The sequence below is a fragment of the Kutzneria viridogrisea DSM 43870 genome (genome assembly GCF_000525635.1).
GTDB classification, from domain to species: domain Bacteria; phylum Actinomycetota; class Actinomycetes; order Mycobacteriales; family Pseudonocardiaceae; genus Kutzneria; species Kutzneria viridogrisea.
Genome location: NZ_CP007155.1, coordinates 7044973 through 7506345, shown reverse-complemented (window position 1 = coordinate 7506345; position 461373 = coordinate 7044973). Strand labels below are relative to the sequence as shown.

Sequence of the window (461373 nt, the reverse complement as noted above, 5' to 3'; positions counted from 1 at the left end):
GCAGGCGCGTGTCGCTGACCGGCACGCTGCTGTCGGTGCGCGCCCTGGGCACCAGGACGGTGGACCTGCACGCGCTGACCGCGGTGGACGTGCTGGTCACCGAGGTGCGCGGGGTGCGCACGGTCAGCCTGCTGGTGACCGGCGGCCCGAGCGGCAGGACCATCAACCTCGGGCTGGCCAGCTACGTGGGCAACGGCGGTCGTGAGCTGGGCATCGTCGAGCTGCGCACGCTCGCGGACGTGCTCGCGGGCGCCGGGGACCCGCGGGCGCTCGTGCACTCCGAACTGCTCGTGGCCCAACTGCGCGCCGAGGCCCGCGAGGCGGGTGCGGGCGAGCGGCCGCTATTCCGGTTGGCTTCCGCCGTGCCTGCGGGCAGGCTTGCCCAACGGCTGCACCCGGACACCGTGACCAGTTTCGTGGCCGCGCTCGACTGATCCGATCCCTTTGTAGAGGACCGTAAGGTGAAGATGGACAACAGCCCCGCCAGGGGCACCCGTGACCTGCTGCCGTCGGCCGTGGCCCTGCGTGACCACGTGCTCGCGAGGATCACGGAGGTCTACCACCGCTACGGCTACCAGCGCATCGAGACACCGGCGCTGGAGGACCTCACGCGGCTGACCGGCGGTCAGGGCGGGGAGAACGAGAAGCTGATCTACCAGGTGCTGCGCCGCGGCCTGCCCGACCCGGTGGCCGCCGACACGCCCGTGGCCGACCTGGTCGACCTCGGCCTGCGCTTCGACCTGACCGTGCCGCTGACCCGGTTCTACGGCAACAACCACGCGAACCTGCCGCTGCCCTTCCGCTCCTTCCAGTTCGGGCCGGTGTGGCGGGCGGAGCGCCCGCAGAAGGGCCGCTACCGCCAGTTCAACCAGTGCGACATCGACCTGGTCGGCGAGCCCAGCGTGCTGGCCGAGGTGGAGCTGATCGAGGCAACCACCGAGGCCCTGGCCGCGGTGGGCCTGCCCGGCGGTGCCACGGTGCGGCTGTCCGACCGCCGGTTCCTGTCCGCGCTGGCCGCGGCCTCGGGGCTGGACGAGTCGCTCTGGTCCACCTTCTTCATCGGGCTGGACAAGCTGGACAAGATCGGCTGGGACGGGGTGCGCACGGAGCTCGCCGAGCGCGGGCTGCCCACCGAGGCGGTCAAATCGGCGCTGGACCGCATCCAGTCGCTGACCGGCCTGTCCGCGGACAAGGTGGCCGACGCGCTGGCCAACGCCCTGCCCAGCACCGAACCGCAGCCGTTCATCGAGGACCTGGCCACCACGGTGGGCTGCCTGGACGAGCTGGCGCGGACCCGGGAGCTGCGCTGGGAGTTCGACCCGACCCTGGTGCGCGGCATGGGCTACTACACCGGGCAGATCTTCGAGATCGGCCACCCGGCGTCGAGGTCCTCGGTGGCCGGGGGCGGTCGCTACGACCGGCTGATCGGCCGCTCCCTGGGCCGGGACGTGCCCGCGTGCGGGTTCTCCATCGGCTTCGAGCGGATCGTCGACCTGCTGGCGGAGCGGCCCTCGCGGGAGAGCGTGGCCGTGCTGTTCGAGTCCGACGTGCCCCTGGCCAGGGCCCTGCACGTGGCGCGGGAGCTGCGCGCAGTGGGCCGGACCGCGGAGGTGCTGCCGCGCTCGGGCAAGATCGGCGCACAGCTGGGCCGGCTCACCGCGGCGGGCCACACCTCGCTGGTGCACCTGCGCTCCGGGGAGGACCAGCCGCAGGAGCGTGAGCTGGAACGATAGGGGTCCGCGATAGGGGTTCCCCCCTGACGGGGTGCTAGGTATAACCAGGAGGCCCGCCCGGTCCCTGCCGAAGTGGTGGTGGGTTCGAGGGGAGGTCGCCGTGCCGGTAGACCGCCCGGAGGGAGCCCTTGTCGGCCGGGCGGACGAGCTCGCGCTGCTCGACCGGGCTCTCGCCGACGCGCGCGCGGGTGTCGGCCGCTGCGTGCTGCTGCGGGGCGGCGCCTGGGTCGGCAAGACCGCGCTGCTCGACCTGGTCACCAGCCGTGCCGAGGGCTTCACCGTGCTGCGTGCCACCTGCGACCAGGCCCGTGCGGACACCCCCTATGCCATCGCCAACACCCTGTTGCCCACGGCCCGGGATCTGCCCGAGCTGTGGGAGCAGGCGGCCAGCCTCGCACGGAGCGGGCCGCTGCTGGTGGTGGTGGACGACGCACACTGGTGTGATTCACACACTTTGGTGTGGCTGAACTTCCTGCTGCGGCGCGGCGCCGGTCTGCCGCTGCTGGTGCTGATCGCCCGAAGGGCCGAAGCCACCGGGCCGGTGTCCGAACTGCTCGCCGAGGCGGCCGCCCACTCGCACAGCTCGGTGCTGCGTGTGCGGCCGCTGGCCGAGTCCACCGTCGCCGAGTTGCTGCACCGCGAGTTCGGTGAACCGCCCGCACCCTCCTTCACCCGCCTGTGCCGGGCCATGACCGGCGGGGTGCCCGCCCTGCTCGCCCGGTTGGTCGCCGACCTGCGTGCCGAGGGCGTTCACCCGTCCGACCAGCACACCGAGCAGGCCGCCTCGCTGGCCCGGCACCGGGTCGCCCGCTGGGTGGTGCCCAGCCTGTTCGGCGGCAGCCGCAGCGCGTGGGCGGTGCTGCGGGCGCTGGCCGTGCTGGGCCGTGCCGACGAGCAGCTGCTCACCGCTCTGTCCGGCTTCCCGGCCCGTGCCGTGGCCGCCGTGGTCGAGGACCTGCGCCGCTACGTGGGCCCCGAGCGGGACTGGCCGCGACCGGTGCTGGCCGGCGCGCTGACCGGGTTGACCGGTGCCGAGCTGACCTGCCTGCGGGCCAGGGCCGCGCGCCTGCTCAACGACGTCGGCTCGGCCCCGGAGGCGGTCGCCGACCAGTTGGTGCAGCTGCCGGTCCTGGAGCAGACCTGGATGCTGCCGGTGCTGGAGGAGGCCGCGGACAGCGCGGTGCGGCGCGGGGACTCGACCGCGGCGGTGCTGTACCTGCAACGGCTGCTGGAGGCCGACGGCGGCACCACCGAGCTGCGGCTGAAGCTGGCGGAGGAGCTGTCGCAGACCGATCCGGCGGCGGCGCGGCGGCACCTGTGGGAGGCTTTGCAGGCCAGCGAGGACCTCCGGGACCGGGCACGGGTGGGCGCTGCTTTCGAGAGCAGTGGTCTCGTTCCGGAGCAGCCTGACCTGGCCATGCGGGGCATGACCGAGACCCTGGCGCGGCTCGACGAGCAGGAGGTGGAGTTGCGGGCCGGACTGGAGTCCGCACTGCTCTCGTTGGGCGCTCAGCACGTGTCGAACCTGCCGAGGTTCCTGTCCAGCGTCCGGGAGCGCACCCCGGCCCTGGCGGGGGCGCGGGGGCTGGCGGCGCGGGCACTGGAGGCCACGATCAGCGCGCGGTGTGCCGAGTCGGCCGCCCGCGACGCGCTGGCCGCGCTGGCCGAGGGCGGGGACGAGTTGGGGGACTGGTGGACCAGGGCCTGTGCCAGCGTGGTGCACCTGGCCGGGGACAGCGACGCGGCGGTCGCGGCGCTGACCGCGCGGCTGGCGCGCAGCGGGCGGTCCGGTGACTTCTGGTCCTACTGCCAGGACCTGTCCATCCGGTCCATGTTCCGCCAGGAGAGCGGGTACAGCGGCGCGGCCAAGGTGGACTCGCAGACCGCGGCGGGCATCGTGGACAGCAGGCAGTGGCACGGGCTGACCTCGCTGCCGCAACTGGCGCGGGCCTCGGTGGTGCTGGAGCAGGGCGACGTCCACGGCGCGCTCGCCGTGCTGGACGCACTGCACCTGCCGACCTTGCGCGGCCTGGCCTGGGAGTTCCCCACCTACCTGATGGTGCGGGGCCACGCGAGGTGGATGCTCGGCGACCGGGACACCGCCGCGCGGTGCTTCCTGGACTGCGGGCGGTACCTGGCGGACGCGGGCATCAGCAACCCGGCGGTGACCCTGTGGTGGCTGGACCTGACCTACCTGCTCGACGAGCTGGGCCGGGTGCACGAGGCGGCCGAGTACGTGGCGGAGCAGGAGCAGCGCGTGCTGGACTGGGGAACGCCCAAGGCGCGGGGGAGTTGGCTGCTGGCCAAGGCGGTGCTGGTCGGCGGCACGGCCGGGGTGGAGCACGCCACCGAGGCCGTGGAGGTGTTGACGGGCTCGCAGGCCAGGATGCTCGAGTCGCAGGCCAAGGGCGTGCTGGGGCGGCACCTGCTGCGGCTGGGTGAGGTCAAGGCCGCCCGCGGGCACCTGCGCCAGGCCGCCGACCTGGCGGTGCGCAACGGGTCGCCGGTGATGGCGCAGAGCGCGCGCAACCTGCTGCTCGCGGCGGGCGGGCGCATGCCGGAGGTGGCCGCGAGCCCGGAGGAGACGCTGACCGACCGGGAGCGGCTGGTCGCCGACCTGGCCGGTGCGGGCAGCACCAACCGGGAGATCGCCACCGAGCTGTGCGTCACGCTGCGCACCGTGGAGTCGCACCTGACCAACGTCTACCGCAAGCTGGGTGTGTCCACCCGCCGCGAGCTCGCGGCCAAGCACGTGCGGCTGACATGACCGGCGAGTTGGTTGGCAGGGACGGCGGGCTCGCCACATTCGGGGAAGCCCTTTCCTCGCTGGCAAAGGGAATCGGCCAGCGCGTGGTCGTGCTCGGCGCACCGGGCAGCGGCCGGACGGCCTTTCTCGGGCGGGCGCGGGAGATGGCGCTGGACGCGGGGGTGCGGGTGGTGTCCGCCAACGCCTCGTTCTGCCAGCGCACGGTGCGCTTCGGCGTGCTGGCCCAGCTCGTGCGCGAGCTCGCCGACCACACCGACCCGGTGGACGAGTCCACGGCCTTCACCGTGGTGCAGCGGCGGTTGATGCCCGCGTTGCGCGGCGGCCCGCTGTGCGTGCTCGTCGACGACGCCCAGTGGGTGGACCGCGAGTCCAAGGTGTGGATGGACACCGTGGTGCGGCGGCTGCACTCCCTGCCGCTGCTGCTCGTGCTCGGCGGGGGCGAACCCCAGGGCGCCATCCGGATCACCTTGCCACGACTGGACGTCACGCAGATCGGCGCGGTGGCCGAGTCGGTGCTGGGCGAGCCGGTGGACGCCGACTTCGCCCACGCGGCGACCCTGGCCTGCGAAGGGCTGCCCGGCCTGCTCGGCGCCGCGTTGCAGCGCCTGCGCAGGCGCCGGGGCGGGCTCACGGCCGCGGACCTCGTGGCGCAGATCGGCGCGGTGCGCGGTCACCACGTGTCCAAGCTGCTGAGCGTGCTCCCCGCCGAGGCCGTTGCCCTGCTGCGTGCCATCGCCGTCGCCGACGGTGACCTCGACCTGGACCTGGTGTGCCTGCTGGCCAGGCCGCGCACCATTTCGCGCGCCGAGCTGGTCGCCGAGCTGGCCGGAACCGGGCTGGTCGAACAGCTGCACGGCTGCCCTCGGCTGTCCGACCCGATCGCGGCCACCGAGCTGCTCGCGGGCATGACCGGTCACGAGCGCGCCGAGCTGTACGCCTGTGCGGCCGGACTTGCTTACCAGGCAGGCATTTCCGAGGACGGTCAGGCCCGGCTGCTGATGGGCGCGCGGCCGATCGGCGCCGACTGGGCGCTGCGCACCCTGCGCTCGGCGGCGGGCGCGGCACGGTCGGCCGCGCTGCACGTCACGGCTGGCCGCTTGCTGACCAGGGCGCTGGCCGAGGTGCCGGAGCGGCCGGTGGCCAGGGCGGAGGTGCTGGCGGAGCTGGCCGAGGCCGAGCTCAACACCGCGCCGGAGGCCGGGGAGCGCAGGCTGGCCGCCCTGCTGCGGACCAGCACCGACCCGGCCCTGGGGGCGATCCGCGTGCGGGCCGCCGACCTGCTGGTCACCAGGGGCAACTACGGCGAGGCCCGCCGTGCGGTGTCCACGGCCGTGCTGCGGGGCGGTGCCGAGCACGAGCAGTTGGCCGCGTTGTACTGGCTGAACGAGAGCCTGCACCACGGGGAACCGGACAGCTCGCGGGCCGTGGCGGAGTTGCCCGACCTGCCCACCGATCCGTCACAGGCCGGGGTGGTGGCGTGGCGCCGCGCGGCGGGTGGCCGCAACGCCAAGGTGGTCCGCGCGCTGGCCCGTCAGGCGCTGGCCGCCGAGCCGGGCAGCTCGCCGGTGGCCCCGCGCATCGCCGCGGCCAAGGCCCTGCTGCTCACCGACGACATCGCCGAGGCGCGCGCCGCGCTCAACGGGGTGCTGCACGAGTGTCGCCGCCGCGCGGTGCCGGTGGCGGTGGGGCTCGCCCTGGTCGCGCGCGCGGACCTGGCGCTGCGCTGCGGTGATCTGCGCGGTGCGGAACAGGACCTGGACGCGGCGCGCGCCGAGTTGTACCCGGACCGGCTGCACCCCGTGGCGATGCCGACCTACCTGGCCTCGTGCATGACCCTGCACCTGCACCTGGGGCGGTTCGACCTGGCCGAGGAGCTGGCCGCCACCCCGCTGCCCGCCGGGGTGGAGCACAGCTTCGGCTGGACGCACCTGTTGTTCCTCAAGGGTTTGCTGCACCTGATCCGCGGCGAGCTGCTGCCCGCGCGGCACTGCTTCCACGAGTGCGGGCGCAGGCTGCTGGCCAACCAGTGGACCAACCCGGCCCTGTTCTCCTGGCGCTGCATGGCGGCGGCCACCCACCCCGAGGCCGCCGCCGAGCTGGTGGAGGAGGAACTGGTGCTGGCGCGGGCCTGGGGCACGCCGAGCGCGATCGGGTCCACGCACCTGTACGCGGGCATGGCCCAGCGCCAGCAGGCGGCGGGCCACTTCGCCGAGGCCGTGCGGCTGCTGCGGGGAACCCCGTTGCGGCTCAACCACGTCACGGCGCTGATCGAACTCGCCGAGTCGCACCTGGGCGTGCAGAACTGGTCGGAGTGCGCCGCGGTGCTTGGCGAGGCCAGGGAGCTGGCCGTCGCACAGGACTGGGAACTGGTCCACGCGCGCATCGCCGAGCTCGGCCACCGCTACGACACGGCAAGGCTGCGCGCCAGGCTCGAACTGTCCGAAGTGGAGGCTCAGGTCGCGCAGCTGGCCGCGGGCGGCATGCCCAACGCGGAGATCGCCGGTGTGCTGTCCATGGGGCGGCGCGGGGTGGAGGAGTCGCTGGCCAGCGTCTACCGCAAGCTGGGTGTTCCGGGCAGGCGCGAGCTGTCCACGGTGCTGAAGAAGGTGCCCTGATGCTGCTGGAACGACACGAGGAACTCGCGAGGGCGCGGGCCGCGGTGGGGCGTGCCCTCGCCGGTGGCGGCACGTCGCTGGTGGTGTCCGGCCCGCTCGGCGCGGGCAAGTCCGCGCTGCTGCGGGAGATTGGCCTCCTGGCCAGTGGGCAGGGCGCCGAGGTGCTGCGCGCCGACGCCTCCCGCGCCGAGACGCACCTGGGGTTCGCGGTGGTGCGGCAGCTGTTCGAGCCGGTGCTGCCGATCGCCGACGAGCGCCTCGACCGCTGGGCGAACCCGGAGCGCGGCGAGGACCCTACGGCGCTGCACGGACTGACGGAGTTGTTGCGGCACAGGGCGGAGGACCGCCCGCTCGTGCTGCTCCTCGACGACGTGCAGTGGTCGGACCAGCCTTCGCTGTGCTGGCTGGACTTCGTGCAGCACCAGTTGGCGGACCTACCGGTGGTGCTGGTGCTGACCGCGGGCGCGGGCGACCCGGCGGCCGCCACGCTGCTGGTGCGGGAGATCCTGGGCAACGCGGCGGAAACCCTTACACTGCAACCGCTCTCGCAGCAGGCAGTCGGCGAGCTGGTGGCCGAGCGGTTCGGCGGCACCGGGGACGAGCGCTTCGTGCCGGACTGCCACGAGGCCAGCGCGGGCAACCCGATGGTGCTGCGCTTCGTGCTGGACAGCCTGCACGCGGCGGGCGTGCCGCCGCTGGCCGAACACCTCGGTACGATCAGCGACCCGGTCCTGGGCGACTGGGTGCTCACGGCGTTGCGGGCCCAGCCCGCCCCGGTGCGCGCGCTCGCCGAGGCGCTGGCCGTGCTGGGCGGGCACGGGGAGATCGACCTGGTCGCCCCGCTGGCCGGGGTGGACGAGGTGGGCTGCGCCTCGGCGCGGCGCGCGCTGACCGAGCTGGGCCTGCTCGGAGCGGGCCCGCTGCTGCGACTGGTCAACCCCGCCATCGCCCGCGCGATCGAGGAGTCCCTGCCCGCCGCGGAGCACGACCGGCTGCACGCGCGGGCCGCGACCCTGTTGCACGACAGCGCGCGTTCGGCCGAGCAGATCGCCGAGCACCTGCGCGTGGTGATGTCCCCGCAGCAGCCCTGGGCCGGTGAGGTGCTGCGGGTGGCCGCCGAGTCGGCGATCCGGCGCGGGGAGTACACCGCCGCCGTGGACTACCTGCGGCGGGCGCTGCTGGGCAGTTCGCTCGACGGCGGGGACCGGGCACGGCTGCTCATCGAGCTGGCCTCCGCCGAGCGCGCCCTGGACCCGTCCACGGCGGTGCGGCACGTGCGGCAGGCGCTGCCGCTGCTGGACACGGTCGGCGAGCGGATCGCCGCCGTGGTGGGCATCGTGCCGACCGTGGTGAGCTGGGCGCCGCGCTCGGCGGGCGCGCTGGTCACCGATCTGAGCAACCAGCTGACCCGTCCCGGCGACCTGGCCGGGCGGGACCGCAGGCTCGCGCTGCGGCTGGCCGCCCGTGCCCGCTACGGGGCGCTGGAGGACCCGGCCCAGCAGACCGAGGCCGTGGCGGAACTGCTCGCCATGGGACCGGACGTGGCCGAGGCCGGTGCGGCAGAACGCGAACTGGCCTCGGTTCTGCTCTACTCCGGGGCGCTGACCGTGCGGCTGAGCGCCGCGCAGGTGACCGAGCTGGCCGGGCGCGTCCTGTGGTGCGAGCCCGCCTACCCCGGGCACGCGCACGGCCCGCTGCCGCTGGTGATCCGCCTGCTGGTGGCCGGGGACCGGCTCGCCGACGTGCGGTCCTGGCTGGACGTGGCCACCGAGCAGGCCCGCCGGATGACCTCCCCGGACGACCTGGTGCTCGCGCTGAGCCAGCAGGCGCTGGCCGCCAGCCAGTCCGGGCTGCTGCCGCTGGCCCGCGAGCTGGCCGCCGAGGCGCTGGCGCTGGTCTCCGGCGCGCACCACACGGCCTTCAGCGGGTTCTCCGAGACCCTGGTGCGGGCCGTGGCCGACGCGGGCGACTCCGCGCTGATCGAGCGCATGGTGCGGGTCTGCCAGTCCCGGCCCGCCGACCAGTTCGACCTGTTGCAGCGCACCGCCATGCAGATGCTGGCCGGTTCGGCCGCGGCGGCCCAGGGCGACCACCGGTGCGCCCTGGACCAGTTCCTGGACTGCGGGCGCCACCTGGACCGGGTCAACTGGCACAACCCGGCGCTGTTCCCGTGGCGCAGCAGGGCGGCGGCCCTGCACCACCGGCTGGGCAACCTGGACGCCGCCCAGCAGCTGATGGCGGAGGAACTGGTGCACGCCCGCAAGTGGGGCGCACCCACCGCGCTGGCCCGCTCGCTGCGACTGTCCGGGCGGCTCGTCCCCACCGAGGGCGGTGTGGACCTGCTGCGCGAGGCGGTGGAGGTCGTGACGGCCTCGGACAACCGCCTGGAGCACGCCAAAGCCCTGACGGCGCTGGGCATGCGGCTGCGCCCCACCGAGGAGCAGGAGGCTGACCAGCGGCTGCGGGAGGCCCGCGCGCACGCCGCCGCCTGCGGGGCTGGCTGGCTGGTGGAGCTGACCACGGCGGCGCTGAACACCGCGGCGCGACGGCCCGGCGCGGTGCGCCCGGTCGGGTTGACCGCCACCGAGCGACAGGTCACCGACCTGGTCGTCGGCGGGCGCACCAACGGGGAGATCGCCACCGAGCTCGGGGTGACCCGCCGCGCGGTGGAGAAGCACCTGACCAAGATCTACCGCAAGCTGGCCGTAGACGGCCGCGCGGGGCTGGCCGCCATCTTCGCGGGCGGCGCGGAACCGTTGGTGCACGGCGGTCTGACACCATAGGCGGGGGTCGGCGCCCGGACAACGGCCCGGCCCGAACCTGTAGGGATTTCCCCGGTGAGGTCTTGGCTGGTCCCGCGCGGGACCTTACCTTCGCTGCTATGACTGATTGTCGCATGTGCGGCGGCGGCCTCACGGAATTCTACGATTTCGGTCGTCAGCCGCTTTCGGATGCTTTCCTGAAGCCAGACCAGCTGGAGGGCGAGTTCTTCTTCCGGCTCGCCGTCGGCGTCTGCGACCAGTGCACGATGTGCCAGCTGATGGAGGAGGTGCCCAGGGACAAGATGTTCAACGAGGACTACCCGTACTTCTCCTCGGGCTCCTCGGTCATGCGCAAGCACTTCGAGCTGACCGCGACCAACTTCCTCGAGACCGAGCTGACCGGGGACGACCCGTTCATCCTCGACATCGGCAGCAACGACGGCATCATGCTCAAGACGATCGCCGATGCCGGTGTGCGCCACCTGGGCGTTGAGCCCTCGCGCAGTGTGGCCGAGGTGGCCAGCGCCAAGGGTGTGCGGGTGCGCAACGAGTTCTTCGAGGAGTCCAGCGCCATCGACATCGTCCGCGAGGACGGTCAGGCCGACGTGGTGTTCTCCGCCAACACGATCTGCCACATCCCGTACCTGGACTCGGTCTTCCGCGGCCTGGACGCGCTGCTCAAGCCCAACGGCATCTTCGTGTTCGAGGACCCGTACCTGGGCGACATCGTGGATCGCACCTCGTTCGACCAGATCTACGACGAGCACTACTACTTCTTCACCGCCCGCTCGGTGCGCGCCATGGCCCGCAGCTTCGGCTTCGACCTGGTCGACGTGGAGCGCTTCCCGGTGCACGGCGGCGAGGTCCGGTACACGGTGGCCCGCCAGGGCGCCCGCACCCCCTCCGCCGCGGTGGCCGAGATGATCGCCGAGGAGGACGCGAAGGGCCTGTCCACGCTGGAGACCCTGCGCGGCTTCGGCGACAAGGTCAGCAAGATCCGCACCGACCTGGTCGCGCTGCTGGAGAAGCTGCGCGCGGAGGGCAAGACGGTCGTGGCCTACGGCGCCACCGCCAAGAGCGCGACCGTGGCGAACTTCTGCGACCTGGGCCCGGAGCTGGTGTCCTTCGTCACCGACACCACCCCGGCCAAGCAGAACCGGCTGACCCCCGGCTCGCACATCCCGGTGCGCTCCCCGGAGGCGTTCACCGACTCGCCGCCGGACTACGCCCTGCTGTTCGCCTGGAACCACGCCGAGGAGATCATGGCGAAGGAGAAGGCGTTCCGCGAGGCGGGTGGCAAGTGGATCCTCTACGTGCCCGAGGTGCACATCGTCTGACCCGCCGTTAGGCCGTTACATCAGTCGCACGCGCCAGTGCCCCCGGCGATCCGCCCGGGGGCACTGGCGTGCGTACCGGAACGTCCGACACACCGTACGCGAACGTCCGACACGCGGGGTTGACAGCGCGTGTCGGACGTTCCGGTACGGTGTGTCGGCGCTTCCGGTTTGCCGTGTGAGTAGCTTTCAGCGGAGCAGTTCGATCACCTTGCCGAAGCTCTCCATGGCGTTCTCCATGACCGTGGTGTAGCTGATGCCGTACACCTCGTTGTTCTCGCGCACCTTCTCCGCGATGTCGGCCGCCGTGCCCACCCCGATCACCGGCGCGCCGAGCAGGTCCTCCTCGGACAGCTCAGGCCCGAACCGGCGCAGCTGCTCCACGGCCGCCGCGCGGTCCTTGGTCAGCAGCGTGGCCTTGGACAGCACGTTGAACTCCAGCTGGTCGGCGCGCTCGCCCGCCGCGGCCCGCACGAAGCGGACCCGCTCGCGCATCTGCTCGGCGGTGGCGATGGTCATCCGCCCGTACTTGGGGTCGAACTGCGCCCCCACGAAGCTGACCACCTCGGCCCGCTGGGCGGCCAGCCGCAGCACCCGGTTCCCGTGCCCGCCGACCAGCAGCGGCGGCCTGGGCCGCTGCACGGACTTGGGCAGCTCCGGGTCGGTCAGCAGCCGGTCCAGCTCGACCACGGCGTGCTCCAGGCGGTCCACGCGGCTGCCCGGGCTGCCGAAGGGCACCCCGGCATCCTCGAACTCCCACTGCACGTACCCGGTGCCCAGGCCGATCTCCAGCCTGCCGTCCAGGAACTGGTCCATGGTGGCGATGTCGCGGGCGAGCAGCCTCGGGTTGTGGAAGCTGGCGTTGAGCACGTAGGTGCCGATCCTGGGCCGCTCGGTGGCCTCGGCGGCCAGCACCACCGAGGGGAACGGCGAGGTCAGGTTGACGTGGTCGGGTGCCGCGACCACGTCGTAGCCCAACTCCTCGGCCCGGCGGCACTTGGCCACCCACTCGGCGCGGCCACAGCCCTCGGAGATCAGCACCACGCCGAACCGCAACGGAGCCCTGCTCGTGTCCATAGTTTTGTGTTCCGTTCCTGTTAGCTTCCGGTGAAGTGGGCGTTCAAAAACGGTTGTGAAGTCGTTTTTTGACGTTGTTCATGTTATCTGATTCTTTTGGCGGTGCTTCAGGTGCCGTTATGGGAAAGCGTGACTGCCTGATAGTCCCCTCAGACTTGCCTCCGCGTGCCCACTGTGCCTCGCAGGGCCCTGAGCTGCTGCAACAGGGGTGAACTCCGGTCGACTAGGGCTCTGCGCGGGGGTGAATAGGGGTTCGGCGGTACCTGGGTAGGGGTACGTAGGGGACCGTACCAAATGCTGTTGGGTGCCCTCGGCGGTCCGAACCAAGTCCTTTCGGACCACAAGATTAGCCTATGGGCCATGCATCACGTTGACGTGTAAGTGGGGCGGAGGTAGCTTCGGTACGTCCCACCAGAAATAAGCATTATTTCTCGCTGTTTCGGGTGGTATGCGTTTCTTTCTGGGGTGACAGTACGACGAGCTGGGGGCTAGGCATGGGTCAGTCACAGGTCATGGAGGAAACCCGGCAGGACGTCGCGCACGGGGGCGCGCTGTCCGCGGAGCAGGGCCAGAGCATCGCCAGGGCCACCGCCGGGTACCTGGGGGGTTACGAGCACATCTTCAAGTCCTTCTTCGAGCGCTACGGCATGTGCATGGCGATCCTGGACGCGCGGCTGCGCATCCAGGAGGCCAACACCGACTTCCTGCAGCAGTTCGGCATCACGAGCACCGGCCTGCAGGGCAAGGCGCTGTTCGAGTTCTTCCACCCGAGCGTCAAGCAGCACCTGCTGCGGCAGTTCGGCAGGCTCACGGAGAACCACCGCACCCGGTTCACCGACCGCGTGGTGGCGCTGCCGCCCGGCGGCCGTCCCGCCTTCGCGGGCGAGCTGACCGGCATCGCCGTGCACGGGGACGCGCACCGGATCAGCAACATCATCGTGTTCATCAAGCCCGAGCGCAGCCAGGGCGACAGCCAGGCCGTGGTCCCGCAGAGCAAGAAGCTGCTCACCGAGCTCGACGCGCGCATCCTGGAGGGTGTCGCCGTCGGTACCGGCACGGTGCGGCTGGCCACCAGCCTCTACCTGAGCCGTCAGGGCGTGGAGTACCACGTCAGCACGATGCTGCGGAAGTTCAAGGTGCCCAACCGCGCGGCACTGGTCTCGAAGAGCTACTCCATGGGCATCCTCACCGTCGGCGCCTGGCCGCCGCACGTGCCCGCCGAGTACATCAAGTAGTACCGCGACACACCGGAAGGCCGTTGGGGGGACTGGGCTCCCCAACGGCCTGTTCGGCGTCGGCCTCAGGCCGACTTGAGCGGTTCCCACCAGGCCCGGTTCTTCTCGTACCACTGCACGGTGTCCGCGAGCCCCTGCTCGAAGGGCACCTGCGGGGTGTAGCCCAGCTCGGTGGAGATCTTGGTGATGTCCACCGAGTAGCGCCGGTCGTGGCCCTTGCGGTCCTCGACGGGGCGCACCGAGGACCAGTCCCGGCCGGTGGCGGCCAGCAGCTTCTCGGTCAGCTCGCGGTTGGTCAGCTCGGTACCGCCGCCGATGTTGTAGATCTCACCGGGACGGCCGCCCTCGGCCACCAGCTGGATCCCGCGGCAGTGGTCGTCCACGTGCAGCCAGTCGCGCACGTTCAGGCCGTCCCCGTAGAGCGGGACCTGCTTGCCGTCCACCAGGTTCGTCACGAACAGTGGGATGACCTTCTCCGGGAACTGGTACGGCCCGTAGTTGTTGGAGCAGCGCGTGATGCACACCGGTAGCCCGTGCGTGCGGTGGAACGAGCGCGCCAGCAGGTCGGAGGAGGCCTTCGAGGCCGAGTACGGCGAGTTCGGCTCCAGCGGGTGGGTCTCCGGCCAGGAGCCGGTCTCGATCGTGCCGTACACCTCGTCGGTGGACACGTGCACGAACTTGCCCACGCCCGCGTCCAGCGCGCCCTGCAACAACATCTGGGTGCCCAGCACGTTGGTCAGCACGAAGTCGGCCGAGCCCGCGATGGAACGGTCCACATGGGACTCCGCGGCGAAGTGCACCACGAGGTCGGTGCCCGCCATCACCTCGGAGACCACCGCGGGGTCGCAGATGTCACCCTGCACGAAGCGCAGCCGCGAACTGGTGTCCACGGGTGCGAGGTTGGCCAGGTTGCCCGCGTAGGTCAGCTTGTCCAGCACGACGACCTCGGCCTCGGCGTAGGCCGGGTAGGCGCCGCCGACCAGCTGACGGACGTAGTGCGAGCCGATGAAGCCGGCGCCGCCCGTCACCAGTATGCGCATCTTCTCGTGTCCTTTCGGTGCAGTGCTCTCAGACCGCCAGCCACGACTCGACCAGCGAGACCGCGCGGTCGGTGCCGCCGGCCTGTTCGATGTGCCCGCGCATCTCCTGCGCGCGCTGCCGGTACCCGGGGTCGGCGGCGACCGCGGTGACGGCGGCCACCAGCTCACCGGCACCCGCCGTGCCGCGGTCGATCATGCGGCCCAGTCCCAGGTTCGCCACCTGGCCGCCGATCACCTGCTGGTCCACGTGGTGCGGCACGCAGACCATCGGCACGCCAAGGCTGAGCGCCTCCATGACGCTGCCCATGCCGCAGTGCGTGACGAAGACGTTGGTGTGCTTGAGCACCGCGGGGTGGGCCACCCACTGGCGAGCCTCCACATTGGACGGAAGCGCGCCGAGTTCGGCGGGGTCCACGGCGGACCCCAGCGTCATCACCACGTGCCAGGGCTGCTCGGCGAAGGCCTCGGCGCAGCGGCGGAAGAACTCGATGCGACCCGGGCTGTACGAGGTGCCCAGTGAGATCAGCGCGACCTTGCGGCCGTCGGCGGGCGGGTTCCACTCCTCGTCGCTGGCGGGCACCACGCAGGGCCCGACGAAGGCGTGCGTCTCCGGGAAGTCCGCACCGTTGACCTGGAACTGCTTGGGCAGGAACACCAGGTTCGGGGCGTGGTCCCCGCCGAAGCCCTCGATATCCACCTCGCCCAGGCCCAAGTCCTCGATCAGCTTGGTCTGCGCGGCGAAGAACTCCAGCACCTCGGGATCGGCCACGTCCATGGCGGACTCGCCGTTGGCGGCCTGCGCCTCGTTCATGGAGAAGGCGGCGCTGGAGGCCATGGTGGGGCAGCTCTGCGCGATCGGCTTGCCCCAGTGCTTGGCCAGGATGCGCGCGGTCTCGGAAGCCGCCAGGTCGTGTACGAACAGGTCCGGCACGTCCCCGGTGAACCGGCGCAGCGCGACCTCCAGCGGGGCGAGGCCCTCGCGCACGAAGCTGATCACCGTCTGCACCATCGCCTCGCGGGAGCCGTCGTCGGACAGTCCGGTCTGCCACGGGAAGGTGGACTCGTAGCCCAGCACCTCGGCCCCGGTCTCGGCAACCCGGTCGGCGAACCGGTCGGCCACCACGCAGGTGACCCGGTGGCCCCGCTCGACCAGTCCGCGCACCACCGGCAGTGTGGGCGCCAGGTGCGCGTAGGCCGGGAAGCTGAAGAACGCGATGTGACCGGTCATGCTCGCCAACCTCGTCCACCTCGATTACCGAATACACCCCTACAGGTGCCAGATTGTCGTGCTCGTCGCCGAGAGGTGGTCCCGCTAGCACGGCGGGACTGGGGAAACCAGCACAGTCGGGGTTGTATGCTGCCGGTCATGGAGGCTCGCAAACTCGCGATCGAGGGGGCTCTCGAATTGACCCCCAAAGTTTTCCCGGACAGTCGTGGCGTGTTCGTCTCGCCGTTTCAGGAGCCCGCTTTCAGCGAGGTCGTCGGTGTCTCGTTCGAGCTGCGGCGAACGATCCACAGCCTGTCCCGCAAGGACGTGGTGCGCGGAATCCACTTCACCACGATCCCACCGGGTTGTGCCAAGCACGTCTACTGCTCGCGCGGCCGGGCGCTGGACTTCGTGGTGGACACCCGGCTGGGCTCGCCGACCTTCGGCCAGTGGGACAGCGTGGAGATGGACGACGTGTCCTTCCGCTCCATGTTCCTGGCCCCCGGCCTGGGGCACGCGTTCGTCGCGCTCGAGGACAACACCGTGATGTCGTACCTGTGTTCGGCTTCCTACGTGCCGGAGCAGGAACTGTCGGTGAACGCGTTGGACCCGGAGATCGGACTGCCCATCCCGGCCGGGATCGACCCGGTCATGTCCGAGCGCGACACCGTGGCCCCGAAGCTGTCGGAGGCCGCGGCCCTGGGCATGCTGCCCGACTACGACTACTGCCAGCGGCACTTCCGTCTACCCTGAACTAGGGGTATCACCAGAGAGGGTCGCGGACTTCTTCTCGCGCACGGGCGGTCAATTATGTTGTGGGCGACGAACCCCCGTGCGACGAGGAGTTCCCATGACCGACGTTGCCGCGGCATCTTCTCACTCCGCGTCGGCGAGCGACTCCGATATTCATCTCCGGATCGCTGGCTCTGCATTGTCCTCAGCGGGGCAGGTCGAGAGTCTGTCCGATTTCAACCGCTGGCTTGTTGCGTGTGGTGAAGAGAACTACACGCATGTGGAAAAGGTGCCGCTCGCCGATCTCGAGCGCTGGCACATCGAGCCGGAGACCGGCAACATCGGGCACGACAGCGGGAAGTTCTTCACCGTCGAGGGCCTGGACGTGCGGCTGCCCGAGGCCGCGGTGTCCTCCTGGACGCAGCCGATCATCAACCAGCCCGAGGTCGGCATCCTGGGCATCCTGGTCAAGGAGTTCCACGGGGTGCTGCACTGCCTGATGCAGGCCAAGGTGGAGCCGGGCAACTTCAACGGGGTCCAACTCTCGCCGACCGTGCAGGCCACCAAGAGCAACTACACCAAGGTGCACCAGGGCAAGTCCGTGCCCTATCTGGAGTACTTCCGGGACCGCTCGCGCCCGCACCGGGTGATCGCCGACGTGCGGCAGTCCGAGCAGGGCTCCTGGTTCCATCAGAAGCGCAACCGCAACATCATCATCGAGGTGTTCGAGGACGTCGAGCTGCTGGAGGGCTTCTGCTGGCTGACCATCGGCCAGGTGCACGAGCTGCTCGCGGTCGAGGACCTGATCAACATGGACGCGCGCACCGTGCTGTCCTGCCTGCCCTTCGCGGGCGCCCAGCTGCCCGAGGTGTCCGGGGACGGCTTCCGCGCCAGCCTCGTGCGCTCCTGCGGTGAGGAGTTCGGCAGCGCGCACAGCACCGGCGAGGTGCTGACCTGGATCACCGACGCGCGCACCCGCTACGACGTGGACGCCCGGCGCATCCCGCTCAACCAGGTGCGCAACTGGTGCCGCAGCGACGAGCTGATCTGGCACGAGTCGGGCGCCTTCTTCAACGTCATCGGGGTCAACGTCAAGGCGGGCGGTCGCGAGGTCGCCCAGTGGATGCAGCCGATGATCGAACCGCTGGGCATCGGCGTGGTCGCCGTGCTGGTCAAGCGGATCAACGGTGTGCTGCACGCGCTGATGCACACCAGGGTCGAGCCCGGCTACCTCGACGTCATCGAGCTCGCGCCGACCGTGCAGTGCACGCCGGAGAACTACGACCTGCTGCCCAGCGCGGCCCGGCCGCCGTTCCTGGACGAGGTGCTGGGCGCCGACCCGGCCGCGATCCGGTACGAGACCGTGCTGTCCGAGGAGGGCGGCCGGTTCTACCACGCCCGCAACCGGTACCTGGTGGTGGAGACCGAGCGCGAGATCTCGCCGGAGGAGCACCCCGACTACCGCTGGCTCTCGCTGGGCCAGCTGGCGGAACTGCTGCGGCACAGCCACTACGTGAACATCCAGGCGCGCAGCCTCATCGCCTGCATGCACAGCCTCTGGAGCCCCCAGACCGCCTACGCCTGAGTCCCGCTCTGGGGCGCGTGAGTCCCGGTCTGCGGGGTTGGTTGATGCCGCTGCTCCACCCGTTGGGTGAGGTGGCGGCATCGTCGTGTTCGGGTCACCGGTATCAGGTGCGAACACGCGGTGCGGGAAGTGCCAACACACGGTACGCGAAGTGCCGACACGCGGTACGCGAAGCGCCGACACGCGGTGCGGGAGGCGCGAACACGCGGTGCGGGAGGCGCCGACACACCGTACGCGAAGCGCCGACACGCGGGGAGCTGGGCGTGTCGGCGCAGGGCGGGACTCGCGCCTCCCAGAGCGGGACTCGCCGTTAGACGGGGACGGAGGTGCGGTGCTGGATGGTGAGCCGTTCCAGCAGCGGCACGACCTCGTTGGGGCTGGGCGTGGTGAGGATCTCCTGCCGCAGCCTGTTCGCGCTCTGTGCGAAGCCGGGTTCGCCGAGCAGGCGCACCACGCCGTCACGGATCTTCTCGGCGGTGACCTCCGAGGCGTGGCTGTACAGTCCGGCGCTGACCCGGTCCAGTGCCTCGGAGTAGACGAGCACGTCACCGTGCCGGATCGGCAGCAGGTACTGGGGCACGCCGTAGTACATGGCGGTGGACCGGGTGCCGAACCCGCCGTGGTTGATCACCGCGGAGCAGGTGGGCAGCAACGCGTGCAGCGGCACGAAGCCGGTGAGCCGGGTGTTGGCGGGCACGGTTGCCGGGTCCATGTCCTCGGGGCTCATCGTGGCGACGACCTCGATGTCCAGGTCCGCCAAGGACTCCATGACGGTGCGGATCGGCAGGTACGAGCCGTCCCCGGTGAAGGACACGCCGGGGGTGAGGCAGACCCGCGGGCGCTCCGGAGCTTCGAGAACCCAATCCGGCACCACGGACGGACCGTTGTACGGGGTGTAGCGCACCGGGACCCGCTGACCGGTGACCGGCAGTTGCAAGCTGGAGGGCACCATGTCCACGGTCCACCTGCCGTGCAACAGGTCCTCGTCGTACTCGCAGTCGAACCGCTCCAGGTGGCCGCCGAACCAGTCGGCCATCGGGTCGACCTCGCGCGCGCCACGCAGTTCCAGGAAGGCCTTGCGCATCGGGCTGTACAGGTCCAGCGACCAGGTGAACCGCGCGTTGGCCGCGCCGCAGGCCTGCGCGGCGATGCCGCCGGAGTAGGTCAGCACGTCCCACACCACCAGGTCGGGCTTCCAGGCCCGCGCGAAGCGGACCAGGTCGTCGACCATCGGGTCGTTGTAGTTGCCCAGGGCCAGGATGCTGCGCTCCACCTTGGCGTGCACCTGCTCCCAGGTGAGGTCCTGGGCGAAGGGGCGCGACCAGTCGGCCTCCTCGCTCTCCAGCAGCCCGGCTCCCTGCAACTCCAACAGGATCTCGTGCATGTTGTGGTTCTCGCCCACGGCCACGGCGCTCAGACCGGTGCCCGCGATGACCGGTGCCATGTCCGGGGTGCTCGCCACGCGGACCTCGTGCCCCGCGGTGGTGAACGCCCAGGCCAGCGGCGTCAGCGCGTACACGTGCGACTTCTCCGACAGGGTCGCGAACAGGACACGCACGGCAGATCCCTTCTCACACAACGGAGCGGCCGGGACCGGGCGACCACCCGCCGAGTCCCGGCCGCGAGCTGGAGCTGTTACAGCGTGCGCAGCACCTCGCGCAGCGCGTTGATCACCTTGTCCTGAGTGTCCTCGGTCAGCGAGGCGTACATGGGCAGCGAGAAGATCTGGTCGGCCAGCTTCTCGGTGACCGGCAGGGCACCGGTCTTGTAGCCCAGGTGCTCGAAGCCGGTCATGGTGTGCACCGGCCACTTGTAGCTGACGTTGAGCAGGATGTCGTAGCTCTTCAGGCGCTCGATGATCTCGTCGCGCTTGGGGTGGCGGGCCACGTAGAGGTAGTACACGTGGTCGTTGCCCTCGGTGATCGCGGGCAGGCCCAGTTCGGTGTCGCCCAGGCCCTCCTGGTAGCGCTGAGCGACCTTGCGACGGGCGGCCAGGTAGCCGTCGAAGCGGGTCAGCTTGCGGCGCAGGATCTCCGCGTGCACCTCGTCCAGACGGCTGTTGTGGCCCGGGGTCTGCACGACGTAGTACTGCTTGGCCATGCCGTAGTAGCGCAGCTTGCGCATGTTGTCGGCGACCTCGTCGTCGTTGGTGACCATCGCGCCACCGTCACCGTAGGCGCCGAGCACCTTCGTGGGGTAGAACGAGAACGCCGCCGCCTTGCCGGTGGTGCCCGCGAGCACGCCGTTCTGCCTGGCGCCGTGGGACTGCGCGCAGTCCTCGAACAGCTCCAGGTTGTACTTCTCCGCCAGCGCCTTGAGCGGGGCCAGGTCCACGCACTGCCCGTACAGGTGCACCGGCAGCAGGCACTTGGTCTTCGGCGTGATGGCCGCCTCCACCTGATCCACGTTCATCAGGTAGTCGGACTCGTTGATGTCGACGAAGACCGGCGTGGCGCCGATCTGGTCGATCGCGATGACCGTGGGCGCCGCCGTGTTGGACACGGTGATCACCTCGTCGCCGGGCTTCACGCCGACGGCGCGCAGGCCCAGCACGATGGCGTTCGTGCCGTTGTCACAGCTGACGCAGTGCTTCATCCCGTGGTAGGCGGCGTACTCCTGCTCGAACCCGGCCACGCTCTTGCCCATCACGAGCTGGCCGGAGCGGAAGACGGTGTCCACCGCGTCGAGGATGTCGTCCCGCTCGTTCTCGTATTCCTGCTTGTAGTCCCACACCAGGGTCGTCATCGGTGCGCTCTACCTCCTGCGTAGCTGACGTGTCTCGACGCCGGTCCGGCCAAGGCAATCCCGTCGCGCGGGTGAGGCGCAACCCCTACTGCGGCACTGCTAGGCGTTTCCCCGGTGTTTGGTCCGCACCCCCGCTGATCAGGGCTTCCAGCCGATCAGCGGTGTGCGCCGCGCCCCCGGACTCCCGGACGTGCGCGCTCATCGCCCGCGCGTTGGCGCGGGCCGTCTCATCGGCCATGACGGCCTTGGCCGCGGCGCACAGCGAGTCGGCGGTCACGGTGTCCACCGACAGGCTGCGGCCCAGCCCGAGTTCCGCCACCTGGTGCGCCGTGATCACGGTGTCGTCCCCGCTGGCCACGATCACCATCGGCACGCCCCAGTACAGGCCCTGCATGGTGCTGCCCGCCCCGCCCTGGCACACGAACAGGCTGGCGTGCTCCAGCACGGCGTGCTGGTCCAGCCACTCGTGCACCTCGACGTTGGGCGGCAGCGGGCCCAGCGCGGCCCGGTCCCCGTCCCGGCCGATCGTCATCACCACGTGCCAGGGCAGCTCGCCGAAGGCCGTGACGCAGGAGCGGAAGAACTCCGGCACCTGGTTGCTGGTCGTGCCCATGGTGACCAGCACGATCGGACGGCCGTCACCGGGCGGCCGCCAGCCGCCGGTGAACTCGGCGGCGCGGAAGCACGGGCCCGCGAACACGTAGGAATCGTCGAAGGTCTCCGCGGCGAGCTGGAACTCACGCGGCACGAAGACGATGTTCAGGTCGCCCTTGGCCTCTTCGGCCGTGGGCTGCTCGCGCACGAACTGCTCGGCGCCCGCCGCGGCGATCAGCCCGTCCACCTGCTCACCCAGCGAGACCAGCCGCGGGTCGGCGGGGTCCAGCGTCACGTCCGGCTCCGCCGTGGGCGGCCCGAGTTGGCCCAGCCCCACGTGCTCGTTGCCGCCGAACCCGGCGTAGAGCCGCACCGAGGGCACCTCGTACCTGCGCGCCACGGCCAGTGCCGTCTCGGAGGTGAGCACGTCGTAGGCGACCACGTCCGGCGGGTCCTGCTCGAACAGTTCCATCGCCGCGGGCAGCGGGGCGTAGCCCTCCTCGGCGAAGGCCACGATCGCGTCGAGCAGCCCCAGCGGCAGCGAGTACTGGTGGAACACCGACTCGTGGCTGAGCACCCGCGCGCCGGTCTCGGCCACGGTCGCGGCCAGCCGGTCCGCCACGAAGTAGCTGACCCGGTGCCCGCGGGAGACCAGTTCCTCGACCAGGCCCAGCGTCGGCTTCACATGCCCGTACAGCGGAAGGCAGAAGAAGGCGAAGTGCTTGCGGTCGTTGTGGTTCATGCCTCTCCGTGGCTGGAGACCAGCTGCTCGGCGGTCTCGGGTTGGTTGTCCTGCCACTGGGCCGCGATCTCGGCGCTGTGTTCGATGGCGAAGCGGACGATCTCGCAGACCCGGTGGATGTCGGAGGAGGTGGTGGCCGGTCCGGTGGGCAGGGCGATGACCTGTTCGGCCAGGCGTTCGGTGTGCGGGAGGGTGACGGGGTGTTCGCTGCGGTAGGGCTCGAGTTGGTGGCAGGCGGGTGAGAAGTACATCAGGGCGTAGACGTTCTCCGCGCGCAGCACGTCGAGCAGGACGTCGCGGTGCAGGCCGGCGTGGTCCTGGTCGACCTTGACCACGACGTACTGGAAGTTGTTGCGGTGGCGTGGGTCGTAGGCGTGCACGGTCAGGCCGGGGAGTCCGGCGAGCAGGTCGCGGTAGAGGTCGTAGCCGGCCTTGTTGTGGGCGACGACCTCGTCGAAGACGTCCAGGGAGGTCAGGCCCATGGCGCCGGAGGCCTCGCTCATCTTGGCGTTGGTGCCCAGGCCGCCGATCAGGCCGGGGGCGATGAAGCCGAAGTTGTGGGCCTGGCGTACGCGCAGGGCGAAGTCGTCGTCGTTGGTGACGATGGCGCCGCCCTCGAAGGAGTTGACGACTTTGGTGGCGTTGAAGCTGAAGACCTCGGCGTGGCCGAAGCCGCCGATGGGGGTGGGGCCGTGGCTGCAGCCGATGCCGTGGGCGGCGTCGTAGATGAGGGTGAGGTTGTGGCGGTGGGCGATGTCGGCGAGGCGGTCGACGTCGCAGGGTTGGCCCCAGAGGTGGACGCCGATGATGGCGGTGGTGTGGGGGGTGATGAGGGTTTCGACGTGGTCGGGGTCGATGGTGCCGGTGACCGGGTCGATGTCGGCGAAGACGGGGGTGGCGCCCATGTAGCGCACGGCGTGGGCGGTGGCGATGAAGGTCATCGAGGGGATGATGATCTCGCCGTGCAGGTTCTGGGCGCGGATGATGACTTCCAGGGCGGCGGTGGCGTTGCAGACCGCGATGCAGTGGCGGGTTCCGGCCATGTGGGCGATGCGGTCCTCGAACTCGCGGACGAGCATGCCGCCGCCGGTGAGGCGGCCGTTGTCCAGTGCGCGGTCGAGGCGTTCGTAGAGTTTTGTGCGGTCGCCGGTGCTGGGGCGGCCGACCAGCAGGGTCTGGTCGAACTCCGCGTGGCCGCCGAACAGGGCGAGGTCGTCAACTCCGCGCTTCATGGCCGTCCTTCGAGTCGTAGGCACCCGATCCGGAAGTCGTTGTGGAAACGGCAATCCCCCCGGAAGCGCGATGCTAGGTGTGAGGGCGGCACACGATCACGGGTGAGACCTCACTCTCGGGCAATCACCAGACTTTGCGCCGAGGGCACAGGGTCACCTGGAGTAGTTCTGCCACTACTCGACTGGGGAAATCACCAGACCTGCCGACGGGCCGGGGGACGCCCATAGCTCAAATGGGTTAGGAAACCAGGCAGCCGAGTCGACGAGCTGGTGAGGAAGTCGTGTGATGAGAACGTTCTCCCGCAGGCTGCGAGTGGTGTGGCTGGCGCTGCTGCTGCTCACGACCCTGGTGGTGCCCGCATCACTGGCGCAGGCGAGCCCGCGTGACGCGGGCGCGCTGGGCCAGGTGGTCCCGGTCCCGGCCAGCGTGCAGCCCGATGCCGCAAACCCCTACCAGCTCAGCCCGATGGCCGCGGTCTCCTTCGACATCCGCTCGCCGCAGGCCAGGCAGATCGCCGAGACCCTGGCGGGCCAGCTGCGCACCGCCACCGGTTACCCGCTGCCCGTGGTGCCCGCCACGCAGTTCTACCAGCCGACCGGGATCTCGCTGCTGCTCGGCGGGGTCGACGGCAAGCTGGGGGATGAGGCCTACCAGCTGCGCTCGAGCAAGCAGGGCGTGGTGATCAAGGCCAACGCCGCCGCGGGCCTGTTCCGCGGTGTGCAGACCCTCAAGCAGCTGCTGCCCGCCAAGGCGCTGGCCAAGACCAAGCAGCAGGGGCCCTTCGGCGTGCCCGGCGGCACGATCCTGGACCACCCCCGCTACGGCTACCGCAGCGCGATGCTCGACGTGGCGCGGCACTTCTTCACCGTGCCCGAGGTCGAGAGCTACATCGACGAGATCGCCCAGTACAAGATCAACTACCTGCACCTGCACCTGACCGACAGCCAGGGCTGGCGCATCCAGATCGACGGCTGGCCCAAGCTGACCGAGATCGGCGGCAGCAGCGGGGTCGGCGGTGAGCGCACCGGCTTCTACACCCAGGCCGACTACAGCAAGATCGTGGAGTACGCCCAGCAGCGGTTCATCACCGTGGTGCCCGAGATCGAGGGCCCCTCGCACTCCAACGCGGCGCGCTCCTCCTACGCCGGGCTCAACTGCGATGGCAAGACCCCGCCGCTGTGGCTGGACATCACCGAGAGCCCGAACTCGGTGCTGTGCCTGACCAACGGCACCGCGTACAAGATGATGGACGACGTGATCCGCCAGCTGGCCAAGATCACCCCCGGCCCGTACATCAACATCGCCGGTGACGAGGTGGACAAGGTCGACAAGACCCAGTACGCCGAGTACGTCAACAAGGTCTCCGCGATGGTCGCCAAGTACGGCAAGAAGGTCATGGGCTGGCAGGAGACGCTGAGCGTGGCCAAGCCCGAGGGCATGACCGGGCAGTTCTGGTTCAACGAGCTCAACGACGACGCGGTGATCAAGGCGGCGAAGGCGGGCGCCAAGGTGGTCATGTCCCCGGCCGACCACGCCTACCTGGACATGAAGTACGACGAGAACAACCCGGCCTACCCGGTGGGCAACTACTGGGCCGGTTTCGTCGAGGTCCAGGACTCCTACAACTGGGACCCGGAGACCCAGCTGGCGGGCCTGCCCGCCAACGCGATCTCGGGCGTGTCCGCCGCGATGTTCACCGAGCTGGTGTTCGAGCGCAAGGACATCGACCAGCTCGCGTTCCCCAGGCTGGCCGCCATCGGTGAGATCGGCTGGTCCCCGAAGTCCACGCACGACTGGGACTCGTTCAAGACGCGCCTGGCCGCGCAGGGCCCGCACATGGACGTGGCCGGGATCGACTACTACCGGTCCCCGCAGATCCCCTGGCCCGCCCGCTGAGCATGTAGGGACATCTCTACACACTCGGTGTTAGCACTCCAGATGCACGTTACGTCGCGACACCATTGCACGTGGCATCACGCGATGACGAAGCCGCCGTGCCCAGGAGCGGAGAGCGCATGAAGATCATTGGCAAGGGGTTCCTCGCCCGCCACCTCTCGTTGGCGTTCGGCGACAGGTTCCCCGACGTGACCGCCATCGCTGTCGGTGTGTCCAGCACGGTGCACGGCACGGTCACCGAGTTCGACCGGGAGGCCCACGCCGTCTACGACGTCCTGCGCGACTGCCGGAAGGACGGGCACACCGCGCTGTTCTTCTCCACCGCCTCGGCAGGCATGTACGGGGCGGAGGACTCGCCGGGCACCGAGGACGGCCCGGTCTTCCCGCAGTCCATCTACGGCAGGCACAAGCTGGCCATCGAGGCGGCCATCGCGGCCTCCGGGGTGGACTGGCTGACCCTGCGGCTGAGCCACCTGGTCGGTGACTGGCAGCCGCCGCACCAGCTGCTGCCCTTCCTGGTGTCGATGGTGAAGTCCGGTGACGTCACGGTGTTCCGCAACTCCCACCGGGACCTGGTCGACGTGCGCCACTCGATCCGGATCATCGAGCACCTGCTGGAGACCGGGGTGCGCAGGACCGTGGTCAACGTGGCTTCCGGCGTGCCGGAGCCGATCGAGCGCATCGTGTCGGGCATCGAACAGCGGCTGGGCGTGCAGGCGAGCTGGAAGATCGTGGACCGGCCACTGGACGCGACGGTGGTGTCCACCGAGAAGCTGCGCGAACTGGTGCCCGACGCCAACGACTTCGGCTTCGGCCCGGACTACCTGGACGCGCTGCTGGACCGGTACGTGGGTCCGGCGGCCGACAAGCGCATCGACGGCCCGACCCCGCCGGTGGGAGGGGAGCAGGTCAGTGGCTGACCGCCTGCACGTAGCGATCATGACCGTGCCCGCGTTCGGGCACGTCACCCCGGTGCTGGGCACGGCCACCGAGCTGGTCCGGCGCGGTCACCGGGTCACGTTCCTGACCAGTGACGAGTTCGCGGCCAAGGCGGCGGCCACCGGGGCCGAGGTCGTGCGCTACGACTTCAGCCCGGCCATGAAGCCCGGCGAGAAGTTCACCAGCGCCGACGCCTGGGACGCCCTGCGGGACATCCCCTCGCACGCCGAGATCGTGTCCTCGGCGGCGGCCTCCATCGGCAGCGCACCGGACGTCATCGCCTTCGACGCCACGATGTGGGTCGCGGGCCGGACCCTGGTCAAGTCGCTGGACAAGCCCGCGCTGCAGCTCTACCCGTGCTTCGCCTCCAACGAGCACTTCTCGCTGATCACCGACGTCACCGAGGCGTCCACCGAGGACGAACCGGCCGAGGAGGAGTCGGGCGGCGAGGAGGGGATCGGCGTCGAGTTCTTCGTGGCGCTGGAGAAGTTCCTCGCCGACGCCGGTGCCGCCAACGTGACGGTGGAGGAGTTCTTCGCCGGTGAGGAACCCCGTCTGGTGTTCCTGCCCAAGCAGTTCCAGTTCGCCGGCGAGACCTTCGACGACAGCCACGTGTTCGTCGGCCCGTGCGTGGACGACCGCGCGCCGGAACCCGGCAACTGGTCGCCGCCCGGTGACGGTCGGCCGATCGTGCTGATCTCGCTGGGCACGTCCTCCTTCAACCGGCACCCCGAGTTCTTCCGCGACTGCGCGAGGGCCTTCGCCGACCTGCCGTGGCACGTGGTGATGACCCTCGGCGGCGGCGTGCGGCCCGAGGAGCTGGAGCCGTTGCCCGCCAACGTGGAGGCGCACAACTGGGTGCCGCACACGCAGGTGTTGCAGCACGCCAGCGTGTTCGTCACCGCCGCGGGCATGGGCAGCGTGCTGGAGTCCCTGCACTGCGGGACCCCGCTGGTGGTCGTGCCCCAGCACGGCGAGCAGCGCGTGAACTCGCAGCGGGTCGTCGAGCTCGGACTGGGCAAGCGGCTGCTGATGGAGGAGGTCACCGGCGAGGTCGTGCGGGACGCCGTGCTGGCGGTCGGCGCCGACCAGGGCATCGGTGAGCGGGTCCGCACCATGCAGCAGGACATCCGGGCCGCGGGCGGAGCCGCCCGGGCCGCCGACTACATCGAGTCGATCGCGCGCGGCTGACGCGCCGACACGGCGTACCGGAGGCGCCGACACGCGGGGTCGAGGTCTTGGGCCCCGCGTGTCGGCGCTTCGTGTACGGCGTGTCGGACGTTCCGGAGCCGTGTGCGAGTCCCGCTCTGGGGGACGCGAGTCCCGGTCTGGGGCGTGCGAGTCCCGGTCTGGGGTACGCGAGTCCCGCCCAGGGGAGCATGAGTCCCGGTTTGGGGCAAGCGAATCCCGCGCTGCCGTCGGCCTTGGCCATTGGCAGAGCGGGACTCAGCTGCGTGTGGGCGGGACTCGCCGTGCGTCACCGGACTTTCGACAGGATCTGGTCGGCGGCGGCGATCGCGCCACCGGCCTCCTTGATCTGCCGCTGCATGTCCTGCACGGCGGACCGCACCCCGTTGTCCCGCGCGATCTCCAGCACGGTGGACCGCAGCGACTGCGCGGTCAGCTCCTCAGGGCGGATCATCCGTCCCAGCCCCAGCTGCTCGACCCGCACCGACTCGGCGATCTGCTCGTCGGTCACCGAGGGCACCGAGATGACCGCCGCGCCGTGGCTGAGCGCCGCCATGATGCCCGTGATGCCCGCCTGGCACACGTACAGCTCGGTGTCGGGCAGCACCTCGGCGTGCGGCAGCCACTGGAACGCCTCGACGTTGGGCGCGAGCGGGCCCAGTTCGGCTGGGTCGATGCCGCGCCCCAGGGTCAGCACCGCGTGGTACGGCAGCTCCGCGAACGCCTCGGCGGCGGCGCGGAAGAACTCCAGCGGGTACTCGGTCGAGGTGCTGGCGGTGATCACCGCGACGGGCAGGCCGTCGTCGGGGCGCCGCCACACCTTCGCGGGCACCGGCTCGGGAATCGGTGGGCCGACGAAGACGTGGCTGTCGTCGAACAGCTCGCCGCCGTACTGGAACGAGCGCGGCATGTAGAGCAGGTTCAGGTCTTCCAGGCCGTCGACGAAGGCGTGCTCGAACGCCTCGGGCGCCACCCCGTGCTGCTCCACGAGCACGTCGATCTCGGCGTCCATCCACTGCCGGAACGCCACGACCTCCGGCGGTTCCTGCTCGGACGGGGTGGTGGCCGCCGGGTGCTGCGGGTCGGTCTTCGGCCCACCGGGCAGTTCCCCGTCGATCTCGGCGAACACCGGGTACGCGCGGATGACCGGCCGGTCGAAGTGCTTGGCGACCACGCGGGCGGCCAGCGGCACGATCGTGTCGTGCACGACCACATCCGGCGGGTCGGCGGCCAGTTCGGTGATCGCCTTGCGCAGCGGGGTGAAGTCCTCGGCCAGCAGCTGGGCGATGAACCGGGCCCCGTCGTCGGCCGTCTCGATGTGGCCGATCCGCTCCGGGAACGTGGAGGGGTAGGTCAGCACCCGCGCGCCCGTGGCCGCGACCAGGTCGGCGTAGCGCTCGGCCACGCTGTAGGTGACCCGGTGCCCGCGACGGATCAGTTCGGTGACCACCGGCAGCGAGGGCGCGATGTGGCCGTACCCGGCGAAGCTGAAGTACGCGATGTGCCGCACCCCAGCAGCTTGGCGGCACGGGCCGCGCGGGCGAAGCGAACCAGCTCAGGAGTGGGGATTTCCCCAGGACGGGACTCGCGTGCTGGAGGCCGGGACTCGCGGGTTCCAGAGCGGGACTCGCGCTACCCACGGCGGGACTCGCGCTACCCAGAGCGGGACACGCCGGTGGTGGTGGGCACGTCGCGCGCCCCCACCCGGCGAGTCCCGTCCACAGGCGCGTGAGTCCCGCTCAGCCGTGCGCGAGTCCCGGTCAGCCGACGGCGAGTCCCGCCCAGCCATGCGCGAGTCCCGGTCAGCCCGCGGACACGACCCCGCGCTCCAGGGTGCGGATCACGGTTTCCACGGCCTCGAAGCGGGTCAGCTCACCTTCGCGCACCGACTCGCTGCCCGCGTGCACCATCCAGCCCAGCACCCGGCTGATCCACTGGGCGCTCACCGAGCTGTCGAAGTACCCTTCGCGCTGACCGCGCTGGATCAGCTCCAGCACGGGCACGTCGGCGGTCTCGATGCCGGTGACGATCTCGGTGCTGACCTGGGGTTCACTGACCAGGAACAGCAGCACGGGGCCGAACTCGAAGTAGACGTGCACCACGCGGCGCAGTGCCTCCACCGGCGTGCCCTGGTTCAGCGCGGCCTCGGCCACCCCGCTGGTGAGCTTGTCCACGGCATCGCCCGCGATGGCGGCGATCAGCTCGGACCGTTCCGAGAAGTACCGGTGCAGGGTGCTGCGGCCCACGCCCGCGGCCTCGGCGATCTCGCCCAGCGAGGTGCCGGGGCGCTGGCTGAGCAGCTCCAGCGCGGCGTCCAGGATCGCGCGGCGGGTGCGGCTGCGGGTGCTCGACTCCGGCTCCGTCTTGCTCGGCATGGGGCCACAGTAGTCCATGAGTGCACCGAAACGGGACCTGGATCACCAAAAACGGGACACCGATGTCCCATTCTGCTACGTTCGCGTTCGACACCAGGTTCCATGAAGGGAACAGCCGAGATGTCCGAGCAGACCCCTCCCCCCGAGCGCTGGCAGAACCTGCGCACGATGTGGACCTTCATCCGCCCGCACCGCCTGCGCCTGTTCCTCGGCTTCCTGTTAGGTCTGGGCACCACGCTGACCTCGCTGGCCACCCCGCTGGTCACCAAGTCGGTGCTGGACGGCTTCGGGGTCAACGCCTCGATCGACGGCCCGGTGATCACCCTGGTCACGCTGCTCATCGCCGGCGCCTTCTTCGCGCTGGGGGAGTGGGTACTGCTGGGGCGGCTGGCCGAGCAGATCGTGCTGGACGCCCGCACCTCCATGGTGCGCAGGCTGTTCCGGGTCCGCGTCGGCGAGCTGACCTCCCGCTCCAGCGGTGAACTGGTCACCCGCGTCACCTCCGACACCGTGCTGCTGCGGCAGGCCGCCGCCTCCAGCGTGGTGGAGCTGTTCAACGGCTCCATCGCCCTGCTCGGCTCCCTGGTCGCGATGGGCCTGCTGGACTGGGTGCTGCTGGCCTGCACCTTCGCGGCGCTGGGCGGCGTGGGCATCGCGGTGGCCATCCTGATGCCGAAGATGGCCGCCGCCCAGGAGCGCGCGCAGGCCGCCGTCGGCAGGCTGGGCGGCGCGCTGGAGGGTGCGCTGCGCGCCATCCGCACGGTCAAGGCCAGCCGCGCCGAGAGCCGGGAGAGCGACCGGATCCTGGCTGAGGCCAAGGAATCCAAGCGCCAGGCGGTCAGGGCCGTCGGCATCGAGGCGATCGCCTTCACCACCGCTGGCATGGGCATGCGGCTGGCCATCCTGGTCATCCTGGCGATCGGCGCCTGGCGGGTCGGCGCGGGCGCGCTGGCGGTGTCCAGCCTGGTCGCCTTCCTGCTCTACGCCTTCCAGGTCGCCGAGCCGGTGTCCACCCTGACCACCACGATCGGCCAGCTCCAGTCGGGCATCGCCGCCGCCGCGCGCATCCGCGAGGTCGACGCCATGCAGATCGAGCCCGCCGACGCCGTCACCGGCAAGCCCGAGGGCGGGGACCCCTCCGGCACCGTGCTGTCCTTCCGGGACGTCACCGCCCGCTACGCCCCCGGCGGGGACCCGACCGTCAGTGGGATCAACATCGAGATCCCGCGCACCGGGCACGTGGCCATCGTCGGGCCCTCCGGCGCGGGCAAGACCACCATGTTCTCCCTCATGCTGCGCTTCCTGCAGCCCGAGCACGGCGAGCTGACCCTGGACGGCATCCCGTTCGACCAGTGGTCCCTGGAGGACGTGCGCAAGCGCATCGTCTACGTGGAGCAGGACGCCCCGCTGCTGCCCGGGACCCTGCGCGAGAACCTGCTCTACACCCACGCCGACGCCGACGAGGAAGCCCTCTGGACGGCCCTGCGCACGGTGCGCCTTGAGGAGCGGGTCCGCCAGCTGGAGCAGGGCCTGGACACGCCGATGTTCGGCGCGGCGATCTCCGGCGGCGAGCGCCAGCGCATCGCCCTGGCCCGCGCGCTGGTGAGCGAGCCGGAGATCCTGCTGCTGGACGAGGCCACCGCGCAGCTGGACGGGCTCACCGAGTCGGCGATCCAGGAGGCGATCACGCGCATCTCCAGCAATGGCGCCGTCGTGACCATCGCGCACCGGCTGTCCACGGTGATCGACGCCGACCAGATCTTCCTGCTGGAGAAGGGCCGCGTGCGCGCCCGCGGCACGCACAACGAGCTGTTCGAGGCCGACGAGCTGTACCGCGAGCTGGTGCTGGCCCTGCGCATCGCCGGGGTCACGCCCGCCGCCGCCGAGGACGAGGTCGAGGCACCTGTGGGGATTTGACCAGTACCCGGCTGCTAGCCCGTCCCGCCTTGCGCCACCGGCGGACATGATGCAGGCGCCGGACCCAGGTTGGTCGGGTTCGACGTGCACACGTGTTGTCGACCGAGAAGTAGGTACCCGCAGTGAAGGGAATCGTGCTCGCCGGGGGCAGCGGAACCAGGCTGCACCCGGCCACACTCGGGGTGTCGAAGCAGTTGATCCCCGTCTACGACAAACCGATGGTCTACTACCCGCTGTCGGTGCTGATGCTCGCGAACATCCGCGAGATCCTGCTCATCTCCACCCCCACCGACCTGCCGCTGTTCCAGCGACTGCTCGGTGACGGCTCGGAACTGGGCATCCGGATCGACTACGCGGTGCAGCCCTCGCCCAACGGACTGCCCGAGGCGTTCATCATCGGCGCCGAGCACATCGGCGACGACTCCGCCGCGCTGATCCTGGGCGACAACGTGTTCCACGGTCCCGGGTTCTCCGAGATCCTGGAGCGCACCGCCCAGCAGCTCGACGGCTGCACCCTGTTCGGTTACCCGGTGTCGGACCCCGAGCGCTACGGGGTCGGCGAGGTGGACGAGCAGGGCAAGCTGATCTCCATCGAGGAGAAGCCCACCCAGCCGCGCAGCAACCGGGCGATCACCGGTCTGTACTTCTTCGACAACGAGGTCGTGCAGATCGCCAAGGGGCTCAAGCCCTCCGCCCGCGGGGAGCTGGAGATCACCGACGTGATCCGCGCCTACCAGGCGCAGGGCAGGGCCAAGGTCGTCGACCTGGGCCGCGGCTTCGCCTGGCTGGACACCGGAACGCACGACTCGCTGATCGACGCCGCGCAGTACGTGCAGGTGTTGCAGCACCGGCAGGGCGTGGGCATCGCGTGCCTGGAGGAGATCGCGATGCGCATGGGCTTCATCAGCAAGCAGGACTGCTATCTGCTCGGCGAGAAGCTGGCGAAGTCGGGCTACGGCAAGTACCTGATGAGCATCGCCAGCGCCTGAACCACTTCACGAGGGGAGTCGGCATGGCCGACGGCGGCCACATCCTGTTCTTCAACTACCCGGCGCACGGACACTTCAACCCGTCCCTTCCGGTAGTGGCCGAGCTGGTGCGCAGGGGGCACCAGGTGACCTACGCGGTCACCAAGCCCTACGCCGACGCGGTGGCCGCGACCGGGGCGACGGTGCTGCTGTACCAGTCCGAGGCGCCGGAGTCCTGGGAGGACACGCCGATTCCCGAGGAACCCACCGGCGACGACGCGGCGGTGGCCATCCTGTTCCAGCTGCTGGAGGGCTTCGCCCCGCTGGCGGCCGCGGAGGAGCACTTCGGGGCGCAGCGGCCGGACCTGGTGGTGTACGACCAGTACGCGCACCACACGGGTCGGCTGCTGGCCAAGAAGTGGGGCAGGCCGGGCGTCATGACCTGCACCACCTTCGCGGCCAACGCCGGGTACAGCCCCTACGCGAAGCTGGCCGAGACCAGCACGATCGTCATCGACCCGGCGCACCCCGCGTTCGCGCGCCTGGCCACGACCTACGCGGAAACCATGGCGGCACAGGGCTTTCCCGAGCTGTCCATGGAGGAGTTCAACGTCACCGGTCCGGACTCGACCATCGTGTTCGTGCCCAGGCAGTTCCAGCTCGGCGCGGAGACCTTTGACGAGACGTTCCACTTCGTCGGTTCCTCGCTGGGCGACGGGGTCCGCGACGGGCGGTGGACCCCGCCCGGTGACGGCAAGCCGGTGCTGCTGATCACCATGGGCAGCCACGGTTACGAGAACCGCACGCAGTTCTACCGCAACTGCGTGCAGGCCTTCACCGACCAGCCCTGGCACGTGGTCATGGCGATCGGCACGCAGGTCAAGCCCGAGGAACTGGCCCCGCTGCCGGACAACTTCGAGGTGCACTCCTGGGTGCCGCAGCTGTCGGTGCTCGAACACGCCAGCGGTTTCCTGGCCCACGCGGGCATGGGCAGCACGCTGGAGTCGCTGTACCACGGTGTCGCCCCGGTGGTCGTGCCGCGCCTGGGTGAGCAGCACCTGGTCGCGGACCGCTTGGTGGAACTGGGTTTGGGCCGCAAGGTGCTGCCCACCGAGGCCACGCCCGAGGCGCTGCGCGAGGCCGTCAACGGATTGGCCGCCGACGAGCAGGCCCAGGCCGCCGTGCGCAAGATGCAGCAGCACCTGCGCGACTCCGGTGGCACCAAGGCCGCCGCCGACGCGATCGAGGCGAAGCTGTGAACGGCAAGCACATCGCCTTCATGCCCTACCCGGCGTTCGGGCACACCAACCCCGTCCTGCCGGTGCTGGGCGAACTCGTGCGACGCGGGCACGAGGTCACCTGCTTCACCACCGACACCTTCGCCGAGAAGATCGCCGCGGTCGGCGCCCGGCCCGTGCGGTACTCGGCGCACCTGGACTCCGGGCCGCCCTCCGACTGGCACACCGCCGACGAGACCGCCTGGCTGCCGGTGAAACTGCTCAACCAGTCCATGGCCGTGGCACCGGGCGTCGAGGCGGAGTTCGCGGCCAACCCGCCGGACCTGATCGGCTACGACACCACCCTGTGGGCCCCGGGCCGCTTCATCTCCTGGCGCCGCAAGTGCTCCTCGGTCCAGCTCATTCCGACCTTCGCCTCCAACGAGAACTTCTCGCTCAGCGGTGAGGGCATGCGGCTGATCGGCAAGGAACCCGACGACGTCGGCCCGCTGGACCCCAACCACCCCGGGCTGGTGGAGTTCGTGCGCCTGATGGGCGTGCACGCCGAGGAGTACGCGGTCGGCGAGGAGGACATGCTCGCCCTCTACCACGGTTCGCGCGAGTTCAACCTGGTGTTCGTGCCCAGGGAGTTCCAGTTCGGCGGGGACACCTTCGGCGAGGACCACGCCTTCGTCGGACCGTGCCAGGACGGCGGCTCCGCTGGCCAGTGGCAGCCGCCCGCCGACGGCAAGCCCGTCGTGCTGGTCACCCTGGGTACCACCGTCAACCACCGGCCGGACTTCTTCCGCGAGTGCATCCGCGCGTTCGCCGGGGCGCCGTGGCACGTGGTGATGACCCTGGGCGGGCGGATCGACCCGGCCGACCTGGGCGAGATCCCGCCCAACATCGAGGTCCACCAGTGGATCACCCACGCGGAGGTGCTGCCGCACGCCTCGGTGCTGGTGTGCCAGGCGGGCATGGGCACGGTGCTGGAGTCCCTGTACTTCGGCGTGCCGCTGGTCGTCGTGCCGCACCACCCCGAGCAGAAGCTGAACACGCGCCGACTGGTCGAGCTGGGGCTGGCGCGCGAACTGTCACACGCGACCGTCACCGCTGAGGCACTGCGCAGCGCCGTGCTGGAGCTCGCGCAGGACGTGGACACCCGCAAGCGGGTCGCCGAGATGCAGCGGTACACCCGCGAGGCGGGAGGTGCGGTCAAGGCCGCCGACGTGATCGAGAGCCGACTCGCCCTGACCGGAGGTAGCGATGTCTGAGCCCGTGCAGCTGCCGATCAAGCGCGGCTGCCCGTTCGACCCTCCCGAGCAGTACAAGCAGTTGCGGCAGGAGTGCCCGGTCAGCCCGCTGGCCATGCCGGTGAGCCTGGACGGCCGCGACGGCTGGCTGGTGACCCGGCTGGAGGACGCCAAGACCGTGCTGGTGGACCAGCGGTTCAGCCACCGCAAGGAGCTGATCTCGCTGCCCATCCCGCCGCCGCTGCCCATGGGTGAGGGCGAGTACAAGCCCGGTGCGGCCGAACCCGGCGCGTTCATCACCATGGACCCGCCCGACCACAGCCGGTACCGCAGGATGCTCGCGGGCCACTTCACCGTGCGCAGGATCCGCGAGCTGGAGCCGGTCGTGGAGCGCATCGCCGCGCGCCTGCTGGACGAGATGGCCGCCGCGGGGCCGGTGGCCGACCTGGTCACCGCCTACGCCGAGCCGCTGCCGGTGGAGCTGATGTGCGAGCTGGTCGGCATCAAGCCCGAACACCGCGAGCCGCTGGCCAAGCACCTGGCCGTGGTGTCCAAGATGAGCTACACCGTGGAGGAGATCACCGAGGCTGTCATCACGCTCAGCTCGGTGCTTCAGACGGTCGTCTCAGAGGCGGTCGCCAACCCCGGTGACGACATGCTCGGTTCGCTGGCCCGCACGGGCGAGCTGGACGAGAAGGAACTGATCAACATCACCTGGGCGCTGCTCGGCGGCGGCTTCGACACCAGCGGCAACATGCTCGCGCTGGGCACCTGGGCGTTGCTGGAGCACCCGGAGCAGCTGGCCCGCCTGCGCGCCGAGCCGGAGCTGACCGACAACGCCATCGAGGAGCTGCTGCGCTACCTGACCGTCTCCCACCTGGGCGCCAGCCGCGCCGCGCTGGAGGACGTGGAGCTGGGCGGCAAGCTGATCGAGGCCGGGCAGACCATCGTGGTGTCCCTGCCCTCGGCCAACCGCGACCCGGAGAAGTTCCCCGAGCCGGACAGCCTCGACCTGGGCCGTTCCACCCAGGGCCACGTGGCCTTCGGGCACGGCGTGCACCAGTGCCTGGGCCAGCACCTGGCCCGGCTCACCCTGCGCGTGGGCTACCGCGCCCTGTTCGACCGCTTCCCCACGCTACGGCTGGCCGTGCCCGCCGAGGAGATCCCCACCCGCGAGGACATGCTGCACTACGGCGTGCACCAGCTGCCCGTCACCTGGGACTGACCCCACCCCGCGAGTCCCGCTCTCCCGACGCCGAGTCCCGCTCTGCCGCAGCCCAGTCCCGCTCCCGGGTTGCCCGCGGAGCGGGACTCGCGCGCCCCAGAGCGGGACTCGCGGTCTTAGTGGTCGCCCTAGACCTGGTGTCACGTGGCTCGTCTGGTCGTCCGTGAGCGGAAAACATGACGTGGGGAGCACCGGCATGAGGAGCTGACTGGATGGAGAACGAGCAGAAGCTTCGTGACTACCTGAAGAGGGTCACGGCGGATCTGCGCCAGGCTCGTCGGCAACTGCGCGAGGTGCAGTCGCGGCACAACGAGCCCATCGCCATCGTGTCCATGAGCTGCCTGCTGCCGGGTGGGGTCAGCACCCCGGAGGAGGTCTGGCGGCTGCTGCTGGACGAGCGCGACGTGATCGGGGGCTTCCCCGACGACCGCGGCTGGGACCTGGACGAGCTGTTCGACCCGGACCCCGAGCAGCACGGCAAGAGCTACACCAAGGCCGGCGGCTTCCTGGCGGACGCCAGCCGGTTCGACGCCTCCTTCTTCGGCATCTCGCCGCGCGAGGCCACCGCGATGGACCCGCAGCAGCGCCTGCTGTTGCAGGGCGCGTGGGAGGCGCTGGAGCGTGCGGGCATCGACCCGACCTCCCTGCACGGCAGCCGCAGCGGAGTGTTCGTCGGCGCCAGCAACCAGGGCTACGGCACCGGCCCGCTCGCCGCCCCGGAGGGCATCGAGGGCCACGTGCTCACCGGCAGCTGCACGGCGGTGCTGTCCGGTCGGCTCGCCTACAACTTCGGCCTGGAGGGCCCGGCCGTCACGGTCGACACGATGTGCTCCTCCTCACTGGTGGCCATGCACCTGGCCGTGCAGGCGCTGCGCCGCGACGAGTGCTCGCTGGCGCTGGCCGCGGGCACGACCGTCATGGCCACGCCGCGCTCCTTCGTGGAGTTCAGCCGCCAGCGCGGGCTGTCGGTCGACGGCCGCTGCCGCGCGTTCGCCGCGGGCGCCGACGGCACCGGCTGGAGCGAGGGCATCGGCGTGCTGGTGCTGGAGCGCCTGTCCGACGCGCAGGCCAACGGCCACCCGGTGCTGGCGGTCATCAGGGGCAGCGCGGTCAACTCCGACGGCGCCTCCAACGGCCTGACCGCTCCGAACGGCCCCTCCCAGCAGCGGGTGATCCGCCAGGCGCTGAGCAGCGCGGGCCTGGAACCGTCCGATGTGGACGTCGTGGAGGCGCACGGCACCGGCACCACGCTGGGCGACCCGATCGAGGCGCAGGCCCTGCTGGCCACCTACGGCCGCGCCCGCGACAAGGACAACCCGCTCTGGCTGGGCACGCTCAAGTCCAACGTCGGCCACACCCAGGCCGCGGCCGGTGTCGTCGGGGTCATCAAGATGGTCCTGGCCATGCGGCACGGGGTGCTGCCCAAGACCCTGCACGTGGACGAGCCGACCCCGCACGTGGACTGGTCCTCCGGCACCGTGCGGCTGCTCACCGAGCGCGTCGACTGGCCCGAGAAGGAGGGCCCGCGCCGCGCGGCGATCTCCGCGTTCGGCGCCAGCGGCACCAACAGCCACCTGATCATCGAGCAGGCCCCGGTCCCCGAGGAACCGGAGGACGCGCCCGAGCCGGAGCCGGTGCGCGACGCGGTCGCCGTGCCCTGGGTGCTCTCGGCGCACACCGAGGACGCGCTGCGTGTCCAGGCCGAACGTCTGCTGTCCACCCTGGACGGACGTCCCGAGGACATCGGCCACTCGTTGGCCACCACCCGTGCCGCGCTGGACCACCGCGCCGCCGTTGTCGGTTCCAGTGCGGACGAGCTGGCCGCCGGTCTGCGCGCGCTCGCCTCCGGCGAGTCCGCCGCGAACCTGCGGCAGGGTGTGGCCACAGTGGACGGTCGCGCCGTGTTCGTGTTCCCCGGCCAGGGTTCGCAATGGGTCGGTATGGCGGTGGACCTGCTCGCCTCCTCCCCGGTGTTCGCGGCCCGCATGGCCGAGTGCGAGCGCGCACTGGGCCAGTTCGTGGACTGGACGCTGACCGAGGTGCTGCACGACCAGGCCGCGCTGGAGCGGGTCGACGTGGTGCAGCCCGCGCTGTTCGCGGTCATGGTGTCGCTGGCGGAACTGTGGCGCAGCCAGGGCATCAAGCCCTCCGCCGTGGTCGGCCACTCGCAGGGTGAGATCGCGGCGGCCTGCGTGGCCGGTGCGCTGTCCCTGGAGGACGCGGCCCGTGTCGTGACCCTGCGCAGCCAGGCGATCCGTGACGACCTCGCCGGGCTCGGCGGCATGATGTCCGTGTCGCTGCCCGCCGACCAGGTGCGCGAGCGCATCGCGCCGTGGGGCGAGCGGCTCTCGCTGGCCGCCGTCAACGGCCCGAACGCCTCCGTCGTGTCCGGTGACCCGCAGGCACTCGACGAACTCCAGGCCCAGTGTGAGCGCGAGGAGGTTCGCGCGCGCCGCATCTCCGTGGACTACGCCTCGCACTCCGCCCAGGTCGAGCGGATCGCCGACCGGCTGGCCGAGACCCTGGCCCCGATCACGCCTCGGCAGGCGCAGATCCCGTTCTACTCCACGGTCACCGGCGACTGGCTCGACACATCCACAATGGACGCCCGCTACTGGTACACCAACCTGCGGCAGACCGTCCACTTCGAACCGGCCATCCGCGCGCTGCTGGAGCAGGGCCACGACGTGTTCGTGGAGTCCAGCCCGCACCCGGTGCTGACCATGGGCGTGCAGGACACCATCGAGGCCGCCGACGCGCGCGCGGTCACGGTCGGTTCGCTGCGCCGCGACGAGGGCGGCCTGGACCGGTTCCTGCTCTCGCTGGCGGAACTCCAGGTCCAGGGCGTGCGCCCGGACTGGGACGCGGTTTTCGCGGGCACCGTCTCGCAGCGCGTTGACCTGCCCACCTACCAGTTCGGCGGCGAGCGCTACTGGCTGGACATGAGCGCGGGCACCGGGGACGTGTCCTCGGCCGGCCTGAACTCCGCCGACCACCCGCTGCTGGGCGCGGTCATGCTGCTGGCCGAGTCCGAGCAGGTCGTGCTCACCGGGCGGCTCTCGCTGCGCACCCACCCCTGGCTGGCCGACCACGCCGTCGGGGGCCGGGTCCTGTTGCCCGGCACGGCCTTCGTCGAGCTGGCGATCCAGGCCGGTGACCAGGTCGGCTGCGGGGCGATCGAGGAACTGACCCTGCACGCACCGCTCGTGCTGGCCGCCGACGAGGCACTGCAACTTCAGGTCGTGGTGGACGAGACGCGCGCCGTCACGATCTACTCCCGCCCCGAGAACGCCGCCGACGACCAGCCGTGGACCAAGCACGCCACCGGCTCGCTCACCCCGGCCACGCCCGCGTCCACAGAGGACCTGACCGCCTGGCCGCCCGCCGGGGCCGAGCCGGTGGACGTCAGCGAGGCGTACGAGCAGCTCACGGCGCGCGGTTACGGCTACGGCCCGACCTTCCAGGGCCTGCACGGCCTGTGGCGGCGCGAGGACGAGGTCTTCGCCGAGGTGAGCCTGCCCGAGTCGGCACGCGGGGACGCGGCCCGGTTCGGCCTGCACCCCGCCCTGCTCGACGCCGCGCTGCACGCGATCGGCTTCACGCCAACGTTCGCGGACGAGGCGGTGCTGCCCTTCGCCTGGACCGACGTGGCCCTGCACGCCACCGGCGCCTCGGCACTGCGCGTGCGGATCGCCCGCACTGGCAACGACTCCGTGTCCGTCACGCTGGCGGACGGAGTGGGCCAGCCCGTGGCGACGATCGGCTCGCTGGTGCTCCGCCCGCTGGCCGCACAGCAGGAGAACGCCGACCCGTTGCGGGACCAGCTCTACTTCGTGGACTGGAAGCCGGTCACCGCCAGTCAGCCGCTCAGCAGTGTGCTCGCGACCGATCTCGACACCCTGACCGCCGTGCCGGAACTCGTGTTCTGGCACCACGAGGGCGGTCAGGACGACCCGCGCGCGGCCACGCACCGACTGCTGGCCGTCATCCAGAAGTGGCTCGCCGAGGAGCGGTTCGGCTCCGCGCGGCTGGTGGTCGTCACGCGCGGCGCGCTCGGCGACAACGTCACCGACCTGTCCGCCAGCCCCGCCTGGGGCCTGGTCCGGTCCGCGCAGTCCGAGCACCCGGACCGGTTCGTGTTGCTGGACCTGGACGAGGACGCAGCCGCCCCGGAGCAGTACGCGGGCTTCGTGGCCTCCGGCGAGCCGCAGCTGATCGTCCGCGAGGGCGAGGTGCTGGCCGCCCGCCTGGCCAAGATCACTGCGCACGACTCGCTGACCCTGCCCGACTCGGTGGCCTGGCGCCTGGACGCGCCCACCAAGGGCACGCTGGAGGGCCTGGCCTTCCTGCCCGCGCCCGAGGCCCAGGAGCCGTTGGCCCCCAACGAGATCCGGGTCGGTGTCGAGGCGTCCGGCCTGAACTTCCGGGACGTCCTGATCGCGCTGGGCATGTACCCCGGTGACGGCGTCACCATGGGCAGCGAGGCCGCCGGTGTGGTGCTGGAGGTCGGTTCCGAGGTGCACGACCTCGCCATCGGCGACCGGGTCATGGGCATCTTCCCGCGCTCCCTGGCCAGTCTGGCCGTGGCCGATCACCGCATGGTGGTCCGCATCCCGCAGGACTGGGACTTCGAGCGGGCCTCCGCCGTGCCCGTGGTCTTCCTCACCGCCTACTACGGACTGGTCGACCTGGGCCGGATCCAGGCCGGGGACAAGGTGCTCGTGCACGCCGCCGCCGGCGGTGTCGGCATGGCCGCCGTGCAGCTGGCCAGGCACTTCGGCGCCGAGGTCTTCGGCACGGCCAGCACCGGCAAGTGGGACGCCGTGCGGGATCTTGGCCTGGACGAGCAGCACATCGCCAACTCGCGCACCCTGGAGTTCGCCGAGCAGTTCCGCGGCGCGGGGATCACCCTGGTGCTCAACGCCTTGGCCCGTGAGTTCGTGGACGCCTCGCTGGGGCTGCTCGGCGAGGGCGGCCGGTTCATCGAGATGGGCAAGACCGACATCCGCGATGCCGAGCAGGTCTCCGCGCAGCACAACGGGGTCTGGTACCGGGCCTTCGACGCCGTCGAGGTCACCCCGGACCGCGTGCGCGAGATCCTCAGCCACGTGGTGGAGCTGTTCGCCAGCGGGGACCTGACCGAACTGCCGCTGCGCACCTGGGACATCCGGCGGGCGCCCGAGGCGTTCCGCTTCATCAGCCAGGCCAAGCACATCGGCAAGGTCGCGCTGCGCATGCCGCACCGGATCCGCGCCGAGGGCACCGCGCTGATCACCGGCGGTACCGGCACGCTGGGCGCGCTGGCGGCCAGGAACCTGGTCACCGAACACGGCGTGCGCAAGCTGGTGCTGACCAGCCGCCGCGGCATGGACGCCCCCGGCGCCACCGAGTTGCACGCCGACCTGAGCGCGCTGGGCGCCGAGGTCGAGATCGTGGCCTGCGACGCCGCCGACCGCGAGGCGCTTTCCGCGCTGCTGGACCGGATCCCCGACCTGACCAGCGTCACGCACGTCGCCGGGGTGCTCGACGACGGTGTGATCTCCGCACTGACCCCGGATCGCCTCGATACGGTGATGCTGCCCAAGGTCGACGCCGCGTGGAACCTGCACGAGCTGACCCTGGACCGCGACCTGTCCGCGTTCATCCTGTACTCCGCTGGCGCCAGCACCTTCGGCGACGCGGGGCAGGGCAACTACGCCGCCGCCAACGCCTACCTGGACGCGCTCGCCCAGTACCGGCGAGCTCAGGGCCTGCCCGGGGTCGCACTGGCCTGGGGCCTGTGGGAGCAGCGCAGCGGCATGACCGGCCACCTCAGCGAGGCCGACGTGGCCCGCCTGGCCAGGCTCGGCATCCTCGGACTGTCCTCTTCGGACGGAATGGAACTGGTCGACCTCGCGGCGCGGGTGGACGAGCCGCTGCTGGTCCCGATCAAGCTGGACCCCGCGGCACTGCGCAGGCAGGCGGCCGAGGGCACGCTGCCGATCCTGCTGCGCGGCCTGGTCCGTACCACCGCCCGGCGGGTCGCCACCAGCACCGCCAGCGACTCCTCCCTGCGCCAGAAGCTGTCCGGACTGTCCGAACAGGACAGGATCCGCGCTCTGGTCGAACTGGTCTGCGCCGAGGCCGCCGCCGTGCTCGGCCACGGCAGCGCCAGCCAGGTCGGCGCCGAGCGGGCGTTCCGCGACCTGGGCTTCGACTCGCTGACGGCCGTGGAACTGCGCAACCGGCTCAACGCCGCCACCGGCCTGCGGCTGCCCGCCACGCTGGTGTTCGACTACCCGACGCCGACCGTGCTGGCCAAGTTCCTGCGCACCGAGGTCCTCGGCGAGGCGGTCGAGGAGCAGGTCGCTGCCAGCACAACGGTTTCCGCTGACGAGCCGATCGCCATCGTCGGCATGGCCTGCCACCTGCCCGGCGGCGTGCGCTCCCCGGAGCAGTTGTGGCGCCTGCTGGTCGAGGGCGGCGACGCGATCACCGCGTTCCCCACCGACCGCGGCTGGGACCTCGACAAGCTCTTCGACCCCGACCTGGACAAGCCGGGCACGACCTATGCCCGAGACGGCGGATTCCTGCACGAGGCCGCCGAGTTCGACCCGGCATTTTTCGGCATCTCCCCGCGCGAAGCCCAGGTCATGGACCCGCAGCAGCGGCTCCTGCTGGAGACCTCGTGGGAGGCGCTGGAGCGGGCCGGGATCAACCCGCGCACCCTGCGCGGGGCCCAGGCCGGTGTGTTCATCGGCGCCTCGTACCAGGGTTACGGGACCACAATGGACGGTGTGCCCGCCGACGCGCAGGGCCACCTCGTCACCGGCTCGGCCACCAGCGTCGTGTCCGGTCGCATCGCTTACACCCTGGGCTTCGAGGGCCCGACACTGACCGTGGACACGGCCTGCTCCTCCTCGCTGGTGGCACTGCACCTGGCCGTGCAGGCCCTGCGTAACGGGGAGTGCGAGCTCGCGCTGGCCGGTGGCGCCGCCGTCATGTTCGATCCGCTGGGCTTTATCGGGTTCAGCCGTCAGAACGGCTTGGCCAAGGACGGCCGGTGCAAGGCGTTCTCCGCCGACGCGGACGGCATGGGCCTGGCCGAGGGCGTGGGCATGCTGCTGGTTGAGCGGCTGTCCGACGCCCAGCGCAACGGCCACCCCGTGCTGGCCGTCGTGCGCGGCACCGCGATCAACCAGGACGGTGCCTCCAACGGGCTGACCGCTCCGAACGGTCCTTCGCAGCAGCGGGTCATCCGCGCCGCGCTGGCCAACGCGGGCCTGCGACCGTCCGATGTGGACGCCGTTGAGGCGCACGGCACCGGGACTCCGCTGGGGGACCCGATCGAGGCGCAGGCGCTGCTGGCCACCTACGGCCAGGACCGCGAGGAGCCGCTGCTGCTGGGCTCCGTCAAGTCCAACATCGGGCACGGCCAGGCCGCGGCCGGTGTCGCCGGTGTCATCAAGATGGTGCTGTCCTTGCAGCACGGCATCCTGCCGCAGACCCTGCACGCCGAGGAGCGCTCCGCGCACATCGATTGGTCGGCCGGTGCCGTCGAGTTGGTGACCGAGCAGACCCCGTGGCCGGACCGCGGGCACCCGCGTCGCGGCGGCGTGTCCTCGTTCGGCATGAGCGGCACCAACGCGCACGTCGTGATCGAGCAGGGGCCCGACGCCGCTGCCGCCGCGTCTGTCGCTGGCGATGCTGTTGTGCCGTGGCCGGTGTCGGCTCGCACCGAGTCGGGACTCCAGGAGCAGATCGACCGCGTGCTGGCGCAGGTCGGCGACGAGCGGTCCGTGGACGTCGGCTACTCGCTGGCGACCAGCCGCGCCGCCTTCGAGCACCGCGCGGTGCTGATCGGTGATGTCCGCGTGGACGGCGTTGCCGATGTTGAGGGCAAGCGGGTGTTCGTGTTCCCGGGTCAGGGTTCGCAGTGGGTGGGCATGGCGACTGACTTGCTTGCTACGTCGACGGTTTTTGCTGAGCGGATGGCGGAGTGTGCTGCCGCGCTGGGTGAGTTCGTGGATTGGGATTTGTTCGAGTCGTTGAATGACGCGAAGGCGTTTGAGCGGGTCGATGTTGTGCAGCCGATGTCGTGGGCTGTGATGGTGTCGCTGGCTGAGGTGTGGCGTGCGCACGGCATTACGCCGGATGCTGTGGTGGGCCACTCGCAGGGTGAGATCGCGGCGGCCGCTGTTGCTGGCGCGCTGACCCTTCAGGACGCGGCTCGCGTGGTCACGTTGCGCAGCAAGGCCATCGCCGACGAGCTGGCCGGTCGCGGCGGCATGGTGTCGATCAACCTGCCGTTGGCCGAGGTCGAGCCGTTGCTGAGCGACAAGGTCAGCATCGCGGCGTTCAACGGTCCGTCCTCGATCGTCGTGGCTGGTGACCCGGCGGCGCTGGACGAGTTGGTGGCCACGCACGAGCGGGCTCGCAAGATCCCGGTGGACTACGCCTCGCACACCGCTCACGTGGAGCTGATCGAGGACAGGCTGCGTGAAGTACTCGCCCCGATCCAGCCCCGCACCGCTGGCATCCCGTTCTTCAGCACGGTGACGGGGGAGTGGCTCGAAACGTCCACAATGGACGCGGGCTACTGGTACACCAACCTGCGGCAGACGGTGCAGTTCGAGACCGCGATCCGCGGACTGGCCGAGAGTGGGCACACGGCGTTCATCGAGGTGTCCTCCCACCCCGTGCTGACCATCGGCCTCCAGGACGTCGTGGACGGCGCCGTGGTGGGCACCTTGCGGCGCAACGAGGGCACGTTGCCCCGGTTCTACGCCTCGTTGGCGGAGCTGTGGGTACGGGGTGTGGAGCCGGACTGGTCGGCGGTGTTCCCGGCCGACGCACGGCGCGTCGACCTGCCGACCTACGCCTTCCAGCGGCAGCGCTACTGGTTGGAACTGGCCAAGCCCGAGGCCGCCGCGGACCCGGTGGACGCCGCGTTCTGGGAGGCCGTGGAGAACGGGGACCTGGGCACGCTGGGCCTGGACGACGACGTGCTCACCGGGGCCCTGCCCGCCCTGTCGAGCTGGCGACGCCAGCAGCGCCAACAGTCCACTGTCGACAGTTGGCGGTACCGCATCGCGTGGAAGCCGGTGACTCTGTCGGCTGGCACGCTGAACGGGACCTGGCTGATCGTGGCGCCGGAGGGCGCGGACACGAGCCTGCTCGACGGCAGCGGGGCCGAGGTGCTGGTCAACGCGCCGCTGGAGGGCCTGGACCTGGCTGGCGTGCTGTCCCTGCACGAGGATCCGATCGCCACGCTCAAGCTCGTGCAGGCCCTGGAGGCCGCCGACATCCAGGCCCCGCTGTGGATCGCGACCAGGGGGGCGGTCAGCACCGGCCGCGCCGACTCGGTCGTCGACCCGGCCAAGGCGCAGGTGTGGGGCCTGGGCCGGATCATCGGCCTGGAGCAGCCCCAGCGCTGGGGTGGCCTGATCGACCTCCCGGAGGCCCTGGACCAGCGGGCAACCGCCCGGCTGTGGTCGATCCTCACCGGGGACGAGGACCAGGTTGCCTTGCGCGCCAACGGGGTGCTGGCCCGTCGGCTCGTGCATGCCCCGCTGGGCGCCCGGACAGCGAGCGAGTGGACCCCGCGCGGCACCGTGCTGATCACTGGTGGCACCGGGGCGATCGGCGGGCACGTCGCGCGCTGGCTCGCCCGCGCCGGGGCCGGGCACCTCGTGCTGACCAGCCGCCGCGGCCGTGAGTCCGCTGGTGCCGCCGAGCTGGAGGCGGAGCTGACCGCGCTCGGTGCGCGCGTGACGATCGCCGCCTGCGACGTGGCCGACCGCGCATCCCTTGCGGCACTGCTGAACTCCCTGGACGAGCCGGTCCGCGCCGTGATGCATGCGGCGGGCGTGGTGCACGTCACGCAGATCGCCGACACGACCCCCGAGCAGTTCGAGGAGTACGTGGCCGCGAAGGTCGACGGGGCGATCAACCTCGACGAGTTGCTGGCGGACAACGAACTTGACGCGTTCGTGCTGTTCTCCTCCAACGCGGGTGTCTGGGGCAGCGGGGGCCAGGGCGCCTACGCGGCGGGCAACGCCTTCCTCGACGCGCTGGCCGAGGTGCGCCGGGCACGCGGCGTGCCGGCGACCTCCGTGGCCTGGGGCGCCTGGGCGGGCAGCGGGCTGGCGGCCACCGACGTGGCCGAGGAGCACCTGAGCCGCCGCGGCATCCGTGGCATGGACCCGGATCTGGCCGTCACCGCGCTGCGTCAGGCGATCGACCACGACGAGACGTTCCTCGCCGTGGCCGACGTGGACTGGGAGCGGTTCGTGCCGAGCTTCGCGGCGGCACGCAAGCGCCCGCTGCTCGACGAGCTGCCCGAGGCACGCCGGGTGCTGGATGCGGAACCGGCCGTGGCGGAGGAGTCCGGGCTGCGCGGTCGGCTGGCGGGCCTGTCGGCCGCCGAGCGCGACCGCGAGCTGCTGGCGATCGTGCGCGGGCAGGCCGCGGCCGTGCTGGCGCTGCCGAACGCGGAATCCGTTGCCGAGCAAAGGGCTTTCCGCGAGCTGGGCTTCGACTCGCTGACCGCCGTGGAACTGCGCAACCGGCTCACCGCGGCCACCGGGTTGAGGCTGCCCACCACGCTGGCCTTCGACTTCCCCACGCCCAAGGCGCTGGCCGAGCACCTGCGCGCCGAGCTGTTCGGCGCCGAGCAGACCACGACCCAGGTCGTCGCGGCGGCTGCCGCCAGCGACGAGCCGCTGGCGATCATCGCCATGAGCTGCCGGTTCCCTGGTGAGGTGCGGACCCCGGAGGACCTGTGGCGACTGGTGTCCGAGGGCACCGACGCGCTGTCCGCGTTCCCCACCGACCGCTCCTGGGACATCGACAACCTCAACGGCAACTACGCCCACGCGGGCGGATTCGTCTACGACGCGGCGGAGTTCGACCCGGCCTTCTTTGGCATCTCCCCGCGTGAGGCGCTGGCGATGGACCCGCAGCAGCGGCTGTTGCTGGAGACCTCCTGGGAGGCCTTCGAGCGCGCGGGCATCGACCCGCACAGCATGAAGGGCAGCCACACCGGCGTCTTCGTCGGCTGCGCGACCCAGGGCTACGGCGGTGGTCTGGTCGACCCGGCCGAGGAGGTGCAGGGGCACCTGCTGACGGGCAGCTCCGGCGCCGTGGTCTCCGGCCGCGTCGCCTACACGCTGGGCCTTGAGGGCCCCGCCGTCACCGTGGACACGGCCTGCTCCTCCTCGCTGGTGGCACTGCACCTGGCGGCGCAGTCACTGCGCTCCGGGGAGAGCACCCTGGCGCTGGCCGGTGGTGTCAGCGTCATGGTCACGCCGGGCGCCTTCGCCGAGTTCGGCAGGCAGGGCGGCATGGCCGAGGACGGCCGGTGCAAGGCCTTCTCCGAGGACGCCGACGGCACCGGTTGGGGCGAGGGCATCGGCGTGGTGCTGCTGGCCAGGCTGTCCGACGCCCAGCGCCTCGGCTACCCGGTGCTGGCCCTGCTGCGCGGCTCGGCCGTGAACCAGGACGGCGCCTCCAACGGCCTGAGCGCGCCGAACGGTCCTTCGCAGCAGCGGGTCATCCGCGCCGCACTGGCCAACGCAGGTCTGCAACCGTCCGATGTGGACGCTGTCGAGGCGCACGGCACCGGCACCGCCCTCGGTGACCCGATCGAGGCGCAGGCCTTGCTGGCCACCTACGGCCAGGACCGGTCCGAGCCGCTGTGGATCGGTTCGATCAAGTCCAACATCGGCCACACCCAGTCCGCCGCGGGCGTCGCGGGCGTGATCAAGATGGTGCAGGCGCTCAACCACGAGCTGCTGCCCCGCACCCTGCACGTCAGCGAGCCGACCTCGCACGTGGACTGGACGCGCGGGGACGTGCGGCTGCTCACCGACGAGGTGCCGTGGCGGCAGAACGGTCACCCGCGCCGTGCGGGCGTCTCGGCCTTCGGGGTCAGCGGCACCAACGCGCACGTCATCATCGAGCAGGCTCCGGTCGTCGAGCAGGCCACGACGGTCAGCGGTGAGCTGCCGATCGTGCCGCTGGTCGTGTCAGCGCGCAGCGAGGAGGCTCTGCGGGAGCAGGTCGCCCAGGTGCGGGCCGTGGACGCCGCACTGGTCGACCTCGGCTACTCGCTGGCCACCTCACGTGCCCTGCTCGAGCACCGGACTGTCCTGTTCGGACAGAACGAGGTGACCGGGCTCGCCGGTTCCGGGCTGACCGCGTTCCTGTTCTCTGGTCAGGGTTCGCAGCGTGCGGGGATGGGGCGTGGGTTGTACGAGGCGTTCCCGGTGTTCGCGGATGCCTTGGATGCTGTGTTGGCTCACTTTGATCTGCCTCTGCGTGAGGTGATGTTCGGTGAGTCGGATCTGTTGAACCAGACTGAGTACACGCAGGCTGCGTTGTTCGCGATTGAGGTGGCGCTGTATCGCCTTGCGGAGTCGTTTGGTGTTACGCCGGACTATGTGATCGGGCATTCGATTGGTGAGTTGGCGGCTGCTCATGTGGCGGGCGTTCTTTCGTTGGAGGATGCGGCTCGCTTGGTGGCGGCTCGTGGTCGGTTGATGGGTGCGTTGCCCAGTGGTGGGGCGATGATCGCGATCCAGGCGACTGAGGACGAGGTGCTGCCGCATCTGAGTGACCGGGTGTCGATCGCGGCGATCAACGGTCCGGACTCGGTCGTGGTCTCTGGTGAGGTGGACGCGGTTGAGACCGTGGTCGCAAACTTCACCGACCGCAAGACCCGGCGCCTGACTGTCAGCCACGCGTTCCACTCCCCGTTGATGGACCCGATGTTGGCGGAGTTCGGGCGCATCGCCGCCGAGTTGTCCTACAGCGAGCCGCAGATCCCGGTGGTGGGTAACACCGAGGGTGATCCGACCACTGCTGAGTACTGGGTGCGGCACGTGCGTGAGGCTGTGCGGTTCCACCAGGGCGTGCAGTACTTGGAAGAGCAGGGCGTTACGCGGTTCTTGGAGTTGGGGCCGGACGGTGTGCTTTCCGCGATGGTCTCGAATGGCGTGGCTGTTCCCGCGTTGCGTAAGAACCGTGACGAGTCCACGGCGTTCGTGACGGCTTTGGCCACGCTGCACGTCAACGGCGTCCCGGTCGACTGGGCGCGCTACTTCGACGGCACCGGTGCACGCCGTGTGGACCTGCCGACCTACCCGTTCCAGCGACAGCGCTACTGGCTGGACAGCACCCCCGGCTCTGGCGATGCGAGCGGCCTGGGCCTGACCGCGACCGACCACCCGCTGCTGGGTGCCGCCGTGGCGTTGGCCGACTCCGACGGGGTCGTGTTCACCGGCCGACTCTCCACGCAGACCCAGCCCTGGCTCGCCGACCACTCGATCATGGGCAGCATCCTGTTCCCCGGCACCGGCTTCCTGGAGTTGGCGGTCCGCGCCGGTGACCAGGTGGGCTGCGGGCAGGTGGAGGAGCTGACCCTGGCAGCGCCGCTGGTGCTGCCGGAACGCGGCGGGGTCCAGGTCCAACTCGTGCTCGGCGGTCCCGACGAGTCCGGGACCCGGCCGATCACCGTGCACTCCCGCCCGGCCGAGGACCAGCCGTGGACCCTGCACGCCAGCGGCACGCTCGCCCCGGAGCCGGTAGCGCCCACCGAGCAGCTCACCGTGTGGCCGCCCGCGGGCGCCGAGCCGATCGAGGTCGGCGACTTCTACGACCGCCCGGGCAGCGTGGGTTACGGCCCCGCCTTCCGCGGACTGCGGTCCGCTTGGCGCAGCGGAGACGACGTGCTCGCCGAGGTCGAACTGTCAAGCGGACTCCAGTCCGTCAACTTCGGCCTGCACCCGGCCCTGCTGGACGCCGCACTCCAGGCACTGGTGTTCGTGCCGCTGGAGGGCGGTGACCGGCCCAGGCTGCCGTTCTCGTGGACCGGTGCCTCGCTGCACGCCACCGGCGCCACCACCCTGCGGGTCAGGCTGGCCAAGACCGGCGACGAGACGCTCGCGCTGACCGTCTGCGACGCCGCGGGCCAGCCCGTGGCCACCGTGGAGTCACTGGTGCTCCGCGAGGTCACCAGCATCCAGACCGCGCAGCGCGACTCGCTCTACCGGGTCGACTGGACCGCGCTGCCCGTGGCGGCGGCGGAGCCCACCGCGGGCTGGACCGTGCTCGGCCACGACAACCTCAAGCTGGCCGCCGCACTCGGCATCGACTCCGCCGCCGACCTCGCCGAGGTCACCGCGGACACCGTGCTGCTGCCGCTGGTGGCCAACGGCGAGGCCACCGGCCACCTGGCCACGGATGTGCGGACCAAGATCCACGCCGTGCTGGACCTGGTGCAGACCTGGCTGGCCGAGCAGCGGTTCGCCGAGTCCAAGCTGGTGTTCGTCACGCGCCGCGCCGTCGGCGAGGACATCCGCGACCTGGCCTACGCCCCGCTGTGGGGCCTGATCCGTTCCGCCCAGTCGGAGAACCCGGACCGGTTCCTGCTGGTCGACGTGGACGACGAGCAGTCCTCCGTGGAGGCGCTGCCGGGTGCTGTCGCGGCGGGCGAGCCACAGGTGCTCATCCGCGACGGCGTGGTGCACGCGGGCCGCCTGGCCCGGGTCGCCACCGGCAACCTCACCGTGCCCGAGCACGGGGCGTGGCGGCTGGACTCCACCGACAAGGGCAGCCTGGACAACCTGCGCTTCCTGCCCGCGCCCGAGGCGGAGGCGCCGCTGGCCCCCGGCCACGTGCGGGTGTCGGTCCGTGCTTCCGGCCTGAACTTCCGCGACGTGCTCAACGCGCTGGGCATGTACCCGGGCGAGGCGGGGCCGATGGGCCTGGAGGCCGCGGGTGTGATCACCGAGGTGGCCGCCGACGTCACCGACCTGGCCCCCGGCGACCGCGTCATGGGCATGGTCAGCGGCGGGTTCGGCCCGCTGGTGACCGTGGACCGGCGCGCGGTCGTGCGCATGCCGCGGGGCTGGTCGTTCACCGAGGCCGCCTCGGCGCCGATCGCCTTCCTGACCGCCTACTTCGCCCTGGTCGACCTCGCCGGGCTCAAGCGCGGCGAGTCGATCCTGGTGCACTCGGCGGCCGGTGGTGTGGGCATGGCTGCCGTGCAGATCGCCCAGCACCTCGGTGCCACCGTGTACGGCACGGCGAGTGCGGGCAAGTGGGACGCCGTGCGGGCATTGGGCGTGAGGTCTGAGCATCTTGCGTCCTCACGAACTTTGGAATTTGAGCAGCAGTTCGCCGCTGGCGTGGACGTGGTGCTCAACTCCCTGGCCGGTGACTTCATCGATGCCTCGTTGCGGCTGCTCAAGCCGGGTGGCCGGTTCATCGAGATGGGCAAGACCGACCTGCGCGACCCGGCAGGGGTGGCCTACCGGTCCTTCGACCTGGGCGATGCCGGGACCGACCGGATCGGCGAGATCCTCACCGAGATCCTGGAGCTGTTGGAGAGCGGTGCTCTCAAGCCGCTACCGGTGCTCTCGTGGGACGTGCGTCGTGCGCCGGAGGCGTTCCGGTTCGTCAGCCAGGCCAAGCACGCGGGCAAGGTCGTGCTGACCATGCCCGTGCCGCTGGACCCGAACGGGACCGTGCTGGTCACGGGCGGTACCGGCGGGCTGGGCGCCGAGGTGGCCCGCCACCTGGTCACCGAGCACGGGGCACGCGACCTGCTGCTGCTCAGCCGCCGCGGATCCGCCCCCGAGCTGGCCGCCGAACTCACCGAGCTCGGCGCCACCGTGCGCATCGCGGCCTGCGACGTGGCAGACCGGGACGCACTGGCCGCCGTGCTGGACGGCGTGCGGCTCACCGGGGTGGTGCACACGGCCGGTGTCGTGGACGACGGCGTGATCGTGGCCCTGGACGGGCAGCGGGTGGACAAGGTGCTGCGGCCCAAGGTCGACGCCGTGGTCAACCTGCACGAACTCACCGCGGGCGCCGATCTGTCCATGTTCGTGACGTTCTCCTCCGCGGCCGGTGTGCTGGGCAACGCGGGGCAGAGCAACTACGCGGCGGCCAACGTGTTCCTGGACGCCTTCGCCCAGCACCGCAGGGCACAGGGCCTGCCCGCGACCTCGCTGGCCTGGGGCCCGTGGGCCGAGGCGGGCATGGCCACGGCGCTCACCGAGGGCGACATGCAGCGCATGGCCCGCTCGGGTGTGGAGGCGTTCAGCACCGCTGACGGCCTGAAGCTGTTCGACACCGCACGCCACGGCTACGAGCCCGTGGTCGTGCCGATCCGGCTGAACACCGCACGGCTGCGTGGCGGCACTGTCGCCCCGATGCTGCGTGGCCTGGTCAGCGGCACAGCCACCGCCACGCGGCGCACGGCCAGCAGTGCGGCCGGGACCTCGCTACGCGAAAGGCTCGCCGCGACGGCCGTGGCCGAGCAGGAGCAGCTGCTGCTCGACGTGGTGCGTGCGGAGGCAGCGGCCGTGCTCGGCTACGGCTCGCCCGAGGCCGTACCGGCCGAGCGCGGGTTCATGGAGCTGGGCTTCGACTCGCTGACCGCGGTGGAGCTGCGCAACCGGCTGAGCACCCTCACCGAGCTGCGGCTGCCCGCCACCACCCTGTTCGACTACCCGACCCCCACCGCCCTGGCCGGGCACCTGTTCGGGGAGCTGGGCGGGGCCGTGGACGCCGACCAGGCCCTGCTGGGGGAGCTGGACCGGATCGACGCCGCGATTTCAGCAGTTTCCCCAGAGGATGACGCCCACGCCATGATCACCGCCCGTCTTCGGACCATGCTGGCCAGGTTGACCGAGGTCGCGGAGCGGAAGGACGGTGCCACTGCGGCCGACAAGCTGGAGGGCGCCACCACCGACGAGCTCTTCGACTTCATCGACAGGGAGTTCGGATGACCCCGCGTTAGGGCCAGCGCGGGTTCGTCCCACGGCCGACGCGACACAGGGGAATATCGGATGTCGAACGAGGAAAAGCTGGTCGGCTACCTCAAGCGGGTCACCGCGGACCTGCACGAGACCCGCGAACGGTTGCGCGAGCTGGAGGCGGGCGAGCGGGAGCCGATCGCGATCGTCGGCATGGGCTGCCGGTTCCCGGGCGGCGTTCGCACCCCCGAGGACCTGTGGCGGCTGGTGTCCGAGGGCACCGACGCGATCACCCCGTTCCCGGCCGACCGCGGCTGGGACCTGGACGCCGTCTACGACCCGGACCGCTCGCGCACCGGCACCAGCTATGCCTGTGAGGGCGGCTTCGTGCACGACGCGGCCGAGTTCGACCCGGCCTTCTTCGGCATCTCGCCTCGCGAGGCCCTGGCGATGGACCCGCAGCAGCGGCTGTTGCTGGAGACCTCCTGGGAGGCGCTGGAGCGGGCCGGGATCTCGCCGAACTCCCTGCGCGGCAGCCGGACCGGCGTGTTCGTCGGCATGATGTACCAGGACTACGCCAGCCGGCTCGCGGTGGTCCCCGACGACGTCGAGGGCCACCTGGGCAACGGCAACTCGCCCAGCATCGCCTCCGGCCGGGTCGCCTACACGCTGGGCCTGGAGGGCCCGGCGATCACCGTGGACACGGCCTGCTCCTCCTCGCTGGTCGCACTGCACTGGGCCGTGCGCGCGTTGCGCGCGGGGGAGTGCACGCTGGCGCTGGCCGGTGGCGTCACCGTCATGTCCACTCCCGGCGCCTTCGTCGAGTTCAGCCGCCAGGGCGGGCTCTCGCCCGACGGCCGCTGCAAGCCCTTCTCCGCCGCCGCCAATGGCACCGGCTGGGGCGAGGGCGTGGGCATGTTGCTGGTGGAGAAGCTCTCCGACGCGCAACGGCTTGGCCATCCGGTGCTGGCCGTGGTGCGCGGCTCCGCGGTCAACCAGGACGGCGCCAGCAGCGGCCTGACCGCCCCGAACGGCCCGTCCCAGCAGCGCGTGATCCGCCAGGCCCTGGACGACGCACGCCTCGCACTGTCCGATGTGGACGTGGTCGAGGCGCACGGCACCGGCACCAAGCTCGGCGACCCCATCGAGGCGCAGGCCCTGCTCGCCACCTACGGCAAGGACCGGGCCAAGCCGCTGTGGCTGGGGTCGATCAAGTCCAACATCGGGCACACCCAGGCCGCGGCCGGTGTGGCCGGTGTCATCAAGATGGTCATGGCCATGCGGCACCGCAGCCTGCCGAAGACCCTGCACGCCGAGGAGGCCACCCAGCACGTGGACTGGTCCTCCGGCGGGGTCAAGCTGCTGACCTCCGCCGTGCCGTGGGACAGCGAGGTGCGCCGCGCCGGTGTGTCCTCCTTCGGCGTGAGCGGTACCAACGCGCACGTCATCCTCGAGCAGCCGCCCGCCGCTGCCGCGGAAACCCCTGCCGGTACCGGCCTTCCGGTCGTCCCGTGGCTGATCTCCGCCCGCAGTGAGCAAGCCCTGCAGGCCCAGGCCCAGGGCATCCAGTCCGTTGTGGACGTTCCCGCGCTGGACATCGGCTACTCACTGGCGAGCGGCCGTTCCTCCTTCGAGCACCGCGCGGTGATGTTCGACGGGACCTCGGTCACCGGGGTCACCGGTTCGGGCAAGCTGGCGCTGCTGTTCTCCGGCCAGGGCTCGCAGCGCGCGGGCATGGGCCGTGAGCTGTACGCGGCGTTCCCGAGGTTCGCCGAGGCCTTGGACGAGGTGTTCGCGCACCTGAACCCAGGTCTGAAGGACTTGATGTTCGGCGACTCGGAAGCGTTGCACCGCACCGAGCACACCCAGCCCGCGCTGTTCGCCATCGAGGTCGCACTGTACCGGCTCGTGGAGTCCTGGGGCGTCAAGCCCGACTTCCTGGTCGGCCACTCGATCGGCGAGCTGGCAGCCGCCCACGTCGCCGGGGTTCTGTCCCTTGAGGACGCCTGCAAGCTCGTGACGGCACGCGGCAAGCTGATGGGTGCGCTGCCCACCGGCGGGGCGATGATCGCCATCCAGGCGACCGAGGACGAGGTGGCCCCGCACCTGACCGACCGGGTGTCGATCGCCGCGATCAACGGCCCGGACTCCGTTGTGGTGTCGGGGGACGAGGACGCGGCGCAAGCGATTGCGGACCAGTTCGCGGACCGCAAGACGCGGCGCCTGACGGTCAGCCACGCGTTCCACTCGCCGCGCATGGACGCCATGCTGGACGAGTTCCGCGCGGTGGCGGCAAGTCTGACCTACTCCGCGCCCACGGTCCGCGTCGTGTCCAATGTGACTGGTTCGCTCGCCACCGAGCTGGGCACGGCTGAGTACTGGGTGCGGCACGTGCGTGAGGCCGTGCGCTTCCACCAGGGCGTGCAGTACCTGGAGCAGCAGGGCGTCACGCGTTTCCTGGAGCTCGGGCCGGACGGCGTGCTGTCGGCGATGGTGTCCAGCGGTGTCGCGGTGCCCGCGCTGCGCAAGAACCGCGAGGAGCCCACCGCGCTGGTCACTGCGCTGGCGACCCTGCACGTCAACGGCGTGTCCATCGACTGGACCAAGTACTTCGCGGGCAGCGGCGCGCGCCGCGTCGACCTGCCGACCTACCCGTTCCAGCGGCAGCGGTACTGGCTGGAGGCCGGTGAGCCACTGCCTGCGGCCAGCGAGGACAGCGGCTTCTGGGAGGCCGTGGAGCGCGGTGATTTCGACGCGCTCGGCGTGAGTGGTGACGCCCCGCTGCGCGAGGTGCTGCCCGCGTTGACCACCTGGCGGCGGCAACGCGGCGATCAGTCGACTGTGGACAGTTGGCGGTACCGCGCCGTGTGGAAGCCGATCGTCGGCGTGCCCAACCGCGAGCTGACCGGCACCTGGCTGGTGCTCGCGACGGCTGAGGACGAACTGGTCGGCGCGCTCGGCACCGACGTCGTGCGGATCGACCCCTCGGCCGACCGTGCGGAGCTGGCCGCCCAGCTGCGGGAGATCACCGAACCGATCTCCGGCGTGCTGTCCGTGTCCGACGCACAGGAATCGCTGGCGGCCATCCAGGCCCTGGGCGACGCGGGCATCGCGGCGCCGTTGTGGTGCGTCACCCGCGGCGCCGTGGCAATCGGCCGCACCGACCCGCTGAGCCGTCCTGACCTGTCCACGGTGTGGGGGCTCGGGCGGGTCGCCGCCCTGGAGCACCCCGACCGCTGGGGCGGCCTGCTCGACCTGCCGGAGACGCTGGACACCCGTGCCGTGCAACGGGTCCGCGCCGTGCTGTCCGGTGTGGACGGTGAGAACGAGGTGGCCGTCCGCGCGGCTGGCGTGTTCGTCCGCAGGCTCGTGCGCGCCGGGTCCACCGCCGACCAGTGGAACCCGCGCGGCACCGTGTTGATCACCGGCGGCACCGGGGCGCTGGGCCGCCAGGTGGCTCGCTGGGCACTGGACAACGGCGCCGAGCACGTGGTGCTGATGAGCCGTCGCGGCGGGGAAGCACCCGAATTCGGCGACAGCGCAACGGTGATCGCCTGCGACGCGGCGGACCGCGACGCACTCGCCGCCGTGCTGGCCGACCTGGACCTGTCGGCCGTGGTGCACGCGGCCGGTGTGCTCGACGACGGCGTGCTGGACACCGTGACGCCCGAGCGCCTCGCGGCCGTCCTCAAGTCCAAGGTGGACTCCGCGCGGAACCTGCACGAGCTCACCGGTGACCTGGACGCCTTCGTGCTGTTCTCCTCGCTGGCGGGCACCATCGGCGCCGCCGGGCAGGGCAGCTACTCGGCCGCCAACGCCTTCCTGGACGCCCTGGCCGAGCAGCGCCGCGCCGAGGGCAAGCCCGCGACCTCCATCGCCTGGGGGCCGTGGGCCGACGCGGGCATGGCCGCCGAGGACACCGTGGCCGAGCGGATGCGTCGCGGCGGGATCTCCGCCATGGCACCGGCACTCGCGCTGCTGGCCCTGCGCCAGGCCAACGGTTGTGTGGCCGTGGCCGAGGTGGACTGGGACCGCTTCGCCGCGACCCGCACCGGGCCGCTGCTCAGTGAGCTGGCCGAGGTCCGCGAGCAGGCGCAGCCGGAGGGCTCGCTGGCCAGCCGGTTGGCCGGGTTGTCCGAACAGGCCCAGCTGAAGCTGTTGGTCGACGTGGTCCAGGCCGGGGCCGCCAGTGTGCTCGGCCACGCCAGCGCGGGCGCGGTCGAGGTGGACAAGCCCTTCCGCGACCTGGGTTTCGACTCGCTGACAGCCGTGGAACTGCGCAACTCCCTCGGCACGGCAACGGGTCTGTCGCTGCCCGCGACGATGGTCTTCGACTACCCGACCACTCAGGTGCTCGCCGAGCATCTGCACGCCGAACTCGTCGGCTCCGGGGCCACCGGCGGTGCGCTACCCGTGCTCGCCGCGGTCGCCGACGACCCGATCGTGATCGTCGGTATGAGCTGCCGCTTCCCCGGCGGGGTCGACTCGCCGGAATCCCTGTGGCAGCTGCTGATCAGCGGTGAGGACGCGGTCGCCGACTTCCCCGCCGACCGCGGCTGGGACCTCGCCTCGCTGTACGACCCGGAACCCGGGCGGCCCGGCAAGTCCTACGCCCGTGAGGGCGGTTTCCTCAGCGACATCGCGGAGTTCGACGCGGGCTTCTTCGGCATCTCGCCCCGTGAGGCCCTGGCGATGGACCCGCAGCAGCGGCTGTTGCTGGAGACCTCCTGGGAGGCACTGGAGCGCGCCGGGATCAACGCGAGCACCCTCAAGGGCAGCCCGGTCGGCGTGTTCATGGGCACCAACGGCCAGGACTACCCGCTGCTGCTGATGAACTCCGACGCGGACTCCGAGGGCCACGCGGGCACCGGCAACGCGGCCAGCGTCGTGTCCGGCCGCATCTCCTACGCGCTGGGCCTTGAGGGTCCAGCGGTCACTGTGGACACTGCCTGCTCGGCTTCCCTTGTGGCACTGCACCTCGCTGTGCAGGCGCTGCGTTCGGGCGAGTGCACCCTGGCGCTGGCCGGTGGTGCGACGATCATGTCCACCCCGAGCGCTTTCGTGGAGTTCAGCCGCCAGCGCGGACTCGCCACCGACGGCCGGTGCAAGGCGTTCTCCGAGGACGCCGACGGTACGGGCTGGGGCGAGGGTGTGGGCATGCTGCTGGTGGAGCGGCTGTCCGACGCGCAGCGCAACGGGCACCCGATCCTGGCTGTGGTCAAGGGTTCCGCGGTGAACCAGGACGGTGCGTCGAACGGTCTGACCGCTCCGAACGGTCCTTCGCAGCAGCGGGTGATCCGCCAGGCCCTGGCCAGTGCCGGTCTGCAACCGTCCGATGTGGACGCTGTCGAAGCGCACGGCACGGGCACCGCGCTGGGTGACCCGATCGAGGCGCAGGCGCTGTTGGCCACCTACGGCCAGGACCGTGCCGAACCGCTGTGGCTGGGGTCGATCAAGTCCAACATCGGCCACACGCAGGCCGCGGCCGGTGTTGCCGGTGTCATCAAGATGGTCCTCGCCGTGCAGAACGGCGTGCTGCCGCAGACCCTGCACGTCGGCAGCCCATCGTCGCATGTGGACTGGAGCGCGGGCCGGGTCGAGCTGCTGACCGAGCCGGTCACCTGGAACGCCGAGGTCCGGCGCGCCGGTGTGTCCTCGTTCGGCATGAGCGGCACCAACGCCCACGTCATCATCGAGCAGCCCCCCGCCGTGGAGATCGCCGAGCCGGAGCGCAAGCCGGTGCCGGTGGCCCCCTGGCTGGTGTCCGCTTCGAGTGAGGACGCGCTCCGTGCGCAGGCCGCCCGGCTGACCGAGCATGTCGCCGACCTGGACCCGGTGGACGTGGGCCACTCGCTGGCCGCGGGCCGGTCCTCCTTCGAGCGGCGTGCGGTCGCGCTGACCCCGGAGGCGCTGGGCGTGCTCGCGTCCGGCGGTACCTCGACGGACCTGGTCGAAGGCGTTGTCGGTGCTGGCCGGTTGGCGTTCTTGTTCTCTGGTCAGGGTTCGCAGCGTGCGGGTATGGGTCGTGAGTTGTATGAGGCGTTCCCGGTGTTCGCTGATGCCCTTGACGCTGTGTTGGCTCACTTTGATCTGCCTCTGCGTGAGGTGATGTTTGGTGAGTCGGAGCTGTTGAATCAGACTGAGTACACGCAGGCTGCGTTGTTTGCGGTTGAGGTGGCGCTGTATCGGCTTACGGAGTCGTTTGGCGTTACGCCGGATTACTTGATCGGGCATTCGATTGGTGAGCTGGCGGCTGCTCATGTGGCGGGTATTTTCTCGTTGGCGGATGCGGCTCGTTTGGTGGCGGCTCGTGGTCGGTTGATGGGTGCGCTGCCCAGCGGTGGCGCGATGATCGCGATCCAGGCGACCGAGGACGAGGTGCTGCCGCATCTGAGTGACCGGGTGTCGATCGCGGCGATCAACGGCGCCAACTCGGTGGTCGTGTCGGGTGATGAGGACGCGGCGCAAGCGGTTGCGGACCAGTTCACCGACCGCAAGACCCGGCGCCTGACTGTCAGCCACGCGTTCCACTCGCCGCTGATGGACCCGATGCTTGACGAGTTCCGCGCCGTCGCGTCGGAGCTGGTCTACTCCCAGCCGCAGATCCCGGTGGTGGGTAACACCGAGGGTGATCCGACCACTGCTGAGTACTGGGTGCGGCACGTGCGTGAGGCTGTGCGTTTCCACCAGGGCGTGCAGTACTTGGAAGAGCAGGGCGTTACGCGGTTCTTGGAGTTGGGGCCGGACGGTGTGCTTTCCGCGATGGTCTCGAACGGTGTGGCTGTTCCCGCGTTGCGTAAGAACCGTGACGAGTCCACGGCGTTCGTGACGGCTTTGGCCACGCTGCACGTCAACGGCGTCCCGGTCGACTGGGTGCACTACTACGCGGGTACCGGCGCCCAGCGCGTGGACCTGCCCACCTACGCCTTCCAGCGCCGACGCTTCTGGCCGCAGGGCTCGCGCTCTGCCGATGCGAGCGGCCTGGGCCTGACCGCGACCGATCACCCGCTGCTGGGTGCCGCCGTGGCGTTGGCCGACTCCGACGGGGTCGTGTTCACCGGCCGACTGTCCGTGCAGACCCAGCCCTGGCTCGCCGACCACGCGGTGATGGGCAGCATCCTGTTCCCGGGCACCGGCTTCCTGGAGTTGGCGGTTCGCGCCGGTGACCAGGTGGGCTGCGGGCGGGTCGAGGAGCTGACCCTGGCGGCGGCCCTCGTGCTGCCCGAGCAGGGCGGAGTCCAGGTGCAGGTGGTTGTCGGCGGTGCCCAGGACTCGGGCATCCGGCCGGTCAGCGTGCACTCGCGTGCCGACGAGGACCAGCCCTGGGTGCTGCACGCCACCGGCTCGGTGGCACCGGCCGCCGAGGACAGCCCGGAGGCGCTGACCACCTGGCCGCCGGCCGGTGCCGAGGCCCTCAGCCTGGAGGGCTTCTACGAGGAACACGCCAGCAACGGGTTCGGCTACGGCCCCACCTTCCGCGGACTGCGGTCCGCTTGGCAGCTCGGCGCGGACATCTACGCCGAGCTCCAGCTGCCCGAGGAGCAGAACGGGACCGCGGTCCGGTTCGGTCTGCACCCGGCCCTGCTGGACGCGGCCCTGCACGCCATGGCCTTCGTGCCGCTGGACGGGGCCAGCAAGTCCTGGCTGCCGTTCTCCTGGAGCGAGGTGTCCCTGCACGCCAGCGGCGCCTCCTCGGTCCGGATCCGGCTGCGCCAGGCCGGGCCGGACTCGGTGGCGCTCACCGTGTGCGACGCCGAAGGCGCCCCGGTGGCCACGGTCGGCTCGCTCACCATGCGCGAGGTCACCGCCGACCAGGTGCGCGACACCCGCCCCGCACAGCACGACTCCCTGTTCCGGCTGGACTGGGCCAAGATCGCCCCCGGCCAGCGCTCGGGTACGGCAGTCGTGCTCGGTGCGGACGACCTGGGGCTGGGCATCGACACCGTGGCCGACCTGGCGCAGGCCAGCGCGGACACCGTGCTCGTGCCGGTGCTGCCCGGTGACGGCCAGCTCGCCGAGCAGGTGCGGCAGCAGATCCACGCCGCGCTGGACCTGGTGCAGACCTGGCTCGCCGAGGAGCGCGAGGCCAAGCTGGTGTTCGTCACGCGGTACGCCGCGGGCGAGGACCTGCACGACCTGGCCGCCGCCCCGCTGTGGGGCCTGATCCGCTCCGCGCAGTCGGAGAATCCCGGCCGCTTCCAGCTGATCGATCTGGACGGGGAGCAGTCCTCCGCCGACGTGCTGCTCGACGTGGTCGCCGCGGGCGAGTCGCAGGTGGTCATCCGGGACGGCGTTCCCAGCGCCGCAAGGCTCGCACGGGTCGGTGACACCGGGCTCGTGGTGCCGGAGCAGGGCGCCTGGCGGCTGGACTCCACCGACAAGGGCAGCCTGGACAAGCTGCGCTTCCTGCCCGCGCCCGAGGCGGAGGCCGAGCTGGCCCCCGGCCACGTGCGCATCGCCGTGCGCGCGGCGGGCGTCAACTTCCGTGACGTGCTCAACGCGCTGGGCATGTACCCGGGTGAGGCCGGTCCGATGGGCCTCGAAGGCTCCGGCGTGATCACCGAGGTGGCCGCCGACGTCACCGACCTGGCTCCCGGCGACCGGGTGATGGGCATCTTCAGCGGGGCCTTCGGGCCGCTCGCCGTCGCCGACCGCCGCATGGTGGTCCGGATGCCGCGCGGCTGGACCTTCGCCGAGGCCGCCTCCGCGCCCAACGTGTTCGTCACCGCCTACTACTCCCTGGTCGACCTCGCCGGGCTCAGGTCCGGTGAGTCGGTGCTGATCCACTCGGCGGCTGGTGGTGTGGGCATGGCTGCCGTGCAGATCGCCCAGCACCTCGGTGCCACGGTGTACGGCACGGCGAGTGCGGGCAAGTGGGATGCTGTTCGTGCTTTGGGCGTGAGGTCTGAGCATCTTGCGTCCTCACGAACTTTGGAATTTGAGCAGCAGTTCGCCGGTGGTGTGGACGTGGTGCTCAACTCCCTCGCGGGCGAGTTCATCGATGCCTCGTTGCGGCTTCTCAAGCCGGGTGGCCGGTTCATCGAGATGGGCAAGACCGACCTGCGCCAGCCCGAGGGTGTGGCGTACCGGTCCTTCGACCTGATCGAGGCCGGGCAGGACCGCATCGGCGAGATGCTGGTCGAAGTGCTGGCACTGCTGGAAAGCGGCGCGCTGCGCCCACACCCGACCGTCTCCTGGGACGTGCGTCGTGCGCCGGAGGCGTTCCGGTTCGTCAGCCAGGCCAAGCACGTGGGCAAGGTCGTGCTGACCATGCCCGTGCCGCTGGACCCGAACGGGACCGTGCTGGTCACCGGCGGAACCGGCGGGCTCGGCTCGAACGTGGCCAAGCACCTGGTCACCGAGCACGGCGTGAAGAACCTGCTGCTGCTCAGTCGCAGCGGATCCGCTCCCGAACTGGCCGCCGAGCTGGCGGAACTCGGTGCCACGGCGCGGATCGCGGCCTGCGACGTGGCCGACCGGGACGCACTGGCCGCGGTGCTGGACGGCGTGCGGCTCACCGGCGTGGTGCACACCGCGGGCATCGTGGACGACGGCGTGATCGCCTCGCTGGACCGCCAGCGGGTGGACAGGGTGCTGCGGCCCAAGGTCGACGCCGTGATCAACCTGCACGAACTCACCGCCGACGCCGACCTGTCGCTGTTCGTGCTGTTCTCCGGTGCGGCGGGCGTGTTCGGCGGCGCCGGGCAGGCCAACTACGCCGCCGCCAACGTGTTCCTGGACGCCTTCGCCCAGCACCGCAGAGCGCAGGGCCTGCCCGCGATGTCCCTGGCCTGGGGCGCGTGGGCACAGGGCGCGGGCATGACCAGCCACCTCACCGAGGCCGACATCTCGCGCATGGCCCGCTCCGGCATGCGGCCACTGTCCATGGTGGAGGGTCTGGGGCTGCTCGACGCGGTGCTGGGCAGGCACGAGCCCGCGCTGCTGCCGATGAACCTGGACACCAAGATCCTCGCCAAGCAGGGCAACGCCCTGTCCCCGCTGTTCCGCGGCCTGGTCAAGGCCCCGGCCCGCCGGGTGGCCAGTGCGGCCCAGGTCACCCGCAAGCTGGACGGCCTGTCCGAGCAGGCGCTGCTGGACCTGGTCCGCGAGCAGGTGGCCGCCGTGCTCGGGCACGGATCGGCCGAGGAGATCGAGCCGAGCCAGGCGTTCAACGCCCTGGGCTTCGACTCGCTGACCTCGGTGGAGCTGCGCAACCGGCTCAACGCCGCCACCGAGCTGCGGCTGCCCGCCACGCTGGTCTTCGACTACCCGACCCCGCAGTCGCTCGCGGGCTACCTGCTCGCCGAACTCGGTGGTGCGCAAGAGGAGTCGCAGGCGCTGGTCCCAGTGTCCGCTGTGGACGACGACCCGATCGTGATCGTCTCCATGAGCTGCCGCTACCCCGGCGGGGTCGACTCGCCGGAAGCGCTGTGGCAGTTGCTGGTCGACGGCCGTGACGGCATCGCCGACTTCCCCAGCGACCGGGGTTGGCCGCTGGACAGCATTTACGACAGCGACGCCAGCCAGACCGGCACCAGTTATGTGCGTGAAGGCGGCTTCGTCTACGACGCGGCGGAGTTCGACCCGGCCTTCTTCGGCATGAGCCCGCGCGAGGCACTGGCCACCGACCCGCAGCAGCGCCTGCTGTTGGAGACCTCGTGGGAGACCTTCGAGCGCGCGGGCATCGACCCGCACTCGCTCAAGGGCAGCCCGACCGGCGTGTTCGTCGGTGCGGCCTCCACCGGCTACGGCACCGGCCTCACCGAACTGCCCGAGGGCGTCGAAGGCCACATGCTCACCGGCAACTCCACGGCCGTGGCCTCCGGACGAGTGTCCTATGTGCTCGGTCTCAAGGGACCGGCCGTCACGATGGACACGGCCTGCTCCTCCTCACTGGTGGCGATGCACTGGGCGATCCAGGCGCTGCGCCGCGGCGAGTGCTCCATGGCGCTGGCCGGTGGTGTCACCGTCATGTCCACACCGGACATCTTCGTGGAGTTCAGCCGTCAGCGCGGACTCGCCGCCGACGGCCGCTGCAAGCCCTTCGCCGCGCAGGCCGACGGCACCGGCTGGGCCGAGGGCGTGGGCCTGGTGCTGCTGGAGCGGCAGTCCGACGCCGAGCGCAACGGACACCCGATCCTCGCCGTGGTGCGCGGATCGGCACTGAACCAGGACGGCGCCTCCAACGGCCTGACCGCCCCGAACGGCCCGTCCCAGCAGCAGGTGATCCGCCAGGCCCTGGCGGTCGCGGGCCTCGAACCGTCCGATGTGGACGCCATCGAGGCGCACGGCACCGGCACGACCCTCGGCGACCCGATCGAGGCGCAGGCCCTGCTCGCCACGTACGGCAAGGACCGCGAGCGGCCCCTGTGGCTGGGCTCGGTGAAGTCCAACATCGGCCACAGCCAGGCCGCCGCCGGTGTCGCGGGCGTCATCAAGATGGTGTTGGCACTGCGGAACGGCCTGTTGCCGAAGACCTTGTACGCCGAGGACGCCTCCCCGCACGTGGACTGGGAGTCCGGCAACGTGCGACTGCTCACCGAGGCCCGGCCCTGGGACGCCGAGGTGCGTCGCGCGGGCATCTCCTCGTTCGGCATCAGCGGCACCAACGCCCACGTGATCGTCGAGCAGGCACCGCACAGCGCCGAGGTCGAACCGGTGCGCGCAGAGGGCACGTTCCCGTGGGTGCTGTCGGCGAAGTCCGACGCCGCACTGAGGGAGCAGGCCAACCGCCTGCTGTCCCATGTGGACGCGAACCCGCAGTACTCGGCGGCCGACATCGCGCTGTCGCTGACCACGACGCGATCCGCGTTCGGGAGCCGTGCCGTTCTGGTCGGCGGCAACCGCGAGGAACTTGCCGCACTGGCTCAGGGCGAGGCCGCACCGGGTGTCGTGCGCGGCACGGCCCGTGACCGAGGCAAGCCGGTGTTCGTCTTCCCCGGCCAGGGCTCACAGTGGGTCGGCATGGCGCTGGAGCTGGCCGACACCTCGCCGGTGTTCCGCGAGCGGCTCGTGCAGTGCCAGCAGGCGCTGTCCCACTACGTGGACTGGGACCTGCTCGAGGTGCTGCGCGAGGAGTCGGCGTACGAGCGGGTCGACGTGGTGCAGCCCATGTCGTGGGCGGTCATGGTGTCGCTGGCGGCACTGTGGCGCTCGCACGGTGTCGAACCGGCAGCGGTGCTGGGTCACTCGCAGGGGGAGATCGCCGCGGCCTGCGTCGCGGGCGCACTGTCCATTGAGGATGCTGCGAAGGTCGTCACCCTGCGCAGCAAGGCCATCGCCGAGGTGCTGGCGGGCAAGGGCGGCATGGTGTCGGTGCCCCGTCCGCTGGCAGAGGTCGAGCCGCTGCTGGACGAGCGGATCTCCGTGGCCGCGGTCAACGGGCCGGAGTCCATCGTGGTCGCCGGTGACCCCGAGGCGCTGGATGAGCTGATCGCCCGGTGTGAGGCCGAAGGCGTTCGCGCGCGGCGTATCCCGGTGGACTACGCCTCGCACACCGCGCACGTGGACCTGATCGAGACCGAGCTGCACGAGGTGCTGGCCTCGGTCGTCTCGGTGCCCTCGCAGGTACCGATGTTCTCCACCGTGACGGCCGACTGGGCCGAGGGATCGCTGGACGCTGGCTACTGGTACCGGAACCTGCGCGGCACGGTGCGGTTCGAGGAGTCGGTGCGGGCGCTGATCGAACAGGGCCACGGCTACTTCATCGAGATCAGCTCGCACCCGGTGCTGGGCGCGCCGATCCAGACGATCATCGAGTCCACCGAGAGCGAGGCCGTGGTCACCGGCTCGCTGCGGCGCAACGAGGGAACCCTGCGGCGCTTGCTCACCTCGCTGGCCGAGGTGCACGTCAACGGGCTGGCCGTGGACTGGAGCCCGCTGCTGGACGGCTCCGGCGCGCGCAAGGTGCCGCTGCCGACCTACGCCTTCCAGCGCAAGCGGTACTGGCTGGACGAGGCGCCGGCCAAGCCGGCCGTGCTGGCCGCCGACGAGGTGGACGCCAAGTTCTGGGAGGCCGTGGAGCGCGAGGACCTGGAGTCGCTCGCGCACACCCTGGACGTGGCCGACCAGGACGCGCTGCGCTCGCTGCTGCCGAACCTGTCCACCTGGCGCCGCAACCGCAAGGACGAGTCCACACAGGACGCACTGCGCTACCAGGTGACGTGGAAGCCGCTGGGTGGCACGTCCTCTGCCGCGCTGACCGGGAACTGGCTCGTGGCCGTGCCCGCGGACCAGTCCGAACAGGACTGGGTGCGGGCCGCGATCGAGCTGCTCGCGGACCGGGGGGCGACCGTCACCCCGCTGCTGGTCGACCCGGCCACCGCGACGCGATCCGAACTGGCACAACAACTCCAGGAGCCGGTCGCGGGCATCCTGTCCCTGCTGGCCACCGATGAGCGGACCCACCCGGAGCACACGGCGGTGCCGCTGGGCTACGCCGCCACGGTCGCACTGGTGCAGGCCATGGCCGACGCCGGGGTGCGCGCCCCGTTGTGGTGCGTCACCCGGGGCGCGGTCTCGGTTGGCGCTGGTGATCGGCTCGCCAACCCCGTGCAGGCCCTGGTCTGGGGCCTGGGCCGGATCGCCGCGCTGGAAGCACCCGAGCGCTGGGGCGGTCTGATCGACCTGCCCGAGCTGGTCGACGAGCGGGCACTGTCCCGTTTGGTCAGTGCACTGGCCGGTGCAGGTGGTGAGGACCAGGTCGCGGTGCGGCCCTCCGGCACCTTCGGCAGGCGGCTGGCCCGCGCCCGCATCGCTGGTGCCCCGGCCAAGCGGCAGTGGAACCCCAGCGGTACCACGCTGATCACCGGCGGTACCGGGGCGCTGGGCGGGCACGTGGCCCGCTGGCTGGCCCGCTCCGGCGCCGAGCACCTGCTGCTGGTGAGCCGCAGCGGCGAGGCCGCACCGGGTGCGACCGAGCTGGTGGCCGAGCTCACCGAGCTGGGCGCACGGGTCACGCTCGCGGCCTGTGACATCACGGATCAGCAGGCGCTGCAAGGGGTGCTGGACGCGGTACCAGCCGAGTACCCGCTCACCGCGGTCATGCACACCGCTGCCGTCCTGGATGACACCACTGTGGACGGTCTGACCCCGGACAAGATCGATCGGGCGCTGCGGGCGAAGATGCGGGCGGCGATCAGCCTGCACGAGCTGACCCGCGAACTGGACCTGTCGGCGTTCGTGCTGTTCTCCTCCTTCGCGGGCACCTTCGGGGCCTCCGGACAGGGTAACTACGCGCCGGGCAACGCCTTCCTGGACGCGCTGGCCCAGCACCGCCGGGCCAACGGGCTCCCGGCGACCTCGATCGCGTGGGGCCCGTGGGGCGATGGCGGCATGGCCGAGCGCGGGCCGATCGGTGAGCTGCTGCGCAGGCACGGCGTACCGGCGGTGCCCGCCGACCGGGCGATCTCCGTGTTGCAGCAGGCACTCGACCACGACGAGACCTTCCTCGTGGTGGCCGACATCGAGTGGAAGCGGTTCTCCGTCGCCTACACCGCGACCCGGCTCAGCCCGTTCCTGGAGAACCTGATTGAGCGCGCCACCGCCGACTCGCCCGCCGAGGAGGCGCCCGCGCCGGACACCTTGGTGCAGCGGCTGTCCACGCTGCCCGAGGCGGAGCGGGAGCGGGAACTGCTCGACCTGGTGCGCAGCCACGTCGCCGTGGTGCTGGGGCACAGCTCCAGCGAGGAGGTCGACCCCAAGGGTGCCTTCAAGGAGCTGGGCTTCGACTCGGTGACCGCGGTCGAACTGCGCAACGGGCTGAACACCGCCACCGGGCTGAAGCTGCCCGCCACGCTGGTGTTCGACTACCCGAACTCCAGCGTGCTGGCCAGGCACCTGCGCGCGGAGCTGTTCGCAGAGCAGGTGGAACAGTCCGGTGTGGACGATGTCGAGGCGACCACCCGGCGTGCGCTCGCGCAGATCCCGCTGGACGCCCTGCGCGCGGCCGGTCTGCTGGAACCGTTGCTGCACCTGGCCAACGGTGGCCAGGCCGAGCGCGAGCAGGCCACCGAGGCGATCGACGAGATGGACGTGGACAGCCTGATGAAGCTGGTCAACGACGGGTTCGACGGCTGAGTGAAGTGCCCCGAGAAGGAGATCAGGTCATGACTGGTGCCGCCAACGACCAGGTCGTGCAGGCGCTGCGTTCGGCGGTCAAGCAGATCGAGTCGCTGCGCCAGCAGAACCGCGAACTGCACGAGGCCGCCAAGGAACCGGTGGCCATCGTGGGAATGGCCTGCCGCTACCCCGGCGGGGTGCACAGCCCCGAGCAGCTGTGGGACCTGGTCGCCGCGGGCGGTGATGCGATCACCGGCTTGCCGGTCAACCGCGGCTGGGACATGGACGGGCTGTACCACCCCGACCCCGACCACCCGGGCACCACGTACTCGGCCAAGGGCGGCTTCCTGCACGACGCGGGCGAGTTCGACGCGGGCTTCTTCGGCATCTCCCCGCGCGAGGCCCTGGCCATGGACGCCCAGCAGCGGCTGTTGCTGGAGACCTCCTGGGAGGCGCTGGAGCGGGCGGGCATCGACCCGGTCTCCTTGCAGGGCAGCAAGTCCGGCGTGTTCGTTGGCATGTCCTTCCACGACTACGGCGCCGACGCCGATCACGCGGCCGATGACACCGAAGGCCACTTGATCACCAGCAACGCGGGCAGCGTGGCCTCCGGCCGCATCGCCTACACGCTGGGCCTGGAGGGACCGGCCCTCACCATGGACACGGCCTGCTCCTCCTCACTGGTGGCGCTGCACCTGGCGTGCCAGTCGCTGCGCCAGCAGGAGTGCACGCTCGCCCTGGCCGGTGGTATCGCGGTGATGTCCACCCCCGGCGCGATCATCGGCTTCAGCCGCCAGCGCGGGCTGGCCGAGGACGGGCACTGCAAGGCCTTCTCCGACGAGGCCGACGGCATCGGCCTCGCCGAGGGCGTGGGAATGCTCGTGCTGGCAAGGCTTTCCGAGGCGCAGCGGCTGGGCTACCCGGTCCTGGCGGTGGTGCGGGGTTCCGCCGTGAACCAGGACGGCGCCTCGAACGGCCTGACCGCCCCGAACGGTCCGTCCCAGCAGCGGGTGATCCGCCAGGCGCTGAGCAACGCGAGCCTGTCCGCGGCCGAGATCGACGTGGTGGAGGCGCACGGCACCGGCACCTCGCTGGGCGACCCGATCGAGGCCCAGGCCCTGCTCACCACCTACGGCAAGGACCGCGAGCGGCCCCTGTGGCTGGGCTCGGTGAAGTCCAACATCGGCCACACGCAGGCGGCCTCCGGGGTCGCCGGGGTCATCAAGATCGTCGAGGCCATGCGGCACGGGGTGCTGCCGCCCACGCTCTACGCTGAGACCCCGTCCACCCACGTGGACTGGACCGCGGGTGATGTGCGGCTGCTGAACTCGGCCGTGCCGTGGACCGGTCCGAACCGCCGCGCGGGCGTGTCCTCCTTCGGCGTGAGCGGCACGAACGCGCACGCGATCATCGAGGAACCGCCGCAGGTCGAGGCGGCCGAGCCCGCCGAACACGAGGGCCCCACCCCGTGGGTGCTGTCCGCGCGGACGGCCAGTGCGCTGCGCGAGCAGGCGCAGCGGCTCCAGTCCGCCGTTGGCGACCTGCGGCCGGTGGATGTGGCCCACTCGCTGGCCACGACCCGCTCCACCTTCGAGCACCGCGCGGTCGTGCTGGCGCCCGAGGCGCTGGCCGCCCTCGCGGCGGGCGAGTCCGCGCAGGACCTGGTGTCCGGCGTGGCCGTCGAGGGGCGCACGGCCTTCCTGTTCTCCGGGCAGGGTGCGCAGCGCGCGGGCATGGGCCGTGAGCTCTACCAGGCTTTTCCAACGTTCGCTGGAGCTTTGGATGAGGTGCTGGCGCACTTCTCCAAGGATCTGAAGGACGTCATGTTCGGCGACTCCGAGTTGCTGGACCAGACCGAGTACACGCAGTGCGCCCTGTTCGCCTTCGAGGTCGCCCTGTATCGCCTAATCGAGTCGTTTGGCGTTACGGCGGACTACCTGGTGGGCCACTCCATCGGCGAGCTGGCCGCCGCACACGTGGCCGGGGTCTTCTCCCTGGCCGACGCCTGCCAACTGGTCGCCGCCCGCGGCCGGCTCATGCAGGCGTTGCCCACCGGCGGGGCCATGGTCGCCGTGCAGGCCACCGAGGAGGAGGTGTTGCCGCTGCTCAGCGAGGGCGTGTCGATCGCCGCGCTGAACGGCCCGACCTCCGTGGTGCTCTCCGGTGACGAGCAGGCCGTGCTGGCCGCCGTCGAGCAACTCGATCGAAAGTCTAGGCGTTTGCGGGTCAGTCATGCGTTTCACTCGCCCCGTATGGACGCGATGCTGGCTGAGTTCGCCGAGGTCGCGGAGGGACTGGAGTACGCCCCTCCGCGGCTGTCTGTCGTGTCCAACCTGACCGGCGCCCCCGCCCCTGACCTGGCAACTCCCGGCTACTGGGTGCGGCACGTGCGCGAGGCGGTCCGCTTCCACCAGGGCACGACCTGGCTGGCCGAGCACGGGGTGACCCGGTACCTGGAGATCGGCCCGACCAGCGTGCTCGCCGCCATGGCCGCCGCCTTCCTGCCCGAGGACAGCGTGGTCGTGCCCGCGCAGCGCAAGGACCGTGACGAGAGCACTGCTCTCGGTTTGGCCCTTGCCCAGCTGCACGTCTCGGGCGCCACCGTGGACTACGCGCGGTACATCGGTGCTGGTCAGCGCGTGGGCCTGCCGACCTACCCGTTCCAGCGCCAGTGGTACTGGCCGACCCCGGGCGGCGCGGGCGACGTGTCCACCGCCGGGTTGATCGCGGCCGACCACCCGCTGCTCGGCGCGGCCGTGCCCGTCGCCGACTCGGACGGCTACCTGCTCACCGGGCGCCTGTCGCTGCGGACCCACCCCTGGCTCGCCGACCACGAGGTGCTCGGCCGCGTCCTGCTGCCCGGCACGGCCTTCCTCGAACTGGCCGTGCGCGCCGCCGACCAGGTGGGCTGCGGGCTGGTGGAGGAGCTGACCCTGGCCGCGCCGATCGTGCTGCCCGAACAGGGCGCGCTCGTGCTCCAGGTGACGGTCGGCGCTCCCGACGCCACGGGCAACCGCCAGCTGGGCATCTACTCCCGCGCCGAGGGTGAGGACGTGCCCTGGACCCAGCACGCCACCGGCCTGCTCAGCCCCGGGCAGATTGACACCGAACCGCTGACCACCTGGCCGCCGACCGGCGCGCAGCCCGTGGACGTCAGCGAGTTCTACGACAACTACGCCGCCAGGGGCTACGCCTACGGCCCGCTGTTCCAGGGCTTGCGGGCCGCATGGCGGCAGGGTGAGGACGTCTACGCAGAGGTCAGCGTGCCGCAGAGCGCGGCTGCCCGGTTCGGCCTGCACCCGGCGCTGCTCGACGCGGCCGTGCAGTCCGTGGCGCTGCGGGCCGAGGACGGGTCCGCGCCCGCGAAGCTGCCGTTCTCCTGGAGCGGGGTGTCCCTGCACGCCAGCGGCGCGTCCAGCCTGCGCGTGAAGGTCTCGCTGACCGGGCCCGAAACCCTGTCGCTGACCGTGCACGACGAGTCCGGGCAGCCCGTGCTGACCGCGAACTCCTTGGTGCTGCGTGAGATCTCCACCGCCGAGCTGGCCCCGCTCTACCGGGTCGACTGGCCGGTGATCTCTGCTTCGGCCGCCGACACCGGGCACTGGGCGGTGGTCGGGGACGACCAGCTCAAGCTGGCCGTCGCGCTGTCCGCCGAGTCCTTCGCGGAACTGTCCGATGTGGACTCACTGCCGGACGTGGTACTCGTCGGCCTGACCGGTGACCTGCGCGGCAACGCCTACCGTGCGCTGGAGTTGGCCAAGGGCTTCCTGGCCGAGGAGAAGTTCGCCGAGGCCAAGCTGGTGTTCGTCACCAGGGGCGCCGCGGGCCCGGACCTCGCCGACCTGGACGCGGCGCCGGTGTGGGGCCTGATCCGCTCCGCCCAGTCGGAGAACCCGGACCGGTTCGTGCTCATCGACGTGGACGAGCCCGGTGCCGACGCGCTGCACGCGGCCATCGCCAGCGGTGAGCCGCAGGTTCTGGTCCGTGACGGCGTGCTGCACGCGGCCCGTCTGGTCCGCACCGAGGTGCCCGGCACGCGGTGGGAACCGCGCGGTACGGTGCTGATCACCGGTGCGAGCGGCACGATCGGCAGCCTGGTGGCACGTCACCTGGTCACCGAGCGCGGCGCGCGCAAGCTCGTGCTGGCCAGCCGTCGCGGCCCCGCACCGGAACTGGTCGCCGAGCTGACCGGGCTGGGCGCCGAGGTCGAGCCAGCCGCCTGCGACGTGGCGGTCCGCGAGCAGGTCGCCGACCTGCTGGACCGGGTCACCGACCTGGACGCGGTCGTGCACCTCGCGGGCACCCTGGACGACGGTGTGCTGACCTCGTTGACCCCGGAGCGGGTCGACACCGTGTTGCGCCCCAAGGCGGACGCGGCACTGCACCTGCACGAGCTGACCCGCGACCGCGAGCTGTCCGCGTTCGTGCTGTTCTCCTCGCTGGCGGGTACGACCGGCAGCCCCGGGCAGGGCAACTACGCGGCTGCCAACGCTTTCCTGGACGCCCTGGCCGTGCGACGCCGTGCCGAGGGGCTGCCCGCGGTGTCCCTGGCCTGGGGCATGTGGGCCGAGGACAGCAGCATGACCGAGCAGCTCAGCGAGGCCGACCGGTCCCGCATGCAGCGCGGCGGCGTGCTCCCGCTGTCCACTCAGGACGCTCTCGCCCTGTTCGACGCACTGTCCACTTCGGAGCACGCGACCCTGGTGCCCGCCAAGCTGGACACGACCGCGCTCAGCGGCTCCATGTTCCGTGGCCTGGTGCGCACGCCCGCCCGGCGTACGGCCACTGTGGACGGTTCGGGTGACCGGTTCCGCCGTGAGCTGGCCGCCAAGTCGCCCGCGGAGCGGGACAAGGCGCTGCTGGCCTTCGTCTGCGCGGAGGCCGCCGCCGTGCTCGGGTACGCCGAGTCCACGGCGGTGGAGGCCGGTCGCGGGTTCATGGACCTCGGGTTCGACTCGCTGACCGCGGTGGAGCTGCGCAACCGGCTCACCGCGGCCACCGGGCTGAAGCTCCCGGCGACGCTGCTGTTCGACTACCCGGCCCCCGGACCGCTGGCGAGGTTCCTCGCCGAGGGCCTGGCCGAGGACACCGGGGACGCCGTGCCCTCGGTGGCCGAGGAGCTCAGCCGGGTGGAGCTGGCGCTGCCGCGCATCGCCGAGGACGAGCAGGCCCGCACCGGGTTGGCGCGTCGGTTGCAGGAGTTGTTGGCACGACTGGGGGAGCACGAGGGCGACGCGGTCACCGACAAGATCGATTCGGCGACCGACGACGACCTGTTCGACTTCATCGACAACGAGCTCGGGATCTCCTGAGGGAGTGGGATGGATTGGCGATGAGTGACAGTGAGCAGAAGCTCAGGGACTACCTGAAGAAGGTGACGGCGGACCTCACCAGGACCCGCCAGCGCCTGCAGGAGGTCCAGTCCGCTGATCGCGAGCCGATCGCCATCGTCGGCATGAGCTGCCGCTACCCCGGCGGGGTCCGCTCCCCGCAGGACCTGTGGCGGCTCGTCTCGCAGGGCACTGACGCCGTCTCCTCCTTCCCCGAGGACCGGGGCTGGGACGTGGCCTCGCTCTACCACCCCGACCCCGACCACCAGGGCACGACCTACACCACGCAGGGCGGGTTCCTGCACGACGCGGCGCTGTTCGACCCGGAGTTCTTCGGGATGAGCCCGCGCGAGGCGATGGCCACCGACCCGCAGCAGCGGCTGCTGCTGGAGGCGTCCTGGGAGGCCTTCGAGCACGCCGGGATCGTGCCGGAGGCCGTGCGCGGCAGCCAGACCGGCGTGTTCGCCGGGGTGATGTACCACGACTACACCGCCCGCCTGGACAAGGTGCCGGAGGGCCTGGAGGGCTACCTCGGCAACGGCGGTGCGGCCAGCATCGCCTCCGGCCGCGTGGCCTACACCCTGGGCCTGGAAGGTCCTGCCGTCACGGTGGACACCGCCTGTTCGTCCTCTTTGGTCGCACTGCACTGGGCCGCGCAGGCCCTGCGCAAGGGGGAATGCACGCTGGCGCTGGCCGGTGGTGTGACGGTCATGTCCTCGCCGGGCACCTTCGTGGAGTTCAGCCGCCAGCGCGGGCTCGCCCGCGACGGGCGCTGCAAGTCCTTCTCCGACAACGCCGATGGCACCGGCTGGTCCGAGGGCGTCGGCATGCTGCTGCTGGAGCGCCTGTCCGACGCGCAGGCCAACGGGCACCGCGTGCTGGCGGTGATCCGCGGCTCGGCGATCAACCAGGACGGCGCCAGCAGCGGCCTGACCGCCCCGAACGGCCCCTCCCAGCAGCGGGTGATCCGCCAGGCCCTGGCCAGCGCCGGACTGGGTGTGGACGAGGTCGACGCGGTGGAGGCACACGGCACCGGCACCACCCTGGGCGACCCGATCGAGGCCCAGGCGCTGCTGGCCACCTACGGCCAGGACCGGCCCGCCGGCCTGCCGCTGCTGCTGGGCTCGGTGAAGTCCAACCTGGGCCACACGCAGGCCGCCTCCGGTGTGGCCGGGGTCATCAAGATGGTGCTGGCCATGCAGAACGGCGTGCTGCCCAAGACCCTGCACGTGGACACGCCTTCGTCCCATGTGGACTGGACGGCCGGTGACGTCCGGCTGCTCACCGACTCGCAGCCCTGGCCGGAGACCGGCCGTGCCCGCCGCGCCGGTGTCTCCTCCTTCGGTGTCAGCGGCACCAACGCGCACGTCATCGTGGAGCAGGCACCGCGGGTGGAGGCGGAGTCGGGCGCGGGCAGCCCGCTGCCGGTGCTGCCGCTCGTCTACTCCGGGCGCACCGCGGCGGCGTTGCGGGACCAGGCCGATCGACTGTCTGCTGTGGACGCTCCGCTGCTGGACCTGGGCTACTCGCTGGCCACCGGCCGGTCGGTGTTCGAGCACCGGGCCGTGGCTTTCGACGACTTCAGCCAGCCGGTGACGGGCGTGGCCACGCCTGGCCAGTTGGCGTTCCTGTTCTCCGGTCAGGGTTCGCAGCGCGCGGGCATGGGTCGTGGGCTGTACGAGGCTTTTCCCAAGTTCGCTGGATCTTTGGATGAGGTGCTGGCGCACTTTTCCAATGATCTGAAGGACGTCATGTTCGGCGACTCCGAGTTGCTGAACCGTACGGAGTACACGCAGCCTGCTCTGTTCGCGATCGAGGTGGCGCTGTATCGGCTTGTTGAATCGTTTGGCGTTACGCCGGACTACCTGATCGGTCACTCGATCGGTGAGTTGGCCGCTGCGCACGTTGCCGGGATCTTGTCGCTGGCCGATGCTGCCAAGCTCGTCGCGGCTCGTGGGCGTTTGATGGGTGCGCTGCCGACCGGTGGCGCGATGGTCGCGATTCAGGCGACTGAGGACGAGGTCGTTCCGCACCTGACCGACCGGGTGTCGATCGCCGCGATCAACGGCCCGGACTCGGTGGTTGTTTCTGGTACCGAGGACGCAGTTGAGACTGTGGTCTCACAGTTCACTGGCCGCAAAACCCGTCGTCTGACCGTCAGCCACGCGTTCCACTCCCCGCTGATGGACCCGATGCTGGAGGAGTTCCGCGCGGTCGCGTCCGCGCTGACCTATGCGCAGCCCAGCATCCCGGTGGTGGGCAACACCGAGGGTGACCCGACGACCCCTGAGTACTGGGTGCGGCACGTTCGTGAGGCCGTGCGGTTCCACGCGGGCGTCGAGCACCTGCGCAAGCAGGGCGTGACGAAGTTCCTGGAGCTCGGGCCGGACGGTGTGCTGTCGGCAATGGCTGAGGGCACGCCGACCCTGCGCAAGGACCGCGACGAGCCGACCACGCTGCTCACCGCGCTGGCGACCATGTTCGTCAACGGTGTGCGAGTGGACTGGGCGCGCTACTACGAGGGCAGCGGCGCCAGCCGTGTCGACCTGCCGACCTACGCCTTCCAGTACGAGCGGTACTGGCTCAAGCTGGACCGCTCCGCGGGCGACCCGTCCAGCCTCGGGCTCACTGCCGCGAACCACCCGCTGCTCGGGGCGGCGATCGGGCTCGCCGACAGCGACGGCTTCGTGTTCACCGGCCACCTGTCCCTGCGCACCCACCCCTGGCTGGCCGACCACCAGGTGCTCGGCAGCGCCCTGCTGCCCGGGACCGCCCTGGTGGAGTTGGCGATCCGGGCCGGTGACGAGGTCGGCTGCGACCACGTCGAGGAGTTGACCATCGCTGCCCCGCTGGTGCTGCCCGAGCAGGGCGGCATGCAGGTGCAGGTCACCGTCGGCGCCCGCGAGGACTCGGGCCGCCGGTCGGTCAGCGTGCACTCGCGCACCGCTGAGGACTGGACCCTGCACGCGGTCGGCACGCTCGGCCTCGCGGACGAGCACGCCGAGACCTTGGCCCAGTGGCCGCCAGCTGACGCGGAACCCGTTGACATCACAGGTTTCTACGAGGGCAGCTCGGCCTTCGGCTACGGCCCGGCGTTCCAGGGCCTGCGCGCCGCGTGGCGGTCCGGCGAGGTGGTCTACGCCGAGGTCAGCCTGCCCGAGGACCTCGCCGCCGAGGCGGGCCGGTTCGGCATCCACCCGGCGCTGTTCGACGCCGCCCTGCACGCCAACGGCATCCTCAACGCGGACGGCCCCGCCGCTCTGCCGTTCTCCTGGTCGGCGGTGTCCCTGCACGCCAGCGGCGCCGCCCGCGCGCGGGTCAGGCTGTCCCGGGTGGCCGCCGACACCCTGTCCCTGCTGATCACCGACGAGTCCGGCCAGCCCGTGCTGTCGGCGCAATCCCTTGCGCTGCGCGAGGTTTCCGCCGCTGCCGTGCAGACCGCGCAGCGCGATTCGCTGTACCGGCTGGACTGGCGGCCCGTGCCGGTCGCCGAGGTCGCCCCCGCCAAGTGGTCCGTGCTCGGCGACACCGCGCTGGACCTGGCCGGGGTTGAGCTGGTCACCGAAGGTGCCGAGGTTGTTGTTGTCCCCATGACCTCAGTGCCGACTGAAGTCAACCTCGCCGAGGCCGCCCGCGAGGCCACGCACCGGACCCTGGCCGTGGTCCGCGACTGGCTCACCAGCGACCGCACCGCCCGCCTGGTGGTGCTGACCAGCGGTGCGCTCGCCGAGGACCTGGTGCACGCCCCGGTGTGGGGCCTGATCCGGTCCGCGCAGGCGGAGAACCCCGACCGCTTCGTGCTGGTCGACACCGACGGCGACACCACGCAGCTGGTGGCCGCCGTGCAGACCGGCGAGCCGCAACTCCTGCTCCGTGCGGGAGAGGTGTTGGCACCGCGCCTGGTCCGGGCCAGCGAACAGTCCACTGTGGAGCTCCCGCGGGACGGCACTGTGCTGATCACCGGCGGGACCGGCGCGCTGGGCAAGGTCTTCGCCCGGCACCTGGTCGCCGAGCACGGGGTGCGCAGCCTGCTGCTGACCAGCCGCCGCGGCCTGGACGCCGAGGGCGCTCGCGAACTCGTCGCGGAGTTGGCCGACCAGGGCGCGCAGGTCGAGGTCGCCGCGTGCGACGTCGCCGACCGGGCGGCACTGGCCGAGTTGCTGGCGGATCGCACCCTGTCCGCCGTCGTGCACACCGCCGGTGTGCTGGCCGACGGCGTGCTCACGGCGCTGACCGCCGAGCAGGTCGACACCGTGTTGCGCCCCAAGATCGACGCCGCGGTGAACCTGCACGAGCTGACCCGTGGCATGGGCCTGTCGGCGTTCGTGTTGTTCTCCTCCATGTCGGGCGTGCTCGGTGGCGCGGGTCAGGCCAACTACGCCGCCGCCAACGCCTTCCTGGACGCCCTGGTCGCCCACCGCCGCGACCGCGGGCTGCCCGGCCACTCGCTGGCCTGGGGCCTGTGGGACGAGGGCGGGGCGATGACCGGCTCCCTGGACGAGGCGGATCGGGCCCGGCTGAGCCGTGGCGGCCTGCGACCGCTGACCGCCGCCGAGGGCACCGCGCTGTTCGACATCGCGCTGGGGTCCGAGGACGCGCTGCTCGTGCCGGTCAACCTGGACGCCACCGCCTTGCGCGCCGAGTCGGTGCCGCACGTCCTGCGCGAACTCGTTCCCGTGCAACGGCGTCGCGCCAAGGCCGCAGTGGACTCCTCGCTCGCACAGCGCATCGCCGGTCTGGGTGCCGACGAGCAGCGTGCCGCGGTGCTCGCAGTGGTGCTGGACCACGTGTCCTCGGTGCTGGGCTACAGCGGCGGGCGGCGCGTCGACCCCACGCGGGCGTTCAAGGAGCTGGGCTTCGACTCGTTGACGGCCGTCGAGCTGCGCAACGGCCTGAACGCGGCCACCGGACTGCGGTTGCCCGCGACCCTGGTGTTCGACTACCCCAGCAGTGACGTGCTCGCCGACTTCCTGGCCGCGGAGCTGTCCGGGATCGAGTCCACTGTGGACGCGGCTCCGTCGCGCCGGGTCACCGACGAGCCGATCGCGATCATCGGCATGGCCTGCCAGTACCCCGGCGGGGTGCGCAACCCCGAGGACTTCTGGCAGCTACTGTCCACCGGTACCGACGCGATCAGCGAGTTCCCGAGCAACCGCGGCTGGGACGTGGACGGGCTGTACGACCCGGACCCGGACAAGGCGGGCAAGTCCTACACTCGCGAGGGCGGCTTCCTGCACAACGCGGCCGAGTTCGACCCGGCCTTCTTCGGTATCTCCCCGCGTGAGGCCGTGGCCATGGACCCGCAGCAGCGCCTGCTGCTGGAGTCCTGCTGGGAGGCCGTGGAGCGCGCGGGCATCGACCCGAAGTCGTTGAAGGGCAGCCAGACTGGTGTCTTCGCCGGGCTGATGTACCACGACTACGCCGCCGGCGTTCAGGTCGCGCCGGAAGGGCTGGAGGCCCACCTCGGCGTGGGCAACGCCAGCAGCGTGGCCACCGGGCGCATCGCCTACACCCTGGGCCTGGAAGGTCCCGCGGTGACCGTGGACACGGCCTGTTCCTCCTCGCTGGTGGCTCTGCACTGGGCGATCCAGGCCCTGCGCAACGGTGAGTGCACGATGGCGCTGGCCGGTGGCGTGACGATCATGGCTTCCCCGGCCACCTTCGTGGAGTTCAGCCGCCAGCGCGGGCTGTCCCCGGACGGCCGCTGCAAGGCGTTCTCCGAGCACGCCGACGGCACCGGTTGGGCCGAGGGTGTGGGCATGCTCCTGGTGGAGCGGCTGTCCGACGCGCAGCGCAACGGCCACCCGATCCTCGCTGTGGTCAAGGGTTCCGCGGTCAACCAGGACGGTGCGTCGAACGGTCTGACCGCCCCGAACGGTCCTTCCCAGCAGCGAGTGATCCGCAAGGCGCTGGCCGTGGCCGGACTGTCTCCGTCCGATGTGGACGTCGTGGAGGCGCACGGCACCGGCACCACGCTCGGCGATCCGATCGAGGCGCAGGCGGTGCTCGCCACGTACGGGCAGAACCGCGAGCGCCCGCTGTGGCTGGGGTCCGCGAAGTCGAACATCGGCCACACCCAGGCCGCAGCCGGTGTCGCGGGCATCATCAAGATGGTGCTGGCCATGCGCCACGGCGTGCTGCCCAAGACCCTGCACGCCGACACGCCCTCGTCCCATGTGGACTGGGAGGCCGGTGACGTGGAGCTGCTGACCTCGGCGCAGCCCTGGGACAGCACGATTCGGCGCGCGGGCATCTCCTCGTTCGGCGTGAGCGGCACCAACGCACACGTCATCATCGAGCAGCCGCCCGTCGTGGCGCCCGCCCCGGCGAACGAAGACGCGGTGGTGCCTTGGGTGCTGTCCTCGCGCACCGCGGAGGGCGTCCGGGAGCAGGCCGCTCGCCTGCTCGGACGCCTCACCGACGAACGCGCCGTGGACGTCGGCCACTCGCTGGCCACCACTCGATCGGCCTTCGAACGCCGTGCGGTGCTGGTCGGCGACCGGGACGAGCTGCTCACCGCGACGGCCGCGCTGGCCGCTGGCGAGCCCTCGGCCGCGGTGGTCGAAGGCGCCGCCGATGTGGAGGGCAAGCGGGTCTTCGTGTTCCCCGGGCAGGGTTCGCAGTGGGTGGGCATGGCCGCCGACCTGCTCGACTCGGCACCGGCCTTCGCCGCGCGCATGGCCGAGTGCGCCGCCGCGCTGAGCGAGTTCGTCGACTGGAACCTGCTCGACTCGCTGCGCGATCCCAGTGCCTACGAGCGGGTCGACGTCGTGCAGCCCATGTCCTGGGCCGTCATGGTGTCGCTGGCCGAGGTGTGGCGTTCCTACGGGATCACCCCCGACGCGGTGGTCGGCCACTCGCAGGGTGAGATCGCGGCGGCCTGCGTGGCCGGTGCACTGTCCATCCAGGACGCGGCGCGCGTGGTCGTGCTGCGCAGCAAGGCGATCGGCCAGCACCTGTCCGGCAAGGGCGGCATGGTGTCGGTGGCCCGCCCGGTGGAGCAGGTCCGCGAGCTGATCTCGGTCTGGGGCGACTCGATCTCCGTGGCCGCGATCAACGGCCCGTCCTCGGTGGTGGTCTCCGGCGAGCCCGAGCCGCTGTCGGAGTTCGTGGCCCGCTGCCAGGTGGAGGAGGTCCGCGCCCGCACCATCGCCGTGGACTACGCCTCGCACTCGGTGCAGGTCGAGGGCATCCGCGAGCGGTTGATCGAGGACCTGGAACCGGTCCGGCCGCGCGAGTCGCAGATCCCCATGTACTCCACGGTGACCGGCGACTGGCTGGACACCAGCACGATGGACGCCCAGTACTGGTACACCAACCTGCGCGAGACGGTCTGGTTCGAGAAGGCGATCCACGGGCTTGCTGACGAGGGCCACGCCGCCTTCGTCGAGGTCTCCCCGCACCCCGTGCTCACCATGGGCGTGCAGGAAACCCTCGACCAGGCGGGCGTTTCCGCAGCCGTGGTCACCGGCTCGTTGCGCCGCGACACGGGCACGCTGCACCGATTCCTGTTGTCCCTGGCCGAACTGCACGTGCGCGGCGTGTCCCCGGACTGGGCGCAGGTCTACGGCGAGGGCACCCGGCGGGTCGAGCTGCCCACGTACGCCTTCCAGCGGCAGGACTACTGGCTGCCCGCGACGAGCAGGCTGACCGCCGACCCGGCCAGCGACCTGTTCTGGACCGCTGTGGAGAGCCAGGACCTGGACGGGCTGGCCAGTCAGCTCGACGTCGAGCGCACCGCGCTGGACGAGGTGCTGCCCGCGCTGTCCTCCTGGCGGCGCAGGCAGCGGGCGACCTCCACTGTGGACTCGTGGCGGTACCGGACCACGTGGAAGCCGATCACGCTGCCCGAGGCCGAACTGACCGGCACCTGGCTGGTGGTCGGCCCCGAGGACGCGCAGGTCGGGCAGGCGCTGGCACACGGCGGGGCGACCGTGGTCACGATCACCGACGCCGAGTTGGACCGCGCCTCGCTGACGGCCCAGTTGCTGGTGCAGGACGAGCTGGCCGGAGTGGTGTCCACCGGGCAGACGCTGCACGCCACCACGGCACTGATCCAGGCGCTGGGCGATGCCGAGGTCGAAGCCCCGCTCTGGTTGGTGACCCGCGACGCGGTGAGCACCGGGCGCGGTGAGCAGACGGTCAACCCCGAGCAGGCGCAGCTGTGGGGCCTGGGCAAGGTAGCGGGCATCGAGCACAGTGACCGCTGGGGCGGCATGGTCGATCTGTCGTCCACTGTGGACAGCTCTGATCTGCTCGCGCGGGCCTTCGCTGGGGACGAGGACCACGTTGCGGTGCGGTCGAACGGGGCGTTCGCGGCGCGGCTCACCCACGCCCCGATCGGCGGCGCGGCGGCGGCCCGCGAGTGGACGCCCAGCGGCAGCGTGCTGATCACCGGTGGTACCGGCGCGCTGGGGGCACACGTGGCCCGCAGGCTGGCGCGCATGGGTGCCGAACACCTGGTGCTGGCCAGCCGACGCGGTGCGCAGGCGCCCGGTGCCGAGGAACTTCGCGCGGAGCTGGTGGAACTCGGCGCCAGGGTCACGATTTCCGCTTGTGACACAGGCAGTCGTGCGGCCGTGTCCGCTCTGCTGGCGGCCGTGCCCGACCTGACCGCGGTCGTGCACACGGCGGGGGTGCTGGATGACGGCGTGCTCGACGCGATGACCCCGGACCGGTTCGAGACGGTGTTCGGCCCGAAGGTGACGGCCGCCAAGCACCTGCACGAGCTGACCCGCGATCTGGACCTGTCCGCCTTCGTGCTGTTCTCCTCGGCGGTCGGCACGCTCGGCAACGCGGGCCAGGGCAACTACGCCGCCGCCAACGCTTACCTGGACGCGCTCGCGGTGCAGCGCAGGGCGGAGGGCCTGCCCGCGACCTCGATCGCCTGGGGCCAGTGGGGCGGCGGGGGCCTGGCCGACGACAAGACCCGGCTGGACGCCCTGCGCCGCAGCGGGGCCTCGCCGATGGACCCCGAGCTGGCCGTCAACGCGATGACCCAGGCCCTGGACCACGACGAGACCTTCGTGCTGGTGGCGGACCTGGACTGGGCGCGTTCGGTCAGCGGCAAGCCCGCCGCGCTGATCAGTGACCTGCCCGAGGTGCAGGCCGCGATCAAGCAGGCGGCGCTCAACCAGGATGGCCCGGCACAGCAGGCTGTTCTGGACGACGTGCCGCCCGCGCGCCGCGAGCAGGTGGTGCTGGACCTGGTGCGGGCCACGGTGGCGGCCGTGCTCGGTTACGAGTCCGCGGAGTCGATCCCGGCCGACCGGGCGCTGCGCGACCTGGGCTTCGACTCGGTGACCGCGATGGAGCTGCGCAACCGGCTCAACGCGGCCACCGGGCTGAAACTGCCCACCACGCTGGTGTTCGACCACCCGACCGCCGCCGAACTCGGCAGGCACCTGCGGGCCGAGCTGTACGGGGACAGCACCGAGCAGCTCGACCCGGAGGAGACCCGCATCCGCGAGGTGCTGGCGAACATCCCGCTGGCCCGGCTGCGCGCGGCGGGGCTCACCGAACTGCTGCTGGACCTCGCCGAGACCGAAGACGAGCCGCCCGCCGCGGAGGCCGCCAGGACGGAGTCGATCGATGACATGGATGCCGACAGCCTGATCGCGCTGGCACTGGACAACAGCTCTTCCTGATCGCGGTACGCAACGGAGACACAGATGACCAAGCCCGCCGACAAGGTGGTCGAGGCACTTCGCGCCTCGCTGAAGGAAGTCGACCGGCTGCGTGAGCGCAACCGCGAGCTGGTGGCCGCGGCCAGTGCCCCGATCGCCGTCGTCGGCATGAGCTGCCGGTTCCCCGGTGGCGTCAGCTCGCCCGAGGACCTGTGGCGGTTGCTGCGCGAGGGCGGGGACGTGGTCTCGGACTTCCCGACCGACCGCGGTTGGGATCTGGACGCGCTGCGTGGGGACGATCCGTCCCTTTCGGACAGCAGCCACTCGATTGGCGGCGGTTTCCTCTACGACGCCGCCAAGTTCGACGCGGGCTTCTTCGGCATCTCGCCCCGCGACGCCCTGGCCATGGACCCGCAGCAGCGCCTGCTGCTGGAGGGCACCTGGGAGGTCTTCGAGCGGGCGGGGATCGACCCGGCCACCCTGCGCGGCAGCCAGACCGGTGTGTTCGTCGGCCTGATCAGCCAGTACTACGCGGTGGCGTTGCAGAACTCCGGCGAGGACCTGGCGGGCCACTACCTCGCGGGCAACACCGCCGCGATCGCCTCCGGCCGCCTGTCCTACACCTTCGGGCTCGAAGGTCCTGCGGTCACCGTGGACACCGCGTGCTCCTCCTCGCTGGTGACCCTGCACATGGCCGCGCAGGCCCTGCGCCAGGGCGAGTGCTCGCTGGCCGTGGCCGGTGGCGTCACCGTCATGTCCACGCCCGCCGCCTTCGCCGAGTTCAGCAAGCAGCGCGGGTTGGCCCCCGACGGCCGGTGCAAGGCGTTCGCGGACGCCGCCGACGGCACGGGCTGGTCCGAGGGCGTCGGCATGTTGTTGCTGGAGCGCCTTTCCGACGCTCGCCGCAACGGTCACCCCGTGCTGGCGGTGGTGCGTGGCTCGGCGGTCAACCAGGACGGTGCGTCCAACGGCCTGACCGCGCCGAACGGCCCGTCCCAGCGCAAGATGATCCGCAAGGCCCTGGAGAACGCGGGCCTGAAGGCCTCCGATGTGGACGCCATCGAGGCGCACGGCACGGGCACCGTGCTCGGCGACCCGATCGAGGCCCACGCCCTGCTGGCCACCTATGGCCAGGACCGCCCGGCCGACCGCCCGATCCTGCTCGGCTCGGTCAAGTCCAACCTTGGCCACACCCAGGCCGCGGCCGGTGTGGCTGGTGTGATCAAGTCGGTGCTCGCGCTGCGCCACGGGGAACTGCCCAAGTCCCTGCACATCGACAAGCCCTCCGAGCAGGTGGACTGGACCACCGGCAACGCCCAGCTGCTCACCGAGAACACGCCTTGGCCGGTCACCGACCACCCGCGCCGCATCGGCGTGTCCGCCTTCGGCGTGGGCGGTACCAACGCGCACGTCATCCTGGAGCAGGCCCCCGAGGAGGAGGCCAAGCCGCAGCAGCGGGTCACGCCCTCCGTGCTGCCGTACCTGGTGTCCGGCCGCACCGCCGCCGCGCTCCAGGCACAGGCCGAGCAGCTCGCCGGGTTCGAGGCCGACCCGGTCGACCTGGCCTACTCCCTGGCGACCTCGCGCGCGACCTTCGAGCACCGGGCCGTGTCCTTCGACGGGTTCGACAACCCCGTGACGGGTGTTGCCACGCCTGGGCCGCTGGCGTTCCTGTTCTCCGGGCAGGGTTCGCAGCGCGCGGGCATGGGCCGTGAGCTCTACCAGGCTTTTCCCAAGTTCGCTGGATCTTTGGACGAGGTGCTGGCGCACTTCTCCAATGATCTGAAGAACGTCATGTTCGGCGACTCGGAGCTGTTGCACCGCACCGAGTACACGCAGCCGGCGTTGTTCGCGATCGAGGTCGCGCTGTACCGGCTGTTCGAGTCCTGGGGCGTCAAGCCCGACTTCCTGATGGGCCACTCGATTGGTGAGCTCGCCGCGGCCCACGTCGCGGGGATCCTGTCGCTGGAGGACGCGGCGAAGCTGGTTGCGGCTCGCGGCAAGCTGATGGGCGCGCTGCCCGCCGGCGGCGCGATGGTCGCGATCCAGGCGACTGAGGACGAGGTCCTGCCCCACCTGACCGATCGGGTGTCGATCGCGGCGATCAACGGTCCGGACTCGGTGGTCGTCTCGGGCGACGAGGACGCGGTTGAGACTGTCGTCGCGAACTTCACCGAACGCAAAACGCGCCGCCTGACCGTCAGCCACGCGTTCCACTCGCCGCTGATGGACCCGATGCTGGACGAGTTCCGCAAGGTCGCGGCGGACTTGACCTACGCCGAGCCGCAGATCCCGGTGGTGGGCAACACCGAGGGCGACCCGACGACTCCCGAGTACTGGGTGCGGCACGTTCGTGAGGCCGTGCGGTTCCACGCGGGCGTCGAGCACCTGCGCAAGCAGGGCGTGACGAAGTTCCTGGAGCTTGGGCCGGACGGTGTGCTGTCGGCGCTGGCTGAGGGCACGCCGACCCTGCGCAAGGGCCGTGACGAGAAGCAGACGGTCCTCACCGCGCTGGCCACCCTGCACGTCAACGGCGTGCCGGTGGACTGGGCGCAGTTCTTCGAGGGCAGCGGGGCCACCCGCATCGACCTGCCGACCTACCCGTTCCAGCACCAGCGCTACTGGCCCACCCCGCGCGAGATCGAGGAGATCGTCGCGGGTGGCGGGGCCGACGAGGGCTTCTGGCGTGCCGTGGAGCAGTCCGACCTGGCCGCGCTCACCAGCGATGCCGAGGAGCAGGCCTCGCTCGGCGCCGCCCTGCCGGTGCTCAGCGCGTACCGCAGGCGCCGCGACCAGCAGTCCACCGTGGATGGTTGGCGATACCGGGTCAACTGGAAGCCGTTCACGGCCAGCGGCGAGCTGACCGGCACCTGGCTGCTGATCGACCCCGAGCGCCAGGGCGAGCAGGTGGCCCAAGCCCTCACCGAGCACGGCGCGACGGTGCACACCGAACCGCACGCCGAGGTGACCTATCAGGGCATCGTGTCCCTGCTGGCGCTCAACGAGGACACCGGCCTGGCCGCCACGCTGCGGCTCATGCAGGACCTGCCGACCGAGGCGCCGCTGTGGGTACTGACCAGGGGCGCGGTCTCGGTGGGCAGGTCCGACCGGCTGACCAGCCCGGCGCAGAGCCAGGTCTGGGGCCTGGGTCGCACGATGTCGCTGGAGCACCCCGACCGCTGGGGCGGCCTGATCGACCTGCCCGCCGACCTGGACGCGCGGGCGCGTGGCCGACTCGCCGCGGCGCTGGCCGGCGCCGGGGACGAGGACCAGCTCGCGCTGCGCCCGGCCGGGCTCATGGTGCGCCGCCTCGTGCACGCACCCGAACTGACCGCCACCGCAACGGGTTGGCGGCCCGAGGGCACCACGCTGATCACCGGCGGTACCGGCGGGCTCGGTGCCCAGGTGGCGCGCTGGATGGCCGAACACGGTGCGGAGCGCCTGGTGCTGACCAGCCGCCGTGGCGCGGACGCACCCGGTGCGGCCGAACTCGCCGCCGAACTCGGTGACCGGGTGCGGATCGTCGCCTGCGACATCGCTGACCGCGAGGCGGTGGCCGAACTCCTTGCCAGCATTGAGGACCTGCGCAGCGTCGTGCACGCCGCGGGCACCACGACCTTCACGCCGCTGGCCGAGATCACGCCGGAGGAACTTGCCACGCTCGGCGCCGCCAAGGTCCAGGGCGCCCGGCACCTGGACGAGCTGCTCGCCGACCGTGAACTGGACGCCTTCGTGCTGTTCTCCTCCATCGCCAGCACCTGGGGCAGCGGCGGCCAGGGCACGTACTCGGCGGTCAACTCCTACCTCGACGGGCTCGCCGAGCAGCGCCGATCCCGCGGCCTGGCAGCGACTTCGCTGGCCTGGGGTCCGTGGGCGGGCGCGGGCATGCTCGCCGACGGTGAGGCCGAACTGCGCCGCCGCGGCCTGCTCGCGATGGCGCCCGACCTGGCGCTGTCCGCGCTGTTCCAGGCAGTCGCCAGCGGCGAGGCCACGCTGACGATCGCGGACATGGACTGGGCGCGGTTCCTGATGGGCTACACCGCCGCCCGGCCCCGCCCACTGCTGGGCGAGCTGCCCGAGGCACAGCGCCCCGTGGCGGCCGCACCCACCGAGACGGCCTCCCCGCTGCGCGAGCAGCTTGCTGGACTGCTCGGTCCGGAACGCGACCGCGTGCTGCTGGAGGTCGTGCGCGAGCAGGCCGCCGCCGCACTGGGACATGCCTCCGCCGAGGAGATCGAGCCCACCAGGGCTTTCCGCGATCTGGGCTTCGACTCGCTGACGGCCGTGGAGGTCCGCAACCGGCTGACCGCCGTCACCGGCCTGCAACTGCCCTCCTCGCTGGTGTTCGACTACCCGAACCCGCTGGTGCTGGTGGACCACCTGCGTGCCGAACTGCTCGGCACCGACACGGCCCCGGCCCGCACCGAGCCGGTCACCGCCGCGCTCGCCGACGACCCGATCGCCATCGTGTCCATGGCCTGCCGCTTCCCCGGTGGCGTGCGCAACCCGGAAGACCTGTGGCGCTTGGTGTTCGAGGGCACCGACGCGATCTCCGGCTTCCCTGCCGACCGCGGCTGGGACCTGGCCAACCTGTACGACCCGGAGTCCACCCGGCCAGGCACCAGCTACGCCCGTGAGGGCGGCTTCGTCTACGACGTGGACCAGTTCGACCCGGTCTTCTTCGGCATCTCGCCTCGTGAGGCCCTGGCGATGGACCCGCAGCAGCGGCTCCTGCTGGAAACCTGTTGGGAGGCCGTGGAACGCGCGGGCATCGTGCCCGGCTCACTGCGCGGCGGCACGGGCGGCGTGTTCATCGGTGCCTCGAACAGCGGTTACGGAACCGGGATCTGGGACCCCAGCGACGAGGCCGCCGCGCACCTGCTGACCGGTACCGCGGCCTCCGCACTGTCCGGGCGCATCGCCTACACCCTCGGCATGGAGGGGCCGGCGGTCTCGATCGACACCGCTTGCTCCTCCTCGCTGGTGGCACTGCACCTGGCCGCGCAGGCCCTGCGCGCGGGGGAGTGCTCCGTCGCGTTGGTCGGCGGCGTCACCGTCATGGCCACCGCGGGCGGGTTCATCGAGTTCAGCCGCCAGGGCGGACTGGCCCGCGACGGCCGGTGCAAGCCGTTCTCCGCGGGCTCCGACGGTACGGGCTGGGGCGAGGGCGCGGGCATGCTGCTGCTGGAGCGGCTGTCCGACGCGCAGCGCAACGGCCACCCGGTGCTGGCGGTGGTGCGTGGCTCGGCGATCAACCAGGACGGCGCCTCCAACGGCATGACCGCCCCCAACGGTCCCTCCCAGCAGCGGGTGATCCGCGCCGCGCTGGCCAGTGGCGGGCTCACACCGTCCGATGTGGACATCGTCGAGGCGCACGGCACGGGCACCGTGCTGGGCGACCCGATCGAGGCGCAGGCCCTGCTGGCCACCTACGGCCAGGACCGTGCCGAGCCGCTGCCACTGGGGTCGATCAAGTCCAACTTCGGTCACACCCAGGCCGCCGCGGGCATGGCCAGCATCATCAAGATGGTGATGGCCCTGCGCAACGGGGTCATGCCCAAGACGCTGCACGCCGACGAGGCATCCGAGCACGTGGACTGGTCGGCCGGGCAGGTCGAGCTGATCACCGAGACGCGGTCCTGGCCGGAGACCGGCCGCCCGCGCCGCGCCGCCGTGTCCTCCTTCGGCCTCAGCGGCACCAACGCGCACACGATCATCGAGCAGGCCCCCGCCGCTGAACAGGTCGTCACCGAGTCGCGGGCGCCCGAATCGGTGCCGCTGTTGGTGTCCGGCCGGAACTCCGCGGCACTGCGGGACCAGGCCAAGCGTTTGCTGTCCCTTGTGGACAGCCGTCCCGTGGACCTTGGCTACTCGCTCGCCACCTCGCGCACGTCCTTCGAGCACCGGGCGGTCGCCTTCGACCTCGACGCCCTGCGTTCCCTGGCCGCCGGTGAGCCAGTGCCCGGCGGGCTGGTCACCGGCTCGGTGGTCACCGGGTTGTCCGCCTACATGTTCTCCGGTCAGGGCTCGCAGCGCGCGGGCATGGGCCGCGAGCTGTACGAGGCGTTCCCGGTGTTCGCCGACGCCTTGGACGAGGTGTTCGCGCACATCGACCTGCCGCTCCGGGACGTCATGTTCGGTGAGTCGGAGCTGCTGGACCAGACCGAGTACACGCAGGCCGCCCTGTTCGCCATCGAGGTGGCGCTGTTCCGCCTGCTGGAGTCCTGGGGCCTGCGGCCGGACTACCTGATCGGCCACTCGATCGGCGAGCTCGTCGCGGCGCACGTCGCCGGGGTACTGTCCCTTGCGGACAGTTGCCGACTGGTGTCCGCGCGGGGTCGGCTCATGCAGGCCCTGCCCGTCGGCGGGGCGATGATCGCCATCCAGGCGACCGAGGCCGAGGTGGCCCCGCACCTGACCGACCGGGTGTCGATCGCGGCGATCAACGGCCCGGACTCCGTTGTGGTGTCGGGGGACGAGGACGCGGCGCAAGCGATTGCGGACCGGTTCGCGGACCGCAAGACCCGGCGCCTGCGGGTGAGCCACGCGTTCCACTCCCCGCGCATGGACGACATGCTCGCCGAGTTCCGGCGCGTCGCCGAGCAGCTGGTCTACTCGGCCCCGACGATCGCCGTCGTGTCCAATGTGACCGGTGAGCTGGCCACGGAGCTGGACACGCCGGAGTACTGGGTGCGGCACGTGCGCGAGGCCGTGCGCTTCCACGACGGGGTCACGTTCCTCACCGGGCGCGGGGTCGCCCGCTTCCTGGAGATCGGACCGGACGGGGTGCTGTCGGCGCTGGCCGGTGGCGTGCCCGTGCTGCGCAAGAACCAGTCCGAGGTCCGTGCCCTGCTCGCGGCCCTGGCCGAGGTGCACGTCACCGGCTGGTCCCCGGACTGGGAGCAGGTCTTCGACGGCTGGGGCGGCCAGCGGGTGGACCTGCCGACCTACGCCTTCCAGCGGCAGCGCTACTGGCTGGAGCCCTCGGCCCCGGCGGAGTTCGCGCGGCCCAAGTCCACTGTGGAGTCCTGGCAGTACGAGGTGGTCTGGAAGCCGATCACCGAGCCGTCCAACCCGGAGCTGACCGGGCGCTGGCTCGTGGCGGCCCCTGGTGCCGACGAACTCGCCGCCACGGTCATCGCGGGTCTGGAGCAGCGCGGGGCCGAGGTCGTGACGGTGCCCGCTGGCGGCACGCGCGAGGAGCTGGCGGCCCAACTGTCCGATATGGACGTCAGCGGTGTGCTCGCGCTCACGGAGAACCTGGCGCTGGCCACGGTCGTCGCGCTCGCGCAGGCCTTGGGCGACGCTGGGGTCGAGGCCCCGCTGTGGCTGGCGACCCGTGGCGAGGACCCCGTGCAGTCGGCCGTGTGGGGCCTGGGCCGGGTTGCCGCGATGGAGTACCCGCAGCGCTGGGGCGGCTTGGTCGACCTCCCGGAATCCGTTGACGCCAAGGCAGTCGACCGGCTTTGCGGGGTGCTGGCCGGGCTGACCGGCGAGAATCAGGTGTCCGTTCGGAACTCGGGCCTGTTCGCCCGCAGGCTCGACCACGGTACGACCGTGGAGCGGACCGACTGGAACCCCAGCGGCACCGTGCTGATCACTGGCGGTACCGGCGCGCTGGGCGGGCACGTCGCGCGCTGGCTCGCCGACAACGGGGCCGAGCGCCTGGTGCTGACCAGCCGCCGTGGCATGGCGGCCGAGGGCGCCGCCGAACTGGCGGCCGAGCTCGGCGACCGCGTGACGATCGCGGCTTGCGACGTGGCGGACCGCGATGCCCTGTCCACGTTGCTGGACGGCATCGAGGACCTGACCGCCGTGGTGCACGCGGCTGGTGTCGTGGACGACAGCATCCTGGACTCGGTGACGCCCGAGCGGCTGGATGCCGTGCTGCGGCCGAAGGTCCAGGCCGCGCTGAACCTGGACGAGCTGACCGCCGACCGCGAGCTGGACGCCTTCGTGCTGTTCTCCTCCTTCGCGGGCACCTTCGGCGGCGCGGGGCAGGCCAGCTACGCGGCGGCCAACGCGGCACTGGACGGCATCGCCGAGTCGCGCCGTGCGCGCGGGCTCACCGCGACCTCGATCGCCTGGGGCCCGTGGGCCGAGGGCGGCATGGCCGCACAGGACGCGGTGACCGAACGACTGCGCCGCACCGGAATGTCCCCGCTGGCACCGGAACTCGCCGTGACCGCACTGCACCGCGCGGTGCGACTGGGCCTGGCCCAGGTCACGCTGGTCGACATCGACTGGGTCAAGCTCGCGCCCACCGTCGGCGCGCACACCCTCAAGCTCGTCTCCGACCTGCCCGAGGTCCGCCAGGCGCTGAGCAATGTGGAGCGGGTGGATGCCGACGAGTCGGCGCTGCGCGGCAAGCTGGCCGGACTGTCCACTTCGGACCAGGTCAGGCAGCTGCGCGAGGTGGTGCGCGGCATGGTCGCCACCGTGCTGGGCTTCGGCTCGGCCGAGGAGATCGACCTGGCCAAGCCGTTCCAGGAGCTGGGCTTCGACTCGCTGATGGCCGTGGAGCTGCGCAACGGGCTCGGCGCCGTCACCGGGCTGAGCCTGCCCGCCACGCTGATCTACGACTACCCGACCTCGGCCGACCTCGCCGAGTACCTGCGCGGTGAGCTGCTCGGGGACGCGCGGGCCGCCGCACTGGTGACGGCCAGCGCCGCCAACGACGAGCCGATCGCCATCGTGGGCATGAGCTGCCGCTTCCCTGGCGGGGTCGACTCGCCGGAGGCGTTGTGGCGCCTGCTGGAGCTGGGCGAGGACGCGATCACCGAGTTCCCCGCCGACCGCGGCTGGGACCTGGGCTCGCTCTACGACGCCGACCCGGACAGCGCGGGCACCTCCTACGTGCGCGAGGGCGGTTTCCTCGACGGCGCGGGCCGGTTCGACCCGGCCTTCTTCGAGATCTCCCCGCGCGAGGCCCTGGCCATGGACCCGCAGCAGCGGCTGCTGCTGGAGGTCAGCTGGGAGGCCATGGAGCGCGCGGGCATCGACCCGAGGTCGCTGAAGGGCAGCCAGACCGGCGTGTTCGCCGGGACCAACGGCCAGGACTACGGCATCCTGCTGCACCAGTCGGCTGAGCGGCTGGACGGCTACATGGCCACCGGCAGCTCCGCCAGCGTCGTGTCCGGGCGGCTGTCCTACACCTTCGGCTTGCAGGGACCGGCCGTCACGGTGGACACGGCCTGCTCCTCCTCGCTGGTGGCGCTGCACCTCGCGGTGCAGGCCCTGCGCGCGGGGGAGTGCGAGCTGGCACTGGCCGGTGGCGTCACCGTGATGGCGACCCCGGCCGTGTTCGTGGAGTTCAGCCGTCAGCGCGGTCTCGCGCAGGACGGTCGGTGCAAGGCCTTCTCCGACAGCGCCGACGGAACGGGCTGGGGCGAGGGTGTGGGCATGCTGCTGGTGGAGCGGCTGTCCGATGCGCAGCGCAACGGGCACCCGATCCTGGCCGTGGTCAAGGGTTCCGCGGTGAACCAGGACGGTGCGTCGAACGGTCTGACCGCTCCGAACGGTCCTTCGCAGCAGCGGGTCATCCGCCAGGCGCTGGCCAACGCGGGTCTTCGTCCGTCCGATGTGGACGCTGTGGAGGCGCACGGCACGGGCACGACGCTGGGCGACCCGATCGAGGCGCAGGCCTTGCTCGCCACGTACGGCCAGGACCGCGAGGCTCCGCTCTGGCTGGGGTCGATCAAGTCCAACGTCGGCCACACCCAGGCGGCCGCCGGTGTTGCCGGTGTCATCAAGATGGTGCTGGCCATGCAGCACGGCGTGTTGCCGCAGACCTTGCACGTGACCGAGCCTTCGTCCCATGTGGACTGGTCGGCGGGCAAGATCGAACTGCTCACGGCCGCGCGGCAGTGGGCCAGCCCGGTACGGCGCGCTGGCGTCTCCTCCTTCGGGGTGAGCGGCACCAACGCGCACGTCGTGATCGAGCAGGCACCCGCTGTCGAGGCCGCGCCCGCCGCTGAAGACAAGGTCGTGCCGTGGCCGCTGTCGGCCCGCAGCGAGGCGGCCCTGCGCGAGCAGGTCGACCGCGTGCTGGCCGGTGCCACCGGGCAGCGCTCCGTGGACGTGGGCTACTCGCTGGTGAGCGGCCGTGCGGCGCTGGAGCGTCGCGCGGTGCTGATCGGTGATGTGCAGGTCGAGGGCACGGCCGATGTTGAGGGCAAGCGGGTGTTCGTGTTCCCGGGTCAGGGTTCGCAGTGGGTGGGTATGGCGACTGACTTGCTTGCTACGTCGACGGTTTTTGCTGAGCGGATGGCGGAGTGTGCTGTCGCGCTGGGTGAGTTCGTGGATTGGGATTTGTTCGAGTCGCTGAATGACGCGAAGGCGTTTGAGCGGGTCGATGTTGTGCAGCCGATGTCGTGGGCTGTGATGGTGTCGCTGGCTGAGGTGTGGCGTGCGCACGGCATTACGCCGGATGCTGTGGTTGGCCACTCGCAGGGTGAGATCGCGGCGGCCGCTGTTGCTGGCGCGCTGACCCTTCAGGACGCGGCCCGGGTTGTTGCCCTGCGCAGCAAGGCCATTGCCGACGTGTTGGCGGGCAAGGGCGGCATGGTGTCGGTGGCGCTGCCGCTGGCTGAGGTCGAGCCGCTGTTGAGCGACAAGGTCAGCATCGCGGCGTTCAACGGTCCGTCCTCGATTGTCGTGGCGGGTGACCCGGCGGCGTTGGACGAGTTGGTGGCCACGCACGAGCGGGCTCGCAAGATCCCGGTGGACTACGCCTCGCACACCGCTCACGTGGAGCTGATCGAGGACAGGCTCGCCGAGGTCCTGGCGCCGATCCAGCCGCAGTCCAGCGAGGTGCCGTTCTTCAGCACGGTGACCGGCGAGTGGCTGGACACCAGCGCCATGGACGCGGGCTACTGGTACACCAACCTGCGGCAGACGGTGCAGTTCGAGACGGCGATCCGCGGACTGGCCGAGAGCGGGCACACGGCGTTCGTCGAGGTGTCGTCCCACCCGGTGCTGACCTCCGGGGTCGGCGACATCGTGGACGGCGTGGTCACCGGCACGCTGCGGCGCAACGAGGGGACTGCGGTCCGCTTCTACGCCTCGCTGGCGGAGCTGTGGGTGCGGGGTGTGGAGCCGGACTGGTCGGTGGTGTTCCCGGCCGACGCACGGCGCGTCGACCTGCCGACCTACCCGTTCCAGCGGCAGAACTACTGGCCCAAGCCCGCGGTGCCGACCGAGCAGACCGGGGCCGACCCGGTGGACGCCGCGTTCTGGGCGGCCGTGGACAACGGGGACCTGGGCACGCTCGGCCTGGACGACGCCGACCTGCTCACCGGGGCACTGCCCGTCCTGTCCAGCTGGCGCCGCCAGCAGCGTCAACAGTCAACTGTCGACAGTTGGCGGTACCGGATCACCTGGAAGCCCGTCACGGCCACCGGCAAGCTGACCGGCACCTGGCTGGTCGTGGCCCCACAGGGTGCCGACACGAGCCTGCTCGACGGCAGCGGGGCCGAGGTCGTCACGATCACGGTGGACCCGAACACGATCGACCGGGCCCAGTTCGCCACCCTGCTGGTGGCCCACGCCCCCGCGGGCGTCGTGTCCCTGCTCGGTCAGGACGAGCAGCCGCACCAGGACTACCCGGTGCTGCCCCGTGGCGTCGTGAGCACGCTCGCGCTCACCCAGGCCCTGGGCGACGTGGGCATCGAGGCCCCGCTCTGGCTGATCACCAGCGGCGGCGTGCTCACCGGGCGGCCGGGGGAGCGGATCAGCCCCGCGCAGGCGCTGGTGTGGGGCATGGGCCGGGTCATCGGCCTGGAGCACCCGCAGCGCTGGGGCGGCCTGATCGACCTGCACGAGCACGCACCCGAACCGCTCTGGAGCGCGCTGACCGGCGAGGAGGACCAGCTCGCCCTGCGCGGGGCCACGGTGCTGGCGCGCAGGCTGGTGCACGATCCCGCCGCCAACCGGACCGCAGTCCGGAACTTCGCCGCGCAGGGCACGGTGCTGATCACCGGCGGCACCGGGGCCATCGGTGGGCACCTCGCCCGCTGGCTGGCGGGCAACGGGGCCGAGCATCTGGTGCTGACCAGCCGCCGTGGCCGGGACGCCGACGGGGTGTCCGAGCTGGAGGCCGAGCTCACCGCGCTGGGCGCCCGCGTCACCGTGGCGGCCTGCGACGCGGCGGACCGGGACGCGCTCTCGGGGCTGCTCAAGTCGCTGGAGGCCGACGGGGACCCCGTGCGCGCCGTGGTGCACGCGGCGGGCGTGGTCACACCTGCCGCACTGGCGGACACGACCGCACAGGAGTTCGCAGCGGCTGCTGAGGCCAAGGTGGCCGGTGCGGTCAACCTGGACGAACTGCTCGCTGACCAGCAGTTGGACGCCTTCATCCTGCTGTCGTCCAACGCGGGTGTGTGGGGCAGTGGCGGCCAAGCGGCCTACGCGGCCGCCAACGCCTTCCTCGACGCACTGGCCGAGCAGCGACGTGCACGCGGTGCTACGGCCACTGCGGTCGCGTGGGGTGCGTGGGCCGGTGGCGGCATGGTGGGCACTGAGGAGGACGAGCAGCGACTGCGCAAGCGTGGCGTGCGTGCGATGGACCCGAAGCTGACGGTCGCCGCGTTGCAGCAGGCCATGGACCTGGACGAGACGTTCCTCGCCGTGGCCGACGTGGACTGGGAGCTGTTCACGCCCGGGTTCACCATGGCCCGGCGGCGCCCCCTGCTCGACGAGCTGCCCGAGGTGCGGCGTGTGCTGGACGCCGTGCCGGAGGCCGTCGAGGGCGAGTCCACGCTGGCCGAGGAGCTGGCCGGGCTGCCCGCCGCGCAGCAGGAGCGGGTCGTGCTCGACCTGGTGCGGGAGCGGGTGGCCGCGGTGCTCGGGCACGCGGGCAAGGACGAGGTGGACCCGGTCCGGCCGTTCAAGGAGCTGGGCTTCGACTCGCTGACCGCCGTGGAGCTGCGCAACCGGCTCAACACGGCCACCGGCCTGCGGCTGGCCGCCTCGCTGGTGTTCGACCACCCGACCCCGACCGCCCTGGCCGGGCACGTGCTCAACGAGCTCGGCGGTGCCGCCGGGCAGGAGGTGAACCTGTTCACCGAGCTCGACCGCATCGAGCTCGCGATTTCAGCAGTTTCCCCAGACGATGGCGCTCACCCCCTGATCACCGCTCGACTTCGGACCATGCTGGCCAAGTTGAGTGACATCGGGGAGAAGACGGAAGGCGCCACCGTTGCGGACAAGCTCGACGCGGCCACGGATGACGAGATCTTCGAGTTCATCAACAAGGAGCTCGGCAGGGGATAGTCCAGCACCGGCGAACCTGCGCGGTGCCCAGCGCGCACAGGCAAGGTTCCCATGGTGAACGAGGACAGGCTTCGGGAGTACCTGAAGCTGGTGACGGCCGAACTGCACGACACCCGCCAGCGGATCGCTGAGCTGGAGGCCGGGGAGCGGGAGCCCATCGCGATCATCGGGATGAGCTGCCGCTTCCCCGGTGGGGTGCGCAGCCCCGAGCAGCTGTGGCGGCTGCTGTCCCAGGGTGTGGACGCGGTGGGTCCGTTCCCCGCGGACCGCGGCTGGGACCTGGACAACCTCAGCGAGGACTACGCCCACGAGGGCGGGTTCGTCGACGACGTGTCGCTGTTCGACCCCTCGCTGTTCGGCATGTCCCCGCGCGAGGCACTGGCCACCGACCCGCAGCAGCGCCTGCTGCTGGAGACCTCCTGGGAGCTGTTCGAGCGCTCGGGCATCGACCCGCTGTCGGTCAAGGGCAGCCAGGGCGGGGTCTACATCGGCGCCGGGGTCTCCGGCTACGGCCAGACCCAGGGCGAGACCCCCGAGGGCGTCGAGGGCCACCTGCTGACCGGCAACTCCGCCAGCGTGCTCTCCGGCCGCCTGTCCTACACCTACGGGCTGGAGGGCCCCGCCGTCACGGTGGACACGGCCTGCTCCTCCTCGCTGGTCGCCATCCACCTCGCCGCGCAGGCCCTGCGCCGCCGCGAGTGCTCGCTGGCGCTGGCCGGCGGCGTCATGGTCATGGCCTCCCCGGCCGCGTTCATCGAGTTCAGCCGCCAGGGCGGGCTCGCGGCCGACGGGCGCTGCAAGCCGTTCTCCGCCGACGCCGACGGCACCGGCTGGGCCGAGGGCGTCGGCCTGATCATGCTGGAGCGGCTGTCCGACGCACGCCGCCGCGGGCACACCGTGCTGGCCGTGATCAAGGGGTCCGCGGTCAACCAGGACGGCGCGTCCAACGGCCTGACCGCCCCGAACGGCCCCTCCCAGCAGCGGGTCATCCGCCAGGCGCTGACCAGCGCCGGGCTGACCGCTGCCCAGGTCGACGCCGTGGAGGCGCACGGCACCGGCACCTCGCTGGGCGACCCGATCGAGGCCCAGGCCCTGCTCAACACCTACGGCCAGGACCGCGAGCGCCCGCTGTGGCTGGGCTCGATCAAGTCCAACTTCGGCCACTCGCAGACCGCCGCTGGCGTCGCCGGTGTGATCAAGATGGTGCTGGCGATGCGGCACGGGCTGCTGCCCGAGTCCCTGCACGCCGGGGAGCCCTCCTCGCACGTGGACTGGACCAGCGGCGAGGTCCGCCTGCTCACCGAGGCCACGCCCTGGCCGCAGACCGGGCAGCCCCGGCGCGCGGGGGTGTCCGCCTTCGGCGTGAGCGGTACCAACGCGCACGTCATCCTGGAGCAGGCCCCCGAGCCCGAGCCGGTGGAGACCGAGGCCGCGCCGGGCACCCCGCCCGCCGTGCTGCCCTGGCTGGTCTCCGGCCGCACCGCCGAGGCCCTGCGCGCACAGGCCGCCGAGCTCGCCTCCACTGTGGACGGTGCCCCGCTGGACGTGGCCCGCTCGCTGGCCACCACCCGCGCCTCGCTGGAGCACCGCGCTGTCGTGCTGGCCAGCGACCGCGAGGGCTTCCTGCGCGGGCTGCGCGCGCTGGCCGAGGACGGCCGCGCGCCCGAGCTGGTCACCGGCTCGACCGTCGCTGGTGGACGGTCCGCCGTCATGTTCTCCGGTCAGGGCTCGCAGCGCGCGGGCATGGGGCGTGAGCTGTATGCGGCTTTTCCCAAGTTCGCTGGATCTTTGGATGAGGTGCTGGCGCACTTCTCCAATGATCTGAAGGACGTCATGTTCGGCGACTCGGAGTTGCTGAACCAGACCGAGTACACGCAGCCCGCGTTGTTCGCGATCGAGGTCGCGCTGTACCGGCTGTTCGAGTCCTGGGGCGTCAAGCCGGACTACCTGGTCGGCCACTCGATCGGTGAGCTGGCCGCGGCGCACGTTGCCGGGGTCCTGTCCCTTGAGGACGCCTGCAAGCTGGTGGCGGCTCGCGGCCGGTTGATGGGTGCGCTGCCCGCTGGTGGCGCGATGGTCGCGATCCAGGCCACCGAGGCCGAGGTGGCCCCGCACCTGACCGACCGGGTGTCGATCGCCGCGATCAACGGTCCGGACTCGGTGGTCGTCTTCGGTGACGAGGACGCGGTTGAGACCGTCCTCGCGAACTTCACCGACCGCAAGACGCGTCGTCTCACGGTCAGCCACGCGTTCCACTCGCCGCGCATGGACGCCATGCTGGAGGAGTTCCGCGCGGTGGCGGCAAGCCTGACCTACTCGGCCCCGCAGATCGCCGTGGTGTCGAACCTGACCGGCTCGCTCGCCACCGACCTCACCTCGCCCGAGTACTGGGTGCGCCACGTGCGCGAGGCCGTGCGCTTCCACGACGGCATCCAGTGGCTGACCGCCGACGGGGTCACGACCTTCCTGGAGCTGGGCCCGGACGGCGTGCTGTCCGCGCTGGCCGCCGGCATCCCGGCGCTGCGCAAGGACCGCGACGAGGTCACCGCCCTGCTGTCCGCGCTGGCCCAGATCCACGTGCGCGGGCTCTCCCCGCAGTGGGCCACCGTGTTCGAGGGCTGGGGCGGCCAGGTCGTCGAACTGCCCACCTACGCGTTCCAGCAGCAGCGGTACTGGCTGGAGTCGGCACCTGTCAGCAGTGAACTGTCGACTGTCGACAGTGTGGACGCCGCCTTCTGGCAGGCCGTGGACAGCGGGGACCTCGGCGCGCTCGGCGTGGACGGCACCGCGCCGTTCACCGAGGCGCTGCCCGCGCTGACCGCCTGGCGCCAGCAGCGCGGTGAACAGTCAACTGTCGACAGTTGGCGGTACAAGGTCACCTGGAAGCCGGTGACCGAGGCCCTCACCCAGCGGCTCACCGGCTCCTGGCTGGTGCTGGCCGAGGACGGCGGCCTGGCCGACCAGGTCGTGGACGGCATGCTGGCCAACGGCGCCAACGTGGTCCGGGTCAGCCCGGCCACCGCCAACGCCACCCGCGAGGAACTGGCCGCCCAGCTGCGCGAGGTCGTCGGCGGCGCCTCCGTGGACGGCGTGCTCTCCCTGCTCGGCATGAACGAGAACCCGCACCCGGACTACCCCGAACTGGCCACCGGCCTGGTGTTCGGCGTGGTGCTGGCGCAGGCGCTCGGTGACGCCGACATCCACGCCCCGCTCTGGTACGCCACCGCGGGCGCGGTGTCCGTGGCCCGCTGGGACCACGTGATCAGCTTGAAGCAGGCCCCGCTGTGGGGCCTGGGCAGGGTCAGCGGCCTGGAGTACCCGCAGCGCTGGGGTGGCCTGGTCGACCTGCCCGAGCAGTTGGACGAGCGCGCGCTGCGCAGGCTCTGCGCCGTGCTCGCCGGTCCCGGGAACGACGACCAGGTCGCCGTGCGCCCCAGCGGGGTGTTCGCGCGCCGCCTGAGCAGGGCCGAGTCCAGCACCGAGGAGTGGACCCCGCGCGGCACCGTGCTGATCACCGGCGGCACCGGCGCCCTGGGCGGGCAGGTCGCCCGCTGGGCCGCGACCGCGGGCGCCGAGCACCTGGTGCTCACCAGCCGCCGCGGCCAGGACGCGCCGGGCGCCACCGAGCTCGCCGCGGAACTGACCGCACTGGGCGCGCGGGTGACGATCGCCGCGTGCGACGCCGCTGACCGCGAGGCGCTGTCCGCGCTGCTGGACGGCATCGAGAACCTGACCGCCGTGGTGCACACCGCCGGTGTGCTCGACGACGGCGTGCTGGACGGGCTGACTCCGCTGCGCCTGGCGATCGTCGCCCGCGCCAAGGTCGACGCCGCGGTCAACCTGGACAAGCTGACCGCCGACCGCGAGCTGGACGCCTTCGTGTTGTTCTCCTCGTTCGCGGGCACCATCGGCGCCGCGGGCCAGGCCAGCTACGCCGCCGCCAACGCCTTCCTGGACGCGCTGGCCGAGCGCCGCCGCGCCGAGGGCAAGCCCGCCACCTCCATCGCCTGGGGCCCGTGGGCCGAGGGCGGCATGGCCGCCGACGAGGTGGTCGCCGCTCGACTCAGCCGCAGCGGCACCCCGCCGATGACCCCGGCCCGCGCGCTGCTCGCGCTGCGCCAGGCCGTGGCCTCCGGCGAGCCGTTCGTGGCCGTGGCCGACGTGGACTGGGAGCGGTTCGCGCCCGGTTTCACCGCTGTGCGGCCCAGTGCGCTGATCGGTGACATCCCCGAGGTGCGCCGCGTGCTGGACACCGCGGCCGCCAACGACACCGGGCACGGTCCCTCCTCGGTCACCGACCGCCTCGCCGGACTGTCCGAGTCCGAGCGGGAGCGCCTGCTGCTGGAGCTGGTGCGGGCGCACGCCGCCGCCGTGCTGGGCTACCCCGGCCCGGAGTCGGTGGAGCCCGCGCGGGCCTTCCGCGAACTGGGCTTCGACTCGCTGACCGCCGTGGAACTGCGCAACTCCCTCGGCGCCGCAACGGGTCTGCGCCTTCCGTCCACTTTGGTCTTCGACTACCCGACCGCCACCGCGCTGGCCGCGCACCTGGGCGCCGAGCTGCTGGGCACCCAGGCCGCGGCGCCAACCGCGCTGGCCCCGGTCGCCGTGGACACCGAGGACCCGATCGTCATCGTCGGCATGAGCTGCCGCTTCCCCGGCGGGGTCGACACCCCGGAAGCGTTGTGGCAGTTGCTGTCCGAGGGCACCGACGCGATGAGCTCGTTCCCCGCCGACCGCGGCTGGGACCTCGACGGGCTGTTCGACCCGGACCCCGACCGGCCCGGCACCTCCTACGTGCGCGAGGGCGGCTTCCTCGACGGGGCCGACCGGTTCGACCCGGCCTTCTTCGGCATCTCGCCGCGTGAGGCCGTGGCCATGGACCCGCAGCAGCGCCTGCTGCTGGAGACGGCCTGGGAGGCCTTGGAGCGCGCGGGTGTGGACCCGGCCTCGGTGCACGGCAGCCCGGTGGGCGTGTTCGTCGGCACCAACGGCCAGGACTACCCGATGCTGCTGATGCACGCCGTGCAGGACTCGGAGGGCCACGCCGGTACCGGCAACGCGGCGGCCATCGTGTCCGGCCGCGTGTCCTACACGCTCGGGCTCGAAGGCCCGGCCGTCACGATCGACACCGCTTGCTCCTCCTCGCTGGTGGCGCTGCACTGGGCCGCGCAGGCCCTGCGCGCCGGTGAGTGCAGCATGGCGCTGGTCGGTGGTGTGACGGTCATGTCCACCCCTGGCGTCTTCGTGGAGTTCAGCCGCCAGCGCGGGCTGTCCCAGGACGGGCGCTGCAAGGCGTTCTCCGACAGCGCCGACGGAACGGGCTGGGGCGAGGGTGTCGGCATGCTGCTCGTGGAGCGGCTGTCCGACGCCAAGCGCAACGGCCACCCCGTGCTGGCAGTCGTGCGCGGCACGGCGGTGAACCAGGACGGCGCGTCCAACGGCCTGACCGCCCCGAACGGCCCTTCGCAGCAGCGGGTCATCCGCCAGGCACTGGCCAACGCCGGTCTGCGTCCGTCCGAAGTGGATGCTGTGGAGGCGCACGGCACGGGCACCACGCTGGGTGACCCGATCGAGGCGCAGGCCCTGCTGGCCACCTACGGCCGTGACCGCAACGCGCCGCTGTGGCTGGGTTCGGTCAAGTCCAACATCGGCCACACCCAGGCCGCCGCCGGTGTCGCGGGCATCATCAAGATGGTGCTGGCGATGCAGAACGGTGTGCTGCCGCAGACCCTGCACGTCACCGACCCCTCGTCCCATGTGGACTGGACTGCGGGCGACGTGCGGCTGCTGACCTCCGCGCAGCCCTGGGACAGCGAGGTGCGGCGCGCCGGTGTCTCCTCCTTCGGCGTGAGCGGCACCAACGCGCACGTCATCCTGGAGCAGGCGCCCGCCGCCGAGCCGGTGGCCCCGGCCGCCGACTCGCTGGTGAGCCCGTGGCTGCTGTCCGGCCGCAGCGCGGAAGCACTGCGTGAGCAGGCACAACGGCTCCAGGCCGTCACCGGCTCGCCCACGGACATCGGCTACTCGCTGGCGATCGGGCGTTCGGCCTTCGAGCACCGCGCCGTCGTGTCCAGCTCGGAGGCGCTGGCCGCCCTCGCCGCTGGCGAGTCGGCACCTGGCCTGGTCCAAGGAACTGTCCAGTCCGGACAGTTGGCTTTCCTGTTCTCCGGGCAGGGTTCGCAGCGCGCGGGCATGGGGCGTGAGCTGTACGAGGCGTTCCCGGTGTTCGCCGACGCGCTGGACTCGGTGCTGGTCCAGTTCGAACTTCCCTTGCGTGAGGTCATGTTCGGTGAGTCCGAGCTGCTGGACCACACCGAGTACACGCAGGCGGCGCTGTTCGCGATCGAGGTCGCGCTGTACCGGCTCGTCGAATCCTTCGGCGTCACGCCGGACTCGCTGATCGGCCACTCCATCGGTGAGCTGGCCGCGGCGCACGTCGCGGGCATCCTCTCGCTGGAGGACGCGTGCAAGCTGGTCGCGGCCCGCGGTCGGCTGATGGGTGCGCTGCCCGCTGGCGGCGCGATGGTCGCGATCCAGGCGACCGAGGACGAGGTGCTGCCGCACCTGACCGACCGGGTGTCGATCGCGGCGATCAACGCCGCCGACTCCGTGGTCGTCTCGGGTGAGGAGCACGCGGTTGAGACCGTGGTCTCGAACTTCACCGACCGCAAGACGCGGCGCCTGAAGGTCAGCCACGCGTTCCACTCCCCGCTGATGGACCCGATGCTGGCGGAGTTCGGACGCATCGCCGCCGAGCTGTCCTACAGCCAGCCGAGCATTCCCGTGGTCGGCAACACCGAGGGCGACCCGACCACGCCCGAGTACTGGGTGCGCCACGTCCGCGAGGCCGTGCGCTTCCACGCGGGCATCGAGCGGCTGCGCGGCCAGGGCGTCACGAAGTTCCTGGAGCTGGGCCCGGACGGCGTGCTGTCCGCGCTGGCCGCCGGAATTCCCACGCTGCGCCGCGACCGCGACGAGGTGCAGACCTTCGTCTCCGCGCTGGCCGGTCTGCACGTCGGCGGCGTGTCCGTGGACTGGACCTCGTTCTACCCCGGCGCGCACCGCGTCGACCTGCCGACCTACCCGTTCCAGCGGCAGCGCTACTGGCCGAAGTTCGCCGCGGCCCCGGCCGAGGTGACCGAGGCCGCCGTGATCGACGCCCAGTTCTGGGCGGCCGTGCAGCGCGAGGACCTGGAGTCGCTCGCCGCCACTTTGGACATCGAGCAGTCGGCGCTGTCCGAGGTGCTGCCCGCGCTGTCGACCTGGCGCCGCCAGCAGGACAAGCAGGCCGCGCTGGACTCGTGGCGCTACCGCGTCACCTGGAAGCCCGTCACCGAACTGGCCACCCCCGGCTCGCTCGCCAACTGGCTCGTGGTGTCCACTGAGGACAGTCCGCTCGCCGAATTGCTGGGCGCCCGCAGTGCCGTCACCGAGGACTTCGCCACGCTGGACCTGAGCGGGGTCGAAGGCGTGCTGGCGCTGACCGACCTGGCCGCCACTGTGGCACTGGTCCAGGCGCTGCCCGAGGACATGCCGGTGTGGGGCGTGACCCGCGGCGCCGTGAGCGTGGGCCGTGCCGACTCCGCGCCGATTCCCGAGCAGGCCGCGATCTGGGGCCTGGGCCGGGTCGCCGCGCTGGAGCTGCCGCGCCGCTGGGGCGGACTGATCGACCTGCCCGAACAGCTGGACGAGCGCGCCGCCCGGCGCATCGCCAGCGTGCTGGCGGGCACTGAGGACCAGGTCGCCGTCCGCGCGGCCGGGGTCTTCGCCCGCAGGATCACGCACGCCCCCGCGGAAAGCACCGAGCAGTGGGCCCCGCGTGGCACCGTGCTGATCACCGGCGGTACCGGTGGCATCGGTGCGGAGCTGGCCCGCTGGGCCGCCCGCAACGGCGCGGAGCACCTGGTGCTGACCGGTCGTCGTGGGCCCGACGCGCCTGGCGCCAACGAGTTGCGCGAGGAGCTGACCGCGCTCGGCGTCCAGGTCACCATCGCGGCGTGCGATGCGGCCGACAAGCAGGCACTCGCCGAGCTGGTGCAGGGGTTGACCGTCAACGCGGTGCTGCACGCCGCTGGCTCCACGCAGGGCGTCGCGCTGCTTCAGTCCACTGTGGACGACTTGGACGCGATGATGTCCGCCAAGGCCGTCGGTGCGTCCAACCTGGACGAGGTCTTCGCCAACACGCAGCTGGACGCGTTCGTGCTGTTCTCCTCCATCGCCGCGACCTGGGGCAGCGGCTGGCAGTCCGGCTACGCCGCCGCCAACGCCTACCTGGACGCGCTGGCCGAGCAACGCCGCGCCCGCGGTCTGGTCGCGACCTCCGTGGCCTGGGGCCCGTGGGGCGAGATCGGCATGGCCGCCGACGAGGCGGAGCAGCAGCGCCTGCGCCGCCAGGGCCTGACCGTGCTGGCGCCCGCGCTGGCCGTGGAAGCCTTGGCGCAGGCCATCACTGAGGCCCAGCCCTGCCTGACCGTGGCCGAGGTGGACTGGGACCGGTTCGTGCCGGGCTTCACCTCGGGACGGCCCAGCCCGCTGCTGGACGAGCTGCCCGAGGCACGCCGTGCCGCCGAGTCCGAACTGGACGTTCCCGCCGAACAGGGCAACCAGCTCCGCGAGCGACTGGCAGCGCTGCCCGAGACCGAGCGCAAGCACGTGCTGCTCGACATCGTGCGCACCGAGGCCGCCGTGGTCCTGGGCCACGCCGGTGCCGAGGCCGTCGACGCCGAGCGGGCCTTCCGCGACCTCGGCTTCGACTCGCTGACCGCCGTGGAACTGCGCAACCGCCTGACCGCCAGCACCGGGCTCAAGCTGCCCGCCACGCTGGTGTTCGACTACCCGACCGCGTCCGTCCTCACCGGACACATCCTGGACGGGCTGTTCGGCGCCGACACCGCCGCGGTCGTCATGACCACGGCCGCCGCGGACACCGACCCGATCGTGATCGTCGGCATGAGCTGCCGCCTGCCGGGCGGGGTGGACTCGCCGGAAGCGTTGTGGGACCTGGTCTTCAACGGCACCGAGGCGCTGTCCACCTTCCCCGCGGACCGCGGCTGGGACCTGGGCGCCCTGTACGACCCCGAGCCGGGCGTGGAGGGTCGCACCTACTCCGTGGACGGCGGCTTCGTGCCCGAGGCGGGCCAGTTCGACCCGGCCTTCTTCGGCATGAGCCCGCGCGAGGCCCTGGCCACCGACCCGCAGCAGCGCCTGCTGCTGACCGCCACCTGGGAGCTGTTCGAGCGCGCGGGCATCGCCCCGCACAGCGTCAAGGGCAGCCGCACCGGCGTGTTCATCGGTGCCGGCGATTCCGGGTACGGCACCGGGGTCAGCGAGATCCCCGAGGGCCTGTCCGGGCAGTTCCTGACCGGCAACTCCAGCAGTGTCGCGAGTGGACGGATCTCCTACACGCTGGGCCTGGAAGGTCCCGCGCTGACCGTGGACACCGCCTGCTCCTCCTCGCTGGTGGCCCTGCACCTGGCGATGCAGTCCCTGCGTCGCGGCGAGTGCACGATGGCCATCGCCGGTGGTGTGACGGTCATGTCCACCCCGGTGCCCTTCGTGGAGTTCAGCCGCCAGCGCGGCCTGGCCCCCGACGGGCGCTGCAAGTCCTTCTCCGAGGACGCCGACGGCACCGGCTGGGCCGAGGGCGTGGGCCTGCTGCTGGTCGAGCGGCTGTCCGACGCGCGCCGCAACGGCCACACCGTGCTCGCTGTGGTCAAGGGCTCGGCGGTCAACCAGGACGGTGCCTCCAACGGCCTGACCGCGCCGAACGGCCCCGCACAGCAGCGGGTCATCCAGCAGGCGCTGGCCGACAGCGGCCTCGCACCGTCCGAAGTGGACGTTGTCGAGGCGCACGGCACCGGCACGGTGCTCGGCGACCCGATCGAGGCGCAGGCCGTGCTGGCCACCTACGGCCAGGACCGTGAGACCCCGCTCTGGCTGGGGTCGATCAAGTCCAACATCGGCCACACCCAGGCTGCTGCCGGTGTCTCCGGTGTCATCAAGATGGTCATGGCGATGCGTCACGGTGTGCTGCCGCAGACCCTGCACGTCGGCCAGCCCTCCACCCACGTGGACTGGACCGCGGGCAGCGTGCGGCTGCTGACCGAGCGCGTGGAGTGGAACAGTGCGGTGCGCCGCGCGGGTATCTCCTCCTTCGGCATCAGCGGCACCAACGCCCACACGATCATCGAGCAGGCCCCGGCCGAGGAGCAGGCCCCCGTCACCCGTACGCCCGGCGCGGTCCTGCCGTGGCTGGTGTCCGGCCGCAGCGCCGAGGCACTGCGTGCACAGGCTGAGCGCCTGCTGTCCCGTGTGGACGGTGCTGACCCGGTGGACCTGGCCTACTCCCTGGCCACCGCCCGGTCCACCTTCGAGCACCGGGCCGTGGTGCTCGGTGAGTCGGCCGAGGACCTGCGTCGCGGCCTGACCGCACTGGTCGCGGGCGACCGGGTTCCCGGTGTGCTGCGGGGCAACGCGTCCACCGGCAAGACCGCGTTCCTGTTCTCCGGGCAGGGTTCGCAGCGTGCGGGCATGGGGCGTGAGCTGTACGAGGCGTTCCCGGTGTTCGCCGACGCGCTGGACGCGGTGCTGGCCCGGTTCGACCTGCCGTTGCGCGAGGTCATGTTCGGTGAGTCCGAGCTGCTGTCGCAGACCGAGTACACGCAGGCGGCCCTGTTCGCCATCGAGGTGGCGCTCTACCGCCTGGTCGAGTCCTGGGGCCTGCGCCCCGACCAGCTGATCGGCCACTCGATTGGTGAGCTGTCCGCCGCGCACGTGGCTGGGGTTCTGTCCCTTGAGGACGCGTGCAAGCTGGTGGCGGCTCGTGGCCGGTTGATGCAGGCGCTGCCGACTGGTGGCGCGATGATCGCGATCCAGGCCACCGAGGACGAGGTCCGTCCGCTGCTGACCGACCGGGTGTCGATCGCGGCGATCAACGGCCCGCGCTCGGTCGTGGTCTCCGGGGACGAGGACGCCGCGCAAGCGATTGCCGACCAGTTCGCCGACCGCAAGACCCGCAAGCTGACGGTCAGCCACGCGTTCCACTCCCCGCGCATGGACCCGATGCTGGAGGAGTTCCGGGCCGTCGCGGAGGGGCTGACCTACTCCGCCCCGACCATCCCGGTCGTCGGCAACACCGAGGGCGACCCCACCACCCCCGAGTACTGGGTGCGCCACGTCCGCGAGGCCGTCCGCTTCCACGAAGGCATCACCAAGCTGGTCGAACTCGGCGTCACGCGGTTCGTGGAGCTGGGGCCGGACGGGGTGCTCACCGGCATGGCCCAGGAGTCCGCGGACAGCGCGCTCATGGTGCCGCTGCTGCGTGGGGACCGGGGCGAGGCGCAGTCCCTGCTCACCGCGATCTCGCAGCTGCACGTCAGCGGAGTCAGCCCGCAGTGGGCCAGCGTGTTCGCGGGCTGGGGTGCGTCCACTGTGGACCTGCCCACCTACGCGTTCCAGAACGAGCGGTACTGGCTGGAGCCGAACTCGGTCAGCACCGACCCGGCCGCGCTCGGCCTGGCCGGGACCGGGCACCCGCTGCTGGGCGTGGTGGTCGGGCTGGCCGATTCCGACGGGCTGGTGTTCAGCAACCTGCTGTCGGTGCAGAGCCAGCCCTGGCTGGCCGACCACGTGGTCGGTGGCGCCATCCTGTTCCCCGGCACCGGCTTCGTCGAGCTGGCGCTGACCGCGGGCGAGCACCTGGGCTGCGAGCGGCTGGAGGAGTTGATCCTCGAGGCCCCGCTGGTGCTGCCCGAGCGCGGCGGCGTGCGGCTCCAGGTCGTCGTCGGCGGCCCGGACCACAGCGAGGCCCGCACCGTCACCGTGTACTCCCAGCAGGGCGAGACCTGGACCCGGCACGCCAGCGGTGTGCTGGTCGCCGCCGAGGAGTCCGAGGGCGAGCCGCTGACCGAGTGGCCGCCGCGGGGCGCCGAGCCGATCACCCTGGACGGCCTGTACGAACTGCGCGCAGAGGGCGGTTTCCACTACGGACCGGCCTTCCGCGGGCTGCACGCCGCCTGGGCTGCCGAGGGCGAGGTCTACGCCGAGGTCGCGCTGCCCGAGTCGCTGCGCACCGAGGCCGGTCGTTACGGCCTGCACCCGGCGCTGCTGGACTCCGCGCTCCAGGCGCTGGCGTTCACCGGTGGTGAGGGCGGAGCCAAGCTGCCGTTCTCCTGGACTGGTGTGTCGCTGGGCGCCGTGGGTGCCGCTGTCCTGCGTGTTCGACTGTCCACAACGGACCGCAACGGTACGATTGCCATCACCTTGGCGGACGCCGCCGGTCAGCCGGTCGGCGTCGCCGAGGGTCTGCAACTGCGCCCGGTCGCCGCCGAGCAGTTGGCGATCCCGGTGGCCACTGCGGCGGCGACCCCGGCAGCCAAGCCTCGCAAGCGCCGCAGCGCGCAGGACAACGCGGTGCTCGGTGACGAGGGCCTGCACGCCAAGCTCGCCGGTCTGGAGGACGAGGACCAGGACGCGCTGCTGCTGGAGCTGGTCCGCACCCAGGCCGCGATCGTGTTGGGCTACAACGGTCCTGAGGCCGTGGAGCCCGACCGCGCCTTCAAGGAGCTGGGCTTCACCTCGCTGACGGCCGTGGAGTTCCGCAACGGCATGAGCGAGGTCACCGGGATGCGGCTGCCCGCGACCCTGGTGTTCGACTACCCGACCTCGATCAGCCTGGCCGGCTACCTCAAGGACGAGCTGCTCGGCGCCGAGGACCAGCCGCAGGCTCGTAAGCGCAAGCGGGGCAACGACGCCGACGACCCGATCGTGATCGTCGCGATGGGCTGCCGCTACCCCGGTGGCATCAGCACCCCCGAGCAGCTGTGGGACATCGTGGCCTCGGGCACCGACGCGATCACCAGCTTCCCGACCGACCGCGGCTGGGACCTGGACGCGCTCTACGACCCGGACCCCGACACCCCCGGCACCTGCTACACCCGCGAGGGCGGCTACCTGCACAACGCCAGCGAGTTCGACCCGGCGTTCTTCGGGATCAGCCCGCGCGAGGCGGTGGCGATGGATCCGCAGCAGCGGCTGCTGCTGGAGGTCTGCTGGGAGACCCTGGAGCGCGCTGGTCTGGACATGGCCTCGCTCAAGGGCAGCCAGACCGGTGTCTTCGCGGGTGTGACCTACCAGGACTACGGCACCATGCTGATGTCCTCCGAGGACTCCTCCGAGGGCCTGTTCGGCACGGGCAACTCGCCCAGCGTCCTGTCCGGCCGGGTGGCCTACACCCTCGGCCTGGAGGGGCCCGCGGTCTCGATCGACACCGCTTGCTCCTCCTCGCTGGTGGCGCTGCACTGGGCCGCACAGGCCCTGCGCGACGGGGACTGCACCCTGGCGCTGGCCGGTGGCGTGACCGTCATGTCCAGCCCGGTGTCGCTGATCGAGTTCAGCGCGCAGAAGGCGCTGGCCGCCGACGGCCGCAGCAAGCCGTTCTCCGCTGCCGCCGACGGTGCGAGCTGGGCCGAGGGCGCGGGCGTTGTGCTGCTGGAGCGGCTGTCCGACGCCAAGCGCAACGGCCACCAGGTGCTGGCCGTGGTGCGGGGCTCCGCGCTGAACCAGGACGGCGCCTCCAACGGCCTGACCGCGCCGAACGGTCCCGCGCAGCAGCGGGTCATCCGGCACGCGCTGGCCAACGGTGGCCTCGAACCGTCCGATGTGGACGTCATCGAGGCGCACGGCACCGGCACCACCCTGGGCGACCCGATCGAGGCCGGTGCGCTGTTCGCCACCTATGGGCGGGACCGCGACCCGGAGAACCCGGTGTGGCTGGGCTCCTTCAAGTCCAACGTGGGCCACTCGCAGGCCGCCGCGGGCGTCGGCGGCATCATCAAGATGGTCATGGCCATGCGCCACGGCATCGTGCCGCCCACCCTGCACGCCGAGGAGCCCTCCCCGCACATCGACTGGTCCTCCGGCACGATCCAGCTGGCCACCGAGGCCAGGCCGTGGCCGGAGACCGGCCACGCCCGCCGGGCCGGTGTCTCCTCCTTCGGCATGAGCGGCACCAACGCGCACGTCATCGTGGAGCAGGCCCCGCAGGTTCCGGTCAAGCCGCGCACCGAGGGCGAGCCGGTGCTCACCGGTCAGGCCCTGCCGTGGTCGCTGTCGGCCCGCTCCGCCGCCGCCCTGCGTGGGCAGGCCGAGAAGCTGCTGTCCGCTGTGGACGGTGAGCGACCGGTGGACGTGGGCTTCTCACTGGCCAGCACCAAGTCGGCCTTCGAGCACCGCGCGGTGATCGTCGGCACCGAGCTGGACGAGCTGCGCGCCGGGTTGCGGGCCCTCGCCGAGGGCGTGGGCGCCGACAACCTGGTGCAGGGTTCGACCGCGCCGCACGGCAAGCGCGTGTTCGTCTTCCCCGGTCAGGGCTCGCAGTGGGTGGGCATGGCCGTGGAACTGCTCGACACCGCACCGGTGTTCGCCGCGCGCATGACCGAGTGCGCCGAGGTCCTGAGCGAGTTCGTGGACTGGGACCTGTTCACCTCGCTGAGCGACCCGGCTGCCTACGAGCGGGTCGACGTGGTGCAGCCCATGTCCTGGGCTGTCATGGTGTCGCTGGCTGAGCTGTGGCGTTCGCTGGGTGTGCGGCCTGACGCGGTGCTGGGCCACTCACAGGGCGAGATCGCCGCGGCGGCCGTCTCCGGTGCGCTGTCGCTGCGGGACGCCGCCCGCGTGGTGACGTTGCGCAGCAAGGCGATCGCCGACGAGCTGGCCGGTCGCGGCGGCATGGTGTCGGTGGCACTGCCGCTGGACCAGGTGGAGCCGCTGCTGGACGAGCGGATCTCGGTGGCCGCGCTGAACGGCCCGACCTCGGTGGTCGTGGCCGGGGACCCGGACGGGCTGGACGAGCTGATCGCGCGCTGCGAGTCCCAGGGCGTGCGGGCCCGCCGCATCCCGGTGGACTACGCCTCGCACACCGTGCACGTGGAGCGGATCGAGCAGCGGCTGGCCGAGGTACTGGCCCCGATCGAGCCGCAGGCCTCGAAGATCCCGTTCTTCTCCACGGTGACCGGGGACTGGATCGACACCGCCACCATGGACGCCGGGTACTGGTACACCAACCTGCGCCAGACCGTGCAGTTCGAGCAGTCCACCCGCAAGCTGGCCGAGCAGGGCTACGACGTGTTCGTGGAGTCCAGCTCGCACCCCGTGCTGGCCATGGCGATCCGCGAGACCCTGGACGGCTTCGGCGACGTGGAGCCGATCGTGGTCGGCACCCTGCGCCGCGAGCAGGGCACCCAGCACCGCTTCCTGCTCTCGCTGGGCGAGCTGCACTGCGGCGGCCGGGACGTGGACTTCACGCAGGTCTTCGCGGGCCACGGAGCGGAGACCATCGCCCTGCCGACCTACGCCTTCCAGCACCAGCGCTACTGGCCGCGCCTGCCCGAGCCGGGCTCCCGGCCCGCGGTGGTCGAGGGTGCGGTGGACCCGGTGGACGCCAAGTTCTGGGCCGCCGTCGAGCAGGAGGACCTCAAGTCCCTTGCCGACACGCTCAACCTGGAGCTGAGCGCCCTCAACGAGATCGTGCCCGCGCTGTCCAGCTGGCGGCGTGAGCGCCGCGAGCAGTCCACTATGGACTCGCTGCGGTACAAGGTGACCTGGAAGCCGATCACCGGAGACCCGGCGCTGACCGGGGACTGGCTGCTCGTCGTGCCCGCGGGCTTCGCCGAGCACGAGTGGGTGCTGGCGGCCCAGCGCGCGCTGAACCCGATGACGATCGAGATCACCGCCGAGGCCGACCGCGAGACGATCGCCGCCCAGTTGGCGGAGGTCAAGGCCGACGGCGTGCTCTCCCTGCTGGCGCTGGACGAGTCGCCTTCGGCGGCCCACCCGGAGAACCCGGTCGGCCTCGTGACGACCGCGGCGCTGATCCAGGCGCTGGGCGACGCGCGCATCGACGGCCCGCTCTGGTGCGCCACCAGCGGCGCGGTCGCGGTCGGCAAGTCCGAGGCGGTGACCAACCCCGTGCAGGCCCTGGTCTGGGGTCTGGGCCGGGTGGCCGCCCTGGAGCACCCCGAGCGTTGGGGCGGCTTGCTGGACCTGCCCGCGACCCCTGACGACCGGGCGGTCCGCCGCGTGCTGACCGCGCTGTCCGGTGTGGACAGTGAGGACCAGATCGCGGTGCGCGGCTCGGGTCTGTTCGGCCGCAGGCTCACCAGGGCAGCGCTGACCGAGCAGACCGGGACGCCGTGGCAGCCCCGCGGCACCGTGCTGATCACCGGTGGTACCGGCGCACTCGGTGGGCACCTCGCCCGCTGGCTGGCCGCCAACGGTGCCGAGCACCTGCTGCTGACCAGCCGTCGCGGCGAGGCGGCCGAGGGCGCTGCGGAGTTGGCGGCCGAGCTGACGGAACTGGGCGCTCGCGTCACCATCGCGGCCTGCGACGTGGCCGACCGCGAAGCGCTGGCCAGCCTGCTCAACGGCCAGCAGGTCAACGCCGTGGTGCACGCGGCCGGTGTGCTGGACGACGGCATGCTGGACTCGATGACCCCCGAGCGGCTGGCGGGTGTGCTGCGGGCCAAGTCCCAGGCCGCGCTGAACCTGCACGAGCTGACCTCCGACCTGGACGCCTTCGTGCTGTTCTCCTCGACCGCCGGTGTCTGGGGCGGTCAGGGCCAGTCCAACTACGCCGCTGCCAACGCCTTCCTGGACGCGCTGGCCGAGAACCGCCGCGCCGCAGGGCTTGCGGCCACCTCGGTCGCGTGGGGCCCGTGGGGCGGCGCAGGTCTGGCCGAGGACCCGGCGGTGGCCCAGCGCCAGCGCCGAGGCGGCATCCTCGCGCTGGAGCCCGAGGTCGCGATCACGGCTCTCCAGCAGGCACTGGACGCGGGCGAGGCCACGCTGACCGTGGCCGGGGTCGAGTGGGGCCTGTACGCCCCCGGCCTGGCCAGCCTGCGGCCCAGCAGGTTGATCGAGGCGATCCCGGAGGCCAGGGCCGCGCTGGAGGCGATGGCCGAGGCCGCCAAGTCCGGGGACGCGGGCGGCTCCGCGCTGCTGCAGAAGCTGGCCGGGCTCAGCGAGTCCGAGCGGGAGCGCGAACTGCTGGAGTTCGTCAAGGTGTTCGTGGCCGGTGTGCTCGGCTTCGGTGGCCCGGAGGAGGTCGACACCGGTCGCGCCTTCCAGGACATCGGCTTCGACTCGCTGACCGCGGTGGACCTGCGCAACCGGCTCAGCGCCGCGACCGGGGTCCGGCTGCCCACCACGATGATCTTCGACTACCCGACGCCCACCGCGCTGGCCCGCTACCTGCGCGCCGAGATCACCGGCGTGCCGGAGCAGACCGAGGCCGCACCCGTGGCGGTCACGGCGTCCACTGTGGACGACCCGATCGCGATCGTGGCCATGGCCTGCCGGTTCCCCGGCGGGATCAGCACCCCGGAGGCGTTGTGGCGCCTGCTGTCCGAGGGTGAGGACGCGATCACCGACTTCCCGGTCAACCGCGGCTGGGACGTGGACTCGGTGTACGACACCGACCCGGACAAGACCGGTACGAGCTACGTGCGGGCCGGTGCCTTCCTGCACAACGCCGACCAGTTCGACGCCCCGTTCTTCGGCATCAACCCGCGTGAGGCCCTGGCCATGGACCCCCAGCAGCGCCTGCTGCTGGAGACCTCCTGGGAGGCCCTGGAGCGCGCGGGCATCAACCCAGCTTCCTTGCAGGGCAGCCAAACCGGTGTCTTCGCGGGCTCCAACGGCCAGGACTACACCCCGCTGCTGGCGATGTCCGACCACGGCGCCGAGGGCTACGTCATGACCGGCAACGCGGGCAGCGTCGTGTCCGGCCGCATCGCCTACACGCTGGGCCTTGAGGGTCCGGCGGTCACCGTGGACACGGCGTGCTCCTCCTCGCTGGTGGCGCTGCACTGGGCCGCGCAGGCCCTGCGCAACGGCGAGTGCAACCTGGCGCTGGCCGGTGGTGTGACGGTCATGTCCACGCCCACCGCGTTCGTGCAGTTCAGCCGCCAGCGCGGCCTGGCGCCCGACGGCCGGTGCAAGCCGTTCTCGGAGAGCGCCGACGGCACGGGCTGGGGCGAGGGCGCGGGCATGCTCGTGCTGGAGCGCCTGTCCGACGCACGCCGCAACGGCCACCCCGTGCTGGCACTGGTCCGCGGTTCCGCGGTGAACCAGGACGGTGCCTCGAACGGTCTGACCGCGCCGAACGGTCCTTCGCAGCAGCGGGTGATCCGCCAGGCGCTGGCCAGTGCCGGACTCGCACCGTCCGATGTGGACGTGGTCGAGGCGCACGGCACGGGCACGGTGCTCGGTGACCCGATCGAGGCCCAGGCGGTGCTCGCCACGTACGGCAAGGATCGGGACCGTCCACTGTGGATGGGCTCGATCAAGTCCAACATCGGGCACACCCAGGCCGCCGCTGGTGTGGCCGGGGTCATGAAGGTCGTGCTGGCACTGCGGAACGACCTGCTGCCGCCGAGCCTGCACGTGACCGAGCCCTCGTCCCACGTGGACTGGGCGGCCGGGGACGTGCGGCTGGCCACCGAGCCGGTGCCGTGGGCGGAGAACGGCCACCCGCGCCGGGCGGGCATCTCCTCCTTCGGGGTGAGCGGCACGAACGCGCACACGATCATCGAGCAGGCCCCGGCGTACGAGGAGCCGGTGATCGAGCAGCAGCCGCTGCCCGTGGTGCCCTGGCTGATCTCCGGTGCGACCAAGGACGCGCTGCGGGAGCAGGCCGAGCGCCTGCTGCCGGTGGTCGAGGACTCGGCGCTGGACGTGGGCTACTCGCTGGCGACCACGCGGGCCGTGCACGAGCACCGCGCCGTGGTGCTGGCCCCTGGTGCGCTGGGCGCGCTCGCGGCGGGCGAGTCGGCCGCCGGTCTGGTCCAGGGCACGGCGCGCGCCGAGGGCAAGTCGGCGTTCCTGTTCTCCGGTCAGGGTTCGCAGCGCGCGGGCATGGGGCGCGAGCTGTACGAGGCGTTCCCCGTGTTCGCCGACGCCCTGGACGCGGTGCACGCGCACTTCGACATGCCGCTGCGGGACGTCATGTTCGGCGACTCGGAACTGCTGCACCAGACGGAGTACACGCAGCCCGCGTTGTTCGCGATCGAGGTCGCGCTGTACCGGCTCGTGGAGTCCTGGGGCGTGCGGCCCGACTACCTGGTCGGCCACTCGATCGGTGAGCTGGCGGCGGCCCACGTGGCCGGGGTTCTGTCCCTTGAGGACGCTTGCAAGCTCGTGGAGGCACGGGGCCGGCTGATGCAGGCCCTGCCCACGGGTGGCGCCATGATCGCCATCCAGGCCACCGAGGACGAGGTGTTGCCGCTGCTGACCGACGCGGTGTCGATCGCGGCGATCAACGGGCCGGACTCCGTGGTGGTCTCCGGGGACGAGACCGACGCGGAGGCCATCGCGGGGCTGTTCGAGGGCCGCAAGACCCGGCGCCTGACGGTCAGCCACGCCTTCCACTCCCCGCGCATGGACGACATGCTCGCCGCGTTCCGGGAGGTGGCCGAGCAGCTGACCTACTCGGCCCCGCGCATCGCCGTGGTATCCAACGTGACCGGCACCTTGGCGTCCGAATTGGACTCCCCGGAGTACTGGGTGCGCCACGTGCGCGACGCCGTGCGGTTCAACGACGGCATCCGGTACCTGGAGGACCACGGGGTCACGCGGTACCTGGAGCTGGGCCCGGACGGCGTGCTCGCGGGCATGGCGCAGGGTTGCCTGAACGGCGAGCGCGTCGTGGTGCCCGCACTGCGGCGTGACCGCGGTGAGGCGCTCGCGACGCTGACGGCCCTGGCCACCTTGCACGTCAACGGGGTTGACGTGAACTGGGCCGAGCTGTTCACGGGTACCGGGGCGCGCCGGATCGAGCTGCCCACGTACGCCTTCCAGCACCAGAGGTTCTGGCCGCAGGTCTCCACCACGGCCTTCGGCGACGTCACCTCGGTCGGCCTGACCTCGGCGGACCACCCGCTGCTGGGTGCGGCCGTCGCGCTGGCCGACTCCGATGGCGTCGTGTTCACCGGCAGGCTGTCCACGCAGACCCAGCCCTGGCTGGCCGATCACGCCGTGATGGGCTCGATCCTGTTCCCGGGCACGGCTTTCCTGGAGCTGGCGGTTCGCGCCGGTGACCAGGTGGGCTGCGGGCAGGTGGAGGAGCTGACCCTGGCGGCACCGCTGGTGCTGCCGGAGCGAGGCGGCGTGCAGTTGCAGGTGGTCGTCGGTGGCTCGGACGAGTCCGGCGCCCGGACGATCAGCGTGCACTCGCGCGCCGACGAGGACCAGCCCTGGGTGCTGCACGCGACCGGCGCGCTCGTGCCGAACGTCGAGCAGGAGCCGGAATTCCTCGCAGTGTGGCCGCCCGCGGGCGCGCAGGCACTGGAGGTCGAGGGCTTCTACGAGGTCTACGCCAGCAGCGGGTTCAACTACGGCCCGACCTTCCAGGGCCTCAAGGCGGCCTGGCAGCTCGGCGAGGACATCTACGCCGAGATCAGCCTGCCCGAGGACCAGCACGCCACGGCCGCGAAGTTCGGGCTGCACCCGGCTCTGCTGGACGCCGCGTTGCAGGCACTGGTCTTCGTGCCGCTGGAGGGTTCCGGCAAGTCGCGGCTGCCCTTCTCCTGGAGCGGCGTGTCCCTGCACGCGGGCGGCGCGTCCACGGTCCGGGTCCGGCTCACGCAGTCCGGGGCCGACTCGCTGGCGCTGGCCGTGTGCGACGCGGCCGGTCAGCCGGTGGCGACGATCGGGTCGCTGGCGATGCGCGAGGTGTCCGCGGAGCAGATCCAGGACACCAGGGCGACCCACCAGGACTCGCTGTTCCGACTGGACTGGACGAAGTTCGCGACCAGCCAGCCGGAACTGGAGCAGTCGGTGGCCGTACTGGGTCACGACAACCTGAAGCTGGCGGCCCTGTTGGGCGCGGAGTCGGTGCAAGACATCGAGGGCGTCACCGCCGACGTGCTGCTGGTTCCGCTGGTGGCCAACGGGGAGGCGACCGGGGACGTGGCCGCGGATGTCCGGCAGGGCATCTACCGGGTGCTGGACCTGGTGCAGTCCTGGTTGGCCGAGGAGCGGTTCGAGGACACCAAGCTGGTGTTCGTCACCCGCGGGGCCATGGCCATCCGGGACGAGGACGTGCGCGACCTGGCCTACGCCCCGGTCTGGGGCCTGGTCCGCTCCGCGCAGTCGGAGAACCCCGGCCGCTTCCTGCTGGTGGACGTGGACGACGAACAGTCCTCTGTGGAGGCTCTGCCGGGTGTGATCGCGGCGGGCGAGTCGCAGGTGGTCGTCCGCGAGGGCGTGGCGCACGCGGGCCGCTTGGTCCGGGTCGGGGCGGAAGTCCTTGCCACGCCTGCGGAAGGCCCGTGGCGACTGGACTCCGTGGACAAGGGCACGCTGGACAACCTGCGGCTCATCCCGGCGCCCGAGGCGGAGGCCGAGCTGCTGCCCGGCCACGTGCGGATCGCCGTGCGGGCCGCGGGCGTGAACTTCCGCGACGTGCTCAACGCGCTGGGCATGTACCCCGGCGAGGCGGGCGCGATGGGCCTGGAAGGCGCGGGCGTGATCACCGAGGTGGCCGCCGACGTGACCGACCTGGCCCCCGGCGACAAGGTGATGGGCATGTTCGGCGGGGCCTTCGGTCCGACCGTCATGGCCGACCGCCGCATGGTGGCCCGGATGCCGCAGGGCTGGAGCTACACCGAGGCGGCCTCCGCGCCGATCGTGTTCCTCACCGCCTACTACGCCCTGATCGACCTGGCCAAGCTCCAGCGCGGCGAGTCGATCCTGGTGCACGCGGCGGCCGGTGGTGTCGGCATGGCGGCCGTGCAGCTGGCCAACCACTTGGGCGCCACCGTGTACGGCACGGCGAGCACCGGCAAGTGGGACGCCGTGCGGGCGCTGGGCGTGGCCGAGGAGCACCTGGCCTCCTCGCGGACCCTGGAGTTCGAGGCCAAGTTCTCCGAGGGCGTTGACGTGGTCCTCAACTCGCTGGCCGGGGAGTTCATCGACTCCTCGCTGCGGTTGCTGCACCAGGGCGGCCGGTTCGTCGAGATGGGCAAGGCCGACCTCCGCGACCCGCAGGGCGTGGACTACCGGGCCTTCGACCTGGTCGAGGCGGGCCCCGCGCGGATCGGCGAGATGCTCACGGAGATCCTGGCGCTGCTGGAGAGCGGGGTGCTCAGGCCGCTGCCGGTGGCCACCTGGGACATCCGCCGTGCGGCCGAGGCGTTCCGTTTCATCAGCCAGGGCAAGCACATCGGCAAGGTCGTGCTGACCATGCCGGTGGCCGTGGACCCCGAGGGCACCGTGCTGGTGACCGGTGGCACCGGTGGGCTCGGCGCGCAGGTGGCCCGTCACCTGGTGACCGAGCACGGCGCGCGCGACCTGTTGCTGCTCAGCCGCACGGGTTCCGCGCCGGAGCTGGCCGCCGAACTGACCGAACTCGGTGCCAGCGTGCGGATCGCGGCCTGCGATGTGGCCGACCGGGACGCGCTGGCCGCTGTGCTGGACGGCGTGGCACTGACCGGTGTGGTGCACACGGCCGGTGTGGTCGACGACGGCGTGATCGCCTCGCTGGACCAGGCGCGAGTCGACAAGGTGTTGCGCCCCAAGGTGGACGCCGTGGTCAACCTGCACGAGCTGACGCAGGGCCAGGACCTGGCGATGTTCGTGGTCTTCTCCGGTGCCGCAGGCGTGTTCGGCGGACCCGGCCAGGGCAACTACGCAGCCGCCAACGTGTTCCTGGACGCCTTCGCCCAGCACCGCAGGGCACAGGGCCTGCCAGCGACCTCGCTGGCCTGGGGTCCGTGGGCGCAGGGCGCGGGCATGACCAGCCAGCTCACCGAGGCGGACATCCAGCGCATGGCGCGCTCGGGCATGCTGCCGCTCTCGGTGGAGCAGGGCCTGGGCCTGTTCGACGCCGGGCTTGGCGTGGACGAGCCCGCACTGCTGCCGATGAACCTGGACACCAAGGTCCTTGCCACGCAGGGCGACGCGTTGTCCCCGCTGTACCGGAGCCTGGTCAAGGCCCCGGCCCGGCGGGCGGCCGCGGCGGCCAGCACGCAGACCAGCACGGTGTCGCTGGCCAAGGCGCTGGGCGGACTGTCCGAAAAGGAGCGTGCGCAGGCGCTGCTGAACCTGGTGTGCGACCAGGTCGCCGCGGTGCTCGGGCACGGGTCGGCCGAGGACATCGAGCCGGAGCAGGCGTTCAACGCGCTGGGCTTCGACTCGCTCACCTCGGTGGAGCTGCGCAACCGGCTCAACGCGGCCACCGAGCTGCGGCTGCCCGCGACCCTGGTGTTCGACTACCCGACTCCGCAGGCCCTGGCCGGGTACCTGTTGGCGGAGATCGTGCCCGAGGAGGTGTCCACGTCCTCGGTGGTGCTCGGGGAGCTGGACCAGCTCGGCGGGCTGCTCGGACGGGTCGCCGGGGACGACGGCCTGCGCACGACGATCACCAGCAAGCTGGAGGAGTTGCTGGCGCAGTTCAGGGGTGGCGCGGTGGAACCGGCCGCGGCCGTCGAGGACGAACTGGAGTCCGTCAGCGCGGACGAGCTGTTCGACCTCATCGACAAGGAGTTCGGGTCCTGACCGCGAGCTTTCGGTGCGGTGGCTCGGGTCAGTGGCAAGGAAGGTGACGAGACGTGGCGGACGAGGACAAGCTGCTCGGCTACCTGAAGAAGGTGACCGCTGACCTGCGGCTGGCCCATCGCCGGCTGCGTGAGGTCGAGGAACGCGACAGCGAGCCCATCGCCGTGGTGGCGATGAGCTGCCGGTTCCCGGGCGGCATCAGGACGCCCGAGCAGCTGTGGGACCTGCTCGCCGAGGGCGGGGACGGGATCGGGCAGTTCCCGGAGGACCGGGGCTGGCCGCTGGAGGCGCTCTACAACCTCGACGCCAGCCAGTCGGGCACCAGCTACGTGCGCGAGGGCGGCTTCGTGTACGACGCCGCGCAGTTCGACCCCGGCTTCTTCGGCATGTCCCCGCGCGAGGCCATGGCCACCGACCCGCAGCAGCGCCTGCTGCTCAACGCCTCCTGGGAGGCCTTCGAGCGGGCGGGCATCGACCCGCACTCGCTGAAGGGCACGCGCACCGGCGTGTTCGTCGGCGCCGCCTCCACCGGGTACGGCGCGGGGCTGACCGCGCTGCCCGAGGGCGTGGAAGGCCACATGCTCACCGGCAACTCGACCGCGGTCGTGTCCGGGCGGGTGTCCTACGTGCTGGGCCTGAAGGGTCCGGCCGTCACGGTGGACACGGCCTGCTCCTCCTCGCTGGTGGCCATCCACTGGGCCGCGCAGGCACTGCGGCGCGGTGAGTGCTCGCTCGCGCTGGCCGGTGGCGTGACCGTCATGTCCACCCCCGGAATGTTCCTGGAGTTCAGCCGTCAGCGTGGGCTGGCCGCCGACGGGCGCTGCAAGCCCTTCGCCGCCGGGGCCGACGGCACCGGCTGGTCCGAGGGCGTCGGCCTGGTGCTGCTGGAGAAGCTGTCCGACGCGCAGGCCAACGGCCACCCGATCCTCGCCGTGGTCCGGGGTTCCGCGGTGAACCAGGACGGTGCCTCCAACGGCCTGACCGCGCCGAACGGCCCGTCCCAGCAGCAGGTGATCCGCCAGGCGCTGGAGAGCGCGGGCCTGCAACCGTCCGATGTGGACGCTGTCGAGGCGCACGGCACGGGCACCGTGCTCGGTGACCCGATCGAGGCGCACGCGCTGATCTCCACCTACGGCAAGGGCCGCGAGAACCCGCTGTGGCTGGGCTCGGTGAAGTCGAACATCGGCCACACGCAGGCGGCCGCCGGTATCGCCGGGGTCATGAAGATGGTCCTGGCCATGCGGCACGGTGTGCTGCCGCAGTCCCTGCACGTGGACGAGCCCTCCCCGCACGTGGACTGGTCGGCGGGCGACGTGCGGCTGCTGACCGAGGCGCGGCCCTGGGACGCCGAGGTGCGTCGTGCGGGCATCTCCTCGTTCGGCATCAGCGGCACCAACGCCCACGTGATCGTCGAGCAGGCTCCCGCCGAGGAGGCGGCGGACGCCGTTGCCCCGCAGCGGGTCGTGCCCTGGCTGGTGTCCGGGCGCAGCCCCGAGGCGCTGCGTGCCCAGGCCGCCGCCCTGTTGGAGATCCTCGACTCAAAGTCCACTGTGGACGTCGCGCACTCGCTGGCCACCGGCCGGGCCTCCTTCGAGCACCGGGCCGTGCTGGTGGGGGAGAGCGCCGAGGACTTCCGTCGCCAGCTCACCGCGTTGGCCAGCGGTGTGGGCACGAGTGGACTGGTGCAGGGCACGATCCCGGCCGGTGGCAAGAGCGGCGGCAAATCGGCGTTCCTGTTCTCCGGTCAGGGTTCGCAGCGTGCGGGCATGGGCCGGGAGCTGTACGCGGCTTTTCCCAAGTTCGCTGGATCTTTGGATGAGGTGCTGGCGCACTTTTCCACTGATCTGAAGGACGTCATGTTCGGCGACTCAGAGGCGCTGCACCGCACCGAGTACACGCAGCCCGCGCTGTTCGCGATCGAGGTCGCGCTGTACCGGCTCGTGGAGTCCTGGGAGCTGAAGCCGGACTACCTGGTCGGCCACTCGATCGGTGAGCTGGCCGCGGCGCACATCGCCGGGATCCTGTCGCTGGGGGACGCGGCGAAGTTGGTTGCGGCGCGCGGCAAGCTGATGGGTGCGCTGCCCACTGGTGGTGCGATGGTCGCGATCCAGGCGACTGAGGACGAGGTTGTTCCGCATCTGACTGACCGGGTGTCGATCGCTGCGATCAACGGGCCGGACTCGGTGGTCGTTTCTGGGACTGAGGACGCGGTTGAGACTGTCGTCTCACATTTCACCGACCGTAAGACTCGTCGCCTGACGGTGAGCCATGCGTTCCACTCGCCGTTGATGGACCCGATGCTGGCGGAGTTCGGCAAGGTCGCTTCGGGGCTGACGTTCAATCAGCCGCAGATCCCGGTGGTGGGCAACACCGAGGGCGACCCGACGACCCCTGAGTACTGGGTGCGCCACGTTCGTGAGGCCGTGCGCTTCCACGCCGGGATCGAGAAGCTGCGCGGCCTGGGCGTCACGCGCTTCCTGGAGCTCGGCCCGGACGGTGTGCTCGCCGCGATGGCTGGCGGCGTGGCAGTGCTGCGCAAGGACCGCGACGAGCCGACCACGCTGTTCACCGCGATCGGCCAGCTGCACGCGGGCGGCCTGTCCCCGGACTGGAAGACCGTGGCCGCCGAGTGGGGCGGCAAGCGGGTCGACCTGCCCACCTACGCGTTCCAGCAGCAGCGGTTCTGGCTGGAGGCCCCGGCCGGTGCGCCGACCGCGGCGCCCGTGGACACCGTGGACGCCCAGTTCTGGGCCGCCGTGGAGCAGGGCGACTTCGAGGCGCTCGGCGTGGACGCCGAGGCCTCGCTCCGTGACGCGTTGCCGCAGCTGACCGCGCTGCGCCGCCAGCACGGTGAACAGTCAACTGTCGACAGTTGGCGGTACGAGGTCACCTGGCAGCCCGTGCCGGTGTCCAGCTCGGCCACCCTGACCGGCTCGTGGCTGCTGCTGGTCCACCCCGGCACCGAGCTCGCGCTCGGCGAGCAGGTCACCGTGGTCGAGTGCCCGGTGAACGCCGACCGTGCCCAGCTCGCCGAGCTGCTGCGTGACCGCCCGGCCGACGGTGTGCTGTCCGCGCTGAACCTCGACGAGACCGTGGCGCTGATCCAGGCCCTCGGCGACCTCGACCGCGGCGCCCCGCTGTGGAGCCTCACCCGTGGCGCCGTCTCGGTGGGCCGCCGCGACGTCGTCACCAACGTGCGCCAGGCCGCGATCTGGGGCATTGGGCGGGTCGCCGCGCTGGAGCACCCCGACCGCTGGGGCGGCGTGATCGACCTGCCGGAGCAGTTGGACGCCCGCGCGCTGGGCCGCCTGCACGCCGTGCTGGCCGGGACCACTGGCGAGGACCAGGTCGCCATCCGCGACACCGGCGTGCTCGGCCGTCGCCTGACCCGCGCCGCGGCGGCCACCGGCAAGTGGCAGCCCCGCGGCACCGTGCTGATCTCCGGCGGCACCGGCGCCCTGGGCCGCCAGGTCGCCCAGTGGCTGCTGGACAACGGCGCCGAGCACGTGGTGCTGGCCAGCCGCCGGGGCGGGACGGCCCCGGAGTTCGGCGACCGCGCCAGCGTCGTGGCCTGCGACATCGCCAACCGCGCCGCACTGGAGATCCTGCTCTCCAAGCACGAGTTCACCGCCGTGGTGCACGCGGCCGGTGTGCTGGACGACGGTGTGCTGGACTCACTGACCCCCGACCGGCTCGCTGGCGTCATGCGCGCCAAGGTCGACGCGGCGATCAACCTGCACGAGCTCACCGGCGACTTGGACGCCTTCGTGCTGTTCTCCTCCTTCGCGGGCGCTGTGGGTGCTGCGGGCCAAGGCAGCTACGTAGCCGCCAACAGCGTGCTGGACTCGCTGGCCGACCTGCGGCGTGCTGGGGGTCAGTCGGCGACTTCCATCGCGTGGGGTCCGTGGGCCGAGTCGGGCATGGCCGCTGACGGCAGCGAGCGGATGCGTCGTGGCGGCTTGCCGCCCATGGCGCCCGAGCTGGCGCTCAAGGCGTTGCAGCAGTCGGCGGGCTGCGTGGTCGTGGCCGACGTGGACTGGGACCAGTTCGGTCCTGGCTTCGTGGCCGTGCGGCCCAGTGCGCTGCTGAGTGAGTTCGTGGCCATGCCGGACACGGCGAGCACGCAGACCTTGGCGCAGCAGCTCGCTGAGCTCGGTGAGGCCGAGCGTGACGCAGCGGTGCTGGCGCTCGTGCGGGCCCACGCGGCTGCTGTGCTCGGACACGCCACTCCGGACGCTGTGGACGTGGACCGCCCGTTCCGCGACTTGGGCTTCGACTCGCTGACCGCCGTGGAGCTGCGCAACTCGCTGGGCGCCGCGACCGGTCTGCGGCTGCCCGCCACCATGGTGTTCGACTACCCGACCGCCACCACGCTCGCCACGCACGTGCTGACCGAACTGGGCATCACGCAGGTCGAGACGGCCACGGTGGGCGTGGCGGCCAATGTGGATGACCCGATCGCCATCGTGGGCATGAGCTGCCGGTTCCCGGGCGGGGTCGACTCCCCGGAGGACCTGTGGCGGCTGCTGTCCGGCGGCGGGGACGCCATCGGCCCGTTCCCGGCCGACCGCGGCTGGGACTTCGACGCCTTCTACGACCCCGAGCCCGGCAAGCCTGGCAAGTTCTACGTGCGCGAGGGCGGTTTCCTCAGCGGGGCCACCGAGTTCGACCCCGGCTTCTTCGGCATCTCCCCGCGTGAGGCCGTGGCCATGGACCCCCAGCAGCGCTTGCTGCTGGAGACCTCCTGGGAGGCCCTGGAGAGCGCGGGCGTGAACCCGGCCTCCGCGCAGGGCAAGCCGATCGGCGTGTTCGTCGGCACCAACGGCCAGGACTACCCGACCCTGCTCACCTACGCCGCCGAGGACTCCGAGGGACACGCTGGCACCGGCAACGCCGCCAGCGTCGTGTCCGGGCGCGTGGCGTACTCGCTGGGCCTTGAGGGTCCGGCTGTCACGGTGGACACGGCGTGCTCGTCCTCGCTGGTGGCGCTGCACTGGGCCGCACAGGCGTTGCAGCGCGGCGAGTGCAGCATGGCGCTCGTGGGCGGCGTGACCGTCATGTCCACCCCCGGTGCGTTCATCGAGTTCAGCCGACAGGGCGGTCTGGCCAAGGACGGGCGCTGCAAGGCGTTCTCCGACGGCGCGGACGGCACGAGCTGGGGCGAGGGCGTGGGCGTGCTCGTGGTGGAGCGGCTGTCCGAGGCCCAGCGCAACGGCCACCCGATCCTCGCCGTGGTCAAGGGTTCCGCGGTGAACCAGGACGGTGCCTCGAACGGCCTGACCGCGCCGAACGGTCCTTCGCAGCAGCGGGTGATCCGCCAGGCCCTGGCCGTCGCGGGCCTCGCACCGTCCGATGTGGACGCTGTCGAGGCGCACGGCACCGGTACCTCGCTGGGCGACCCGATCGAGGCGCAGGCCTTGCTCGCCACGTACGGCCAGGACCGCGAGCGGCCCCTGTGGCTGGGCTCGGTCAAGTCGAACATCGGCCACACGCAGGCCGCCGCGGGTGTCGCGGGCGTCATCAAGATGGTGCTGGCGCTCCAGCACCGCGTGCTGCCGCAGACCCTGCACGTCACCGAGCCCAGCTCGCACGTGGACTGGTCCGCGGGCAGCGTGGAGCTGCTGACCCGGCCCGTGCCGTGGGACGGCGACCAGCGCCGCGCGGGCATCTCCTCGTTCGGCGTGAGCGGCACCAACGCGCACGTCATCATCGAGCAGGCACCCGAGTCGGCCCAGCAGGCCGGGGCCGACACCGCGGACGTGCCGTTCGTGCTGTCGGCGCGCACCCAGGACGGGCTGTCCGCGCAGACCCGCAGGCTGCTCGCCCACCTGGACTCCCACCCCGAGCTGCGCGCCGTGGACGTGGCCCACTCGCTGGCCACCACCCGGTCCACCTTCGAGTACCGCTCGGTGCTGCTCGACCGCGAGTCGGCGGCCATCACCGGGGTCGCCGACAGCGGCAAGACCGCGTTCCTGTTCTCCGGGCAGGGCTCGCAGCGCGCCGGGATGGGCCGCGAGCTGTACGAGGCGTTCCCGGTGTTCGCCGACGCCCTGGACGAGGTGCTCGCGCACTTCGACATGCCGCTGCGCGAGGTGATGTTCGGTGAGTCCGAGCTGCTGGACCAGACCGAGTACACGCAGGCCGCGCTGTTCGCCATCGAGGTGGCTCTGTATCGCCTAACCCAGTCGTTTGGCGTTACGCCGGACTACCTGATCGGCCACTCCATCGGTGAGCTGGCCGCGGCACACGTGGCCGGGGTGCTGTCCCTGGCCGATGCGAGCAGGTTGGTGGCCGCGCGGGGCCGTTTGATGCAGGCTTTGCCGCCCGGCGGGGCAATGGTCGCCATCCAGGCGACCGAGGACGAGGTTCGGCCACTACTGACTGAACGTGTGTCTGTTGCCGCCATCAACGGACCGGACTCGGTGGTCGTGTCCGGCGACGAGGACGCGGTTGAGACCGTGGTCTCGAATTTCACCGACCGCAAAACGCGGCGGCTCACGGTGAGCCACGCGTTCCACTCACCGCGCATGGACCCCATGCTGGAGGAGTTCGGGCAGATCGCCGCCGAGCTGGCCTACCACCAGCCGGTCATCCCCGTCATCGGCAACATCGAGGGCGACCCGACCACGCCCGAGTATTGGGTGCGCCACGTGCGTGAGGCCGTGCGCTTCCACCAGGGCGTGCAGCAGCTCACCGAGTTGGGCGTCACGCGCTGGTTGGAACTGGGGCCGGACGGGGTGCTGTCGGCCATGGCCAACGGGGTGCCCACGCTGCGCAAGAACCGTGCTGAGGTGAAGACCTTCACCACCGCGCTGGCCAGCATGTACGTCAAGGGCCTCGCCGTCGACTGGACCAAGCTGCTGCCCGCCGACGCGCGCATCGTGGAACTGCCCACCTACGCGTTCCAGCACCAGCGCTACTGGCCGAAGATCGCCACCGCCCCGGTCGGCCGCGAACAGGACGCCGTGGACGCCCAGTTCTGGGCCGCTGTGGAGCGCGGGGACCTGGGTGAGCTCGGGGTGGACGCCGAGGCCCCGCTCAGCGCCGCCCTGCCCGCGCTGACCGCCTGGCGGCAGCAGCGCGGTGAACAGTCAACTGTCGACAGTTGGCGCTACCGGGTGACCTGGAAGCAACTGCCCTCGGTCAGCGCCCCGGCCGAGCAGGGCAACTGGCTGCTGGTGCACCCCGGCAACGGCGCCGAGGTGGCCAAGGTCCTGGAGGAGCGCGGCGCCACCGTCACCGCGCTGGAGCTGGACGACACCGACCGCGAGTCGATCACCGGACGGCTGTTCGAGGCCGCTGGCGAGTACGACGGGGTGCTGTCGGTGCTCGGGCTCACCGGCACGATGAGCCTGCTCCAGGCCCTGGGCGACGCCGGGATCGAGGCCCCGATGTGGGCGCTGACCCGCGGCGCGGTCTCGGTCGGCAGCGCGGACCCGATCACCGGCACCGAGCAGGCCGGGATCTGGGGCCTGGGCCGGGTCGCCGCGCTGGAGTACCCCGAGCGCTGGGGCGGCCTGGTGGACCTGCCCGAGACCCTGGACGAGCGGACCGGTGACCAGCTCACCGCCGTGCTCGCCGGGCTGGCCGACGAGGACCAGGTGGCGCTGCGCTCCGCCGGGGTCTTCGGCCGCCGACTGGTGCGCGCCCCGCTGGCCGGTACCGGTGAGAGCTGGCGCCCCCGCGGCACCGTGCTGATCACCGGCGGCACCGGCGCGCTGGGCCGTCAGGTGGCGGCCTGGCTGCTGGACAACGGTGCCGAGCACGTGGTGCTGACCAGCCGCCGCGGCGGTGAGGCCCCGGAGTTCGGGGACCGCGCCACCGTGGTCGCCTGCGACATGTCCGACCGGGCAGCGGTGGAGAACCTGTTGGCCGCCACCGAGTTCTCGGCGGTCGTGCACGCGGCGGGCGTGCTGGACGACGGGGTGCTGGACTCGATGACCCCCGAGCGGCTGGCGGGCGTGCTGCGGGCCAAGGTGGACTCCGCGCGCATCCTGGACGAGCTGACCCGTGGCCGCGAACTGGACGCGTTCGTGCTGTTCTCCTCCTTCGCGGGCACCATCGGCGCGGCGGGGCAGGGCAACTACGTGGCCGCCAACAGCGCGCTGGACGCGCTGGCCGAGCAGCGGCACGCGGCGGGCCTGCCCGCGACCTCCATCGCGTGGGGGCCGTGGGCCGAGGCGGGCATGGCCACCGACGAGGCCGTGGCCGCGCGGCAGCGGCGCGGCGGGGTGCTGCCGATGCGCCCCGACCTGGCGATCACCGCGATGAGCCAGGCGCTGGGCAAGGCGGAGACCTGCGTGGTCGTGGCCGAGGTGGACTGGGAGAAGTTCGGGCCCGGGTTCGCCGCCATGCGACCGAGTCCGCTGCTGGCCGACATCCCCGAGGTGCAGCGGGCACTGGCCGCCGCACCGCGCGCCGAGGCCGCACCGGCCGGGTTCCGCGAGCAGTTGGCGGGCCTGACCGAGGGCGAGCGCGGGCGTGCGCTGCTGGAGCTGGTGCGCGGACAGGTCGCCGCCGTGCTGGGCTACCAGTCGGCCACCGAGGTGGAACCGGGCCGCGCCTTCAAGGACCTCGGTTTCGACTCGCTGACCGCGGTGGAGCTGCGCAACGCCCTCGGTGTGATCACCGGGCTGAGCCTGCCCGCCACCGTGATCTTCGACCATGCCAACCCGACCGCGCTGGCCGAGCACCTGCGCGCCGAGCTGTTCACTGGGGCCACCGGTGGCGGCGCGGTGGGCGTGCTCACCGAACTGGACCGGTTGGAGGCGGCGGCCAGCGCGCTGTCGCCGGAGGAGCTGTCCCGCAACAGGATCACCGCTCGCCTGCAGGCACTGGTGCAGAAACTGAGCCAGAGCACCGGGTCCGAGGACGGTTCGGCCGTCGTGGACCGCCTGCAGTCCGCGAGCTCCGATGAGGTCTTCGACTTCATCGACAGGGAACTCGGGCTCACCTGAGCCGCCACGAAACGCGCCCGGGACCAAGCAAGACTGGAGAGGCCAGGATGGCGAACCAAGACAAGCTCCTCGACTACCTCAAGCGGGTGACCGCTGATCTGCACCAGACGCGGCAGCGGCTGCGCGAGGTGGAGGCCGGAGAGCCTGAGCCGATCGCCATCGTGGCCATGAGCTGCCGGTTCCCGGACGGGGCCGACACGCCCGAGCAGTTGTGGCGGCTGCTGTCCGAGGGCACCGACGCGATCACCGAGTTCCCCACCGACCGCGGCTGGGACCTGGACGGGCTCTACAACCCCGACCCCGACGCGCCCGGCACCTCCTACGTCAAGGAGGGCGGGTTCGTCGCTGCGGCTGCCGAGTTCGACCCGGCGTTCTTCGGCATCTCCCCACGCGAGGCCCTGGCCATGGATCCCCAGCAGCGGCTGCTGCTGGAGATCTGCTGGGAGTCCTTCGAGCGGGCTGGCATCGACCCGAACTCGTTGCGCGGCGGGCAGGTCGGCGTGTTCGCGGGCACCAACGGCCAGGACTACGGCAACCTGTTCGCATTGGCCAAGTCCGACACCGAGGCGTACCTGGGCACCGGCAACTCCGCCAGCGTGGTCTCCGGCCGGGTGTCCTACGTGCTCGGCCTTGAGGGCCCGGCCGTCACGATCGACACGGCCTGTTCCTCCTCCCTGGTCGCGATCCACCTGGCCGCGCAGGCACTGCGCTCGCAGGAGTGCTCGCTGGCGCTGGCCGGTGGCGTGACGATCATGGCCACCCCCGGCGCCTTCATCGGGTTCAGCCGCCAGCGCGGCCTGGCCCAGGACGCGCGCAGCAAGGCCTTCTCCGATGACGCCGACGGAGTGAGCTGGGGCGAGGGCGCGGGCGTGCTGCTGCTGGAGCGGCTGTCCGACGCGCAGCGCAACGGGCACCCGATCCTGGCTGTGGTCAAGGGTTCCGCCGTGAACCAGGACGGTGCCTCCAACGGCCTGACCGCCCCGAACGGCCCGTCCCAGCAGCGCGTGATCTGGCAGGCGCTGACCAGCGCAGGTCTGTCACCGTCCGATGTGGACGTCGTGGAGGCGCACGGCACCGGCACCTCGCTGGGCGACCCGATCGAGGCGCAGGCGCTGCTGGCCACCTACGGCCGTGACCGCGAGGAGCCGCTGTGGCTGGGCTCGGTGAAGTCGAACATCGGCCACACGCAGGCGGCTGCCGGTGTCGCCGGGGTCATGAAGATGGTGCTGGCGCTGCAACACGGGGTGCTGCCCAAAACCCTGCACGCCGACACACCTTCGTCCCATGTGGACTGGACGGCGGGCAACGTCAAGCTGCTCAACGAGTCCCGCCCGTGGGTTGAGAACGGTCACCCGCGCCGCGCGGGCATCTCCGCGTTCGGCGTGAGCGGTACCAACGCGCACACGATCATCGAGCAGGCACCCGCCCGCGAGGAGCAGGCCGCCGAGCGCAAGGCGCTGCCGGTGGTGCCGTGGCTGGTGTCCGGCCGTGGGGCCGAGGCCCTGCGCGCCCAGGCCGAGCGCCTGCTGCCGCTGATCGACCAGGACCCGCTCGACCTCGGCTACTCCCTGGCGACCGCGCGGTCGGCCTTCGAGCACCGCGCCGTCGCGCTGGGGCCTGAGGCGTTGCGCTCTCTCGCGGCGGGGGAGTCGGCCCCCAGCCTGATCACTGGTGTCGCCACCGAGGGGCAGCTGGCGGCCATGTTCTCCGGCCAGGGTGCCCAGCGCGCGGGCATGGGCCGGGAGCTGTACGCGGCTTTTCCCAAGTTCGCTGGATCTTTGGATGAGGTGCTGGCGCACTTTTCCACTGATCTGAAGGACGTCATGTTCGGCGACTCGGAGTTGCTGAACCAGACCGAGTACACGCAGCCCGCGTTGTTCGCGATCGAGGTCGCGCTGTACCGGCTGTTCGAGTCCTGGGGCGTCAAGCCGGACTACCTCATCGGGCACTCCATCGGCGAACTCGCCGCGGCCCACGTCGCGGGCATCCTGTCGCTGGGGGACGCGGCGAAGTTGGTTGCGGCGCGCGGAAAGTTGATGGGCGCGCTGCCCACTGGTGGTGCGATGGTCGCGATCCAGGCGACTGAGGACGAGGTTGTTCCGCATCTGACTGACCGGGTGTCGATCGCTGCGATCAACGGGCCGGACTCGGTGGTCGTTTCTGGGACTGAGGACGCGGTTGAGACTGTCGTCTCACATTTCACCGACCGTAAGACTCGTCGCCTGACGGTGAGCCATGCGTTCCACTCGCCGTTGATGGACCCGATGCTGGCGGAGTTCGGCAAGGTCGCTTCGGGGCTGACGTTCAATCAGCCGCAGATCCCGGTGGTGGGCAACACCGAGGGCGACCCGACGACTCCCGAGTACTGGGTGCGCCACGTGCGTGAGGCCGTGCGCTTCCATGCTGGCGTCGAGCACCTGCGTGCGCAGGGCGTGACGAAGTTCCTGGAGCTCGGGCCGGACGGTGTGCTGTCGGCGATGGCCGAGGGCATCCCCGTGCTGCGCAAGGACCGCGACGAGGCGCAGACCATCGTCACGGCGCTGGCCACGCTGCACGTCAACGGCGGCAAGGTCGACTGGGCCGAGTACTTCGCGGACAGCGGCGCCCGGCGGATCGACCTGCCGACCTACGCGTTCCAGCGCGAGCGGTACTGGCTGGAGACCATCGCCGGGCTGGGCGACATCCGCTACATCGGCATGCGCTCGGCCGAGCACCCGCTGCTGGGCGCCGCCGTCGGGCTGGCCGACTCCGACGGGTTCGTGCTCACCGGGCGCCTGTCGGTGCAGACCCACCCGTGGCTGGCCGACCACGTGGTCGCGGGCACGATCATCCTGCCCGGCACGGCCTTCCTGGAGCTGGCCATCCGGGCCGGTGACGAGGTGGGCTGCGACCGGGTCGAGGAGCTGACCCTGGCGGTGCCGCTGGCCCTGCCCGAGCACGGCGGCGTGCACGTGCAGGTGCTCGTCGGCGCCCCGGACGCGCAGGGCACCCGCACGGTGAGCGTGCACTCGCGGCCCGACGAGGACGGCGAGCAGCCGTGGACCCTGCACGCGACCGGCGCGCTGGGCGTCGGTCAGCGCGGTGCGGTCGTGGACGCCACCTGGCCACCCGCCGAGGCCGAGCCGCTGACCGTGGAGGGCGCCTACGACCGGCTCGCCGACGCGGGTCTGCTGTACGGACCGGTGTTCCAGGGCCTGCGGCAGGCGTGGCGGCGCGGGGACGAGGTCTTCGCCGAGGTCGCGCTGCCGGAGGAGGCCGTGGCGGAGGCCGGTCGGTTCGGCATCCACCCGGCGCTGCTGGACGCGGGCCTGCACTCCCTGGGGCTGGGCACCAGCACCGTGGGCGGCTCCGGCAGCGGGTCCACCCTGCTGCCCTTCTCCTGGAACGGCGTGTCCCTGCACGCGGCCGGTGCGAGCACGGTGCGGGTCAGCCTCGCGCCCGCCGGTCAGGACACGGTCTCCGTGCAGGTCGTCGACCCGGCGGGCACCCCCGTGCTGTCGGCGGAATCCCTGGTGCTGCGGGGCATCGGCGGCGATCTCGCCCAGCAGAGCACCAACTCGCTGTTCACGGTCGACTGGGTTCGCATCCCCGTGACGGCCCGCACCGAGACCGACGCGACGATCGTGGAGCTGGTGCCGACCGGCACCGAAGACGTTGTCGCGCAGGCACACCAGGCCGCGCACGAGGTGCTGGCCCGCCTTCAGTCCTGGTTGGACGAAGAGCAGGGAACGCTGGCGATCGTCACGAAGTTCGCGGTGGGCAACGAGGTCAGCGACCTGGTGCACGCCCCGATCTGGGGTCTGGTGCGCTCGGCGCAGGCGGAGAACCCGGGCCGGTTCGTGCTGGTCGACTTGGACGACACGCAGGCCTCCCGCGACGCCCTGGCCACCGCGATCGAGTGCGGTGAACCGCAAGTCGTTGTCCGCGAAGGAGTTGTGCACGCGGCACGCTTCACCCGCGCCACGCCGTCCACCGAAGAGGTGGACTGGAGCGGGCCGGGCACGGTGCTGATGACCGGCGGCACGGGTGTGCTGGGCCGCCTGTTCGCCCGGCACCTGGTCGCCGAGCGCGGGGTCCGCGACCTCGTACTGGCCAGCCGCAGCGGCGAACAGGCCGCTGGCGCCCAGGAACTGGCCGCCGAACTGCGCGAACTCGGCGCCGAGGTGCGACTGGCCGCCTGCGACCTGGCCGACCGCGACTCGGTGGCCGAGCTGGTCTCCGGGCTGTCGCTGATTGGTGTGGTGCACCTGGCCGGTGTGGTCGAGGACGGCATCATCCAGTCGCAGACCCCGGAGCGGCTGGACAAGGTGTTGCGCCCCAAGGTGGACGCGGTCTGGCACCTGCACGAGCTGACCAGCGGCCTGCGCGCCTTCGTGGTGTTCTCCTCGATCTCCGGCGTGGTCGGCGCCGCGGGGCAGGGCAACTACTCGGCCGCCAATGCCTTCCTGGACGCGCTCATGGCGCACCGCAGGGCCGCCGGTCTGCCCGGTCAGTCCCTGGCCTGGGGCCTGTGGGACGAGGCCAGCGCGGTCAGCGGCCACCTGGACGAGGCCGACAAGTCGCGCATCGCCCGCGGCGGTGTGCTGCCGCTGATGGCCGCCGAGGGCACCGAGCTGTTCGACGTAGCGTCCGGTGTGGACAGTGCGCTGGTCGTGCCGATGCGCACCGACCTGGCCGCGCTGCGCGCGCTGGGCGAGTCCCTGCCGCCGATCTGGCGCACGTTGGTGCCGGTGGCCCGCCGCCGCGCCGCCGAGGCCGTGGCCAAGCGGACCGGTTCCCTGCTGGGCGAGCACATCGCCGCGCTGCCCGAGTCGGAGCGGCGCGAAGCCGTGGTCGACCTGGTGCGCGGGCAGGTCGCCGCCGTGCTGGGCCACGGTTCGCTGGAGGGCATCGACCCCGAGCGGGCGTTCAAGGACCTGGGCTTCGACTCCCTGACGGCACTGGAACTGCGCAACGGGCTCAACGTGGCCACCGGGCTGCGGCTGCCCGCCACGCTGGTGTTCGACTACCCGAACACCGTGGTGCTGGCCGAGCACCTGCTCACCGAGGTCTCCGGCGTGGCGGCGGAAGTCGTTGCGGTGCAGGTGAACCGCCGCGCCGACGACGACCCGATCGTGATCGTCGGCATGAGCTGCCAGTACCCCGGCGGGGTCCGTTCGCCGGAGGACCTGTGGCGGCTGGTGGAGCGTGGCGGGGACGGCATCGCCGCGATGCCCACCGACCGCGGCTGGGACCTGGACTCGCTGTCCGGTGAGGACGGCAAGGGCGGCTCCAACTACGTGCAGGAGGGCGGTTTCCTCTACGACGCCGCGGACTTCGACCCGGCCTTCTTCGGCATCTCCCCGCGCGAGGCCATCGCGATGGACCCGCAGCAGCGCAAGCTGCTGGAGGCGTCCTGGGAGGCCATCGAGCGCGCGGGCATCGACCCGCACTCGCTCAAGGGCAGCCGCACCGGCATGTTCGCCGGGGTCATGTACCACGACTACGGCGCCCACCTGTTCGCGCTGGGCGACGGGGCCGAAGGCTATGTGGGAACGGGAACTTCCGGCAGCGTCGCCTCCGGCCGAGTGTCCTATGTGCTCGGTCTGGAAGGCCCAGCCGTCACCATCGACACGGCCTGCTCCTCCTCGTTGGTGACCCTGCACCTGGCGGCCCAGGCCCTGCGCGAGGGCGAGTGCGAGCTGGCGCTTGCCGGTGGCGTCACGATCATGTCCACCCCGAGCACCTTCGTGGACTACAGCCGCCAGGGCGCGCTGTCGGCCAGCGGCCGGTCCAAGTCCTTCTCCGCCTCCGCCGACGGCACGGGTTGGGGCGAGGGCCTTGGCATGCTGCTGCTGGAGCGCATGTCCGACGCCAAGCGCAACGGCCACCAGATCCTGGCCGTGGTCAAGGGTTCCGCGGTCAACCAGGACGGTGCCTCCAACGGCCTGACCGCCCCGAACGGCCCCTCCCAGCAGCGGGTGATCCGCCAGGCCCTGGCCAACGCCGGGCTGACCGGTGACCAGGTCGACGTGGTGGAGGCGCACGGCACCGGCACCAAGCTGGGCGACCCGATCGAGGCCCAGGCCCTGCTGGCCACCTACGGCCAGGACCACCCGGACGACCGCCCGCTGTGGCTGGGTTCGGTCAAGTCCAACCTGGGCCACACCCAGGCGGCGGCCGGTGCCGCGGGCATCATCAAGATGATCATGGCCATGCGCAACGACCTGTTGCCGATGACCATGCACGTGGACGAGCCCACCCCGCACGTGGACTGGGCCTCTGGCAGCGTCCGCCTGCTCACCGAGCCGGTCGCGTGGCAGCGCAACGGCCAGCCGCGCCGTGCGGCGGTGTCCTCGTTCGGCATCAGCGGCACCAACGCGCACGTCATCATCGAGGAGCCGCCCGCCCAGGACGCGCCCACCCCGGCGGCCCGTGCCGAGGCACCCGCGCCGTGGGTGCTGTCCGGCCGCTCGCCCGAGGCGCTGCGCGGACAGGCCGAGCGGCTTCTGTCCTATGTGGACGAAAACCCCGGGCTGGACCCGATCGCGGTGGGCCACGCACTGGTCACCACCCGCTCCTCCTTCGAGCACCGGGCCGCGGTGATCGCCGACAACCTGGCCGACTACCGCGCCGGGCTGGCCGCCCTCGCCGAGGACTCGGTCTCCGCCGCCGTGCTGCGCGGCACGGCGAAGGCCAAGGGCCGCACCGTGTTCGTCTTCCCCGGGCAGGGCTCGCAGTGGGCGGGCATGGCCCGTGAACTGCTCGACTCCGCACCGGTGTTCGCCGCGCGCATGGCCGAGTGCGACGCCGCGCTGACCGAGTTCGTGGACTGGTCGCTGATCGAGGTCCTGCGCGAGGCCGAGGGCGCGCCCTCGCTGGAGCGGGTCGACGTGGTGCAGCCCGCGCTGTTCGCGGTCATGGTGTCGCTGGCGGAGCTGTGGCGCTCCTACGGGATCAAGCCCGACGCGGTGGTCGGCCACTCGCAGGGCGAGATCGGCGCGGCCTGCTTCGCCGGTGCGCTGTCCCTGCGCGACGCCCTGCTGGTGCTCACCGTGCGCAGCACCCTGGCCCGCGAGAAGCTCGCCGGGCACGGGGCGCTGGCCTCGATCAACCTGTCCGCGGACGAGGTCGAGGCGCGGCTGGCGAACTACCCGGACCTGTCCGTGGCGGCGATCAACAGCACCGCCTCGGTCGTGGTCTCCGGGGAGATGGACCCGCTGGACGCGCTGGTGGAAGAGCTGACCGCCGAGGGCATCCGCGCCAAGAAGATCCCGGCCACCTACGCCTCGCACTCCGCGCACGTGGAGGTGGTCCGCGAGGACATGCTCGCGCAGCTGGCCGAGGTCAGCCCGCGCACGGCCACCGTGCCGATCTTCTCCACGGTGACCGGGGACTGGGTGGACGGGTCCGAGATGGACACGAACTACTGGTACGCCAACACCCGGCAGTCGGTGCTGTTCGAGCCCGCGATCCAGCAGCTGGCCAAGCGCGGTCACGACGTGTTCGTCGAGGTGAGCGCGCACCCGGTGATGACCTTCGCCGTTCAGGACACAGTGGACGGTGCGGGTCTGGACGGCGCTGCCGTCACGGGTACCCTGCGCCGCAACGAGGGCGGCCTGACCCGGTTCCTGGCCTCGCTGTCCGAACTGCACGTGCGCGGCAAGAGCCCCGACTGGACGCAGGTCTTCGGCACCGGCACGGCGCGGCGGGTCGAGCTGCCGACCTACGCGTTCCAGAAGCAGCGGTTCTGGCCCGAGCTGCCCAAGAACCTCGTCGGTGGCGACCCCGCCTCGATCGGCCTCGGCTGGGCCGACCACGCCCTGCTGGGCGCCGGGGTGGCGCTGGCGGGCACCGAGGGCTACCTGTTCACCGGGCGGCTGTCGGTGCGCACCCAGCCCTGGCTGGCCGACCACGTCGTGGGCGGCATGGTGATGTTCCCCGGCACCGCCTTCGTGGAGCTGGCCATCCGCGCCGGTGACGAGGTGGGCTGCGACCGGGTCGAGGAACTGGTCTTCGAGGCTCCGCTGGTGCTGCCCGAGCAGGGTGGCGTGCGGGTGCAGGTGGTCGTGGAGGCGCCGGACGGCACCGGCGCGCGCCCGGTGGGCATCTACTCCCGGGCCGAGGACGCGCCCGCCGAGCTGCCGTGGACCCGGCACATCGCCGGTTTCCTGGTCGCCGGGGAGCAGTCCACCCCGGCCCCGCTGGAGCAGTGGCCGCCGACCGGGGCCGAGCCGATCCCGCTGGTGGACTTCTACGCGGGCGACCCGAACGGGTTCTACAACTACGGCCCGACCTTCCAGGGCCTGCGCGCGGCCTGGCGGCACGGGGACTCGGTGCTTGCCGAGGTCAGCCTGCCCGAAGACGTTGAGCCGGACCAGTTCGGGCTCCACCCCGCCCTGCTGGACGCCGCGCTGCACTCCCTGGGCCTTGGCGTGGTGACCATTGGCGGTGAGGGCGAGAACATGTTCCCGTTCTCCTGGTCGGGGGTCTCCCTGCACGCGACCGGGGCCCGCGCGCTGCGGGTGCGGATCTCCCCGTCCGGCCGGGACGGCATCACGGTGCTGGCCGCGGACGAGACCGGTCAGCCGGTGGCCACGGTGGAGGCGCTGGTGTTCCGGCCCATGTCCACCGAGCAGCTCGCCGCGGCCCGTGCGGTCTACCACGAGTCGCTGTACCACGTGGCCTGGGCGCCGATGGCCCACACCGCGGACAGCTCCTCGGGCGTCTGGGTGGTGCTGGGTGAGGACGAACTCAAGCTGCGCCAGGGACTCGACGCCTCCGATGTGTCCATTGTGGAGTCCTACCTGGACTCGCGGGCGGTCAGCGAGGTGGTCGCGGGCGGCATCTCCAGCGTGAGCGTGCTGCTCGCGCCGAGCACGCCGGGGACCGACGCCGAGTCGGTGCACGCCGCGACACACCAGGCGCTCAAGGTGGTGCAGGACTGGCTGTCCGACGAGCGGCTGGCCGGTACCCGGCTGGCGATCGTCACCCGCGGCGCGGTCCCGGTGGACGGCGAGCAGGTGACCGACCTGGCCGGTGCCGCGGTGTGGGGCCTGATCCGCTCCGCGCAGTGGGAGAACCCGGGCCGGATCGTGCTGGTCGACCTGGACGAGGACGCCGAGTCCCACCGGGCGCTGCCCGCCGCGCTGGCCTCCGACGAACCGCAGATCGTGCTGCGCAACGGGGTTGCCCGCGCCGCGCGGCTCACCCGGGTCGCCGCGACCGACAGCGCGGAGCGGTCCTGGGACCCCGAGGGCACGGTGCTGATCACCGGCGGTACCGGTGCGCTGGGCGCGATCCTGGCCCGGCACCTGGTCACCGAGCGCGGGGTGCGCCACCTGCTGTTGGTCAGCCGCAGGGGGTCCGCACCCGAGCTGGTCGCCGAACTGACCGAACTCGGTGCCAGCGTTGAGGTCGCGGCCTGCGACACCGCCGACCGCGATGCGCTGGCCTCGGTGCTGGCGGCCATCCCCGCGGAGCGTCCGCTCACGGCGGTGCTGCACGCGGCGGTCGCCATGGACGACGGCATGATCGGGTCGCTGACCCCGGAGCGGCTGTCCACCGCGTTGCGGCCCAAGGTCGACGGCGCGCTGAACCTGCACGAACTCACCCGTGACACGCAGTTGGCCGCGTTCGTGCTGTTCTCCTCCACGGCGGGCACCTTCGGCCTGCCCGGTCAGGGCAACTACGCCGCTGCCAACAGCTTCCTGGACGCGCTCGCCGCCCAGCGGCACGCCGACGGCCTGCCCGCGCTGTCGCTGGCCTGGGGCCTGTGGGCGCGGTCGGTCACCACCGGGGACGTGGAGCAGGCCAGGGTCGGCGGTGGCGCGGTGGCGCCGATGGCCACCGGCGAGGCCCTGCGCCTGTTCGAGGTCGCGCTGGCCGGTGACCAGCCGCTGCTGGCCCCGGTCAAGCTGGACCTCGGCGTGCTGCGGACCCAGGGCGAGGTGCTGCCCAAGCTGCTGCGGGGCCTGGTGCCGCCGGCGAGGCGGTCGGCCAGCGGCGGGGGAGAGGCCGACAGCGGGGCGCTGCTCAAGCGCCTGGCCGGTCTGCCCGAGGACGAGCAGGAACAGGAACTGCTGACCCTGGTGCGGACCTACGCCGCGGCGGTGCTCGGCCACTCCGGGCCCAATGCCATCGACCCGGACCAGGGCCTCGCGGAACTGGGCTTCGACTCGCTGACCTCGGTGGAACTGCGCAACGGCCTGAGCTCCGCGACCGGGCTGCGGTTGCCCGCCTCGCTGGTGTTCGACCACCCGATGCCCAGCGACCTGGCCAAGTTCCTACGTGCGGAGTTGGCCGACAGCCTGGACTCCAGCGTCGGCACCGTGGCCGCGCAGGCCCCGGCGAACACCGGGCCCGGTGACTCCATCAGCGCCCTGTTCCACCTGGGTATCAAGCAGGGCAAGGACTTCGAGGCCTGGGAGATCCTGCGCGCCGCCTCGCTGCTGCGCCCGACCTTCAGCGCCGTGGCCGAGGCACCGCGCATCCCCAGCCCGGTCACGCTCTCGCGCGGCCCCAGCCCGCTCAAGCTGATCTCGTTCTCCTCCTACGCCGCGCTGGGCGGTGTGCACCAGTACGCCCGCATGGCGGCCCGGTTCCGCGGGGAGTACGACCTGCTCGCCACCGCCAACCCCGGGTTCGCCGAGGGGGACAGCCTGCCCACCTCGATCCCGGCCGCGGCCGAACTGCTGGCCGAGGCGATCCGCCCGCACGTGACGGACGGCCAGTTCGTCCTCTTTGGACATTCGGCGGGCGGTTTGATGGCGCACGCCACGGCGACCGTGTTGGAGGCCCAGGGCATCAACCCGGCCGCGGTGGTGATGATGGACAGTTTCCGGCCCGACGACAGCGTGGCGCTGGGTGAGGCGGGCGGCAGCATGATGAGCGGGATCCTGGACCGCGAGGAACTCGTGGGGCAGGTGGACGCGACCCGGCTCACCGCCATGGATTGGTACTTCCGGCTCAGTGGCAAGTGGGCGCCAGGGGACGTTCGGGCACCGATTCTGTTCGTTCAGGCATCCGATCCGATGGGCGGAGCGGAACAGGAAGCGGGACAGGAGAAGCTGTGGCAACCGACGTGGCGCGAAGCGCACACCACGATCGAGGTGCCCGGTGACCACTTCTCCATGGTCGAGGAGCTGGCCTCGGACACCGCGCAGGTGATGCTGGACTGGCTCGCCGCGAACACCCGCACCTCCGAGTGAACTGGGGAACACCGATGACGGAGACCTCGACGGCACGCCAGCGCGTGTCCGGGCGCCATGTGCTGATGTGGCCCTTTCCGGGCTACGGGCACGTGAACCCCACGCTTCCGGTCGTTCGGGAGCTGGTGCGCAGAGGTCACCGCGTCACCTTCGCCACCACCGAGAAGTTCGCCGCGGCGGCCGAGGCCGCGGGCGCCGAGGTGCTGCGCTACGCCTCGGCGCTGGCCGGGCGCCCGCTGCCCGAGGTGTACGACGCCGACTACCTGGCGCGGGAACCGTTGCGCGCCATGCTGGAGGCCATGGCCACCGTGCCACCGGTGGAGTCGCACTTCGCGGGCAGGGACCTGCCCGACGTCATCCTGTACGACTCCAGCACCTACGCGGCGGGCCGGGTGCTGGCCGCCAAGTGGCAGCGGTCCGCGATCCAGATGTACCCGACCTTCGCCACCAACGAGCAGTTCGGGCTGGGGGACCGGATCCGCGAGCAGTTCGCCCCGGACCTGGACACCCACCACCCGGCGCTGATCGAGTTCTTCATCTGGATGGGCGAGCTGCTCACCAGCCACAACCTCGAGCTGTCCATGGAGGAGTTCCACGCCCCCTGCCTGGACCGCAACCTGGTGTTCCTGCCCAGGTCGTTCCAGATGGACAACGAGAAGTTCGACGACCGGCACGAGTTCGTCGGGCCCTGCCTGGACGAGGAGCCCGGCGACTGGACCCCGCCCGAGGGGGACGACCCGCTCGTGGTCGTCTCGCTCGGTACCGAGAACAACCGGGACCTGGAGTTCTTCAAGGGCTGTGCGGCCGTGTTCGCCGGGCTGCCGTGGCAGGTGGTGCTGACCCTCGGCGGCCTGGACCCGGCCGATCTCGGTGAGCTGCCGCCGAACGTGCAGGCACACCGGTACCTGTCGCACACCGACGTCCTGCCGCACACCAAGGTGTTCGTCTCGCACGCGGGCATGAGCAGCACCATGCGCGGCCTGCACTACGGGGTCGCCCACGTGTTCGTGCCGCAGACCCCCGAGCAGTACTTCGTGGGCAAGCGCGGCACCGAGCTCGGGGTCGGCCGCCTGCTGACCCGTGACGAGGCCACCCCCGAGGCCGTGCGGGACGCCGTGCTCGCCGTGGCCGCCGACGAGTCGGTGTGGCGGCGGGTGGCCGAGCTGCGCGCGGAGACCCGCGCCGCCGGTGGCGCCGTGCTGGCCGCCGACATCGTCGAGGCCAAGCTCTAGCTGGCGTTGTGCCAGGAAGGTGCCGTTCATGGCGTTCAACGCCATGAACGGCACCTTCCTGACGTGGGCGCGTGGCCCGGCGGGCCTGTTCTGGGCCGGTGCCGCCGTGTCGTGAAGGTGCCGTTCGGGACATTCACCGTCGCGAAGGGCACCTTCCTGACGCCGCCGGGGCGTGCTGCGATAGGACCATTCGCTGCGTTGAGCGCAGTGAAAGCCACCTTCGCGGCGCTCGTGGCAGGCGCCCAGCATCGCGAACGGCCCCTTCAGGACCTAGGCACGGAGCGGGCCATCGCCGGACTGGCGGGCTGGAGCGCGGGCTGAGGGGGCCCGGTTGGTAGTCTCGGGGTCCGTCCACCCGTTGTTGGAGACCGTGAACCTGATGCTTGACCGCGCCGTGATCGATGCCCTGTTCCCCGCTGACCTGCCCGAGCCGGCGCACTGGGAACAGCGCTACCCGGTACGGCAGCTGCCCCAGCACGCCGAGGTCACCCGCTTCGGTCCCTCGCCGACCGGGTTCGTGCACATCGGCGGGCTCTACGTCGCGATGATCGATCGCGATGTCGCCCACCGCAGCGGCGGCTCCTACGTGCTGCGGGTGGAGGACACCGACCAGGCCCGTGAGGTGGCGGGCGCCGCGGCCCAGTTCGACAACGCCTTCAACTACTTCGGCCTGCCCGCCGACGAGCACGACGAGTCCGGTGACTACGGCCCCTACCACCAGTCCCGGCGCGAGCGGATCTACCTCACCTACGCCCGGGAGCTGCTGCGCGAGGGCAAGGCCTACCTGTGCTTCGCCACCCCGGAGGAGCTCGCCGACATCCGCGCTCGCCAGGACGCCACGAAGATGCCCCCCGGTTACTACGCGGGGTGGGCGCTGTGGCGTGACCGCGACCCCGCCGAGGTGCGGGCCAAGCTGGACGAGGGCGCCCCGTACGTGGTCCGGTTCCGCTCGCCGGGGGTCGAGGCCAGGGCCCGGTTCCGCGACGAGATCCGGGGCGAGCTGGAGCACGAGGACAACCGCAACGACGTGGTGATCCTCAAGTCCTCGGCCAACGAGGTCCGGCTGCCCACCTACCACTTCGCGCACGCCGTGGACGACCACCTCATGCGCACCACCCTGGTGATCCGCGGCGAGGAGTGGATCTCCTCGGTGCCGCTGCACCTGCAGCTGTTCGCAGCGCTCGGCTTCCCGGCGCCCCGCTACGCCCACATCGCGCCGCTGATGAAGCAGATCCCCGGCGGCAAGCGAAAGCTGTCCAAGCGCAAGGACTCCGAGGCCTCGGTGGACTTCTACATCGAGCAGGGTTTCCCGGCCGAGGCGGTGCTGTACTACCTGCGCGGGCTGGCCAACGGCCGGCTGGCCGAGGTTCCGCTGGCCGAGGCGCTGGCCTCGCCGATCCGGCTGACGGAGTGCGGTGTCGCCGGGCCGCTGGTGGACCTGGTGAAGCTGGAGGACATCTCCGCCGACCACATCGCCACCCTGTCCGGTCAGCAGATCCTCGATGCCGTGCGCACCTGGGCCGCCGACCACGACCCCGAGCTGGTGCCGGTGCTCGACGCCCGCCGCGATCTCGCCCTGGCCGCGCTGGCCGTGGAGCGGGGCGCCGACGTGCCCAACCCGCGCAAGGACCTGCGCAAGTGGTCCGGGTTCCGCGAGGCCTACGGGTTCTTCTTCCCCGAGCTGTTCACGCCGCAGGACGTGACGGGGGAGCAGTTCACCCAGCTCGGCGTGGCCCCCGACCTGGTGCGTGCGTTCGCCGCCGACTTCGCCGAGGCGTACCAGCCGCTGGAGGACTCCGGCGAGTGGTTCAACCAGATCCGTGAGCTGGCCACCAAGCACGGGTTCGCCGCCAAGCCCAAGGACCTCAAGCAGAACCCGGAGGCCTACCCGGCCGGCGGGTCCATCCGCGAGGCCTCGCAGATCATCCGGCTCGCCCTGACCGGGGCCACCCGCAGCCCCGACCTGCACGCCGTGGCCACGGCCCTGGGCACCGACGAGGTGCTGCGCCGGGTGCGAGCTGTCGCCGGCTGACCGGCTAGTGGCGCGTCGCGCATCGTTGACCTGGTATCCGGTCCGGGCCGAGGCCGCGGTGCCATGAAAGTGCCGTTCAGGACACTGGATGTCCTGAACGGCACTTTCATGACACGGCCCGCGTCGGCGGGCGTGGCTGGGTGGTCGCCGGCGAGACACGGTCAAGGTCCCGAGGCGAGCCACTAGCCGTTCGGGCGGCGGCTGCGAGGCGCGATTGCGGAGCTGGAATCGGGCCAGTTCCGCGCGCTCGCGCGGCTGGCCGCCCGGCGCGGTGATGAGCAGATCACTGCCGGCCGGCAACGGCGCCTGGACCTGACCGACTGAACGCGGTCCACCAGCTCTGGACCGCGCCGTAGCCGCTGGCTGGAGTGGTCCAGCAGCGGCCACTCGTACCGGCAGTGCCCCACGCTGCCCTCGCGCGCGTCAGGAACCTGCGGCATCGCGCATCTTGACAGAACGCAGGAACCGGGCCTATACAGTAACTATACCGGTTTAGTCAATGTGTCATCGGTGCATCCCGCGTCGATTCTGCGTGCGGTATGCGCTCCGGATACGGCCTCCGGCTGGCCCCTGCTGGTTCTCTGAACAAGTTCATGATGCCAATCCAGTCGACAGGAGTCTGATCAACGATGTTCAGGTTTGGTCGAGTCACAGCGCGGTCGAACGCGCTCGCACTACTGGCCGCGGTTGCGCTCGCGGTCGGCACGACGGCAACCACGTCCGCGGCGGCCACTGGAAACGCCACGACGGACCACACGGCCTCGCTCGCCAAGAATGGGCCGGTCTCGGTGGCCTACGTCGAGGTGAACAACAACAGCATGCTGAACGTCGGCAAGTACACGCTGTCCAAGGGCGGCGGCACTGTGTTCGACATCGGCGTCATCTTCGCCGCCAATATCAATTACGACGTCGACAAGAAGTCGGCATACCTGTACTTCAACGAGAACGTGCAGCGGGTTCTCGACAACGCGAATACCCAGATTCGCCCCCTGCAGGACAAAGGCATCAAGGTCATGTTGTCGGTGCTCGGCAACCACCAGGGTGCGGGCTTCGCCAACTTCCCGTCAAAGGAAGCCGCTGAGGCATTCGCCAAGCAATTGTCCGACACCGTAACCAAGTACGGGCTCGACGGTATCGACTTCGACGACGAGTACGCCGAGTACGGAAAGAACGGCGCCGGCGACCCGAACGACAGTTCCTTCGTCTATCTCGTCTCCGCGCTGCGCGACAGCATGCCCGACAAGCTCATCACCCTCTACAACATCGGCGAGGCGGCGTCACGGTTGTCCTACGGCGGCGTGGACATCGGGCCGAAGTTCAACTACGCGTGGAACCCGTACTACGGCACCTGGGGTGTTCCGGACATCTCGCTCCCCAAGGAGCGCCTGTCGCCAGCGGCCGTCGAGATCGGGGGGACGTCCACGAGCACCGCGGCCAGCCTCGCCCGGCGAACCGTGAGTGAGGGTTATGGCGTGTACCTGACCTACAACCTGGACGGTTCCGACCGGCACGACTACATCTCCAGCTTTACGAGGGAGTTGTACGGCAGCGAGGCTGTGTACACGAAGTAGTCGGCTGGAGTGTTGGGACCTGGCTCGTGGTCAACCCGAGCTGTCAGCTCGGGTTGACCACCCCGGTCATCGGAATGGTGCGTGTCCGGTTCGCCGCCTGTGAGCGGGACTCGCGCTCCCCAGAGCGGGACTCGCCGGGGTGTGGTCGCAGGCGGTGACTGGGCTTGGCGGGGCATCCACACGACCAGGTGGAATCCCGCGACACGGTTTTCGGCGTAGGACTTGCGCGGTACATGTGAAGTATGAAGTCACTGGGGAATGCTCGCATTGCGCTGCTGGGTGTGCTGGCAGCCGTCCTTCTCGTCGGTGCCACAACGGTTCCGGCCTCGGCCGCGCCGGTCGGCCCGCTGGCCGTGGCCTCCTGGGTGGCGCCGCAGCCCTCAGCCATGCCCGACGTGGTCGGCAAGGGCCTGTACGACGCGGAGTCCGCCGTACCGCTGGGTACCAAGATCGATCTGGTGGACGGGCTCGGGCTGGGGCGCCGGGTGCTGTGGCCCTTCAACTGGAAGGTCTGCAAGCAGGATCCCGCACCCGGCGCCGCGCTGAACTCGGGCGTGACGGTGACGCTGACCGTGGTCAAGCGCGCCGAGACATGCAAGTGATCAGCTGAACAGCACGTCCGAGCAGGAGTAGAACGCCTCACCGCTGTCCGGCCAGTGGCGCTGCCAGATCGCGTAGATCAGGTGCCGTCCGGTGCGCCCGCCGGGCAGGGTGGCGGTCAGGTGGTAGCTCTGGCCGCTCGCCGGCGGGTCGTCCTGCTTGTAGAACGGCTTGTCCTCCAGGTCCGACCACTTCAGGGGCTTGGTCGGGTCGTAGCCGGGCTTGGTCACGTACAGCTCGAAGGTCCCTTGGTGCGCGGCGGTCAGCGCGTACTCGAAGGTGTAAGTACCGCTGCTGGGCAGGTTCGTCGCGGGCCAGTCGGCGCGCGGCAGGTCCAGCCCCTTGTACTTGTCCCGGCCCGCGCTGCACAGCTTGCCGTCCGGGATGATCTCCCGGCTGCGCCCGTCGGCGTCGCCGATGTTCACCTCGTCCCAGTCGTAGAGCGGCCAGCTGTCCCCGGCCGCCACGGCCGCCTTGCAGGCGGCGGACCGCGGGTTCTCCGGTCCCTCCAGGAAGCAGGTGTAGATCCGGCTCTTCGGCGTACCCATGGAACCGTGTGCGTAGGCGGGCGCGGCGGTCAGCACCGAACTGACCGCGGCCAGTGCGGCCACCGCCGCGATGACTCGTCCTGACCCCATGGCAGGACTCCCTCCGTCAGACAGGGTTAAGAGGTCTAGACCAGAGTGGCGCGGTGCGCTGACGGGTCACCACCCGACGATCGTCGGGTGCGGTTCACAGGCTGGCCCGCTCCGGCAACGAGATCGCGGTGGATCGACCCGTATTAGACATTTGTTCAAGACTCACGTATCAGACGCATGTACCATTGGATCATGGGAAATCGCGAGAACCTGCTGGCCGGTGCGCGGCGCTGTCTGTTCGACAAGGGCTACGGGCGGACCACCGCCCGCGACATCGCCGCCACCGCGGGGGTGAGCCTGGCCGCGATCGGCTACCACTTCGGCTCCAAGGAGGCCCTGCTCAACGCCGCGCTGCTGGAGGCCGTCCGGGAGTGGGGCGACGAGCTCGCGGGCACGCTGACCGCGGTGCGGGTGGACGACCCCGCGCTGCGCTTCGAGGCGATGTGGGCCGCGGTGCTGCGCTCCTTCGAGGAGTCGCCCCGGCTGTGGGCCGTGCAGCTGGAACTGGTCGCGCACCTCGACCAGGCGCCCGGCCTGCGCGAGGCGTTCACCGAGTCCACCAGGGCCGCCCGGCTCGGGCTCGCCGAGCTGTTCGGCGCCCCCGGTGACGAGACGGTCGGCGGCTTCTACCAGGCCCTGCTCGGCGGGCTGGCGATGCAGTACCTGACCGACCCGTCCAGCACGCTCTCCGGCACCGGCCTGCTCGCCTCCCTGCGGGTCGTCGCAGGTCAGGTGAGGTAGAGGTCACTGCTTTCGCGCTGAAAGTCCGGTTCGCTCCGTGTTAGGAAGATGCGAGCTTCGTTCTTCTTCCAGGGGGGCACGTGAACGAGTACCCGGATCTGCCCAAGGCGCCGCCGATCGTCGACCCGACACCGCCGCGCCGCAGACCCACCGCGCTGCTGCTGGTCGGCGCCTTGGTGCTGGTCGCCGCGGGCGTGCTGGCCGTGGCGCAGTGGCTGCCCAGTGTGCGCGCCGACGCCGTGGGCGACTGCTACCGCGGCGACGTGGAGCAGGTGGACAGCGTGGCGCGGATCGACTGCGGGCCGGAGGCCAAGTACAAGGTGGTCGGCATCGAGAAGGACCAGAGCAAGCTCGGGCTGCAACTGGGCACGGCCTGCGAGCAGTCGCCGACCGCCGACGCCACGTTCTGGAGCGGGCGCGAGGGCGGCACCGGCACGGTGCTGTGCCTGGAGGACCTGAAGAACCCCGGCAAGCGCATGCCCGCCGTCGGCGAGTGCGTGAAGGGCAAGGCCACCCAGGGCACCGACCTGGCCAAGGTGGCCTGTGGGGCCGAGGCCGACTACAAGGTGGTCGGCATCGAGGACGCCGGGATCGTCAGCGGCCTGAGCGCGCGGTGCACGAAGTTCCCGACCTCCGCGGCCTCGGCCGTGTGGACCCGGCAGAACAAGGGCCTGTCCCGCGACAAGGTGCTGTGCCTGGAGGACGCCAAGCACCCCGGCAGCCGCAACCCGGGGGTCGGCCAGTGCGTGCGCGTCGGCGCCGAGGACAAGATGGAGGTCGTGGACTGCGCCTCCGGTGCGGACGCCAAGGTGGTCGGCAAGATCGACGACACCACGGAGATCGACCTGCTGACCAAGCGCGTCAGCGAGGTGTGCAAGCAGTGGCCGGAGGCCGACAGGTTCGGCTTCGTCGGCTTCCAGGGCAGCCTCAAGGGCAGCACCCTGTGCATGGCCACGCTCAAGCGCTAGTGCGGTGACCGGCAGCGCGCCCGATCAGTCGTAGACGCGGAAGCCGCGGCCGGTCTTGCGTCCCAGCAGGCCGGCCTGCACCAGGTCCACCAGGTACCTGGCCGGGGCCAGGGCCGGGTCGCCGAACGCCTCGTGCAGCCGGTTCTGGATGGCCAGGGACACGTCGATGCCGATGACGTCCAGCAACTGGAACGGGCCCATCGGGTAGCCGTGGCCCAGGCTCATCACGGTGTCGACGTCCTCGGTGGCCACGTGCCGCTCGGCGGCCAGGTTCACCGCGCGGTTGAGGTAGGGGAACAGCAGTGCGTTGACGATGAACCCGGCCCGGTCGGTGCAGTGCACGGGGTGGCGCCGCAGCGAGGTGGCCAGCGCGTGCGCGGTGCCCGCGACCTCCTCGGAGGTCAGGAAGGTGCGCACCACCTCGACCAGGCGCATCACCGGCGCCGGGTTGAAGAAGTGCATGCCGATGACGTTCTCCGGGCGGCTGGTCGCGGTGGCGCACTGGATCACCGGCAGGCTGGAGGTGGTGGTGGCCAGGATCGCCGAGGGCCGGGTGCGCCGGTCCAGTTCGGCGAACACCGCCCGCTTCACCTCGATGTCCTCCACCACGGCCTCGACGACCAGGTCGCAGTCGGCCAGCGCGGACAGGTCGGAGGTGCCCTCCAGGCGGCCCATCGCCTCGGTCAGTTCCTCGGCGGTCAGCTTGCCGCGCCGCACCCCCCTGTCCAGTGAGCGGTCCACAGTGGACAGTGCTTCCTTGGCCTTGGTCTCGGTGCGCGCGGCCAGCAGCACCGGGTAGCCCGCCCGCGCGCACACCTCGGCGATGCCCGAGGCCATCGTGCCCGAGCCGACGATCCCGATCCGGCCGATCGGCCGTCCCTGCGGCAGCGGCCTGCGGTCCACGCCGAGTTCCGGCACCGGCGTGTCCCCGTCGTAGCGGTAGAAGCCGCGCCCGCTCTTGCGTCCCAGCAGGCCCGCCCGCACCATCCGGCTCAACAGCGGGGTCGGCTCGTAGTCCTTGTCGCCGGTCTGCCGGTGCACCGCCACCAGGCTGTCGTGCACCGAGTCCAGGCCCATCAGGTCAAGCTGCGCCAGCGGCCCGACCGGCAGCCCGCAGCCCAGGGTCATCGCCGCGTCGATGTCGTCCCGGCTGGCGTAGCCGCGCTCGTAGGTCGCCGCCGCGTTGTTCAGGTACGCCAACAGCAGTGCGCCGCCCAGCGCGCCCGGCCGGTCGCCGACCCGCACCGCGGTCCGGCCCGTGCCCCGCACGAGCTCGCGCACCGCCAGGTACACCGAGTCCTCTGTGACGGGGGTCCGCACCAGTTCGAACCCGCCGCCGGTCACCGTGCGCTCCGGGTCGCCCACCTGGAGACCCACCACCCGCGACATGCGGCCCGAGCCCGCTGCCAGCTCCGTCACCGACAGGCCCAGCGTGGTCGTCACGAACACCGTGTCAGGACCGCACAACTCGTGCGCCAGACGCAGCACCTCGGTCTTGGCCGCCAGTGAGTCCGGCACCGCCTCGATCACCAGGTCGGCCGAGCGCACCAGGTCCAGCTGGATCGTGTAGCCCACGTTGTCCAGGGTCGTCCGCACGTCCGCACCCTGCGGGGTCGCCAGCTGGGCGGCTCTGCGCACCCGGTCGCGGCCGTGCCGCAGCGAGGTCGGGTCCTGCTCCACACCCATCACCCGGTGGCCGTGCCTGGCCAGCAGGGCCGTCAGCGCCGCCCCCGTGGCCCCCAGGCCGATCACCCAGATGTTGGTGAACTCCGGCGTGTCAGTAGGCACCGCGCATCCCCTCGTCGGTCCGACATACCCCCGCCCGCGACCATGCTCCCCGCTCCCGGTGCCGACAACCCCTAATCGGACCCCTACGCCGCTGGTCATATCGATAATGATCGGTTCCGTAGCGGGGGCGGGGGCGGCCGTGGCGTGAAGGTGGCCTTGCGGGCGTTGGGCGTCCTGAACGGCACCTTCATGACACGGCCGGGATGGGGCGCTGCCCTGTTTCGGTCGTCTGCGCCAAGTGCGCGCCCGAGGTGCCCGGGGCGGTGGCCGCCGTGCCGTGAAGGTGGTCCTGGGCGGGCGTCCAGTGTCCCGAACGGCACTTTCATGACACGACTGTCACGGGTCGGACAAACAGGTCAACCGTGAACATCCCCCTCCTTTCGTATGTGGTCGCGCCCACAGCCCGCTGCGAGGCTGGCACTCCCTGCACACCGGCCGCGTTCCCTGACGTGGCCGGGGTTTCGCCCACCCTGCCGATGGAAAGAAGTCCACATGCGCAAGCTCGTGTTGGCGACCCTGGGCGCCTGCGCCGCCCTGTTCGCCCTGTCCACGCCGGTGGCCGCGGTCGCGGCGCCGACCAGCCCCGCCCAGCCCAGCATCATCGGCGGCCACAACGCCACCGAGACGTACTCGTTCATGGTGTCGCTGAGCAACGGCTGCGGCGGCAGCCTGGTGGCCCCGCAGTGGATCGTGACCGCCAACCACTGCGGCAGTGCCTCCTCCGGGCGCATCGGCTCCACCAACAAGAACTCCGGCGGCGAGGTCGGCCGCATCGACCGGCGCATCACCAAGCCGGGCACCGACCTGACCCTGATGCACCTGTCCAGCGCCGCCCGCGCCACCCCGGTCCCGATGGCCAGCAGCAACCCGGCCTCCGGCAGCGCCGCCCGGCTGATCGGCTGGGGCTGCATGAGCTGGCCGAACTGCACGCAGTCGGCCACCCTCCAGGAGATCGACCTGAAGGTGCTGCCCAGCAGCTCCTGCCGTGCGGGCGGTGGCGGCGCGCAGGACGTGTGCATCTCCGGTGACCGCGCGCACTCGGCCTGCCACGGCGACTCCGGCGGCCCGGCCATCGTCGGCTCGCGCGGCAACTGGACCCTGGTCGGCGAGACGCACGGCCCCGGCGACAACGGCGGCGAGTGCGCCACCAGCACGCTCTACACCGGTATCGCCCAGCACCTGTCCTGGATCCGCCAGCAGATCGGCAGCTGAGTCAGGACACCCTGCGCGGCAGCACAACCGTGCCCGACTGCGCCGTCACCACCTGGGTCCCGGTGGTGACGGCGCGGCGGTGCTCCTGCGGGCTCATCCCGTGCACCCGCTTGAACGCCGTGCTCAGCGCGAAGGAACTGCCGTAGCCCACCTGCCTGGCCACCGCGCCGATCGTGGCGTCGGGCTCGCGCAGCAGGTCGGCGGCCAGCGCCAGGCGCCACCCCGTCCTGGCGCGGGCCATCTCCACCCCCTGAACCCAAGGCATTTTCATGACACGTCCGCCAGCAGCTTGTCCACCAGGTGCCGGGCGTAGTCCTCGTCCAGCGGGCGCGAGTCCATCAGCACCCGGAAGTACATCGGCGCGAGCAGGCGCTCCAGCACCTCGTCCACGGTGGGCGGCCGTTCCCCTCGATCGGCCGCCCGCCGCAGCATCCGCTCCACGTTCTCGTAGCGGTCGCGCAGGAACTCCTCGCGCAGCGCGCGGTCGCCGTCCCGCTCGGGCATGGCGATCACCACCGAGCGCAGGAACAGCACGCCCTCCGGTGAGGTGATGTCCCGCGCGGCCTTGGCCGCCCAGGCGCCGAGGTCCCCACGCAGCGAGCCGGTGTCGGGGATCGGCGAGTCGGTGTTCAGCCGCTGCATGGTCATGTCGGTGACCACGGCGTCCAGGCTGCCCCACCGCCGGTACAGGGTGGCCCGGTTGACGCCCGAGCGCTCCGCGAGGTCGGACAGGGTCACCTCGCCGACCCCGCGCTCGCGCACCAGCTCGTCCATCGCGCGCAGCACGGCGGCGCGGACCTTGGCGCTGCGCCCGCCGGGTCGTTTCTCGGCCATGCCCCAGCTTAGCGCAACGACTGTCGCGTTAGCGCCCCGGGATCGGCCGCCCGAAGTACTTCAGCACCTCGGCGGTCGCGTCCCGCGCGGTCGTCTTGTTCCTGCGGGTGTGCCCGCACCGCCCGCAGCGCTGCACCACGAAGTAGGCGTCCCGCTCCATGCCCGCGGCCACCGGGGTCATCAGCCCGCCGCAGTCGGCGGCCCGGTCGCCCGGCTCGACGTCCACGTGCTTGGAGTGCAGGCAGGCCGGGCAGTGGTTGGTGTAGCCGTTGCCGCGCACGTGCCGCCCGCAGTGCTCGCAGTCGAAGTCCTCCACGCGCCGGGTGAACCGCCGCCCCGGGGACGCGGCATCACTGGACGGCACGGGCTGCTCCTCTCGGCGGGCCCTCCAGTCTAGGCATTGCCGTAGATCGTCATGCCCGCGAGATACCCCCCCACCCTCACTGGTGGCCACCGATGAGTTCGGGATGCTCGCCGGGTCTACACCGGCATGGACACCAAGAACCTCGCGGACCTCTACGAGCTGCCGGCCCTCGACTGGTCCTCGGTCACCGACCGGCTCGACGCCGGATGCGACCAGGCACCCGGCTCGGGTGGCCCCGACCGGCACACGACCTGGCTCACGACCATCGATCCCGACGGCAGCCCGCACGTCACCGGGGTCGGCTCGCTCTGGGTGGACGGCTGCTTCTGGTTCGAGACCGGCCAGACCACCCGCAAGGGCCGCAACCTGGCCCGCGACCCGCGGTGCACCGTCGCGATCGCCACCCAGGAGTTCGACCTCGTGGTCGAGGGCACCGTCGAGGTCGTGACCGACCGCGACACCGTCGCCCGGCTGGCCGCGGCCTGGGCCGAGGGCGGCTGGCCGTGCGCGGTCGACGAGTCCGGCACCGCCCTCACGGCGCCGTTCAGCGCGCCGTCGGCCGGTGCGCCGCCGTGGTCGGTCTACCGCGTCATCGCCCGGTCGGCGTGCGCCGTCGCCACGGTCGCGCCGGGCGGCGCCACCCGCTGGACCTTCTAAAGCCCCGCCCCGTCGGTCAGCCGCGTGGCCGCGCCGCTGCCCGAGGTGAACGTAACGATCAACGGCTGGAGTAGCCCTGCCGCACTTCGACCCAGGAGGTTAGGCTCGCCTAAGTTGATCGTGACGAAGGGGGATCACCGTGACCGACCCAGCCCAGGACCGCGCCCGGTTGACGCAGACCGTGCTCGGCTTCATGGCCGCCCAGACCGTGCGTGCCGCCGTGCGGCTCACCCTGGCCGACGCCTTCGGCGACGCCACCCGAGACCACGCCGAGGTCGCCGCCGAACTCGACCTGCCCGCCGGGACGGTGAACCGCCTGCTGCGCGCACTGGCCGCGCTCGGCCTGTTCGCCGAGCCCGAGCCGGGGCGGTTCGCGCTCACCTCCACGGGCGCCCTGCTGCGCACCGACCGCCCGGACTCCCTGCACTCCTTCGTCGACATGTTCACCGACCCGGTGATGATCCGGGCCTGGGAGGAGCTGCCGCACAGCGTGCGCACCGGCCGCACCTCGTTCGACGAGCTGTTCGGCGAGCCGTTCTTCGCCCACCTGCGAGGGCACCCGGACAAGTCCGCGCTGTTCAACGCCTCCATGAGCCAGGGCACCCGCGCGCTGGCCGAGACGCTGCCCGAGGTCTTCGACGCCAGCCGGTTCCACACGGCGCTCGACATCGGCGGCGGGGACGGCACCCTGCTCGTGCCGCTGCTGAAGGCCAACCCGGCCCTGCGCGGCATCGTGTTCGACTCCGCCGAGGGCTCCGCCCAGGCCCCCGACCGGCTGGCCGCCGCCGGGCTGACCGAGCGCTGCACGGTCAGCCACGGCGACTTCTTCACCGGCCTGCCCTCGGGGGCCGACCTGTACCTGATCAAGAGCATCCTGCACGACTGGGACACCGACCGGTGCGTGACCATCCTCGGCCACTGCCGGTCGGTGCTGCCCGAACACGGCCGACTGCTGATCATCGAGCCGGTGCTGCCCCCGACCGTCGTTCCCGGCGGGCCGGCCGGGCTGTACCTGAGCGACCTGAACATGCTCGTCAACGTCGGCGGCCGGGAGCGCACCCTGGCCGACTTCCACGAACTGTGCCAGCGCGCGGGTTTCGCCGTGGAGGTCGCCGAGCCGGTCCCGCCCGCCGGCGGGTTCTGGTGCCTGGTGGCCCGGCCGGTCTGACTCAGCCGAACCGGGTCGCCAGGTCGGCCACGAGCTGGTCGAAATCGGGCAGGGCCAGGAACTGGCGCTGCACCGCCTTGGCCCGCGACCGGTAGCCCGGGTCCGCCAGCACGGTGCGGCACGCGGCCGTCAACGAGGCGTGGTCCACGTCCTCCACGTTCAGCCGCGTGCCCAGGCCCAGTTCGACCAGCCGGTCGGCGTTGGCGGGCTGCTCGGCGAACAGCGGCACCACCACCGTCGGCACGCCCGCGTTGAGCGACTCGCGCACCCCGCTGAAACCGCCGTGCGTCAGGAACAACTCGCAGGCGGGCAGCAGGAGTTGCTGCTGCACGAAGGAGGTCAGGTGCACGTTGTCCGGGCGGCTGCCCGGCCAGTCCCTCGGGTCCACGTCCTTGCCCAGGGCCACGACCGCCGTCACGGGCAGTTCGCCGAGCACCTCCACGATCGTGTTCAGCACCGGGGAGTCCCCGGCGAGCAGCTTCGCGGCAACCGAACCGAGACTGGCCAGCACCAGCGGGCGGTCGCCGGGAAGCCCCGCCACGGCGGGGTCGAGCCGCTGCCCGGTCGGCAGCAACTCCGGCCGGTAGTACCGCGCGCCCGGCACTCGGCGCCGCACCGGGTAGAACTGCTCCGGCACCACGCCCGCCACCGTCGTCCGCATCAGGTCGTCCGGGTCCCCGGTCGGCGCCAGGTCCAGCGCCTGCCGCTGGGTGTTGATCTCCGCCAGCAGGGCCTCCGGGTCCCGCGGCGTCAGCGGGGAGATGTCCAGCACCGCACGGGACAGCCCCAGCGCCTCCGCCGCGTAGTACGCCCCGAACGCGGTCGGTTCGTGCACCAGCAGGTCCGGCTTCCACTGCGTCAGCGCCTCGATCAGATCCTGCGCGTAGGGCAGCGCCGCGGGCCCCGCGAAGTTGCGCGCCGCCACCGCCCCCGGTGTGCCCACCGTGCGCAGTCCGACCCCGGTCAGCATGCTCATGTCGATCCCGTACCGCCGCGCGATCTCCGGGTTGTCCCGCATCTCGCCCAGCCGCACCACGTTGGGCAGCGGCAGCACCTGAAGGCCCAGGTCGTGCACCTGCGCCACCAGGTTCGGCCCCACCGCCACCGCCACCTCGTGCCCCGCCCGCCGCGCGGCCTGTGCCACCGGCACGACCACCGGCATCAGGTGCGAGTACTCCGACTGTGCCGTGAACACCACGCGCATGACAGCAACCCCTCAGTCCTCGACTGCTGATCACGCTAAGACCTCCAGCTAACTAGAGGTCAACTCGGTGTGATCAGAACCGGACCGAGCCGCCCGCGATCGTCACCGGCTTGGCGGGCGCCCCGTCCAGCTCGCCCCGCTCGCTGGGGATGATGCCCGCCGCCACGACGCGGTCCAGCACGTCCATGCCGCGCACCACCTTGCCCAGCACCGAGTAGTTCGCCGGGATGTGCGCGAAGGAGTGCACGATGAAGAACTCGCTGCCGTTGGTGCCCGGCCCCTGGTTGCCCATCGCGATCGTGCCGCGCTCGTAGGTCTCGGTGCCGTCCACCTCGTCGGGGAACTTGTAGCCGGGGCCACCCTTCTCCACCTCGTAGATGTCCCCGCACTGCAACACCCCCAACCGCGTGCTGTTGGTCAGCCGCCAGCACTGGCTGTGGTCGTAGAAGTGCTGCAACACCAGGCTCACCATGTTGTGCACCGCGCACGGCGCCGCTCCCGCCCGGTTCAGCCGCACCGTCACCGGCCCGTAGTTGAACCGGAACGTCACGTCCACCGTGCCCACCGTCAACGCCACCGGCAGCGGTCGCAGCACCCACCTCGCCGCGGGGTTCTCCGGGGTCGGCGTGAACGTGCACCGCACCAGCGGCACGTCCGCCGCCGAGGCCTGTCCCGCCCCGACCAGACCCGTCAACGCCACCACGACCACCGCGAGTGCCGCACCCCAGCGCAGTTTCATACCGGCAAGCTAACAAGTGGGGGCGCTCAGCGCCATGGCGGAAATCCGCCAGCCGACCCGCCCACCCGCCTGGCAGGCTCGTGGGGTGCATCAGGTGGACGAGCAGGACTGGGCGGGGTTGGCGGCGGAGTTGGACGCGCAGGGGTGCGCGCTGACCGGGCCGTTGCTGACGGCTGAGCAGTGCGGGGAGGTCGCGGCGTTCTACGAGCAGGAGGCGTTGTTCCGGTCCACAGTGGACATGGCGCGGCACAACTTCGGCTCGGGGCAGTACAAGTACTTCCAGGCGCCGGTGCCCGAGGTGGTGGCGCGACTGAGGGCGGCGTTCTACCCGAGGCTGCTGCCGATCGCACGGGACTGGGCGGGGCGGCTGCGTAAGCCGGCGCCCTGGCCGGACACGCTGGCGGAGTGGCTGGGCATGTGCCACGAGGCGGGCCAGGTGAGGTCGACCCCGATCCTGTTGCGCTACCGGGCCGGGGACTGGAACGCCCTGCACCGGGACCTGTACGGGGACCTGGTCTTCCCGTTGCAGGTGGTGATCGGGCTGGACGTGCCGGGTGCGGACTACACGGGCGGGGAGTTCCTGTTGGTGGAGCAGCGGCCCAGGGCGCAGTCCCGCGGCACGGCGGTCAGCCTGCCGCAGGGCCACGGGCTGATCTTCACCACCAGGGACCGGCCACTGCGCTCGGTGCGCGGCTGGTCGACGGCACCCGTCCGGCACGGGGTCAGCAGCGTGCGCTCGGGGCTGCGGCACACGCTCGGGCTGGTGTTCCACGATGCGAGCTGACCTGCTGGTGGCGGTGGGGCACAGCCGGGACGCGGCCTCCCGCGCACTGGTGACGGACTTCCTCGCGCGCTGGCCGGGGGAGGTGCTGGTGGTGGTGAGCTGGCCCGAGCGGGCGGCCTCGTGGTTGCGGCAGGCGCGAAGGCTCGCCGCTGGGCAGCCGGATGCCTGGGTGGTGGCCAGCACCGTGGACAGCTGGTGGCACGTGCGACGGCGCCTGTGCGAGCAGCCGGGCTGGGATCCCGCGCGGACCTACCTGCTGCACGAGGGGGCCGTCGACCTCAGCTGACGACCACCAGCGGGATCTCCCGGTCGGTGCGGTCCTGGTGCGCGGCGATCTCCGGCCGGCTCGCCCTGAGTGCGGCGAGCAGCCGCTCGCGCTCCTGCCCGGTCGCGGTGACCGCGCGCCCCTCGACCCGTTCCAGCACACCGGCTGGCGTCCTGCGTTCCAGCACCACCTCGGGCCGCGCCAGCAGGTTGCGGTACCAGGCCGGGTGCTCCGCGGCGCCCAGGTTCGAGGCCCACAGCACGGTGCGGCCCGGTTCCTCGCCCAGGTCCCCCAACGGGGTCGTGTGCGGCTTGCCCGTGCGCACGCCCGTGGTCGTCAGCAGCACGATCCTGGCCCCGCGCAACGCCTCGTGGCCGACGAGCCCGTTGTTGGCGCGGAACTCCTCGATGATCGCCCGGTTGAAGGCCCGCATGTCGTTCGGTGCCGCCATCGCCCAGTTCCCTCCACTGTGGACAGCTGTGCCAATGCCGCCGCGTCCACGGTACCCCGGTGCTCAGTAGGCCTGGTAGGCGGTCCAGATGATGGGGTGCGGTTCCCTGATGTCCGCCCGCCGGGCGGGGCGACCGCGCAGCGAGAAGACCTTCCACTCGCGCAGCATGCGCAGCTGCACCGCACGGAGCACCTCGGCGTGGTCGAGGTCCGGGACGAGCATGCCCTTGATCAGCATGTCCTCGAACGCCTCGGTGAACGGAGCGTCGAGGACGTCGACCGAGGTGGCCACGACCTGTTCGGCCCCGGACTGGACCAGTCCGGCGGCCAGGCCGACGCCCTCACCGCCGGTCAGGGAGCCGCCGGAGCCGGAGCAGTACGAGACGATCACCCGTGCGGGCATCGGCAGGAGCGGGGTGCCGTCCTGGACGCTGCCGAGCAGCTCGCCTGCCCGCAGCGGATCACCTCCCGCGAGCGGCAGGCCGGACCACGCGAGGTCGGGTCTGGCGTGCCCGCGGTAGAAGAACAGCCCGTGTGCCTTCGGGTCGATGCGGTGCAGCGCGCTGAGCAGGGCCTGCCTGGTGGCTGGGCTCGCGGAGGTCGGGCCGCCCAGCACCTCCCACGCCAGGCTCACCGCGGACCCCGTGGTCCGTTCGCGCAACGTGCCGTCGGGGTTGTCGCACGCGATCAGGAAGGGCACGGGCGAGCTCGGTGGATGCGGGGCCCGTGCCTTGCGGGCCAGTTGTGTGGGCGCGGAGGTCCAGGTGCGCAGGGTGGCTCGCTCGACCAACCGGTCCGAGGAACCGGGAACGACAGCGATCGGCCATGGCACGCAACCGAACTCGCGTGCCGGTGCGAGGGTGAGCCGCAGCGGCTCCTTCCGCTTGGCGGCTTCGGAAAGCAGGTCGACCAGCGGCGGCGGGAGCAGGCCGCCGACCGTGCTGGACATGATCTGCTCCTCGGGTGACCGCCACTGGGCCAGGTGCAGCAGCGGCTCGTAGTGCTCACCGGATTCCGCCCTGTGCGGCGGCAGGTTCCACGTCTCGGGCTCGGCGGACTCCGAGCAGCCCGCGAGGCTGCGCAGGACGGGCTGGAGGTGCTCGTCCTCCCTGAGGTCCGTCATGCCGTGGGCGACCGGCTTGCCATCCTCGGCGAGGAACCAGAACATGACCCCGTTCTCCACGTGCGAGGACCAGAACACGCCCTGGGGCAACGCGTCGTCCAGGGCGCACGGGTCCGGTGCCGGTCCGGCGCCGGGCTGCTCGGAGTAGTGGGGCGCCAGCAGGGAGGTCCCCTGGTACGCCACGGGGGCGGGCCGGTTCAGGCGGGTCGAGGTGAAGGCGTCGTTCACCGCGGCGAAGACGGCCGTGGACAGCGACATGCCGCCGTCGGTCAGCCGGGGCTCGCCCTTGTTGGAGAGGCGGACCCCCGTTGCGGTCACCTTCTCCTGCTCTTCCCGGTGGTCGATCTCGAGCTCGGTGGCGACCAGCGATTGCAGCCGGCAGGACTCGATCAGCTCCGCCAGGGCTCGTCCGTCCCCGAGTTCGACGGCGGCACGCAGCGCCGCGTACCTGGACGGCGCGAAGTTGCCCCAGGTGGACTGGCGCTGGGCGCGTGAGCACGCCTGGTAGCGCGGTGCGTCCAGCTTCGCCCATGCGGCCACGGCCAGTCGCAGCGCCTGTTCGTGCTCTCCCAGCGCGTTGTGGATGCTCGCCGCCTGCTGCTCCAGGTCGCCGATCACCCACGTGTCCGCCTGGTCCTGCCGCAGACGGTCGAGGGTTCGAGTGGTCACCCGCAGCGCCCGGTGGAAGTGGCCCTCGGCGGCCAGCCTCCGCACCAGGCAGGAAGCGAGGTAGCCGTAGTTGATGACACCGAGCCGCCGTACCTCGTGCACCTGCTCCTCGTCCCGGGCGTCGATCTCCGCCTCGGCGGAGAGGAGCTTGCCGGTGATCCGCAGGAAGTGCTGTGACGGCCGGTGTGAGACCAGGCCCTCGACCATGTTGAGCAGTGCGGACGCGGAGGCGGTGTCCCCGCCCCGCAGGCAGCAGACGATGACCTGCGACAGCGCCTTGCGCTTGTGCGTGCGCCTGGTCCAGCGCAGGGCGGCACCGGTGAAGCACTCGCTCGCCGTGGACCAGTCGCCGAACTGGACGTACTGCCGCCCCAGCAACTCGTGCAGTTGCGCGAGCTTGTTGTCCCCTGACACGGGTTCCCGGGCGAGGCCGTGTTCCAGCGAGACCCGCATGATGACCGACCGGGCCCAGGCGATGCCCGCGTTCCCGGCGTCGTGCGCGTCCGCGAGCGAGAGACCCCTGAGCAACCCCTCGTGCTCCAGCAGTTCCGTGCTCAGCTTGCCCGGCAGGTCCTCGTGCCGCTCCAGGTAGTCGTCGATCAGCGCGGCGATCCGCCTGGTCGACCCCGAGGCCAACGGCCCCTGATCAGGCAGTCGCCGCCTGCTGGCCACCCGCCCGGCCAGCGCGAGCACCCTTCCGTAGACGTGGCGTCCCACCGATTGACCTGCCCTCGTTCCGATGTGCGCCCAGGCGGTGATCGACGGGCGTGGCTGGTACTTCGCCGCCACCCGCCCCGGCGTAACGCCCCATTCGCGGGAATCTGCCCGGTGCTGGTCGGGCCACCGCGCGCGGGAGGGTGGTTACCCGTGACTACGGGCGGGCTGGGGAACTTGACCTGGGGTGGGGTCAGACCAGTTGCCTGGCGTCCCAGCCCCAGTCGGTGATCATCTCGTGCTCGCCCGCCGTGGACAGCACGACGACCGCGTAGCCGAGCGGGTCGCCGCCGACGAGGGTGATCTCCTTGCGGGAACCGGCGTACGCGGCGTCGTTCACCGAGATGTCGGCCTTGACGAGCTCCTCGCGCTGGGCCTGGGTGAGCGAGGTGTGCAGCCGCGAGACGGCGAGCTGGCAGGTGGCGGCGCTCTGCTGCGCCTTGAGCTTGGCCTGGGCGGAATCCGCCAGCGCGCCGCACGCGCTCGCGGCGTCACCGGTGCCGAGGGCGTGGAAGTAGGCCTGGACCGTGGCGCCCTCGGCCTTGAGGTGGCTCGCGCAGCCACGGCTGATGAGGGAGAACCCGATGACGGCGACTACGGCGAAGCCGAGCCAGCCAAGGACCTTCGTCAACCCCGCCACGGCGAGCCCCCCTTCACCTCGGTGAGCTCGTGCCCGTCGCTCAACGGGTGTTGATCCTAGGCGTGGGCCGAGGGTTCGAGCCAGCTGTTGACCGAACCCGTGAACGCCCCGAAGTGCCCGTGCCGGGTCCAGGAGGCCGCCTCCCGGCACTGGAGTCCTTTATGGACAGTTGCTGACCGCCTTTCACGCGTCCTTGACCACCGGTGGGTGCCGGTGGTTCACTCGCTGTCCCGGGCCCCGCCAGGCTTGTCGTCCGAGTGAACCGAGACGAGGAAGGCCTGTGGCACACGGCGTTCGCGGTCGCGGGCCGGTCCTCCTCCTGTCCATGGGAGGTTGAAGTGCGGACACCCCTGCTGTCGCGCGCTCTGGCTTGTGCCGCTGTGGTCCTGCTGTGCGGTGCCGGCCTCGCCGATGCCGCGCCCTCGGCCCCGAAGCTGTCCTGGTCCGACGAGTTCTCCGGGGCCGCGGGCAGCGCGCCCAACCCCGCGAAGTGGAACTACGACACCGGCGGCGGTGGCTGGGGCAACCAGGAGTTGGAGTACTACACCAACAGCCGTAACAACTCCTTCCTGGACGGTGCCGGGCACCTGGTCATCCAGGCGCGCAAGGACGACGCGGCCAAGTACCACTGCTGGTACGGGACCTGCCAGTACACCTCCGCCCGCCTGCTGACCTCGGGCAAGTTCTCCCAGACCTACGGCCGGTTCGAGGCCCGCGTCCAGGTTCCCGGCGGGCAGGGCGTGTGGCCGGCGTTCTGGGCCCTGGGCGCCAACATCGGCAGCGTGGGCTGGCCCGCCTGTGGCGAGATCGACGCCATGGAGAACATCGGCAGGGAGCCCAACCAGGTGCACGGCAGCCTGCACGGCCCCAACGGCTACAACACCAGTTCCACCTACACCCTGGGCTCGCCGGTCTCCGCGGGCTTCCACACCTTCGCCGCGGACTGGTACCCCGACCACATCGCCTTCTCGGTGGACGGCCACGTCTACAACACCCAGCAGCGGCCTGCCTCCGGGTGGGTGTTCGACAAGCCGTTCTTCCTGTTGCTGAACCTGGCGATCGGCGGCAACTGGCCCGGATCCCCCAACGGGGCAACGCATTTCCCGGCGAAGATGCTCGTGGACTACGTGCGCGTCTATACCCACTAGGTGCGACGGCTGTAAAAGAAGAACCGTGTGTTCCCACGGTTGCCCCGGCCTGCGCTCACCAGCTGACCGGCAGCTCGTCTACTCCGTAGATGGCGGTGTGCTCGCGCAGCTTTACCTGCTCCGGCGGCACGGCGAGGCGCAGGCCGGGGAATCGCCGGAACAGCGCGGGCAGGGCGGCCCTGAGTTCGACCCTGGCCAGTTGCTGGCCGAGGCACTGGTGGATGCCGTGGCCGAAGGCGATGTGCCCGGTGGCGGGCCTGGTCAGGTCGAGCCGGTCGCCCTCGGGGAAGCGCTCGGGATCCCGGTTGGCCGCGGGCAGCGAGACCATCACGCTCTCGCCCGCCCTGACCAGCTCGCCCTCCAGTTCGACGTCCTCCAGTGCTGAGCGGATCGTGCCCGGCACGACGGGCAGGTAGCGCAGCAGTTCCTCGACGGCGTTGTCCGCGGTCTGCGGATCGGTGAGCACCGGGATCTGCGCGGGGTCGAGCATCAGCGCCAGCGCGCCGAGGCTCAGCACGTTCGCCGTGGTGTCGAACCCGGCCCCCAGCAGGAGGAACGCGATGTTGGTCAGTTCCTCCTGCGTCAGGTCCGTGCCCTCGGTGATCAGCCCGCTGAGCAGGTCGTCGGCGGGCTCGGCTCGCTTGGCCTCGATCAGTTCGGCGAGGTGGCCGGTGATCTCGCCCAGCGCCTTGAGCAGGCTCTCCATGCTCGTGCCCGGCTTGTTGAGCTCCGCGGCCTGCCGCTCGAACTGCTCGCGGTGGCCCTGCGGCACGCCGAGCAGCTCGCAGATCACCTGCGCCGGGATCGCCATCGCGTACTCGCGCACCAGGTCCACCGTCGGGCCAGCCTGCGCCATGTGGTCCAGGCGCTGCCCGGCGATCTGCTCGATGTGCTCGGTGAGCTTGCGCATGCGGCGCACCGTGAACTGGCCGGTGAGCAGGCGCCGGTACCGGGTGTGCTCCGGCGCGTCCATGCCGATGAACGAGCCGGGTGTGGCGGGCGGCGGCTCCTTCGCGGGACTGAACGGGTTGCTGCGCAGCTCCTGCCGTGCGCTGAACCTGGTGTCGGCCAGCACTGTGCGCACGGTCTCGCGGCGGGTGACCAGCCAGCCTAGCTTGCCGTCCGGATAGCGCACGCGGGCGATGGGCCGCTCCGTGCGCATCGCCTGGATCGCGTCGGGTGGGTCGAAGGGATGGGACCTGGTCATCGGGAAGGTCAGTGGCTCCATGCGCCCATCAAACTGCACTCGATGTAACTTTGCAACTGATGTAAGCCTATTCTTCGTGTAAGGTTCCTGTGTGGACGAGTCACGGCGTGAGCGCAAGAAGCGGCAGACCAGGCAGCTGCTGGTGGAGACGGCGCTGCGGCTGTTCGACGAGCAGGGCTACGAACAGACCACCGTCGCGCAGATCGCCTCCGCCGCCGACGTGGCCACGAAGACCTTCTTCAACTACTTCCCCAGCAAGGAGGACGTGCTCTTCGCCGAGAGCACGGCGTACCAGGCCATCCCGATCGAGGTGATCGCCGACCGGCGCGAGGGCGAGTCCGTCAGCGAGTTGCTGACCAGGGCGTACGAGAAGAGCATCGCCGACTACCGGGCCGGGGGAGTGGGCCCGCGCGACCGCGAGTTCATGCAGATCTACGTGCGACTGGTCAGCTCGGTGCCTTCCTTGCAGGCCAAGGCACTGCACCAGGCGTTCGAGACGCAGAAGGACGTCGCCGCCGCCCTGGTGGCCGCCTACCCGGACGAACTCGACCTGATCAGCGCCAGCGCGGTCGTCGGCGCGCTCGCCGGTGCGACCCAGGCCGCGTCCCTGGTCTGCCTGGAGCAGGGCTGTTCGGAGGACGAGCTGTGGGAGGCCATGCGCCGAGCCCTGGACATCGCCCTGAACGGTTTGGGGGCGTAGACCCCCGCGCGGCCGGTGGTGATCGTTGAGACTGGGTGACTAGCCCGGCTCGCGCGGGGAACACGACCTGATCCTGTGCGCCCAGCATCACAGCGAGGGACCACCCCCGCTCGTGCGGGGAACACCACGGCGGGTGCTTGCATCCGGTGCAAGTCGACGGACCACCCCCGCTCGTGCGGGGAACACGCTTCCTGACCTGCGACGTTGCGGCCGTCAGTGCGATTCCGGCATCGGTTTTGGCGCAGCCAGCCTACGCGCTCACAGGTCCCAGCCCGACTCGATCAGCTCATACCCCTCGGACGTCACGCGGTGGGTTTGGGCCCAGCCCCCTGCCACCCGGCACCAGCTCTTGACGATCAGCTCCCGGCCGGTGAGCTCGATGCTGAAGCCGCCGTACAACCCGGGCACGGGGAAGCGCAGGCAGGGGTTGGTCAGCTCGGTGAGCACGTGGATCTGGGGTAGCCGCAGCGCGTGTTCGGTGACGAGGTCGGGGATGCGGTGCCGGATCAGTTCGTGCAGCTGGTGCTCCAGCTCGCTGAGGTCCTCCTCGGACCGCGGGCGGATGACCTCGGCGAGCAGGAGGTGGCCCTTGCGCACGGCGATGTCCACGGGCCGTTCGCCGTCGCTGGTGCGCAGTGTCCGCCAGGCGCCGAGGTCGAGCAGGCGCTGGGCGATGTCAGGGCGCACACCGTGCCAGGCGGCCTGGTGCAGCGGGGCGTAGCCGCTGGGGCCGCCGACACGGGTGGAGTTGACCATGCCGGAGCCTGTGACGGCCTCGAGCACGTACGGCCAGTTGCCGTCCCGCGCGGCGTCGGCGAGGCCGTCCCGCTTGGCGACGTGCTCCTCGCGGTAGTCGGACCGCAGGGTGACGCCGTCCCACTCCGCGTCCTGCACTACTCGGTCTCCGGCTTGGGCTCGTTGCGCAGTACGACCAGCCCGATCACCAGCGCGACCACGACGAGCGCGGCGCCGATCAGGAACGCGAGCTGGTAGCCGCCGGTCAGCGCGGTCACGGCGTTGACCCCGGCGGCGGCCAGTTCGCGGGTGCGGGTCGCGGACAGGGTGGCGAGCACGGCCAGGCCCACCGCGGCGCCGACCTCCATGGTGGTGTTGACCAGGCCGGAGGCCAGCCCGGCGTCGTCCTCGGTGGCACCGGACATGGCCAGCGCCGCCAGCGTGGGGAAGCTGACGCCGATGCCCACACCCATCAGCAGGGTCGGCGGCAGCACGTCGGTCAGGTAGTTGCCGGGCACCGGGACGCGGGCGAACAGCGCCAGGCCCGCGGCGATCAGGACCAGTCCGGGCAGCAGCACGGTCCGCGCGCCGAACTGGGTGATCAGCCGTTCCGAGTAGCGCAGGGACAGCGTGCCGATCACCACGGTGGTCGGCAGGAAGGCGAGGCCGGTCTGCAGCGCGTCGTAGCCGAGGACCTGTTGCAGGTACAGCACGCCGAGGAAGAACATGCCGAACATGCCCGCGACGGTCAGCGCCTGGATCGCGTTGGCCCCGGACACGTTGCGCGAGCGGAAGATGCGCAGCGGCACGAGCGGGTTGCGCGCGGTGGCCTCACGCGCCACGAAGGCGATCAGCAGCACCAGTGTCGCCCCGGCCAGCAGCAGGGTCTGCGGCGCGGTCCAGCCGAGTTCGGCCGCGGGGGTGACGATCGTGTAGACCCCGAGCATCAGCGAGCCGGTGATCAGCGCGGCGCCCAGGAAGTCGGTGTCCCGGCCCACGCCGACGCCCCGGTCCGCGGGCAGCAGCCGCAGTGCGACGAAGCCGGTGATCAGGCCGATCGGAATGTTGATCATGAAGATCCAGTGCCAGCTCAGCACCTGGGTGAGCACCCCGCCCGCGAGCAGGCCCACCGAGGCACCCGCGGTGGCCACGAAGCCGTACGCGCCGATCGCCTTGGCCTGTTCGCGCTGGCCGGGGAACAGGGTCACGATCATGCCCAGCACCACGGCCGAGGTCATCGCCCCGCCGACACCCTGCACGAACCGCGCCGCGACGAGCAGTTCCTTGGTCGGCGCCAGTCCGCACAGCAGCGAGGCCACCGTGAACACGCCCAGCCCGGACAGGAACATGCCGCGGCGGGAGAGCAGGTCGCCCAGCCGGCCCGCCAGCAGCAGCAGGCCGCCGAAGGCGATCAGGTAGGCGTTGACCACCCAGGCCAGGCTGGACTGGGTGAACCCGAGGTCGCTCTGGATCGCGGGCAGGGCCACGTTCACCACCGTGCCGTCCAACACGATCATGAACATGCCGATGCACAGCACGATCAGCGCTGTCCAGCGCGATCGTCTGTCCGCTGCCGCGCTCTCGGTGCCGCCCGCGGTCGATCCGATGGTTCGCTGCATGTGCCAAATCCTTCACGTCTGGTGTGTCGAACACCAGTAAGGACCACGACGAGTGGCGGAACTCATCGCGGCTGCGGACCGCCGATCCACCGGGCCCGGTTCGCGGCCGCGCGGGATTCGGCCACTCCAGGGCGGGACTCGCGCGCCTGTGGACGGTATTCGCGCACGCCTGGGCGGGACTCGCGCGGCGTCGATTCGCCACCCCGGGAGTTGGCTCGCGCGGCGCGGACTCGCCGTCACCAGGCCGGGACTCGTGGTCCCGAGAGCGGGACTCGCGTGCCTGTGGGCGGGATTCGCGTGTGCCTGGGCGGGACTCGCGGTCCGGAGGCCGGGACTCGCCGTCGTCTGGGCGGGACTCGTGGGTTAGTTGCGGGTGAGGGCCTCGGCGAGTTGGCGGGCGGCCTGCTCGGTGAACGAGCCGGAGACCTGCGTGTCCCCGGCGATGGGCTGGTTGATCCTGGGGGCGGACACGACCTCACCGTCCAGCGTGAAGGCCACCTGGCCGCCGACGTGGGTGCCGGTGTAGTCCGACCAGGTCCGCGCGCCCTCCGGGGTGAAGGTCAGCCACACCACCCAGCTGCCCTGCTCGGACTCGAACGTGGCGCGCGCGGACTGGATGCCGCTGGCGTCGAGGAACGCGGGGCCGAGCAGGTAGCGGGTCTGCCGCGCGTGGTCGCAGGTGAGCAGCGGCTTGCGCGGGTCCTCCTTGCCGGGCAGCGGCCTCAGTCGCGAGCAGTCCAGGTCCTCCAGCGCTCGGGCGGTCAGGCCGGCGGCCTGGCGGTCCACTGTGGACTGTGCGCTGCGCTGGACCGCGGCGGAGTCCTCGACCACGGGGCGGAACACCAGGGTGGTCTCGGCCGGAGTCGGGGTGGTCCTCGTGGTGAGCACGAACTGCGTGGCCACCCCGCAGAACAGCGCGATCGCGCCGAGGATCGTGACGGGCACGAGTATCGGCCAGGACCGGTCCGCCCGGTGCCTCGGCTCGTGGATCATGTGGTGCCCCTTCGTCGGCGCTCTACACCTTCGACGGGGGCGGTCCCCGTGTTACCGGTAGCGGCGGCGGCTCACGGCCGCTCGGCGCGGCCGGTCACCTCGTGCACCCCGCGCACGGCCAGCCGGTCGGCGCGCTCGTTCTCGGGGTGGCCGGCGTGTCCCTTGACCCACAGCCACTCCACCTCGTGCCGCGAACCCGCCTGCTCCAGCCGCTGCCACAGGTCGGCGTTCTTCACCGGCTGCCTGCCGCTGGTCTGCCAGCCGTTGCGCTTCCACTTGGCCATCCACTGGGTGATGCCGTTGCGCACGTAGGTGCTGTCGGTGTAGATCCGCACCACCGAGGGCCGGGTCAGCGTCTCCAGCGCCTGGATCGGGGCCATCAGCTCCATCCGGTTGTTGGTGGTCTGCCCCGCCTCCCCGCCGTACATCTCCCGCTCGTGCCCGCCGTAGCGCAGCACCGCGCCCCAACCGCCTGGACCTGGGTTCGGGCTGCACGCCCCGTCGGTGTAGATCTCCACCACTGCCACGCGGTGACCCTACCGACCGGGCTGGCTCGTCCACAGTGGCCTGACAGACCCCAGGTGTTTACAGTTGTGTCAGGTCACAGGGAGGTGAGTGCGGTGAGCTGGCCAGCGAGCGATCGGTACGGCATGGAGCCCGCGCCCGGCTGCCTCGGCTACGTGCACGACCTGCTCAACACCCTGTCCGCGGGACGGCCCCGCCAGCCCGACCTGCTCGCCGACCTGGCCCGCGCGCGGGACTGGGCGGACCGGGCGCTGGCGACCTGGTCGGCGGTCACCGGCCACCCGGCGCGGCAGGTGGTGCTGGACCAGGACGACGTCGACCAGCTGCGCGGTTTCCGCGACGACTTGCACGAACGGGTCACCGCGGGCGGCACCCTGGACTGCGCCACCGTGGTGCACACGGCCTCGGCCTCGCTGTGCATGGGAGAGGACGGCAGGGTCCGGCTCGCCCCGCGCGGCACCGGCTGGCGGTACCTGGCCTCGCTGGCGCTGGTCACGGCGCTGGAGGCGCAGTGCGCCGAGGTCTGGTGCCGGCTGAAGACCTGCCGCAACCCCCGGTGCGCGATCGCGTTCTACGACCGGTCCCGCAACAACAGCGGGGTCTGGCACGACGTCCGGGTCTGCGGCAATGCCGCCAACCTGCGCGCCTACCGCGCCCGGCAGCGCGGGGACCTGCCCGCCTGAGACCTGCGCGGTGTGTTCCGGGCCACAGTGGGGCGTGCCGGGAAGAAAGAGGCTAACAACGCACGTTTGTGTCGTTAGTTGAGGTGATCCACTGCTGTGGGAGGAATGATGGTTTCGGTGGAACAGGCCAGCCGCGTCAGCCGGGTGCTGGACCGGCCGTTCACCGTCGGCGATCTGACGGTGCGCAACCGGATCGTGATGGCCCCGATGACCCGGACCCAGTCCCCGAACGGTGTGCCTGGCCCGGACGTGGCCGAGTACTACGCGCGCAGGGCCGCCAACGAGGTCGGGCTGATCGTCACCGAGGGCACCTACGTCAACCGCGTCGCCGCCAGTGCCTACGAGAACGTGCCGCACTTCTACGGGGAGCAGTCCCTGGCCGGGTGGGCGCACGTGGTCGAGCGGGTGCACCAGGCGGGTGGGCGGATCATCCCGCAGCTGTGGCACACCGGTGCGGCGCGCACCGCCGAGGAGCCGCCCGCCGAGGGGCCCTCCGGGCTCGCGCTGGACGGCACGCCGCTGGGCAAGGCCATGACCCAGCAGGACATCGACGAGGTGGTCGCCGCCTTCGCGGAGGCCGCTGCCGCCGCCGAGCGCCTGGGCTTCGACGGGGCCGAACTGCACGGGGCGCACGGCTACCTGATCGACAACTTCCTGTGGAGCGGCACCAACCGGCGCACCGACTCCTACGGCGGCGACCACGCCTCGCGGGCGCGGTTCGCCACCGAGATCGTGCAGGCCATCCGCGCCGCGGTCAGCCCGGGCTTCCCGATCTTCTTCCGGCTGTCCCAGTGGAAGGCGTACAACTACCAGGCCAGGATCGCCGAGAACCCCGCCGAGCTGGAGCAGCTGCTGGCCCCGCTGGCTGAGGCCGGGGTGGACGCCTTCCACGCCTCCACCCGCCGCTACTGGGTGCCCGAGTTCGAGGGCAGCGAGCTCAACCTGGCGGGCTGGGTCAAGAAGCTGTCCGGCAAGCCCACCGTGACGGTCGGCTCGGTCGGTCTGGACACGGAGTTCACGCCCGCCACGGGCGAGGGCAACCAGCCCGGGGCCGGGGTCACCGGCATCGACCAGCTGCTGGACCGCCTGGAGCGCGACGAGTTCGACCTGGTCGCCGTGGGGCGGGCGCTGCTGTCCAACCCCGACTGGGCGAGCAAGGCGCTGCGGGGCAAGCTGGCGGAGACGGTGCCCTACGACGTCTCCGTGCTCAAGAGCCTGAACTGAGGTTCGGGTTCACGCGGCCGGGCGCGGGTTCGCGTCGGGGGCGAACCCGTCCCGGTCCCGGCCGGGCACGCTGATCAGCCCGATCGCCAATTCCGGCGCGCCCCGATGAGTTCTGGCCGTGGCCGCGGTCTGATCTGATGACCGACCGATCGCCGACCTTGGCAGGGGAACACCATGAGGAAGATCAGCGCTGGCCTGTTCATCTCGCTCGACGGAGTTGTGGAGAACCCGCAGGACTGGCACTTCCCGTACTTCAACGAGGAGATGGGCGCGGCCGTGCTCGCGGACATGGCCAGCGCGGACACCCTGCTGCTCGGCCGCAGGACCTACGACAGCTTCGCCGGGGCGTGGCCGGAGCGGGAGGCCGCGGGCGGTGAGGACGCGGGCATGGCCAAGGGGCTCGGCGACACCCGCAAGATCGTGGTGTCCAACCAGGAGCTGGAGTTCACCTGGCGCAACTCCGAGCAGCTCAGGGGGGACCTCGTCGAGGCCGTCACCGCGTTGAAGGACGAGCCCGGTGCCGACATCGCGATGAGCGGCTCGGTGTCGCTGGTCCGCCAGCTGCTGGCGGCGGGGCTGCTGGACGAACTGCACCTGCTGGTGCACCCGATCGCCGTGCGCCAGGGCATGCGGCTGTTCGACGAGGGCGAGGCCATCCCACTGCGGCTGATCTCCTCGCAGACCTTCACCACCGGCGTGCTGAGCCTGCGCTACGGGCCTGCCGAGACCACCGTGACCGGCACGTACGAGGACGCCAAGGTCCACTTGGATCAGTAGGGCGAGCCCGCCGGTACTGCGGGTGGCGCCAACCCGCAGGACAACGAGCTGGTCGCCACGACCACCGTGCGCCCCAAGGCCTAGTGCGGTGCGGCGGACCCGGAGTGCCGGGTCCGCCGCGTCCGGTCAGGCGCAGGTCCGCGCGTCGGTCCGGAACCCCGCTTCGCCGCGCACACCGACCACGTGCCTCCGTGAGGTCTCGGTGGCCACGCCGTCCCGCACCGAGTAGGTGACGCGGTCGCCCTCGTAGACCTCGTTCTGCCAGTCCGTGAGCTCAGCTGACACCGTCACCAGTTGGCGCGTGCCGCCCGCGGGCTCACAGCCGTAACCGGAGATCGCGCTGAAACCGCCGCCCTCCCACAGCTTGAACCGGTCCGCGCCGCCCGAGGTCACCGGTCGCAGCCCGCCGTACAGGCCCCACACGCTGAAGCCGTCGGTGTTGGCGCCCACCGATTCCGTCACGACGACCTCCTGCTTGCCGTCCCCGTTGAGGTCCACCACCCGCAACGGCTCCAGGCCGAACAGGGAGTCGAACGGCACGCGGGCGGTGAGCTGGATCCCCCGCACCGTGGCGGTCAGCAGTTGCTCGTGCGCGTTGTCCGCCACCGGCGTGAGCGTGACCTCGTCGGCCACCCCGTCTCCGTCGAGGTCCGCGTGCACGAGGATCGGTGCGGTTCCCGCGTTCGCGGGCACGGCGAACGCGAGCGCCGCCGAGACAGCGGCCAGCACAGGCACAATTGCCCTCATGATGTGATTCCCCCTGAATCCACGATTCCCGACAACCCTTGTGTCACAGGGAAAGACGCGAGTCGTCCCGACGTGTTGCCAAGGTGTGGCGCGGGTCACAATCGCTCAGGGTGTCGAGTTCTGCGGTGATCGTGGCGAGCGCTTGTGGCGCCAGCTCAAGCAGTTGCGGAAGGGTTGAGGTCCACTCGGTGAGCGCGAGCGCCCGTGCCACGGCGCGGTTCCGGCGGTGCGTGTCGTGTTCCGGCGCTACCGCCAGCAGGGTCTTCGCCTGGCATTTAGGGTCCTCAATGGACAGTGCGATGTTCTCGGCGCGGTCGAGGTCACCGAGAGCCGCAGCGGCCTCCGCCACGCGTGCGAGTGCCTCCGGTTGCCAGTAGGTGTGGGTTATGTCCCGGGATGTGGCCTCGGCGCGATCGAGGAGGTCGGCGAGACGACGGTGGTCGACCACGGCTGTTGCTGCCCCGACGACCGCGGTCAGCACGAATACCTGTCCTTCCGGCGTGGTCTTGGACAGCGCGATCCGCTCGGCGCGATCGAGGTCGCCGATAGCCGCTGCCGCCTCCGCCAGTTGCGACAACGCCAGCCCCCGATCATTACTGGCGCCCATCGACTGGATGATGATCTCCGCCTGGTCGAGCTCGCCCGCGGCTGACGCGGCCTTGGCCAGCGAACACAGCGTTTCTCCGCGTTGATCATGGCCGGTGGACGAGGAATTCTGCGGTCCGGGGTTTCTGATCAAGTGTGCGATCTCCGTGGCGCGGTCGAACTCACCTGCCGCTGCCGCCGCATCCGCTGCCGATCGCAGCGCCCACCCCTGCACTTCTAAGTCCTCAATGGACAGTGCTATGTTCGCGGCGTGGTCGATGCCACCGTTTGCCGCAACGGCCTGTGCCACCGCTTTCAGTGCCCAGCTCCGAATTCGGGGACTGGTGAGCGAACGGGCGATGGCCTCTGCTCGCTCGACCTCACCCAGGGCCGCCGCGCCCTTCGCTGTCGATGCCAGCGCTGATCCCCGCAGGTCGCAGTCCTTGAAGAACGGATCCTCCTGGTCTGGGTTGGTAATCGACTGCGCGATGTTCTCGGCGCGGTCGATGTCGCCGATGGCCGCCGCAGCCTCCGCGAGAGATTCCAACGTCCAGCCTTGCAGCTCGATTTCCTTGCTGGATCGCACCATCTTCTCGGTGTGGTCGATCATCCTCCGCACTCGGTCCACTTCGCCCGAGGCTGCCTCGGCCGTTGACGCCACGGCATGTGCCTGCAACTGAGGATCGGTGATGAGACGTGTCACGGACTCGGCGCGATCGAAATCGCCCACGGCCAGCGCCGCTTCCACCAGTGTCTTCAGCGAGTTCCCTTGTTCGTTCTCACGAGGGACTGACTGGGCCGCGGTCACGGCGTGCGCGAAAACCATCTCGAAGCAGCCGAGATCGCCAGCAGCAGCTGTGGTTCTGACCAGCGAGTTCAGTGCTTTGCTGCGGATCTCGGCCCTGTCGATCATCTCGGCGAGTCCGAGGGCACGATCGAGGTCACCGGCCGCCGCTGCGGCCTCGGCCAGTGACATCAGGGTGTACCCCTGCCGGTGCGGATCGGTGATGGACAGCGCGATGGCCTCGCCCTCGTCGAGGTTGCCAGTGGCACCGGCCGCCTTGGCCACCGCCGCGAGCACGCCGAGGTGCCAGCCGGGGACGAAGGTCGGCCGGGCCGCAGCTTCGAGCCGGGCCACGAGGGCGGATGTCCGGGCCAGATCGCCACGTGCCGCCGCTGCCCTGGCCATGCGCGCCAACGTCTTGAGTTGCAGTCCGGGGTAGCCCAGGGACTCGGCGAGGGCCTCGCTGCGGTCGAAGTCCCCGGCCGCGGCGGCTTCGTCGGCGACGTGCATCAGCGAGGTCAGTTGTATCTCGGGCTGCGACATGCAAGCCGGCATGGTGCAGGCGATCTTCTCGGCCAGATCCAGGTCTCCGGCTGTCGTGGCGGCCCTGACAACGGAGTGCAGCGCCCACAGTCGACCGATGAGACGGGGGATGGCGTGGGCGGTGGTTGCCGCCCGCGCCAGGTCTCCGGTGGCGGCGAGTGCGCACACGATCGAGGCCTGGGCTTGTTCGTGCTGCTCCGGTTCAGTGATGGTGCCAGCGATGGTCTCCACTTCGGCGAGGTACTCGTCGGCGCGCTCACCATCGGCGGCGGCCACTGCCTCGGCCAGCAATGCCAGCGCGTGTGCCCGGTCGACCGGATCAGGGAAGGAACGGGCAAGGGATTCGGCTTGTTCGAGATCTCCGGCCACGGCCAGTGCGCGCACGACCGAGTACATGGCTCGGTCTTGCTCTGCGGCCTCGGTGATGGAACGGGCGGCAGCTTCGGCCTCGGCGACGAGTTCGCTGGCCCGTAAGAGGTCTCCGGTCGCGGCGACCCGTTCGGCCAGTGTCGTCAGTGCGCTGGCCCGCCGCTTGGTGTCGCCGATGGATCGAGCCTTGGCCTCGGCCCGGTCCAGGTCCCCGATGGCCGCTGCCGCGTCGATGACCGCGTCGAGCGCACGCCGGTGGTCGTAGCCTTCCGCGATCGAGTGGGTGACGATCTCGGCCTTGTCGATGATCTCGACAGCGCGGGTGCGGTCGGTGTCGGCCACGACCTTCGCCACCGAGGCCAGCGCGAGGACCAGGTCGCCCCGGTCGGTGATCGAGGACGCGATGGCCTCCGCCCGGTTGACCTGCCCCAGGATCGCCCAGACCGCGGGCAACTCCACGGGGACCTTGCAGTTGCGGTCGGCGAGGCGGTCGCGGTGCATGACGAGGCGGGTCAGCGCGAGCAGGTCGGGCCGCGCGGCGCGGAGGAGCACCTCCTGGGTGGTCGTGATCTCGGTCAGGGCGGCGGCGTCACCACCGGACAGGTCGAGCATGCGCCCCTGCCGTGCGGGGTCGATGGCGCACGAGATCATCCGGTCCACCTCGCCGGTCGCGTGCAGCAGGCCGAAGTAGCCGCGCAGGAGGTATTCCGGCGTGTCGGCGGGCCACTCGCCCGCTCGGTAGCGATCGGCCCAGGAGTGCAACCGCTCGCGGTACCGCTCCAGGCGTGACTGCCCCAGCATCTCCAGCGCGGTGACCTGGAGTTCCTCGTGGCCCAGCACGTAGGTGTCGGGGCCGTCCTCGGGCCGGTAGTGGCTGCCGCGCCGGGAGAAGCTGCGCCCGATCACCGTCTTGAGCCGGTCGTCCACCTCCCACCGGGAGAGCCCGGTCAGCTCGGCCAGGTCGGCGGCCGACAGCCCACCACCGGCAGCGGCCACGAGCCCGAGCAGGTCCTGGTCGGCAGCGGTGCCGTGCAGCAGCCTCTTGAGTTCGCGCTCCATCTCCTCGCGGACCGCCTGCGCCTGCGGCGAGGGCGCCAGCACCTGGACCACGGACTGCTCGCGCAACGGGTGGTGCGCGGGGACGTCGGCGGGGACCGGCGGACGAGGACGACCGGCGAGCATGATCCGCATACCTGCCGGAGGCGTGGAAGGCAGCAGCGCCGCGATGCTGTGCGCGTCCGGCCCCTCGTGCACGCCGCGGTCCTCGTCCACCCCGTCGAGGACCAGCACCAGCCGCTCGCCACGGCGCCGACACGCCTCCGCGGCCTCGGCGAGCAGGCCCAGCAGGTGCGTTTCGCGGGTCGCCTCGCTCACCAGCGGCGGCATTCGCCTGCCCAGCAAGGTGAGCAGCTGTTGCACCAGGTTCTCGATGAACGCCGTGCGGTCGTTCTGGCTTGCCCACCGCGCGGTGACGAAGAAGGACACCACCCGCACCCCGACGGGCGGGTGCAGCACGAACCAGGCCATCAACGCGGACTTGCCCGACCACGCCTCCGCCCGCCACCAGCGGTAGGCCGAAGGCACCTCCGGCGCGGTGCAGAACTCCGCCATCTCGGCGATTTCGGCGTCGCGGCCGATCAGCTGTCGCGGCGTGAACCGCTCCACCTGCAACAGGTACAGCAGGCGAACCGGGACCCCGGCGACGAGGTTCACCTCGGCGGCGTACCCGCGCGCGCCGCCTGTCCGCCCGGCTCGCTCCTGCTCCAGGCCGGAGACCAGTTCTCCGTGCCTGCGCAACCACCACGCCACCTCGCCGCGCGCCGCGACCTCCGCCGGCACCCGGCCGTGGTCGTCGCGGACCGACTCGGCAACGCACGCCGTCACGAGGGCACGCACGACATCCCACGAGGGCGCACGCTTGAACCGCCCGTTGAGCAGGTCGCAGAGGGAACTCCTGGCCACCTTGCTGTGCTTGGCCAGCCTGGCGTAGGCGGGCTTGCCCGCCGCCACGTGCAGCCGCCGCAGCTCGTCGGCGAACGACGCCTGCAACCGCCCCACTCAGCCCCCCCGCCGTCCGGACTCGTCCGGATCCAGTCTGCACGACCTGGCCCGCACCGACGTCGATGCCCCACCGCGTCCGGGGTCATCCGGGGACCGGTCCACCCGGACGGGGCAACCCCCAGAGTGATCACCGGCAGGCCAGCCGTCAGCACACATCCCTTCCCTCACAGGAGAAGTCATGACCCGATCACGCGACCACAAGCCCCGTCCCGTGCTGCGCGCCCTCGTGTCGGGCGCTGCCGCCGGACTTGTCCGCGCCCTGATCACGCTGGCCCGGGACCACCTCGGCTGGTGAGGCCTTCGCTCAGCCCGCGCCCAGGCACACGTAGGGGCGGCGCAACGGGTCCACCGAGGTCACCGCGGCCAGCGCCACGGCGGGGCTGGTGCCACGCGCCAGCAACTGGTGGTACTCGGCGCAGGTGGTGGCCGCCGCGTTCAGGCCGACCCGGCTCACGGCGGCGCTGACGGTGCGCGCGCCGATCACGAGCAGGGCACCCGCGAAGCCGTGCCCCTCATCGGCCACGGTCAACTCGGCGGCCCCGAGCACGACGTGTCCGGGTGGGCGGCTGAGCCGGGTGAGTTCGTGGGCACGCAGTTCGCCGTCGGCCAGTTCCATGTGGGAGAACAGGGCGTTGCCGGGTTCGTGCATGCCGTGCGTGGCCAGGTGCGCGAGTCCGGCCCCGTCCAGTGCGCCGAGGACCCCGCGAACGGTGGCGCGCTCACCGCGCAGCAGCACGGCACCGGGGTGCGGGCGGCACAGCTCGGCGGCGTCGAGTTCGGCGGGCGTGCCGGGGCCGGTGACCAGCACGGTGGGACCGGCGACCCGACGGCGGGAGGCCGACAGCCACGCGGTGGCCGAGGGCGCCACCGACACGGGTCTGCCCACCAGCGAGGGCAGTGCGCCCCAGGCGAGGGTGTGCAGCGCGTTCGCGGGTACCAGCACCAGTTCCCGGTCGCCGGTCAACCCCGCGAGCGGGTGCAGCAGCAGCTCGTCCAGCAGGGCCGCCCGGCGCCGCGCGGAGGTCGCGACGACATCCACCAGCACGCGTGGCAGGCGGTCGGGGGCCAGCGCGTCCAGGTCGGCGTGCAGCTCACCGGCCCAGTGCAGCACCGGCTCGCTCTCGCCCAGCGGGACGAGTTCGGCGCGGCCGTCCACGACCACCACGGCGAAGATCGATCCGGCCGAGCTGGTGAAGCTGACCAGCGCGCGTTCCCCCAGCGCCGCACCCAATTCGGCCAGGCTCGCGCTCTCGCGCGGCTCGGACTGGCCGGGCCGGTAGCGGTAGGCCTGCGCCCTGGTGCGCTCCAGCCAGTCCACCAGCTCCGCCCCGCTCGCACCGGGATCGCGCAGCACCACGGAGACGGCCAGGCTGCCCAGCTCACGCCCGTGCGAGGCGGCCCCGCACACCAGTTCCGGACTGCCGAGCCCCCTGCGGAAGCGGTCCAGTTCCGCCAGCCCCGCCGACACCTCCCGGTACGCCGACGCGCGATCTCCGCGCAGCACCGCGAGTTCCGCGCGGCAGGTGCGCAGCAGCAGCAACTGGTCGATCGAGGTGGTCTGCTCGGGCGGCGGCACCTCGTCCAGCAGCTGTCGCACCACCTGTGGCAGCGCCTTGCGCACGTACAGCCGGGCGGCGAGCAGCTTGGCCACCGCGGCCTCGCCACACCGCCCGCGCTGCTCGAACTCCGCTGCCAGCGCGGTGATCCGCCCGATCAGCGAGCTCGGGGCCTGCCGGTGCGCGACGCTGATCGCCACCAGCGCCCGCACCAGGGTCAGCCGCGCGGTGCACGCCCAGTGCTCGTCGCCGAGCCGCTCGAACAGCCGGACCGCCACCGCGGCGCGGCGCCGCGCCGAGACCAGGTCCCCGTGCCGCAGCGCCGCCATCGCCTGGTAGGTCTCGGCCTTGGCGATCTCCTCGTCCATGCCCAGCTCGCGCAGCAGCGGGATCGCCCTGCGCAGGTGCTGCGCCGCCTCCTCGTACATGCCCAGGTCCAGCAGGGCCTCGGCCTGGTCCAGCCGGATCCCGTTGCAGTAGCCGGGGGCCAGCAGTTCGAACCTGGCGATCGCGGTGTCGAAGTGCCGCAACGCCTCGGGCAGGTCGCCGTCCTGCCGCGCGGCGATGCCCAGCGTGTGCAGCGTGACCATGCAGTCGTGCAGCACCTGGGACAGCCGCTGCCGCTGGCCGGGCCAGCTGTGCCGCTGCGCGTGGTCGTGCAGCACCAGCATGTTCGGGATCTCCGCCTCCAGCCAGGCGAGGTGCCCCGGCTCGCCCGCGGTGTCCGCCACGGCCTTGAGCGCCCGCACCGCCGTGTCGTGGTAGTGGTCGAACAGCCGGTTCACCGCCCCGACCCGTTCCGCCTCGGTGCCCTGCTCGGCGGCCAGCCCGACCGCGTAGGCGTGCAACAGGTCGTGCATGCGGAACCGGCCCGGCGACACGTCCTCCACCAGGTGGGCCCGGCGCAGCGTGGTGAGCAGGCGCCTGGCCTCGGCCAGGTCGGTGCCCGCCAGCGCGGCCGTCGCCGACACGTCGGGCTCGCGCACCGGGCTGATCCCGAGCAGCCGGAACACCCTGGCCGCCGGCTCGGGCAGGTGCAGGTAGGACCAGGAGAAGACCGTGCGCACCGCGGTCCGCTCGTCCCCGCCCGCGTCCAGCTCGGCCAGCCGGTGCTGCTCGTCGGCCAGTTCGCGGACCAGTTCCGCCAGCGGGGTCGTCGGCCGGGACACGGCCAGTTCGGCGGTCACCCGCAGCGCCAGCGGCAACTGGGCGCTGTGCCTGGCCAGTTCGGCGGCCCGCCCCGGTTCCTCGGCGACGCGCGGCCCGATCAGCGCGTGCAGCAGGTCCACCGACTCGGTGACGCTGAGGCGGTCCAGGTCCACCCGCCGCGCGCCGTCGCGGGCGACCAGCCCCGCGAGGCTGTCCCGGCTGGTCACCAGCACGAAGCTGGCGGCCGAACCCGGCAGCAGGGGGCGCACCTGCTCGGCGCTGCTCGCGTTGTCCAGCACCACCAGCACCCGGCGGCCCGCCAGCAGGGTTCGGTACTGGGCGGTGCGCTCGTGCCGCTCCGAGGGGATCGCCGAGCCGTCCACCCGCAGGCTGCGCAGGAAGCCCGCGAGCGCGTCGTCCGGGGACATCGGCCGATCCGAGTCGTAGCCGCGCAGGTCCACGTACAGGTCGCCGTCCGGGAACCGGTCCCGCACCCGGTGCGCCCAGCGCACGGCCAGCGCCGTCTTGCCCACGCCCGCGGTGCCCGCCACGGCGGAGATCACCGCGGCGGTCGAGTCCGGCGCCGAGTCCAGCAGTGCGTCCAGTTCGGTCAGCTCGGCCTCCCGCCCGGTGAAGCCCGGTACGTCGGGTGGCAGCTCGCGGGGCGTGCGAAAGGGCGCGCTGACGGGCTGTTCGTGCACGTTGATGTGCACCCCGTCGATGTGATGCGCCTGCACCACTTCGCGGGCTGTGCCCTCGAAGTGGTTGTCGGGCTGGTCCGTCACCCGGCCTCCCGGACACCTCTGCCTGGACCAGCCACAGTATCGCTCACGCGGATTCCGCGGTGCCCCACCACAGGTAGTCCCGCGCACGGGTGGCCGCGACCAGGTGCTGGCGGCCGCGCAGCTCGCGCGCCTCCTCGTCCACGGCCTCGTGCCGGGCGAACTGCACCACCAGCACCGCCTGGAAGTCCAGGCCCTTGGCCCGGTGCACCGTGCCGATCTTGAGCTTGCCGTCCTCCTGGCCGGTGTAGTCCTCCAGCCACAGCACCGGGACGCCCGCCGCGCGCAGGGCATCGCGGCATGCCTCCAGTTCACGCCGGTGCAGGGCGATCACCGCCGTGCGGCCGACCGGCACCGGCAGCCCGCGCACCACCTCGACCAGCGCGGCGGGCAGGTCGGCGACCGGGCCGCGCCAGGACTCGGTCCGGCCACCGGAGTTGGCCGACTCCGCCTCCTGCAGTGCGATGCCCACCGCCCCGTCCAGGTCGTCCACCTGGTTGGTGGCGTCGAAGCGCCGCGCGAACTCGAGCACCTCGGCCCGGTTGCGGTAGTTCACCCGCAGCACCTCGCCCCGGCCCTGGATCGGGATGCCCGCGTCGGACAGCCGCCAGCCACCCGGGTACACCTGCTGCTGTCCGTCGCCGACCAGCAGCAGCCGGTCCGGCCCGTCGCCCGCGATGGTCCGCAGCAACCTGAGCCCCTGCAAGGAGATGTCCTGCACCTCGTCGGCGACCACCGCCGCGTAGGGCCGCTCCAGGCCCTTGCCGCCCAGTTCCTGCGCCGCCAAGGTGATCAGGTCGTTGTGGTCGTGCAACCCCTTGTCCTGCAACAGTTTCTCGTAGTCCTGGTACAGCGCCCACACGAGCCGTTTCTGGTTCGCGTCCAGCCGCAGGCTGCGACCGCGCCGGGACAGCCTCAGGTAGTCCGCCAGGCTCTCCACGCCGCGGCCCTTGATCACCCGGTCGACCTCGTCGCGCCAGTACTCGGGGCGCGGCTCCAGCGCACCCAGCACCTCCCGGTGGCCGCGCCACGCCAGGTTGAACTGGGTGCGTATCTGTCCTGAGTGGACGTTGACGTGGATTCCGCGCTGTGCCAGGAACCCGCGCACCCAGGCGTGCAGGTTGGTGAACTCCACGCGGTCGGCCAACTCCGGGGCGAGCCGCTCGAAGGAGCGCTGGTGCACCAGCGGCAGGGTCCGCACGAACGTGGTGAACAGCAGCGGATCGGTGGACCGCCTGGCCAGGTGCCGCAACCGGTGCAGCGCCACCACCGTCTTGCCGGTGCCCGCCGGGCCGCTGATCCGCGCCGGGCCGTTGTACCTGCGGGTGACCACCGCCTGCTGGTGCGGGTGCAGGAAGGTCAGCCAGCTGTCGAACGGCCGTTGCTGTGCCGCCGCGACCTGGTCCTCGGTCAGCTCCCGCACGTCCAGCAACCCCGTCGGCTCCGGCTCGCGCCCAGGCGCCCGCACGCTGAGCCGCCGGTACCCCGCCAGGCGTCCCGCCGCCGCCTCGCTGATCGACTCCACCTGCCGCCGGTCCAGGTGCAGGGCGTCCCGCCGGAACAGCCTCGGCAGCTCCGTCAGCGCCAGCGACAGGTACATGCCGTTCGTCGACCTGCCCCCGTTCGGCCCCACGACCACCAGGTGGATGCCGCTGCCCGCCAGGGTCCGGAGCCCGTAACCGATCCCGCTGAGACGGTGCTGTGCGTGCCGCATCAGGGCCCGTGCCGCGTCCAGATCCGGCAGCCGCTCGTCCACGACCACCGCGAACACCCCGCCCGGCCCGATCAGGAACACGTCGGCCCCGGCCTCGCGCGCCCCGCCGAACCCCTCGCGCACGAACAGCCGCCACCCCGCCGCCGTGTGCGCCAGCAGCGCCGCCAGCACCTGCCTGGGCAGTGCGCCCAACCCGGGGAACTCACCCCCGACCAGCTCAGTGGCCCGCTGCTGCACCTGCCTGCGTGCGTGTGCGCTCAGGTTCACGTGCCCTCCCCGGCTCGCCACCCCAAACCTCCAACCTATTGCCGACCGGTGCTGCCGGGTACCGCCCGGCGGGTGCCATAGTGGAGGTCATGCCCGCACCCCGACGCCGATCCGCGCTGGTCGCGAGGCTGGCGCGCGAGCACGGCAGCTCGCAGGCGGCGATCCTGGACGAGCTGCGCCGCTGCCTGCTCGACGGCGGGGTGCCGCCGGGCTCGGCGATCCCGCTGGACGAGGTGGCGGTGGTGTTCGGGGTCAGCCGCATCCCGGTGCGCGAGGCGCTCAAGACCCTGATCGGTGAGGGCCTGGTGGAGCACCGGCCCAACCTGGGCTACACGGTGGCGAAGCTGTCCGCCGCGGAGTTGCGGGAGTTGTACCTGGTCCGAGGGGTGCTGGAGGCCGCGGCGCTGGCGGCGGCGGTGCCGTTGGCGGGTGCCGCGGAGGACGAGGCGGTGCGGGCGGCCCACCGGGCACTGGAATCGGCGGTGCGGGCCAACGACGTGCGCGGGTACCACCGGGAGAGCCGGGGGTTCCACCTGGCGCTGGTCCGCCCGTGCGGCATGCACCGGCTGCTGGGCATGCACGAGTCGGCGTGGAACGTCACCGAGCCGTTGCAGCCGATGGCGCACGTCAGCGAGCCGGATCGCCTTGTGCTGCACCGTGATCACGACGCACTGCTGACGGCGTTCCTGGCCAGGGACACGGGGGCGCTGCTGGCGGCGTCCCAGGAGCATCAGGAGCGCCTACTGTCCTCTTTGGACGCTGTGCCCCGGGACACCGGGCTGCTCGCCGGGGAAGATATACGGTTCACGTGATGGGCACGTAACACACCGCTCCTATCTTTGCCTGCAACCCGGATGCAGGAGCGGTGATGACCGAGACCGTGCGCCCCACCCCGATCGTCCCCAAACGTGCCCGCGACCCCCGCCTCACCAACAGTGACCTCGCCCCGCTGCGCGAGCAGACCTGGGGCACGTACGACATCTTCGCCTTCTGGATGTCCGACGTGCACAGCGTCGGCGGCTACGTCACGGCGGGCAGTCTGTTCCTGCTCGGCCTGGACCCCGTGCAGGTGCTGATCTCGCTGCTGGTGGGCATCGCCGTGGTCTACCTGTTCTGCGACCTGGTCGCCAGACCCAGCCAGGCCGCGGGGGTACCCTACCCGGTGATCTGCCGCAGCGCGTTCGGCGTGTTCGGCGCGAACATCCCAGCGGTGATCCGCGGGCTGATCGCCGTTGCCTGGTACGGGATCCAGACCTACCTGGCCTCCGCCGCGCTGGACGTGGTGCTGCTCAAGCTGTTCCCGGCGCTGACCCCGCTGGCCGACGTGTCGCAGCACGGTTTTCTCGGTTTGTCCTTGTTGGGCTGGTTCTCCTTCGTGCTGCTGTGGCTGGTGCAGGCGGCGGTGTTCTGGACCGGCATGGAGACCATCCGCCGGTTCATCGACTTCTGCGGACCAGCCGTGTACGTGGTGATGTTCCTGCTCGCCGGGTTCCTCGTCGCCCGCGCGGGCTGGGGCGCGATCGACCTGAACCTGGGCCAGGTCCGCTACACCGGCTGGCAGGCCGTGCCGGTGATGCTCGGCGCGGTCGCGCTGGTGGTCTCCTACTTCTCCGGGCCGATGCTGAACTTCGGGGACATCTCCCGCTACGGCAGGTCCATGACGGCGGTGCGGCGGGGCAACCTGCTGGGCCTGCCGGTGAACTTCCTGCTGTTCTCCCTGCTGGTGGTGGTCACGGCCGCGCTGACCGTGCCGGTGTTCGGCGAGCTGATCACCGACCCGGTGGCCACGGTGGCCAGGATCGACAGCACCACGGCGATCCTGCTCGGCGCGCTGACCTTCGCGGTGGCCACCGTGGGCATCAACATCGTGGCCAACTTCATCTCACCGGCCTTCGACTTCTCCCACGTCAACCCGCAGCGGATCAGCTGGCGCGCGGGCGGCATGATCGCCGCGGTCGGCTCGGTGCTGATCACCCCGTGGAACCTCTACAACAGCCCGGAGGTCATCCACTACACGCTGGAGACCCTCGGCGCCTTCATCGGACCGCTGTTCGGGGTGCTGATCGCCGACTACTACCTGGTGCGCCGCCGTCAGGTCGTGGTCGAGGACCTGTTCACCCTGTCCCCGGACGGCCTTTACTGGTACCGCAAGGGGTTCAACCAGCGTGCGATCGCCGCGACGGTGTTGGGCGCGGCGATCGCGGTCGTGCCGGTGCTGGTGCCCGGCATGACCGAACTGGCCCAGTACAGCTGGTTCATCGGCATGGGCGTGGGGCTCGTCGCACACACCGCGCTGTCCTGGCGGAGGCGCTGACCGTGCGCATCACTGTGATCAATCCCAACACCAGTCAGCACATGACCGACCTCATTGGACAGTCGGCGCGCGGGGTCGCGTTGCCCGGCACGGTGATCGACGCGGTCTGCCCGGACATGGGCCCCGCCTCGATCGAGAGCCACTACGACGAGGCGTTGAGCGTGCCCGGTCTGCTGGCGCGGATCGAGTCGGCGGAACGCGCCGGGGCCGAGGGCCACGTGATCGCCTGCTTCGGCGACCCGGGCCTGGACGCGGCGCGGGAACTGGCCACCGGCCCGGTGGTCGGCATCGCCGAGGCCGCTATGCGGGTCGCGACCAGCCTGGGGCGCTCATTCAGCGTGGTCACCACGCTGCGGCGGACCTGTGGCCGCGCCTGGGACCTGGCCGAGCGCTACGGGGTGCGCGGGTTCTGCGCGGGCGTGCACGCCTGCGAGGTACCGGTGCTCGACGTGGACGGCTGCCCCGAGCTGATCGCCGCGACGTGCCGGTCAGTGCTGGAGCGGGACGGCTCGGACGTGCTGGTGCTGGGCTGCGCGGGTATGACCTCGTTGTGCGCCAAGCTCTCCGCCGAACTCGGTGTGCCGGTGGTGGACGGGGTGCGGTCGGCGACCCTGCTCGTGCAGTCCCTGGTGCTGATGGGCCTGCGCACCGGCAAGCACGGCGAGTTCGCCGCACCGCCGCCGAAGCCGTACGCGGGGCCGCTGCACGGGTTCGGCCGTGGCTGACCCCGTCACCGCTCGTCGGTGCCCGGGACCTTGGCGGTGCTGATGGCGATCCGGTTCCAGGTGTTGATCGCGAAGATCAGCGCCAGCAGCTGGCCCAGCTCGCGCTCCTCGAACTGCTCGGCGGCGCCCGCGTAGACCTCGTCGGGCACACCGCCGGTGGCCACCAGCGTGACGGCCTCGGTCAGCGCGAGCGCGGCCCGCTCCCGGTCGGTGAAGAAGTGCGCGGCCTCGCGCCACACCGCGACCATGTGCAGGCGCTCCTCGCTCTCCCCGGCCTTGCGGGCGTCGGTGGTGTGCATGTGCAGGCAGTACGCGCAGCCGTTGAGCTGCGAGGAGCGGATCTGCACCAGTTCGACCAGGGTGGGGTCCAGGTCCTCGCGGGCCGCGGCGTCGAAGCCGATCAGGGCGCGGAACGCCTTCGGGGCGGACTTGGCGAAGTTGAGACGAGGTGTCATGAGCTGAACCTACGAGCCCAAGTGACCGGCTGTATGGTGCATTTCTGTGACGGATTCATGGGTCAATTTCGGCACCGACCTGCACCTGGAACTGGCCTCCGCCGGTGGCCGCAGGGCCGCGCTGACCCACGCCCTGCGCGAGGCCGTGCGCTCCAGGCGGCTCGCGGCGGGCACCCGGTTGCCGCCCTACCGCTGGCTGGCCGCCGACCTGGGCATCGCGCGCAACACCGTGGCCGAGGCGTACGCCGAACTGGTCGCCGAGGGCTGGCTCACCGCGCGGCAGGGCTCCGGCACGCGGGTGGGCGAGCACGCGGGTGCCACCGAACGGGTCCGTCCACATCGGACGGAGCGCGCGCGGCCCACGCACGACCTTCGCCAGGGCCAACCCGATGCCGCGTCCTTCCCACGCGCGGCCTGGCTCGCCTCCGCCCGGCGTGCGCTCAACGCGGCGCCCAACGAGGCCTTCGGCCCCGGCGACCCGCGTGGCCGCGTCGAACTGCGCCTCGCGCTGGCGGAGTACCTCGCCCGCGCCCGTGGGGTGCGCACCGATCCGGAGCGGATCGTCATCTGCTCGGGCTTCGCACACGCCCTACGCCTGTTGTTCGGCGGCGTGCTCCGCGGCCCGCTGGCTGTCGAGTCCTACGGCCTGGGCTTCCACCGCTCGCTGCTGTCGGCAGCCTCGGTGCGAACCGTGCCGCTGCCACTGGACGAGCACGGCGCCCGCGTGGCAGAGCTGGGCGGGGCGCGGGCCGTGCTGTTGACCCCGGCCCACCAGTTCCCGACCGGCGGCCCGCTGCACCGCGAGCGCCGCACCCAGGTCCTGGACTGGGCCCGCGCGCGGGACGGGCTGGTCCTGGAGGACGACTACGACGGCGAGTTCCGCTACGACCGCCAGCCCGTCGGCGCCGTGCAGGGCCTGGACCCCGGCCGGGTGCTCTACCTCGGCTCGGCCAGCAAGAGCCTGTCGCCCGCGCTGCGACTTGGCTGGATGGTGCTGCCCCACCACCTCGTCGACCAGGTGCTGGCCGTCAAGGGGGAGCGTGAGGGCTGGGCCAGTGGGCTCGACCAGCTCACCCTCGCCGACTTCCTCGCCAGCGGCTCGTACGACCGGCATGTACGCCGTATGCGGGTGCACTACCGGCGCCGCAGGGACCGCCTCGTCGCCGCGTTGTCCGAGCGCGCGCCCAGCGTGCGGGTGACCGGCATCGCCGCCGGGCTGCACGCGGTGCTGCGACTGCCGCCGGGCACTGAGCCGTCCGTGCTGAAGGCGGCCACTTGGCGGGGAATCGCCGTGGACGGCCTGGACTCCTTCCGCCACCCCGAGGCCGAATCCCTGGGTGACGGCCTGGTCGTCGGCTACTCCACCCCACCCGATCACGCCTACGGCCCCGCAATCGACGCGCTCTGCGAGGTGCTGCCGTGAGAGGATCCGACCGTGCTGGTCGAACTCGCCATCGGCGACGCGTACGGGGCCGGGTTCGAGTACGCGCCAACGGAATTCCTCCTCGCCAACAACACCGCGCGCGGCTACGTGCAGCACCCCACCCACCTGGGCGTGCGGCCCGGTGCGTACACCGACGACACGCAGATGACCATCGCCGTGGCCGAACTACTGGTGTTCGGCGAACCCTGGACCGCGCAGCGGCTGGCCGAGAACTTCGTGCGGGCCTTCCACCGCGACCCGCGCGAGGGCTACGCGAGCGGCTTCCACCGGCTGCTGGGCGAGGTGTCCGACGGGGCCGAGCTGCTGCGGCGGATCAGGCCCGACAGTGACAAGAGCGGTGCCGCCATGCGGTCCGGGCCGATCGGGTTGCTGCCCGAGCTCGCCGAGGTGCTGCGCCACGCCGAGGTGCAGGCCCGCGTCACCCACGACACCCCGGCCGGGGTCGCCTCCGCGCAGGCCGCGGCGCTGGCCGTGCATTACTGCCACTTCGACCTGGGCCCCGTGGCGGAGATCGGCGCGTGGATCACCCGCCACGTGCCGGGGGACTGGTCCGTTCCCTGGCGGGGCAAGGTCGGTTCCAAGGGCGCCATGAGCGTGCGTGCCGCCCTCACCGCGCTCGCCGCCAACACCGGCCTGACCGAGCTGTTGCGGGCTTGCGTGGCGTTCACCGGTGACGTCGACACGGTCGCCACCATCGCGCTGGCTGCCGCGTCCCGCTCCGCGCAGTACGCCCACGACCTGCCCAGTGAGCTGGTGCACGGCTTGGAGGACGGCGACTACGGGCGGAACTACCTGGCCCAACTCGACAAGCAGCTGCTGCCGTGATCCAGTTCGAGGGCCAGGAAATCGTGCACCTGGCCAAGGGCACGTACCGCTGGGTCGACATCAAGCGCTTCCGCTGCGACGGCGCACCCCGTGACCTGCTCGCCGAGTTGATCGCGCATCCCCAGTACCGCGACCACTACGCCGGGCCGCCAGCTGACGAGCAGGGCGAGCACTCGCTGCACGGTCCGTACCGGCTCGAGGCCATCACCGTTGACTCGTTCGAGCCCACGACCCCCGTCGAGGCGTGTCGTGTCCTCAGGGCGTGGACCGATGATCCGGCGCTGGACCGCGTGTACCCGATGCTGGACAACGGCACGGTGCACGCCTTGCGGGCCACCGTTCACCACGAGTGGGGCTGGGTCGTCGGTGGTCTCGGCGGCTTTCACGAGTTCGTCGTCATCGCCCCGCCGGGGCTGACCCTGATCGTCGCCTCGGACGACTGACCCGCCACCCGTGCCCCGCCGGTACCTTGGTGGTTGGAATCGCGATCCGGGGGCGGCACATGCACGAGCAGGCGGAGGGCACACCACTGGTGGAAGTGCGCCTGCTGGACGCGCCGGAGACGCTCGCGGAGCCGCCGCGGCAGGTCATGCCACTACCCAGCGGCCAGCGGCCCGGGGCGATGCTGCTCGCGGTCGCCGGGCTGCTCGCCGTTGTCGGCTCGCTCGTGCCGCTGGTCAGCTTGCTCGTGCCCAGGTCCAGCAGGGCCACCCTCCGCATCGACTACACCGCCTGGGGTCCTCAGCTGGAGAGCGCCAGCTACCTGATGATCGCCCCCACCCCGCAGTGGGGAATCGCGTTGTCCCTCGTCGCGGCCGTGCTGGTCGCCACCGGGGTCGTGCTGGCCATGAGCCCGCGCTTCGGCTACTCCGCCCGGCTGGTCGCACTGGCCGGGTTCGGTCTGATGATCGGCGTGTGCTGGCAGGTCGGCGCCTACCTCGGCGAGGTCCGCACCCAGTCTGAGTTCGTGCTCGGGGCGCGAGCCGAGCTCGGGCCCGGCCTGTGGGCCCTGCTCGCCGCGTGCCTGCTCGCAGCGGCGGCCGTGCTGCTGCTGGCGATCTCGGGCCGCCCGCGGGCCGCCGCTGCCACCAAGGACCCCGTCACGATCCCCACCGGCTTCCCGGCGATCCGCCTGCCTGCGGACGGGGCCTGACGCCTACCGGGGGAGCAGTACTGCGACCTCGGCGACCGTGTCGAGCACGTCGTTGTCCACGTGGCCGGTCAACGCCTCGGCCTCTGCGATGACAACGGTGCTGTTCTCTCGGCGTGACTGGTAGTGCTGACCGGTGAAGTGGACATCAGCCATACCCAGCACCGCGCCTCCGAGTGGGGTGACGTCTCCGGTGCCGTAGACGTCGATGACGCGCTGGAAGTCCCGGGCGTGCTCGCTGTTGCGGAAGCCCACCCACGCCACGGACACGATGACCGCGCTCCCCTCGTCACCGATCGCGAACACCGCCTCATCCAGAGCCCTGCACGGGGTGCGCACGAAGAAGTCTCGTACCTGCCCGAAGGAGTGCGTGACGCACGCCAACTCCTCCTTGAGCACCTTCTTGATCGTGCGCATGCTCAGCCGCCGCCACGCGTCCTCCGCATCACCTCGGCGCGCCGAGCTCTTGGCATCTGCCTTCTTCGCATTGAGGTTGCGCCCAGTTGCCGAGTCGATCGAGCTGACCGTGGAGGAAGCCCCGCCCAGCGTCGCACCTCCACCCGCTGCTGCCATGGCCCCGGCGAGCACCACCGCGGCGACCGCCGCGCCACCGCTCTTGCCCGGTCCCGGGTCCGATCCGCCTCCAGCGCCGCCGATCCGTCGTTTGGCCATGCAGCCCTCCTCAGGGGCTGTTGTAGTCCCGGTCACAACGCGGCGAGCCCACAACGCGGAGGAGTCGCCTGAACTGCCCAAGCGAGGCACACGTCTGACGCTCAGGGAGAATGCCCACGTGAAGTGGACGCGAGCCGTGCACCACGTGGAAGCCCTGGCCGAGAAGTGCGCCGAACTGGCCGCCAACCCGAGCCCGATCTTCACGCTGCGCGTCGTGCAGGTGTGGGCCGTCGGCGACCTGCTCGGACCCCAGCGCGAGCTCGACGGGGTCACGGTGGCGCTGGCGGTGGACCTGCCGGTGGACGAGGTGCCCTGGCTGGGGGAGCCGCGCGGGGCACAGCACTGGGCGAGCGCGACCCGGCTGGCGCAGAGCCCGGTCACGGCGTGGTGGCGGTCGGTCCACGCGCCGGTCTGGAACCACCGGGTGGACCGCCCCGCGCTGGTGTGGGACGCCGAGCGGGGCCTGGTCGAGCAAACCCTTGCGGCGCTTCGGGAAGGTCAGGGCGAGCAGGTCCGCACCGAGGCGCCGTCACCGGATCGGCTGCGTCAGCGCCTGGACGAGGAGCTGGCCGTGAGCCTGCGTGCGCTGCGCGCGGGAACCCTTGCCTACGAGGACAAGCGCTGGCGCCCTGGCAAGCTGGAGCCGGTCGCCGACGCGCTGTGGCGGGCCAGCACGGGTTACCTGGACCTGCTCGAGGCCTGACGCACGACAAATCCCGCACGACTCTCGGTCAGCGCCCGCACGGGCTCGTCCACCTCCAGCGCGAGCCCGTGCTCGGCCAGCAGCCCGACGATCTTCGCCGCCGCGTTGCGCCTGCCCGCCTCGCTGGCGTTCATCACCAGCGCCAGGCTCGTGCCGTGCTCCCCGGACCCGATCCGGTAGGACGCCGCCCGCACGCTGCGCAGCGCGTGCCGGACCGACTCAGGTTCGATGCTCACCGCAACATTGTGTTGGTACCGTGGTTGCGGTCGTCCGGGGGGATGGGGGAGTCCGAGGTGTCACAGGTCCACCGGTCCGTTTCGACCTGGCAGCAACCGACACCGCCTGCCGGATCCTCGGCGCGCACCGCACTCCTCGCGCAGGTCGCCGACCGGGTACTCGCGCTGGGCGGACATCGCCTGCGCATCGCCGTGGACGGGTTCACCGCCTCGGGCAAGACCAGCTTCGGCCACGAGCTCGCCGAGCGCATCGCCGCCGCGGGACGGCCTGTGCTGCGAGCAAGTCTCGACGACTTCAAGAAGCCCTGGAAGGACCGGCACCGTTACGACCGCGAGTCCGGGGCGGGCTACTACCGCAACGCCTTCGACTACCGGGCCGTCACCGAACTCCTGCTCGAACCGGCCGGTCCGCGGGGCTCGGGCGAGTGCGTGCTGTGCGGCATCGACCCGCTGACCCAGATCGACCACTCGGCCGTGATCACCGCGGCGGCCCCGGACGCGGTGCTGGTGGTCGACGGGGTGTTCGCGTTCCGGCCCGAGATCAACGAGCACTGGGACCTGCGGATCTGGCTGGAGGTCGACGCCGAGTTGTCCGTGCGGCGCGGGGCCGAGCGCGACCAGGACTGGGCGGGCTCCGCGGCCGAGTCCATCCACCGCGACCGCTACCTGGTCGCCGAACGCGTCTACCTCGCCGAGGTCGATCCGCGCGGGCTGGCCGAGATCGTGATCGACAACAGTGTGTTCGACCAGCCCCGCCTCCTTGCCTGACTCAGAGCAGGTACAGGTGCTTCGAGTCGGTGACCGAGGAGGACAGGCTGGCGTAGGCCGTCACGCCCAGCCCCGTCACGAAGTGGCAGTTGTTCGAGGGCAGCACGCAGTTCGCCCCGACGTCGATCGTGTGGGCCGAACCGTCACAGGTCACCGCCGAACCACCGGCCGCCGTGTTGCCCGAGGCGATGACCGTGACCGAGGCCGCCGTGATGCCCGAACCAGGCAGGCAGCTGTAGGTGAGGTTGACCGACACCCCGAGCCCGTGGCCCGTGGCGGAGTTGATGGTGACGCTGTTGCCCGCGGCATGTGCGGTACCCGCCGCCAACACCAGCAGCGGGGCGGCCAGTGCGAGCGCGACGAGTCTGCGTACCGTGATCAAGACTGCCTCCACGTCATGTCCCGTTCCGGAACGAACGCCCGGCTTGTCCGATGAGGGGTTGGCACCGTTACTTCCCGCACCTCGCACCCGCACGGTGCCCGCTCGCGGCCCGCGCTGTAGCTCATCGTGCTACGCCGGACTACACTGGGAGTGTGAGGGTCATCACCCAGCGAGAGTTCCGCAACAACTCCGCGGCCGTCATGGACGCGGTGGAGGCGGGCGAGACCTACCACGTCACCCGCAACGGCATCGAGGTCGCAGAGGTACGTCCCATTTCGCACAAGCGGCGGCTGACTGCCGAGGAACTGGTCGAGCGGCATCGGAGGCTGCCGCAGGTCGACTACGCGCGCATGAGGCAGGAAGCTGACGAGTTCTTCGGCACCGAAGATCGCATTGACGACGAGGACGATGCTGGGGGGCCTGGTCATGGCTGATCGTCATGACTCCGGCGTGCTGGACACCAGCGCCTACCTCGACCTCGCTGTCCTTGATCCGGCGAGACTGCCTGTGACGCCGGAGATCACCGCGATCACGATGGCAGAGCTGCACCAGGGTGTCGCGATGGCGAAGGATGCGGTCAGCAGGGCGGCGCGTACCGAGGTTCTGGGGGCTGCCATCGTGGAATTCGATCCGCTGCCGTTCGACGCTGATGCCGCGACACGCTACGGCACCTTGGTCGCGCTGGCCCTGGAGGCGAACCGCAACCCCCGCCCGCGTCGGATGGACCTGTTGATCGCTGCCATCGCCTCCGCTCGCGGCCTGCCGCTCTACACGCGCAACGAGGAGGACTTCAAGGGCCTTGCCGACATGGTGAAGGTCGTCGCTGTCTGACCCCGGATGGCGTTGGCCGAAATCCTTCTGCGGCACAAGCGATCCGCAGGCGGGCTGGGCGATTCACCCGGTTGCGCCGAGGCCGTCGAGGACGATCTTCACGGCCCGGTCGACGGCCGCGTCCGCCACGAGTGGTACGACGTGGGCCAGGGCCCGGACCAGCACGGACACGTCCTGGACGGTGGCGTCGGGGCGGGCGGCCCCGGCGGCCTGGGCTCGTTCGAGCACCTGCTGGATCGCGTCGTAGAAGGTGTGGACTGCGGCGGTGACCGGCTCGCTCAGCCCTTGGCCGTCGGTGTGCAGCAGGTTGAGCAGGGTCATCTTGGTGGCGCCGGTCGAGACCAGGGTCTGCACCAGTGAGACGAAGGCCCGTCCGGGATCGGCCTCGTCGATGAGCAGCCGCAGTTGCTCCTCCAGCTTCTGGAGGTAGCGCACGGCGGTGGCCTCGATCAGGTCCTGCTTGGTGGGGAAGTGCCGGAACACGGTGGCGACCCCGACCTTGGCCTGCCGGGCGATCTCCTCGGTGGAGGCGGCCGCGCCGCCCGTCCCGAAGACGTGTTCGGCCGCGAGCAGGATGCGTTCCCGGTTCTCCGCACCGTCTCGGCGCACGCGCGGTCCTCCCTTGCTATCCAAAGTGGCCACTCCGTATGATGAGGAGTGTCGACTTCGTTTCAGGATAGAGGAGTACCCGCGCCGTGTGCGACCCATCCTGGGATCGCGGCGGCGAGCGACGAGTGCTCACTCGTCGCTTGGTGGACCTGATGGAGATGGTGCCGTGCGCACTGTCCACATTGGATCTGAACTACATCGGGTCGGCGCCTGCGGGCATGGTCGCTCCAGACGATCGTGTTCACGGCGACCCCGCTGCCGAAGACCCGAAACGATCTTGCGGAAGATGGTGAGGCTCCAGCTATGTCAACGACTACGACTCGGGAGATGCCCTGTGCGTGAGGTCCTCGCTGAGGTGAGTTCTCAGTGGCAGGGTGGGCGGCCGAGTGCGCTGGGCACGGTGGTGGCCACGTTTCACTCCGCGCCGCGTGCGCCGGGTGCGGCGATGTTGGTGGCCGACGATGGGCAGGTCTGGGGCAGTGTGTCCGGCGGCTGCGTGGAGGGTGCGGTCTATGAGCTGGCCCAGCGGGTGATGGCCGAGGGCAGGCCGGTGTTGCAGCGCTACGGCGTCAGCGAGGAGGACGCCTTCTCCGTCGGGCTGACCTGCGGCGGGGTCCTGGACGTGTTCGTCGAGCCGGTGGACGCCGAGCACTTCGCGGAGTTGGCCGAGCTCACCGAGTCGATCCGCGCGCAACGACCGGTCGTGCTGGCGACCGTGGTGCGCCACCCCGACCCGCAGCGCGTGGGCCGGCACCTGGTGGTGTGGCCGGACCGCACCCTCGGCGGCCTGGGTTCGTCCCGAGTGGACGATGCGGTCACCGATGACGCGCGGGGCATGCTGGCCAGCGGTCGCAGTGGCCTGCTGCATTACGGCCCGGACGGCCAGTGCCGTGGTGAGGGTCTGGCGGTGTTCGTGAACTCCTTCGAGCCGCCGCCGAGGATGCTCGTGTTCGGCGCGATCGACTTCGCCGCCGCGGTGGCCAGGCTCGGTAGTTATCTGGGTTATCGGGTCACGGTGTGTGACGCGCGCCCGGTTTTCGCTACCCGTGGCCGGTTTCCCGAGGCCGACGAGGTGGTTGTTGACTGGCCGCACAGGTATCTGACCACGCAGGCGGCCGCCGGGCGGGTCGATCAGCGCACGGTGGTCACGGTGTTGACCCATGACCCGAAGTTCGATGTGCCGTTGCTGGAGGTGGCGCTGCGGCTGGATGTGGCCTATGTCGGTGCGATGGGGTCGCGTCGTACGCATGAGGACCGTGTGGCGCGTCTGCGGGCGGCGGGTGTGTCCGAGTGGGAGTTGGCCCGGTTGTCCTCGCCGATCGGCCTGGATCTGGGTGCTCGCACGCCGGAGGAGACCGCCGTGTCCATCGCCGCGGAGATCATCGCTCTGCGGTGGGGTGGGCATGGGCGGCGGTTGGTCGAGGTCAGCGGGCCGATCCACCGCTCGTCCTGAGGGGCTGGGCGGGACTCGTCGACCTGTGGGCGGGACTCGCGGTCCGGTGCGCGGGACTCGGCTGCGGGGGAGCGGGATTCGCGGTCCGGTGGGCGGGACTCGGCCTCCCCAGGGCGGGACTTGGCTGCGGCTGGGCGGGACTCGTCGTCAGACAGGATCAAGCGTCGTCCTCGAAGGCCCTGCCGGGCTCACCGCTGAGGGCGGTGTCGGACTTGAAGGCGATCCGTCGCGAGCCGCTACGGTCGCGGCCTCGGCTGCGATCACGAACTAGTCGCGCGCCTGGCCAGCACGCAGGTGGAGGCGCTGATCCTGTACGGCGCCAAGGGCAGCGTGGTGCCTCCCAGCGTGGGGCGGTCATGTCGCGACCTGTCTGCAACCGTGAAATCTAGGAGCGTACCAAGCAATGTCCAAAGTGGACGATAATACTACTGTTGTGATCGTCGGGGCAGGAGTCGCCGGACTCACCCTTGGCAACTTCTTGCTGAGCAGCGGGATCGACTGCGTCATCCTGGAGAAGCGCAACCGTGAATACATCGAGCAGCGACAGCGCGCCGGGGTGATCGATACCCGGGCGGCACGGATGTTCCGCGAGTGGGGGCTCGCGGACAGGGTGGTCGGTGGTGTCCCGTTCGAGTCGGCGCTGAACTTCCGGATCGACGGCCGGACGCGTCCACTCCAGTTCGGGTCGGAGGATCACGGTGACGGGCGTTTCTGCCCCCAGCAGGTGCTCGTCCGCAACCTCATCGACGTCTTCCTCAGCGACGGTGGCGACCTGCGCTTCGATGTCGAGGTCTCGTTGGACACGATCGTCGGCGACCAACGCCCGCTCGTCCGCTACCGGGACAGCACCGGCACGACGCGGGTGATCAGCTGCGAGTTCGTCGCCGGCTGTGACGGTGACCGCGGCGTCAGCAGGACGGCCATCCCCAGCGGGCACCTCACGCGGTACTCCCACGAGTACGGCTACGCCTGGCTGACCGTCCTGGCGGAGGTCCCCGCCAACCACCAGTCCATGATGGCGCTGCACCCCTGTGGGTTCGCGGGGCAGTTCGCCCGTGGCCCGCACGCAAGCCGGTTCTACCTCCAGTGCCCGCTCGACAGCTCCACCTCGGAGTGGACGGACGAGCGCATCTGGGACGAGCTCGAAACCCGTTTCGGTGAGCCCATGGCCACTAGGGGGCGGATTGCCGGCACGCAGTTGGTGCCGCTCCGGAGTGTGGTGTACAGCCCGATGAGCTACGGCCGGTTGTATCTGCTCGGCGACGCCGCCCACATCGTTCCGCCGATGAGCGCGAAGGGCATGAACCTGGCCCTGCGCGACGCCGACCTGTTCGCGAAGGCCGTGGTCCATCACCAGACCCACGGGCAGGATTCGAGCCTGCTCGACAGTTACTCGTCGACCTGCCTCCGCCACGTGTGGAACTACCAGGCGTTCGCCGCGTGGTGGACCGAGTTGGTGCACAACGCCGGGGACGCTTCGTACCAAGGTGAGTTCCGGCGACAGATCGCCCGCGCGGACCTTGAGCGCCTGTTCGACTCCGGCTCGGCCAACCGCCTGTTCAGCGAGTTCATCACTGGACTCAATTAATACGACTTCCCTGATCGGTCAATAGGTCCGGACGCCGCTATCGGCAGGCGTCCGGACCTACATTTCGGATTCGGCGAGCAGCGGAATGCGAGCGGACCGAAGTTCACTCGTTCAACCTGGCGGCCGTTGGGAAGGCGATGGCCATTGCGCTCGTGACGGCGCCGCCGGTGATCGTGCGACGAATGCCAACTGTGGGTCAGATCTGGTTCTCGCCGCCGTCGACGTACAGGTTGGCTCCGAGGATGTAGCTGCTCTGCCCGGAGGCGAGAAAGGCCACGACCGCGGCGACCTCCTCCGGGCGCCCCATCCGGCCCATCGCGACGCCCGCGGCGAGGTTCGCCCGGACACCGGGCGCGTTCTCCTCGCCGAAGAGGTCGGTGATCCCAGGAGTGTCGATCGGGCCCGGGGAGATGGCGTTGACCCGGATGCCGCGTCCCTTGAGTTCGTTGGCCCAGGCCCGCGCGAAGGACCGGACGGCGGCCTTGGACGCCGCGAACACACTGAACGCCTCCGTGCCGTTGTCGGCGGCGGTGGAGGCGTTGAGGATCACCGAGGCGCCGTCGTTGAGCAGCGGCAGTGCCTTCTGCACGGTGAACAGCGTGCCCCGCACGTTGACGCCGAAGGTCTGGTCGACCTGCTCCTCGGTGATCTGCCCCAGTGTCGCGAGCGAGGCGGTCGCCGCGTTCGCGAAGACCACGTCCAGCCCCCGGCCCCGGGCGCGGACCGCGTCGTACAGCCGGTCCAGGTCGGCCAGGTTGGAGATGTCACCCGCCACTGCGGTGGCCCGCGCCGAGCCGATGGTCTCCACGGCCGCGTCCAACTCGGTCTTGCGTCGGCCGGTGATGAACACGTGCGCGCCCTCGGCTGCCAGCCGAACGGCACTGGCCAGGCCGATCCCGGTGCCGCCGCCGGTGATGACGGCGGTCTTGCCTTCAAGCTGCCCCATGTGTGTGACCTCCATGTATTTTGCTACCGATCGATACAGAACGAGACCGTAGCACATCTGCACCGACCGGTACGGAAGAGGTATAGTTGGTGGCATGGAGACGCGGCGGAAGGCGCCGATCGGCCGGCCGAGGGGCTTCGACGCCGACGAGGCCCTCGAACGCGCCGTGCGGGTCTTCTGGGAACAGGGCTACGAAGGCGCCAGCCTCACCGACCTGACCAGCGCCATGGGCATCACCCGCACCAGCATGTACGCGGCCTTCGGCAACAAGGAGGACCTGTTCCGCAAGGCCCTGGAGCGCTACGCCGAAGGCCCCGCCTCGTACGGTGACCGGGCCTTGGCGGAGCCGACCGCCCGGCAGGTGGCCACCGCGTTCCTCAACGGCTCCGTCCGGGCCACCACCCGCCCCGACTGGCCCGCCGGATGCTTCGGCGTCCAAGCCTCCCTCGCCGCGGGCGACCTCGGGCGGCCAGCCCGTGACGCCCTCATCGCCTGGCGCAACGAAGGCACGTCCCGCCTCTGCGACCGGTTCCAGCGAGCCGTCGACGAGGGCGACCTGCCCCCGGACGCGGATCCCGGGCTGCTCGCCCGCTACATCATGACCGTGGCGAACGGCATCGCCGTCCAAGCCGCCAGCGGCGCCACCCGCGAGGACCTCCAGCACGTGGCCGATATGGCCCTACGCAGCTGGCCGTCCGCCTGACCGTCGGCGCACCGAAGATCAGCAGCTTGTTGTCCAAGTCGAACGGACACCTGCTCACCGCGGAGACGGTCCAGTTGGTCTACTGGTCCTGGCTTCCAATGTGGCTGAGGGAAATCGGGCATCAGGGGTGAGGTAGTGACCAACGAGGTTCGGCCAAGAAGCCGTGAAACGTCAGCCGCTGCTCCAAATCGGTGAACTTCGTCGGGTTCCGGCTCTGCGGTGGAGCATGCCGTGCGGTGTCCAGACGGTGTGCGTGGGGGCGGTCAGGACCTGGTTCTCCACCTCGGCGGGGGTGCGGGGCGGGCTGGTGCGGGCGTTACGGTGCATGCGAGGACCTTCAGTGCGTGGGCAGGTGCGTGAGAGACACCCACTCCGCCTGAAGGTCCTCTCTACGTTCAAGCCGACACGCCCTCAACAACCTCATGAGTTACTACAGCTAGAGGCGTCGAGGCCAACCGCGCTCTCTTGGGAAGCCATGGTTGCGATGGTCGCTGTACAAGGCCGGCGTCACATGCGGTCCTACGTGCTTGCCGAGCCCCGACCGGCCTTGTTCCTGTGGGGCCCGAACGGCGCTCGGGTCGGGCGGGGCCGAAACTGTCAGGGCGAACGGTCACAATGGGGGGCGTGACCAGCGACCAGCGCGACGAGGAGAGCACTGTCGCCGACGTGCCCCGGCAGCCGTTCGCGCACCTGAGCGCGCCCAACGCGGCGTTCTACCGGGAGGTGCTGATGGCCTTCGCCCGGGCCAGGGACCGGTTCATCGTGCATATGCGGCCCGAGGACGTCATCGCGGATCTTGGTCGGCCCGGTGAGACCGAGCAGGTTGTCGCGGCGCTGGGCAAGCTCACGGAGTGGGGCAACCTCCGAGCCGACCCCGACACCAGCCGGGTGACCAGCGTCGAGGATTTCCATCGCGCCCGTTACCTGTACCAGTTGACCGCCGCGGGCCAGGCGGCTGAGCAGGCGATCGCGGTCTACGAAGAGGCCGTCGGCCGGCGCGGGTCGTTGCAGTCGGTGGCGCTGTCCGACATCGCCGACCAATTGCGGTCGCTGGCCGAACTCGCCGATCGGTCGGCCGACCTCGACCCCGCCAAGGTGCACCTGCTGCTGCTCGCGCTCGCGGAACGGTTCGCCGGGCTGGCCGACAACGCGCAGGCGTTCATGGCCTCGCTGCGCCGCGTGATCGACTTCGCCGACGGCGACATCGACGCCTTTGTCGCCTACAAGCATCGGCTCATCGACTACATCAACCGGTTCATCGCCGACCTGGCCAATCGCGGGGCCGAGATCGCCACTCTGCTCAGCGGTGTCGAGTCAGCCGGTGTCGAACGGCTGCTGCTGGTCGCGGCGCGCCGTGAGGCCGCTGACTCCGTGCCCGACCTGCCCAACGACGGCACGGAGAATGACGACCCTGCCGCCGCCTACGAGGCGGCCATCGGCGAATCCCTGGCCGCGTGGCGCAACCGTTGGCGTGGACTGCGGGACTGGTTCGTCTCGGCTGACTCACGCCACCCGTCGCAAGCTCGGTTGCTGCGCGGCGCCGCGGTCACCGCGATCACCCAGTTGATCGACACCGTGGCCGCGTTCAACGAACGTCGATCCGGCCGCTCGGACCGGTCGGCCGATTTCCGCACGCTGGCCCGCTGGTTCGCCGAGGCGCCGGACGACGCGGCCGCGCACGTGCTGTGGCGAACGGCGTTCGGTCTCGCCTCGGCCCGTCATCTGACGGTCACTCGGGAAACCTTGGCCGCCTGGGAGGAGGAACAGCCAGCCGCCGCCACGCCGTGGCGGGACGCCCCGCCGGTGCGGATCAGCCCGCAGTTGCGCAAGACCGGTTCATACGAGCGACGTGGCCAGCCCAATCGGGTCGCGGACCGTGCGGAGCAGCGCCGGCTGCTGGCTGAGCAGGCCGACCGCGAAGCCACTGAGACCAGCGCGGCACGGCGGCGACTGTGCACTCACGGGCCGGTGCCGCTGTCCGGGCTGGGGGAACTCGACACCCGCGCGTTCCGGCTGTTCCTCGGTCTGCTGGGGGACGCGATGTCGGCCCGCCTGCCCGGCGACACCGAGGTCCGGACCACGACAAGCGACGGCACGATGGAAATCCGACTGTCCCTTGTGGAGGGCGGCGACACGGTGCGGATCGCCACCGAGGACGGGGTGTTGTCCGGCCCCGAACACCTTGTCGAGATCATCGAACTGGCGGGTGCCCGCCGCGCGGTGGGAGCGATGGCGTGATCGATGACGAGGCCAGGGCGCAGCGCCGTGCCGCGTTGCGCGGGCTGTTGGTCAAGCCGCTGTTGGTTGCGGGCGTCGACGACGAGACGCTGCGGCTGGTCCGTCGGCATGTCGCCGAACTGCGCGAGTGGCTGGCCGCGGAGACCGGTTGGCGACTGGCGGTGGACGCGGAATCGGCGCGCCTGTTCAAGGCTGTGCCCGACGGCGGCGGTGGCGACGGCACTCGTCCGGCGCGCGACGGCAGGGGCCGGCCGGCGTTCGGCCGTCGCCGTTATGTGCTGCTCTGCTTGGCGTTGTCGGTGCTGGAACGGGCCGACGCGCAGATCACCCTCGGTCGACTTGCCGAGGGCGTGCTGGTCGCGGCCGGCGAACCGGAACTGGCCGACGCCGGCGTCGTGTTCACGCTGAGCCGCCGGGACGAGCGGTCCGATCTGGTGGCGGTCGTGCGGCTGCTGCTCGGGCTCGGTGTGCTGGAACGCGTCGCGGGCGACGAGGACGCGTACCTGTCGGACACCAGGGACGTGCTCTACGACGTGCGCCGCAGGGTGCTCGCCGCGCTGCTGACCGGCGTGCGCGGCCCGTCCACCATCGACGCGCCCGACCACGACCAGCGGTTGCGCGAGTTGACCGACGAGCCGGTGCCCGACACCGACGACTTGCGTAACCGGGCGCTGCGGCACCGGTTGACCCGCCGGCTGCTCGACGACCCGGTGGTCTACTACGACGAGCTGTCCGAGGACGAGCGTGGATACCTGGTCGGCCAGCGGCACGCGATCACCCGGCGGATCGAGGAGGCCACCGGCCTGGTCGCGGAGATGCGGGCGGAAGGGATCGCGATGGTCGACCCCAACGACGAACTGACCGACGTGCGGATGCCCGAGCAGCGCACCGACGGCCACCTGACGCTGCTGGTCGCCGAGTACCTGGCAGCCCAAGTGGACACTCCGGTGCCGGTGGACCGACTGCGCGCGCACGTCCGGGCGATGGCCACGGAGCACCAGAACTACTGGCGGCGTGGGGTCACCGAGCCCGGTGCCGACGCCGAACTGCTCGCGATCGCGCTGGACAGGCTGCGTGCGCTCCGGTTGGTCACCGACATCCCGGGCGAGCGGCCGTCGGTGCTCGCCCGGCCTGCGATCGCCCGCTACGCGGTGCAGGCGCCGACCGTCCGCACCGGACCGGCACAACGACGATCGACGAGGAAGGCCGATCGCACGTGACCACCAGCATGCCGACCCCGCATCGCGAGCGCTGGCAGCCGCTCCGCGCTGGCCTGGTCGACCTCTTCTACTACGACGTCGAGGAGTTCCACTTCCACGACGGCAGGCTGCTGCTGCGGGGCAACAACGGCACCGGCAAGTCCAAGGTGCTCGCGCTGACGCTGCCGTTCCTGCTGGACGGGGAACTGTCCCCGCACCGGGTCGAGCCCGACGGGGACCGGAACAAGCGGATGGAGTGGAACCTGCTGCTGGGCGGCCGACATCCGCACTCGGAACGACTCGGCTACACCTGGCTGGAATTCGGTCGGCACCGTGGCGACGGCACGGCCGAATACCGCACGATCGGCGCGGGACTCAAGGCGGTCGCCGGGCGCGGCATCGCCCGGCACTGGTTCTTCGTCACCAGCCAGCGCATCGGACCGGCCCTGTCGCTGCTCAGCCCGACTCGGGTGGCGCTGACCAGGGAGAAGCTGCGGGATGCCGTGGACGGGCACGGAGCCGTCTACGACACCGCGTCGGACTACCGTCGAGCCGTGGACGAGGCGCTGTTCGGACTGGGCGCGCACCGCTACGAGGCACTGGTCAACCTGCTGATTCAGCTACGCCAACCGCAGTTGTCCAAGAAGCCGGACGAGAAGCTCCTTTCCCGTGCGCTGACCGAGGCGTTGCCGCCACTGGACCCGGCACTGGTGGCCACTGTGGCCGAGGCGTTTCGCGGCCTGGACGAGGAACGGGAGGCCCTGCGCGGACTGAACGAGGCCAAGGCCGCCGCGGAGAAGTTCCTTGGCCACTATCGCAAGTACGCCGGCGTGGCGGCCAAGCGCGGCGCGACGCCACTGCGCCAGACGCACAGCCGTTACGAACAGCTCGGCCGGGAACTCGGCGAGGCCGACGCGGCCTACGAGCACGCGACCCAGGCGCTGGAGTCCGTGCAGCGGCGGCTCGACGAGTTGGCCGGCGCCCGGGACACGCTCGAGGCGCGGCGTGTCGCCCTGCAACAGAGTCCGGAGATGCGCGACGCCGAAGCCTTGACGGCGGCGGGCCAGGAATCCCAGAAGCTGGGCCGGTTCGCGTCGGCGCGGGAGGCCGATCGGGTGTCCGCCGTCGACGTGGCTCGGCGCCGGGAACGTCAGTTGGAACGGGCACGGCAGACGGCCGAGACGGACGACACGGCCTTGCGGTCCGCGCGGGACATCGCGGCCGACGCGGCCGACGCGGCGTTGATCACCAGCGGGCACGCCTCGGTGCTGGCCGCACTGGCGGCGGACGAGCCGCCGTACCCGAATGCCGACCGAGCCGGTACTGCGCTGATCGAGTCGCGGACGACGGCGATCGCGCGGGTGGAGCAGTTGTTGGAGCGGGCGGGCGGGGCGGAGGCCGCGCTGCGGGGCGCACGCGTCGAGCTGGACCGGGTCACCGGTGAGCGGCAGGCCGCCCTCGACCGGATCACTGTCGCCGAAGGTGTCACGTCCGAATGTGCCGGTGCGCTCCTGACGGCGTACGCCCACTATCTGGCCGGGGCCAGCCACGTGCTGATCACCGACCAGGACGACGTGCTCGCCGCGTTGGACGCGTGGACGGACGCCCCGGCCGGCCCGAACCCCGCCGCCGCGGTCGTCGATGAGGCAGTCCGCGCGGCCACCGCCGAACTCGGCCGGGCGCAAGCCGATGCGGACCGCCGCCGTGCCGACGCCGAACGAGCGCGCGACGAGGTCGCCGAGGAGATCGCTCGGCTGGAGGAGGGCGGCCACGACGCACCGCCCGTCCTGTACACGCGTGACCAGCAGGGCCGGGAGGGCCGACCCGGCGCACCGCTATGGCGGGTGGTGGACTTTGCGGAGGGCCTGCCCGATGAGCATCGGGCCGGTATCGAGGCGGCGTTGGAGGCGGCTGGCGTCCTGGATGCCTGGGTGACGCCGGAAGGTGAGCTGCGCGATGCCGTTGACGACGTCGTGGTGCGCGCCGGTGCGGTCGTGCCCGGCGGTGGTCTGACGGCGGTGCTGACGCCGGCCATCGACCGGGCCGACGCGACGGCGGCCACACTCACCGACGCCGCGGTGACCGCAGTGTTGGCCGGGATCGGGCTCGGTCCCGGCGCGACCACCTGGGTCGGCGTTGACGGCCGGTTCGCCAACGGGCCGCTGAGCGGCTCGTGGCACAAACAGGCGGCGGGTTACATCGGCGAGGGCGCGCGGGAGACAGCCCGCCGGGCCCGGCTGGACCGGCTGCGCGAGCAGTTGGCCGTGATCCTGGCTCAGCTCGACCAGTTGACGGCGATCGAGACCGACCTGGCCGACCGGGCCACGGCACTGGCCGCCGAGCATCTGGCGCAGCCATCGGACACGGAGCTGCGGGAGGCGCACGTCAAGCTTGCGGCCGAGCACGAGACCAAACGCCGCGTGGACGCCCAGCTGACCGAGGCAGAGGCGACGGTTGCCGAGCGAGCGCAGCTGGCTCGGACCGCGTGGGCGGAGGCCACCGAGTTCGCCGGCGACGTCGGCCTGCCGACGGATTCGGACGAGCTGGCGGCCGTTCGGGCCGCGGTCGGTGACTACCGGGTCGCCCTGGCCGGTCTGTGGCCGGCGGCGCGAGCCGCCGACCGGGCGCGCGAGGACGTCGGCAACGCCGAGTTGGAACTCGACGCGGCCGTGGAACAACGGGAACAAGCCATCGCCGCGGCGGAGCGGTCCCGCAGTGACGCGGACGTCGCGGCCGAGCGGCACCGAGTGCTCATCGAGACCGCCGGTGCCGGCGTCGACGAGCTGTACCGCAAGTTGGACGCCGTGGCGACAGAACTGGCTGAGCGCGACAAGCGCGAGCGCCAGGCGCGGGAGGACGAGCGGCGAACCCGCGACGAGCGGGGCACGGCCAACGGCCGCAGGGAAACGCTGCGGGAGTCGATCGCCGTCGCTGCCGCCGAGCGGGACCAGGCGATTGTCGCGTTGCGTGCGTTCGTCGGCACCGGGCTGCTGCACACCGTGCTGCCCGATCTCGACGTGCCCGATCCGGCCGAGGACTGGACACCGAGGTCGGCGATCGGGGTGGCCCGCGCGGTCAATGCGGCGCTGGACGCGGTCGACGACGGCGACCGGCCGTGGGAACTGGTGCAGCAACGGCTGTCGGCCGAACACAAGGTGCTTACTGACACGCTGTCGCGCCACGGTCATTCGGTCGGCATGACGGTGCGCGACGGCGTCATCGTGGTGGACGTGCTGTTTCAAGGGCGCAAGCAGGACGTCCCCGACCTGGTGGACGGCCTGACGGCCGAGACCGACCAGCGCGGTGCCCTCCTGTCCGCGAAGGAGCGGGAGATACTGGAGAACCACCTGGTCAACGAGGTGGCCGGCACGTTGCAGGAATTGATCACCGGCGCCGAGGAGCAGGTTGCGGCGATCAATACCGACCTGGCCGACCGGCCGACCTCCACCGGGATGCGGCTGCGCCTGCTGTGGCGGGTGGCGCGGACCGCGCCGGCGGGGCTGTCCCGGGTGCGCGACCGGTTGCTCCGCCAGACGGCGGACGCGTGGACCGTCGAGGACCGGGCGGCGGTCGGTGCCTTCCTCCAGGAGCAGATCAACCGAGAGCACGCCGAGGATGCCGCTGGCGGCTGGGCGGAGCAGCTCACCCGCGCGTTGGATTATCGGGGGTGGCACGAGTTCGCCATCCAGCGCCACCAGGACGGCCATTGGCGTCCGGCGTCCGGCCCGGCGTCCGGAGGGGAGCGGGTGCTGGCCGCGTCGGTGCCGCTGTTCGCCGCCGCGTCGTCCTTCTACACCTCGTCCGGAAACCCGCACGCGCCCAGGTTGGTCGCACTGGACGAGGCGTTCGCCGGCGTGGACGACGACTCGCGGGCCAAGTGCCTCGGCCTGCTGGCCGCGTTCGACCTGGACGTGGTGATGACCAGTGAGCGTGAGTGGGGGTGTTATCCGCAGGTGCCGGGCCTCGCCATCGCCCAGCTCGCCCGTCGGGACGGGATCGACGCGGTGCTGGTCACGCCATGGCGGTGGGACGGTCGCGAACGGGTCGAGGTGGAGCGACCGACGCCGTATGTGCCGGAACGGCCGGCGCCCGCCCTGACCGGCGATTCGGCCGGCACGCTGTTCGAATGAGAGGCGCGATGGACGAGCCACGGCTGCGCAGGCTGCTCGGCGGCGAGGACACTGCCTGGCTGCTGGACCGGGTTCGCCGTCGGCTCGAACTCGGCAAGCCGGTCGCCGGCACGGTCACCCTGGCCTCGGCCGGCGTTGAACAGCGTCGCGCGGTCGAACGGCTGCTCGGTCGCCGTGCCGGGAGTGGCAGGTCGCTGACTGTCTCGTTGGAGGAGATCGACGCGGTGCTTCGCGTCAGCGGCGCCGCCCCGGAGGGGCTCGCGGCGGCAACCCGGGCCCTCCTCGGCACAGTGCCGGATCGGGCCGCCGAGGCGACGGCGTGGATGGCGGTCTACGAGCCGCTCGCGGAGTTGGCCGAGCGACGGCCGGAACTGGCCGCATGGCGTGCGTGGCTGGATGCCACGGGCATGATTCGCCGACTGACGGCCGGTCCCGCCGATGCGGCGAGGCTCGTGACCGAACTTGTGCGGGTGCTCGATCGGCTGCCCGCCGCAGGCGTCGCGCTGGGGCGTCTGGCCGCCGAGACCACCGGCGACGCACACGGGCTCGACGACGGCAAAGCGTTGGCCACCCTGACGCTTGCGGCGGTCCGCGTGCTGGCCGGCGCCGCCCCGACCGGTGACGGATCCACCTTCGAACGCCGGTCCGCCTGGGCCGCCGTGGGAGTGCACCGGGACGAGTTGTCGTCGTCCGTGCTGTGCGTCGGGCTACCCGGAGGCGTCACGACGCTGGTGGGCCGGATGGTCGCTCTGGCGAGGGAAGCCGGCGAGCCGTGTGCGTTGACCTTGCGCCAGCTCAACCGCGAACGGTCCGACCTCGGCGTCCGTGACGGCCACGTGTGGGTCTGCGAGAACCCGATCGTGCTCGCCTCCGCCGCTGACGAGTTGGGGACACGCTGCCCGCCGCTGGTCTGTCTGAGCGGGCAGCCGTCCGCGGCGGTGCTTCGCCTGCTGGACTTGCTCGCCGAGACCGGCGCTCAGCTCTCCTACCACGGTGATTTCGACTGGGGCGGTGTCCGCATCGGCAATACGCTGCGCGACCGTTTCGGTTGGCGGCCATGGCGTTTCGATGCGCCGTCCTACCGAGCCGCACTCGCGTCGGCCCCTGGCGGCACGCTGGCCGGCCGGCCCGTCGACGCCGTCTGGGACCCGGATCTCCGCCCCGCGCTCGAACATCACGGCATCCATGTCCAGGAGGAGCTGGTGCTGCCCGACCTCATCGCCGACCTGTCGGCCGCCGCCACCGTGCCATGATCTCATTCACCGGAGCCCACTCGACAAGGAACGGTTCCCGGTGCTGCTCTCGTTCCGTCAGGGGTGCCGTCTCGGTGTCCGGCGATCAGCTAGGCGATGGGGAGATTCCGCGTGGATCTGGTGGAACGGGCCGGTGAGCTCAAGGGGATGCTGGTCGATTTCGCCCTGTCGCCCCGGTTCGACAATGAGTTGACCGCAGTGATCTGGCAGAGCTTTCCAGACGGGGTGGTCGACGACGAGGCCCAGTTCACGATGGTCCTCGACCACTTCGCGTTGCAGCGTCCTCTCCGGTCCGGAGGCACGGTGGTTGAGGCGTTCGTGGCGTCCCATCCCGAACTGTCCGACGTCGAGCGTGACATGCTGCTGGGCTGGCGGGATGTGGTCGAGGGCATCTTCGAGGTCCGGGGCAAGGACCGGGACGCGGTGCTGTTGTCCAACTTCGTGGACGAGTTGACCTACCGGGCCCGGTCCAACCTCGGCCGCACGGCGTTCACGACGCTGAGGAAACGCATGATCGTCGTGGGGCGGTTGGTTCGGGTTGGCGACGACTGGGTGGTCAGTGGCAACCCCGCCGCCTTTCCGGCTTCGGCCCGCGATCAGATGCTGGCGGCTGCGGCCCAGGAGGCGATGCGCAATCCGGCGGCCGTCTTCCGCAATCCGGAGAAGCTGGCCGAGGCCCGCCGCATGTTGGCCGAGCAGCATGACCTGTTCGTCGAGCTGTTCGGCGCCGATCTCATCGTCGTGGCCGGCTCCGAGGTGTCCGGCAAGGTTCGCGAGTTCTACCACCACGTCGCCCGGCAGGTCCGCCCCGACGCCGAGTCGCCCGATCCCGCCTCGCTCAGCCTGGACGATGCGGACTGGCTCACCGCCGATCGCGTCGCGATCCACTTCGTGCCCGGCGAAGGGCTCAGTTTCTACCCCGATTTTCACCTGATCGAGGAAGTGTTCGCCAATCCCGCGTTGCTCTCACGCCGGCGCTACCGAGAGGCCCTCACCGACTTGCTGCGTGACCCCGACACCTCCCCGGAACCACTCCGGCGGCTCGCGGCCCGCGATGTGAGCAAGGCGAACGCGGTGTTCGAAAACCTCCTCAAGCGCAAGCGTGGCTTCCGCTGGGACACCGAGGGCGAGGCACTCCTGCGCCAGCACAAGCCCGGCTATTTCGACGGATCACAGCTGCCCCGAACCGTCCCGCTCTCCAAGGCCCTCTCCGACGCCTTCCAGCATTCCCATCCATGACCTTGCCTTGAGCGTCACCACCGCTTGCCGTCGACGGCCCGGGTGCGGAGCACCGGTCGCGAACGGCGCGTTGTGCTGGCTAGAAGCACCGCGTTCTGTCGGTTGGAGCGCCTGACCTGCGTGTCAGGCCGTACCTGTGTTCGCCAGTGCGGCGGATGGGCTGTCTGATGGCTCAGGCAGCCCATCCGCGAACCAGTTCACCAGCCGCGCTCGCGCCACTCCGCCAGCTTCGGCCGCTCCGCTCCGAGTGTCGTGTCGTCCCCATGTCCCGGGTACACCCACGTATCGTCCGGCAGCACGTCGAACAGTCGTGCCTGCACGTCGTTGAGCAACGACGTGAAGTTCTCCGGGGACGACGTTTTCCCCACGCCGCCCGGGAACAGTGAGTCGCCGGTGAACAAGTGGGGGTGGCCCGCGGGGTCGCGGTACAGCACGGCGATGGAGCCGGGGGTGTGGCCGCGCAGGTGGATGATCTCCAGCGTGGACTCGCCCACGGTCAGCGTGGCGCCGTGCTCCACGAGGAAGTCGGGCGGCACGGGCAGCGGCTCGGCGTCCAGGGGGTGCGCCGCGGTGTTGGAGCCGTTGGCGCCGGCGACGGCACCGAGGGCCTGCCAGTGGTCGGCGTGCTGGTGGGTGGTGACGATCGTGCGCAGCCGTGGCCGGTCGGGGCTGTGGCCGAGCAGGTCGGACAGCCGGTCAGGCTCGTTGGCGGCGTCGATCAGCAGCGCGTCCCCGCTGCGCCGGCACACCAGCAGGTAGGCGTTGTTGTCCATCGGCCCGACGGACACCTTGGTGATGGTCAGCTCGGCAAGCCCGCGCCGCGCGGCGGGGCCGTTGGGCTCGACATGCCCCGTGTACTCCTCGACAACGTCCACGTCCGCCGACGCTATCACCGTCGCGGGGACCCACCCGGTGATCCATCCGCCACACCCGGCTCTACTCTGTTCGGAGCAACGAAGATCATTTCGAGCCGATCCGGGATCCCATGACCACCACCGCGCGCCGACAGAGCTGGGACGTCGTCCGAGTGCTCGCGATCTCCTGCGTGCTGGTGCAGCACGCCACGCACGCCGGGCCGGGGGCGCACAGCTCGCTGGGGCCGATGCCCGTGGTGGTGCCGATCGAGGTGGGCGCGAGCACGCTGGTGGTGGTGTCGGCCTACTTCGTGTGCGTGTCGATGCTGCGGGCGCGGCCGGTGCGGGTCCTGCGCAACCGGGCGGCGCGCCTGCTGCCCGCCTACCTGGTCGCGGCCACCGGCACGTTCTGCGTGCTGCGGCTGCTCGCCCCGCCGGGCTGGACCCTGTTGCGGCTGCCGGATCTGCTGGTGAACCTGTCGATGCTGCAACTGTGGATCCCGGGCAGCAACATGGTCGACTTCTCGTACTGGACCCTACCGATGCAGCTCACCGGCTTCCTCGCGGCGGCGGTGCTGTTCAGCACGGCGCTGGGCCGGGGCCGACCGCTCCAGGTGCTGCTGTGGGTGCTGGTCGGCGCACCGCTGCTGATCCGCTGCGCGGCACAGGACCCGGGGCCGGTGCAGGTCCTCTACAGCGGACTCGCCCTGCACAGGGCCCAGTTGTTCGCGGCGGGCATCGGGATCTTCCTGTGGTCGCGCAACCGAATGAGCCTGGCTCACCTGTGCGCGCTGCTGGCGGCGGCACTGGTGGCGCAGTGGCTGCACACCGAGGACCTGCCGTCCACGCTGGTGCTCGCGGCGCTGCTCGCGGCGATCTGCCTGGCCGCCGCGGGACCGGACTGGCGGCTGGGCGTGCTGGCCAGGCCGATCGCGTGGCTGGGCGGCATCTCCTACGGCGTGTACCTGGTCAACCAGGAGGTCGGCTACGTGGTGATGGACCGGGTCGCGCGCTGGGGCGGCGGGCCGTCACTGGAGCTGGCGGCGTTCCTCGGGTCGGCGCTGGCGCTGGGCTGGGGGCTGACCGTCCTGGTGGAACGGCCCGCGCAGCGGTTGCTGGCCGGTCACAGCCAGGCGGGCAGTTCGGGCACGTCCCCGGCCAGCTCCCCGGCGCCGCCCCGACCGGTCAACCAGGCCAGCATCGTGGTGCCCGAACCGCGTACCACGTGCGACTCGCCGCTGCCCGCCACCTCCCACACGACCTGACGCCCGGTAGCGATCTGCACCTCCAGCCGCAGCGCGGGCATGTCCGTGCGGCCCGCGTAGTGCGGCAGCACCAGGTGGATCAGGCGCTCCACCACGTCGGCGGGGAACTGCGCGAAGTCGATCCCCAGGTCCAGGTCCACCATGTGCACCCACAGCTCCTGCACGCGCAGCCAGGGCACGTGGTGCGCGGGGATCGCGCGGCCCGAACCGTGCAGCACCTCGGCCTGCCAGGCCGCCTCGCCCAGCCCGGTGGCCGCGGCCCCGAACCGGCCGCAGGCGGCGAGCAGGTCCTCGCGCAGCAGCCACAGCGAGCGCGGGGCGCCCTCCTCGATCGCGGTGTCCCGGTCGGCCCTGCTGGTGTACATGGGGTGCTCCACCCCGGTGCGCGCCCAGGTCAGCAGGTTCACCAGGCCGTCGGCGTTGCGGGCGAGGTGGCTGAGCACGTGCCCCCTGGTCCAGCCGGGCAGCGCGCTGGCGGCCCTGGCCGAGGCGTCGTCCATGGACTCCACCAGCTCCAGCAGGCTCGCGGTCGCCCGTTCGGCGGCGCCCAGCCCCGCGGCGGCGTCCCGCACCGCATCGGACAGCTCCGCGCGCTGTTGCGGAACGGTGACCTTGGTGGTGTGCGTCTGTGCACCGGAGTTTCCGACCATATCGCCCATCCAGGTGATCGCGGCGTGAGCAGGTGATCTGCCCAGCGTAGGGGCACGAACTGTCAACCGGTAGTGGCCTGGCCGACCACCTGAAAGTGAATTGTCAGACCCCCGGCATACGATGGGGGCTCGACCACACTTTCGATCTTTTGCACGACTCTCTCCTGTACGCCTCACCGAGGGGAAACCAGTGGCTGACCGCCTCGTCGTTCGCGGCGCCCGCGAGCACAACCTCCGCAGCGTCGACCTGGACCTGCCCCGTGACAGCCTGATCGTGTTCACCGGGCTGTCCGGTTCGGGCAAGTCCAGCCTGGCCTTCGACACGATCTTCGCCGAGGGCCAGCGGCGCTACGTCGAGTCGTTGTCGGCCTACGCGCGCCAGTTCCTCGGGCAGATGGACAAGCCCGACGTGGACTTCATCGAGGGTCTCTCGCCCGCCGTGTCCATCGACCAGAAGTCCACCAACCGCAATCCCCGCTCCACCGTCGGCACCATCACCGAGGTCTACGACTACCTGCGCCTGCTCTACGCCCGCGCGGGCAAGCCGCACTGCCCGGTCTGCGGTGAGCCGATCACCCGGCAGACCCCGCAGCAGATCGTCGACCAGGTGCTGGCGATGACCGAGGGCACCAAGTTCCAGGTGCTGGCCCCGGTGGTGCGCGGGCGCAAGGGCGAGTTCGTGGATCTGTTCGGCCAGCTCCAGTCGCAGGGCTACGCGCGCGCCGTGGTGGACGGCACCGTGCACCTGCTGACCGAGCCGCCGAAGCTGAAGAAGCAGGAGAAGCACCACATCTCCGTGGTGATCGACCGGCTTTCGGTGAAGGCGAGTTCCAAGCAGCGGCTCACCGACTCGGTGGAGACCGCGCTGCGCCTGGCCGACGGCCTGGTCGTGCTGGACTTCGTGGACCTGCCGGACAACGACCCGCAGCGGGAGCGCCGCTTCTCCGAGCGGTTGGCCTGTCCCAACGCGCACCCGCTCGCCCTGGAGGACCTGGAGCCGCGCTCCTTCTCCTTCAACTCTCCCTACGGCGCCTGCCCGGAGTGCACCGGCCTGGGCACCCGCAAGGAGGTCGACCCCGAGCTGGTCGTGCCCGACGACGAGATGTCGCTGGGTGAGGGCGCCATCGCCCCGTGGAACGGCGGCCAGTCCGCGGACTACTTCCTGCGCCTGCTGGAGTCGCTGGCCACCACCATCGGCTTCCGCATGGACACCCCGTGGCGCCAGCTGCCCGCCAAGGTGCAGAAGGCGGTGCTGCACGGCATCGACGAGCAGGTGCACGTCCGCTACAAGAACCGTTACGGCCGCGAGCGCTCGTACTACGCCAACTTCGAGGGTGTCATCCCGTTCCTGGAGCGCCGCCAGGAGCAGACCGAGTCGGAGTTCATGCGGGAGAAGTACGAGGGCTACATGCGGGAGGTGCCCTGCCCCGCCTGCCAGGGCACCCGGCTCAAGCCGGAGATCCTCGCGGTCACCCTGGCGCACCGCAGCAAGGGGGAGCGGTCCATCGCGGAGGTCTGCGCGCTCAGCGTGGCCGAGTGCGCGGACTTCCTCAACGGGCTGACCCTGGGCCGCCGCGAGAAGATGATCGCGGGCGCCGTGCTCAAGGAGGTGCAGGCCCGCCTGCGCTTCCTGCTCGACGTGGGCCTGGACTACCTGTCGCTGGACCGCGCCGCGGGCACCCTGTCCGGTGGCGAGGCGCAGCGCATCCGGCTGGCAACGCAGATCGGCTCGGGCCTGGTCGGCGTGCTCTACGTGCTGGACGAACCCTCGATCGGCCTGCACCAGCGGGACAACCACCGGCTCATCGAGACGCTGACCCGGCTGCGCGACCTGGGCAACACGCTGATCGTGGTGGAGCACGACGAGGACACCATCCGGTCCGCGGACTGGGTGGTGGACATCGGACCCGGCGCGGGCGAGCACGGCGGCAAGGTCGTGCACTCCGGCACGTACAAGCAGCTGCTGGCCAACAAGCAGTCGATGACCGGTGCGTACCTGGCCGGGCGCAAGGAGATCGCCACCCCGACGACCCGCCGCGAGGTGGACGCCAAGCGGCAGCTGACCGTGGTCGGCGCGCGGGAACACAACCTGCGCGGCATCGACGTGTCCTTCCCGCTGGGCTGCCTGGTCTCGGTCACCGGCGTCTCCGGTTCGGGCAAGTCCACACTGGTCAACGACATCCTGGCCACGGTGCTGGCGAACAAGCTCAACGGGGCGCGGCAGGTGCCCGGGCGGCACACCCGGATCAAGGGCCTGGACCTGGTGGACAAGCTGGTGCAGGTGGACCAGTCGCCGATCGGGCGCACCCCGCGCTCCAACCCGGCCACCTACACCGGGGTGTTCGACCACATCCGCAAGCTGTTCGCGGCCACCACCGAGGCGAAGGTGCGCGGCTACCAGCCGGGCCGGTTCTCCTTCAACGTCAAGGGTGGGCGCTGCGAACCCTGCTCCGGTGACGGCACGATCAAGATCGAGATGAACTTCCTGCCGGACGTCTACGTGCCCTGCGAGGTCTGCAAGGGCGCGCGGTACAACCGGGAGACCCTCGAGGTGCACTACAAGGGCAAGACCATCGCCGAGGTGCTGGACATGCCCATCGAGGAGGCGGCGAGCTTCTTCGAGCCGATCAACGCGATCCACCGGCACCTCAAGACGCTCAACGACGTCGGCCTGGGCTACGTGCGGCTCGGGCAGCCCGCGCCCACCCTGTCCGGTGGCGAGGCGCAGCGCGTGAAGCTGGCCAGCGAGCTGCAGAAGCGGTCCACCGGCAAGACGGTGTACATCCTGGACGAACCGACCACCGGTCTGCACTTCGAGGACATCCGCAAGCTGCTCGGCGTGATCTCCGGCCTGGTGGACAAGGGCAACTCGGTGATCGTCATCGAGCACAACTTCGACGTCATCAAGACCTCGGACTGGATCGTGGACATGGGGCCCGAGGGCGGTTCCGGCGGCGGCACCGTGGTCGCCGAGGGCACGCCCGAGCAGATCGCCAAGGTCAAGGGCAGCTACACCGGCAAGTTCCTCAAGGACGTGCTCAAGGCCTGACCGCAGAGCGGGACTCACGCCAACCAGCGCGAGTCCCGCTCAGGCGAGCGCGAGTCCCGGCGTGGGGCGCGCGAGTCCCGGCGTGAGGCGCGCGAGTCCCGGTCAGGCGGCTTAGGCTGCGCGCGGCTCGTGCGCACCGCGCGCGGGGCTCGCGGCCCTGTGGGCGGGACTCGTGTGCAGGTGGGCGGGGCTGGCGGACCAGTGCGCGGGATTCGTCGATAGTGCCCGGACTCGTGCACCGGTGCCCGGGGCTCGCGGCCCTGTGGGCGGGACTCGTGCACCTGTGGGCGGGACTCGTGCACCGCGCGCGGGATTCGCGGCCCTGTGGTCGGGCCTGGCGGACCGCAGAGCAGGCCTCGTGTACCGGTGGGCGGGATTCGCGACCCTGTGGCCGGGCTCGTCGACCTGTGCCCGGGACTCGCGTGCACGTGGGCGGTATTCGCGCACCGCAGAGCGGGATTCGCACACCGGTGCCCGGGACTCGCGCACCGGTAGCCGGGACTCGCGGCCCGGTTGCGGGACTGGCGGACCGCGGAGCGGGACTCGNGGCCCTGTGGCGGGACTCGTGCAGGTGGGCGGGACTGGCGGACCAGTGCGCGGGATTCGTCGATAGTGCCCGGACTCGTGCACCGGTGCCCGGGGCTCGCGGCCCTGTGGACGGGACTGGCCGGACCGCAGAGCGGGACTCGCGCACCAATGGGCGGGATTCGCCGACCGCAGAGCGGAACTCGTTGACCTGTGCCCGGGACTCGCGCACCGGTGGGCGGGATTCGCGTGCACGTGGGCGGGACTCGTGCACCGGTGCCCGGGACTCGCGGGAGGGGGCGGTCAGCCAGTGCGGGATTGGCGCAGCTCCACCACGGCCAGCGCGGCGATCAACACGGCGGCGGCCACGAGTGCGGGCACGGCGTAGAGCACGCTCCCACTGCCGCCGAACACGGTGCCGGTGGTCTGCCCACCCCAGGCGACCTGCGCCCACAGCGCGAGCTCCGAGCCCGCGGTGACGGCCACCGCCAGCAGCGGGCCGCCCACGGCGGGCAGCGCGGAGCGGCTCGTCAGCGGGGCGGCGGCCGAGGCCCCGGCGAGCACCAGCGTCGCGAGGACTGCGGCGAGGGGCTGGTCCGGCGGGCGCCTGGTCCAGGTAGTGGGCGATCAGCGCGGCGAGCAGGCACAGGGCGCAGGCCAGCCAGGTGCGCACGCCGAGCACCGCCAGACCGGCGCCGACCACCAGGCCGACGATCAACCACGCGGTGCCGCCCGCGGTGCTGACCAGTGCCAGCAGCGGCCAGCTCACCCCGACGGTGACCAGCCCGAGTGCGAGCAGCCAGCCCAGTGTGGGCAGGCCGAGCAGCCCGCCGAGCACCAGCGTGCCGAGCAGGAACGCGGTGCCGGTGAGCCCGAGCTGTTCCTGCGGGGAGATCGCGGGCAGCAGGGTCGGCAGCAGGGCCAGGGCCGCGCCGATGGTGCCGACCAGCGCGGCACGGCGGTCCGCGCCGTCCAACCCGCCCGTGGGGCGCCGGATCAGCCCGGCGAGCACGCCACCGACCAGTCCGGCACCGATCAGCACCGGGCCCACGCCGAACGCCTGTAGGTAGCCGCCCACCGAGTAGCAGCCGATCACCGCCCCGGTGAGGACCGCACCCGGTACGGCACCGGAGCGGCGCACCAGGTCCTGCGCGGCGCCCAGCACCCCGAGCAGCCCCAGCACGCGGGCGAAGGTGGCGATGGCCACCAGCGCGGTGCGCAGCGACCCGTTCACCGCGGGCGGGTCCAGTGCGGCAACCAGCAGCACGGCGTGCAGCGGGGCGGTGGCCAACAGCAGCACGGGCCAGCGCCTGTTGCCCAGCAGGCCCAGTGCCGTCGCGGCGACCAGCGCGGCCAGGGTCAGCGCGGCGTCCAGCACGGTGCTGCCCGAACCGAGCCGTCCGCTGGCGTAGACCACCAGCTCGCTCTGCTGCCCGCCGTTGGCCGCCACGCCCGCGGCGGCCAGCAGCCCGGCGACCAGCACGACCCGGTTCCCACTTGCCCGTTCCGTCACGGCCACGACCGTAGAAGAAAGTTGCGAACCGGCTTGAACCGCCCCACGGGTGCGCTCGTGTCCCTGGTTGTCGAAACACCGACCCCAGGAGGAATCCGATGAACCGCACCCGTGCCGCCGTGTTCGCCGTGTCCGCGGCTTTCGGCCTGGCTACCGTGGCCGCCTGCGGTGGCGGCTCCTCGACCGCCGCGAACCAGCCCGTCGCGCAGCAGCAGCCGACCCAGCAGGCCGCCGGCGGCCTCAAGCTGACCGCGACCACCGTGGGCGCGTTGGGCCAGGTCGTCACCGACGCCGGTGGCATGACCCTGTACCGGTTCGACAAGGACACCGCCAAGCCGCCGGTCTCCAACTGCGAGGCGGCCTGCGCCACCCAGTGGCCGCCGCTGATCGCCACCTCACCCACCGCGACCCTGGACGGGGTGGAGCAGTCGGTGGTGGGCACGGTGGCCCGCAAGGACGGCAGCAAGCAGATCACCATCAACGGCTGGCCGGTGTACCGCTTCGCCAAGGACGCGGCGGCCGGTGACGCCAAGGGCCAGGGCGTGGGCGGTACCTGGTTCGCGGTGACCCCGCAGGGCAAGAAGGCCAGCGGCGCCCCGGTCAGCGCGGCCCCCGGCGCGGGCTCGGCCCCGACCAGCAGCAGCCAGTCCTCGGGCGGCACCGGCGGCTACGGCTACTGACCCGCCCCGCACACCAGCCCGCCGGAGGGGCTCCGAACACCTCCTCCGGCGGGCTCCCCCGCACGGAGGACCCCAGGATGCACACGACCGCGATGACCGCCACGGACGGGTGGTTGACTACCGGTGGCCGGGCCAGGTCCCGGGCTGTCGCGGAGCAGGGCGATCTGGTACCCAGTACCGCGAGTCGTGCGCAGAACCGTGGGAGGGCGCCCGTGGGGTTCGCAGATCGGTGGTCGCGGCGGGGCAGACGCCCCAGTGACGAGGCACTGGTGCGGTCCCTGTACGAGGAACACGGCCGCAGCCTGCTCGCCTACGCCACCCGGCTGACCGGTGACCGCGCCGCCGCCGAGGACGTCGTGCAGGAGACGCTGGTGCGGGCGTGGAAGCACGCCGAGGACATGGTGGACAACAAGGGCTCGGTGCGCGGCTGGCTGCTCACCGTGGCCCGCAACATCATCACCGACCGGGCGCGGGCCCGTGCGGTGCGCCCGGCCGAGGTGGCCGAGACCCCGGCGACCCCGCCCGTGCAGCGCGACCACGCGCAGACCGTGGTGGACTCCATGGCGGTGCTGGGCGCGCTGAACACCCTGACCACCGAGCACCGGCACGTGCTGGTGGAGATCTACTACCGGGGTCGGTCGGTGGCCGAGGTGGCGGGCGCGCTGGGCGTGCCACCGGGAACGGTGAAATCCCGTTCGCACTACGCGTTGAAGGCTCTGCGTGCGGCGATGGCCGAGCGACCGACGGAGGTGACCCCATGAGCGAGCTCGCGAGCGGATCATCGGGCACAGGGCCGGCGCGAAGCGCTGCGCCGAGCGCCAGCGAGGTGCGGCGGTGAACGTGCAAGGACATGACAGAGCCCTGGTGGGCGCCTACGTGCTGGGTGCGCTCGCCCCGGAGGAGGCCCGTGCGCTGGAGGCGCACCTGCAGACCTGCCCGGAGTGCCGTCACGAGCTGACCGAGCTGCGGCAGCTCAACGAGTTGATGGGCGAGGTGCCGCCGGAGGCCTTCCTGGACGGCCCGCCCGAGGGCGGCGACCTGCTGCTGCGGCGCACGCTGCGCGAGGTGCGCGCCCAGTCCGCGCGCGAGCGGACCCGGCGGGGGCTGGGCGCCGCGGCCGTGTTCGTGCTGCTGGTCGCGGTCAGCGTCGGCGCCGGGGTCGTGGTCGGTCGTCAGGGCGTGGGCGGAGTGGTCGCCGAGCCCTCTTCGACGGCACCCACCACGCAGGCTCCGCAGGCCGGAGCCAAGACGGCCGCCGCGGTGGACAGCAGGACCGGCGCGGAGCTGACGGCCACGGTGGTCCCGGCCAAGGGCTGGGTCCGCATCCAGGTGCAGGCCGCCAAGATCGCCGCGGGGCAGCGCTGCAAGCTGATGGTGGTCTCCCGCGCGGGCCAGCAGGTGCAGTTCGGCGGCTGGCTGGTCGGCGAACAGGCGTGGGCCAAGGGCGTGACGCTGGACGGCTCGGCGCTGATGTCCCCGGACGACGTGGCCGCGGTGTCGGTCGTGACCGAGGCGGGTCAGACACTGGTGTCGGTGCCGATCCCGGTGTGAGCCTCACCCCGGCAGCGCGGCGCGCACGAGGTGGCGGCGGATGACCTTGCCGGTGGGCGTCCTGGGCAGCCGCGGGATGAGCACCACGTCCCGCGGCACCTTGTGCCTGGCCAGGCTCAGCCGCACGAACTCCTTGATCTCCTCGGGGTCCACCAGCGCGCCGGGGGTGGGCACGATGTAGGCGCGCAGGCGCTGCCCGAAGGCGTGGTCGGGCACGCCGATCACGGCGGCGTCGCGCACCTGGTAGTGGGTCAGCAGCAGGTTCTCCACCTCGCCGGGGAACACGTTCTCCCCACCGGAGACGATCATGTCGTCGGCCCTGCCGTCGATGAACAGCCTGCCCTGGCTGTCGAAGTGGCCCAGGTCCCCGGTGTCCACCAGCCCGTTGATCACACGTCGGCCGCCGCCGCTGGTGTAGCCGGAGAACTTCAGGCCGTTGCCCACGTGCACCCTGCCGACGGCGTGCGCGCGCCGCACGGGCCGACCCTCCGCGTCGTAGAGCCGGACCGTGCTGCAACGCGGACTGTGGCCCACCGTGCCCGGCGCCGCCCGCAGGTCCTGCGGGGTCGCCACGGTGGCCACCGCCACTTCGGTGGAGCCGTAGAAGTTGTAGAGCACGTCGCCGAAGGCGTTGAGCGCGCGCAGGCACAGGGCGGGCGGCAGGGCCGAGCCGGAGCAGAACAGCACGCGCAGGCTGGACAGGTCGTAGGCGGCCAGCTCCGCCTCGCCCAGTTCCAGCACGCGTTGCAGCATGGTCGGCACCAGCACGAGCCCGGTGCAGGAGTGCCGGTCCACCGCGGCGACGGCCTGGCGCGGGTCGAAGCGCCGGTTGACCACGATGGTGGAGCTCAACGCCATGGCCAGGATCATGTGCAGGAAGCCAATGGCGTGGAACAGCGGCGAGGCGATGTAGGTGGACTCCTTGGCACGCAACGGGATGCGCTCCAGGAAGTCGGCGGCGGCCAGTCCGGAGCGGACCTGCCGCTCGGCGCCCTTGGGCGTGCCCGTCGTGCCGCTGGTCAGCAGCACCACCTTGGCCGGGTTGGTGGGCTTGCCCAGTTTGACGTGCGGGGCGTCGGCGATCATCTGCTCCAGGGTGGGCGTGCCCGCCCAGGGCGCGGTGTCGTGCCAGGCCAGGATCCTGGGCAGCGCGGGCGGCACCTCGCTGAGCGTCTCGGTGAACTCCTCGTCGTAGATCAGCACGCTGACCCGCTCGCGGCGCAGCACCCCGGCCAGTTGCGGGGCCGCGAACCCGGTGTTGAGCAGGATCGTGGTCGCGCCGAGCTTGCCGCAGGCCAGCAGGGACTCGATCGGGCCTCGGTGGTCGCGGCAGAGCACGGCCACCACCTGGCCCGCGCACACGCCCTTGGCCCACAGGGACCTGGCCAGTGCGCTGGAGCGCTCGTCGATCTCGCGGAAGGTCAGGCCGCCGCGCTCGTCGATCAGGCCGGTGGCGTTGGGCGCCCGCCGGGCCGCGGTGCGCGCGGCGCCCACCACCGGTCCCCAGGAGTGGGTGTCGAGCAGGGAGCGCACGCCGCGCACCAGGCTGGCTGGGCTGCCCACCATGCCGGCCCTGGCCAGCACCGCGAGGTCGTGCAGCGTGTCGGTCGCCTTGCGCATGAGCGCCTCCTTCTCCGGCCCCCAACCGTGACCCGCGCGCCCTGCCCAAGGCCAGACTCCTCCGTTGGCAGGCCCTCGACACACCCGATCGGGGGACGTCCGGCCCTACCCACCTGTCACCTCGCGCTGATGATCGACTCGTCGGTTGTCACAGGGAGGACAACGCCTCCATGGTGCCCAGAGAAACCGGGAAGTAATAGCACCTTCACCGAATCAACCTGGCCAAATATTTGTATTTGTGATATACCGAGCAAAATGACACGTATTTTCTGGGAATACGTTACGACTCTGCGGCCAGGCTGTACCTGCGCGTGTCGGCGCTTGCGGTGGCGCGTGTCGGCGCTTCCGGTACGGCGTGTTCGCGCTTGCGATGCAGAATCCCAGGATTTGGGAAAATGCACGGCAAGCCACAACACGCCGTCCACCAAGCGCCGACACGCGGTGCGTGAAGCGCCGACACGCGCGGTAGGTGCCGCCTGTGGGTGAGTCCCGTTCAGACCACGATGCTGAGCAGGGCCGCCATGCCGAAGCCGACCAGGGACAGCACCGTCTCCAGCAGGGTCCAGCTGGCCAGGGTCTCCCGCACCGGGATCCCGAAGTAGCGGGAGACGATCCAGAACCCGCCGTCGTTGACGTGCGAGGCGATGATCGAGCCCGCGGCGATGGACATGGCGACCAGCGCCAGATGCGGCTGGGAGTAGTGCAGGTCGGGCAGCAGTGGGGCGATGATGCCGCCGGTGGTCACGATGGCCACGGTGGCCGAGCCCTGGGCCAGGCGCAGCCCGCTGCTGATCACGTACACCAGCACGATCACCGGCAGCCCGGCGGCGGACAGGGTGCTCGCGAGCGCCTTGCCCACCCCGGTCGCCGAGAGCACCGCGCCGAAGAAGCCGCCCGCGCCGACCACGAGCAGGATCATCGCCACCGGCCGCAGCGCGCCCGCGGACAACTGGGCAAGCTGCTCACCGGTCATGCCTCGCCGCCGTCCCAGCAGCCAGAGCGCCAGCAGCACCGCGATGGTCAGCGCGATGGCGGGCGTGCCGAGGAAGGTGGTCACGTCCTGGACGAGTGAGCCCTTGGGCAGGACGATGGAGCCGAAGGTGCCGCACAGGATCAGCACCAGCGGGATGCCGATGATCGTGGCCACCAGCCCCAGCCCGGGCGCCTTGCGGTCCCTCGCGCCGCTCTCCTCGGCCACCTTCTGCGCGGCGGCCAGCATCTCCTCGGGCACCGGCAGGTCGATGCGCCTGCCGATCCAGGTGGAGAACAGGATGCCGCCCACGAACCAGGCCGGGATGCCGCAGGCCAGGCCCATGATGATCAGCCAGCCCAGGTCCACGTGCAGCAGACCGGCGATGGCCACCGGGCCGGGGTGCGGGGGCAGGAAGGCGTGCGTGATGGACAGACCGGCCAGCAGCGGCAGGGCGTAGAGCAGGACCGACCGGCCGCCGCGCCGCGCGGCCACGTACACCAGCGGGGCCAGCACGAAGACGCCGATGTCGAAGAACACCGGGATGCCGAAGATCAGCCCGGACAGGCCCATCGCCAGCGGGGCCCGCTTGTCCCCGAACGCCTGTAGCAGCCTGCCGGTGAGCACCTCGGCCCCGCCGGAGACCTCCAGCAGCGAGCCGAGCAGGGTGCCCAGCCCGACGATCACGGCCACGTGGCCGAGGATGCCGCCGAAGCCGGTCTCCAGCAGTGAGGCCGAGCTCTTCTGCGCCGAGCCGACGATGGCCTCCACCGGCAGCCCGGCGCCCAGCGCGACGAGCAGCCCGGCCACCAGCAGGGCGATGAACGGCTCCACCTTGAATCTGATGATCAACAGCAGCAGTACCGCGATGCCGACCGCTGACAGGGTCAGCAGCCCGCCGGTGGAGTGTTGCAGCCAGTTCACGGCGATCCTTTCCGCAGGGAGTGACCGGGCAGCGCGCCGGTCGGGCGGTTCTCCTCGATCACCGGGACACCGTTGACGAGCACGTGCTCGATGCCGGTGGCCCGCTGCCTCGGCTGTTCGAAGGTGGCCGTGTCGGCCACCGTGTCCGGGTCGAACAGCACCAGGTCGGCCGCGAAGCCCTCGCGGACCAGTCCCCGGTCGGTCAGCCCCAGTCGCCGCGCCGGTCGGCCGGTGAGGTGCTCGACGCACTCCGCCAGCCCCAGCACGCCCAGCTCCCGCACGTAGCGCCCCAGGTAGCGCGGGAAGGTGCCCCAGGCCCTCGGGTGCGGCCGGTCCCCGACCAGCAGCCCGTCGCTGCCCCCGGTGTGCGCCGGGTGCCGCATGATCGCCCGCACGTTGTCCTCGTGCCCCACGTGCATCAGGCAGGAGGTGCCCAGTCGCTCGTCCACCAGCAGGTCGAAGTACAGCCGCGAGGGGGTCGTGCCCAGCGCGGCGGCCGAGTCGGCCACCGACCGGCCCACCAGGTGCGCGTTGCGCTCCGCGCGCACCCCGTTGACCTCGATCGCCGCCCAGTCGATCGGCACCCCGTGGTGCCCGTCCGAGCCGGTCTCCTCCATCTCGACCCGGATCCGCTCCCGAGTGTCCACATCAGACAGTCTGGCCAGCGCGGCGTCCAGCCCGCCCGCGCTGACCCAGCTCGGCAGCAGCGCCGACAGGTAGGTCGCCCCGGCCAGGTACGGGTAGCTGTCCAGCGTGACGTCCACGCCCTCGGCGATCGCCTGGTCCAGCACGGAGAGCAGTTCCCCGGCCCGTCCCGCGTTGACGGGGAAGTTCATCGTGGCGTGCGCCAGGTGCAGCGGGCAGTCCGCGCGCCGCGACACCTCGACCATCTCCGCGTACGCCTCGACCGCGCCCGCGCCGTAGCTGCGGTGGTGCGGGCTGTAGTAGCCGCCGCGCGCGCCGACCACCCGGCACAGCTCGACCAGTTCCCCGGTGTCGGCGTACATGCCGGGGGTGTAGGTCAGCCCGGAGGACATGCCGAACGCGCCCTGGGCCATCGCTTCGTCCACAGTGGACTTCATGGCGTCCAGCTCGGACTCGGTGGGCGCCCGGTCGGACCAGTCCACGTGCAGCATGCGCACCGAGCCCTGCGGCACCAGGTAGGCCGCGTTCACCGCGATGCCCTGGTCCAGCCGGTCCAGGTACTCGCCAACCGAGCGCCAGTTCCAGTCGAAGCCCGGCGGGTCGTCGTTCCAGCCCGCGAGCTGCCCGCGCAGGGTGGCCAGCACCTGCTCGTCCACCGGAGCGTAGGACAGCCCGTCCTGGCCCAGCACCTCGCAGGTCACCCCCTGCGAGACCTTGGCCAGGTGCTCCGGCTCGGCCAGTACCTGGAGATCGGAGTGCGAGTGCATGTCGATGAATCCCGGGCACAGCACCAGGCCCGTGGCGTCGACCACCCGGTTTCCGGTCAGCCCGGAACCGATCCCGGCGATGCGCCCCTTGTTGATCGCGACGTCGGCGATCCGCTCGGGTGCCCCGGTCCCGTCCACCACCCGCGCGCCGCGGAAGACCAGGTCCATCAGAAGAACGTCCTGACCAGGTCGACGACCCGCTCACCATCGACAACGGCCAGCAGCGGCCACTTGTCGAACACCGTGCAGGGATGGGAGAGCCCGAACCGGACCCAGTCGCCCACCGTCACGGAGTCCGCGCCGCCCAGCTCCAGGAACGCGTGCTGGTCGTTGAGCTTGGTGACGGCCGAACCCGCCAGCGCCGTCGTGCTGCCGTCGGGGTCGCGGCGCAGCTGGACCTCGGGCAGGTGCTGGTCGAAGGACACGTCCCGGCGGCCCATCGTGAGCAGCGCCAGCCCCGGTTCGGGCTGCGAGCTGACCTGGGCCCAGGCGTGCATGGCCGAGCGGAACGGCTCGCCCCCGGGCAGCCGGTGCTCCCGGCCGAAGGGCGAGGTCTCCCGGTACAGGCCGTCGTCGTGGGTCAGGTAGGCCCCGCTGCGCAGCACGCCGAGCACGTTCAGGCCCTGCGGCCAGCCCTGGGTGAACGCCTCGGCCACCTGGTCGAAGTAGGCGCTGCCGCCACCGGTGACGATCACCTGCTCCACCTCGTCGAAGTGCCCCTGCGCGGCCAGCCTGGTGACCAGCTCGCGCAGGTCCGCCAGATAGTAGTCCACCTTGGACAGTCCATTGTGGTCGATCCCGCTGGTGATCGCCGCCTCGTAGCCGCCCGCGCCGACCAGGCGCAGCACCGGGCTCCTGCGCACGGCCTCGGCCACCTCGATCGCCGCGTGCACGCTGCGCGCCCCGGTGCGCCCGCCCGCGCCGCCCAGCTCCACCAGCACGTCCACCGGCCGGTCCAGCACCTCGGTCATCCGTGCGACGCCCTCGACCGAGTCCACCCAGCAGGTGAACTCGAAGCCGGGGTCGCGGTCCAGCTCACCGGCCAGCCAGCGCAGCCCGGCCGGGTCAACGAGTTGGTTGGCGAACAGCACCCGGCTGACCCCGAACGCCCGGTAGACCCGCAGCTGGCTCAGGTTGGCCGCGGTGATGCCCCAGGCCCCGTGGTCCAGTTGGCGGGCGAACAGCTGCGGGGCCATCGTGGTCTTGCCGTGCGGGGCCAGTGCCAGGCCGTTGTCCGAGCACCAGTCGGCCATCACCCGCATGTTGTGCTCCAGCGCGGCGGCGTCCAGCACCACCAGCGGGGCCACGAAGCCGTCCTCGAACAGGTTCAGGCCCGCGTCGGCGACCTCGCCGAGCGTGGACCCGAAGGCCTGCGCGGGCAGGCCCTTGAAGCGCCAGTCGATCCGCTCCGACCGCAGTGCGGCCACGGCGTCCCGGTCGATCACGACCACCAGCTCCTCTGTTGCATGATTTGCAACGACGGTTGCGCAATGTGATTCAGAGGTGTGTAGCATCCAGGTGGCCCGCCGTCAACGAACCACCTCCGGAGGAGGAGTGCATGCAGGACCGCGAGGTGCTGTGCCTTGGTGAGTCCATGGCCCTGTTCGTGCCGGCGGAGACGGGTCCCGTACACGAGGCGCGCAGATGGGCGCTCAGCGTCGGCGGGGCCGAGTCCAACGTGGCCTGCCATCTCGCCCGGCTCGGGCTGCGCAGCCGCTGGGTCAGCGCGCTGGGCCAGGACGCGCTCGGCCTGCGGGTCCGCGCGGCCGTGGCCGAGTCCGGGGTCGACGTGTCCGAGGTGCGCATCGACCCGGCCAGGCCCACCGGCCTGTACGTCAAGGAGGCCGACGCCTCGGGCAGCCCCGTGCGGTACTACCGCGCCGGATCGGCCGCCTCCGCGCTGGGCCCCGGCCTGCTCGAGGAGCTGGACCTGAGCCGGGTCGACCTGGTGCACGTCAGCGGCATCACCGCCGCACTGTCCGCCTCCTGCCTCGACCTGCTGCGCGCGGTGCTCGCCCTGCCGGTGCCGGTCTCCTTCGACCTGAACTGGCGGCCCGCGCTGGGCCAGGACCCCGTGGTGCTGCGCGAACTCGCCAACGCCGCGGACCTGGTCTTCCTCGGGGACGACGAGTCGGCTGCGGTGTGGGGGGTCGCCGAACCCCCGGCGATCCGCGAGCTGCTGCCCGACCCCGCCGCCGTCGTGGTCAAGCACGGGGCCCGCGGCGCTACCCTGCTGGCGGGCGGTGACCAGGTGTTCGAGCCCGCGCTGCGGGTGGACGTGGTGGAGCCGGTCGGTGCCGGTGACGCGTTCGCCGCCGGGTTCATCGCGGGCACGCTCGCCGGGGACCCGCCCGCACGCCGCCTGCGCCGCGGGCACCTGGTGGCCGCGGGCGCGCTGCTGACCGCCGAGGACATCGGTGAGCCGCTGCCCGGGCACGTGGTCGACGAACTGCTGGACGCCGCCCCGGCGGTCTGGGCGGACGCCTGGATCCGAGGTGGGGGAGTGGTGATGTCATGAGCCAGAGCCTTGATCGCGCTTTGACGCTGCTGCGCGCCCTGTCCGAGGGCAGCAGGACCCTGGACGAGCTGGCCGCCGTCATCGAGGTGCACAAGTCCACCGTGCTGCGGTTGCTGCGCACGCTGGAGGAACACCGGTTCGTGCAGCGCGAGGGCGTGCGCTACTACCGGCTGGGCACCGCCCTGTTCGACCTGGCCAACCGCGCGCTGGAAGACCTCGACGTGCGCCGCGCCGCCGAGCCCGCGCTGAGCGAGCTGAACGAGGAGACCGGCCACACCGTGCACCTCGCCAGCTACGAGGGCGGCGAGGTCGTCTACATCGACAAGTACGACAGCACGCACCCCGTGCGCATGTACTCGCGCATTGGCCGCCGCGCCCCGCTGCACTGCACGGCCGTGGCCAAGGTACTGCTGTCCGAGCTGCCCGAGACGCGCCGCCGCGAGGTGGCCACCGCCATGCCGTACCCGAGGCTGACCGCCAACACGATCACCAGCCCCGAGGGCTACCTCGCCGAGTTGGACGCCGTGCGCGGCCGCGGGTTCGCCGTGGACAACTCCGAGCACGAGGACTTCATCCACTGCATCGCGGCGCCCATCCGCGGCCAGCGCGGTGAGGTGCTGGCCGCCGTCTCGCTCTCGGTGCCCAAGGTGTTCCTCGACTACGACGGGCTGATGGCCCTCGTGCCCCGGCTGCTGCGCGCCGCTGCCGCAGCCTCAGCCGAATGTGGCTGGACCCAAGGAAAGGACTGACGCAAGTGCCCAAGACCGAGATCCGCACCGACGAGGCCCCCACCCCGGTCGCCGCCTTCTCCCAGGCGGTGCGCAAGGGCAACGTCCTGCAGGTGGCCGGGCAGGTCGCCTTCGACCCGACCGGGGCGATCGTCGGCGAGACCGTGGCCGAGCAGACCCGGCAGACCCTGCGCAACGTCAACACCGTGCTGGCCGCCGCGGGCGCCAGCATGGACGACGTGGTGATGCTGCGGGTCTACCTGACCGACACCGACCACTTCGCCGAGATGAACGAGGCCTACGGCGAGTTCATGTCCGCGCCCTTCCCCGCCCGCACCACCGTCTACGTGGGGCTGCCCAAGGGCCTGCTCATCGAGATCGACGCCCTGGCCGTGCTCGGCGACTGACCCCGCCCGCGAGTCCCGCTCAGCCGCGCCCGAGTCCCGCTCCGGCGCGGCTGAGTCCCGTTCTGGGGCGGGCGAGTCCCGTCCACACGGTCGCGAGTCCCGTTCTGGTGCCCGCGAGTCCCGCTCAGCGGGGCAGTTGCGCCCGCGACTCGGCCAGCGCGAAGTCCACCAGGTTCGACCCCAGGCCCGTACAGCGCGCCCCAACTGCTTGGTGCGGTGCCCCTGCCGCACACGGCTGATCAACTCGACCACCTCAGCCCGGCCCCGTTGTCCCGCACCGCGGGGCCGCCTGTGTCGCCTTTGCAGGTGTCAACCCCGTTGTCCGCCTTGACATCCAGCGTCGTCGGTGTCGCCGCCGTCACCGTGAATGAGGCCACCAAGCAGGCGCGGGAGGCGAACGCTGCCGAGGACTCGGCGGCGAGAGCACGAGCGTCAGCGCTCGAGGCACAGAGCTTCGCTGCGGATGCCTACGCGTCTGCGGCTCGTGCCCGTGCTTCCGCTGAGGCTGCGATGAGGGATGCCCAGGAAGCCGCTGCGGCCGCACGTGAGGCAACGGAGACCGCGGCGAAGCCGCAGCGTGAGGAGGAGCAGCGGGACCGGCAGCAGAATCCGCCGCCGGGGACTGCCGACAACGACATCCGCTCGGCGGAGTACGAGAACTCCACTCTTGTCGTCTTCGCGGTTGAGTGCTACCTCGCAGACTACCGTCTTGCCGCGAGGAGGTTGCTTTGGGCTGGAAAGCCAGATGGCGTTATGGAAGGAATCGGGAAGAGGGGACATGCTTCGCGTCGACCCCAAGACGGGTTATTTCAGTGTGTGGGCTCCTGATGGTAAAATTCGTACGTTTTCCGGCCTGATGGAGATCCCATCAAGTACTTCATGGAGCAACTGGCGGGATGGGTGTGATCAACGCTTTCGCGGAACGCTTCCGCCAGGTTCTCGCTGAGAGTGGGCGAGCAACTCACGTCTCTCCCACTGAGTTGCTGGATCGTTGGGACGGGTTCGTTGTCCTGTGCGAGGAGGGCTACGAGGACAACATCTACGAGTACAACAACGATCTTTCGGTGCGGGACGCCATCGACAGCGTGCTTCGCGATGGACGGTTGCGGGAGTTCGACCAGTGGCAGTGGTTCAAGGAACAGGTTGATGCCATCGATGCCCGATTCCGGGCGGTCACGTATCCGGAGCCCGTCAGGGGCGGAGCGGATTGGCCGTGGTGGCGCGCTCATGTCCCGGCTCGCGCGGGCTCCGAACTCGCCGCTGACCTCCACTCGCGCTATGGCGTAGTCGTGTCAGTTGTCTGACAACCCGAAGTGAGTGGTCTGCCGTGCCGTTCAGCGCTGCGCTGCGCACCTGGTCAGATGAGAGGCCCGGGAATTGGCCCCCGGGTTTTGTTGTGCCTCAGCTGTATGGCCCCCTCCCAGCGGGAACGTGAGAGCTCCACACTTGAATTTCTCACGGCAGGAGGATGCCATGCGTAGTCGTCGAGTCAAGTCGATTGTGTTGTTGCCCCTTTCGTTCCTCGGAATCCTGGCTGCTGGCGGGGCGCCCGCCCAGGCCTCGGCCAGCTCCGATGCCGATGCGCCCTACCAGTACGTGTACAACCACGAGAGTCGCAAGTGCCTGGACGTGATCGGCGAGTCGGTCGAGGCTGGTGCGGGCCTAGTCCTCGCTCCGTGTTCTGCCGAGCGCCGCAGCCAGATGTGGCGCAAGGACGAGGGGCACAGGGACTTCTTCGTCCTGATCAACCGCAAGAGCCGGTTGTGCGCCTCTCCGCGAGAGGAGGGTCCGCGACTGGTCCAGCTCGACTGCGCCAGCCAGCGGCATTTCCGGCACTGGCGCCTGGACAAGGTGAACGAGCGCTGGTCGCAGCTGGTCAACGAGCGCACGAACCTGTGCATGGACGTGCGTGGCACTGAGGGTGCGGAGAATCCCCGCGTCGTGCAGCGGACCTGTGAGCGGGAAAAGCGGAGCCAGCACTGGCGGTTGCGCGATGAGGTGTCCGGTCCCAGGCCGGAACCGGTTCGTGGAGCACCGTCCCCGTTCTAAGCGCTGTGCGCCGCCGCGTACTCGGGCGGTGAGAGCAGGATGCACTTGACGCAGGGGATGGCGCTCGCGCGGTCGACGACCTCGATCTGGACCGCGGTGACCCACTGCCCGCAGCAGGTGCGCAGCGAGCCGGTGCCCGTGACCGGTGCGGGCAGCAGGTGGTAGGTGCGTTCTCGATCGGCCTTCACCAGTGCGGCGATCGTCTCAGCCATGCGTCCCCCCAAGTGACACTACTGAGCGCTCACGTCCGTAAGCGTAGAGTTGAGAGTAGACAGGGCGGACTAACGCGTCAAGGATTGTTGACGCGTCAGGAAGGAGGTGGCGGGTGAGCGGATCGCGGGACGCCGAGTCCTCGACATTCGGCGCGCTGGCCGACACCAGCAGACGCGCGCTGCTGCGCCTGCTGTCCGAGCACGGCGAGCTGACCGCCTCCGAGTTGGCCGCCGCCTTCGACACGATCGGCCGCACCGCGGTGTCCACGCACCTGCGCGTGCTGCGCGAGGCGGGGCTGGTGTGCGAGCGCAGGGCGGGCCGCTACCGCTACTACTCGCTGCGCGCCCAGCCGGTGGCGGACGTGGTCAGCTTCCTGTCCGGCCTGTACCAGGGCCCGCTGGACCGGCTCGCGGACGCGGTGGCGCAGCAGCCCGCCGCGGAGCGAGCCGAGTCCAGCCGGTCGGCGTGACCTCCGGGCGCCGTGCGAGTTCACCCGTGTGATCGATAGGCTCGGCCACCGGTCAGCCCAATCGGGTTCGGGGAGTGCATGTCCGACATCCTGTTCACCTCAGAGGTCGTGATCCCGGCCCCGCGCGAGGCCGCGTTCAGCTCCTTCGGCACGGGCCCCTGGGCGGGCTGGTTCTTCAACGCCCAGTTCGACCACCTGCGGCCGGGGGCGCTGGTGCGGCTCGCGCTGCCGATGGGCGCCGCACGGGCCGCGGTGGAGGGCACCGCCCGCGTGCAGCGGGTGATCCCGGGCCAGCGCATCGTGCTGCTGCACGAGACCCCCTGGCGCGGACGGGTGGTGCTGGACTTCGCCCCCGACGACGGGGGTACGCGGGTCAGGCTGGTGACCTCGGTGGAGCACAGCAGCCTCGCCCCGCTGGCGCGCATGCTCGGCGCGGACCTGGACCAGGTCGACGACCCGGACGAGGACGTCGTGCGCATCGGCCTGCTCACCAGCTACAGCGGTAGCGCGGGCGTGTTCGGCCGCGCCGTGGAGAACTGCGCGCGGCTGGCGGTGGACGAGATCAACGCCGAGCGCGGGGTCAACGGCACCCCGCTGCGGCTGGTCGTTGGCGACGACGCGACCGAGCCGAGCACCGGCCTGCGCGAGCTGCGCCGCATGCACCTGCGCCACCACGTGGACATGGTCATCGCGGTGCACACCTCGGCCACCCTGGACGCGGTGCGGCCCTATGCGCGACGGGTGGGGCTGCCCTACTTCTACACCCCGGTCAACGAGGGCGGCAGGCACGCGGGCCGGCTGTTCCGCTGGGGCGAGGTGCCGGAGGACCAGTTGCGCAAGGCCGTGCCCGCGATGATGCGCGAGCACTCCAGCCGCGGCTGGTACGTGGTGGGCAACGACTACTCCTGGCCGAGGGCGGTCGGCGCCTGCGCGCGGCGCACCGTGCTCGCCGAGGGCGGGCGCCTGCTCGGCGAGCGCTACGTGCCGCTGAGCAGCCGCGACTTCTCCCCGGTGCTGGAGGAGATCGAGCGTTCCGGTGCCGAGTTGGTGGTCAACAGCCTGGTCGGCGGGGACGCGGCGGCCTTCGAGCGGCAGCTGTACGCGGCGGGGCTGCGCCAGCGCGTGCGGTCCATCGGCACCCTGCTGGACGAGGCCACCCGCGAGCACATCGGGGACGAGGCCGCCGCGGGCATGTGGACCGTGCTCGGCTACTTCATGGACCTGCCCACCGAGGAGAACCGCGAGTTCCTGCGCCGGTACCGCGCCGCCTACGGGGACTACGCCCCGCCGGTGTCCAGCGTGACCGAGTCGGTGTACGAGGGCATCCACCTGTACGCGCGGGCCGCGCGCGCGGCGGGCACGATCGAGCCGGCCTCCCTGCTCGGCGCGCTGCCCGGGGTGAGCTTCGACGGGCCGCGCGGGCGGGTCACCGTCACCGGGGACGGCCGGCTGCGGCAGACCCTGTACCTGGCCGAGGCGGTGACCGGTGGCTTCCGCATCCGAGGCGAGCAGGGACTTGTCAACATCGACTGACGCATACTTCAATCGGTCGGTGGTCAGCGACAGGGCTGTGGCAGCGGGCATGGACCCGACCCCCGAACGCCTGCTCAGACTGGACTGGGCACTGCCCTTCCTCGCCGGTTCGGTGGAACAGCTGCGCGCGCTGCACCCGGACGAGAACCTCGCGGCAGCACCGAGTTCGATCACTCGTCCGAGCGAACTTGGTCTGGTCGAGGCCGCCAGCGCGATCCACGCGGGCGAGCTCACGCCCAGCGAGCTGGTGGCCGACTGCGCCGCCCGGATCGCCGCCACCGAGCCCGCGCTGAGCGCCTTCGCCCGCACCGCGGTCGAGGCCGCCCGCGAGCGTGCCGACCGGTTGGACGGCCGCCGCCCGACCGGTCCGCTGCACGGGATCCCGTACGCCGCGAAGGACCTGATCGACACGGCGGGGCTGGCCACCGAGTACGGCAGCCCGGTGCACGCCGGTCGTGTGCCCGCCGAGGACGCCGAGGTGGTGCGCGCGCTCGACGCCGCAGGTGGGGTATTGCTCGGCAAGACCCACACCCACCAGATCGCCTACGGGGTCGCCACGCCGCAGACCCGAAACCCTTGGGACACAACGAAGATGGCCAGCGGGTCCTCGGGCGGCTCCGCCGTGGCGCTGGCCGCCCGCCAGGTGCCCGCCGCGCTGGGCACCGACACGGGCGGCTCGCTGCGCCTGCCTTCGGCGTTCTGCGGCACCACGGCGATCAAGCCCACGTACGGGCTGGTGCCCGGTGGCGGCGTCCGCACCCTGTCCTGGTCCTACGACGTGACCGGGCCGATGGCGCGCGACGCCCGCGACGCGTTGCTGCTGCTGCGTGTGCTGACCGGTCAGGTCCAGGGCGATCCGCGAGCTGTGCTCGGTGAGCTGCCCGCGCTGCACGGTGCGCGCATCGGCGTGCCCGACGAGGAGTTCCTCGCGCTGGCCCAGCCCGAGGTGGTCGCCGCCCTGTACGGGGTCGGCGGGGTGCTCGCCGATCTGGGCGCCCAGCTGGTGCCCGTCACCCCGCCGCCCACCTCGTTGACCAGCAGCGTGTCCACGGTCGTGGTCTTCAAGGAGGCCGCCGACCTGTTCGGTGAGCACGTGCGCCGGGGCGAGTGTTTCGACGAGGACATCCAGTCCTTCCTGGAGGCGGGCCTGCTCACCACCGTCGAGGACTACCTGCTCGCCCAGCGGGCGCGTCGCGCGGTGGTGGGCGCTTACACGCAGTTGCTGCGCGAGGTCGACGCGGTCCTGCTGCCCACCTCGCCGATCACCGACCTGCCGCACGGCACCGTCGCGGTGAACGACCTCCCACTGGTCCCGGTGCTTACCCCTTACACCTTCCCGGCCAGTTGCACCGGATTGCCCGCAGTGGCCTTCCCGTGCGGTTTCACCTCGCACGGCATGCCGATCGGCGCGCAGTTGCTCGGCCCCGCCTTCGCCGAGACCGCACTGGTGGGCGTGGTGCACGCCTACCAGTCGGCCACCGACTGGCACCGTGCGGCACCTGTGCTGAATTAGTCGTCTCATTGGCGGTTTGCTGCGGAAAAGCTTGCGTTGACCTTTACGTGCCACTGATACTGCTGTCATGGGCGTACGGAATCTCATCAACGGCAAGCTGGTCGACGCCGCCGACGGTCGAACCTCCGAGCTGGTCAACCCGGCCACCGGGCAGGTCTACACCGAGGCCGCGCTGTCCGGGCAGGCCGACGTGGACGCCGCCGTGCGGGCCGCCTCCGCCGCGTTCGAGTCCTGGCGTGACAGCACGCCCTCGCAGCGCCAACTCGCCCTGCTGCGCATCGCCGACGCGATCGAGGCGCGGGCCGAGGAGTTCGTCCGGGTGGAGTGCGAGAACACCGGCAAGCCGCTCGCGCTGACCGCCAGCGAGGAGGTCCCGCCCTCGGCCGACCAGATCCGCTTCTTCGCCGGGGCCGCCCGCGTGCTGGAGGGCCGGTCGGCGGGGGAGTACCTGCCCGACCACACCTCGATGGTCCGCCGCGAGCCGATCGGGGTCTGCGCCCAGGTCACCCCGTGGAACTACCCGCTGATGATGGCCGTGTGGAAGATCGCCCCGGCACTGGCCGCGGGCAACACCGTGGTGCTCAAGCCCTCCGACACCACCCCGGCCTCCACCGTGCTGCTGGCCGAGGTCTGCAACGAGTTCCTGCCGCCGGGCGTGCTCAACGTGGTCTGCGGGGACCGTGACACCGGCCGCACGCTGGTCTCCCACCCGCGCCCCGACATGGTGTCGATCACCGGCTCGGTGCGCGCCGGTCGCGAGGTGGCCGCCTCGGCCGCCGGTGACCTCAAGCGCACGCACCTGGAACTGGGCGGCAAGGCCCCCGTTGTCGTGTTCGACGACGCCGACATCGCCGCTGCCGCCGAGGGCATCGCCGCCGCCGGGTACTTCAACGCGGGCCAGGACTGCACGGCGGCCACCCGCGTGCTGGCCGGTCCCGGTGTGCACGACGAGTTCCTGGCGGCGCTGGTCGAGCAGGCCCGCGGCGTGCGGACCGGCGCCCCCGAGCAGGACGTGGCCTACGGCGCGCTGAACAACGCCAGCCAGCTCGAGCGCGTGAGCGGGTTCGTCTCGCGGCTGCCCGAGCACGCCAGCGTGGACCACGGCGGCTCCCGCGTGGGCGACGCCGGCTACTTCTTCGCGCCCACCGTGGTGTCCGGCCTGCACCAGGACGACGAGATCGTGCAGGACGAGGTGTTCGGGCCGGTGATCACCGTGCAGCGCTTCACCGCCGAGGAGCAGGCCCTGACCTGGGCCAACGGGGTCCGGTACGGCCTCGCGTCCTCGGTGTGGACCCGCGACCACGGCCGCGCCATGCGCATGGCCAGGCGGCTGGACTTCGGCTGCGTGTGGATCAACACGCACATCCCGATCGTGGCCGAGATGCCGCACGGCGGGTTCAAGCAGTCCGGCTACGGCAAGGACCTGTCCATGTACGGCTTCGAGGACTACACCCGCGTCAAGCACGTCATGACCAACCTCAACGCCTGAGCGATGTCATGAAGGTGCCGTTCACTGCGTTCAACGCAGTGAACGGCACCTTCATGACACTTCCGTCAGTTGACGGACGTGGACAGGTCCAGGCCCAACGTCTCCCGGACCGCGTTCGGCTCGGTCATCCGGAAGTGCCACGCCACCGCCTGGCCGGCGGGCAGGTCGACGATGCCGCCGTTGACGTACACGTAGTGCCGGTCACCCACCTGGTAGCCGGGTGCGGCGTCCCTCGTGCCGAAGCCGCAGTTCTTGTAGACGAAGTCGGTCGCTCCCGGCAGCACGACGGACGGGTGGTCGGTGGATCCGCACACCATCGGGGCGGCCAGGTCCTCGTCGAGGAACTGGATGTCACCGAATCCGAAGTTGTAGCGGTTCACGCCGACGGTCTCATAGCGCACGGAGTTGTCGGCGAAATAGATCCGCCACTGCACCGCGGAATGCGCCGGAACGCGGACGACCCCGGCGTTGAAGTAGGCGGTGTGCCTTCCGTCCCGGTTGTACGCGGGCAGCACTTCGACCGCCCTGTCCGAGCAGTTCCGGAAGGTCAGCTGCGTGACCGGCCAGTTCCACACGGTGTCACCGCAGGAATAGGCCGTGGACTGCCGCGGGTTCAGGTCGTTGTGCGTGAATCCCGAGGCCGCCGCGTCCACGTGACGCGGCTGGGCCTGGGTGGCGGCGCCCGCGGCGGGCGCCAGGACGAGCCCGAAGGACAGAACTGTTGCCAGTGCGACGAATGCGCGTCGGACGAGCACTGGAATGCTCCTCTGCGTCTCGTATGAGTACAAGACAACGAGTTGCTACCAGCAGGGGTGATATCTCGTTGTGGTGCCGCGTCGAGCGGATCACCGTCAATGACACTACGAGCGCCCGGTTCGCAAGCAAAAGGGGCCGGTTTACCTCACCGAGTTCCCCACGAGTACGTCTGCTTGACCAGTTTCAGGTACATGAACGCCTCGGTGCTGCGGATCTCCGGCAACGAGCGGATGGCGTTGACCATCAACCGGAGCAGGTGGTCGTCATCGGTGCAGACCAGTTCGACGATGATGTCGAAGGACCCGGCGCAGACCACCACGTAGTCGATCTCCGGCACGGCGGCCAGCTTCCTGGCCACCTCCTCCAGGTCCCCGTCGGCCTTGATGCCGATCATCGCCTGGCGGCGGAAGCCCACGCTGATCGGGTCGGTGACCGCGACGATCTGCATGATGCCGACCTCGAGCAGTCGCTGCACCCGCTGCCGCACGGCCGCCTCGGACAGGCCGACCACCTTGGCGATGCCCGCGTAGGAGCGCCTGCCGTCCTGCTGCAACTGCTCGATGATCCGCTTGTTGACCTCGTCGAGCAGGCCCCCGCCCGCCGTCGGTTCCTCGTTCACGGCACTAGTAGACCGGACCGGTGTACTTCTCGCCGGGACCCGCGCCCGGCTCGTCGGGCACCGCCGAGGCCTCGCGGAACGCCCGCTGCAACGCCTGCAACCCGTCGCGCAGCGGGGCCGCGTGCGGACCCAGGTACTCCGCCGAGGCGGTGACCAGCCCGGCCAGCGCGGTGATCAGCCTGCGCGCCTCGTCCAGGTCGCGGCGCGGGCTGGTGTCCGGGTCGGTGTCGGCGAGGCCGAGGCGCTCGGCGCCGGCCGACAGCAGCATCACCGCGGCCTTGCTGATGACCTCTACGCTGGGCACCTCGGACAGCTCGCGCAGCGGGGCGGGGGTCTCGGTTTCGGGCAGATCCGTCACGTCTGCTACCCTTTCACGAGCGACCAGCCCCCGTATGTGCGGGGGCGGCAAGTGGAGCCCCGCTCCCACCCGAGCAGCCAGCAGTTGTGGCAGCCGGGTCCGGTCCTCCGGTGAGAGCCGGAGTTCACTCGGCGTTCGCGCGTCGAGGGATCGGTGTGGATGCGGGCCCCGCTCGTCCTCTGGACGGCCGGGGCCTTCTTGTCGTTCTGGCGCACCGAAGACCACTGTAAGGACGTGCATGACAGCTCCCTCTAGTCGAGACCGTGGTGGCCCCACCGCCGCTCCCGAGGCACGCATCAACGACAGGATCCGCGTGCCGGAGGTCCGTCTGGTCGGGCCGAACGGTGAGCAGGTGGGCATCGTCCGCATCGAGGACGCCCTGCGGCTCGCCGTGGAAGCGGATCTGGATCTCGTCGAGGTCGCCCCGCAGGCTCGCCCGCCGGTTTGCAAGCTCATGGACTACGGCAAGTTCAAGTACGAGAGCGCGCAGAAGGCCCGCGAGTCCCGCCGCAACCAGCAGCTCACGGTCATCAAGGAGCAGAAGCTCCGACCCAAGATCGACCCGCACGACTACGAGACGAAGAAGAACCACGTGGTTCGCTTCCTCGAGCACGGGCACAAGGTCAAGGTCACGATCATGTTCCGCGGTCGGGAGCAGTCCCGCCCCGAGCTGGGTTTCCGGTTGCTGCAGCGGCTTGCCGACGACATCGCCGAACTCGGTTTCGTCGAGTCCAGCCCGAAGCAGGACGGCCGGAACATGATCATGGTGCTGGCCCCGCACAAGACCACGAAGACCCGCCCCGTCAAGGCGGCCACTCCGAGCGGTGAGGGCGAGCAGCCCAGCGCGGAGTAGTCCCCGACCGGGGTCCACTTCAGGTACGACGCACGTGTCCCCCGCAAGGGGGACGCGTACGAAGACGAGGACGACAATGCCGAAGAACAAGTCCCACAGCGGGACCTCCAAGCGCGTGAAGGTCACCGGCAGCGGCAAGCTGCTCCGGGAGAAGGCCGGCAAGCGCCACCTGCTGGAGAAGAAGTCCAGCAAGCTGACCCGTCGCCTCTCCGGCACCGTCGAGGTCGCCAAGAGCGACGTCAGCCGACTCAAGAAGCTGCTCGGCCGCTGACGCGAGCCAGGCCCTAATCACGCCACCGGGGCGCCCCGACGCCCCTTGATCGACAGGATGGACCAGTGGCACGCGTCAAGCGGGCGGTCAACGCCCAGAAGAAGCGCCGCACGACCCTGGAGCTCGCCAGCGGCTACCGCGGCCAGCGCTCCCGGCTGTACCGCAAGGCCAAGGAGCAGGTGCTCCACTCGCTCAACTACGCCTACCGGGACCGCCGTGCCCGCAAGGGTGACTTCCGCCAGCTGTGGATCACCCGCATCAACGCCGCGGCGCGCCTGAACGGCATGACCTACAACCGGTTCATCCAGGGCCTCAAGGCCGCCGGTGTCGAGGTCGACCGCAAGATCCTCGCCGAGCTCGCCGTCAACGACGCGCCCGCGTTCGCCGCGCTGGTCGAGTTGGCTCGCAAGCACGCCCCCGTCCAGGGGAGCCAGGACTGAGCAAGTCCCACCGATCCGGGGTCGTTCCGTTCACCGAGCGGACACCCCGGATCGTTGCTGCTCGGCGCCTGACCCGGCGCCAGGGCCGGGACCGCGAGGGCCGCTTCCTCGCCGAGGGCGCACAGGCCGTGCGCGAGGCGCTGGAGTGGGCGCGGGCCGGCCGCGGTCGGGTGCACGAGCTGTTCACCACGGAGCTGGCCGCCCAGCGCAACGCCGAACTGATCGACTCGGCCGAGCGGTTGGGCGTGCCGGTGAGCGAGGTCACCGACCGGGCCGCCGAATCGCTGTCCGAGACGGTCTCCCCGCAGGGCCTGCTCGCCCTGTGCGACCTGGTCGACCAGCCCCTGGCCACCGGCCTGTCCGGGGCACCCGTGCTGGTCGCCGTGCTGGCCGGGGTGTCCGATCCCGGCAACGCGGGCACCGTGCTGCGGGTGGCCGACGCCGCGGGCGCCGACGCCGTGGTCTTCGCCGGGGACACCGTGGACCCGCACAACGGCAAGTGCGTGCGGGCCTCCACCGGCAGCCTGTTCCACCCGGCGGTCAGCCGGTCCCGCGAGGTCGGGGCCGTGTTCGCCGCCTGCCGGGCGGCCGGGCTGCGGCTGGTGGCCGCCGACGGCTACGCCGAGCACGACCTGGACCAGGCCGCCGACTCCGGCGAGCTGGCCGGGCCCACGGCCTGGGTGTTCGGCAGCGAGGCGCACGGCCTGCCCGATGAGCTGCTGGCGCAGGTGGACGGGGCGCTGCGGGTGCCGATCCACGGTCAGGCGGAGAGCCTGAACCTGGCCACGGCCGCCGCGATCTGCCTGTACGCCAGCGCGCGGGCCCAGCGAGCGCGGTGATAGCGGCACGCCGGGAAAAACGATTCATCCCGATCGCCTAGGATCGGGCGGTCAGCACGGCCTGTTGCCGTCTCGTACCCCTCAGGAGCTGTCAGGCGTCATGTCCGGAGTCAATGACCCATACGACCCGAAGCAGGTCGCCGCGCTGTCCCCGGAAACGCTCAAGGCCGCTGTCGAGCAGGCGCACGAGGCGTTCTCCGTCGCCGCCGACCTGGACGCCCTTGCCGCGGTGAAGCCCGCGCACCTGGGGGACAAGTCCCCGCTGCTGCTGGCCCGCAGGGAGATCGGCGCGCTGCCGCCCGCGGCCCGCTCCGAGGCGGGCAAGCGGGTCAACGAGGCGCAGAACGAGATCAAGGCGGCCTTCGACCAGCGCCGGGCGCAGCTGGAGGCCGAGCGCGCGGAGCACGTGCTGCGCGCGGAGGCGGTGGACGTCTCGCTGCCGTGGGACCGGGTTCCCGCCGGCGCGCGCCACCCGCTGACCACCCTGGCCGAGCGCATCGGCGACGTGTTCGTGGGCATGGGCTTCGAGGTGGCCGAGGGTCCCGAGCTGGAAGCCGAGTGGTTCAACTTCGACGCGCTGAACTTCCGCAAGAACCACCCCGCCCGCACCATGCAGGACACGTTCTACGTGGCGCCTGAGGACTCCGGCATGGTGCTGCGCACGCACACCTCGCCCGTGCAGATCCGCGCCCTGCTGGAGCGCGACCTGCCGGTCTACGTGGTCTGCCCCGGCCGCACGTACCGCACCGACGAGCTGGACGCCACGCACACCCCGGTGTTCCACCAGGTCGAGGGCCTGGTCGTGGACAAGGGCATCACCATGGCCCACCTCAAGGGCACGCTGGACGCCTTCGCCAGGGCCATGTTCGGCGCCGACTCGCGCACCCGGCTGCGCCCGTCCTTCTTCCCGTTCACCGAGCCCTCCGCCGAGGTCGACGTCTGGTTCCCGGCCAAGAAGGGCGGCGCGGGCTGGGTCGAGTGGGGCGGCTGCGGCATGGTGCACCCCAACGTGCTGCGGGCCTGCGGGGTCGACCCCGAGGTGCACTCCGGCTTCGCCTTCGGCATGGGCCTGGAGCGCACCCTGCAGTTCCGCAACGGCATCCCCGACATGCGCGACATGGTCGAGGGCGATGTCCGCTTCACCCTGCCCTTCGGAACGGAGTCCTGAGTCCCGTGCGCATTCCCGTCAGCTGGCTCAGCGAGCACCTGCCGCTGCCCGAGGACACCACGCCCGAGGACCTGGCCGAGGCGCTGGTGCGCATCGGCCACGAGGTGGAGGGCGTGCACCGGCCCGGCCCGGTGACCGGCTCGCTCGTGGTCGGTCTCGTGGTGGAGATCGAGGAGCTCACCGAGTTCAAGAAGCCCATCCGGTACTGCCGGGTCGAGGTGGACGAGGACCGGATCCAGAACATCATCTGTGGGGCCCGCAACTTCGCCGAGGGCGACCTGGTCGTGGTCGCGCTGCCCGGCACGGTGCTGCCCGGCGGGTTCGAGATCGCCGCCCGCAAGACCTACGGCAAGGTCAGCGAGGGCATGATCTGCTCGGTCAAGGAACTCGGCCTTGGCGATGACCACGCGGGCATCCTGGTGCTGCCCAGCGGCACCGCAAGCCCCGGCGACGACGCGAAGGGCCTGCTGGGCCTGGACGACGCCGTGCTGGAGCTGTCGATCACCCCCGACCGCGGTTACGCGCTGTCGGTGCGCGGCCTCGGCCGTGACCTGGCCTGCGCCTACGACCTGCCCATCCACGACCCCGTCGGCATGGCCGAGGTGCCCGCGGCCGAGGGCCCGTCCTGGCCGGTGGAGGTCCGTGACGAGGAGGGCTGCCGCCGGTTCGTGGCCCGCCGCGTGACCGGGGTGGACTCGACCGCGCCCACCCCGTGGTGGATGCGCCGCAGGCTGATGCTGGCCGGGATCCGCTCGATCTCGCTGCCGGTGGACGTCACCAACTACGTGATGCTGGAGACCGGCCAGCCGCTGCACGCCTTCGACGCCTCGAAGCTCAAGGGCGGGCTGGTCGTGCGCAGGGCCGAGCCGGGGGAGAAGCTGACCACGCTGGACGGCGCGGTCCGCGAGCTGTTCCCCGAGGACATGATCATCTGTGACGAGACCGGCCCGGTCTCCCTGGCCGGGGTCATGGGCGGGGAGACCACGGAGGTCGGCGAGCAGAGCTCGGACATCCTGCTGGAGGCCGCCAACTGGGAGCCCGGCGCGATCGCGCTGACCGCGCGCAGGCACAAGCTGCCCAGCGAGGCCAGCCGCCGCTTCGAGCGCCAGGTCGACCCCGCCGTGTGCGCCGCGGCGCTGGAGCGGGCCGCCAAGCTGCTGGACACCCACGGTGACGGGCACATCCACCCGGGCCGCACCGATGTGGGCAACCCGGTGCTGCCCAGCCCGGTGACCATGCGCATCGACCTGCCCGACCGGATCGCCGGTGTGCGCTACGCGCGCGGCGTGACCGCCCGCAGGCTCGGCCAGATCGGCTGCGGCGTGGAGGTCACCACCAGCGACGAGGGCGTCACCATGGTCACCGCGACCCCGCCCCCGTGGCGGCCGGACCTGGTGCAGCCCGCCGACCTGGTGGAGGAGGTGCTGCGGCTGGAGGGCTACCACACGATTCCCTCCACCCTGCCGCCCGCGCCGCCCGGACGCGGCCTGACCGAGGCGCAGCGCCGTCGCCGGTCCGCCTCGCGCGCGCTAGCCGAGCACGGCTACGCCGAGGTGCTGCCCTTCCCGTTCGTGGCCGACGGCACCTGGGACGCCTTCGGGCTGGACGCCGAGGACACCCGGCGCCGCACCACCTCGGTGCTCAACCCGCTGGAGGCCGACCACTCCCAGCTGGCCACCACCCTGCTGCCCGGCATGCTGGACACGGTGCGCCGCAACATCTCGCGTGGTCACCGCGACCTCGCGCTGTTCCACATCGGCCAGGTGGTGCTGCCCAAGGCGCAGCCGGTGCCCATGCCCGAGGTGGACGCCGGGAGCCGTCCCAGCGACGAGGACCTGGCGCTGCTCGACGCCGCGCTGCCCGCGCAGCCGGTGCACGTGGCCGTGGCGCTGGCGGGCAACCGCGAGCAGCCCGGTTGGTGGGGCGCGGGACGCGAGGCGAGCTGGGCCGACGCGGTGCAGGCCGCCCGCGTGGTCGCCCACGCCTACGGGGTCGAGTTGGAGGCGGTGGCCTCGGACCTGGCGCCGTGGCACCCGGGCCGGTGTGCCGAGCTGAGGGTCGGCGGTTTCCCCGTGGGCCACGCCGGTGAGCTGCACCCGCAGGTGGTGGAGAACCTGGGGCTACCCAAGCGGACCTGCGCGATGGAGCTGGACCTGGACCTGCTGCCGGTGGCCGAGCGCCGCCCGGCGCCGGCGATCTCCCCGTACCCGCCGGTGCTGCTGGACGTGGCGCTGGTGCTGGACGCCGGGGTGCCGGTCGGCGAGGTCGAGCTGGCGCTGCGCCAGGGCGGCGGCGCGCTGCTGGAGGACGTGCGGCTGTTCGACGTCTACACCGGTGAGCAGCTCGGCGAGGGCAAGCGGTCGCTGGCCTACGCCCTGCGGCTGCGGGCCGCCGACCGCACGCTGACCGTGGAGGAGGCGACCGCGGCCCGCGACGCGGCGGTGGCCCTGGCGGCCGAGCGACTGGGGGCCAGCCTGCGCGGCTGATTATTGGGATTGCCCCACCTTTTAGGTTGTGAGCTATTCTTTCGATGAACCACATCGAGGGGATGGCTCATGATCTTTGTTACGGGAGCGACCGGCAACGTCGGTCGCCAGGTTGTCGAGCAGTTGGTGGCACGGGGCGAGCAGGTGCGCGGGCTGAGCCGGACCCCGGAGAAGGCGAACCTGCCCGAGTCGGTGCAGGTCGTCGCCGACCTCGCGGCGCCCGGCGCGCTGGACGGGGTGGACCGGATCTTCCTCGGCCTGTTCGGGCTCGCGCCGGTGCCCGAGCAGTTGGACGTGATCAAGCGGGCCGGGGTACGGCACGTGGTGTTCCTGTCCTCGTCCTCCGTGCTGGGGCCGGACAACGCCATCGCCCGGCACCACCGCGAGGCCGAGCAGGCCATCATCGACAGCGGGTTGGACTGGACCTTCGTGCGGCCCGGCGGGTTCATGGCCAACGCGTTGCAGTGGGCGCCGAGCGTGCGCGCCGAGCGGGTCGTGCGGGCGCCGTACCCGGGCTTCGTCAGCTCACCCACGCACGAGAAGGACATCGCGGCGGTGGCCGTGGCGGCCCTGGTCGGTGACGGCCACCGCGGTGCGGCGCACGAGCTGACCGGGCCGGAGGCGCTGTCCTACCTGGACATGGTGCACCTGCTGGGCACCGCGATCGGCGAGGACGTGCGCTTCGAGGAGCAGACCGAGCAGCAGGCCCGCGAGGCCATGGGCCAGTTCGTGCCCGCGGAGATCGTCGACTCGCTGATGAGCATCTACCACGTGGACGACCCGGCGTTCTCGCACGTGCTGCCCACGATCACCGAGGTGACCGGCCGCCCGGCGCTGACCTTCCGGCAGTGGGCGGCCGACCACGTGGCGGACTACCGCTAGGAGGCGGTCCGCTCGGCGTCGCTGCGCTCCACGCAGAACTCGTTGCCCTCGGGGTCGGCCAGCACGACCCAGCCGGTGCCGTCCGGCCTGCGCTGGTCGTCCACGAGGGTGGCGCCGATGCCGAGCAGCCGGGTCACCTCCTCGTCGCGGCTGTGCCCGGTGGGCACCACGTCCAGGTGCACGCGGTTCTTCGCCGACTTGCCCTCCGGCACGGTGACGAACAGCAGGTTGGGCGAGCCGGGCGGCCCCTGCAGGAAGCCCTCGAGGTCCCCGGGCGCGTTGCCGTCCTCGGGATCCTCCACGTAGCCGGTGACCTGGCTCCAGAACGTGGCCAGCAGATACGGGTCGGCGCAGTCAACCGTGATGGTGCGCAAGCGGGATGTCACCGGGCAGACGATGCCATTTCGGACAGCTGGCCGCGACGGGTTTCTGGCAAAGTCTCAAGCGTGACCACCACGATGTTGTTCGACAGCCAGTACTTCACCGATCCGCACCCGGTGCACGCCCGGCTGCGCGAGGCGGGCCCGGCACACCTGGTCACCACGCCCGACGGCAAGCCCGCCTGGATCGTCACCGGGGAGGCCGACGTGCGGCGGCTGCTGGCCGACCCCCGGCTGTCGGTGAACAAGCGGCACGGCAACCAGGGTTACGCCGGGTTCTCGCTGCCGCCCGCCCTGGACGCGAACCTGCTCAACATCGACGCCGAGGACCACTCGCGGCTGCGCAGGCTGGTGGCCAAGGTGTTCACTGCCCGCCGGGTGGAGGACATGCGCGCACGGGTCCAGCAGATCGCCGACGAGCTGGTGGACCGGCTCGACGGGCCCGAGGTGGACCTGGCTGTCGCCTACGCCGACCCGCTGCCGCTCACCGTGGTCGGTGACCTGCTCGGTGTGCCGGAGGCCGACCGTAGGCCCTTCTCCGCGTGGACCACCGCCATGCTCAGCCCCGCCTACCCCGCGCAGGTCGCCGAGTCGGTGGTCAACATCCACCGGTTCCTGGTGGACCTCGTGGCCGCTCGCCGCGCCGAGCCCGGTACGGATCTGCTCTCCGCGCTGATCACCGCCCGCGACGAGGACGACCGGCTCAGCGAGGACGAACTGGTCTCGCTGGCGTTCCTGCTGCTGTTCGCCGGGGCCGAGAACTCCGCACACCTGATCAGCACCGGCGTACTGGAGCTGCTGCGGCGTCCCGCCCTGCTCGCCGAGCTGCGGGCCGGACAGGTCGAGCTGCCCGCCGTGGTGGAGGAGTTGCTGCGACTGGAACACGCCAACCAGTTCGCGATCCGGCGCTTCCCGTTGGAGGACCTGCGGATCGGCGAGGTGACCATTCCCGCGGGCGACACCGTGCTGCTCGACCTGGCCTCGGCCAACCGCGACCCGAACCGGTTCGAGCGCCCGGAGGAACTGGACCCGGCACGCGCGGACAAGGCGCACCTGGCGTTCGGGCACGGCCCGCACTTCTGTCTCGGCGCGGCCCTGGCCCGGATGGAGGGCCAGATCGGGATCGGCACCCTGCTGCGCCGACTGCCCGACCTCGCGTTGGCCGTCCCGGTGGCGGAACTGCGCTGGCGGCCCTCGTTCCGCTCCCACTCCCTGGCCGCTCTGCCGGTGCGGATCTAGAACCTGAGCAGGGCGGGGTCCGGGAACTGCGTGGCCCGCTGCTCGGCGACCTCCCAGTACTCCAGCAGGGACAGCAGCCCCTCGTGCACGAACAGGATCACCCCGGCCGCCTGCCCGGCGACCTCGGCCTCCGCCCTGGTCGCGACCGATCGCGGTGCCGACTCGTCCACCGCGAGGTCCACCGTGGGGCAGCCACAGGTGCAGGTGCCCACCACCCGTGCCGAGGCCGCCTGGGCGCGCAGCTCGGCGGCACCCGGGAAGTCCCGAGCCAGCAGGGCATTCAGCGTGTCCCGCTCGCGGGCGGTCAGCGCCCTGTTCATCGCTGCGCCGCGTAGGGCACGACCACGACCTGGTCGGCGTCCTCGTAGAGCACCCAGCCGGGGTCTGCGGACTCCAGCCGCACGTACGCAACCGCGTGTGCGGCGAGGATCTCCAGGTAGCCGGCGATCCGGTCGACCAGCCCGGTGGAGGTCATCCGGAACCAGGACGCCGCCAGCGGGGTGCGGTAGACGGCTGGGTCCACTGTGGACGGATTGGTGTAGGCGGCGTCGTACCAGGCGTTGTTGACGCGCCGGAACTCCTCCTCCGCCTCGGTCAGCTCGCCCGCGAAGCCCAGGCCGTTGACCAGTGCGAAGATGCCGGGGTACACCCCGCGCCGATTCGGGGTCGGGCTCTGGAACCGCAGGAACATCGCCCCTCCTCACCGCGCCACGCGGGCCACGAACTCGCGCAGCAGCGCGGTGACCGCCTCGGGCTGTTCACGCCAAGGCTGGTGCGCGGCGCCGTCGAGCACGACGAGCTCAGCCGTGGGCATGGCGTTCGCCAGGGCCTTGACCCCGTCGACCGGTCGCGGGTCCGCTGCCCCGTGCACGAGCAACACCGGTGCCCGCACTTGTTCGTACCGCACGGGCGGGTCCTCCTCGTTCATCACCGCGTTGCACAGCCGGTTCAGCGGCAGTTCGGTGCCCGCGTCCACGGCGGCCATCGCCGGGTCCACGAAGTCCGGCGCCCAGCACAGGGCCCGCCACTCCACCTCCTCGTCCCAGGTCCGCTCCCGTGCCGCCAGCTCCTCTCGCCGCGCGACCTGCTGCGTGCTCAGCCGCTGCCGGACCCGTTCCCGGTAGGCGGCCTTGTGCACGGTCCAGTCCAGCCCCAGCCCGTTGAGGTAGACCAGGCCCAGCACCCGGTCGGGGTGCTCGTTGGTGTAGGCCAGGCCCAGCGCCGCCCCGAACGAGTGGCCGACCACCACCCAGCGCTCGTGGCCCAGGTGCGCGCGCAGCTCGTCCAGGTCGGCCACGAACCGGCTCATCCGGTAGTCGGTGCTCGCCGAGGACCGGCCACAGCCGCGCTGGTCGTAGCGGTGGGTGCTGACCAGGTCCGCCAGTGGGGTGGCGAGCGGTTCCAGGTAGTCCCACATGCCGGGCCCGCCGTGCAGGAACACCGCGCCCGGTGCGCCAGACAGCCAGCTCGAGTCGGTCCAGAGCACGGCACCGTCGGACAGCCGCACCTCACTGGGCATGGCAGCGTCCCAGCGCGGCGATCGCATCGTCCTCGTCCGCGAGCAGCACCGTCTCCGGCCAGGGCAGGGACTCGCGCCGACGGCTCCAGGTCGGGTGCACGACCGCGCACAGCGGATCCGGCGAGTCCTCATCCACCATCAGCAGCACGTCATCGCACCGCTCGCAGGCCAGCCAGGCCGTGAGCTGCTTTCCGTGCAGTGGGTGGCCGGGCCCGATCTCGGTCACCAGCTCGGCCTCCACCGTGCGACCGAACTCGGTGTGCTCGATCGCCCGCCACGGCCAGTCCGGGTCGTCGGCGTCCGGGCACCAGGGCAGCGCTTCCCAGGCCCGGTCCTCGCAGCCGTAGCTGATCGCCAGCTTGAGCAACCGGGCCCGGTCTGCCCTGGTCAGCGGCACGTGCCGGTCGGACAGGAGGTCGATCAGCGTCTCAACGGCGAGGTCTGGTTCCCCGTGCCGCCAGTAGCTGTGTGCCTCGTCGGCGCGTTCGGCTGGTAGCAGCCGGGACAGCGCGCCGATGATCTGCTCACTCTCCTGTGCCTTCACACAGGAATTCCAGCACGAACCCCGGGCTGTTCCCCAGTCCTTCAGCTCTCCGTCTCGTGGTGCACCGGCCAGCAGACCTCGGTGTCCATCTCACCTCCCTCCCTGAACAGGTAGTTCTCCCGCACCGGCCCCTCCGCCCCGAGTTCGCGCTCGGCCACGTAGCTGCCCAGCGCCCCGTATGTCCGGTCGATGCCGCTGTGCGAGCCCGCGTGCGTCGTGACCGCCAGGTCAGCGGAGGGCACCTCGATCACCCGCACGCGCCCCGAGGTGTCCACCGGCGCGTCGGTCGGCACGAACACCGTGGCCCCGCCGACCTCCTCGGTGAACAGTTCGGTGGCGTAGAGCCCGCCCGGTGGCCCGGTGGGACTGCCCCCGAGCGAGGCGTGGATCTCCCGCAGCGCGCCGCTCCACCACTGGCCGACCTCGCCGGTGCGCACCGTGTCGCTGATCGCGGCGGCACGCGTGGCCAGCGCGGACCGGAACCGGACCTCCAGCGGTGTCGGCTCCCGGACGAGCAGTGCACGCAGCTCGCCGATCGTCTCCCGCGTGCGGTCCAGTTGTTCCTCCATGTGCCGCAGGTGGCGGGAGATCAGCCTGGTGCGGGCCGCCGGGCTCGGTGCGGCCAGCACCGCCTTGATCTGGGCCACCGGCATGTCCAGTTCCCGGAAGCGGCGGATCAGCTGCGCCGTCTCCACCTGGGACACGTCGTAGAACCGGTAACCGGTCGAGGGGTCGACACGCGCGGGTTCGAGCAGACCCTGCTCCTGGTACAGGCGCAGCGCCTTCCTGCTCAGGCGGGTCATCGTGGAGAACTCGCCGCTGGACAACTGGACCGCCATGCCCCGGTGGCCTCCTCGCTACTCGACGATCGCCAACGCGCTGATCAGCCCGTCCCGGAGGGTGAAGCTGTAGGTCAGATCAGCCTGCCCGCCGGGGAAGTCGCCCGCAACGCGCACGGTGACGCGGTGCTGCTCGGCACTGACCGGCTCGCTGCCGGTGACCTCGGTGGTGTAGGTCCACTTGCCCAGGGTCTTCTCGCGCCAGCGCACGATCTCGGCGTGCCCCAGGTAGGTGACCCCCTCGTCCAGCACCGTGCCGTCCTCGGTGAAGCACTCGGCGCAGGCCGCCGGGTCCTGGCTGTCGGCCGCGGCCAGGTAGCGGGTGACCACCTCGGGCGCGGTGCTGGTGAGCGCGGTGTCGGTCTTCGTCATCGAGTGCTCCTCGGTTCTCGTGGGCTGTCCTGACCGAGGTTCGGCCTGGCCCCAGGGGCCAGGTCAAGCGCCCGCCGCGCGACCTGCCCGGGCCGCCATGTCCAGCAGGCGCTCGGCCAGTTGCGGCGGCCCGTGCACCTCGAACTCGCAGCCGAGTCGCAGCAGGCGGGTGGCCAGCCACTCCGGGGTGTCGGCGTGGGTCAGCACGCGACTATTCAGCTGACCGGCTCGTCCAACCGGGCCTGGATCGTGTCGAAGAAGGCGGTCTTCGCCACGGTGTAGGCGTCGTACGAGCGGCCGTCGGTGAGCTGGCGCTTGGCCTGCTCGTAGTCGTGCCGCACCACGGGGTCCGCGCGGAGCAGGTCGCGGAACCGGGTCGTGTACCGCCACCACGGCGAGTCGATCTGCCGCACGTGCAGGATCGCGCGCTGCCCTGGATCGGCGGAGGCGAACAGCCGCTTGTCCCAGCGGGCGTCCGGCCCCGTGGCACCGCGCTGGGCGTCGCGCAGCACCCCGGGTGAGTCGGGCGCCAGCAGGGCGACGTCGGTGAAGCCCACGGCGAGCAGGGCCTCGTCCAGGCCGTCGAGCTGGTCCAGGCAGGGCACGCCCAGTTGCAGGTCGATGATCGGTTTGGCGGCCAGCCCCGGCACCGAGGTGGAGCCGATGTGGTCCCAGCGCAGCCCCGGCCACCCGGGCAGGGCACTGCGCAACCGGTTCAGCAGGCGCTCTGCCGTGATCGACCAGGACGGGTCCCACTCCGCCAGTTCGGGCGAGCCCGTGCTCACGGCGAACCGCCGGTTTGCCACGTTCTGCGCGAAGGGTTCGAGCCTGGTTCGCTTGAGCTGGTCGAGGTCGGTACCGGCCAGCACGAGGTCGACCACGCGCGGATCGGCGGGCGGGTGGGCCGCGAGCACGAGCGCGAGCGGCCCGCCCAGCTCCGGCACCACGTGGAAGTCCTTGCCCAGGTCCACTTCGGCATCCAGTACGGCGATCTTCAGCACTGCCCCGAGGGTACTCACCCGAACGCGGCTTGAGTGAGTTTGCATCTCAGTGCATAATCATCCGCATGACGGTTCGGGTCGCGGTCGCCGGGGCGAGCGGGTACGCGGGAGGGGAACTCCTGCGGCTGCTGCTCGCACACCCCGAGGTCAGCATCGGCGCACTCACCGCGGGCGGCAATGCGGGCAGCCCTCTCGCCCAGCATCAGCCACACCTGCTGCCGCTGGCCGACCGGGTGCTCCAGGACACCACCGCCGAGCAGTTGTCCGGGCACGAGGTGGTCTTCCTGGCGCTGCCGCACGGCAAGTCGGCGGAGATCGCCGCTGCGCTGGGGCAGGACGTCCTGGTCATCGACTGCGGGGCGGACCACCGGCTCACCAGTGCGGCCGACTGGCAGCGCTGGTACGGCGGGCAGCACGCGGGGTCCTGGCCGTACGGCATGCCCGAACTGCCCGGCGCGCGGCAGGACCTGGTCGGCGTCAAGCGGGTCGCCGTGCCGGGCTGCTTCCCGACCGCCGCCTCACTCGCGCTGGCGCCCGCCTTCGCCGCCGGACTGGTGGCGCCCGAGGTCGTGGTGGTCGCGGTCACCGGCACCTCCGGCGCGGGCAAGGCGCTCAAGCCCAACCTGCTGGCCTCCGAGGTGCTCGGCTCGGCAAGCGCCTACGGGGTCGGCGGGGTGCACCGGCACACCCCGGAGATCGCGCAGAACCTGGGCAAGATCGCGGGCAACCCCGTCGCCGTGTCCTTCACCCCGGTGCTGGCCCCGATGGCCCGAGGCATCCTCGCCACCTGCACGGCCCCGCTGATCGGCAGCGCGGACGAGGTCCGCTCGGTCTACGAGAAGGCCTGCGCCGAGGAGCCCTTCGTGCACCTGCTGCCCGAGGGCACCTGGCCGACCACTGCGGCGACGCTCGGCTCCAACGCGGTGCACCTACAGGTGACCGTGGACGCCGACGCGGGCCGCCTGGTCGTGGTCGCCGCCGTCGACAACCTCACCAAGGGCACTGCGGGCGCCGCCGTGCAGTGCATGAACCTGGCTCTCGGTCTGCCGGAGACCTCCGGCCTGTCCACTGTGGGAGTAGCCCCGTGACCACCTCGCCCATCGCCGACGCCAAGCCGATCCGCACCGCCGGGATCACCGCGGCCCGCGGGTTCCGCGCCGCGGGGCTGGCCGCGGGCATCAAAGCCTCGGGCGCGCCGGACCTGGCCCTGGTCGTCAACGAGGGACCGATCGACTCGGCCGCCGCGGTGTTCACCACCAACAAGGTCAAGGCCGCGCCGGTGCTGTGGTCCCAGCAGGCCGTCGCCGACGGCAGGCTGCGCGCGGTCGTGCTCAACTCGGGCGGCGCAAACGCTTGCACCGGGCCGGAGGGCTTCCAGGACACGCACGCCACCGCCGAGAAGGTCGCCGCGGTGCTGGAGATCAGCGCGGTGGACGTGGCCGTCTGCTCCACGGGGCTGATCGGTGAGCGGCTGCCGATGGCCCAGCTGCTGTCCGGAGTGGACAGTGCGGCCGCGGCCCTGGACGGCACCGGCCAGGCAGGTCTGGACGCGGCCACCGCCGTGCTCACCACCGACAGCAAGCCCAAGCAGTCCGCGCTCACCCACCCCGACGGCTGGTCGGTCGGCGGCTTCGCCAAGGGCGCGGGCATGCTCGCGCCGAACATGGCCACCATGCTCTCGGTGCTCACCACCGACGCCCAGATCGAGCCCGCGGCGCTGGCCGAGCACCTGCGGGCCGTCACGAAGCTGACCTACGACCGGCTGGACGTGGACGGCTCCACCTCCACCAACGACACGGTGCTGCTGCTGGCCTCCGGCTCCTCGGGTGTCAGCCCGGACCCGGCCGAGTTCGTGCGCGTGCTCACCGCGGTCTGCGGCGACCTGGTCAAGCAGTTGCAGGGCGATGCCGAGGGCGTCACCAAGGAGGTCAGCGTCACGGTCCAGGGCGCGGCCAGCGAGCAGGACGCCGTGACGGTCGCCCGGGTGGTGGCCCGCGACAGCCTGGTCAAGACCGCGTTCTTCGGCTCGGACCCCAACTGGGGCCGCATCGTGATGGCCGTGGGCAACGCGCAGGCCCAGGTCGATCCGGACCGGCTCGACGTGGCCGTGAACGGGGTGCTGCTCTGCCAGGCGGGCACCCGTGCCGCCGACCGGGACGGCGCCGACCTGTCCGGTCGGGACATTCAGGTCGTGATCGACCTGCACCTGGGCGAGGCCGCGGCGACCGTGCTGACGACCGACCTCTCGCACGACTACGTCGAAGAGAACAGCGCGTACTCCTCATGAGCGAGCTGACAGCCGCGGAGGCCGCGGACAAGGCCGCGGTACTGATCGAGGCGCTGCCCTGGTTGCAGCGCTTCAACGGGGCCACGGTCGTGGTCAAGTACGGCGGCAACGCCATGATCGACGACAACCTCAAGCGGGCCTTCGCGCAGGACATGGTGTTCCTGCGGCTGGCGGGCCTGCACCCGGTGGTCGTGCACGGCGGCGGCCCGCAGATCAGCGCGATGCTGACCCGGCTGGGCATACCGGGCGAGTTCCTGGGCGGGCTGCGGGTCACCACCCCGGAGACCATGGACGTCGTGCGCATGGTTCTGGTCGGGCAGGTCGGCCGGGAACTGGTCGGCCTGATCAACGAGCACGGGCCGTACGCGGTGGGCATCTCCGGTGAGGACGCGCGCCTGTTCACCGCCGAACGCCGTTGCGCCGTCGTGGACGGCGAGCCGGTGGACATCGGCCTCGTCGGTGACGTGGTGACGGTCAACCCGGACTCGGTCCTCGACCTGGTGCACGCCGGGCGCATCCCCGTGGTGTCCACTGTGGCCCCCGACGTGGACGGGGTGGTGCACAACGTCAACGCCGACACGGCCGCCGGCGCGCTCGCGGTGGCGCTGCGGGCGGAGAAGCTCGTCGTGCTGACCGATGTCGAGGGTCTCTACACGAAGTGGCCGGACAAGTCCTCCCTGGTCCGCAGGATCGCCGCTGACGAACTGGAGGAGCTGTTGCCTGGCCTGGCCAGCGGCATGATCCCCAAGATGGAGGCGTGCCTGCGCGCCGTGCGCGGCGGGGTGCCCGCGGCGCACGTGATCGACGGCAGGCTCGCGCACTCCGTACTGCTCGAAGTCTTCACCAGCAAGGGCGTGGGCACCATGGTGTTCCCCGACAACGAGGAGGTCCAGTGATCGAGTCCAATGTGGATGGTCAGCGCCGCTGGCAGTCCTCGCTGATGGACAACTACGGCACCCCGCGGATCGCGCTCGTGCGCGGCGAGGGTGCCCAGGTCTGGGACGCCGACGGCAACTCCTACCTGGACCTGTTCACCGGCATCGCGGTCAACGCGCTCGGCCACGCCCACCCCGCGGTGGTCGCCGCGGTCACCGAGCAGATCGGCAAGCTGGGCCACACCTCGAACCTGTTCACCAACCAGCCCTCGCTGGAACTGGCCGAGGCACTGGTGGACCTGGTCGGCGCCCCCGGCAAGGTGCTGTTCACCAACTCCGGGGCCGAGGCCAACGAGGCCGCCTTCAAGCTGGCCAGGCTCACCGGCCGCGGCAAGATCGTCGCCTGCGAGGGCGCGTTCCACGGCCGCACCATGGGCGCGCTCGCACTGACCGGGCAGCCCGCCAAGCGCACCCCGTTCGAACCGATGACCCCTGGCGTGCGGCACGTTCCGTTCGGTGACGTCGAGGCGCTGCGGTCCGCTGTGGACGGTGACACCGCCGCCGTGTTCATCGAGCCGATCCTCGGCGAGGGCGGGGTCGTGCCCGCACCGGAGGGCTACCTGCTCGCCGCGCGGCAGATCACCGCCGAGGCGGGCGCCCTGCTCGTGCTGGACGAGGTGCAGACCGGCATCGGCCGGGTCGGCAGCTGGTTCGCCTTCCAGCAGGCGGGCGTGCTGCCCGACGTGATCACCCTGGCCAAGGGGCTGGGCGGCGGCCTGCCGCTGGGCGCCTGCATCGGCGTCGGCGCCGCCGCGGACCTGATGAAGCCCGGGCACCACGGCACCACCTTCGGCGGCAACCCGGTCTGCTGCGCCGCGGGCCTCGCGGTCCTGCGCACCATCGCCGCCGAGGGCCTGTGCGAGCACGCCGCCGCACTGGGCAAGGACCTGGCCAGCAAGGTCGAGGCCCTGCACCACCCGCTGGTCACCGGGGTGCGCGGGGCCGGCCTGCTGCTGGCCATCGCCCTGGACAGGCCGGTCTCCGGCCAGGTCGCCGCCGCCGCGTGCGCCGCGGGCTACCTGGTCAACAACGTGCAGCCCGACTCGGTCCGGCTGGCCCCGCCGCTGGTGCTCACCGAGGCCCAGGCGCACGGCTTCGTCGCCGCACTGCCCACGATCCTCGACCAGAGCGCGGAGCACTGACATGCCACTGCACTTCCTGCGTGACGACGACCTGAGCCCCCAGCAACAGGCCCACGTGCTCGACCTGGCCGACAAGCTCAAGGCCGAACCCCTGGCGCACAAGCCGTTGGCGGGCAAGTCCGTCGCGGCGATCTTCGAGAAGAACTCCACCCGTACCCGGCTGTCCTTCGACGTGGGGATCAGCCAGCTCGGCGGGCACCCGGTCATCGTGGACGGCCGCAGCATGCAGCTGGGCCGCGAGGAGACCATCGAGGACACCTCGCGGGTGCTCTCCCGGTACGTGCAGGCCGTGGTGTGGCGGACCTTCGCGCAGAAGCGCATGGAGGCCATGGCCTCCGCCTCGCGCATCCCGGTGGTCAACGCGCTGACCGACGAGTTCCACCCCTGCCAGGTGCTGGCCGACCTGATGACCATCCGCGAGCGGCACGGCAGGCTGGCCGGGCTCACCGTCACCTACCTCGGCGACGGGGCCAACAACATGGCGCACTCCCTGCTGCTGGGCGGCACCACCGCGGGCATGCACGTGCGGGTGGCCGCCCCGGACGGCTTCCAGCCGTTGCGGGAGGTGGTGCTCGACGCCAAGCACCGCGCCACCGACACCGGGGGCAGCGCCACCGTGCTCACCGACCCGGCCGCCGCCGTGGAGGGCGCCGACGTGCTGGTCACCGACACCTGGACCTCCATGGGCCAGGAGAACGACGGCAAGGACCGGGTCGGGCCCTTCCGCAAGCTCCAGGTCAACGCCGAGCTGCTGGAGCGGGCCGCGCCGGGCGCCATCGTGCTGCACTGCCTGCCCGCGCACCGCGGCTGGGAGATCACCGACGAGGTGCTCGACGGACCGGCCAGCGCCGTGTGGGACGAGGCGGAGAACCGCCTGCACGCGCAGAAGGCGTTGCTGGCCTGGCTGTTGGACGAGGACTACCGATGAGCGAGCTTGCGCGCGCCAGCGAGGAGCGACGATGAGCGCACCCACCACTCGTGCCGCGCGGCAGGGCCGCATTGTCGAGCTGGTGTCCCAGCGGGCCATCCGCAGCCAGTCCGAACTGGCCAAGATGCTGTCCGCGGAGGGCATCGAGACCACCCAGGCCACGCTCTCCCGTGACCTGGACGAGCTCGGCGCGGTCAAGCTGCGTGGCGCGGACGGCGGGGCGCCGATCTACGTCATCCCCGAGGACGGCAGCCCGGTGCGCGCCGTGGAGGGCGGCACCACCCGGCTGACCCGGCTGCTCGGCGAACTACTGGTTTCCTCCGACTCCTCGGGCAACCTCGCCGTGCTGCGCACCCCACCGGGAGCGGCCCACTTCCTGGCCAGCGCGCTGGACCGGGCCGCGCTGCACGACGTCGTCGGCACCATCGCCGGGGACGACACGATCATCATCGTGGCCCGCGAGCCCCTCACCGGGGCCCAGCTCGCCGACCGCTTCACCGCGCTCGCCGCGGGTACGAACAACTTTGTTACACCGCAAGGAGAAGGCAATGAGTGACCGGGTTGTCCTGGCCTACTCCGGTGGGCTGGACACCTCTGTGGCCATCGGCTGGATCGCCGAGCAGACCGGGTCCGAGGTCGTCGCCGTGGCGGTGGACCTGGGGCAGGGCGGCGAGGACCTGGAGACCATCCGCGAGCGGGCCCTTGCCTGCGGCGCGGTGGACGCCGTGGTGGCCGACGCGCGCGAGGAGTTCGCCCAGGAGTACTGCCTGCCCGCCCTCCAGGCCAACGCGCTCTACATGGACCGCTACCCGCTGGTGTCCGCCCTGTCCCGGCCGGTGATCGTCAAGCACCTGGCCGAGGCCGCCAAGTACCACGGCGCGACCACCGTCGCCCACGGTTGCACCGGCAAGGGCAACGACCAGGTCCGTTTCGAGGTCGGCATCGGGGCGCTGGCCCCCGACCTGAAGGTGCTCGCCCCGGTCCGCGACTTCGCCTGGACCCGGGAGAAGGCCATCGTCTGGGCGCAGGAGCGCGACCTGCCCATCGACGTGGACAAGAAGTCCCCGTACTCGGTGGACCAGAACGTGTGGGGCCGGGCCGTGGAGACCGGGTTCCTCGAGGACATCTGGAACGCCCCGATCGAGGAGGTCTACTCCTACACCTGTGACCCGGCCGAGCCGCGTGACGCCGACGAGCTGGTCATCACCTTCGACCGGGGCGTGCCGGTGGCCATCGACGGCGAGACCGTCACCGTGTTGCAGGCGATCCAGGAGCTCAACCGGCGGGCGGGCGCCCAGGGCGTTGGCAGGCTGGACATGGTCGAGGACCGGCTCGTGGGCATCAAGAGCCGGGAGATCTACGAGGCCCCCGGCGCCATCGCGCTGATCACGGCGCACCAGGAGCTGGAGAGCGTCACCGTGGAGCGCGACCTGGCCCGGTTCAAGCGACAGGTCGAGCAGCGCTGGGGCGAACTGGTCTACGACGGCCTGTGGTTCTCCCCGCTCAAGGACGCGCTGGACGCCTTCATCGAGCAGACCCAGCAGCACGTCACCGGCGAGGTCCGCGTGGTGCTGCACGGCGGCCGGGCCGTGGTCAGCGGTCGGCGCAGCGAGGAGTCGCTGTACGACTTCAACCTGGCAACCTACGACGAGGGCGACAGCTTCGACCAGTCCTTGGCCAAGGGCTTCGTACAGCTGTGGGGCCTGCCAAGCAAGATCGCGGCGAAGAGGGATCTGAACAAATGACCAAGCTCTGGGGCGGCCGGTTCGCCAGTGGACCGGCCGACGCGATGGCGGCGCTGAGCGCGTCCACGCACTTCGACTGGGTGCTGGCGCCGTACGACATCGCCGGGTCGCGGGCACACGCCCGCGTGCTCACCAACGCGGGACTGCTCACCGCCGACGAGCTGGAGCGCATGCTCGCCGCGCTGGACGCCCTGGAGGCCGACGTGGCTTCCGGGGCGTTCACCCCGACCCTCGCCGACGAGGACGTGCACACCGCCCTGGAACGCGGTCTGCTCGAACGCGCGGGCACGGAGCTGGGCGGCAAGCTGCGCGCGGGCCGTTCCCGCAACGACCAGGTCGCCACCCTGTTCCGGATGTGGCTGCGCGACGCGGCCCGCCGGGTTGCCGCGGGCACCCTGGACGTGGTAGAAGCCCTGGTCGCGCAGGCCACCGAGCACCTCGGCGCCGTCATGCCGGGCCGCACGCACCTGCAACACGCCCAGCCGGTGCTGCTCGCGCACCACCTGCTCGCGCACACCCAGTCCCTGCTGCGCGACGTGGACCGGCTGCACGACTGGGACGCCCGCGCCGCGGTCTCCCCGTACGGCTCCGGCGCACTGGCCGGTTCCTCGCTGGGCCTGGACCCGGCGAAGGTCGCCGCCGAACTGGGCTTCGCCGCCCCGGTGGAGAACTCCATCGACGGCACCGCCTCCAGGGACTTCGCGGCGGAGATCGCGTTCTGCCTGGCCATGCTGGGCGTCAACCTGTCCCGGATCGCCGAAGAGGTGATCATCTGGACCACCGCCGAGTTCGGCTACGCGGTGCTCGACGACGCCTGGGCCACCGGCAGCTCGATCATGCCGCAGAAGAAGAACCCGGACGTGGCCGAGCTGACCAGGGGCAAGTCCGGGCGGCTGATCGGCAACCTGACCGGCCTGCTGGCCACGCTCAAGGCCCAGCCGCTGGCGTACAACCGGGACCTCCAGGAGGACAAGGAGCCCCTGTTCGACTCGGTGGCCCAGCTGGAGCTGCTGCTGCCCGCGATCGCCGGCATGCTCGGCACGCTGCGCTTCGACACCGCGCGGATGGCCGAACTGGCCCCCGCCGGGTTCACCCTGGCCACCGACATCGCCGAGTGGCTGGTCCGCGAGGGCGTGCCGTTCCGGGTGGCGCACGAGGCGGCCGGGGAGTGCGTGCGGGTGGCCGAGGGCCGCGGTGTCGGCCTGGACGAGCTGACCGACGCCGAGCTGGCCCAGGTCAACCCGCACCTGACCGCCAAGGTCCGCGAGGTGCTCACGGTGGCTGGGTCGATCGCCTCCCGCGACGGACACGGCGGCACCGCCCCGGCGCGGGTCGCCGAGCAGCTGGAGCGCGTTGTGACGCGGATCAAGGACCAGCGCGTCTGGTTGGAGCCCGGTACTCGCCGTTAGGGTGCGCTCTTGTGGAACTGACCCGCCGCATGCTCACCGAGCAGGAGCTGGCCGTGGACCCCGTGGTCGCGGCCAAGCTCCTGCTCGGCTGCGTCATGGAGGTGGACGGTCCCGAGGGGCCGATCGGCGTGCGGCTGGTCGAGGTCGAGGCGTACCGGGGTGGTGACGACCCCGCCTCGCACTGCTACCGGGGCCGGACCCCGCGCAACGACGTGATGTTCGGGCCGCCCGGGTTCCTCTACGTGTACTTCGTGTACGGCATGCACTACTGCGCCAACATCGTGTGCCTGACCGACGGCGTGCCCGGCGCGGTGCTGCTGCGCGCGGGCGAGGTGGTCACCGGCGTGGAGTCGGCGCGCCTGCGGCGCCGGGCCGCCCGCAGCGACGTGGAACTGGCCAAGGGCCCCGCGAAGCTGACCACCGTGCTGGGCCTGAGCCGGGAGAACAACGGCGTGCACCTGCTGGACCCGGCCTCACCGGTGCGGCTGTTCGCCGGCGACCCGGTGCCGCCCGAGCAGATCCACGCTGGTCCCCGCGTGGGTGTGGCCACCGCCATGGACCGCCCCTGGCGGTTCTGGGTGGACGACTCGCCCGCCGTCAGCACCTGCCGGCGCGGTGGCCGCCGCCGAACCCGCCCCTGACGGCTAGTCCCGCTCTCAGGCGAGCGAGTCCCGTCCTGTGGCGCGCGAGTCCCGCTCTGGGGCCGCCGAGTCCCGCCCACAACTGCTTTGACCAGGTAGGCGACAATTCGTCCCGTGAGTGAGCACATCCTCGACGAGTTGTCCTGGCGCGGGTTGATCGCGCAGTCCACCGATCTCGACGCGCTGCGCAAGGATCTCGACCTCGGTCCGCTCACCCTCTACGCGGGCTTCGACCCGACCGCGCCCAGCCTGCACGCCGGCCACCTGATCCCGCTGCTCGGCCTGCGCCGGTTCCAGCAGGCGGGGCACCGGCCGATCGTGCTCGCGGGCGGCGCGACCGGGCTGATCGGCGACCCCCGCGACGTGGGGGAGCGCAGCATGCACTCGGTGGACACCGTCGCCGAGTGGACCGACCGGATCCGCGGCCAGCTGGAGCGCTTCGTGCACTTCGACGACGGCCCGACCGGCGCGCTGGTGGAGAACAACGCCAACTGGACCGCCAACCTGCCGGTCACCGAGTTCCTGCGCGACGTGGGCAAGCACTTCTCGGTGAACACCATGCTGTCCAGGGAGACCGTCAAGCGGCGGCTGGAGACCGACGGCATCTCCTACACCGAGTTCAGCTACATGTTGTTGCAGGCCAACGACTTCCTCCAGCTGGCACGCAAGCACGGCTGCGCGCTGCAGATCGGCGGCGCCGACCAGTGGGGCAACATCGTGGCCGGGGTGGACCTGAACCGGCGGGTGGACGCCCGCTCGGTGCACGCGGTGACGGTGCCCCTGGTCACCGACTCGGAGGGCCGCAAGTTCGGCAAGTCCACCGGCGGCGGCAACCTGTGGCTGGACCCGGCCATGACCTCGCCGTACGCCTGGTACCAGTACTTCGTGAACGTGGGCGACTCCGACGCCCTGAACTATCTGCGCATGTTCACCTTCCTCGCGCAGGACGAGCTGGTCGCCCTCGAACAGGACACCGCGGAGCGCCCGCACCTGCGGGCGGCCCAGCGCCGGCTTGCCGAGGAGCTCACCACGTTGGTGCACGGCGCCGACCAGACCCGCCAGGTGGTCACCGCCAGCCAGGCCCTGTTCGGCAGGGGTGAGCTGCGCGAGCTGGACGCGGCCACGCTGGACGCCGCCATGGCCGAGGCGCCGACCGGGCAGGCCCGGCTCGCCGACCAGCCGACGATCGTCGACCTGTTGGTGAGCTCCGGGTTGGTCGACAGCAAGAGCGCCGCCCGCAGGACCGTGAAGGAGGGGGGCGCGTACGTGAACAACGAGAAGGTCGCCGACGAGGGCTGGCAGCCGACCAGCGAGGACCTGCTGCACGGGCGCTGGATCGTCATTCGACGTGGCCGCCGTCACACTGCGGGCGTCGAAGTGGTGGTCTAGCGTGGGTGTCGACGGCGCGGAGGGCCTCTGAGCTGGGACTTCCGCTCCGTCGATGCGGTCGAGCGCGCGATTTGACTTCTCGTTCTCCGCCGCGTAACTTTCTCTCTGTCAGCGCAACACGGACTGGGACGGCCGAGAAGCCCCGAGGACGAGCCTGACACTCCGGGACGAACCCAAGAGGATCGAAACCCCGCAAGGGGCCGATTTGCTTGGAGCGAACGGACCGGCTAAGCTTCGAAACATCAAGCCCCGGATCAAGACCGAGCAATCGGACGCGAGATGGTGTGCGTGTGTTCTTTGAGAACTCAACAGCGTACTGTAATAGCCAGTACTTGAATGAATAACCCCTTAGTGGGTTCCTTTGAGATGGTTATGACTGGTTTGAATGCCAGTTTGTACTAGTCTCGATCAAACAAAACCTTATTGGAGAGTTTGATCCTGGCTCAGGACGAACGCTGGCGGCGTGCTTAACACATGCAAGTCGAGCGGTAAGGCCCTTCGGGGTACACGAGCGGCGAACGGGTGAGTAACACGTGGGCAACCTGCCCTACACTCTGGGATAAGCCCGGGAAACTGGGTCTAATACCGGATATGACTTCGCGGCGCATGTCGTGGGGTGGAAAGTTCCGGCGGTGTAGGATGGGCCCGCGGCCTATCAGCTTGTTGGTGGGGTAGTGGCCTACCAAGGCGACGACGGGTAGCCGGCCTGAGAGGGCGACCGGCCACACTGGGACTGAGACACGGCCCAGACTCCTACGGGAGGCAGCAGTGGGGAATATTGCGCAATGGGCGAAAGCCTGACGCAGCGACGCCGCGTGAGGGATGACGGCCTTCGGGTTGTAAACCTCTTTCAGCAGGGACGAAGCGCGAGTGACGGTACCTGCAGAAGAAGCACCGGCTAACTACGTGCCAGCAGCCGCGGTAATACGTAGGGTGCGAGCGTTGTCCGGAATTATTGGGCGTAAAGAGCTCGTAGGCGGTTTGTCGCGTCGACTGTGAAAACCTACAGCTTAACTGTGGGCTTGCAGTCGATACGGGCAGACTTGAGTTCGGTAGGGGAGACTGGAATTCCTGGTGTAGCGGTGAAATGCGCAGATATCAGGAGGAACACCGGTGGCGAAGGCGGGTCTCTGGGCCGATACTGACGCTGAGGAGCGAAAGCGTGGGGAGCGAACAGGATTAGATACCCTGGTAGTCCACGCCGTAAACGGTGGGCGCTAGGTGTGGGGGTCTTCCACGACTTCCGTGCCGTAGCTAACGCATTAAGCGCCCCGCCTGGGGAGTACGGCCGCAAGGCTAAAACTCAAAGGAATTGACGGGGGCCCGCACAAGCGGCGGAGCATGTGGATTAATTCGATGCAACGCGAAGAACCTTACCTGGGCTTGACATGCATTGGAAACCTGCAGAGATGTAGGCTCCCTTGTGGCCGGTGCACAGGTGGTGCATGGCTGTCGTCAGCTCGTGTCGTGAGATGTTGGGTTAAGTCCCGCAACGAGCGCAACCCTCGTTCCATGTTGCCAGCGCGTAATGGCGGGGACTCATGGGAGACTGCCGGGGTCAACTCGGAGGAAGGTGGGGATGACGTCAAGTCATCATGCCCCTTATGTCCAGGGCTTCACACATGCTACAATGGCCGGTACAAAGGGCTGCTAAGCCGTGAGGTGGAGCGAATCCCAGAAAGCCGGTCTCAGTTCGGATCGGGGTCTGCAACTCGACCCCGTGAAGTCGGAGTCGCTAGTAATCGCAGATCAGCAACGCTGCGGTGAATACGTTCCCGGGCCTTGTACACACCGCCCGTCACGTCACGAAAGTCGGTAACACCCGAAGCCCGTGGCCCAACCCGTAAGGGGGGGAGCGGTCGAAGGTGGGACTGGCGATTGGGACGAAGTCGTAACAAGGTAGCCGTACCGGAAGGTGCGGCTGGATCACCTCCTTTCTAAGGAGCACTCCCGACACCTGCCCTCCGGGGTAGCGTGGAGGACCATGCCGGCGGCGAACGATCGTCGGATGGTTGCTCAATAGTGTGGATGCTGGCTAGATGCAGTGGTCAGGTCGTCACCTAGGCGCCTAGTACTGCTCGCCCTTCGGGGTGGGCGTGGAACGGGCCGGGTGGGGGTGGGAGCTGCTGTCAGTACGCTGTTGGGTCCTGAGAGAACACGCTTGGTGTGTCTTTCAGTCACAGGATCTGCCTCGAGGTCAAACGGGTCGCGCCGGGTGCGTGGTCAGGTGTCTCAGTAGTGGGTGGGTTTCTGGTTGTTCTTTGAGAACTGCACAGTGGATGCGAGCATCTTTGTGTTCAAGTTGTTAAGAGCACACGGTGGATGTCTAGGCACCAGGAGCCGATGAAGGACGTAGGAGGCTGCGAAAAGCCTCGGGGAGCTGCCAACCGAGCTGTGATCCGAGGGTGTCCGAATGGGGAAACCCGGCCTCAGTCATGTGGGGTCACCCGCACCTGAATATATAGGGTGTGTGGAGGGAACGTGGGGAAGTGAAACATCTCAGTACCCACAGGAAGAGAAAACAACCGTGATTCCGTGAGTAGTGGCGAGCGAAAACGGATGAGGCTAAACCGTTGACGTGTGATACCTGGCAGGGGTTGCGTTGGCGGGGTTGTGGGACGTTACTGATCCGGGCTGCTGACCGGATGGGGAGTCAGAAAACAGTGTGTTAGTGGAATCAGTTTGGGAAACTGGACCGTAGAGGGTGATAGTCCCGTACGCGAAAACATGCTGTCTTCCTTGTAGTGATCCCAAGTAGCAGCGAGCTCGTGGAATTTGCTGTGAATCTGGCGGGACCACCCGCTAAGCCTAAATACTCCCTGGTGACCGATAGCGGACTAGTACCGTGAGGGAAAGATGAAAAGTACCCCGGGAGGGGAGTGAAATAGTACCTGAAACCGTGTGCTTACAATCCGTCAGAGCCTCCGTTGCAGGGGTGATGGCGTGCCTTTTGAAGAATGAGCCTGCGAGTTAGCGGTACGTGGCGAGGTTAACCTGTGTGGGGTAGCCGTAGCGAAAGCGAGTCCGAATAGGGCGATATAGTCGCGTGCTCTAGACCCGAAGCGGGGTGATCTAGCCATGGCCAGGGTGAAGCGCGGGTAAGACCGCGTGGAGGCCCGAACCCACCAGGGTTGAAAACCTGGGGGATGAGCTGTGGTTAGGGGTGAAAGGCCAATCAAACTCCGTGATAGCTGGTTCTCCCCGAAATGCATTTAGGTGCAGCGTCGCATGTTTCTTGGTGGGGGTAGAGCACTGGATGGCCTAGGGGGCCTACAAGCTTACTGAAGTCAACCAAACTCCGAATACCATCAAGTGAGAGTGCGGCAGTGAGACTGCGGGCGATAAGGTTCGTAGTCGAGAGGGAAACAGCCCAGAACACCAGCTAAGGCCCCAAAGTGTGTGCTAAGTGGGAAAGGATGTGGGGTCGCCCAGACAACCAGGAGGTTGGCTTAGAAGCAGCCACCCTTTAAAGAGTGCGTAATAGCTCACTGGTCAAGTGGTCCTGCGCCGACAATGTAGCGGGGCTCAAGCACACCGCCGAAGCTGTGTCATTCACACATCGATCGGCTTCACCTTCGGGTGGGGTCCAGTCGTGTGGATGGGTAGGGGAGCGTCGTGTGGGCGATGAAGCGGCAGGGGAACCTAGCCGTGGAGGCCACGCGAGTGAGAATGCAGGCATGAGTAGCGAAAGACGAGTGAGAAACTCGTCCGCCGGATGACCAAGGGTTCCTGGGCCAGGCTAATCCGCCCAGGGTAAGTCGGGACCTAAGGCGAGGCCGACAGGCGTAGTCGATGGACAACGGGTTGATATTCCCGTACCCGTGTAAACGCGTCCATGGTGAGGCCGGTGATGCTAACCGCCCGAGAGCTACCAAGTCTTCGGATGAGGTAGTGATTGCGCGGGATCCGATCCGGTAGTAGTCAAGCGATGGGGTGACGCAGGAGGGTAGCTCCGCCAGTCAGTGGTAATACTGGTGTAAGCGTGTAGGCTATCGGGATAGGCAAATCCGTCCTGATGTTAGGCTGAGACGTGATGCGTAGCCGATTGAGGCGAAGTAGAGTGATCCCATGCTGCCGAGAAAAGCCTCTAGCGAGTGTTTATGCGGCCCGTACCCCAAACCGACACAGGTGGTCAGGTAGAGAATACCGAGGCGTTCGGGTGAACTGTGGTTAAGGAACTCGGCAAAATGCCCCCGTAACTTCGGGAGAAGGGGGGCCGTGTGGCTTGAAGCCCCGTGCGGGCTAGGGCTGTGCGGCCGCAGAGAGCAGCGAGAAGCGACTGTTTACTAAAAACACAGGTCCATGCGAAGTCGCAAGACGATGTATATGGACTGACGCCTGCCCGGTGCTGGAACGTTAAGGGGACCGGTTAGCCTTTCGGGGCGAAGCTGAGAACTTAAGCGCCAGTAAACGGCGGTGGTAACTATAACCATCCTAAGGTAGCGAAATTCCTTGTCGGGTAAGTTCCGACCTGCACGAATGGCGTAACGACTTCTCGACTGTCTCAACCACAGGCCCGGTGAAATTGCATTACGAGTAAAGATGCTCGTTACGCGCGGCAGGACGGAAAGACCCCGGGACCTTTACTATAGCTTGGTATTGGTGCTCGGTTCGGCTTGTGTAGGATAGGTGGGAGACTGTGAAGCGGTCACGCCAGTGGCTGTGGAGTCATCGTTGAAATACCACTCTGGTCGTTCTGGGTGTCTAACCTCGGACCATGATCTGGTTCAGGGACAGTGCCTGGTGGGTAGTTTAACTGGGGCGGTTGCCTCCCAAAGGGTAACGGAGGCGCTCAAAGGTTCCCTCAGCCTGGTTGGCAATCAGGTGTTGAGTGCAAGTGCACAAGGGGGCTTGACTGTGAGACTGACAGGTCGAGCAGGGACGAAAGTCGGAACTAGTGATCCGGCGCTGGCTGGTGGAAGCGGCGTCGCTCAACGGATAAAAGGTACCCCGGGGATAACAGGCTGATCTTGCCCAAGAGTCCATATCGACGGCATGGTTTGGCACCTCGATGTCGGCTCGTCGCATCCTGGGGCTGGAGTAGGTCCCAAGGGTTGGGCTGTTCGCCCATTAAAGCGGTACGCGAGCTGGGTTTAGAACGTCGTGAGACAGTTCGGTCCCTATCCGCCGTGCGCGTAGGAGATTTGAGGAAGGCTGTCCCTAGTACGAGAGGACCGGGATGGACGGACCTCTGGTGTGCCAGTTGTTCCGCCAGGAGCATGGCTGGTTGGCTACGTTCGGAAGAGATAACCGCTGAAAGCATCTAAGCGGGAAGCTTGTTCCAAGATGAGATCTCCCTCTCCTTGTGAGTTAAGGCCCCCAAGAGACGATTGGGTTGATAGGCCAGAGATGGAAGCACCGTGAGGTGTGGAGTTGACTGGTACTAATAGGCCGAGGACTTGACTACGAAGGTGCTACGCATCCACTGTGTGGTTCTGAAAGAACCAACCGGCATCACCCTGATCGGCCTTTGGCTGTGGTGGGTGTGGTGTGGTGGTAATTTCATAGTGTTTCGGTGGTGTTGGCGGAGGGGAAACGCCCGGTCCCATTCCGAACCCGGAAGCTAAGCCCTCCTGCGCCGATGGTACTGCACTCGTGAGGGTGTGGGAGAGTAGGACGCTGCCGAACATTCTTCCCCGAGGAGGGGGCTGTGGGTTGATACGCATATCGTGTCCCCAAGCCCCCTCCTCGGGTTTCTGTCGTGTCTAGGAGGTTCTCAGTGTCCAGGTTCGGGCAGCGTCCCGGCGATCGTGAGCGCGGTCAGGGTGACCGGCAGCAGCGTTCCGGCGGTTATGAGGCAGGTGGCCGCTCGCAGCGCGGTGGCGATCGTGATCGGCGGTCCAGTGGTGACCGTCACCAGGGCGCTGCAGGACGGGACCGTCAGGGCGGTAGCGGCGGCCGTACCTGGCGCGAGGACAACCGTGACGGTCGGCCGAGCCGGTCTGGCGGCGACCAGCGGGGCGGCGACCGTCCTCGCTTCGGCGACCGGGACCAGCAGCGTGGCGGAGATCGCCCGCGCTACAACAACGACCGCGGCGACCGCCCCCAGCGCAGTTACGGGGATCGTGACCAGCAACGCGGTGGCGACCGCCCGCGCTACAACAGTGATCGTCCCCAGCGGAGCTTTGGCGGCCGCGACCAGCGTGGTGGCGGCGACCGTCCCAGGTTCAACAGCGACCGCCCACAGCGCAGCTTCGGTGACCGACCGCAGCGCTCGGACGACCGGCCCCGTTTCGGTGACCGTGACCAGCGCGGCAGCGACCGTCCCCAGCGCAGCTACGGGGATCGTCCGCAGCGCAGCTTCGGCGATCGCGACCAGCGTGGCGGTGACCGGCCTCGTTACAACAGCGACCGCCCGCAGCGCGGTTACGGCGACCGGGATCAGCGTTCCGGTGACCGTCCCCAGCGCAGCTATGGCGACCGTGACCAGCAGCGCGGTGGCGACCGTCCCCAGCGGAGCTTCGGGGACCGGGATCAGCGTGGCGGCGACCGGCCTCGCTACAACAGCGACCGCCCCAAGTTCGGTGACCGGCCGCAGCGTAGTTACGGGGACCGGGACCAGCAGCGTGGCGGAGATCGCCCGCGCTACAACAACGACCGCGGCGACCGGCCCCGTTTCGGTGACCGTGACCAGCGCGGCAGCGACCGTCCCCAGCGCAGCTTTGGCGACCGGGATCAGCGTTCCGGCGACCGGCCGCAGCGCAGCTTCGGCGACCGTGACCAGCAGCGCGGTGGCGACCGTCCCCAGCGGAGCTTCGGGGACCGGGATCAGCGTGGCGGCGACCGGCCTCGCTACAACAGCGACCGCCCCAAGTTCGGTGACCGCGACCGTCCGCGTCGTGACGACTGGAAGCCGCGTTCGGACGGGCGCAAGCAGTTCGACCAGGACCGCAAGCCGCGCCAGGACCGGGACCGCAAGCCCCGGCACACCAGCACGGAGCGCGCGGCCAAGAGGTTCGAGCCCGAGCAGGAGCAGGTCGAGCTGCAGGCCGTGAGCGCGGTCGAGACCGAACCGGTCGAGGCCGTGGCCGTTGAGACCGAGTCCGCTGAGGCCGTGGAGGTCCAGGAAACCCCGGAGCAGCAGGACGTCGAGCAGGCCGAGGAAGCCTCGGAACCGGCTCAGTCCGCGGAGACGGAGACCGAGGAGCGCCCGGCGTTCCAGCGGCTGCGTGCGCCGGAACTGCCCGAGGGCGCCGAGATCTCCGCGCTGGACAAGGAAGCGCGCATGGAGCTGCGCAGCCTGCCGAAGTCGCTGGCGGAGACCGTGGGGGCACACCTCGTCGCCGCGGGCATGCTCGTGGACGAGGAGCCGGAGCGGGCACTGGAGCACGCCCGCTACGCGCGGACTCGTGCCGCCCGTGTCGGCCTGGTCCGTGAGGCGGCGGGCCTGACCGCCTACCACGCTGGTGAGTGGGCCGAGGCGCTGTCCGAGCTGCGCGCCGCGCGGCGCATGACCAACGGCCCCGGGCACATCGCGGTGATGGCCGACTGCGAGCGGGCGCTGGGCCGCCCGGAGCGGGCCATCGAACTGGCCCGCGAGTCGGCGGGGCTGCCGCTGTCCAAGGCGGAGTCCATCGAGCTGAAGATCGTGGTGGCCGGTGCCCGCCGCGACATGGGCCAGCTGGACGCCTCGGTGGTGGCGTTGCAGGGCGAGGACCTGGACCCGGCGCGCACCGACCCGTGGAGCGCGCGGCTGTTCTACGCCTACGCGGACAACCTGGAGGCGGCGGGCCGCACCGAGGAGGCCGTGCGCTGGTTCATGCACGCCGCCGAGGCCGACGAGGACGAGGAGACCGACGCCTCGGAGCGCGCGGTCGAACTGAGCCAGGGGACAACCGAGTGAGTGACGACCTGCTGGGGACCTACGACGCGCTGCTGCTCGACCTGGACGGCACGGTGTACCGGGGCGGCGAGGCCGCGCCCGGTGCGGTGCCGACGATCCGGACGAGCCGGGAGCGGGGCGTCGGTGTCCGCTTCGTGACCAACAACGCCTCGCGCTCGCCCCAGCAGGTCGCCGCACACCTGAGCGAACTCGGCTTCGCGGCCGAGGTGCCCGAGGTGAGCACCAGCTCGCAGGCCGCAGCCGCCGTGCTCGCCGAGCACCTGCCCGCCGGGGCCACCGTGCTGGTGGTCGGCGCGCAGGCCCTGGTCGACGAGGTCACCGCGGTCGGGCTCAGGACGGTGCGGGAGTTCAGCGGCCCGGTGGACGCCGTGGTGCAGGGCCACTCCCCGGACACCGGCTGGCGCGACCTGGCCGAGGCGTGCCTGGCGATCCGGGCGGGCGCGCTGTGGGTGGCCAGCAACGTGGACGCCACCCTGCCCACCGAGCGCGGGGAGCTGCCCGGCAACGGTTCCATGGTGACGGCCCTGCGCGCGGCCACCGGGCAGGAGCCGATCGTGGCGGGCAAGCCCGCGCGCCCGCTGATGGACCAGGCGGTCCGCTCGGCCGACGCGCGCAGGCCGCTGGTGGTCGGCGACCGGCTGGACACCGACATCGCGGGAGCCAGCACCGCCGGCCTGGACGCGCTGCTCGTACTGACCGGGGTCTGCACCCCGGCCCAGCTGCTGGCCGCCACGCCCCAGGAACGGCCCCGCTACCTGGCCGCCGACCTGCGCGGACTGCTCCGTCCCGTGACCGAGGTGGAGATCGGGGAGCAGCCCGGCTGGCACGTGGAGGCGGACGGCACCCGGCTGATCGCCAAGGGCTCCGGGGACCCGGTTGCGCTGCTGCGCGCACTGTGCTCCGCCTGGTGGGCGGCGGGTGGAGGCTGCCCACAGGTGCTGGCCGAGGGCCCGGGCGCAGCTGCCGCTCTGGAACTACTGAAAATCGGCTAGCGTTAACAAGGTCCGAAAGCGACACCCGCTGTACGGGAGAAGTCCGATGAGTCACCCGCCGGTTCCCGGACCGCCGCCCAGCCCGCTGGCGCCGATCGACCACGCCGTGGCACGGCTGGAGGAACTCGACCACCTGGACGTGGCCGAGCATCCCGCGCGGTTCGAGGCGGTGCACGCTGCGCTGACCGACGCGCTGTCGGCCGTCGACCGGGTCTGAGCGGCCGTGGTTCGCCGGGCGAGGCTGGACGCCGAGCTGGTCCGCAGGGGACTGGCCCGGTCCCGTGAGCACGCCTCCCAACTCGTGGCCGACGGGCGGGTCACCGTGCGCGGCACCGTGGCCAGCAAGTCCGCGACCGCTGTGGAGCCGGACACCCCGTTGCTGATCCGCGACCTGGCGGAGGACCCGAACTGGGCCTCCCGAGGGGCGCACAAGCTGATCGGTGCCCTGGACGCGTTCGAGCTGCCGGTGACCGGCCGCCGCTGCCTGGACGCGGGCGCCTCCACCGGCGGCTTCACCGACGTGCTGCTGCGCAGGGGCGCCAGCCAGGTGGTGGCCGCCGACGTCGGGCGCGGGCTGCTGGTGTGGCGCCTGCAAACCGACGAGCGTGTGGTGGTGCTGGACAAGACCAACGTGCGTGCGTTGAACCCGGAGGCCACCGGCGGCGTTGTCGATCTCGTGGTCGCTGATCTGTCCTTCATCTCACTGCGCCTCGTGCTGCCCGCGTTGCTGTCCTGCGCGGCCGAGGACGCCGATCTGGTCCCGATGGTCAAACCACAGTTCGAGGTCGGCAAGCAGCGCCTGGGTTCCGGCGGTGTGGTGCGCGATCCCGAGCTGCGGGCCGAGGCCGTGCTGGAGGTCGTGGCCGCCGCGGGCGAGCTGGGCCTGCGCGCGCACGGGGTCGTTGCCAGTCCGCTGCCGGGACCGTCCGGCAACGTCGAGTACTTCCTGTGGTTGCGGCGCGGCGAGCCGTTGCCCGCCGAGCAGGCGGCCGAACTTGTTGCTGTGGCGGTGGCGGAGGGGCCTCAGTGAGCGAGCTTGCGAGTGAACCATTGTCGAGCGCTAGCGAGGAGCGGCGATGAGCCAGCACAACGTGTGCGGTGACCGCGAGATCCTCATGGTGGTCAAGACGAACCGGCAGACCAACCTCCGGCTCGCCGAGAAGGTGGCTGGGCGGTTCGCCTCCGCGGGCATCCGGCTGCGCGTGGTCGAGGAGGAGGCCGAGGATCTCGACCCGGCCTGCTACGGCTCCGTGGTCCCGGCCAGCACCGCCGCCGCGGGCACCGAGCTGGTGTTCGTGCTCGGCGGGGACGGCACCCTGCTGCGCGCCGCCGAGCTGGCGCGGCCTTTCGGTACGCCCGTGCTGGGCGTGAACCTGGGCCGGGTGGGCTTCCTGGCCGAGGCCGACTTCGACGACCTGGACGAGGCCGTCACCGGGGTCATCGAGCGCAACTACCACGTCGAGGAGCGCATGACCATCGACGTGGCCGCCTCGTTGCAGGGCGAGCTGATCGCGCACACCTGGGCGCTCAACGAGGCCAGCGTGGAGAAGTCCAGCCGGGAGCGCATCCTGGACGTGGTCATGGAGGTCGACTCCCGGCCGGTGTCCGCCTTCGGCTGTGACGGCGTGCTGTGCGCCACCCCGACCGGGTCCACCGCCTACGCCTACTCGGCGGGCGGGCCGGTGGTGTGGCCGGACGTGCAGGCCCTGCTCGTGGTGCCCAGCAACGCGCACGCGCTGTTCTCCCGGCCGTTCGTGGTCTCACCCGGCTCGGTGGTGGCCTTCGAGATCGACCCGGCCGGTCACCCCGCCGTGCTGTGCTGCGACGGCAGGCGCACCGTGCACCTGCCCGCGGGCACCCGCGTGGAGGTGGCGGGCAGCACGACCCCGGTGAAGCTGGTCCGGTTGCGGCTGGGCCCGTTCTCCGACCGGCTGGTGGACAAGTTCTCGCTCCCGGTGCAGGGATGGCGCGGGCCGGCGGTCGACTGAGCGCCCCACTGGGGCTGGCCGCGCTGACGGGTTTGGCGCGGTCGGGTCGTCGGACGTCAGGGGTTGGCACTAGTGTTCGACCTGTGCTGATCGAGATGCGTATCCAGGGTCTGGGCGTGATCGATGAGGCCACCCTGGAGCTGGACCGCGGTCTCACCGTGGTCACCGGTGAGACCGGGGCTGGCAAGACGATGGTCGTCACCGGGCTGCACCTGCTCGGCGGCGGCAGGGCCGAGGCCTCCCGTGTGCGCACGGGCGCCGAGCGGGCGGTGGTCGAGGGGCGGTTCCACACCCCGCAGGGCAGCCCGGCCGCCGAGGTGGCCTCCGGTGCGGGCGCCGAGCCCGACGAGGACGGCAGCCTCATCGCGCTGCGCACGGTCAGCGCCGACGGCCGCTCGCGGGCACACCTGGGTGGGCGTTCGGTACCGGTCGGCGTGCTCTCGGAGCTGTCCGAGCAGTTGCTGGCGGTGCACGGGCAGAACGACCAGCTGCGGCTGACCAGGCCCGCCGAGCAGCGCGGGGTGCTGGACCGGTTCGCGGGCGAGTCGGTGGTGACCCCGCTGACCGCCTACCGGGAGCTGCGCGAGCAGTGGATCTCGGTGAGCACCGAGCTGACCGAGCGCACGGAACGGTCCAGGGAGATGGCCCGCGAGGCCGATCTGCTGCGGCACGGGCTGGGTGAGATCGCGGCGGTGGACCCCAAGCCGGGGGAGGACACCGAGCTGCACAACGAGGCCAAGCGACTGGCCGACGCCGACCAGCTCCGCGAGGCGGCCGCGGCGGCCCAGTACGGGCTGAGCGGCACCGCCGACGCCGAGGTCGACGCGGTGGGCGCGCTGGGCATGGTGGCCGAGGCGCGCCGCAGGCTGGCCGCCACCGAGGACCCCGCGCTGCGCGACCTGGAGCCGCGGCTGGCCGAGGCCGCCGTGCTGCTCACCGACGTGGGCGCCGAACTGGTGCACTACCTGGACAGCCTGGACGCCGACCCGACCCGCCTGGAGCAGGTGCTGGCCCGTCAGGCCGAACTCAAGCAGCTGACCCGCAAGTACGCCGCCGACGTGGACGGCGTGCTGGAGTGGGCGCAGAACGCCGAGCAGCGCCTGGCCGGGCTGGACACCTCCGAGGAGGCGCTGACCGAGCTGGCGCGGCGGCGCGAGGAGCTGGCCGGGCAGCTGGCCGAGCAGGCCAAGGCGATCACCGTGGAGCGCACGGCCGCCGCCGAGGACCTGGGCAAGGCGGTGACCGAGGAGCTGGGCGGCCTGGCCATGGCGCACGCCACGGTGGAGGTCGCGGTGCAGCCCAGGATCGCCGAGGACGGCGACCCGGTGGCGCTGGCCGTGGACGGGGTGGTGCTGCACGCGGGCCGCGACGGGGTCGACGACGTGGAGCTGCGGCTGATCGCGCACCCCGGGGCGCCCGCGCTGCCGGTCAACAAGGGCGCGTCCGGCGGTGAGCTGTCCCGCGTCATGCTGGCGCTGGAGGTGGTGCTCTCGCACGCCGACCCGGTGCCCACGCTGGTGTTCGACGAGGTCGACGCCGGGGTCGGCGGCCGGGCCGCGGTGGAGGTCGGCCGCAGGCTGGCCCGGTTGGCGCGCAGCCACCAGGTGATCGTGGTGACGCACCTGCCGCAGGTGGCCGCCTACGCGGACCGGCACCTGGTGGTCAACAAGACCGCTGAGGGCGGGCTGACCAGCAGCGGGGTCCGGCGGCTCGACGAGTCCGAGCGGGTCGTGGAGCTGGCCAGGATGCTGGCGGGACTGGACTTCACCTATACGGGCCGGGCGCATGCCGAGGAACTCCTCGACGCCGCCCGCTCCGACAAGAAGGCCGAGGAGCCGCCACGCAGGACCCGCCGCAAGAAGGCCGCGAACTAACCACGCCCTCACGCCGGTCCCATGTCCCGAAGGTGCCCTTCACGACGCCCAACGTCCCGAAGGCCACCTTCATGACGCCCACCCGACTCCCCAACCCGGCCCCGCGTCTTCGCGCCGGTCTCTGGACCGCAGGCTCATGATGATCACATCTGTCCAGTGATCATCATGAGACACAGCCACCCCCAGCCGACACCCCGAGCAGCAGCACACTCCGCACACCGTTCCGGGTCTTGCAACTCGTGTTCCGCATCTGGGCCTGAAACTCACCCATACCGGTTGACCTGCACCGACTCGTCCGGCGTGGCGGGCCGGTTGGTGCTTGTGGGTGAGTCACCATCGGTGACATGAAGCTCACCGGACTGCTTGCACGATCAAGCGAGACGCTGCCAGGGGTCACCGGTGTCGCCAGGGTTGACCGTCGCACCGGGGATCTGCTGCGCCGGGTCGGACCGGGAGACGTCGCCGTCCTCGATCAGCTCGACCTGGACCGGCGCACCGCCGAGGCGCTGATCGAGGCCGAGGTCGTCGGCGTGGTCAACGCCGCGCCCTCCATCTCCGGCCGGTTCCCGAACCTGGGGCCGGAGGCCCTGCTCCAGGCGGGCATTCCGCTGATCGACGACGTGGGCAACGGGGTGCTGCGCGCGGTCAAGGACGGTACGAAGCTGCGGCTGCACGAGGGCGTGGTCTACGCGGGCGAGCGCGAGATCGCGCGCGGGGTCGAGCAGACGCCGGAGTCCGTGGCCGACCAGCTCATCGAGGCCAAGGCGGGCATGTCCGCCCAGCTGGAGGCGTTCTCCGCCAACACGATCGAGTTCCTGCGGCGGGAGCGCACGCTGGTGCTGGACGGGCACGGGGTGCCCGAGCTGTACGTGCCGATGCGCGACCGGCAGGTGGTCGTGGTCGCTCCCGGCTACGGGCACGCCGACGACCTCAAGCGGCTCAAGCGCTTCATCCGCGAGTACCGGCCGGTGCTGGTCGGGGTGGACGCGGGCGCCGACACCCTGCGCGAGGCGGGCTTCAAACCGGACATCATCGTCGGCGACCCGGACGGCATCAGCACCGAGACCCTCAAGTCGGGGGCCGAGGTCGTGCTGCCCGCGCAGTCCGACGGGCACGCGCCGGGCCTGGACCGGATCCAGGACCTGGGCATCGGCGCGGTGACCTTCCCGGCCACGGCCAACGCCGAGGACCTGGCCCTGCTGCTGGCCGAGGCGCACGGGGCCAGCCTGGTGATCACCGTGGGCTTCCAGGCAACCCTGCGCGAGTTCCTCGACCGCGGGCGGTCCGGCTCCAACCCGTCCACCTTCCTGACCCGGCTCAAGCTGGGCAGCAAGCTGGTGGACGGGCAGGCGGTGGCCACCCTGTACCGCTCGCGGGTCTCCTTCGGCGCGGTGCTGCTGCTGGTGCTCGCCGTGGTGGCCGCCGTCGCGGTCGCCCTGCTCGTCTCCGATGTCGCCACCGCCTACCCGGCGCTGTTCAGCGACGCGTGGCACTCCTTCACCGCCTGGCTCGGGGGGCTGATCTCGTGATCTCACTGCGCAACCACGTCGTCTCGCTGGCCGCCGTGTTCCTGGCGCTCGCGCTGGGTGTCGTGCTCGGCTCCACCGCGATCAGCGGCCGCCTGCTGTCCGGGCTGTCCGACGACAAGTCCAACCTGGGCAAGCAGGTCACCGACCTGGAGGCCCAGCGCAACGCGTTGCAGGGCAAGCTGACCGACGCCGACCGGTTCGCCCTGAGCGTGGGGCCGCTGGCCGTGCGCGGGGCGCTGGAGGGCAAGTCCGTGGTGATGGTGACCACCGCTGACGTCAAGCCGGGGGACCGCGACGCGATGAACGGGCTGCTGCGCAGCGCGGGCGCCTCGATCACCGGTGAGCTGCAACTGACCGAGGCGTTCACCGACCCGACCAAGGCCGACCAGTTGCGCGGGCTGTGCGCGCGCATGCTGCCCGCCGGGGTGCAGTTGCCCACCGCCTCCGACCCGGGCACGCTGGCCGCCGGGCTGATCGGGCCGCTGCTGCTGCTCGACCGCGGCTCGGGCAAGCCGCAGGCCACCGCCGACGAGACCAGTGCCGCGCTGACCGGGCTGGCCGCGGGCGGCTACGTGCGGCAGGGCCCCGGCCTGCACCCGGCGCAGCTCGCGCTGGTGTTGACCGGCGGCACGCTCTCCGGTGACTCCGCCTCGGACCGCTCCGCGACCGTCGCGCGCTTCGCGGTGCAGTTGCAGCGGTCCGGTTCGGGCGCCGTGCTGGCCGGGCGCACCGGGTCGGCCGACGGCTCGGGCGCGCTGGCCGTGGTCCGCGCCGACGGCGGCGGCTCCGCGGCGCTGTCCACCGTGGACGACCTGGACCTCCCGGCCGGTCAGGTGGTCTCCGTGCTGGCGCTGCGCGAGCAGGCCCAGGGACGTTCCGGCCGGTACGGCACCGCGGTCAACGCCCAGGCACCGGCCCCGACTTCAGCCAACGGCTGAGGCAGGTGCTACCGTGAAATCCCGTGGATAGGCGGGCTGGTGCAAACCGCCTGCTGACACAAAGACCAATTTTGGCCATGGACCACGGGAGCCCTCCTTGGTGTTGCAAGCTCGCACGACCAAACACGTCTTCGTGACGGGGGGCGTGGCCTCCTCGCTCGGCAAGGGGCTCACCGCGTCCAGCCTGGGCCAGTTGCTGACCGCGCGGGGTCTGCGGGTCACGATGCAGAAGCTGGACCCCTACCTCAACGTGGACCCGGGCACGATGAACCCGTTCCAGCACGGCGAGGTGTTCGTCACCGAGGACGGGGCCGAGACCGACCTGGACATCGGCCACTACGAGCGCTTCCTGGACCGGGACCTGTCCGGTTCGGCGAACGTCACCACCGGCCAGGTGTACTCCGCGGTGATCGCCAAGGAACGGCGCGGGGAGTACCTGGGCGACACCGTGCAGGTCATCCCGCACATCACCGACGAGATCAAGTCGCGGATCCGCGCGATGGCCGAGGCCGGCGAGGACGGCCAGGCCCCCGACGTGGTGATCACCGAGGTCGGCGGCACCGTGGGCGACATCGAGTCGCTGCCCTTCCTGGAGGCCGCCCGCCAGGTCCGGCACGACGTGGGCCGGGACAACTGCTTCTTCCTGCACGTCTCGCTGGTGCCCTACCTGGCTCCCTCCGGCGAGCTGAAGACCAAGCCCACGCAGCACTCCGTGGCCGCGCTGCGCAACATCGGCATCCAGCCCGACGCCATCGTGTGCCGTGCCGACCGGGAGATCCCCGACGGGCTCAAGCGCAAGATCGCGCTGATGTGCGACGTGGACGTGGACGCCGTGGTGGCCGCCCCCGACGCGCCGTCCATCTACGACATCCCGAAGGTGCTGCACGCCGAGGGCCTGGACGCCTACGTGGTGCGGCGCCTCGACCTGCCGTTCCGGGACGTGTCCTGGACGATCTGGGGCGACCTGCTGGAGCGGGTGCACAACCCCTCGGAGACCGCGCGCATCGCGTTGGTCGGCAAGTACGTGGACCTGCCCGACGCCTACCTGTCGGTGACCGAGGCCCTGCGCGCGGGCGGGTTCGCCCACCGCGCCAAGGTCGAGGTCGTCTGGGTGCCCTCCGACGAGTGCGAGACCGAGTCCGGCGCGGCGCACGCACTGTCCGGTGTGGACGGTGTGCTGGTGCCGGGCGGCTTCGGCGTGCGCGGCATCGAGGGCAAGATCGGCGCCATCCGCTACGCCCGCACCCGGGGCATTCCCGCGCTGGGCCTGTGCCTTGGCCTGCAGTGCATGGTCATCGACGCCGCGCGGGGCCTGGCCAACATCGCCGACGCCAACTCCGCGGAGTTCGGTGAGCCGACCAACAACCCGGTGATCAGCACCATGGCCGACCAGACCGACGTGGTCGCGGGCGAGCGGGACATGGGCGGCACCATGCGGTTGGGCGCCTACCCGGCGAAGCTGATCCCCGGCTCGGTGGTGGCCAAGGCGTACGGGTCCACCGAGGTCTCCGAGCGGCACCGGCACCGCTACGAGGTCAACAACAGCTACCGGCCCAAGCTGAGCAAGGCGGGCCTGGTGTTCTCCGGCACCTCCCCGGACGGTCACCTGGTGGAGTTCGTGGAGCTGCCCGCCGACAAGCACCCGTTCTTCGTCGGCACCCAGGCGCACCCCGAGCTGAAGAGCCGCCCCACCCGCCCGCACCCGCTGTTCGCCGCCTTCGTGCGTGCCGCGCTGGACTACCGTGCCGCCGACCGGCTGCCGGTGGAGCTGGCCGAGCCCGCGGCGGTGAGCTCGTGAGCGAGCTTGCGAGCTCACCAATGGGCACAGGGCGATTTTCGGGCGCGGTGGCGACGAGCGTCAGCGAGGAGGCACCGTGACCGACGGGGTCGAGGGCCAGAACCACGAGTTCAGTGTGGTGTCCAGCAAGGACATCTACGCCGGCCGGGTGCTCGCACTGCGCTCGGACGAGGTCGCCATGCCGGGCGGGGTCACCGCCACCCGCGAGGTGCTGGAGCACTTCGGCGCGGTGGCCGTGCTCGCGCTCGACGAGGACGACCAGGTCACGATGATCCACCAGTACCGGCACCCGCTGGGGCACCGGATCTGGGAGCTGCCCGCCGGGTTGCTGGACGTGCCGGGGGAGGACGCCCTGGTGGCCGCCCAGCGCGAACTCGCCGAGGAGGTCGGCCTCGCGGCGACGGACTGGTCGGTGCTGGTCGACGTGGCCGCCTCGCCGGGGTTCACCGACGAGGTGGTCCGGGTCTACCAGGCGCGCGGGCTTTCCGCGGTGCACCGCGAGGTCCCGGTCGGTGACGAGGAGAGCGACCTGGTCGCCAGGAAGTTCCCGTTGGCCGAGGCGGTCCGCATGGCGCTGGCCGGTGAGGTCGTGAACTGCGCCTCCGTAGCGGGCATCCTGGCCGGTCACGCGGTGCTGACCGGCGCCGCGCAGGCCCGGCCCGCCGACGCGCCCTGGCGCGACCGCCCCACCCGGTTCCCCGCCCGCCGCTGACCAACCCCGGCGAGTCCCGCTCTCGGTAGCGCGAGTCCCGCTCTGTGGTGCGCGAGTCCCGTTCACCCGCGTGTGAGTCCCGTTCCGGCCCGACGGCTGGGCGGGATTCGCGCGCGTGAGAGCGGGATTCGGCTGCGGCTGAGCGGGACTCGCGCGGCTGTGGGCGGGATTCGCGTGTGTGTGGGCGGGACTCGCGGGTCAGCGCCAGGTCAGGACTCGGTTGCGGCCGGTGTGCTTGGCCTCGTACAGAGCGGTGTCGGCGGCGTGCAGCAGGCGGTCCACCACGGTGCCCGCCGCTGGGTACATGGCCACACCGATGGACACCGACAGGCCGGTGACGGTGCGCTGCCGGTCGCCCGTCGGCACCTGCACGACGAGCCCGGCCACGGCCTGGCGGATCCGCTCGGCGACAGCCACCACGGCGGCTTCGCCGATACCGGGCAGCAGCACGACGAACTCCTCGCCGCCGAAGCGGCCGACCGAGTCGTAGGCGCGCACGGCCCCGCTGATCGCCTCGGCCACGGCCTTGAGCGCGGCGTCCCCGGCGAGGTGCCCGTAGGTGTCGTTGACCCGCTTGAAGTGGTCCAGGTCCACCATCAACACGCCCGTGGGCTGGCGGGTGCGCTCGGCCCTGGCCAGCTCGGTGGTGGCCAGGGTGTGCCAGCCGACGGTGTTGAACAGGCCGGTCTTCTCATCGCGCGTCGCGGCGACCTCGAGCTGCTTGACCAGCACGCCCCGGTGCAGGATCAGCAGCGGTGGCACCACGAGCAGCACGAGCGCGGGCAGCGTGGCCATGGCCAGCGCGGTGAGCGTGCCCAGGCAGAGCGTGGCCAGCTCGACCAGGTTGTCGCCCCAGCCGCCGAACAGCTCGCGCACCGAGTGGCTGCTCAGGTTCAGCGCGCCAAGGATCACCACGGCGTTGACCACGAAGTACACCAGCCCGGTGAGCAGGATCGCGCCGACCCCGGCCCAGCCGCGGCCCAGCGCGTCGGCCATGCCGGACACACCGAGCGCGGTCAGCACGAGGTGTGCGGCGTAGCAGGTCAGCACGACGACCGAGCCGTTGACCACCGTGCGGAACGCGGGCACGCGGTGCAGCCGGTACCAGCTACGCACGGTCAGGTGCGCGTAGAGCACGGCGACCAGCGCCGTCACCAGCACCGGGGGCAGCAGCAGGACGCCCGCGAAGGTCCACACCGAGGTCATGTTGATGTGCGGCGTGCCGTTGACCCGCCGACGCACCCGCTCCACCTGGCGACCCAGTTCGGCCTGCACCACACCCAGCACCGCGAGCACACCCAGAAGGGCGAATTCGGAGGGTGACGGGGAACGGGCCAGCAGGATCGTGCCGATCAGCGCGACGGACTCCACGAGCAGGCAGTAGGCGATGAGCCGGGGTCGTTGGCGCCACAGGGTCCAGTCGCGCGGAGTGACGAGGACGTCACGGATCCGTACCGCTGATCTGGCGGTGGACCCGTTGTCCTCCATACTCATGCCGGGCGCTCCCTGCGTGGTGGCTGTGCCCCCACCAGCCAAGCACACCCGGCCGTCCAGGTCAGCCTCTGTGACCTGGATGAACCAGTGAGGGGAGGTGCGTCGCCATGAGCAACCGCGACAGCTGACCTCCCCGGTGTTCCCGCACAGCGGACGTGAGCCGGTGCCCGCCCCTCGGGTACCGGCTGGTCCGCGCGTGGTTGATCTCGCGGCTAGGCTACGGCCGAACCGCACCGGAAGGGGTGAACCGCCGCTGAGCGCACCGCCGACCGCCCCGGTCCCCGCAGCGCTGCGGGAGGCGATCGCGGGCTACCTGGACCACCTGGCGGTGGAGCGCGGCACCGCGCGCAACACCCTGGACTCCTACGCCCGCGACCTGCGGCGCTACAGCGTGCACCTGACCGGGCAGGGCGTCGCCGACCTGGCCGGGGTCAGCGAGCGGCACGTCACCTCCTTCCTGGCCGCCCTGCGCGAGGGCGACGTCGAGCACCCGCCGCTGGCGGCCTCCTCGGCGGCCCGCGCCGTGGTCGCCGTGCGCGGCCTGCACAAGTTCGCCCACCGCGAGGGCCTGTCCGGCGCGGACCCCGCGCGCGAGGTGCACCCGCCCGCACCGCCGCGGCGGCTGCCCAAGGCGCTGCCGGTGCAGGACGTGGTGCGGCTGCTGGAGGTTGGCGCCGGCGAGGACAACCGCTCGCTGCGGGCCACGGCATTGCTGGAACTGCTCTACTCCACTGGCGCGCGCATCTCCGAGGCCGTGGGCCTGGACCTGGACGACATCGACCGCACCGAGCGCACGGTCCGGTTGGACGGCAAGGGCGGCAAGCAGCGGCTGGTGCCCATCGGCCGTCCCGCCCTGGCCGCGCTGGACGCCTACCTGGTGCGGGCGCGGCCCGAACTGGCCAGGCACGGCAGGGGAACGCCCGCCGTGTTCCTCAACGCGCGCGGGGGACGGCTGTCCCGGCAGACCGCCTGGCAGACACTGAAGACCGCGGCCGACCGCGCCGGGCTGCACGCCGAGGTGTCCCCGCACACCCTGCGGCACTCCTTTGCCACCCACCTGTTGGAGGGCGGTGCGGACGTGCGCGTGGTACAGGAGTTGCTCGGCCACGCCTCGGTCACCACGACCCAGGTCTACACCCTGGTCACCGTCACCACATTGCGCGAGGTGTACGCCACGGCACACCCGCGAGCCCTGGGCTAGTTTAGGCCATTTGCAGCAATCTCCGCAGGTCACGCCCTTTCGGGTGTGCACGGCGAGGCGCGTTGCCGCGGGTCTTGACGCGCCATAGGCTGCCTGCAGGGGACGAGTAGGCACAAGGAGTCAGGTCACCATGTCGACACCGCAGCCTTACGAGGAGCGGCGACTTCCTGGTGCCCGGGTCGACCTGAGCCTGGCCCCGCACGCCCGTCCCGAGGACGACGGCGCCGATGTGGTGCCCGACGGGGAGATCGGCCCGACCGGCCGCCCGCAGCGGCACGTGCCCGAGCCCGCGCTGATCGGAACCCACGGCCCGGCCACGATCCTGGCCGTGTGCAACCAGAAGGGCGGGGTCGGCAAGACCACCTCCACGATCAACCTGGGTGCCGCGCTGACCGAGTACGGCCGCCGGGTGCTGCTGGTGGACTTCGACCCGCAGGGCGCGCTCTCGGTGGGCCTGGGCATCCAGCCGCACCAGCTGGACCGCACGATCTACAACGTGCTCATGGAGCGCGCGGTGGGCATCCAGGACGTGGTGATGCGCACCTGTGTGCCGGACATGGACCTGTTGCCCAGCAACATCGACCTGTCCGCCGCCGAGGTGCAGCTGGTCTCCGAGGTGGGCCGCGAACACACCCTGGTGCGCACCCTGAGACCGGTGATGGACCAGTACGACTACGTGCTGGTCGACTGCCAGCCCTCGCTGGGCCTGCTCACCGTCAACGCGCTGGCCGCGGCCGACGGTGTGCTGATCCCGCTGGAGTGCGAGTTCTTCAGCCTGCGCGGGGTCGCGCTGCTGATCGACACGATCGAGAAGGTCAAGGAGCGGTTGAACCCGAAACTGTCCATCACGGGCATCCTCGCCACCATGTACGACCCGCGCACCCTGCACTCCAGGGAGGTCATGGCGCGCGTGGTGGAGGCCTTCGGCGAGGTCGTCTTCGACACCGTGATCAACCGGACCGTGCGCTTCCCGGAGACCACCGTGGCCGGTGAGCCGATCACCACCTGGGCCCCGCGCTCCTCCGGGGCCAAGGCCTACCGCGCACTGGCCCGCGAGGTGATCGCCAGGTGACTCGGCGCGTCTCACTGCCCGGCGCCGCCGAGCTGTTCCGCTCGACCAGCGCGGTCTCCCCGTCACGGCCGGAACCGGCGCCCGTATCCTTGTCCGACCAACCCGTGGGAACCGGCCGTCGCAAGCACGACGCCAAGATCACGGTGTACCTGTCGGACGAGGAGCTGCTCGCCTTGGAACACGCCCGCCTGGCGCTGCGTGCCGCGCACGGCCTCGCCGTGGACCGCGGTCGCGTGGTGCGCGAGGCGATCGCCGCGGTGCTCGCCGACCTCGCCGACAACGGGGCGGACTCGGAGCTGGTCCGACGCCTGCGCGGGGGACCTGGTCGGTGACGGCCGAAGACCCGCTTGCGGGGTCGAGCGTCGGCACCGCGTCCGCTCCGGAGGTCCCCAGCGGCAGGTTCACGGTCCGGCTGTCGAACTTCGAGGGCCCCTTCGACCTGCTGTTGCAGCTGATCTCCCAGCACCAGCTGGACGTCACCGAGGTCGCGCTGCACCAGGTCACCGACGACTTCATCGCCCACCTCAAGACGATGGGCGAACAGTGGGACCTGGACGAGACCACCCAGTTCCTGGTGGTCGCGGCGACCCTGCTCGACCTCAAGGCGGCCCGGCTGCTGCCCGCGGGCGACGTGGAGGACGAGGACGACCTGGCCCTGCTGGAGGCCCGCGACCTGCTGTTCGCGCGGCTGTTGCAGTACCGGGCGTACAAGCAGGTGGCCGCGCTGTTCGGCGAGCTGGAGCAGGGCGCGCTGCGGCGCTACCCGCGTTCGGTCTCGCTGGAGGAGCGCTACACGGCGCTGCTGCCCGAGGTGATGCTGGGCATCAGCCCGGAGAAGTTCGCACTGCTGGCCGCCGCGGTGTTCCGGCCCAAGCCGCCGCCCACGGTCTCGCTCTCGCACCTGCACCTGAACCCGGTGTCGGTCCGCCAGACCGCCGCCGAGATCCGGGTGCAGCTGGCCGAGCGCGGCTCGATGACCTTCAGCGAGCTGGTCGCCGACTGCGAGCAGACCGTGGAGATCGTGGCCCGCTTCCTGGCGCTGCTGGAGCTGTACCGCGAGGCCGCGGTGCTGTTCGAGCAGTCCGAGGCGCTGGCCGAGCTGACCGTGCGCTGGGCGGGCGGCACCGTGGAGGAGGCCGCCGCGGCAGCCGAGCTGGACCGGGCGCTGGTCGACGAGGAGGAGTACGGGTGAGTGAGCCGGTTGTGGACGCCTTGGACGAGGAGTCCGAGGAGCCGGTGGGCACGGGGCTCGACCTCGCCGAGGAGCAGGTGCTCAACGGGGTGCTGGAGTCGGTGCTGCTCGTGGTGGACTCCCCGGTGGACGAGCAGACCCTCGCCGGGGTGCTGGACCTGCCAGTCAAGAAGGTCACGGCCGCGCTCAAGGCCCTGGCCCAGCGCTACACCGACACCGGCAGCGGCATCGACCTGCGCCGGGTTGGCGAGGGCTGGCGGTTCTACACCCGTGACCGGTTCGCACCGTACGTGGAGAAGCTGCTGCTCGACGGCCAGCGCGCCAAGCTGACCAGGGCCGCGCTGGAGTCGCTCGCGGTCATCGCGTACCGGCAGCCGGTGACCCGCGCCAGGGTCGCCGCGGTGCGTGGCGTGAACGTGGACGGCGTGATCCGGACCCTGGTCGCCAGGGGCCTGATCGAGGAGACCGGCACCGATTCCGACACTGGTGGCATCCTGTACCGGACCACCGAACTATTCCTGGAGCGGTTGGGGCTGTCCTCGCTGAAGGACCTGCCGCCGATCGCTCCGCTGCTGCCCGAAGTGGATGCGATCGACGATGTCGTCTGACCCCCGTAGGAACCCCGCCGCCGACGAGGGCGTGCGCTTGCAGAAGGTGCTGGCCCAGGCCGGTATCGCCTCGCGCCGCGCCTCCGAGGAGCTGATCGCCGAGGGGCGGGTCAGCGTGGACGGCGAGGTGGTGCGCGAGCAGGGCAGGCGCGTCAACCCCGACACCGCCGTGATCCACGTGGACGGCAGCCGGGTCGTGGTCCGCGACGACGTGCTGCACCTGCTGCTGAACAAGCCGCGTGGGGTGCACTCCACCATGTCCGACGAGATGGGCAGGCCCTGCGTCGGCGACTACGTCAAGGAGCGCACCGAGACCGGCGGCACCCGGCTGTTCCACGTGGGCAGGCTGGACGCCGACACCGAGGGCCTGCTGCTGCTCACCAACGACGGGGAGCTCGCCCACCGGCTGATGCACCCCTCGTACAACGTGCTCAAGACCTACCTCGCCGAGGTGCCCGGTCCGGTGGCCAAGGACGTCGGCAAGCGGCTCAAGGCCGGGATCGAGCTGGAGGACGGCCCGATCAAGGTGGACGCCTTCCGCCTGGTCGACGCCATGCCCGGCAAGGCGCTGGTCGAGGTCGTCGTGCACGAGGGCCGCAAGCACGTGGTGCGGCGCCTGCTGGAGGAGGTCGGCTACCCGGTGCAGCGCCTGGTCCGCACCGAGCTGGCCGGGGTGCAGCTGGGCAACCAGCGGCCCGGGTCCCTGCGCAAGCTCAACCGCAACGAGGTCGCGCTGCTCTACAAGGCCGTGGGGCTCTAGGTCCCAGCGGTGCCGTGAAGGTGCCGTTCACGGCGTTCAACGCCATGAACGGCACCTTCATGACGTTGTGGGGCGCTATGGCTTCAGTGACGATCGAACCTGGCGGGGCGTAGGTCGTTTCTGTCACGAAGGTGCCCTTCATGACGCGGCGGCGCGGGGACTGAGCGGGCTCGTCGGGCCGGGGGCCCATGTCGCGAAGGTGCCGTTCACGGCGTTGCGGGCCGCCTGGTCCGGTACGGCAAAAACCCCCTGGTCGGGCCACATTTTTCATGGTCGAAGTGCTAAGATAGAACACGTGATCGAACCTACCGTGATCGGTCCCGCGCCCTCTCCGAAGCCCTGGCCCGTCACCGGGGTGACAGCCTGCTGATGTCCTCGGCCGCCGAGGGGTAGCGCACGGTGAGGTCCGCCGGGTCGGCGAACCGGACCACGTCCTCGGTGTAGGGCGGCGCCATGAAGGTGCCGAGCAGGCTCCAGGGGCCCGCGGTCTCGGTGGCCTGCCACACCCCTGCGGGCACCACTACCTGTGGGCGCTGGCCGGAGGCGAGGTCGATGCCCAGCACCGGCCGCTCCACCCGTCCGTCGGGGTGCAGCAGCAGCATTCGTGCCGGCGCACCCGCGTGGTAGCTGAACACCTCCGGGTGGTCCAGCCGGTGCAGTGCCGAGAACTCCGGCTGCGCCAGCAGGTAGTAGATGGCGGTGCCCTGCTCGGTCCGCCAGGTCTGCGCCCAGTGGCCGCCCTCGGTGGGTAGTGGTTGCAGGCCAAGGGTCTTCGCGATCTGCGCTGCGTCCGCGTGCATGGGGCCTACCATGCCGCACGCGCCGAGACGCCGCCGTCGACCACCAGGTTCTGACCGGTGATCCAACTCGCCCTGGGTGAGGCGAGGAAGGCGCACGCCTCGCCCACGTCCCGCGGGCTGCCCAGCCGGGTCAGCGGGGCGCTGCGCCGCCACCGGTCCACGCCCTCGGGCCACTGCTGCTCGATGCCCGGCCGCGCGATCAGCCCGGGGGACACGGCGTTCACCCGGATGCGCATCGGCCCGTACTCCACCGCGGCGGCCTTGGTGTGCGCGAGCACCGCCGCCTTGGACGCCGCGTAGTGCGCGTGGCCCACGGCCGGGCTGGTGCCCTCGATGGACGCGATGGAGATGATCGAGCCGCCGCCCAGTGGGCCCATGAGGCGAGCGGCGGCGCTGCTGGCCAGGAACGTCGTGTCCGCGTTGCCCGCGAACACTTCCCGCCACTGCGGCAGGGTCAGTTCGGGCAGTGCCGTCACGGGCTGGACCCCGGCGTTGTTCACCAGCACGTCCAGTCGCCCGAACGCCTCGACGGCCGCGTGCAGCACGCCCTCGACCTGCCCGGGCTCGCGCAGGTCGCCCATCGCCGCCACGCCGCCGACCTCGGCCGCCAGCGCCTCGGCCGCCTCCGCGCTGTCCCTGTGGTGCACCACGACCCGCGCGCCCCGCGCGGCCAGCACCCGCGCGATGCCCGCGCCGACCGTGCCCGTCGCGCCGGTCACCACGGCGACCGCGCCGTCCAGTTCAGCCATGACCATCCCTTCTCTTGACGTCACTCGACCACAGGGTCGATAGTGGTGCTCCGCCGCCTCAGTAAGGAAAGTTTCTTAATTGAGTGAGGTGGACATGCGTCGCAAGCTATCCCTGTCTCTGGCTGTCGTGCTGTCCGTGCTGTGCGCCATCGGTGGTTCCCTGCTCGGTGCCTCGGCGGTGGCCGCACCCTCGGCGCCCGCCGCGATCACCGCCGGTCCCAGTGCCGCCGACCTGCTCGCCAAGGTCACCAACTGCACCCAGATCTCCAAGGGCAAGTACCAGACCGATGAGGAGACCTCGGCCACGATCCCGGTGTGCGGCAAGAACGGCGCCGTGTTCTGGAAGGCCGACATGGACATCGACTGCGACGGCCAGCGCACCACGCAGTGCAACGAGAAGACCGACTGCTGCTTCCAGGCGGACACGGCGTTCCACCAGTCCGACGGCAAGCCGCTGATCGCCTCGAAGCTGCCCTACGTCGTGGTGCCCAGCCCCAGTTCGATCTGGGACTACCGCACCCGCAACATCAAGGGCGGCACGATCGTCGCGGTGATCTACAACAACAAGGTCAGCTACGCCGTGGTCGGGGACACCGGCCCCAACAAGATCATCGGTGAGGCCTCCTACGCCACCGCGGTGAGCCTGGGCATCAACCCGGACCCGAAGAACGGCGGCACCGACTCCGGGGTCACCTACATCGTGCTGGAGGGTGCGGTGGCCTCGCCGATCGAGAGCCACGACTCGGCCGTGTCGAAGGGGGAAGCGGCCGCGCAGAAGTTCATCAGCAACAACTGACCCGCCGCGTGCCCTTTGGGGACGGGCGAGGACCGTCCCCAAAGGGCACGCGTGACCGGGTTGTCGGGGGCCGTGCGGCGCCGAGATAGTCGAGGCATGTCTCGCAGCCTGTCAGTCCTGTTCGCTGCCGTGATCTGCGTGCTGGGCGGGAGCACCGCGCACGCCGCCGCGGCACCACCCACCGCTGCCCAGCTGCTGGCCAAGGTCACCGGCTGCAACCAGGTCTCACACGGCAAGTACCGCAAGGACGAGAGCTCCGGATCGGCCACCGTCGCCGTGTGTGGCAAGAAGGGCGGTGTGTTCTGGAAGGCCGACATGGACATCGACTGCGACGGCCAGCCCAGCACGCACTGCAGCCGCTCCACCGACCCCGACTTCCAGGCCGAGACCGCCTTCAACGACTCGCACGGCAAGGCGCTCAGGGCGGAAACCCTGCCGTACGTGGTGGTTCCCGGTGTCAGCTCGATCTGGAACTACCGCGACAGCGGCATCCGGGGCGGCACCGTGGTCGCCGTCATCTACGACAACAAGCTGACCTACGCCGTGGTCGGCGACGTCGGCCCGGCCAAGGCCATCGGTGAGGCCTCCTACGCCACCGCGAAGTCCCTGGGCATCGACCCGAACCCGCGTACCGGCGGGGTCGACTCCGGGGTCACCTACATCGCGCTGACCGGTGCCCTCGCCTCGCCGATCGAGAGCCACGACTCGGCCGTGGCCAAGGGACAGGCCGCCGCGGCAAGGTTCCTCACCGAGAACTGAGCGCTGGTAACGTCCGAGTGGTGTTTCACCTGGACCACATGTGCCTGGGCGTGTCCGACCTGGCCGACGGGGTGCGCCGGTTCCGCGAGGAGACCGGGCTCGGGGTCTACGAGGGCGGGGTGTTCCCCGAGGCCGGGCTCGGCGTGTGGATCGTGCCGCTCGGTGGCGAGGTGTACGCCGAGATCGAGGGCGTGGCGGACCCCGGCCGCGCCGCGCGGGGCGCCGGCGCGTGGATCAGCCGGGCCACCGGCGACGGGCGGGACCGCTGGATGTTCTGGTGCCTGCGCGCCGACACGCTGGAGGAACTCCAGGAGGTCGCCGAACGGCTCGGCGGCCAGGTCAGCTCGATACCCGGCCGGGTGCAGCCCGACGGCACCCGACGAGTGATCACCTCCGCGCCGGGGATCGACCAGAGTTGGCGGCACGGCCTGCCCAACTGGTACTACCGCGCGGACCCGGCGAGCAATCCCGCGCGCGGTGCGGTCACTGGCGGGCGCATCGCCCAGGGCGTCACCTGGCTGGAGGTCGGCGGGGACGAGACGGTGCTGCGCAAGCACCTCGGCGCGGAGACCTTCGACCGGTTGCCGCTGCGCGTGGTGCCGGGAGAGCCGGGACTGCACGCGGTGGCGGTGCGCACGGCTGAGGGCGAGGAGGTCGTGCTGCGGCGGCCCCCGGCGGGTCCGGCCAACTTCTGAGCCCCCGCTCGGCGGGATTCGGCTGCGCCAGAGCGGGATTCGGCTGCGCCAGAGTGGGACTCGCGTGCGGCTGAGCGGGACTCGCGCTCCGGAGGGCGGGACTCAGGCGGGGCGGTAGCCGGGGATGTCCTCGACGCGGTGGTAGACGGGGATGCCGCGCTCGCGGGCGATGGCCACGTCCTGGTCGGCGCCGGTGGACTCGCCGGGCAGGCGCAGTACCGCCGTGCAGTGCTGGAGCAGCCGTTCGGCGGTGGGGTACATGATCTCGCGCGCGACCGGGTCGGCCGGGCCGGTGCCGCCCGCGCCGCGCAGCACGGGCAGGGCCACCCACTCGCCGATCATCGGCACGTGCCCGGCGCGGAAGATCGGCCAGGCGGCCTCCTCCAGCGCGGCGAGGTTGCGGGCCAACAGTTCCGGGTCGTCCCCGGTGCCGGAGCGGTAGGGACCGGCGATCAGGATCAGTTCTGGTTTGTTCACGGTTCCGCACGTTAGTCTGCATGAATCGGATAGAACAAGGAGAAACGTGAATGTTGGCGGCACAGCGACGAGACCTGCTACTTGACAGATTGCGTCAAGATGGGCGGATCATCGCCAAGGACCTGGCGGCCGAGCTGGGCCTGTCCGAGGACAGCATCCGCCGCGACCTGCGCGAGCTGGCGGCGGCGGGCCTGTGCCAGCGGGTGTACGGCGGGGCACTGCCGGTGTCCCCGGCCATCGCCGACCACGCGACCCGCACGGAGGTCGAGGTCCCGGCCAAGCAGCGGGTCGCGGCCAGGGCCGCCGCGCTGATCGAACCCGGCTGCACGGTGGTCCTGGACGGGGGCACGACCGCGCTCGCGGTGGCACGGCAGGTGCCGATCGACCACCCGGCCACGGTCGTGACGCACAGCCCGACCGTGGCGGTGGCCTTCGTGGACCACCCTCGGATCGAGGTGTTCCTGCTCGGCGGGCGGCTGTTCAAGCACTCGCTGGTGACCTGCGGGGCGGCGGCCGTGGAGGCGGCGCAGGGCCTGAACGCCGACCTGTTCCTGCTGGGGGTGACGGGGGTCCACCCCGAGGCCGGGCTGACCACCGGGGACGCCGACGAGGCGGCGATGAAGCGCGCCCTGGCCAGGCACGCGGCCGACACCTACGTGCTGGCCAGCGCGGAGAAGATCGGTGCCGCCTCGCGGTTCTCGGTGCTGCCGGTGACGGAGGTGGCGGGGGTCATCACCGACGTGGGCCCGCAGGACCCGACGGTGCGGCGGCTCACCGAGCGGGGAGTGCCGATCCTGCACGCGCCCTGACCGGGATCAGCGCGCACATCGCCAGCGAGAGCCCGCTGGCCAGCCCGCCCAGCGCGAACGCCGCCACGTAGCCGGACTCCCCGTACGACCCGGCCGAGGCCAGTGCGGTGCACACGGTGCCGCCGATGCTGCCGCCGACGATGCGCGAGATGGTGAGCATGCTCGTCGCCACACCGGTCTGCCCGACGTCCACCGAGGACATGACCCCGGCGTACAGCGCGGTGGACACCAGGGCGCTGCCGGTGCCGATCAGCCCGGTGGCCAGGTACACGTGCCAGGGCGCGGTGTGCAGGAACACCAGCGCGAGGAACCCGCAGCCCATCACCGCCGAGCCGGTCGCGACGATCGGGCGGTGCCCCGTCGCGCGGATCACCCGCCCGGCGAGCGGACTGGCCACGAGCGAACCCACCGCGCCGGGCAGCAGGTACAGGCTGACCTCGGTCACCGTGGCGCCCAGCCCGATGCCGGTGGCCGGGTCCTGGGCCACCATGTTGATCAGCGCGAGCACCGCACCCGTCGCGCCGAACCCTCCTGCCAGCGCCACCACGCAGCTGGTCCACAACTCGCGCCGCCGCATCATACGCATGTCCACGAGCGGGTTCGCGGCACGCAGCTCCACGCGGATCCACAGCGGCAGCAACACGAGCAGCGCGAGGTAGGACACCAGCCCCAGGCCCAGCACGGCGATCAGCAGCGCGCTCAGGAACAGCGCGCCGCCAAGCCAGTCCACACGGGACGGTGTGCGTCCTGGCGGGAAGCCGGGCATGATCCGCCACACCACGAGCAGACCGGCCAGCATCGGCACCAGCGGCAGGCCGAAAACCCCGTGGTAGGACAGGCTTTCCACGATCGGACCGGCAAGCATCTGGCCGAAGGTCGTGGCCACCAGGCTCACCGCGGTGATCACGCCGACCGCGAGTGGGATCCGCTCGGTGGGCAACTGGTCGCGGGTCGCGGCGAAGCACAGCGGGATCATCCCGGCGCCCGCGCCCTGCAACAGTTGCCCGAGCAGCATCACCGGCAGCGAGTTCGCCACCGAGGACACGGCCGCACCGGCGCAGGCGATCCCCAGCACCCACAACAGGATTCGCCTGCGGTCGGCCACCTCGGTCAGCTTGCCCACGATCGGCAGGGCCACCGAGGCCGACACGAGCAGCACCACCAGCAGCAGGCTGCCCGCCTGCGCGGTCAGCCCCAACCGTGCCTGGATGAGCGGGATCGAGGGCACGACCATGCCCTCCAGCAACGAGTACCCCGTCAGCGCCGTGGTCATCGCCACCACGACGATCCCGCCCCGAGCGTGATCGGCTCCCATGCGGCCGACTATCCGCGTGCCCGCCGCCAGCCGGTTCCGCGCGCAGGAGGAAAGCCCCGCCCGCTATTCCTCCGGAACGAGGTTGCCCAGCACGGCGCGGATCTCGGCCACCAGCGGCTCGGTGGCCGGTACCAGCGGCCCGCGCACCGGACCGGCAGGCAGCCCGAGCAGGCCCAACGCCGCCTTGACCGCCACCGCGCCCGGCTCCCTGGTCATGATCGCGCTGAACACCGGCAGCAGCGCCTGGTGCCTGCGTAGGGCCTCGTCGTTGTCGCCCTTGTCGTACGCGTCCAGCATCGCGCGGATCTCGTTGCCCACCACGTGCCCCACGGTGCTGATCGCGCCGACCCCGCCGACCGCGCGCAGCGGCAGGATCAGCTCGTCGTTGCCGCTGTAGTAGCTCAGCCCGCTCTCCGCGATCACCCGTGAGCTGGCCAGCAGGTCCACCTTGCAGTCCTTGACGCCCACGATGCGTGGGTGCTCGGCCAGCCGCAGCAGGGTGTCGGTCTCGATCGCGGTCGCGGTGCGGCCGGGGATGTCGTAGAGCAGCGCGGGCAGCCCCGTGGCGTCCACTGTGGACGTGAAGTGCGCCAGCAGCCCCTCCTGGGTCGGCTTGCTGTAGTACGGGGTGACCACGAGCAGTCCGTGCGCCCCCGCCGACTCCGCCGCGCGGGCCAGTTCCACGGTGTGCCGGGTGGAGTTCGTGCCGACCCCGGCCAGCACCTGCGCGCGGTCGCCCACGGCCTCGACGGTGGCCCGCAGCACGGCGGCCTTCTCCGCGTCGCTGGTGGTCGGCGCCTCGCCGGTGGTGCCGTTGACCACCAGCCCGTCGCAGCCGCCCCGGTCCACCAGGTGCTCGGCGAGCAGGCGCACGCCGTCCAGGTCGACCTCGCCGTGGCGGTCGAACGGGGTGATCATCGCGACGAGGACACGACCGAACGGGCTCATGCTGGTGAGCCTGCCCGGAGGCATCGCAAAGATCCAGTTAGATGTTCTGAGTTAAAGGTTAAGCTGGACTTCGTGTTGGATGTACGACGTCTCCGCCTGCTGCACGCGCTGTCCGTGCACGGCACCGTCACGGCCGCCGCCGAGGCCCTGCACGTGACCAGCCCGGCGGTGTCCCAGCAGCTGGCGGCCCTGGAGCGCGAGGCTGGCGTGACCCTGGTGGAGCGCGAGGGCCGCCGCCTCACCCTGACCAGGGCGGGGCAGGTACTCGTCGCGCACACCCAGCTGGTGCTCGACCAGCTCGCGGCGGCCGAGGCCGACCTGGCCGGGCTGCGCGCGCGAGTCGCGGGATCGGTGCGGGTGGGCGCGTTCGTCACGGCCGCGGCCCGCCTGGTCCCGCCCGCGGTGCGCTCACTGCGCGCCAGCTACGGCGAGGCCGTGGACGTGGTGGTGCACGAGATGGAGCCGGAGGAGTCGCTGCCCGCGCTGCGCCGGGGCGAGATCGACCTCGCGCTGGTGCACGCCTACGACCTGATGCCGCGCGACGTGCCGCCCTCCTGCGAGGTGCACGAACTGCTCACCGAGCAGGTCTACGTGGCGATGCCCACCGACGACCCGCTGGCCGCGCGGGAGCAGGTGGAGCTCGCCGAGCTGGCCGACCGGAAGTGGATCATGCCGAGGACCGACGCGTCCTGCCACGAGATGGCGCAGCGCGCCTGCGGGTCGGCCGGGTTCGTGCCGAGCCCGCAGGCGTACTGCGACGACTTCGGGGTGATGGCGGGACTGGTGGACGCCGGGCTGGGCGTGGCACTGGTGCCCGCGCTGGCCGCCCGCAGGGTGCCCGAGGGCGTGCTGCTCAAGCCGATGGCCCGCCCGGTCCGCCGGGTGGTCAGCGCCGTACTGCGCACCAGGACCGAGGCCCACCCCGCCGTTCGCGTTGTGCTGGAACGGCTTGCCGCGGCCTCAGGCGGTGACCAGTGACACCCCGTAGACCGACAGGATCGGGTTCACCGGCTGGAACCAGGTCTGCCCGCCGGAGGAGCAGTTGCCCCAGCCACCCGAGGTCACGCCCTGGGCCTGGTCCCCGGTGATGAACGAGCCGCCGGAGTCACCCGGCTCGGCGCACACGCTGGTGCCGGTCAGCCCGTGCACCGCGCCCTGCGAGTAGTTCACCGTCTCGTTCTGGTTCTGCACCGTGCCGCAGTGCCAGTGCGTGGTCGAGCCGGAACGGCACACCGAGGTGCCCGACGGGGCCACCCAGGAGCCGCGCACCAGCGCGTCGCTGACCGTGCCCCAGCCCAGCACGACCGGCGCGTTCCACCAGCCGTTCTCGGTGCGGATGAAGGAGTAGTCGTTGCCGGGGAAGGTGGAACCGGCGAAGCGGCCCATGAACGAGTTGTCCCAGCCGACCACCGTGCTGCCCGGCGAGCCGCAGTGCCCGGCGCTGACGAAGCCGCCATGCACGGAGAACCCGATGGAGCAGCGCGTGTTGCCGTTGATGTAGTACGGGTCCCCGCCGACCGTGCCCGCCGAGAACACCTGCGGCCGCGAGTTCTGGTTCTGCTCCACGACAACCGGTCCGGCCTGCTCCGCCGTCGCGAGGAACTGCCGCACCGCGCTGTCCTCGCTGTTGGTGGTGACCACCACGGTGTTGCGCCGCGGGTCGACCCGCCAGCTGCTGACCCCGGCGGGCGCCCGCACCTTGTCCAGCTTCTCCTTGGTGGCGTTGAGCTTGCTCATGCTGTTGGCCACCTTCGTGACCCGCGCGCCGGTGGCCTCGACCGCCGCCGTCCGGCCGGTGTCGGTCACCGCCACGGTCAGCTTGCCGCTGGCCGCGTCGTACCAGGACCCGGCGAAGGCGTCCCCGGCGGCCTTCTCCGCCTGCGGCGCGGTTCTGACCGCCGCCGACTCCTGCACCACTCGTGCCTGCACCTGTTGCGCGGTCAGGCCGAAGTCGCGCTGCATGGCGCTGATCAGCTCGGGAGAGGCCAGCGCGGGTGCCACGCCCAGACCGGCGCACGCGGTCGCGGCCAGCAGGGTGGTGAGTCCTAATCTGATGGTTCTCACAGGGTTCCTCCTCGCAGGGTGTTCGTGCCGCTCCCGAAGCTGTGCGGGGTTCCGGAGGGCAACGTGACGGTGCCGGTCGTGCCCGGCGGCGCGGTGACGGTCAGGGTGAACCCGTCGGAGTCGGTGTGCCAGCTCACGGTGAGCGGCCCGTGCGGGGTGGGCACCTGCCCTCGGGCCCAGGTCACGCCCCCACCCGGGTGCGGGGCCACCGACCAGGTGGCGAATCCCGGGGAGGTCGGGCGCACGCCGAGCAGGTCGTTGGTGAGCGCGGGCAGCACCCCGGTGGACCAGCCGTGCGCCAGTGAGGTGTAGGCGCCCTCGTAAGGCGAACCGCCCGCGCCGATGCCCTCCCAGTCGGTGCTGCCCATCCAGCCGTACAGCCGTTTGATCTCCTCGGCCGCGGAATCCGCCTGCCCGGTAAGGAAACGGGCCTCGATCTCGGGGTAGGAGGTGAAGGCGTAGACGCGCTGCGAGCCGTCGCCGACGAGCGTGTCGTCGTCCATGAACGCGTTGCCCCACGGCCGCGCGGTCCTGGCGGTGAGCAGGTCGAGCGCCGACCTCGCCCGTGCCGGATCGGCCACCCCGCTGGTGATCGCCAGCGCGTTGCCGTCCTGCCCGTGCCGCAGCGGTCCCGTAGATGAGTCCACATAGGACTTGTTCGCCGGGTCCCACAGGTAGGTGTTGATCGCCGCCGACACCGTGTCCGCCCTGTGCTGCCAACGGGTCTGGTCCTCGGCGTGACCCAGCACACCCGCGAGCCGCGCCGCGTCCCGCAGCGCCTGCACGTAGAGCGCGTTGTAGTAGGTGACCTCGCCGGTCCTGGGCAGGAACGCGTAGTCCCCGTAGCCCTCCGGCCTGGCCAGCAGCCCGCGCGCGTTCGTCGTCGACTGGTACCAGTTGTCCAGCAGCCGCACCAGGTTCGGGTAGTACGTGGCGCCGTAGCCGGTGTCCCCGGTGTAGAGCACGTAGTCCCAGCTGGCGGTCGTCCACCACAGCGGGTACTCGAACAGCGGGAGCGTGTAGTTGTTGATCGACGCGGGCGGGATCCAGCCGTCCGCCCGCTGGTGCTCGGCCAGGTCGGCGAGCACGTTCCGGGCCGCGAGCTTGACCTCGTGCGTCAAGTACGCGGTGCGCCCGGACACCGCGAGGTCGCCCACGTACGGGTCCCGGTCGCGCTTGGCCCCGTCGTGCAGCACCAGCTTGCCGCGCAGGGACGGGCTGTCGGCGCCACGCGGGTCCACGTCGGCGGGGCGGAACGTGTCGGTGCACAGCTCGTTGGTGTAGGAGGCGTTGTACCAGAACTGGTTCAGCTGCTGATCCGAGGACTCGAACCAGCCGGTGTAGGTCTCGGGCGTGCCCAGGAACGGCGCGAAGTCCAGCGAGACCGAGCTGATCGCCAGCTCACCCCGGTCCGTGCTGATCTTCAGGTACCGGAAGCCGTGCAGCTCGTTGTCCGACCAGGTTCCCGGCCCGGTCACCGAGTGCGTGTCCACGCCGGGTCCGCCGGAGAAGTCCGAGCGCGCGAAGTCGGAGCGATCGGTCAGGTACTGCGTGCTCTCCGCGAACGCCAGCCGCGCCGTCGGCGCCCCGCTTGCCGCGGAGAACGCCAACTTCGCATAGCCCGCAACAACTTTCCCGAAGTCCAGCACGATGCTCGGCGGATCGGCCGCCAGGCCCGGCAGCACCTCGTTGACACGCGTGAAGATCCCGCGCCCGCCGTCGTTGTCCCGGGTCACGGTGATCCGAACCTGTGTGGTGCTCACCGCCCGCGCGAACGGCACCCTGCGCCGGACCTGCTCGTTGCCGGTCACAGCGGCGGTCTGTCGCCAGGCGGTACCGTCCCAGGTCTCGACGGTGAAATCCCTTGGTGCGCCGTCACTGTTGGACACCAGCGTGATGCCCGGCAGGCTCACCTGGCTCGGCGCGGTGATGGTCAGCGCGTCCGGGTAGGCGTTCTCGGTGTCGTCGTTCCAGAACGAATCCGAATCCCCGTCAACAGCGTTGGCGGGGGAGTAGTCGCGCGGGTTGGGCGCGTGCGTCGAACTGGCGGCCGCGGTCGTGCCGCGCGGCCACACCGGGTCGGCGGCCTTGCGTAGCACCGTCGTGCCGCCACTCGTGCTGACATCGCCAGTGGTGGAGATCGTCGCTACCGGGTGCACGTCCCGGCTGCCCGGAGCGATCACGTAGCGCTGCCAGGACGGGACCTGGCCCTGTGCGGGAACGGCGGTGGCCACCAGTAGTACGGCCACGGCGAGCAGGGGGGTTCGCACGCGGACCTCCAGGCTGTGAGATCGCTCTCACAGTAGGAAGCGCCCCCACTACTGGCAACAAATCCGCACGAACTTGCCCTGTTTTGTCGGTCCTGCGTTCATCCGACCACGAGCGCCGGATGGCGCGGGTCGTCCGCCCTGACCACGATGTCGGCCGCGGAAAGCGGGTCCACCTGCTCGGCGTAGCGCTCGTGCGCGGCCAGCGTCCAGTGCGACTCCGGCTCGGTCCGCCTGCGCAGCGCGGCAGGGGACAGGTGCAGGTGCACCGTCAGGTCGAAGGGCAGCCAGCGGCCCAGCAGCAGCGTGCCGTCCACCACGACCACCCCGCCTTCCGGCACCGGCACGTACGCCGCGCGGCTGGCCCGGTCGGTCTCCGCGTTCCACAACGTCGGCAGCACCTCGCCGCTGCCCGCTTGCTCCAGCGGGTCAAGTACCTCGCGTGCCAGCCCGTCCATGTCGACCCAGTCCTCGTAGTACGAGTCGGGATCGGTCCGCCCCCGCTCGAAGCGCAACGAGGCGGGCCGCAGGAAGTCCCGTGCCGACACGCGCTGCACCGCGCGGCCCCGCAGCCGCAGCGGATCCACCAGCCCGTCCGCCAGGGCCTCGGGCCGTGCCGCGGGCGCGCCGTCCACGAGCACGCGCAGCCGCGAACCCGGTGCTGTGTCGGCGATCCGATCGGCCAGGACCTCGACCAGCGCCTCCGGGGTCAGCGGCCGGACCGCCGTCACGGTTCCTCGACCGCGACCGGGCGCGGGCCCACGCCCGCCGACAGCACCGCGCTGTTGGGCAGCCGCACCAGCCCCGTGTCGGTCTCCACCACCACGTAGACCAGACCCATCTCCAGCACCACACCCTCGTGCGGGCCGCCCAGCGCACCCGAGTGCACGATGATCGCCTCGCCGATGGTGAACGGCCGCGAGATCAGCAGCACCAGCCCCGCGAACAGGTTGCCCAGCGCCTGCTGGCACGCGATGCCCAGCACCACACCGGTCAGCGCCCCGCCGACCAGCAGTTGACCCAGCCCCACGTGCAACATGCCCAGCGCGATCACCGCGCCGAACAGGTAGCCCACGATCGAGATCGCCAGCCGCACCATGCCCGCGTGGCTGACCCCGATCCGGTCCTGTGTGCGCCGCACCACCAGGTTGCCCAGGCTGCGCACCGCCACCACCGAGGTCGCCAGGAACAGCAGCACCCCGACGATCGCCACGACCTTCTCCCAGGCCATCGCGCTGTCGTTGAACTTGCCGAACACCTCGGTCGCCACCACCACGGCGCAGGCCAGCGTGCCCGCTGCCAGACTCCGCTTGGCATCGGCTGACCAGCGAGGACGGGTCATCGCTACTCCCTTCTGCTGTCGCACCGCCGACTCTAGAGATCGTCTCCGGTGGGGCGGGGAGCGGGGAGCGGGGCACCGGCGGCGCGAGCCGCGGCACCGTCGTGAAGGGCACCTTCGGGACGGTGCCGCCGTGGGCCGGGCAGCGTCGCCGATGTCATGAAGGTGCCGTTCAGGACGTTCAGCGTCGTGAAGGGCACCTTTGGGACGTTCAGGCGGCGGGGCGGGGCCTGTGCGCGTCTATCCCGGCTGCGGCACCTTCGGGACGGTGCCGCCGTGGGCCGGGCAGCGTCGCCGATGTCATGAAGGTGCCGTTCAGGACGTTCAGCGTCGTGAAGGGCACCTTTGGGACGTGCTGGGGTGGGGTGGCGGCTCGGCACCGGGTGCCGTGAAGGTGCCGTTCGGGACGTTCAGCGTCGTGAAGGGCACCTTTGGGACGTTCAGGCGGCGGGGCGGGGGAGCGGTCGGGGGTGCCGTGAAGGTGGCTTTCACTGCGCCCAACGCAGTGAAAGCCACCTTCACGGCACACGCACACCTGGGCTCGTTCAGGACCACTGTTGCACCCGGCGCACAGCTGGGTTGAGTACTGTGCGCTGGACGCAGCAGTGGTGGGAAAATAGCGTTGGAACATGCTCATCAGCAGCAATCAACGGGGATCGACGGTCACGGTGCTGGACGACGAGTTGACCGAGGTGGCACGCCTGGCGCTACCGGCGCAGCCGCACGTGCTGGTGCACGATGAGTCGCGGGACCGGCTGTACGCGACGGTCACCTACCGGAACGGGTTCTACGACAAGCACGGGGACCTCGGGCACGAGATCGTGGTGATCGACCCCGGCACGTGGGAGATCACCGAGGTGGTGGACATCGCGCCCTACGCGGGGCCGCACGACCTGGCGCTGGACGGGGACCGGCTGCACGTGGTGTGCGAGTCGCACGGCGGCTGCCTGCTCACGCTGGACCTGAACACCTGGCAGCCCCTGGGCCACGTGCCGACGGGCACGGCGGGGCCGCACTGGCTGGCGCTGACCGGGGACCGGACGAAGGCGTACACGGGCAACAAGGAGGCGGGCTTCGTCTCGGTGCTGGACCTGGTGGACCGGCGCATGGCGGGGCGGATCGCGATGCCGACCGGCTCGGAGGACCTGGAGGTGCGCGGCGACCTGCTCTACGCGGCGGATCGGGCGCGGGCCCTGCTGCACGTGGTCGACACGGGCTCGGACGAGAAGGTCGGCGAGGTCGAGTTGCCGGGCAACCCGCTCCGGGTGCACGTGCTGGCCGACGGCCGGGTGGCGGTGTCCCACTTCCACGCGCACTGGGACTCCGACGAGTCGAGCCCGGATTCGGTCAGCATCGTGGACGTCGAACAGGGCAAGGTGGTCGAGCAGGTCCAGGTGGGGGCTGGGCCGTTGGGCATGACCTCGGCCGGTGCCGACCTGTACGTGAACAACGCGAAGGACGGCACGATGACGGTGATCGACGTCAGGGACTGGCAGGTGCGCGCCACCGTGCCGATGGACGGCGGCGCGCACGAGATCGTCTACCTGGAGCGGTAGGCGAGCACGGCCGCGGCGAGGTCTTCGACGGCGGTGCCCGCGGACTTGAACAGGGTGAGTTCCGCCGGGCTCGTGCGGCCGAGGTGCGCGGCGGTGCACAGGGCGGTGAGGTCGGCGCGGATGTCGGCCAGGCGCAGGGTGCCGTTGGCCAGGGGCTGGCTCAGGTCCCCGGACTCCTCGCAGGCGCCGAAGGTGTCGACGAACACCGAGCTGCGGGCGATGGCCGCGTCGTCGGTCTCGCGCATGTCCGGGCGGAAGCTGCCGATCAGGTCGAGGTGCACGCCCGGCCGCAGCCACTGGCCGAGCACGACCGGCTCGGTGGCCAGCGTGGCGCAGCTGACCACGTCGGCGGCGGCCACCGCGGCGGGCAGGTCGGTGACGACCTCCCCGCCGACCCGCTCGGCCAGTGCCGCGGCGTTGGCGGCGGTGCGCGAGTGCACCAGCACGCGGTCGATCGGCCGCACCGCGCGGTACGCGGCGGGCAGCATGGCGGCCACGGTGCCGCTGCCGATGATCAGCAGGGTGCGCGCGTCGGCGCGGGCGAGGAAGTCCGCGGCCAGCGCGGAGGCCGCCGCGGTCCGCCTGCTGGTGATCGTCGTTCCGTCCAGGTGCGCGAGCGGCTGCCCGGTGTGGTTGTCGAACAGCGTGTAGGTGGCCGCGACGGCGGGCCGCTGGTCCGGGTACACCGTGGCGATCTTGACCCCGCTGTGCTCGGGGCCGAAGGCAGGCATGATCAACATGGTGGAGCCGCCGTCCGGGCCGACCCGGTGCTGCTGCCGTTCGGGCACGGTCACCGCGGACTGGAAACCGGCTCGCAGCGCGGGAACCAGGCGGTCGAACGGCAACAGCTCGGCGGTGCGCTCCGCCCCGATCGTGATCATGTCACGAGCAAACCACAGGCGCGGAGAGTTCAGCAGAGCGTTGGGCTGCGGTGATGAGCTCCAGCGTGGCAGTGGCCGACTCGGGGGTGACGGGCACCTCGCCGATTCCGCGCACGGCATCGCGCATCTGCGCGTAGAACCGCGGGTACGCCCCGGCGTGCGAGGTGATCGTGCGCAGGTCCCCGTCCACTCCGAGCTTGCCGGACAGCTCCGCGGGCTCCACGCCCCAGCCGGGCTCGGTGGGTCGGTGACCCGCCTTGAGTGCGGCCTCCTGGCCGTCCAGCCCGTACTTGGTGAAGGCCGCCCTGTCGCCGAGCACGCGCATGCGCGGTCCGCCCTGCGCGGTGAGCGAGCCCATCCACAGGTGTGAGCGCACCCCGTTGGCGTGGGTCAGCGCGACGAAGGCGTCGTCGTCGACCTGCACGCCCTCGCGGCGGCGGTCCAGCTCGGCGTACACCACGCGGACCGGGCCGAACAGTTGCAGCGCCTGGTCGATCAGGTGCGCGCCGAGGTCGAACAGCACACCCCCGGCCTCCTCGGGGTCGCCGAGCTCACGCCAGCCGGTCTTCGGCTTGGGCACCCAGCGCTCGAACCGGGACTCGAACCGGGTCACGGTGCCCAGTTCGCCCGCGTCGATCAACCCGCGCACGGTCAGGAAGTCGTTGTCCCACCGGCGGTTCTGGAACACCGCGAGCGGCAGGCCGAGCTTGGCGGCGTGCTCGGTCAGCTCGCGGGCCTGCTCCACGGTCGGGGCGAACGGCTTGTCCACCACCACCGGCAGCCCTGCGGCCAGCGCGGCCTTGGCCAGCGGCACGTGGGTGCGGTTCGGGGTGGCCACGACGACCAGGTCCAGTTCCCCCGCACGGGCCCACAGGGCCTCGGCCTCGTCCAGGGCGAGGGCGCCGGGGTGCTCGGCGGCCAGCTTCTCCCGGCGCGCGGGGCTGGCGGTGACCACCGCGGACAGCCGCAGGCCAGGCGTGGCGGCGATGAGCGGGGCGTGGAACACGGCACCGGCGATGCCGTAGCCCAGGAGGCCGACCCTGAGATCCGTGCTTGCGTTCATGCCCCGAGTTAATCAACACTGTTGCGTAAATGCAAAGCACCGGAGTGAACCTCGACCGACTGCGTGGTCACAACGACGCGCTGGTACTGGACCTCGTGCGCACGCAGGAAGGCCTGAGCAGGGTGGACCTGGCCGCGCGCACCGGGCTGACGGCCCAGGCGGTGTCCAAGATCGTGGCCAGGCTGATCGAGCACGGGCTGCTCGCCGAATCGGGGCAGGCCGCGCCCACCGTGGGCAAGCCGCGCACCCTGCTGCGCGTGGTCGCCGACGCGCGCTGGTCAGTGGGCGTGCACCTGGACCGCGACGAACTGCGCGTGGTGCTGGCCGACCTCACCGGGACAGTGGTGCGCGAGCGGCGCGTGCCGGGACCGGTGGCGGACGTGGCGTGGATCGCGGCGCCGGTGGCCGAACTGCTCGCGGGGGTCGACCCGGCGAGGGTGATCGGCATCGGCGTGGGCTGCCCGGGGCCGCTGGACCACCGCACGGGCGTGGTGCACGCGGCCACCCGGCTGCCCGGCTGGCACGGCGTACCGCTGCGCGAGCAGTTGGCGCAGGTCACCGGCCTGCCGGTGATCGTGGACAAGGACACCAACGCGGCCGTGCTGGCCGAGCGCTGGTGGCAGCGCGAGCGGTTCACGCACGCGGCACTGGTGTACGTGGGCACCGGTATCGGTGCCGGGCTGGTGCTCGACGGGCAGGTGCACCGCGGGGCACGCACCAACGCGGGGGAGTTCGGCCACACCACGGTCCAGGCGGACGGCCCGCTCTGCCCGTGCGGGCGGCGTGGCTGCGTGGAGGTGCTGTGCGGGCCCGCCGCCGTGGTCGGCGCCGGACCGGACGTGCTGGCCCGCTTCGCCGCGCTCGACCCCGCTGACCAGCGGATCCGCCGTGCCTCGCGGCTGCTCGGCACGGCGGTGCTGGACCTGGTGAACCTGCTCGACCTGGACCACGTAGTGCTTGGTGGACGAGCGGCCGCGCCCTACCTGGCCGAGGTGGAGCGGGCCGTGCGGGACGCGGGGGTGAGCGTTGCGCTCAGCGAGCTGGGGCCAGGGTCGGTCGCGGCCGGGGCGGCGACGCTACCGCTGGCCGCGTACCACCCGGCGAGCGCCGTGCCCTCGGCTCCACACCGCTGATCCGCGGGGCCTGCGAGCTCAGCTGCCAGCGGTGCGGCAGCCACAGCGGGTGGCTGACCAGGTCGTCGCGCTGGAAGCCGCACTGCCACTGGGTGAACGAAGGCCGGTCCAGGGCCTTGTCCCACTGCGTGGCCTGGGCCAGCAGCAGGTTCACCACCGCCATCGCGCGGTTGCGGTCACCGGCCGCCACGATCGAGCCGTCGGTCTGGATCCACGCCGTGCCGTGCGCGGGCTCGCGCTTGGCGCAGCAGCCGTTGGCCGGGTCGAACTCCGGGTCGTCCAGCTCCGCGCGGGTGATCCGGGCGTCCCGTGCCGCGAGGAAGAACCAGAGGTCCTGGTAGCTCTGCTCGGACAGGCCCAGGTGGCCGCCGGGCAGCCGGAAGCTGATCGGGCCGGGCACCAGGTGCGTCGGGTCGTGCCGGAACAGGGCGTCCGGGCGCAGCGGGCCGCTGGCGGGCGGGAAGTCCGTCCACAGCACCGGCCGGGCGTGCGGGCCCGCGGCCCTCTTGCGCACCGCCAGCACCGGGTGCATGCCGCCGTGCGCCACCGGGGCGTAGATCACGCCGTCCGGGGCGAGCTGGTCCAGCCAGTGCGGGGAGATGCCCGCGACCCCGGCGGTGACCACGATTCTGTCGTAGGGGCCTCCCGACGGGTCGCCGAGGTAGGCGTCCTCGCCGGAGACGGTCACGGCCTGGTCCTCGTCGTAGGGACGATCACCGAGTGCCACCTGGAGCACCCGCTGGCCAGGCCGGATGTCCACCGCGTCCACGAGGGCGGCGGTGGCCGGAGAAGCAGTCATCTGGTGTTTGATCATTAGAGGCGTACCCCCGAGTGGGTTCCCACCCACACAGTGTGCCAGACGCGCCAATACCCGCGAGTCGACCTTGACCACCAACCGAGCGGATAAGCCGTGAACAACGGCCGTCACGCGGTTTAATGATACCGCCCGCCGCTTCCTCCCCCTTGGCGGCCGGGCGGTAGGACCGGAGCCCCCGCCCACACCCCCGGGACGGGGGCTCCGGGTCCGCCGCGCGGTGTCACGAAAGTGCCGTTGCGGACATCTGGTGTCGCGAACGGCACGTTCATGACACCGCTCACCCCGTCAGCAGGGTGGTCAGCACGGTGGTGAAGGCGAGGTGGGCCTGGGCGGCGCTCTGGCCGCCGTGCAGGATCCGGGTCAGCGTGCCCGCGCGCAGGGCCAGCAGGAAGGTCGCGAGCTGCTTGGGCGGCAGCCCGGCCAGCGCGGAACCGGGGGGCACGACGCGGGCCAGCAGTTCGGCGAAGGCGGTGGACGCGTCCTCGTCGTGCTTGTCCAGCCGGGCGACCAGCTCGGGGTTGCGCCGGGCGTGCATCCGGAACTCCAGGATGACGGCGCTCAGCGCGCTGTCCTCCTCGTTGAGCTCCAGCAGCTCCCTGGCCAGTGACGTGGGCGCGAGGTCGGTGGCGGCCAGCGCCTCCAGCCGTTCGCGGCGATCGGTGGCGTACTGGTCGAACACCTCGACGACCAGTTCGTCCTTGCTGCCGTAGTTCGAGTAGAACGCACCGCGGGTGTAACCCGCTCGGGCGCAGATCTCATCGATCGAGGAGGCCGCGTAACCACGCTCCGCAAGCACCTCGACGGCTGCACGGAGCAAACGGGCCTTCGTGTGCACCCGTTTGCGCGGGGCTACGCCGTTGGGGTGGCTGACGTCACTGTCAGAACCGGCCATGGTGATCACGATACAGCCTTACACTCAGTACGTCGGTGTATCGAGTGCATTGATGTATCGAAACCGGAGGGGATTGGCCGTGCCCGCGAGGAATCAGCCAACTCGGATAGTCGTCCTCGGAGGCGGCTACGTGGGGCTCTACACCGCGCTGCGCCTGCAGAAGAAGCTGCGCGCGAACGAGGCGTCCGTCACCATCGTGGACCCGCAGCCCCACATGACCTACCAGCCGTTCCTGCCCGAGGCCGCCGCTGGCGCCATCGAGCCCAGGCACGTGACGGTCCCGCTGCGCAAGACCCTGGACCGCTGCCACGTGCGCACCGCGCGTGTCACCTCCGTGGATCCCGACGCGAAGCTGGTCACCATCGAGACCGATGGCGGCTCCACCGAGCAGCTCGGCTACGACATGCTGGTCGTGGCCCTTGGCGCGGTGACCCGGCTGCTGCCGATCCCGGGCCTCGCCGAGCACGGCATCGGCCTGAAGACCATCGGCGAGGCCGTCTACCTGCGCAACCACGTGCTGTCGCGGATGGACCTGGCCGCCAGCACCAACGACCCCGAGCTGCGCCGCAAGCTGCTGACCTTCACGGTCATGGGCGGCGGGTTCGCCGGTGTCGAGGCGCTGGGCGAGCTGGAGGACATGACCCGCGCCGCGCTGAAGTACTACCCGACCATCAAGCCCGAGGACGTGCGCTGGGTGCTGGTCGAGGCCGCCTCGCGCATCCTGCCCGAGGTGCGCGAGAGCCTGGGCGTCTACACCGTGGACAAGCTGCGGGCCCGCGGCATCGAGGTCTTCCTCGACACCCGCGCGGAGAGCGTGCAGGGCGGCGTGGTCAAGCTGTCCGACGGCAGCGAGTTCGCCAGCGACACGATCATCTGGACCGCGGGCGTCACCGCGAACCCGGTGCTGGCCAAGTCGGGCCTGCCGCTGGACCAGCGCCGTCGCGTGGTGGCCAACGCCGCCATGCAGGTGGAGGGCCAGGAGGGCGTGGTGTGGGCCGCGGGCGACTGCGCCGCCGTGCCGGACCTGTCGCGCACCGACGACGACCCGAACGCCACCTGCCCGCCCAACGCCCAGCACGCGGTGCGGCAGGCCAAGCACCTGGCCGCCAACATCCTGGCCGTGCTGCGCGGCAAGCCCGCCACCGTCTACGTGCACAAGAACGTGGGCGCGGTGGCCAGCCTGGGCCTGCACAAGGGCGTGGCCGACGTCTACAACACCAAGGCCAAGGGCTACCTCGCGTGGGCCATGCACCGCGCCTACCACGTCGCCAAGATGCCGACCTTCAACCGCAAGGTCCGAATCCTGTTCGACTGGGTCGGCAGCGGCCTGCTCGGCCGCGAGGCCGTGTCCATGGTGCACGTGGCCGAGCCGCGCGCCACCGACGCCGCCGAGGTGCAGAACATGCTGCCCCGCAAGGCGTTCGCCGACCAGAACAGCTGAGGACGCACACTGCGCCGGGTACCCGCCGGGTACCCGGCGCAGCTGTGTGCTCAGGTCCTCGGTGAGACCTGCGCGGTCAGGTCGTCGAAGTCCAGGTGCCCGGTGTAGCGGTGGATCCGCTTGGCCTCGATCTCCTCCACCCCGCGCACCGCGACCGGGTAGGCCACCCCGTCCGGCACGGTGAACCTCGTGCGCCGCCAGCCGTTCCAGGTCACGTAGTCCCCGTACACCGAGTAGTTCCGGCCGTTCGCGTCGCTGATCAGCACGGCCAGCCAGCCGCCCCTGCCGTCCCCGTTGACCGACATCTCGAACCCGTGTGCCCGCCCGGGAACCGGGATCGGAGCGGGCGCGGTCGCCACCCCGGTGCGGGTCTGCTCGGAAGCGGTGAAGTCCACCGACATGCCCAGCGCGTTGCCGTGCCGCCCCGGCACGCTGGCCAGCGAGCCCGAGCCCCGCGCGCTGCCGAACTTCCACGACCCCGCGTCCTCGAACCCGGTGACCGGCTCCGACTCCAGGCCGACGGCTACCGGGAAGGTCGTGACCCGGTCGCCGACCTGTGCCGTGACCGTGGTGAACGCCTTGTCCGCCAACGCCTTCACCGCGAACGAGCCGTCCGCGCGCGGGGTGATCCGGATCAGGTCCCGGTCGTAGTCCAGTCGAACGTCGCACGGGTCGACCGCCGAGGACTCGCCCGCGGCGTCGTAGCCAGTGACCGTGAACCCGGCGGGCCGCCCACCGGTGAGGTCCACCTGCGGCACGGCGATGCGGGTCAGCGCGGGCAGCACCCGCACCGAGCCGCTGCCACGCACGCCGCGCGAGGTCACCGAGACCTGGGCCGTGCCAGGCGATCCGCCCGTCAGCACCCCGTCCTGGTCCGCGCCCGTCCAGCGCAGCGCCCCGGTGCGGGCCGGGCCGTAGGTCTCGTCGTACCCAGTCGCGGTGAGCCTGCGGTGCAGACCGGTGAACACGGCGGGCACCTTGCCAAGCCGGATGCCGGTGAGGTGCCCGCTGCCCGGCGCGGAGAACAGCCCGATCCCGTTGCCCACCGGGCGTTCCACCCCGTCGGAGGGCACGTTGCGCACGCTGGTCGAGGTGCCGCCCGCGTCGCGGCTGATCAGCTCGCTGGAGCCGCCGCCGTCCACGACCACCGCCTCGTAGGCCCCGCGCTGCTGCATCCACCTGGCCAGTTGCCGCTCGGTGACGCCCTTGCTGACCGCCGACCGGCCGTCGATCACGACCAGCATCATGTGCTTGCCGTCCTGGGAGAAGCCGATGGCCGTCTCCGGGTTGACCGAGGTGTCGTCCAGGGTCTGGTCCGCCACTCCCGCCCGCACGAGCACGTCGCGGGCGCCCATCAGCGTGTCGAACCGGTGGTCCGGCTCGGTGCGCGGCGCGTAGCTGACCCCGACCGGCGCCCCGACCGGCAGCGCCGCGAGCAGGTCGGCCTCGCTGCCGGTGCCCGCCAGCACGAAGCCGTCCCCGGGGATCCGGTCCGCGCCGTGCCGGACCACCCGCCCGCCGGAGACCGTGACCTCGTGCGTCCTCGGTGAGCCGAGGAACGCCCGCGAGGCGGTGCCCCACAGCGGGGTGAACACCCCGAGACCCGCGCCGGCGGGCACCTGCACCTGGTTGAGGCCGTCGAGCCGGTACTTTCCGCCGGGCAGCACGACCTGGCCGTCCAGGTAGGCCTCCACGATGCGGCCCACCCTGCCCGCGTCCACCCCGACCGCGTGGTGCCAGGGCGAGGGGTCGGTCTGCGGGCCCTTGCGCAGCGTGCCGCCCTGGACCTCGATGCCCAGGGTGGACCCGGTGTTGTTGATGTCGAAGAAGTCCCCGTTGACGGCGGCGATCGCGTGCTGGGCGGTCGCCATCTCGGTGACGGTCTGGGCCTGGCCCACCACCGGCGGGGTCAGCAGGCCCACCGACAGTCGCGGATCGCCCAGGTCCGCGTCGAGCACGTTGCCGCGCAACGGGATGCCCTCGAAGGTCTGGCTGAAGTCGGTCAGCGTGGTGCCGGGGCCGACCGGCTCGCTGTCCTGGCTGTCCGCGGCGGCGGGCGGTGCCGCCCCCGCCGGACTGGTCCAGCCGAGGCCGACGGTCGCCACCAGCATTGATGTCACGGTCACCAGTGCAAGCCTGCGCATCACGACCTCCGAGGATCCGCTCCGGACGTGGCCGCCGCGTGGCGCCGAGTTGACAATTTGCCGACTAGATGTGGATGCTGCAAGTAGTTCACCGATTCAGCCCAGTGGCGCGTCACGCTCCGCGCAGTGCGGGTAGAATCGGCTGAGCCGATCGGCGGCGCGGCGATCGGCCGGTAATGATGTACCCCCGGTTTTAAGGATGGCTTCCGAATGCCCTCAACTCCTGTCGTCGTCGAGCAGTGGCTCTCCCTGTCACGCCCGGCGTTGCTGGAGAAGGTCCGCCAGGTCGTCAAGCGGCGCGAGGTCGAGGTGTGGGCCGCGGTACGCGGGCACTCCGTGCTGGCCGCCCAGGTGCGTGGCGCGCTGTCGGCGCTCAAGGCCGAGGTGCGTGGCACCCGCGACGAGGGCATGTGGGGCATGTGGATCGAGCAGGCCAGGCAGGCCCTCGGCCAGACCGAGTCCGCGCCCGCACCGCAGCCCGCGGCCGCGGCCGAGGAGCCCGCGCGGGAGGCGGAGAGCAAGGAGGAGCCGGAGCCGGAGATCACGCTGGCACCGGAGCAGCCCAGCCGTCCCAAGGCCGCCTCCACCGTGCCCCCGGTGATGTTCCAGGCGCCCGGCAGCTGATCTGGTCAGTTCCCAGCCCGTTTCCAGCTTGCTCCCAGGTGGCCTCGCGATCCTGCGAAGGTGAGTACTGATCTGCTGACGGTGCCCGCCACCGCACCGGTCGTCACCGAGCAACCCGCCCGGCCGCGGTGGTCGCGCCCGGCGCTGGCCGCCGTGCTGGTCCTCGCCGCGGGGCTCTACACCTGGGCGCTGTCCATCAACGGCTACGCCAACACCTTCTACGCCGCCGCCGTGCTCGGTGAGACGCAGAGCTGGAAGGCGTTCTTCTTCGGCGCGCTGGACGCCGGGTCGGCGGTCACGGTGGACAAGCCGCCGCTGGCGCTGTGGGTACAGGCCCTGTCGGCGCGCGCTTTCGGCTTCAACTCGTGGAGCCTGCTGCTGCCGCAAGCCGTTGCGGGCGTGCTCACCGTGGCGGTGCTGCACCTAGTGGTGCGCCGCACCTATGGGCACCTGGCCGCGATCATCGCCGCACTGGTTTTCACCCTGACGCCCATCACCGTGGCGATCACCCGGCACAACAACCCCGACACCCTGCTGGTGCTGCTGCTCGTGCTCGCCGCGTGGGCCTGCTCCAACGCCGTGCGCTCCGGGCGGTGGCTGCCCATGGTGTGGTGTGCCCTGGCCGTCGGGCTCGCGTTCAACACCAAGATGTTGCAGGCCTACCTCGTGCTGCCCGCCTTCGGCCTGGCCTACCTGGTCGCGGCGCCGAACCGGTTGCGCAGCCGGATCGCCGGGCTGGGCATCGCATCCGCCGTGCTGCTCGCGGTCAGCGCCAGCTGGATGCTCGTGGTCGACGCCATTCCCGCCGCCGACCGCCCGTACATCGACGGCAGCCTGGACAACACCGTCAGCGACCTCGTGTTCGGCTACAACGGACTCGGGCGTGTGCTGGGGCAGACCGGGTTCGCCTCGCCGGGGCTGATGGGTGGCGGCGGTGGCCGGATGCCGAACTTCCCGGCCGGGGCGATGCCGCGCGGCGGCGGGGGATTCGGCGGCGACCAGTCCGGGCTCGGCAGGCTGTTCAGCTCCCAGGTGGGCAGCCAGATCTCCTGGCTGCTGCCGCTCGCCGCGATCGGCGGGCTGGTCGCGCTGGCCCTGGCGTGGCGGGCTCGACGCACCGACCAGCGTCGCGCCGGTCTGATCATCTGGGGCGGCTGGCTGCTCACCACCTTCGTGGTCTTCAGCTTCGCCCAGGGCATCTGGCACCCGTACTACACGACCGCCCTCGCCCCGGAGCTCGCCGCCGTGGTCGGCATCGGACTGGTCGCGCTGATCCGCTTGTACCGCACGGCAACCCCGTGGGCCCTGCTGCTCCCCGTCGCGTTGGGGATCACCGGCTTCTGGGGTGTGGCGCTGCTGGACCGCAACACCTCGTTCGTGCCCTGGCTCGTGCCGGTGGTGGCCATGACCACCAGCGCCGTGGTGGTGGCCCTGGTCCTCGGATTGATCATCCCCGCGGTGACCCCCGTTGTGCGCCAACGCATCCTCGCCGCCTCCGTGGTCGCCGGGCTGCTCGCCGTGCTGGCCGGTCCCTCCGCCTACGCCGCGTCCACTGTGGACACACCTGTGTCGTCCACCTTCCCCGCGGCCGGTCCCGCCGGCGCCGGGTTCGGCGGGTTCGGGCAGGGCTCGTCGGGGCTGCCCACGGCCCTGGCGAACTACCTGGTCGCCAACCAGGGCAAGGCAACGTGGATCGTCGCGATGGTCGGGTCGGCGGCCGCCTCGCCGGTGATCCTGCAGACCGGCAAGCCGGTGATCGCCATCGGCGGTTACAACGGCAACGTGCCGGTACCGACCGCCGCGCAGATGAGCTCGCTCGTGGCCAGCGGCCAACTGCGCTTCCTGCTGGACAGCAACACCGAGGTCCGGTCCGTCAGCGGGGACCCGGTCCAGGCGTTCGTGCCGGAGGCCGTGCAGTGGGCCCGCACCCACTGCAAGGTCGTGACCCCCTCGGCCTACGGCTCCGCCCCGACCGGATCCACCCTCTACGACTGCTCCTGACCAACCCCGCGTGTCGGCGCTCCGTCCCCCGCGTGTCGGCGCCTCCCGTACGGTGTGTGGCGCGCGCCCGTCCGATGTGCCGGCGAGTCCCGCCCACTGGTGCGCGAGTCTCGTTCTGGGGTGCGCCAGTCCCGTCCACCGGTGCGTGAGTCCCGTTCGCTGGTGCGCGAGTCCCGCCCCGCCGACGTCCCGAAGGTGCCTTTGGCGACGCTGGGCGCCTGCCACGACCGCCGCGAAGGTGGCTTTCACTGCGTTGGACGCAGCGAATGGTCCTTTCGCAGCGCGTCTCGGCGGTGCCAGGAAGGTGCCCTTCGCGACGGTGAACGACCCGAACGGCACGCGGCACGGCGGCACAGGCCCAGAGCGGGCTCGCCGGGCCACGCGCCCACGTCCCGAAAGTGCCCTTCACGACGCTGGACGTCCCAAAGGGCACCTTCACGGCACCCGGTGCTGAGCCGCCACCCCACCCCAGCACGTCACGAAGGTGCCCTTCACAGCACCCAACGCCCTGAACGGCACCTTCATGACATCGCGGCGGGCGGGGTCGGCCCGGACGCACGTGAGCCCCGCCAACGGCTGAGCGGGACTCACGTGCGTCAGAGCGGGACTCGCGTGTGGCTGGGCGGGACTCGTGGGTCAGGGGCGGGTGGGGGAGCTCAGGGTGAGCTTGATCGTGTTGTCCGGGCCGGGGACCAGTGCGTTGATCAGGAGCCCGGCGAGGCCGCAGTTGGCGAACTGCCCCACCGAGTAGGTGCCGAGCAGGTCGCCGCCCTTGAGGATGTTGAAGCCGGGGCCGGAGACCAGGTCGATCGTGTCGGGCTCGGCGCTGGCGCAGTTGTCGCCGATCGGGATGGGCAGCCCGGCCACCGACATGGTCTTCAGGTGCATGCGCATGGTGGAGTGGCTGGTGACCACGCCCTTGTCGAGTTTGCCGGTGGTCTGCCCGATCGACTCCAGCTCCACGGTGGAGCTGACGGGCAGGATGCCGAACTGCTTGTAGGACAGCGTGGCTGGCGGCAGTTGCAGGTCGGCGGTGATCTCCCCGGTGCCGGGCACCAGGTGCGAGATGAGCTTGCCGGTGCCCAGGGTCATCGTCGCGTCGATCTTCTTCAGGTACGTGGTGCCGTCGATCTTGAAGTTGACGTTGATCGTGGTGGGCGGCGCCTGCGGATCGGCGCTTGCCACGCCCGCACCGACCATCGCGACCGCGAGCGCGGCGGCGAGCACGCCGGTCATTCTCCTGAGCGGTTCGCGCATGAGGAGCACCTCTCTCGTGACTTCGGATTCAGTTGGGCAGGCCCAGCAGGCGGCTCACGGACGGTGTGCCGGTGGCACCCGAGCGGGCCAGGTCCCACGGCAGCGGGGCACCGGGCGTGGCCGCGGGCGGAACGCCGCCGCCGTACGGCGCGTTCTGCGAGCCACGCACCCCGGTCGCGCTGCCCGCGGGCAGCGTGCACGCCGCCTGGGTGTTCAGCGTCCCGGGTGAGGTGTCCAACCCGTTGCGGTAGGTCGTGCCCCCGTAGCCCGTGGTGCAGGGCAGCGGGTCGAAGAAGGTCAGCTCCAGCGCGAGGTTCGCCCCGTTCTGCGTGATCACCTTGCTGCCGGTGTCGATCGCCCTCGGCATGGACACCAGCAGCTGCTCCAGCCCGTTCTGCCTGATGCGCATGACGTTCGCGGTGGTGAGCAGGTTCGCGAACAGCACGCCCATGTTCGGGTCCAGGTCGCGCACCAGCGCGCGGGTCTGTGCCGCGGCGTCGGTACCGGCGCTGATCAACCGGCGCAGGTCGGGGTCGGACTGCTTGAACTGCGCGGACAGCAGCGCGGCGTTGTCCGCGAAGGTCCTGAGCGCATCGCCCTCGGCCTGCTGGGTGTGCAGCACGGTCTGGCTGTCGGTGATCAGCTGCTGGGTCTGCGGCACGTGCTGTGCCGCGACCTGAACGAAGGAACTGCCGTTGTCCAGCAAGGCTTGTAGGTTCGGGCCCGCGCCCTGCATCGCCGTGCCCAGTTCGTCCACCACGGTGCGCAGCGACTCGGTGGGCACCGAGGAGGCGAGCCGGTCCACGCTGGTGAGCAGGTCCTGCACGGCCAGCGGGATCTTCGTGTCCTCGACCGGGATCACCGAGCCGTCACCGAGGAACGGCCCCTTCGTGGTGTCCGGGCGCAGGTCCACGTACTGCTCGCCGACCGCCGACCGGTTGGCCACCACGGCCTTGGATCCGACGGGGATGTGCGGGGCGGAGTTGTCGATGTCCAACTGCACGTCCACGCCCTGGTCGGTCAGGGCCAGCGCGCCGACCCGGCCGACCGACACGCCCCGGTAGGTGACCTCGGCGTTGGTGAAGATGCCGCCGGAACCGTTGAGCTGCATCGTGACCACGTAGTAGCCGCGCAGCCCGACCAACCGGCCCAGCTTGGCGTAGTTGAGCCCGACGTAGACCACCACGAGCAGGCCGATCACCAGGAAGGCCAGTACGCGCAGGCGAATTCCCCTGGTGAGCATCAGCGAGCACTCCCGTCGAACAGCAGCTTGGGCCCGACCGGCGGGTTGACGACCGTGCCGGGCACCGCGGTCACCGACAGGTAGACGTTGAGGTAGTCGCCCTTGATCGCGTCCAACGCGGCGTCGGTGAACGGGTAGGTCACCAGCAACTCCAGGGACTCCGGCAGGTTCTTGCCCGCGGCGGCCAGCTGGTTCAGTGTTGGTTGCAGCGCCTTGAGATCGGCCACCATGTCGTCCTTGCTGCGGTTGATGGTGTCGGTGGCCACCCCGGACAGGTGGTCGATCGACCGCAACATCGTGACCAGCGATTCCCGTTGCTCGGACAGGACTTTCATGCCGGGGGTCAGGTTGTCCAGCACCCCGCCGACCTGGTCCTTGCGCTGGTCCAGGGTCGCCGACAGGCGGTTGACGCCGTCCAGCGCACTGGTGATGTCCTGGCGGTGCGCGTCCAAATTGGACACCAGCGTGTTCAGGTTGCCCACCAGGGAGCGGACCTGGGACTCGTTGCCCACCACGGCCTTGTTCAGCTCGCGGTTGATGTCCTGGATCTGCGCGATGCCGCCCCCGTTGAGCACCAGGGACAGCGCGCCGAACACCTCCTCCACCTGCGGGTTGCGGTTGGTCCTGGTCAGCGGGATCACCGCCCCGTCGGCCAGCGAGCCCTGCGCGTTGTCCCGCGGTGCGGCCAGTTCCACGTACTTCTCGCCGAGCAGGCTGGACTGCCGCAGCCAGGCCACGGCGTTGGCGGGCAGGTGCACGTCCCCGTTCACGCTCAGGCCCACCTGGGCGGACCAGCCGTTGTCCGGCAAGGTGATCGTGTCCACCCGGCCCACCGCGACGTTGTTCACCTTGACCGCCGCCTGCGGCACCAGGTCCAGCACATCGTGGAACTGCGCGGTGATCCGGTACGGGTGCCCGCCCAGGTCGGCGCCGCCAGGCAGTGGCAGGTCGTAGACCCCGGTGAACCCGCCCGAGCAGCCGGTGGCCAGCGTGCACGCGGCCAGCGCCAGCACGACCGCGCGCCTCATCGTGTGGCTCCCGTCAACGGCAGCGGCAAGGCGCTGTACTCCAACAGGTTCGTCCTGCTGCCCAAGGTGTTGTTCTTCGGGTCGTAGGTGCCCAGCAGGTTGGTGATCGCCAGCGGGGCGTCGTCCAGTGCCTCGGCCAGGGACGCCCGCTGGTCCACCAGCACCTTGGTCACCGCCGCCAGTTTGTCCACATTGGACTTGATTAGGTCCCGGTTGTCCCGGATGAACGCCTGGACCTGTTCCAGCGCACCGGCCATCTTGTCCATGGCCGCGCCCAGGTCCTTCCGGTCCTGCGCGAGGAAGCCGGACACGCCGGCGAGCTGGTCGGTGGCCTGGCGGACCTTGTCGTCGCTGCCCGCCAGCACCGCGGTGAACTTCTGCAACCCGTCCACGGTGTCGAACAGGTCGTTCTGCGAGCCGGACAGCGTGGTCGTCGCCTTGCCCAGCTCCTTGATCACGTCACCGAGCGCACGACCGTTGCCGCCCAAGTTCTGCGCCATCACGTCCAGCACCTTGGACAGCGCGCCCTGCGAGTTCGCGCCGCCAGGCCCGAGCTGGTTGGCCAGGTCGCTGAGGCTGCTGTAGAGCTGGTCCAGTTCGGCCGGGGTCGCGGTGCGCTCCACCGGGATCACGCTGTCGGTGGGCATCTTCGTCCCGCCCCGGTAGACCGGGGCCAGCTGCACGTACCGGTCGCTGACCACGCTGGGCGAGACCACCACCGCCTGGGCCCTGGCGGGTACGGACACCCCGTTCCGCACCGTCATGCGCACCCGGACCTGCTTGCCCTCCGGGGCAACCTCGTCGATCCGGCCGACCCGGATGCCCAGCACGCGCACGTCCGAGCCGGGATAGACGCCCACCGCGTTGTCGAAGTACGCCGTGATCCGGGTGACCCCGGCGTCGCCGAAGACCCACCACAGCCCGGCCGAGACGAGCAGCAGCAGGGCGAAGCCCGCCGCGCCGATCCTGGCCAGGCGCGACCGCGCCCTGGTGCGGAACATCAGCTGCCTCCCTTGATCCGGGGCGGGGTGCAGCCGCTGGCGCCCTCGGTGGGCACCAGCCCGCACAGGTAGGTGTCCAGCCAGCGGCCGTTGCCCACGGCGTTGCCGAGCATCCGGTAGTACGGCCCGGCCAGTCGCAGGCTGCGGTCGAGGTTGTCCTGGTTGCGCTGCAACAGGCTGGTGACCTGCTGCAACTGTTGCAGCGCCGGCGCCAGCTGCTGGGTGTTGTCGTTGACCAGACCCGACAGCTGGGTGGCCAGCTGCTGCGCCCCGGTCAGCAGCGCCCCGATCGCCTCACGGCGCTTGGTCAGCTCGGACAGCAGCAGGTTGCCGTCGGTCAGCAGGGCCTGGAACTGGTCGTCGCGGTCGGCCAGGGTCTGGGTGATCTTCTTGGTGCCCGCGAGCAGCTCGGCGAGCTGGCTGTCCCGCGAGGAGATCGTCCTGGACAGCGAGGCCAGCCCGGACAGCGCCGTGTTGACCTGCGGGGAGGTCCTGGCGAAGGTGTCGGCGATGGTGGTGAAGCTCTGCGCCAGCTGCTGGGTGTCGATCTGCCCGACCTGCTGGGTGAGCCCGTTGAACGCGTCGGTGACGTCGAAGGGGGTCACCGTGCGGCTGACCGGGATCGCCTGGTCCGGGTTCTGCTCGGCCGAACCCAGCGGGTCCACCGACAGGTACTTCTCGCCGAGCAAGGTCTTGATCTTGATGGCGGCCGTGCTGCGGTCGCCGATCCACGCCCCGCGCACCCGGAAGGTCACGTGCACGTGGTCGCCCTCCAGCGCGGTCCCGGTGACCACGCCGACCTTGACCCCGGAGATACGCACCTCGTTGTCCGGGCGGATCCCGGCCGCCTCGGTGAAGTCCGCGCTGTACCGGGTGCCCGCGCCGATCACCGGCAGGTCGTTGGAGAAGAAGGCCAGTCCGCCAAGCACGGACAGCAGGAGCAGGCCCAGCACACCGACGACGACCGGGTTGCGCTCCAGAATCGTCTTGCGCCGCTTCGGTTCCGGTGTGGTCATCGCTGGCACCTCGGCTGGGTCAGCGGGATCCCGGTCGGCGGTGGGGCCCCGTTGGTGGTGCTGACCCCGGTGACGGTGGCCGAGCACAGGTAGAAGTTCAGCCAGGAGCCGTAGGAGGCCATCCGGCCGATCGCGTCCATCTTCTTCGGCAGGTTCTGCAGGAAGCTCTGCACCAGGTCGGAGCTGCCCGCCAGGTTCGTGGAGAGCTGGCCCAGCGCCGAGATGTCCTGCTTGAGCGGCTCACGGCCCTGTTCCAGCAGGCCCGCGGTGCTGTCGGTCAGCGAGGACAGCGCGCTGATCGCCCGCCCGATCGGCTCGCGGTCCTTGGCCAGCCCCGACACCAGTTGCTGGGCCGTGGTCACCAGGGACCCGAGTTCGTCCCCGCGCAAGGTGATCGTCTTGAGCACCGAGTTCAGGTTGTCCACCACGTGCCCGATCACCTGGTCCTTGTCGGCCAGGGTGGAGGTCAGCGAGGCGGTGTGCGCCACGAAGCTGTCCACCGTGGTGCCCTCGCCCTGCAACACCTGGATGATCTCCGAGGACAACTGGTTGACGTCATTGGCGTTCAGCGCGTGGAACAGCGGCTGGAACCCGTTGAACAGGTCGGTCAGGTCCAGGGCCGGGGTGGTCCTGTCCAGCCCGATCGTGCTGCCCGGCGCCAGCGTGGCGCCCTGCCCGCCGCCCTCGTCCAGCGCGATGTAGCGCTGCCCGATCAGGTTGCGGTACTTGATCGCGGCGGTGGTGGACCCGGGCAGCCTGCGACTGGCCGCCAGCGAGAACTCCACCTGGGCCACCCGGTGGTCCACGATCTCGATCTGCTCCACCTGGCCGACCCGCACCCCGGCGACCCGGATGTCGTCGCCCACGTTGAGCGAGGTGACATCGGTGAACCTCGCCTGGTACCGCGCGGTGTCGCCCACCCCGACGTTGGAGATGGTGATGCCCAGCACCACGGTGGCCGCCACCGTGAGCACCGTGAACAGCAGACTCTTGGTCAGCGGCGCCGCCACGCTCCTCATCGCAGCGTCACCTCCGCCCCACGGTAGAGCGGTCCGACCAGCAGGCTGCTCCAGCCGGGCAGGTCCTGCGGGGGCACGCCGGTGGACGGCCCGATCAGGTCATTGATCAAGTGGTTCTCCTGCACCGAGTTCGGCAGGCTCGCCTGGCGCGGGCTGCCGTAGCAGGTGGGCCCGCCCTTCTCCGTGTACGCGGGGGTGTCCTTGCCCGGCACGTACTTGCCCAGCCCCTGCGTGACCTTGACGTCCACGTGGATGCCCGGCCTGTCGGTGCCCTTGCCCAACACCTTGTCCATCAACGGCTTCAGCTCCGCGAGCTGCTTGAACGAACAGGGCAGCTCGGGGGAGTAGCGCGCCCACAGCTGCAAGGTCGGCACGCTCACCGAGGACAACTGGATCAGGTTCTCGGCGTTGTTGGTGAGGAAGCCGGTCAGATCCGTCGCGGTGCTGGTTGCCTTGCCGTACAAGGAGAGCAGCGCGTTCTGTTGGTCCACGAAGGTCCGCGTGGTGGTCGTCGCGTCGGTCAGCGCCTGGAGCACCTGCGGGGCCACGTTGTCGTAGGTGTCGGCAACCTTCACCAGCTGCGCCACGTCCTCGTTCAGCTCGGGCAGCTTGGGGTTCATCTGGGTCAGGTAGCCGTTCAGCTCGGTGAGCGTCCGACCGAGCTGCTCCCCGCGCCCGTGCAGCGCCTGGTCCAGCGCGCTCAGCGTGCTGGCCAGCTTCTGCGGCTGCACCGCCTGCAACATGGGCATGACATCGCTGAGCACCTTCTCCAGCTCGATGGCGCTGCTGGAGTGGTCCTGGTCGATCACGCTGCCCTGTCCCAGCCGCCTGCTGTCCGGGGCGGTGGGCAGTTGCAGGTCCACGTAGCGCTCGCCGAACAGCGACTTGGGCAGCAGCCGGGCGGAGAGGTTGACCGGCAACAGGTGCACCTGGTCGGGGTGCAGCGCCAGCTGGATGCGCGCCCCGCCGCCGCTGGTCTGGATGTCGCGCACCTCGCCGACGATCACCCCGCGTATCTTCACCTCGGCGCCCTGGTGCAGCTCGTTTCCGGTGGTGTCGGTCATCAGCGTCACGCTGACCACCGGCGTGAACCGCTGCTGGTAGGCCGAGACCGACAGCCACATCAGCAGCGCGATCACCAGCAGGAACGAGACGCCGACCAGGCGCCGCCCCGCCTTGGCCCAGCCCGCGTTCATCGCCGCACCTCGCTGGCGCTCGGCGCGGCGCTTCGCGCCGGCCCGGTGCCTGTTGATTCGCTCGCGAGCTCGCTCATCCGGCCACCTTCACGGTGGTCGTCGCACCCCAGATGGCCAGGCTGAGGAAGAAGTCGGTGATGCTCACGGTGACGATGGCCGCCCGCACCGCCCGGCCCACGGCCACACCCACACCGGCTGGTCCGCCGGTGGCGCGGTAGCCGTAGTAGCAGTGCGCGAGGATCACCATCACGCTGAAGACGAGCACCTTGCCGAAGGACCAGAGCACGTCCGCCGGTGGCAGGAACAGGCTGAAGTAGTGGTCGTAGGTGCCCGCGGACTGCCCGTAGAACAGCACCGTGATCTCCCGCGAGGCCAGGTAGGAGATCAGCAGACCCACGGCGTACAGCGGGATGATCGCCACGAACCCGGCCACGATCCGCGTGGTGACCAGGTAGGGCAGGCTGCGCACGCCCATGACCTCAAGGGCGTCGACCTCCTCGGAGATCCGCATGGCGCCCAGCTGCGCGGTGAACCCCGAGCCGACCGTGGCCGACAGCGCCAGCCCGGCCACCAGCGGGGCGATCTCGCGGGTGTTGAAGTACGCCGAGATGAAGCCCGCGAAGGCCGCCGTACCGATCTGGTTCAGCGCCGAATACCCTTGCAGGCCAACGACAACGCCGGTGAACACGGTCATGCCGACCATCACGCCCACCGTGCCGCCGATCACCGCCAGCGCACCCGTGCCGAAGCTGACCTCCGCCAGCAGTCGGACGATCTCCCTGCCGTACCTGCGGATCGCCATCGGCGCCAGCACCAGCGCGCGGACGTACAACAGCAGCTGATCGCCCAGGTTGTCCAAGAAGGACAGTTTTCGGTCCACACCGGACACAAAGCGGTTGGTGGCCACTCACATCCCCTTCGGTGGGACCAGCTGCAGGTACAGCGTGGTGAGCGCGAAGTTCACGAAGAACAGCAGCAGGAAGGTGATGACCACGGCCTGGTTCACCGCGTCACCCACCCCCTTGGGACCGGCCGCCGGGTTCAGCCCCCGGTAGGCGGCCACCACCCCGGCCATGAAGCCGAAGATGATCGCCTTCAGCTCGCTGATCCACAGGTCCGGCAGCTGGGCCAGTGCCGAGAAGCTGGCCAGGTACGCGCCCGGCGTGCCGCCCTGCATGATCACGTTGAAGAAGTAGCCGCCCAGCACGCCGACCACGCTCACCATGCCGTTGAGCAGCAGGGCGACCATCATCGAGGCCAGCACCCTGGGCACGATCAGCCGCTGCACGGCCGACACGCCCAGCACCTCCATGGCGTCGATCTCCTCGCGGATCGTGCGCGCGCCGATGTCCGCGCAGATCGCCGACCCGCCCGCGCCCGCCACCAGCAGGGCCGTCACCAGCGGGCTCGCCTGCTGGATGATCGCCAGCACGCTGGCCGCGCCGGTGAACGACTCCGCGCCGATCTGCCGGGTCAGCGAGCCCAGGTGCAGTGCGATCACCGCGCCGAAGGGCACCGACACCAGCGCCGTGGGCAGGATCGTGACGCTGGCGATGAACCAGAACTGCTCGATGAACTCGCGCGCCTGGAACGGGCGGCGCACCGAGTTGCGGACCACGCTGAGCGCCAGCGAGAACAGCCGCCCGGTCTGCCGCAGCGCGGCCACACCGGGGAACGGGGAGGCGGGGGCGGTCATGCGGGGTCCTCGGGGGTGGGCCGTGGCGTGAAGGTGGCTTTCACTGCGTTGAGCGCAGCGAAGGGCACTTTCGCGGCGTGATGGGGCGCGGGACATGCCATGAAAGTGCCGTTCGATGCGTTGGGTGCCAGGAACGGCACTTTCATGGCATGGCGGCGGGCCAGGGCGGTCATGCGGGGGCTCCGATCCCGTAGCGGGTGCGGTCGGCCGCGTCGAGGCTGGCGATGACGCTGCGCTGGGTCGGGATCGGGAACTGGTGCAGGGCGCTCATGACCCGGTCCTTGCGGCGCCGCACGGCAAGTCGGGGCGGTAGCCCGGGACTGGGGTCGAGCTGCGGGGCGATGCCGTACAGGGTGTCGGTGACGGCACGCAGTTGCGCCTGTTCGGCGGCGAGCGTGGCCTGGTCCTTCTCCTCGGTCATGCCGATCGGCCCGAGCCTGCGCCCGTTGAGGAACTGGGCGAGTACGGGTTCCTCGCTGGTGAGCATGAGTTCGCGGGGACCGAACATGACCAGTTCGCGGCGGAACAGCATGCCGATGTTGTCCGGCACGGTCCTGGCCAGGTTGATGTTGTGCGTGACGATCAGGATGGTGGTGTCCAGTTGCGCGTTGAGGTCGATCAGCAGCTGGGACAGGTAGGCGGTGCGCACGGGGTCCAGGCCGGAGTCGGGCTCGTCGCAGAGGATGATCTCGGGATCGAGCACGAGGGCGCGGGCGAGTCCGGCGCGCTTGCGCATGCCGCCGGAGATCTCGCCGGGGAGTTTGGACTCGGCGCCGGTGAGGCCCACCAGTTCCATCTTCTCCAGGACGATGCGGCGGACCTCGGACTCGGGCTTTCGGGTGTGCTCGCGCAGCGGGAAGGCCACGTTGTCGAACAGGTTCATCGACCCGAACAGGGCGCCGTCCTGGAACAGCACGCCGAACAGCTTGCGCACCTCGTAGAGCTGGTGCTCGCTGCACGATGCGGTGTCCACCCCGCCGACCACGCAGCTGCCCCGCTCGGGCCGGAGCAGGCCGATGATCGTCTTCAGGAAGACCGACTTGCCGGTGCCCGAGGGCCCCAGCAGCGCGCTGACCTCACCGCGGGGCAGCACCAGGGACACGTCCCGCCAGATGTTCTGCGCGCCGAAGGACTTGGTCAGTCCCTCGACGGCTACCTCTACGCCCACCGGGCCTCCTCGCGGTTCACTCAGAACTTGTCCGGGTCCTGCCACGGGCAGGTGGGATCGGGACCCGGGACCTTGGGGCGGCAGGGCTTGCCGAGCACGATGTTCGCGGTGTTGCCGGGGCCGGTGGTCAGCCCGGTGATCAACGCGTCCAGCGGTTCGGTGGCCCCGCAGCCGGTGAAGCCGGGCAGGTCGAACACGCCGTTGACGGGGCCGCCGCCCAGCACGGTGAAGTTCGAGCCGGACTCCAGGGTGATGGTGATGGTCCTGGCGTTGTGGCAGGTCTGGCCGAGGTCCATGCCGACCCCGTTGACCCTCGCCTCGTACAGCCTGGTGTCGGTCTTCGAGGTGCCGGTGGCCTTTCCCTTGTGCAGCACCATCTCGGTCATGCCCGGCACGAACTGCATCATCGCGGTGGCTGGCACGAAGCCGAAGTTGAGGAAGGAGGTCGGCACCGGGTCCAGCCGCATCTTGCCGTGCAGGGTGACGTCGAAGTCCGGGGCGGGCCCGATGGTGTACCAGGCGTCCACCCCGCCCTTGCCCAGGTCGGTGACGGCGTTCAGCTTCTTGATCGTCGTGCTGCCGGTCAACGGGTAGTGCAGCGGATTGGGTGGCAGCGGGGCGGCGGCGGGCGTGGACTGCGGGGTGGCTGGCTGCTCGCCGACCACGGGCGGCTGGGCGGGGGTGCCGGTCTCGGTGCCACCGACGGTGATCGTGGCCAACGTGGTGTTCTGGCCGGTGACCGGGGTGCACGGAACGGGCAGCACCGCCGATCCCTCCGCCTTGTGCAGGCTCAGGTTCAGCACCAGCGTGCCCGCTGCGACGGTCAGCGGACCGTCCACCGCGGGCGTCACGGGTGGGGTCGTGCCGGAGGCGGTCAGTGCGAGTTCGCCGGTCGCGGGGATCGGGACCGGTTGGGCGAACTGGGCGGTCCACGCCGAGTCGGTGGACTTTCCCTGCTGGGCAACGGTTGTGGCAAGTTGGGTGCCGCCATCCACCGTGACGGCACCCAACTTCGCCAGCTCCGCGGTCGCCTCGGCGGGCACGGCGAACCTGACCGACGCCGCTGCCGGGGCGACCTGTTGCCCGACCCTGCCCGTGTCGGGGTACGCGGCCGACACCGTGACCGCGAGGTCCACGGCGCCCGTCGCGGGGAACTGGCAGGTGTAGTGCAGCGTGCTGTCCTTGCCTGCCAGCCCCGGCGCCGAGCCGGCACCCACCAGCAGCACGGCCAGCCCGAAGGCGGCGACCGCGGCAGGCCTGCTCGACACCGGGGGCCTCATGTCAGCTCGCCGCGACGATCTGGATCGTGCCCAGGGTGGGGTCCTGGCCCGCCGGGTCCGGGGTCAGGTCCACGGTGAAGGTGCCCAGCGCGGTCGGCTCCCCCTTGGCGTCCTTCGGGGTCAGTGTGGTGGACACGCTGGTCAGGTCCACCGAGGCCACCGCGGCCCCGGTGTTGCTGATCACCGGGATGATCGCCTGGCCGGTGGCGGTGAACTTCAGGTCCTGGCCGTCGGCCGGGGTGGGCGTCTTCGGGATGGTCAGCTGGATCTTGGCCGAGTACTTCTTGCCCGCCGAGTCGGTGATCAGTGCGGTCAGCTTGGCCGTGCCCTCCACGGAGGCCGCGCCGATCAGGTTGAGCCCGGTGGTGGCGTCCGGCGGGGCGTCGATGTCCACGCTGGCCGGGAACAGCTTGCTGGACTTGCCCACCACGACGGGGCTGGGCAGGCTGGTGGTGATGTGCGCCTTGATCGGCGTGAGCGTGCCGATGACCGGGAAGTCGCCCTTGAAGCTGAGGTCCTTGGCCACGGGGGTGTCGGCGGCGGCGATGCCTGCGCCGAGCAGACCCGCGACCAGGCCGACGGTGGCCACAGCGGTCGCACGCCTGGCGAGCGCCGTTGCTCGTCCGAGCATGGTGGTCTCCTTAGTCGCTGCGGATCGGGTCTCAGCCGTTGATCTGCACGGTGCCCAGGCTGGTGTCCTGGCCCGCCGGGTCCAGGCTGAGGTTCACGGTGAAGGTGCCCAGCGCGGTGTCGTTGCCGCTGGAGTCCTTGGGCTCCAAGGTGGTCGACGCGCTGGCACCGTCGAGCACGACCGTGGCGGTACCGGCGTGCTGCGGGGAGGGGAAGCTCGCGTTGCCGGTGGCGGTGAACTTGAGGTGTTCTCCGCTGGCCGGGGTGGCCGTCTTCGGGATGGTCAGCAGGATCGGCACGTTCACGGTGGTGCCCGCGGAGTCGGTGACCACGACCGTGGCCTTGACGGTGCCCTCCACGCTGGCCGCGCCGACCAGCTCCAGGCCGTTGGTGGCGTCGGCGGGGGCGTCCACGTTGAGCGTGACGGGTACGGTGCCGCCGGGCTGCCCGACGGTGACCGGGCTGGGCAGGCTGGCCAGCATCTGGGTGCTGATCGGCGAGAGCGTGCCGATCACGGGGAAATCCCCCTTCCAGGTGAGGGTCTTGTCCACCGGCACGTCAGCGCTGGCGATTCCGGCCCCCAGCAGAGCGGTGACGGCCAACACAGCCGCGCCCGTCGCGGTTCTCATTCCAGTTCTGAACACGTAGCCTTCTCCCTGCTGTGCGGTCGCGAAAGAAACGACGGTGACGGCACGTCGCTGGCGGGAATTGGTGATTGTCGGGCCGTGGGGAATTTCACGTTCCGACCGCGACTCACGTTACTCACGAGTCAAGTTGCGGGCAAGTAACAAAAATGCACTGGGTGAGGACAATGATGCGCCGAACTCATTCTTGTGTAGCGGCTACAAACCTCCGGTATGTTCTTGTCAGGTCACAGGGCGCTTTTCCGGGGCTGCTTAGCCCGTTCGGGGAATGGCTGGACCGGCTGTCCCCGGCGCGGTGAGACTGCCCGCCATGACGCAGCGCCTGCCCGCCGTTGCCAGCCCTCCGGTGCTCATCACCGCCGCCCTCGCGGTGGCGGCGACCCTCGTGGCGGCCTGGTTCGGCTGGTCCTGGTGGAGCGCGGCGCACGACGAGTCCGCGGCCTTCTCCCGTGACCGCGACCAGGTGCTGCGGGTCGGGGAGCAGGCGGTGGTCGGCATGAACACCCTGGACTACCGCTCCGTGCAGCCCGGCCTGGCCTCCTGGCAGTCGCTGACCACCGGTGACCTGCACGACCAGCTGGTCCGGGACAACCCCAGCTACGTGTCCAAGATCCAGGAGGCGAAGACGGCCACCACCGCCAAGCTGGTCGACGCCGCGGTCACGGAGCTGGACCAGCACGCGGGCAGGGCCGCGGTGCTGGCCGTCCTGGACATCACGGTGACGCCCCAGCAGGGCCAGCCGGTGACCAAGCGCAACCGGTTCCAGGGCCAGCTGACCAGGACCGACGCGGGCTGGAAGCTCAGCGCGCTCGGCCAGGTCCCGGTGGGCACCGCACAGTGAGAGGACACCCGTGACGATCACCCAGCGGCGCTCACCCGCGTCCCAGCGCAAGCGCTACGTGGCGGGCCTGCGGCCGGTCAGCGAGCGGCCCGCGGTCCATCCCGAGCCCGAGCCCGCGCCGGACCCGAAGCCCAGGGCGAGGCCCCGGCTCGGCCTGCCCGCGCTGCTGGTGGCCCTCGCCGTGCTGATGACCGGCCTGGCCACGTGGTTCGGCGTGCAGGCCAACTCGCTGGACACGGCGGCGGCCAAGGCCAACACCGCGCTGGCCGACAACGCCGCGACCAGCCAGGTCACCGGCCAGGTCACCGCGATCGTCAACGGGATCTTCTCCTACGACTACGCCCAGCCCGCCAAGTCCGAGGACCTGGCCAAGCGCTCGCTGGTGGGCAAGGCCGTGCAGGACTACGCGGCGCTGATCAAGCCGGTGCGGCAGCAGGCAGCGGAGGGCAAGCTGGTGCTGACCGTGGCCACGGTGGCCAGCGGGGTGGAGGTGCTGTCCGCGGACCGGGCCAGGGTGCTGGTGTTCGTGGACCAGAAGGCCACCCGCGCCGACAACGGCCAGACCAGTTCCGGTGGTGGTCAGCTCGCGGTGGACGCCGTGCTCAGCGAGGGCACCTGGAAGGTCGGCGGCATCACGGCGTACTGAGATGATGTACCGATGAACGCCCCCATCCAGACCGTGCAGATCAGCGACGACAGCATCCGGCTCGGCCAGTTCCTCAAGCTGGCCGGACTGGCCGAGGACGGCAGCCACGCCAGGGAACTGCTGGAGGCGGGGGAGGTCACGGTCAACGGCAGGCCGGAGGAACGCAGGGGCCGTCAGCTGACCGACGGTGACGTCATCGCCGTGGCTGGTAACAGGGCGCGGTTGGCCGCACGTCAAATGTGAACGAACCCCTACGATCGTCGCTTTTTCACTGGGGGCTTTAGTACTTAAGGTTCACCTCGCGTGCATCCGCCGTGTTTTCGAGGTCCGTAATCCTGATGCGCTCCTCGGGCGGATACATCACCCCTGCTGATGTATCGAGGATGAACCCAAATGAATGCGAAGAACTACGGCCGTTTGGCCGTTGTTTTGGCGACCGCTGGTGCGATCGGCGCGATGGGCCTGCCCCTTGCGGATGCGGCCCCTGCCGTCCAGCCGCACTACGCCTACGGCGCCCTGGTGGACCACAGCGCGAAGAGCTTCTCCGCGCAGGGTGTGCGTGAGTTGTCCACCGCAGCCGCCCCGGCCTCGGTGGACCTGAGCCCGTACGCGGCCTCGCCCGGCAACCAGGGGCAGGTCGGTTCCTGCGTGGCCTGGGCCATCGACTACAGCGCCTACTCCATCCTGATGAAGGAGCAGGGCATCACCGGTGCCCCGATGGCGCCGATGTACACCTACGCGCAGATCGCCCGGGGCAACGACCAGGGCAGCTACCCCAAGGACCACTTCAAGATCCTGACCAGCCAGGGCCTGGACACCAGGGCCGACTACTGGCAGGGCGACTACGACTACACCACCCAGCCGACCTCGGCCCAGCGCACCAACGCGGCGCACTGGAAGCTGTCGGGCTACACCTCGCTGAACACCGGCAGCGCACTCAAGGCCGGGGTGCAGGACTCGCTGGCCAAGGGCCTGCCCGTGGTGATCACCATCCCGGTGTACGGCAGCTTCGAGAAGATCTCCCGCTCGGCGGCGCAGGCCTACACCTACTACCCGAGCTCGGGTGAGCAGCTGCTGGGCTACCACGAGATCACCATCATCGCCTACAACGACAAGGGCGTGCGGATCCAGAACTCCTGGGGCACCAGCTGGGGCGACGGCGGCTTCATCAACGTGCCGTGGCGCTTCGTCACCGGCCAGGTGCAGGAGGCCGAGGCCGTCGGCAAGCTCGTGAAGTGACCTCGTAGCACGTGACGCGGTGCCGGCTCGGGACTCCCGTGCCGGCACCGCCGTGCGCGGACCTCAGTCCTCGTCCTCCGGCGCGGCGTGGTCGGGCTTGCCCGGCGTGGGGTCCCGGTCCAGGTCGATCAACGGGTGCAGCCCCGCGCCCTCCGCGGCCGCGTGCCGTGCGCGCCCCTGCTGCGGCGCGTTCTCCTGCTGCTCGGTCACAACTTCCTCCCTCGGATTACTCGGAGCAAGACTACGGTTGCCCCGCCGAGGTGGGTTCATCGGCCGCCGTTTTTCACCGCTGTCCGTATTGTCCACTGTGGCCGCAGGTCAGGCGGCTCGCCCCAGGTGAGGTGGCCTCGGGTCGCCAGTGACCACATACGCCGTGCGCCGCGCCAGCGAGACCGCGTGGTCACCGAAGCGCTCGTAGAAACGGCTCAGCTGGGACACGTCCACCGCGGTGGCCACCCCGTGCGGCCAGTCCGGGCTCATCAGCGTGGCCATCAGCCCGCTGTGCAGTGCGTTCACGGTGTTGTCGGTGTCGGCCAGTTCCGCGGCCAGCACCAGGTCCCGCGTGCGGATCACCTGCGCCGCGGTGTCGGCCAGGGTGACGCAGATCTGCCCCAGGTTCGCGAACCGCCCGCGCAACTCCGTTGGCAGCACGGGATTCGGGTGCCTGCGCCGGGTCGTGCGCGCCACGTGCACCGCCAGATCCCCCATGCGCTCCACCGAGTCCGCCGCGTGCACCGCCGCGATGACCACCCGCAGGTCCCGTGCCACCGGCGCCTGCAAGGCCAGCAGGGCGTGGGCGCGCTCCTCGCAGTCGGCCCGCGCCACGTCGACCCGGTTGTCGTCGTGGATCACCTTCTCCGCGAGCACCAGGTCGTTGTCCAGCAAGGCCATCGTCGCCCCGCGCATCGCGGCGCCCACCAGCTCGCACATCCCGACCAGCCGGTCGGCGACACCGTCGAGCTCCCTCCGGAACGAGTCGCGCATGGGGGCAGACGCTACGTGCCCGGCGGCCCGGCGCGGTGTCCAACCGGGCAACCCTTACGCCGTCGCTACGACCGCGCCGAAGGGCGTCAACGCGCGTAGCCTCGACAACCGTGACCGTGGAGGACATGCCCCGGGGTGGTCCGTCGGCCTCGTGGCTGGACCGCTGGTACGAGACGGCGGCTCCCGAGCTGCTCGACCGCGAGGACGTGTCCGCCGACCGCAAGCAGGCCGTCCTGCGCGGCCTGAACCGGCTCAACCGTGCCGTGTTCGCCTACGGCACGTTCATCCGCTGGACCCTCGCCGAGGTCGCCGACCTGCCCGCACCGCGCGTGCTGGAACTGGGCGCGGGGCACGGCGAGCTGTCCCGCAGGCTGCTGGACCGCCACCCGCGTGCCCTGGTCACCGCCAGCGACATCGAGCCCGAGGCCGTGGGCCGCCTGCGGTCCGGGCCGCTCGGCCGTCACCCGAGGGCCACCGTGGACCTGCTCGACGCCACCGGCATCAACGCCGCCGACAACAGCTACGACGTCGCGGTGTTCACCCAGTCGCTGCACCACCTGCCGCCCCGTGCGGTGCCCGCGGTGCTCAGCGAGGGCGCCCGCGTGGCCCGCACCCTGCTGGTCGTCGACGCCTGGCGCACGCCGCTGATGTTCGGGCTGATCCCCCTGCTGCTGGTGACAGCGGGGTGGCCCGCCAGCCATGACGGGATCATCAGCATGCGCAAGATGTACGGCCCGCGCGCGCTGCACGCCCTGGCCGCCCGCTGCGCCGAGCCACTGGACGTGCGGGTCCGCCTCGGCTTCCCCGGCTACCTCGTGCTGACCGCCCGCCGCCCGGGCTGAGCCAGTACCGAACAGCCTCGCGTGTCGGCGCTTCGCGTGCGGCGTGTCGGACGCTGGTGGTCGATTTCCCAGCTTGTGAGAGTTCGTGCCGGAAGGTCCGACACGCGGTACCGGAACGTCCGACACGCGGGGTGGTGGGGGTCACTCTGTTAGTTGTAGCCTCGGGGTGTGGCGGATACCTGGGTGCTCGGCGGCTACCAGACGGACTTCGCGCGGAACTGGGTCAAGCAGGGGCTCGACGTCAGCGACCTGGTCGGCGAGGTCGTGCGCGAGACCCTGGCGGCGGCCCGGGTCGCGCCGCGGGACGTGGGCGTGATCCACGTGGGCAACGCGTTCGGGCAGCTGTTCACCGGGCAGGGGCAGCTGGGCGGCATGCCAGCGACAGTGCGGCCCGAGCTGTGGGGCGTGCCGGCGACCAGGCACGAGGCGGCCTGCGCCTCGGGTGGTGTCGCCCTGCTGTCGGCCATGGCCGACCTGGAGTCGGGGCGGTACGACACGGCGCTGGTGCTCGGCGTGGAGGTGGAGCGCACGGTGCCGGGGGACGTGGCGGCACAGCACCTCGGGGCGGCGGCCTGGGTGGGGCGCGAGGGCGAGCGGGCGAAGTACCTGTGGCCGCACATGTTCAGCGAGCTGACCGAGGAGTACGACCGGCGCTACGGCATCGACGAGGCCGACCTGCGGGCGATCGCGGAGCTGAACTACCGCAACGCGCGGGCCAACCCGAACGCGCAGACCCGGGCCTGGCGGTTCGGACCGGCCAGCTTCACCGCCGATGACGAGGCGAACCCGCTGGTGCAGGGCAGGGTGCGGCGCCAGGACTGTAGCCAGATGACCGACGGCGCGGCGGGTGTGGTGCTGTCGACCAGGCACCGGGACGGGGCCGCGCGCATCCTCGGCTGGGGGCACCGCACGGTGGGCCTGTCGCTGGCGGCGAAGACCGAGCGCAGCAGGGACGAGCCCTACGTCATGCCGCACGTGCGGCAGGCGATCACCGACGCGTTCGGCCGTGCGGGCCTCGCCGGGGTCGAGGACCTGGACGGCATCGAGACGCACGACTGCTTCACGATGTCGGAGTACCTGGCGATCGACCACTTCGGCATCACCGAACCGGGCTGTAGCTGGCAGGCCGTGCGCGACGGCTCGCTGGAGATCGGCGGGCGCATCCCGGTCAACCCCAGCGGCGGCCTGATCGGCGGCGGCCACCCCGTGGGCGCCACGGGGGTGCGCATGGTGCTCGACGCCGCCAAGCAGGTCACCGGCACGGCGGGGGAGTACCAGGTCGAGGGCGCACGCCGGTTCGGCACGCTCAACATCGGTGGCAGCACCACGACAACCGTCGCGTTCGTGATCGGCTGAGGGGAACGAGCCAGTGGACGTCGAGATCCTGGGCAGGGTGCTGTCCACGCTGCCCGCCGAGGACGACCACCCGTACCGCACCGGGCCATGGCGCCCGCAGCACACCGAGTGGCGGGCCGAGGACCTGGCGGTGGTCGGCGAGTTGCCCGCGGACCTGGACGGGGTCTACCTGCGCAACACCGAGAACCCGGTGCATCCCGCGCTGGAGCGCTACCACCCCTTCGACGGGGACGCGATGATCCACCTGGTCGGGTTCCGGGACGGCAAGGCGTTCTACCGCAACAGGTTCGTGCGCACCGAGGGCTTCCTGGCCGAGGCCGAGGCGGGCGGCCCGCTGTGGGCCGGGCTGGCGGAGAAGCCGTCCAGCGCCAAGCGGCCGGACGGCTGGGGCGCGCGCGGGCGCATGAAGGACGCCTCCAGCACCGACGTGGTCGTGCACGCGGGCGTGGCGCTGACCAGCTTCTACCAGTGCGGTGACCTGTACCGGCTGGACCCGCTGACCCTGGACACGATGGGCAGGGCCGACTGGCACGGCCGGTTCCCCGCCGACCGCGGGGTCTCCGCGCACACCAAGGTCGACGAGCACACCGGCGAGCTGTTGTTCTTCAACTACGGCACGGACGAGCCGTACCTGCACTACGGGGTGGTGGACCAGCGCGACCACCTCGTGCACTACGTGGACGTGCCGCTGCCCGGGCCGCGCCTGCCGCACGACATGGCGTTCACCGAGAACTACGCGATCCTCAACGACTGCCCCATGTTCTGGGAGCCGGAACTGATCGCCAAGGGCGTGTACGCGCCGAAGTACCACCCGGAGCTGCCGCTGCGGCTGGGCGTCATCCCGCGTCGCGGCGGCTCGGACCAGGTGCGCTGGTTCGAGGCCGCCCCGACCTACGTGCTGCACTGGGTCAACGCCTACGAACAGGGCAACGAGATCGTCCTGGACGGCTTCTTCCAGGGCGACCCGATGCCCACCGAGGGCGGCCCCTTCCGGTTCCTGGCACTGGACCGGATGCGGACCCGGCTGCACCGCTGGCGGCTGGACCTGGACACCGGCCGGTGCCGCGAGGAGCGGCTCACCGACTCGATCACCGAGTTCGGGATGATCAACCCCGGGCACGGGGGCCGCCCCTACCGCTACACCTACGCCGCCACCGGCAAGCCCGGCTGGTTCCTGTTCGACGGCCTGGTCCGGCACGACCTGCTGACCGGGTCCGAGCAGCGCTACGCCTTCGGCGAGGGCGTGTACGGCAGCGAGACCGCGATGGCACCCCGGGTGGGCGCCACCGGGGAGGACGACGGCTACCTGGTGACCATCACCACCGACATGAACCAGGACCGGTCCGAGTGCCTGGTGTTCGACGCGCGGCGGGTCGCCGACGGGCCGGTGGCCAGGGTGCGGCTGCCCGAGCGGGTCTCCAGCGGTACCCACGCGACCTGGGCCCCGGGCGCGAGCCTGCCCGGCTGGCGGTCGTGAGCCGACTCACCACCCAGGCCCCGACCGTCCTGCGCGCGGGCGGCCCGAACGCGGTTGGCGTCATGCTGGGGCTGCTCGGTGACGAGTGGACCCTGCTCATCCTGCGCGAGGCCCTGCTCGGCGCCCGGCGGTTCGTGGACTGGCGGGCGCGCCTGCCCATCTCCAACGCGGTGCTGACCGCGCGGCTGAACCGGCTCGCTGGGGCGGGGCTGCTCGACCGGCACGCCTACCAGGACCGGCCGCCCCGCTGGGAGTACCGGCTCACCGAGCGCGGGGCCGGGGTCTGGCCGGTGCTGTTGTGCATCTGGGCCTGGGAGGCGGCGTGGGTGCCCGAGCACGTGGAGCGGCTGCCCGTCCGGGTGCACGCCGCCTGCGGCCAGGCCTTCGACCCGGTGCTGGTGTGCGCCGCCTGCGAACAGCCCGTGACGGCCGCCCCGGACCAGTTGACCGGCGGGTTCGGACCCAGCGGGGGCTGGGCGCGCTCGGTGCCCGACGCCAGCACCCGGCGGCGCTCCGCTGGCGGGGACGCCGGGCTGTTTCCGCAGACCACGGCGCTGATGGGCAACCGCTGGTCGGCGGCGCTGCTGGGCGCGGCCTTCCTGGGCGTGCACCGGTTCGCCGAGTTCCAGCGCTGCCTGGCGGCCCCGCCGACCGTGGTCGCCGACCGGATCCGCCGGTTCTGCGAGCTGGGTGTGCTGCGCGAGCGGGACTACCGGCTGACCGCCAAGGGGCGGGCGTTCCTGCCGGTGGTGCTGACGGCCGTGGACTGGGCGCAGCGCTGGTTCCACGCCGAGGAGGGACCCGCGCTGGAGCACGTGCACACCGCCTGCGGGGCCTCGTTCAGCCCGGCGCTGTCCTGTTCGGCGTGTGCTGGACGTTTGTGCCGTGTGGACGTCCGGGTGCGGACCGATACAGTGACAATGCTCGACCCTGCAAGCAGGTCGCGGCGATGATGCTCGACCCTGCAAGCAGGTCTTCGACAAGGATGCTCGACCCTGCAAGCAGGTCTTCGGTGACCTGAGGGGCCCTAGCGGAAGGTGTCGGCTTGCGGCGGTTCACCAGTCGTGTCGCACTGATCTTGTCCGCCCTGGTGGTGCTGAGCCTGGGCGGGGCGGCGGCCGTGCCCGCGCCCGTGGAACCGCCCTGGCAGGCCACCGAGGCGCAGACCGCGGCCGTGCGCTGGACGCCCTGCCCCCAGGACGCCGCCGTGCAGTGCACCACCGTGGCCATGCCGGTGGACTGGGCCCAGCCGGACGGCCCGAGCTTCCCGCTGGCCGTCGCCCGGCGCAGGGCCACCGACCTCGCGCGCCGGGTCGGCGTGCTGGTGCTCAACCCCGGCGGGCCCGGCGGGTCGGGGGTGGACTTCGCGGTGGGCGCCGACCAGCGGCTGGACCCGGAACTGCTGGAGCGCTTCGACATCATCGGCTTCGACCCGCGCGGCATCGGCGAGAGCAGCCCGGTGCGGTGCTCGCAGGACCTGCTGGGCCGGGTGCCCACCGAGACCGTCGGCGACCAGGCCGGGTTCGACCGGCTCGCCGCGTACAACCGGGAGTTGCGCGCGGACTGCCGCAAGCTCACCGGGCCGCTGTTCGACCACGTGGACACGCTCAGCGTGGCGCGGGACGTGGACTCGCTGCGCCAGGCGCTGGGCGAGGACAAGATCAGCTACTTCGGGCAGTCCTACGGCACGCTCATCGGCCAGCAGTACGCCGAGCAGTTCGGCGGGCACATCCACACCATGGTGCTGGACGGCAACATGGACCACAGCCTGGACGCGCGCGGCTACCTGGCCACCGGCGCGGCGGCCGTGGAGGACTCGCTGCACGAGTTCGCCGCCTGGTGCGCCCGGGACGCCAAGTGCCCGTTGCGCGGGCAGAACGTGATGTCGCTGTGGGACTCCTACGCCAGCGCCGCGGAGCGGGGTGCGCTGACCGACTCGGTCACCGGCGACTCGCAGTCCCTGTCCGACCTGGTCTCCCACACCTACGGCAGCCTCAGCGGCAACGACTGGGCCGAGCTGTCCTCCTGGCTGGCCGGGCTGCGCGCCACCCCCGCGCCCGTCGAGCCCGAGCCGCAGGAGACCGAACCCACCCCGCCCGGCGCGCTGCGGCCCACCCCGCCCTCGGCGGTCATCTGCGAGGACTGGCGGCTGCGCCCGCACAACTACGCCGAGCTGCAAACGCTGGCCCAGGCCGAACGGCAGGCCGCACCGCACGCGCGCTACTCCGACGAGAACCGGAACAACCTGCTCAGCTGCGTGGGCTGGCCCGACCAGGTGGCCAACCCCGAGCACCCGCTGCGCTTCGCCGCGGACACGCCCCGGGTGCTGCTGGTCAACGGCCTGCACGACCCGACGACCGGTTACCAGTGGGCGCAGGACGTGCACCGGCAGACCGCCGACAAGACCACCCTGCTGACCTACGAGGGCTGGGGGCACGTCGCCTACTGGCGCAGCGGGTGCGTGCGCGCCTCGGTGGACTCCTACCTGGTGGACGGCACGCTGCCCACCGACCTGCGCTGCCCCGCCGAGTTCCGGGAGCCCTGAGCCGTGGCCGTGCCGGTGATCCTCGACTGCGACCCCGGGCACGACGACGCCCTGGCGATCCTGCTTGCCGCCGCGAACGAGGCCGTGGACCTGCTCGGGATCACCACCGTGGCGGGCAACCAGACCCTGGAGCGCACCACGCTCAACGCCCGCCGGATCTGCTCGGTCGCGGGCATCACCGGGGTGCCGATCGCCGCGGGCCGGGACCGGCCGCTGCGCGGCGAGCTGCTGGTGGCCGCCGAGGTGCACGGCGAGTCCGGTTTGGACGGTCCAAGCTTCGGCGAGCCCACCGTGCCGCTCGACCCGCGCGGCGCGCTGGAGCTGACCAGGGACCTGTTGCGGGCCAACGGCAAGCCGGTGACGATCATCGCGACCGGGCCGCTGACCAACCTGGCCACCCTGCTGCTGGCCTACCCCGAGTTGTCCGTCCACATAGGACGAATTGTGCTGATGGGCGGCTCGACCGGCCGGGGCAACATGGCCCCGCTGGCCGAGTTCAACGTGCTGGTCGACCCGGAGGCCGCCGACGTGGTGTTCCGCAGCGGCCTGCCGATCACCATGTGCGGGCTGGACGTCACCCACCAGGCGCTGGCCACCGAGCAGGTCTGCGGCAGGATCGCCGCGCTGGGCACCCCGCTGGCGCGGCTGTGCGTGCAGCTGCTGACCTTCTTCGCGGGCACCTACCGCGAGCTGTGGGGTTTCAGCGCGCCGCCGCTGCACGACCCGGTGGCCGTGGCCGCGGTGATTGACCCCTCGGTGATCGCGACGGTCCGCGCTCCGGTGGCCGTCGAGCTGACCGGCACCCACACCCGAGGGGCCACCGTGGTCGACCTGGACGGGCGGACCGGGGCCCCGCCCAACGCCGAGGTGGCCATCGGCCTGGACGTCGACCGGTTCTGGGACCTGGTGGTCGCCGCCATCGCGGCGAGTGCGGTGCCCGGTGGTTCTCGTCGGGGAACGCCGTGATCCACCGGACACCGCACTACGGGCTGAGCAGCCCGGCGCGCAGCTCGGCCAGGGTCCGCGACAGCAGCCGGGACACGTGCATCTGCGAGATGCCCACCCGCTCGGCGATCTGGGTCTGGGTGAGGTTGCCGAAGAAGCGCAGCACGATGATCGCGCGCTCCCGCTCGGGCAGCTGGCGCAGCAGCGGCTGCAACGCCTCGCGGTTCTCCACCCCGGCCAGCTCCGCGTCCTCCTCACCGAGCGTGTCGCCCAGCGAGAGCGTGCTGTCGGTGTTGACCAGCATGTCGTCCAGGGAGGAACTGCGGTAGGCGTTGCTGGCCTCCAGTCCCTCGAACACCTCGTCCCGGCTGATGCCCAGGTGTGCGGCCAGCTCGCTGGGCGTCGGCGCGCGGCCGGCGCGCTGGGACAGCTCGTTGGTGGCCGCCGTGATCGCCAGGTGCAGCTCCTTGAGCCGCCGAGGCACCCGCACCGACCAGCTGGTGTCCCGGAAGTGCCTGCGCACCTCGCCCATGATCGTGGGCACCGCGAAGGACAGGAAGTCGCTGCCGCGCTCCGGGTCGAACCGGTCGATCGCGCTGATCAGGCCCACCGTGGCCACCTGGACCAGGTCGTCCTGCGGCTCACCGCGCTGGGCGAACCGGCGGGCGATGTGCTTGGCCACCGGCAGGAAGCCGGTGACCAGCTCCTCGCGCAGCTCCGGACGCCTCGGGTCGTCCTCTGCCAGGCCCGCCAGCTCGCTCAGCAGCGGTGTCAGGTGCTCGTAGTCGTCGGCGGAGTCTGTCACTGACCCACCGAACCGAGCCGCTTCTTGACCAGGTCCACGCGCAGCACCGGCACGCCGTCATCGCCCGGCGCGACCCAGGTGTTCGCCGAGTCGGTCAGCGAGCTGAGCACCCGCCAGCCGAAGCTCTCCCTGCTGGGCGCGGCCGGGCTGCTGGTGGGGGCGTGCGCGGTGAAGTGGATCTGGTCGGCCTCCACGGCGAACCCGCACACCAGCTGGTCCTCGGGGGAGTTCGCCCGCGAGATCAGGGTGGCGCAGGCCTCGTCCACGGCCATCTTCAGGTCGGAGATCGCGTCCAGGTCGAAGTCGGCCCGCATGGCCAGGTCCGCGGCCACGGCGCGGAGCACCGACAGGTGATCGGGCCGCGCGGCGATGCGCACCTCGATCTCGGGGCTGGACTGGTTCTCGCTCACGGTTACCTCGATGCGTGGGTGGCTGGTGGTCACGTCGGGGCCGGTGCCGCTCATACCGCGGCGGCGACCGCCTCGTCCAAGGAGCCGTACGTGCTGAGCACCTCGGTGAGCCCGGTCACCTCCAGCGGGCGGCACACGGTGCGGGAGCTCGCCACCAGGCGCAGCGGCACGCCGCGGCGGTTGGCCTCGTGCGAGGTCTCCACCAGCACGGCCAGTCCGGCCGAGCCGAGGAAGGTCACCGCGTTGAGGTCGAGCACGAGCGCGCGGCAGGAGTCGATCGCCCGGTCCACCGCCTCGCGCAGCTCGGGGGCGGTGAGCATGTCCACCTCACCACCGATGCTGATCACCGCTACCTCGGGGCTCACCTCGCGCACCGCGAGCGTGATGCTGGTGTTGTTGTTGTCGGTCACCTTCGGGCCACTGTCCTCACGACTGGAGTTCTCCCGGGGGTCGCGCCGGGAGCTGGAGCGCGGGCCGGGTGGGTTCCCGGCAGGCTTGGGTGCCGACCGGCGTCGCCGCCCCGGCAAGGCTGGTTGCTCAACCGTTGCGCCCCACACCGTACGGAGGGCGTCTCCGGTGCACAAGGCAGCCACGCTGAAGATCACCGGCGGAGCGCCAGCCAGGTCCGTTCGGCCGCCTCACGTGCCCGTCTGCCCGGCGCGGCCGTGCCCGGTCCGGCCTCCGGTTCCTGCTCGGTGACCGGTGCGCCGCCCACCTGCTCCACCAGCGCGGTGGCCAGCTCGTTCAGCTTGACGTTGAAGTGCTGGCTGGCCCGCACCAGCGTCTGGAACGCGGTGCCCGAGTGCACGCCGGACGCGGCCATGACCAGGCCCTTGGCCTGCTCGATGACCCTGCGGTGCTGCACCATGGTCACCATCTGGTCGGCGCGCACCACCTCGTCGGCGCAGAACTCCACCACGGCCGCCGCGGTGGCCAGCACCGGCTCGACCCGCTCGATCACGCGCAGGTCGTCCTCCTTGGGCTCGTGGTCGAGGTAGACCGTCAGCAGCACCGGCCCCTTCTCGTCCCAGCTGCCGGGCACCGCCACCACGCCGACCCCGTCCGCACCGGTCAGCCCGGCCAGTTCCGGCCAGCGCCTGTCACCCGCGAGGTCCGCGGTGCGCACCACGTCCTCATCACCCGCCGCGTCGATCACCGGTCCGACGCCCAGCTCCCACTGCGCCTGGTCCAGTCGCTCCGTACCGCCCACCGCGCGCACCAACCGCCGCTCGGTGTGCAGGCCTGCGCCCAGACACCCGGTGATCTCGCTCACCAGGTAACCGAGCAGTCGTTCGATCAGCTCAGGGCCAAATCGCACGTCGGGCACAGCTTGACCTCCTGTCACGTCAGCGGTGCCTTGGGTTACCCCTCACCGGGGAGGGTGAAACCAGGTTTGGCGGAATGGCGGCAGGGTAAGCCCACAGTGGACGCGTACGGAGGAGGCTCGACATGGCTGACGTTCACCGCTTGCCCACGCCGGTGGTCGAGAACTGGGACTGGCAGCGGCAAGGGTCCTGCCGCGGTGCGAACAGTGCCGTGTTCTTCCACCCTGACAGCGAACGCGGCTCCGCGCGACTGGCCAGGGAGGCGCACGCCAAGCGGATCTGCCACGAGTGCCCCGTGCTGCGCCAGTGCCGCGAGCACGCGCTGAGCGTGCAGGAGCCCTACGGGATCTGGGGCGGCATGGGCGAGAACGAGCGCCGCGCGCTCATCTCCGACCAGCGTCGCCGGACCCGGACCCGGATCGGAGCCTGAGCAGGACCGCCGTCTCGGCGGGCACGTGCAGTGAGTCCTCCTCAGCAAGCACACCGGGCCCCGAACTGAACAGCACCTCGCCGGTCAGCGGCAGCGCCGCCGGCTGGGCACCGAGGTTGCAGGCCAGCCGCAGTTCGCCCCGGTGCAGCACGATCCAGCGCGCGGACTCGTCGAACTCCACGCGCAGCCGGTCCAGTCGGGGATCGGTCAGCTCCGGGTGGGCGCGGCGTAGCGCGATCAGCTCGCGGTAGACCGCCAGGGTGCGAGCGTTGCTCGGCTCCCGCTGCTCCGACCAGTCCAGTCGCGAGCGCCGTACGGTGTCGGGGTCCATCGGGTCCGGCACGTCCTGTGCGTCCCAGCCGTGCTCGGCGAACTCCGCGCCTCGCCCGGTGCGCACCGCCTCCGCCAGCTCGGGATCCGGGAACGAGGCGAAGAACTGCCAGGGCGTGCGCGCGGCCCACTCCTCGCCCATGAAGATCATCGGCGTGTACGGCGAGCAGAGCACCAGTGCCGCCCCGCAGGCGAGCAGGCCGGGGGAGAGCGTGGCCGAGAGCCGGTCCCCGGTGGCCCGGTTGCCGATCTGGTCGTGGTTCTGGAGGTACGCCAGGAACCTGTGGCCAGAAGTGGTCAACGTGTCCACTTGTCGCCCATGTGTGCGTCCACGGAAGGAAGACCACGTGCCCGCGTGGAAGAATGCACTGCGCAGGGTGGCGGCCAGCGCGGGCAGTGAGCCGAAGTCCCCGTAGTAGCCCTGCCGCTCGCCGGTGAGCGTGGCGTGCAGGCAGTGGTGCAGGTCGTCGCTCCACTGCGCGTGCAGGCCGTAGCCGCCCGCCTCGCGCGGGGTGATCAGCCTGGGGTCGTTCAGGTCCGACTCCGCGATCAGGCTCAACGGCCGCCTGAGGTGTGCGGCCAGCGAGTCCACTTCGGACGCGAGCTCCTCCAACAGGTGGATCGCACGCCGATCGGACAGCGCGTGCACCGCGTCCAGCCGCAGCCCGTCCACGTGGAAGTCGCGCAGCCAGCTGACGGCGTTGTCGATCGCGTACCGGCGCACCTCGTCCGAGCGCGGGCCGTCCAGGTTCAGCGTGGGGCCCCAGATCGTCTGCCCGGCGAAGTACGGCCCGAACCGGTCCAGGTACGCCCCGGAGGGGCCGAGGTGGTTGTAGACCACGTCCAGCAGCACGGCCAGCCCGCGCGCGTGGCAGGCGTCCACGAACCGCTTGAACCCGTCCGGACCGCCGTACGGGTCGTGCGCGGCGTACCACAGCACCCCGTCGTAGCCCCAGCCGTGCACCCCGTCGAAGGCGTTGACCGGCAGCACTTCCACGAAGTCCACGCCGAGCTCCACCAGGTGGTCCAGCCGCTCGATCGCCGAGTCGAACGTGCCGCCCTCGGTGAACGTGCCGATGTGCAGCTCGTAGACCACCCCGCCGGGCAGCGCCCGCCCGGTCCACGCCGAGTCCGTCCACTCGAAGGCGCCGTGCTCGTACACCCGCGACGGCCCGTGCACCCCGTCCGGCTGCCACAGCGAGCGCGGGTCGGGCAGCGCCTCGTCGGAGTCGTCGAGCAGGAAGGCGTAGTCGGTGCCCGGACCGGTGCCCGGCACGTCCACCCGCCACCAACCGTCCTCAGTGGACCTCAGCTCGTGGCTGGTCCGTCCGATCTGGACGCGGACCCGGTCGCGTTCGGGCGCCCACACGGAGAACTCGGTCATGACCGCACCGCCAGCGCCACCGGGTACCTGCTCAGCAGCTCGCCCACCGCGGGCGCCTCCTCGTGGATCGGGATCCCGGTCAGTGCGTCGGTCCACCTGCCGTGCGGCAGCCGCAGCACCGTGTCGCGCCACCCGCCGGAGCGTTCCAGGCCCACCGGCAGGCGGGTGGCCACCGCCACCAGGCCGTCACCGCGGGCGAAGGCCAGCGCGTGCTCGGCGGCGGGCCCCTCCGCCCGCAGTGGCCGGTACCCGGAGAACAGCTCGGGCCGGTCCCTGCGCAGCCGCAGCACCTTCGCCGTGAGCAGCAGCTTGACCGCGCCCGACTCGTCGACCTCGGGCAGCCAGCCGGAGTCCAGCCGCGCCAGCAGGTCGGCCCGCAGCTGGAAGTCCACCGGCCGCCGGTTGTCCGGGTCCACCAGCGAGTAGTCCCACAGCTCCGTGCCCTGGTACACGTCGGGCACACCCGGCCCGGCGAGCTGGATCAGCTTCTGCCCCAAGGAGTTCGACCACCCGGCACGGGTGATCTCCGCGACGAACCCGGTCACCTCGGCGAGCAGTTCGGCCTCACCGAACACCCTGCCCGGCCACTGCGCGATGGCCTGGTCCACCTCGGGCACCGGGTCGGTCCAGGAGGTCGCCAGCTTGGCCTCCTTGGCCGCCTTCGCCAGGTAGTCGGCCAACCGCTGCTCGCTGATGGGGAAGGCGCCGACCAGCGTCTGCCACGCGAGCCGGGTCAGGCTCGGTTCCGGCAGCGGAAGCCTTGCCGCCCACCGCTGGTAGCGCGCCTCGAAGTCCACTTCGGACAGTACGGCCAGCCTCGCCCGCACGTCCTCGGACCGCTTGGTGTCGTGCGTGGACAGCGTGGTCATCGTCGCGGGGTAGGCGGCCTCGCGCCCCATCGCCGCGGTGTGCCACTCCTGCGGGGACACGCCGAAACGGCCCGGGTCCCCGCCCACCTCGTTGAGCGCCACGAACCGGTTGTAGCGGTAGAACGTGGTGTCCTCCACGCCCTTGGCCATCACCATGCCGGAGGTCTGCTGCACGCGGGTGGCCAGCTCACCCTCGGGATCGGCCAGCATCGCCTCGACGATCGGCCGCGCGGAGGGCGCCAGCTCCAGGGCCGCCTCCAGATGGTGGCGGCCCTCCGGCAGGTAGCTGCGGTACACCGGGAAGGAGGCCAGCAACTCGATCACGGCGTCCTCGTCGGCGCCCGGGGCCAGCGCCGCGATCCGCCGCACCTCGGCCCGCAGCAGGGTGGATGCCGCCGCCAGCCGGGCGGTCCGCTCCATCTCGTGCAGCGGCTGGTCCTCGGCGGGCTCCCCGGCCGGGTCCACGAACAGCCCGCACACCTCGCGCGCGGCCTCGTACCCGGTGGTGCCCGCCACCGGCCAGGACGCGGGCAGGGACTCGCCCACCCCGAGGATCTTCTCGACCACCAGCCAGGCCCCGGGCGCCGCCTCGTGCAGCCTGCGCAGGTAGCCGCCCGGGTCGGACAGGCCGTCCGGGTGGTCGATGCGCAGGCCGGTGACCTCGCCCTGCGCCACCCAGCGCAGCACCTCGCCGTGCGTGGCCGCGAACACCACAGGGTCCTCCACGCGGACCGCCGCCAGCGTGTTGACGTCGAAGAACCGCCGGTAGTTCAGCTCGGTGTTGCCCAGCCGCCAGTGCACGAGCCGGTAGTGCTGGCGGTCGTGCACCTCCCGCGGGGTCCCGGACTCCGTGCCGGGCGCCAGCGGGTAGCGGTGCTCGTGGTAGGTCAGGCTGCCGTTGTCCACGGCCAGCGCGTCCACCCCGTCCTCGCCAAGCACCGGGATCAGCAGCGGTCCGCGCGACCAGTCGATGTCGAACTTGTCGGCGTGCGCGGACTGCCTGCCGTACCGCAGCACGTCGCACCACCACGGGTTGGCACAGGGCACCTCGACGCCTACGTGGTTGGGCACCACGTCGACCACCAGGCCCATGCCCAGCCCGCGCAGCTTGCGCGCCAGGCTCTGCCTGCCCACCTCGCCGCCCAGCCCGGTGCTGGCCCGGGTCGGGTCGGTGACGTCGTAGCCGTGCGTGGACCCCGGCGCCGCCTGCAACAGCGGGGAGGCGTACAGGGCGCCGACCCCCAGCCTGGCCAGGTAGTCGGCCACCCCCGCGGCCCTGGCGAAGCCCATGGCCGGGCCGAACTGGATCCGATAGGTCGAGGTGGGCCTAGTCAAGCCATTACTCCTCGGTGCGCTGCAGGACGATCAGGGACCTCGCCGGGATGGTGATCGCGCTGCCACCGGCGACCGGCTCCTCGGCGGCCTCGCCGGTGGCGGTGTCCACGACCACGGCCCACTCGCCGCCGTAGCCGCCGTTGGGGATCTTCGCCTCCACGTCCTCGTAGTGGGCGTTGAAGCAGAGCAGGAAGGAGTCGTCGGTGACCCACTGGCCGCGCGCGTCCATCTCACCCATGGCCTGCCCGTTGAGGAAGACCAGCACGCAGCGGCCGAAGTCCAGCTCCCAGTCCTCGGCGGTCATCTCCGAGCCGGAGGGGGCGAACCAGGCGATGTCGCGCAGGTCCTCCCCGCTGCGCAGCGGGCGGCCCTGGAAGAACCGGCGGCGGCGGAACACCGGGTGCTGGCGGCGCAGCCTGGCCATCGCGGCGGTGAACTCGGTCAGCGCGCTGTCCTGGGCCTGCTCGGACCAGTCCACCCAGGACAGCTCGTTGTCCTGGCAGTACACGTTGTTGTTGCCCCGCTGGGTGCGGCCCAGCTCGTCGCCGTGCGCCAGCATCGGCACGCCCTGGGACAGGAACAGCGTGGCGATGAAGTTGCGCTGCTGGCGGGACCGCAGCGCCAGCACCTCGGCGTTGTCGGTCTCCCCCTCCTCGCCGCAGTTCCAGGACCGGTTGTCGTTGGCCCCGTCCTGGTTGCCCTCGCCGTTGGCCTCGTTGTGCTTGTCGTTGTACGACACCAGGTCGCGCAGGGTGAACCCGTCGTGCGCGGTGACGAAGTTGATGCTGGCGTGCGGCCGCCGCCCGTCGTCCTGGTACAGGTCCGAGGACCCGGTCAGCCGCGCCGCGAACTCGCCCAGCGTGCCCGGCTCCCCGCGCCAGAAGTCCCGCACGGTGTCGCGGAACTTGCCGTTCCACTCCGTCCACAGTGGAGGGAAGTTGCCCACCTGGTAGCCCCCGGGCCCGACGTCCCATGGCTCGGCGATCAGCTTGACCTGGCTGATCACCGGGTCCTGCTGCACGATGTCGAAGAACGCGCTCAGCCGGTCCACGTCGTAGAACTCGCGGGCCAGCGTGGCCGCCAGGTCGAAGCGGAAGCCGTCCACGTGCATCTCGGTCACCCAGTAGCGCAGCGAGTCCATGATCAGCTGGAGGGTGTGCGGATGCCGCACGTTCAGCGAGTTGCCGGTGCCGGTGTAGTCGGTGTAGTAGCGCGGGTCGTCCTCGACCAGCCGGTAGTAGGCCCCGTTGTCGATGCCGCGCATGGACAGGGTCGGGCCCAGGTGGTTGCCCTCGCCGGTGTGGTTGTAGACCACGTCGAGGATCACCTCGATGCCCGCCTCGTGCAGCGCGCGCACCATGGACTTGAACTCCTGCACCTGGTACCCGGCGCGGCTGCTGGAGGCGTAGCGGTGGTGCGGGGCCAGGAAGGCGATGGTGTTGTAGCCCCAGTAGTTGCTCAGGCCCTGCTCACCCAGGTGGTGGTCGTTGACGAACTGGTGCACCGGCATCAGCTCGACCGCGGTCACCCCGAGCCGGGTGAAGTGCTCGATCATCACCGGGTGCGCCAGCCCGGCGTAGGTGCCGCGCAGCTCCTCGGGGATCTCCGGGTGCGCGACCGTGGTCCCCCGGACGTGCGCCTCGTAGATCACCGTCTCGTGGTACGGGGTGTGCGGGTGGCGGTCGTTGCCCCAGTCGAAGAACGGGCTGATCACCACCGACTTGGGCAGGTGCGCCGCGGAGTCGCCGTCGTTGCGCTGCCCTGGGTCGGCGAACCGGTAGCCGAACAGCGACTCGTCCCAGTCCACGTCCCCGGACACCGCCTTGGCGTACGGGTCGATCAGCAGCTTGTTCGGGTTGCACAGCTGGCCGGTGGCCGGGTCGTGCGTGCCGTGCACCCGGTAGCCGTAGTGCTGGCCCGGGCCGACCTCGGGCAGGTAGCCGTGCCAGACGAAGGCGTCGACCTCCGGCAGGGCGACCCTGGTCTCCGTGCCGTCCGGGTCGAACAGGCACAGCTCCACCTTGCTGGCCGCCTCGGAGAACAGCGCGAAGTTGGTGCCCGCGCCGTCGTAGGTGGCGCCCAGCGGGTAGGACGTGCCTGGCCACGCGCGCATGGACGCTCCTGGTGCTCTCGTTCCGCGTGCAGGGGACTGCCAGACGATCAAACCAGGAGTGCGCCGCAGGGGCTACTGAGCCAGGTCAGGGCGCTGTGGCCCCGGTCACCCCGCTCTCCCTGCCGGGCACGGGAGATGATCGCCGAGTAAACTCGCCAGGGGCGACCCCGCAGCGGAAAACCACGCGAGCCGACCGGGGTCGCGGGCTTATTCTCCGCACCAATGGGACCGTCACCTGTGAGCTCCACGCTGGCCGAACTGCGCGACCGCCTCCCGCAACTGATGTTGCGCGACGAGCGGCGGCTGCGGCGTCGGCTGGACGGGCTGGCGAAGAAGCCGGAGGGGCCGGAGCGCGCGCTCGAACTGGCCGCGCTGAGTGCCGAGGTCGACGCCGCCGTGCTGCGGGTGGCCGACCGGGCGCTGACCGTGCCCGCGATCGACTACCCGCCGCAGCTGCCGGTCAGCGAGCACCGGGACCGCATCGCCGAGCTGATCCGCGAGCACCAGGTGGTGATCGTCGCGGGGGAGACGGGCTCGGGCAAGACCACCCAGCTGCCCAAGATCTGCCTGGAACTGGGCAGGGGCCTGCGCGGCATGATCGGGCACACCCAGCCGCGCCGGATCGCCGCGCGCACGGTGGCCGAGCGCATCGCCGAGGAGCTGCACACCGAGCTGGGGCAGGCGGTGGGGTACAAGGTCCGGTTCACCGACCAGGTCGGCGGGCGCAGCCTGGTCAAGCTGATGACCGACGGCATCCTGCTCGCCGAGATCCAGAACGACCGGATGCTGTCCCAGTACGACACGCTGATCATCGACGAGGCGCACGAGCGCAGCCTGAACATCGACTTCCTGCTCGGCTACCTGCACCAGCTGCTGCCGCGCAGGCCCGAGCTCAAGGTGATCATCACCTCGGCGACCATCGACCCGCAGCGCTTCTCCCGGCACTTCCGGGACGCCCCCGTGGTGGAGGTCTCCGGCCGCACCTACCCGGTGGAGGTGCGCTACCGGCCGGTGATCGACCCGGAGGACCCCGAGTCCGACCCGGACCGCGACCAGGTGCAGGCCATCTGCGACGCGGTGGACGAGCTGTGCGCGGAGGGCCCCGGCGACATCCTGGTGTTCCTCAGCGGGGAGCGGGAGATCCGCGACACCGCCGACGCACTGTCCAAACAGGACCTTCGTAACACGGAGATCCTTCCCCTGTACGCCAGGCTGTCCGTTGGCGAGCAGCACAAGGTGTTCAAGCCGCACACCGGGCGCCGCGTGGTGCTGTCCACCAACGTGGCCGAGACCTCGCTGACCGTGCCCGGCATCAAGTACGTGGTGGACCCGGGCAATGCGCGCATCTCCCGCTACAGCCACCGGCTCAAGGTGCAGCGGCTGCCCATCGAACCGATCTCCCAGGCCAGCGCCAACCAGCGCAAGGGCCGCTGCGGACGCGTGTCCGAGGGCATCTGTATCCGGCTGTACTCCGAGGAGGACTTCCTGTCCCGCCCGGAGTTCACCGACGCGGAGATCCTGCGCACGAACCTGGCCTCGGTGATCCTGCAGATGACCGCGGCCGGGCTGGGCGACATCGCCGCGTTCCCGTTCATCGACCCGCCCGACCGCCGCAACATCGCCGACGGCATCGGCCTGCTCCAGGAGCTCGGCGCGGTGGGCGCCCCCGACAGCTCCGGCCAGCGCAAACTCACCCAGGTCGGCAGGCGGCTGGCCCAGCTGCCGGTGGACCCCCGGCTGGCCAGGATGGTCGTGGAGGCCGAGCGCAACGGCTGCACCCGCGAGGTCATGGTCATCGCCGCCGCCCTGTCCATCCAGGACCCCCGTGAGCGGCCCACCGAGCAGCAGCAGGCCGCCCAGCAGCAGCACGCCAGGTTCACCGACCCCACCTCGGACTTCCTGAGCTACCTGAACCTGTGGAACTACCTGCGCGAGCAGCAGAAGGCGTTGTCCTCCAACCAGTTCCGCAAGATGTGCCGCGCGGAGTTCCTGAACTACCTGCGTGTGCGCGAGTGGCAGGACATCTACGCCCAGCTCCGCCAGGTGATCAAGTCCCAGGGGGTGTCCCTGGAGGGCAACGAGGTCGACCCGCAGGCCATCCACCTGTCCCTGCTCGCGGGCCTGCTGTCCCACCTCGGGTTCAAGGACGTCAGCGCCAAGGACGCCAAGAAGAAGGGCCCCACCGAGTACCTGGGCGCCCGCAACGCCCGGTTCGCGATCTTCCCCGGCTCGGCGCTGTCGCGCAGCCAGCCGCGCTGGGTGATGGCCGCCGAACTGGTGGAGACCTCCCGGCTGTGGGCCAGGATCGTGGCCAGGATCGAGCCGGAGTGGGCCGAGAAGCTGGCCCCGCACCTGGTGCGGAGCACCTACAGCGAGCCGCACTGGGATGCCGAGCGCGGCTCGGTGACCGCCATGGAGAAGGTCACCCTGTACGGGCTGCCCATCGTGGCCTCGCGCCGGGTCAACTACGGCCGGATCGACCCCGGGCTGTGCCGTGACCTGTTCATCCGGCACGCGCTGGTGGACGGGGAGTGGACCACCCACCACCAGTTCTGGCACGCCAACCGCACGCTGTTGCGGGAGGTGGACAAGCTCGAGGACCGGGCCCGGCGCCGCGACATCCGGGTCGACGACCAGGCCCTGTTCGACTTCTACGACAAGCGGATCGGCGCCGAGGTCGTGTCCGTACGGCACTTCGACACCTGGTGGAAGAAGACCCGGCGGGACCAGCCCGACCTACTCACCTTCGACCTGGACATGCTCGTCAACGACAGCGCGGGTGAGGTCAGCGCCCGCGACTACCCCGACCACTGGGACCAGGGCGGGGTGCCGCTGCCGCTGACCTACCGGTTCGAGCCGGGCACCAGCACCGACGGGGTCACCGTGCGGGTGCCGCTGCCGGTGCTCGGCCAGCTAGACGGGGACGGCTTCGCCTGGCAGATCCCCGGCCTGCGGCTGGAACTGGTCACCTCGCTGATCAAGTCGCTACCCAAGGCGGTGCGCCGCAACTTCGTGCCCGCCCCGACCTTCGCCAAGGCCGTCGTGGACCGGATCACCGACCAGGACATCAACCTGCTGGAGGCCGTGGAGCGCGAGCTGCGCACCCTGTCCGGGGTCGTGGTGCCCCGGGAGGCGTGGCAGCTCGACCAGGTGCCCGAGCACCTGAAGACCACCTTCCACGTGGTGGACGAGAGCGACCGCACCCTGGCCAAGGGCAAGGACCTCGAGTCCATCAAGCAGGAGTTGCTCGACACCATGCGTGCCGCGCTGTCGGCCTCCCCCAACAACATCGAGCGCGAGGGCCTGCGCGAGTGGGATTTCGGCCCGCTGCCGCGCAGCCACCGGCAGGCCGTGTCCGGGTACGAGGTCACCGCCTATCCCGCGCTCGTGGACCAGGGCGACACCGTGGCCGTGCGGCTGCTCGACACCCAGGCCCAGCAACGTCAGTCCATGCTCCGCGGCACCCGGCGCCTGCTGCTGCTCAACCTGCCCTCCCCGGTCAAGCTCGTCGTGCGCAGCCTCAGCAACGAGGCCAAGCTGACACTGAGCCGCAACCCGCACGGCGGTGTGCCCGCCCTGCTGGAGGACTGCATCGCCGCCGCCGTCGACCGGATCGTCGCCGAGGGCGGTGGACCCGCCTGGGACGCCGAGGGATTCGGCAAGCTGCTCACCCGTGCCCGCACCGCCCTGGGACCCACCGTGCTCGAGGTCGTCGACCGGGTCCGGCGCATCCTTGCCGCCGAGCAGGCCGTGCAGGCCCGGCTCGCCGCCGCCAGGTTCGCGCCCACCGAGTCGGTGACGGACATCCGACGCCAGCTGAAAGGCCTGGTGTGCGCCGGTTTCGCCACCGAAACTGGGTGGGCCCGACTGTCCGATGTGGAGCGTTACCTGCGGGCGGTGGAGCGCCGGCTGGAGAAGCTGCCGGAGAACCCCGCGCGGGACGTGGAGCGCACCCAGCAGGTCGCCGAGATCACCGCCGAGTACCGGGAGTTGGTCGGCGCCCTGCCGCCCGGCGAGCCGGTCGGGGAGAAACTGGTCGCCATCCGGTGGATGATCGAGGAGTTGCGCGTCAGCTACTTCGCCCAGACCCTCGGCACGGCCTACCCGGTGTCGGAGAAGCGCATCCACAAGGCGATGGACGAGGTCTGAGCAGTTCGGCGCGTGTCGGACGTGCCGGGGCGGTGTGTCGGCGTTTTTGGGGTGGTGTGTTGGGGGTTCCGGGGTGGTGTGTTGCTGCTTTGAGGTGTCGGGGTGGTTTTGTCTGGGGACCCTGGCGATGGGCGGTAATCGGGAAGCCGGGGCGTGGAATGCCGCCCCGATTTCGCCGGGCAGCGTAGCCCATCGCCTCCCCCAGAAAAAACCACCCCTGGGGATTACTGATGCTCCTTTCCGCCCGTTGGTGTCGACTGTTCGGTGCCGCGAGGCGCGCGTTCATCGTCACTCTATGTGCCCGGCAATTTGCCTCCCATTTTTCACCCTTTCGTGTCCGGAATTCGGTGCCGCGAGGACCGTGCGCCCATCGCCTCTCTTCGCGGGCGGCACTCGGTCGCCATTTCACTCTTTCGTGTCCAGTATTCGGAGTAGAATCGGTGGCGTGGGGAAGGTGGAGATCGTGCGGGCAGTCTTGGCGGCTGAGGTTGCCAAGCGGACGCTCGATCACGCGCAGCTTTGCCTGATCGCGGAGTTGGATGATCCCCACGAGTTGGCATTGCTGCTGCGCATTCCGTTGGGTGCCGCGCGGCGGAAACTGGACCAGGCCGCCGCGCTGGATCGGCTTCCCGTTGTGGCGGGGTTGCTGCGGGACGGGCGGGTGGATCTGGACCGGTTCGAGGTGGTGCGGAAGCGCACCGAGAACCTGGACGCGGAGCAGGCTCGGGCGGTGGATGCCGGGCTGACCGGGGCCGCCGAGTGGACCACCCAGGAACTCAAGGCCGAGGCCGATCGGCTGGTCTGCCTGGTGGATCCGGAGGGTGCGGAGCGGCGGCACGGGCGGGCGGTGAAGCGGTCCTCGCAGGTGAGTTATCGGTCGATGCCGGATGGGATGGCGTTGCTGACCGCGTACCTGGATGCGGTGCCCGCGCGGGCGATCTTCGATCAGATCACCGCCGATGCGGAGAGTCTCGATGATGACCGGTCCTGGGGTGAGAAGCAGGCCGATGTGTTCATCGACCGGATGCTGGGCAGTGGCCGACCGGTGACTGTGCACACCGATCTCACGATTTCCGCGAAGACGCTTATCGGGTTGACGGCTGAGCCGGGGTACATTTCCGGGGTGGGGCCGGTGGAGGCGGCTACGGCCCGGGAGATCGCCGCGCAGGGGGACTGGCGGAAAGTTCTCGTGGATGAGGTCGGGATGCCGGTGGGGGTGGGGCGGAAACGGTATCGACCACCTGAGGCGTTGAAGGAATTCGTGCGGGTGCGGGATCGGGTGTGTCAGGCGCCGGGGTGTATGCGGCCTGCGGCGCGGTGCGAGATCGACCATGCGCGGGGATTTGCCTCGGGTGGGGTGACGGATGCGCGCAATCTGGGGCCGTTTTGTGAGCTGCACCATTATGTGAAGACGATTGGGTTGTACCGGTTCACCCGAGAGCTGGATGGGACCCGGCACTGGACCACCCCGCTGGGGTTCGTCTACACGACCCGGCCCAAGCCCATCGCGGAACCCGACCCGCCCTGACAAGGAGGGCGGGGCGGGCGCGAAAACAACTGCACAGTGGAGCAACGGGCTAGCCCCCGGTGACCGGCACGTCACGGGCGGCTGAGCACCACCCGCAGCGCCTCCTCCAGGTCGGCGGCCGACCCGGCTCCGACCGAGCGCCAGGCCACGTAGCCGTCCGGCCGCACCAGCACCGCCCCGTCCTCGCTGACGCCGTACACCTCGGGCCAGGACCCGTCGACCTGGTGGGCGACAAGCGGAATCCCGAGCCGATCCGCCGCCACCCCGGCCGAGGCGACCCACTCCGCGCCGCACGTCAGCACGACGAACCCCCGGCCGAAAAGGTCCACAGTGGACCGTCCATCGGGCAGCACGACGTGGGGTGCCCGCGAGCCGGGCCGCGCCGTGGGCCGCTCGGGGTTCTCCAACACCGACCGGTCGTCCCCGTTCTCCAGCACGGCGGCGCCGAGTTGCCGGTAGCCGAAGAACAGGGTGGACACGGGTTCGATCGGATCGACCTCGGCGGGCGCGCCGGGACGGAGCCGTTGCAGGAAGGCCGCGTACTGCTGGTCGGCGAGGATCATCGAGTACGGCCTGCGTTCCACGTCGTGGCTGTCCAACAGCCCGGGCCCAGCCTGCCCGCGCACGACCAGGGCGAGCTTCCAGGCCAGCGAGTAGCCGTCCATGATCGCGGTGTTGCCGCCGAACGCCCCGGTCGGCGGCATGACCCGTGCGGCGTCGCCGACGAGGTGCACCCGCCCGAGGCTGAACCGGTCGGCGACGCGGTGCTCGGTCGTGGACTTGGTGCCGCCGGCCTCGATCGAGCCGGGCACCAGATCGGGCAAGCCGGTGGCCACGCGAATCAGCTCCGGCCAGTCCGGTTCCGAGTCGCCCGCGGCGACGCCGAGCGCGAACCTGCCGGGCACGTCGGTGCTGACGAGGACCCCGGAACCGCCAGGCAGCGCGGGGTTCTGCAGGTAGTACAGGCCATCGAGCCCGGGCAGGTCGGCGGTGAACAGCACGCCGAGGCTCTCGCCGAGCACACCGCGCCCAGTGCAGCCGATGCCCAGGGCGGTGCGGATCGGGCTGCGGTGCCCGTCGGCCGCGACGAGGTACTGGGCGCGGACCTCGACCGTCCCGCCCGGTGAGCGCAGCACGGCCAGCACCCCGTCGGCGTCCTGCTCGAAGGACACCAACTCGGTGCCGAAGCGCAGGTCGGCGCCGAGTTCGCGGGCGCGGGCGGCCAGGATCGGCTCGACCTGCTCCTGGCTGGCGTTGGCCCACCCGGCGGGGGAGAGCGCGCTGAAGTCGGGGATCTCCGGGGTGATCTCGCGGTACACGGGTCCGTGCATGCTCGCGGCGATCACGATCCGGAACTGCTCGGTGCCGCCCGCCGCCACCACGGCCTGGTCCAGCCCGGCGACCTTCAGCGCCTCCAGCACGTGCGGGAACTGCCCACGCGCCTTGGGTTGCTGCGAGGTGGTGGCGTGCCGCTCGACCAGCAGCGGCGGCACCCCGTGCAGGCCCAGGTACACGGCGGTGGACAGCCCGGACAGCCCGGCGCCGACCACCAGCACACTCGTCTCGATCATCGAAGAATCTCCCACCCTGAAACGAACGGCGTTCGAACGTGGCGAACGATGTTCTACAAACGAACGGCGTTCGTGTCAAGTACAGTGTTCGGGTGGAGCTCCCCGAACCGCCCTGGCGCACCCCCCGCCGCAAGCCCCGCCAGCAGCTCAGCCGGCAGGCGATCGTGGACGCGGCGCTGGCCATCCTGGACGCGGAGGGCCTGGACGCGGTGAGCATGCGGCGCGTGGCCCAGGCGCTGAACACCGGACCGGCCTCGCTGTACGCCCACGTCAGCAGCAAGGAGGAGCTGTGTGAGCTGCTGCTGGAACGCGTGCTGTCCCAGGTGCGGGTGCCGACCCCGGATCCGGCGCGCTGGCGGGAGCAGCTCAAGGAGCTCTGCAAGCGGCAGGTCGGGGCGCTGGTGGAGCACCCCGGTATCGCGCGCATCGCGCTGGACACCCTGATCCCGGCCACCGAGCACAGCTTCGTCCTGGCGGAGGCCATGCTCGGCCTGATGCGCGCGGGCGGCGTGCCCGACCGGCTGGTGGCGATCGGGTTCGACGTGCTCAGCCTGTACTGCACGGCCTTCGCGGTTGAGGTCAACGCCGTCCGCAGCGGGGAGGTGAGCCCCGAGCAGTTGCGCGAGCGGGGGGAGCAGATGGGCCGCTATGTGGCCGCGCTGCCGCCCGACCGGTTTCCGGCCCTGTTGGCGATGGGCCACCTGCTCGGCGAGGGCGACGGGGAACAGCGCTTCGACGCGGCACTGGACCTGATCATCGGCGGTCTCGCGAACCAGGACCGAACCTGACCGCGATTGCTTCTAGAGTCGTCTCACCGACACGGAGGAGATGGACATGAGCACCGAGCACGACGAGATCCTGGCGATGCTGGCCAACCAGCGGGACAGCCTGCTGATCACGGTCCGCGGCCTGTCCGACGAGGACGCCCGCAAGCGCACCACCGTCAGCGAGCTGACCCTCGGTGGCCTGGTCAAGCACGTGACGGCCTGCCAGGCGTTCTGGACCCGCGTGTTCGTCGAGGCCGACGGGGTGCTGCCCGAGGGGATGATCAACTCCGACCAGTACCGGATGACCGAGGAGGAGACCCTGGCCGGACTGGTCGCCGACTACGCCGCGGCGTTCGAGGCCACCGAGCGGGCCGTGGCCGGGCAGGCCGACCTGGGGCGCGAGGTGCCGCTGCCAGTGTTCCCGTGGGGGCCGCAGGAGACCCAGTACTGGTCGGTGCGCCGGATCCTGCTGCACCTGCTCCGCGAGACCGCCCACCACTGCGGGCACGCCGACATCATCCGCGAGTCCCTGGACGGGGCGAACACCACCGCGCAGTGGGCCTGAGCGTCCACGAGGGCAGCACCGGGCGGCGCGGGCGGGCAGCGTTGACCGTGTTCGAATTGTTACCTGTTCGGGTGGTCTTGTGGCCGCTCGCAGGCTCGCCGGGCGGCCCTGCGAGCGGCGTTCCGGCCGGTCGCGGGGGTCGCCCCACCGCGCCCCACCTCTTCCTTCCTTGATCAGGTAAGCCTACCCTTACCGCTGAAGAACGGGTCAAATCGGACTCGGAGATCCCTAAACCTCGTTGAACTCCGGATCGACATCCGGCACAGTGATGTTGGCCACAACGGCGTGGGGGTCGTCAGGTCGCGGAAGGAAGCTGGGGAATTCGCCATGGGACGTCTGATGGACATCGAACCGGTCGAGCTGGGCTGGGAGCCCGAGCGGGACGCGCTGCACGCGGGTCAGGAGTGGATCCCGTGGCAGGCTGACCACGAGGACGGCTTCGAGCCGATCATCGTTCGGGGCATGGACTGAGCTGGTCCGCAGGGCGGCGGCTGGACTCGCGCACCACCAGTTCTGGGGTGAACACCACGCGTTGGTGCGCGTGTCCGCCGGGATCACGAGTCTCGGCGATGACGAGTTCGGCCGCCGTGCGACCGATCAGCCTGCTGGGCTGACGGACGGAAGTCAGGGGGACCGCGGCAGCCGCCGCGAAGTCGATGTCGTCGTAACCGACGATGGCCAGCTCGTGCGGGACCCGCACGCCGTGCCGCACCGCCGCCTGCAACAGGCCAAGGGCCAGCAGGTCGTTGGCGCAGAACACCGCGTCGGGCCGGTTCCCGGTCAGCAGTCGCTCACCGGCGGCCAGTCCGGAGGCCACGTTCATCGCGGGCACCTCCACCACGTGCAGGTCCCCGGGGGCGCGGGCCGCCTCGCGCAGCGCGTCCCTTGCGCCCTGCGCCCGGTGCAGGCACTGGGTCACCGACTCCGGGCCGTTGATCATCGCCAGCTCGCGGTGCCCCTGCTCCAGCAGGTGCCGCACCGCCAGTTCGCCGCCGATGCGGTGGTCCACGGTCACCGAGCAGGTGTCGCTCAGCGCGGTGGCGTGGTCGAGCAGCACCACGGACACCCCGCGCTCGCGCAGTCGCAGCACCGGCTCGGGTGAGTCGTCCACCGGGGTGATCAGCACCCCGTGCACGCGCTGCTCGGTGAGCAGGTCCAGGTGCCGCTCCTGGCGCTGCGCCGACTCGTCGCTGTTGCACAGGATCACCGCGTGACCCGCCTCGCTGGCGGTGTCCTCCATGCCCTTGGCCACGTCGGTGAAGAACGGGTTGCCCACGTCTGGCACGATCAGCCCGATCGCGCGGGCCGTGCCCGAGCGCAGTTGCCTCGCCGACTCGTTGCGCACGAAACCCAGTGCGGAGATGGCCTCGCGGACGCGCTCCCTGGTGCTCTCGGCGACCAGGTCCGGGCGGTTGAGCACGTTGGACACCGTGCCCACCGAGACGCCCGCCCGTGCGGCCACCTCGCGGATGCTGATCGTCGCCAAGCAAGCCTCCGGTCGTGAAACGTCTCAATCAGGATACCGCAGGTCAGCCCGGTTTCTCTTGACACGTCCGGGTAAGCGTCGCAGGCCGCTGCGTGCCATCGGTTGAAACGATTTACATCGCTGGAAGTGCACGCGTGGGCCGTCGCCTCGACCGATCCAGGGCTTCTTCCCGACCCCCTGACTCTTGCGGGCGCTCAGTCCGTGAGCAAACATGCTCGCCAATGCGTTGATGCGCGCAACTTTGTGCAAACAAGGAGTGGTCTGGATGGCCCGTGGTCGCCTACGCGTGCTCACCCCCGCCGTGCTGGGACTCGCCCTGCTCGGTGCCGTCCCCGCGCACGCCAACGATGGCGTGAGCCAACCCGCCACCAACTACAGCTCTGCGGCCACGCCCGCCAGCGCGATCGCCCCCGTGCCGCCGATGGGCTTCAACAACTGGGCCCGGTCCACCTGCGCCGCCCAGGCCCCGCTGGACGGCTCGCCCACCGCGAGCTACTCGTTCCAGCAGTACATGAAGGACAACGCCAAGGGGCTCGTGGACAGCGGACTGGCCGCCGCCGGGTACCAGACGATCACCGTGGACGACTGCTGGATGCGGCGCACCGCCGCGGGCTACCTGCACGGGGCCACCACCTGGGGCGGCTCCAGTCAGCCGGGGTTCGACTACGAGCTCACCGATTACGGGGACTACCTGCACGGCCTCGGGCTGAAGTTCGGCATCTACGAGAGCTCGGGCACGAACACGTGCAGCACCACGCCGAACACCGCCACCGGCAGCGAGTACCACGAGCAGGACGACGCGAACTCCTTTGTGTACTGGGGAGTTGACGCGCTCAAGTACGACAACTGCCAGACCAAGGAGCCGCTGAAGACCCTGGACGGGCGGATGAGCGCCGCGCTGGCCACCGCGGTCGGCAACGCCGCGGCGGGCGGCAGGAAGACGCCCAACGTGCTGTTCAACGAGTCCGCGCCCGCCGCGTACAACAACGGGGCCACCAAGTTCGACGTGATGAACTGGGTGCGCGACCACGGTCAGCAGTGGCGGGTCGGCCCGGACATCTGGAATTACGCCGCCAGCACCGATCCGTGGGACAAGGCGTTGTCCGGCTACAACTTCGGTGCGTACCAGAGCTTCGACACGACCGTGGACCTGGCCCGCTACCAGTCGCCGGGCAACTGGAACGACGCGGACATGCTGCTCATCGGGGACAACGGCATGTCCAGCGCCGAGGAACGCAGCCAGCTCGCCCTGTGGTCGGCGATGGCGGCCCCGCTGTTCATCAGCACCGACGCGCGCAAGTTCACACCGTCCTATTTGGACGCACACCCGGACCAGGCCGCGCACCTGCGCGAGTCGATCAGGACCCTGGGCAACGCCGAGGTCCTCGCCGTGGACCAGGACCCGCTCGGCGCGGGCGGCTACCGGGTGTCCGGCGGTGCCGCCAGGTCCGACGGCACCCCGTCCAGTGCCAGCGGGATCGACTTGGTGGTCAAGCAGCTTGCCGACGGCAGTCGCGCGGTTGTCGTGCTGAACAAGGGATCCGCCGCAACCAACTACAGCTTGTCCTTGTCGGACTTGGGTTTCAGTGGCACCGGCTGCACCTACTCCGTGCGCGACCTGTGGGCGCACACCGACAGCACCTCCACCGGGACCGTGCCGCTGACGATCGGCTCGCACGACAACGCCATGCTGAAGGTGAAGGGCTGTTCGTTCGCGCCCACCGGGCAGATCACCGTGGCCCGCGGCGACTGGGGCAAGGCCGCACTCTGCCTGGACAACTACGCCTCCGGCACCGCGGCCAACAACCCGGTCGTGGTGTACCAGTGCACCAGCGGCGCGAACCAGCGCTGGACCCGCAACGCCGACGGCACGGTCAAGCTGGCCAACGGCCTGTGCCTGACCGCGCGGAGCGGCACCTCGACCAGTCCCGTCAACGGGGCCAGCGGCCGGTTCGTCGGCGTGGCCGGGTGCGGATCCGCGCCCTCCTCGCAGAAGTGGGACTACACCAGGGACGGTCAGCTCAAGCTGTCCGGGACCGCGCTGTGCCTGGACGTGTACGGCGGCAGCACCTCGACGGCCAGTACCCCGGTGGACGTCTACACCTGTGCCGCGGCCGGATCGTTGCAGAACAACCAAACCTGGTCGGCCCCGTTCATCAGATGAGCACAAGAACCGCTCTCGCGGCGCCGTTCCCATCACCGGGAACGGCGCCGCTTTTTATGTCGGTGTTCGACACTGTCAATACCTGTTCACTCCTTCGTGTGCCCTTTGTGCGATGTGGGAACTGACTTTGACAAGTTGCTCCGATTGCTCCACTCTCTTAGCCATGATGCGCGGTGTCTCTCTGACGACTCGCCGACACGTTGATTTGCAGCTCCAGGCGAGCGCTCTCTGTCCGGTCCGCTGAGGACCCCTTTCACCCCTCACGCCACCCCTATTCCGGGTCCATTCGGCCTGCGCTGACGCGCGCCTGGACCTGCTGTTCACGGTGGTGAACTCCGCCTTTCCCGGTCGATCGTCGCCGTTCGCCCGGGGGAGAGCCGTGCCCATTTCCGGTGCGGCCGGTTCAGTTCGACGACCCATTCAGAACACGGAGATCCGATGCCCCTGAAATCGCTCGGCGGGAGGAGGGTGCGCACCGGTGCGGCGGCCGTCCTGGTCGCCGCCGCGGCCGTCACCTTCCCCATCGCCGGCACCAGCGCCTACGCCGACGTGCAGGTGTCCACCCAGCACGTGGCGGGCGCCGACGGCAAGGACTACACGGTCACCAACCACCTGGTGGGCAATTACGCGGCCCGGCAGGAACAGCGCAAGGAGTGGCTGCTGGTCTGGGCCGGTGACGAGAACATCGCCGACACGGCGGTGTCCGACATCAAGAACCTGCCCGGGACCGTCGGCGGCGTGGTGAACAAGCTGCCCGGCGCCCTGCCCGGACCGGACTTCCTCGCCGTCATCGACGCCACCAAGGGCTCGCCGACCTACGGCAAGGTGGTCAACACGGCCACCGTCGGCCCGCTGGTGGAGAACGAGCCGCACCACATGCAGTACGTGTGGCACAAGGGCGACACCATCTACGCGGGCGCGCTGTTCGCGGCGGCGACCTACGCCTTCGACGTCAGCGCGCTGCCGAACCTGAAGCTCAAGGGGATCAGCCTGCCCAGCCAGACGCTGGGCGGGTCGGTGCCCGACGCGTACTGGACGCTCAAGGACGGCACGGCCTACGGCACCTACATGGGTGGCCCGGTCGTGCCAGGGCCCTACATCTACGACAACGGCTCGGTGCAGATCGGCAACGGCTTCGCGGGCAGTCCCGGTGAGGTCGTGCACTTCGACAGGGACGGCAAGGTGCTCTCCCAGTCCCCGGCGGCGACCCCGCAGGGAGACAACGAGAAACTCTGCGACGACCTGCCCAGGCTGGGCGCGCCCACCTGCGCCAACCCGCACGGCATCCAGGCCCGCGAGGACCTGAACACGATGGTCACCAGTGACTACGCGGAGCCGCGCAACATCATCCTGGACCCGGTCAAGCAGCCCTCCCCGTACCTGCGGCGGCCGACCATCCGCACCTGGGACATCTCCGACCGCAACCACCCGAAGCTCAAGGCGGTGTCCTACCTGCAGGACGGGCCCAGGGCCAACCCGGCGGACCCGCTGCACGCGGAGAGCCGGGCGGTCATGGAGACCACGGTGACCAACCTGCCCGGTCACAAGGGTGCCTTCGCACAGACGATGCAGGGCGGTGCGATCTTCTACACCCCCGACATCACCGCGGCCCAGCCGCACTGGCGTGAGGTGTTCGACGACGGCGCGGCGAACAAGTCCTTCGACGCCAAGGCCGACAGCGTCGGCTCCAGCAGCAACGGCGGCTGGGTGCAGACCAGCCCGGACGACCACTACCTGTACCACGCGGTGATCGGACGGCAGAAGGGCACGCTCGGCTCGGACGACCCCGGCACGGTGGGCGGGGTCTACACGCTGGACATCTCCAAGCTGCTGGCCGCCGGTGACAACTACACCTGCACCATCGACACGAAGGCCAAGGCGGAGAACGGCGGTGGCGGGGACTGCCCGACGCTGGCGGGCGCCGCGGCGATCAACCCCGGCAAGCCGGGGCAGGGTCCGCACTGGGGCACCTACGACAACTTCCAGCTGGGGGGCGATGGTTTCTACCACGAGACCGACCAGCCCGGCAGGGTCGCGGTGTCGGACTACTTCGTGGCCCGCAGCGGTCTGGACGGTGACCACAAGGTCACCATGGTCGACCTGGGCAAGGACGGGAAGCTGACGGTGGACACGGCTTTCCGTGACGAGAACTCCGGTCAGGTCGGCATCAACTTCAACCGCAAGTCCTGGCCGCACGGGGACTTCGGCAACGCCAAGCCGCACTCCGAACTGTTCGTGGTCGCGGACGCGGATGTGAAGTGAGGCGGGCGGGCGGCGTCCCGGCGGCGCCGCCCGCCTTCCCCCGTGGAGGACGAGAATGCACATGAGTGACATGGGCACCCAGGCCGTCAGCGCCGGTGCCGTGCTGGTGAGGATCCTGCTCCTGCTGGCGGGTGCCACGATCGCGGGCATCGGGCTGGTGCGCCCGGCGGTGGCCGAGGTGCGCCGCCCGGCGCTGGTACTGGCGTGGACTGCCGCCGCCGCAACGGTTGTGGCAGATGTTGTGTCCATTGTGGTGTACGAGGTGAACCCGGTGTTCGCGGTCGTGCAACTGGTGCTGGCCCTGGCGGTACCACCGCTGCTGCGCTGGCGCTCGGCGCCCGCCTACGCCGGGTTCGGTCTGTTCGTGGTGCTCGTGTCCGAGATCTCCTTGGACCACATGGGCATCGAGTTCTTCGCCGACACCGCCTACACGGTCGCGGCCGTGCTGTGGATCGGCATCACGGTGCTGGGCACCGGCGGTTGGCAGCCCGAGCGACTGCGGCCCAAGCCGGTGGCGCTGACCCTGGCCGCGGTGCTGGTGCTGGCCGGGATCGTGCAGATCGCCGCCTCCGGGGTGGCGTTGGACCGTCGGCTCTACACCACCGGGTTCGGCCTGCTGCTGATCGTCGTCGCGGTGCTGCCCCTGGTCGTGACGGCACTGGTGCTGACCAGGCCCCGCTTCTTCCCGCTCGGCGTCACGGTCGTCGTCGCGGCCTACGTCGCCTGGAGCGCCCTGATCGCCGTGCCCAAGCCACTGGACCTGCCCACCCCCGGCGTGCCGCTGCTGGTGTCACAGCCCACGCCGCTGCTGCTCACCCCGCAGCGCCCCGGCCGCAACCTGGTGCACGTGCCCGCGGGGTCGGTGACGGTCCGCGCTGGGGACGAGCCGCCGGTCACCGCCGTGTCCAGGCCGGGCGCCGACGGGGCCTGGGCCGAGGTCACGCTCCCGGCCGGGCGCAGCACGCTCACGGTCGAGCGCGACGGGGTTTCCTCCACTGTGGACGTCGATACTGGAACGGATCCGTTGCAGGTCAACGCGGTCGGCGCGGACGGCCCGGAGTGCGCGGGGGCCGCGCTGGGTGGCCTGCTGGGCGGTTCGCGTGCCGCGCTGGCGAGCTGCCCGGCCGATGAACTGTCCACTGAGGACGCGGACTCGCTGCGATCGATGATCGGCTTCCTGGCGAGCAAGTCCGTACCGGCGATCACACTGGTCGGGGACGAGTCGCCACGGGCGCGGGCCGCCGCCGCGCTGGTCCGCGCCAACGCCGAACAGATGCACATCCCGGTCGTCACCGAGGAGGCGCCGAACAACGCGCTGCTGCTGGTGTCGGGCTGGACCAGGGCAGCGACCGAACTGAGCCTGGTCGCGACCGAGCAGACCGAACGGCCCACCTTCACCCGCGGCGTCTACCTCGCCCCGTGGCTGCTGACCGGCCCACTGGTCAAATCCGTTGTCAGCTCGGCGGTCCCGCTGCGGTTCGACCCGCGCGAGCAGCGGTCCCTGAACTACACCCTGGACCTGGCCAGCGCCTTCGAGGGCCAGAGCGCCTCGGTGGCCGGGTTCCAGCGCTGGCTGGCCGCGCGCGGGCAGCGGCTGGACGAGCCGGTGCGGATCTACGCCTGCGCGCAGGTGGACGTGATGCAGATGAGTGAGCACATGAACGGCATGGACATGAACTATCCCGGTCAGTGGGTGCCCAGCGCTACGGTCGTCCCGATCTCCGGACCACTGCCCGACTAGGAAAGAGGAACGATGACAGCAGTCAGCAGCGAGGTGCCGCGGCACTTACCGGCACCTTCGGCCAAGGTCGGCGTGACCTCGGTGGGAGTAGTGCTCGCGATCGTGCTGGGCTCGGCGGTCTATCACGCGGCGGGTCCGATCATGACCCTCCTGTTCGGTATCGGGATCGCACTGGGACTGGTGCTGTTCCACTCCCGGTTCGGCTTCACCTCGGCCTGGCGGCAGGTGGTGGTGGTCGGCCAGGGCGCGGCGATCCGCGCGCACATGCTCATGCTCGCGGTGGCCTGCCTGCTGTTCGCGGTGATCCTGGGCAGCGGGCTGGGCCTGTCCGGGGTGCCGAAGGGGACCGTGCTGCCGACCAGCATCGGGGTCGCGCTGGGCGCGTTCCTCTTCGGCATCGGCATGCAGGTCGGCGGGTCCTGCGCCTCCGGCACCCTGTTCGCCGTGGGCAGCGGGCAGACCGCGATCCTCTACACCCTCGGCGGGTTCGTGCTCGGCTCCATCGCCAGTGCCTTCGCCGCCGACTGGATCGTCTACATGCAGAGCCTGGGGCCGACGGTGAACCTGGCCGCCACCCCGTGGGGCTACCCCGGTGGACTGCTCATCTCGTTCGCGATCATCGGCGCGATCGTCGGCATCTCACTTGTCGTGCAACGGCTTCGCAAGCCGCCGCCGGTCGAGCAGCCGCCCACCGCCCACGGGGTGCTGCGGGTGCTGCGCGGGGCCTGGCCGCTGTGGGTCGGCGCCCTGCTGCTGGCGGGCCTGAACGCGCTGACCCTGTTCGTCGCGGGCGGGCCCTGGGGCATCACCTCGGCCTTCGCCCTGTGGGGGGCCAAGATCCTGGGCTGGGTGGGCATCGACATCTCGCACGCCCCGTACTGGTCCGTGCCCCGCAATGCCGCCGCGCTGCACGCCTCGGTGCTCACCGACCGCGTGTCGGTGATGGACTTCGGCATCATGATCGGCGCGCTGATCGCCTCCGCGCTGGCCGGTGCCTTCGTGCTGCACCGGGCCGTGCCCTGGCGGATGGCCCTGGGCGCGGTGCTCGGCGGCATCGCCATGGGCTTCGGTGCCCGGCTGGCCGGTGGCTGCAACATCGGCGCCTACTTCTCCGGCGTGGCCTCCTTCAGCCTGCACGGCTGGCTGTGGGGCGTGATGGCCATCGGCGGGACCCTCGTGGGCGTGCGGCTGCGCCCGCTGTTCGGACTCGGCAACCCCAAGCCCACCGACTCGGTGTGCTGACTGCCGTACCAGAGAAGGAGAGATGAATGTCCACAGTGGTCTCACGCGCGGTGGCGGGCACCGTCGCCGCGCTTGCGCTCACCGGGTTGACCGGCGGCATCGCGCACGCGGGCACGCCCGTCTACGTGCTGCCCGGGGTGGACCTGGGCTCGGTGCTCGACCCGACGGTGCCGGTGCCGACCGAGGCGCTCGGCCCGATCGCCCACCTGCTCACGTTCCTGCACGGCTGAGAGAGGAAGTACTCCCTGTGACCCGCAAGATCGTCGTTCCGGCCCTGCTGGCCGCCACCATGCTCGGGTTCGCCGCTCCCGCGATGGCCGACACCGCCCCCTCCGGTGGTGGCGTCGTCGTCGTGGACCAGCCCGACACGAGCAACCTGAACAACATCTGGACGTTCGCACCCCTGGGTGTGCCCGTTTTCGGGACCATCCAGGCGGTGCTCCAGGCGCCCGCCCGGCTGCTCGGCTGATATCCGCTGGCTGGCGGGGGGTGGCTCCCCGCCAGCCGCGGCGGCGGAGAGTACGTCCGGCCGCTGACCTGCGCCATCGACCGTTCAGCGGCATTATCGGCAGTGTTAACAGTTATGAGCGACAATCGGTTCGGAAATTCTGTCCGATAATTCTTCTTTGACGGCAAGGTCGGCTAAATTCTTCTGCTCGAAATGGCATTTCGGCACGTACGCTGCGGCCCATGACGCACCGCCAACAAAGACGAAGACTGATGCTGATCGCGGTCACGGTGGGCGGGCTCATCGCCGCCGCCGCACCGACGACAGCCGCCGCCGACCCCGCGCTGAGCCAGGGCGCCCAGCAGTCGGTGATCGTGGTGCTGCGCGACCAGCACCCGGAACTGCCGGTGAGGACCCAGAAGTCCCAGCGCCAGGCCAAGGTCCGCCAGGACCAGACCCCGCTGCTCAACCAGGCCAGGGGCGCGGGCGCGCAGAACCTCAAGACCTACGACGTGGTCAACGGCTTCTCCGCCAAGGTGACCGCGGCCGAGGCCAGCCACCTGGCGGCCGATCCCTCCGTCGCCGCCGTCGTGCCGGACCGGACCCGCGCGGTCCGCCCGCTGAGCACCGAGCAGCGCAGCGATCTCAAGGCCGCCGCCGACAAGCCGCTGGCCAACGGCGTGTGCCCGGCCGACCCGGGCAAGCCGTTGCTGGAGCCGGAAGCCCTGCAGACCACGCACACCGCCTTCACCAACCCGAGCCTGCCCCAGGCGCAGAACCTGGTGGACGGCAAGGGGGTCAGCGTGGCGTGGATCGCCGACGGGCTCGACCCGCACAACCCCGACTTCATCCGTGCCGACGGCACCCCGGTGTTCACCGACTACCAGGACTTCTCCGGCACCGACCCGAACGGGCCGCAGGGCGGGGAAGAGGCCTTCGGCGACGCGAGCTCCATCGCGGCGCAGGGCCGTCAGGTCTACGACCTGTCCACTGTGGTCGCCGCGGCGCATCCGCTGCCCAAGGGCTGCAACGTGACCGTGCGCGGCATCGCCCCGGGCGCCTCGCTGGTCGGCTTGAACGTCTTCGGCAGCGCGGCACTGGTCACCAACTCCATCGTGTTGCAGGCCGTGGACTACGCCGTCAACGTGGCCAACGTGGACGTGATCAACGAGTCCCTTGGCGGCAACCCGTTCCCGGCCGACGGGGTCGACCCGGTGGCCCTGGCCAACGACGCGGCCGTGGCCGCGGGCGTGACCGTGGTGGCCTCCACCGGGGACGCGGGCCCCAGCGGCACGATCGGCACCCCGGCCGTGGACCCGCACGTGATCTCCGCGGGCTCGGTCACCAACTACCGGCTCTACGCGCAGACCGGTGAGCGCGGCGCCCGCACCTTCGCCACCTCCTGGGCCAACGACAACATGTCCGCGCTGTCCTCCGGCGGGGTGGACGACCTGGGCCGGGTGCCCGACCTGGTCGCGCCCGGCGAGTCGGGCTGGTCCCTGTGCACCGCCGATCCGCGCTTCTCCCAGTGCACCGACGAGCAGGGCCGCCCCTCGGCGATCCGCACCTTCGGCGGCACCAGCGAGGCGGCCCCGTTCATCGCGGGCGGCGCCGCCCTGGTCATCCAGGCGTACAAGCAGACCCACGGGGGTCAGCGGCCGGATCCCTTGCTGGTCAAGCAGATCCTCACCAGCACGGCGACCGACCTGGGCCACCCCGCGTACGAGCAGGGCGCCGGTGAGATGAACACCTACGCCGCCGTGCGCATGGCCATGTCCGTCCAGGACGGCAACGGCACGCCCAGCCGCCAGGGCGCGGGCCTGCTCACCAGCACGACGGGTGGGGACACGCAGCTGACCGCCGCGGGCAAGCCGGGCGCCACGCAGAACCTGCCGCTGACGGTCACCAACACCAGCCCGAACACGCAGGTCGTCTCGGCGCACGGCCGCATCCTGAGCCAGCAGCTGTCGGACAAGGTCGGCAGCATCGCGCTGGACGTCACCAGTGACACCACGCCGAGCTTCGTGGACGGCACGAGCGCGCTGCGCCGTTACGCGAGCACCACGTTCACCGTGCCGCTGGGCGCCGATCACCTCCAGGGATCCCTTGCGTGGCCCGGTACTCCGGCGCAGACGCAGACCGTGCGCATGGCGCTGATCGACCCCAACGGCGTGTACCAGTCCGACTCGCGCCCGCAGAACAGCGCCAGCCAGGCCAACCACGGGCGGGTGGACGTGCACTACCCGGCCGCGGGCACCTGGACGGCCGTCTTCTACGCCACCGCGGGCAGTCCCGGCTTCAAGGGCAACGTGGCCTACGAGTTCACCGCCACCAAGTACGCCGACTTCGGCAAGCTGAGCCCGTCCACGCTGACGCTCAAGCCGGGCCAGAGCGGCACCTTCCACGTCACGGCCAAGGCGGGCGACCAGCCCGGGGACACCTCGGCGGCCGTGGAACTGGACACCGCGCTCGGCGAGCGCACCTCCGTGCCGCTGACCCTGCGCAGCCTGGTCACCCCGGACAAGGCGTTCACCGGCACGATCGTCGGCGGCAACGGCCGGGACTACTCCCCGGCGCAGACCCAGACGTACTGGTTCGACGTGCCCGCGGGCAAGCGGGACCTCGCGGTGGACCTGAGCCTGGGCGGGGACCCGAACCAGACCGTGTTCGGCGCGCTGAAGGCGCCGAGCGGCCAGGTGCTCTCGCTGGCCACCAACGGCGGCGGCAAGTCCCTGCAGAGCACGGTCCGCGCCCCGGAGAAGGGCCGCTGGGAGCTGGTGGTCAACGTCAACCAGGGCGTCAGCGGCACGGCGCTGTCCCAGCCGTTCACCGGGCACCTGCGTTTCGACACCGTGGACGCGCACGCCACCGGGCTGCCCACCGGGGGCAAGGTGGCGGCGGGCAAACCGATCACCGTCAAGGTCAAGGTGCGCAACACCGGCGTGGCGCCCAGCGGGTTCTTCGCCGACCCCCGGCTGACCCAGGAGAGCGACCAGCAACTCGTGGTGCTGCCGCCGTCCTCGGCCACCATCGCGCTGCCCGCACCGGCCACCGCGATCGGCCCGAACTGGTTGGTGCCCACGGAAACCCGGTCGCTGACCTTCCAGCAGTCCTCGACCATCCCGGCCGACTTCGACATCTCGGCGTACAGCGGGGTGCCGGAACTGCACGGCGTGCCCAGGGGGCTGTCCGCCTCCGCGACGAGCACCGCCGCCGAGGTCACGCAGGGCCAGTGGGCCGGTCTGCCCACCGCGATCGGCCCGACCGACGGCCCGGTCAGCGGTTCGGCCACGCTCGCGGCCGTGGTGCACGCGCAGGGCTTCGACACCGCGGCCACCAGCACCACCGGTGACCTGTGGCGGTCCTCGACCTCCGCGAACCCTCCCGCGTTCAGCCCGCTGTCACTGGCCCCCGGGCAGACCGGGGAGATCACCGTGACGCTCACGCCGAGCGGTGCGCCGGGCAGCAAGGTCAGCGGAGTGCTCTACGTGGACAGCTATTCCAGTGTCCTGGGCAGCGGTGACGAACTCACCGCGATCCCGTACTCCTACACCGTCGGGTGAGGGAGCGCGGCGCCGCGGGCTCCTGGTGCCCGCGGCGCCGCCGCGCTCAGCCCGTGTAGGACTTGATCCAGCTCAGGTAGGGCTGGACCCGCGTGTAGAGCGTGTCCTGATCCCCGCAGCTCCTGCTGCCCCGGCTGGTCACGCCGATCACCCGCTCGTTGACCATGTACACCGCGGGCCCGCCGGAATCCCCGTAGCAGGCGGTCCTCTGGTTGCGGCTGTCCATGCACAGCTCGTGCTCCGGGTGGAAGCCGGTGCCCTGCGCCCGGCACTTCTCCTGTGGCAGCGCGGTGTTGTCCACCCGCAGCAGCCTGTCCGAGCCGCCGTTGCAGCCCTTCACCGGGCAGGTCTGCCCCCAGCCGAACAGCCGCAGGGTGTAGCCGTCCCAGTTCGTGCCGGTCCCCAGCACCGCCGGTTTGTTCGTCACCGCCTTGGCCAGTTCCACCAGCGCGATGTCGTTGTCGAAGTCCGGGCCGAACTGCGGGTGCGGCACCGCCCGCTTGATGCCGACCACGGTGCCGCCGCTGGTGCGGTCGTTCGACCCGATGCGCGCGGCGTCCCTGCTCGTGCTGTCGTCCACGCAGTGCGCCGCCGTGAGCACCCACTTCGGCGCGATCAGCGAGCCACCGCAGTACTGCTTGCCGTCCGGGGTCAGCAGGGCCGTTATCCAGGTCCAGCTGCCGGTGGCCACCTGGCCACCGATGATCTCCGGCTGGGCCAGGGCGGGTGCCGCTCCGCCGAGCAGCAGCACGGTCGTCACGATGCCGATCAGTGTCCTGCGCATGCCGCGAGTCTGCTGCACACGGAGCAGCGCCAGGTCCGCGTTCGGCCCAGTGCACCTGAAGGTGGACCCCGCCGTCACCTGGTCGGGCGGGCGGCGCCGATGTCATGAAGGTGCCGTTCAGGACGTTGGGCGTCGCAAACGGCACCTTCCTGGCAGTGCCGGGGCGCGGGGCCTCACCCGGCGCCATGCCATGAAGGTGCCGTTCGCGACGTTGAACGTCCCAAAGGGCACCTTCGTGGCAGTGCCGGGGCGTGCTGCCATAGGACCATTCGCTGCGCCCAACGCAGTGAAAGCCACTTTCGCGGCGGTGGGGGTAGGTGCCCAGCGTCGCAAAGGGCACCTTCATGTCGCAGTCGCGGCCCGGTCCAGGGCGTGGTCGAGCGTGATCGCGGCGTCGATCAGGGCGAGGTGGGTGAACGCCTGCGGGAAGTTGCCGAGCTGCTCCCCGGTGGGGCCGATCTCCTCGGCGTACAGGCCGAGGCGGTTGCCGTAGGTGAGCATCTTCTCGAACACCAGTCGCGCCTTGTCCAGCTGTCCGGCGCCGACCAGGGCGTGCACGTAGTTGAAGGTGCACAAGGAGAAGGTGCCCTCGAACCCGCGCAGCCCGTCCGGGGAGGCGCTCGGGTCGTACCGGAGGACGAGGCTGTCGGTGACCAGCTCCTCCTCCATCGCGGCGAGAGTGCTCAACCACATCGGGTCGCGGGGTGCGAGGAAGCCGACCTGCGGCATGCGCAGCAGGGAGGAGTCGAGCACGTTCGAGCCGTACCGCTGGACGAAGGCTCGCCTGCCGGGGTCCCAGCCCCGTTCCCAGACCTGGGCGTAGATCCGGTCCCGCTCAGTCAGCCACCGCGCGATCGGGCCCGGACGGCCGAGCTTGTCCATGAGCCGGACCCCGCGGTCGAAGGCAACCCAGCTCATCAGCCTGCCGTAGGTGAAGTTCTCCCGGCCGCCGCGGACCTCCCAGATGCCCTCCTCCGGCTGGTCCCAGTTGTCGGCCAGCCAGTCGAGCAGGCCGGTCAACGCCTGCCAGCCCTGGTGACCGACCCGCAGCCCGTGCCGGTCGGCGTGGTGGATGCCGTCCAGCAACTCCCCGTAGATGTCGAGCTGGAGCTGGTCGCTGGCACCGTTGCCGATCCGCACCGGGCTCGAACCCCGGTAGCCCTCCCAGTGGTCGAGGACCTCCTCGCGTACGTCCGCCGAACCGTCCACCCGGTACATGATCTTCATCGGGCCGGTGGCGCTCTCGCCGCGCTCCTGGTAGCGCTCGCCCAGCCACCGGGCGAAGTCGGCGGCCTCCTCGGTGAAACCCATGCCGAGCAAGGACTGCACCGCGAAGGAGGCGTCCCGGATCCAGGTGTAGCGGTAGTCCCAGTTCCGCTCGCCGCCGACCTGCTCGGGCAGCCCCGCGGTGGGCGCCGCGATGATGGCGCCGGTCGGCGCGTAGGTCAGGAGCTTGAGCGTTATCGCCGACCGGGTGAGGACCTCGCGCCACCGCCCGCCGTAGGTCGACCTGGCCAGCCAGGTGTGCCAGAACCGCACCGTGCTGTCGAAGGCCCGCGCCACCTCCTCGACCCGGACGGCCCGCGGCGCGCCCTGGCCGCCCGACTCCAGGACGAAGCCGCGGACCTGCCCGGCATTCAGGGTGACGGTGCCGCGCACGGCGTTGTCCTGCGCGACGCTGATGTCGGCCAACCGGGCGTCCTCCGGCTCCCGGACGGCGTGCAGGGTCAGCCGGAGGTCTCCGCCGTCGAACACCGCGCCGTTGTCGGTCAGGTGGGTGGTGTGCGGCCGACGGCCGTAGTCGAAGCTCGGCGCCACGTCCACCTCGAAGTCGATCCGGCCGCGCACGCAGCGCAGCATCCGGACCAAGCGGTGCTCGGCGGTGGCCTGCCGCCGCGGTGCGGGCGGCATGAAGTCCACCACCTCACCGATCCCGGACTGCCCCAGGAACCTGGTGATCAGGATTGCCGTGTCCGGGAAGTACAGCTGCCTGGTCGTGCAGGGGCCTGCCGCGGGGCGGATCCGGCAGTGGCCGCCGCGACGACGGTCCAGCAGCGCCGCGAACACGCTCGGCGAGTCGAAGCGCGGGCAGCAGAACCAGTCGACGGTGCCGTCGGTGCTCACCAGCGCGGCCGTCTGCAGATCCCCGATCAGCCCGTGGTCGGCGATCAACGGGTACTCGTCCACCATGAACTCCCTGTCCTTCCGCCTCGTCCGCGACCTACCCGAACCAGCCGACACCTCCGAGCGACCGGGTTCCTCACCCGGAGCGGATGACCTCCCGGCAGGTGGGGTCGGGTCGCCCGGTTCGGGTGAAGAGCCCGGCGCCGGATCGTGTGACGGTGTGCGTGCTGGTCCGTCGAGGGCGAACGGGAGGCAGTGATGAACGGGTACAGGGGGCTGACGTGACACCCGGTGACGCGGGCGCCCGCGTTGACCAGTGAAGGCCTCCGCTCCGGCTGACGACCCGACGATTCCACGCGGCCTGGTGATCCTCCTCGGTACCGCCGCGGCGGTCGTCACGGTGGCCGGGATGAAGGCCGCGGCGTGGCTGATCGCGCCCACGCTGCTGGCGCTGGTCATCGTGATCGTGCTCAACCCGGTGCACCGTCGGCTGCGGCGGCGCGGTGTCCCCTCCTGGGCAGCCACGCTCGCCCTGGTGGTGCTCGTCTACGGGGTGCTCGTCACCTTCGGCGCGGTGCTGGTCGTCTCGCTGGCGAGGCTCGCCGCCCTGCTGCCCCGGTACGAGGACCTGGCGCGGGCCCTGCTCGCCGACGCCGTCGACCTGGCTGGCCGGTGGGGAGTCGGTCACGACCAGCTCCGCCAGGTCGTGAACTCGCTGGACCCCGGCAGGCTGATGTCCGCACTGAGCGCGCTGCTGGGGGACCTGGCTGGGGTGACGACGAGCCTGGTGTTCCTGTTGGCGCTGCTGCTGTTCCTCAGCCTGGAGGCCAGCGGCGTCGACGTGCGGCTGGCGGAGATCGCCAAGGACCGCCCGCAGATCCAGGGCGCGCTCGGGGACTTCGCCCGCAGGACTCGTCGCTACCTGGTCGTGACCACGGTCTTCGGGCTGGTCGTCGCCGTACTGGACACGCTCGCGCTGGCGTGGCTGGGCATCCCGCTGGCGGTGCTGTGGGGCCTGCTGTCGTTCGTGACCAACTACATCCCGAACATCGGATTCCTGCTGGGCGTGGTGCCGCCCGCGCTGCTCGGCCTGCTCGGCGCCGGGTGGCGGTGCGCGCTGGCCGTCCTCGGGGTCTACGCGGTGCTCAACTTCGTGGTCCAGTCCCTGGTCCAGCCGCGATTCGTCGGCGACGCCGTGGGCCTGTCCACCGCGCTGACCTTCCTGGCGGTGGTGTTCTGGGCCTGGGTGCTCGGCCCGCTCGGCGCCCTGCTGGCGGTCCCGGCCACGCTGCTGGTCATGACCGTGCTGGTGGACATCGACCCGAGGGCCGGGTGGGCCCTCGCGCTGCTGCGTGCCCCGCAACGGCGCAAGGGCCACCGGAGGAGGGCGGCCTCCCGGCTCATCCCACCAGCGTCTTGACCGCCGCGGTCAGTGCGGCCAGGCCCGCCTTGGCGTCGGCGAAGAGCATGCCGGTCTTCGGGTCCCCGTACAGCTCGTTGTCGATCCCGGCGTAGCCGTGCCCCATGGACCGCTTGATGACGATCACCGACCTGGCCTGGTCCACGTCCAGGATCGGCATGCCGGACACCGGGTTGCCGGGCCGCCGCGCCGCCGGGTTGGTGACGTCGTTGGCGCCGATCACCAGTGCCACGTCGGTGCGGGCGAACTCGGGGTTGGCCTGCTCCATCTCGCGCAGCCGCTCGTAGGGCACGTTCGCCTCGGCCAGCAGCACGTTCATGTGCCCGGGCATGCGACCGGCCACGGGGTGGATCGCGTAGCTGACGTCCACGCCCTGCGCGCCGAGCACCTCGGCGAGCTCGCGCACCTCGTGCTGGGCCTGGGCGGCGGCCAGCCCGTAACCGGGCACGACGACCACTCGGTGCGCGTAGGCGAGCTGGATCGCGGCATCGTCCACGGCCACCTCGCGCACCTGCGCGGACGCGCCGACCGCCACCGACGGGTCCCCGTCGCCGGTACCGAAACCGCCGACGAGGATGCTGGCCAGCGAGCGGTTCATCGCATCGGCCATGAGCTTGGTCAGGATCGCACCGGAGGCACCGACCAGCGCCCCGGCGATGACCAGCATGTCGTTGGCGATCACGAACCCGGCCATGGCCACCGCCGTGCCGGTGAAGGCGTTGAGCAGCGAGATGACCACCGGCATGTCCGCCCCGCCGATGGGCAGCACCATGGTCACGCCGAACACCAGTGCGGCAAGGCCGACCGCCGTGATCACGAGCGGATCCGGCCGCACGAGGGCGAAGTAGCCGCCGCCGAGCAGCATCACCAGTGCCAGCACCAGGTTCAGGGCACGCGCACCGGCGAACACCACGGGCCGCCCGGGAACCAGGCCCTGCAACTTGCCCGCGGCGAGCAGGGACCCGGTGAAGGTGACGGCGCCGATCAGCACGTCCAGGACCACGGTGACGGCCCCGCCGCTGCCGCGCAGCACCTCGTCCACGGCGACCAGCGCGGCCGCGCCACCGCCGACCGCGTTGAACAGACTGACCAGTTGCGGCATGGCGGTCATGCGCACGGTCCGCGCCGAGACCAGGCCGAGCACCGCGCCCACCGCCGAGCCCGCCAGCAGCACGGCCCAGCCGGTCGGCTTGATCAGGTTCTGCTCGGCGATCAGCACCGCCGTGGCCAGCACCCCGGCGACCATGCCCGCCGCGGACACCAGGTTGCCGCGCCGCGCCGTGGCGGGGGAGTTCATCAGGTGCAGCCCCAGCACGAAGCAGGTGGCCGCGGCCAGGTACACCAGCTGGATGATCATCGCCGCCCCCGGAACATGCGCAGCATCCGGTCGGTGACCACGTAGCCGCCCACCACGTTCATCGCGGCGAAGGCCGAGGCCAGGAAGGCCAGCACGTAACCGAGCACGGTGTCGGCGGAGGCGGCGATCAGCATGGCGCCCACCACGATGATGCCGTGGATGGAGTTCGCCGCCGACATCAGCGGGGTGTGCAGGGTCGCGGGCACCTTGCTGATCACCTCGAAGCCCACCAGCAGGCTGAGCACGAACACACTGAGTCCGGCCACCGCCCTCACGCTCCCGTCTCGCGGCCGTCGTGCGTGCGCACGACCCCGGCCTGGATCTCGTCGGTCAGGTCGATGCGCGGCTCGCCCTCGTGCAGCAGGTGCCGCAGCAGGGCGAGCAGGTTGCGCGAGTAGGCCGCCGATGCCGCCGAGGGCACGGTGGCCGCCAGCCCCTCCGCGCCGATCACGGTGACCCCGTTCTCGGTGACCCGGGTGACCCCGGGCTCGGACAGCTCCACGTTGCCGCCCAGCGGACCCGCCGCCAGGTCGACCACCACCGAGCCGGACACCATCGCCTTGACGGCCTGCTCGGTCACCAGCAGCGGCGGCTTGCGGCCGGGCACCCGGGCCGTGGTGATCACGATGTCGTGCCGGGCGATGTGCGCGTCCAGCTCGTGCCGCTGCGCCTGCTCCTCCTCGGCGGTCAGCGCCCGCGCGTAACCGCCCTGCCCGCTGCCCGCGATCGCCGTGGCCAGTTCCAGGAAGCTCGCCCCCAGCGAGCGCACCTCCTCGGCCGTCTCCGGGCGTATGTCGTACGCGGTGACCACGGCGCCCAGCCGGCGGGCCGTGCCGATGGCCTGCAGGCCCGCCACGCCCACCCCGAGGACCAGCACCCTGGCCGGGGGCGCCGTGCCCGCCGCGGTGATCAGCATCGGCAGGTAGCGCGGGTAGACCTGCGCGGCGACCAGCACCGCCTTGTAGCCGGCCACGTTGTCCTGGCTGCTCAGCGCGTCCATGGACTGCGCGCGGCTGAGCTTGCGCGGCAAGCCCTCCAGCCCGATGGCGGTGACGCCCCGTTCCGCCAGCGCGGGCAGGTCGGCGCCCGCGAGCAGGCCGATCAGGACCTGGCCCTTGCGCAGTCCGGTCGGCAGCGGGCAGTGCAGCACGAGCAGGATCCCGGCCTGGGCCAGCGCGGTCTCCCGTGGCACCACCTCGGCGCCCGCCTCGGTGTAGGAGCTGTCCGGATGGTGGGCGAGTTCGCCCGCGGCGTTCTCCACCAGCACCCGTGCCCCGGCATCGGTCAGGGCGCGCACCCCTTCGGGTACGAGGGCCACCCGGCGTTCGCCCGGCGCGGTCTCCCGCAAGACCGCCACAGTCAGTTCGGCACGCATCGAATCACCTCGTCGTGATCACATCGCGGGGCCTGTGACCTCATGGTCCTCCGGCGTGCGCATGCCGGACACCATCGTCCGGCTGGTTTACCGTACGTTCCTCCTAAACTGTCGCTTCAGTGACAGTCGAATTAAAACGGACCGACAACCGCCGAATCTCGCACACGTACAGAAGTCCAATCGGCCACACGGTGAGTTGTCAGAGCAGCCACAACAAGGAAAAGTGGACCACCCCCGCACCGGTTCGCGTTGACGTGGCGAAGCGGGCAAAAATACCTTTGGCCGCATGGGCTGATCGGCCCCGTCCAGCACCGGTCGCAGGTGAGGAGGACCCCGTGGACACCACCCCCGGCGCCCGCCACAGCCTGGCCGACTGCCTCGCCGAGTGGTCGCTCTCGCACGCCGAGGACGCCGCGCTGACCTTCGTGGACCATCGAGGCAGCCCAGACGGGCTCGCGGTCACGCTGAGCTGGTCCGCGCTGCACCGCAGGGTCAGCGCCACCGCCGCCTGGTTGCAGCGGGTGGCCCGCGCCGGGCAGCGTGCCGTGCTGCTCGCCCCGCAGGGACTGGACTACGTGGTCGCCTTCCTCGCCACGCTGCGGGCCAGGGTGGTCGCGGTGCCGCTGGCCGTCGAGGACGTGCTGGACAACCGCGAGTACCTGGCCGAGGTGTTCGCCGACTGCACGCCGAACTGGGTGCTGACCACCGGTCCGTTGCTGACCGAGATGCGGGACTTCCTCGACGAGCAGCGGCTCACCGACACCGTGCAGACCATCGCGGTGGACGCCGTGCCCGAGGCACTGGCCGCGGACTGCCGTCCGGTGCACGTGCACCCCGAGGACATCGCCTACCTGCGCTACACCGTGGACGCGCTCGGCGCCCCGGCCGGGGTGGTGATCAGCCACGGCAACCTGGTCGCGGGCGGGCTGCGCGCGGTGGAGGCCTGCGGTGCGGTGCCGGGCAGGACGGTGTCGGTCACCTGGCAGCCGCTGTCCCGTGACCTCGGCCTGATCATGGCGGTGGTCGCCCCGCTGACCGCGCGGCTGCGCGTGGTGCTGCTGGACCCCGGGGCCGTGCTGGAGCAGCCGCGCCGCTGGCTCCAGGTGCTCTCGGCGACCCAGGGCGCGATCACCGCGGCCCCGGACTTCGCGCTGGCCTACTGTGCGTCACGGGTCAGCGAGCAGGACCGGGTGTGGATGCGGCTGGGCCAGGTCGCCGCGCTGGTCAACGGCGGGGAGCCGATCCGTCCGGACACCGTGCGCGCGGCGCTGGACGTGTTCGGGGAGTGCGGGCTGCTGCCCCAGGCGCTGCGGGCGTGCTACGGCAGCCCCGAGTCCGCGGGGCCGGTGTCGATCACTGCGGCGGGCGCCCCGCCCCGCCAGCTCACCGTGGACCGGGAACTGCTCGCCGCGGGCAAGGCCGTGCCAAGGACCGGGTCCGACCACCGGTCCACCACGCTGGTCTCCAGCGGGGTTCCCGTGCGAGGTGAGCTGCTGGTGGTCGACCCCGATCTGCGCTGGCCGCTGTCCGACGACCTGGTCGGCGAGATCTGGGTGTCCGGCGCGACCGTGGCACGGGGGCACTGGGGCCGGGACGCCGCCGAGCAGGACGTGTTCGGCGCCAAGCTGGACGACCCCGTGCTGGGCACCGAGTCCTGGCTGCGCACCGGGGACCTGGGCTTCCGCCACGAGGGCGAGCTGTACGTCATCGGCAGGCAGGAGGACCTGCTCACGGTGAACGGTCGGCACCTGGACCCGCGTGAGGTGGAGCTGACCGCGCGGGCCGCGCACTCCGCGCTGCGCCCGGACGGCCTGGTCGCCGTGTCCGTGCCGACCCCGCGCGGGGACGCCGTCACGGTGTTCGCGGAGCGGTCCCAGCACGTCTCGCCGAAGGACCTGGACCTCGGGGCGATCACCGAGGCCGTGCGCTGCGCGGTGACGGCCCGGTTCGGTGTCGCCGTGGACCAGGTGCTGGTGCTGGAACCGGGCCGGATCCCGTTCACCTCGGCGGGCCGCGTGGCACGCTCGGTCTGCCGCCAACGCTACCTCGACGGCACACTCTGACCCCCGCCCGGCGAGTCCCGCTCAGGCGACCGCGAGTCCCGGCCACAGGGCCGCGAGTCCCGCCCACAGGGCCGCGAGTCCCGCTTTGGGGGCCGCGTGTCCGGCTCTGGGGTCCGCGAGTCCCGTTCTGGGGTCCGCGAGTCCCGCCCACGGGTCCGCGAGTCCCGTTCTGGGGTCCGCGAGTCCCGCCCACGGGACCGCGAGTCCCGTTCTGGGGTCCGCGAGTCCCGCCCACAGGGCCGCGAGTCCCGCTCACTGGACCGCGAGTCCCGCCAGGCTCGCGGCGGCCGATCCGTCCGGTGTCCGGCTGCGCGGGACTCGACTGCCGGTGACCGGGACTCGCGTGCGGCTGCGCGGGACTCGCGTGCGGGAGAGCGGGACTCGGCCGCTGGTGACCGGGACTCGGCTGCTCCAGAGCGGGACTCGCGGGTCAGTCGAGTTCGTCGTCCTCGGGGCAGGTCGGCTCCCCGGCGGCCAGTGCGGCGGCGCGCAGGGCGACCTCCAGCTCGAACCTGGCCGTGGGGTCGCGCAGCTGCTCACCGAACAGCTGCTCCACCTGGCGCATGCGGTAGCGCACCGTCTGCGGGTGGATGCCCAGCCGGGTCGCGATCTCCGGTGCGCCGCCCCGGGTTTCCAGCCAGGCCAACAGGGTTCGGCCCAGCCGGTGCGACTGCTTGTCGGTCAGCCCGGACAGCGGGGCCAGCCGCTTGGCGACCAGCTGCTTGGCCAGCACCTCGTCGCTGAGCAGCCACAGCGTGGACAGGTGGTCCTCGCTGCGCACCACGTCCTCGGCGGACACGATGCCGGTGCGGACCAGTTCGCGCAGCGCCATGGCCTGGCGCAGGGACTTGGCGGCCTCGGCCAGCGGCACCGAGGGGCCGACCAGCGCGCGCCAGCCGGTCAGACCGGCCACGGGAAGCGGGTGCTCCTCGGGCTCCGGCATGATCACCAGCGGCTCGATGCCGTCCAGGTCGGCCACCAACGGAGCGGGCGGCTCGGCGGGCCGACCCTGGTCGAGTCGTTGCAGCACAACAACACTGACCCGTTTCGGCACGGTCCAGCCCACCTGCTCGCAGACCTCGGCCAGTGTGGCGGCGGGCGGGGGCTGCTCGGTCAGCAGCAGGCGCACGAGTCTGCGGTGCTGGCGACGCTTGGTGCCCGCGGCGTTCGCGCGGACCTCGGCGAAGCCCTCGGCCGACAACGCGGCCAGGCCGTCGATGTAGGCCAGCGCCGCCTCGCCCAGCTGCCAGATCGTGTGCGCGGGCAGGCGGGAGCGCTGGCCGAACTCGGTGATGCGGCGCCAGGCCAGCTGGCCGCCGACCCGGTAGGCGGCCTGCAGCGCGTCCAGGCTGCGGCCCGCCTTCGCCTCCAGCCTGCCCAGCTGCTTGTACAGCTCGGCCTGGTCCTCGCACACCGCGCCGGGGGTACTCACCTGGTCGGCGAACTGGCGCAGGGCGTACTCGACCCCGGCCCTGATCTTCTGCCCGTACGGACCGTCCAACGGGGTGGAGTACTCCGGGATGCGCCGTTGCAGGCAGCGCAGGATCTCGTCGGCCAGGCTGCCCAACTCGGGGCGCAGCAGCGCGCCGAGGCCCCGGGGCAGGGCTTCGAACAGCTCGGTGGCGGTGTCCTGAGCTTCGATCATGCCGGTCACGGGCGCTCCTTCCCCAGGGTCCACCTGTTCAACGACTCCGGGGGCCGGTCGATTCGCCGTGACCTCAACGGGTGTGCCGGGGCTCGTGGGGTCCACCTCGTGTCCGGGTCCGGTATTCAGTGCGGCCACCTGCTCATTGTCACGGCGCACACAACTATCACGTTACGCAAGAGTAGGGATCCGCTTATCACCTGTTCGGGTTAACCACATTCCGGGGATAGTCCAATTCGACTTAGTTCGCCTTGACAACCAGCGGTGCTAGCGTGGCGATGTCCGCATCGGGGAGTACGCATTTCTGGAGGCGAAGGTGGACACTGGGGGAAAGGGCGTATTCGGCGGGGTCTTCGACCGCGTCGCGCAGGTCTACGACACCACTGGCGTGGAGTTCTTCAAGCCGATGGCGCGCAGGTTGCTGGAACACCTCGCGCCGCGTCCCGGCGAGCGGGCGCTGGACGTGGGCTGCGGGCGCGGCGCCGTGCTGTTCCCGCTGGCCGAACAGCTCGGCCCGACCGGGTCGGTGGTGGGCATCGACCTGGCCGCCGCCATGGTGACCGCCACCGGGGCCGAGGTGGCCCAGCGCGGGCTGGACACCGTCGGCGTGCGGCTGATGGACGGCACCGCCCCGGAGTTCCCGCCGGGCAGCTTCGACCTGGTCGCGGGCAGCATGAGCATCGTCATGATCCCGGACCTGCCCAGGGCCTTCGCCAACTACCTGACCCTGTTGGGGCCGGGCGGCCGACTCGGTCTGACCGCGCCGACCCCGCCCGGTGGACTGGGCACCTGGCGGCTCGGCCCACTGGACGCCGATCTGCTCGCCGCCGCCATCGACCCCGCGGTGCTGGACGCCGACCCCGGCCTGTCCGGGTTCGTGCGCGACACCGCGTTCGGCGGGGCCCGCAGCCTCGTGCCGGTACTGCGCGAGGCCGGGTTCGCCGAGGTCGAGGTGCACGAGGAGGACCTGCCGATATGCGCGGCCGACGCCGGTGAGCTGGTCGCCTGGACCCAGTCGCACGGCATGCGCATCGTGTGGGAGGCCATCCCGCCGGCCCGCCGCGCCGGGGTGGAGGCCGCGCTGGCCGCCTCCATCACCGAGCGTAATGGCGGGCCGGGGCCGATCCGGTTCGGTTTCCCGATCAGCTATCTGGTGGCGCGGTCGGGCCGGTCGGGCTAATTCGAATACACCGATCGCGGAGCGGGGAGTTGGCAGCGGGGTGAGTGCGCCTTAGGCTGGGCGTTCGGGCGTCCCGCGCTGGGGTGCCGCCGCGCGAGAATCAGCGAACGGATTGGGCCGAATGTCGCCGCAGCCGCCCACCGGCGTGCACCCGCAACTGGCCGTCGACGTGGTCGACCGGCTGGAGTGGGTGTCCGGGCTATACCCCGGATATCGGCGGGCGCACGCCAAGGGCGCCTGTTACCGGGGTGTTTTCCTGCCCAGTGGAAAGGTTTCCACGCTGACCACGGCCGCGCACCTGCAGGTCGACCCGGTGCCCGCGACGGTGCGGTTCTCCAACTTCAGCGGCAACCCCTACATCTGGGACCGCTCCCGCTCCGCCCGGGGACTGTCGGTCTCCTTCCACCTGCCCGGCGGGGTGTCCACCGACCTGGTCATGGTCAGCCAGCCGGTGTTCGTGGCGGCCACCCCGCAGGACATGTGGGAGTTCCTGCAGGCCGCGGAGCCCGACGTGTTCACCGGCTCGCCCGACCCCGAGGTGCTGCGCCGCTACGCCACCGAGCACGCCGAGTCCTTCCGCGGGCTGCGCGCGGTGAAGAAGACGCCGATCCCGGTCAGCTACGCCACGCTGCGCTACTGGGCGGTGCACGCCTTCGTCTGGGTCAACCGGCGGTTGCAGCGCACCGCCGTGCGCTACCGCTGGGAGCCCGAGGCGGGCGTGCAGCAGCTGACCGACGAGCGGGCCGCCGCCAAGTCGCCCAACTACCTGCACGAGGAGTTGGCCGAACGGCTCGCGAACGGCTCGGTGGCCTTCACCCTGCGCGTGCAGCTCGCCGGGCCGGGGGACGCCACCGACGACTGCACCGCGCTGTGGCCCGCCGACCGCACCGAGCTGACCGCGGGCAGGCTGCTGGTCACCGGCGAGGTGGAGGACCAGGCCAAGGCCGAGCAGCGCATGTTCGACCCGACCCGGCTGGTGCCCGGCCTGGAGCTGTCCGACGACCCCATGTTGGCGTTCCGCGCGCAGGTGTACGCCGTGTCCCACAGCCGCCGCACCCGAGGAAGCTGAGTTGCCCCACCTGATCAGCACGCCGCACGGCCAGGTCCGCGGCGTGGAGTTCGACGGGGTACGTGCCTGGCGCGGCATCCCGTACGCCCAGCCGCCGACCGGCCCACTGCGCCACCGCGCCCCGCGGCCGGTGACGCCCTGGAGCGGTGTGCGCGGGGCGACCGAGTTCGCGGCCCGTGCCCCGCAACCGCCGCCGCTGTTCCGTGTGGTGCCGCCCCGTCGACCCGCGCACAGCGACGACCCGGACCTGACCAGCGAGGACTGCCTGTACCTCAACGTGTGCGCCCCGGCCCGCCCGGCGAGCGCCCCGCGCCCGGTGCTGGTGTGGCTGCACGGCGGCGGCTACAGCACCGGCTCCGGCCCGGAGGGGATCGGTGACGGCGAGACCCTGGTCCGCGAACACGACCTGGTCGTGGTGACGGTCAACTACCGGCTCGGCGCGTTCGGATTCCTCAACCTGGGCGGCGAATCCGCCAACTGCGGGGTGCTGGACCAGATCGCCGCCCTGGGCTGGGTCCGCGACTCGATCGGCGCCTTCGGCGGGGACCCGGCGCAGGTCACCGTGGCCGGGGTCTCCGCGGGCGCCAAGGCCGTCGCGACCCTGTTGGCGGCCCCGCTGGCCAGCGGGCTGTTCACCCGCGCGGTGTCGATCAGCGGCGGCGGCGATCACGTGGCGACCCAGCAGGTCAGCGCCGAGTGGGCGGACCGGTTCTGCGCCCTGCTCGGGATCGGCCCCGAGCGGGTCGGCGAGGTGCCCGCGGCGGAGCTGGTCGCCGCCCAGCAGCAGCTGTCGAGCCTGCCCACCGGGCTGTGGCGGTGGCGGCCGACCGTGGACGGCGTGGTCCTGCCCGACCTGCCCGCCCGGCGGATCGCCGCCGGATCCGCGCCGGGGGTCGCGCTGCTGGCCGGGACCACCGCGCACGAGGCGAACACGTTCCAGGTGCTGGACCCGCGCTGCGCCGACCGCGCCCCGGCCGTGCTCACCGAGGCGTTCGGCGCCGACCGCGCCCAGCGGCTGTTGGCCGTCTACGAGGGGGATCTGCTCGGGGTGATGACCGACGAGCGGTACGGCGTTCCCACGGTCCGCCTGCTGGACGGCCAGAGCGCGCACGCCCCGGCCTGGCGGTACCGCTTCGACGGGGCCGCGCCCTGGCTGCCCGCGGGCATGGCCGCCGGGCACGGCACCGACGTGCCGTTCCACTGGGCGGTCGGCGGCCTGCACCACCCGGACCCGGACACCGCCGGGCTGCTGCGTGCCGCCAGCGAGCAGTTCGGCCGGTTCGTGCGGACCGGCCGCTGCGACTGGGCCCGCTACGAGCCGTCCCGGCGGGCGACCCGGGTCCTCGACGCCAAACCGCACGTCGCCGAGGACCCGGGCGCGCTACGTCGCGCGGCCTGGGACGGGCTCACCTGGCCGTCGGGGACCTGGTACCGCTGAGGCCGATGCCATGAAAGTGCCGTTCGTGGCACCCAACGCCAGCAACGGCACTTTCATGGCAAGCCGGTGCGAACCAGGGCCTCAGCGGTACAGGTGACTCGCCAGCGCCGGGGTGAAGCCGTTGGCGAAGTTCTGGTCCACCTGGGCCGCCTCCTGCGCGTTGGGCATGGCGTTCTTGCAGGACGTGCCCGGTCCGTGCCCGGACATGATCTCCGAGCAGGGGCCCTCGTAGTGGTCGGGCAGCCCGAGGTTGTGGCCCATCTCGTGGGCCAGGATCCGGGTGGGGTCGTTGCCCTCGTTGACCTGCTGCACGTCGATGTAGATGTCGCCGTGCCCGTGGCCGTCGGTCTGCGTGTACGAGCCGCCGCCGGTCACCTCGTGGATGAGGATCGTGGCACTGCCGCCCGAGGAGAGCTGCACGTTGTGCACGACCCCGTTCCAGTTGGCGGCGGCCTGGTCGGCCTGCGACTGGTAGTCGGGGGCGTCGCTGGAGTCGTAGTACAGGGTCACGGCCTGCGTGGTGGCCGCCTCGGCGGCGGTCGCGGTGAACACCTGGGCACCGGCCAGCGGCAGCAGCACCGCGGCAAGCCCCAGCACAACGCGACCAATCGGTCGTGCGGACATCATCTTCTCCCTCTGCGGAAGCGAACTCGACAGGGCTGTCGTCTCGCGTGGAAGGAGGACAGATTCGCAGCGGCTTATTCGTTCGGCCACATACGAAAGGAGGAGCGTCTTGACGGTTGACTACTTCGCGGTGGGAGTGTCGTCACATCTTGGCGGGCCGGGGTGGTGACCGCGCGGTAACTTGCGGGAATGATCGAGCTGCCCGCTGAGCTGTCCCTGTCAGTCGACGGCCCGGTGGCCACGCTGACAATTGACCGGCCGGACAAGCGCAATGCGTTCGCCCTGCGCATGTGGGCCGCACTGCCCGCCGTGGCGCGGGCCGTGGAGTCCGCGCCGGAGGTCCGCGTGCTGCTCGTGCGCGGTGCCGGTGACGGGCCGTTCTCCGCGGGGGCCGACATCGGTGAGTTCGGCACGGTCCGTCGCGGTGAGGAGGCCGCCTCGGCGTACTCGGCCACCGTGCACGCCGCGGAGCGGGCCATCGCGGAGTTGAGCAAGCCCACCATCGCACTGGTCCAGGGCTGGTGCGTCGGCGGGGGCTGCGAGCTGGCGCTGGCCTGTGACCTGCGGGTGGCCGACGAGTCGGCCCGGTTCGGCATCACCCCGGCCAAGCTCGGCCTGGTCTACAACCAGGTGTCCACCGCGCAGGTGGTCACCGCCGTGGGCGCCGCGTGGGCCAAGTACATCCTGTTCACCGGCGAGCTGTTGGACGCCCAGACCGCGCTGCGCATCGGCCTGGTGCAGCAGGTGCACCCACGCGAGCAGGCCGCCGAGGCGGCGCTGGCGCTGGCCCGGCTGATCGCCCAGCGTGCGCCGATCACCGTGGCCGGGGCCAAGGCCCTGGTCAACCGCGTGGTCGAGGGCACGGCGGAGGCCGACCAGTGGGCCGAGCGCTGGTACGCCGCCTCCTACCGCAGCGCCGAGTACACCGAGGGCGTCACCGCCTTCGTGGCCAAGCGGACCGCCGACTTCAGCGAGATCGGCTGGCCCAAGCTGGACGCCGACGGCGCGCCCGCCTGACCGCCCTCACAGCACCCGCCGCAGGTCCCCGACGATCTCGGCCACGGTGGAGCGCACGTCGGTGAACAGCCGTCCCGCCGTGGGCGTGAGCAGGTAGTGCGGCATGTCCGCGCGCTCCACCGGGGTGCCGGTGCCCAGCAGGTACGGCGAGTACAGGATCAGCTCCAGGTCGGCGGCCAGCGCGGCGAAGCCGGGGAACACCGTCGTGTGGTAGACGTGCAGGCCCTCGGCCCCGTGGCGGCGCCGGAACCGGGCGAAGCGCGCCAGCGACCCGTGGATCTTGGCGGCCAGGTCCTCCCCGCGCAGCTCGCCGATCGCCTTGGTGGCCGGGCAGTCCGGGTCCAGCAGCACGCAGCGGTACGTGCCGCCCCTGGCCAGCAGCCGCAGCACCGCCTCCCGGTAGAGGGCGGGCCGCTCGGTGGTGGTCAGGAAGCTGGCGCAGGTGTTCAGCGCGGTGCCCAGGTCGATCACCTCGCTGGCGGTGTCGACCAGCCGAGCCTTCTGCTGCTGGCTCGGGCGTTCCGGGTAGGCGTGCACCAGCGTGCCCTGGGCCAGCCCCGAGGTGGTCAGCCACGCGCGTCGCGCCTCGCCCGCCGGGCCGGTGCTGAGCAGGTGCACGGGCCTGCCCTCGAAGCCGCCCACCGCCTCGAAGCCCTCGGCCAGCGCGCCGGCGACCCGGTACACGGCATCGGAGATGGCCAGGCAGTCCGGCGGGCTGGCCTCCTCCAGGTGCGCCGCGAAGTCGATCTCGGGGGAGTGCACCGAGCCGGTGTCCCCGCCGGGGTAGGAGATCGTCGCCTTGTGCAGGGCGATGCGCAGGTGCAGTTCCCCGCGCACGCCGATGCGCGCGAACTCCTCGCGCAGCTCGGGCAGGTCCTCGGTGAGCAGCCCGATGCCCGCGGTCAGCGCCACGTGCAGCGCCGTGCTCTCCTCCTCGTCGTGCACCACCAGGAAACCGCCGTCCCCGCGCCAGCTCCACACCCCGGCCCGCGCGCAGCGACCCTCCACACGGGACAGTGCGCGCCGCTGCACCAGGTCGAAGGCCCGTACCGCCTGGTCGCGCGGGTTGGACGCCAGGATCGTGGAGGAGCCCGCGGCGTCCACGAACAGCAGGTAGACGTTCTCGTAGGTGGTCCCGGCCTGGAAACCCGCCGCGCTCACCGGACCGCGACTCCGCTGAGGCTGTCCAGCAGCTCGAAGGCGAAGGCCGCCGCGTTGCCCGCCGCCACCGGTTGCCAGCACTGGTCGTGCGCGCTGTCCTTGTCCGACAACAGGTCCGACACCCCGCGCACCACGGCCGCGTCCACCCCGCCGTTGAGGTGCGCGCCCTGGAGGAAGCCGAAGCCCTCCATCTCCACGGCCACCGCCTCGCTGCACAGCCTGCGCAGCAGCTCCGCGGTGCGCGCGTGGTCGTCGGCGACCACCTTGCTGCCCGCGGCGATCGGCCGCACCAGGGCCACCGGGTCGGCCGCGGGCGAGCCAGGGGCGATCCGCTGCTGCCAGTGCTCGTTGCGGGCGACGGCCTGCGCCCGCTGCACCAGTCGGTGCGGGGCGGGCTGGCTGTGGATCCTCGGCAGGTACGCGCCGTCGACCTCCTTGGCGCTCTCGTAGTCCAGCACCAGGTCGGCCACCACGACGTCGCCAAGGCGCACCTCGCGCAGACCGCCCGCGACGCCCACGAACAGCACGACCTCCGGGTTGAACGTCCACATGGCACGTTCCAGGTGGATGCCCGCGGTGGTGTTGCCCGCGCCCACCTGCGCCACGGCGACCGTCCACGAGCCGAACCTGCCCACCTCGTAGAGGGTTCCGCGCACCGGCACGGTCACCAGGTCCTCGGCCGGGGTCTCCAGGTGCGCGCGAACCGCGCGCTGCTCGACCTCCAGCGCTGTGATGATCACCGCCACGTGGTCGGGCGGCGTGATCTCCTGCTCGGGGTGGCGCCGCACCGCGGGCGGCAGGGCGGGGCGGCGGAAGTGGTTGATCTCCAGCGCGGTGTTCACCAGGAAGCGGCCCGCCGCCCCGGGCAGGTTGACCCCGAGCCGGATCACGAACGGGATGGTCAGCAGGAACAGCGGCACGATCGACTGGTTCGGTGCCACCTTCAGCGCCACCATGCTGCCCACCCCCAACAGCCCCAGCCCGTCCAGCACCCAGCGCAGCGTCGTGCGCGGCTCGCTGTGCGGCCTCGGCGCGCGCATCCGGTGCGCCGTGGCCAGCAGGCACAGCGCGTAGTGCCAGCGCGCGACCGGACTGTCCATGAAGGACAGATCGGCCAGCCACTCCTCCCGGTAGCGCCGCGCCAGTTCCGGCTCCAGCCGCCTGGCCGCCCACTCGCACAGCCGTTGCGGGCCGCCCTCCCGTGGTCCCCTCAACCCCCTGCACCTCCCAGTGCCGGTCGTACCGGCGCACCGCCGGTCCCGACCCCCCGTTCGACCCCGCCCGCCCCCGCCACCGACCTGGCCAGCGCCAGCCCGAGCGGGGTGAGTCGGTAGAACCGTCGCCGGGGACCCCTGGCCTGCACCTCGTCGGTCTCCCACCGGCTGTGCAGGCAGCCCTGGCGCTCCAGGCGCGCCAGTATCGGGTAGACCGTCCCGCTGGCCAGGCGAGTGCTCTGGATGATCTCCAGTCCGTAGCACTCCTGCTCGTGCACCAGCGCCCGCACCACCGCACGGGTCGCCCTGGTCAGCCGAATTCGAGTCCCCATGGGCTCAATTCTATCTATGTAGAGATAGGGCGAATGGGTGGAATATTAGTGGACGGTATCGATTCCGGAATCGATATCACTGGGTGGAAATCCGGTCTCCGCCATGCCCTCGGCGGCCGGTTCGACACCCGCTCCGCTGGTCGCCAAGGCGCACGGGCAGAACGGGATCCGGTCGAACGCGAGACGTGTGCCGTGCGTACTGAGTCAACGCCGCCCGAGGACACAAGCTGGTGGTTCAGCGATCAGCCCGTGAGACAGGGGAGCGAGTGGACGCCATGGATGAACCCGATCGGTCACCGCCCGCCGACGGTGCCGCTGCCGGCCGACTCGGCAGGAGATCCCTGCTCAGGGCCACGAGACTGGGCGGCGTCGTCGCCGCTGCGATGTCCTTCGGCGCTCCCTCCACCGCCACGCCACCACCGCCTCCCGCGACCTGCACCGGCAGCGGGGTGCTCGACCCGGCGACAATCCCCAAGTACGTCAGCCTGTTGCCAGTCCTGCCCGTGATGCCCCCGTCCTGGACGACCCACGACCTCGACGTCTACACGATCAGTGTGCGGCAGTTCAGGCAACAGGTGCTCCCCGAGGGCTTTCCCGGTACCACCGTGTGGGGTTACGGAGCCGTCGAGACCCCGAAGACGTGGCACAGTCCGGGTTTCACCATCGAGGCGCGCTGCGGTCGGCCCGTGCGCGTCAACTGGGTCAACCACCTCCTCGACGACAACGGGCGCTACCTTCCGCACCTGTTCCCGGTCGACCAGACCCTGCACTGGGCCAACCCGCCCGGCGGTCCGGAAGGCCGGGACAGCCGCCCCACGTTCACCGCGACCCCGTCGGGCTACCAGGGGCCGGTGCCGATCGTCACCCACCTGCACGGCGGGCACAGCACCGAGGACAGCGACGGCTACCCCTCCGCCTGGTACCTGCCGAACGCGCGGGACGTCCCGACCGGGTACGCGAGAGCTGGCACGTACTACGACCAGCACCGCTTCCTGGCGGCGGAACGCTTCCGCGCGCGTTGGCGTCCCGGGACCGCCGTCTTCCAGTACGGCAACGACCAGCCCGCGTGCATGTTGTGGTACCACGACCACGCGCTGGGGATGGCCAGGTTGAACATCCATGCCGGGCTGGTCGGCTGCTATGTCGTTCGCGGCGGCCGGCACGATCTCCCGGCCGGAGTGCTGCCCGCCGGCCGCCACGAGATCGCGCTGGTGGTCCAGGACCGCTCCTTCGCACCCGACGGCTCGATCTGCTTCCCGCCGACGTGCGGACTCGCCGGCGGCATCCCGGCGGACGTGCGGTTCGTGCCGTTCGGCGACGTTCCTCCACTGTGGACACCGACCTCCTTCGGCGACACGATGGTGGTCAACGGCCGCTGCTGGCCGGTGCTGACGGTCGAACCCCGCCGCTACCGGTTCCGGTTGCTCAACGCCTGCAACGCGCGCACCCTGCTGCTCAAGATCGTCGCCAACCCGCTCGCCGCCAGGCCGGTGCCACCGGCGCTGACCTGGTGGCAGATCGGTTCGGACGGCGGCTTCCTGACCAAGCCGGTGCGTCTGGGGCAGGTGCTGTGTGCCCCGGCCGAACGCGCCGACCTGATCGTCGACTTCACCGGTGTCCCCGTCGGCAGTGAGCTGTACCTGATCAATGAGGGCCCCGACCGGCTGTTCGCCGGGCCCGTGGGGGCCATGCCGGCCGATCCGGCCACCTCCGGCCAGGTGATGAAGTTCGTGGTGGTACCACTGGGTTCGCGGGACACCACCGTGGACCCGGCACAGTTGAGCCTGCCCGCCGCGGGACCGCTGGGCGCGGCCGAACGAACCTGGCGGATCTCGCTCAACGAGACGACTTCCCGCTACTCCCCGCAGGTACCGGTGCGCATGATGCTCGGCACCGTCAGGGCGGACGGGACCGCCGAGCCGCTTGGCTGGGAGGCGGCCGTCACCGAGTTCCCCACGGTCAACGCCACCCAGGTCTGGGAGCTGACCAATTTCACCAACGACGCCCACCCGATCCACCTCCACCAGGTGCAGTTCCAGGTCCTCGGCCGGTGCACCCTCGGCGGCGCGACCCGGCCGCCGGAGCACTGGGAGACCGGCCGCAAGGACACCGTGATCGTCTACCCGCGGGAGTCCACCAGGGTGGCGGCACGTTTCGACCTGCCCGGCCGCTACGTCCTGCACTGCCACGTCCTGGGTCACGAGGACAACGAGATGATGCGGCCTGTCCAGGTCGTCCCGGGTTAGGCTGCTCGCGATGAGACGCAAGCTCAGGCCCCCGCTGCCGCAGCGGTACGGGCTGGACCCGGTGCGGATGCGCATGCCAGCGCAGGGGCCGTGGGCCACCGTGCACGAGCACCTGGTGGAGCGGCTGCCCAGGGTGGACCCCGAGCGGATCGGGCAGATGCTGGCCGAGGGGCGGATCGTCGACCAGAACGGGCCGCTGGCGCCGACCGCCCCGTTCGTGCCGAACTCCTTCGTGTGGTTCCACCGGGACCTGCCGGTGGAGACCGAGGTCCCGTTCGAGATCGGCGTGGTGCACCGGGACGAGGACCTGCTCGTGGTGGACAAGCCGCACTTCCTGGCGACGATCCCGCGCGGGCAGCACATCGCGCAGACCGCGCTGGTGCGGCTGCGCCAGGAACTGGACCTGCCCGACCTGAGCCCGGCGCACCGGCTGGACCGGGTCACCGCGGGGCTGGTGATGTTCGTGGTCCGGCGGGAGCGGCGCGGGGCGTACCAGAACCTGTTCCGGGACCGCCTGGTGCACAAGGAGTACGAGGCGATCGCCCGGTACGACCCCGAGCTGGACCTGCCGCGCGTGGTGCGCAGCAGGATCGTCAAGGAGCGCGGGGTGATCACCGCCCAGGAACTGCCCGGTGAGCCGAACGCGGAGAGCCGGGTCGAGCTGATGGAGCACCGGGACGGGCTGGGCCGGTACCGGCTGCTGCCCGCCACCGGCCGAACCCACCAGCTGCGCCTGCACATGAGCGGCCTGGGCCTGCCCATCCTGGGTGACGACTTCTACCCGGTGCTCACCGAGAAGCCCCTGGACGACTTCACCCGGCCCCTGCAACTGCTGGCCAAGGTGCTGGCCTTCACCGACCCGGTCAGCGGTCGGCCGCGCCGGTTCGAAAGCCGTGCCGTGTTGCGGTCCTGGACCGACTACGCGGGCTGGGCCGCCGACCGGTAGGTCAGCCAGCGCTCCACCACGTGCAGGCCAGCCAGCTCGGCGGCCTTGGCCAGTTCGGCGTCGTCGAACTCGCGCACGGCCAGCTCGGTGACCTCGGAGTGCTCGGCGCGCAGCCGCTCGATCAGCGCGGCGAGCACGGCCGCCAGCTCCGCGGGGGCGGCGCCCTCGTGCTCCGGGTACTCCACCAGTGCCGTCGTGTCCCGCACCAGCGCCGTGAGCTGCACCTGCCTGGACTCCACCGTGAGCAGCTCGTCCTCGACCAGCAACTGGGTCGGCGCCGCGACCAGCCCGGCGGGCGGCTGCCAGGCGGCCAGGTCCGTGCTGCCCCAGTGACGGCCGATCTCCTCGTGCGCGCTCGCGCCCAGTGCCCGCGCGGCGGCACCCTCCGGGCTGCGGTCCGTGCCGTGCCACTCGATCGGGCCCAGTTCGGCGGCGGCCCGCAGCAACGCCGTGACGACCTCGGCCTCGTGCGGGTCCGTCACGTGCGAGGTGCCCTCCAGCATGCGCCTGGTGCGACTGACCAGGGACACGTCGACCAGGGTCAGGTCCTCGTCGGTGTCGGCGGCCAGCAGACGCGCGAAGCCGAGCAGTTCCGCCTCATCACGGGCGGCGACGTAGCCCAGCGCCTCCGAGTCCAGATCCGAGTCGTCCTCGGAGAACTCGGCGCCGATCAGTGCGAACATCTCACGGGCCAGCCGCAGCTCGGCCGCGGTGTCCCGGTGCAACTCCACGGTGATCACCGCGCACACCCTAGCCTGCCCCGCCCCATGTCATGAAAGTGCCGTATGCGACATCAGATGTCGCATACGGCACTTTCATGACACCCGCTCACTCCGCAGGCGGGTAGGGCACCAGCGTGCTGCTGTTCTCGTCCACCCGCAGCGGCTTGCCGATCACCGGGAACGCCCGCTGGGGGCAGGCCGGCCGCTCGCAGACCTTGCAGCCCATGCCGATCGGGGTGACGGCGGCGCCCTCGCCGAGCGCGAGCCCGTCGGAGTAGACGAGCCTGCGGGCGTGCCGCAGCTCGCAGCCCAGGCCGATCGCGAAGGTCTTGCCGGGACTGCCGTGCGCGCCGACCCCGCGGAAGACCGTGCGCGCGATCCAGAAGTACTTCTTGCCGTCGGGCAGTTCGGCGATCTGGGTCAGGGTCCGGCCCGGCGCGCTGAACGCCTCGTAGACGGTCCACAGTGGACATGAGCCGCCGACGCGGGAGAAGTGGAACCCCGTGGCCGACTGGCGCTTGGAGATGTTGCCCGCGCGGTCCACCCGGACGAAGGAGAACGGCACGCCGCGGGCGCCCCGGCGTTGCAGGGTGGACAGCCGGTGGCAGACGGTCTCGAAGCCGACGCCGAAGTGATCGCACAGCCGGGCGATGTCGTAGCGGAAGCGTTCGGCCACACCGAGGAAACGCCGGTAGGGCAACACGAGCGCGCCCGCGAAGTAGTTGGCCAGCCCGATCCTGGCCAGTCCGCGCGCGGTGTCCCCGCTGAACGGCCCCTCGGCCGCCAGTCGGTCGATCACCGGCCCGGCCTCGAACAGGGCCAGCTGCGAGGCCAGCCGGAAGGCCGCCTGCCCCGGCCGCAGCGTGGGCGAGACCGACAGCACGCGCCGCTGCGGGTCGTAGCGGTGCAGGTCGGAGCCGGGCTCGATGCCCTCGGTCGTCACGGTGACCCCGTGGCGTGCGGCGAGCCCGGCGGCCAGGCCGCTGCGTACCTCGCCGGGCCGCAACCGCAGCTGCACGGCCAGTCGCTCGGCGGGCTCGTCGAGCTCGGCCACGTAGTTGCGCCGCTGGTAGAAGTAGTCGCGGATCTCCTCGTGTGGCAGCTGGGCCGCGGTCCGGTCCAGGCCGTGCTCGGCCACCAGCGCGAGCACGTTCTCGGTCGCCTCGCGGTACCGGCGGTGCAGCCCGACCAGCGTTCGCGCCACCCCGGGCAGGTTCGTGGTCAGCTCGTCCAGCTCGCCCTGGGAGATCGCCGCCCCGAGGAGGTCGTCGGCGAACACCTCGCGCACGTCGGCCACCAGGCGCGCGGTGTCCTGCGCGGCGAAGAACTCGGCGTCCACGCCGAAGGCCGCGGTCAGCCGCAGCAGCACCGGCAGGGTCAGCGGACGGGTGTTGTGCTCGAGCTGGCTGACGTAGCTCGGCGAGATCTCCAGCAGGCGCGCCAGGTCGGCCTGGCTCATCGACCGACCCTCCCGGAGCTCGCGCAACCGACCGCCCGCGTAGGTCTTCTCCACGAACCCGATGTTAACAACCTTCACAACCTTGGCCCGATGTTTCACAACACGTGACAGACCTGGCCTGTGGCAAGCAAGCCCGCGCGGTGCCAGGGTTGATCGCAGCGTCACAACGTTCACCAGACCGAGGGAAGGTCATGATCGAGCACATCGTCCGCGCGTACGCCTCGGCCGAATCCCTGCCCCGCGAGCGGCAGCTCGCCTGGAAGCTGGCCGAGGTGGCGACCGATCCCGTGCCGGTGCCCGCCGAGGTCACCGAGATGGTGGTCAACCGGGTGATCGACAACGCCGCGGTGGCCGCTGCCTCGCTGCGCAGGGGCCCGGTGCTGGCGGCCCGCGACCAGGCGCTGCGCCACCCCGGCACGCCCGGGGCCACCGTGTTCGGCGCCACCGGCCGGTTCGCGCCGGAGTGGGCGGCCTGGGCAAACGGTGTCGCCGTGCGCGAACTGGACTACCACGACACGTTCCTCGCCGCGGACTACTCACACCCCGGCGACAACATCCCGCCGATCCTCGCGGTGGCCCAGCACACCGGGCGCACCGGCGCCGACCTGGTGCGCGCGATCGCCACGGGCTACGAGGTGCAGGTCGACCTCGTGCGCGGGATCTGCCTGCACGAGCACAGGATCGACCACATCGCGCACCTCGGGCCCTCGGTGGCGGCGGGCCTGGGCGCGCTGCTCGGGCTGGACACCGCGACGGTGTACCAGGCGATCGGCCAGGCACTGCACACCACGACCACCACCAGGCAGTCGCGCAAGGGCGAGATCTCCTCCTGGAAGGCCTACGCACCGGCGTTCGCGGGCAAGGTCGCGATCGAGGCGGTGGACCGGGCGATGCGCGGCGAGGGCGCGCCGAGCCCGATCTACGAGGGCGCGGACGGGGTCATCGCCTGGCTGCTCGGCGGCCCCGATGCCAGCTACCGCGTGCCGCTGCCCGCGCCCGGCGAGCCCAAGCGCGCCATCCTCGCCACCTACACCAAGGAACACTCCGCCGAGTACCAGAGCCAGGCGCTGATCGACCTCGCCCGCAGGCTCGGCCCGGTGATCGGCGACACGGCCAAGGTCGCCAGGATCGTCATCCACACCAGCCACCACACCCACGCCGTGATCGGGTCCGGCGCCGGTGATCCGCAGAAGTACGACCCGCGGGCCAGCCGGGAGACGCTGGACCACTCCATCCCGTACATCTTCGCGGTCGCGTTGCAGGACGGGAGCTGGCACCACCAGCGCTCCTACGACCGCGCGCGGGCCACCCGCCCGGACACCGTCGAGCTGTGGCGCAAGGTCAGCACGGTGGAGGACCCGGAGTGGACCCGCCGTTACCACGCCGCCGAGCCCGCGTTCGGCGGCCGGGTCGAGGTGGAACTGGTGGACGGCACCGTGCTCACCGAGGAGATCGCCGTGGCCGACGCGCACCCGGCGGGCGCCAGGCCGTTCGGGCGCGAACAGTACGTGGGCAAGTTCCGGGCACTGGCCGACGGGGTGATCGCCGCCGAGGCGCAGGACCGGTTCCTGGCGGCGGTGACCCGGCTCGACCAGCTCACCGCGACCGAGCTCGCCGGGCTGGCGCTGCCCGCCACCGACCTGCCCGAACCCGCCACGCGCGGCATCTTCTGAGGAGCGGGGCCATGTCCACCAAGACCGTCCACAAGGGACTGACGGGGGTCGTCGTCGACACGACGGGCATCTCCATGGTCAATCCCGAGACGAACTCGTTGACCTACCGGGGTTATCCCGTGCAGGACCTCGCCGCGCACTGCCGGTTCGAGGAGGTAGCCCACCTGCTCTGGCACGGCGAGCTGCCCACCCCGGCCCAGCTCGCCGAGCAGAACGCCGTCGAGCGCGCACACCGCGAACTGCCCGCCGACCTGGTGTCCACCCTGCTGCACCTGCCCGCGACCGCGCACCCGATGGACACCCTGCGCACCGCCGTCAGCATCCTCGGCGCCAACGACCCGCACGAGGACGAGAACTCACCGGAGGCCAACCACGCCAAGGCGTTGCGGCTGTTCGGTGCGCTGCCCTCGATCGTCGCGCTGACCCAGCGCCGCCGCCGGGGCCTGCTGCCGCTCCCGCCACGCCTCGACCTCGGCTTCGCGGAGAACTTCCTGGCCATGACCTTCGGTGCGGTTCCCGAGCCGGAGGTGGTGCGCGCCTTCGAGATCTCGCTGGTGCTCTACGCCGAGCACAGCTTCAACGCCTCCACGTTCACCTCACGGGTGGTCACCTCCACCCTGTCCGACCTGTACAGCGCGATCACCGCTGCCATCGGCGCGCTCAAGGGCCCGCTGCACGGCGGCGCCAACGAGGCCGTGATGGCGGCCTTCGAGGAGATCGGCACCGCCGACCGCGCGCAGGAGTGGGTGGCGCGGGCACTGGCCGCCAAGCGGACGATCATGGGTTTCGGCCACCGCGTCTACAAGAACGGTGACTCCCGTGTGCCCACGATGCGCGCGGCCCTGCGGACCGTCGCCGAGCTGCGCGACGGTCAGCGGCTGCTCGACCTGTACGAGTCCCTGGCCGGGGCCGTGTTCGCGGCCAAGGGCCTGCACCCGAACCTGGACTACCCGGCCGGTCCGGCCTACCACCTGATGGGGTTCGACACGCCGGTCTTCACGCCGATCTTCGTCGCGGCGCGGATCACCGGCTGGACCGCGCACATCACCGAGCAGCTCGCCGCGAATAGCCTGATCCGGCCGTCCAGCCTCTACACCGGGTCCGCCCAACGGGAGTTCATCGCATGAAGCCCACCACCGCCCTGCGCCGCATGATCGAGGGGGAGGGCACGCACCTGGCCCCCGGCGCCTTCGACGGTCTGACCACCCGCCTGGTCGAGCAGGCCGGGTTCGAGCTGGTCTACGCCAGTGGCGGGGCCATCGCCCGCAGCTGCGGGGTGCCCGACATCGGGCTGCTCAGCTTCACCGAGGTGGCCGACCGGCTGGCGCAGCTGGCCGAGGTCACCACGCTGCCGATCATCGCCGACGCGGACACCGGCTTCGGCAACGAGGTCAACGCCGTGCGCACGATCCGCACCTACGAGCGCATCGGCATGGCCGGGCTGCACGTGGAGGACCAGACCTTCCCCAAGCGCTGCGGCCACCTGGACGACAAGTCGCTGGTGCCCGTGGCGGAGATGACCCTGAAGATCCGCGCCATGCTCGACGCGCGCACCGACCCGGACTTCGTGGTGATCGCCCGCACCGACGCGATCGCCGTGGAGGGGCTGGACTCCGCGCTGGACCGGGCCAGGGCGTACCTGGCTGCCGGCGCCGACATGATCTTCGTCGAGGCCCCGGAGAGCGTGGCGCAGATCGAGGCCGTCGCCGAGGCCATCCCGCAGCCGAAGCTGATCAACATGTTCGCCGGGGGCAAGACCCCGGTCGTGCCCAGGCAGCGCCTCGCCGAGCTGGGCTACCGGCTGGTGATCATCCCATCCGACCTCCAGCGCGCCGCCATCGCCGCCTGCCAGCGCACCCTGCGGGCGATCCTCGCCGACGGGGACAGCTCCGCGGTGCTGTCCGAGCTGACCACCTTCGCCGAGCGCGAGCAGATCGTGCGGACCAGCGAGTACCTGGGGGGTTGAGGGGCCCACTGCTGATGTCCTGAAGGTGCCTTTCACGACGTTGTGCGCCTGCCACGACCGCCGCGAAGGTGGCTTTCACTGCGCTGAACGCAGCGAATGGTCCTTTCGCAGCGTGTCTCGGCGGTGCCATGAAGGTGCCCTTCACGACGTTGGACCTCGTGAAGGGCGTGCGACGCCCGCGACACGTCGTCACAGCCCTCCGCACCACGCTTCGACCGCACTGAGGTGCTCGGCGGTGATCCCGGTGTGCCGGTCCACCTGGACGAGCTCGGTGGCCAGCCCGTCGCGGGCCCGATCGGCGAGGAACCGGTCCCGTGCCGCCGGGTACAGGTCGAAGTCGTCGTCCAGCCACGCCAGCGGGCGGCCTGCCGCGTAGTGCTGCACGGCCGGGTACTTCCAGGCGGACTGGTCGGGGTGTGCGGCGAATTCGATGACCGGCAGGTTCGGCAGACCGATGAACGGGCCGATCATCGTGTTCGCCCTGTGTTCCCAGGTGCTCGCCCACGCCAGGCGCAGGCCGGTGCGCTCGCTCAACGCCACCAACTGCGCGCCGTGCTCCGGGTTGAGCCACAGCACCAGTGGCCTGCGCCTGCTCCACCAGGACAGCCGGATCCTGTGTTCGACGTACCCCGGCGGGTGCGAGCCCTGCTTGGCAGCCCACGGGTTGAGCGGGCCGTCCACGTCGAGCAGCAACAACGCGTCCACTCCGCCGATCATAGGGATTTCCCGGCCCCAGATCCGCTATGACCGAATCACGGCACTACGAGGGAGGGACCGGGATGAGGCGTAGTTTGCTGATCACGGCGTTGTTGGCCGGAGCGATGACCTGCCCCGTGCAGGCGCACGCGGCGGCGGCCTGTACCTGGCAGGGCACGGCATTGAGCCTGCCGAACAGCCAGAACGGGTCGGTGACGGCCACGAACGGGGCGGGCACGCTGGCGGGGTACGGGGTGCTGACCACCGTGCCGACCTCGGTGACGCACCTGGTCGCCTGGCGCAACGGCGCGTACACCGACTACGGCAAGCCGGACGCGGGGTACGCGTCGAGCCCGCAGGCGATCGACAAGTCCGGCACTGTGGTGGGCACGTCGAGGTTCAGCTACATGGCGTACCTGAGCAAGGCGATCCGCGCCGTGCCAGGCAAGAAGGTGGAGTTCCTGCCGCAGTTCCAGGACTACGCCTACGCCTCGGCCAACCAGATCGCGGACAACGGGGACATCTACGGCTGGGCCTCGAAGAGGACCGCCGAGCCGACGATCGGGCTGCGCTGGCCCGCGGACAAGCCGGGCACGGTGGAGCAGGTGCCGGGAGTGGCCAACCCGGTGGCCATCGACCACGACGGGGCGGCGCTGACCAGCACGGCGGTGGTGCGCGGCGGCGTGTCGAAGAAGCTGGGCACCCTGCCGGGGCTGACCGGGATTGACCCGCAGGACATCTCCAACGGGCGAGTGGTCGGCGTGGGGGACTACAACGGCAAGCCGGTCGGCCTGTACTGGGACCAGCAGTTGGCGGTGCACGTGTTGCCGAACTCCAGCTACAGCACCTACACCGGCTACTCCGGCTTCGCGATCAACCGCAACGGGCTGATCACCGGCCGGGTGGACGAGGCGCACGGCGGCAACGACCACGACGGCACCGGCTACGGGGTCTGGAACCAGGGCGCGTTCGTGTCCACCTTCGGCGACCTCAAGCACGACTACCCGGGCGTGGTCGGCGAGGACGGGGTGGTCGGCGGGGCCCGCTACGACGACAACCGCAAGGCGCACCCGTACAGCTGGCGCTGCGGCTGATCCCGAGCTGTACGGACAGGTCTCGGGACAAGTTGGCACCAGGTTCTTGACATCGATGTCACAGCCGGGCTGTGCTGTCGCGCAGGTCGTAGCCGGACGTGGAGGACCTGGGGCAATGATGCTTCTGAGCAGGAGACGGACGGTCGGCGCGACCGTCGTGACCGCACTACTGGCCGGGTTCGTGGCGGCATCCCCCGCCACGGCCCTGGCCGCACCAGCGGGCAAGACGGACTTCGCGTCCTCCTTCGAGGCCGGGGACACGCAGCCGTCCTGGACCGACACCGTGGAGACCGACGCCTCGGACCGGCCGAAGGCCGCCGGGGTCAACGGGGCCGACGCCAGCACCGTGCCCGGCAATGTCACCGACAAGGTTGTCGAGATCAAGGCCAGCGGGGAGAACACCGCGGGCGGCGAGGTCAAGGAGAACCTCGTCGACGGCAACCCCAACACCAAGTGGCTGGACTTCGCGAGCACCTCCTGGGTGCAGTTCAAGCTCTCCGAGCCGGTCGCCGTGGTGCGCTACGGGCTGATCTCCGCCAACGACGCGCCCGAGCGTGACCCGAAGGACTGGACCCTCAAGGCCTCCCAGGACGGTCAGAACTGGACCGCACTGGACACCCGCTCCGGCGAGCAGTTCACCGGTCGCCAGCAGACCAAGACCTACCAGCTGGGCAACACCACGGCCTACCAGTACTACCGGCTGGACATCACGCTGAACAACGGCGGCCCGATCGACCAGCTCGCCGAGGTGCAGCTGCTCAAGGACGTGGGCACCAGCCCCGTGCCGCCGAACATGCGCAGCTACCCGGGCAAGGGCCCAAGCGGTGGCTACAACGCCAAGGCCGGGGTGGGTTTCACCGGGCTCAAGGCGTTCCGCTACGCGGGCAGCCACCTGGTCAACGGGCACGCCTACTCGTACAACAAGGTCTTCGACGTGGACCTGCCGGTCACCGCGCAGAGCAGGCTGTCCTACGAGATCTTCCCCGAGCTGATCGGTGACGACCTCAACTACACCAGCACCTACGCCGCGGTGGACCTGGCCTTCGACGACGGCACGTACCTCAGCCAGCTCGGCGCCCGCGACCAGCACGGCTTCGTGCTCTCCCCGCAGGGCCAGGGCGAGTCGAAGTCCCTGTACACCAACCAGTGGAACCACCTGCAGTCCACGATTGGCGCCGTCGCCGCGGGCAAGCGGGTCAAGCGCATCCTGATCGGCTACGACAAGCCGACCGGGCCGGGGGACTTCAGCGGCTGGGTCGACGACATCACGATCACCGGCAACCCGGTGGACAAGGCGCGCACGCACCTGTCCGAGTACGTCAGCACCACCCGAGGCACCAATGCCAGCGGCAGTTTCTCCCGCGGCAACAACTTCCCGGCCACGGCCGTGCCGCACGGGTTCAACTTCTGGACCCCGATGACCAACGCCTCCTCGGGCAGTTGGCTCTACGAATACGCCAAGGGCAACAACGCGCAGAACCTGCCCACCGTGCAGGCGTTCACCGTCAGCCACGAGCCCAGCCCGTGGATGGGGGACCGGCAGACCTTCCAGGTGATGCCCACCGGCGGCACGCCCAGTGCCGACCGGGTGGCCAGGGCGCTGCCGTTCCGCCACGAGAACGAGACCGCGCAGCCCGACTACTACGGCGTGAACTTCGACAACGGTATGCGCACCGAGATCACGCCCACCGACCATGCCGCCCTGTTCCGGTTCACCTTCACCGGGGACAGCTCGAACCTGGTGTTCGACAACGCGAACAACAACGGCGGGCTGACCCTGGACCCGGCCAGCGGCACGGTCACCGGCTACTCCGATGTCAAGAGTGGACTGTCCACAGGGGCCACTCGGTTGTTCGTGTACGCCGTGTTCGACAAGCCGGTCAAGGCGGGCGCCAAGCTCACCGGCACCGGCAGGGACAACGTCACCGGCTACGTGGGGTTCGACACCTCGGCGAGCAAGACCGTCACGATGCGCATCGCGACCTCGCTGCTGAGCACCGAACAGGCCAAGCGCAACCTGGAGCAGGAGGTCTCGGCCGCCGACACCTTCGACACGGTCCGGGCCCGCGCGCAGAAGGCCTGGGACGACGCGCTGCACGTGATCGAGGTGCAGGGTGCCAGCGAGGACCAGCGGGTGACGCTGTACTCCAACCTGTACCGGCTCTTCCTGTACCCCAACTCGGGTTACGAGAACACCGGTACCGCGAACAAGCCGGTGTACCGCTACGCCAGCCCCGTCTCGCCCGCGGTCGGCCAGAACACGCCGACCAGCACCGGGGCGAAGATCGTGGACGGCAAGGTGTTCGTCAACAACGGGTTCTGGGACACCTACCGCACCACCTGGCCCGCCTACGACCTGCTCACCCCGAGCAAGGCCGGTGAGATGATCAACGGGTTCGTGCAGCAGTACAAGGACGGGGGCTGGGTCTCCCGCTGGTCCTCGCCCGGTTACGCGAACCTGATGACCGGCACCAGCTCCGACGTGGCCTTCGCCGACGCGTTCGTCAAGGGCGTTCCCGGGTTCGACGTGCAGGCGGCCTATGACGCCGCGGTCAAGAACGCCACCGTGGCCCCGCCCAACGCCAACGTCGGCCGCAAGGGGCTGGACAGCTCGATCTTCCTCGGCTACACGCCCACCTCCACCGACGAGGGCATGTCCTGGGCGATGGAGGGCTACGTCAACGACTACGGCATCGCCATGATGTCCAAGGCGCTGCTGGACAAGGCCAAGCCGAACGATCCGCGCCGCAAGGAGTACCAGGACAACTACGAGTACTTCCGCAACCGCGCGCAGAACTACGTGAACCTGTTCGACCCGTCGATCGGCTTCTTCCAGGGCCGCAACCCCGACGGCAGCTGGCGTTCGGCGGCCAAGGACTACGACCCGCGCGAGTGGGGCGGGGACTACACCGAGACCGACGGCTGGAACATGGCCTTCTCCGTGCCGCAGGACGGCCAGGGCCTGGCCAACCTGTACGGGGGCAAGGACAAGCTGGCCGCCAAGCTGGACAAGTTCTTCAGCACTCCGGAAACGGCCAAGTTCCCCGGCTCCTACGGCGGGACCATCCACGAGATGATCGAGGCCAGGGACGTGCGGATGGGCCAGTACGGGCACAGCAACCAGCCCTCGCACCACATCGCGTACATGTACGACTACGCGGGCCAGCCGTGGAAGACCCAGGAGAAGGTGCGCGAGATCGAGTCCCGGCTGTACCTGGGCAGCGAGATCGGCCAGGGCTACCCCGGTGACGAGGACAACGGCGAGATGTCCGCGTGGCAGGTCTTCGGCGCGCTGGGCTTCTACCCGTTGCAGATGGGCAGCGGGAACTACGCCATCGGCTCGCCCCTGTTCACCAAGGCCACCGTGCACCTGGAGGGCGGCCACGACCTGGTGATCAACGCACCGAAGAACAGCCAGCGCAACGTGTACGTGCAGGGCCTGCGGCTGAACGGCAAGTCCTACGACAAGACGTACCTGCCGCACGAGCTGATCGCCAAGGGCGGCACGCTGGACTTCGACATGGGGCCCAACCCCTCGCGCTGGGGCACCGGCGCGCAGGACGCCCCGCCCTCGCTCACCCAGGGCAGTGACGTGCCGCGTCCGCTGCGCGACACGGCGGGCATCGCGACCGGCCCGGTGGACGTGAAGGCGTTGTTCGACAACACATCCAGGACCCAGGTGGGCTTCGACAGCGCCACGCCGTGGGTGCAGTTCCAGCCCACCGGTGGCAAGGAGCGGATCAGCTACTACACGCTGACCTCGGCCGCGCAGGGCGCCGACCCGACTGCCTGGCAGCTCAAGGGTTCCTACGACGGCAAGACCTGGACCACGATCGACCAGCGGTCCGGCCAGAGCTTCGCCGCACGCCAGCAGACCCGGCCGTTCGCGATCGACAAGCCGGGGCGGTACAGCTACTACCGGCTGGAGGTCACCGCGAGCAGCGGCGGCAACCTCGCACTGTCCGAAGTGGAGTTCCTGGCCAAGCCGGACCCGGCCTGCACCACGACGATCACCGGCAGGCACGACGGTCCACTTCGGATCTCCGGGGTGACCTGCCTGCGCGACGCGGAGATCAACGGCCCGGTGGTGGTCGAACAGGGCGCCGCCCTGTACGCCAGCGGCGGCACGATCAGTGGCCCGCTCGCCGCGACCGGCGCCGACTCGGTGGTGCTGCTGGGCACGCACGTGTCCGGGCCGGTGGCGATCACCGGTGCCAGGACCGAGGTGGAGGTGGGCAGCGCCACGATCGACGGCCCACTGCTCGTGCACTGACCCCCTGACCTGTGGGCGGGACACGCGGTGTCCGCACACCGCGAGTCCCGCCCACCGGCGCGCGAGTCCCGTCCAGCCGTGCGCGAGTCCCGCTCTCAGGACCGCGAGTCCCGGCCGCAGGACCGCGAGTCCCGTCTACAGGTGCGCGAGTCCCGTTCTGAGGGCCGAGAGTCCCGCTCAGCGGTCGGTTTCGGCGAGCAGTTGCTCGGCGCGCAGGGCGATCTCCAGCTTGAGCCGTTCCTCGGGGATCGACAGCTGGGGCCCGACCAGTTCCTCGATCTGGTGCATGCGGTATCGCACGGTCTGCGGGTGGATGTCCAGCCGGGCAGCGATCTCGTTGACCCCGCCGTGCGTGTCCAGCCAGGCCAGCAGGGTGGCCGAGAGCCGCTCGCGCTGCTTGACCGTCAGGCCCTCGAAGGGGTGCAGGCTGCGCCGGGTCAGGTGGGTGAGCAGGAACTCGTCGGTGAACAGCATCAGCTTGGACAGGTGGTCGTGGCACCAGATCGGCCCATCGACCTGGATGATCCCGCGCTGTGCCAACAGGATGGCCCGTTGCGCGTAGTGCAGTGAGCGCGCGGCCTGTGCCAGCGGCACGGTCGGCCCCACCGCGACCCGGCGATCACCCCAGTGCCCCCGCAGGTCCTGTTCCGGGGCCGAGGTGACCATGCACGGGCTGTCGCTCTCGAAGTCGACCAGCGCGGTGCCGCCCGGCTCCAGACCGGACAGGTCGAACTGGTCCTCCCGGTACTCGAAGGCCACCGCGGCCACGTGCGTGGGCACCGGCCACTGCGTCGCGGCGGCCAGTTCCCGCACGGCCTTGGCCGAGGACGTGGGTTCGGCCAGCACCAGCTTGAGCAACTGCCTGCGCCGCCGCTCGAAGGTGCCCGCGGCCTGGGCCTGCGCCTCGGTGTAGCCCTCGATGGCCACCGCGGACAGTTCGTCCACGTAGGCGAAGATCGCCTCCGCCATCATGAGCAGGTTCTCCGTGGACATGCCCAGCGAGCGGCCGATCGCGGCCAGGTGGCGCCAGGCCACCCGCGCCCCGATGCGCACCGCCGTCTGCAACGCGTCCATGGTGCGGCCCTCGGTGAACTCCACCCGCCCCGAGTAGCGGAACCAGGCCGCCCACTCGTCGGTGGAGGCCTCCGGGTTGCCGCTGCTCTCGAAGCACTGCAGGATCGCCCGCTCCACCCCGCCGACCAGCACCTGGCCGAACTTGCCGCGCAGCGGCTGGGCGTAGGCGGGCACACCGCGCTGGATCTCGGCGATGATGTCCCTGGCCAGTGAGTTGGCGTACGGCCTGAGCATGTCGGCTTGTTGCGCCGACACCCTCGCCCACAACTGGCGGGCGTCGTCGATGCGCTCGTTGTTTTCCGCAATGGTGAGATCAGCCCTGATCATCGCCACCTCGCTGGGCAGGGAATCGCGTACACTGACGTTAGGAGTGGGAACGGTGCCCTGTCAAATAAGGATGGTGCTTGTGTCCGCTCGACAACTTCGTTCCGGACAACTGTTGAGCGCTGACAAAGTTGTCCCGTTGATTCACCGGCTACTTGGCGGTAACATTGTTCACCGCATTCTGGGCTCTTTGTGTGTGCCCGACTCGTGAATGCACTTCGTGTTTCTCCCTTCTGGAGGTGCGACCCTTGCGCACTCGTTCGCGATATCGGGTGCTCCTGCCCGTGATCCTGACGCTGACCACGGTGTTCACCGTGGGCACCGCCACGGCGGAAACAACCCCGCCCTCCCCACCCGGTGACGCTTTCTACGTGCCGCCCTCACCGCTGCCCAACGGTTCTCCCGGCGATGTGGTGCGCTGGCGCCAGATCAACGTCGGATTTCCCCGTCCCGCGGTGAAGGCGTGGCAGGTGATGTACCTGTCCACCGACGCGCTTGGCCAGCCCGACGTGGTCACCGGGACCGTCATGGTGCCGCAGGGCGCCGACCCGGCCAAGGCCCCGATCGCCAGCTTCGCCGCGGGCACCGAGGGCCCCGCCTTCCGCTGCGCCCCGTCCAACATGATCGCCATCGGTGCCCTGTACGAGCAACCGGGTGTGAACGACCTGCTCAACAGCGGTTTCGCCGTGGCGCTCACCGACTACGAGGGCTACCGGCCCACCTCGCGCACCACCTACGTGACCGGCCAGTCCGAGGGGCACGCCGTGATCGACGTGGTGCGTGCGGCCAGCCGACTGACCGAGACCGGCCTGTCCGACAAGGCCAAGGTCGTGTTCCGCGGCTACTCGCAGGGCGGCGGCGCCGCGATGTGGGCCGGTCAGCAGCAGCCGACCTACGCCCCCGAGCTGAACCTGGTCGGCATCGCCGCCGGCGGCGTGCCCGCCGACCTGGTGCAGGTCGCGCTGTCCCTGGACGGCCACAAGGGCTTCGGGCTGCTCGCGTACTCGCTGATCGGCCTGGACAACGCCTACCCCGACCTCAAGCTCGACTCGTACCTGACCGACACCGGCCGGACCGAGTTCGCCAAGCTCCAGCAGACCTCGTGCACCCTGGAGCTCCTGCTCAACTACAAGGACAAGAAGCTGCAGGACTACACCACCAGCAGCCCCGTGCTGACCCCGCCATGGCTCGCGCGGGTCGGCGAGAACAAGCTCGGCGGCACCCCGCCCAAGGTCCCCGTGTTCGAGTACCACGCCACCGGCGACGACCTCGTCGACTACTCGCAGGCCGCCGCGCTGCACGCCACGTACTGCAAGGCGGGCGCCAACATCACGTGGAAGACCTACCAGACCGACCACATCACCCTGGTCTACACCGGCAACGCCGACGTCCTCCAGTTCCTCAAGGACCGGATCGCCGGGACCCCCGCCACGTCGAACTGCTGACCTGGCCGCCCCGCAGGCGCCCCGCACTCCGGTGCGGGGCGCTTTTGTGTGCGTGCGTGCCACCTCGCTCCCGCCGTGTCGCGTGCCGTTCGCGGCGTTGGATGTCCTGAACGGCACGCGACATGGCGAGGCGGCGCTGCCTGGCCCAGGGCGGACCCGCCCCGAAGGTGCCTTTGGCGACGGTGTGCGCCTGCCACGACCGCCGCGAAGGTGGCTTTCACTGCGCTGAACGCAGCGAAAGGTCCTTTCGCAGCGCGTCTCGGCGGTGTCAGGAAGTGCCCTTCGCGACGGTAAACGTCCCGAACGGCCCGCGACACGGCGGCACAGGCCCAGAACAGGCTCGCCGGGCCACGCGCCCACGTCACACGGGCCATGAGCCCACGTCCCAAAGGTGCCCTTCGCGACACTGAGCGTCCCAAGGGGCACCTTCACGGCACCCAGTGCTGAGCCGGCACCCCAGCACGTCCCAAAGGTGCCCCTTGGGACATTGAACGTCCTGAACGGCACGCGACATGGCGAGGCGGCGCTGACTCGGCGGGACGGCCCTCCTGGCCGGGATTCGCGTGCAGGTCAGCGGGATTCGCGGGCCTCAGAGCGGAACTCGTGCCCCGGTGGGCGGGACTCGCGGGCCCTAGGCCGGGACTCGCACGGGCCAGGGCGGGATTCGCGCGCCTCAGGCCGGGACTCGCGCCTCAAGCCGGACTCGCGCCCCAGTGGCCGGGACTCGCGCCTCGGTGGCCGGGACTCGCTGGGTGGGGGCATGGCGGTGCCCCTGTCGCGGGGGGCGACAGGGGCACCGGGGTGGGGCGGGTCAGTGCTTGGCGGTCAGCGTCATGTCGATGGTGTTGCCCGAGCTGGCCGTGAAGGCGCTGATGTAGTCGTTGAAGGAGCCGCAGCCCTTCAGCGAGGAGATCGAGTACTCACCGGCCAGCTTGCCGCCCTTGAGCAGGTCGAACCCCGGGCCGGACTTCAGGTTGATGTCCGAGGGGGCCGTGGTCTGGCAGTCGGGCGAGTTGCTGATCGGGATGCCGAACAGGGTCACCTGCGGGAGGCTGATGTTCAGCTTGGAGTTGGAGACCAGCGCACCGGCGGTCACCGTCCCGGTCGTCTTGCCCACCGAGGAGAACGCGACCTGCGAGGTCACGGGCAGGAAGCCGAACAGGCTGAACTTGCCGCTGGTGGGTTCCAGCGCCAGGTCCGCGGTGTACTTGCTGGTGCCCAGGTCCAGGTCGGCGTTGATGCTGCCGGACAGCGGGACCGAGCCGTTGAGGTTCTTCAGCGCGGAGGTGCCCGCCAGGGTGTAGCTGTACTTCACACCACCGGGCGTGGTGGTCGTGGTCGTCGGCGGCACCGTGGTCGTGGTGGTCGTCGGCGGCGCCGTGGTGGTGGTCGTGGTCGGCGGGGCCGTGGTGGTGGTCGTGCCACCACCACCGGTGATGTCGAACTTGGTGAGCTGCGTGGGCTCACCGCTGTTCAGCGTGCACGCCGAGTCGAAGGTGCCCAGCCCGGTCGGGCTGCCATCGGCCTTCTTCGGCGTCATGGTGAGCTTGAGCGTCTTGACGTTGATGGTCGCGCTGCCCGCCTTGCTGAAGGTCAGCGAGGGGGTCTGCCCGGTGGCCACGATGTCGAAGGCGCCCGATGCGGGGATGTCGGTCTTGGCGATGTTCACCGGAACGTTGACCGGCAGGGTCGCCTCGGGAGCCACCACCTCATCGCCCGAGACGGCAGTGCCCTCGATGGAGGTAGCGCCGACCAGGTTCAGCCCCTGGGTCGCGGTCTCCGGCACCGTCGAGACGGCCTTGATGTTGAACACGCCGGTCGCCTGGCCCACCGGGATGCTCGACGGGATGTCGGAGGTGACGACCACCTTGATCGTCTGGTTGCCGATCAGGGGGAACGGGCAGGTGTAGTTCTGGGTCAGCGTGACCGGGGCGGCCATCGAGGTGCCCGCACCCACCACCAGACCCGCGGTGACCAGACCGGCGGCACCGACCGCGGCTATTCCCGCGAACACCTTCTTCGAACCTTTGCGATGATTCACAACCATCCTTCTTCCTTTGCATCGCCAGTGATGCAAATGCGCACGACAGGGGACCTCCCGACGGGAGGCGTGTCGATGGCTGGTTTGTACTGGCACCATCCCGGCCAATTACCGGTATGTAACCCACAAGCTAACCAGCCCCGTTCGGGGGCGCAAGCGCAGGCGGCACCCTTGTCAGCCCGTCACAGTCACGGCAACCACACAATTGGCGATCAATGACAGTTCTTGGGGATCCGCGCACCGACGGTGCCGCCGTCAAGCCCGAGGTTGGCACCAGGTTGAGTTGTTGTAGCCAGGTGCGTGTCAGCCGTGTCGCGACCAGGCCCCAGGTGCTCACATCCTGACAAAAGCTCCGCGGGGCGGTACTGCGGGTACAAGAACTTTCCCGAGCCCGGTTGACCCTGTGTGAAGGCCGACCCTACGTTCTGGGCACGTTCTCGTCGAAGCCCGAAATATCCGCTCCACCAGGGGAGTTCCCCTGGTGCCGTGGCGGCGGAGGAGCTCGTGGAAATTCGCGACAAGGCGGTCGTCATCACCGGTGCGGGCCGGGGTATCGGCGCGGCCATGGCGGTGCGGTTCGCCGCCGAGGGGCCGCGCGGCCTGGTGCTGGCCGACCTGGACGGCCCGGCCGCCCAGCAGGTGGCGGCACAGGTCCGCGAGCTGGGTGTGCCCGCGATCGGGGTGCGCACCGACGTGACCAGGCCCGCCGAGGTCAGCGAGCTGGTCGTCGCCGCGACGGCCGAGTTCGGCGACCCGGACCTGGTCTGTTCCAACGCGGGCGTGGCCACCGGCATGGGGGTGCACGCCGGTGCGGTCCAGTGGGCCAACTCCTGGGCGGTCAACGTGATGGCCCACGTGCACCTGGCCCAGGCCGTGCTGCCCGCCTTCGTGCGCAGGCGCGAGGGCTACCTGCTGATCACCGCCTCGGCGGTGGGCCTGCTCGGGTTGCCGGGGGACGCGCCGTACTCGGTGACCAAGCACGCGGCCGTGGCGCTGGCCGAGTGGCTGGCCTTCACCTACGGCCAGCACGGGGTCGGCGTGAGCGCTCTGTGCCCGTGGGGGGTTCGCACCGAACTGCTGATGCCCGGTGTCCAAGTTGGACACCCGGCGGCGCGCGCCGTGGCCGGTGCCGCGCCGATCCTGGAGCCGGCCGAGGTCGCCGAGGCGACCGTGCGCGGGCTGGCCGAGCACAGGTTCCTCATCCTGCCGCACCCGGAGGTCGGAGAGCTCAGCGCCCGCAAGGCCGCCGACCCCGACAAGTGGATCGCGGCCCAGCAGCGCGTGCTCCGGTGACCCGGCTGCGCACGCGGACCAACGGAGGTCTCATGGGATCGCTCGCGGAGCACCACAGACTCGTCCTCGGTGTGCACCCCAGCGCCGCGTTGTGCGCGGCCGTCACCGCGGCGGGCGGTCTCGGCGTGCTCGACCTCGGCACGGCCGAGCCGCACGAGCTGGAACTGCTCGAAGCCGGGTCCGCGGTGCGCGTGACCGAGGGCTGCGCGCTGACCCCCGCCGTGCTCGACGAGCGGGTCGACACCGTTGTGCTGGGCCGGAATTCGCCCTGGCGGATCGAGGAGGTGCACGGCTGGCGGCTGGTCCTGGCCGAGGTGACCTCCGTGGCCGAGGCGGTGGCGGCCGTGCGAGCGGGCGCGGACGGGCTGATCGCGCGCGGCAACGAGGCGGGCGGCCAGGTCGGCGAGCTGGGTTGCTTCGTGCTGGTACAGAAGATCCTTGGTGACGAACGGATCGGCGTGCCCGTGTGGGCCTGTGGCGGGATCGGGCCGAACACGGCCGCCGCCGCCGTGGTCGGCGGTGCGACCGGGGTCGTGCTGGACGTGCAGCTGGCGCTGCTGCCCGAGTCGGAGCTGCCCGAGGACCTGCGCACGGCGATCGCCACCAGTGACGGCACGAACACGTCCGTTGTGGACGGTCACCGCGCGCTGACCAAGAACCGCGAACTGGTGATCGGCCAGGACGCCTTCCTGGCCAAGCAGTTCGCGCAGCGGTACGGCACCGTTGCCCGCTCACTGAGTGCGATCCGCACCGCCGTGGACGAGGCGCTGCGCGTGCCGGACAGCGCCGCGCTGGCGCCCGGTTCCCCGCTGGCGGTGGAGTTCGGCACCGACCTGCCGGTGGCGCAGGGGCCGATGACCCGCGTCAGCGACCGCGCGGGGTTCGCGGGTGCCGTGGCCGACGCGGGTGGGTTGCCGTTCATCGCGCTGGCGCTGGCCACCGGCGAGCAGACCAGGGTGATGCTGGAGGAGGCCCGTGACCGGCTGGGCGACAAGCCCTGGGGCGTGGGCGTTCTGGGCTTCGCGCCGGAGGAGTTGCGCGCCGCGCAGTTGGCGGTCATCCGCGAGGTCCGGCCCACCCACGCGTTGATCGCCGGTGGCCGACCCGACCAGGCCAAGGCGTTGGAGGACGTGGGCATCTCCACGTTCCTGCACGTGCCCTCACCGGGACTGCTGGCGCAGTTCCTGGCGGCGGGCGCGCGCAAGTTCGTGTTCGAGGGTTCCGAGTGCGGCGGCCACATCGGCCCGCGTTCCGCGTTCTCCCTGTGGGAAGCCCAGATCGCGGTGCTCACCGACCACCTGGACCGCGACCGGTCGGCGCGGCCGCAGATCCTGTTCGCCGGTGGGGTGCACGACGAGCGTTCCGCCGCGATGATCACGGCGCTGGCGGAGCCGTTGACCAGGCGCGGGGCCCGCATCGGCGTGCTGATGGGCACCGGCTACCTGTTCACCGCCGAGGCCGTGGCGCACGGCGCCATCCAGCCGCTGTTCCAGCGGCAGGTGGTCCAGGCCGAGACCACGGCGTTGCTGGAGACCGCGCCTGGCCACGTGACCCGGTGCGTGCCCAGCCCGTTCACCGAGACCTTCCACGAGTTCGGCGCGCGCCTGACCGCGGAAGGCGTGCCGGAGCGGGAGGTCTGGCAGCGCCTGGAGCAGCTCAACGTGGGCCGCCTGCGGGTGGCCAGCAAGGGCACCAAGCGGGACGGTGACCAGCTCGTCGCGGTGGACGAGGGGGAGCAGCTGGCCGAGGGCCTGTTCATGGCGGGCCAGGTCGTGGTGCTGCGCTCGGAGATCACCACGATCGCCGCGCTGCACGACTCGGTGACCACCGGGGCGGCCCGGTTCCGCGCCGCCGTGTCGGTCAGTTCGTCCGAAGTGGACGAATCACCGGCGCCGCTTGACGTGGCGATCGTGGGCATGGCCTGTATGTTCCCCGGTGCGGGCGACCTGGATCGCTTCTGGGCCAACATCGTGGCCAACACCGACTCCGTGACGGAGGTGCCCGCAGAGCGCTGGAACACCGACACGTACTTCGCGGAGGGCAGCACCGGCCGCAGCAACGGGGACACGACCCCGTCCAAGTGGGGTGGCTTCCTGCCGAGCATCCCGTTCGACCCGTTGAGCTACGGAATCCCACCGTCCACATTGGCCGCCGTGGAACCCGTGCAGCTGCTGGCCCTCGAGGTCGCCCAGCGCGCACTGGCGGATGCGGGCTACGCCCAGGGTGGTTTCGACCGCGAGCGCACGAGCGTGGTCTTCGGCGCCGAGGCGGGCAGCGACCTGGCCACGGCCACCTCGCTGCGCATGGCCCTGCCCTCCTACCTGGAGAAGATCCCCGAGGAGCTCGCGGCGCAGCTGCCCGAGCTGACCGAGGACTCGTTCCCCGGCAAGCTGGCCAACGTGATCTCCGGCCGGATCGCCAACCGGCTGGACCTCGGCGGCGCCAACTACACCGTGGACGCGGCCTGCGCCTCCTCGCTCGCGGCGGTGGACGTCGCCTGCAAGGAGCTCGTGAGCGCTACCAGCGACGTGGTGCTGTGCGGCGGCGCGGACCTGCACAACGCGATCGACGACTACCTGCTGTTCTCCTCGGTCGGCGCGCTGTCGGCCACCGGCCGGTGCCGCACCTTCGACTCCACTGCGGACGGCATCGCGCTCGGTGAGGGCGTGGCCTGCGTGGTGCTCAAGCGGCTGGCCGACGCGGAGCGGGACGGCGACCGGATCTACGCCGTGATCAAGGGCGTGGGCAGCGGCAGTGACGGCAAGGCGTTGGGGCTCACGGCTCCGCGCGCCGAAGGTCAGCGCCGTGCACTGGAAAGGGCTTACCGCGGCGCTGGGGTCTCACCCGCTCAGCTCGGACTCGTGGAGGCGCACGGCACGGGCACGGTCGTCGGTGACCGGACCGAGCTGGAGACGCTGACCACGGTGTTCACAGCGGACGGTGCGCGGGCGGGCACCTGCGTGCTGGGTTCGGTGAAGTCCCAGATCGGGCACACCAAGTGCGCGGCGGGGCTGGCCGGACTGATCAAGACGGCGATGGCCCTGCACACCGGGGTCAAGCCGCCCACGCGGCACGTCACCGAGCCGAACCCCGCCTGGCAGGGGGAGAGCAGCCCGTTCGCGTTCACCAGCAAGGCCCTGCCGTGGACCCAGCCGCCCGCCGAACGGCTCGCCGGGGTCAGCGCCTTCGGCTTCGGTGGCACGAACTTCCACGTCGTGGTGCAGGGCCACCGGTCCGCCGCCCGCAGCGGCCTGCGCGAGTGGCCCGCCGAGCTGTTCACCTTCAGCGAGGACAAGCAGGTCGAGCGGCTGCTGGAACTCGCGGGCTCCGGGGCGTGGAGCCTGCGGGACCTGGCCCGCACGGCGGCCCGGCACACCGGACCGGCACGGATTGCCGTTGTGGCAAGGGATATCGCGGAGCTGGTGGACCTGCTGCGTGCCGCGCGGGACGGTCGGACCGAGCCGGAGCGCGGCCTGTACCGGGCTGGCCAGGTCGAGCCGGGCAAGCTCGCGTTGCTGTTCCCCGGCCAGGGCAGCCAGCGTCCCGGCATGCTCGCCGAACTGTTCGTGGCCTTCCCGGAGATCCGCCGGTTCCTGGAGCTGGCCGGGCGGACCGCCGAGGTGATGCTGCCCGCCGACACCTTCGGGGAGCGGCCCGATCGCCTGCGGGACACCAGGTTCGCGCAGCCCGCGCTGGGCGTCACCGGGCTGGCGGTCAACTGGTTGCTGGGCAGGGCGGGCGTGCACGCCGACATGCTCGGCGGGCACAGCTACGGCGAGCTCGTCGCCCTGTCTGCGGCCGGGGCCTACGACGCGAGCACCTTGTTGGAGCTCAGCAAGGCGCGCGCCGAGGCGATCCTCGCCGCTGCCGGTGATGATCCCGGCGGCATGGCGGCCGTCGCCGCGACCAGCGCCGAGATCGAGTCTCTTGTGGACGGTCGCGTGGTCGTCGCCAACCACAACTCGCCGCGCCAGGTGGTGATCTCCGGGCCGACCGCCGAGTTGCAGATCGCCATGGAGACCCTGCGCGCCAAGGGGTTCGCGGCCAAGTCCATCCCGGTGGCCTGCGCCTTCCACAGCTCGGTCGTGGCCCCGGCCGGTGACCTGTTCGCGCAAGCGCTTGCCCAGCAGGAGATCGGCTCGCCGCGGGTGCCCGTGTGGTCCAACCGCACCGCGAGCCCGTACCCCGAGGGCGGTGTCCGCGCCGAGCTGGCCGCCCAGATCGGCGCGCCGGTCCGGTTCGTGGAGCAGATCGAGGCGATGTACGCCGACGGGGCCAGGACCTTCCTGGAGGCCGGACCAGGTCGCGTGCTCGGCGGGCTGGTCGAGGCGATCCTCGGCGACCGGCCGCACACCGTGATCAGCTGCGAACGGCCCGGCGCCACCGGGCTCACCGGCTTCCTGAACGCACTGGCCCAGCTCGCGGTCCGCGGCCCCGGCCTGCGCACCGGCTGGCTGTTCGCCGGGCGCGACGCGCGGGACGTCAGCTCCCTCACCCCCGCCGAGACACCTGGATGGACAGTGGACGGTCAGCTCGTGCGCACCAAGGACGGTCACCCGGTGCCCGGCGGGCTCGCCCCGGCCAGGCTGATCGGGGAGCTGGCCCCGCAGGGCGGCCGGGACGCCGTGCTCAACGAGTACCTGCGCAACAGCCGTGAGCTGATCGCCGCGCAGCGGGACGTGCTGCTCAGCTACCTCAATGCCGCCCCGGTCGTGGTGGACGCGGTGCCGGTGCCGGTTCCCGCGGTGGCGGTGCCGGAGGAGCCGGTGGTGCGGGACGAGCCCGACGTGCTGGGCACGATCATCGGGATCATCTCCGAGCGCACCGGCTACCCGCGCGAGATGATCGACCCCGAGCTGGACCTGGAATCGGACCTGAGCGTGGACTCGATCAAGCGCACCGAGATCGCGGGCGAGCTGACCGCGCGGATCGGGGCGAAGGCCGATCTGGACGAGCTGGTGAAGGCGCGCACGGCGGGCCGCATGGCCGCACTCCTGGCCGGGAACGCTCCCGAGACCCCTGGTGGCCAGGCCCCGCAACGGTTCCTGTTCGAACTCGTGGCGGCGGCCGAGCGGCCACCCGGGGACCCGGTGTCCCTGCTGGGCGCCAACATCGTCATCGCGGGCGGCAGCGAGGAACTGGCCGAGGAGGTCGCGGGTCAGCTGTCCGCACGCGGGGCCATGGTGTCCGTTGTGGACGGTCTACCGGAGTTCGACGAGATCGAACTGGTGGACGGCCTGATCTCCCTGCACGGCTTGGGCTCCGGCGAGGAACCGGTGCTGCCCGCCGGGTTCGCCATGTTCCGCTCCGTGCTGGTCAAGCGCCCGCGCTGGGTGATCGCCGTGGCCGACCAGCAGGGCGTCACCGGGCTGCGCGGGTTCTTCCGCACCCTGCACCGGGAATACCCGGACACGATCGCGCGGCTGGTCGAGGTGGACACCGCGACCTCGCCGGAGGCGGTGGGCACGATGCTCACCGAGGAGCTGTTGATCGAAGCGGCTGAGCCGGTGGTGATCCGCTCGGAGTACCGGCGGTCCACCTTCGAGCTGGTGCCGGTGGACCTGGGCTCCGAGATCGCTCCCGACGCCACCGCGCTGGGCCTGAACCGGGACTCGGTGCTGGTGCTGGTCGGCGGTGCCCGCGGCATCACCGCGCGGTTCGCGGTCGCGCTGGCGGCGGCCACCGGGTGCCGGATCGAGTTGGCGGGCCGCACGGTGCTGTCCGACGAGCGCGAGCACCCGGACGTGCTCGCGGCGCAGGACCTGGTCGCACTGCGCGGGGTCCTGGCCCGGCTGGGCGGCGACCCGGCCACGATCGACCGGCGGGCGCGGGCCGTGCTGGCCGGTCGGGAGGTGGAGACGACCCTGCGCGAGCTGCGGGCGCACGGCAGTCAGGCGCGCTACCACACGCTGGACGTGCGCGACACCGACGCGGTCCGCCAGTTCGTCAAGGAAATCCACGCCGAGCACGGCCGGGTGGACGGGGTGGTGTACGCCGCGGGGGTGATCGAGGACCGGCTCGTCGCGGACAAGGACACCGAGTCCTTCGACCGGGTGTACGGCACCAAGGTGGACGGCGCGTCGGCCCTGCTGGCCGAGCTGGCCGAACTGCCGGGCAAGACGCGGTTCACCGTCCTGTTCGGCAGCATCGCCGCCGCGCTGGGCAACCGCGGCCAGTCCGACTACGCGGCGGCCAACGACGCGCTGGAGGCGCTGGCCGGTCAGTGGTCGCTGCGCACCGGGGCCAGGGCGCTGACCGTCCACTGGGGACCGTGGGCGCCCACCGACCAGCACGGCGGCATGGTGACCCCCGAGCTGGGCAGGTCCTACGCGCAGCGGGGCATCTCGATGATCGACCCCGAGCAGGGCGTCGCCAGCCTGCTGCGCGAACTGGCCTGGGGCTCGCCCAGCGTGCGCTCGGTCGTCTACACGGCCTCGGGCTGGTGAGCCGGTGACCACCGCGAGGACCACACCGGTCACGGTGACCGAGCCGGAGCGGGTCCTGCTCCTGTCGGCGTCCACTGTGGACGAACTGAGCGGCGCGCTCGCCGTGGCCGACGCGGAGTTGCTCGCGCGGACCCAGCACGAGCACGCCGCGCGCGGCCCGCGCCTGGGTGTGGTCGACCCCACCGAGAAGCGGCTCGCGATGGCCCGCAAGATCGTGCCGAAGGGCCGGGCCATGCGGGGCCGCAACGACATCTGGTTCAGCCCCGAGCCGCTGCTGGCGGGCCGCACCGGCGGGGTCGGCTTCGTGTTCCCCGGGCTGGAGGCGGAGTTCGCACCCCGGGTGGACGACGTGGCCGACCTGGTGGGCCTGCCAGTGCCGGACCTGGGCACGCAGACGCTGGGCAGGCACGGTGCCGCCGTGCTCGGCGTGGGCCGGGTGCTGGACGCGGCCCTGCGGCGGCTGGGCATCGAGCCGGACGCCGTGGCCGGGCACAGCGTGGGCGAGTGGACCGCGATGATCGCGGGCGGGCTGTTCTCCGGTGCCGACTTCGACGAGATGCTGACCCGCACCGACCTGGACGCCCTTCAGGTGCCCGGGGTGGAGTTCGCGGTGCTGGGCTGCCCCGCCGACCGGGCCGCCGCCGAACTGGTGGGCCGCGAGGACCTGGTGATCTCGCACGAGAACTCCACCAACCAGACGGTGGTCTGCGGCCCCGCGGACCAGGTGGACGAACTGGTCGCGGTGCTGCGCGCGCAGTCGGTGATCTGTCAGTTGTTGCCGTTCCGCTCCGGTTTCCACACGCCGATGCTCGCGCCGTACCTGAAGCACTTCGAGGACGGTGTGCCCGGGCTGCGCATCAACCCCGCGCGGGTACCGGTCTGGTCGGCCACCACCGGCGAGCCGTTCCCGTCCGATGTGGACACCGTGCGGCAGCTCTGCGTGCGGCACCTGCTGGAGCCGGTGCGGTTCCGCTCGGTGGTGCTGGGCATGCACGCGGCGGGCGTCCGCGCCTTCGTCCAGGTCGGCCCCGGCCAACTGGGCACGCTGATCGACGACACGCTCCGCGATCACGAGCACCTGACCGTGGCGGCGAACTCGGCGCAGCGCAAGGGGATTGACCAGCTGCGGCGGGTCGCGACCGCGCTGTGGGCCGAGGCGGGCAACCCGGACTTCGGCAAGCTGCGCCAGTCCGAACCGGTGGGCATGGGCAGGCTGCGGGAGTTCGGCAGCCGACTGCCGGTGCTGGCCCAGCTCGACGCGCTGATCGCGGAGACCGAGTCCTCGGTGGCCGCCGTGCTCGCCGCCGCGGAGCGCGGACCCGCGCCACAACCGGTGCTGGACAGCATGCTGCGCGTGTCCACCGGCACCATGCCGTACCTGCTCGACCACTGCTTCGCCGCGCAGCGCCCGAACTGGCCCGACGAGGACGACCTGCGCCCTGTCGTCCCGGCCACCACGGTGATCAAGCACATGGTGGACGCGGCGGCCCGCAGCGCACCAGGTCGGCTGGTGCTTGGCCTGGACACCGTGCGGCTCAAGCGTTGGCTGGTGGCCTCACCGGCCGTGGACGTGCCGATCGAGGTGCGGCCGTTGGACGCCAACAGGGTTGCGGTGCAGGTCGGCGACTACGCCGACGCCACGGTGGTGTTCGGTGACCGGTACGAGCCCGCGGCGGTGTGGCCGATCCCGGCGGGGGAGCGCACGCCCGAGCTGAGCGCGGAGCAGCTCTACCGCGACCGCTGGCTGTTCCACGGTCCGAGCTTTCAGGGCATCACCAGGTCCGTGGCGATCTCCGAGCGGCACATGCGGGCCGAGATCACCGTGCCCTCCGCGCCGGGAGCGCTGCTGGACAACGTGGGGCAGGTCATCGGCCAGTGGATGGCGGAGACCCACCCGCTGCGCTGGATCGCCTTCCCCGTCACGATTCGCCGGATCCGCTTCCACCAGGCCGAACCGGAGATAGGGTCCACTGTGGACTGCGCGGTGCGGATCACCGACCTCACCGAGGACGCGGTGACCGCCGACGCGGTGGTCAGCAGGGGCGGGCAGGCCGCGATCACGATCAGCGGCTGGGACGACCGGCGCTTCGACAGCGGCCCGGAGATCAGTGCCGTGCACCGCTTCCCGGACACCAGCACGCTCGCACAGCGGCGGCCCGCGGGGTGGTGGCTGGTCGCCGAGCGCTGGCCGACCCTGGCCTCGCGGGAGTTCGTGCTGCACAAGTACCTCGGCGCCACCGAGCACGAGCAGTACCTGGCCTGCGCCCCGCCCTCGCGCAGGCACTGGCTGCTGGAGCGGATCGCCTGCAAGGACGCGGTTCGCGGCTGGCTGTGGGACCGCGGCGCGGGCCCGCTGTACCCGGGCGAACTGCACGTGGACCCGGACGGCCGGGTGCACGGCCGACACGGGGCCGCCGTGCCCGCGCTGAACGTGGCCGTGGCGCACTGCGCCGAGCTGGCGGTGGCCGTGATCGGTCAGCGGCCGGTGATCGAGATCGCCGAGGTGACCGTGGCGGCCTTGGGGCGCAAGGACTTCACCGCGGCCGAGGCCGAACTGCTCGACCGGTCCCGCGAGGCGACCGGGGACGGCCTGGCCGAGGCGCTGGCCCGCTTCGCCACGGCCTGCTCGGTCGCGGAGCGGGCCGGGCTGCCCGACCACTCCGCGGTGCACACCGAACTGGTCGGCAGCCCGCATGGCCTGCCCGCCCGGCAGTACGTCGTCGCGTGGACCACCAGCGCGGCGTCGACCATCCCGAAGGAGGAGCTGTGACCACACGACCCGGCACGCGCGACGAGGTGTTCGCCGAGATCAGCACGATGCTGTTGCGCGTGCTCGACCAGTACGGGCTGGAGGACGTGGAGATCACCGCTGACACCACCTTCCACGAGGACCTCGGGCTGGAGAGCATCGACCTGGTGACCGTGGGCTCCATGCTGACCGAGCGGTACGGCCACACGGTCAACCTGGCGGCCTTCCTCGCCGACCTGGATCTGGACGAGATCATCGGGTTGCGGGTGTCCCTGCTGGTGGACTTCGTGCTCAGCCAGCTGTCCTCGACGGTGACCGCGGAGCGCTGACCAGTGGGAATGATCACCGTGAACGGGGTGCGCACGCACTACGAGCGCATGGCGCCGAAGGCGGACCCGACCGGCCGCGAGCCGGTCCTGGTGTGCGTGCACGGTCTGGGGTACGACAGCCTGGCCAGCTTCTACCTGACCGTGGCGGCACCACTGGCCGCGGCCGGCGTGGACGTGCTCACCTACGACCTGCGCGCGCACGGCCGCACCGAGCGGCCAACCACCGGCTACCTGGTCAGCGACTTCGTCGAGGACCTGCGGGTACTGCTGGACCAGTTGGGCGTGGACCGGCCGGTGCACCTGATGGGCAACAGCTTCGGCGGCACCATCGCGTTCAGCTACGCCGCGCGCTTCCCCGAGCGGGTGCACAGCGTGATCGCGATCGAGGCCGAACCGGCCACCGACGGCTGGGCCGACCGGATGGGCCGCACGCTGAGCAACGTCATCGACGAGATGCACAAGGAGGAGAACCTGCTCTGGGTGGAGCAGACCTTCGGCGCGCACCACGCCCGGCTGGCGCGGGCGGCCGGGGCGCTGATCATGGCCACCAGCATCGTGCAGGACGTGCCGCGCGGCCCGCTGCTGGACGGCGTTGGCCTGGCGTCGATCCGCTGCCCCGTACTGTCCATTGTGGGCAGTGAGGGCTTCCAGCGCGAGGACCTCACCGGGCTGGAGGGCCTGCTGCCCGACTGCCGCACCGAGATCATGCGGGGCACCGGCCACTCGGTGCTGGTGGAACGGCACCGGGACGTGCGCGAGCTGGTGCTGGACTGGGTGCGCCAGCACGACCCGGTCGGGGTCGCGTGACCAGGTTCCTCTTCGTGGTGCCGCCCTTCACCGGACACGTCAACCCGGCGAAGGGGCTGGCCGCCGAACTGGTCCGGCGCGGTCACGAGGTGGCCTGGGTCGGCCCGGAGGGCGCCCCGGAGCTGGCGCCGCGACCGCCGGAGCTGCGCGCGTTCGCGGCCATGAAGTACCTGTGGGAAGAGGTCCTCGTGCCGCTGGCCGAGGCGATGGTGCCCGCGGTGGAGAAGGCCCTCGCCCAGTTCTGCCCGGACGTGCTCGTGGTCGACCAGCAGGCGTTCGCGGGCGCCCTGGTCGCCGAACGGGCAGGTCTGCCGTGGGCGACCCTGGCCACGACCTCCGCCGAGTTCACCGACCCGCTGGCAGCCCTGCCCAACGTCGCGCAGTGGCTGTCGGACCTGTTCTCCCTGCTGCGCAAGCAGTTCGGCGATCCCAGTGCCGTGCACGACCTGCGCTTCTCCCCGCGCCTGGTGATCGGCTGCACCACCGAGGAGCTGGCAGGTCCCGCGCGCGGTCCGGTGTGCTTCGTCGGCCCGATCGAACGACCGTCCGAAGAGGACTTCCCGCTGGCGGCCGGCCCGCCGCTGGTGTTCGTCTCGCTGGGCACGGCCAACGTGGACGTCGGCGCGCGCTTCCTGGGCGAGTGCGTCGCCGCGCTGGGGGATCGCAGTTGGCTGCGCGCCCTGGTGCTCGACCCGGGCGGCGTGCTCGGCCCCGCGCCCGCCAACGTGACGGTCCTGCCGCGCGCGCCGCAGCTGGCGGTGCTCGACCATGCCAGCCTGGTGCTGTGCCACGCGGGCCACAACACCGTCTGCGAGGCGCTCAGCCGGGGCGTGCCGCTCGTCGTGGCGCCGATCCGTGACGACCAGCCGATCGTCGCCGACCAGGTGGTGTCGGCCGGTGCGGGCCTGCGCCTGCGCTTCACCCGCGCCGGGGCGAGTCACATCGGGCTGGCCGTCGACACCGTGCTCGGCGAGCCATCCTACGCCGAGGCCGCCCAACGCGTCGCCGCCTCGTTCCGCGCCGGCGGCGGAGCCCGGACGGCCGCCGACCGACTGGAACGGCTCTGACCCAGTCGCAGCGCGTGTCGGACGTCCCGGTACGGCGTGTCGGCGCTAGCGGTACGCCGTGTTGCGCCGACACACCGTACGGGAAGCGCCGACACGCGGTGCCTGAAGCGCCGACACGCGGTGCGCGAGCGTCCGACACGCGCTGTGTGAGCCGCCGACACGCGGCGGCCTTCACACCAGGCCGGCGATCTCCATCGCGCGCTGGGCCCGCAGTGCGACCTCGATCTCGAACCGCGAACCGGGTGCTGCCAGGCGGTCCCCGAACAGCCGTTCCAGTTGGCGCAGCCGGTAGCGGACCGTCTGGGTGTGCACCCCGAGCAGGCCCGCGATCTCCTCGGCGGGGCCGTGGGTCTCCAACCAGATCAGCAAGGTCTCACTGAGCTTCTGGTGCTGCTTGCTGGTCAGCCCGGACATGGGGGCGAGCACGCTGCGGGCCAGTTCGGCGGCCAGGAACGGGTCGTTGAGCAGCCACAGCACCGCCATGTGGTGCTCGAACCAGGTGACCGGCACGTCGGGCAGCACGCCCTGGCGGACCAGCTCCAGCGCGCGGCCCGCCCAGTGCAGCGACTCGGTGGCCTCGGTCAGCGCGACGGCGGGCCCGACGGCGGACCGCCAGCCGGGCAGGTCGGCCTCGAGCGTGTCGAGGACCTGCCGGGCGTCCTCGGGCACCAGCAGGCAGGGGTGGTTGCCCTCGAGATCGACCAGCACGGCTTCGTGCAGGGTGGGCGGCCCCATCAGGTAGCGGTCGTAGAGCGGGTCCAGCGCGACGAGCACGACCCGCGCGGGCAGCCGCCAGCGCACGGCCTCGGCCAGGCGCGCGACCGCGGGCCGCGAACTGTCCGAAGTGGACAGGATGAGCTCCAGCAGCTGGCGGCGGCGCCGTTCCACCGCGGCGGCCTCGCGGGCCTGTGCGGAGGCGTGCCCCTCCACCGACAGCGCGGACAGCTCGTCCACGTAGGCGAAGATCGCCTCGGCGAGCAGGCACAGGGTGTCCACCGGGACCCCGGTCTCCTCGCAGACCCGAGACAGGTGCCGCCAGGCCACGCGCGCGCCGATCCGGTAGGCGGTCTGCAACACGTCCAGGCTGGTGCCGTCGTCGATGATCTCGTGCAGGCCCAGCTCGCGGAACACCTGCGCGCGGTCGTCCTGGGGCGCGGAGGGGTCGGCCAGCCGGTCCACGAACTGGAGCACGCCCTGCTGGATCCCGGCGGTGATCGTCCGGCCGAAGTAGCCCTCGGCGGGGCGGGCCAGTGCGGGAACGCGTTTCTGGATCTCGGCGAGTATCTCCTCGGCGAGATCGCCCACCGTGGGCCGGAACAGCGCGGCCAGTTCGGTGGGCAGCAGGGACCACAGGTCGGTCATTCGTGGTGAGCCTTCGGGCGTGTGCGATTTCGGGCGGGAGTGCAGCAGCGAGTCGAACGCGATCGCCCGGTGATCTGGGGTTCTGCCCACCGGTTGACCTCCCCGAATTTCCTCTGGCGAACCCCAGGGAACCTACCGGTGGAACAGTCGGTTCGGAACAGTTTCCGGACGCTGCTCAGCACGCTTGCGAATGTTGTGGCCAACTGACAATTCGGCTCGCATTCGCCTGTGCTTCAGGAGTATCAGCGGCGGCCCCACAGCAGCCGCTGGGACTGTAGGGCGATCTCCAGTTCCAGCCGTGCGGCGGGATCGGCCAGCCGGGCGCCGAACAGCTGCTCGGCCTGCCGCATCCGGTACCGCACGGTCTGCGGGTGGATGCGGAGCCGGGTGGCGATTTCCTGTGCGCTGCCCCTGGTGTCCAGCCACACCAGGAGCGTGTCAACCATCCGGCTCCGCTGCTTGTGGGTCAGGCCGGCCAGCGGCAGCAGCGCGCGCTGGATCAGCCGGTTCATCAGGAACTCGTCGGCGAGCAGCCACAGCGCCGCGATGTGGTCACGGCACCAGATGACCTGCCGGTCGGGCAGGACGCCCCGGCTGGCCAGGGCCATCGCCCGGTTGGCCAGCCGCCATGAGGTGTGCGCCCGCTCCGGTGGCACCGCCATGCCCACGCAGGCGCGGCGCCCGGTCAGCTGCTCGCCCAGTTCGCGCAGGTGCAGCTCGGGGTCCCCGGTGAGCAGGCGCGGTCTGTCGCCCTCCAGGTCCACGAGCACGTCCTCGTGCAGCTCGGGGCTCGTCGGCGGCTGGTCGGTGCGCGGTTCCACGGCTACGACGGTCACCAGCTCGGGCAGCTTCCAGCGGGCCAGCACGGCCAGCTCGTCGATGGCCTGCCTACTCGCGGGCGGCTCGCTGAGCAGCAGCTCCAGCAGCCTGCGCCGCCAGCGCTCCACCTGGCCGACGGCCTGGGCCTGCGCGCTGGTGTAGCCCTCCACCGAGAGCACGGACAGCTCGTCCACGTAGGCGAAGATCGCCTCGGCGGCGAGCCGGAACACCGGGACGGGCAGGCCCTCGCCCCTGCCCCAGGCGGCCACGTACCGCCACGCGACCCGCCCGCCGACCCGGTACGCCGTCTGCAGGCAGTCCAGGGTCCGGCCCGCCGAGTACTCCAGTTTGCCCAGCTCACGCACTTGTGCGGCCCACCCCTGGCTGGGGCTGCCGTGCACCGCGTCCAGGCAGTACGTGATTGCGCTGTGCACGGCGCGCGCGAGGGTGGCGCCGTGGTAGGCGGGCACGGCGGCCACGACCTCGCGCAGCACCTCCTCGGCCAGCACCTCGACCAGCGGGCGGAAGCGGTCGGCCAGGTCCTCGGGCAGAGCGGCCCACAGCCGTGCCGAGTCGCTCCGGCCGTCGATTCCCAACTCCGCCCGCATTCCTCGCCCCTCGAAACTACTGGCCAGTAATTGTCGCGCTGACCATAAGTTCATGCGGTGTTGGGTGTCAAAAACCGCTACATTGCGATCATTTTTCGTGTTCGTTCACGAATGCATTTTGTGGCAAGGGCTGATGAGTGTCGCGCCGTGCGGTTGTGGTGGGCTGACAGTTTCCGGGGAGGATTAGCCCGGTAGCGGGTAAGTAATGTCACACCGTGCTTCGGCGGATCGTGGAGACGATCCTGGCGGCCACCTCGGTGGCCCGCTCGTAGGGCAGCATGTGCCCGGCCCGGTGGTAGAGCACGAACTCCCCGCGCGGCAGTTCCGCGGCGATCACCCGCGCGTGCCGCACCGGGGTGAGCCGGTCGCGCTGGCCGACGAGCACCGCGGTCGGCACCGAGCCGTACCCGGCGAGCGCGCCCGTGCGCTCGTGCCGGTTCATCGCGTGCTGGAACCCGGCGAGGCTGCCCTTGTGCGCGGCGGCGAGCTGGGCCGCCGCGGCCCGCACGTCCTGGCGCGCGGGCGACTGGCCGAACGCGACCCACCGCACGCCGATCAGCGAGCCGAGCCGCCGCACCGCGTTGGGGCGCTTGGGAGTCCGGCGGGAGCCGGTGCTCGGTCCGCCGCGCTGGGGGCGTCGGCGGCGCCGGGCCAGGCGCACCAGCGGGGCGGGCAGCCCGAAGGTCTCCTCGCGCAGCCCGCCCGAGGAGGTGGACACGAACACGGCGCCGTTGACCCGGCCCGCGACCAGGTCCGGGCGCAGCTCGGCCAGTGCCATCATGGTCATGGCGCCCATCGAGTGCCCGACGAGCACCAGCCTGCCGGTGGGCACCTGACTGGTGATCACCTCGGCCAGGTCCTCGGCGGCGCGCTCCAGGGTCGCGCTGCCGCGCGGGCCGGGGGTGGAGCGCCCGTGCCCGCGGTGGTCGTAGCGCAGCACGCGGGCGTGCGGGGCGAGCAGTTCGCTGACCCGGTCCCAGACGGTGTGGTCGTTGGTCCAGCCGTGCAGCAGCAGCACGGTGGTGTCCCGGTCCCCGCCGGAGTCCCGCACGGCCAGCTCCGCCCCGTCCGAGGTGCGCACACTGTGAGTCATCAGGCCAACCTACCCGCCGGTAGCTTGACTGCCCAGGGCCCTGTCTTGTCAGGAACTGACAACACCGCCCGCGCCCTCTCGTCGGATCGGCCAATATTCTCGGTTTTTGTGATGGTCCAACAGAATCGGCTGGAAATTTGATTCCCGTATCAATCTTGTGTGCTGTGTGACGCGTGGGTAACGTACCGGCGAGTATCCACCCGATTTCGGCAGATGGGTTCTCCCTGCATGAACAGGTCTCGGCTCATTCCCATTGTTGGGAGCTTTGTGTGCGCTGCCGTCGCACTCGGTGTGCAACCGAGTTCGGCCCGTACCGCCGAGCCCGCGCAGACCACCGCCGCGGCTCCCGCCGCCGACGCGCCCATCCCGGTCCGCTACCGCGTCGACGTGCGCACCACGATCAAGAAGCTGCACTCCGACCTGGTCGCCGGGCCGGGCACCCTGGACGGCAGCTTCGTCATCACCGCAGGTGGCGGCAGCTTCCGGGTGGACATCACCGGCACGCTGACCCTGCCGCCGAGCAGGGGCTACTTCGTCAGCTTCGGCTTCGTCCCGGTGACCGCCACGGTGACGCTGACCCCCAGCGACAAGGTCACCGCGGTGCTGCTGGACGGCAAGCTGACCACCACGATCAAGCTCGGCATGCGGCTGTCGGAGGTGAAGGTCAACGGCACCCCGCTCGACGTGGGCACGCACTGCGAGAGCGCGCAGCCGTTGGAGATCACGCAGAGCGGCGCATTCTCCTCACCGCTGACGAGCGGTTCCATCGCGGGCTCCTACACGATTCCGCCATTCCACGGCTGCGGGGCCACCGAGGACCTGGATCCGCTGTTCACCGGCCTGGTGAGCGGCCCAGGCAATTCCGTGAAGACCACCCTGACCTTCGTGTGCGGCGGCCCCACCGGCTGCCCGCAGAAACAGTGACCGGCGAGAGGCGGCGAGATGGGTGTCGAGATCGCGGTCGAGGGACTGGGCAAGTCCTTCGGCCCTCAGACGGTCTGGCGGGACGTCTCGCTGACCCTGCCGCCCGGTGAGGTCAGCGTGCTGCTGGGGCCATCGGGCACCGGCAAGTCCGTGTTCCTGAAGTGCCTGGTGGGACTGCTGCGGCCGGAGCACGGCAGCATCCTGATCGACGGGGTGGACCTGGTCGGCTGCAAGGAGCGCCAGCGCTACGAGCTGCGCAAGCTGTTCGGGGTGCTGTTCCAGGACGGGGCGCTGTTCGGCTCGATGACCCTGTTCGACAACGTGGCCTTCCCGCTGCGCGAGCACACCAGGTACCGCGAGTCCAAGATCCGGCGCATCGTCTTCGAGAAGATGGAGATGGTCGGGCTCACCGGGGCCGAGGACAAGCTGCCCGGGGAGATCTCCGGCGGCATGCGCAAGCGCGCGGGGCTGGCCAGGGCGCTCGTGCTGGACCCGGAGATCATCCTCTGCGACGAGCCCGACTCCGGCCTGGACCCGGTGCGCACGGCCTACCTCTCGCAGCTGCTGATCGACCTCAACGCGCAGATCGACGCCACGATCCTGATCGTCACGCACAACATCAACGTGGCCAGGACCGTGCCGGACAACCTGGGCATGATCTTCCGCAAGGAACTGGTCCTGTTCGGACCGCGCGAGATCCTGTTGACCAGCACCGAACCCGTGGTGGCGCAGTTCCTCAACGGCCTGCGCCACGGGCCGATCGGCATGAGCGAGGAGAAGGACCAGGCCACGCTGGAGGCTGAGCGCGCGCGGTACGGGGACGGGGCGGAGCTGCCCGAGATCGTGCCGCAGCTCGAACCCAGCCCCGGCCTGCCGGTGCGCGACGCGGTGCGGCGGCGCAAGGACCGGCTCGTGCAGTCCCTGCACACGCTCGCGCCCGCGGCACAGCAGAACGTGCTGTCCAGCCTCACCGAGCACGAGATGGCCCGGTACGGGCTGCGCCGCTCGACCCGCGCTGGAGGTGTGCTGTGAACGGCCGCCCATGCCATGAAAGTGCCGTTCATGGCGTTCAGTGCAAGGAACGGCACTTTCATGGCACATGGCGTGGGGCGGTTCGGCCATGAACCTGTCCCCGGTACCGGCCATGCGGCAGGTCGGCAGCCTGTTCGCGCTCGGCCTCGAGGTGTTCCGCCTGATGTGGCGGCGCCCCTTCCAGTTCCGCGAGCTCGTGCAGCAGTTCTGGTTCGTGGCAAGCGTGTCCATCCTGCCCTCGGCGCTGGTGTCCATCCCGTTCGGCGCGGTGATCGGCCTGCAACTGGGCTCGCTGACCACGCAGATCGGCGCGGAGTCCTTCAACGGCGCGGCCTCCGTGCTCGCGGTGATCCAGCAGGCCAGCCCGATCGTGACCACGCTGATCATCGCGGGCGCCGGTGGTTCGGCGATCTGCGCGGACCTGGGCTCGCGCACGATCCGCGAGGAGATCGACGCCATGGAGGTGCTCGGCGTCTCCGCGGTGCAGCGCCTGGTGGTGCCACGCGTGCTGGCGGCCATGCTGGTCGCCGTGCTGCTCAACGGCATGGTCAGTGTGGTGGGCGTGGCGGGCGGCTACTTCTTCAACGTGATCATGCAGGGCGGCACGCCAGGCGCGTACCTGGCCAGCTTCTCGGCCCTGGCCCAGCTGCCGGACCTGTGGGTCAGCGAGCTCAAGGCGCTGATGTTCGGTTTCCTGGCCGGTGTGGTCGCGGCCTACCGCGGCCTGCACCCGCGCGGCGGCCCCAAGGGCGTCGGCGACTCGGTGAACCAGTCCGTGGTGATCACCTTCCTGCTGCTGTTCTTCGTCAACGGCGTGGTCACCGCGGTGTACCTGCAACTCGTGCCCGCCAAGGGGATGTGATCGACCGTGGAGGCGTTGGCCAGGCTGGGCGACCAGCTGCTGTTCTCCCTGCGGGCGCTGATGCTCGCCCCGTACGCGATCCGCCGGTACTTCAAGGAGGTCATCCGGCTGCTGGCCGAGGTGGGCTTCGGCTCGGGAGCGCTCGCGGTGATCGGCGGCACGGTGGGCGTGATGGTCGGCATGACCGTGTTCACCGGCATCGTCGTTGGCCTGCAAGGCTATTCGGCGCTGAACCAGATCGGTGTCGCGGCCTTCGCCGGGTTCATGTCCGCCTACTTCAACACCCGGGAGATCGCCCCGTTGGTGGCTGGCCTGGCCCTGTCGGCGACCGTCGGCTCCGGCTTCACCGCGCAGCTGGGCGCGATGCGCATCGCCGAGGAGGTGGACGCGCTGGAGGTCATCGCGGTGCGCAGCCTGCCCTACCTGGTGAGCACGCGGGTCGTGGCCGGGTTCCTCGCCGTGGTCCCGCTCTACGCCATCGGGCTGCTCTGCTCGTACGTGGCCTCGCGCGAGATCACCGTGGTCTTCTACGGGCAGTCGGCCGGGACCTACGACCACTACTTCGGCCTGTTCCTGCCACCGATCGACGTGCTGTTCTCCTTCGGCAAGGTGCTGGTCTTCAGCGTGGTGGTCATGCTGGTGCACTGCTACTTCGGCTACCGCGCCAGCGGCGGGCCCGCGGGCGTGGGCATCGCGGTGGGCCGTGCGGTGCGCACCACGATCGTCTCGGTCAGCCTGCTGGACTTCTTCCTCAGCCTGGCGATCTGGGGCGCCTCGACCACGGTGAAGGTGGCCGGGTGAACGCGCCGAAGCTCGTCCAGCAGCTGGTGGGACTGGTCTACCTGCTGGTCATCGCGCTGGCCGTGTGGTTCGCGGTCGCGGTGTACCGCAAGGACCTCGTGCCGGTGGCCATGGTCACCCTGCGGACCGACCACGTGGGCAACCAGTTGCACACCGACGCCGAGGTCAAGGTCAGGGGAGTGGTCGTCGGCGAGGTGCGCGCCGTGCGCACCGAGGGCAACGGGGCCGTGGTCGACCTGGCGCTGCGGCCGGACATGATCGGTGACATCCCGCGCAACGTGGCGGCCCGGCTGCTGCCCAAGACCCTGTTCGGCGAGCGCTACGTCAACCTGGTGCCCCCGTCCAACGCCGATCCGCGCAGGCTCGCCGCGGGCGACGTGATCGGCCAGGACCGCAGCAGCGCGGCCGTCGAGGTGGAGAAGGTGCTCGGCGACCTCGTGCCGATGTTGCAGGCGGTGCAGCCGCAGAAGCTGGCCAGCATCCTGAGCACCATGGCGCAGGTCCTGTCGGGTCGCGGGCAGGACCTGGGCCAGACGCTGAAGTGGCTCAGCGCGGACCTGGCGCAGTTCAACCCGAAGCTGGCCGAGTTCGACACCGACATGGAGCAGCTGGCCAAGCTGACCGACAACTACGACCAGATCGCGCCGCAGATCCTGCAGACCCTGTCGGACCTCACCACCACCAGCCGCACCGTGGTGGACCAGCGCGACCAGCTCACCCAGCTCTACGCCAACCTGACCAGCAGTTCCCAGGACCTGGCCGACTTCTTCGCCAAGAATGGCGGCAACATCATTCGCTTGTCCCAGACCAGCCTGCCCACCCTGCAGACCCTGGCCCGCTACTCCCCGGAGTACCCCTGCCTGCTGCGCTCGCTGACCGCCATCGAACCGCTGATGGACAAGGTGCTCGGCAAGGACACCGGCCAGCCGGGCCTGCACGTGTCGGTGCAGGTGGTGCAGCCGCAGGGCAAGTACGTGCCCGGCCGCGACACACCGTCCTATCGGGACAGTGGCGGACCCGCCTGCTACCCGAGCCCGGGGGGCAACGGGTTCGGGCTGGCCAACTCGGTGCAGGAGAACGACTTCCTGCGCCAGCTGGTGGCACCGGCCGTGGGCGAGCAGCCCAGTGACCTGCCGGGCTGGAGCAGTGTGCTGCTCGGCTCGCTCTACCGCGGGACGGAGGTGACGGTGCGGTGAAGGGCCTCACCGGGCCGCTGCTCAAGGGAATCGCGTTCATCGCGGTGACCGGGCTGGCCACGACCGTGTTGGCGCTGACCATCGCCAACGTGGACAACTCCGACACCGCGGGCTATTCCGCGCGGTTCAGCAGCGTGATCGCGCTGGCGGTCGGGGACGACGTGCGCATCGCCGGGGTGCGGGTGGGCCAGGTGGAGCAGATCGGCATCGTGGACCACCGGGTGGCGCAGGTGAGGTTCACCGTGGACAAGGCCTACCAGCTGCCCGCCTCGGTCACCGCGGCGATCAAGTACCGCAACCTGGTCGGCCAGCGCTACATCGCGCTGGACCAGGGCACCGGCCAGCCGGGGGCCGTGCTGGCCCCGGGCGGGGAGATCCCGTTGAACCGCACCACCCCCGCGCTGAACCTGACCGCGTTGCTCAACGGGTTCCGGCCGCTGCTGCGCGCGCTGGATCCCAAGGACGTCAACCAGTTGGCCAACGAGATCGTGCAGGTGTTGCAGGGCGAGGGCGGCACGGTGGACAGCCTGCTCGCGCACACCGCCTCGCTGACCGCCACGCTCGCCCAGCGCGACCAGGTCATCGGTCAGGTGGTGGACAACCTGAACTCGGTGCTGGACAAGGTGAACTCGCACGGGGACGACCTGGGCACCCTGGTCACCGCGACCCAGCAGCTGGTCACCGGCCTGGCCCGGGACCACGACCCGATCGGCAACGCGGTGAGCGGGCTGTCCGCGCTGACCACCAGCACCGCGGGCCTGTTGCAGGCTGGCCGCCAGCCGCTCAAGGAGGACGTGGCCCGGCTCGGCGACCTGGCCACCAACCTGGCGAACAGCTCCCAGGTGGTGGACCAGTTCCTGAACAGGCTGCCGTCCAAACTGGACGCGATCGGCCGGATCGCCTCGTACGGCTCGTGGCTGAACTTCTACCTGTGCTCGGCCACGGTGAACGCGCCGACCCCGCCGGGCGGATCGCCCCCCGGCCTGCCGGTGACCGCCTCGAGGTGCAAGTGATGAAGAGCTTCCTGGAGCGCAATCCGGTCACCATCGGTGTGGTCGGCGTGTTGACCTGCGCCGCCGTCGCCGGGATCGCCTTCTCCGCCAACGACCTGCCGTTCATCGGCGGCGGCACCACCTACACCGCCTACTTCAGCGAGGCGGCCGGGCTCAAGCCCTCCGACGAGGTCTCGGTGGCCGGGGTCAAGGTCGGCAAGGTGGACACCGTGGCCCTGGTCGGCAACCGGGTGCGCGTGACCTTCCAGGTCCGCGACGCCTGGGTCGGGGACAACACCACGGCCTCGATCGAGATCAAGACCCTGCTCGGCCAGAAGTACCTGGAGCTGGACCCGCAGGGCAGCGCGGCCCAGGACCCCGGCAAGGCCATCGCCCGCACCATCGCGCCCTACGACGTGCTCGACGCGCTCAACGGGCTGGCCACCAGCGTCGGCCAGATCGACACCGGGCAGCTGGCCAAGAGCTTCCAGGTCATCACCGACACGTTCCGCAACGCGCCCTCCCAGATCAAGTCCACTTTGGACGGCCTGGCCACGCTGTCCAGGACGATCTCCTCGCGGGACCAGCAGCTGGCCCAGTTGCTCAGCAACACCAAGAAGATCAGTCAGACGGTGGCCGACCGCAACGACCAGTTCGCCTCGCTGATCAAGGACGGCTCGGCCCTACTGACCGAGGTGCAGAAACGACGCGAGGCGATCAGCGCCCTGCTGTCGGGCAGCCGCCAGCTGGGCGTGCAACTGGCCGGGCTGGTCGCCGACAACAGCGCGCAGCTCGGCCCCACCCTGACCCAACTGGACAAGGTCACCGACGTGCTGCAACGCAACCAGGACAACCTGGACAAGGGCCTGAAGCTGATCGGTCCGTACTACCGGCTGCTGGACAACGCACTGGGCAACGGCCGGTGGATCGACACCTACATCTGCGGACTGGTGACCGCCGACTCCAGCCGCAACTGCACGGGAGGTGGCCGCTGATGGGCAAGCGACTCGCCGCGCTGGCCGCCGTGCTGCTCGTCGCGGTCAGCGGGAGCCTCTGGTGGATCTTCAGCGGCCCGGGGGCCACCGCGCTGACGGCCTTCTTCGACGAGGCGGTGGGCGTGTTCCCCGGTTCGGACGTGCGGGTGCTCGGCGTGAAGGTCGGCACCGTGGACACGGTCCGCCCGGTGGGCAAACAGGTGCAGGTCACCATGACGCTGGACCCCGACATCGCCGTGCCCGCCGAGGCGCGCGCGGTGGTGCTGGCGCCGAGCCTGGTGGCCGACCGGTACGTGCAACTGGCCCCGGCCTACACCAGCGGGCCCAAGCTGCCCTCGGGGTCGACGATCACCATGGACCGCACGGCGACCCCGGTGGAGCTGGACCAGCTCTACTCCAGCCTGAACCAGCTCGCCACCGCACTCGGCCCGAACGGGGCCAACTCCGGCGGCGCGCTGTCCGGGCTGATCGACACCGGCTCCGCGCTGCTGAAGGGCAACGGGCAGCAGCTCAACGACACGATCAAGCAGCTCGGTGACGCCACGCGCACCCTGTCCGGCTCCAAGGACGACCTGTTCGGCACGGTGGACAACATCCAGAAGTTCACGACCATGTTGGCGCAGAACGACAACCAGGTACACGAGGTCACGCAGAAGCTGTCCTCGGTGGCCGGGTTCCTGGCCCAGGACAAGGACGACCTGGGGGCCGCGCTGAACAGTCTCGCCGACGCGCTGGCCAAGGTGCGCCAGTTCATCCAGGACAACCGGAGCCGGATCACCTCGAACGTCAACAAGCTGGCGGACATCAGCAAGGTGCTCGCCAAGCAGCGGGACTCCCTGGCCGAGGCGCTGGACGTGGCCCCGCTGGCGTTGCAGAACGTGCTCAACGCGTACGACCCGAAGACCGGCACGCTCAACGGGCGCGGCAACCTCAACGAGTTCCGCACCGGGAACGGTCCCGTGCTGCCGTTCGGAGCGGGCCGGTGAACCGCCGCGTGCTGCTCGCGCTGGCCGCGATCGCCGTGCTGGCAACGGGGTGCGGCGCGGGCGAGTTCTCCGGGGCGTACCGGATCCCGCTGCCGGGCGGCGCCGACATCGGCGACCACCCCTACCACGTCACGGCGAGGTTCAAGGATGTGCTGGACCTGGTGCCGCAGGCCGGGGTCAAGGTCAACGACGTGCCGGTGGGCCGGGTGGAGAAGGTCTCCGTGGCGCCCGGCGGCTGGAGCGCCGAGGTGAGCATGGTGGTCAACGGCACGGTGCGCCTGCCCGCCGACGCCACCGCCAACCTGCGACAGTCCAGCCTGCTCGGCGAGAAGTACGTGGAACTGGTGGCCCCGCCGGGAAGCACCTCGCAGAAGCAACTCGCCGACGGGGCGGTGATCCCGCTGGAGCGCACCAACCGCAACCCGCAGATCGAGGAGGTGCTGGGCGCGCTGTCGATGGTGCTCAACGGCGGGGGCATCGGCCAGTTGCAGACGATCACCCGCGAGCTGAACAAGGCGCTGTCGGGCAACGAGGGCGAGGTGCGCGACCTGCTGTCCAGGATCGACACGCTCGTGTCCGATCTGGACAAGCACAAGGGCGACATCGTCAAGGCGCTGGACGGCATGAACAAGCTGGCGGCCACGCTCAACGGCCGCGGCGAGCAGATCACCGGGGTGCTCAAGGACCTCACGCCCGGGGTGCAGGTGCTCAGCCAGCAGCGCGAGGCGCTGACCGGCATGCTCACCGCGCTGGGCAGGCTGTCCAGCGTGGCGGTGGACACCGTGAACAGGAGCAAGGACGATCTGGTGGCCGACCTCAGGGCGCTGGCGCCGACCCTGCAACAGCTCTCCGCCGCGGGCGACGCGCTGCCCAACGCGTTGCAGGTGCTGGTGACCTACCCGTTCACCGACGCCGTGCTGGACGGTATCAAGGGTGACTACCTCAACGTGTACCTGAAGATGGACGCCGGACCGGGCGTGAACACCGCGGCGCAGAGCGGGATCGCGCTGCCGCTGGGAGGTGGCAACTGATGCTGACGCGCAGGGTTCGCTTGCAGGTCATCGGTTTCCTCCTGCTCGGGCTGGCCGCGGTCGCCTACGTGGCGGCCAATTACGTGGGCCTGGACCGGCTGATCGGGGCCAGCGGCTACACCGTCACCGTGCAGCTGTCGGACTCCGGCGGCATCTTCAGCAACGCCGAGGTCGACTACCGCGGTGTGCCGGTGGGCCGGGTGGGCGCGCTGCGCCTGACCGACAAGGGCGTCAACGTGGAGCTGCACATCGACAAGTCGGCGGAGTCGATCCCGGCCGACGTCGAGGCGGTGGTGGCCAACCGGTCCGCGGTCGGCGAGCAGTACGTGGACCTTCGGCCGCGCACCGCGAGCGGTCCGCTGCTGGGCCAGGGCTCGGTGATCCTCCAGGCGAACACGAAGATCCCGCTGCCGGTGGAGTCCCTGCTGTCCAATTTGGACAAGATGGTGTCCTCGGTGCCGACGGACTCGCTGCACACGCTGATCGACGAGTTCGACACCGCCACCCGGGGTGCCGCACCGGACTTCCAGGTGCTGCTGGACACCACGCACAAGTTCACCGAGACGGCGAACCAGCACGTGTCGCAGGCGACCCAGCTGGTCACCGACGCGACCACCGTGCTGCGCACGCAGAACGAGGAGGCCGCCGCGCTGACCTCGTTCGGGGACAACGCGAAGCTGGTGGCCAAGCAACTCGCCGACTCCGACACCGACCTGCGCAAGCTGATCGCCGCGACCCCCGAGCTGGCGGCCCAGGTGGGCCAGTTGGTCAAGGACACCAATCCCAGCCTGGGGGTGCTGATCGCCAACCTGCTGACGACCTCCACCGTGGCCTACACCCGGCAGCCCGCGCTCCAGCAGTTGCTGGTGTCCGCGCCGAAGGCGGTGGCCGTGGGTTCCTCGGTGATCACGCCGGACGGGGCCAAGTTCGGCCTGTCACTGACCTTCTTCGACCCGCCGCCCTGCACCGCGGGCTACGGCGGCACAACCCGTCGCGACGGCTTCGACACCGGACCGGTCGTCCCGCTGAACACCGGGGCCCGGTGCGCCTTGGGGCCGGGTGACGCCACCGGGGTGCGGGGCGCCCAGAACGCACCGCGCTGAATCGAGGAGTGGACATGGAGCAATCGCGCACCAGAAGGGCCGTGCCGGTGGTGCTGGCGGTGGCCGCGCTGGCCTTCGCGGGCTGGGCGGGCTGGTCCTGGTGGTCGGCTGCGCACGACGAGTCCCGGCAGTTCGCGGTGGACCGCTCGGCGGTGGTCGACGCGGCGCAGCAGGACCTCGTGCGGATGAACACCCTGGACTACCGCAAGGTGGACGAGGGCATGAAGTCCTGGCTGGACGTGTCCACCGGCACCCTGCACGAGCAGTTGGCGAAGACCACCGATGACGGCAAGAAGCAGTTGGCGCAGGCCAAGACCGTCACCTCGGCGAAGTTGCTGGACTCCGCGGTGACCGCGTTGGACCAGCGCGCGGGCACCGCCCGGCTGATCGCCTCCGTGGAGGTGGAGGTGACCCCCGAGACCGGGGACAAGGTCACCAAGCGCAACCGGTTCCAGGCCGAACTGACCCGCACCGACCAGGGCTGGAAGCTCAGCGCACTGGCCGCCGTGCCCGCAGGCGGGGTGTGATCGCATGACCGCAGTACAGGAAGAGCTCGTCACCGAGGACGAGGTGCCCGTCGCGAAGCGCCCGTCGCGGCGCTGGCCGTTGATCGGCCTGATCGTGCTCTGCCTCGGGCTCGGCGGCTGGTTCCGTTGGCAGGCAACGACTCTGTGGGACGACCCCGCGGCGCAGAACCAGGCGCTGGTCGACCCCTCGGGCACCAGCCAGGTGGCGAGCGAGATCGGCGACGCGCTGGGCAAGGTCTTCTCCTACCGCTACGACAACACCGCGCAGACCGAGCAGGCGGCCAAGCAGGTGCTCGCCGGGGACGCGCTGGGGCAGTACGACAAGCTGTTCGCGGAGGTCCGCAAGCAGGCGCCCGCGCAGAAGCTCGTGCTGACCACCAAGGCGGTGCTGACCGGAGTGTCGCTGTTGGACGGTGACCGCGCGCAGTTGCTGGTGTTCCTCGACCAGTCGGCCACCCGCGGGGACAACAACCAGTCCGCGGTGGCCCCGGCCCAGCTGACCGTGACGGCGCAGCGCCAGGACGGGCACTGGCGGATCACCGGCCTGCAACCCCGGTGAGGCGGCTGCTGTTCGCGGTGGCCTGCCTGGCCCTGGCGGGCTGCTCGCCGCTCGGGCCCCAGGCCCACCGGTACACCGCCACCGGGCACGTGCACCTGCAACGGGCCGGTGTGGACCTCGACCTGGGCACGAGCACCGCGGCGGTCACCCTGGAGCCGGCGACCGGCCTGTTCACCGCCGACCCGCCGAAGGGCACTGCGTCCTTCAGCGCAGTCGGTGTGTCCAGCGACCTGGGTTTCGCCGGTACCGAACCGATTCAGGGGCGATTCGCCGACGGGCGGGTGAACCTGAGCGTGACGGCCACCGTGAAGTTGTCCGACATCCGCGCAGCGGGGTTCACCCTCGCATCACCACCCGGCTGTGCCGCGCGGCAGCCGGTGCGGGTGGACCTGAGTTCGCCGCCCGGGTTCGACCCGGATCGGGGCGGCGAACTCAGCGGGACCTTCGCCCTGCCCGAGTTCGAGGGCTGCGAGTTGGTCACGGTGCTCGTGAACGCCGCGGTCCCCGGACCTGGCAACACGCTGTCACTGTCCCTGGTACCGATTCAGTGACCAGTACCCGGAACGGGCTATGCGATCCGAAGCTACTAGTGGGTAATGTGGTGGGTGATGGATGCAACGGAGCAGGTGGCGGCCCATCGGGTCGGCCTCGTCGACGTGGTGCGCGCCCTGCCGGGCCTCGCGGTGGACGCGCCCAAGATGGTGCACGGCGCGCTGGGTCTGCTGACCCTGCGGCCGAGCGCGCGGGAGTCCGTCGGGCACGTGTTCCAGCGCCTGGCCAACCGCCACCCGGACCGCCCCTTCCTGCGGTTCGGCAGCCGCGAGCTCAGCTACGGCCAGGCCAACGCCCAGGTCAACCGGTACGCCGCGGTGCTTGCCGGGCGCGGGGTCGGCCAGGGCTCCGTGGTGGGCCTGCTCGCCACGAACCGGCCGGAGACCCTGCTCGTCGCGCTCGCCGTGGTCAAGCTCGGCGCCACCGCGGGCATGCTCAACCACAACCAGCGCGGCGAGGTGCTCGACCACAGCCAGCGGCTGCTGGACAGCAAGGTCCTCGTGGTCGGCGCCGAGTGCGCCGAGGCACTGGACTCACTGTCCGATGTGGACATTGTGGGCGAAGTGCTCGGACTGTCCGGTTTGGACGGTTCGCTGCCCGGCCACCCCGACCTGGACGCCGAGGCCGCCGACGCGCCGGTGACCGACCCGCCCCAGTGCGCCGAGGTCCGCGCCAGCACCAAGGCGTTCTACATCTTCACCTCCGGCACCACAGGCCTGCCCAAGGCCAGCACCATGTCACACTTCCGCTGGCTCAAGGGCATGACCGGGCTGGGCAGGCTGGGCGTGCGGCTCAACGGGCAGGACACCCTGTACTGCTGTCTGCCGCTCTACCACAACAACGCGCTGACCGTCTCGCTGTCCTCGGTGCTGGCCGCCGGGGCCTGCATGGCGCTGGGCCGCTCGTTCTCCGCCTCACGGTTCTGGGACGACGTGGTCGGCATGCGCGCCACCGCGTTCTGCTACATCGGCGAGCTGTGCCGGTACCTGCTCAACCAGCCCGTGCGCCCCGCCGAGCGTCAGCACCAGGTGCGCGTGGTCGTCGGCAACGGGCTGCGCCCCGAGATCTGGACCGAGTTCACCGAGCGGTTCGCCATCCCGCGCGTCGCCGAGTTCTACGGCGCCAGCGAGTGCAATCTCGCCTTCGTCAACGCGCTCAACCTCGACCGCACCGCGGGGATCTGCCCGCTGCCCTTCGCCGTGGTCCGCTACGACCCGAGCACCGGGCGGGCCGCCCGCGACGAGCGGGGCAGGGCCAGCAAGGTGCGCGCGGGCGAGGTGGGCCTGCTGCTCACGAAGATCACCTCGCGGGCGCCGTTCGACGGCTACACCGATCCGCAGGCCACCGAACGCAAGCTCGTGCGCGACGCGTTCCGCTCCGGGGACTGCTGGTTCGACACCGGGGACCTCGTGCGCGACCAGGGCTGGTCGCACGTGTCCTTTGTGGACCGTCTCGGCGACACGTTCCGCTGGAAGGGCGAGAACGTCGCCACCACCGAGGTCGAGGCCGCGCTCGCCGAGTTCGAGGGCGTGGAACAGGCCGTGGTGTACGGGGTGGCCGTACCCGCCAGCGACGGTCGCGCGGGCATGGCCACGATCAAGCTCCGCGCGGGCTCCACTCTCGACGGGGTCGCGCTCGCCGCCCACCTGGTCGGCAAGCTGCCGCACTACGCCGTGCCGCTGTTCCTGCGCGTGGTCGACGCCGTGGAGCAGACCTCCACCTTCAAGAGCCGCAAGGTCAACCTGCGCGAGGAGGGCTACGACCCCGACCGCGTCAGCGACCCGCTCTACGTGCTCGCCGGTCGTGCGGACGGCTACGTGGAGGCCTACCCCGGCTACGCCGAGGACGTGTCCGCCGGCCGGATCCGGGTGTGAGTGTGCCATGAAAGTGCCGTTCGTGGCGTTCAACGCCACGAACGGCACTTTCATGGCGTGTCCTATTCGGCCAGTTTCTGGGCCAGTTCGGTCACGTCGAGGCGGGCGGGGCTGGTCGTGGCGAGGAAGTCGAGCAGTACGGAGGCGAAGCGCTCGGGTTCCGCGCAGTGCGGGAAGTGGCCGGACTCCTCGAACACCTCCAGCCTGCTGCCGGGCATCTCGCGGGCGGCGCGCCTGCCGTGCTCCACGGGGATCATCGGGTCCTGCTCGCCCCAGACGAGCAGGGTGGGCGCGGCATCGGCGAGGTAGAGCCGGTCCCGGCCGCTGACCCGCTGGCCGTGCACGTCGATCACGCCGCGCGCGGTGTCCACGAACGCCTCGCGGCGCACGGCCTGCTCCAGTGAGGCGAAGTGCGCACCGAACTCGGTCAGCTCCGGGGACAGCGGGCCGCCGCCGAACCGCTCGACGAGTTGCCCGATGCGCCGACCGCCCTCGATCACCGCCCGGCTGGCCAGCAACGGCAGCACGAGCTTGGCCCCGGGCAGGGTGGCGGCACGCAGCAGCGGGCTCACCGTGCGGCCGAGCCCGCCGCTGGACACCAGCACGAGCCGTCCGCAGTGCTGCGGGAACTGGTACGCGAACTGCATGGCGATGCCGCCGCCCAGTGAGTGGCCGATCACCGTGGCGTGCCAGAGTTCCAGCAGCACCAACAGATCGCGCACGTCGCTGGCGTAGGCGCCCATGGAGTAGTCCCCGTGCGGCTGGGCCAGCTCCCCGTGCCCGAGCAGGTCGGGGGCGAGCACGCGGCCGGGGTACTCCAAGCGCTCCAACTCCGCCAGCAGCGGGTCCCAGGTGCGCGCGCTGCCCGCGATGCCGTGCAACAGCAGCAGCACGTCCTCGGCCGGTTCATTCTGTTTCGCCGGTGTGTATTCGGTGTATCGAACTCGATGGGTGTGGAGTAACACCTCGTGGGAGGAAACGCTCATGTTCCGCCGTTCGTGGTGTGGCCTGGAACTCACACGATAGCGTCGGAATGTGCTTTTTTGTCGGTCGGAACGGAATTAGTCAGAACCTGCGCACCTCGCACAGCAGCCAGCTGGAAACTTGTGTAGTGCTGATATTGACCGGGTGAGTCAACGGTTCCTAGTCTCGGCGAGGTGTTGGAACCCCTGGCAGGCCGTCAGGATCGTGGCGATCCGCTGACCGACTACCTGGAGCGCTGGGCCGCGGAGAAACCGGACCGGCCCGCGCTGACCTTCTCCGGCGCCGAGTTGGATTCGGTGACCTGGGCGGAGCTGGCCGTGTGGGTGCGAGAAACCGCCGCGCACCTGGCCCGAACTGTCGCGTCCGGGCAGCGCGTCGCGATTGTCTGCCCGCAGGGCCTGGACTACGTGGTGGCATTCCTGGCCACGGTCCGCGCCGGGCTGGTCGCGGTGCCGCTCTACGCCCCCGACCAGGTGGACGAGCCGGGGCGGCTGGGGCTGGTGCTGGCGGACTGCCGCGCCGACTGCGTGCTGACCACCAGCGGGGCGCTGCCGGGGCTGTTCACCTTCCTGGCGGACTTCCCGCAGGCCAGCCCGCAGGCGGTGATCGCGGTGGACCTGTTGCGTGGGCAGTCGCAGACCAGCATGCCGCCCGAACGCAGCAGACGCGACGACATCGCCTGCCTGCGCTACGCCTTCGACTCCGCCCGCAACCCCGCCGGGGTCGTGCTGACCGTGGCCAACCTGGTGGCCAACGCCAGGCAGCTGCTGGCCGCCGTTCGACACCGGGCCCGGCACACCGTGGGCATGCTGCCGCTCTACGACGAGTCCGCGCTGCTGCTCAACATCGTGGTACCGATGGTCGGCGGCCTGCACGGGGTGCTGATCGACCCGGAGCTGGCCGGATGGCAGCCCGCGCGCTGGCTGGAGGCGCTGGCGGAGTACCCGCGCGCGATCACCGCGGCCCCGCCGACCGTGCTGGCCAGCTGCGTGCGGCACGCCGCCGACATGGACCAGCACGCGCTGCGCCTGGACCGGGTGACGGCGCTGTTCATGTTGGGGCAGAACAGACTTGGCGAGATCGTGCCGACCGTGGAGCAGGTGCTGGGCCGGTGGGGGCTGCGCCAGGGTGCCTGCCTGGCCTGGTACGGGGTGGCCGAGGCCACGGCGTTCGTGGCGATCGGCTCGACCGCGCCGGGCGGCACCGTGGTCGGTTTCGACCGGGACCTGCTCGCCGAGGGCATCGCCGTGCAGAGCACCTCGCGGCTGGGGCGCAACGTGGACCTCGTCGGCTACGAACTGGCCCGCGGGCTGCGCGCGGTGGTGGTCGACCCGGCCAGCCACCGCAGGCTGGCCGACAACCAGGTGGGCGAGGTGTGGCTGGCCGGGCCGAGCGTGGCACGCGGCTACTGGTCGGACGCGGACCGGACCATCGACCGGTTCCCGGCCTTCACCCAGGGCGAGGACGTGCTCAGCATCGTGGAGGGCCCGTGGCTGCGCACCGGGGACCTCGGTGTGCTGCGCGAAGGCAGGCTGCACGTGGTCGGCGCGATGAACGATCTGGTCGACCTGCGCGGGCAGAGCCACTTCCTCAGTGACGTGGAGGCCACGGTCGCCGACGGACTGCCCGCCGTGCGGCCGGAGGCCGTCACCGCGTTCCCGATCCCGGCGGTGAACGTGCGCGGGCTGATCGTCGTGGTGGAGTCCGTCGCCGAGCCCGATCCCGTGGTGCAGGCGGTGCGCGCGGCCCTGGCCTGCGAGCACGGGATCGGCCCGCGCGAGGTCGTCGTGGTGCCGCCGTGGACGTTACCGCGCACCGCTCGCGGCGCCGTGGACCGGAGCGCGTGCAGCCGCCGCTACATGTTGGGCGAGTGGTAGCAGCAGCACGAGCAGGTACAGGTTGGCGTACACCAGGTCCAGCCCGTGCCACGGCGGCAGGCCGATCACGCCCAGCGCCGGTACGTCCATGCGGTGCCCGGTGAGGAAGTGCACCGGCCAGGCGAACAGCACGAGCACGAAGGCGGCGGCCAGCCACTTCGATCGCCGGTGCACCAGGATCGCCAGCGGTACGAACCAGATCCAGTGGTGGCTCCAGGAGATCGGCGAGACGGCCGCCCCGGTCAGCCCGCACACCGTGATCGCCAGCAGGCGCTCACCCCGCTGGTGCGCCAGCGCGGCACCGAGCAGTCCCAGTGCGGCAACGGGTACGGCGATCGCCAGCCAGAGCGCGGTCGGCGGGTTCGCCACCCCGAGCAGGCGGGCCAGGGTGCCGTTGATCGACTGGTTCATGGCCGAGGCCACCTCGCCGACCCGGTCGGTGCGCAGGAACGTGCCCGACCAGTAGCCAATCGTGTCGGCAGGGGCGAACGTGAGTCCGATGAGGACGGTCACGGCGGTGGTGGCCAACGCGATCCCGGCGGCGCGGAACTGGCGGGTCACCAGCAGGTAGGCCACGAAGATCAGCGGGGTGAGCTTGATGCCAGCCGCGATGCCCACGCCGATGCCGCGCCACCGGCCTGGCCGGTCCGGACCCAGGTCCCACAACAGGATAACCAGCAGCAACAGGTTGATCTGTCCCAGGTAGACGGTCCAGGACACGGGTTCGAGCCAGAACAGCACGGCGGAGGCGGCCAGCACCTGCGCGGGTTTCGCGGTGCGCAGGCAGAGGCGCACGGCGAGGTAGAGCAGCACGAGGTTGGCCAGGAATACCAGTGCCTGCCACAACTGGGCCGGTCCCAGCGCGAGTGGCGCGAACAGGATCGCGGCGAAGGGCGGGTAGGTGAAGGAGAACATGCCGCCCGCGATCTTGCCCTCGTAGAGGGGCTGCCCGGCCAGCAGCGCCTGTGCACCGGCCCGGTAGACCGACAGGTCGATGAAGTCGCTCATCACCAGGTAGCCGGTGACCTGGTAGTGCACCACCGCCACGATCGCCGCCAGCAGCAGCGACCCGGCGACCACCAATCCCACGCGCATGCCGCTCACCCGCAGTCGTAGAGTCGTTCGGGGGGACCGGGCGGCGCCGGGTAGTCCACGGGCTTGCAGTGCGCCGTCACCCACTGCTCGCGTTCCTGTGCCACCGGACCGCCCATCATGCCGTGGAAGCCGCCCACCATGACGTAGCGCAGCCGACCAGTGTCCACAAGGGACGCCAGCTCGGCCGTGGACGGGAACGGGGCCGCACCGGTGAAACCGCCCATGGGCAGCACCGACTCGCCCACCGCCAGGTAGGGCGATGCCGTGTTCGCCGTGGGCACCGCCAGCAGGTACTGTTCCGAGCCGTGGTGCGAGCGCACGTAGTCCAGCAGCGGCTGGTTGGGCGTGAGCATGTGCATGTCACCGAGCCCGGGCGGCATCTTGGCGTCCGCGGGCAAGCCGTGCATGGTGGCCATGCCCGCCGCGGGCAGCGCAACCGTTTGCCCCACAACGGGGTTGATGCCGTCCAGGCCGGTGATCGGCTTCGCGGAGGCCGTCACCGCGAGGCCACCGGGGATCGCCAGCACGACCACCGTGGCCACGACCGCCCAGCGTGGGCTCGGCAACCGGGACAGGCCCGCACCGGCCAGCGCCGCCACCGCGGGCGCCAACGCCGCCGTGTAGTACGGGTGAATGCCGCTGGCCAGGCAGAAAGCCGCCGCGTGCAGGACGAGCCAGCTGCCCCACAGCACCCAGCCGGGCCGTTCCGCGCGACCGCCGCGCACCAGGCCGTACGCCAAGGCGATCAAGGCCACCGGCAGCAGCCAGCCCACCTCGGGTCCGAACACGCGGCCGAGTCCTGGCGGACCGTCGAAGTCCATCAGCATGCTGGCGAGCTGCCCGCTGGGCGCGTCCCCGTGCAGCAGGCGCCCGAACCCGTTGTAGACGAACACCATCTCCCAGACGGAGTTGTGGGTGCTGCCGTCCACGTATGGCCGGGCACTCGCCGGGGTCAGTGCCACGAGCAGGACCCACGTGCCGCTGACCGCGAGAGTGACCACAGTGGACACTGCCGTGCGGCCGAGCCTGGCGAGCAGGGTGCCGTGCCCGCTGAGCAGGAAGGCGCCGAACAGGCCAGGCAGCACGAGGAATGCTTGCGCCATCTTGACCTGGAACGCCAGGCCGACCCAGACCCCGGCCAGCAGCAGTGGCCGCCACCGCCCGTCCGTGACGGCCCTGGTGGCCGCGTTCGCGGCGCAGACCAGCAGCAGCACCAGCACGGTGTCGGGGATGTTCACCCGTGCCAGCACAACGGAGATCGGTGTCAGCGTGAACGCCACCGCCGCGATGAGACCGGCCCGGGTCCCGGCCCAGCGACGGACCGCGTCGTAGAGCACTGGCACGGTTCCCGCCAGGGCAAGCGCTTGCGGCAGCAGCACCACCCACGGGTGGAATCCCAGCACCCGCACGAACAACGCCTGCACCCACAGTGCGCCGGGGATCTTGTCCACGGTGATCGATCCGGCGGGATCGTAGGCGCCGTAAAGGAAATCGTGCCAGCTCGTGCTCATCGAGCGCACGGCGACCGTGTAGTAGTAGTGCGGGTCGACCTCGCCGACCGCCCAGAAGGCCAGCGCGAACGCGACCGCGGCGAGCCCAGCCACGAACCAGGCGCGGCTGCGTCCGGTCATCAGGCCACTGCCGGGTTGGCGAACTGCGGGTCGCCCAGCACGTGCACCCGGCGCAGGTGGCGCGGTGCCCGATGGGTGAAGGTCTCCCGGCCGTGCAGCAGCGCGTGGTTGTCGGTGATCACCACGTCCCCGGCCCGCCAGTCGTGGGCGTAGAAGTAGCGCGGGTCGTACAGCGCCTTGCGCAGTTCTTCCTTGAGGACCACCACGTCCTCGGTACCGGCGAACTCGTGCAGCGGCCGGTTGAGGAAGGACTCGTCGTCCTCGATGGGCGGCTCGTTGTAGCGCAGGGTCGGCTCGCCGGTCCTCGGGTGCGGCACCACCAGCGGGGACACGGCCTTGCCCCCGTAGTGCACCACGTTCTGGATCCGGTACGTCACAACGACCTCCCGCCACGCGGCGAGCAGGTCCGGGTCCAGCTCGCGCAGCAGCTTCGTGGTGTCGCAGAAGGTGGTGCGGCCACCGTGCCCGGCTCCCGGCTCGCTGACGCACTGGAACACCTGGAACTCCGGGATGAACGGCTTGTACATGCCGTCCCAGTGCATGGGCACGTAGCTGTGGTCGAAGATGTGGTCGGTGGGGGAGTCGGCCTCGACCAGCTCCAGCACCGCGCCGAACGGCCACATCATGATCTGGCCGAGCCCCTCGCACCACTGGCTGAACTGCTCGGCGCTGCCCGGTGCCGGGAGGTCCTCCAGCACGAGCAGGTGGTGCTCGCGGGCCAGGTCGCGCAGCTGGTCGTGGCGGAGTCCGGCGGCGGAGGCCCGCACGCCGAACGGTTCCAGGTAGATCATCGGCCTTCTCTCTCAGGAGCAGGAGTTGGACAGCACGAAGTGGCTGGGGCGCCCGCCGTCGTGTACCAGTACGGCGCCCAGCCGCTCGGCCTCGATCCGCTTCATCAGGCGGAAATGCCCGCCGCCCTGCACGGCCACCGAGTGCCACGGGGTCAGCCAGCTGTCGGCTCCGCCGCCGAGCAGGATGCCGAGCTTGGCCGAGCCGCAGGGCTGCGGGTGGATGGACAGCCGCACGGAGTCCGGGAAGCGCTCGCCGACCAGGCGACCCCATGCCCGGCTGCGCGCGACCACCCCGTAGGCGCGGTCACGGCTCTTGCGCTGTAGCGCCGAACGGGTGCCCTGGTAGCCCGGGCCCAGCCGGTCCTCCACCAGGAAGCGCACGATGCCCAGGTACATCGCCCGGGTGTCGGAGTTCGTGCGGATCTCCTCGCGCAGCTGCGCCACGCTCTCGCCGTGGTGCTCGTCCAGCCTGCGCCGCAGCTCCACCGGGTCCAGCCCGGCCGCCGCGTCGTCGAGGGTGAACAGCCGCAGCGCCGCCGGGGCCTCGCGGGCCACCAGCCGGGCCATTGCACTCTGGTACCCGCTCACATGGGCATCTGGTACACCGATCAGGTCGGCGAAGACTCGTCCATCCGCGCAGATGGTGATGCGTGCCCCGGGCGCGTAGACGGTTGAGATCTGCTCGCACAGGTCGTTCAGGAATCGCACCGCGATTTCCTCGGCCTTGTCCGGAAGTGGGCCGAGAACCTTGTTCAGATTGGGCGACTTCGCCGGGAAGGCGGGGAGTGCGAGTTCCACCGGAAGGCCCTTGCGCACGAAGCGCACTACCTGGTTCAGGTGCGGGTTCATGCAGGTGGGGCAGTGCTGTGAGGTGCAGTCGGTGCCGTGGCGCGCGCGGCGCCGGTGCTGGAGAAGAATGGACAGTATTCGTCTGGCTGTGAATTCTTCCTGCGTGGTCACGGCGTGTCCAAGGTGGGCTCGGGAACCGAATGTCACTCGGAAGTATGAAACGGGCACAATGCGCTGTCTAATAAGACAAGGTCATCAGGACTGCTGATGGAACCTCAGGTGGTTTCGGCCCAAACGATCCGCTTGTAGACTCCGGCCGCATGGAGGTCGAGGTGCGTCAGCTGCGGATGATCTGCGAGATCGCCAAGGCCGGGAGCATGACCAGAGCGGCGTCCGCGCTCGGTCTCACCCAGCCCGCGCTGACCTACCAGCTGCAACGGGTGGAGCGCATGTTCGGCGGCGCGCTGTTCGTGCGCGACCGGCGTGGCTCCCGGCCCACCGCGCTGGGCGAGCTGGTGCTCAACCACGCGAAGACCCTCCTGCCCTCACTGGACAAGCTCATCACCGAGGCCCAGTCGCGCACCGAGGATCGCTCACCGGTGCCGCAGGTGGTGCGGATGGCCGCGCAGCCGACCCCGCTCGCGGCCCCCGTCGCGCAGCGCCTTGGCGAGCTGATGCCCGAGACCCAGGTCGTGCTGCGCCAGCAGCGCTGCGGCTGGGACGCGCTGGAACTGCTGGCCGCCGGCACCCTGGAGGCCGCCCTGCTGCTGGAGCACCCCGGGCTCGCGCTGCCCCGGCCCGCCGGGGTCCTGGTGCACGAGGTGGTCACCGAACCGCTGTTCATCGCGATGGCCACCAGCAACCCGCTGGCCTGGCGCGGTGAGGTGCGCCTGGCCGAGCTGGCCGGGCAGTCCTGGATCCTGCCCGACGACCTGGAGGTGCGGTGCTCGGAGTACCTGCACGGGATCTGCCAGTCGGTCGGGTTCACGCCCACCATCGGGTACCGGCTCGGCGGCTCCACCGCCCGTGACGTGCTGCGGCGCGGGCTGGCCGTGATGCTCGCGCAGGCCACCGCCGACTGCGGGGAGGGCATCGCCGTGCTGCCGATCACCGACGTGCACACCGAACTGCGCCACCTGCTCGCCCTCGCGGCGGACAGCCCGGTGGCCGCGCACGGTGCCGACCTGCTCGCCGCCGCCAGCAGCGGCTACTGGGACGAGGCGGCCAAGGCCCGGGTCTACCAGCGCTGGCTGACCCGCCGCATGGCGGTGTAGCTGCCATGAAAGTGCCGTTCCTGGCGTCAGGTGCCAGGAACGGCACTTTCATGGCACCTCAGGCGGGGGAGAAGCCCGCCCAGGACTGCACGGCGAAGCCGGTACCGGCGCGTCGGACCTCGGCGGCCCCGGTGCCGGGGAAGTGCGCGGGCAGCACGAGTGCGGTGTTGTCGGCGGCCCACCCGAGCACCCGGCGGCGCGTGTCGGCGGCCTGGGCCGGGGCCTCGTCGAAGCTCGGGCCGCAGTCCGGCACGGCGAGCTGCACCGGGCTGTGCAGCATGTCGCCGACGAACACGGCCTGGTCGGTGCCGGAGCGCAGGGTGAGCACCGCGGACCCGGGGGTGTGGCCGGGCGCGGGCGTGAGGCGCAGCGCGCCGTCAATCTCGTACTGCTCCTCCCACAGCACGGTCTGCCCGGCGCGGTGCACGGGCGCCACACTGTCCTCGAACACGTTCTGCATGCGCCGACCGGACCGCGTGGTGCGCGCGTTGTCGGGGTTCCAGTAGTCGAAGTCAGCGCGCGAGAACACGTACCGGGCGTTGGGGAAGGTGGGCACCCACTCGCGGTCGACCAGCCGGGTGTTCCAGCCGACGTGGTCGCCGTGCACGTGGGTGCAGACGACCACGTCCACGTCCTCGGGCCGCACCCCGGCGCGGGCCAGGTTGCCCAGGTAGTCGGTGTCCAGGTGCGCGAACAGGGGCATGTACGGGCGTTCCTTGTTGTTGCCGATGCCGGTGTCGACCAGGATCGTGCGGCCCCCGCTGCGCAGCACCCAGGTCTGCATGCTGAACAGCACCTGGTCGGTGTCGGGCTGCCAGAAGTCGGGGACCAGCAGGTCGCGGTTGTCCTGCCAGTGCTGGGCGCTGTCCGGGAACACGGACTCACGGGGCATGGCCGCGGTGCGCTGTTCGAAGACCCGGGTGATCTCGACCTCGCCCAGGAGCATGCTGTCGGTCATGCGGACCAGCCTGCGCCCGCCGCGGTCCTGGCGGTATCGGACGGCCGACTGCACCTGGGGCTAGAGTCGACTGGTGGACCTGATCGGCCGGGACGGCGAGCGCGCGGCCGTGCTGGGGTTGACCAGCGGTGTACTGCTGCTGACCGGCGAGCCGGGCGCGGGCAAGAGCAGCCTGCTCGACCTGGCCGCCGGGGACACGAGCCGCCGCGTGCTGCGCGTCACCGGCACACAGGACGAGGCCGACCTGCCCTACGCGGGCCTGCACCAGCTGCTGCACCCGGTGCTGGCCGAGACCGCCGCCCTGCCACGGCGCCAGCGCGAGGCCCTGCACGGGGCGTTCGGCCTGACCGACCACCGGCCGGACCGCCTGCTGATCGGCATCGCGGTGCTCGCCCTGCTGTCCGAGCTGGGCCCGCTGCTGGTGGTCGCCGACGACGTGCAGTGGCTGGACCAGGGCACCCGCGCGGTGCTGGCCTTCGTGGGCCGCCGCGTGGAGGACGAGCCACTGGCCCTGTTGCTGGCCGCCCGCGCGGAGACCGGGTTCGCCGAGTTCCCGACCCTGCCGCTGGGGCCGCTCGACGAGCTGGCCGCCAACGAGCTGCTGGACCGCCAGCCGAACCCGCCCGTGGGCAGGCAGCGGCTGCGCGTGCTGGCGCTGGCCGCGGGCAACCCGCTCGCCCTGGTCGAGCTGGCCCGCGTGGACTCCGCCGAGGACCTGCTGCCCCTGCCCGAGCGGCTGGAGCGGATCTTCGCCGCGGACCTGGCCGCGCTGCCCGCGCACACCAGGCACGCCCTGCTGCTGGCCGCCACCGACACCGCCGACCTGGTGGCCACCCGGTACGCCGCCGAGCTGGCCCCCGCCGAGCGGGCCGGGCTGCTGCACGCGGTCGGCGGGCGGTTGCGCTTCCGGCACCCGCTGATCCGTTCGGCCGTGCACCACGCGGCACCACTGGACACCCGGCGGCGCGCCCACCTGGAGCTCGCGGAGTTGCTCGCCGCCGAACCCGATCGCCGCGCCTGGCATCTCGCCTCGGCCGCGGTCAGCCCCGACGAACCCGTGGCACAGGCCCTGGAGGACACCGCTTCCCGTGCCCGCCAACGGGGTGGGCACGCCGCCGCGGCCACGGCACTGGAACGGGCCGCCGAGCTCAGCCCCGATCCGCACGAGCGGGCGAGGCGGTTCGTGCTCGCCGCCGGGGACGCGGTGGCCACCGGCCAGGCCCCGTGGGTCGAGGCGCTGGCCACGCGGGTGGGCACGCTCACCGGGGACCCGACCCTGTTGGCGCTGGCCGATCTCCGGCTCGGCCAGGTGCTGACCGTCACCTCACGGCACGAGTCGGCGGTGGACGTGCTGCTGCGCGCCGCCGCGTGCCCCGAGGTGGCGGAGCAAGCGCTTGCTTCCGCAGCGGTCGCCTGCTTCTACTCCGGTGACGAACCGCGCCGCAGACGGGTGCACGAGCTGGCCGCGGGCGGCGACCCGTGGACCCGCGCCCTCACCGATCCGTTGGCGCACCGCGAGGAGCTGACCTCGGTGCTGCCGGAACTGGTCGAGCGGGCCGCGGGCGATCCCCAGCGGCTCACCGCGGTCGGGGCCATGGCGTGGATGGTGGACGAGACCGCGCTGGCCGTGCGGATCTTCGACGACGCACTGCACCGCTGGCGCGCCCGCGGTGAACTGCCCACCGTGCTGGACTGCTCCGCGGGCTGGGCGTACCTCGACCACGGGGACTGGGCCCAGGCCAGGCTCGCCGCGAGCAATGCGGCAGGCCTGGCCGCCAACGCCAAGCTCGGACACCTCAGTGCCGCACTGCAATCCCTGCAAGCGGGCGCGCTCGCGCTGCAGGGTGAGGTGGACCAGGCCCGGCGCCTCGCCCAGCACGTCCTGGCCACGATCCAGCCCGGGCGCAGCCGTGCCGTCGCGACCCGTGCCCGCTGGGCGCTGGGCATGGCCGCCGTCGCCAGCGGGGACCACGAAGCCGCCTGGGAGCAGTTCCGCGCGGTGTTCACCGCCGCGGGCGATCCCGTGCACTACCACATGTCGCCACCGGCCATCGCCGAGTTGGCCGCTGCCGCGGTGCGCACCGGCCACCAGGACGAGGCCGCCGAGGTCCTCGCCCGCACGCAGAAGCGGTTCGCCGGCGCCACCTCACCCCGCATGCACGCGCTGATCCGCCGCGCCCGCGCCCTTCTGCACAACGAGGAACCGGACTTCCTTGCGGCACTGGGAGATCCGGCCACCACCCAGTGGCCGTTCGAACGTGCCCAGGTGCTGCTCGACCACGCCGAGTGGCTGCGCCGCCAGCGCCGCATCCTGGACGCCCGCCCCCGCCTCGCCGAGGCCCTGGAGGTCTTCCAGCGCCTCGGCGCCCGCCCGTGGATCGCCCGCGCCCAGGCCGAACTGCGCGCCGCCGGTGTCGAGTCCCCGGCCGCTGCCGCGCACGCGGTGACCGAGCTGACCCCGCAGCAGCAACAGATCGTGCGCCTGGCCGCCAGCGGACTGTCCAACCGGGAGATCGGCGAGCGGCTGTTCCTCTCGCCCAGGACGGTCGGCTCCCACCTCTACCGGAGCTTTCCCAAACTCGGCGTCACCGCCCGGTCGCAGCTGCGCGACCTGGTGGTCTGAACCACCCCAAGCCCAACGGTCCCACCACGATCCCCTCCCTGCCGCACGCACCGAGGGGTCCACGGCGCCCAACCCCGTGCACCCCTCGGTGGCCGTGGCGGTGCCGTCAGCGGACGTTGAGCCCCAGCGAGATCGACGCCCGCAGCCCGTCCGCCACGGAGCCCGGCCGCACCTGGGTGACCTTCAGCACTGAGGACGCCCCGCCCTGCTGCAGGTAGATGAAGTCCTCGCTGTTGCGCCACCGGCGGAACTGGTGGGTGCGGTACGGGTCCAGCGCCGCGACCTGCGCGGTCAACTGGTCCTGGAAGTACAGCTGGCCGGTGTGCACCTCGCGGCCACCGGTGTAGACCTTGACGTGGATGTGGATGGTCCGCCCGTAGTACCAACCCGGGTAGATCGTGCGGAAGACCACCAACCCGTTGGTGTCGCTGACCTGCACGCCGCGGCAGAAGGTCAGGTCGTCGGTGGGCACCCCGTCGTCACCGGCCAGCGCGGGTGAGTCGGGGTCGTTGGCGGTGAACCCGGAGTAGTAGCCGAGCGCGTCGCAGTGCCAGACGTCCACCGAGGCGTTGGGCAGGGGAACGCAACGCTTGACGTCGACCAGGGTGAAGCTCAGTTCCACAGGCACACCGGGTTTGCCCTCGGTGATGTCGCTGCGGAGCTGCTCGCCCTGGATGTAGTACGGGCCCTCGATCTCCTCGGGGGCCAGGATCGTGGAGCAGCGGAGCAGTTCCGGTGTCTCGGGGGCGGCGGAGGCCGCACCACCCAGCACACCTGCTGCCGCCGCGCCGAGGCCGATACCGCCCATGGCGGTGAGCACGCGACGTCGAGTGGTGGTCGACGGCGGGGATTCGTCGTGTTCGGTCATGGCGCTGACGGTAGGAACGGCCCGTGCCACAGGGGGAGCTGACTGGTCCAGAAGTTCAGTGCACCTCGCCCGCGCGCTCGGCGAGCAGCTCGTCCACGGGCCGGATCCAGCGGAACGGCCCCGTGGCGGACTCGTGTCGCAGCAGCGCCTGCTCGATCGAGCGCAGGCTGTTGTCGTAGCCGCGACGCAGGTCCCGCACGGCCAGCTCCACCAGCTTGAGCTCCACCAGATTGGCCCAGTACTCGCCCGTGGGCGTGAAGTGCAGGTGGAACCTGGGGTGGGTGAGCTGCCAGCGCCGGGCGGCCACCGCCTGCTCGATGACGTGGTTGTCGCAGATGACATGCACACCGACCCCGGCGGGGACCTTGCTGTGCAGCTCGCGCAGGAACGCGCTCACCCTCGGTCGGCTCGCACCGCGAACAGCTTGTGCGTCAAGGGTTTTGCGCACGGCGGAGGTGCGCTCGCGCAGCCGGCGGATGTCGCGTTCGGTCGTGCGCGCCGCGCCCGCGGAGGTGCGGGCCCCCTCGCGCACCACGCACATCGCGATGACCCGCTCCGGTGCTTCGCAGTACAGCCCCACGAGTTCGGCCACGCCGAGAAACGGGTCGCTGGAGGACAGCGGTGTGCTGGCGCGGAACAGGTGCGGTTTGAGCCCGAACGACCGCCAGATCCGGCCCACCGTGCTCGCCGAGACCCCGCTGTGCGCGGCCATGGCGCGCTTGGACCAGCGGCTGCCCGTGGGGCTGAGGTCGATCACTGTCGCGCTCACCACGCTGGCCACCTCCGCCCCGCTGATCCGGCGCGGGGCGCCGGAACGCGGCCGGTCGGCCAGGCCCGCGACGCGCTGCTCCAGGAAGCGCGCCCGCCACCGGCCCACCGTGCGCGGGCTCACCGCCAACTGCCTGGCGATCTCCGCGTTGCCCGCGCCTTCGGCACAGGCCAGGACGATCCGGCAGCGTAGGGCCACCGCCTGCCGCGAGCCGCCGCCGCGGGCGAGCCGGTGCAGCTCGGCACGTTCGGCGGCGGTCAGTCTCAGCTCGCGACCGGCCACCCGCCGATGGTAGCCAGGACTTGTGGACCGGGCGCAAGCCGCTAACCGTTGCCAGCGACCGACCCGATCCGGTCCCAGCGCGTGCTCAGGTGCCCGGCCCGGCGCGCAGCCCGGCGAGGAACACCTCCAGCCAGCGGGCGCGCACCGCGGGCGGCTGGTCCGCGGGCGCGGTGATCATCAGCAGCGTCAGGTCGGCGGCGGTGGTGCTGGGGTGCAGGTCCCCGTCGGCGCGCGCGGCGGTGAACAGCACGAGGCCCGCCGCCTCGGCGCGGCGGGCCAGCTCACCCTGCTCGCTGCTGGCCAGCGCGGCGTCCATGGCCGCGGCGGCGGCCTTGACCGCCAGGTCCTCACCGATCGTGTCGAGCAGGCGCGTGGCCAGGGTGCGCAGTTCGGTGATCGCCCGCGCGCCCGAGGTGACCCGGGCCGCGGTGGCCTCGATGTCGGCGACGATCGTCTCGGCGCGCTCCTGGATGACCGCGCGCACCAGGTCGGTCTTGGTGGGGAAGTGCCGGTAGAGCGTGCCGACGGCGACCCCGGCCGCCGCGGCGATGGCCTCGATGGCCACCTCCGGCCCGTGCCTGCTGACCTGCTCCCGCGCGGCGGTGAGGATGCGCTGGCGGTTGCGGACGGCGTCGGCGCGCAGCTGGCGTGAGGCGCACATGCTGACTCCCGGCCGGTCGGCGTGATAAAAGTGAAGGTACGTTCATCTTACTGCCGGAGGGGGCTCCTGTGGCTGTTGACTCGTCCGACCTGAGCGGGGCGCTGGCCGTGGTGACCGGGGCCAACAGCGGGATCGGCCTGGAGACGGCGCGGGGGCTCGCCGCCGCGGGGGCCGAGGTGGTGCTCGCGGTGCGGGACGAGGCCAAGGGGGCCAGGGCCGAGTCCGAGATCCTGCGCGGCCTGCCGCGGGCGGCGGTCTCGGTGGTGGAGCTGGACCTGTCCGAGCTGAGTTCGGTGGAGCGCATGACCCGCGAGCTGCTCGATCTCGGGCGCCCGATCGACCTGCTGGTCAACAACGCCGGGGTGATGGCCGTACCCCGGCGAGTGACCACCTCCGACGGCTTCGAGTTGCAGTTCGGCACCAACCACCTGGGCCACTTCGCGCTCACCGGGCGGCTGCTGCCGCTGCTGCGCGCCGCCGGGCAGGCCAGGGTCGTCACGGTCAGCAGCCTCGCCCACCGCATCGGCCGCATCGCGTTCGACAACCTACAGAGCGAGCGCTCCTACGGCCCCAACCGCGCGTACGGCGCGTCCAAGCTGGCGAACCTGTTGTTCGCCAAGCAGTTGCAGCGGTTGAGCACCCGCAACGGCTGGGGCATCCGCAGTGTGGCCGCGCACCCCGGATCCACCCGCACCAACCTGCACAGCAGCGGCCCCAGCCTGGGCCGGGAGAGCCGGCGCGAGGACTTCGTCGGGCGGCTCAAGCGGCTGCCCTGGCTCGCCCAGTCCGCCGCCCGCGGCGCGCTGCCCAGCCTGTTCGCCGCGACCAGCCCGGACGCGGCACCCGGCGGCTACTACGGCCCCGGCGGCCCGCTGGAGATGACCGGCTCGCCCGCCCTGGCCAGGGTGAGCCGCCTGGGCCGCGACGAGCAGTTGGCCGCCCGCCTGTGGCAGGTGTCCGAGCAGCTCACCCGGTTGCACTTCCCGGTGGAGGAACAGGCCGAGCAGTCCTCGTGAGCCCGCCGCCCGACGACCACGTGAGTTCCTGCGCACCAGCCGGGCAAGATCGCGAGCGGTTTCGCCGGGGCGGCGGATAGGGTGCGTCGGGCGGGGTTCTCGCCCGGTCGAGGGGCACACGAGTTCTGGACGGTGAGTGGTCGGTGAAGGTCGGTTGCATCGGGCTCGGTGACATCGCGGAGAAGGCGTACCTACCGGTGTTGACCACGATCGCCGGGGTCGAGCCGCACCTGCACTCGCGGACCGCGGCCACCGTGCGGCGGGTCGGTGACACCCACCGGATCCCGGAGCTGCACCGGCACTCCACCCTGGACTCGCTGCTGAGCGCGGGCCTGGACGCGGCCTTCGTGCACTCGCCGACCTCGACCCACGCCGAGATCGTCACGCACCTGCTCGAGGCCGGGGTGCCCACCTACGTGGACAAGCCGCTGTCGGACGAGCTGGCCGCCTGCGAGCGGCTCGTCCAGTTGGCCCAGCGGCGCGGGGTCAGCCTGATGGTCGGCTTCAACCGGCGGTACGCCCCGGGCTACGCGCAGTGCCTCGACCACCCGCGTGACCTGATCCTGCTGCGGAAGAACCGGGTCAACCTGCCCGAGCGGGCGCGCTCGTTCGCCTACGACGACTTCATCCACGTGGTGGACACGCTGCGCTTCCTGGCACCCGGTGAGGTCGAGCACGTGGACGTGCGGACCCGAGTGCGCGACGGGCTGCTGGACCACGCGGTGCTGCACCTGTCCGGGGACGGCTTCACCGCGATCGGCACCATGAACCGGCGCGGGGGAGTGGCCGAGGAGGTGCTGGAGGTCTCCGGCGGGGACCGCACCCGGCGGGTGGTCAACCTCGCCGAGGTCGTCGACTCCGGTGTGCCGCACCGCCGTGGCGACTGGACCCCGGTCGCCCGGCAGCGCGGCATCGAGCAGATCGTGCTGGCCTTTCTCGAGGCCGTGCGCGCGGGCACGCTGCTCGACGCCGAGGACGCGCTGCGCACCCACGAGCTGTGCGAGCGCCTCGTGCGGGCCGCCTGACCCCGGCCGCGTGTCGGCGCTCGCGACAGCGCGTGTCGGACGTTCCGGTGCGGTGTGTCGGACGTTCCGGTACGGCGTGTCCCGCTGTCCGGAGCGCGAGTCCCGTTCTGGGGAGCGCGAATCCCGCTGCCTGACCGGGTTCTGCTCAGCGGCTGGGCCGGACCGGCCCAGCCGCACGGGCAGGGCTACACGACGGAGCCGTGCACCCTGGCCTCCTCCAGCCAGGCGTGCTCCCTGGCGTGCAGGCGCAGCAGGTCGTTGAGCCGGTAGCGCAGGTTCTCCCCGCCGGAGGCGCTGACCTCCACCAGCTGGGCGTCGATGAGCTGCTCGATCAACCGCTCGGCCTCGGCGAGGCTGGTGTCCAGCAGGGCGGCGCCGACCCAGGCGGGGAAGTCGGGGGCGTCGAGCAGGCCGAGCCGGCGGTAGAGGCGGGCGGCGTCGGGGCTCAGGTCGCGGTAGCTGGGTTCGAAGCTGCCGCGCAGGTCCTGGCTGGCCCCGTCGAACTCGTCGAGCCGGCAGCCGTTGTCCTCCATGCGGCGCACCAGGTGCCCGACGGTCCAGTGCGGTTTGGTGGCGAGCTTGGCGGCGGCGATGCGCAGGGCCAGCGGCAGCCGGTCGCACAGGCGCACCAGGCGGTCGGCGCCCTCGGGGTCCTCGGTGATCCGGTCGTCGCCGACCACGGAGTCCAGCAGGGCCACGGCGTCCTGGCTGGCCAGGGCGCTCAGGTGCACCATGGTGGCGCCGTGGCTGCCGAGCAGCTCGGCCAGCGGCCTGCGGCCGGTGACGACCAGGCAGCAGTTCCCGTTGCCGGGCAACAGGGGCAGCACCTGGGCGAAGCTGCGCGCGTTGTCCAGGATGATCAGGACTCGCCTGCCGTCCAGGATGCTGCGGTACAGCGCGGCGCGGTCGTGCAGCTCGGTGGGGATCTGCGCGTCGGGCACGCCCAGGGCGCGCAGGAAGCTGGCCAGCGCGGAGCTGGGATCGGTGGGCTCGCCCTCGCGGTCGTAGCCGTGCAGGTCGGTGAACAGCTGGCCGTCCGGGAACCGGTCGGCCACCTGGTGCGCCCAGTGCAGCGCCAGCCCGGTCTTGCCGACCCCGGCGGCCCCGGTGACGAAGCCGGTGGCGGGGGACTGGTCCAGCAGCTCGTGCAGTGCGGACAGCTCGGCGTCCCGGCCGAGGAAACCGGGTACGTCGGGCGGCAGCTGCGCGGGCACCACGGGGCTGCTGTAGCGGGAGGCGGTGGCGGCGCAGCCCATCAGCGTGGGGTCGTCGCGCAGGATCAGGTCCTGTAGGCGTTGCAGCGCGGGACCCGGCTCCATGCCGATCTCCTCGATGGAACGCTCCCGCCCCTCGCGGAAGGTCTCCAGTGCCTCGGCCCGTCTGCCCGCGCGGTACTGCGCGGTCATCAGGTGCGCCCGCGCCTGCTCGCGCAGCGGGTGCTGGCGCACCACCGCGGCCAGCTCGCTGATCAGCCTGCGGTGCTGGCCCAGTTCCAGCCGCAGCGCCGAGCGCATCTCCACGGCGGTCAGCCGCTGCTCCTCCAGGCGTGCCGCCTCGATCTCCACGGCATACCCGCTGACGCCGGCCAGCGCCGGCCCGCGCCACAGGTTCAGCGCGGCCCCCAGCAGGTCGGCGGCCTGGGTGAGGTCCCCGGCCTGCTCGGCCTCGTGCGCCCGCAGGGCCTGGCTGGTGAACTCGGCGGCGTCGATGCGGTGCCTGCCGGTCACCAGCATGTAGCCGGGGGAGGCGGTGACGATCACGTCCTCGGCGCAGCCCGCCGCCTTGAAGGTCTTGCGCAGGCCGGCGACGCAGATCGCCACCTGGGTCCGGCCGGTGGCCGGTGGCCGGCCGTTCCACATCGACTCCACGAGGCTGTCCACCGACACCACGCGGTCCGCCGCCAGCAGCAGCATCGCGAGCACGGTGCGCTGCCTGGGCCCGCCGATCACCACCCGCTGATCTCCGGCGCGCACCTCCAGCGCGCCGAGCAGGTGAAAACTCAAACGACCACTCATCCGAACCCCCCAGTCCACGGCGATAAAAATGGTCTTACTTGTTGTAACAATTGCCGAACGCCTGATGGCTGTCCCCACAGCCACCCCACCCAGGTGTTCGATGAGAAACCCTATCTACGGCGCAACCCGTTGACAAGGCGGGCCCGGTGACCGTGAGCTGAAGTCACGGTGGCAGTCGCCGCCGGGACCGGTCCCGGCGCGGTCAAGGTGAAACGCCTTCGCTCCTCGGTGCTGGTGAGAGCGCGTTCCCGCCTCGAAAAGCCAGGCGATAACGAGATGAAAAGCGCCTGTCGTATGTTTTCCGTGGACGCTTCTGCCCGGGGCCGCCACGGCGGCGGCGATAAGCCCTTGAAAATTCATCCTTGTACGTTTCACCACATTCGGTGAATGCGTGACGCACGAGGAGTCGCAGGTATGGGGCGGTACGGGTGGGACTGTCTGCAGCAGGCGGTGCAGCAGCAGGCGGCTCGAACACCGCACGCCCCCGCGGTCACCTGCGGCGCGGACCAGCTCAGCTACGCGGAGCTCAACGCGCGGGCCAACCAGCTGGCCAGGCACCTGCTCGCCAGCGGACTGGGCCCGGAGCGGGTGGTGGTGCTGGCACTGCCCCGCTCGGTCGAACTGGTCGTGGCCCTGCTCGCGGTGCTGAAGTCCGGTGCGGCCTCGCTGGTCGCGCCCGCCGACCAGCCCGCCGAGGTGCGGCCCGACCGCGTGCTGTCCGAGCTGCGGCTGGACGACCCCGGGCTGCTGGCCCACCCGGACACCGACCTGCCCGCGCGGGTCCTGCCGCGCAGCGCCGCCTACCTGGTGCCGCCCGAGGGCGTGGTCCTGGAGCACAGCGCGCTGGTCGACCACCTGCACTGGGCCAGGGGGCACCCCGTCTACGGGCCGCTGACCTGCGGCGACACCGTGCGGGCCGAGGAGTTGGAGATCACCGGCTGGCCGGTGCTGCCCGGGGCGGACACGCGGGTGCACGTGCTCGACGAGCGGCTGCGGCCCGTCCCGGTAGGTACCGAGGGGCAGCTGTACGCCTCGGGGACCGGGCTGGCCAGGGGCTACCACGGGCGGCCCGCCGCGACCGCGGCCCGGTTCGTGGCCTGCCCGTTCGGCGCCCCCGGCGAGCGCATGTACCGCACCGGCAACCTCGTGCGGCGCACCGCGGAGGGCGGGCTGGAGTTCCTCGACGGGCACGGCCTGCCGGTGGACCCGCACGAGGTCGCGGCCGTGGCGGCGGCCCACCCCGGGGTGACCAGGGCGCTGGTGCTGGGCTCGGTCTGCCACCTGGTGCCCAACGAGGTGGTGCTCGGCGAGTTCGCGGCGGACCCGCCGCTGACCGAGCCCGAGCAGACCTGGGAGTGGCAGGACGCCACCGTGGCGCGCATCCTGTCGCTGCGGCCGAGGCGGGTGCTGGAGATCGGCTTCGACGGCGGTCTGGTGCTCGGGCGCGTCGCACCGCACTGCGAGTCGTACTGGGGGACCGAGGTCTCGCCGGAGGCCATCGCGAGGATGCGCGCCGCCGTCGCTGAGGACTCCCGGCTGGCGAGCAAGGTCGAGCTGTGGCAGCAGGCCGCCGACGAGGTGGACGGGCTGCCCGCCGGTTTCTTCGACACCGTGATCGTCAACGCGGTGGCCCAGCGCTTCCCCAGCGGGGCCTACCTGGCGGCGGTGCTGACCAAGGTCGTCGCCCTGCTGGCACCCGGTGGCGCGGTGTTCGTCGGCGACCTGCGCAACCCGCGCCTGCTGCCAGCCGAGCAGCCGGAACTGCTGGTGGACCCGGACTTCTTCGCCGCGCTGCGCGAGCAGGTCCCGGACGTGGACTCGGTGGACCTGCGGCTCAAGCGCGCCGTGCACCACGGGGAGCTGTCCCGCTGCCGCTACGACGTGGTGCTGCGCAAGCACGGCGTGGACACGGTGAGCCTGCGCGAGGTGCCGGTGCTGGCCGTGAGCGATCTCGGTGAGCTGGCCGAACACCTGGAACTGGTGCGGCCCGCCAGGGTCCGACTGTCCGGAGTGGACAATCGCAGGCTGGTGGACGACGGGATCGACCCCGAGCGGCTGCACGAACTGGCCGAGGGCCTGGAGTACTGGGCCGCCACGACCTGGTCCGCGCGGCCGGACCGGTTCGACGCCGTGCTGGTGGCCCGCGAGCACCTGGGGCCCGGGGTGTTCGACGACCTGTACCTGCCGGGGCCGCACTCCGGGCGCGAGCTGACCAGCGACCCGATGCCCTGGCGGCCCACCGGCAGGCTGCTCGACTCGGTGCGCGCCCACCTGCGCCGTGAGCTCCCGGAGTACATGGTGCCCACGACGCTGGTGGTGGTCAGCGGTTGATCAGCCGCATCAGCGGGCCGGTCAGCGCGGTGGTGATCAGCGCGAGCAGCACCAGCACGGTCAGGCCGAACTCGTTGACCAGGTGGTACTGGTAGCCGATGCTGGCGACCACGAGTTCGGTCACGCCGCGGCAGTTCATCAGCGCGCCAAGGCCCAGCGCCTGCCTGGTGGGCAGCCCGGCCAGCCGCGCGGCCCCGCTGGTGCCGAGGAACTTGCTCGCGCTGGCCGCCAGCAGCACCGCGCCGAACAGCACCCAGTGTGCCGCCGACCCGCCCAGCAGGCCGACCGAGGTGCTCAGCCCGATGCCCGCGAAGAACAGCGGCAGCAGCAGCGTCACGGAGAAGCCCTCCAGCTGACGGCGCAGCTGGTCCACCGCGGGCGAGTCGCGCGGCACGGCCAGGCCGAACAGGAAGGCGCCGATCACCGCGTGCAGCCCGATGAACTGGGTCGTCGCGGCGTAGCCGATCGCGCCCGCGGCGAGCACCGGCAGCACCAGGTTCCGGTCGGCGCGGGCGACCAGCGCCGCCAGCAGTGGCCGCACGAGCAGCAGCGTCACCAGGACCAGGCCGACCGCCAGTGCGACGGTGGTCAGCGTGCGCCCGGTGCCGCCCACCCCGGTCACGGCCAGCAGCACCGTCAGCGCGGCCCAGGCCGTGCCGTCCCCGATGGCGGCGCAGGTCAGCGCGAGCACCCCCGTCGGCGAGCGCTGGAGGTCCAGGTCCACCAGGATGCGCGCGAGCACGGGCAGGGCGGTGATCGACATCGCCAGCCCGAAGAACACCACGTACGCCGTGCTGTTCGGGGAACTGCCCGCCACGAGGTCGTGCGCGGGCAGCGCCACGGCCATGCCGACCAGCAGCGGCACGCCAACGGCCCCCGCGGTGACCAGTGCGGTCCCGCGACGGGCCCTGCCGCCCAGCGTGTCGAGCCGGAGTTCGCTGCCCAGCAGGAAGATGAACGTCACCAGGCCCATCTGCCCGGCCAGGCCCAGCGCGCCGAGGGACTGCGCGGGGAACAGCCAGTGCCAGCCCTGCGGCCACAGCGCGCCCAGCGCGGAGGGCCCGAGCAGCAGCCCGCCGAGGATCTCACCGATCACGGCGGGCTGCCCCAGTCGCCGGGCCGCGGCGCCGAACAGGTGGCACACCAGCACGATGACGGCCACCGCCAACAGGAAACCGGCGACCGGGTCCAGTGCGGGGCCGTGCAGCAGGCCCGGCCCGAACCCGGCGAGCACCCCGCCGAGCACGAGCAGGCCCACCAACACGCCCGCGCCGGTCCGCCGCCGGTTCCGGCTCACCACGGCCACGGCCTCACACCTCGCCTTCCGCCGACCAACCGGTGAACCGCCGCAATCCGTACAGCAGCGGCCGGTCCTGGTCCTGGGTGACCGTGTGCACCTCGCCGAAGACCACCGCGTGGTCGCCGACCACCCTGATGTGCGAGACCGCGCACTCGGCCACGGCGAAGGCGTGCTCGGTCAGCCAGGGCAGACCAGCGCGCTCGGTGCGCCGCCATGGCAGCAGGGAGAACCGGTCGGCCACCGGCGAGGAGAACACCTCGGCCGCCCGCTGTCCCTTGGCGTGCAACAGGTTCACCGCGAACTCCCCGACTGCCCGCAGTGCGGCCAGCGCGGGGCTTCGGGTGTTCAGGCAGGCCAGCAGGGTCGGCGGGTTCAGCGTCACGCTGGACAGCGAGGTGCAGGTCAGGCCGTGCGGGTGGCCGTCGGCGTCCACCGCGGTGATCACGCTGACCCCGCTGGGGAACGCGCTCATCAGGGTCCGGTAGTCCATAGTGGACACATGTCTGGACACGGGTGGGGCGACCATCGGTGCGTCCCTCCTGGGGTCAGTGGATCGTCGCGAGGTACTCGCGGCAGCTGGGCAGCGCGGCCACCAGCTGCTCGGCGTCCGCGCGCAGCTGGGCGAACTCGCGCCGCGCCGCGGCCGGGTCCAGGTGTGCCAGCGCGGGCTTGGCCCGCTCGGGCTGCCAGCCAAGGCCCAGCAGCATCGTGTTCCAGGAGTACATCTCGAACCCGTGGTAGTACGGGTAGATCGTCTCCTCGTCCAGCAGGTGCGAGGTGGCCAGCTCCAGCCGCTCGGCCAGGCCGTCCGGGATCTTCCTGACCTTGGCCTCCTTCCAGTACGGCGTGTCGTCGCGGGCGGCGGCCCGGTAGTGCAGCACCAGGAACTCCTTGACCCCGTCGATGACGTGGGCCACCCGGTTGTTGTAGTCGGCCACCAGCGCGGGATCCCAGCGCTCGTCGGGGAAGTGCCGCACCAGCTGCTCGATCGCGTGCTGGATGAAGAAGATCCCGGTGGACTCCAGCGGCTCCACGAACCCGCTGGACAGGCCGACCGCCACGCAGTTGTTCACCCAGGACCGCCGGTTGCGGCCGATCCGCATGCGGATGTGGTTGGCCTCCAGGTCATCGCGGCCCGGCGCGGCGACCTGGCGCAGCGTGCGCTCGGCCTCCTCTGGCGAGCAGAACTCCTCGGCGTAGACGTAGCCGGTGCCCACGCGGTTGAACAGCGGGATGTTCCAGATCCAGCCGGCGTCCATCGCCGTGGCGGTGGTGTAGGGGCGCATCCCGGTGGCCGCCATGTCCTGCGGCACGCGCAGCGCGACGGCGCGGTCGTTGGGCAGCACGTCGGTGAAGGACTCGAACTGCTCCCGCAGCGTCTGGTTGATCAGCAGCCCGCGGAACCCGGTGCAGTCCACGAACAGGTCGCCCTCGACCAGGCCCTGCTCCTTGGTGCGCACCCCGCTGATCCAGCCGCGCTGGTCCTGCACCACCTCGACCACGTCGTCCACCACGTGCTGGACCCCGCGCTCGACCCCGTACCTGGCCAGGAAACCGGCGAGCAGGTCGGCGTCGAAGTGGTAGGCGTAGGGGAACTGCGCGCGCTGCTCGGCCAGGGTGCTGCGGCCCAGCGAACCGTCCAGGTTGGCGGCGAACATCGAGCCGTCCAGCAGGCGCGGGGCGCGCTCGGCCTCGCACAGGTGCGGGGTGATGTAGCAGCTGCGGTCGAAGTCCTCGCCGCGGTCGGCCAGCCACCACTCGGCCAGGTTGAAGCCGTCGGCCACGCGCAGCCGCTCGAAGGGGTGGTAGAAGTGGTGGCCCTTGGCCCGCCAGTCCTGGAAGCGGATGGCCAGCTTGTAGGAGGCCGAGCAGTGCGGCATCCAGTCCTGCTCGCGCAGGCCCAGGTAGTCGAAGAAGTGCCGGACGGTGCTGAACGTCGCCTCGCCCACGCCGATCCTGTTGACCCGCTGGGATTCCACCAGCGTCACCCGCAGGCGGTCACCGAAGGCCGCCTTGAGGTAGGTGGCGCTCATCCAGCCCGCCGTGCCCCCACCCACGATCACCACTGACTTGATCACTTCGCACTTCCCCCGTCTCGTCCGGCTTTGGTGGCGGCGAAGCTATCCCGGGGACCTATTGAAGATTTATCGCCGGACGCGCAGGCATCCGGCCGCTGTGAACGTTCACAGCACGCATCGTGGTCATCGGTGAACACCCAGTTCACACGCTGTTCCGCGCAACCGGAACGACTGTGAACGATCGCGGTGTGAAGGCCACCCTACTTCTGGCCGTTGTCGGTCGGTAGCCGGTCGAGCACCTTGGGCGACACCCTGTCCCCGCGGCCCCTGCCGCCAACGGAGAGAGACGTATGCGCAAGCTCGTTTTGGCCGCGCTCGGAGCGTGTGCCGCCACACTCGCCCTGTCCGTGCCCGCGACCGCTGGTCCGGCCATCATCGGTGGCGGTGATGCCACCGAGACGTACTCGTTCATGGTCGCACTCAGCAACGGCTGCGGTGGCAGCCTTGTCGCTCCACAGTGGATCGTCACCGCGGACCACTGTGGCAGCGCCTCATCCGGTCGGATCGGTTCCACCGACCACAACTCCGGCGGTGAGGTGGGCCGCATCGACCAGCGGATCACCAAGCCCGGCACCGACCTCACCCTGATGCACCTGTCCAGCCCGGCCCGCGCCACCCCGGTGCGCATGGCACAGTCCAACCCCAGCGCGGGCACCAGCGCGCGGCTGATCGGCTGGGGCTGCACCAGCTGGCCGGACTGCCAGACCCCGTCCACCCTGCAGGAGATCGACCTGCAGGTGCTCGACAGCAGCCAGTGCGCCGAGGGCGGCGGTGGTGCCGGTGACGTGTGCATCTCCGGGGACCAGGCGCACTCCGCCTGCCACGGCGACTCCGGCGGTCCCGCCATCGTCGGCGGTTCCGGGAACTGGACCCTGGTCGGCGAGACGCACGGCCCCGGCGACAACGGTGGGGAGTGCGCCACCAGCACGCTCTACACCGGTATCGCCCAGTACCTGGACTGGATCAACCAGCAGATCGGGAGCTGACCATGACCTCAGGCAAGACCTTCCGCGCCCTGCTCACCGCGTTGGCCCTGCTGTTCCCGCTCACCGCGCTGAGCCTGGTCGGCGGCGGCACCGCTGATGCCGCCGTGGCCGCGCGCACCGTGTACTACGACGCCAGCGGCTCCCAGGAGTTCAAGGCCGCCGTGGACGAGGGCGCCGCCGCCTGGAACGCCGCCGTGCACAAGGTGCAGCTCAAGCCCGCGACCGGCGGGCAGGCCAGCGTCAAGATCCTGGCCGACGACGGCTGGCCGCGCACCTACCAGAACGGGTTCGGCCGCGGCACCGTCTACATGGGACGCGAGGCCGTGAACGAGGGCTTCTACCCGCCGCGGATCGCCGCCCACGAGCTGGGCCACATCCTCGGCCTGCCCGACAACCGCAACGGCCGCTGCGACTACCTGATGTCCGGGCACAGCTCGCCCACCTCGTGCAAGACCACCGCCCCGCACTCCACCGAGGCGGCCCAGGTCGAGCGCAACGCGGGCGGCTCGCTGGCCGTGCTCGCCCAGCGGGAGCTCACCTTCGTGTTCTGACCCGCTCCGTTCACGCCGTGAAGGTGGCTTTCACTGCGCTCAGCGCAGTGAAAGCCACCTTCACGTCACACCGGGCGGGTGATCGCCGCCAGCATCAGGCCGCGCAGTTCGGCGGCGACCTCGGCCACCGGGCGGGGCGGCTCGTGCGCCTGCCACTCGCGCAGCAGCCCGGTGCCCGCGCCGACCAGCGCGATCGCGGTGAGCCGGTAGTCGCGGTCCGGGGCCAGGCCCTGTTCGGCGGCGCGCCGCGCCTCGGCCTCGATGAACTCCGCCCAGCGGGCCACCCAGTACCGGTGCTGCCGCTCCAGTTCGGCGTTGACCCCGACGGCCTCCACGTAGTTGAGCCGGGGCAGCCTCGGGTCGGTGGCGATCGCCGCCACGAAGACCTCCAGCAGCGCCGAGATCCGGGTGACGGCGTCGGCCTCGGCCACGGTGTCCAGGGCCTCGGTGACCCGCTGCATGGCCAGCGCGTTGATCTTGTCGTGCAGGAGCAGCAGCAGGTGGTCCTTGCCGCGGAACTCCTCGTAGAAGTTGCGGGTGGACACCCCGGCCAGCGAGCAGATCTGGACGATCTTCGTGCGCGCGAAGCCCACCGAGGTGAACAGTTCCAGCGCCGCGGTCAGCATGCGCTGGCGCCGCTGCGCGCTGCGGTGCTCCGGTGCCACCCCCGCGTACGCCCGCTGCGACACGAGCCCTCCTCAAAGTGGAAACCAGGATTGCCACTCCAGGGTGGTCAGCCTACATTGCGAAAATCGCAATTACCACTCCCTGGCGCCGCCACCGGCGGTGTCATGAAGGTGCCGTATGAGACATCAGATGTCTCATACGGCACCTTCATGACATGCGTGGTGGACCGTTTGTCAGCGGGGTAAGGGGTTCGCGGTTCACTGGTGTGATCAACATCCCGCCGCTAACCCAGGTGGGGGAGGAGGCGTGACAGCTCGGTTGACCCTCGTTCGAGGGCATGAGTACCGTCGCTGACGTGCGTTGTGCCATGTGGCACAACAATTCTCAGAGGTGGGCGCCACTCACGATCGCGAGGAGCCGAATGTCGTCTGCCGTCGTCACAGCAGCAGCTGCCGGGGCCGACAGCGACAACGAGCTCATCCGCCAGGTCCGGTCCGGCCAGCGACAGGCGTTCCACCAGCTCTACGTGCGGCACAGCACCTCGGCGTACAACCTGGCCTGGCACCTCACCGGTAACGCGGCGGAGGCCGACGACCTGGTGGCCGAGGCGTTCGCCCGGGTGCTCAGCGCGCTGCGCGGGGACGGCGGACCGAACTCCGCGTTCCGCACCTACCTGTTGACGACCCTGCGCAACATCGCCTACGAGCAGCACCGCAGGGACAGCCGGGTCAAGCCGCAGGCCGACATGGCCGGGCACGAGCCGGTGGAGGTGCCGCCGGACCCGGTGCTGGCCGCGGCCGAACGCTCCCTGGTGGCGAAGGCCTTCAGCCGGTTGCCAGAGCGCTGGCGCGCGGTGCTGTGGCACACCGAGGTGGAGGGCAGCAGCGTCACCGAGATCGCGACCCTGCTCGGGCTCACGCCCAACGGCGTGTCCGCGCTGGCCTACCGGGCACGCGAGGGGCTGCGCCAGGAGTACCTCCAGGCACACCTGACCGAGACCCAGTCCACGGCCTGCCGGTCGGCGGTGCCGCTGCTGGGCCGGTGGACCCGAGGCGGGCTCAACCGCCGCGAGACGGCTCAGGTCGAGGCGCACCTGGACAGCTGCGGGCGCTGCCGGGGCATGGCCGCGGAGCTCACCGACCTCAACACGACCCTGCGCGCCGTGGTCGGCCCGCTGGTGCTGGGCGGGGTCGCCGCCTCGTACCTGGCCAGCACCCCGCCCGCCGCCGCGATCACCCTGGCGAAGACCAGTTGGCTGCACGCGCTCGGCTGGCACAGCGCCGCCCTGGTCACGGCGGTGGTCATCGGTGTGGTGGCCGTGGACACCGATGCCATGCTGCCCGCGATGGCCGGTCCGGACACGTCGGTCGGCGCGGGCCTGCCCCCGTTCGCGGTCAGGACGCTGCCGCCGACCAGCCCCGCGACCACGACCACCGCGGCGGCGGCGCCCGCGAACTCCCCGGGCGCGGTCGCCATCCCGCCGCGGCCTGCCGCCTTCGCCATCAAGTCCACAGTAGACAGTGTGACGCTGGTGCGCGGCGGCAGCCCGGTCGACCTGCCGATCACCTTGCACAACAGCGGTGAGCGGGCCAGCGGCGTGCTCAGCACCACCCTGGCCCTGCCGCCGGGCGTGCGGTACCAGGGTAACGGAACCTGCACCCAGCGCGACGCCGCGCTGACCTGCCGCAGCGCCAAGGGGTTGGGGCCCAACGAGTCCAGCATGCTGACCGTGCCGCTGGTGGCCGACAAGTCCGCGACCAACGGCATCATCACCGGCTCGGTCTCCGACGGGGCCGCCAGCGCGCGGCTGGGTGAGGTGCGGGTGGACGTCACGCACGTCAACCCGTGGTCGGTGCGGGCCGGTTCCATCGACGTGGCCCAGCGCATCGCCAAGTTCTGGCTGACCGTCAGCAATTCCGGGGACGCCGCGGCCGAGGCTGCCATCGAGATCAGTGGCCCGCCCGGCGCGATGTTCGAGAACCTGGACTTCCTGCACTGCACGGTGATCGGCCCGCAGATGCGCTGCAAGGCCACCGTGGCCGCGCGCGGCGAGTTCGTGACGAGCGTGTGCGTCCAGTCCTTGGTCAGTGCCCTGAGTTCGGTGCAGGTGCGGGTGGTGTCCGGCGAGGACGAGACGCGGCGCTCGTTCCCCATCGGCTTCCAGTGACCTGGCTCACATCGCACGTCCTGGCGTCATCGCGGCACCGCAATTCCATCTGTACCGCATGATGCTCCCCGAGGTCCACCTGGTCTGCGGCACGCGTCCGGAGGCCGTCAAGCTCGCCCCGGTGGCGCTGGAGCTGCTCAGCGCGGGCCGGATCCGCCCGGTGCTCGTGGCCAGCGGCCAGCACCCGGCGATGGTCCGCCAGGCGCTGGCCGCCTTCGGGCTCACCCCGGACGTGGAACTGTCGCTGCACAGGGAAACCGGCGAACAAGCCGAGCTGTACTCGGGTCTGCTGCCCGAACTGGACGGACTCTGGGCGCGCCACAGGCCCGGCGCCGTGCTCGTGCAGGGGGACACCGCCACCACCGTGGCCGCCGCGCTGGCCGCGTTCTGGCGGCGGATCCCCGTGGTGCACCTGGAAGCCGGGCTGCGCTCGCACGACATCGGCTCCCCGTTCCCCGAGGAGGCCAACCGCAGGCTGGTGAGCGTGCTGGCCGCCCTGCACCTGCCGCCCACCGACCGCGCCGCCCGGCACCTGGCCGACGAGGGCGTGCCGCAGGACAGGACCCTGGTCGTGGGCAACACGGTCGTGGACGCGATCCGCACGGTGTCCCGCCGTGGACGCGCTTTCACCGAACCGGCCCTGGTCGAGGTGGAGCGCCGCGCCCGCGCCGGGGAGCGCAGACTGGTGCTGGTCACCGTGCACCGCAGGGAGAACTGGGGCGGCCCGATCGCCTCGGTGCTGGCCAGCGTGCGCACCCTCGCACGGCGTTACCCGGACCTGGACGTGGTGCTGCCCGCACACCCCAACCCCGTGGTGTCCCAGCAGGTGCGCGAGGCGCTGCGGGACTGCCCGCGCGTGCTGGTCACCGAGCCGCTGGAGTACTCGGACCTGGCTCGGCTGCTGGGAAGTTGCACCCTGGTGCTGTCCGACTCCGGCGGCATCCAGGAGGAGGCGCCCAGTTTCGGCGTGCCGGTGCTGGTGCTGCGCGAGTCCACCGAGCGGCAGGAGGCCCTGGACGCGGGCTGCGCGCTGCTGGTGGGCACCGACGAGGAGCTGATCCTCGACGCGGCGCACCGCATCCTGAGCAGCCCCGAGGTGGCCGCCTCGATGGTCAGCGCGGGCAACCCCTTCGGGGACGGCCAGGCCGCGCGGCGCACCGAGGAGGCACTGGCCGTGCTGCTGGGGCTGGACACCCGGCTGCCCGACCGGTTCGAGCCGGGACAGCACCGTGCCCTCCTCCGGTGACGTGCTGCTGCGCTGGCGGGACCGCAGCGTCGCCAGCGGCTGGGCCTTCCCGCGCGACTGGATCCTGTGCGAGGCCGAGGACGTGGTGGACGCGCTGCTCTCCGGCGCCGACCTGACCGGTCCACTGGGGCGGCTGGGCCGGGCGCGGGCCAGGGCGGGCTGCGACCTGCGCGAGTCCCTGCAGGACGTGACGGCGCTGTACTCGCTGGTCGGCGAGGTGCAGGTCGAGCAGGACCTGCCCATCGGCTGGCTGCGCGCGGTGGCCACCGGCTGGGCCGACGAGGCGGTGCGCGGACTGGGCCGCACCAGGGTGGACGACGGGCTCACCGGGTTGGTCACCCGCGCCTACCTGCGCACCCGGCTGGCCGAGGTGTACCAGGAGGACCAGGCCCGCGGAACGTCCACACCGGACCGTTACGCCCTGGTGGCCGTCTCGGTGGACCTGACCGAACTGCCCCGGCTGTCCCGGCTCAGCGCGCTGGTGCTGGTGGCCAATGCACTGCAACTGGTCTTCCACGCTGGGGAGACCAAGGCGCTGGTCGCCCCGGCCACGGCCGCCGTGCTGGTCCGCACCTCGGCGCTGCCCGAGGGCCGGATCAAGGACGCGCGCCAGCTCATCGCGCAGCGGCTGGCGGCCGACGGGCTGTCCGCGGCGCGGGTCCGTGCCTGGAGCCAGCGGCTGCCCGCGCGTTACGAGTCGGCCTGTGATCTGGTCAACAGCCTTCGCGGCTGAGGTTTTTCCCGCAACCGCGTCACCGCCGGCCCCGTGCTGCATCTGGAACACGTCGCACAAGTCGGTTCGATCGGAGTGGTCATGACCGTGTCACGCATCGCACGTGCGCTCAGCGGGGCGGTGTTGCTCGCGGCGGCCGGGCTGCTGCTGGCCTGGAGCGGTGTCCGCCAGCTGGAGTCCGAACTTTTCGCCGCGCTGACCCGAACCACCATCGACTCCGGCGCGTACAGCTCCTCGGACGCCGCCGTGGTCTACCTCAACGCGGGCACCAGGGGCATGTTCGGGCTGGAGATCACCTCCTCCTGCA

The 461373-nt window shown here is 71.1% G+C and carries 316 protein-coding genes, 3 rRNA genes and 3 pseudogenes (2 of these 322 cut by a window edge); 194 read left to right on the top strand and 128 right to left on the bottom strand.

The window, feature by feature from the left end; genetic code table 11:
* The 6 genes from KALB_RS32410 to KALB_RS32385 all read left to right on the top strand — a co-directional run.
* Positions 1–434 carry the 3' portion of a hypothetical protein gene (locus tag KALB_RS32410; RefSeq protein ID WP_025359832.1) on the top strand. 199 nt of this gene lie to the left of the window's left edge, so the window shows 434 of its 633 coding nt (coding positions 200–633); its start codon lies beyond the left edge, outside the window; its stop codon occupies positions 432–434.
* Between the two features lie 33 nt (positions 435–467).
* The gene (gene hisS / locus KALB_RS32405; RefSeq protein ID WP_035971370.1) at positions 468–1733 is read left to right on the top strand and encodes a histidine--tRNA ligase; all 1266 of its coding nucleotides are present in this window, start codon (positions 468–470) and stop codon (positions 1731–1733) included.
* A 100-nt stretch (positions 1734–1833) separates the two neighbouring features.
* Positions 1834–4500, top strand: a complete 2667-nt coding sequence (locus KALB_RS32400; RefSeq protein WP_025359830.1) for an AAA family ATPase — start codon at positions 1834–1836, stop codon at positions 4498–4500.
* Positions 4497–7115, top strand: coding sequence for a LuxR family transcriptional regulator (locus tag KALB_RS32395; protein ID WP_025359829.1), 2619 nt, complete (start codon positions 4497–4499; stop codon positions 7113–7115). Before KALB_RS32400 ends, KALB_RS32395 begins: the two co-directional genes overlap by 4 nt.
* Complete coding sequence (locus KALB_RS32390; protein ID WP_025359828.1) at positions 7115–9898, top strand: helix-turn-helix transcriptional regulator; 2784 nt, start codon at positions 7115–7117, stop codon at positions 9896–9898. The genes KALB_RS32395 and KALB_RS32390 overlap by 1 nt, the downstream gene beginning before the upstream one ends.
* A gap of 98 nt (positions 9899–9996) precedes the next feature.
* Positions 9997–11214, top strand: a complete 1218-nt coding sequence (locus tag KALB_RS32385; protein ID WP_025359827.1) for a class I SAM-dependent methyltransferase — start codon at positions 9997–9999, stop codon at positions 11212–11214.
* 186 nt (positions 11215–11400) lie between these two features.
* On the opposite strand, the gene KALB_RS32380 is transcribed toward KALB_RS32385, so the two are convergent.
* A complete protein-coding gene (locus KALB_RS32380; protein WP_025359826.1) occupies positions 11401–12288 on the bottom strand; it encodes a TIGR03621 family F420-dependent LLM class oxidoreductase in 888 nt (295 codons plus the stop codon).
* A gap of 494 nt (positions 12289–12782) precedes the next feature.
* On the opposite strand from KALB_RS32380, the gene KALB_RS32375 reads away from it, so the two are divergent.
* Positions 12783–13523, top strand: coding sequence for a PAS domain-containing protein (locus KALB_RS32375; RefSeq protein WP_236650070.1), 741 nt, complete (start codon positions 12783–12785; stop codon positions 13521–13523).
* A 65-nt stretch (positions 13524–13588) separates the two neighbouring features.
* Here the strand turns inward: KALB_RS32375 and rfbB are convergent, their stop codons facing one another.
* The gene (gene rfbB / locus KALB_RS32370) at positions 13589–14563 is read right to left on the bottom strand and encodes a dTDP-glucose 4,6-dehydratase (protein WP_025359824.1); all 975 of its coding nucleotides are present in this window, start codon (positions 14561–14563) and stop codon (positions 13589–13591) included.
* Between the two features lie 28 nt (positions 14564–14591).
* Entirely contained in the window at positions 14592–15791 is a 1200-nt protein-coding gene (locus tag KALB_RS32365; protein WP_025359823.1) for a macrolide family glycosyltransferase, read from the bottom strand.
* 138 nt (positions 15792–15929) lie between these two features.
* On the opposite strand from KALB_RS32365, the gene KALB_RS32360 reads away from it, so the two are divergent.
* A complete protein-coding gene (locus KALB_RS32360) occupies positions 15930–16523 on the top strand; it encodes a dTDP-4-dehydrorhamnose 3,5-epimerase family protein (protein ID WP_025359822.1) in 594 nt (197 codons plus the stop codon).
* Positions 16524–16620: 97 nt separating this feature from the next.
* On the top strand, positions 16621–18087 hold the full coding sequence (locus KALB_RS32355; protein WP_025359821.1) for an NDP-hexose 2,3-dehydratase family protein: 1467 nt from the start codon (positions 16621–16623) through the stop codon (positions 18085–18087).
* A gap of 310 nt (positions 18088–18397) precedes the next feature.
* Here KALB_RS32355 and KALB_RS32350 read toward each other — a convergent pair whose 3' ends face one another.
* The 4 genes from KALB_RS32350 to KALB_RS32335 all read right to left on the bottom strand — a co-directional run bounded on the left by KALB_RS32350 (position 18398) and on the right by KALB_RS32335 (position 23400).
* The gene (locus KALB_RS32350; RefSeq protein WP_025359820.1) at positions 18398–19645 is read right to left on the bottom strand and encodes an activator-dependent family glycosyltransferase; all 1248 of its coding nucleotides are present in this window, start codon (positions 19643–19645) and stop codon (positions 18398–18400) included.
* A 77-nt stretch (positions 19646–19722) separates the two neighbouring features.
* Positions 19723–20832: a DegT/DnrJ/EryC1/StrS family aminotransferase gene (locus tag KALB_RS32345; RefSeq protein ID WP_025359819.1), complete on the bottom strand. Its 1110-nt coding sequence runs from the start codon at positions 20830–20832 to the stop codon at positions 19723–19725.
* Between the two features lie 85 nt (positions 20833–20917).
* Positions 20918–22168 carry a macrolide family glycosyltransferase gene (locus tag KALB_RS32340; protein WP_025359818.1) on the bottom strand — a complete coding sequence of 417 codons (1251 nt, stop codon included), beginning with the start codon at positions 22166–22168 and terminating at the stop codon, positions 20918–20920.
* Positions 22165–23400, bottom strand: a complete 1236-nt coding sequence (locus KALB_RS32335) for a DegT/DnrJ/EryC1/StrS family aminotransferase (protein ID WP_025359817.1) — start codon at positions 23398–23400, stop codon at positions 22165–22167. The genes KALB_RS32340 and KALB_RS32335 overlap by 4 nt, the downstream gene beginning before the upstream one ends.
* Positions 23401–23686: 286 nt before the next feature.
* On the opposite strand from KALB_RS32335, the gene KALB_RS32330 reads away from it, so the two are divergent.
* The 3 genes from KALB_RS32330 (at position 23687) to KALB_RS32320 (ending at position 27427) form a co-directional block, all read left to right on the top strand.
* Positions 23687–25297 (top strand): beta-N-acetylhexosaminidase, encoded by a 1611-nt coding sequence (locus tag KALB_RS32330; protein WP_025359816.1) that lies wholly within the window; start codon positions 23687–23689, stop codon positions 25295–25297.
* A 119-nt stretch (positions 25298–25416) separates the two neighbouring features.
* Positions 25417–26217, top strand: a complete 801-nt coding sequence (locus tag KALB_RS32325; protein WP_025359815.1) for an NAD-dependent epimerase/dehydratase family protein — start codon at positions 25417–25419, stop codon at positions 26215–26217.
* A complete protein-coding gene (locus KALB_RS32320) occupies positions 26210–27427 on the top strand; it encodes a macrolide family glycosyltransferase (RefSeq protein ID WP_081789641.1) in 1218 nt (405 codons plus the stop codon). Before KALB_RS32325 ends, KALB_RS32320 begins: the two co-directional genes overlap by 8 nt.
* 286 nt (positions 27428–27713) lie before the next feature.
* Here the strand turns inward: KALB_RS32320 and KALB_RS32315 are convergent, their stop codons facing one another.
* Positions 27714–28934 carry a macrolide family glycosyltransferase gene (locus KALB_RS32315; protein WP_025359813.1) on the bottom strand — a complete coding sequence of 407 codons (1221 nt, stop codon included), beginning with the start codon at positions 28932–28934 and terminating at the stop codon, positions 27714–27716.
* Between the two features lie 292 nt (positions 28935–29226).
* The gene (locus tag KALB_RS32310; protein WP_025359812.1) at positions 29227–29799 is read right to left on the bottom strand and encodes a TetR/AcrR family transcriptional regulator; all 573 of its coding nucleotides are present in this window, start codon (positions 29797–29799) and stop codon (positions 29227–29229) included.
* A gap of 120 nt (positions 29800–29919) precedes the next feature.
* On the opposite strand from KALB_RS32310, the gene KALB_RS32305 reads away from it, so the two are divergent.
* The 18 genes from KALB_RS32305 (at position 29920) to KALB_RS32220 (ending at position 145548) form a co-directional block, all read left to right on the top strand.
* Positions 29920–31716: an ABC transporter ATP-binding protein gene (locus KALB_RS32305; protein ID WP_025359811.1), complete on the top strand. Its 1797-nt coding sequence runs from the start codon at positions 29920–29922 to the stop codon at positions 31714–31716.
* Positions 31717–31838: 122 nt separating this feature from the next.
* Entirely contained in the window at positions 31839–32705 is an 867-nt protein-coding gene (gene rfbA / locus KALB_RS32300; RefSeq protein ID WP_025359810.1) for a glucose-1-phosphate thymidylyltransferase RfbA, read from the top strand.
* Positions 32706–32728: 23 nt separating this feature from the next.
* Positions 32729–33943, top strand: coding sequence for a macrolide family glycosyltransferase (locus KALB_RS32295; protein WP_030111184.1), 1215 nt, complete (start codon positions 32729–32731; stop codon positions 33941–33943).
* Complete coding sequence (locus KALB_RS32290; protein WP_201771845.1) at positions 33940–35175, top strand: macrolide family glycosyltransferase; 1236 nt, start codon at positions 33940–33942, stop codon at positions 35173–35175. The genes KALB_RS32295 and KALB_RS32290 overlap by 4 nt, the downstream gene beginning before the upstream one ends.
* Complete coding sequence (locus tag KALB_RS32285) at positions 35168–36379, top strand: cytochrome P450 (protein WP_025359808.1); 1212 nt, start codon at positions 35168–35170, stop codon at positions 36377–36379. The genes KALB_RS32290 and KALB_RS32285 overlap by 8 nt, the downstream gene beginning before the upstream one ends.
* Positions 36380–36591: 212 nt before the next feature.
* Positions 36592–53157, top strand: a complete 16566-nt coding sequence (locus KALB_RS48865; protein ID WP_042221026.1) for a type I polyketide synthase — start codon at positions 36592–36594, stop codon at positions 53155–53157.
* A gap of 60 nt (positions 53158–53217) precedes the next feature.
* Complete coding sequence (locus KALB_RS49585) at positions 53218–68202, top strand: type I polyketide synthase (RefSeq protein ID WP_052360507.1); 14985 nt, start codon at positions 53218–53220, stop codon at positions 68200–68202.
* A gap of 29 nt (positions 68203–68231) precedes the next feature.
* Positions 68232–73496 (top strand): type I polyketide synthase, encoded by a 5265-nt coding sequence (locus KALB_RS32265; protein ID WP_052360506.1) that lies wholly within the window; start codon positions 68232–68234, stop codon positions 73494–73496.
* A 62-nt stretch (positions 73497–73558) separates the two neighbouring features.
* The gene (locus tag KALB_RS48840) at positions 73559–83161 is read left to right on the top strand and encodes a type I polyketide synthase (protein ID WP_420811839.1); all 9603 of its coding nucleotides are present in this window, start codon (positions 73559–73561) and stop codon (positions 83159–83161) included.
* A gap of 24 nt (positions 83162–83185) precedes the next feature.
* The gene (locus KALB_RS48835; protein ID WP_025359806.1) at positions 83186–96412 is read left to right on the top strand and encodes a type I polyketide synthase; all 13227 of its coding nucleotides are present in this window, start codon (positions 83186–83188) and stop codon (positions 96410–96412) included.
* A 54-nt stretch (positions 96413–96466) separates the two neighbouring features.
* On the top strand, positions 96467–119965 hold the full coding sequence (locus tag KALB_RS49580) for a type I polyketide synthase (RefSeq protein WP_476703251.1): 23499 nt from the start codon (positions 96467–96469) through the stop codon (positions 119963–119965).
* A gap of 53 nt (positions 119966–120018) precedes the next feature.
* Entirely contained in the window at positions 120019–128922 is an 8904-nt protein-coding gene (locus KALB_RS32245) for a type I polyketide synthase (protein WP_025359804.1), read from the top strand.
* 47 nt (positions 128923–128969) lie between these two features.
* Positions 128970–140111, top strand: coding sequence for a type I polyketide synthase (locus KALB_RS32240; protein ID WP_025359803.1), 11142 nt, complete (start codon positions 128970–128972; stop codon positions 140109–140111).
* 14 nt (positions 140112–140125) lie between these two features.
* Positions 140126–141343, top strand: a complete 1218-nt coding sequence (locus tag KALB_RS32235) for a macrolide family glycosyltransferase (protein WP_052360505.1) — start codon at positions 140126–140128, stop codon at positions 141341–141343.
* A 111-nt stretch (positions 141344–141454) separates the two neighbouring features.
* A complete protein-coding gene (locus KALB_RS47110) occupies positions 141455–141664 on the top strand; it encodes a hypothetical protein (protein WP_148309745.1) in 210 nt (69 codons plus the stop codon).
* Positions 141665–141722: 58 nt separating this feature from the next.
* Positions 141723–143375, top strand: a complete 1653-nt coding sequence (locus KALB_RS32230; protein WP_025359801.1) for a glutamate--tRNA ligase — start codon at positions 141723–141725, stop codon at positions 143373–143375.
* A 629-nt stretch (positions 143376–144004) separates the two neighbouring features.
* Positions 144005–144946: an endo-beta-N-acetylglucosaminidase H gene (locus tag KALB_RS32225; RefSeq protein ID WP_025359800.1), complete on the top strand. Its 942-nt coding sequence runs from the start codon at positions 144005–144007 to the stop codon at positions 144944–144946.
* 281 nt (positions 144947–145227) lie between these two features.
* Positions 145228–145548 (top strand): PASTA domain-containing protein, encoded by a 321-nt coding sequence (locus tag KALB_RS32220; RefSeq protein ID WP_148309744.1) that lies wholly within the window; start codon positions 145228–145230, stop codon positions 145546–145548.
* Here the strand turns inward: KALB_RS32220 and KALB_RS32215 are convergent, their stop codons facing one another.
* Complete coding sequence (locus KALB_RS32215; protein WP_025359798.1) at positions 145549–146184, bottom strand: lytic polysaccharide monooxygenase auxiliary activity family 9 protein; 636 nt, start codon at positions 146182–146184, stop codon at positions 145549–145551. It abuts the gene before it with no gap.
* A gap of 192 nt (positions 146185–146376) precedes the next feature.
* Between KALB_RS32215 and KALB_RS32210 the strand changes: the two genes are divergently transcribed.
* Both KALB_RS32210 and KALB_RS44475 read left to right on the top strand, forming a co-directional pair.
* Positions 146377–146925, top strand: coding sequence for a TetR/AcrR family transcriptional regulator (locus tag KALB_RS32210; protein ID WP_025359797.1), 549 nt, complete (start codon positions 146377–146379; stop codon positions 146923–146925).
* Between the two features lie 80 nt (positions 146926–147005).
* Positions 147006–147893 (top strand): LppU/SCO3897 family protein, encoded by an 888-nt coding sequence (locus tag KALB_RS44475; RefSeq protein ID WP_025359796.1) that lies wholly within the window; start codon positions 147006–147008, stop codon positions 147891–147893.
* Positions 147894–147917: 24 nt separating this feature from the next.
* Here the strand turns inward: KALB_RS44475 and KALB_RS32200 are convergent, their stop codons facing one another.
* The gene (locus KALB_RS32200) at positions 147918–149681 is read right to left on the bottom strand and encodes a 3-hydroxyacyl-CoA dehydrogenase family protein (protein WP_025359795.1); all 1764 of its coding nucleotides are present in this window, start codon (positions 149679–149681) and stop codon (positions 147918–147920) included.
* Positions 149682–150173: 492 nt separating this feature from the next.
* On the opposite strand from KALB_RS32200, the gene KALB_RS32195 reads away from it, so the two are divergent.
* A complete protein-coding gene (locus KALB_RS32195; RefSeq protein WP_025359794.1) occupies positions 150174–150893 on the top strand; it encodes a S1 family peptidase in 720 nt (239 codons plus the stop codon).
* 1 nt (position 150894) lies between these two features.
* Here the strand turns inward: KALB_RS32195 and KALB_RS32190 are convergent, their stop codons facing one another.
* Genes KALB_RS32190 through KALB_RS32180 form a run of 3 tightly spaced genes read right to left on the bottom strand, consistent with a single transcriptional unit; the run spans position 150895 to position 152091 of the window.
* Positions 150895–151140, bottom strand: coding sequence for a helix-turn-helix domain-containing protein (locus KALB_RS32190; protein WP_025359793.1), 246 nt, complete (start codon positions 151138–151140; stop codon positions 150895–150897).
* A gap of 20 nt (positions 151141–151160) precedes the next feature.
* Entirely contained in the window at positions 151161–151727 is a 567-nt protein-coding gene (locus KALB_RS32185; RefSeq protein WP_025359792.1) for a TetR/AcrR family transcriptional regulator, read from the bottom strand.
* A 28-nt stretch (positions 151728–151755) separates the two neighbouring features.
* A complete protein-coding gene (locus KALB_RS32180; RefSeq protein WP_025359791.1) occupies positions 151756–152091 on the bottom strand; it encodes an RNHCP domain-containing protein in 336 nt (111 codons plus the stop codon).
* A gap of 126 nt (positions 152092–152217) precedes the next feature.
* Here KALB_RS32180 and KALB_RS32175 point away from each other — a divergent pair, with 126 nt between their 5' ends.
* Together KALB_RS32175 and KALB_RS32170 are read left to right on the top strand one after the other, a co-directional pair.
* Positions 152218–152748 carry a pyridoxamine 5'-phosphate oxidase family protein gene (locus tag KALB_RS32175; RefSeq protein WP_025359790.1) on the top strand — a complete coding sequence of 177 codons (531 nt, stop codon included), beginning with the start codon at positions 152218–152220 and terminating at the stop codon, positions 152746–152748.
* Between the two features lie 139 nt (positions 152749–152887).
* The gene (locus KALB_RS32170; RefSeq protein WP_025359789.1) at positions 152888–153916 is read left to right on the top strand and encodes a methyltransferase; all 1029 of its coding nucleotides are present in this window, start codon (positions 152888–152890) and stop codon (positions 153914–153916) included.
* Position 153917: 1 nt separating this feature from the next.
* On the opposite strand, the gene KALB_RS32165 is transcribed toward KALB_RS32170, so the two are convergent.
* Both KALB_RS32165 and KALB_RS32160 read right to left on the bottom strand, forming a co-directional pair.
* Entirely contained in the window at positions 153918–155120 is a 1203-nt protein-coding gene (locus KALB_RS32165) for a glycosyltransferase (protein ID WP_025359788.1), read from the bottom strand.
* A 73-nt stretch (positions 155121–155193) separates the two neighbouring features.
* Entirely contained in the window at positions 155194–155859 is a 666-nt protein-coding gene (locus KALB_RS32160; RefSeq protein ID WP_025359787.1) for a peptidylprolyl isomerase, read from the bottom strand.
* Between the two features lie 34 nt (positions 155860–155893).
* On the opposite strand from KALB_RS32160, the gene KALB_RS32155 reads away from it, so the two are divergent.
* Together KALB_RS32155 and KALB_RS32150 are read left to right on the top strand one after the other, a co-directional pair.
* A complete protein-coding gene (locus KALB_RS32155) occupies positions 155894–156643 on the top strand; it encodes a 2OG-Fe(II) oxygenase (protein WP_042222822.1) in 750 nt (249 codons plus the stop codon).
* Entirely contained in the window at positions 156633–156929 is a 297-nt protein-coding gene (locus KALB_RS32150; protein WP_025359785.1) for a hypothetical protein, read from the top strand. The genes KALB_RS32155 and KALB_RS32150 overlap by 11 nt, the downstream gene beginning before the upstream one ends.
* On the opposite strand, the gene KALB_RS32145 is transcribed toward KALB_RS32150, so the two are convergent.
* From KALB_RS32145 to KALB_RS32135, 3 genes are all read right to left on the bottom strand, one after another.
* Positions 156922–157359, bottom strand: coding sequence for a nitroreductase/quinone reductase family protein (locus KALB_RS32145; protein ID WP_030108001.1), 438 nt, complete (start codon positions 157357–157359; stop codon positions 156922–156924). The two genes, KALB_RS32150 and KALB_RS32145, sit on opposite strands and share 8 nt — an antisense overlap.
* Before the next feature lie 63 nt (positions 157360–157422).
* Positions 157423–159867: a CHAT domain-containing protein gene (locus KALB_RS32140; RefSeq protein WP_030108000.1), complete on the bottom strand. Its 2445-nt coding sequence runs from the start codon at positions 159865–159867 to the stop codon at positions 157423–157425.
* 190 nt (positions 159868–160057) lie between these two features.
* Positions 160058–160504: a hypothetical protein gene (locus tag KALB_RS32135; protein WP_025359783.1), complete on the bottom strand. Its 447-nt coding sequence runs from the start codon at positions 160502–160504 to the stop codon at positions 160058–160060.
* Positions 160505–160842: 338 nt separating this feature from the next.
* On the opposite strand from KALB_RS32135, the gene KALB_RS32130 reads away from it, so the two are divergent.
* Complete coding sequence (locus KALB_RS32130; RefSeq protein WP_030107999.1) at positions 160843–161652, top strand: glycoside hydrolase family 16 protein; 810 nt, start codon at positions 160843–160845, stop codon at positions 161650–161652.
* A 55-nt stretch (positions 161653–161707) separates the two neighbouring features.
* Here the strand turns inward: KALB_RS32130 and KALB_RS32125 are convergent, their stop codons facing one another.
* Positions 161708–162880, bottom strand: a complete 1173-nt coding sequence (locus KALB_RS32125) for a cytochrome P450 (protein ID WP_025359782.1) — start codon at positions 162878–162880, stop codon at positions 161708–161710.
* Between the two features lie 70 nt (positions 162881–162950).
* Here KALB_RS32125 and KALB_RS32120 point away from each other — a divergent pair, with 70 nt between their 5' ends.
* Positions 162951–163559 (top strand): TetR family transcriptional regulator, encoded by a 609-nt coding sequence (locus tag KALB_RS32120; RefSeq protein WP_025359781.1) that lies wholly within the window; start codon positions 162951–162953, stop codon positions 163557–163559.
* A 258-nt stretch (positions 163560–163817) separates the two neighbouring features.
* On the opposite strand, the gene KALB_RS32115 is transcribed toward KALB_RS32120, so the two are convergent.
* From KALB_RS32115 to rnhA, 4 genes are all read right to left on the bottom strand, one after another.
* Positions 163818–164453 carry an ankyrin repeat domain-containing protein gene (locus KALB_RS32115; protein WP_025359780.1) on the bottom strand — a complete coding sequence of 212 codons (636 nt, stop codon included), beginning with the start codon at positions 164451–164453 and terminating at the stop codon, positions 163818–163820.
* Positions 164453–165913 (bottom strand): DHA2 family efflux MFS transporter permease subunit, encoded by a 1461-nt coding sequence (locus tag KALB_RS32110; RefSeq protein WP_025359779.1) that lies wholly within the window; start codon positions 165911–165913, stop codon positions 164453–164455. The genes KALB_RS32115 and KALB_RS32110 overlap by 1 nt, the downstream gene beginning before the upstream one ends.
* Before the next feature lie 363 nt (positions 165914–166276).
* On the bottom strand, positions 166277–166906 hold the full coding sequence (locus tag KALB_RS44470) for a SecDF P1 head subdomain-containing protein (RefSeq protein WP_025359778.1): 630 nt from the start codon (positions 166904–166906) through the stop codon (positions 166277–166279).
* Between the two features lie 71 nt (positions 166907–166977).
* A complete protein-coding gene (gene rnhA, locus KALB_RS32100; protein ID WP_025359777.1) occupies positions 166978–167433 on the bottom strand; it encodes a ribonuclease HI in 456 nt (151 codons plus the stop codon).
* 93 nt (positions 167434–167526) lie between these two features.
* On the opposite strand from rnhA, the gene KALB_RS32095 reads away from it, so the two are divergent.
* From KALB_RS32095 to KALB_RS32085, 3 genes are all read left to right on the top strand, one after another.
* Positions 167527–168114 (top strand): CGNR zinc finger domain-containing protein, encoded by a 588-nt coding sequence (locus tag KALB_RS32095; RefSeq protein WP_025359776.1) that lies wholly within the window; start codon positions 167527–167529, stop codon positions 168112–168114.
* A 108-nt stretch (positions 168115–168222) separates the two neighbouring features.
* A complete protein-coding gene (locus tag KALB_RS32090) occupies positions 168223–169338 on the top strand; it encodes an NADH:flavin oxidoreductase (protein WP_025359775.1) in 1116 nt (371 codons plus the stop codon).
* Between the two features lie 174 nt (positions 169339–169512).
* The gene (locus KALB_RS32085; protein WP_025359774.1) at positions 169513–170115 is read left to right on the top strand and encodes a dihydrofolate reductase family protein; all 603 of its coding nucleotides are present in this window, start codon (positions 169513–169515) and stop codon (positions 170113–170115) included.
* 126 nt (positions 170116–170241) lie between these two features.
* On the opposite strand, the gene KALB_RS32080 is transcribed toward KALB_RS32085, so the two are convergent.
* From KALB_RS32080 to KALB_RS32065, 4 genes are all read right to left on the bottom strand, one after another.
* Positions 170242–170862, bottom strand: coding sequence for an FG-GAP repeat domain-containing protein (locus KALB_RS32080; protein WP_148309743.1), 621 nt, complete (start codon positions 170860–170862; stop codon positions 170242–170244).
* Positions 170863–170905: 43 nt separating this feature from the next.
* Positions 170906–175201: a P-loop NTPase family protein gene (locus KALB_RS32075; RefSeq protein ID WP_025359772.1), complete on the bottom strand. Its 4296-nt coding sequence runs from the start codon at positions 175199–175201 to the stop codon at positions 170906–170908.
* A gap of 307 nt (positions 175202–175508) precedes the next feature.
* Positions 175509–178694: a CHAT domain-containing protein gene (locus tag KALB_RS44465; protein ID WP_052360504.1), complete on the bottom strand. Its 3186-nt coding sequence runs from the start codon at positions 178692–178694 to the stop codon at positions 175509–175511.
* A gap of 43 nt (positions 178695–178737) precedes the next feature.
* Positions 178738–180672, bottom strand: coding sequence for a UvrD-helicase domain-containing protein (locus tag KALB_RS32065; protein WP_025359770.1), 1935 nt, complete (start codon positions 180670–180672; stop codon positions 178738–178740).
* 89 nt (positions 180673–180761) lie between these two features.
* Here KALB_RS32065 and KALB_RS32060 point away from each other — a divergent pair, with 89 nt between their 5' ends.
* From KALB_RS32060 to KALB_RS32050, 3 genes are read left to right on the top strand one after another with little or no spacing between them, the layout of a single operon-like run.
* Positions 180762–181484, top strand: coding sequence for a GntR family transcriptional regulator (locus tag KALB_RS32060; protein ID WP_025359769.1), 723 nt, complete (start codon positions 180762–180764; stop codon positions 181482–181484).
* A gap of 56 nt (positions 181485–181540) precedes the next feature.
* Entirely contained in the window at positions 181541–182986 is a 1446-nt protein-coding gene (locus KALB_RS32055) for an NCS1 family nucleobase:cation symporter-1 (protein WP_025359768.1), read from the top strand.
* 2 nt (positions 182987–182988) lie between these two features.
* The gene (locus KALB_RS32050) at positions 182989–183711 is read left to right on the top strand and encodes an aspartate/glutamate racemase family protein (RefSeq protein ID WP_025359767.1); all 723 of its coding nucleotides are present in this window, start codon (positions 182989–182991) and stop codon (positions 183709–183711) included.
* 5 nt (positions 183712–183716) lie between these two features.
* Here KALB_RS32050 and KALB_RS32045 read toward each other — a convergent pair whose 3' ends face one another.
* Positions 183717–184166, bottom strand: coding sequence for a carboxymuconolactone decarboxylase family protein (locus KALB_RS32045; RefSeq protein ID WP_025359766.1), 450 nt, complete (start codon positions 184164–184166; stop codon positions 183717–183719).
* Between the two features lie 46 nt (positions 184167–184212).
* On the opposite strand from KALB_RS32045, the gene pdxR reads away from it, so the two are divergent.
* Genes pdxR through KALB_RS32025 form a run of 4 tightly spaced genes read left to right on the top strand, consistent with a single transcriptional unit; the run spans position 184213 to position 187588 of the window.
* Positions 184213–185589, top strand: coding sequence for a MocR-like pyridoxine biosynthesis transcription factor PdxR (pdxR, locus tag KALB_RS32040; RefSeq protein ID WP_025359765.1), 1377 nt, complete (start codon positions 184213–184215; stop codon positions 185587–185589).
* Positions 185590–185601: 12 nt separating this feature from the next.
* A complete protein-coding gene (locus KALB_RS32035) occupies positions 185602–186435 on the top strand; it encodes an ADP-ribosylglycohydrolase family protein (RefSeq protein WP_025359764.1) in 834 nt (277 codons plus the stop codon).
* Positions 186432–186878, top strand: coding sequence for a hypothetical protein (locus KALB_RS32030; protein ID WP_025359763.1), 447 nt, complete (start codon positions 186432–186434; stop codon positions 186876–186878). The genes KALB_RS32035 and KALB_RS32030 overlap by 4 nt, the downstream gene beginning before the upstream one ends.
* Before the next feature lie 59 nt (positions 186879–186937).
* The gene (locus tag KALB_RS32025) at positions 186938–187588 is read left to right on the top strand and encodes a hypothetical protein (protein ID WP_025359762.1); all 651 of its coding nucleotides are present in this window, start codon (positions 186938–186940) and stop codon (positions 187586–187588) included.
* A gap of 3 nt (positions 187589–187591) precedes the next feature.
* On the opposite strand, the gene KALB_RS32020 is transcribed toward KALB_RS32025, so the two are convergent.
* On the bottom strand, positions 187592–188257 hold the full coding sequence (locus KALB_RS32020; RefSeq protein ID WP_025359761.1) for a hypothetical protein: 666 nt from the start codon (positions 188255–188257) through the stop codon (positions 187592–187594).
* Positions 188258–188375: 118 nt separating this feature from the next.
* On the opposite strand from KALB_RS32020, the gene KALB_RS32015 reads away from it, so the two are divergent.
* Positions 188376–188960, top strand: coding sequence for a DUF7711 family protein (locus tag KALB_RS32015; protein ID WP_148309742.1), 585 nt, complete (start codon positions 188376–188378; stop codon positions 188958–188960).
* On the opposite strand, the gene KALB_RS32010 is transcribed toward KALB_RS32015, so the two are convergent.
* Complete coding sequence (locus KALB_RS32010; RefSeq protein ID WP_025359759.1) at positions 188936–189196, bottom strand: hypothetical protein; 261 nt, start codon at positions 189194–189196, stop codon at positions 188936–188938. The genes KALB_RS32015 and KALB_RS32010 overlap by 25 nt on opposite strands.
* A 57-nt stretch (positions 189197–189253) precedes the next feature.
* On the opposite strand from KALB_RS32010, the gene KALB_RS32005 reads away from it, so the two are divergent.
* The gene (locus tag KALB_RS32005; RefSeq protein ID WP_236650068.1) at positions 189254–189964 is read left to right on the top strand and encodes a nucleoside/nucleotide kinase family protein; all 711 of its coding nucleotides are present in this window, start codon (positions 189254–189256) and stop codon (positions 189962–189964) included.
* 1 nt (position 189965) lies between these two features.
* Here the strand turns inward: KALB_RS32005 and KALB_RS32000 are convergent, their stop codons facing one another.
* The gene (locus KALB_RS32000; RefSeq protein ID WP_148309741.1) at positions 189966–190358 is read right to left on the bottom strand and encodes a hypothetical protein; all 393 of its coding nucleotides are present in this window, start codon (positions 190356–190358) and stop codon (positions 189966–189968) included.
* A gap of 140 nt (positions 190359–190498) precedes the next feature.
* Between KALB_RS32000 and KALB_RS31995 the strand changes: the two genes are divergently transcribed.
* Both KALB_RS31995 and KALB_RS31990 read left to right on the top strand, forming a co-directional pair.
* Positions 190499–190780 carry a type II toxin-antitoxin system Phd/YefM family antitoxin gene (locus tag KALB_RS31995; RefSeq protein ID WP_025359757.1) on the top strand — a complete coding sequence of 94 codons (282 nt, stop codon included), beginning with the start codon at positions 190499–190501 and terminating at the stop codon, positions 190778–190780.
* Positions 190773–191177, top strand: a complete 405-nt coding sequence (locus KALB_RS31990) for a type II toxin-antitoxin system VapC family toxin (RefSeq protein WP_025359756.1) — start codon at positions 190773–190775, stop codon at positions 191175–191177. The genes KALB_RS31995 and KALB_RS31990 overlap by 8 nt, the downstream gene beginning before the upstream one ends.
* A gap of 63 nt (positions 191178–191240) precedes the next feature.
* Here KALB_RS31990 and KALB_RS31985 read toward each other — a convergent pair whose 3' ends face one another.
* The gene (locus KALB_RS31985; protein WP_025359755.1) at positions 191241–191786 is read right to left on the bottom strand and encodes a TetR/AcrR family transcriptional regulator; all 546 of its coding nucleotides are present in this window, start codon (positions 191784–191786) and stop codon (positions 191241–191243) included.
* Between the two features lie 334 nt (positions 191787–192120).
* Here KALB_RS31985 and KALB_RS31980 point away from each other — a divergent pair, with 334 nt between their 5' ends.
* On the top strand, positions 192121–193239 hold the full coding sequence (locus KALB_RS31980) for an XdhC family protein (protein WP_025359754.1): 1119 nt from the start codon (positions 192121–192123) through the stop codon (positions 193237–193239).
* A 403-nt stretch (positions 193240–193642) separates the two neighbouring features.
* Entirely contained in the window at positions 193643–194827 is a 1185-nt protein-coding gene (locus KALB_RS31975) for a 4-hydroxybenzoate 3-monooxygenase (RefSeq protein WP_025359753.1), read from the top strand.
* Positions 194828–195023: 196 nt separating this feature from the next.
* Here the strand turns inward: KALB_RS31975 and KALB_RS31970 are convergent, their stop codons facing one another.
* Positions 195024–195773 (bottom strand): SDR family NAD(P)-dependent oxidoreductase, encoded by a 750-nt coding sequence (locus KALB_RS31970; protein WP_025359752.1) that lies wholly within the window; start codon positions 195771–195773, stop codon positions 195024–195026.
* Positions 195774–195867: 94 nt separating this feature from the next.
* Here KALB_RS31970 and KALB_RS31965 point away from each other — a divergent pair, with 94 nt between their 5' ends.
* The 6 genes from KALB_RS31965 (at position 195868) to KALB_RS31940 (ending at position 206535) form a co-directional block, all read left to right on the top strand.
* On the top strand, positions 195868–196476 hold the full coding sequence (locus tag KALB_RS31965; RefSeq protein ID WP_025359751.1) for a TetR/AcrR family transcriptional regulator: 609 nt from the start codon (positions 195868–195870) through the stop codon (positions 196474–196476).
* 624 nt (positions 196477–197100) lie between these two features.
* Entirely contained in the window at positions 197101–198714 is a 1614-nt protein-coding gene (locus KALB_RS31960) for a TIGR02677 family protein (protein WP_236650067.1), read from the top strand.
* Positions 198711–199934 carry a TIGR02678 family protein gene (locus KALB_RS31955; RefSeq protein ID WP_025359749.1) on the top strand — a complete coding sequence of 408 codons (1224 nt, stop codon included), beginning with the start codon at positions 198711–198713 and terminating at the stop codon, positions 199932–199934. Before KALB_RS31960 ends, KALB_RS31955 begins: the two co-directional genes overlap by 4 nt.
* Positions 199931–204043, top strand: a complete 4113-nt coding sequence (locus KALB_RS31950; protein ID WP_025359748.1) for a TIGR02680 family protein — start codon at positions 199931–199933, stop codon at positions 204041–204043. Before KALB_RS31955 ends, KALB_RS31950 begins: the two co-directional genes overlap by 4 nt.
* Positions 204044–204051: 8 nt before the next feature.
* Positions 204052–205296, top strand: coding sequence for a TIGR02679 family protein (locus KALB_RS31945; protein WP_025359747.1), 1245 nt, complete (start codon positions 204052–204054; stop codon positions 205294–205296).
* Between the two features lie 111 nt (positions 205297–205407).
* Complete coding sequence (locus KALB_RS31940) at positions 205408–206535, top strand: hypothetical protein (protein ID WP_025359746.1); 1128 nt, start codon at positions 205408–205410, stop codon at positions 206533–206535.
* Between the two features lie 197 nt (positions 206536–206732).
* On the opposite strand, the gene KALB_RS31935 is transcribed toward KALB_RS31940, so the two are convergent.
* Positions 206733–207410: an MBL fold metallo-hydrolase gene (locus KALB_RS31935; RefSeq protein ID WP_025359745.1), complete on the bottom strand. Its 678-nt coding sequence runs from the start codon at positions 207408–207410 to the stop codon at positions 206733–206735.
* 110 nt (positions 207411–207520) lie between these two features.
* Here KALB_RS31935 and KALB_RS49575 point away from each other — a divergent pair, with 110 nt between their 5' ends.
* Positions 207521–208654, top strand: coding sequence for an acyltransferase family protein (locus tag KALB_RS49575; RefSeq protein ID WP_025359744.1), 1134 nt, complete (start codon positions 207521–207523; stop codon positions 208652–208654).
* Here the strand turns inward: KALB_RS49575 and KALB_RS44460 are convergent.
* Positions 208627–209304, bottom strand: a pseudogene (locus KALB_RS44460) (maleylpyruvate isomerase N-terminal domain-containing protein); the annotation flags it as partial. The gene KALB_RS49575 and the pseudogene KALB_RS44460 overlap by 28 nt on opposite strands.
* 190 nt (positions 209305–209494) lie before the next feature.
* On the opposite strand from KALB_RS44460, the gene uvrA reads away from it, so the two are divergent.
* On the top strand, positions 209495–212353 hold the full coding sequence (gene uvrA / locus KALB_RS31925) for an excinuclease ABC subunit UvrA (RefSeq protein WP_025359742.1): 2859 nt from the start codon (positions 209495–209497) through the stop codon (positions 212351–212353).
* Between the two features lie 828 nt (positions 212354–213181).
* Here uvrA and KALB_RS31920 read toward each other — a convergent pair.
* Positions 213182–213442, bottom strand: coding sequence for a hypothetical protein (locus KALB_RS31920; RefSeq protein ID WP_025359741.1), 261 nt, complete (start codon positions 213440–213442; stop codon positions 213182–213184).
* Between the two features lie 55 nt (positions 213443–213497).
* Here KALB_RS31920 and KALB_RS31915 point away from each other — a divergent pair, with 55 nt between their 5' ends.
* The 5 genes from KALB_RS31915 (at position 213498) to KALB_RS31895 (ending at position 216622) form a co-directional block, all read left to right on the top strand.
* Positions 213498–213944, top strand: a complete 447-nt coding sequence (locus tag KALB_RS31915; protein ID WP_025359740.1) for a hypothetical protein — start codon at positions 213498–213500, stop codon at positions 213942–213944.
* 37 nt (positions 213945–213981) lie between these two features.
* Positions 213982–214290: a hypothetical protein gene (locus tag KALB_RS31910; protein ID WP_148309739.1), complete on the top strand. Its 309-nt coding sequence runs from the start codon at positions 213982–213984 to the stop codon at positions 214288–214290.
* A 199-nt stretch (positions 214291–214489) separates the two neighbouring features.
* Complete coding sequence (locus tag KALB_RS31905) at positions 214490–215071, top strand: hypothetical protein (protein WP_025359738.1); 582 nt, start codon at positions 214490–214492, stop codon at positions 215069–215071.
* A 212-nt stretch (positions 215072–215283) separates the two neighbouring features.
* Complete coding sequence (locus KALB_RS31900) at positions 215284–215832, top strand: sigma-70 family RNA polymerase sigma factor (protein WP_025359737.1); 549 nt, start codon at positions 215284–215286, stop codon at positions 215830–215832.
* A gap of 73 nt (positions 215833–215905) precedes the next feature.
* Positions 215906–216622, top strand: coding sequence for an anti-sigma factor family protein (locus KALB_RS31895; protein ID WP_025359736.1), 717 nt, complete (start codon positions 215906–215908; stop codon positions 216620–216622).
* 3 nt (positions 216623–216625) lie between these two features.
* Here KALB_RS31895 and KALB_RS31890 read toward each other — a convergent pair whose 3' ends face one another.
* The 4 genes from KALB_RS31890 to KALB_RS31875 all read right to left on the bottom strand — a co-directional run bounded on the left by KALB_RS31890 (position 216626) and on the right by KALB_RS31875 (position 222990).
* A complete protein-coding gene (locus tag KALB_RS31890; protein WP_025359735.1) occupies positions 216626–218242 on the bottom strand; it encodes an AMP-binding protein in 1617 nt (538 codons plus the stop codon).
* Positions 218243–218735: 493 nt separating this feature from the next.
* Positions 218736–220136: a GntP family permease gene (locus KALB_RS31885; protein WP_025359734.1), complete on the bottom strand. Its 1401-nt coding sequence runs from the start codon at positions 220134–220136 to the stop codon at positions 218736–218738.
* Positions 220133–221716, bottom strand: coding sequence for an N-acyl-D-amino-acid deacylase family protein (locus KALB_RS31880; protein WP_025359733.1), 1584 nt, complete (start codon positions 221714–221716; stop codon positions 220133–220135). Before KALB_RS31880 ends, KALB_RS31885 begins: the two co-directional genes overlap by 4 nt.
* The gene (locus tag KALB_RS31875; protein WP_025359732.1) at positions 221716–222990 is read right to left on the bottom strand and encodes an amino acid deaminase; all 1275 of its coding nucleotides are present in this window, start codon (positions 222988–222990) and stop codon (positions 221716–221718) included. Before KALB_RS31875 ends, KALB_RS31880 begins: the two co-directional genes overlap by 1 nt.
* Positions 222991–223106: 116 nt before the next feature.
* Here KALB_RS31875 and KALB_RS31870 point away from each other — a divergent pair, with 116 nt between their 5' ends.
* The 3 genes from KALB_RS31870 to KALB_RS31860 are packed head-to-tail and all read left to right on the top strand — an operon-like array spanning position 223107 to position 225201.
* A complete protein-coding gene (locus KALB_RS31870) occupies positions 223107–224066 on the top strand; it encodes a sugar kinase (protein WP_025359731.1) in 960 nt (319 codons plus the stop codon).
* Complete coding sequence (locus tag KALB_RS31865) at positions 224063–224815, top strand: IclR family transcriptional regulator (RefSeq protein ID WP_025359730.1); 753 nt, start codon at positions 224063–224065, stop codon at positions 224813–224815. Before KALB_RS31870 ends, KALB_RS31865 begins: the two co-directional genes overlap by 4 nt.
* A gap of 5 nt (positions 224816–224820) precedes the next feature.
* A complete protein-coding gene (locus tag KALB_RS31860; protein ID WP_025359729.1) occupies positions 224821–225201 on the top strand; it encodes a RidA family protein in 381 nt (126 codons plus the stop codon).
* A 239-nt stretch (positions 225202–225440) separates the two neighbouring features.
* Here KALB_RS31860 and KALB_RS50330 read toward each other — a convergent pair whose 3' ends face one another.
* Positions 225441–225563: a trypsin-like serine protease gene (locus tag KALB_RS50330; protein WP_201771844.1), complete on the bottom strand. Its 123-nt coding sequence runs from the start codon at positions 225561–225563 to the stop codon at positions 225441–225443.
* Here KALB_RS50330 and KALB_RS48795 point away from each other — a divergent pair.
* From KALB_RS48795 to KALB_RS31850, 3 genes are all read left to right on the top strand, one after another.
* Positions 225508–226029: a hypothetical protein gene (locus KALB_RS48795; protein WP_201772091.1), complete on the top strand. Its 522-nt coding sequence runs from the start codon at positions 225508–225510 to the stop codon at positions 226027–226029. The two genes, KALB_RS50330 and KALB_RS48795, sit on opposite strands and share 56 nt — an antisense overlap.
* A 68-nt stretch (positions 226030–226097) precedes the next feature.
* A complete protein-coding gene (locus tag KALB_RS31855) occupies positions 226098–226505 on the top strand; it encodes a hypothetical protein (protein WP_025359728.1) in 408 nt (135 codons plus the stop codon).
* Positions 226506–226674: 169 nt separating this feature from the next.
* Positions 226675–227250, top strand: coding sequence for an RICIN domain-containing protein (locus tag KALB_RS31850; RefSeq protein WP_081789637.1), 576 nt, complete (start codon positions 226675–226677; stop codon positions 227248–227250).
* Here the strand turns inward: KALB_RS31850 and KALB_RS31845 are convergent.
* Positions 227247–227462 carry a hypothetical protein gene (locus KALB_RS31845; RefSeq protein ID WP_025359726.1) on the bottom strand — a complete coding sequence of 72 codons (216 nt, stop codon included), beginning with the start codon at positions 227460–227462 and terminating at the stop codon, positions 227247–227249. The genes KALB_RS31850 and KALB_RS31845 overlap by 4 nt on opposite strands.
* A gap of 113 nt (positions 227463–227575) precedes the next feature.
* Here KALB_RS31845 and KALB_RS31840 point away from each other — a divergent pair, with 113 nt between their 5' ends.
* The 4 genes from KALB_RS31840 (at position 227576) to KALB_RS31825 (ending at position 232467) form a co-directional block, all read left to right on the top strand.
* On the top strand, positions 227576–227932 hold the full coding sequence (locus KALB_RS31840; protein WP_025359725.1) for an ArsR/SmtB family transcription factor: 357 nt from the start codon (positions 227576–227578) through the stop codon (positions 227930–227932).
* 78 nt (positions 227933–228010) lie between these two features.
* The gene (locus tag KALB_RS31835) at positions 228011–229465 is read left to right on the top strand and encodes an ABC transporter substrate-binding protein (protein ID WP_025359724.1); all 1455 of its coding nucleotides are present in this window, start codon (positions 228011–228013) and stop codon (positions 229463–229465) included.
* A 19-nt stretch (positions 229466–229484) separates the two neighbouring features.
* Positions 229485–230978 carry an amidase gene (locus KALB_RS31830; protein WP_148309737.1) on the top strand — a complete coding sequence of 498 codons (1494 nt, stop codon included), beginning with the start codon at positions 229485–229487 and terminating at the stop codon, positions 230976–230978.
* Positions 230979–231045: 67 nt separating this feature from the next.
* Positions 231046–232467: a gamma-aminobutyraldehyde dehydrogenase gene (locus KALB_RS31825; RefSeq protein ID WP_025359722.1), complete on the top strand. Its 1422-nt coding sequence runs from the start codon at positions 231046–231048 to the stop codon at positions 232465–232467.
* Between the two features lie 65 nt (positions 232468–232532).
* Here KALB_RS31825 and KALB_RS31820 read toward each other — a convergent pair whose 3' ends face one another.
* From KALB_RS31820 to KALB_RS31810, 3 genes are all read right to left on the bottom strand, one after another.
* Positions 232533–233222, bottom strand: a complete 690-nt coding sequence (locus KALB_RS31820; RefSeq protein WP_025359721.1) for a hypothetical protein — start codon at positions 233220–233222, stop codon at positions 232533–232535.
* A gap of 146 nt (positions 233223–233368) precedes the next feature.
* Positions 233369–233842, bottom strand: coding sequence for an Lrp/AsnC family transcriptional regulator (locus tag KALB_RS31815; protein ID WP_025359720.1), 474 nt, complete (start codon positions 233840–233842; stop codon positions 233369–233371).
* A gap of 4 nt (positions 233843–233846) precedes the next feature.
* Positions 233847–234200, bottom strand: coding sequence for a DUF1844 domain-containing protein (locus KALB_RS31810; RefSeq protein WP_025359719.1), 354 nt, complete (start codon positions 234198–234200; stop codon positions 233847–233849).
* A 238-nt stretch (positions 234201–234438) separates the two neighbouring features.
* Between KALB_RS31810 and infC the strand changes: the two genes are divergently transcribed.
* The 7 genes from infC (at position 234439) to KALB_RS31775 (ending at position 241139) form a co-directional block, all read left to right on the top strand.
* Positions 234439–235053, top strand: a complete 615-nt coding sequence (gene infC / locus KALB_RS31805) for a translation initiation factor IF-3 (RefSeq protein WP_081789636.1) — start codon at positions 234439–234441, stop codon at positions 235051–235053.
* 76 nt (positions 235054–235129) lie between these two features.
* Complete coding sequence (rpmI, locus tag KALB_RS31800) at positions 235130–235324, top strand: 50S ribosomal protein L35 (protein WP_025359717.1); 195 nt, start codon at positions 235130–235132, stop codon at positions 235322–235324.
* A gap of 65 nt (positions 235325–235389) precedes the next feature.
* Positions 235390–235764, top strand: coding sequence for a 50S ribosomal protein L20 (rplT, locus tag KALB_RS31795; RefSeq protein ID WP_025359716.1), 375 nt, complete (start codon positions 235390–235392; stop codon positions 235762–235764).
* A complete protein-coding gene (locus KALB_RS31790) occupies positions 235761–236603 on the top strand; it encodes a TrmH family RNA methyltransferase (RefSeq protein ID WP_081790000.1) in 843 nt (280 codons plus the stop codon). Before rplT ends, KALB_RS31790 begins: the two co-directional genes overlap by 4 nt.
* Before the next feature lie 100 nt (positions 236604–236703).
* A complete protein-coding gene (gene pheS, locus KALB_RS31785) occupies positions 236704–237771 on the top strand; it encodes a phenylalanine--tRNA ligase subunit alpha (protein WP_025359714.1) in 1068 nt (355 codons plus the stop codon).
* A gap of 5 nt (positions 237772–237776) precedes the next feature.
* On the top strand, positions 237777–240257 hold the full coding sequence (gene pheT / locus KALB_RS31780) for a phenylalanine--tRNA ligase subunit beta (protein ID WP_025359713.1): 2481 nt from the start codon (positions 237777–237779) through the stop codon (positions 240255–240257).
* Between the two features lie 69 nt (positions 240258–240326).
* A complete protein-coding gene (locus KALB_RS31775; RefSeq protein ID WP_025359712.1) occupies positions 240327–241139 on the top strand; it encodes an NAD(P)H-binding protein in 813 nt (270 codons plus the stop codon).
* On the opposite strand, the gene KALB_RS31770 is transcribed toward KALB_RS31775, so the two are convergent.
* Entirely contained in the window at positions 241136–241525 is a 390-nt protein-coding gene (locus KALB_RS31770) for a VOC family protein (protein WP_025359711.1), read from the bottom strand. The genes KALB_RS31775 and KALB_RS31770 overlap by 4 nt on opposite strands.
* A 60-nt stretch (positions 241526–241585) precedes the next feature.
* Here KALB_RS31770 and KALB_RS31765 point away from each other — a divergent pair, with 60 nt between their 5' ends.
* Positions 241586–242758 carry a cytochrome P450 family protein gene (locus KALB_RS31765; RefSeq protein ID WP_025359710.1) on the top strand — a complete coding sequence of 391 codons (1173 nt, stop codon included), beginning with the start codon at positions 241586–241588 and terminating at the stop codon, positions 242756–242758.
* Here KALB_RS31765 and KALB_RS31760 read toward each other — a convergent pair.
* The 8 genes from KALB_RS31760 to KALB_RS31730 form a co-directional block, all read right to left on the bottom strand.
* Complete coding sequence (locus KALB_RS31760) at positions 242755–243078, bottom strand: hypothetical protein (protein ID WP_025359709.1); 324 nt, start codon at positions 243076–243078, stop codon at positions 242755–242757. The genes KALB_RS31765 and KALB_RS31760 overlap by 4 nt on opposite strands.
* Positions 243075–243449 carry a hypothetical protein gene (locus KALB_RS47095; RefSeq protein ID WP_030107918.1) on the bottom strand — a complete coding sequence of 125 codons (375 nt, stop codon included), beginning with the start codon at positions 243447–243449 and terminating at the stop codon, positions 243075–243077. Before KALB_RS47095 ends, KALB_RS31760 begins: the two co-directional genes overlap by 4 nt.
* 9 nt (positions 243450–243458) lie before the next feature.
* On the bottom strand, positions 243459–244277 hold the full coding sequence (locus KALB_RS45925; protein ID WP_030107919.1) for an alpha/beta fold hydrolase: 819 nt from the start codon (positions 244275–244277) through the stop codon (positions 243459–243461).
* On the bottom strand, positions 244267–244821 hold the full coding sequence (locus KALB_RS47090) for a MafI family immunity protein (RefSeq protein WP_025359708.1): 555 nt from the start codon (positions 244819–244821) through the stop codon (positions 244267–244269). The genes KALB_RS45925 and KALB_RS47090 overlap by 11 nt, the downstream gene beginning before the upstream one ends.
* 41 nt (positions 244822–244862) lie before the next feature.
* A complete protein-coding gene (locus KALB_RS31740) occupies positions 244863–245660 on the bottom strand; it encodes a MerR family transcriptional regulator (RefSeq protein ID WP_030107921.1) in 798 nt (265 codons plus the stop codon).
* An 18-nt stretch (positions 245661–245678) separates the two neighbouring features.
* Positions 245679–246032 carry a nuclear transport factor 2 family protein gene (locus tag KALB_RS31735; RefSeq protein ID WP_025359706.1) on the bottom strand — a complete coding sequence of 118 codons (354 nt, stop codon included), beginning with the start codon at positions 246030–246032 and terminating at the stop codon, positions 245679–245681.
* A 63-nt stretch (positions 246033–246095) separates the two neighbouring features.
* Complete coding sequence (locus tag KALB_RS50390; protein WP_201771843.1) at positions 246096–246239, bottom strand: WCX domain-containing protein; 144 nt, start codon at positions 246237–246239, stop codon at positions 246096–246098.
* A gap of 8 nt (positions 246240–246247) precedes the next feature.
* Positions 246248–247033 (bottom strand): GrpB family protein, encoded by a 786-nt coding sequence (locus tag KALB_RS31730; RefSeq protein WP_051912891.1) that lies wholly within the window; start codon positions 247031–247033, stop codon positions 246248–246250.
* Between the two features lie 65 nt (positions 247034–247098).
* Here KALB_RS31730 and argC point away from each other — a divergent pair, with 65 nt between their 5' ends.
* The 13 genes and pseudogenes from argC to rrf all read left to right on the top strand — a co-directional run bounded on the left by argC (position 247099) and on the right by rrf (position 263137).
* Entirely contained in the window at positions 247099–248121 is a 1023-nt protein-coding gene (gene argC / locus KALB_RS31725; protein ID WP_025359704.1) for an N-acetyl-gamma-glutamyl-phosphate reductase, read from the top strand.
* Positions 248118–249320: a bifunctional glutamate N-acetyltransferase/amino-acid acetyltransferase ArgJ gene (gene argJ / locus KALB_RS31720; protein ID WP_042221012.1), complete on the top strand. Its 1203-nt coding sequence runs from the start codon at positions 248118–248120 to the stop codon at positions 249318–249320. Before argC ends, argJ begins: the two co-directional genes overlap by 4 nt.
* Positions 249317–250216 carry an acetylglutamate kinase gene (gene argB / locus KALB_RS31715; RefSeq protein WP_025359702.1) on the top strand — a complete coding sequence of 300 codons (900 nt, stop codon included), beginning with the start codon at positions 249317–249319 and terminating at the stop codon, positions 250214–250216. The genes argJ and argB overlap by 4 nt, the downstream gene beginning before the upstream one ends.
* Positions 250213–251397 (top strand): acetylornithine transaminase, encoded by a 1185-nt coding sequence (locus KALB_RS31710; RefSeq protein ID WP_025359701.1) that lies wholly within the window; start codon positions 250213–250215, stop codon positions 251395–251397. The genes argB and KALB_RS31710 overlap by 4 nt, the downstream gene beginning before the upstream one ends.
* A gap of 1 nt (position 251398) precedes the next feature.
* The gene (gene argF / locus KALB_RS31705; RefSeq protein ID WP_025359700.1) at positions 251399–252325 is read left to right on the top strand and encodes an ornithine carbamoyltransferase; all 927 of its coding nucleotides are present in this window, start codon (positions 251399–251401) and stop codon (positions 252323–252325) included.
* Positions 252326–252353: 28 nt separating this feature from the next.
* Positions 252354–252881 (top strand): annotated as a pseudogene (locus KALB_RS31700) (arginine repressor); the annotation flags it as partial.
* Positions 252874–254070, top strand: coding sequence for an argininosuccinate synthase (locus KALB_RS31695; RefSeq protein ID WP_025359698.1), 1197 nt, complete (start codon positions 252874–252876; stop codon positions 254068–254070). The pseudogene KALB_RS31700 and the gene KALB_RS31695, both read left to right, overlap by 8 nt.
* Positions 254067–255479, top strand: a complete 1413-nt coding sequence (gene argH / locus KALB_RS31690; protein ID WP_025359697.1) for an argininosuccinate lyase — start codon at positions 254067–254069, stop codon at positions 255477–255479. Before KALB_RS31695 ends, argH begins: the two co-directional genes overlap by 4 nt.
* Positions 255480–255508: 29 nt before the next feature.
* Positions 255509–256120, top strand: coding sequence for a DNA-3-methyladenine glycosylase (locus KALB_RS31685; protein WP_030107924.1), 612 nt, complete (start codon positions 255509–255511; stop codon positions 256118–256120).
* 114 nt (positions 256121–256234) lie between these two features.
* Positions 256235–257509, top strand: a complete 1275-nt coding sequence (tyrS, locus tag KALB_RS31680; protein WP_025359695.1) for a tyrosine--tRNA ligase — start codon at positions 256235–256237, stop codon at positions 257507–257509.
* A 420-nt stretch (positions 257510–257929) separates the two neighbouring features.
* Positions 257930–259446 (top strand): 16S ribosomal RNA (locus KALB_RS31675).
* A gap of 358 nt (positions 259447–259804) precedes the next feature.
* A 23S ribosomal RNA gene (locus tag KALB_RS31670) occupies positions 259805–262916 on the top strand.
* A 104-nt stretch (positions 262917–263020) separates the two neighbouring features.
* Positions 263021–263137, top strand: a 5S ribosomal RNA gene (gene rrf / locus KALB_RS31665).
* Together the 16S, 23S and 5S rRNA genes form the textbook arrangement of a ribosomal RNA operon.
* A gap of 88 nt (positions 263138–263225) precedes the next feature.
* Here rrf and KALB_RS47080 read toward each other — a convergent pair.
* Positions 263226–264437, bottom strand: a complete 1212-nt coding sequence (locus tag KALB_RS47080) for a hypothetical protein (protein WP_025359694.1) — start codon at positions 264435–264437, stop codon at positions 263226–263228.
* A 63-nt stretch (positions 264438–264500) separates the two neighbouring features.
* On the opposite strand from KALB_RS47080, the gene KALB_RS47075 reads away from it, so the two are divergent.
* From KALB_RS47075 to KALB_RS31615, 10 genes are all read left to right on the top strand, one after another.
* Positions 264501–265352: a tetratricopeptide repeat protein gene (locus KALB_RS47075; protein ID WP_169743542.1), complete on the top strand. Its 852-nt coding sequence runs from the start codon at positions 264501–264503 to the stop codon at positions 265350–265352.
* The gene (locus KALB_RS31650) at positions 265349–266344 is read left to right on the top strand and encodes an HAD-IIA family hydrolase (protein WP_025359692.1); all 996 of its coding nucleotides are present in this window, start codon (positions 265349–265351) and stop codon (positions 266342–266344) included. Before KALB_RS47075 ends, KALB_RS31650 begins: the two co-directional genes overlap by 4 nt.
* A 46-nt stretch (positions 266345–266390) precedes the next feature.
* Positions 266391–266561 carry a hypothetical protein gene (locus KALB_RS48325; protein ID WP_169743541.1) on the top strand — a complete coding sequence of 57 codons (171 nt, stop codon included), beginning with the start codon at positions 266391–266393 and terminating at the stop codon, positions 266559–266561.
* Positions 266562–266567: 6 nt separating this feature from the next.
* Positions 266568–267374 carry a TlyA family RNA methyltransferase gene (locus tag KALB_RS31645; RefSeq protein ID WP_025359691.1) on the top strand — a complete coding sequence of 269 codons (807 nt, stop codon included), beginning with the start codon at positions 266568–266570 and terminating at the stop codon, positions 267372–267374.
* A gap of 46 nt (positions 267375–267420) precedes the next feature.
* The gene (locus KALB_RS31640; RefSeq protein ID WP_030109488.1) at positions 267421–268332 is read left to right on the top strand and encodes an NAD kinase; all 912 of its coding nucleotides are present in this window, start codon (positions 267421–267423) and stop codon (positions 268330–268332) included.
* Positions 268333–268415: 83 nt separating this feature from the next.
* Positions 268416–270206, top strand: a complete 1791-nt coding sequence (gene recN, locus KALB_RS31635) for a DNA repair protein RecN (protein WP_025359689.1) — start codon at positions 268416–268418, stop codon at positions 270204–270206.
* Positions 270207–270550: 344 nt separating this feature from the next.
* Positions 270551–271735, top strand: a complete 1185-nt coding sequence (steA, locus tag KALB_RS31630) for a putative cytokinetic ring protein SteA (protein ID WP_025359688.1) — start codon at positions 270551–270553, stop codon at positions 271733–271735.
* The gene (locus tag KALB_RS31625; protein WP_025359687.1) at positions 271732–272673 is read left to right on the top strand and encodes a copper transporter; all 942 of its coding nucleotides are present in this window, start codon (positions 271732–271734) and stop codon (positions 272671–272673) included. Before steA ends, KALB_RS31625 begins: the two co-directional genes overlap by 4 nt.
* Before the next feature lie 100 nt (positions 272674–272773).
* Positions 272774–274471, top strand: a complete 1698-nt coding sequence (locus tag KALB_RS31620) for a CTP synthase (protein ID WP_411931151.1) — start codon at positions 272774–272776, stop codon at positions 274469–274471.
* A gap of 76 nt (positions 274472–274547) precedes the next feature.
* Positions 274548–275183, top strand: coding sequence for an NUDIX domain-containing protein (locus tag KALB_RS31615; RefSeq protein WP_025359685.1), 636 nt, complete (start codon positions 274548–274550; stop codon positions 275181–275183).
* A 198-nt stretch (positions 275184–275381) separates the two neighbouring features.
* Here KALB_RS31615 and KALB_RS31610 read toward each other — a convergent pair whose 3' ends face one another.
* Positions 275382–276677, bottom strand: coding sequence for a GGDEF domain-containing protein (locus tag KALB_RS31610; protein WP_338033824.1), 1296 nt, complete (start codon positions 276675–276677; stop codon positions 275382–275384).
* A gap of 289 nt (positions 276678–276966) precedes the next feature.
* Between KALB_RS31610 and xerD the strand changes: the two genes are divergently transcribed.
* From xerD to KALB_RS31580, 6 genes are all read left to right on the top strand, one after another.
* A complete protein-coding gene (gene xerD, locus KALB_RS31605; RefSeq protein ID WP_042222801.1) occupies positions 276967–277878 on the top strand; it encodes a site-specific tyrosine recombinase XerD in 912 nt (303 codons plus the stop codon).
* A 130-nt stretch (positions 277879–278008) separates the two neighbouring features.
* Positions 278009–278950 carry a ParA family protein gene (locus KALB_RS31600; RefSeq protein ID WP_025359682.1) on the top strand — a complete coding sequence of 314 codons (942 nt, stop codon included), beginning with the start codon at positions 278009–278011 and terminating at the stop codon, positions 278948–278950.
* A complete protein-coding gene (locus KALB_RS31595) occupies positions 278947–279282 on the top strand; it encodes a hypothetical protein (RefSeq protein WP_025359681.1) in 336 nt (111 codons plus the stop codon). The genes KALB_RS31600 and KALB_RS31595 overlap by 4 nt, the downstream gene beginning before the upstream one ends.
* 80 nt (positions 279283–279362) lie before the next feature.
* Entirely contained in the window at positions 279363–280142 is a 780-nt protein-coding gene (locus KALB_RS31590; protein ID WP_236650404.1) for a segregation and condensation protein A, read from the top strand.
* Positions 280061–280750, top strand: coding sequence for an SMC-Scp complex subunit ScpB (gene scpB, locus KALB_RS31585; RefSeq protein ID WP_081789998.1), 690 nt, complete (start codon positions 280061–280063; stop codon positions 280748–280750). Before KALB_RS31590 ends, scpB begins: the two co-directional genes overlap by 82 nt.
* Complete coding sequence (locus tag KALB_RS31580; RefSeq protein WP_035969338.1) at positions 280740–281510, top strand: pseudouridine synthase; 771 nt, start codon at positions 280740–280742, stop codon at positions 281508–281510. Before scpB ends, KALB_RS31580 begins: the two co-directional genes overlap by 11 nt.
* 347 nt (positions 281511–281857) lie before the next feature.
* On the opposite strand, the gene KALB_RS31575 is transcribed toward KALB_RS31580, so the two are convergent.
* On the bottom strand, positions 281858–282310 hold the full coding sequence (locus tag KALB_RS31575) for a cupin domain-containing protein (protein WP_025359677.1): 453 nt from the start codon (positions 282308–282310) through the stop codon (positions 281858–281860).
* Between the two features lie 5 nt (positions 282311–282315).
* Positions 282316–283059, bottom strand: coding sequence for an SDR family NAD(P)-dependent oxidoreductase (locus tag KALB_RS31570; protein ID WP_025359676.1), 744 nt, complete (start codon positions 283057–283059; stop codon positions 282316–282318).
* A gap of 94 nt (positions 283060–283153) precedes the next feature.
* Between KALB_RS31570 and KALB_RS31565 the strand changes: the two genes are divergently transcribed.
* The 3 genes from KALB_RS31565 to KALB_RS31555 all read left to right on the top strand — a co-directional run bounded on the left by KALB_RS31565 (position 283154) and on the right by KALB_RS31555 (position 285309).
* The gene (locus KALB_RS31565; protein ID WP_025359675.1) at positions 283154–283855 is read left to right on the top strand and encodes a glycoside hydrolase family 75 protein; all 702 of its coding nucleotides are present in this window, start codon (positions 283154–283156) and stop codon (positions 283853–283855) included.
* Between the two features lie 96 nt (positions 283856–283951).
* Positions 283952–284614, top strand: coding sequence for a glycoside hydrolase family 75 protein (locus KALB_RS31560; RefSeq protein WP_025359674.1), 663 nt, complete (start codon positions 283952–283954; stop codon positions 284612–284614).
* 20 nt (positions 284615–284634) lie between these two features.
* The gene (locus KALB_RS31555; protein WP_025359673.1) at positions 284635–285309 is read left to right on the top strand and encodes a VOC family protein; all 675 of its coding nucleotides are present in this window, start codon (positions 284635–284637) and stop codon (positions 285307–285309) included.
* A 102-nt stretch (positions 285310–285411) separates the two neighbouring features.
* On the opposite strand, the gene KALB_RS31550 is transcribed toward KALB_RS31555, so the two are convergent.
* The gene (locus KALB_RS31550; protein WP_236650066.1) at positions 285412–285786 is read right to left on the bottom strand and encodes a DUF4406 domain-containing protein; all 375 of its coding nucleotides are present in this window, start codon (positions 285784–285786) and stop codon (positions 285412–285414) included.
* Between the two features lie 50 nt (positions 285787–285836).
* On the opposite strand from KALB_RS31550, the gene KALB_RS31545 reads away from it, so the two are divergent.
* The gene (locus KALB_RS31545; protein WP_025359671.1) at positions 285837–286595 is read left to right on the top strand and encodes a DeoR/GlpR family DNA-binding transcription regulator; all 759 of its coding nucleotides are present in this window, start codon (positions 285837–285839) and stop codon (positions 286593–286595) included.
* On the opposite strand, the gene KALB_RS31540 is transcribed toward KALB_RS31545, so the two are convergent.
* Together KALB_RS31540 and dapA are read right to left on the bottom strand one after the other, a co-directional pair.
* Complete coding sequence (locus KALB_RS31540; protein ID WP_025359670.1) at positions 286558–287910, bottom strand: MFS transporter; 1353 nt, start codon at positions 287908–287910, stop codon at positions 286558–286560. The genes KALB_RS31545 and KALB_RS31540 overlap by 38 nt on opposite strands.
* Positions 287911–287973: 63 nt before the next feature.
* Positions 287974–288858: a 4-hydroxy-tetrahydrodipicolinate synthase gene (gene dapA, locus KALB_RS31535; RefSeq protein WP_236650065.1), complete on the bottom strand. Its 885-nt coding sequence runs from the start codon at positions 288856–288858 to the stop codon at positions 287974–287976.
* A 72-nt stretch (positions 288859–288930) separates the two neighbouring features.
* On the opposite strand from dapA, the gene KALB_RS31530 reads away from it, so the two are divergent.
* Positions 288931–289836 (top strand): LysR family transcriptional regulator, encoded by a 906-nt coding sequence (locus KALB_RS31530; RefSeq protein WP_025359668.1) that lies wholly within the window; start codon positions 288931–288933, stop codon positions 289834–289836.
* On the opposite strand, the gene KALB_RS31525 is transcribed toward KALB_RS31530, so the two are convergent.
* From KALB_RS31525 to KALB_RS31510, 4 genes are all read right to left on the bottom strand, one after another.
* Positions 289819–290922: a S1 family peptidase gene (locus KALB_RS31525; protein ID WP_025359667.1), complete on the bottom strand. Its 1104-nt coding sequence runs from the start codon at positions 290920–290922 to the stop codon at positions 289819–289821. The genes KALB_RS31530 and KALB_RS31525 overlap by 18 nt on opposite strands.
* Positions 290919–293192: an alpha-L-rhamnosidase-related protein gene (locus KALB_RS31520; RefSeq protein ID WP_025359666.1), complete on the bottom strand. Its 2274-nt coding sequence runs from the start codon at positions 293190–293192 to the stop codon at positions 290919–290921. The genes KALB_RS31525 and KALB_RS31520 overlap by 4 nt, the downstream gene beginning before the upstream one ends.
* A 98-nt stretch (positions 293193–293290) precedes the next feature.
* Complete coding sequence (locus KALB_RS31515) at positions 293291–293920, bottom strand: nucleoside/nucleotide kinase family protein (RefSeq protein ID WP_025359665.1); 630 nt, start codon at positions 293918–293920, stop codon at positions 293291–293293.
* Entirely contained in the window at positions 293917–294531 is a 615-nt protein-coding gene (locus KALB_RS31510; RefSeq protein WP_030109028.1) for a mechanosensitive ion channel domain-containing protein, read from the bottom strand. Before KALB_RS31510 ends, KALB_RS31515 begins: the two co-directional genes overlap by 4 nt.
* Positions 294532–295157: 626 nt before the next feature.
* Here KALB_RS31510 and KALB_RS44450 point away from each other — a divergent pair.
* Positions 295158–296084 (top strand): YncE family protein, encoded by a 927-nt coding sequence (locus KALB_RS44450; protein WP_025359663.1) that lies wholly within the window; start codon positions 295158–295160, stop codon positions 296082–296084.
* On the opposite strand, the gene lhpI is transcribed toward KALB_RS44450, so the two are convergent.
* Both lhpI and KALB_RS31495 read right to left on the bottom strand, forming a co-directional pair.
* Positions 296069–296965, bottom strand: a complete 897-nt coding sequence (gene lhpI, locus KALB_RS31500) for a bifunctional Delta(1)-pyrroline-2-carboxylate/Delta(1)-piperideine-2-carboxylate reductase (RefSeq protein WP_025359662.1) — start codon at positions 296963–296965, stop codon at positions 296069–296071. The genes KALB_RS44450 and lhpI overlap by 16 nt on opposite strands.
* 1 nt (position 296966) lies before the next feature.
* Positions 296967–298028 carry a Gfo/Idh/MocA family oxidoreductase gene (locus KALB_RS31495; protein ID WP_025359661.1) on the bottom strand — a complete coding sequence of 354 codons (1062 nt, stop codon included), beginning with the start codon at positions 298026–298028 and terminating at the stop codon, positions 296967–296969.
* A gap of 29 nt (positions 298029–298057) precedes the next feature.
* Between KALB_RS31495 and KALB_RS31490 the strand changes: the two genes are divergently transcribed.
* Positions 298058–299161, top strand: coding sequence for an ROK family transcriptional regulator (locus KALB_RS31490; protein ID WP_025359660.1), 1104 nt, complete (start codon positions 298058–298060; stop codon positions 299159–299161).
* Here the strand turns inward: KALB_RS31490 and KALB_RS31485 are convergent.
* Together KALB_RS31485 and KALB_RS47880 are read right to left on the bottom strand one after the other, a co-directional pair.
* The gene (locus KALB_RS31485; protein ID WP_158510859.1) at positions 299061–299960 is read right to left on the bottom strand and encodes a protein-L-isoaspartate O-methyltransferase family protein; all 900 of its coding nucleotides are present in this window, start codon (positions 299958–299960) and stop codon (positions 299061–299063) included. The two genes, KALB_RS31490 and KALB_RS31485, sit on opposite strands and share 101 nt — an antisense overlap.
* A 295-nt stretch (positions 299961–300255) precedes the next feature.
* On the bottom strand, positions 300256–300870 hold the full coding sequence (locus KALB_RS47880; RefSeq protein WP_158510858.1) for a TetR/AcrR family transcriptional regulator: 615 nt from the start codon (positions 300868–300870) through the stop codon (positions 300256–300258).
* A gap of 79 nt (positions 300871–300949) precedes the next feature.
* On the opposite strand from KALB_RS47880, the gene KALB_RS31475 reads away from it, so the two are divergent.
* Complete coding sequence (locus KALB_RS31475) at positions 300950–302311, top strand: NAD(P)/FAD-dependent oxidoreductase (protein WP_148309733.1); 1362 nt, start codon at positions 300950–300952, stop codon at positions 302309–302311.
* A 50-nt stretch (positions 302312–302361) separates the two neighbouring features.
* Here the strand turns inward: KALB_RS31475 and KALB_RS31470 are convergent, their stop codons facing one another.
* A complete protein-coding gene (locus KALB_RS31470) occupies positions 302362–304437 on the bottom strand; it encodes a phosphodiester glycosidase family protein (RefSeq protein ID WP_148309732.1) in 2076 nt (691 codons plus the stop codon).
* A 228-nt stretch (positions 304438–304665) separates the two neighbouring features.
* Here KALB_RS31470 and KALB_RS31465 point away from each other — a divergent pair, with 228 nt between their 5' ends.
* Together KALB_RS31465 and KALB_RS31460 are read left to right on the top strand one after the other, a co-directional pair.
* On the top strand, positions 304666–305079 hold the full coding sequence (locus tag KALB_RS31465) for a hypothetical protein (protein WP_025359655.1): 414 nt from the start codon (positions 304666–304668) through the stop codon (positions 305077–305079).
* 60 nt (positions 305080–305139) lie between these two features.
* The gene (locus KALB_RS31460) at positions 305140–307080 is read left to right on the top strand and encodes a glycosyltransferase family 39 protein (protein WP_025359654.1); all 1941 of its coding nucleotides are present in this window, start codon (positions 305140–305142) and stop codon (positions 307078–307080) included.
* A gap of 636 nt (positions 307081–307716) precedes the next feature.
* Here KALB_RS31460 and KALB_RS31455 read toward each other — a convergent pair.
* From KALB_RS31455 to KALB_RS31395, 14 genes are all read right to left on the bottom strand, one after another.
* Positions 307717–308337, bottom strand: a complete 621-nt coding sequence (locus tag KALB_RS31455) for a hypothetical protein (protein ID WP_035976086.1) — start codon at positions 308335–308337, stop codon at positions 307717–307719.
* A gap of 28 nt (positions 308338–308365) precedes the next feature.
* Positions 308366–309580, bottom strand: a complete 1215-nt coding sequence (locus KALB_RS31450; RefSeq protein WP_025359652.1) for an MCE family protein — start codon at positions 309578–309580, stop codon at positions 308366–308368.
* Positions 309580–310608, bottom strand: coding sequence for an MCE family protein (locus KALB_RS31445; protein WP_025359651.1), 1029 nt, complete (start codon positions 310606–310608; stop codon positions 309580–309582). The genes KALB_RS31450 and KALB_RS31445 overlap by 1 nt, the downstream gene beginning before the upstream one ends.
* Complete coding sequence (locus tag KALB_RS31440) at positions 310605–311609, bottom strand: MCE family protein (protein ID WP_025359650.1); 1005 nt, start codon at positions 311607–311609, stop codon at positions 310605–310607. The genes KALB_RS31445 and KALB_RS31440 overlap by 4 nt, the downstream gene beginning before the upstream one ends.
* Positions 311609–312625, bottom strand: coding sequence for an MCE family protein (locus KALB_RS31435; protein ID WP_025359649.1), 1017 nt, complete (start codon positions 312623–312625; stop codon positions 311609–311611). Before KALB_RS31435 ends, KALB_RS31440 begins: the two co-directional genes overlap by 1 nt.
* Entirely contained in the window at positions 312622–313644 is a 1023-nt protein-coding gene (locus KALB_RS31430; protein WP_025359648.1) for an MCE family protein, read from the bottom strand. The genes KALB_RS31435 and KALB_RS31430 overlap by 4 nt, the downstream gene beginning before the upstream one ends.
* A complete protein-coding gene (locus KALB_RS31425; protein ID WP_025359647.1) occupies positions 313641–314840 on the bottom strand; it encodes an MCE family protein in 1200 nt (399 codons plus the stop codon). The genes KALB_RS31430 and KALB_RS31425 overlap by 4 nt, the downstream gene beginning before the upstream one ends.
* Before the next feature lie 73 nt (positions 314841–314913).
* Positions 314914–315747 carry an MlaE family ABC transporter permease gene (locus KALB_RS31420; RefSeq protein ID WP_025359646.1) on the bottom strand — a complete coding sequence of 278 codons (834 nt, stop codon included), beginning with the start codon at positions 315745–315747 and terminating at the stop codon, positions 314914–314916.
* Positions 315748–316536 (bottom strand): MlaE family ABC transporter permease, encoded by a 789-nt coding sequence (locus KALB_RS31415; RefSeq protein ID WP_025359645.1) that lies wholly within the window; start codon positions 316534–316536, stop codon positions 315748–315750. It lies immediately after the preceding gene.
* Positions 316533–316709, bottom strand: a complete 177-nt coding sequence (locus KALB_RS47875) for a hypothetical protein (RefSeq protein WP_158510857.1) — start codon at positions 316707–316709, stop codon at positions 316533–316535. The genes KALB_RS31415 and KALB_RS47875 overlap by 4 nt, the downstream gene beginning before the upstream one ends.
* Positions 316706–317704, bottom strand: a complete 999-nt coding sequence (locus tag KALB_RS31410) for an ABC transporter ATP-binding protein (RefSeq protein WP_025359644.1) — start codon at positions 317702–317704, stop codon at positions 316706–316708. The genes KALB_RS47875 and KALB_RS31410 overlap by 4 nt, the downstream gene beginning before the upstream one ends.
* Positions 317705–317724: 20 nt before the next feature.
* Positions 317725–318972, bottom strand: a complete 1248-nt coding sequence (locus tag KALB_RS47065) for a DUF6801 domain-containing protein (protein WP_025359643.1) — start codon at positions 318970–318972, stop codon at positions 317725–317727.
* A 13-nt stretch (positions 318973–318985) separates the two neighbouring features.
* On the bottom strand, positions 318986–319615 hold the full coding sequence (locus KALB_RS31400; protein ID WP_148309730.1) for a DUF6801 domain-containing protein: 630 nt from the start codon (positions 319613–319615) through the stop codon (positions 318986–318988).
* Between the two features lie 31 nt (positions 319616–319646).
* On the bottom strand, positions 319647–320243 hold the full coding sequence (locus KALB_RS31395; RefSeq protein WP_042221000.1) for a DUF6801 domain-containing protein: 597 nt from the start codon (positions 320241–320243) through the stop codon (positions 319647–319649).
* Between the two features lie 325 nt (positions 320244–320568).
* Between KALB_RS31395 and KALB_RS31390 the strand changes: the two genes are divergently transcribed.
* The 4 genes from KALB_RS31390 to KALB_RS31375 all read left to right on the top strand — a co-directional run bounded on the left by KALB_RS31390 (position 320569) and on the right by KALB_RS31375 (position 322984).
* Positions 320569–321099 carry a hypothetical protein gene (locus tag KALB_RS31390; protein WP_030110903.1) on the top strand — a complete coding sequence of 177 codons (531 nt, stop codon included), beginning with the start codon at positions 320569–320571 and terminating at the stop codon, positions 321097–321099.
* A 10-nt stretch (positions 321100–321109) separates the two neighbouring features.
* Positions 321110–321745, top strand: coding sequence for a hypothetical protein (locus KALB_RS31385; protein WP_025359639.1), 636 nt, complete (start codon positions 321110–321112; stop codon positions 321743–321745).
* Between the two features lie 12 nt (positions 321746–321757).
* Complete coding sequence (locus KALB_RS31380) at positions 321758–321988, top strand: RNA-binding S4 domain-containing protein (RefSeq protein WP_025359638.1); 231 nt, start codon at positions 321758–321760, stop codon at positions 321986–321988.
* 150 nt (positions 321989–322138) lie between these two features.
* Positions 322139–322984, top strand: a complete 846-nt coding sequence (locus KALB_RS31375; protein ID WP_025359637.1) for a C1 family peptidase — start codon at positions 322139–322141, stop codon at positions 322982–322984.
* A gap of 63 nt (positions 322985–323047) precedes the next feature.
* Here the strand turns inward: KALB_RS31375 and KALB_RS48320 are convergent, their stop codons facing one another.
* Both KALB_RS48320 and phoU read right to left on the bottom strand, forming a co-directional pair.
* Positions 323048–323194, bottom strand: a complete 147-nt coding sequence (locus KALB_RS48320) for a hypothetical protein (RefSeq protein ID WP_169743540.1) — start codon at positions 323192–323194, stop codon at positions 323048–323050.
* Between the two features lie 108 nt (positions 323195–323302).
* Positions 323303–323968: a phosphate signaling complex protein PhoU gene (gene phoU / locus KALB_RS31370; RefSeq protein WP_025359636.1), complete on the bottom strand. Its 666-nt coding sequence runs from the start codon at positions 323966–323968 to the stop codon at positions 323303–323305.
* 110 nt (positions 323969–324078) lie between these two features.
* Between phoU and KALB_RS31365 the strand changes: the two genes are divergently transcribed.
* The 6 genes from KALB_RS31365 (at position 324079) to KALB_RS31340 (ending at position 331154) form a co-directional block, all read left to right on the top strand.
* Positions 324079–324810, top strand: a complete 732-nt coding sequence (locus KALB_RS31365; protein ID WP_201771842.1) for a methyltransferase domain-containing protein — start codon at positions 324079–324081, stop codon at positions 324808–324810.
* 168 nt (positions 324811–324978) lie between these two features.
* On the top strand, positions 324979–326166 hold the full coding sequence (locus KALB_RS31360) for an acetyl-CoA acetyltransferase (protein ID WP_025359634.1): 1188 nt from the start codon (positions 324979–324981) through the stop codon (positions 326164–326166).
* 13 nt (positions 326167–326179) lie between these two features.
* A complete protein-coding gene (locus tag KALB_RS31355) occupies positions 326180–327643 on the top strand; it encodes a carotenoid oxygenase family protein (protein WP_030110905.1) in 1464 nt (487 codons plus the stop codon).
* The gene (locus KALB_RS31350; RefSeq protein WP_042220998.1) at positions 327640–328596 is read left to right on the top strand and encodes a winged helix-turn-helix transcriptional regulator; all 957 of its coding nucleotides are present in this window, start codon (positions 327640–327642) and stop codon (positions 328594–328596) included. The genes KALB_RS31355 and KALB_RS31350 overlap by 4 nt, the downstream gene beginning before the upstream one ends.
* A gap of 92 nt (positions 328597–328688) precedes the next feature.
* Positions 328689–330188: an alpha/beta hydrolase gene (locus KALB_RS31345; RefSeq protein ID WP_025359632.1), complete on the top strand. Its 1500-nt coding sequence runs from the start codon at positions 328689–328691 to the stop codon at positions 330186–330188.
* A 3-nt stretch (positions 330189–330191) separates the two neighbouring features.
* On the top strand, positions 330192–331154 hold the full coding sequence (locus KALB_RS31340) for a nucleoside hydrolase (protein ID WP_025359631.1): 963 nt from the start codon (positions 330192–330194) through the stop codon (positions 331152–331154).
* A gap of 16 nt (positions 331155–331170) precedes the next feature.
* On the opposite strand, the gene KALB_RS31335 is transcribed toward KALB_RS31340, so the two are convergent.
* From KALB_RS31335 to KALB_RS31320, 4 genes are all read right to left on the bottom strand, one after another.
* Positions 331171–331938, bottom strand: coding sequence for a SigB/SigF/SigG family RNA polymerase sigma factor (locus tag KALB_RS31335; protein ID WP_025359630.1), 768 nt, complete (start codon positions 331936–331938; stop codon positions 331171–331173).
* Positions 331935–332348: an ATP-binding protein gene (locus KALB_RS31330; RefSeq protein ID WP_035968389.1), complete on the bottom strand. Its 414-nt coding sequence runs from the start codon at positions 332346–332348 to the stop codon at positions 331935–331937. Before KALB_RS31330 ends, KALB_RS31335 begins: the two co-directional genes overlap by 4 nt.
* A 50-nt stretch (positions 332349–332398) precedes the next feature.
* Positions 332399–332758 (bottom strand): STAS domain-containing protein, encoded by a 360-nt coding sequence (locus tag KALB_RS47060; RefSeq protein ID WP_025359628.1) that lies wholly within the window; start codon positions 332756–332758, stop codon positions 332399–332401.
* A 191-nt stretch (positions 332759–332949) separates the two neighbouring features.
* The gene (locus KALB_RS31320) at positions 332950–333666 is read right to left on the bottom strand and encodes an ANTAR domain-containing protein (protein WP_148309728.1); all 717 of its coding nucleotides are present in this window, start codon (positions 333664–333666) and stop codon (positions 332950–332952) included.
* A 131-nt stretch (positions 333667–333797) separates the two neighbouring features.
* On the opposite strand from KALB_RS31320, the gene KALB_RS31315 reads away from it, so the two are divergent.
* Entirely contained in the window at positions 333798–334103 is a 306-nt protein-coding gene (locus KALB_RS31315; RefSeq protein WP_025359626.1) for a WhiB family transcriptional regulator, read from the top strand.
* Here KALB_RS31315 and treZ read toward each other — a convergent pair.
* The 3 genes from treZ to glgX are packed head-to-tail and all read right to left on the bottom strand — an operon-like array spanning position 334057 to position 340134.
* A complete protein-coding gene (treZ, locus tag KALB_RS31310) occupies positions 334057–335817 on the bottom strand; it encodes a malto-oligosyltrehalose trehalohydrolase (protein WP_025359625.1) in 1761 nt (586 codons plus the stop codon). The two genes, KALB_RS31315 and treZ, sit on opposite strands and share 47 nt — an antisense overlap.
* Positions 335814–338021: a malto-oligosyltrehalose synthase gene (treY, locus tag KALB_RS31305; RefSeq protein WP_025359624.1), complete on the bottom strand. Its 2208-nt coding sequence runs from the start codon at positions 338019–338021 to the stop codon at positions 335814–335816. Before treY ends, treZ begins: the two co-directional genes overlap by 4 nt.
* A 4-nt stretch (positions 338022–338025) precedes the next feature.
* On the bottom strand, positions 338026–340134 hold the full coding sequence (gene glgX / locus KALB_RS31300) for a glycogen debranching protein GlgX (protein ID WP_025359623.1): 2109 nt from the start codon (positions 340132–340134) through the stop codon (positions 338026–338028).
* Between the two features lie 222 nt (positions 340135–340356).
* Between glgX and hrpA the strand changes: the two genes are divergently transcribed.
* Both hrpA and KALB_RS31290 read left to right on the top strand, forming a co-directional pair.
* Positions 340357–344283: an ATP-dependent RNA helicase HrpA gene (gene hrpA, locus KALB_RS31295; RefSeq protein WP_030108496.1), complete on the top strand. Its 3927-nt coding sequence runs from the start codon at positions 340357–340359 to the stop codon at positions 344281–344283.
* 445 nt (positions 344284–344728) lie between these two features.
* The gene (locus KALB_RS31290; RefSeq protein WP_158510856.1) at positions 344729–345811 is read left to right on the top strand and encodes an HNH endonuclease signature motif containing protein; all 1083 of its coding nucleotides are present in this window, start codon (positions 344729–344731) and stop codon (positions 345809–345811) included.
* 71 nt (positions 345812–345882) lie between these two features.
* Here the strand turns inward: KALB_RS31290 and KALB_RS31285 are convergent, their stop codons facing one another.
* Positions 345883–347382: an FAD-dependent monooxygenase gene (locus KALB_RS31285; RefSeq protein WP_025359621.1), complete on the bottom strand. Its 1500-nt coding sequence runs from the start codon at positions 347380–347382 to the stop codon at positions 345883–345885.
* 92 nt (positions 347383–347474) lie between these two features.
* Between KALB_RS31285 and KALB_RS31280 the strand changes: the two genes are divergently transcribed.
* From KALB_RS31280 to KALB_RS47870, 3 genes are all read left to right on the top strand, one after another.
* Positions 347475–348170 carry a TetR/AcrR family transcriptional regulator gene (locus KALB_RS31280; protein ID WP_025359620.1) on the top strand — a complete coding sequence of 232 codons (696 nt, stop codon included), beginning with the start codon at positions 347475–347477 and terminating at the stop codon, positions 348168–348170.
* Positions 348171–348216: 46 nt separating this feature from the next.
* On the top strand, positions 348217–348714 hold the full coding sequence (locus tag KALB_RS31275; protein WP_025359619.1) for a DinB family protein: 498 nt from the start codon (positions 348217–348219) through the stop codon (positions 348712–348714).
* Between the two features lie 327 nt (positions 348715–349041).
* Entirely contained in the window at positions 349042–349185 is a 144-nt protein-coding gene (locus KALB_RS47870; RefSeq protein WP_158510855.1) for a hypothetical protein, read from the top strand.
* On the opposite strand, the gene KALB_RS31270 is transcribed toward KALB_RS47870, so the two are convergent.
* The gene (locus tag KALB_RS31270; protein ID WP_025359618.1) at positions 349163–350200 is read right to left on the bottom strand and encodes a LacI family DNA-binding transcriptional regulator; all 1038 of its coding nucleotides are present in this window, start codon (positions 350198–350200) and stop codon (positions 349163–349165) included. The genes KALB_RS47870 and KALB_RS31270 overlap by 23 nt on opposite strands.
* Positions 350201–350465: 265 nt before the next feature.
* On the opposite strand from KALB_RS31270, the gene KALB_RS31265 reads away from it, so the two are divergent.
* The 7 genes from KALB_RS31265 (at position 350466) to KALB_RS31235 (ending at position 361620) form a co-directional block, all read left to right on the top strand.
* Positions 350466–352364: an alpha-galactosidase gene (locus KALB_RS31265; protein ID WP_158510853.1), complete on the top strand. Its 1899-nt coding sequence runs from the start codon at positions 350466–350468 to the stop codon at positions 352362–352364.
* Positions 352365–352802: 438 nt separating this feature from the next.
* Entirely contained in the window at positions 352803–354626 is a 1824-nt protein-coding gene (locus KALB_RS31260) for a hypothetical protein (RefSeq protein WP_042220993.1), read from the top strand.
* Between the two features lie 61 nt (positions 354627–354687).
* Positions 354688–356367: a hypothetical protein gene (locus tag KALB_RS31255; protein WP_236650064.1), complete on the top strand. Its 1680-nt coding sequence runs from the start codon at positions 354688–354690 to the stop codon at positions 356365–356367.
* Positions 356368–356379: 12 nt separating this feature from the next.
* Positions 356380–357609: a YeeE/YedE family protein gene (locus KALB_RS31250; RefSeq protein ID WP_030110958.1), complete on the top strand. Its 1230-nt coding sequence runs from the start codon at positions 356380–356382 to the stop codon at positions 357607–357609.
* A 26-nt stretch (positions 357610–357635) separates the two neighbouring features.
* Positions 357636–357839 (top strand): hypothetical protein, encoded by a 204-nt coding sequence (locus tag KALB_RS44920; protein WP_025359613.1) that lies wholly within the window; start codon positions 357636–357638, stop codon positions 357837–357839.
* A 17-nt stretch (positions 357840–357856) separates the two neighbouring features.
* On the top strand, positions 357857–358078 hold the full coding sequence (locus KALB_RS31240; protein ID WP_236650063.1) for a hypothetical protein: 222 nt from the start codon (positions 357857–357859) through the stop codon (positions 358076–358078).
* A 221-nt stretch (positions 358079–358299) separates the two neighbouring features.
* Positions 358300–361620, top strand: coding sequence for a S8 family serine peptidase (locus KALB_RS31235; RefSeq protein ID WP_081789626.1), 3321 nt, complete (start codon positions 358300–358302; stop codon positions 361618–361620).
* Positions 361621–361666: 46 nt separating this feature from the next.
* Here the strand turns inward: KALB_RS31235 and KALB_RS31230 are convergent, their stop codons facing one another.
* Together KALB_RS31230 and KALB_RS31225 are read right to left on the bottom strand one after the other, a co-directional pair.
* Positions 361667–362404 (bottom strand): S1 family peptidase, encoded by a 738-nt coding sequence (locus KALB_RS31230; protein ID WP_148309727.1) that lies wholly within the window; start codon positions 362402–362404, stop codon positions 361667–361669.
* A gap of 342 nt (positions 362405–362746) precedes the next feature.
* Positions 362747–364594 carry a glycoside hydrolase family 15 protein gene (locus KALB_RS31225; protein ID WP_030110961.1) on the bottom strand — a complete coding sequence of 616 codons (1848 nt, stop codon included), beginning with the start codon at positions 364592–364594 and terminating at the stop codon, positions 362747–362749.
* Positions 364595–364892: 298 nt separating this feature from the next.
* Here KALB_RS31225 and KALB_RS31220 point away from each other — a divergent pair, with 298 nt between their 5' ends.
* Positions 364893–365948 (top strand): AI-2E family transporter, encoded by a 1056-nt coding sequence (locus KALB_RS31220; RefSeq protein WP_236650062.1) that lies wholly within the window; start codon positions 364893–364895, stop codon positions 365946–365948.
* On the opposite strand, the gene KALB_RS31215 is transcribed toward KALB_RS31220, so the two are convergent.
* Genes KALB_RS31215 through KALB_RS31205 form a run of 3 tightly spaced genes read right to left on the bottom strand, consistent with a single transcriptional unit; the run spans position 365929 to position 368680 of the window.
* The gene (locus KALB_RS31215) at positions 365929–367305 is read right to left on the bottom strand and encodes an NAD(P)(+) transhydrogenase (Re/Si-specific) subunit beta (RefSeq protein ID WP_025359608.1); all 1377 of its coding nucleotides are present in this window, start codon (positions 367303–367305) and stop codon (positions 365929–365931) included. The two genes, KALB_RS31220 and KALB_RS31215, sit on opposite strands and share 20 nt — an antisense overlap.
* On the bottom strand, positions 367302–367571 hold the full coding sequence (locus KALB_RS31210) for an NAD(P) transhydrogenase subunit alpha part 2 (RefSeq protein WP_236650061.1): 270 nt from the start codon (positions 367569–367571) through the stop codon (positions 367302–367304). The genes KALB_RS31215 and KALB_RS31210 overlap by 4 nt, the downstream gene beginning before the upstream one ends.
* 5 nt (positions 367572–367576) lie before the next feature.
* Positions 367577–368680: an NAD(P) transhydrogenase subunit alpha gene (locus KALB_RS31205; protein ID WP_025359606.1), complete on the bottom strand. Its 1104-nt coding sequence runs from the start codon at positions 368678–368680 to the stop codon at positions 367577–367579.
* A gap of 335 nt (positions 368681–369015) precedes the next feature.
* On the opposite strand from KALB_RS31205, the gene KALB_RS31200 reads away from it, so the two are divergent.
* The gene (locus KALB_RS31200) at positions 369016–370743 is read left to right on the top strand and encodes a fatty acyl-AMP ligase (protein WP_025359605.1); all 1728 of its coding nucleotides are present in this window, start codon (positions 369016–369018) and stop codon (positions 370741–370743) included.
* A gap of 430 nt (positions 370744–371173) precedes the next feature.
* On the opposite strand, the gene KALB_RS31195 is transcribed toward KALB_RS31200, so the two are convergent.
* Positions 371174–372388 (bottom strand): PucR family transcriptional regulator, encoded by a 1215-nt coding sequence (locus KALB_RS31195; protein ID WP_030110963.1) that lies wholly within the window; start codon positions 372386–372388, stop codon positions 371174–371176.
* Positions 372389–372704: 316 nt separating this feature from the next.
* Between KALB_RS31195 and KALB_RS31190 the strand changes: the two genes are divergently transcribed.
* The 3 genes from KALB_RS31190 to KALB_RS31180 all read left to right on the top strand — a co-directional run bounded on the left by KALB_RS31190 (position 372705) and on the right by KALB_RS31180 (position 376075).
* Positions 372705–373568: a class I SAM-dependent methyltransferase gene (locus KALB_RS31190; protein WP_025359603.1), complete on the top strand. Its 864-nt coding sequence runs from the start codon at positions 372705–372707 to the stop codon at positions 373566–373568.
* A 121-nt stretch (positions 373569–373689) separates the two neighbouring features.
* Entirely contained in the window at positions 373690–374637 is a 948-nt protein-coding gene (locus KALB_RS31185) for a catalase family peroxidase (protein WP_025359602.1), read from the top strand.
* Position 374638: 1 nt separating this feature from the next.
* Complete coding sequence (locus KALB_RS31180; protein ID WP_025359601.1) at positions 374639–376075, top strand: carboxylesterase/lipase family protein; 1437 nt, start codon at positions 374639–374641, stop codon at positions 376073–376075.
* An 81-nt stretch (positions 376076–376156) separates the two neighbouring features.
* Here the strand turns inward: KALB_RS31180 and KALB_RS31175 are convergent, their stop codons facing one another.
* Positions 376157–376699, bottom strand: a complete 543-nt coding sequence (locus KALB_RS31175; RefSeq protein ID WP_025359600.1) for a snapalysin family zinc-dependent metalloprotease — start codon at positions 376697–376699, stop codon at positions 376157–376159.
* 189 nt (positions 376700–376888) lie between these two features.
* On the opposite strand from KALB_RS31175, the gene KALB_RS31170 reads away from it, so the two are divergent.
* Positions 376889–377716, top strand: coding sequence for an enoyl-CoA hydratase/isomerase family protein (locus KALB_RS31170; RefSeq protein WP_025359599.1), 828 nt, complete (start codon positions 376889–376891; stop codon positions 377714–377716).
* A gap of 6 nt (positions 377717–377722) precedes the next feature.
* Here the strand turns inward: KALB_RS31170 and KALB_RS31165 are convergent, their stop codons facing one another.
* Genes KALB_RS31165 through KALB_RS31155 form a run of 3 tightly spaced genes read right to left on the bottom strand, consistent with a single transcriptional unit; the run spans position 377723 to position 380423 of the window.
* Positions 377723–378877, bottom strand: a complete 1155-nt coding sequence (locus KALB_RS31165; RefSeq protein WP_025359598.1) for an adenylate/guanylate cyclase domain-containing protein — start codon at positions 378875–378877, stop codon at positions 377723–377725.
* Positions 378874–380091 (bottom strand): 5'-methylthioadenosine/S-adenosylhomocysteine nucleosidase family protein, encoded by a 1218-nt coding sequence (locus KALB_RS44445; protein WP_025359597.1) that lies wholly within the window; start codon positions 380089–380091, stop codon positions 378874–378876. The genes KALB_RS31165 and KALB_RS44445 overlap by 4 nt, the downstream gene beginning before the upstream one ends.
* Entirely contained in the window at positions 380088–380423 is a 336-nt protein-coding gene (locus KALB_RS31155) for a PadR family transcriptional regulator (protein WP_042220989.1), read from the bottom strand. Before KALB_RS31155 ends, KALB_RS44445 begins: the two co-directional genes overlap by 4 nt.
* A 275-nt stretch (positions 380424–380698) precedes the next feature.
* Between KALB_RS31155 and KALB_RS31150 the strand changes: the two genes are divergently transcribed.
* Positions 380699–382669: a multicopper oxidase family protein gene (locus KALB_RS31150; protein WP_042222781.1), complete on the top strand. Its 1971-nt coding sequence runs from the start codon at positions 380699–380701 to the stop codon at positions 382667–382669.
* Positions 382670–382679: 10 nt separating this feature from the next.
* The gene (locus tag KALB_RS31145) at positions 382680–383615 is read left to right on the top strand and encodes an RluA family pseudouridine synthase (protein ID WP_025359594.1); all 936 of its coding nucleotides are present in this window, start codon (positions 382680–382682) and stop codon (positions 383613–383615) included.
* On the opposite strand, the gene KALB_RS31140 is transcribed toward KALB_RS31145, so the two are convergent.
* Both KALB_RS31140 and KALB_RS31135 read right to left on the bottom strand, forming a co-directional pair.
* On the bottom strand, positions 383588–384355 hold the full coding sequence (locus tag KALB_RS31140; RefSeq protein ID WP_025359593.1) for a hypothetical protein: 768 nt from the start codon (positions 384353–384355) through the stop codon (positions 383588–383590). The two genes, KALB_RS31145 and KALB_RS31140, sit on opposite strands and share 28 nt — an antisense overlap.
* Positions 384356–384443: 88 nt before the next feature.
* Complete coding sequence (locus tag KALB_RS31135; protein WP_025359592.1) at positions 384444–385850, bottom strand: short-chain fatty acyl-CoA regulator family protein; 1407 nt, start codon at positions 385848–385850, stop codon at positions 384444–384446.
* 137 nt (positions 385851–385987) lie between these two features.
* Here KALB_RS31135 and KALB_RS31130 point away from each other — a divergent pair, with 137 nt between their 5' ends.
* The 3 genes from KALB_RS31130 to KALB_RS31120 are packed head-to-tail and all read left to right on the top strand — an operon-like array spanning position 385988 to position 389435.
* Complete coding sequence (locus tag KALB_RS31130) at positions 385988–387469, top strand: MmgE/PrpD family protein (protein WP_025359591.1); 1482 nt, start codon at positions 385988–385990, stop codon at positions 387467–387469.
* 11 nt (positions 387470–387480) lie between these two features.
* Positions 387481–388596 carry a bifunctional 2-methylcitrate synthase/citrate synthase gene (locus KALB_RS31125; protein ID WP_025359590.1) on the top strand — a complete coding sequence of 372 codons (1116 nt, stop codon included), beginning with the start codon at positions 387481–387483 and terminating at the stop codon, positions 388594–388596.
* Positions 388593–389435 (top strand): isocitrate lyase/PEP mutase family protein, encoded by an 843-nt coding sequence (locus tag KALB_RS31120; protein ID WP_025359589.1) that lies wholly within the window; start codon positions 388593–388595, stop codon positions 389433–389435. The genes KALB_RS31125 and KALB_RS31120 overlap by 4 nt, the downstream gene beginning before the upstream one ends.
* 189 nt (positions 389436–389624) lie before the next feature.
* On the opposite strand, the gene KALB_RS31115 is transcribed toward KALB_RS31120, so the two are convergent.
* On the bottom strand, positions 389625–390140 hold the full coding sequence (locus KALB_RS31115) for an HAD domain-containing protein (protein WP_148309725.1): 516 nt from the start codon (positions 390138–390140) through the stop codon (positions 389625–389627).
* A 74-nt stretch (positions 390141–390214) separates the two neighbouring features.
* Between KALB_RS31115 and KALB_RS31110 the strand changes: the two genes are divergently transcribed.
* Entirely contained in the window at positions 390215–391225 is a 1011-nt protein-coding gene (locus KALB_RS31110; protein WP_148309724.1) for a hypothetical protein, read from the top strand.
* A gap of 118 nt (positions 391226–391343) precedes the next feature.
* A complete protein-coding gene (locus tag KALB_RS31105; protein ID WP_081789993.1) occupies positions 391344–395498 on the top strand; it encodes a GH92 family glycosyl hydrolase in 4155 nt (1384 codons plus the stop codon).
* 177 nt (positions 395499–395675) lie between these two features.
* On the opposite strand, the gene KALB_RS31100 is transcribed toward KALB_RS31105, so the two are convergent.
* Positions 395676–396899, bottom strand: a complete 1224-nt coding sequence (locus KALB_RS31100) for a PucR family transcriptional regulator (RefSeq protein ID WP_025359586.1) — start codon at positions 396897–396899, stop codon at positions 395676–395678.
* 245 nt (positions 396900–397144) lie between these two features.
* On the opposite strand from KALB_RS31100, the gene KALB_RS31095 reads away from it, so the two are divergent.
* Positions 397145–398341 (top strand): lipase family protein, encoded by a 1197-nt coding sequence (locus KALB_RS31095; RefSeq protein WP_030111431.1) that lies wholly within the window; start codon positions 397145–397147, stop codon positions 398339–398341.
* Positions 398342–399152: 811 nt separating this feature from the next.
* Here KALB_RS31095 and KALB_RS31090 read toward each other — a convergent pair.
* Entirely contained in the window at positions 399153–400382 is a 1230-nt protein-coding gene (locus KALB_RS31090; RefSeq protein WP_025359584.1) for a DUF6801 domain-containing protein, read from the bottom strand.
* Between the two features lie 564 nt (positions 400383–400946).
* Between KALB_RS31090 and KALB_RS31085 the strand changes: the two genes are divergently transcribed.
* Genes KALB_RS31085 through KALB_RS31060 form a run of 6 tightly spaced genes read left to right on the top strand, consistent with a single transcriptional unit; the run spans position 400947 to position 413073 of the window.
* Positions 400947–401675 (top strand): SDR family NAD(P)-dependent oxidoreductase, encoded by a 729-nt coding sequence (locus KALB_RS31085; protein WP_420811838.1) that lies wholly within the window; start codon positions 400947–400949, stop codon positions 401673–401675.
* Positions 401676–401707: 32 nt separating this feature from the next.
* On the top strand, positions 401708–408121 hold the full coding sequence (locus KALB_RS31080) for a type I polyketide synthase (RefSeq protein WP_042222775.1): 6414 nt from the start codon (positions 401708–401710) through the stop codon (positions 408119–408121).
* Between the two features lie 4 nt (positions 408122–408125).
* Entirely contained in the window at positions 408126–410891 is a 2766-nt protein-coding gene (locus KALB_RS31075) for an acyltransferase domain-containing protein (RefSeq protein ID WP_025359581.1), read from the top strand.
* Positions 410888–411199, top strand: coding sequence for an acyl carrier protein (locus KALB_RS31070; RefSeq protein WP_025359580.1), 312 nt, complete (start codon positions 410888–410890; stop codon positions 411197–411199). The genes KALB_RS31075 and KALB_RS31070 overlap by 4 nt, the downstream gene beginning before the upstream one ends.
* Positions 411200–411208: 9 nt before the next feature.
* A complete protein-coding gene (locus tag KALB_RS31065; RefSeq protein ID WP_030109902.1) occupies positions 411209–412006 on the top strand; it encodes an alpha/beta fold hydrolase in 798 nt (265 codons plus the stop codon).
* The gene (locus tag KALB_RS31060) at positions 412003–413073 is read left to right on the top strand and encodes a glycosyltransferase (protein WP_042220986.1); all 1071 of its coding nucleotides are present in this window, start codon (positions 412003–412005) and stop codon (positions 413071–413073) included. The genes KALB_RS31065 and KALB_RS31060 overlap by 4 nt, the downstream gene beginning before the upstream one ends.
* A 171-nt stretch (positions 413074–413244) precedes the next feature.
* Here KALB_RS31060 and KALB_RS31055 read toward each other — a convergent pair whose 3' ends face one another.
* The 3 genes from KALB_RS31055 to KALB_RS31045 all read right to left on the bottom strand — a co-directional run bounded on the left by KALB_RS31055 (position 413245) and on the right by KALB_RS31045 (position 416955).
* Positions 413245–414435 (bottom strand): PucR-like N-terminal domain-containing protein, encoded by a 1191-nt coding sequence (locus KALB_RS31055; protein WP_025359578.1) that lies wholly within the window; start codon positions 414433–414435, stop codon positions 413245–413247.
* A gap of 242 nt (positions 414436–414677) precedes the next feature.
* Complete coding sequence (locus tag KALB_RS31050) at positions 414678–415862, bottom strand: PucR family transcriptional regulator (protein ID WP_025359577.1); 1185 nt, start codon at positions 415860–415862, stop codon at positions 414678–414680.
* 208 nt (positions 415863–416070) lie between these two features.
* On the bottom strand, positions 416071–416955 hold the full coding sequence (locus KALB_RS31045) for an alpha/beta fold hydrolase (protein WP_025359576.1): 885 nt from the start codon (positions 416953–416955) through the stop codon (positions 416071–416073).
* Positions 416956–417246: 291 nt separating this feature from the next.
* Here KALB_RS31045 and KALB_RS31040 point away from each other — a divergent pair, with 291 nt between their 5' ends.
* The 14 genes from KALB_RS31040 (at position 417247) to KALB_RS30975 (ending at position 430389) form a co-directional block, all read left to right on the top strand.
* A complete protein-coding gene (locus KALB_RS31040) occupies positions 417247–417879 on the top strand; it encodes a hypothetical protein (RefSeq protein WP_148309723.1) in 633 nt (210 codons plus the stop codon).
* Positions 417880–417897: 18 nt separating this feature from the next.
* A complete protein-coding gene (locus tag KALB_RS31035) occupies positions 417898–418911 on the top strand; it encodes an ABC transporter ATP-binding protein (RefSeq protein WP_025359574.1) in 1014 nt (337 codons plus the stop codon).
* 67 nt (positions 418912–418978) lie between these two features.
* Positions 418979–419773 carry an MlaE family ABC transporter permease gene (locus KALB_RS31030; RefSeq protein WP_025359573.1) on the top strand — a complete coding sequence of 265 codons (795 nt, stop codon included), beginning with the start codon at positions 418979–418981 and terminating at the stop codon, positions 419771–419773.
* A gap of 6 nt (positions 419774–419779) precedes the next feature.
* Positions 419780–420574: an MlaE family ABC transporter permease gene (locus KALB_RS31025; RefSeq protein WP_025359572.1), complete on the top strand. Its 795-nt coding sequence runs from the start codon at positions 419780–419782 to the stop codon at positions 420572–420574.
* A complete protein-coding gene (locus KALB_RS31020) occupies positions 420571–421770 on the top strand; it encodes an MCE family protein (RefSeq protein WP_025359571.1) in 1200 nt (399 codons plus the stop codon). Before KALB_RS31025 ends, KALB_RS31020 begins: the two co-directional genes overlap by 4 nt.
* Positions 421767–422783, top strand: a complete 1017-nt coding sequence (locus KALB_RS31015) for an MCE family protein (RefSeq protein WP_025359570.1) — start codon at positions 421767–421769, stop codon at positions 422781–422783. The genes KALB_RS31020 and KALB_RS31015 overlap by 4 nt, the downstream gene beginning before the upstream one ends.
* Complete coding sequence (locus tag KALB_RS31010) at positions 422783–423757, top strand: MCE family protein (RefSeq protein WP_025359569.1); 975 nt, start codon at positions 422783–422785, stop codon at positions 423755–423757. The genes KALB_RS31015 and KALB_RS31010 overlap by 1 nt, the downstream gene beginning before the upstream one ends.
* The gene (locus KALB_RS31005) at positions 423757–424743 is read left to right on the top strand and encodes an MCE family protein (protein ID WP_030110827.1); all 987 of its coding nucleotides are present in this window, start codon (positions 423757–423759) and stop codon (positions 424741–424743) included. Before KALB_RS31010 ends, KALB_RS31005 begins: the two co-directional genes overlap by 1 nt.
* Entirely contained in the window at positions 424740–425774 is a 1035-nt protein-coding gene (locus KALB_RS31000; protein ID WP_025359567.1) for an MCE family protein, read from the top strand. The genes KALB_RS31005 and KALB_RS31000 overlap by 4 nt, the downstream gene beginning before the upstream one ends.
* Positions 425774–426877, top strand: a complete 1104-nt coding sequence (locus tag KALB_RS30995; protein ID WP_025359566.1) for an MCE family protein — start codon at positions 425774–425776, stop codon at positions 426875–426877. The genes KALB_RS31000 and KALB_RS30995 overlap by 1 nt, the downstream gene beginning before the upstream one ends.
* Before the next feature lie 14 nt (positions 426878–426891).
* Positions 426892–427404 (top strand): Rv1363c family protein, encoded by a 513-nt coding sequence (locus KALB_RS30990; protein ID WP_025359565.1) that lies wholly within the window; start codon positions 426892–426894, stop codon positions 427402–427404.
* A 4-nt stretch (positions 427405–427408) separates the two neighbouring features.
* On the top strand, positions 427409–427963 hold the full coding sequence (locus KALB_RS30985; protein ID WP_025359564.1) for a hypothetical protein: 555 nt from the start codon (positions 427409–427411) through the stop codon (positions 427961–427963).
* Complete coding sequence (locus tag KALB_RS44440) at positions 427960–428514, top strand: hypothetical protein (protein ID WP_025359563.1); 555 nt, start codon at positions 427960–427962, stop codon at positions 428512–428514. Before KALB_RS30985 ends, KALB_RS44440 begins: the two co-directional genes overlap by 4 nt.
* 57 nt (positions 428515–428571) lie before the next feature.
* Positions 428572–430389 carry a long-chain-acyl-CoA synthetase gene (locus KALB_RS30975; protein WP_025359562.1) on the top strand — a complete coding sequence of 606 codons (1818 nt, stop codon included), beginning with the start codon at positions 428572–428574 and terminating at the stop codon, positions 430387–430389.
* Between the two features lie 62 nt (positions 430390–430451).
* Here KALB_RS30975 and KALB_RS30970 read toward each other — a convergent pair whose 3' ends face one another.
* Positions 430452–431282: an alpha/beta fold hydrolase gene (locus KALB_RS30970; RefSeq protein ID WP_236650060.1), complete on the bottom strand. Its 831-nt coding sequence runs from the start codon at positions 431280–431282 to the stop codon at positions 430452–430454.
* A gap of 264 nt (positions 431283–431546) precedes the next feature.
* Between KALB_RS30970 and KALB_RS30965 the strand changes: the two genes are divergently transcribed.
* On the top strand, positions 431547–433250 hold the full coding sequence (locus KALB_RS30965; protein ID WP_025359560.1) for an AMP-binding protein: 1704 nt from the start codon (positions 431547–431549) through the stop codon (positions 433248–433250).
* Here the strand turns inward: KALB_RS30965 and KALB_RS30960 are convergent.
* The 4 genes from KALB_RS30960 to KALB_RS30945 are packed head-to-tail and all read right to left on the bottom strand — an operon-like array spanning position 433179 to position 437616.
* Positions 433179–434345 carry a glycosyltransferase 87 family protein gene (locus tag KALB_RS30960; RefSeq protein WP_148309722.1) on the bottom strand — a complete coding sequence of 389 codons (1167 nt, stop codon included), beginning with the start codon at positions 434343–434345 and terminating at the stop codon, positions 433179–433181. The genes KALB_RS30965 and KALB_RS30960 overlap by 72 nt on opposite strands.
* Positions 434346–434350: 5 nt before the next feature.
* Positions 434351–435976 (bottom strand): ArnT family glycosyltransferase, encoded by a 1626-nt coding sequence (locus tag KALB_RS30955; protein ID WP_025359558.1) that lies wholly within the window; start codon positions 435974–435976, stop codon positions 434351–434353.
* Positions 435976–436767 (bottom strand): TauD/TfdA dioxygenase family protein, encoded by a 792-nt coding sequence (locus KALB_RS30950; protein WP_025359557.1) that lies wholly within the window; start codon positions 436765–436767, stop codon positions 435976–435978. Before KALB_RS30950 ends, KALB_RS30955 begins: the two co-directional genes overlap by 1 nt.
* 12 nt (positions 436768–436779) lie before the next feature.
* Positions 436780–437616: an L-tyrosine/L-tryptophan isonitrile synthase family protein gene (locus KALB_RS30945; RefSeq protein WP_025359556.1), complete on the bottom strand. Its 837-nt coding sequence runs from the start codon at positions 437614–437616 to the stop codon at positions 436780–436782.
* A 260-nt stretch (positions 437617–437876) separates the two neighbouring features.
* Here KALB_RS30945 and KALB_RS30940 point away from each other — a divergent pair, with 260 nt between their 5' ends.
* Positions 437877–438830, top strand: coding sequence for a LysR family transcriptional regulator (locus tag KALB_RS30940; protein ID WP_025359555.1), 954 nt, complete (start codon positions 437877–437879; stop codon positions 438828–438830).
* Positions 438831–438888: 58 nt separating this feature from the next.
* Here the strand turns inward: KALB_RS30940 and KALB_RS30935 are convergent, their stop codons facing one another.
* Complete coding sequence (locus KALB_RS30935) at positions 438889–439788, bottom strand: MBL fold metallo-hydrolase (RefSeq protein ID WP_035975959.1); 900 nt, start codon at positions 439786–439788, stop codon at positions 438889–438891.
* A 73-nt stretch (positions 439789–439861) separates the two neighbouring features.
* Between KALB_RS30935 and KALB_RS30930 the strand changes: the two genes are divergently transcribed.
* Complete coding sequence (locus tag KALB_RS30930) at positions 439862–442411, top strand: AAA family ATPase (RefSeq protein WP_025359553.1); 2550 nt, start codon at positions 439862–439864, stop codon at positions 442409–442411.
* 106 nt (positions 442412–442517) lie between these two features.
* On the opposite strand, the gene KALB_RS30925 is transcribed toward KALB_RS30930, so the two are convergent.
* From KALB_RS30925 to KALB_RS30915, 3 genes are all read right to left on the bottom strand, one after another.
* Positions 442518–443279 carry an intradiol ring-cleavage dioxygenase gene (locus tag KALB_RS30925; protein ID WP_030109579.1) on the bottom strand — a complete coding sequence of 254 codons (762 nt, stop codon included), beginning with the start codon at positions 443277–443279 and terminating at the stop codon, positions 442518–442520.
* 55 nt (positions 443280–443334) lie between these two features.
* Positions 443335–444330: a helix-turn-helix domain-containing protein gene (locus KALB_RS30920; protein WP_025359551.1), complete on the bottom strand. Its 996-nt coding sequence runs from the start codon at positions 444328–444330 to the stop codon at positions 443335–443337.
* A gap of 85 nt (positions 444331–444415) precedes the next feature.
* Positions 444416–444991: a TetR/AcrR family transcriptional regulator gene (locus tag KALB_RS30915; RefSeq protein ID WP_025359550.1), complete on the bottom strand. Its 576-nt coding sequence runs from the start codon at positions 444989–444991 to the stop codon at positions 444416–444418.
* Positions 444992–445059: 68 nt separating this feature from the next.
* Between KALB_RS30915 and KALB_RS30910 the strand changes: the two genes are divergently transcribed.
* A complete protein-coding gene (locus KALB_RS30910) occupies positions 445060–446007 on the top strand; it encodes an SDR family oxidoreductase (RefSeq protein WP_025359549.1) in 948 nt (315 codons plus the stop codon).
* Positions 446008–446150: 143 nt separating this feature from the next.
* Entirely contained in the window at positions 446151–447032 is an 882-nt protein-coding gene (locus tag KALB_RS30905; RefSeq protein WP_025359548.1) for a Gfo/Idh/MocA family protein, read from the top strand.
* Between the two features lie 185 nt (positions 447033–447217).
* Here KALB_RS30905 and KALB_RS30900 read toward each other — a convergent pair whose 3' ends face one another.
* A complete protein-coding gene (locus KALB_RS30900) occupies positions 447218–449047 on the bottom strand; it encodes an AfsR/SARP family transcriptional regulator (protein WP_025359547.1) in 1830 nt (609 codons plus the stop codon).
* Between the two features lie 450 nt (positions 449048–449497).
* Between KALB_RS30900 and KALB_RS30895 the strand changes: the two are divergent.
* A pseudogene (locus tag KALB_RS30895) lies at positions 449498–451378 on the top strand (AMP-binding protein); the annotation flags it as partial.
* Here the strand turns inward: KALB_RS30895 and KALB_RS30890 are convergent.
* Genes KALB_RS30890 through KALB_RS30880 form a run of 3 tightly spaced genes read right to left on the bottom strand, consistent with a single transcriptional unit; the run spans position 451368 to position 454756 of the window.
* Complete coding sequence (locus KALB_RS30890) at positions 451368–452684, bottom strand: cation:proton antiporter domain-containing protein (protein ID WP_025359545.1); 1317 nt, start codon at positions 452682–452684, stop codon at positions 451368–451370. The pseudogene KALB_RS30895 and the gene KALB_RS30890 sit on opposite strands and share 11 nt — an antisense overlap.
* Before the next feature lie 4 nt (positions 452685–452688).
* Complete coding sequence (locus KALB_RS30885; protein WP_025359544.1) at positions 452689–453168, bottom strand: flavin reductase family protein; 480 nt, start codon at positions 453166–453168, stop codon at positions 452689–452691.
* A 55-nt stretch (positions 453169–453223) separates the two neighbouring features.
* Positions 453224–454756: a tryptophan halogenase family protein gene (locus KALB_RS30880; RefSeq protein WP_025359543.1), complete on the bottom strand. Its 1533-nt coding sequence runs from the start codon at positions 454754–454756 to the stop codon at positions 453224–453226.
* A gap of 290 nt (positions 454757–455046) precedes the next feature.
* Here KALB_RS30880 and KALB_RS30875 point away from each other — a divergent pair, with 290 nt between their 5' ends.
* The gene (locus KALB_RS30875) at positions 455047–455742 is read left to right on the top strand and encodes a S1 family peptidase (protein WP_025359542.1); all 696 of its coding nucleotides are present in this window, start codon (positions 455047–455049) and stop codon (positions 455740–455742) included.
* Positions 455743–455744: 2 nt separating this feature from the next.
* Complete coding sequence (locus KALB_RS30870) at positions 455745–456293, top strand: snapalysin family zinc-dependent metalloprotease (protein ID WP_025359541.1); 549 nt, start codon at positions 455745–455747, stop codon at positions 456291–456293.
* Positions 456294–456358: 65 nt separating this feature from the next.
* Here KALB_RS30870 and KALB_RS30865 read toward each other — a convergent pair whose 3' ends face one another.
* Complete coding sequence (locus tag KALB_RS30865) at positions 456359–456919, bottom strand: TetR/AcrR family transcriptional regulator (RefSeq protein WP_042222763.1); 561 nt, start codon at positions 456917–456919, stop codon at positions 456359–456361.
* A gap of 422 nt (positions 456920–457341) precedes the next feature.
* Here KALB_RS30865 and KALB_RS30860 point away from each other — a divergent pair, with 422 nt between their 5' ends.
* From KALB_RS30860 to KALB_RS30845, 4 genes are all read left to right on the top strand, one after another.
* Positions 457342–459087: a sigma-70 family RNA polymerase sigma factor gene (locus KALB_RS30860; protein WP_025359539.1), complete on the top strand. Its 1746-nt coding sequence runs from the start codon at positions 457342–457344 to the stop codon at positions 459085–459087.
* Positions 459088–459145: 58 nt separating this feature from the next.
* Entirely contained in the window at positions 459146–460333 is a 1188-nt protein-coding gene (wecB, locus tag KALB_RS30855; protein ID WP_025359538.1) for a non-hydrolyzing UDP-N-acetylglucosamine 2-epimerase, read from the top strand.
* Positions 460317–461066, top strand: coding sequence for a hypothetical protein (locus KALB_RS30850; RefSeq protein ID WP_025359537.1), 750 nt, complete (start codon positions 460317–460319; stop codon positions 461064–461066). Before wecB ends, KALB_RS30850 begins: the two co-directional genes overlap by 17 nt.
* A gap of 81 nt (positions 461067–461147) precedes the next feature.
* Positions 461148–461373 carry the beginning of a hypothetical protein gene (locus KALB_RS30845; RefSeq protein ID WP_148309721.1) on the top strand. 302 nt of this gene lie beyond the right edge of the window, so only the first 226 of its 528 coding nucleotides appear in the window; the start codon lies at positions 461148–461150; its stop codon lies off the right edge, out of view.

Excerpts from the sequence above, each read along its gene's own strand:
- KALB_RS31110 (WP_148309724.1), top strand. The coding sequence starts at position 390,215 with ATGAGGCGTAGTTTGCTGATCACGGCGTTGTTGGCCGGAGCGATGACC.
- KALB_RS47875 (WP_158510857.1), bottom strand. The coding sequence starts at position 316,709 with ATGACCGCCCTGGCCCGCCGCCATGCCATGAAAGTGCCGTTCCTGGCA.
- KALB_RS31975 (WP_025359753.1), top strand. The coding sequence starts at position 193,643 with ATGTCCAAAGTGGACGATAATACTACTGTTGTGATCGTCGGGGCAGGA.
- KALB_RS31035 (WP_025359574.1), top strand. The coding sequence starts at position 417,898 with ATGGGTGTCGAGATCGCGGTCGAGGGACTGGGCAAGTCCTTCGGCCCT.
- KALB_RS31380 (WP_025359638.1), top strand. The coding sequence starts at position 321,758 with ATGAACGCCCCCATCCAGACCGTGCAGATCAGCGACGACAGCATCCGG.
- KALB_RS31880 (WP_025359733.1), bottom strand. The coding sequence starts at position 221,716 with ATGGACCTGGTCTTCCGCGGCGCGCGGGTGGTGGACGGGACCGGGGCA.
- argF (WP_025359700.1), top strand. The coding sequence starts at position 251,399 with ATGCCACTGCACTTCCTGCGTGACGACGACCTGAGCCCCCAGCAACAG.
- KALB_RS32340 (WP_025359818.1), bottom strand. The coding sequence starts at position 22,168 with ATGAACCACAACGACCGCAAGCACTTCGCCTTCTTCTGCCTTCCGCTG.
- KALB_RS31430 (WP_025359648.1), bottom strand. The coding sequence starts at position 313,644 with ATGAGGAGCGTGGCGGCGCCGCTGACCAAGAGTCTGCTGTTCACGGTG.
- KALB_RS30885 (WP_025359544.1), bottom strand. The coding sequence starts at position 453,168 with ATGGACTACCGGACCCTGATGAGCGCGTTCCCCAGCGGGGTCAGCGTG.
- KALB_RS31225 (WP_030110961.1), bottom strand. The coding sequence starts at position 364,594 with ATGGTGGACGAGTACCCGTTGATCGCCGACCACGGGCTGATCGGGGAT.
- KALB_RS30860 (WP_025359539.1), top strand. The coding sequence starts at position 457,342 with ATGTCGTCTGCCGTCGTCACAGCAGCAGCTGCCGGGGCCGACAGCGAC.
- KALB_RS31990 (WP_025359756.1), top strand. The coding sequence starts at position 190,773 with ATGGCTGATCGTCATGACTCCGGCGTGCTGGACACCAGCGCCTACCTC.
- KALB_RS31490 (WP_025359660.1), top strand. The coding sequence starts at position 298,058 with ATGCAAAGCACCGGAGTGAACCTCGACCGACTGCGTGGTCACAACGAC.
- infC (WP_081789636.1), top strand. The coding sequence starts at position 234,439 with ATGACAGCTCCCTCTAGTCGAGACCGTGGTGGCCCCACCGCCGCTCCC.
- KALB_RS30915 (WP_025359550.1), bottom strand. The coding sequence starts at position 444,991 with ATGTGCGCCTCACGCCAGCTGCGCGCCGACGCCGTCCGCAACCGCCAG.
- KALB_RS31390 (WP_030110903.1), top strand. The coding sequence starts at position 320,569 with ATGACGCAGCGCCTGCCCGCCGTTGCCAGCCCTCCGGTGCTCATCACC.
- KALB_RS31890 (WP_025359735.1), bottom strand. The coding sequence starts at position 218,242 with ATGCGCAAGGCGACCGACACGCTGCACGACCTCGCGGTGCTGGCCAGG.
- KALB_RS32175 (WP_025359790.1), top strand. The coding sequence starts at position 152,218 with ATGGACACCAAGAACCTCGCGGACCTCTACGAGCTGCCGGCCCTCGAC.
- KALB_RS31870 (WP_025359731.1), top strand. The coding sequence starts at position 223,107 with ATGCAGGACCGCGAGGTGCTGTGCCTTGGTGAGTCCATGGCCCTGTTC.
- KALB_RS31865 (WP_025359730.1), top strand. The coding sequence starts at position 224,063 with ATGAGCCAGAGCCTTGATCGCGCTTTGACGCTGCTGCGCGCCCTGTCC.
- KALB_RS32385 (WP_025359827.1), top strand. The coding sequence starts at position 9,997 with ATGACTGATTGTCGCATGTGCGGCGGCGGCCTCACGGAATTCTACGAT.
- KALB_RS31965 (WP_025359751.1), top strand. The coding sequence starts at position 195,868 with ATGGAGACGCGGCGGAAGGCGCCGATCGGCCGGCCGAGGGGCTTCGAC.
- KALB_RS30865 (WP_042222763.1), bottom strand. The coding sequence starts at position 456,919 with ATGCTGACCGCGGCGCTGGAACTGTTCACCTCGGTGGGCTTCGCGCGC.
- KALB_RS31545 (WP_025359671.1), top strand. The coding sequence starts at position 285,837 with ATGTTGGCGGCACAGCGACGAGACCTGCTACTTGACAGATTGCGTCAA.
- KALB_RS32155 (WP_042222822.1), top strand. The coding sequence starts at position 155,894 with ATGGCGGAAATCCGCCAGCCGACCCGCCCACCCGCCTGGCAGGCTCGT.
- KALB_RS32285 (WP_025359808.1), top strand. The coding sequence starts at position 35,168 with ATGTCTGAGCCCGTGCAGCTGCCGATCAAGCGCGGCTGCCCGTTCGAC.
- KALB_RS47870 (WP_158510855.1), top strand. The coding sequence starts at position 349,042 with ATGGGACGTCTGATGGACATCGAACCGGTCGAGCTGGGCTGGGAGCCC.
- KALB_RS32295 (WP_030111184.1), top strand. The coding sequence starts at position 32,729 with ATGGCCGACGGCGGCCACATCCTGTTCTTCAACTACCCGGCGCACGGA.
- KALB_RS30950 (WP_025359557.1), bottom strand. The coding sequence starts at position 436,767 with ATGATCTACCTGGAACCGTTCGGCGTGCGGGCCTCCGCCGCCGGACTC.
- KALB_RS31205 (WP_025359606.1), bottom strand. The coding sequence starts at position 368,680 with ATGCGTGCCGAACTGACTGTGGCGGTCTTGCGGGAGACCGCGCCGGGC.
- KALB_RS32335 (WP_025359817.1), bottom strand. The coding sequence starts at position 23,400 with ATGAAGCGCGGAGTTGACGACCTCGCCCTGTTCGGCGGCCACGCGGAG.
- KALB_RS31510 (WP_030109028.1), bottom strand. The coding sequence starts at position 294,531 with ATGACCCGTCCTCGCTGGTCAGCCGATGCCAAGCGGAGTCTGGCAGCG.
- KALB_RS31855 (WP_025359728.1), top strand. The coding sequence starts at position 226,098 with ATGGGTGTGATCAACGCTTTCGCGGAACGCTTCCGCCAGGTTCTCGCT.
- KALB_RS31435 (WP_025359649.1), bottom strand. The coding sequence starts at position 312,625 with ATGACCACACCGGAACCGAAGCGGCGCAAGACGATTCTGGAGCGCAAC.
- KALB_RS32165 (WP_025359788.1), bottom strand. The coding sequence starts at position 155,120 with ATGCGCGTGGTGTTCACGGCACAGTCGGAGTACTCGCACCTGATGCCG.
- KALB_RS32310 (WP_025359812.1), bottom strand. The coding sequence starts at position 29,799 with ATGCCGAGCAAGACGGAGCCGGAGTCGAGCACCCGCAGCCGCACCCGC.
- KALB_RS31085 (WP_420811838.1), top strand. The coding sequence starts at position 400,947 with ATGGCGGTGCGGTTCGCCGCCGAGGGGCCGCGCGGCCTGGTGCTGGCC.
- KALB_RS31050 (WP_025359577.1), bottom strand. The coding sequence starts at position 415,862 with ATGCGGGCGGAGTTGGGAATCGACGGCCGGAGCGACTCGGCACGGCTG.
- KALB_RS49585 (WP_052360507.1), top strand. The coding sequence starts at position 53,218 with ATGTCGAACGAGGAAAAGCTGGTCGGCTACCTCAAGCGGGTCACCGCG.
- KALB_RS30900 (WP_025359547.1), bottom strand. The coding sequence starts at position 449,047 with ATGAGTGGTCGTTTGAGTTTTCACCTGCTCGGCGCGCTGGAGGTGCGC.
- rfbB (WP_025359824.1), bottom strand. The coding sequence starts at position 14,563 with ATGCGCATACTGGTGACGGGCGGCGCCGGCTTCATCGGCTCGCACTAC.
- KALB_RS31265 (WP_158510853.1), top strand. The coding sequence starts at position 350,466 with ATGGCCCGTGGTCGCCTACGCGTGCTCACCCCCGCCGTGCTGGGACTC.
- KALB_RS45925 (WP_030107919.1), bottom strand. The coding sequence starts at position 244,277 with ATGCCCAGTGAGGTGCGGCTGTCCGACGGTGCCGTGCTCTGGACCGAC.
- glgX (WP_025359623.1), bottom strand. The coding sequence starts at position 340,134 with ATGCGCGCGTGGCCAGGCACGTCCTACCCGCTGGGCGCCACCTACGAC.
- KALB_RS32055 (WP_025359768.1), top strand. The coding sequence starts at position 181,541 with ATGACCGAGACCGTGCGCCCCACCCCGATCGTCCCCAAACGTGCCCGC.
- KALB_RS32330 (WP_025359816.1), top strand. The coding sequence starts at position 23,687 with ATGAGAACGTTCTCCCGCAGGCTGCGAGTGGTGTGGCTGGCGCTGCTG.
- KALB_RS31255 (WP_236650064.1), top strand. The coding sequence starts at position 354,688 with ATGAGTGACATGGGCACCCAGGCCGTCAGCGCCGGTGCCGTGCTGGTG.
- KALB_RS32230 (WP_025359801.1), top strand. The coding sequence starts at position 141,723 with ATGCTTGACCGCGCCGTGATCGATGCCCTGTTCCCCGCTGACCTGCCC.
- KALB_RS31105 (WP_081789993.1), top strand. The coding sequence starts at position 391,344 with ATGCTTCTGAGCAGGAGACGGACGGTCGGCGCGACCGTCGTGACCGCA.
- KALB_RS31440 (WP_025359650.1), bottom strand. The coding sequence starts at position 311,609 with ATGTTCCGCACCAGGGCGCGGTCGCGCCTGGCCAGGATCGGCGCGGCG.
- KALB_RS31825 (WP_025359722.1), top strand. The coding sequence starts at position 231,046 with ATGGGCGTACGGAATCTCATCAACGGCAAGCTGGTCGACGCCGCCGAC.
- KALB_RS31120 (WP_025359589.1), top strand. The coding sequence starts at position 388,593 with ATGAAGCCCACCACCGCCCTGCGCCGCATGATCGAGGGGGAGGGCACG.
- KALB_RS32240 (WP_025359803.1), top strand. The coding sequence starts at position 128,970 with ATGGCGAACCAAGACAAGCTCCTCGACTACCTCAAGCGGGTGACCGCT.
- KALB_RS30975 (WP_025359562.1), top strand. The coding sequence starts at position 428,572 with ATGGATGCAACGGAGCAGGTGGCGGCCCATCGGGTCGGCCTCGTCGAC.
- KALB_RS31155 (WP_042220989.1), bottom strand. The coding sequence starts at position 380,423 with ATGGGGACTCGAATTCGGCTGACCAGGGCGACCCGTGCGGTGGTGCGG.
- KALB_RS31045 (WP_025359576.1), bottom strand. The coding sequence starts at position 416,955 with ATGACTCACAGTGTGCGCACCTCGGACGGGGCGGAGCTGGCCGTGCGG.
- KALB_RS31375 (WP_025359637.1), top strand. The coding sequence starts at position 322,139 with ATGAATGCGAAGAACTACGGCCGTTTGGCCGTTGTTTTGGCGACCGCT.
- KALB_RS32060 (WP_025359769.1), top strand. The coding sequence starts at position 180,762 with ATGCCCGCACCCCGACGCCGATCCGCGCTGGTCGCGAGGCTGGCGCGC.
- hrpA (WP_030108496.1), top strand. The coding sequence starts at position 340,357 with ATGGGACCGTCACCTGTGAGCTCCACGCTGGCCGAACTGCGCGACCGC.
- KALB_RS32380 (WP_025359826.1), bottom strand. The coding sequence starts at position 12,288 with ATGGACACGAGCAGGGCTCCGTTGCGGTTCGGCGTGGTGCTGATCTCC.
- KALB_RS31735 (WP_025359706.1), bottom strand. The coding sequence starts at position 246,032 with ATGACGAAGACCGACACCGCGCTCACCAGCACCGCGCCCGAGGTGGTC.
- KALB_RS32020 (WP_025359761.1), bottom strand. The coding sequence starts at position 188,257 with ATGGCCAAACGACGGATCGGCGGCGCTGGAGGCGGATCGGACCCGGGA.
- KALB_RS32085 (WP_025359774.1), top strand. The coding sequence starts at position 169,513 with ATGAGGAAGATCAGCGCTGGCCTGTTCATCTCGCTCGACGGAGTTGTG.
- KALB_RS31850 (WP_081789637.1), top strand. The coding sequence starts at position 226,675 with ATGCGTAGTCGTCGAGTCAAGTCGATTGTGTTGTTGCCCCTTTCGTTC.
- KALB_RS31560 (WP_025359674.1), top strand. The coding sequence starts at position 283,952 with ATGTCTCGCAGCCTGTCAGTCCTGTTCGCTGCCGTGATCTGCGTGCTG.
- KALB_RS30875 (WP_025359542.1), top strand. The coding sequence starts at position 455,047 with ATGCGCAAGCTCGTTTTGGCCGCGCTCGGAGCGTGTGCCGCCACACTC.
- KALB_RS31835 (WP_025359724.1), top strand. The coding sequence starts at position 228,011 with ATGTCCGACATCCTGTTCACCTCAGAGGTCGTGATCCCGGCCCCGCGC.
- KALB_RS32145 (WP_030108001.1), bottom strand. The coding sequence starts at position 157,359 with ATGGCGGCACCGAACGACATGCGGGCCTTCAACCGGGCGATCATCGAG.
- KALB_RS31455 (WP_035976086.1), bottom strand. The coding sequence starts at position 308,337 with ATGCGCGAACCGCTCAGGAGAATGACCGGCGTGCTCGCCGCCGCGCTC.
- KALB_RS49575 (WP_025359744.1), top strand. The coding sequence starts at position 207,521 with ATGACCACCACCGCGCGCCGACAGAGCTGGGACGTCGTCCGAGTGCTC.
- KALB_RS31185 (WP_025359602.1), top strand. The coding sequence starts at position 373,690 with ATGTCGCCGCAGCCGCCCACCGGCGTGCACCCGCAACTGGCCGTCGAC.
- KALB_RS31100 (WP_025359586.1), bottom strand. The coding sequence starts at position 396,899 with ATGATCAGGGCTGATCTCACCATTGCGGAAAACAACGAGCGCATCGAC.
- KALB_RS30870 (WP_025359541.1), top strand. The coding sequence starts at position 455,745 with ATGACCTCAGGCAAGACCTTCCGCGCCCTGCTCACCGCGTTGGCCCTG.
- KALB_RS31065 (WP_030109902.1), top strand. The coding sequence starts at position 411,209 with ATGATCACCGTGAACGGGGTGCGCACGCACTACGAGCGCATGGCGCCG.
- KALB_RS31495 (WP_025359661.1), bottom strand. The coding sequence starts at position 298,028 with ATGAACGCAAGCACGGATCTCAGGGTCGGCCTCCTGGGCTACGGCATC.
- KALB_RS31145 (WP_025359594.1), top strand. The coding sequence starts at position 382,680 with ATGAGACGCAAGCTCAGGCCCCCGCTGCCGCAGCGGTACGGGCTGGAC.
- KALB_RS32265 (WP_052360506.1), top strand. The coding sequence starts at position 68,232 with ATGACTGGTGCCGCCAACGACCAGGTCGTGCAGGCGCTGCGTTCGGCG.
- KALB_RS32365 (WP_025359823.1), bottom strand. The coding sequence starts at position 15,791 with ATGACCGGTCACATCGCGTTCTTCAGCTTCCCGGCCTACGCGCACCTG.
- KALB_RS31250 (WP_030110958.1), top strand. The coding sequence starts at position 356,380 with ATGACAGCAGTCAGCAGCGAGGTGCCGCGGCACTTACCGGCACCTTCG.
- KALB_RS32215 (WP_025359798.1), bottom strand. The coding sequence starts at position 146,184 with ATGGGGTCAGGACGAGTCATCGCGGCGGTGGCCGCACTGGCCGCGGTC.
- KALB_RS31580 (WP_035969338.1), top strand. The coding sequence starts at position 280,740 with ATGTCGTCTGACCCCCGTAGGAACCCCGCCGCCGACGAGGGCGTGCGC.
- KALB_RS30925 (WP_030109579.1), bottom strand. The coding sequence starts at position 443,279 with ATGACCGAACACGACGAATCCCCGCCGTCGACCACCACTCGACGTCGC.
- KALB_RS32210 (WP_025359797.1), top strand. The coding sequence starts at position 146,377 with ATGGGAAATCGCGAGAACCTGCTGGCCGGTGCGCGGCGCTGTCTGTTC.
- KALB_RS44920 (WP_025359613.1), top strand. The coding sequence starts at position 357,636 with ATGTCCACAGTGGTCTCACGCGCGGTGGCGGGCACCGTCGCCGCGCTT.
- KALB_RS31845 (WP_025359726.1), bottom strand. The coding sequence starts at position 227,462 with ATGGCTGAGACGATCGCCGCACTGGTGAAGGCCGATCGAGAACGCACC.
- KALB_RS31275 (WP_025359619.1), top strand. The coding sequence starts at position 348,217 with ATGAGCACCGAGCACGACGAGATCCTGGCGATGCTGGCCAACCAGCGG.
- argC (WP_025359704.1), top strand. The coding sequence starts at position 247,099 with ATGACGGTTCGGGTCGCGGTCGCCGGGGCGAGCGGGTACGCGGGAGGG.
- KALB_RS31195 (WP_030110963.1), bottom strand. The coding sequence starts at position 372,388 with ATGATCGAAGCTCAGGACACCGCCACCGAGCTGTTCGAAGCCCTGCCC.
- KALB_RS32025 (WP_025359762.1), top strand. The coding sequence starts at position 186,938 with ATGCACGAGCAGGCGGAGGGCACACCACTGGTGGAAGTGCGCCTGCTG.
- KALB_RS30945 (WP_025359556.1), bottom strand. The coding sequence starts at position 437,616 with ATGAACCCGCACCTGAACCAGGTAGTGCGCTTCGTGCGCAAGGGCCTT.
- KALB_RS31400 (WP_148309730.1), bottom strand. The coding sequence starts at position 319,615 with ATGCTCGGACGAGCAACGGCGCTCGCCAGGCGTGCGACCGCTGTGGCC.
- KALB_RS31395 (WP_042221000.1), bottom strand. The coding sequence starts at position 320,243 with ATGAGAACCGCGACGGGCGCGGCTGTGTTGGCCGTCACCGCTCTGCTG.
- KALB_RS31030 (WP_025359573.1), top strand. The coding sequence starts at position 418,979 with ATGGCGTGGGGCGGTTCGGCCATGAACCTGTCCCCGGTACCGGCCATG.
- KALB_RS32080 (WP_148309743.1), bottom strand. The coding sequence starts at position 170,862 with ATGAGGGCAATTGTGCCTGTGCTGGCCGCTGTCTCGGCGGCGCTCGCG.
- KALB_RS31130 (WP_025359591.1), top strand. The coding sequence starts at position 385,988 with ATGATCGAGCACATCGTCCGCGCGTACGCCTCGGCCGAATCCCTGCCC.
- KALB_RS30960 (WP_148309722.1), bottom strand. The coding sequence starts at position 434,345 with ATGCGCGTGGGATTGGTGGTCGCCGGGTCGCTGCTGCTGGCGGCGATC.
- KALB_RS32185 (WP_025359792.1), bottom strand. The coding sequence starts at position 151,727 with ATGGCCGAGAAACGACCCGGCGGGCGCAGCGCCAAGGTCCGCGCCGCC.
- KALB_RS30990 (WP_025359565.1), top strand. The coding sequence starts at position 426,892 with ATGGAGCAATCGCGCACCAGAAGGGCCGTGCCGGTGGTGCTGGCGGTG.
- KALB_RS32045 (WP_025359766.1), bottom strand. The coding sequence starts at position 184,166 with ATGACACCTCGTCTCAACTTCGCCAAGTCCGCCCCGAAGGCGTTCCGC.
- treZ (WP_025359625.1), bottom strand. The coding sequence starts at position 335,817 with ATGACCGAGTTCTCCGTGTGGGCGCCCGAACGCGACCGGGTCCGCGTC.
- KALB_RS31215 (WP_025359608.1), bottom strand. The coding sequence starts at position 367,305 with ATGATCATCCAGCTGGTGTACCTGGCCGCGGCCACCTGCTTCGTGCTG.
- KALB_RS31230 (WP_148309727.1), bottom strand. The coding sequence starts at position 362,404 with ATGCGCAGGACACTGATCGGCATCGTGACGACCGTGCTGCTGCTCGGC.
- KALB_RS32125 (WP_025359782.1), bottom strand. The coding sequence starts at position 162,880 with ATGGAGCCACTGACCTTCCCGATGACCAGGTCCCATCCCTTCGACCCA.
- KALB_RS31685 (WP_030107924.1), top strand. The coding sequence starts at position 255,509 with ATGCTCACCGAGCAGGAGCTGGCCGTGGACCCCGTGGTCGCGGCCAAG.
- KALB_RS31465 (WP_025359655.1), top strand. The coding sequence starts at position 304,666 with ATGCCCTCAACTCCTGTCGTCGTCGAGCAGTGGCTCTCCCTGTCACGC.
- KALB_RS31150 (WP_042222781.1), top strand. The coding sequence starts at position 380,699 with ATGGATGAACCCGATCGGTCACCGCCCGCCGACGGTGCCGCTGCCGGC.
- KALB_RS47880 (WP_158510858.1), bottom strand. The coding sequence starts at position 300,870 with ATGGCCGGTTCTGACAGTGACGTCAGCCACCCCAACGGCGTAGCCCCG.
- KALB_RS31285 (WP_025359621.1), bottom strand. The coding sequence starts at position 347,382 with ATGATCGAGACGAGTGTGCTGGTGGTCGGCGCCGGGCTGTCCGGGCTG.
- KALB_RS47095 (WP_030107918.1), bottom strand. The coding sequence starts at position 243,449 with ATGTTCCTGCGGTTCCAGAGCCCGACCCCGAATCGGCGCGGGGTGTAC.
- KALB_RS31570 (WP_025359676.1), bottom strand. The coding sequence starts at position 283,059 with ATGGCTGAACTGGACGGCGCGGTCGCCGTGGTGACCGGCGCGACGGGC.
- KALB_RS30985 (WP_025359564.1), top strand. The coding sequence starts at position 427,409 with ATGACCGCAGTACAGGAAGAGCTCGTCACCGAGGACGAGGTGCCCGTC.
- KALB_RS31970 (WP_025359752.1), bottom strand. The coding sequence starts at position 195,773 with ATGGGGCAGCTTGAAGGCAAGACCGCCGTCATCACCGGCGGCGGCACC.
- KALB_RS32375 (WP_236650070.1), top strand. The coding sequence starts at position 12,783 with ATGGGTCAGTCACAGGTCATGGAGGAAACCCGGCAGGACGTCGCGCAC.
- KALB_RS31125 (WP_025359590.1), top strand. The coding sequence starts at position 387,481 with ATGTCCACCAAGACCGTCCACAAGGGACTGACGGGGGTCGTCGTCGAC.
- KALB_RS31905 (WP_025359738.1), top strand. The coding sequence starts at position 214,490 with ATGAACCGCACCCGTGCCGCCGTGTTCGCCGTGTCCGCGGCTTTCGGC.
- KALB_RS44450 (WP_025359663.1), top strand. The coding sequence starts at position 295,158 with ATGCTCATCAGCAGCAATCAACGGGGATCGACGGTCACGGTGCTGGAC.
- KALB_RS30935 (WP_035975959.1), bottom strand. The coding sequence starts at position 439,788 with ATGACCGACAGCATGCTCCTGGGCGAGGTCGAGATCACCCGGGTCTTC.
- KALB_RS32090 (WP_025359775.1), top strand. The coding sequence starts at position 168,223 with ATGGTTTCGGTGGAACAGGCCAGCCGCGTCAGCCGGGTGCTGGACCGG.
- KALB_RS32360 (WP_025359822.1), top strand. The coding sequence starts at position 15,930 with ATGGAGGCTCGCAAACTCGCGATCGAGGGGGCTCTCGAATTGACCCCC.
- KALB_RS32305 (WP_025359811.1), top strand. The coding sequence starts at position 29,920 with ATGTCCGAGCAGACCCCTCCCCCCGAGCGCTGGCAGAACCTGCGCACG.
- KALB_RS31170 (WP_025359599.1), top strand. The coding sequence starts at position 376,889 with ATGATCGAGCTGCCCGCTGAGCTGTCCCTGTCAGTCGACGGCCCGGTG.
- KALB_RS32195 (WP_025359794.1), top strand. The coding sequence starts at position 150,174 with ATGCGCAAGCTCGTGTTGGCGACCCTGGGCGCCTGCGCCGCCCTGTTC.
- KALB_RS31775 (WP_025359712.1), top strand. The coding sequence starts at position 240,327 with ATGATCTTTGTTACGGGAGCGACCGGCAACGTCGGTCGCCAGGTTGTC.
- KALB_RS30995 (WP_025359566.1), top strand. The coding sequence starts at position 425,774 with ATGCTGACGCGCAGGGTTCGCTTGCAGGTCATCGGTTTCCTCCTGCTC.
- KALB_RS31600 (WP_025359682.1), top strand. The coding sequence starts at position 278,009 with ATGTCGACACCGCAGCCTTACGAGGAGCGGCGACTTCCTGGTGCCCGG.
- KALB_RS31235 (WP_081789626.1), top strand. The coding sequence starts at position 358,300 with ATGACGCACCGCCAACAAAGACGAAGACTGATGCTGATCGCGGTCACG.
- KALB_RS31260 (WP_042220993.1), top strand. The coding sequence starts at position 352,803 with ATGCCCCTGAAATCGCTCGGCGGGAGGAGGGTGCGCACCGGTGCGGCG.
- KALB_RS31080 (WP_042222775.1), top strand. The coding sequence starts at position 401,708 with ATGGGATCGCTCGCGGAGCACCACAGACTCGTCCTCGGTGTGCACCCC.
- argH (WP_025359697.1), top strand. The coding sequence starts at position 254,067 with ATGACCAAGCTCTGGGGCGGCCGGTTCGCCAGTGGACCGGCCGACGCG.
- KALB_RS31565 (WP_025359675.1), top strand. The coding sequence starts at position 283,154 with ATGCGTCGCAAGCTATCCCTGTCTCTGGCTGTCGTGCTGTCCGTGCTG.
- KALB_RS31010 (WP_025359569.1), top strand. The coding sequence starts at position 422,783 with ATGAAGAGCTTCCTGGAGCGCAATCCGGTCACCATCGGTGTGGTCGGC.
- KALB_RS32345 (WP_025359819.1), bottom strand. The coding sequence starts at position 20,832 with ATGACGACCCTGGTGTGGGACTACAAGCAGGAATACGAGAACGAGCGG.
- KALB_RS31740 (WP_030107921.1), bottom strand. The coding sequence starts at position 245,660 with ATGGCGGTCCAGTTGTCCAGCGGCGAGTTCTCCACGATGACCCGCCTG.
- KALB_RS31695 (WP_025359698.1), top strand. The coding sequence starts at position 252,874 with ATGAGTGACCGGGTTGTCCTGGCCTACTCCGGTGGGCTGGACACCTCT.
- KALB_RS31425 (WP_025359647.1), bottom strand. The coding sequence starts at position 314,840 with ATGAACGCGGGCTGGGCCAAGGCGGGGCGGCGCCTGGTCGGCGTCTCG.
- steA (WP_025359688.1), top strand. The coding sequence starts at position 270,551 with ATGAAGCTCACCGGACTGCTTGCACGATCAAGCGAGACGCTGCCAGGG.
- rpmI (WP_025359717.1), top strand. The coding sequence starts at position 235,130 with ATGCCGAAGAACAAGTCCCACAGCGGGACCTCCAAGCGCGTGAAGGTC.
- KALB_RS31640 (WP_030109488.1), top strand. The coding sequence starts at position 267,421 with ATGAGCCAGCACAACGTGTGCGGTGACCGCGAGATCCTCATGGTGGTC.
- KALB_RS32395 (WP_025359829.1), top strand. The coding sequence starts at position 4,497 with ATGACCGGCGAGTTGGTTGGCAGGGACGGCGGGCTCGCCACATTCGGG.
- KALB_RS31575 (WP_025359677.1), bottom strand. The coding sequence starts at position 282,310 with ATGCACGCGGACGCAGCGCAGATCGCGAAGACCCTTGGCCTGCAACCA.
- phoU (WP_025359636.1), bottom strand. The coding sequence starts at position 323,968 with ATGCGCGACTCGTTCCGGAGGGAGCTCGACGGTGTCGCCGACCGGCTG.
- KALB_RS31610 (WP_338033824.1), bottom strand. The coding sequence starts at position 276,677 with ATGAGTATGGAGGACAACGGGTCCACCGCCAGATCAGCGGTACGGATC.
- KALB_RS32235 (WP_052360505.1), top strand. The coding sequence starts at position 140,126 with ATGACGGAGACCTCGACGGCACGCCAGCGCGTGTCCGGGCGCCATGTG.
- KALB_RS31450 (WP_025359652.1), bottom strand. The coding sequence starts at position 309,580 with ATGCTCACCAGGGGAATTCGCCTGCGCGTACTGGCCTTCCTGGTGATC.
- KALB_RS32160 (WP_025359787.1), bottom strand. The coding sequence starts at position 155,859 with ATGAAACTGCGCTGGGGTGCGGCACTCGCGGTGGTCGTGGTGGCGTTG.
- KALB_RS32150 (WP_025359785.1), top strand. The coding sequence starts at position 156,633 with ATGCGAGCTGACCTGCTGGTGGCGGTGGGGCACAGCCGGGACGCGGCC.
- KALB_RS32325 (WP_025359815.1), top strand. The coding sequence starts at position 25,417 with ATGAAGATCATTGGCAAGGGGTTCCTCGCCCGCCACCTCTCGTTGGCG.
- KALB_RS32110 (WP_025359779.1), bottom strand. The coding sequence starts at position 165,913 with ATGCAGCGAACCATCGGATCGACCGCGGGCGGCACCGAGAGCGCGGCA.
- KALB_RS31485 (WP_158510859.1), bottom strand. The coding sequence starts at position 299,960 with ATGACTGCTTCTCCGGCCACCGCCGCCCTCGTGGACGCGGTGGACATC.
- KALB_RS31540 (WP_025359670.1), bottom strand. The coding sequence starts at position 287,910 with ATGGGAGCCGATCACGCTCGGGGCGGGATCGTCGTGGTGGCGATGACC.
- KALB_RS31415 (WP_025359645.1), bottom strand. The coding sequence starts at position 316,536 with ATGACCGCCCCCGCCTCCCCGTTCCCCGGTGTGGCCGCGCTGCGGCAG.
- pheS (WP_025359714.1), top strand. The coding sequence starts at position 236,704 with ATGTCCGGAGTCAATGACCCATACGACCCGAAGCAGGTCGCCGCGCTG.
- KALB_RS31315 (WP_025359626.1), top strand. The coding sequence starts at position 333,798 with ATGGCTGACGTTCACCGCTTGCCCACGCCGGTGGTCGAGAACTGGGAC.
- KALB_RS31005 (WP_030110827.1), top strand. The coding sequence starts at position 423,757 with ATGGGCAAGCGACTCGCCGCGCTGGCCGCCGTGCTGCTCGTCGCGGTC.
- KALB_RS48835 (WP_025359806.1), top strand. The coding sequence starts at position 83,186 with ATGACCAAGCCCGCCGACAAGGTGGTCGAGGCACTTCGCGCCTCGCTG.
- KALB_RS32225 (WP_025359800.1), top strand. The coding sequence starts at position 144,005 with ATGTTCAGGTTTGGTCGAGTCACAGCGCGGTCGAACGCGCTCGCACTA.
- KALB_RS44470 (WP_025359778.1), bottom strand. The coding sequence starts at position 166,906 with ATGATCCACGAGCCGAGGCACCGGGCGGACCGGTCCTGGCCGATACTC.
- KALB_RS48865 (WP_042221026.1), top strand. The coding sequence starts at position 36,592 with ATGGAGAACGAGCAGAAGCTTCGTGACTACCTGAAGAGGGTCACGGCG.
- hisS (WP_035971370.1), top strand. The coding sequence starts at position 468 with ATGGACAACAGCCCCGCCAGGGGCACCCGTGACCTGCTGCCGTCGGCC.
- dapA (WP_236650065.1), bottom strand. The coding sequence starts at position 288,858 with ATGAGCCCGTTCGGTCGTGTCCTCGTCGCGATGATCACCCCGTTCGAC.
- lhpI (WP_025359662.1), bottom strand. The coding sequence starts at position 296,965 with ATGATCACGATCGGGGCGGAGCGCACCGCCGAGCTGTTGCCGTTCGAC.
- argB (WP_025359702.1), top strand. The coding sequence starts at position 249,317 with ATGAGCGAGCTGACAGCCGCGGAGGCCGCGGACAAGGCCGCGGTACTG.
- KALB_RS32390 (WP_025359828.1), top strand. The coding sequence starts at position 7,115 with ATGCTGCTGGAACGACACGAGGAACTCGCGAGGGCGCGGGCCGCGGTG.
- KALB_RS48325 (WP_169743541.1), top strand. The coding sequence starts at position 266,391 with ATGAGTCACCCGCCGGTTCCCGGACCGCCGCCCAGCCCGCTGGCGCCG.
- KALB_RS31760 (WP_025359709.1), bottom strand. The coding sequence starts at position 243,078 with ATGAACAGGGCGCTGACCGCCCGCGAGCGGGACACGCTGAATGCCCTG.
- KALB_RS32355 (WP_025359821.1), top strand. The coding sequence starts at position 16,621 with ATGACCGACGTTGCCGCGGCATCTTCTCACTCCGCGTCGGCGAGCGAC.
- KALB_RS31945 (WP_025359747.1), top strand. The coding sequence starts at position 204,052 with ATGGACGAGCCACGGCTGCGCAGGCTGCTCGGCGGCGAGGACACTGCC.
- wecB (WP_025359538.1), top strand. The coding sequence starts at position 459,146 with ATGATGCTCCCCGAGGTCCACCTGGTCTGCGGCACGCGTCCGGAGGCC.
- KALB_RS31175 (WP_025359600.1), bottom strand. The coding sequence starts at position 376,699 with ATGTCCGCACGACCGATTGGTCGCGTTGTGCTGGGGCTTGCCGCGGTG.
- KALB_RS30955 (WP_025359558.1), bottom strand. The coding sequence starts at position 435,976 with ATGACCGGACGCAGCCGCGCCTGGTTCGTGGCTGGGCTCGCCGCGGTC.
- KALB_RS31445 (WP_025359651.1), bottom strand. The coding sequence starts at position 310,608 with ATGAGGCGCGCGGTCGTGCTGGCGCTGGCCGCGTGCACGCTGGCCACC.
- KALB_RS30940 (WP_025359555.1), top strand. The coding sequence starts at position 437,877 with ATGGAGGTCGAGGTGCGTCAGCTGCGGATGATCTGCGAGATCGCCAAG.
- KALB_RS31055 (WP_025359578.1), bottom strand. The coding sequence starts at position 414,435 with ATGACCGACCTGTGGTCCCTGCTGCCCACCGAACTGGCCGCGCTGTTC.